The sequence below is a fragment of the Gorillibacterium sp. CAU 1737 genome (assembly GCF_039888655.1).
GTDB lineage: Bacteria > Bacillota > Bacilli > Paenibacillales > NBRC-103111 > Gorillibacterium.
This window is the reverse complement of the sequence record NZ_JBDQQO010000004.1, coordinates 1-435,632: the sequence shown is the minus strand read 5'-3', so window position 1 is coordinate 435,632 and position 435,632 is coordinate 1. Positions and strand designations below refer to the sequence as shown.

391 protein-coding genes, 1 tRNA gene, 2 rRNA genes, 1 other RNA gene, 3 pseudogenes and 4 riboswitches are annotated in these 435,632 nt (G+C 55.9%); of the genes and pseudogenes, 122 read left to right on the top strand and 276 right to left on the bottom strand.

Annotation, left to right across the window (positions count from 1 at the left end; all coding sequences use genetic code 11):
* The 16 genes and pseudogenes from AAFN83_RS11735 to rpoE all read right to left on the bottom strand — a co-directional run.
* A 16S ribosomal RNA gene (locus AAFN83_RS11735) occupies positions 1-93 on the bottom strand; the annotation flags it as partial.
* A 229-nt stretch (positions 94-322) separates the two neighbouring features.
* Positions 323-586, bottom strand: a complete 264-nt coding sequence (locus AAFN83_RS11730) for a pro-sigmaK processing inhibitor BofA family protein (protein ID WP_347769467.1) — start codon at positions 584-586, stop codon at positions 323-325.
* 13 nt (positions 587-599) lie between these two features.
* The gene (locus tag AAFN83_RS11725) at positions 600-854 is read right to left on the bottom strand and encodes a DUF2508 family protein (protein ID WP_347769465.1); all 255 of its coding nucleotides are present in this window, start codon (positions 852-854) and stop codon (positions 600-602) included.
* 170 nt (positions 855-1,024) lie between these two features.
* A complete protein-coding gene (gene recR / locus AAFN83_RS11720) occupies positions 1,025-1,621 on the bottom strand; it encodes a recombination mediator RecR (protein WP_347769463.1) in 597 nt (198 codons plus the stop codon).
* A 127-nt stretch (positions 1,622-1,748) separates the two neighbouring features.
* Positions 1,749-2,060, bottom strand: a complete 312-nt coding sequence (locus AAFN83_RS11715; protein WP_347769461.1) for a YbaB/EbfC family nucleoid-associated protein — start codon at positions 2,058-2,060, stop codon at positions 1,749-1,751.
* A gap of 30 nt (positions 2,061-2,090) precedes the next feature.
* A complete protein-coding gene (gene dnaX / locus AAFN83_RS11710; protein WP_347769459.1) occupies positions 2,091-3,851 on the bottom strand; it encodes a DNA polymerase III subunit gamma/tau in 1,761 nt (586 codons plus the stop codon).
* A gap of 221 nt (positions 3,852-4,072) precedes the next feature.
* Positions 4,073-5,410, bottom strand: coding sequence for an ATP-binding protein (locus AAFN83_RS11705; protein ID WP_347769457.1), 1,338 nt, complete (start codon positions 5,408-5,410; stop codon positions 4,073-4,075).
* Between the two features lie 314 nt (positions 5,411-5,724).
* An RNA gene (ffs, locus tag AAFN83_RS11700) (signal recognition particle sRNA large type) lies at positions 5,725-5,991 on the bottom strand.
* A gap of 107 nt (positions 5,992-6,098) precedes the next feature.
* Positions 6,099-6,296 (bottom strand): 50S ribosomal protein L31, encoded by a 198-nt coding sequence (gene rpmE / locus AAFN83_RS11695; protein WP_347769455.1) that lies wholly within the window; start codon positions 6,294-6,296, stop codon positions 6,099-6,101.
* Positions 6,297-6,420: 124 nt separating this feature from the next.
* Positions 6,421-7,689, bottom strand: coding sequence for a radical SAM family protein (locus AAFN83_RS11690; RefSeq protein ID WP_347769453.1), 1,269 nt, complete (start codon positions 7,687-7,689; stop codon positions 6,421-6,423).
* Positions 7,690-8,948: 1,259 nt separating this feature from the next.
* Positions 8,949-10,176 (bottom strand): annotated as a pseudogene (gene rho / locus AAFN83_RS11685) (transcription termination factor Rho); the annotation flags it as partial.
* Between the two features lie 117 nt (positions 10,177-10,293).
* The gene (locus AAFN83_RS11680) at positions 10,294-11,547 is read right to left on the bottom strand and encodes a UDP-N-acetylglucosamine 1-carboxyvinyltransferase (RefSeq protein WP_347769451.1); all 1,254 of its coding nucleotides are present in this window, start codon (positions 11,545-11,547) and stop codon (positions 10,294-10,296) included.
* 133 nt (positions 11,548-11,680) lie between these two features.
* Positions 11,681-12,535: a class II fructose-1,6-bisphosphate aldolase gene (fba, locus tag AAFN83_RS11675; protein WP_347769449.1), complete on the bottom strand. Its 855-nt coding sequence runs from the start codon at positions 12,533-12,535 to the stop codon at positions 11,681-11,683.
* A gap of 218 nt (positions 12,536-12,753) precedes the next feature.
* The gene (locus AAFN83_RS11670; RefSeq protein WP_347769448.1) at positions 12,754-13,131 is read right to left on the bottom strand and encodes a response regulator; all 378 of its coding nucleotides are present in this window, start codon (positions 13,129-13,131) and stop codon (positions 12,754-12,756) included.
* A gap of 181 nt (positions 13,132-13,312) precedes the next feature.
* A complete protein-coding gene (locus tag AAFN83_RS11665; protein WP_347769446.1) occupies positions 13,313-14,917 on the bottom strand; it encodes a CTP synthase in 1,605 nt (534 codons plus the stop codon).
* Positions 14,918-15,179: 262 nt separating this feature from the next.
* Positions 15,180-15,680, bottom strand: a complete 501-nt coding sequence (rpoE, locus tag AAFN83_RS11660; protein ID WP_347769496.1) for a DNA-directed RNA polymerase subunit delta — start codon at positions 15,678-15,680, stop codon at positions 15,180-15,182.
* A gap of 499 nt (positions 15,681-16,179) precedes the next feature.
* On the opposite strand from rpoE, the gene AAFN83_RS11655 reads away from it, so the two are divergent.
* Entirely contained in the window at positions 16,180-17,145 is a 966-nt protein-coding gene (locus AAFN83_RS11655) for a S8 family peptidase (protein WP_347769444.1), read from the top strand.
* 25 nt (positions 17,146-17,170) lie between these two features.
* Here the strand turns inward: AAFN83_RS11655 and AAFN83_RS11650 are convergent, their stop codons facing one another.
* Positions 17,171-17,605: a YwiB family protein gene (locus AAFN83_RS11650; protein ID WP_347769442.1), complete on the bottom strand. Its 435-nt coding sequence runs from the start codon at positions 17,603-17,605 to the stop codon at positions 17,171-17,173.
* A 179-nt stretch (positions 17,606-17,784) separates the two neighbouring features.
* A complete protein-coding gene (locus AAFN83_RS11645; RefSeq protein WP_347769440.1) occupies positions 17,785-18,108 on the bottom strand; it encodes a hypothetical protein in 324 nt (107 codons plus the stop codon).
* Between the two features lie 174 nt (positions 18,109-18,282).
* Between AAFN83_RS11645 and AAFN83_RS11640 the strand changes: the two genes are divergently transcribed.
* Entirely contained in the window at positions 18,283-20,337 is a 2,055-nt protein-coding gene (locus AAFN83_RS11640; RefSeq protein WP_347769438.1) for a transglycosylase domain-containing protein, read from the top strand.
* Positions 20,338-20,485: 148 nt separating this feature from the next.
* On the opposite strand, the gene AAFN83_RS11635 is transcribed toward AAFN83_RS11640, so the two are convergent.
* Positions 20,486-20,992, bottom strand: coding sequence for a YwhD family protein (locus tag AAFN83_RS11635; protein WP_481810504.1), 507 nt, complete (start codon positions 20,990-20,992; stop codon positions 20,486-20,488).
* A gap of 195 nt (positions 20,993-21,187) precedes the next feature.
* Between AAFN83_RS11635 and AAFN83_RS11630 the strand changes: the two genes are divergently transcribed.
* From AAFN83_RS11630 to AAFN83_RS11620, 3 genes are all read left to right on the top strand, one after another.
* Complete coding sequence (locus AAFN83_RS11630) at positions 21,188-23,179, top strand: M1 family metallopeptidase (RefSeq protein WP_347769434.1); 1,992 nt, start codon at positions 21,188-21,190, stop codon at positions 23,177-23,179.
* Between the two features lie 10 nt (positions 23,180-23,189).
* On the top strand, positions 23,190-24,008 hold the full coding sequence (locus AAFN83_RS11625; protein ID WP_347769432.1) for a hypothetical protein: 819 nt from the start codon (positions 23,190-23,192) through the stop codon (positions 24,006-24,008).
* A 216-nt stretch (positions 24,009-24,224) separates the two neighbouring features.
* Positions 24,225-24,357, top strand: a riboswitch (cyclic di-AMP (ydaO/yuaA leader).
* Between the two features lie 3 nt (positions 24,358-24,360).
* Positions 24,361-24,828 carry a C40 family peptidase gene (locus AAFN83_RS11620; RefSeq protein ID WP_347769430.1) on the top strand — a complete coding sequence of 156 codons (468 nt, stop codon included), beginning with the start codon at positions 24,361-24,363 and terminating at the stop codon, positions 24,826-24,828.
* A gap of 122 nt (positions 24,829-24,950) precedes the next feature.
* Here the strand turns inward: AAFN83_RS11620 and AAFN83_RS11615 are convergent, their stop codons facing one another.
* From AAFN83_RS11615 to AAFN83_RS11595, 5 genes are all read right to left on the bottom strand, one after another.
* Positions 24,951-26,738: an ABC transporter ATP-binding protein gene (locus AAFN83_RS11615; RefSeq protein ID WP_347769428.1), complete on the bottom strand. Its 1,788-nt coding sequence runs from the start codon at positions 26,736-26,738 to the stop codon at positions 24,951-24,953.
* Positions 26,735-28,537 (bottom strand): ABC transporter ATP-binding protein, encoded by a 1,803-nt coding sequence (locus AAFN83_RS11610; RefSeq protein WP_347769426.1) that lies wholly within the window; start codon positions 28,535-28,537, stop codon positions 26,735-26,737. The genes AAFN83_RS11615 and AAFN83_RS11610 overlap by 4 nt, the downstream gene beginning before the upstream one ends.
* Positions 28,538-28,636: 99 nt before the next feature.
* Complete coding sequence (locus tag AAFN83_RS11605) at positions 28,637-29,734, bottom strand: ArsR/SmtB family transcription factor (RefSeq protein WP_347769424.1); 1,098 nt, start codon at positions 29,732-29,734, stop codon at positions 28,637-28,639.
* Between the two features lie 21 nt (positions 29,735-29,755).
* Positions 29,756-30,445, bottom strand: coding sequence for a hypothetical protein (locus AAFN83_RS11600; protein ID WP_347769422.1), 690 nt, complete (start codon positions 30,443-30,445; stop codon positions 29,756-29,758).
* 206 nt (positions 30,446-30,651) lie between these two features.
* Entirely contained in the window at positions 30,652-30,960 is a 309-nt protein-coding gene (locus AAFN83_RS11595; protein ID WP_347769420.1) for a Dabb family protein, read from the bottom strand.
* A gap of 162 nt (positions 30,961-31,122) precedes the next feature.
* Here AAFN83_RS11595 and AAFN83_RS11590 point away from each other — a divergent pair, with 162 nt between their 5' ends.
* From AAFN83_RS11590 to AAFN83_RS11575, 4 genes are read left to right on the top strand one after another with little or no spacing between them, the layout of a single operon-like run.
* Positions 31,123-31,938, top strand: coding sequence for a Cof-type HAD-IIB family hydrolase (locus AAFN83_RS11590; RefSeq protein ID WP_347769418.1), 816 nt, complete (start codon positions 31,123-31,125; stop codon positions 31,936-31,938).
* A gap of 5 nt (positions 31,939-31,943) precedes the next feature.
* Complete coding sequence (locus AAFN83_RS11585) at positions 31,944-32,489, top strand: glutathione peroxidase (RefSeq protein WP_347769416.1); 546 nt, start codon at positions 31,944-31,946, stop codon at positions 32,487-32,489.
* A 3-nt stretch (positions 32,490-32,492) separates the two neighbouring features.
* Positions 32,493-32,825 (top strand): MGMT family protein, encoded by a 333-nt coding sequence (locus tag AAFN83_RS11580; protein ID WP_347769415.1) that lies wholly within the window; start codon positions 32,493-32,495, stop codon positions 32,823-32,825.
* Positions 32,825-33,127: a hypothetical protein gene (locus AAFN83_RS11575; protein ID WP_347769413.1), complete on the top strand. Its 303-nt coding sequence runs from the start codon at positions 32,825-32,827 to the stop codon at positions 33,125-33,127. Before AAFN83_RS11580 ends, AAFN83_RS11575 begins: the two co-directional genes overlap by 1 nt.
* 87 nt (positions 33,128-33,214) lie before the next feature.
* Here the strand turns inward: AAFN83_RS11575 and AAFN83_RS11570 are convergent, their stop codons facing one another.
* Both AAFN83_RS11570 and AAFN83_RS11565 read right to left on the bottom strand, forming a co-directional pair.
* Positions 33,215-33,556: a spore coat protein gene (locus AAFN83_RS11570; protein WP_347769411.1), complete on the bottom strand. Its 342-nt coding sequence runs from the start codon at positions 33,554-33,556 to the stop codon at positions 33,215-33,217.
* Between the two features lie 33 nt (positions 33,557-33,589).
* On the bottom strand, positions 33,590-33,820 hold the full coding sequence (locus AAFN83_RS11565) for a hypothetical protein (protein WP_347769409.1): 231 nt from the start codon (positions 33,818-33,820) through the stop codon (positions 33,590-33,592).
* A 136-nt stretch (positions 33,821-33,956) separates the two neighbouring features.
* On the opposite strand from AAFN83_RS11565, the gene AAFN83_RS11560 reads away from it, so the two are divergent.
* From AAFN83_RS11560 to AAFN83_RS11550, 3 genes are all read left to right on the top strand, one after another.
* Entirely contained in the window at positions 33,957-35,192 is a 1,236-nt protein-coding gene (locus AAFN83_RS11560; protein WP_347769407.1) for an NAD(P)/FAD-dependent oxidoreductase, read from the top strand.
* Positions 35,193-35,357: 165 nt separating this feature from the next.
* The gene (locus tag AAFN83_RS11555; protein ID WP_347769495.1) at positions 35,358-36,716 is read left to right on the top strand and encodes a dicarboxylate/amino acid:cation symporter; all 1,359 of its coding nucleotides are present in this window, start codon (positions 35,358-35,360) and stop codon (positions 36,714-36,716) included.
* Between the two features lie 204 nt (positions 36,717-36,920).
* Positions 36,921-37,697, top strand: coding sequence for an exodeoxyribonuclease III (locus AAFN83_RS11550; RefSeq protein ID WP_347769405.1), 777 nt, complete (start codon positions 36,921-36,923; stop codon positions 37,695-37,697).
* A gap of 153 nt (positions 37,698-37,850) precedes the next feature.
* On the opposite strand, the gene AAFN83_RS11545 is transcribed toward AAFN83_RS11550, so the two are convergent.
* Positions 37,851-38,261 carry a GNAT family N-acetyltransferase gene (locus AAFN83_RS11545; RefSeq protein WP_347769403.1) on the bottom strand — a complete coding sequence of 137 codons (411 nt, stop codon included), beginning with the start codon at positions 38,259-38,261 and terminating at the stop codon, positions 37,851-37,853.
* 131 nt (positions 38,262-38,392) lie between these two features.
* On the opposite strand from AAFN83_RS11545, the gene AAFN83_RS11540 reads away from it, so the two are divergent.
* Both AAFN83_RS11540 and AAFN83_RS11535 read left to right on the top strand, forming a co-directional pair.
* Complete coding sequence (locus AAFN83_RS11540) at positions 38,393-38,923, top strand: RNA polymerase sigma factor (RefSeq protein WP_347769401.1); 531 nt, start codon at positions 38,393-38,395, stop codon at positions 38,921-38,923.
* Positions 38,907-39,590 carry a hypothetical protein gene (locus tag AAFN83_RS11535; protein WP_347769399.1) on the top strand — a complete coding sequence of 228 codons (684 nt, stop codon included), beginning with the start codon at positions 38,907-38,909 and terminating at the stop codon, positions 39,588-39,590. Before AAFN83_RS11540 ends, AAFN83_RS11535 begins: the two co-directional genes overlap by 17 nt.
* A gap of 116 nt (positions 39,591-39,706) precedes the next feature.
* Here AAFN83_RS11535 and AAFN83_RS11530 read toward each other — a convergent pair whose 3' ends face one another.
* Positions 39,707-40,465, bottom strand: coding sequence for an MBL fold metallo-hydrolase (locus AAFN83_RS11530; protein ID WP_347769397.1), 759 nt, complete (start codon positions 40,463-40,465; stop codon positions 39,707-39,709).
* Between the two features lie 126 nt (positions 40,466-40,591).
* Here AAFN83_RS11530 and AAFN83_RS11525 point away from each other — a divergent pair, with 126 nt between their 5' ends.
* Positions 40,592-41,023, top strand: coding sequence for an Lrp/AsnC family transcriptional regulator (locus AAFN83_RS11525; RefSeq protein WP_347769395.1), 432 nt, complete (start codon positions 40,592-40,594; stop codon positions 41,021-41,023).
* A 24-nt stretch (positions 41,024-41,047) separates the two neighbouring features.
* Here AAFN83_RS11525 and AAFN83_RS11520 read toward each other — a convergent pair whose 3' ends face one another.
* Positions 41,048-41,344 (bottom strand): hypothetical protein, encoded by a 297-nt coding sequence (locus AAFN83_RS11520; protein ID WP_347769394.1) that lies wholly within the window; start codon positions 41,342-41,344, stop codon positions 41,048-41,050.
* A gap of 170 nt (positions 41,345-41,514) precedes the next feature.
* On the opposite strand from AAFN83_RS11520, the gene AAFN83_RS11515 reads away from it, so the two are divergent.
* A complete protein-coding gene (locus AAFN83_RS11515; RefSeq protein WP_347769392.1) occupies positions 41,515-42,381 on the top strand; it encodes an aldose epimerase family protein in 867 nt (288 codons plus the stop codon).
* 225 nt (positions 42,382-42,606) lie between these two features.
* Here the strand turns inward: AAFN83_RS11515 and AAFN83_RS11510 are convergent, their stop codons facing one another.
* Positions 42,607-43,728, bottom strand: a complete 1,122-nt coding sequence (locus AAFN83_RS11510) for a hypothetical protein (RefSeq protein WP_347769390.1) — start codon at positions 43,726-43,728, stop codon at positions 42,607-42,609.
* A gap of 132 nt (positions 43,729-43,860) precedes the next feature.
* Positions 43,861-44,775, bottom strand: a complete 915-nt coding sequence (locus AAFN83_RS11505) for a copper amine oxidase N-terminal domain-containing protein (protein WP_347769388.1) — start codon at positions 44,773-44,775, stop codon at positions 43,861-43,863.
* 247 nt (positions 44,776-45,022) lie between these two features.
* On the opposite strand from AAFN83_RS11505, the gene AAFN83_RS11500 reads away from it, so the two are divergent.
* The 5 genes from AAFN83_RS11500 (at position 45,023) to AAFN83_RS11480 (ending at position 49,702) form a co-directional block, all read left to right on the top strand.
* On the top strand, positions 45,023-45,751 hold the full coding sequence (locus AAFN83_RS11500) for an alpha/beta fold hydrolase (protein WP_347769386.1): 729 nt from the start codon (positions 45,023-45,025) through the stop codon (positions 45,749-45,751).
* A 158-nt stretch (positions 45,752-45,909) separates the two neighbouring features.
* On the top strand, positions 45,910-46,122 hold the full coding sequence (locus AAFN83_RS11495; protein WP_347769384.1) for a hypothetical protein: 213 nt from the start codon (positions 45,910-45,912) through the stop codon (positions 46,120-46,122).
* A 397-nt stretch (positions 46,123-46,519) separates the two neighbouring features.
* Complete coding sequence (locus tag AAFN83_RS11490) at positions 46,520-47,830, top strand: S-layer homology domain-containing protein (protein WP_347769382.1); 1,311 nt, start codon at positions 46,520-46,522, stop codon at positions 47,828-47,830.
* A gap of 400 nt (positions 47,831-48,230) precedes the next feature.
* Positions 48,231-48,932 (top strand): helix-turn-helix transcriptional regulator, encoded by a 702-nt coding sequence (locus AAFN83_RS11485; protein ID WP_347769380.1) that lies wholly within the window; start codon positions 48,231-48,233, stop codon positions 48,930-48,932.
* A 128-nt stretch (positions 48,933-49,060) separates the two neighbouring features.
* Complete coding sequence (locus tag AAFN83_RS11480) at positions 49,061-49,702, top strand: hypothetical protein (protein WP_347769378.1); 642 nt, start codon at positions 49,061-49,063, stop codon at positions 49,700-49,702.
* A gap of 63 nt (positions 49,703-49,765) precedes the next feature.
* Here AAFN83_RS11480 and AAFN83_RS11475 read toward each other — a convergent pair whose 3' ends face one another.
* Positions 49,766-50,641, bottom strand: coding sequence for a hypothetical protein (locus AAFN83_RS11475; RefSeq protein ID WP_347769376.1), 876 nt, complete (start codon positions 50,639-50,641; stop codon positions 49,766-49,768).
* A 342-nt stretch (positions 50,642-50,983) separates the two neighbouring features.
* Entirely contained in the window at positions 50,984-51,850 is an 867-nt protein-coding gene (locus AAFN83_RS11470) for a sulfurtransferase (protein ID WP_347769374.1), read from the bottom strand.
* 188 nt (positions 51,851-52,038) lie between these two features.
* Here AAFN83_RS11470 and AAFN83_RS11465 point away from each other — a divergent pair, with 188 nt between their 5' ends.
* The 6 genes from AAFN83_RS11465 to AAFN83_RS11440 all read left to right on the top strand — a co-directional run bounded on the left by AAFN83_RS11465 (position 52,039) and on the right by AAFN83_RS11440 (position 61,180).
* Positions 52,039-52,443: a bacteriohemerythrin gene (locus AAFN83_RS11465; protein WP_347769372.1), complete on the top strand. Its 405-nt coding sequence runs from the start codon at positions 52,039-52,041 to the stop codon at positions 52,441-52,443.
* A 251-nt stretch (positions 52,444-52,694) separates the two neighbouring features.
* Positions 52,695-53,192: a GNAT family N-acetyltransferase gene (locus AAFN83_RS11460; protein ID WP_347769370.1), complete on the top strand. Its 498-nt coding sequence runs from the start codon at positions 52,695-52,697 to the stop codon at positions 53,190-53,192.
* 62 nt (positions 53,193-53,254) lie between these two features.
* Positions 53,255-54,847, top strand: a complete 1,593-nt coding sequence (locus AAFN83_RS11455; protein ID WP_347769368.1) for an SWIM zinc finger family protein — start codon at positions 53,255-53,257, stop codon at positions 54,845-54,847.
* Complete coding sequence (locus tag AAFN83_RS11450) at positions 54,844-57,702, top strand: DEAD/DEAH box helicase (RefSeq protein WP_347769366.1); 2,859 nt, start codon at positions 54,844-54,846, stop codon at positions 57,700-57,702. Before AAFN83_RS11455 ends, AAFN83_RS11450 begins: the two co-directional genes overlap by 4 nt.
* A 285-nt stretch (positions 57,703-57,987) precedes the next feature.
* Positions 57,988-59,766 carry a SulP family inorganic anion transporter gene (locus AAFN83_RS11445; protein WP_347769364.1) on the top strand — a complete coding sequence of 593 codons (1,779 nt, stop codon included), beginning with the start codon at positions 57,988-57,990 and terminating at the stop codon, positions 59,764-59,766.
* Positions 59,767-60,073: 307 nt separating this feature from the next.
* A complete protein-coding gene (locus AAFN83_RS11440) occupies positions 60,074-61,180 on the top strand; it encodes a GGDEF domain-containing protein (protein WP_347769362.1) in 1,107 nt (368 codons plus the stop codon).
* Positions 61,181-61,235: 55 nt separating this feature from the next.
* Here AAFN83_RS11440 and rluF read toward each other — a convergent pair whose 3' ends face one another.
* On the bottom strand, positions 61,236-61,949 hold the full coding sequence (gene rluF / locus AAFN83_RS11435) for a 23S rRNA pseudouridine(2604) synthase RluF (RefSeq protein ID WP_347769360.1): 714 nt from the start codon (positions 61,947-61,949) through the stop codon (positions 61,236-61,238).
* A gap of 214 nt (positions 61,950-62,163) precedes the next feature.
* Here rluF and AAFN83_RS11430 point away from each other — a divergent pair, with 214 nt between their 5' ends.
* From AAFN83_RS11430 to AAFN83_RS11420, 3 genes are all read left to right on the top strand, one after another.
* The gene (locus AAFN83_RS11430; RefSeq protein ID WP_347769358.1) at positions 62,164-62,334 is read left to right on the top strand and encodes a DUF1328 domain-containing protein; all 171 of its coding nucleotides are present in this window, start codon (positions 62,164-62,166) and stop codon (positions 62,332-62,334) included.
* Between the two features lie 183 nt (positions 62,335-62,517).
* Positions 62,518-63,390 carry an SDR family oxidoreductase gene (locus AAFN83_RS11425; RefSeq protein WP_347769356.1) on the top strand — a complete coding sequence of 291 codons (873 nt, stop codon included), beginning with the start codon at positions 62,518-62,520 and terminating at the stop codon, positions 63,388-63,390.
* A 224-nt stretch (positions 63,391-63,614) separates the two neighbouring features.
* A complete protein-coding gene (locus AAFN83_RS11420; RefSeq protein WP_347769354.1) occupies positions 63,615-64,250 on the top strand; it encodes a rhomboid family intramembrane serine protease in 636 nt (211 codons plus the stop codon).
* An 80-nt stretch (positions 64,251-64,330) separates the two neighbouring features.
* Here AAFN83_RS11420 and AAFN83_RS11415 read toward each other — a convergent pair whose 3' ends face one another.
* The 6 genes from AAFN83_RS11415 to AAFN83_RS11390 form a co-directional block, all read right to left on the bottom strand.
* Complete coding sequence (locus AAFN83_RS11415; protein WP_347769352.1) at positions 64,331-65,122, bottom strand: MBL fold metallo-hydrolase; 792 nt, start codon at positions 65,120-65,122, stop codon at positions 64,331-64,333.
* Positions 65,122-66,120, bottom strand: a complete 999-nt coding sequence (locus tag AAFN83_RS11410; protein WP_347769350.1) for a DUF4253 domain-containing protein — start codon at positions 66,118-66,120, stop codon at positions 65,122-65,124. The genes AAFN83_RS11415 and AAFN83_RS11410 overlap by 1 nt, the downstream gene beginning before the upstream one ends.
* 173 nt (positions 66,121-66,293) lie before the next feature.
* Positions 66,294-66,479, bottom strand: a complete 186-nt coding sequence (locus tag AAFN83_RS11405; RefSeq protein WP_347769348.1) for a FeoB-associated Cys-rich membrane protein — start codon at positions 66,477-66,479, stop codon at positions 66,294-66,296.
* A 35-nt stretch (positions 66,480-66,514) separates the two neighbouring features.
* Positions 66,515-68,524: a ferrous iron transport protein B gene (feoB, locus tag AAFN83_RS11400; RefSeq protein WP_347769346.1), complete on the bottom strand. Its 2,010-nt coding sequence runs from the start codon at positions 68,522-68,524 to the stop codon at positions 66,515-66,517.
* Positions 68,521-68,748 carry a FeoA family protein gene (locus AAFN83_RS11395; RefSeq protein WP_347769344.1) on the bottom strand — a complete coding sequence of 76 codons (228 nt, stop codon included), beginning with the start codon at positions 68,746-68,748 and terminating at the stop codon, positions 68,521-68,523. The genes feoB and AAFN83_RS11395 overlap by 4 nt, the downstream gene beginning before the upstream one ends.
* Positions 68,749-68,995: 247 nt before the next feature.
* Positions 68,996-70,036: an alpha/beta hydrolase gene (locus tag AAFN83_RS11390; protein ID WP_347769342.1), complete on the bottom strand. Its 1,041-nt coding sequence runs from the start codon at positions 70,034-70,036 to the stop codon at positions 68,996-68,998.
* Between the two features lie 278 nt (positions 70,037-70,314).
* On the opposite strand from AAFN83_RS11390, the gene wsfD (AAFN83_RS11385) reads away from it, so the two are divergent.
* Complete coding sequence (gene wsfD / locus AAFN83_RS11385; protein ID WP_347769340.1) at positions 70,315-71,796, top strand: glycan biosynthesis hexose transferase WsfD; 1,482 nt, start codon at positions 70,315-70,317, stop codon at positions 71,794-71,796.
* Between the two features lie 113 nt (positions 71,797-71,909).
* Here wsfD (AAFN83_RS11385) and AAFN83_RS11380 read toward each other — a convergent pair whose 3' ends face one another.
* Complete coding sequence (locus tag AAFN83_RS11380) at positions 71,910-72,107, bottom strand: hypothetical protein (protein ID WP_347769338.1); 198 nt, start codon at positions 72,105-72,107, stop codon at positions 71,910-71,912.
* Positions 72,108-72,271: 164 nt separating this feature from the next.
* Here AAFN83_RS11380 and AAFN83_RS11375 point away from each other — a divergent pair, with 164 nt between their 5' ends.
* From AAFN83_RS11375 to AAFN83_RS11365, 3 genes are all read left to right on the top strand, one after another.
* The gene (locus AAFN83_RS11375; RefSeq protein WP_347769336.1) at positions 72,272-73,510 is read left to right on the top strand and encodes an aminopeptidase; all 1,239 of its coding nucleotides are present in this window, start codon (positions 72,272-72,274) and stop codon (positions 73,508-73,510) included.
* Positions 73,511-73,599: 89 nt separating this feature from the next.
* Positions 73,600-74,508 carry an effector binding domain-containing protein gene (locus AAFN83_RS11370; protein ID WP_347769334.1) on the top strand — a complete coding sequence of 303 codons (909 nt, stop codon included), beginning with the start codon at positions 73,600-73,602 and terminating at the stop codon, positions 74,506-74,508.
* Positions 74,509-74,664: 156 nt separating this feature from the next.
* Positions 74,665-75,030, top strand: coding sequence for a VOC family protein (locus AAFN83_RS11365; protein ID WP_347769332.1), 366 nt, complete (start codon positions 74,665-74,667; stop codon positions 75,028-75,030).
* Between the two features lie 85 nt (positions 75,031-75,115).
* Here the strand turns inward: AAFN83_RS11365 and AAFN83_RS11360 are convergent, their stop codons facing one another.
* From AAFN83_RS11360 to adhP, 8 genes are all read right to left on the bottom strand, one after another.
* Positions 75,116-75,955, bottom strand: coding sequence for a sugar phosphate isomerase/epimerase family protein (locus AAFN83_RS11360; RefSeq protein ID WP_347769330.1), 840 nt, complete (start codon positions 75,953-75,955; stop codon positions 75,116-75,118).
* A gap of 220 nt (positions 75,956-76,175) precedes the next feature.
* Entirely contained in the window at positions 76,176-76,421 is a 246-nt protein-coding gene (locus AAFN83_RS11355; RefSeq protein ID WP_347769328.1) for a hypothetical protein, read from the bottom strand.
* Between the two features lie 35 nt (positions 76,422-76,456).
* The gene (locus tag AAFN83_RS11350; RefSeq protein WP_347769326.1) at positions 76,457-78,181 is read right to left on the bottom strand and encodes a glutamine--tRNA ligase/YqeY domain fusion protein; all 1,725 of its coding nucleotides are present in this window, start codon (positions 78,179-78,181) and stop codon (positions 76,457-76,459) included.
* Positions 78,182-78,349: 168 nt separating this feature from the next.
* Entirely contained in the window at positions 78,350-78,853 is a 504-nt protein-coding gene (locus tag AAFN83_RS11345) for an LURP-one-related family protein (protein ID WP_347769324.1), read from the bottom strand.
* A 163-nt stretch (positions 78,854-79,016) separates the two neighbouring features.
* Entirely contained in the window at positions 79,017-79,805 is a 789-nt protein-coding gene (locus AAFN83_RS11340; protein WP_347769322.1) for a DNA/RNA nuclease SfsA, read from the bottom strand.
* Complete coding sequence (gene pgmB / locus AAFN83_RS11335) at positions 79,802-80,476, bottom strand: beta-phosphoglucomutase (protein WP_347769320.1); 675 nt, start codon at positions 80,474-80,476, stop codon at positions 79,802-79,804. Before pgmB ends, AAFN83_RS11340 begins: the two co-directional genes overlap by 4 nt.
* Before the next feature lie 28 nt (positions 80,477-80,504).
* Positions 80,505-81,527, bottom strand: a complete 1,023-nt coding sequence (locus tag AAFN83_RS11330; RefSeq protein WP_347769318.1) for a phosphotransferase enzyme family protein — start codon at positions 81,525-81,527, stop codon at positions 80,505-80,507.
* Positions 81,528-82,149: 622 nt separating this feature from the next.
* The gene (gene adhP, locus AAFN83_RS11325) at positions 82,150-83,226 is read right to left on the bottom strand and encodes an alcohol dehydrogenase AdhP (protein WP_347769316.1); all 1,077 of its coding nucleotides are present in this window, start codon (positions 83,224-83,226) and stop codon (positions 82,150-82,152) included.
* Between the two features lie 157 nt (positions 83,227-83,383).
* Here adhP and AAFN83_RS11320 point away from each other — a divergent pair, with 157 nt between their 5' ends.
* The gene (locus AAFN83_RS11320) at positions 83,384-84,547 is read left to right on the top strand and encodes an iron-containing alcohol dehydrogenase (protein WP_347769314.1); all 1,164 of its coding nucleotides are present in this window, start codon (positions 83,384-83,386) and stop codon (positions 84,545-84,547) included.
* A 517-nt stretch (positions 84,548-85,064) separates the two neighbouring features.
* Here AAFN83_RS11320 and AAFN83_RS11315 read toward each other — a convergent pair.
* The 3 genes from AAFN83_RS11315 to AAFN83_RS11305 all read right to left on the bottom strand — a co-directional run bounded on the left by AAFN83_RS11315 (position 85,065) and on the right by AAFN83_RS11305 (position 86,821).
* Positions 85,065-85,550: a hypothetical protein gene (locus AAFN83_RS11315; protein ID WP_347769312.1), complete on the bottom strand. Its 486-nt coding sequence runs from the start codon at positions 85,548-85,550 to the stop codon at positions 85,065-85,067.
* Positions 85,551-85,772: 222 nt separating this feature from the next.
* Positions 85,773-86,483 (bottom strand): HAAS signaling domain-containing protein, encoded by a 711-nt coding sequence (locus tag AAFN83_RS11310; RefSeq protein ID WP_347769310.1) that lies wholly within the window; start codon positions 86,481-86,483, stop codon positions 85,773-85,775.
* Positions 86,480-86,821: a PadR family transcriptional regulator gene (locus AAFN83_RS11305; RefSeq protein WP_347769308.1), complete on the bottom strand. Its 342-nt coding sequence runs from the start codon at positions 86,819-86,821 to the stop codon at positions 86,480-86,482. Before AAFN83_RS11305 ends, AAFN83_RS11310 begins: the two co-directional genes overlap by 4 nt.
* 213 nt (positions 86,822-87,034) lie before the next feature.
* On the opposite strand from AAFN83_RS11305, the gene AAFN83_RS11300 reads away from it, so the two are divergent.
* Both AAFN83_RS11300 and AAFN83_RS11295 read left to right on the top strand, forming a co-directional pair.
* Positions 87,035-87,751, top strand: coding sequence for a class I SAM-dependent methyltransferase (locus AAFN83_RS11300; RefSeq protein WP_347769306.1), 717 nt, complete (start codon positions 87,035-87,037; stop codon positions 87,749-87,751).
* 293 nt (positions 87,752-88,044) lie between these two features.
* Complete coding sequence (locus AAFN83_RS11295) at positions 88,045-88,677, top strand: fibronectin type III domain-containing protein (RefSeq protein WP_347769304.1); 633 nt, start codon at positions 88,045-88,047, stop codon at positions 88,675-88,677.
* A gap of 117 nt (positions 88,678-88,794) precedes the next feature.
* On the opposite strand, the gene AAFN83_RS11290 is transcribed toward AAFN83_RS11295, so the two are convergent.
* Positions 88,795-89,451 (bottom strand): putative ABC transporter permease, encoded by a 657-nt coding sequence (locus AAFN83_RS11290; protein ID WP_347769302.1) that lies wholly within the window; start codon positions 89,449-89,451, stop codon positions 88,795-88,797.
* A gap of 155 nt (positions 89,452-89,606) precedes the next feature.
* Here AAFN83_RS11290 and AAFN83_RS11285 point away from each other — a divergent pair, with 155 nt between their 5' ends.
* The gene (locus AAFN83_RS11285; RefSeq protein ID WP_347769300.1) at positions 89,607-90,458 is read left to right on the top strand and encodes a copper amine oxidase N-terminal domain-containing protein; all 852 of its coding nucleotides are present in this window, start codon (positions 89,607-89,609) and stop codon (positions 90,456-90,458) included.
* Here the strand turns inward: AAFN83_RS11285 and AAFN83_RS11280 are convergent.
* The 4 genes from AAFN83_RS11280 to AAFN83_RS11265 form a co-directional block, all read right to left on the bottom strand.
* Positions 90,449-91,687, bottom strand: a complete 1,239-nt coding sequence (locus AAFN83_RS11280) for an MFS transporter (protein ID WP_481810503.1) — start codon at positions 91,685-91,687, stop codon at positions 90,449-90,451. The genes AAFN83_RS11285 and AAFN83_RS11280 overlap by 10 nt on opposite strands.
* 231 nt (positions 91,688-91,918) lie before the next feature.
* Complete coding sequence (locus tag AAFN83_RS11275) at positions 91,919-93,799, bottom strand: ABC transporter ATP-binding protein (RefSeq protein WP_347769296.1); 1,881 nt, start codon at positions 93,797-93,799, stop codon at positions 91,919-91,921.
* On the bottom strand, positions 93,796-95,520 hold the full coding sequence (locus tag AAFN83_RS11270) for an ABC transporter ATP-binding protein (protein ID WP_347769294.1): 1,725 nt from the start codon (positions 95,518-95,520) through the stop codon (positions 93,796-93,798). The genes AAFN83_RS11275 and AAFN83_RS11270 overlap by 4 nt, the downstream gene beginning before the upstream one ends.
* Positions 95,521-95,526: 6 nt before the next feature.
* The gene (locus tag AAFN83_RS11265; protein ID WP_347769292.1) at positions 95,527-95,979 is read right to left on the bottom strand and encodes a MarR family winged helix-turn-helix transcriptional regulator; all 453 of its coding nucleotides are present in this window, start codon (positions 95,977-95,979) and stop codon (positions 95,527-95,529) included.
* A 457-nt stretch (positions 95,980-96,436) separates the two neighbouring features.
* On the opposite strand from AAFN83_RS11265, the gene AAFN83_RS11260 reads away from it, so the two are divergent.
* The 6 genes from AAFN83_RS11260 (at position 96,437) to AAFN83_RS11235 (ending at position 103,390) form a co-directional block, all read left to right on the top strand.
* Positions 96,437-97,039: a class I SAM-dependent methyltransferase gene (locus AAFN83_RS11260; RefSeq protein WP_347769290.1), complete on the top strand. Its 603-nt coding sequence runs from the start codon at positions 96,437-96,439 to the stop codon at positions 97,037-97,039.
* Between the two features lie 123 nt (positions 97,040-97,162).
* A complete protein-coding gene (locus tag AAFN83_RS11255; RefSeq protein ID WP_347769288.1) occupies positions 97,163-98,251 on the top strand; it encodes an NAD(P)/FAD-dependent oxidoreductase in 1,089 nt (362 codons plus the stop codon).
* Between the two features lie 238 nt (positions 98,252-98,489).
* Positions 98,490-98,852 (top strand): hypothetical protein, encoded by a 363-nt coding sequence (locus AAFN83_RS11250; RefSeq protein ID WP_347769286.1) that lies wholly within the window; start codon positions 98,490-98,492, stop codon positions 98,850-98,852.
* 94 nt (positions 98,853-98,946) lie between these two features.
* Positions 98,947-100,503, top strand: a complete 1,557-nt coding sequence (locus tag AAFN83_RS11245; RefSeq protein WP_347769284.1) for an SAM-dependent methyltransferase — start codon at positions 98,947-98,949, stop codon at positions 100,501-100,503.
* A 141-nt stretch (positions 100,504-100,644) separates the two neighbouring features.
* A complete protein-coding gene (locus AAFN83_RS11240) occupies positions 100,645-102,165 on the top strand; it encodes a sigma-70 family RNA polymerase sigma factor (protein ID WP_347769282.1) in 1,521 nt (506 codons plus the stop codon).
* 142 nt (positions 102,166-102,307) lie between these two features.
* A complete protein-coding gene (locus AAFN83_RS11235) occupies positions 102,308-103,390 on the top strand; it encodes a helix-turn-helix transcriptional regulator (RefSeq protein ID WP_347769280.1) in 1,083 nt (360 codons plus the stop codon).
* An 84-nt stretch (positions 103,391-103,474) separates the two neighbouring features.
* On the opposite strand, the gene AAFN83_RS11230 is transcribed toward AAFN83_RS11235, so the two are convergent.
* Both AAFN83_RS11230 and AAFN83_RS11225 read right to left on the bottom strand, forming a co-directional pair.
* Positions 103,475-105,814 carry a transglutaminase domain-containing protein gene (locus AAFN83_RS11230; RefSeq protein WP_347769278.1) on the bottom strand — a complete coding sequence of 780 codons (2,340 nt, stop codon included), beginning with the start codon at positions 105,812-105,814 and terminating at the stop codon, positions 103,475-103,477.
* A 28-nt stretch (positions 105,815-105,842) separates the two neighbouring features.
* Positions 105,843-108,185, bottom strand: coding sequence for a transglutaminase domain-containing protein (locus tag AAFN83_RS11225; RefSeq protein WP_347769276.1), 2,343 nt, complete (start codon positions 108,183-108,185; stop codon positions 105,843-105,845).
* Between the two features lie 210 nt (positions 108,186-108,395).
* Here AAFN83_RS11225 and AAFN83_RS11220 point away from each other — a divergent pair, with 210 nt between their 5' ends.
* Positions 108,396-108,914 (top strand): GrpB family protein, encoded by a 519-nt coding sequence (locus AAFN83_RS11220; protein ID WP_347769274.1) that lies wholly within the window; start codon positions 108,396-108,398, stop codon positions 108,912-108,914.
* 151 nt (positions 108,915-109,065) lie between these two features.
* Here AAFN83_RS11220 and AAFN83_RS11215 read toward each other — a convergent pair whose 3' ends face one another.
* Complete coding sequence (locus tag AAFN83_RS11215; protein ID WP_347769272.1) at positions 109,066-110,358, bottom strand: homocysteine synthase; 1,293 nt, start codon at positions 110,356-110,358, stop codon at positions 109,066-109,068.
* A 244-nt stretch (positions 110,359-110,602) separates the two neighbouring features.
* The gene (locus AAFN83_RS11210) at positions 110,603-111,376 is read right to left on the bottom strand and encodes a GNAT family N-acetyltransferase (protein ID WP_347769270.1); all 774 of its coding nucleotides are present in this window, start codon (positions 111,374-111,376) and stop codon (positions 110,603-110,605) included.
* Positions 111,377-111,638: 262 nt separating this feature from the next.
* Here AAFN83_RS11210 and AAFN83_RS11205 point away from each other — a divergent pair, with 262 nt between their 5' ends.
* A complete protein-coding gene (locus tag AAFN83_RS11205; RefSeq protein WP_347769268.1) occupies positions 111,639-113,939 on the top strand; it encodes an endo-1,4-beta-xylanase in 2,301 nt (766 codons plus the stop codon).
* 157 nt (positions 113,940-114,096) lie between these two features.
* On the opposite strand, the gene AAFN83_RS11200 is transcribed toward AAFN83_RS11205, so the two are convergent.
* From AAFN83_RS11200 to AAFN83_RS11190, 3 genes are all read right to left on the bottom strand, one after another.
* Positions 114,097-115,767, bottom strand: a complete 1,671-nt coding sequence (locus AAFN83_RS11200; protein ID WP_347769266.1) for an ABC1 kinase family protein — start codon at positions 115,765-115,767, stop codon at positions 114,097-114,099.
* 1 nt (position 115,768) lies between these two features.
* A complete protein-coding gene (locus AAFN83_RS11195; RefSeq protein ID WP_347769264.1) occupies positions 115,769-116,155 on the bottom strand; it encodes a phasin family protein in 387 nt (128 codons plus the stop codon).
* 86 nt (positions 116,156-116,241) lie between these two features.
* Positions 116,242-118,530 (bottom strand): ATP-dependent DNA helicase, encoded by a 2,289-nt coding sequence (locus AAFN83_RS11190; protein WP_347769493.1) that lies wholly within the window; start codon positions 118,528-118,530, stop codon positions 116,242-116,244.
* Positions 118,531-118,901: 371 nt separating this feature from the next.
* Here AAFN83_RS11190 and AAFN83_RS11185 point away from each other — a divergent pair, with 371 nt between their 5' ends.
* Positions 118,902-120,848 (top strand): LTA synthase family protein, encoded by a 1,947-nt coding sequence (locus AAFN83_RS11185; RefSeq protein WP_347769262.1) that lies wholly within the window; start codon positions 118,902-118,904, stop codon positions 120,846-120,848.
* 71 nt (positions 120,849-120,919) lie between these two features.
* On the opposite strand, the gene AAFN83_RS11180 is transcribed toward AAFN83_RS11185, so the two are convergent.
* Together AAFN83_RS11180 and AAFN83_RS11175 are read right to left on the bottom strand one after the other, a co-directional pair.
* Positions 120,920-124,054, bottom strand: a complete 3,135-nt coding sequence (locus tag AAFN83_RS11180) for an efflux RND transporter permease subunit (RefSeq protein WP_347769260.1) — start codon at positions 124,052-124,054, stop codon at positions 120,920-120,922.
* A 3-nt stretch (positions 124,055-124,057) separates the two neighbouring features.
* Positions 124,058-124,522, bottom strand: a complete 465-nt coding sequence (locus AAFN83_RS11175; RefSeq protein ID WP_347769258.1) for a MarR family winged helix-turn-helix transcriptional regulator — start codon at positions 124,520-124,522, stop codon at positions 124,058-124,060.
* Positions 124,523-124,713: 191 nt separating this feature from the next.
* Here AAFN83_RS11175 and AAFN83_RS11170 point away from each other — a divergent pair, with 191 nt between their 5' ends.
* Positions 124,714-125,358, top strand: a complete 645-nt coding sequence (locus AAFN83_RS11170) for a hypothetical protein (protein WP_347769256.1) — start codon at positions 124,714-124,716, stop codon at positions 125,356-125,358.
* Positions 125,359-125,509: 151 nt separating this feature from the next.
* Here AAFN83_RS11170 and AAFN83_RS11165 read toward each other — a convergent pair whose 3' ends face one another.
* Together AAFN83_RS11165 and AAFN83_RS11160 are read right to left on the bottom strand one after the other, a co-directional pair.
* A complete protein-coding gene (locus AAFN83_RS11165) occupies positions 125,510-126,391 on the bottom strand; it encodes a hypothetical protein (RefSeq protein WP_347769254.1) in 882 nt (293 codons plus the stop codon).
* A 38-nt stretch (positions 126,392-126,429) separates the two neighbouring features.
* Positions 126,430-129,174: a GH36-type glycosyl hydrolase domain-containing protein gene (locus tag AAFN83_RS11160; RefSeq protein ID WP_347769252.1), complete on the bottom strand. Its 2,745-nt coding sequence runs from the start codon at positions 129,172-129,174 to the stop codon at positions 126,430-126,432.
* A 298-nt stretch (positions 129,175-129,472) separates the two neighbouring features.
* Between AAFN83_RS11160 and AAFN83_RS11155 the strand changes: the two genes are divergently transcribed.
* On the top strand, positions 129,473-130,477 hold the full coding sequence (locus AAFN83_RS11155; protein WP_347769250.1) for a LacI family DNA-binding transcriptional regulator: 1,005 nt from the start codon (positions 129,473-129,475) through the stop codon (positions 130,475-130,477).
* A 148-nt stretch (positions 130,478-130,625) separates the two neighbouring features.
* On the opposite strand, the gene AAFN83_RS11150 is transcribed toward AAFN83_RS11155, so the two are convergent.
* The 5 genes from AAFN83_RS11150 to AAFN83_RS11130 form a co-directional block, all read right to left on the bottom strand.
* Positions 130,626-131,606, bottom strand: coding sequence for an aldo/keto reductase (locus AAFN83_RS11150; protein WP_347769248.1), 981 nt, complete (start codon positions 131,604-131,606; stop codon positions 130,626-130,628).
* A gap of 139 nt (positions 131,607-131,745) precedes the next feature.
* Positions 131,746-132,387, bottom strand: a complete 642-nt coding sequence (locus AAFN83_RS11145; RefSeq protein WP_347769246.1) for a hypothetical protein — start codon at positions 132,385-132,387, stop codon at positions 131,746-131,748.
* Positions 132,388-132,435: 48 nt separating this feature from the next.
* Positions 132,436-133,872, bottom strand: coding sequence for a sensor histidine kinase (locus AAFN83_RS11140; protein ID WP_347769244.1), 1,437 nt, complete (start codon positions 133,870-133,872; stop codon positions 132,436-132,438).
* The gene (locus AAFN83_RS11135; RefSeq protein WP_347769242.1) at positions 133,869-134,537 is read right to left on the bottom strand and encodes a response regulator transcription factor; all 669 of its coding nucleotides are present in this window, start codon (positions 134,535-134,537) and stop codon (positions 133,869-133,871) included. The genes AAFN83_RS11140 and AAFN83_RS11135 overlap by 4 nt, the downstream gene beginning before the upstream one ends.
* A gap of 70 nt (positions 134,538-134,607) precedes the next feature.
* Positions 134,608-134,709, bottom strand: a complete 102-nt coding sequence (locus AAFN83_RS11130) for a hypothetical protein (RefSeq protein WP_347769240.1) — start codon at positions 134,707-134,709, stop codon at positions 134,608-134,610.
* Positions 134,710-134,953: 244 nt separating this feature from the next.
* Here AAFN83_RS11130 and AAFN83_RS11125 point away from each other — a divergent pair, with 244 nt between their 5' ends.
* The 4 genes from AAFN83_RS11125 (at position 134,954) to AAFN83_RS11110 (ending at position 139,528) form a co-directional block, all read left to right on the top strand.
* On the top strand, positions 134,954-135,427 hold the full coding sequence (locus tag AAFN83_RS11125) for an RNA polymerase sigma factor (RefSeq protein WP_347769238.1): 474 nt from the start codon (positions 134,954-134,956) through the stop codon (positions 135,425-135,427).
* On the top strand, positions 135,424-135,747 hold the full coding sequence (locus AAFN83_RS11120; protein WP_347769236.1) for a zf-HC2 domain-containing protein: 324 nt from the start codon (positions 135,424-135,426) through the stop codon (positions 135,745-135,747). The genes AAFN83_RS11125 and AAFN83_RS11120 overlap by 4 nt, the downstream gene beginning before the upstream one ends.
* A 474-nt stretch (positions 135,748-136,221) precedes the next feature.
* Complete coding sequence (locus AAFN83_RS11115) at positions 136,222-138,375, top strand: YhgE/Pip family protein (protein ID WP_347769234.1); 2,154 nt, start codon at positions 136,222-136,224, stop codon at positions 138,373-138,375.
* A 124-nt stretch (positions 138,376-138,499) separates the two neighbouring features.
* Complete coding sequence (locus AAFN83_RS11110) at positions 138,500-139,528, top strand: DUF4850 domain-containing protein (RefSeq protein WP_347769232.1); 1,029 nt, start codon at positions 138,500-138,502, stop codon at positions 139,526-139,528.
* A gap of 7 nt (positions 139,529-139,535) precedes the next feature.
* Here AAFN83_RS11110 and AAFN83_RS11105 read toward each other — a convergent pair whose 3' ends face one another.
* The 8 genes and pseudogenes from AAFN83_RS11105 to AAFN83_RS11070 form a co-directional block, all read right to left on the bottom strand.
* Entirely contained in the window at positions 139,536-141,659 is a 2,124-nt protein-coding gene (locus AAFN83_RS11105) for a GTP-binding protein (protein ID WP_347769230.1), read from the bottom strand.
* Positions 141,660-141,935: 276 nt separating this feature from the next.
* Positions 141,936-142,676, bottom strand: coding sequence for an ABC transporter permease (locus AAFN83_RS11100; RefSeq protein ID WP_347769228.1), 741 nt, complete (start codon positions 142,674-142,676; stop codon positions 141,936-141,938).
* 1 nt (position 142,677) lies between these two features.
* Complete coding sequence (locus tag AAFN83_RS11095) at positions 142,678-143,463, bottom strand: ABC transporter permease (RefSeq protein ID WP_347769226.1); 786 nt, start codon at positions 143,461-143,463, stop codon at positions 142,678-142,680.
* Positions 143,460-144,371, bottom strand: a complete 912-nt coding sequence (locus AAFN83_RS11090; RefSeq protein ID WP_347769224.1) for an ABC transporter ATP-binding protein — start codon at positions 144,369-144,371, stop codon at positions 143,460-143,462. Before AAFN83_RS11090 ends, AAFN83_RS11095 begins: the two co-directional genes overlap by 4 nt.
* Before the next feature lie 368 nt (positions 144,372-144,739).
* A complete protein-coding gene (locus tag AAFN83_RS11085; RefSeq protein WP_347769222.1) occupies positions 144,740-146,233 on the bottom strand; it encodes a histidine kinase dimerization/phospho-acceptor domain-containing protein in 1,494 nt (497 codons plus the stop codon).
* On the bottom strand, positions 146,230-146,940 hold the full coding sequence (locus AAFN83_RS11080; protein ID WP_347769220.1) for a response regulator transcription factor: 711 nt from the start codon (positions 146,938-146,940) through the stop codon (positions 146,230-146,232). Before AAFN83_RS11080 ends, AAFN83_RS11085 begins: the two co-directional genes overlap by 4 nt.
* 470 nt (positions 146,941-147,410) lie before the next feature.
* On the bottom strand, positions 147,411-148,079 hold the full coding sequence (locus AAFN83_RS11075) for a DUF3898 domain-containing protein (protein ID WP_347769491.1): 669 nt from the start codon (positions 148,077-148,079) through the stop codon (positions 147,411-147,413).
* A 102-nt stretch (positions 148,080-148,181) separates the two neighbouring features.
* Positions 148,182-148,883: pseudogene (locus AAFN83_RS11070) on the bottom strand (DUF3900 domain-containing protein); the annotation flags it as partial.
* A gap of 342 nt (positions 148,884-149,225) precedes the next feature.
* Here AAFN83_RS11070 and AAFN83_RS11065 point away from each other — a divergent pair.
* The 5 genes from AAFN83_RS11065 to AAFN83_RS11045 all read left to right on the top strand — a co-directional run bounded on the left by AAFN83_RS11065 (position 149,226) and on the right by AAFN83_RS11045 (position 154,388).
* Positions 149,226-150,743 carry an MFS transporter gene (locus AAFN83_RS11065; protein ID WP_347769218.1) on the top strand — a complete coding sequence of 506 codons (1,518 nt, stop codon included), beginning with the start codon at positions 149,226-149,228 and terminating at the stop codon, positions 150,741-150,743.
* Positions 150,744-150,861: 118 nt separating this feature from the next.
* Entirely contained in the window at positions 150,862-151,350 is a 489-nt protein-coding gene (locus AAFN83_RS11060; RefSeq protein ID WP_347769216.1) for a YcxB family protein, read from the top strand.
* A gap of 255 nt (positions 151,351-151,605) precedes the next feature.
* The gene (locus AAFN83_RS11055; protein ID WP_347769214.1) at positions 151,606-152,328 is read left to right on the top strand and encodes a queuosine precursor transporter; all 723 of its coding nucleotides are present in this window, start codon (positions 151,606-151,608) and stop codon (positions 152,326-152,328) included.
* A 316-nt stretch (positions 152,329-152,644) separates the two neighbouring features.
* Positions 152,645-153,184: an RNA polymerase sigma factor gene (locus AAFN83_RS11050; RefSeq protein ID WP_347769212.1), complete on the top strand. Its 540-nt coding sequence runs from the start codon at positions 152,645-152,647 to the stop codon at positions 153,182-153,184.
* Positions 153,174-154,388, top strand: coding sequence for a hypothetical protein (locus AAFN83_RS11045; RefSeq protein WP_347769210.1), 1,215 nt, complete (start codon positions 153,174-153,176; stop codon positions 154,386-154,388). The genes AAFN83_RS11050 and AAFN83_RS11045 overlap by 11 nt, the downstream gene beginning before the upstream one ends.
* A gap of 253 nt (positions 154,389-154,641) precedes the next feature.
* Here AAFN83_RS11045 and AAFN83_RS11040 read toward each other — a convergent pair whose 3' ends face one another.
* From AAFN83_RS11040 to AAFN83_RS11030, 3 genes are read right to left on the bottom strand one after another with little or no spacing between them, the layout of a single operon-like run.
* Entirely contained in the window at positions 154,642-155,250 is a 609-nt protein-coding gene (locus AAFN83_RS11040) for a nucleotidyltransferase family protein (RefSeq protein WP_347769208.1), read from the bottom strand.
* Positions 155,247-157,094 (bottom strand): ABC transporter ATP-binding protein, encoded by a 1,848-nt coding sequence (locus AAFN83_RS11035; RefSeq protein WP_347769206.1) that lies wholly within the window; start codon positions 157,092-157,094, stop codon positions 155,247-155,249. The genes AAFN83_RS11040 and AAFN83_RS11035 overlap by 4 nt, the downstream gene beginning before the upstream one ends.
* The gene (locus tag AAFN83_RS11030) at positions 157,078-158,868 is read right to left on the bottom strand and encodes an ABC transporter ATP-binding protein (RefSeq protein ID WP_347769204.1); all 1,791 of its coding nucleotides are present in this window, start codon (positions 158,866-158,868) and stop codon (positions 157,078-157,080) included. Before AAFN83_RS11030 ends, AAFN83_RS11035 begins: the two co-directional genes overlap by 17 nt.
* Before the next feature lie 519 nt (positions 158,869-159,387).
* Between AAFN83_RS11030 and AAFN83_RS11025 the strand changes: the two genes are divergently transcribed.
* The gene (locus AAFN83_RS11025) at positions 159,388-159,963 is read left to right on the top strand and encodes a DUF1062 domain-containing protein (RefSeq protein ID WP_347769202.1); all 576 of its coding nucleotides are present in this window, start codon (positions 159,388-159,390) and stop codon (positions 159,961-159,963) included.
* Positions 159,964-160,044: 81 nt separating this feature from the next.
* Here the strand turns inward: AAFN83_RS11025 and AAFN83_RS11020 are convergent, their stop codons facing one another.
* Complete coding sequence (locus tag AAFN83_RS11020) at positions 160,045-161,118, bottom strand: FAD:protein FMN transferase (protein WP_347769200.1); 1,074 nt, start codon at positions 161,116-161,118, stop codon at positions 160,045-160,047.
* A gap of 222 nt (positions 161,119-161,340) precedes the next feature.
* Between AAFN83_RS11020 and AAFN83_RS11015 the strand changes: the two genes are divergently transcribed.
* Genes AAFN83_RS11015 through AAFN83_RS10995 form a run of 5 tightly spaced genes read left to right on the top strand, consistent with a single transcriptional unit; the run spans position 161,341 to position 164,737 of the window.
* Entirely contained in the window at positions 161,341-161,739 is a 399-nt protein-coding gene (locus AAFN83_RS11015) for a NusG domain II-containing protein (RefSeq protein ID WP_347769198.1), read from the top strand.
* Positions 161,723-162,268, top strand: coding sequence for a Gx transporter family protein (locus AAFN83_RS11010; protein ID WP_347769196.1), 546 nt, complete (start codon positions 161,723-161,725; stop codon positions 162,266-162,268). Before AAFN83_RS11015 ends, AAFN83_RS11010 begins: the two co-directional genes overlap by 17 nt.
* Positions 162,265-163,104, top strand: a complete 840-nt coding sequence (locus tag AAFN83_RS11005) for an ATP-binding cassette domain-containing protein (RefSeq protein WP_347769194.1) — start codon at positions 162,265-162,267, stop codon at positions 163,102-163,104. Before AAFN83_RS11010 ends, AAFN83_RS11005 begins: the two co-directional genes overlap by 4 nt.
* Positions 163,080-163,961: an ATP-binding cassette domain-containing protein gene (locus AAFN83_RS11000; protein ID WP_347769192.1), complete on the top strand. Its 882-nt coding sequence runs from the start codon at positions 163,080-163,082 to the stop codon at positions 163,959-163,961. The genes AAFN83_RS11005 and AAFN83_RS11000 overlap by 25 nt, the downstream gene beginning before the upstream one ends.
* Positions 163,946-164,737 (top strand): energy-coupling factor transporter transmembrane component T family protein, encoded by a 792-nt coding sequence (locus AAFN83_RS10995; protein ID WP_347769190.1) that lies wholly within the window; start codon positions 163,946-163,948, stop codon positions 164,735-164,737. The genes AAFN83_RS11000 and AAFN83_RS10995 overlap by 16 nt, the downstream gene beginning before the upstream one ends.
* A gap of 171 nt (positions 164,738-164,908) precedes the next feature.
* On the opposite strand, the gene AAFN83_RS10990 is transcribed toward AAFN83_RS10995, so the two are convergent.
* A complete protein-coding gene (locus tag AAFN83_RS10990; protein ID WP_347769188.1) occupies positions 164,909-165,808 on the bottom strand; it encodes an AraC family transcriptional regulator in 900 nt (299 codons plus the stop codon).
* 151 nt (positions 165,809-165,959) lie between these two features.
* Between AAFN83_RS10990 and AAFN83_RS10985 the strand changes: the two genes are divergently transcribed.
* Together AAFN83_RS10985 and AAFN83_RS10980 are read left to right on the top strand one after the other, a co-directional pair.
* Positions 165,960-166,433 carry a MarR family transcriptional regulator gene (locus tag AAFN83_RS10985; protein WP_347769186.1) on the top strand — a complete coding sequence of 158 codons (474 nt, stop codon included), beginning with the start codon at positions 165,960-165,962 and terminating at the stop codon, positions 166,431-166,433.
* 147 nt (positions 166,434-166,580) lie between these two features.
* On the top strand, positions 166,581-167,990 hold the full coding sequence (locus AAFN83_RS10980) for an MDR family MFS transporter (protein ID WP_347769185.1): 1,410 nt from the start codon (positions 166,581-166,583) through the stop codon (positions 167,988-167,990).
* Between the two features lie 89 nt (positions 167,991-168,079).
* Here AAFN83_RS10980 and AAFN83_RS10975 read toward each other — a convergent pair whose 3' ends face one another.
* The 7 genes from AAFN83_RS10975 to AAFN83_RS10945 all read right to left on the bottom strand — a co-directional run bounded on the left by AAFN83_RS10975 (position 168,080) and on the right by AAFN83_RS10945 (position 175,716).
* A complete protein-coding gene (locus tag AAFN83_RS10975; protein WP_347769183.1) occupies positions 168,080-168,691 on the bottom strand; it encodes a sugar O-acetyltransferase in 612 nt (203 codons plus the stop codon).
* Positions 168,688-169,914 (bottom strand): MFS transporter, encoded by a 1,227-nt coding sequence (locus AAFN83_RS10970; RefSeq protein WP_347769181.1) that lies wholly within the window; start codon positions 169,912-169,914, stop codon positions 168,688-168,690. The genes AAFN83_RS10975 and AAFN83_RS10970 overlap by 4 nt, the downstream gene beginning before the upstream one ends.
* Positions 169,915-170,041: 127 nt before the next feature.
* A complete protein-coding gene (locus AAFN83_RS10965; RefSeq protein ID WP_347769179.1) occupies positions 170,042-171,049 on the bottom strand; it encodes an ROK family protein in 1,008 nt (335 codons plus the stop codon).
* 144 nt (positions 171,050-171,193) lie between these two features.
* Positions 171,194-172,198, bottom strand: coding sequence for a polyprenyl synthetase family protein (locus AAFN83_RS10960; RefSeq protein ID WP_347769177.1), 1,005 nt, complete (start codon positions 172,196-172,198; stop codon positions 171,194-171,196).
* Positions 172,195-172,656 carry a hypothetical protein gene (locus tag AAFN83_RS10955; protein WP_347769175.1) on the bottom strand — a complete coding sequence of 154 codons (462 nt, stop codon included), beginning with the start codon at positions 172,654-172,656 and terminating at the stop codon, positions 172,195-172,197. The genes AAFN83_RS10960 and AAFN83_RS10955 overlap by 4 nt, the downstream gene beginning before the upstream one ends.
* Positions 172,657-172,830: 174 nt before the next feature.
* The gene (locus AAFN83_RS10950; protein WP_347769173.1) at positions 172,831-174,714 is read right to left on the bottom strand and encodes an FAD-dependent oxidoreductase; all 1,884 of its coding nucleotides are present in this window, start codon (positions 174,712-174,714) and stop codon (positions 172,831-172,833) included.
* A gap of 90 nt (positions 174,715-174,804) precedes the next feature.
* On the bottom strand, positions 174,805-175,716 hold the full coding sequence (locus AAFN83_RS10945; protein ID WP_347769171.1) for an FMN-binding protein: 912 nt from the start codon (positions 175,714-175,716) through the stop codon (positions 174,805-174,807).
* Between the two features lie 423 nt (positions 175,717-176,139).
* On the opposite strand from AAFN83_RS10945, the gene AAFN83_RS10940 reads away from it, so the two are divergent.
* Positions 176,140-177,099: a 1,4-dihydroxy-2-naphthoate polyprenyltransferase gene (locus tag AAFN83_RS10940; RefSeq protein WP_347769169.1), complete on the top strand. Its 960-nt coding sequence runs from the start codon at positions 176,140-176,142 to the stop codon at positions 177,097-177,099.
* A gap of 68 nt (positions 177,100-177,167) precedes the next feature.
* On the opposite strand, the gene AAFN83_RS10935 is transcribed toward AAFN83_RS10940, so the two are convergent.
* From AAFN83_RS10935 to AAFN83_RS10925, 3 genes are all read right to left on the bottom strand, one after another.
* Positions 177,168-177,620, bottom strand: coding sequence for a threonine/serine exporter family protein (locus AAFN83_RS10935; RefSeq protein WP_347769167.1), 453 nt, complete (start codon positions 177,618-177,620; stop codon positions 177,168-177,170).
* A gap of 16 nt (positions 177,621-177,636) precedes the next feature.
* Positions 177,637-178,344: a threonine/serine exporter family protein gene (locus tag AAFN83_RS10930; RefSeq protein ID WP_347769489.1), complete on the bottom strand. Its 708-nt coding sequence runs from the start codon at positions 178,342-178,344 to the stop codon at positions 177,637-177,639.
* 260 nt (positions 178,345-178,604) lie between these two features.
* Complete coding sequence (locus AAFN83_RS10925; RefSeq protein ID WP_481810502.1) at positions 178,605-179,564, bottom strand: aldo/keto reductase; 960 nt, start codon at positions 179,562-179,564, stop codon at positions 178,605-178,607.
* A 165-nt stretch (positions 179,565-179,729) separates the two neighbouring features.
* Between AAFN83_RS10925 and AAFN83_RS10920 the strand changes: the two genes are divergently transcribed.
* On the top strand, positions 179,730-180,575 hold the full coding sequence (locus AAFN83_RS10920) for an AraC family transcriptional regulator (RefSeq protein WP_347769164.1): 846 nt from the start codon (positions 179,730-179,732) through the stop codon (positions 180,573-180,575).
* A gap of 116 nt (positions 180,576-180,691) precedes the next feature.
* Here AAFN83_RS10920 and AAFN83_RS10915 read toward each other — a convergent pair whose 3' ends face one another.
* From AAFN83_RS10915 to AAFN83_RS10895, 5 genes are all read right to left on the bottom strand, one after another.
* The gene (locus AAFN83_RS10915; protein WP_347769162.1) at positions 180,692-181,501 is read right to left on the bottom strand and encodes a transglutaminase-like domain-containing protein; all 810 of its coding nucleotides are present in this window, start codon (positions 181,499-181,501) and stop codon (positions 180,692-180,694) included.
* Positions 181,502-181,515: 14 nt separating this feature from the next.
* Positions 181,516-181,602: riboswitch (cyclic di-GMP riboswitch) on the bottom strand.
* Between the two features lie 187 nt (positions 181,603-181,789).
* Entirely contained in the window at positions 181,790-182,743 is a 954-nt protein-coding gene (locus tag AAFN83_RS10910) for an ABC transporter permease (RefSeq protein WP_347769160.1), read from the bottom strand.
* A 2-nt stretch (positions 182,744-182,745) separates the two neighbouring features.
* On the bottom strand, positions 182,746-183,867 hold the full coding sequence (locus AAFN83_RS10905) for an ABC transporter permease (RefSeq protein WP_347769158.1): 1,122 nt from the start codon (positions 183,865-183,867) through the stop codon (positions 182,746-182,748).
* On the bottom strand, positions 183,864-185,387 hold the full coding sequence (locus tag AAFN83_RS10900) for an ABC transporter ATP-binding protein (protein WP_347769156.1): 1,524 nt from the start codon (positions 185,385-185,387) through the stop codon (positions 183,864-183,866). Before AAFN83_RS10900 ends, AAFN83_RS10905 begins: the two co-directional genes overlap by 4 nt.
* A 250-nt stretch (positions 185,388-185,637) precedes the next feature.
* On the bottom strand, positions 185,638-186,732 hold the full coding sequence (locus AAFN83_RS10895) for a BMP family lipoprotein (protein WP_347769154.1): 1,095 nt from the start codon (positions 186,730-186,732) through the stop codon (positions 185,638-185,640).
* 367 nt (positions 186,733-187,099) lie between these two features.
* On the opposite strand from AAFN83_RS10895, the gene AAFN83_RS10890 reads away from it, so the two are divergent.
* Positions 187,100-188,059 (top strand): L-lactate dehydrogenase, encoded by a 960-nt coding sequence (locus tag AAFN83_RS10890; protein WP_347769152.1) that lies wholly within the window; start codon positions 187,100-187,102, stop codon positions 188,057-188,059.
* A gap of 63 nt (positions 188,060-188,122) precedes the next feature.
* On the opposite strand, the gene AAFN83_RS10885 is transcribed toward AAFN83_RS10890, so the two are convergent.
* Together AAFN83_RS10885 and AAFN83_RS10880 are read right to left on the bottom strand one after the other, a co-directional pair.
* Positions 188,123-188,626, bottom strand: coding sequence for a hypothetical protein (locus AAFN83_RS10885; protein ID WP_347769150.1), 504 nt, complete (start codon positions 188,624-188,626; stop codon positions 188,123-188,125).
* A 77-nt stretch (positions 188,627-188,703) separates the two neighbouring features.
* Complete coding sequence (locus AAFN83_RS10880; protein WP_347769148.1) at positions 188,704-189,507, bottom strand: 4'-phosphopantetheinyl transferase superfamily protein; 804 nt, start codon at positions 189,505-189,507, stop codon at positions 188,704-188,706.
* 131 nt (positions 189,508-189,638) lie between these two features.
* A riboswitch (cyclic di-GMP riboswitch) is annotated at positions 189,639-189,728 on the bottom strand.
* 200 nt (positions 189,729-189,928) lie between these two features.
* On the opposite strand from AAFN83_RS10880, the gene AAFN83_RS10875 reads away from it, so the two are divergent.
* Positions 189,929-190,417 carry a glutathione peroxidase gene (locus AAFN83_RS10875; RefSeq protein ID WP_347769146.1) on the top strand — a complete coding sequence of 163 codons (489 nt, stop codon included), beginning with the start codon at positions 189,929-189,931 and terminating at the stop codon, positions 190,415-190,417.
* Between the two features lie 91 nt (positions 190,418-190,508).
* On the opposite strand, the gene AAFN83_RS10870 is transcribed toward AAFN83_RS10875, so the two are convergent.
* Entirely contained in the window at positions 190,509-191,459 is a 951-nt protein-coding gene (locus AAFN83_RS10870) for a hypothetical protein (protein WP_347769144.1), read from the bottom strand.
* Positions 191,460-191,584: 125 nt separating this feature from the next.
* Here AAFN83_RS10870 and AAFN83_RS10865 point away from each other — a divergent pair, with 125 nt between their 5' ends.
* A complete protein-coding gene (locus AAFN83_RS10865; RefSeq protein WP_347769142.1) occupies positions 191,585-191,833 on the top strand; it encodes an NHLP leader peptide family RiPP precursor in 249 nt (82 codons plus the stop codon).
* 28 nt (positions 191,834-191,861) lie between these two features.
* Here the strand turns inward: AAFN83_RS10865 and AAFN83_RS10860 are convergent, their stop codons facing one another.
* Positions 191,862-193,712, bottom strand: coding sequence for an ATP-binding protein (locus AAFN83_RS10860; protein WP_347769140.1), 1,851 nt, complete (start codon positions 193,710-193,712; stop codon positions 191,862-191,864).
* Between the two features lie 334 nt (positions 193,713-194,046).
* Here AAFN83_RS10860 and AAFN83_RS10855 point away from each other — a divergent pair, with 334 nt between their 5' ends.
* The gene (locus AAFN83_RS10855) at positions 194,047-194,736 is read left to right on the top strand and encodes a WD40/YVTN/BNR-like repeat-containing protein (RefSeq protein WP_347769138.1); all 690 of its coding nucleotides are present in this window, start codon (positions 194,047-194,049) and stop codon (positions 194,734-194,736) included.
* Between the two features lie 94 nt (positions 194,737-194,830).
* On the opposite strand, the gene AAFN83_RS10850 is transcribed toward AAFN83_RS10855, so the two are convergent.
* The 9 genes from AAFN83_RS10850 to AAFN83_RS10810 all read right to left on the bottom strand — a co-directional run bounded on the left by AAFN83_RS10850 (position 194,831) and on the right by AAFN83_RS10810 (position 207,265).
* Positions 194,831-195,412, bottom strand: coding sequence for a TVP38/TMEM64 family protein (locus AAFN83_RS10850; RefSeq protein WP_347769136.1), 582 nt, complete (start codon positions 195,410-195,412; stop codon positions 194,831-194,833).
* Complete coding sequence (locus AAFN83_RS10845; RefSeq protein ID WP_347769134.1) at positions 195,409-196,329, bottom strand: DMT family transporter; 921 nt, start codon at positions 196,327-196,329, stop codon at positions 195,409-195,411. Before AAFN83_RS10845 ends, AAFN83_RS10850 begins: the two co-directional genes overlap by 4 nt.
* A 36-nt stretch (positions 196,330-196,365) precedes the next feature.
* Positions 196,366-198,042 (bottom strand): sulfatase-like hydrolase/transferase, encoded by a 1,677-nt coding sequence (locus tag AAFN83_RS10840; protein ID WP_347769132.1) that lies wholly within the window; start codon positions 198,040-198,042, stop codon positions 196,366-196,368.
* Positions 198,043-198,336: 294 nt separating this feature from the next.
* On the bottom strand, positions 198,337-201,135 hold the full coding sequence (locus AAFN83_RS10835) for an alpha-mannosidase (RefSeq protein ID WP_347769130.1): 2,799 nt from the start codon (positions 201,133-201,135) through the stop codon (positions 198,337-198,339).
* 106 nt (positions 201,136-201,241) lie between these two features.
* Positions 201,242-202,066, bottom strand: a complete 825-nt coding sequence (locus AAFN83_RS10830; protein ID WP_481810501.1) for a carbohydrate ABC transporter permease — start codon at positions 202,064-202,066, stop codon at positions 201,242-201,244.
* Between the two features lie 18 nt (positions 202,067-202,084).
* The gene (locus AAFN83_RS10825; RefSeq protein WP_347769126.1) at positions 202,085-202,951 is read right to left on the bottom strand and encodes a carbohydrate ABC transporter permease; all 867 of its coding nucleotides are present in this window, start codon (positions 202,949-202,951) and stop codon (positions 202,085-202,087) included.
* A 79-nt stretch (positions 202,952-203,030) separates the two neighbouring features.
* On the bottom strand, positions 203,031-204,404 hold the full coding sequence (locus AAFN83_RS10820) for an extracellular solute-binding protein (RefSeq protein WP_347769124.1): 1,374 nt from the start codon (positions 204,402-204,404) through the stop codon (positions 203,031-203,033).
* A 121-nt stretch (positions 204,405-204,525) separates the two neighbouring features.
* Positions 204,526-205,779: a glycoside hydrolase family 125 protein gene (locus tag AAFN83_RS10815; RefSeq protein WP_347769487.1), complete on the bottom strand. Its 1,254-nt coding sequence runs from the start codon at positions 205,777-205,779 to the stop codon at positions 204,526-204,528.
* Positions 205,780-206,095: 316 nt separating this feature from the next.
* Positions 206,096-207,265: a GntR family transcriptional regulator gene (locus tag AAFN83_RS10810; RefSeq protein ID WP_347769122.1), complete on the bottom strand. Its 1,170-nt coding sequence runs from the start codon at positions 207,263-207,265 to the stop codon at positions 206,096-206,098.
* Between the two features lie 186 nt (positions 207,266-207,451).
* Here AAFN83_RS10810 and AAFN83_RS10805 point away from each other — a divergent pair, with 186 nt between their 5' ends.
* A complete protein-coding gene (locus AAFN83_RS10805; RefSeq protein WP_347769120.1) occupies positions 207,452-208,174 on the top strand; it encodes an AAA family ATPase in 723 nt (240 codons plus the stop codon).
* A gap of 619 nt (positions 208,175-208,793) precedes the next feature.
* On the opposite strand, the gene aguB is transcribed toward AAFN83_RS10805, so the two are convergent.
* From aguB to AAFN83_RS10780, 5 genes are all read right to left on the bottom strand, one after another.
* Positions 208,794-209,675 (bottom strand): N-carbamoylputrescine amidase, encoded by an 882-nt coding sequence (gene aguB, locus AAFN83_RS10800; RefSeq protein WP_347769118.1) that lies wholly within the window; start codon positions 209,673-209,675, stop codon positions 208,794-208,796.
* Positions 209,676-209,699: 24 nt separating this feature from the next.
* Complete coding sequence (locus AAFN83_RS10795) at positions 209,700-210,728, bottom strand: agmatine deiminase family protein (RefSeq protein ID WP_347769116.1); 1,029 nt, start codon at positions 210,726-210,728, stop codon at positions 209,700-209,702.
* A 204-nt stretch (positions 210,729-210,932) separates the two neighbouring features.
* Positions 210,933-212,177 (bottom strand): MFS transporter, encoded by a 1,245-nt coding sequence (locus tag AAFN83_RS10790; protein WP_347769485.1) that lies wholly within the window; start codon positions 212,175-212,177, stop codon positions 210,933-210,935.
* 150 nt (positions 212,178-212,327) lie between these two features.
* Positions 212,328-212,930, bottom strand: a complete 603-nt coding sequence (locus AAFN83_RS10785; RefSeq protein ID WP_347769114.1) for a TetR/AcrR family transcriptional regulator — start codon at positions 212,928-212,930, stop codon at positions 212,328-212,330.
* Positions 212,931-213,115: 185 nt separating this feature from the next.
* Positions 213,116-213,544, bottom strand: coding sequence for a MarR family winged helix-turn-helix transcriptional regulator (locus AAFN83_RS10780; RefSeq protein WP_347769112.1), 429 nt, complete (start codon positions 213,542-213,544; stop codon positions 213,116-213,118).
* Between the two features lie 121 nt (positions 213,545-213,665).
* Here AAFN83_RS10780 and AAFN83_RS10775 point away from each other — a divergent pair, with 121 nt between their 5' ends.
* Positions 213,666-214,253, top strand: coding sequence for an NAD(P)H-dependent oxidoreductase (locus tag AAFN83_RS10775; protein WP_347769110.1), 588 nt, complete (start codon positions 213,666-213,668; stop codon positions 214,251-214,253).
* Between the two features lie 66 nt (positions 214,254-214,319).
* On the opposite strand, the gene AAFN83_RS10770 is transcribed toward AAFN83_RS10775, so the two are convergent.
* The 11 genes and pseudogenes from AAFN83_RS10770 to AAFN83_RS10720 all read right to left on the bottom strand — a co-directional run bounded on the left by AAFN83_RS10770 (position 214,320) and on the right by AAFN83_RS10720 (position 222,622).
* On the bottom strand, positions 214,320-215,909 hold the full coding sequence (locus AAFN83_RS10770; protein ID WP_347769108.1) for a flotillin family protein: 1,590 nt from the start codon (positions 215,907-215,909) through the stop codon (positions 214,320-214,322).
* A gap of 4 nt (positions 215,910-215,913) precedes the next feature.
* Positions 215,914-216,450 (bottom strand): NfeD family membrane protein, encoded by a 537-nt coding sequence (locus AAFN83_RS10765; protein ID WP_347769106.1) that lies wholly within the window; start codon positions 216,448-216,450, stop codon positions 215,914-215,916.
* 192 nt (positions 216,451-216,642) lie between these two features.
* On the bottom strand, positions 216,643-217,083 hold the full coding sequence (locus AAFN83_RS10760) for an SRPBCC family protein (protein ID WP_347769483.1): 441 nt from the start codon (positions 217,081-217,083) through the stop codon (positions 216,643-216,645).
* A 65-nt stretch (positions 217,084-217,148) separates the two neighbouring features.
* Positions 217,149-217,724, bottom strand: coding sequence for a suppressor of fused domain protein (locus AAFN83_RS10755; RefSeq protein ID WP_347769104.1), 576 nt, complete (start codon positions 217,722-217,724; stop codon positions 217,149-217,151).
* A 33-nt stretch (positions 217,725-217,757) separates the two neighbouring features.
* Complete coding sequence (locus tag AAFN83_RS10750; RefSeq protein ID WP_347769102.1) at positions 217,758-218,270, bottom strand: hypothetical protein; 513 nt, start codon at positions 218,268-218,270, stop codon at positions 217,758-217,760.
* Between the two features lie 14 nt (positions 218,271-218,284).
* A complete protein-coding gene (locus tag AAFN83_RS10745) occupies positions 218,285-218,665 on the bottom strand; it encodes a hypothetical protein (protein ID WP_347769100.1) in 381 nt (126 codons plus the stop codon).
* An 81-nt stretch (positions 218,666-218,746) separates the two neighbouring features.
* Positions 218,747-219,420 (bottom strand): annotated as a pseudogene (locus AAFN83_RS10740) (Imm3 family immunity protein).
* Positions 219,421-219,472: 52 nt separating this feature from the next.
* Positions 219,473-220,270 (bottom strand): ABC transporter permease subunit, encoded by a 798-nt coding sequence (locus tag AAFN83_RS10735; protein ID WP_347769098.1) that lies wholly within the window; start codon positions 220,268-220,270, stop codon positions 219,473-219,475.
* Between the two features lie 16 nt (positions 220,271-220,286).
* A complete protein-coding gene (locus AAFN83_RS10730) occupies positions 220,287-221,081 on the bottom strand; it encodes an ABC transporter permease subunit (RefSeq protein ID WP_347769096.1) in 795 nt (264 codons plus the stop codon).
* On the bottom strand, positions 221,078-221,986 hold the full coding sequence (locus AAFN83_RS10725) for an ABC transporter ATP-binding protein (RefSeq protein WP_347769094.1): 909 nt from the start codon (positions 221,984-221,986) through the stop codon (positions 221,078-221,080). The genes AAFN83_RS10730 and AAFN83_RS10725 overlap by 4 nt, the downstream gene beginning before the upstream one ends.
* A gap of 15 nt (positions 221,987-222,001) precedes the next feature.
* Positions 222,002-222,622, bottom strand: coding sequence for a TetR/AcrR family transcriptional regulator (locus AAFN83_RS10720; RefSeq protein WP_347769092.1), 621 nt, complete (start codon positions 222,620-222,622; stop codon positions 222,002-222,004).
* Between the two features lie 230 nt (positions 222,623-222,852).
* On the opposite strand from AAFN83_RS10720, the gene pepT reads away from it, so the two are divergent.
* Positions 222,853-224,085: a peptidase T gene (gene pepT / locus AAFN83_RS10715; protein ID WP_347769090.1), complete on the top strand. Its 1,233-nt coding sequence runs from the start codon at positions 222,853-222,855 to the stop codon at positions 224,083-224,085.
* An 85-nt stretch (positions 224,086-224,170) separates the two neighbouring features.
* On the opposite strand, the gene AAFN83_RS10710 is transcribed toward pepT, so the two are convergent.
* Together AAFN83_RS10710 and AAFN83_RS10705 are read right to left on the bottom strand one after the other, a co-directional pair.
* Positions 224,171-224,521, bottom strand: a complete 351-nt coding sequence (locus AAFN83_RS10710) for a hypothetical protein (RefSeq protein ID WP_347769088.1) — start codon at positions 224,519-224,521, stop codon at positions 224,171-224,173.
* A gap of 19 nt (positions 224,522-224,540) precedes the next feature.
* A complete protein-coding gene (locus AAFN83_RS10705; protein ID WP_347769086.1) occupies positions 224,541-225,239 on the bottom strand; it encodes a pirin family protein in 699 nt (232 codons plus the stop codon).
* A 244-nt stretch (positions 225,240-225,483) separates the two neighbouring features.
* On the opposite strand from AAFN83_RS10705, the gene AAFN83_RS10700 reads away from it, so the two are divergent.
* Both AAFN83_RS10700 and AAFN83_RS10695 read left to right on the top strand, forming a co-directional pair.
* Positions 225,484-226,518, top strand: coding sequence for an LLM class flavin-dependent oxidoreductase (locus AAFN83_RS10700; protein ID WP_347769084.1), 1,035 nt, complete (start codon positions 225,484-225,486; stop codon positions 226,516-226,518).
* 405 nt (positions 226,519-226,923) lie between these two features.
* Positions 226,924-228,018 carry a bifunctional 3-deoxy-7-phosphoheptulonate synthase/chorismate mutase gene (locus AAFN83_RS10695; protein WP_347769082.1) on the top strand — a complete coding sequence of 365 codons (1,095 nt, stop codon included), beginning with the start codon at positions 226,924-226,926 and terminating at the stop codon, positions 228,016-228,018.
* Between the two features lie 131 nt (positions 228,019-228,149).
* Here AAFN83_RS10695 and AAFN83_RS10690 read toward each other — a convergent pair whose 3' ends face one another.
* Genes AAFN83_RS10690 through AAFN83_RS10660 form a run of 7 tightly spaced genes read right to left on the bottom strand, consistent with a single transcriptional unit; the run spans position 228,150 to position 239,757 of the window.
* Positions 228,150-229,004 (bottom strand): diguanylate cyclase domain-containing protein, encoded by an 855-nt coding sequence (locus AAFN83_RS10690; RefSeq protein WP_347769080.1) that lies wholly within the window; start codon positions 229,002-229,004, stop codon positions 228,150-228,152.
* Between the two features lies 1 nt (position 229,005).
* Positions 229,006-231,270, bottom strand: coding sequence for a cellulose biosynthesis cyclic di-GMP-binding regulatory protein BcsB (locus AAFN83_RS10685; RefSeq protein WP_347769078.1), 2,265 nt, complete (start codon positions 231,268-231,270; stop codon positions 229,006-229,008).
* Between the two features lie 32 nt (positions 231,271-231,302).
* Complete coding sequence (locus tag AAFN83_RS10680; protein ID WP_347769076.1) at positions 231,303-232,553, bottom strand: glycosyltransferase family 2 protein; 1,251 nt, start codon at positions 232,551-232,553, stop codon at positions 231,303-231,305.
* Positions 232,554-232,566: 13 nt separating this feature from the next.
* Positions 232,567-233,985, bottom strand: a complete 1,419-nt coding sequence (locus AAFN83_RS10675; RefSeq protein ID WP_347769074.1) for a hypothetical protein — start codon at positions 233,983-233,985, stop codon at positions 232,567-232,569.
* Positions 233,982-235,583, bottom strand: coding sequence for a glycan biosynthesis hexose transferase WsfD (wsfD, locus tag AAFN83_RS10670; RefSeq protein ID WP_347769072.1), 1,602 nt, complete (start codon positions 235,581-235,583; stop codon positions 233,982-233,984). The genes AAFN83_RS10675 and wsfD (AAFN83_RS10670) overlap by 4 nt, the downstream gene beginning before the upstream one ends.
* A gap of 20 nt (positions 235,584-235,603) precedes the next feature.
* A complete protein-coding gene (locus AAFN83_RS10665; RefSeq protein ID WP_347769070.1) occupies positions 235,604-236,734 on the bottom strand; it encodes a hypothetical protein in 1,131 nt (376 codons plus the stop codon).
* A 44-nt stretch (positions 236,735-236,778) separates the two neighbouring features.
* Positions 236,779-239,757 carry an EAL domain-containing protein gene (locus AAFN83_RS10660; protein ID WP_347769068.1) on the bottom strand — a complete coding sequence of 993 codons (2,979 nt, stop codon included), beginning with the start codon at positions 239,755-239,757 and terminating at the stop codon, positions 236,779-236,781.
* Positions 239,758-239,949: 192 nt separating this feature from the next.
* Here AAFN83_RS10660 and AAFN83_RS10655 point away from each other — a divergent pair, with 192 nt between their 5' ends.
* From AAFN83_RS10655 to AAFN83_RS10645, 3 genes are all read left to right on the top strand, one after another.
* Positions 239,950-240,741: an MBL fold metallo-hydrolase gene (locus tag AAFN83_RS10655; RefSeq protein ID WP_347769066.1), complete on the top strand. Its 792-nt coding sequence runs from the start codon at positions 239,950-239,952 to the stop codon at positions 240,739-240,741.
* Positions 240,742-240,827: 86 nt separating this feature from the next.
* Positions 240,828-241,280, top strand: a complete 453-nt coding sequence (locus tag AAFN83_RS10650; RefSeq protein WP_347769064.1) for a DUF948 domain-containing protein — start codon at positions 240,828-240,830, stop codon at positions 241,278-241,280.
* Between the two features lie 32 nt (positions 241,281-241,312).
* A complete protein-coding gene (locus AAFN83_RS10645) occupies positions 241,313-241,798 on the top strand; it encodes a YtxH domain-containing protein (protein ID WP_347769062.1) in 486 nt (161 codons plus the stop codon).
* A gap of 244 nt (positions 241,799-242,042) precedes the next feature.
* Here the strand turns inward: AAFN83_RS10645 and AAFN83_RS10640 are convergent, their stop codons facing one another.
* Positions 242,043-242,693, bottom strand: a complete 651-nt coding sequence (locus AAFN83_RS10640; protein WP_347769060.1) for a hypothetical protein — start codon at positions 242,691-242,693, stop codon at positions 242,043-242,045.
* A gap of 278 nt (positions 242,694-242,971) precedes the next feature.
* On the opposite strand from AAFN83_RS10640, the gene thrC reads away from it, so the two are divergent.
* Complete coding sequence (gene thrC / locus AAFN83_RS10635) at positions 242,972-244,360, top strand: threonine synthase (protein WP_347769058.1); 1,389 nt, start codon at positions 242,972-242,974, stop codon at positions 244,358-244,360.
* A gap of 181 nt (positions 244,361-244,541) precedes the next feature.
* Here thrC and AAFN83_RS10630 read toward each other — a convergent pair whose 3' ends face one another.
* From AAFN83_RS10630 to AAFN83_RS10615, 4 genes are all read right to left on the bottom strand, one after another.
* Entirely contained in the window at positions 244,542-245,330 is a 789-nt protein-coding gene (locus tag AAFN83_RS10630) for a CPBP family intramembrane glutamic endopeptidase (protein ID WP_347769056.1), read from the bottom strand.
* On the bottom strand, positions 245,327-245,878 hold the full coding sequence (locus AAFN83_RS10625) for a PadR family transcriptional regulator (protein ID WP_347769054.1): 552 nt from the start codon (positions 245,876-245,878) through the stop codon (positions 245,327-245,329). The genes AAFN83_RS10630 and AAFN83_RS10625 overlap by 4 nt, the downstream gene beginning before the upstream one ends.
* Before the next feature lie 204 nt (positions 245,879-246,082).
* Entirely contained in the window at positions 246,083-247,045 is a 963-nt protein-coding gene (locus AAFN83_RS10620) for a nucleoside hydrolase (RefSeq protein ID WP_347769052.1), read from the bottom strand.
* Positions 247,046-247,121: 76 nt separating this feature from the next.
* Complete coding sequence (locus AAFN83_RS10615) at positions 247,122-248,387, bottom strand: stalk domain-containing protein (protein ID WP_347769481.1); 1,266 nt, start codon at positions 248,385-248,387, stop codon at positions 247,122-247,124.
* 185 nt (positions 248,388-248,572) lie between these two features.
* Here AAFN83_RS10615 and AAFN83_RS10610 point away from each other — a divergent pair, with 185 nt between their 5' ends.
* Positions 248,573-249,262, top strand: coding sequence for a GNAT family N-acetyltransferase (locus tag AAFN83_RS10610; RefSeq protein WP_347769050.1), 690 nt, complete (start codon positions 248,573-248,575; stop codon positions 249,260-249,262).
* A 122-nt stretch (positions 249,263-249,384) separates the two neighbouring features.
* Here AAFN83_RS10610 and AAFN83_RS10605 read toward each other — a convergent pair whose 3' ends face one another.
* From AAFN83_RS10605 to AAFN83_RS10595, 3 genes are all read right to left on the bottom strand, one after another.
* Positions 249,385-250,161, bottom strand: a complete 777-nt coding sequence (locus AAFN83_RS10605; protein ID WP_347769048.1) for a DODA-type extradiol aromatic ring-opening family dioxygenase — start codon at positions 250,159-250,161, stop codon at positions 249,385-249,387.
* Positions 250,162-250,227: 66 nt separating this feature from the next.
* Complete coding sequence (locus tag AAFN83_RS10600) at positions 250,228-250,884, bottom strand: alpha/beta hydrolase (RefSeq protein WP_347769046.1); 657 nt, start codon at positions 250,882-250,884, stop codon at positions 250,228-250,230.
* 6 nt (positions 250,885-250,890) lie between these two features.
* Positions 250,891-251,274: a DoxX family protein gene (locus AAFN83_RS10595; protein ID WP_347769044.1), complete on the bottom strand. Its 384-nt coding sequence runs from the start codon at positions 251,272-251,274 to the stop codon at positions 250,891-250,893.
* A gap of 164 nt (positions 251,275-251,438) precedes the next feature.
* Between AAFN83_RS10595 and AAFN83_RS10590 the strand changes: the two genes are divergently transcribed.
* Entirely contained in the window at positions 251,439-251,990 is a 552-nt protein-coding gene (locus AAFN83_RS10590; protein ID WP_347769042.1) for a helix-turn-helix domain-containing protein, read from the top strand.
* Between the two features lie 201 nt (positions 251,991-252,191).
* Here AAFN83_RS10590 and AAFN83_RS10585 read toward each other — a convergent pair whose 3' ends face one another.
* The 10 genes from AAFN83_RS10585 to AAFN83_RS10540 form a co-directional block, all read right to left on the bottom strand.
* Positions 252,192-253,214 carry an SDR family oxidoreductase gene (locus AAFN83_RS10585; RefSeq protein ID WP_347769040.1) on the bottom strand — a complete coding sequence of 341 codons (1,023 nt, stop codon included), beginning with the start codon at positions 253,212-253,214 and terminating at the stop codon, positions 252,192-252,194.
* A gap of 80 nt (positions 253,215-253,294) precedes the next feature.
* Positions 253,295-254,356, bottom strand: a complete 1,062-nt coding sequence (locus AAFN83_RS10580) for an LLM class flavin-dependent oxidoreductase (RefSeq protein WP_347769038.1) — start codon at positions 254,354-254,356, stop codon at positions 253,295-253,297.
* Positions 254,357-254,643: 287 nt separating this feature from the next.
* The gene (locus tag AAFN83_RS10575; RefSeq protein ID WP_347769036.1) at positions 254,644-255,033 is read right to left on the bottom strand and encodes a hypothetical protein; all 390 of its coding nucleotides are present in this window, start codon (positions 255,031-255,033) and stop codon (positions 254,644-254,646) included.
* Positions 255,034-255,160: 127 nt separating this feature from the next.
* A complete protein-coding gene (locus tag AAFN83_RS10570; RefSeq protein ID WP_347769034.1) occupies positions 255,161-255,928 on the bottom strand; it encodes an SDR family NAD(P)-dependent oxidoreductase in 768 nt (255 codons plus the stop codon).
* 186 nt (positions 255,929-256,114) lie between these two features.
* On the bottom strand, positions 256,115-256,807 hold the full coding sequence (locus AAFN83_RS10565) for a hypothetical protein (protein WP_347769032.1): 693 nt from the start codon (positions 256,805-256,807) through the stop codon (positions 256,115-256,117).
* A gap of 11 nt (positions 256,808-256,818) precedes the next feature.
* On the bottom strand, positions 256,819-257,919 hold the full coding sequence (locus AAFN83_RS10560) for an SPFH domain-containing protein (protein WP_347769031.1): 1,101 nt from the start codon (positions 257,917-257,919) through the stop codon (positions 256,819-256,821).
* A gap of 142 nt (positions 257,920-258,061) precedes the next feature.
* Positions 258,062-258,736 (bottom strand): hypothetical protein, encoded by a 675-nt coding sequence (locus tag AAFN83_RS10555; protein WP_347769029.1) that lies wholly within the window; start codon positions 258,734-258,736, stop codon positions 258,062-258,064.
* Between the two features lie 61 nt (positions 258,737-258,797).
* Positions 258,798-259,466, bottom strand: a complete 669-nt coding sequence (locus AAFN83_RS10550; RefSeq protein ID WP_347769027.1) for a tetratricopeptide repeat protein — start codon at positions 259,464-259,466, stop codon at positions 258,798-258,800.
* Between the two features lie 129 nt (positions 259,467-259,595).
* Entirely contained in the window at positions 259,596-260,657 is a 1,062-nt protein-coding gene (locus AAFN83_RS10545; RefSeq protein WP_347769025.1) for a hypothetical protein, read from the bottom strand.
* Complete coding sequence (locus tag AAFN83_RS10540) at positions 260,654-262,429, bottom strand: HSP90 family protein (protein ID WP_347769023.1); 1,776 nt, start codon at positions 262,427-262,429, stop codon at positions 260,654-260,656. Before AAFN83_RS10540 ends, AAFN83_RS10545 begins: the two co-directional genes overlap by 4 nt.
* Positions 262,430-262,728: 299 nt before the next feature.
* Here AAFN83_RS10540 and AAFN83_RS10535 point away from each other — a divergent pair, with 299 nt between their 5' ends.
* Complete coding sequence (locus AAFN83_RS10535) at positions 262,729-263,532, top strand: AAC(3) family N-acetyltransferase (protein ID WP_347769021.1); 804 nt, start codon at positions 262,729-262,731, stop codon at positions 263,530-263,532.
* A gap of 9 nt (positions 263,533-263,541) precedes the next feature.
* On the opposite strand, the gene AAFN83_RS10530 is transcribed toward AAFN83_RS10535, so the two are convergent.
* The 11 genes from AAFN83_RS10530 to AAFN83_RS10480 form a co-directional block, all read right to left on the bottom strand.
* The gene (locus AAFN83_RS10530; RefSeq protein WP_347769019.1) at positions 263,542-264,726 is read right to left on the bottom strand and encodes a pyridoxal phosphate-dependent aminotransferase; all 1,185 of its coding nucleotides are present in this window, start codon (positions 264,724-264,726) and stop codon (positions 263,542-263,544) included.
* A gap of 51 nt (positions 264,727-264,777) precedes the next feature.
* A complete protein-coding gene (locus AAFN83_RS10525; protein ID WP_347769017.1) occupies positions 264,778-265,746 on the bottom strand; it encodes an ABC transporter ATP-binding protein in 969 nt (322 codons plus the stop codon).
* Positions 265,743-266,729 (bottom strand): ABC transporter ATP-binding protein, encoded by a 987-nt coding sequence (locus AAFN83_RS10520; RefSeq protein ID WP_347769015.1) that lies wholly within the window; start codon positions 266,727-266,729, stop codon positions 265,743-265,745. Before AAFN83_RS10520 ends, AAFN83_RS10525 begins: the two co-directional genes overlap by 4 nt.
* A gap of 46 nt (positions 266,730-266,775) precedes the next feature.
* Positions 266,776-267,843: a M24 family metallopeptidase gene (locus tag AAFN83_RS10515; RefSeq protein ID WP_347769013.1), complete on the bottom strand. Its 1,068-nt coding sequence runs from the start codon at positions 267,841-267,843 to the stop codon at positions 266,776-266,778.
* 44 nt (positions 267,844-267,887) lie between these two features.
* A complete protein-coding gene (opp4C, locus tag AAFN83_RS10510; protein ID WP_347769011.1) occupies positions 267,888-268,802 on the bottom strand; it encodes an oligopeptide ABC transporter permease in 915 nt (304 codons plus the stop codon).
* A 19-nt stretch (positions 268,803-268,821) separates the two neighbouring features.
* Positions 268,822-269,787, bottom strand: a complete 966-nt coding sequence (locus AAFN83_RS10505; protein WP_347769009.1) for an ABC transporter permease — start codon at positions 269,785-269,787, stop codon at positions 268,822-268,824.
* Positions 269,788-269,848: 61 nt separating this feature from the next.
* Positions 269,849-271,021, bottom strand: coding sequence for a M24 family metallopeptidase (locus AAFN83_RS10500; protein ID WP_347769007.1), 1,173 nt, complete (start codon positions 271,019-271,021; stop codon positions 269,849-269,851).
* Complete coding sequence (locus AAFN83_RS10495; RefSeq protein ID WP_347769005.1) at positions 271,018-272,400, bottom strand: M20/M25/M40 family metallo-hydrolase; 1,383 nt, start codon at positions 272,398-272,400, stop codon at positions 271,018-271,020. Before AAFN83_RS10495 ends, AAFN83_RS10500 begins: the two co-directional genes overlap by 4 nt.
* Positions 272,401-272,415: 15 nt before the next feature.
* Positions 272,416-273,603 carry a M24 family metallopeptidase gene (locus tag AAFN83_RS10490; RefSeq protein WP_347769003.1) on the bottom strand — a complete coding sequence of 396 codons (1,188 nt, stop codon included), beginning with the start codon at positions 273,601-273,603 and terminating at the stop codon, positions 272,416-272,418.
* Complete coding sequence (locus AAFN83_RS10485) at positions 273,600-274,940, bottom strand: M20/M25/M40 family metallo-hydrolase (protein ID WP_347769001.1); 1,341 nt, start codon at positions 274,938-274,940, stop codon at positions 273,600-273,602. Before AAFN83_RS10485 ends, AAFN83_RS10490 begins: the two co-directional genes overlap by 4 nt.
* Positions 274,941-275,021: 81 nt before the next feature.
* Positions 275,022-276,734 carry a peptide-binding protein gene (locus tag AAFN83_RS10480; RefSeq protein WP_347768999.1) on the bottom strand — a complete coding sequence of 571 codons (1,713 nt, stop codon included), beginning with the start codon at positions 276,732-276,734 and terminating at the stop codon, positions 275,022-275,024.
* A 283-nt stretch (positions 276,735-277,017) separates the two neighbouring features.
* Here AAFN83_RS10480 and AAFN83_RS10475 point away from each other — a divergent pair, with 283 nt between their 5' ends.
* Positions 277,018-277,674, top strand: a complete 657-nt coding sequence (locus AAFN83_RS10475; protein WP_347768997.1) for a Crp/Fnr family transcriptional regulator — start codon at positions 277,018-277,020, stop codon at positions 277,672-277,674.
* Between the two features lie 29 nt (positions 277,675-277,703).
* Here AAFN83_RS10475 and AAFN83_RS10470 read toward each other — a convergent pair whose 3' ends face one another.
* Positions 277,704-278,858: a DUF4097 family beta strand repeat-containing protein gene (locus AAFN83_RS10470; protein ID WP_347768995.1), complete on the bottom strand. Its 1,155-nt coding sequence runs from the start codon at positions 278,856-278,858 to the stop codon at positions 277,704-277,706.
* A 221-nt stretch (positions 278,859-279,079) separates the two neighbouring features.
* On the opposite strand from AAFN83_RS10470, the gene tlp reads away from it, so the two are divergent.
* Complete coding sequence (tlp, locus tag AAFN83_RS10465) at positions 279,080-279,289, top strand: small acid-soluble spore protein Tlp (protein WP_347768993.1); 210 nt, start codon at positions 279,080-279,082, stop codon at positions 279,287-279,289.
* A 107-nt stretch (positions 279,290-279,396) separates the two neighbouring features.
* Here tlp and AAFN83_RS10460 read toward each other — a convergent pair whose 3' ends face one another.
* From AAFN83_RS10460 to AAFN83_RS10435, 6 genes are all read right to left on the bottom strand, one after another.
* Positions 279,397-280,023 carry a nitroreductase family protein gene (locus AAFN83_RS10460; RefSeq protein WP_347768991.1) on the bottom strand — a complete coding sequence of 209 codons (627 nt, stop codon included), beginning with the start codon at positions 280,021-280,023 and terminating at the stop codon, positions 279,397-279,399.
* A 175-nt stretch (positions 280,024-280,198) separates the two neighbouring features.
* Entirely contained in the window at positions 280,199-280,636 is a 438-nt protein-coding gene (locus AAFN83_RS10455; RefSeq protein ID WP_347768989.1) for a DUF1801 domain-containing protein, read from the bottom strand.
* A 40-nt stretch (positions 280,637-280,676) separates the two neighbouring features.
* Positions 280,677-281,342, bottom strand: coding sequence for a YdeI/OmpD-associated family protein (locus AAFN83_RS10450; protein WP_347768987.1), 666 nt, complete (start codon positions 281,340-281,342; stop codon positions 280,677-280,679).
* 249 nt (positions 281,343-281,591) lie between these two features.
* Positions 281,592-283,763, bottom strand: coding sequence for a carbohydrate-binding domain-containing protein (locus AAFN83_RS10445; RefSeq protein ID WP_347768985.1), 2,172 nt, complete (start codon positions 283,761-283,763; stop codon positions 281,592-281,594).
* A gap of 47 nt (positions 283,764-283,810) precedes the next feature.
* Positions 283,811-284,494, bottom strand: a complete 684-nt coding sequence (locus AAFN83_RS10440; protein ID WP_347768983.1) for a DUF4956 domain-containing protein — start codon at positions 284,492-284,494, stop codon at positions 283,811-283,813.
* Entirely contained in the window at positions 284,487-285,230 is a 744-nt protein-coding gene (locus tag AAFN83_RS10435; protein WP_347768981.1) for a polyphosphate polymerase domain-containing protein, read from the bottom strand. Before AAFN83_RS10435 ends, AAFN83_RS10440 begins: the two co-directional genes overlap by 8 nt.
* A 484-nt stretch (positions 285,231-285,714) precedes the next feature.
* Between AAFN83_RS10435 and AAFN83_RS10430 the strand changes: the two genes are divergently transcribed.
* The 5 genes from AAFN83_RS10430 (at position 285,715) to AAFN83_RS10410 (ending at position 291,620) form a co-directional block, all read left to right on the top strand.
* The gene (locus AAFN83_RS10430) at positions 285,715-286,392 is read left to right on the top strand and encodes a response regulator transcription factor (protein ID WP_347768979.1); all 678 of its coding nucleotides are present in this window, start codon (positions 285,715-285,717) and stop codon (positions 286,390-286,392) included.
* Positions 286,392-287,801 carry a sensor histidine kinase gene (locus AAFN83_RS10425; protein WP_347768977.1) on the top strand — a complete coding sequence of 470 codons (1,410 nt, stop codon included), beginning with the start codon at positions 286,392-286,394 and terminating at the stop codon, positions 287,799-287,801. The genes AAFN83_RS10430 and AAFN83_RS10425 overlap by 1 nt, the downstream gene beginning before the upstream one ends.
* 269 nt (positions 287,802-288,070) lie before the next feature.
* Positions 288,071-288,553, top strand: coding sequence for a DUF2798 domain-containing protein (locus AAFN83_RS10420; protein ID WP_347768975.1), 483 nt, complete (start codon positions 288,071-288,073; stop codon positions 288,551-288,553).
* A gap of 84 nt (positions 288,554-288,637) precedes the next feature.
* Positions 288,638-289,918 (top strand): M48 family metallopeptidase, encoded by a 1,281-nt coding sequence (locus tag AAFN83_RS10415; protein WP_347768973.1) that lies wholly within the window; start codon positions 288,638-288,640, stop codon positions 289,916-289,918.
* Positions 289,919-290,099: 181 nt separating this feature from the next.
* A complete protein-coding gene (locus tag AAFN83_RS10410) occupies positions 290,100-291,620 on the top strand; it encodes a sensor domain-containing diguanylate cyclase (protein ID WP_347768971.1) in 1,521 nt (506 codons plus the stop codon).
* 106 nt (positions 291,621-291,726) lie between these two features.
* On the opposite strand, the gene AAFN83_RS10405 is transcribed toward AAFN83_RS10410, so the two are convergent.
* On the bottom strand, positions 291,727-292,728 hold the full coding sequence (locus tag AAFN83_RS10405; RefSeq protein WP_347768969.1) for a hypothetical protein: 1,002 nt from the start codon (positions 292,726-292,728) through the stop codon (positions 291,727-291,729).
* Between the two features lie 193 nt (positions 292,729-292,921).
* Between AAFN83_RS10405 and AAFN83_RS10400 the strand changes: the two genes are divergently transcribed.
* Positions 292,922-293,983: a bifunctional transcriptional activator/DNA repair enzyme AdaA gene (locus AAFN83_RS10400; protein ID WP_347768967.1), complete on the top strand. Its 1,062-nt coding sequence runs from the start codon at positions 292,922-292,924 to the stop codon at positions 293,981-293,983.
* A gap of 106 nt (positions 293,984-294,089) precedes the next feature.
* Here AAFN83_RS10400 and AAFN83_RS10395 read toward each other — a convergent pair whose 3' ends face one another.
* The 8 genes from AAFN83_RS10395 to AAFN83_RS10360 all read right to left on the bottom strand — a co-directional run bounded on the left by AAFN83_RS10395 (position 294,090) and on the right by AAFN83_RS10360 (position 306,790).
* Positions 294,090-295,679, bottom strand: coding sequence for a M3 family oligoendopeptidase (locus tag AAFN83_RS10395; protein ID WP_347768965.1), 1,590 nt, complete (start codon positions 295,677-295,679; stop codon positions 294,090-294,092).
* A gap of 66 nt (positions 295,680-295,745) precedes the next feature.
* Positions 295,746-295,871 carry a hypothetical protein gene (locus AAFN83_RS10390; protein ID WP_347768963.1) on the bottom strand — a complete coding sequence of 42 codons (126 nt, stop codon included), beginning with the start codon at positions 295,869-295,871 and terminating at the stop codon, positions 295,746-295,748.
* A gap of 200 nt (positions 295,872-296,071) precedes the next feature.
* Positions 296,072-300,148, bottom strand: coding sequence for a glycosyl hydrolase 53 family protein (locus tag AAFN83_RS10385; protein WP_347768961.1), 4,077 nt, complete (start codon positions 300,146-300,148; stop codon positions 296,072-296,074).
* 281 nt (positions 300,149-300,429) lie between these two features.
* Positions 300,430-303,054, bottom strand: coding sequence for a zinc-binding metallopeptidase family protein (locus tag AAFN83_RS10380; protein WP_347768959.1), 2,625 nt, complete (start codon positions 303,052-303,054; stop codon positions 300,430-300,432).
* 207 nt (positions 303,055-303,261) lie between these two features.
* On the bottom strand, positions 303,262-304,743 hold the full coding sequence (gene mqo / locus AAFN83_RS10375; protein ID WP_347768957.1) for a malate dehydrogenase (quinone): 1,482 nt from the start codon (positions 304,741-304,743) through the stop codon (positions 303,262-303,264).
* A gap of 202 nt (positions 304,744-304,945) precedes the next feature.
* Positions 304,946-305,347: a DUF5360 family protein gene (locus tag AAFN83_RS10370; protein ID WP_347768955.1), complete on the bottom strand. Its 402-nt coding sequence runs from the start codon at positions 305,345-305,347 to the stop codon at positions 304,946-304,948.
* Positions 305,348-305,376: 29 nt separating this feature from the next.
* Positions 305,377-305,856 (bottom strand): GNAT family N-acetyltransferase, encoded by a 480-nt coding sequence (locus AAFN83_RS10365; protein ID WP_347768953.1) that lies wholly within the window; start codon positions 305,854-305,856, stop codon positions 305,377-305,379.
* A gap of 34 nt (positions 305,857-305,890) precedes the next feature.
* Positions 305,891-306,790 carry a LysR family transcriptional regulator gene (locus AAFN83_RS10360; protein ID WP_347768951.1) on the bottom strand — a complete coding sequence of 300 codons (900 nt, stop codon included), beginning with the start codon at positions 306,788-306,790 and terminating at the stop codon, positions 305,891-305,893.
* A 123-nt stretch (positions 306,791-306,913) separates the two neighbouring features.
* Here AAFN83_RS10360 and AAFN83_RS10355 point away from each other — a divergent pair, with 123 nt between their 5' ends.
* Complete coding sequence (locus AAFN83_RS10355) at positions 306,914-307,654, top strand: SDR family NAD(P)-dependent oxidoreductase (RefSeq protein WP_347768949.1); 741 nt, start codon at positions 306,914-306,916, stop codon at positions 307,652-307,654.
* On the opposite strand, the gene AAFN83_RS10350 is transcribed toward AAFN83_RS10355, so the two are convergent.
* Both AAFN83_RS10350 and AAFN83_RS10345 read right to left on the bottom strand, forming a co-directional pair.
* A complete protein-coding gene (locus AAFN83_RS10350; RefSeq protein WP_347768947.1) occupies positions 307,649-309,088 on the bottom strand; it encodes a HAMP domain-containing sensor histidine kinase in 1,440 nt (479 codons plus the stop codon). The genes AAFN83_RS10355 and AAFN83_RS10350 overlap by 6 nt on opposite strands.
* Complete coding sequence (locus AAFN83_RS10345) at positions 309,073-309,756, bottom strand: response regulator transcription factor (RefSeq protein ID WP_347768945.1); 684 nt, start codon at positions 309,754-309,756, stop codon at positions 309,073-309,075. The genes AAFN83_RS10350 and AAFN83_RS10345 overlap by 16 nt, the downstream gene beginning before the upstream one ends.
* A gap of 189 nt (positions 309,757-309,945) precedes the next feature.
* Here AAFN83_RS10345 and AAFN83_RS10340 point away from each other — a divergent pair, with 189 nt between their 5' ends.
* Entirely contained in the window at positions 309,946-310,686 is a 741-nt protein-coding gene (locus AAFN83_RS10340; protein WP_347768943.1) for a YceI family protein, read from the top strand.
* Between the two features lie 82 nt (positions 310,687-310,768).
* Here the strand turns inward: AAFN83_RS10340 and AAFN83_RS10335 are convergent, their stop codons facing one another.
* From AAFN83_RS10335 to AAFN83_RS10310, 6 genes are all read right to left on the bottom strand, one after another.
* On the bottom strand, positions 310,769-311,143 hold the full coding sequence (locus AAFN83_RS10335) for a hypothetical protein (protein WP_347768941.1): 375 nt from the start codon (positions 311,141-311,143) through the stop codon (positions 310,769-310,771).
* Positions 311,144-311,229: 86 nt separating this feature from the next.
* A complete protein-coding gene (locus AAFN83_RS10330; protein ID WP_347768939.1) occupies positions 311,230-312,150 on the bottom strand; it encodes a VanZ family protein in 921 nt (306 codons plus the stop codon).
* 101 nt (positions 312,151-312,251) lie between these two features.
* Positions 312,252-313,475, bottom strand: coding sequence for a hypothetical protein (locus tag AAFN83_RS10325; protein WP_347768937.1), 1,224 nt, complete (start codon positions 313,473-313,475; stop codon positions 312,252-312,254).
* 54 nt (positions 313,476-313,529) lie between these two features.
* Positions 313,530-314,555: a hypothetical protein gene (locus tag AAFN83_RS10320; protein WP_347768935.1), complete on the bottom strand. Its 1,026-nt coding sequence runs from the start codon at positions 314,553-314,555 to the stop codon at positions 313,530-313,532.
* Entirely contained in the window at positions 314,552-315,598 is a 1,047-nt protein-coding gene (locus AAFN83_RS10315; RefSeq protein WP_347768933.1) for a hypothetical protein, read from the bottom strand. The genes AAFN83_RS10320 and AAFN83_RS10315 overlap by 4 nt, the downstream gene beginning before the upstream one ends.
* A 325-nt stretch (positions 315,599-315,923) precedes the next feature.
* Positions 315,924-317,231: an NCS2 family permease gene (locus tag AAFN83_RS10310; protein WP_347769479.1), complete on the bottom strand. Its 1,308-nt coding sequence runs from the start codon at positions 317,229-317,231 to the stop codon at positions 315,924-315,926.
* 290 nt (positions 317,232-317,521) lie between these two features.
* Between AAFN83_RS10310 and AAFN83_RS10305 the strand changes: the two genes are divergently transcribed.
* Positions 317,522-320,785 (top strand): DEAD/DEAH box helicase, encoded by a 3,264-nt coding sequence (locus tag AAFN83_RS10305; RefSeq protein ID WP_347768931.1) that lies wholly within the window; start codon positions 317,522-317,524, stop codon positions 320,783-320,785.
* 21 nt (positions 320,786-320,806) lie between these two features.
* Here the strand turns inward: AAFN83_RS10305 and AAFN83_RS10300 are convergent, their stop codons facing one another.
* From AAFN83_RS10300 to AAFN83_RS10260, 9 genes are all read right to left on the bottom strand, one after another.
* Positions 320,807-321,274, bottom strand: a complete 468-nt coding sequence (locus AAFN83_RS10300) for an SRPBCC family protein (RefSeq protein WP_347769477.1) — start codon at positions 321,272-321,274, stop codon at positions 320,807-320,809.
* 29 nt (positions 321,275-321,303) lie between these two features.
* Positions 321,304-322,560: an epoxide hydrolase family protein gene (locus tag AAFN83_RS10295; protein ID WP_347768929.1), complete on the bottom strand. Its 1,257-nt coding sequence runs from the start codon at positions 322,558-322,560 to the stop codon at positions 321,304-321,306.
* A 61-nt stretch (positions 322,561-322,621) separates the two neighbouring features.
* On the bottom strand, positions 322,622-322,990 hold the full coding sequence (locus tag AAFN83_RS10290; RefSeq protein WP_347768927.1) for a MarR family winged helix-turn-helix transcriptional regulator: 369 nt from the start codon (positions 322,988-322,990) through the stop codon (positions 322,622-322,624).
* Positions 322,991-323,309: 319 nt separating this feature from the next.
* On the bottom strand, positions 323,310-323,762 hold the full coding sequence (locus tag AAFN83_RS10285) for a DUF1569 domain-containing protein (RefSeq protein ID WP_347768925.1): 453 nt from the start codon (positions 323,760-323,762) through the stop codon (positions 323,310-323,312).
* A gap of 47 nt (positions 323,763-323,809) precedes the next feature.
* The gene (locus AAFN83_RS10280) at positions 323,810-325,201 is read right to left on the bottom strand and encodes an aldehyde dehydrogenase (RefSeq protein WP_347768923.1); all 1,392 of its coding nucleotides are present in this window, start codon (positions 325,199-325,201) and stop codon (positions 323,810-323,812) included.
* Between the two features lie 26 nt (positions 325,202-325,227).
* Positions 325,228-325,530, bottom strand: coding sequence for an ArsR/SmtB family transcription factor (locus AAFN83_RS10275; protein WP_347768921.1), 303 nt, complete (start codon positions 325,528-325,530; stop codon positions 325,228-325,230).
* Between the two features lie 271 nt (positions 325,531-325,801).
* Entirely contained in the window at positions 325,802-326,692 is an 891-nt protein-coding gene (locus tag AAFN83_RS10270) for a glycine betaine ABC transporter substrate-binding protein (RefSeq protein ID WP_481810500.1), read from the bottom strand.
* Positions 326,685-327,524, bottom strand: coding sequence for an ABC transporter permease (locus AAFN83_RS10265; RefSeq protein WP_347768919.1), 840 nt, complete (start codon positions 327,522-327,524; stop codon positions 326,685-326,687). Before AAFN83_RS10265 ends, AAFN83_RS10270 begins: the two co-directional genes overlap by 8 nt.
* Positions 327,517-328,794: a quaternary amine ABC transporter ATP-binding protein gene (locus AAFN83_RS10260; protein WP_347768917.1), complete on the bottom strand. Its 1,278-nt coding sequence runs from the start codon at positions 328,792-328,794 to the stop codon at positions 327,517-327,519. Before AAFN83_RS10260 ends, AAFN83_RS10265 begins: the two co-directional genes overlap by 8 nt.
* Before the next feature lie 238 nt (positions 328,795-329,032).
* On the opposite strand from AAFN83_RS10260, the gene AAFN83_RS10255 reads away from it, so the two are divergent.
* Positions 329,033-329,593 carry a GbsR/MarR family transcriptional regulator gene (locus AAFN83_RS10255; protein WP_347768915.1) on the top strand — a complete coding sequence of 187 codons (561 nt, stop codon included), beginning with the start codon at positions 329,033-329,035 and terminating at the stop codon, positions 329,591-329,593.
* Between the two features lie 98 nt (positions 329,594-329,691).
* Here AAFN83_RS10255 and AAFN83_RS10250 read toward each other — a convergent pair whose 3' ends face one another.
* Complete coding sequence (locus tag AAFN83_RS10250; protein ID WP_347768913.1) at positions 329,692-331,062, bottom strand: amino acid permease; 1,371 nt, start codon at positions 331,060-331,062, stop codon at positions 329,692-329,694.
* Between the two features lie 162 nt (positions 331,063-331,224).
* Positions 331,225-331,304: riboswitch (glycine riboswitch) on the bottom strand.
* A 236-nt stretch (positions 331,305-331,540) separates the two neighbouring features.
* Between AAFN83_RS10250 and AAFN83_RS10245 the strand changes: the two genes are divergently transcribed.
* From AAFN83_RS10245 to AAFN83_RS10230, 4 genes are read left to right on the top strand one after another with little or no spacing between them, the layout of a single operon-like run.
* Entirely contained in the window at positions 331,541-332,632 is a 1,092-nt protein-coding gene (locus AAFN83_RS10245) for an iron-siderophore ABC transporter substrate-binding protein (RefSeq protein WP_347768911.1), read from the top strand.
* The gene (locus AAFN83_RS10240; RefSeq protein WP_347768909.1) at positions 332,629-333,669 is read left to right on the top strand and encodes a FecCD family ABC transporter permease; all 1,041 of its coding nucleotides are present in this window, start codon (positions 332,629-332,631) and stop codon (positions 333,667-333,669) included. The genes AAFN83_RS10245 and AAFN83_RS10240 overlap by 4 nt, the downstream gene beginning before the upstream one ends.
* On the top strand, positions 333,666-334,697 hold the full coding sequence (locus AAFN83_RS10235) for a FecCD family ABC transporter permease (RefSeq protein WP_347768907.1): 1,032 nt from the start codon (positions 333,666-333,668) through the stop codon (positions 334,695-334,697). Before AAFN83_RS10240 ends, AAFN83_RS10235 begins: the two co-directional genes overlap by 4 nt.
* On the top strand, positions 334,697-335,512 hold the full coding sequence (locus AAFN83_RS10230; protein ID WP_347768905.1) for an ABC transporter ATP-binding protein: 816 nt from the start codon (positions 334,697-334,699) through the stop codon (positions 335,510-335,512). The genes AAFN83_RS10235 and AAFN83_RS10230 overlap by 1 nt, the downstream gene beginning before the upstream one ends.
* A 169-nt stretch (positions 335,513-335,681) precedes the next feature.
* Here AAFN83_RS10230 and AAFN83_RS10225 read toward each other — a convergent pair whose 3' ends face one another.
* The 9 genes from AAFN83_RS10225 to AAFN83_RS10185 form a co-directional block, all read right to left on the bottom strand.
* A complete protein-coding gene (locus AAFN83_RS10225) occupies positions 335,682-336,155 on the bottom strand; it encodes a hypothetical protein (protein ID WP_347768903.1) in 474 nt (157 codons plus the stop codon).
* Between the two features lie 68 nt (positions 336,156-336,223).
* Positions 336,224-336,829 carry a DUF1349 domain-containing protein gene (locus tag AAFN83_RS10220; protein WP_347768902.1) on the bottom strand — a complete coding sequence of 202 codons (606 nt, stop codon included), beginning with the start codon at positions 336,827-336,829 and terminating at the stop codon, positions 336,224-336,226.
* Positions 336,830-337,009: 180 nt separating this feature from the next.
* Positions 337,010-337,888, bottom strand: coding sequence for a MerR family transcriptional regulator (locus AAFN83_RS10215; protein ID WP_347768901.1), 879 nt, complete (start codon positions 337,886-337,888; stop codon positions 337,010-337,012).
* Positions 337,889-337,972: 84 nt separating this feature from the next.
* Positions 337,973-338,536 (bottom strand): helix-turn-helix transcriptional regulator, encoded by a 564-nt coding sequence (locus tag AAFN83_RS10210; protein ID WP_347768900.1) that lies wholly within the window; start codon positions 338,534-338,536, stop codon positions 337,973-337,975.
* 256 nt (positions 338,537-338,792) lie between these two features.
* Positions 338,793-340,412, bottom strand: coding sequence for a histidine kinase N-terminal 7TM domain-containing diguanylate cyclase (locus AAFN83_RS10205; RefSeq protein ID WP_347768899.1), 1,620 nt, complete (start codon positions 340,410-340,412; stop codon positions 338,793-338,795).
* Positions 340,413-340,603: 191 nt separating this feature from the next.
* Positions 340,604-341,593: a methyl-accepting chemotaxis protein gene (locus AAFN83_RS10200; protein WP_347768898.1), complete on the bottom strand. Its 990-nt coding sequence runs from the start codon at positions 341,591-341,593 to the stop codon at positions 340,604-340,606.
* Positions 341,594-341,610: 17 nt separating this feature from the next.
* Positions 341,611-342,711 (bottom strand): FIST signal transduction protein, encoded by a 1,101-nt coding sequence (locus tag AAFN83_RS10195; RefSeq protein WP_347768897.1) that lies wholly within the window; start codon positions 342,709-342,711, stop codon positions 341,611-341,613.
* 52 nt (positions 342,712-342,763) lie between these two features.
* Positions 342,764-343,489 (bottom strand): 3-ketoacyl-ACP reductase, encoded by a 726-nt coding sequence (locus tag AAFN83_RS10190; RefSeq protein ID WP_347768896.1) that lies wholly within the window; start codon positions 343,487-343,489, stop codon positions 342,764-342,766.
* A gap of 169 nt (positions 343,490-343,658) precedes the next feature.
* Entirely contained in the window at positions 343,659-344,099 is a 441-nt protein-coding gene (locus tag AAFN83_RS10185) for a divergent PAP2 family protein (RefSeq protein WP_347769473.1), read from the bottom strand.
* Positions 344,100-344,542: 443 nt separating this feature from the next.
* Between AAFN83_RS10185 and AAFN83_RS10180 the strand changes: the two genes are divergently transcribed.
* A complete protein-coding gene (locus tag AAFN83_RS10180) occupies positions 344,543-345,583 on the top strand; it encodes a DUF4037 domain-containing protein (RefSeq protein WP_347768895.1) in 1,041 nt (346 codons plus the stop codon).
* Positions 345,584-345,636: 53 nt separating this feature from the next.
* Here the strand turns inward: AAFN83_RS10180 and AAFN83_RS10175 are convergent, their stop codons facing one another.
* Positions 345,637-346,518, bottom strand: coding sequence for an AraC family transcriptional regulator (locus tag AAFN83_RS10175; protein WP_347768894.1), 882 nt, complete (start codon positions 346,516-346,518; stop codon positions 345,637-345,639).
* A 103-nt stretch (positions 346,519-346,621) separates the two neighbouring features.
* Entirely contained in the window at positions 346,622-347,476 is an 855-nt protein-coding gene (locus AAFN83_RS10170) for an AraC family transcriptional regulator (RefSeq protein WP_347768893.1), read from the bottom strand.
* A 251-nt stretch (positions 347,477-347,727) separates the two neighbouring features.
* Here AAFN83_RS10170 and AAFN83_RS10165 point away from each other — a divergent pair, with 251 nt between their 5' ends.
* The gene (locus tag AAFN83_RS10165; protein WP_347768892.1) at positions 347,728-348,918 is read left to right on the top strand and encodes a hypothetical protein; all 1,191 of its coding nucleotides are present in this window, start codon (positions 347,728-347,730) and stop codon (positions 348,916-348,918) included.
* A gap of 37 nt (positions 348,919-348,955) precedes the next feature.
* On the opposite strand, the gene AAFN83_RS10160 is transcribed toward AAFN83_RS10165, so the two are convergent.
* Genes AAFN83_RS10160 through AAFN83_RS10150 form a run of 3 tightly spaced genes read right to left on the bottom strand, consistent with a single transcriptional unit; the run spans position 348,956 to position 351,406 of the window.
* Positions 348,956-349,975, bottom strand: coding sequence for a phosphotransferase (locus tag AAFN83_RS10160; protein WP_347768891.1), 1,020 nt, complete (start codon positions 349,973-349,975; stop codon positions 348,956-348,958).
* Between the two features lie 19 nt (positions 349,976-349,994).
* The gene (locus AAFN83_RS10155; RefSeq protein ID WP_347768890.1) at positions 349,995-350,456 is read right to left on the bottom strand and encodes a DUF3237 family protein; all 462 of its coding nucleotides are present in this window, start codon (positions 350,454-350,456) and stop codon (positions 349,995-349,997) included.
* The gene (locus tag AAFN83_RS10150) at positions 350,453-351,406 is read right to left on the bottom strand and encodes an alpha/beta hydrolase fold domain-containing protein (protein ID WP_347768889.1); all 954 of its coding nucleotides are present in this window, start codon (positions 351,404-351,406) and stop codon (positions 350,453-350,455) included. The genes AAFN83_RS10155 and AAFN83_RS10150 overlap by 4 nt, the downstream gene beginning before the upstream one ends.
* 158 nt (positions 351,407-351,564) lie before the next feature.
* On the opposite strand from AAFN83_RS10150, the gene AAFN83_RS10145 reads away from it, so the two are divergent.
* On the top strand, positions 351,565-351,804 hold the full coding sequence (locus AAFN83_RS10145; protein WP_347768888.1) for a hypothetical protein: 240 nt from the start codon (positions 351,565-351,567) through the stop codon (positions 351,802-351,804).
* Between the two features lie 82 nt (positions 351,805-351,886).
* Here AAFN83_RS10145 and AAFN83_RS10140 read toward each other — a convergent pair whose 3' ends face one another.
* The 12 genes from AAFN83_RS10140 to AAFN83_RS10085 all read right to left on the bottom strand — a co-directional run bounded on the left by AAFN83_RS10140 (position 351,887) and on the right by AAFN83_RS10085 (position 364,995).
* Positions 351,887-352,714 (bottom strand): hypothetical protein, encoded by an 828-nt coding sequence (locus AAFN83_RS10140; RefSeq protein ID WP_347768887.1) that lies wholly within the window; start codon positions 352,712-352,714, stop codon positions 351,887-351,889.
* A 26-nt stretch (positions 352,715-352,740) separates the two neighbouring features.
* The gene (locus tag AAFN83_RS10135; RefSeq protein ID WP_347768886.1) at positions 352,741-354,090 is read right to left on the bottom strand and encodes a helix-turn-helix domain-containing protein; all 1,350 of its coding nucleotides are present in this window, start codon (positions 354,088-354,090) and stop codon (positions 352,741-352,743) included.
* A gap of 79 nt (positions 354,091-354,169) precedes the next feature.
* On the bottom strand, positions 354,170-354,796 hold the full coding sequence (locus tag AAFN83_RS10130; protein WP_347768885.1) for a hypothetical protein: 627 nt from the start codon (positions 354,794-354,796) through the stop codon (positions 354,170-354,172).
* Positions 354,784-355,236: a hypothetical protein gene (locus AAFN83_RS10125; protein ID WP_347768884.1), complete on the bottom strand. Its 453-nt coding sequence runs from the start codon at positions 355,234-355,236 to the stop codon at positions 354,784-354,786. The genes AAFN83_RS10130 and AAFN83_RS10125 overlap by 13 nt, the downstream gene beginning before the upstream one ends.
* 2 nt (positions 355,237-355,238) lie before the next feature.
* Positions 355,239-358,805, bottom strand: coding sequence for an AAA family ATPase (locus tag AAFN83_RS10120; protein ID WP_347768883.1), 3,567 nt, complete (start codon positions 358,803-358,805; stop codon positions 355,239-355,241).
* A 355-nt stretch (positions 358,806-359,160) separates the two neighbouring features.
* The gene (locus AAFN83_RS10115) at positions 359,161-360,492 is read right to left on the bottom strand and encodes a serine hydrolase domain-containing protein (protein ID WP_347768882.1); all 1,332 of its coding nucleotides are present in this window, start codon (positions 360,490-360,492) and stop codon (positions 359,161-359,163) included.
* 45 nt (positions 360,493-360,537) lie between these two features.
* Complete coding sequence (locus tag AAFN83_RS10110; RefSeq protein WP_347768881.1) at positions 360,538-361,575, bottom strand: phosphotransferase enzyme family protein; 1,038 nt, start codon at positions 361,573-361,575, stop codon at positions 360,538-360,540.
* Between the two features lie 43 nt (positions 361,576-361,618).
* The gene (locus tag AAFN83_RS10105; RefSeq protein ID WP_347768880.1) at positions 361,619-362,458 is read right to left on the bottom strand and encodes a GNAT family N-acetyltransferase; all 840 of its coding nucleotides are present in this window, start codon (positions 362,456-362,458) and stop codon (positions 361,619-361,621) included.
* A 186-nt stretch (positions 362,459-362,644) separates the two neighbouring features.
* Positions 362,645-363,076 (bottom strand): Imm26 family immunity protein, encoded by a 432-nt coding sequence (locus tag AAFN83_RS10100; protein WP_347768879.1) that lies wholly within the window; start codon positions 363,074-363,076, stop codon positions 362,645-362,647.
* Between the two features lie 43 nt (positions 363,077-363,119).
* The gene (locus tag AAFN83_RS10095; protein WP_347768878.1) at positions 363,120-363,677 is read right to left on the bottom strand and encodes a hypothetical protein; all 558 of its coding nucleotides are present in this window, start codon (positions 363,675-363,677) and stop codon (positions 363,120-363,122) included.
* Positions 363,678-363,776: 99 nt separating this feature from the next.
* Positions 363,777-364,571 (bottom strand): Nif3-like dinuclear metal center hexameric protein, encoded by a 795-nt coding sequence (locus tag AAFN83_RS10090; RefSeq protein WP_347768877.1) that lies wholly within the window; start codon positions 364,569-364,571, stop codon positions 363,777-363,779.
* A 127-nt stretch (positions 364,572-364,698) separates the two neighbouring features.
* Positions 364,699-364,995, bottom strand: coding sequence for a hypothetical protein (locus AAFN83_RS10085; RefSeq protein ID WP_347768876.1), 297 nt, complete (start codon positions 364,993-364,995; stop codon positions 364,699-364,701).
* Positions 364,996-365,168: 173 nt separating this feature from the next.
* On the opposite strand from AAFN83_RS10085, the gene AAFN83_RS10080 reads away from it, so the two are divergent.
* Positions 365,169-365,384: a helix-turn-helix domain-containing protein gene (locus AAFN83_RS10080; protein ID WP_481810499.1), complete on the top strand. Its 216-nt coding sequence runs from the start codon at positions 365,169-365,171 to the stop codon at positions 365,382-365,384.
* A 41-nt stretch (positions 365,385-365,425) separates the two neighbouring features.
* On the opposite strand, the gene AAFN83_RS10075 is transcribed toward AAFN83_RS10080, so the two are convergent.
* From AAFN83_RS10075 to AAFN83_RS10065, 3 genes are read right to left on the bottom strand one after another with little or no spacing between them, the layout of a single operon-like run.
* On the bottom strand, positions 365,426-366,172 hold the full coding sequence (locus AAFN83_RS10075; protein ID WP_347768874.1) for a TatD family hydrolase: 747 nt from the start codon (positions 366,170-366,172) through the stop codon (positions 365,426-365,428).
* A complete protein-coding gene (locus AAFN83_RS10070; protein ID WP_347768873.1) occupies positions 366,159-367,376 on the bottom strand; it encodes a 7-cyano-7-deazaguanine synthase in 1,218 nt (405 codons plus the stop codon). Before AAFN83_RS10070 ends, AAFN83_RS10075 begins: the two co-directional genes overlap by 14 nt.
* Positions 367,377-367,378: 2 nt before the next feature.
* A complete protein-coding gene (locus AAFN83_RS10065) occupies positions 367,379-368,011 on the bottom strand; it encodes a hypothetical protein (RefSeq protein WP_347768872.1) in 633 nt (210 codons plus the stop codon).
* Positions 368,012-368,348: 337 nt separating this feature from the next.
* Between AAFN83_RS10065 and AAFN83_RS10060 the strand changes: the two genes are divergently transcribed.
* Complete coding sequence (locus AAFN83_RS10060) at positions 368,349-369,905, top strand: RNA-directed DNA polymerase (protein WP_347768871.1); 1,557 nt, start codon at positions 368,349-368,351, stop codon at positions 369,903-369,905.
* A 1,182-nt stretch (positions 369,906-371,087) separates the two neighbouring features.
* Here the strand turns inward: AAFN83_RS10060 and AAFN83_RS10055 are convergent.
* From AAFN83_RS10055 to rlmH, 7 genes are all read right to left on the bottom strand, one after another.
* Complete coding sequence (locus AAFN83_RS10055) at positions 371,088-371,576, bottom strand: hypothetical protein (RefSeq protein WP_347768870.1); 489 nt, start codon at positions 371,574-371,576, stop codon at positions 371,088-371,090.
* Positions 371,577-373,035: 1,459 nt separating this feature from the next.
* Complete coding sequence (locus AAFN83_RS10050) at positions 373,036-374,775, bottom strand: ABC-F family ATP-binding cassette domain-containing protein (RefSeq protein WP_347768869.1); 1,740 nt, start codon at positions 374,773-374,775, stop codon at positions 373,036-373,038.
* Positions 374,776-374,815: 40 nt separating this feature from the next.
* Positions 374,816-377,059: a U32 family peptidase gene (locus AAFN83_RS10045; protein WP_347768868.1), complete on the bottom strand. Its 2,244-nt coding sequence runs from the start codon at positions 377,057-377,059 to the stop codon at positions 374,816-374,818.
* A gap of 91 nt (positions 377,060-377,150) precedes the next feature.
* Positions 377,151-377,924, bottom strand: a complete 774-nt coding sequence (locus tag AAFN83_RS10040; RefSeq protein ID WP_347768867.1) for a formylglycine-generating enzyme family protein — start codon at positions 377,922-377,924, stop codon at positions 377,151-377,153.
* A gap of 208 nt (positions 377,925-378,132) precedes the next feature.
* Positions 378,133-378,717 carry a DUF4276 family protein gene (locus AAFN83_RS10035; RefSeq protein WP_347768866.1) on the bottom strand — a complete coding sequence of 195 codons (585 nt, stop codon included), beginning with the start codon at positions 378,715-378,717 and terminating at the stop codon, positions 378,133-378,135.
* Positions 378,717-379,919, bottom strand: coding sequence for an AAA family ATPase (locus AAFN83_RS10030; protein WP_347768865.1), 1,203 nt, complete (start codon positions 379,917-379,919; stop codon positions 378,717-378,719). The genes AAFN83_RS10035 and AAFN83_RS10030 overlap by 1 nt, the downstream gene beginning before the upstream one ends.
* Positions 379,920-379,991: 72 nt before the next feature.
* Complete coding sequence (gene rlmH, locus AAFN83_RS10025; protein WP_347768864.1) at positions 379,992-380,471, bottom strand: 23S rRNA (pseudouridine(1915)-N(3))-methyltransferase RlmH; 480 nt, start codon at positions 380,469-380,471, stop codon at positions 379,992-379,994.
* Positions 380,472-380,649: 178 nt separating this feature from the next.
* Between rlmH and AAFN83_RS10020 the strand changes: the two genes are divergently transcribed.
* Positions 380,650-381,270, top strand: coding sequence for an acetate uptake transporter (locus AAFN83_RS10020; RefSeq protein ID WP_347768863.1), 621 nt, complete (start codon positions 380,650-380,652; stop codon positions 381,268-381,270).
* Between the two features lie 258 nt (positions 381,271-381,528).
* Here AAFN83_RS10020 and mprF read toward each other — a convergent pair whose 3' ends face one another.
* Both mprF and AAFN83_RS10010 read right to left on the bottom strand, forming a co-directional pair.
* Positions 381,529-384,291 (bottom strand): bifunctional lysylphosphatidylglycerol flippase/synthetase MprF, encoded by a 2,763-nt coding sequence (gene mprF / locus AAFN83_RS10015; RefSeq protein ID WP_347768862.1) that lies wholly within the window; start codon positions 384,289-384,291, stop codon positions 381,529-381,531.
* Between the two features lie 32 nt (positions 384,292-384,323).
* Positions 384,324-385,259, bottom strand: coding sequence for an HNH endonuclease (locus tag AAFN83_RS10010; protein WP_347768861.1), 936 nt, complete (start codon positions 385,257-385,259; stop codon positions 384,324-384,326).
* Positions 385,260-385,317: 58 nt separating this feature from the next.
* Between AAFN83_RS10010 and AAFN83_RS10005 the strand changes: the two genes are divergently transcribed.
* Positions 385,318-386,025 (top strand): hypothetical protein, encoded by a 708-nt coding sequence (locus AAFN83_RS10005; RefSeq protein WP_347768860.1) that lies wholly within the window; start codon positions 385,318-385,320, stop codon positions 386,023-386,025.
* Between the two features lie 10 nt (positions 386,026-386,035).
* On the opposite strand, the gene AAFN83_RS10000 is transcribed toward AAFN83_RS10005, so the two are convergent.
* Positions 386,036-386,209, bottom strand: coding sequence for a CxxH/CxxC protein (locus tag AAFN83_RS10000; protein WP_347769471.1), 174 nt, complete (start codon positions 386,207-386,209; stop codon positions 386,036-386,038).
* A gap of 94 nt (positions 386,210-386,303) precedes the next feature.
* Entirely contained in the window at positions 386,304-387,488 is a 1,185-nt protein-coding gene (locus AAFN83_RS09995) for a S1C family serine protease (RefSeq protein WP_347768859.1), read from the bottom strand.
* Positions 387,489-387,599: 111 nt separating this feature from the next.
* On the opposite strand from AAFN83_RS09995, the gene AAFN83_RS09990 reads away from it, so the two are divergent.
* A complete protein-coding gene (locus tag AAFN83_RS09990; RefSeq protein WP_347768858.1) occupies positions 387,600-387,839 on the top strand; it encodes a hypothetical protein in 240 nt (79 codons plus the stop codon).
* A gap of 120 nt (positions 387,840-387,959) precedes the next feature.
* Here AAFN83_RS09990 and AAFN83_RS09985 read toward each other — a convergent pair whose 3' ends face one another.
* The 10 genes from AAFN83_RS09985 to AAFN83_RS09940 form a co-directional block, all read right to left on the bottom strand.
* On the bottom strand, positions 387,960-388,763 hold the full coding sequence (locus AAFN83_RS09985) for an MBL fold metallo-hydrolase (protein WP_347768857.1): 804 nt from the start codon (positions 388,761-388,763) through the stop codon (positions 387,960-387,962).
* 188 nt (positions 388,764-388,951) lie between these two features.
* Entirely contained in the window at positions 388,952-389,689 is a 738-nt protein-coding gene (yycI, locus tag AAFN83_RS09980) for a two-component system regulatory protein YycI (RefSeq protein WP_347768856.1), read from the bottom strand.
* A 15-nt stretch (positions 389,690-389,704) separates the two neighbouring features.
* On the bottom strand, positions 389,705-391,000 hold the full coding sequence (locus AAFN83_RS09975) for a YycH family regulatory protein (RefSeq protein WP_347768855.1): 1,296 nt from the start codon (positions 390,998-391,000) through the stop codon (positions 389,705-389,707).
* Complete coding sequence (gene walK / locus AAFN83_RS09970) at positions 390,997-392,829, bottom strand: cell wall metabolism sensor histidine kinase WalK (RefSeq protein WP_347768854.1); 1,833 nt, start codon at positions 392,827-392,829, stop codon at positions 390,997-390,999. Before walK ends, AAFN83_RS09975 begins: the two co-directional genes overlap by 4 nt.
* 2 nt (positions 392,830-392,831) lie before the next feature.
* Positions 392,832-393,560 (bottom strand): response regulator YycF, encoded by a 729-nt coding sequence (gene yycF, locus AAFN83_RS09965; protein ID WP_347768853.1) that lies wholly within the window; start codon positions 393,558-393,560, stop codon positions 392,832-392,834.
* A 239-nt stretch (positions 393,561-393,799) separates the two neighbouring features.
* On the bottom strand, positions 393,800-395,818 hold the full coding sequence (locus AAFN83_RS09960; RefSeq protein WP_347768852.1) for a peptidoglycan DD-metalloendopeptidase family protein: 2,019 nt from the start codon (positions 395,816-395,818) through the stop codon (positions 393,800-393,802).
* Between the two features lie 412 nt (positions 395,819-396,230).
* Positions 396,231-396,806, bottom strand: a complete 576-nt coding sequence (locus AAFN83_RS09955) for a hypothetical protein (protein ID WP_347768851.1) — start codon at positions 396,804-396,806, stop codon at positions 396,231-396,233.
* A gap of 123 nt (positions 396,807-396,929) precedes the next feature.
* Positions 396,930-397,490, bottom strand: coding sequence for a DUF2812 domain-containing protein (locus tag AAFN83_RS09950; RefSeq protein ID WP_347768850.1), 561 nt, complete (start codon positions 397,488-397,490; stop codon positions 396,930-396,932).
* A complete protein-coding gene (locus tag AAFN83_RS09945; protein WP_347768849.1) occupies positions 397,487-397,831 on the bottom strand; it encodes a PadR family transcriptional regulator in 345 nt (114 codons plus the stop codon). The genes AAFN83_RS09950 and AAFN83_RS09945 overlap by 4 nt, the downstream gene beginning before the upstream one ends.
* A 196-nt stretch (positions 397,832-398,027) precedes the next feature.
* Complete coding sequence (locus tag AAFN83_RS09940) at positions 398,028-399,314, bottom strand: adenylosuccinate synthase (RefSeq protein WP_347768848.1); 1,287 nt, start codon at positions 399,312-399,314, stop codon at positions 398,028-398,030.
* A 326-nt stretch (positions 399,315-399,640) separates the two neighbouring features.
* On the opposite strand from AAFN83_RS09940, the gene AAFN83_RS09935 reads away from it, so the two are divergent.
* The 3 genes from AAFN83_RS09935 to AAFN83_RS09925 all read left to right on the top strand — a co-directional run bounded on the left by AAFN83_RS09935 (position 399,641) and on the right by AAFN83_RS09925 (position 402,327).
* Positions 399,641-400,108: a helix-turn-helix transcriptional regulator gene (locus AAFN83_RS09935; protein ID WP_347768847.1), complete on the top strand. Its 468-nt coding sequence runs from the start codon at positions 399,641-399,643 to the stop codon at positions 400,106-400,108.
* A gap of 4 nt (positions 400,109-400,112) precedes the next feature.
* On the top strand, positions 400,113-401,015 hold the full coding sequence (locus tag AAFN83_RS09930) for a radical SAM protein (protein ID WP_347768846.1): 903 nt from the start codon (positions 400,113-400,115) through the stop codon (positions 401,013-401,015).
* A gap of 61 nt (positions 401,016-401,076) precedes the next feature.
* Positions 401,077-402,327: a coproporphyrinogen-III oxidase family protein gene (locus tag AAFN83_RS09925; protein WP_347768845.1), complete on the top strand. Its 1,251-nt coding sequence runs from the start codon at positions 401,077-401,079 to the stop codon at positions 402,325-402,327.
* Positions 402,328-402,414: 87 nt separating this feature from the next.
* Here the strand turns inward: AAFN83_RS09925 and dnaB are convergent, their stop codons facing one another.
* The 7 genes from dnaB to rpsF all read right to left on the bottom strand — a co-directional run bounded on the left by dnaB (position 402,415) and on the right by rpsF (position 408,399).
* Positions 402,415-403,779 (bottom strand): replicative DNA helicase, encoded by a 1,365-nt coding sequence (gene dnaB, locus AAFN83_RS09920; RefSeq protein ID WP_347768844.1) that lies wholly within the window; start codon positions 403,777-403,779, stop codon positions 402,415-402,417.
* Positions 403,780-403,786: 7 nt separating this feature from the next.
* On the bottom strand, positions 403,787-404,233 hold the full coding sequence (gene rplI / locus AAFN83_RS09915; protein WP_347768843.1) for a 50S ribosomal protein L9: 447 nt from the start codon (positions 404,231-404,233) through the stop codon (positions 403,787-403,789).
* A complete protein-coding gene (locus AAFN83_RS09910) occupies positions 404,230-406,185 on the bottom strand; it encodes a DHH family phosphoesterase (protein ID WP_347768842.1) in 1,956 nt (651 codons plus the stop codon). The genes rplI and AAFN83_RS09910 overlap by 4 nt, the downstream gene beginning before the upstream one ends.
* A 19-nt stretch (positions 406,186-406,204) precedes the next feature.
* Positions 406,205-407,128 carry a DUF2232 domain-containing protein gene (locus tag AAFN83_RS09905; protein WP_347768841.1) on the bottom strand — a complete coding sequence of 308 codons (924 nt, stop codon included), beginning with the start codon at positions 407,126-407,128 and terminating at the stop codon, positions 406,205-406,207.
* 168 nt (positions 407,129-407,296) lie between these two features.
* Positions 407,297-407,572 carry a 30S ribosomal protein S18 gene (gene rpsR, locus AAFN83_RS09900; protein WP_347768840.1) on the bottom strand — a complete coding sequence of 92 codons (276 nt, stop codon included), beginning with the start codon at positions 407,570-407,572 and terminating at the stop codon, positions 407,297-407,299.
* 20 nt (positions 407,573-407,592) lie between these two features.
* Positions 407,593-408,063: a single-stranded DNA-binding protein gene (gene ssb, locus AAFN83_RS09895; RefSeq protein ID WP_347768839.1), complete on the bottom strand. Its 471-nt coding sequence runs from the start codon at positions 408,061-408,063 to the stop codon at positions 407,593-407,595.
* Between the two features lie 51 nt (positions 408,064-408,114).
* On the bottom strand, positions 408,115-408,399 hold the full coding sequence (rpsF, locus tag AAFN83_RS09890) for a 30S ribosomal protein S6 (RefSeq protein ID WP_347768838.1): 285 nt from the start codon (positions 408,397-408,399) through the stop codon (positions 408,115-408,117).
* 243 nt (positions 408,400-408,642) lie between these two features.
* Between rpsF and AAFN83_RS09885 the strand changes: the two genes are divergently transcribed.
* Complete coding sequence (locus tag AAFN83_RS09885) at positions 408,643-408,846, top strand: YjzC family protein (protein WP_347768837.1); 204 nt, start codon at positions 408,643-408,645, stop codon at positions 408,844-408,846.
* 122 nt (positions 408,847-408,968) lie between these two features.
* Here the strand turns inward: AAFN83_RS09885 and AAFN83_RS09880 are convergent, their stop codons facing one another.
* From AAFN83_RS09880 to AAFN83_RS09860, 5 genes are all read right to left on the bottom strand, one after another.
* A complete protein-coding gene (locus AAFN83_RS09880) occupies positions 408,969-409,775 on the bottom strand; it encodes a class I SAM-dependent methyltransferase (RefSeq protein WP_347768836.1) in 807 nt (268 codons plus the stop codon).
* A gap of 111 nt (positions 409,776-409,886) precedes the next feature.
* Positions 409,887-409,974, bottom strand: a tRNA-Ser gene (locus tag AAFN83_RS09875).
* 122 nt (positions 409,975-410,096) lie between these two features.
* A complete protein-coding gene (locus tag AAFN83_RS09870) occupies positions 410,097-410,348 on the bottom strand; it encodes a DUF951 domain-containing protein (RefSeq protein WP_347768835.1) in 252 nt (83 codons plus the stop codon).
* A 4-nt stretch (positions 410,349-410,352) separates the two neighbouring features.
* Entirely contained in the window at positions 410,353-411,240 is an 888-nt protein-coding gene (locus tag AAFN83_RS09865) for a mechanosensitive ion channel family protein (protein WP_347768834.1), read from the bottom strand.
* Between the two features lie 50 nt (positions 411,241-411,290).
* Positions 411,291-411,530, bottom strand: a complete 240-nt coding sequence (locus tag AAFN83_RS09860; protein ID WP_347768833.1) for a putative Se/S carrier protein — start codon at positions 411,528-411,530, stop codon at positions 411,291-411,293.
* 78 nt (positions 411,531-411,608) lie between these two features.
* Here AAFN83_RS09860 and yyaC point away from each other — a divergent pair, with 78 nt between their 5' ends.
* Positions 411,609-412,241, top strand: coding sequence for a spore protease YyaC (gene yyaC / locus AAFN83_RS09855; protein WP_347768832.1), 633 nt, complete (start codon positions 411,609-411,611; stop codon positions 412,239-412,241).
* A 96-nt stretch (positions 412,242-412,337) separates the two neighbouring features.
* On the opposite strand, the gene AAFN83_RS09850 is transcribed toward yyaC, so the two are convergent.
* The 12 genes from AAFN83_RS09850 to rpmH form a co-directional block, all read right to left on the bottom strand.
* On the bottom strand, positions 412,338-412,841 hold the full coding sequence (locus tag AAFN83_RS09850; protein WP_347768831.1) for a DUF4446 family protein: 504 nt from the start codon (positions 412,839-412,841) through the stop codon (positions 412,338-412,340).
* A 32-nt stretch (positions 412,842-412,873) separates the two neighbouring features.
* Positions 412,874-414,025: an aminotransferase class V-fold PLP-dependent enzyme gene (locus AAFN83_RS09845; protein WP_347768830.1), complete on the bottom strand. Its 1,152-nt coding sequence runs from the start codon at positions 414,023-414,025 to the stop codon at positions 412,874-412,876.
* A gap of 472 nt (positions 414,026-414,497) precedes the next feature.
* Positions 414,498-415,352, bottom strand: a complete 855-nt coding sequence (locus tag AAFN83_RS09840) for a ParB/RepB/Spo0J family partition protein (RefSeq protein ID WP_347768829.1) — start codon at positions 415,350-415,352, stop codon at positions 414,498-414,500.
* Positions 415,345-416,106: a ParA family protein gene (locus AAFN83_RS09835; RefSeq protein ID WP_347769469.1), complete on the bottom strand. Its 762-nt coding sequence runs from the start codon at positions 416,104-416,106 to the stop codon at positions 415,345-415,347. Before AAFN83_RS09835 ends, AAFN83_RS09840 begins: the two co-directional genes overlap by 8 nt.
* Before the next feature lie 528 nt (positions 416,107-416,634).
* Complete coding sequence (gene noc / locus AAFN83_RS09830; protein WP_347768828.1) at positions 416,635-417,450, bottom strand: nucleoid occlusion protein; 816 nt, start codon at positions 417,448-417,450, stop codon at positions 416,635-416,637.
* A 277-nt stretch (positions 417,451-417,727) separates the two neighbouring features.
* A complete protein-coding gene (gene rsmG, locus AAFN83_RS09825; protein WP_347768827.1) occupies positions 417,728-418,474 on the bottom strand; it encodes a 16S rRNA (guanine(527)-N(7))-methyltransferase RsmG in 747 nt (248 codons plus the stop codon).
* Complete coding sequence (gene mnmG, locus AAFN83_RS09820) at positions 418,471-420,363, bottom strand: tRNA uridine-5-carboxymethylaminomethyl(34) synthesis enzyme MnmG (protein ID WP_347768826.1); 1,893 nt, start codon at positions 420,361-420,363, stop codon at positions 418,471-418,473. The genes rsmG and mnmG overlap by 4 nt, the downstream gene beginning before the upstream one ends.
* Before the next feature lie 16 nt (positions 420,364-420,379).
* A complete protein-coding gene (gene mnmE / locus AAFN83_RS09815) occupies positions 420,380-421,756 on the bottom strand; it encodes a tRNA uridine-5-carboxymethylaminomethyl(34) synthesis GTPase MnmE (protein WP_347768825.1) in 1,377 nt (458 codons plus the stop codon).
* Positions 421,757-421,909: 153 nt separating this feature from the next.
* A complete protein-coding gene (gene jag, locus AAFN83_RS09810) occupies positions 421,910-422,533 on the bottom strand; it encodes an RNA-binding cell elongation regulator Jag/EloR (protein WP_347768824.1) in 624 nt (207 codons plus the stop codon).
* Positions 422,534-422,552: 19 nt separating this feature from the next.
* The gene (locus AAFN83_RS09805) at positions 422,553-423,389 is read right to left on the bottom strand and encodes a YidC/Oxa1 family membrane protein insertase (protein ID WP_347768823.1); all 837 of its coding nucleotides are present in this window, start codon (positions 423,387-423,389) and stop codon (positions 422,553-422,555) included.
* A gap of 121 nt (positions 423,390-423,510) precedes the next feature.
* The gene (gene rnpA, locus AAFN83_RS09800) at positions 423,511-423,882 is read right to left on the bottom strand and encodes a ribonuclease P protein component (protein ID WP_347768822.1); all 372 of its coding nucleotides are present in this window, start codon (positions 423,880-423,882) and stop codon (positions 423,511-423,513) included.
* A gap of 164 nt (positions 423,883-424,046) precedes the next feature.
* Positions 424,047-424,181: a 50S ribosomal protein L34 gene (rpmH, locus tag AAFN83_RS09795; protein ID WP_347768821.1), complete on the bottom strand. Its 135-nt coding sequence runs from the start codon at positions 424,179-424,181 to the stop codon at positions 424,047-424,049.
* 663 nt (positions 424,182-424,844) lie between these two features.
* Here rpmH and dnaA point away from each other — a divergent pair.
* From dnaA to AAFN83_RS09750, 9 genes are all read left to right on the top strand, one after another.
* A complete protein-coding gene (gene dnaA, locus AAFN83_RS09790) occupies positions 424,845-426,209 on the top strand; it encodes a chromosomal replication initiator protein DnaA (protein WP_347768820.1) in 1,365 nt (454 codons plus the stop codon).
* Between the two features lie 223 nt (positions 426,210-426,432).
* A complete protein-coding gene (gene dnaN / locus AAFN83_RS09785; RefSeq protein WP_347768819.1) occupies positions 426,433-427,575 on the top strand; it encodes a DNA polymerase III subunit beta in 1,143 nt (380 codons plus the stop codon).
* 16 nt (positions 427,576-427,591) lie between these two features.
* On the top strand, positions 427,592-427,810 hold the full coding sequence (gene yaaA / locus AAFN83_RS09780; RefSeq protein WP_347768818.1) for a S4 domain-containing protein YaaA: 219 nt from the start codon (positions 427,592-427,594) through the stop codon (positions 427,808-427,810).
* Positions 427,811-427,812: 2 nt separating this feature from the next.
* Complete coding sequence (gene recF / locus AAFN83_RS09775; RefSeq protein WP_347768817.1) at positions 427,813-428,928, top strand: DNA replication/repair protein RecF; 1,116 nt, start codon at positions 427,813-427,815, stop codon at positions 428,926-428,928.
* A 129-nt stretch (positions 428,929-429,057) separates the two neighbouring features.
* Positions 429,058-429,309 (top strand): extracellular matrix regulator RemB, encoded by a 252-nt coding sequence (gene remB / locus AAFN83_RS09770; RefSeq protein WP_347768816.1) that lies wholly within the window; start codon positions 429,058-429,060, stop codon positions 429,307-429,309.
* A gap of 76 nt (positions 429,310-429,385) precedes the next feature.
* Positions 429,386-431,302 carry a DNA topoisomerase (ATP-hydrolyzing) subunit B gene (gene gyrB / locus AAFN83_RS09765; RefSeq protein ID WP_347768815.1) on the top strand — a complete coding sequence of 639 codons (1,917 nt, stop codon included), beginning with the start codon at positions 429,386-429,388 and terminating at the stop codon, positions 431,300-431,302.
* Between the two features lie 195 nt (positions 431,303-431,497).
* Positions 431,498-433,969 carry a DNA gyrase subunit A gene (gyrA, locus tag AAFN83_RS09760; RefSeq protein ID WP_347768814.1) on the top strand — a complete coding sequence of 824 codons (2,472 nt, stop codon included), beginning with the start codon at positions 431,498-431,500 and terminating at the stop codon, positions 433,967-433,969.
* Between the two features lie 175 nt (positions 433,970-434,144).
* Entirely contained in the window at positions 434,145-435,215 is a 1,071-nt protein-coding gene (locus AAFN83_RS09755) for an HD-GYP domain-containing protein (RefSeq protein ID WP_347768813.1), read from the top strand.
* Between the two features lie 324 nt (positions 435,216-435,539).
* Positions 435,540-435,632: ribosomal RNA gene (locus AAFN83_RS09750) — 16S ribosomal RNA — on the top strand; the annotation flags it as partial.

Here is a 435,632-nt window from a genome sequence, read left to right as displayed (position 1 = left end):
CTCATCCGAAGAATCAGATAAACTCCGCTCGACTTGCATGTATTAGGCACGCCGCCAGCGTTCGTCCTGAGCCAGGATCAAACTCTCCATAAAAGTTTATAGATCGTTTCATTTAAGCTCATTCATCAACACTTGCGTGTTTGTTTGTGCGTCTTCCGAACCGAAGTCCGAATTCTGCGTCCTTACCACTCGTTGTTCAGTTTTCAAAGGACCATCATTCGCTTGTTTCGAACTCGTTTTTCGCGTCCGTCAGAAGCGACTTGAATAATATATCACGGGCGACAAGGAGAGTCAACCCTTTTACTAAAGGTTTATTCTTCCATTAAAGAACCACCCATTGAACTGCCGCAAGCAAGGCCAACCCAGGCAGACCCAACAACCCGACAAGAGCGACGGTACCCCCGTTTATCGGGATATGAAAGTCGTACGACGCACCGAACCAGTTTGTCGCATAAAGCAGCAGAGCAGCGGCAGCAACCGCCAGCCCCGCCTTCATGAGCAGCTGTCGAGACTCGCGGTTGCGCATCAGCACGAGAACCAGTATCAGAAACGAGCATACCAGCACGCTCCACACTATCCAGCGCATGGCCCCATCCTCCTCACCCGGCGTAAAAGGCGTGATCCTGCCAGTCCAGTTTTTTGGCTTGCCGAAGGAGCATGTCGTACTTCTTCTCCGCCGCCGCCATCGCGAACACAGCGTAATCAATCTCCTCCGCTACCCCGACCCAGTTCAGGCGTTCACTCGCGATGACCCACTGCTCATGAGCGCGACGAATGTCCTCCAGCAGGATCCGTTTTTCAGCCGACAGCTGATTCGCAGCGATTGCTTCGCTCCTTCTCCCCCACACCCGCATGTCCATCCCTCCTACTCTTGGTACCACTAGATATAGTCAGGACGAGACGTTTTTAGAACAGGCCTTCTCCTTTTCACCTTCTCACGAAGCTCTTATCGCTTTCCTTTCTCTTCCTAATAAAAAAGCTCCGGCCCGCGAGCGAAACCGCATCGCAGACCAGAGCCGTGGTTCTATAGTTCCCGTCGTCCCTCAAGAGCCTTCGTAAGTGTTACCTCATCGGCATACTCCAGGTCCCCGCCCACGGGCAGGCCATGTGCGATTCGAGTCACCTTGAGTCCGAAGGGCTTCACCAATCGAGACAAATACATGGCGGTCGCTTCCCCCTCGATGTTGGGGTTGGTCGCCAAAATCAGCTCTTGGACTCGCTCATCGCTCAGCCGCTTGAGAAGGTCCGCGATGTAGATCTCGTCCGGGCCAATGCCTTCCATCGGTGAGATTGCCCCGTGGAGGACGTGATAATAGCCGTTAAACTCCTTCGTGCGCTCCATTGCCACCTGATCCTTCGGTTCCTGCACCACGCAGATCACGGAAGCATCCCGGCTCTTGTCCTGACAGATCCGGCACGGATCTACATCGGTAATGTTGCAACATACGGAACAATAATGGAGGTTCCGCTTTACATTGATCAGCGCCTTGGCAAAATCGGTGACGTCTTCTTCTTTCATCCTCAGCACCTGAAAGGCGAGCCGTCCCGCCGTCTTCGGTCCGATGCCGGGCAATCGGGAGAACGCATCAATCAGCTTGGCGATCGGTTCGGGATAATACACCGTCTATGCCCTCATTTCATTTTTTGCCTCATAACAGAAGGCGGGCGGGTCGGCGCACTTGGCACCTTCCCGCCGCTTCCGTTCGGCTTGCTCGCAAAATCCATTATCAACTGCCTTGAGACTTCGCTTAGAACAAGCCGGGGATTTTCATGCCGCCGGTGAACTTGTTCATGTCCTTGTTCGCCATTTCGTCGACTTGGCTCAATGCTTCGTTGACTGCGGTGATCACAAGATCCTGCAGCATTTCCACGTCATCCGGATCCACTGCTTCCGGTTTGATGGCGATGCTTAACACCTTTTTGTGGCCGTTCACGGCTACCGTAACTACGCCGCCGCCTGCCGAAGCTTCCACCGTCTTCGAGCCGAGCTCTTCTTGGGCCTTCAGCATTTGTTCCTGCATCTTTTTCACTTGCTTCATCATTTGATTCATATTGTTCATTGCCGCACATCTCCTGTTCTTCTTCTAGGTTTACTCTTCCTTGATCTTGACGAGGTCGGGGCCGAACAGGCGCAGTGCCTCGGTAACGACTTTGGCTTGCGGTCTGGGTTCTTCCGGCTCCAGCTGCAGGATCTCGGCCGGGGCCTCCTGGGCTCCCTCGTCCGCTTCCTTCCATTCCTTCATCATCACCGTCGCGAGATGAGCCGGATGTCCGAGAATGTCAGACATGGTCTGCTCGATCAACTGCTTGTTAGCGGGCTTCTCCGTCGTCTCCCGGTGAATGGGGCTCTTGAAAGCAAGCAAAACCGTATCCTCATCGTACCCTACCGGCTCACCATCGATCAACCAGGCATGGACGGTAATTTTTCGTTCCTTCACCATCGCAAGCACCTGGCTCCACTTGGACAGCACCTGCTTCAGAAGCTCGGATTGCCGAGAGGCCAGGAACCCGTCCAGCTTGATGCGCTTCCTCGCGCCCCCGGATGTTCCTGGGGACGGGGTGCGCACCGCAGAGGACAGGATCGGGGCGCTTGGGCCGGAGCCAGCCGAGGCTGTCCCCGCCGCCCCCGTCGTCCCTTCCTGACGCAGCTTAGCAAGCTGCTGCTCCAGCTGGGCTACTCGGCGCACAAGCTCCCTTAGTTCTTCGGGGGCTGCTGTCCCCGCGCCCGAACGGGCTTCACTGGAACCCGCTCCTGCATGCGCTTCGGCCGGAGCCGTGCACAGCTTCATGAGCGCGACCTCGAACAAGGTCTGCGGTTGGGCCGAGTATTTCATCTCCGTTTGGTAGTGGTTCAACGTCTCGATCACGCGGAACAGCTCCTCGGAAGGAAATCCTTCCGCGACCTGACGAAACTCCTCTACATGCAGGATCCGGTCGGTGACCGCTTCGGAATTCGGAACCATGCGAATGAGCAGCAGATCCCGGAAGTACACGAGCAGGCTCTCCATACACTTGTCCGCACTCTTGCCTTCCTGGGCCAGTCCCTCCACGAGCTCCAGGCAACGTGCGACATCGCGCTCCAGAACAGCCCTTGCCAGACGGCCAAACTGTTCAGAGGACACGCCTCCGGTTATGGAGACTACCGCTTGATAAGTAATGCGCTCGTCACTGAACGAGGAAATCTGATCGAGCAGACTGATCGCATCCCGCATGCCGCCTTCCGACAGCTTGGCGATGTACCGAAGTGCGTCCCGATCGGCGGTAAAGCCCTCTTCCCGGCTGATTTGCTCCAGCCAATCCGTCTGTTCATCAGCGGATACCCGGCGAAAATCAAACCGCTGGCACCGCGACAGAATCGTGGCGGGCAGCTTATGCGGTTCCGTGGTGGCCAGGATGAACATCACGTGCTCCGGCGGCTCCTCCAGCGTCTTCAAAAGGGCGTTGAAGGCTTCCGTCGTGAGCATGTGCACCTCGTCAATGATGTACACCTTGCGACGAACCTCTGTTGGGGAATATTTAACCTTATCCCGAAGGTCCCGGATCTCGTCCACTCCGCGATTGGAAGCGGCGTCGATCTCCAGCACGTCGATTACCGAGCCTTCCGCAATGCGTTTGCAGGCATCGCAAGCGTTGCAGGGCTCAACGGCTGGCCCCCGCTCGCAGTTAACCGCCTTGGCCAGAATTCTCGCCAGGGTCGTCTTCCCGGTTCCGCGAGGACCGTTGAACAGATAGGCATGGCTGATTCGGTTTTCCCGCAGGGCATTTTGCAAGGTGCGCACAACATGCCCCTGCCCGACCACATCGGCGAACGCCTGCGGCCGCCAGCTTCTATATAATGCAATATGCGCCATAGCTCCCTCTTTCTCAGCTCCCCGAACGGGGTAGAATGATTCCTTTCATTATACTATAGTTTGGGGCTTCTCGAAACCGCCTCCCTCTCCTCTGCCAATACGCGAAGGCCTTGCCGGCCATCCCTTCGTACCATGTAAAAAAGCCGCCGCGGCGACTTGGATTCATAAGCGAATAAAAAACCTAGCACCAAGAAGGCACCGGGTTTTCGATAACAACCTATTTAACGTTCCCGACAAGGCAAGCAAACCGTGAAGGTTGTCCCAAAGCCTTTCGTACTCACGCGAATGGCACCGCCCATATCGTGGACAATGCGCTGACAGACCGAGAGACCCAGTCCCGTTCCTTCCGACTTCGTTGTGAAGAAAGGATCAAAAATCTTATCGATAAGAAAATTGGGGATACCCGGTCCCGTATCCCGAATTTCAACTAGAACCAGCTGCTCCTCCGGATCTGTTTTGACCTGAATGGTGAGATTTCCGCCATCCGTCATCGCTTCAATCCCGTTCTTGGATATGTTCAGGAAAACCTGCTTAAGCAGCTCCCGATCCGCAATGACACGAGGGCAATTCTCGGGCGGCTCGTAAAAGACGTTCACATTGTGCAAAATGGCCTCGTTGTGAATAATTGGCACGATTTCCCGAAGCGTGGTGTGAATTTCAACCTCATGGTAGCTGACATTCTTCCGTTTGCCCAGCAGTAAAAATTCACTTACTAGGTCATTGATCCGATCGATCTCCGTCAGCATGATCTCGGTGTACGACTTTTCTTTGGCCATGCTCTTCTCATCAAAGCTGTTGTTCAGCACTTGCAAGAACCCCTTGATGGACGTGAGCGGGTTGCGAATTTCATGAGCGGTTCCCGCCGCAATCTGCCCGACCATGGCAAGCCGGTCGCTGCGTTTGACCTGCTCTTCCAGGGATCGCAGGTTGGTCACATCCTTGAACATGATGTACGCTCCGACCGTATTCCCGTCATAATCCTTGAGGGTGTTGGAATCGAGAAGCAATTCGTAGCGCTCCTCTTCGTTCATCCATGACACGGCATGATTGCGAACAATGACCCCGTCGAGAATGGAACGATCGACGAGTTGGTGCTCGGCGGGCAGGTCCTCGAACAGGCAGTCCACCGCCTTTCCCAGAACGAGATCCCGGTCGAGCCCCAGAATGCGGCAGGCAGTTCCGCTGATATCCACAAGTCGAAAGGATAGATCGATCAGCAAAACCCCGAGGTTGATGTCCCGCATGAAGGCGTCGGCAAATTGCTGCAGCAAATTCAAATTGGCCTGGCGAAGAAGCTCGGGAAAGCTGAATAGAATGTAAGCGCGTTGATCTCGCCCATCCTCCACGTGAAGCCGGCAAACGGAGGTCTCAAACGATTCATTGGCCTTTCCCTTCAGGTGCACCCGGATGTCCCGGTTCCCATCCTCTTCCGATGAGCCCTGCATGCCTTCCGGAACAATCCCCGACTCGAATAACACGGACAAAGGCTTGTCCAGCAAGTCCTCTTGCCTATAGCCGAGACGATCCAGAAAAAGCGGGCAGATCCCCGCGATTCTCATATTCCCATCGCATAGCAAGTAAGCGTGCCTTGGACACTCTGTAGCCCGATTCGTCGTCGAATTGATATTTCGGTGCTGCATACACCAGTTCCGCGGAGATGACAAAAGGAATTACCTCCCCACTGCCTCGGCAAGTAGCATTTTCATGTATTAACATTCTCTGCAAACCAATAATCTCCTTCTGTTAGGTTCGGATTTATCCAAAAGTCACGGTTTGGCGCCACATTGGACGTGCTTTCTCCCCCAAGAACCTAACAAAAAACGCCCTCTGTTCACACAGAGAGCGTTGAAAACTGTCTAATAAAATTGTAGTACCGTGCACCTGTCATCGATCGTTGCGATCCAAGCGGAACATCTTCCGCAAGCTCAGGCTAGGCTGCCCCTCGGCACATGGACACTTCCACTTACGGCTGCTTCCTTCCGGACCTGACCGGGTTCATGGACATCCATTGCGAAGGACCCGGCCGTCAACACTTCCTCGAGACGTCAGACCTTACATCGACAAGACCTTTGACAGGAATTCAACCCCGCTGTAGCGGATTGCGGGTTACAGGGCACCGCTACCTCCCCATCTAGCACGGCAAGGAGTATTATACCGAAATTGAAAGAGATAAGCAAGGACTGGCAGCAATCCCCCGCGCCAACAAAAAACCCCCTCCATTGGGAGGGGGCGTTATCCGTTGCCGGATTAGATTCCGTATTTCTTCTTGAACTTGTCGACGCGACCGCCGGCATCTACGAACTTTTGCTTACCGGTGAAGAACGGGTGGCAAGCCGAGCAGATTTCCACGCGCACGTTTGGCTTAACGGAACCGGACTCGAACGTGTTGCCGCAAGCGCAGGTTACCGTCGTGATTTCATACTTCGGATGAATTCCTTGTTTCATGATTCTTTCACCTCTTTCCGCCCTGGATGTGCATTGGCTCCCCAGAGTATTGGACACATAAAACGATTATAGCACGCTCAAGTTCTGCAATGCAAGGAAAACGTCGACGAGCATGGAGCGAGCGTTATCGAGCCTCTCTGGCCTGCTTGCGCAGCCATCCCTCAGGCGTATGGGTATACGAACCGATCAGCACATCGGGCAGCTCTTCTCGGAAAATGTCCAGCAGCGAGCCCATCCCGAGGATGTCGCCTTGCGCCGGGGGAATGAGCTTCAAATAGCTTTCCGGGTCGATGTTGAGGTTGCGCATCTGGATCAGCTTCACTCCAGAGCGGCGAACCAGCTCCACCATCGCCTCGATCTCTTCCTCCCGATCGGATACACCCGGGAAGATGAGGTAGTTGAGGGACACGAGTACCCCTTTATCGGCAGCATAGCGAATCGACTTCTCGACGTTCTTCAATGTATAGCCGCGCGGACGGTAATACGCGTTGTAATGGCCGTCCAAGGCGCTGATCGTGCTAACGCGCATGAGCTGGAGCCCGGCATCCACAATGCCGCGGATGTGATCGGTTAAGCCCGCGTTCGTGTTGATGTTGATGTAGCCGAGATCCGTCTTTTCCCGCACCGCCTTGATCGCCTTGATGATGAGCGGAGCCTGGGTGGACGGTTCTCCTTCGCAGCCTTGCCCGAAGCTGATGATGCTCTCCGGCGTCTTCAGATGCTCCAGCATGACTTGCGTCACTTCTTCCACTGTCGGACGGAACGTGAGGCGAGTCTGCGGAGAGGGGAACTCGCTGTCGTCCGGCTGCTCGGAAATGCAGCCGAAGCAGCCCGCATTGCAGGAATACGACACCGGGACAGCCCCTTCCAAGCGCTGAAGGAACGTATTCGAGGCCGTCAAGCATTCATAGCCGAGTGCGCAATGTGACAAATGCTCATATAGCCGATTCTCCGGGTACTTCTCCCGGATGAGATGGACGCCTGCATCCAGCTCTTCCGGGTTGCAGTTCAGCGGGTTCCACGGTTCGGGGTCGTCGCAAGGGCGGGCGGCGACATAGAAGCCGCCCTCTTTCCAGACGACCGCCGTATAGCCGAACAGCGGCAGGACAGCGCCGTGTTCGGCCTTCATGTAGCCGGGCAGGAGAAGCCGGGTGAAGCCTTGCGGGAGCAAGGCGCCGACGGCTTGATAATCCCCGGGCAGCGGAAACATGTTCCCGTCCGCATCCATACAGAGCGGACGGGTTCCCGGCAGGCCGACGAGGGTGGCGCCCGCTGGAAGCGGGATCAGCTCCTCGTCGAGCAGTTCCACCGCTTGGTCCGCGCTGCGGGCAAGCGCAAAGTAATCCGGGTGGTCGTAGACACGACCCTCCTGGTCAGCATATACCAGATTCATAACAGTCTCCTTTTATCGGGTGAATCATGTTGTCGACGTTGAGGTTGTGCGGCGGCGGGTCGGGCGAGCCGGTGCTTTGGCTTCGCCGGCCGGCGGATCAGCCGGTACAGGCTCGGCAGGAGCAGACGCGGCAGGTGCCTTCGGCTCAGCCGATGCCAGTTGCGCTTCCTCAGACAAAGCCGCTGTCGCAGCGTTGGTCCGAGAGGAAGCGGCGCTTGCGCCAGTACGCTTGGATGCTCCGGCAGCGCGAGGTTTGCTGGCACGAGGCGTCGCATCGGTGCGCGATGCGGTGCGTGACCGCGTGCCTTTCGCCGGAGCCTCGGCGGCAGGAGCAGGCGAAGAAGCTTCGTCACCAGATGCGGCGCGTTCGGCGCTGGCCGAGTTCGCAACAGGTGCGGTAGATGCTGCCGAGTTCGCGCTTGCGACAGGTGCGGCGGTAGTGTCGGCGCTGGTGGTCGGCGAGGCAGCACGGCGAGGCATAGCAGCTTTGACACCCGCAACAGGTGCAGCGGGAGTGTCGACGCTGGCATTCGTTGCGGCAGCACGGCGAGGCGCAGCGGCTTTGGCAGCCGAAGCCGCATTGGAACGCGGCGAGGTCGCCCTGCCGGTCGTCGCACGGGTCGGGGGAGCAGCAGTCACCGAAGCTTCACTGCTTGCTGCTCTTGGACGGGCAGCGGTTGGCTCCCCTTCCGGTGCTGCACTCGGCTTCATCGGTGCCTGTTCCGCTCCCGGCGTCACGCTCGGGCGCGGTGCGACCGCACGGCTATCCGCTGGCTCGCTCGTACGAGGAGCGGTTGCCCCCAGCCCGGTTGTGCTGCTCGGTCGAGCAGTACTCCCTCCTGCTGCGGTCGTGGAGCTTGGCCGAGACGCACTCGTTCCCGCTCCGGCTGATATACCGGACCGCGGTGTGGCCGAGCCGTTGCTCGGCGCTCCATTCGGTCGGGAGACCATGCCGCTTGGCCCGGTCATACTGCCGGGTTGGGCAGAGCTTCCCCCAACACCGGTCATTGCACTCGGCCGAGGAGCGGCTGCTCCACTGCCCATTGTCCCGTTCGGGCGAGCGGGTGAGGAAGACCCTCCGCTCCCCATTCCCGAATGCTGCCGATAGCCGGCTGTTCCCGAGCTCGCCCCGCCCCCCGGACGAGAGGCAGAGGTTCCGCCGCCATAGGTCGAACCGGTCCGCGGAGCGGAAGAAGCCGCAGTCCCACTGGCCAATCCGGTAGAGCTTGGTCGCGGCGCAGAAGGCGTCTTGCCCACCCCGTCGAGGAATTCCTGATTCGTCTTCGCTTCGCCCAGTCTCTTGAGGAACGATTCGGTCACGTCCGGCGAATCGTTCATCGATTTGCGCAGCATCCAGACCTTATCCAGCTCTTCCTTGGTGAGGAGCATCTCCTCGCGACGCGTTCCGGAACGCCGGATGTCGATCGCGGGGAAGATTCGGCGTTCCGCCAGCTTCCGGTCCAGATGCAGCTCCAGGTTCCCTGTTCCCTTGAATTCTTCATAAATGACATCGTCCATCCGCGAGCCCGTCTCCACAAGCGCCGTCGCCAGAATGGTCAGGCTGCCGCCCTCTTCGATGTTTCGAGCCGCACCAAAGAACCGCTTCGGCCGGTGGAAAGCACCCGGATCGATGCCGCCGGATAGCGTTCGTCCCGTAGGAGGCACAACGAGGTTGTAGGCACGGGCCAGTCGCGTGATGCTGTCGAGCAGGATCACGACATCCTTCCGGTGCTCCACTAGCCTCTGCGCTCTCTCCAGAACCAGCTCCGCCACCTTGATATGATTTTCCGGCAGCTCGTCGAAGGTTGAGGCAACCACCTCTCCTTTGACGGAACGCTGCATGTCGGTGACTTCTTCGGGCCGCTCATCAATGAGCAGGACGAAAAGCTCGATCTCCGGATAGTTGGTCGAGATGCTGTTGGCAATTTCCTTCAGGAGCAGGGTTTTGCCCGCTTTGGGGGGAGCCACGATCAGGCCGCGCTGGCCGAGGCCGACGGGGCTGAGCAAGTCCATGACGCGGGTAGACAGGTGAGTTGGGGTCGTTTCCAGGGTGACTTTTTTCTGCGGATAAAGAGGGGTAAGTGCCGGGAAATGAAGGCGTTCCGCTGCGGTTGACGGCTTTTCGCCGTTGACCGCCTCCACTTGAAGGAGTCCGAAATACCGTTCGTTTTCCTTCGGGGGTCGGCATTTGCCGGAAACCAAATCCCCGGAACGCAAATCAAACTTGCGTATCTGTGAGGAAGAGATGTAGATGTCCTCTGCACTGGGCAAATAATTAAGGGGGCGCAAAAACCCGAAGCCCTCGGAGAGAATTTCGAGCACGCCCTGCATGAACATGAGTCCGCCTTTTTCGGCCTGGGCACGAAGAATGGCAAGGATGAGCTCCTTCTTCTTCATCTGACCGTAATAAGGGATTTGATGCATCTTCGCCAGCTTGTAAAGCTCTGTCAGCTTTAACTCTTCAAGCTGGGATAATTGCATATCCATTCAACCACCACACTTGATGAAATGAGATTCTTCTAAAAGCTTAACCATCCCAAATTCCGCTCAAACCGTCAAACGGCAGACGGAATCAAATTTCCTGTACCTAGAAACAGTCGCGGGCTATTCCCGCCAAATTTCAGCGCCGAGCCCCGTCAAGTTTTCCACGAGGCGATCATAGCCCCGATCGATATACTCGACACCGGTAACCTCGGTAATCCCAGCCCCTGAAGCTACCGTTAACCCGGCAATGACAAGAGCTGCTCCTGCTCGAAGATCCGTCGCCTTCACAGCTGCGGCATGCAGAGCTCCGCCTTCAATGATGGCGGAGCGTCCTTCCAGCTTGATCCGGGCTCCCATTCGGACAAGCTCGGGTACGTACTTAAATCGGCTGGAAAACACATAGTCCGTCAGAATGCTCGTTCCCTTTGCCTGAGTGAGCAAGGTGCACATGGGCGACTGAATATCCGTCGCAAAACCAGGGTAAACAAGGGCTTTGACATCAACGGGATCGTAGCTCTCCGAGCCGATCACCCGAAGCGCTTCATCCCGCTCTTCAATGCGCACGCCCATCTCCAACATCTTGGCCGTGATTGCCTCCAGATGTTTGGGGATAATATTATCGACAAGAACATCTCCGCGCGTCGCAGCAGCGGCTATCATGTAGGTTCCCGCTTGAATCCGGTCGGGGATAATGGAATGCCGGCAACCGTGAAGCGAATCGACGCCCTCGATCCGTATGGTTTCCGTTCCCACGCCAATAATTCGTGCTCCCATGGAATTCAACAGGGTCGCAACATCTATGATTTCAGGCTCCTTGGCCGCATTTTCGATGATGGTGACGCCTTTGGCTCGTGCGGCCGCCAGCATGAGATTGATCGTCGCTCCAACGCTCACGACGTCCATGTATACTTTCGCGCCTCGCAGTTCCTTGGCGCGAATGTGAATCGCTCCGCCTTCGGTGCTCACTTGCGCGCCGAGTGCTTCAAAGCCTTTGATGTGCTGATCGATGGGACGCGGCTCAAAGTTGCAGCCACCCGGCAAGCCGATGACAGCCTCTCCAAAGCGCCCGAGCAAAGCGCCCATTAAATAATAGGAAGCCCGCAGTTTTTTGACATTGCCGTTCGGCATCGCAACCGAGCGAAGGGCAGATGGGTCGATCTTCATTTGATCCCCGGTACGCTCGACAACAGCACCGAACTCCGTCAGGATTTCCGAGTAAATGGCCACATCGCTTAAATCCGGCAGGTTGTCCAGAATGACGGTCGATTCGGCCAGGATTGCGGCCGGGACCAGCGCAACGGCGCTATTTTTGGCTCCGCTGATCGTCACGGTTCCCCGAAGCGGTCTGCCTCCTGCAATCATCAACTTATCCATACGGCGTAAGCAGCCTCCTGCAAAAAAAGGAAATGAAGGAAAAAACATCGGAGACCGATGTTTTTTCCTTGGTGTTTGTGTAATTGTGCAGCGCAACCGAGGTTACGTCGCAGAAAACATGTAAAGATGACAATTAGGCTTTGCCTACGCTGCCGAATTGGGTCATTTTGGACTTCACAACTTCTACCATCGCGTTGCGAGCTGGAGTCAGGTATTTGCGCGGGTCATAAACCTTCGCGTCCTTGTTCAGCACTTCGCGGATAGCGGCCGTACCGGCCACTTGGTTTTCGGTGTTGACGTTGATCTTGGCAGCGCCAGCCTTGATCGCTGCGCGGAGCATTTCGTCCGGAACACCGGAACCGCCGTGCAGAACGATAGCAGCCGGGATGGCAGCAGCTACCTTCTCGATGATGTCAAAGTGGATCTTCGGTTCGCCGACATATACGCCGTGAGCCGTACCTACCGCGATAGCCAGAGCGTCAACTCCGGTTTCTTCGTAGAAACGGATCGCTTCTTCCGGCTTAGCCAGGCTAGCCAGTTCTGCGTCAACGGAGATGTCGTCCTCGGTACCGCCGATGGTGCCGAGCTCGCCTTCTACGGACACGCCCATCGCGTGAGCAGCCTTAACGATTTCTTTCGTCAGACGGATGTTGTCCTCGAAGGAGTGGTGGGAACCGTCGAACATAACGGAGCTGAAGCCCGCACGGATACATTTCATAGCGACGTCAAAGGAGCTGCCGTGGTCGAGGTGAAGGGCGATCGGAAGTCCGGATTGTTTAGCAGCAGCTTCTGCCAGAGCAACCGTGAATTCGATCCCCATGTATTTCAGGGCGCCTTCGCTGACACCGAAGATGAACGGAGAGTTCAGCTCCGTCCCGGCTTGGGTGATCGCTTGAGCGAACTCCAGGTTGTTCATGTTAAATTGACCTACTGCATACTTGCCTTCTCTTGCCGCCGGCAAGAATTCATTCATCGAAACGAGTGGCATGGTTTTTCCTCCTAGATTGGGATGCGTATCTTTCGTCGTGCGGAAAAGACCACGCGAGTCCCCTCCGCCGCTCATACCTGCCTATTATAGCACAGCCCATCCGTTAGCAAAAGGAACAATCCCGTTCCGACAAGCACAAACGCACTTTTTCAGACACCGACCGGAATTAAAAAAGACCCTGCTCAGGGTCTTTTTTTGCAGCCTCATTTGAAGGAACCTTACACGGTTTGGGAATTTCGCAAGTGATGATGAACAGCCGTTCGCATTTCATCGATATCAAACGGTTTGGTAAAATGCATCAGCGCCCCCATGTCGGTCGCTTCCTTAATCATATCCAGCTCGCCGTATGCGGTCATCATGATCACTTTCATGGCAGGATCGATTTCCTTGATCCGCTTCAAAATGTCGAGCCCGTCCATTCCCGGTATCTTCATATCGAGAAGGACAAGATCCGGGGATTCCTGCACCACGATCTCCAGCGCCAGCTTCCCGTTCGAAGCCTGAAAGGTCTGATAGCCCTCGCTGGAAAAGACTTCGACCAGCAGTACCCTGATTCCATTTTGATCGTCTACGATCAAAATCTTTTTCTTGTCCAAAGGAACCGCCCTCCATATTCGTGGAAATTATTCCTAAAAAAGTACATTCGACGATAAAGGGAGATTCCCTTCCACTCAACCATCAGAAGAGGAATTTTTTTGTGCCAATCATGTGACAGCCCCCCTCTTCAAGAGGGGGGCTGTCAGGTTTGCCGAGCCATCCGTTTGGAAGGAGCTCTTATCAGGCTTGACCAAGCTCGAAGGCTGCCTTCACGAATTCACGGAACAACGGCTGCGGGCGGTTCGGGCGGGACGTAAATTCCGGATGGAATTGAACGGCCAGGAACCACGGGTGATCCTTCAGCTCGACAATCTCCACCAGGCGTCCGTCCGGTGAGGTACCCGAGATCGTGAGCCCTGCTGCTTCGATCTGATCGCGGAACTGGTTGTTAAACTCGTACCGGTGGCGATGACGCTCGTAGACGAGCTCATCGTCGTAGCAGCGCTCCGCAAGCGATCCCGGAGCCAGCTTGCACGGATAGAGGCCCAGGCGCATGGTTCCGCCCAAATCCTCGATGTCCTTTTGCTCCGGCAGAAGGTCGATGACCGGGTACGGCGTAGCCGGATTGATTTCCGAGCTGTTGGCATCCGCCAGGCCGGCCACGTAGCGGGCATGTTCGATAACGGCAACCTGCATGCCGAGGCAAATGCCGAAGAACGGAACCTTCTTCTCACGCGCATACCGGATGGCGATGACCTTGCCCTCGATGCCCCGATCTCCGAAGCCTCCCGGAACCAAGATCCCATGAACGCCGCCGAGCAGCTCGTCCACGTTGTGATCAAACACCTCTTCCGCATTCACCCACCGAATGCGAACGTCGGTGCCCCAGGCAAAACCGGCATGGCTCAGCGCTTCGACAACGCTCAAGTACGCATCATGAAGCGAGACGTATTTGCCCACGATGGCGATCTCCGTCTTGTGCTCCAGCCCCTTGATCCGTCCGACCATCGCTTCCCAGTCGGCCAGCTCAAGCGGCTTCGCGTCCAGCTTCAAGTGGTTCACTACATATTCATCCAGCTTTTGGTCGCGGTACATCATCGGAACTTCATACAGCGTCTCCGCGTCGATCCCTTCGATCACGGCAGCCGGATCGATATCGCAGAACAGAGCAATCTTGCGCTTCATGTCCTCGGTGAGCGGCTTCTCGGTACGGCATACGATGACATTCGGTTGAATGCCGATGCTGCGAAGTTCCTTGACGCTGTGTTGGGTCGGCTTCGTCTTCACTTCACCCGCCGCCTTCAGATACGGGATCAAGGTGACGTGAATGTACATGACATTCTCGCGACCGATGTCACTCTTGATCTGGCGGATCGCTTCCAGGAAGGGCAAGCTCTCGATGTCGCCTACGGTCCCGCCGATTTCGGTGATGACGACGTCTGCTCCCGTCTCACGGCCAGCACGGAATACGCGATCCTTGATCTCGTTCGTGATATGGGGGATGACCTGAACGGTGCCGCCCAAGTATTCGCCGCGCCGCTCCTTGGAAATAACGGACGAATAGACCTTGCCCGTCGTGACGTTGCTGTTCTTCGAAAGGTTGATGTCGATAAACCGCTCGTAGTGACCGAGGTCAAGATCGGTCTCCGCTCCGTCGTCGGTGACGAATACTTCTCCGTGCTGATAGGGACTCATGGTTCCCGGATCGACATTCAGGTACGGATCGAATTTCTGGATGGTGACCTTGAGTCCGCGGTTCTTGAGCAGTCTTCCCAGCGATGCTGCCGTAATCCCTTTGCCGAGCGAGGATACAACCCCACCGGTTACAAAAATATACTTCGTCACAACGTTTGACCCCCTGGTTGATGTAAGCCCTGCGGCTCCTGTGGTGATTCAGCCTTACCTTAAGATTGCTGCAAAACCGGGTGAAAAAAACAAAAAAGTGACACCCGTAGCCACGGGGCACTTTTTATCCGCACTATGCAATTCGAATGTCTTCGATTAGCCCATGCAATAGTTTACCTTGCACCAGGGGGCATGTCAAGAGCCGGGATCGACTCGGTTGCCCTCGCTTCAGGCGAACCCCATCGACCCCGGAAATGGGGACTTAATTCTCTTCGTCCTCTTCCTCTTGTTCGTCTTCGAATTCCTCTTCCTCTTCTTCGTCGGATTCTTCCTCGTCCTCGGATTCTTCCTCTTCCGATTCTCCATCCGGGAAGAATTCTTCCTCTTCCTCTTCGTTCACTTCGTCACGGTCCTCGTCGAAGGAGTCGAAGTCCTCCTCGTCCGCCGTGTAGGTTTCCTCTTCCTCGGGGAACGAATCCTCTTCATCCAGATCGTCATCGTCATCGTTGATGATGCGAGGACGCTTGCCGCCGACCGAATCTTCCGCTTTGTTGTCTACCGGGTACCAGCGCTTCAGGCCCCACAGGTTGTTGCCAACACAGGCAAAGCGGCCGTCAACGTTGATCTCGGTGTACAGCTGGGCGATCACTTCACGGACGTAGTCGTCCGAAAAACCCTTGTATTTAGCAACCTCGGTCATGAGATCCCGATAATAAAACGGCGTGTTGGCCGTCTTCAGGATAAGGAACGCCAGGTCCACCATAGCGGTTTCCTTGGCCTGCTCGGGGGACAGCCGAAGCGGCGGATATGCTTGATTGCTCAAGTTGGAACACACTCCCTCAAACGATTTTCGTTTGTCCGTTGAAACGTCCGGCAGAGCTTCTTTTGGGCCGCTCGCAAAAGAGGGTTCCGGCAAAAAAAGACTTCTACCCAATGTACTCTATAGTAAACCTTATTTCTCCTCAAATTGCAAGCCAGGATGCGCTCGGGGAGAAGCGTGCGGGGAAGTTCCCGATCCAATGGAAAAAAGGCGGGTAGAACCCGCCCTGACTGTATCCTTCCCGGATGGGTTCTCCGGGAATACGCCCCTTGCACCCGACTAGAGGACTCCGAGAACCGATCCTCCCTAGCATCGTATGCTCCCAGGCGCCGGATGGCGCACCCGGCTCCCCATTTCCTTGGAAGAAGGGCGATCTTCTCAGGCGAGGTTCTTCCCCCTCTCATACGATAAACGAAAACTACCGCAAGGGAGAGGATTCCGTATGGGCACTCGTCTCTCCAATGGCATATACCGGACAAACATCTTTGAATCCCCGTTGGTTCCCGTTCCCGATTCCCGGCCCTATCGATCCGGTGCCCCCTCCTTGCCCTGGGGGGTGCGAGAGATCAAAGCTCCCTCCGCCTGGCCCATCTCCACCGGGTCCGGCGTCCGCATTGCGGTCATCGACACCGGGCTGGATTACCGCCACCCCGATCTTCGGCGTGCAGCAGCCGGCGGGATCAACCTGGTAAATCCCGGTCGGGCTCCCTGGGATGACAACGGCCACGGGACTCATATCGCCGGAACCATTGTTGCATCAGGGGATGGCAAAGGCATACACGGGATTGCCCCGGATGCGGAGCTTTATACGGTGAAGGCCTTTGACCGCAACGGCACGGCTTACGTGTCCGATATCGTGCACGGCATCGAATGGTGCATCCGGAACAAGATGCACATCATCAACATGAGCTTTGGGATGAAGACCGCCCCCCGCTCTCTACAGGAAGCAATACGTGCCGCTTACCAGAACGGCATCGTCGTCGTCGCTTCCTCAGGGAACGAAGGGCGGATCGGCGATGTGGATTACCCCGCCCGCTACCGTCATGCAATCGCAGTCGGCGCCACCACGCGCGGGGGGCGGCTCGCCCCCTTCAGCAACCGGGGGCGAAGCATCGACCTCTACGCGCCGGGCGACAAGATCGCCTCTACCTGGGTAGGAGGCGGCTATCGGGAAATGAGCGGCACCTCGATGGCGACCTCTCACGTCTCCGGCGTCATTGCCCTGTTGCTCTCCGCCCGGCCCGGGCTGTCGCCAAATGCCGTCCGCCGCCTTCTCCAGGCCAGCGCAACCCCTGTTACCCGCGGCTCCCTCCGGTTGAAGGCCGGCCAGGCAAATGCCCTGCTAGGCTTGAAGCTGGCCGGGAGCCTAGAAGCGACAACGAAAACCGATTCGGTCGGCAGGCGCTAGCAGGGGCAGCTCCTACCCGTCTCTTTTACAAAGAGGTCTCGCCTGTTGAATCTGCTCGATCGGCCATGTGAATGGAGATACGGTACGTTCCGGCGGCATCCCCCGCCAGCTCGAGACTGTACTCCCATTCGACCGTACCGATTCCTTCTTCCAACTGCACGGCGATCCGGCTCGTCCGGGTTGCGAGCGACAAGAGACCCTGGGCAGTGCGGTAATAGCCGGTGCGAGCCTCCCCGACTGCAAACGCTTGCTCCGACTCCATCTCCCCTTGTCGAACGATGCGAATCTCCTCGGGGCCGATCTTGAGCAGGGTGACGGTATCGCCCATCTCCTCCTGCTCTCGATAACGATAATACGTATTCGCGCCTTTTCGATATAAATCGGCGTCATAGCTCATTACCATGCGTTCCTCGCCGGTGTCATTCACCACGGTAAGGCGTACGCTTCGTTTTCCTTCCATGAAGTCCTCCTTGGGGTAACTCCCTGTCTTTTCTTCAGTGTAGTCGATTCCTCTTCCTCCGGCAAAGGACCTCCATCCTTCCTCTTCCCCGCCTCTTCCCCGCTAAGCAAAAAGACCTCTCGGGAGTTTTTGGTCCTGAGAGGTTTCTTGGTTCAAGCACGAGGACAACCCTTCCCCCATCAGCGAAGGTAGGTTCGGCGGTTCCCTCCTGAATGACGGGGGCCGCTCAAACTGCCTGCCAGCAGGACCACGGCCGTGATCAGGTGAAGAACCATGCCCAGGAAGGGAATCCAGGCCAGACAGGACGTGATGATGCCGAGAATGCTGCCCAGTCCGCTTCTTCGTTCCTGGAGCGAAAACACCAGCACGACGATGTGGAAGAGCAGCATCACGCCAAGCACGCTCCAGCCCGATCCGATCACGATCATCGCCCCGAGAAAGGGGATGCCCAGAATGAGCTCCAGAACGCCGGTTACCCGTCTTAATGTTCTTGAGATTGGCATAAAACGCCTCCTGTTCGTTCACGATATCCTTCTCATTTCTTCCTTCATTTTACCATGAGGGCCAGGCTGTCCTCCAGCCTTTTCCGAGCGGAATCGGTTCCCCCAGGTATACCGACTGCCAACGATCCCCATACTGCTAAGTAACATTCCCACGTGAAAGAGAGGCATCTCCTCATGAGAAGCCCTGCCCGCCCTCCAATGGGAGAAGAATCGCGCTTGTACCGGATTGCCAGAAGAATCAAAAGAGGAGCGGCCTTCCTCCTTTCGCTCGGGATCGTGATGGGTGCGATGCTCCTTATCGCCCTGCTCTACTTGCGCTCCCAGGCGCTGCCCGCCGTTTCCTTCCTTCAAACGTCCATCCTGTACGATGCCGAAGGCGCCCCGCTCGATGCCCTCACATCCGGACAGAATCGCCAGCCGGTCGCGCTGTCAGACATATCACCTTACTTGATCAAGGCGACGATCGACATTGAAGACCGCCGGTTCTATTCGCATCCGGGCATCGATCCCAAAGGGCTCGCCCGCGCCGTCTTCACCAACCTGAAGTCCATGTCCGCCGATCAAGGGGCCAGCACCATCACCCAACAATTGGCGCGAAACCTCTATTTGAGTCATGACCGAACCTGGTCACGCAAATCGAAGGAAGCCATCTATGCCATCCAGTTGGAGCTCCAATATGACAAGGATCAGATCCTCGCGCAGTACCTCAATCAAATCTACTTCGGGCACTCCACCTACGGGGTGCAGGCCGCCGCCCAGATGCTTTACGGCAAAAAGGCGGCGGACCTCACCCTCGCGGAAGCTTCTCTCATGGCCGGCATTCCCAAGGGGCCGCGTTACTATTCTCCCTATCTGAACATGGAGAACGCCAAGAGCCGGCAAAAGCTGGTCCTTGCCGCCATGGTGAAGGCGGGAGACATCACGGCCGACGAAGCGGAGGCCGCTTCCCGCGAGCCGCTTGCCATTCAGCCCCTGCAGAGCGAGGGGCGGAGCGCCGTTGCCCCCTACTTCCGCGACTATGTACGGCGCGTCGTAGAGGAGAAGCTCCAGGTGAGCGAGCCTTATTCCGATTCCGGCGGCCTGCGCATCTACACCACGCTGAATCGGGAGGCGCAGAAGGCGGCGGAGCAAGCCGTTGCCAAGCAGGTCGGAACAACCGGCGACCTGCAGGCAGCCCTCGTCTCCCTCGATCCGCGCACGGGGTACATCAAGGCGATGGTGGGCGGTAAGAATTACGCGGAGAATCAATACAACCGCGTCTTCACCACCACCCGCCAGCCCGGCTCTTCCTTCAAGCCGGTGGTGTATCTGACCGCTCTCGCCCATACGTTCTCCCCCCTCACCACCTACATGGACGAGCCGACCAGCTTTCCCTATGATGACGGGAAGCAGATGTACCACCCGAACAATTACGACAGCAAGTACACTTATGCGCCCATGGACATGAGGCAGGCGGTCGCCAAATCCAACAACATCTACGCCGTTCATACCCTGGTCGACATCGGCGCGGATAACATCATCGCCACCGCCCGCCGGATGGGGATCACGAGCAACCTTGATCCGCTTCCGTCCCTGGCCCTCGGCACCTATCCCGTAAGCCCGTTCGAGATGGCCGCCGCGTTCGCGTCGATTGCGAACCAAGGGGTTCGCACCGAGCCGGTAGCCGTGCTCCGCATTGAGGACAGCTCCGGGCGCGTCCTCTACCGGGCCGAGCCTCAGGAGGTGAAGGTTGCGGAGCCCGCGCAAGCCTACGTGCTAACCAACCTGATGGAGAGCGTCTTCGAGGAGGGCGGCACCGGCTTCCGCGTGTCGGACCTGATGAAGCGGCCCGTGGCCGGCAAGACCGGGACGACGAACACCGACGCGTGGATGGTCGGCTTCACACCGGAGCTGGCTACCGCGGTCTGGGTCGGCTACGACCAGGGGCGCACGATCAGCTCGGCGGAAGCGCACAAGGCCGCGCCCATCTTCGCCGAGTACACGGAGACTGCGCTGGCGGCAGTGCCGCCGAAGCCCTTTGCCGTGCCGGACGGAGTCACGAGCGTCTACGTGGACACGGTGACCCGCAAGCTCGCGAACCAGGGCTGCGCCGACTCGCGGCTGGAGGTGTTCGTGAGCGGCACGGAGCCGAAGGAGTTCTGCTCCGAAGCTCCGGCATTGCCCACCCCCTCCCCCGCGCAGAACAAGGGCTCGTGGTGGCAAGACTTCAAGCGCTGGTGGAGCAGCTAAGCGAAGGCAAGCAGCTATGCGAAGGCAGACCTCGCCGAGGATGCCCGCGCCATGTAAGCAAGCAGCAAAAAGGGACGTCGCCCCAGGCAAGCGAAAGCCTGCAGGAGGTGACGTCCCTTTGTTCATGTCCGGTTTGCACGCTGCCCGGCTAAGCCAGCGCTTGCTTCAGCTCTTCGCCGGAGCGCTCCCACCAAGCAGCATTGAATTCTTGAAGGGTTGCCTTCAGGAGTTCCCTCTCGTCGGCAGTCAGGTTCTCCAGCAGCACCTGGCGTTTCATCGCGCGGTCCATGCGATTGACATGGTCGGCCAGCACCTTCCAGCCGCGGCGGGCTTCGGTGTCGATGAGCATCTCGCAAGAGGTAACGCCTGCGTAATGCCCGCCCTCTTCATTCCGCTCCACCGCCACCCACACGATGATGCAGCGCCGTCCGTTCGGCACTTCGCTCACATCCGAAACAAACTTGATGCCCTTTTCCACCCGGCTTTTGGCATGAAGGGCACCGTTGTCCACGAAGGCCTCCGGGCCGTCTATGATGATCGAGGATACGTTGCTCAGGTCGATGGAGCCCGCTCCGAAGCCTTTATGGGCAGCTTTGCCGCTCACGATATTGAGGGCTAGCTTCTTTTTTTCTGTCGGTTCGCTCAAGCCGTCCACTCCTTTGTAGTGAGAATCTTTCTCTATTGTAGCGGAAGCTCCTCCGCCATTTCCACTCCCCTGCGGCCTCTCTCCTCGCCTTACCCCGTAGATGCTGGGCCGATTTCCCTTTTGCATGCACGAGAAATATTCCACTCCCTGTCCACATATACATGCTGTAAAAGGCTGTCCGACCACTCGGGAGGGAAGAAACGCATGAAGCTCCGATTATCGAAACCGCCCGTCGCCGCGGGGATCTCCGTGATTCTGGTTCTGGCTCTGGCAGCGGCGCTCTTCGCCGCATGGCCCCGCAAGATTGTCCATGACAACGCCCTCACCCAGAGCGTGTCCATGATCGAACCCGCACCGCTCGACGTCAAGCCGGCCGCTCCCCCGGTGTATGAGGCGCTCAGCCGCCGTTTGGTGGAGTACCACATTTCGGTCTCGCTTGTTCCCGAGAAGAAGGAACTGCATGGCGCCGAGAGCGTAACCTGGGAAAACCCCGGCTCGAAGCCCGTGCAGGAGCTGTACCTTCATCTCTACCCGAATGCGTTCGAATCGGACAACTCTACCTTCAATCGGGAGTCAGGGGGCAAGCTCCGAGAGGACAAGCGGACGGGGAACAGTGTAGGCGGCATGAAGCTGACGACCATTCAGACGGAAAAGGGAGACGACCTGTCGCGGCTGACCGAATTCGTGCGACCGGATGACGGCAACCTGGAGGATCATACTCTGCTCAAGGTAAGGCTGCTGGAGCCCGTCGCCCCAGGCGGAAAGGTCACGCTCCGAATGGAGTTCCGTGTTCAGCTTCCCGAGGTCTTTGCCCGAATGGGGTACTCCGGAGACTTCTACATGGCGGGGCAGTGGTTCCCCAAGGTTGCGGTCTATGAGCCGGCGGGAACGCGCGGCCGCACAGAAGAAGGGTGGAACCTGCATCAATACCACGGCAATTCGGAATTCTACGCGGATTTTGGCATCTACGATGTGAAGATCCGGGTCCCTTCCGGCTACACCGTGGCGGCAACCGGCTTTCCCACCAAGCCGGCAACAGAGGACAAGACCTCCAAGACCTACCGCTTCTATGCCGATGATGTGCATGACTTCGCTTGGGCGGCCTCCCCTCGCTTTGTCTACCAGGAGGAGAAGTTCTCCGCTCCGGGCGTTCCCGGGGTCAAGATCAAGCTGTACCTCGATCCTTTGCACAAGCCGTTAAAGAACCGCTATTTTCAAGCTGCCAAAAAAGCCCTCACCCGCTACAGCGAATGGTATGGGGAATACCCGTACTCCACCCTCTCCATCGTCGTTCCTCCCGCAGGCGGGAACGGAGCGGGCGGGATGGAGTATCCCACGCTTATCACCGCATGGGGAGCCTCTTCGGAGACCCCCGATCTCAGCCTGGAGCGCGTCATTGTCCACGAAATCGGTCATCAATGGTGGTACGGCATGGTGGCTTCCAACGAGTTTGAGGAGGCTTGGCTGGACGAAGCCTTTACTTCCTATGCAGAGGACAAGGTGATGGAGCGGGAGTATGGGGAACTGCCGAATCATCCAGTGGAAGCCGCTTATATCACCGGTCCGGAGCCGCTGCAGCAGCTCTCCTGGAAATATGGCTCGCACGATCACTACGCCGACAATGTGTACCTCCGCGGCAAGCTCGTGCTGAACGCCATCGAGAGGCAGACTGGCGCGGACAAGATGAACAAAGTGCTGCGGGCCTATTTTGATCGATACAAGTTCCGGCATCCCTCAACAGAAAACTTTCAGGCGGTAGTCGAACGGGTCACAGGAAGAAGCTGGGCGGATTTCTTCGACGCCTATGTCTACGGGAATCTCATGTCCGACTTTTCGGTAGACAGCATCCGGGTCCAGAAGGCTGAAGGCTCCACGAAGGAGATGCCCGCTTACGAAAGCCAGATTCTCATCCGCAAGTTGGGCGGCCCCTGGCCAACCGTTCCGGTTCGCATCCACTTCGCAGACGGCTCGACCAAGGATATCGCCTGGAGCACAGAGGCCAGCGAGATTCAATACAAGCTCGTTCACTCTGCCCCTGTCGACTGGGTCCAGATCGACCCCGAGCGAACGCTCGTCCTGGAATCGCGCGTCATTAACAACCACTTGAAGGCGCAAGTGGATGACAAGCAGCAGCTCCGGTTCAGTCTCAGCCTGCAAAAAATAATCGAGGCCCTCATGATCGGGGTCGCGTGGTGAGGTGACGGTCATGTTCCGCTTACTCAAAGACGGCTGGGCGAGCGCCTGGAGGCAGCCCTTCGCCCTCTTCCTCCTGTTTCTGTACCGATTCGCCTGGGCTTTCGTACTCTTCAAGCTGGTTAAGGCTCATGTCGTCCCGATTCTTGCCCGTTATCCCGGAGCCCACGGACCCGAAGGCGGCTCCCAGCTCTTCCTCATGGAGGCACAGTTCCGGCTCGCCAAATCCGACCTCGCGGGAGAGGTCCTGTGGGGACTCCTGCTGCTGCTCGGCCTTCGTATGCTGATAACCCCCTTCCTGAATGCCGGAGTCTTCTACTCGCTCGTGCACACTCATCTGAACACCGGCTATCGCTTCATGAAGGGCGTGAGGATGCTCAGTCTCTCGTTCTTCGTTTATTACCTGCTCCAGATGACCCTCACCCTGGTTCCGCTCTTCTGGCTCTTCCCTGCCATCCATTCCGTAAACGACCTGTATCGCGTGGCCGCACAGCCCAACACGCTCCTCCTCTATGCTGCCGCCTATGCCGCCTACGGATACCTGCTGCACCTCTTGTTTCTCCACCTGCAGTTTGGTCGAGCGAGCGAGCAGCCCTTTCTCTCGACCCTGATCCGGGCGGTCACCTCAAGCCTGTCCATCCTCGGATTGGCCGCGCTGCTTCTCCTGCTGACCGGCCTTCTCTCCGCGGGGGTCGTGACCGCCGCGCTCTGGGATGCCGGGCTGTGGACATTCCTGCTCTACCAGGCCTTCAGCTTCGTTCGCACCTTCCTTTCCCTCTGGGGAATCACCGCTCAGCATGAGCTGTTCATGAGGAAGAGCGAGCACGTCTGACCGCAAATGCTCAATAGGCCGGACCCGACAAAAGCGAAGCTTTCGTCCTTTTTGGACAAAGCTTCGCTTTTTTGACGGTTCTGGGCGGGTGCCCCTATTTTTCGAGTGTCCACACATTTTTTTATAGAAAATTAATATAGTAGGGAGGAAACAGACGATTTAAGGCGAATACAGTTTTTCGAACGATTGAATCCGCTCGCTATCCAGCACGGGTTGGATCCGAACAAGCCGAATTTCCGCAAGGAAAACGGGGGAACCGTCTTGGGTGAATTGATCTTGCAAGAGAAGGATCATAGGGAACCTTCAACCGAACCCTTAGCTAACCTCGTAGGCACTGGAAGGGGATTTTGTCTTGAAGAAGGCTGTTTTGGCATTGCTTGGTTTCGTGCTCACGCTCGGAATCATGTCCGGTCACGCGTTCGCCGATGACTCCAGCAAGCTGGAGACCAAGGTGGGTAAGCTGATCGGCATCGATTACAGCTACGGCGGCACGACCACCAAGGGCTTCGACTGTTCCGGCTTTACCCAGTACGTCTTCGATGCCTTTGACATCTCTCTCGATCGCAGTTCGAGAGATCAGGCGAAGCAAGGAAAGGCCGTGGACAAGGACGATCTTCGCGCAGGCGATCTGGTGTTCTTCGACACCGGCGGCAACGGCATCTCGCATGTCGGGATTTACCTTGGAGCAGGAGTTTTCGTTCATGCGTCGACCAACAACGGCGTGATCAAGAACAAGTTGAGCGAATCCTACTATGCCAAGCGGTATGTCACCGCTCGCCGAATCCTGACGAACGAGCAGTACAACGATATCGCCAAGTAAGCCCGTACGATCCAGTCCAGCTTCGAAAAGCCCCCGAACCACTCGGATTCCCCGTGGTTCGGGGGCTTTTCGCTTGCTATATTAGGAATTTCGTCCCGCAGAAGCCATCCCCTGCCGACGGATCAGGAAGCCGCTCCCGCGAGCTCCCCTTTCTCCGCTTGCGCAAATTGCAATTCGTACAGGTGGGCATAGAGACCGCCTCGTGCCAAAAGCTCCGCATGTGTGCCTGTCTCGACAATCTTTCCCCGATCCAGCACGACAATGCGCGTCGCTCCCCGAACGGTTGATAAGCGGTGAGCGATCACCAGGGTGCTTCGTCCTTGCATGAGCGTGTCGAGCGCCTCCTGAACCCTTCCCTCCGACTCGTTATCCAGCGCGCTTGTCGCCTCGTCGAGAATGAGCAGCGGCGCCTGGCGCAGGAAGGCACGTGCAATCGCAAGCCGTTGCCGCTGACCCCCGGAGAGGTTCGCCCCGCTCTCAGTGAGCACGGTGTCATAGCCGTCCGGCAGGCGCTCGATGAATTCATGAGCTCCGGCAAGCTTGGCTGCCTGCTCGATGGCGTCGCGACTCGCTCCCTCTGAGCCAAAGGCGATGTTGTCCTGGATGGTCCCCGAGAAGAGGTACGGCGATTGCGGAACATACGTGAGGTGAGAGCGGGCTTCTTCCCGATGGGTCAAGAGCGGCACGCCCGCTACTTCCACATCGCCTTGATCCGGTTCATAGAGGCCGCATGCGAGGCGGGCGAGCGTCGTCTTGCCCGAGCCGCTCGGCCCCACGACAGCGACGGTCTCCCCCGGTTGAACCGCGAGGCTGAGTCCGCTGAAGAGCGGCTCGCTCGATTGGCCGGGGTGCTGAAGGTGAACGTCCTTCAGCGCGAGCACCGGAGCGTCGGCTGCCTCCGTAGGAGCCGCCGGGCGGGAAGACTCCGTTCCGGGCTCCGAGGGCAGGTCCAGTACGGCGAAGACGCGATCGGCCGCGCCGAGCGACTCCTGGACCGCTCCCCAGGTCCGGGACATGTTGACGAACGGCCACTGCACCCGGCCCATGAGAAGGATGAACGCCACCATGCCGCCGGCAGTGGCTTCTCCTTGAATGGTGTAGTAGGCCATGAGACCGCCGCAGCCGATCAGGACCACTCCGTTGATGAAGGAGGAGACCTGCCACAGCAATCCGTTCAGGATCGCCCGGCGCTGCAGCATCGCATTGAGCTGCTTGCGCTCCTCGGCGTAGCGAGCGACCAGCACCTCCTCCATCCCAAAGACGCGAACCACTTGAACCCCTTGCAGGATCTCTTGAAGGATGGCGCGGACGCTGGCTTCCTTGGCCAGGATGCTCTCCGACAAGCCGCGCAGGCGGCGGTCGAAGAAGCGGCCGCTCAAGAACACAAGGGGACCGGCGCCGAGCGCCACGAAAGCGAGCACCACATTCAGGCGGACCAGGTACCCGAAGGCGACCAGGCAGAGCACCAGGTTATAGCCGAGATCGAAGATGGCGCTCTCCACCAGCTTCATGGACAGCTCCGTGTCCTTGCTGTTTCGGCTGACGAGGTCGCCGGAATGCATCTCCTCGGCGGTACGGAACGGAAGCCGTCCCGTCTTCGCGAACAGATCCTCGGCGACTCCTCGCGTCATCCGCCGAATGGACAGCCGCTTCAGGTAATACTGCGCCATGAAGCTGAGCAGGACGACGAGGGCAGCGGCGGAGCAGATACCGGTCAATCGCATGAGCGTAGCCAGGTTTGATTGGTTGATGGTGTCGATGAACTGCTCCTGAATGGCTGCGATCCCGATGTCGAGCAGCAGGTTGGCCGAGAGCAGGAGTATGGCTCCCAGAAGCAGGATGCGATCACGCCCGGAAGCGTAACGAACCAGCCGTCCGGCGACCTTCAAAAAGGAAGGTTTTCCGTTCATGAGGCATACTCCTCCTTCGTCAGTTCAAATTCAGTGGCCGTTCGCCCGCGTTCGTACATCGCGCGATAACGACCGTTCAGCGAAAGCAGCTCTTCATGGGTGCCCGACTCCCACACCCGGCCTTGCTCCATGTAGTAGATGCAATCGGCATCGCGGATGGTGGAGAGCCGATGAGCGATCGTCACCGTCGTACGTCCCTTCATCAATCGGGAGAGCGCCGCCTGCACGCTCTCCTCGCTCTCGCTGTCGAGGGCGGAGGTAGGTTCATCCAGCAGGAGCAGCTTGGGATCGCGGATGAAGGCGCGGGCAATCGAGAGCCGCTGGCGCTCGCCGCCGGATAGTGTAAGCCCGCGTTCCCCGATGCGGGTTTCGTACTGCTCCGGGGCACGCATGATGAAGTCGTGAATGGCGGCTTGCTTGGCCGCTTCCACTACTTCCTCGCGAGTGGCGCCAGGCCGTCCCCAGGCGATGTTCTCATAGAGCGTTCCGGAGAAGAGGTAAGGCTCCTGCGGCACATAGGCGAGCCCCTCCCTCCATTCCCGAACCGGGATGGACGCCACCTCCTCGGTGCCAAGCCGGATGGTGCCGGCCTCCGGCTCATACATCCGAATAAGCAGCTTCATGAGGGTGCTCTTGCCGCCGCCGCTCGGCCCGGCGAACGCGGTCATCTTTCCTTGCGGGATGACGAGGGACATCTGATCCAGCACAAGCCGATCTGGAGCATACCGGTACGAGACCTCCTCGATGACCAGATCCCCGTTCCGATCCTGTCGGCCCGATTGCGGGGGCTCCGCCCCGCCGGCATCTTCGTCCTCCAGGTCCATCACCTCGAACATCCGGTTCGTTTGCGCGAGGGCCCCTTGCAGCTCCGTCCACAGGCTGGAGAGCTTGCTCATCGGATTGGACAGCTGTTCAAAGGAAATGAGGAAGGCCGCCACTGCCCCCACGTCCAACCTGCCCTGAACCACCAGGTACCCACCAAATCCAAGCACGTAGAGCAATCCGCCCAGGATAACCAGAATCGGAAGATGATAACCGACTGCCTCCAGCCGAAGGATGGGAATATGCACCTTCATGAAGGCGTCATACTTCTCGCGAAAGGTCTCTCTCATTCGGGCAAAAAGCCCGAAGCTCTTCACTAGCTCTGCTCCCTGCACCGTATCCTGCACGAACGATTGCTGCTCGGCGGACGCCTTGGCCTGCTGCTCATACAACCCGCGCAGCCGGCGAGAGAATGGCAGCATCACAAGCGGAGTGATAACGGCGATCACAACCGCCCCGAGCGTGAGGCTCCAGTCCATCGAGACCAGGTAAACGAGGACGAACATAATCTGCATCGCATTGACGAGAAGGTCCACGGCCTTCACGTTCAGCCCCTTCTGCGCTTCCGCAGCGGAGTCATTGATGCGGCTGATCAAATCCGCCGAGTGATGGCCTTCGAGGTCCTTCGTGCGAAGGCGAAGTACCTTGCGAAGGACGGATTCCTGCAGCCGGGCCGTAGAGGAGTATTCGAGCTTAGCGGCCAAATACGTTCGAAAAAAATTCCCGCCTACTTCAAGCACAATGGAAACCAGCCCTAGAATGAGCGCTCCCTTCAGCGCATCCACATCGCCAGCTGTAGCCGAGTTGAGAATGCGGCGAAAGGCCTCCGCCATCACGACCGAAGAGAGTGAAACCATCACCGCGAACAAGCACAACACCAGGTATGCTCCCCAGTACCTTTTGCCGAGACCCAGCAGCCTCTTTAACGTGACCGTGACCGGCGGCTTGGCAGCCGCTTCGGCTTCTTTGACAGCCATCCCTCTTCCCCCCAACCCGTATCCGTCCCCTTCTCCCGGGTGACGATCCCCCTAGGGCGTGTTAGGAACACGCTCCTATCCGACTAAACCTTTCTCTATCTATTCCTTCAAAAGCATCTGGCCCGCTAATTGCAGCAGCTCCTTCATTTTCTCCTGATCGACGTGGTAATAGAGTCGGTGGTCATCCCGCTTCAGCTGCAGGAGATCGAGGAAAAAGAAGAAGTTGGCGTGATAGTTCACCGCTGCCGGCGTGATGCCGAGCGCTTCCGCCAGCTCCGTTCCGTAATGCGGACGCTTCAGCAGCAGTTGAAGCATCGCCAGCCTTCGCTTGTCGGACATCGCCTTGAAAAACCGTTCCAGCTTCTCCAGCGACGCTTCAGGCCCAAATACCTTCTCGTTGAAGATGCCGAATAGATACAGGGCGAATCCGTCAAAGCTCATGTTGTGGTTGCCCATCTGCAGACAGAAGCTGACGTGCAGTACGATACGGGATTCCAGCGCGAACAGATCCGGGGTTGCTTTGTTGTAGAAGCGAATGAAAGCAGAGGGATCCTCCTCGAACTGGCTGCGGTAATGCGAGACGGCCGATTCCGTAATCGCAGAAATTCGTTGTCTCCATGGCGCGAATACGGCCAGATGAACCTGCTCCATCATCAGCAAGAATCGCTGCCGCGCCTCCTCCGGGTGGGACAAGCATTCGAGGAGCGGCTGGTGAGCGCCGGCCATAACGGGCATGGGCGAAACCTTCTTCACCTGCTGCAGGAGAAACGGTAAATCCTGCTTCTTCGTCTCCCAAGATTCGCCTTCCATCAGTTCATCGAGCCGGTCGTAATAGACTCCGAGCACGGTGCTGCCGATCAAGCTCTCCAGCGGCTCTTTCTTCAACGCCTCCAGGAATGCCTCCACGTTATCGAGCTCAGGATGCAGGGTCAGGAACTGATAGGCGCTGATGTCGAACGACTTGTGAAAGAAATCGTGACCCAGGAAAAACTTCAATTCTCTCATCGTATGGGCGGACAGGTTCTCTCTCGCATAGGTCAGGAATTCATCCATGAGCGGGTCAAATTCCACCTTGTAATCCTCCGCCAGCTTTCGCATAGCATCCTCACAAGCGATCATGCCCATCGAAATCAGGAACTCTAGCGGCTCCCAGTAGCGAAAGGTCAGCCTTTCCCGAAGCATCGCATCCAAATCCATCACAACCTCCGTTGTCAGTGGTTATTTAAACATAGGAAGATATCGTTTAACTTTTAATATCTGATTAATGTTAAAGATACCCATACCCCTTTGTTTTGTCAACCACCTTTTTCGGATACTGTCTTCCGTGGAACTCTCTGTTTCCCAGGTTGAACCGGAATCAGTCTGCTCCTCTCCGTACAAATAGGGAAAGAGCTCGCCCTCGTAAACGCGTTGAAAGGCTCTTCCGTTCGCGAGATCCCCGGGGGTAACCCGGCAGGGCGGCTTGTCTCCTACCCGGATTCCGCTCTCCGACAGCAAGGTCGCCACAAATTCGGAGCAAAAGAAGGCATCCTCCCGCTCCAGCTCCACCACCTTCAACATGACAGCAAATACCCCGAGCAGGTTATAGCGGTAACGGCTCGCATCCCCCTCCATTTGAGCGATGCGTTCCTTCATTTTCAGATAGGATGTTTCATTCACCCGACAGGCAAATACGCTGCAGTCGGCATTTCGAAAAAACTCTCCGCGCAGGTTCTCGCGAACAAAGCCGGCCACAAACGGGTTATTGGGCCTCCGCCTTCCAAAGCTGTAAACCTCCGTCAGCTCTTCATCAAAGGCAAGGGATGCATGATTGTAGCTGTCCTTGGTATACAACCGGATCATGCGAGTAAACCAGGTCCCTGTATCCGTCAGCAAGATGTAAACCGTTCGTTCGTTTGCCCCGCTCATTGTCCAACCTCCGCCCGTTCTATTCCTGTATCCACTATAAAGAACTATCCGCCGGCGATGAACCATCCGCAGTCCGGTTTCCAACTTAGACCAAAGTCGGGGGACCTGCCTCAGGCAGACGGCAATCAAAAAAGAGGCCCCCCCCTTGGCGGGACGGCCTCTTTTTCTCATGATGACAAGCTTGCTTCGCGGTCAGACCGGTGTGCTTACAGGTTCTGATAGTCGATCTCCAGGAAGGCCTCGACCTCTGTCTCCCAGCGTTCCTGAACAAACGCCACATGGGAGGGATGTTCGTTGTAGCTTTGGTAAGCCGCCTCATCGGCGAACTCCATCGAAAACCCGAATGCATAATCGTTCTTGGGGCTGACTTGGCGAAGCACGCAAAAATTCTCGACAGATGGGATTGCGGACAGGAGGGTCTTCCCGTCTTCAAGAAACTGCTGCTCGGCTTGCGCCCCGGCCTCGTGCTTCAAGCGGAAGATGACGGAGTGAATGATGCGTTCGTTGGTAGCCACTTAAGTACCCCTTTCGGCTGCGCGCGGATCGGCAGCCTCCCTATAGTCATTGCACCAAACCGGAACGGTTTTGCGCTCGACTCCATTATATCCGTTTTGACCGCGTTCCGGTATGCTTGGTACAATGGGGCGAAGAAGAGAGAAATGGAGAGAATGCCGCTTATGTACAAGCTCATAGCCATCGACATCGACGATACGTTGATCAACGACGACAAGGAAGTAACCCCTGCCACTCAGAAAGCGCTGGAGCAAGCAGTGGAAAAAGGTGTCATCGTGACCCTTGCCACCGGCCGCGCCTATGCTTCCGCCCAGAAGATCGCCCGCCAGACCGGCCTGAACGTGCCGATCATCACCTACCAAGGCGCCCTGATCAAAAACCTGATGGACGAAGAGGTGCTGTTCGAGCGCTTCGTTCCCAAGGAAGCCGCCCACAAGCTGCTCGACTTTTGCCTGGAGCGAAACCTTCACCTGCAGACCTACGTGGACGACAAGCTGTCCGCTCGCGAGGACAATGAGAAGCTGCGCGGCTACTGCGAGCTGAACCGCACGCCCTACTCTATCGAGCCGGACTTCCGGGCCATGATGGACAAGCCGACGCCGAAGCTGCTGATCATTGACGACCCTGCTTATCTGGACGAGATCGCTCCCGAGCTGAAGGAGCTGCTGGGACCCGACGTGCATATCACCAAGTCGAAGCCTCATTTTCTTGAAATCATGCACCGGGAAGGCACCAAGGGCCATGCGCTCGGCTTCCTCGCCCGCCATTTCGGCTGCGAGCTGTCCGAGACGATCGGCGTAGGCGACTCTTGGAACGACCGGGAGATGCTTCTGGAGGCGGGACTCGGCGTAGCCATGGGCAATGCCACTCCTCAGTTGAAGGAAATTGCCGACTACGTGACCGCCAGCAACAACGAAGACGGTGTCAAGCAAGTGATCGACCGCTTTATCCTGAACCCTATCTCAGAAGCGAAGGAGTAAGTGCCATGAGTGTCTATGCGTACACCGCCAACACCATTCGCGGACAGGAAGTCACGCTCGACAAGTATGCGGGCAAGGTGATGCTCATCGTAAACACCGCCAGCAAATGCGGATTCACCCCGCAATACGCCGATCTTCAAAAGCTCTACGAGAAGTACGCCGAGCGCGAATTTGTCATCCTCGGGTTTCCCTGCAACCAGTTTGGGGATCAGGAGCCGGGGACGAACGAGGACGTGCACACCTTTTGCCAGCTGAACTACGGCGTTACGTTCCCGCTGTTCGAGAAGATCGACGTGAACGGATCGGAGCGCCATCCGCTGTTTGCCTACCTGACGGACAGCAAGCCGTTTCAGGGCTTTGACCTCGCCGCTTCATCAGGCCGCATGCTGAACGCTTATTTCGAGGAACATTTCCCGGAGCGGCTTGAGGGCAATGACATCAAATGGAACTTCACGAAGTTTCTGATCAACCGGGAAGGACAAGTCGTGGAACGGTTTGAATCGCCGGTCGATCCGCTCGATCTCGAAGCCGCCATTGAACCGCTTCTGTAAGCCATGCAGCCCTTTACGCAAAGGGTCCTGGAGATCCTGAAAGCCATTCCTCCCGGCTCGGTGATGACCTACGGCCAAGTGGCGGCCTGGGCAGGCAGTCCGAGAGGTGCTCGCCAGGTCGTGCGCATTCTCCATTCCATGAGCGAGTCGCACGACCTCCCTTGGCATCGCGTGGTGAACGCGGAAGGCCGCATTTCGCTCCTGGACCCGGACGGAGCCTATACCCAGCGGATGCTGCTCGGGCGGGACGGCGTCGACGTTACACCCGACGGGTGCATCGACCTCGACCGCTACCGCTATTCCCCCTCCGCGAGCAAGGGAGGCACGGACGTCTGATGGCCTTTGGAATCTCACGCCGGGAGCTGTCGGAGTGGAAGGCGGCGATCGACCGCGGCGAGCTCGCCTTCCTCACCCACTATTGGCTCGATCCGCGCTTTCCCGGCTGCAAGACCGTAACGAAGGTCGGCTGTGCCGATCTTGCGCGGCTCGCCGCCTGGTGCGAGCACCACGACCTGCCGCCGCGCTATATCCACAAACGATTGCCCTACCCCCACTTCGATCTGCTCGGTCCCCGGCAAGGCGAGATTCTGCTCGCCGAAGGCCAGGAGGAGCAGGTGAGGCGCTTCGGGCTTGTCTAATTGCAAAGAAGCCTTCCGCCCCGTTCATGGGCGGAAGGCTTCTTTTTCACAAGGCCAGCCATCTGATTCAGGCCGCCTGCCCTTGCTTTACATAAAGGCAGGGGTTTGCTGTCCCATCTGCGAGCCTTGCATTTGGGCGAATTGGAACGCTTGCTGCCCCGATTGCTGATATTGCTGAATTTGCTTGCTTACCTCTTGGGCAAGAGCCGGGGACGACGTGTTGTACATGTTCTGCTGCTTCATGAAATCAAACAGCCTGCCTTGCAGAGTGAGCGTATCATTCAGGAGTCGGGTAAACTCTTGGCGAACGACCTGACAGTTGCTCTCCGTCGCAGCGGTCGCATATTCACGGGTCGTACGCTTCAGGTCACAGATGATGGTGTTGAGCCAATCCTTTTCTTCAAGGCTTCCTTTGGTTTGTTGAGCCATGGGAGTGGGCTCCTCCTTTCGTCGAGAATGGGATTAGTGCATAGCGGGTTGTTGGGGTGCGGAAGCTTGATGCTGCTGGAGCAGATTCATCAAGCCGTTTAAATGCTGCTCATGTGCTTTAAGCTCGCTTTCGCAGAATTGCTTCACCGCTTGATTCGTAGCGGCGGCTCCTGCGGCGGCACATTGTTTGAGAAGCAGCTCTTCGTTAGACATGGAGTCGACGATGTACTCCAGCTCTTTTGCTGTCAGGGGCTGCATGGACATGGGATTCCCTCCTTTCCTTTGTTCGCCTTTAAGGTTCCCTGATTGGAGGGGGATATGTATTCCGAATTCGAATGACGTACCCGCGAGAAGCCATACTATATCGGTACCAGAGGGTACCTGAACAGGGAGGACGCGCATGAACCTGCGAACGGAAAAATCAAATTGGCTCGACACGTTGCCTGCCCCGCCTTCCTACCCGCCTCTTGAGCAGGACGTGGCCTGTGATGTGCTGATTATAGGCGGCGGGGTATCCGGTATGCTGGCGGCTCACGAATTGACCGATCGGGGCATTCGCGTTCGGGTCGTCGACAAGCGAGCCGTAGCCGGCGGCAGCTCTTCGGCAAATACGGGGCTCATCCAGTATTCCAGCGACAAGAGCCTCACCTCCTGCATCCATTCCTTTGGGGAGGAAAAGGGTGTCCGCTTCTATCAGCTGTGCATGGACGGGGTTGAGCACTTTGAGAAGGTCTGCGGCAAGCTTTCGCTCGACCCGCAGTTTAAGCGAAGGGACAGCCTTTACTATGCCAGCTGCCAGGAGGACGTGGCTGCTTTGCAGGAAGAGTACGAAACCCTTGCCCGGCACGGCTTTCCGGTGAGCTATCTCTCGGGGGACGAGCTTGCTGCCCGCTATTCGTTTCGCAAACCTGCCGCTATGCTAAGTCAAGGCGATGCGGAACTCAATCCCTATCGATTCGTCCATTCGCTGGCAGACAGCCTGTCGAAACGCGGAGTATCCATCCATGACCAGACGAGTATCCGCCATCATAAGGCGGACAACTCCTGCATACGGTTGTACACGGACCAAGGACATTGCATAACTGCCCAATACGCTCTTTTCGCGACTGGCTACGAGACGCAGGAGATGAAGGCCAACCCGAATGCCCAGATCATCAGCTCCTATGTAATCGCCACCCAACCGTTAGAGGAATTTCCCGACTGGCCGGATCGCTGCCTTATCTGGGAGACGGCTCGTCCCTACTTATACGTACGGACCACCTTTGATAACCGGATTGTGGCCGGAGGGCTGGATGAACCGATAGCCGATCCGGTTGAAAGGGATCGAATGCTCCCTCGGAAAAAAGAACAGCTTCTCGCCGAGGTCCAGAAGCTGTTCCCCCAGCTCCCGCCGCTTCGAGCTGAATATGGCTGGGCGGCCGCCTTCGGCGAGAGTCATGACGGCCTGCCGATGATCGGGGCACAGGAGGGTTACCCCCGCTGCTTCTTCTCCTTGGGCTATGGCGGAAACGGCAGCTTGTATAGCCTGATTGCGGCTCGCATCAACGCTGACTTGATCGAAGGCAAGTCAAACCCGGATGCGGAGATATTCCGCATCGATCGGCCCACACGCACGTTGGCAGAAGTCCAAGGATAAAATGGAAAGCACCATCCTGCTGTCCATCCCATTCGTAAAAGGATGCTCCCCCGTGGGCATTCTTTTTTTGGTCACATACTTGACATATTCGGTACCCTCCTGCATATTATTCATTAGTATTCATAGTCATTTAATCGGATTAAGGAGGGCCTCATCTTGGATCCCATTCAAAACAATCTGTTCGAAGCGGTGAAGACGAATGGAGTCAGCTTCCTCATCGCCATCGCGGTATTCGCCCTGCTGTATTACTTGGCTCGCAAGAGAGTCGGCTTCGGCACTCGCGTCCTGATCGGGCTGGGTCTCGGCCTGGTGGTCGGCATCGTGCTGCAGAACCTCGACCTGGAAGCGAAGGGTGCCAGCACCTTCGGCAGCATTTACGTCAGCCTGATCCGCATGTTGGTCATTCCTCTCGTGTTTATCCTCGTACTGAACAGCATATCCCGACTCTCTAATCTGGAGTCACTGCGCACGATTGGTGTAAAAACGTTCACCTGGTTCCTCGGAACAACCGGGATCGCCTCCTTGATCGGCCTGATTATTGCCCTTTTGTTCAACCCCGGCTCGGGGATCCAGCAGACCGTACCGGAAGGCTTCGAGGCTCGCGAGGTGCCGACCTTCTCGCAGGTCATTCTGGATCTCATTCCTTCCAACCCTATTCAGCAAGCGGCAGAAGGCAAAGTAGTCCCGCTCCTGATCTTCGCTCTGTTCCTGGCTGTCGCCATCATTAAGCTCGGCGCCAAAAAGCCAGAGACCGTTCGCCCGGTGCGCGAGCTGGTCGAATCGCTCGCCCAGGTGCTGCACCAGGTCGTGAAGTTTGTTATCCGACTGACCCCGTACGGAGTCTTCGGTCTGATTACCGGCGTGGCGGCCCGCTACGGCTGGGAAACGCTGCGTGATCTCGGCAATGTCATCGTCACGTCATACGTAGCGCTGATTCTGCACTTCGTGCTCGTCTTCGGCGGGCTGGTGTTCTTCGTCGCCAAGGTAAACCCGCTGCGCTTCTTCAAGAAAATCTACCCGACCATCACCGTCGCGTTTACGACGCGCAGCAGCTATGCGACGCTTCCCGTTAACCTGGAGGTGATCACCAAGCGGCTTCACGTCTCCGACCGAATCGCCAGCTTCGTTGCTCCGCTCGGCGCGTCGGTCAACTTCAACGGCTGCGGCGGCATCTGGCCGGCGATCGTCGCTGTCTTCACCGCACAGGTCTACGGCATCTCGCTGTCGGTTACGGACTATGTCGTGCTGGTGCTGGTCAGCATCATCTCGTCCATCGGAGTCGCGGGTGTACCCGGACCGGCCACCATCTCCACCACCGTCGTGCTGACCGCACTCGGCCTGCCTCTCGAGGGCATGGCGATCGTCGCCGGGGTCGAAGCGCTCATCGACATGGGTCGCACGGCCGTGAATGCCACCGGCACGACGGTCACGGCTCTTCTCGTAGCGAATGCCGAAGGCGAATTCGATCGAGAAGCCTTCAACCGCGATGACGAAGAAGCGGACATCGCGCTCGGCCAGGCTTGATTGAACCTGACTCGTAACAGCATCCCTTCAAGGCCCCCCTCGGCGAATTTTGCCGAAAGGGGTCTTTTTTCGGTACGACCTGAGGACTCCCTGTGCTACACTTAAGAGAAGCCTATCTTCTATTTCTACTATCCTGTTTCATCATCAACCGGCGAATGCTAACGGAATTCAGGAGCACGCCGAGCATAGGGAGGAGCATTGCCCATGAAATTGGTATCCTGGAACGTCAACGGCTTGCGAGCCTGCGTCAATAAAGGCTTTCATGATTATTTCCAAGCGGTCGACGCCGATCTGTTCTGCCTGCAGGAGACCAAGCTGCAGGATGGTCAACAATGCCTGGTCCAGAACGGCGATTATGAGGAGTATTGGAACCACGCTGAGAAGAAGGGCTACTCCGGGACGGCTGTCTTTACCCGTCACAAGCCGCTTTCCGTGCGATACGGTCTGGAAGAAGACTACGAGCCGGAAGGGCGTGTCCTGACGCTGGAATTCCACGCCTTCTTCCTGGTGAACGTCTATACCCCCAACGCCCGCCGCGACTTGGTGCGGCTTCCCTTTCGAATGGAGTGGGAGGACCGCTTCCGTGCCTACTTGCTAGAGTTGGACGCAAGAAAGCCGGTCGTCGTTTGCGGCGACCTCAATGTCGCCCACCAAGACATCGACTTGAAGAATCCGAAGTCCAATCGGCAAAATGCAGGCTTTACCCCGGAGGAACGCGGCAAGTTCGGCGACCTGCTCGCCGCCGGCTTCGTGGACACCTTCCGCCACCTTCATCCCGATCTGGAAGGTGCCTATACATGGTGGTCGTACATGCCGAAGATCCGGGAGCGGAATGTCGGCTGGCGTATCGACTACTTCCTCGTGTCTGCCCGCCTCGCTCCCTCCATCGTCAGCGCGTCCATCGACTCCGCTATTCTCGGAAGCGACCACTGCCCGGTGCTTCTGGAGCTGGCCCCCTCCGTGCTTAGCGCACAAGGGTGAACGAGCAGAAAGGGCTTGTCTGTCCCCAATCGCGAGAGAGTCTCTGCGAATGGTTATTTCTTGGGTTGAGTATGTTTCTCCCATGCAAAAGAAGCAAAGCAGGACTCCTCTCCCGCTTTGCTTCTTTTTTCGTATATTGCCAGCCGCTCTCCTTCAAGCCAGTCCCTTCAGCAGGATAATCTCAAGCGGTTCATCCGGCAGGAGCAGGCAGCCTGCATCCCGGTAGCCCAGCTTGCGGTAGAAGTGCTGGGCCCCCTCGTCTGCCTGAGTAGAAGTCATGACGCGGACATGTCCCGCCTGCTTCATTTCTTCCTCCCAATGGAGAACAAGATCCCTGCCGAAGCCTTGACCGCGATACTCCTCGTCCAGCCAGAGCAGATTCATAAAGGGGGTATTGTCCCAAAAGTAATTGAAGCGAAGCCACCCCATGACCTCTCCCTCCTCTCTGCGAGCGAGGAGAACCTCTCGTCCGTTCAGCTTGCCCGGCAGCAGCGGTTTCCATAGGTGACGATCCTTCTGTTCCAAATAGACACGATCCTCATGGTCGGCATAGGCAATGATCATGGCTCCTTCTCCTTCGGCTATGTAAAATAGGAGTATTCCTTACCAGCATATCGAAGCGAACGGCAAAAGCCTACGGGGAAAATAACAGGTAAAAAAAGTTTATTCGCTGCAACGATTTTCTGATTCCAGGCGTGTTTCCGGTAGAAAGGAGTGGATGCGCCATTATCGAAACGGAAGCAGGACTCGACCATCAGGCTGCCTACTACATACAGCGCTATTCCGATCTCGTTCTCCGGCTGGCGCTTTCCTGCACCGGCAACCGGAGCGATGCGGAGGACGTCTGTCAGGAAGTCTTCGTCCAGCTATTGCGCAAGCAGCCTCATTTTCGAGAACCCGATCATGAAAAAGCCTGGATCATTCGCGTCACGATTCACCGTTCCCGCGATCTGCTTCGGACCTTCCGGCGGCGGCAAACCGTCCCCCTGGAAGAATCCATCCCCGCCATCACGAACGCAGACAATCGGGAGGTCGTGGAAGCGGTCCTGGCCCTGCCGAAAAAATACCGACTTATCATTCATCTGCATTATTTCGAGGGATACCGCACCCGGGAGATCGCCGAGCTTCTCTCGGTAAGGGAAAGCACCGTCCGCAGCCAGCTCATGCGAGCCCGAGCCCGTCTCAAAACGATCCTGGAGGGATGTACGGATGAACGAAACAAATAAGTATATCGAGGGCATGAAGGAAGTCCGGCTGACCCAGGAAGAGCAAGAGCAGCTGGAACGCCGAGTCGTCCAGGCCGTTCATGGCTTCCCGTTGCGCGCTGTATGGAAAAGGCCGGTGTATCGGGTCGGAGCCGCTCTTTCCCTACTGCTCCTGCTGACGTTGGTTCTGCTGCCCATCTGGCAGAAGGAAGCTCCTGCTTCCACGAGTCCTGACAGCCGGACCGCCTCATTCCATGGCTTCGCCCTTACGGTATTCGCGCAAGACGGCTCGCCCGTCTCCGTTCAGCCGAACGCCACCTTCCTCTTGGGGCAGTACAGCCCGGCCATGAGCATTGCGCCCGGGCTGCCCATTCAGATTGCGGCGGAAGGCGCCGATCGCATTCGCGTCGAGACCACGGAGGGAAGCCTGCTGTTCTGGGAGCCTCCCGTCTCCAAGGTCGAGCAGCAGGGGAAGAGTACAGACGTCCAACCCGGCGGCACCGTTTATTGGTCCGCTCTGGTAGAGGCGGAGCCTGGCCCCCTCCCCACCGAGAGCCGACTTACGCTAACGGCGATTCGAAACGGCGAACCCGTGGGAACTGCCGAGGTCGAGATCACCTCGGAAGGTTATCTCTATCGGGGCAAGCTTGTGCCCAAGGATGAACCGGAGCCAAGTCCCGCCCCATGAGGTCGTCTGCGAAACATTCGCTCGGCCTGCACACCTGACAGAAGAACCTTCCGGTCCACGGCTGCCCGCGGTTCGAAAGGTTCTTTTTCCTAAATCATAAGGTTCTTCTTCCTCCATTAGGGGAAGGATACCCACTCGCCGTCTTCCGGGATTTGGACCCGGCCGCCCTCTCCCGCCTGATCCACTCGCTGGCGCAGCTCTTCACGTGTCACATGGCAGTGGTTGATGGCCTCCATATGAACGGCTGTGACCTGAGCAGCCGGTGCATGAGCCAACAGGGCCAGCACATCCTCCACATTCATGATGATTGGACCTCCCTCAAGAAACTCCGCTCCGCCCGCATGAACCACCACAACCTCCGGCTGCTGAAGATCCAGCGTCTCCTGAACGCTGTCACACCAGATCGTGTCACTGGTGAGATAGAGTACCGGTTCTCCCGGTGCCTTCCAGACATACCCGGACACCGGAGCCATCCGCTCTCCAATCTCCCCTCTCCCATGCTGAGCATGCACACGGATAACCGTCACTCCGTTCACCTCGGTTTGGCCGATCACGGGAACGACCTGCGAGAAGCCGTACGTCTGGATCAGCGGGAGCTCGTCAGGGGGCTGACACAGAAAGAGAACCTCCTTCGGCAGGAACTCCGCCGCCGGCGCGTCCCAGTGATCCAGATGCCGATGCGTAAGCACAACAACGTCGGGTATCGACAGCTCCGCCAGCTCGATCGGAAGGTCAACGAGCGGGTTACGCCGTTCGTTCGCCGTATGCGGGATGGGAGGGTTAGCCCCCTTTTCGCTAAACATTGGATCGACCAGCCAGGTCATGCCGGCGTACTCCAGCCATAACGTAGCATTGCGAATAAGCCTTAGCTTCATCTTGTCCTCTCTCCTTTTCCTTCCGGGGTGATGCCGTTTATTATAGGGGAGAGCGGCCGCTTGCTTCCATGCTCTGGAGAAAGAGAACCGGCCCGAACGCTTTCATGATGAAAAGGAGTGCGCCTCATGTCTTCTTCCCTTGTCGATGATACCGACCGCCTCATCCTGAAGCACCTGATCCAGGATGCTTCCCTCTCTCACAAGGAACTCGGACAGCTCGTACACATGACCGGTCAAGCGGTCGGCATCCGGGTTCGCCGACTGGAGGACCTGGGGATTCTGGAAGGCCGCACCCTGCGCTGGAATGCGGAGAAGCTCGGGCTGTCCGTGCATGCCTTTGTCACGGTCTTCCTGCGGTCTCCCGATGGGTTTTCCAGAATCCAAGCGTTTCTAAACGAACGGGAAGAGGTCGAAGAAGCCCATCGGGTGAGCGGGGAGGGCTGCTACTGGATGCGGGTTCGGACCGCCGACCTGGCCCAGCTGAATGAGCTTCTGGAGCCGTTGACGAGCTTTGCGACCTACAAGCTGACCCTTTCCATTGGACGGGTCAAAGGCTGAGGAGAACAGCTCCTTTCAACCGCGCTATTCGGCCGCCTGCCACAGAAAGAAAAGGATCGCGATCAGCGTCAGGTGCAGATAAGGGATGCCTGCGACAAGCAGCGTCTGCTTTTTCAAGGCATAGAAGAGTATCAAGCAGCCAAAATAGCTGATGGGGTAGATCGTGGTAAGAATGAGGAAGGCACGGGAGATGAACAAGAGCATCCCACCCTGACCGTTTGTTGGAGCGGCCAGCGACATCACATTGGCGATCAGGATAAAGGGATAGATGACAAGAGGAAGCCCGCTTCCCACATTCATCAGCTTGTATAAGAGGGTCATGGGTCACCTCGGTTTCTATATAATGGAATCATTCTATTTCTATTGCGACTATAACATGCTGTCGGTTCCTTGAACAGGAGGCCGAAGGCCCCTCCCGCCCGAAGCGCTTTACTCTTTTCCCGTCTTGCCGTACCTTAGAAACAACAGCGTATGATTTAAGGAGGACACCCATGTATACCTGGCAAAAGAAAATGGACGTTTATGAAACCTATGTTCTCGGAGACGGTTCGGGAACCACCTATGTGGAGGTTGTCCCGGATCGCGGCAGTATTGTGAGCCGCTATGTTTATAAAGGGAAGGACGTCTTTTACCTGGATGAAGCCACGCTTCACGATAGCAGCAAGAACATTCGCGGCGGCAATCCGATCCTCTTCCCGATCAGCAGCTACCTGACCGACGAAAGCTACACATTCGAAGGCAAGGAGTATTCCATGAAGCAGCATGGCTTCGCCCGCAATCTGAAAGGAACCGTGACCGAGGTTCGGGCCGATGAGCAATCCGCATCCCTTACACTCGTGATGGAGGACCTGGAAGAAACGCTGGCGCGCTATCCGTTCCACTTCCGCCTCGTCATGACCTATCGGCTGGATGCGGAGGGCCTTCAGGTCGAGGCGCAGGTCGAGAACAAGGACAGCAAGACGATGCCCTTCTATCTCGGCTATCACCCGTATTTTCACGTTGAGGACAAAACGAAACTGGCCTTGGATGTTCCGTCCGCGAGCTACTCGGAAATGGTCGAGCACAGCATGGAGGGTGGACAATTCAACCTCGGGCAAGCGGAATCCACCGTTATCTTCGACGAGCTGACGAAGCCCTTCTCGGTTCTCCATGATGTAGCCCGCGGCTTGAAGGTTACCGTTCGCGCGGATGAGGACTTCCGGCATGTTGTGCTGTGGACGCTGAAGGACAAGCCCTTTGTCTGCGTCGAGCCTTGGATGGCTCCGGTTGATGCCCTGAACACGGGAGTCGGCGTTCAGCAGCTCGCGCCGGGAGAATCGCGCCGCTTCGTTATCGGTATTCAGCCAGAGTTGGTCTAATAGCAAGGAGCTACCCAATAAAACGAGTTGGCTGGATGGTGGCCTCGTGATTCCCACCCAGCAGCTCTGCCCGTAAGCCTCAGCCCATGCCCCAAGCATCGGCTGAGGCTTTTTGAGGAGTACCCCGACCGCTTCATGATCAGCACGGATTCGGGATACGGCCTCAAAAACGAAAAGCAAGCCATCGATGCGATGCATCAACTGCTTGCTCGAGAGTAATCGGTATTATTTCGTAACCGTGGTTAGCTTCAACGCGGGCGACTGGGCCGAATCGACGCGAGTGGTAATCTCCCAAATGTGAAATTCCTTCCCCTCAGCCGTGGCAAACACCTTATTGTTGTACGAATATCCGTCCAGCTTAAAATAATCAGACACGGCCTTGGACTTCATGGTCTTGTTATCGAATCGTTCGACCCAATGCTTCTTGGAAACCGAATTGTAAGCAAACAGGTGCTCACTGTCGAACAGGAAGGCGGCCTTCGTGACGAGGGAGACCGGGTTGTTTTTGGCATCGACGACCGCTTTCCCCGTGGCGGTATTAAACTTGCGCACAAACCCCATGCCGTCGTTATGGTAGAGAAGCTTCGCCTCCACATCCCAATAGGCATTGTAATGTTCCTTGGTGGACGTTTCCGGCTCCGCTCGGGGGAGGCGCTTGTACAAGGCGAAGGTGCTGTCTGAGAAGGAGGCTGCTTTCGCTCCGGTCGAGGCGAGGAAGATCGTATAGGCCGTTTCTTTTACCTTGTAGGGATAAGCCGTTTCGGTCTCATAGGTTTTGTGGAAGATGACGCCGGGGCCCTTGGATGTAGAGAGCGGGCGGATCTGGCCGGCCTTCAGGTTGTTCTTCTCGTTCGTGATCGGCAGGGTGAAGATCGTCTTGTTGACGGCCATGCTCCCCTTGCCATCCAAAGTAACTTGGCGGATGTAGTACTTCATATTCTTCCTATCAAGGTAGCTCAAGTACGCCACATGGCCGAGATTGACGATCTCGTTCAGCTTGTAGTCGGCATTGCCGATAGGGGATGCCGCACCGGACGCTTCGAAGACCTTCTTGTTGCGGACGAGCCATTTGCCGTCCTTGGCGATGGAGACGTAATAGATCGGGTTCTTCGGACGATTGTTCACCCAGGACAGGTACACATACCCGCCTGCTTCGCTCATCTGAACCTCTACCGCACTGGAAAAGGTGGACTTGTCCTCCAGGAAGCTTCCGCCTCCAAAGACGACCGCATCCTTCTTGTTCAAGGTAGGATTCAGATTTTGCGGACCGGCATAAGCAATGGCGGAGAACAGCAGGGAGAGGACGAGCAGGACATTCAACAATTGGACCGTTCGTTTGGAAGTCATTCATGCAGCTCCTTTGGTTGTCTGTTACATCGAATATCGGCAACCCAAGGGGAAAAGGTAATCTTTCGGAGGAAATAAGAAAAGGCCGGAACCCCCTAGAATCGGGATTCCGGCTTACCTAGACTTGAACGATTAAAATTTACGCCAACTGGTAAAAGTGATTTGAATATCCGACATCTCTTGCAGACCGGGCATTACCACCAGCATAATTTTCGCATCCGCCGTTCTCCAATTGGACACGAAGCCAAACTCATCGTCGCGGAGTGCATACTGGTTCCATTCCGCATCGGTATGCTCGATGCCTCGCTCTTTATAGTAAGCCAATGTATTTAAATCGGGCTCTCCATATTGTTTTGTCAGATAGGCAGTGAGTGTCCTGAAGTCCTGAACGTACTTGGCTGGCCCTGAGCTCTTGACAAAGTATCCTCCTGTTCCCAACGTCTCTTCCTGAAAAAAGTAGAAAGGGAACGCCTGAAACCCCGCCAGCTTGGTCTCATAAAGAAGGTAATGCTCACCCGACTTGTCCACATCATCCTCCATAAGGGTTGCACCTTCTGTTTTCTTAACTTGGCTGACTGTCATACCCCATTTGGCATTTCGGAAGGACGGTCGATCAAGTATCGCCCAATCAATGGCTTTGCCGATCTGAATCGCCTTGCGCTTGTCATCCAGAGCGACGGATTCACCGGATACACTAGCAACAAACCGCAGAGGGACATAGGTCGTGCCATTTTGACTTTTTGGAGCGACCGGAAGGGTAACCTCTTTCCCGTTTACATACGCCCTTTTGCTGCCAATACTCAAGGAAACGGTCAAATTGTCCTTCTTCGCTTGAATGGTTTGCGACTTTGCCTCATAAGCTACCTGATAGCTCAGCTCCTGAAAAATAACTCGAAACGGAACCAACGTGGTATTGTTTTGGCTCAACGTGTCTCCTGTTACCACATGCCCGTTGACGAGTACCCGGTACGTACTCGGTGCCGCAAGGGCCGGAAGGCTCCCCATAAGCAGCAGAAATGCAAGCGATAGCAATAGCACCTTCTTCATCGTTCTCTCTCCTTTTCATCTTGAGCGGGTAACCTCCCCGCCTTTCAATAGGCTTACCCAACCTTCGCCAGGCTCTCACTCCTAGTCTCTTATCGGATCACCAAAAAACTCCTACGCAGGGAGTACATAGAAGTTTCATAGCACGGCTCCTATGCAGTCGTTGATGTTCATGCCACGTAAAGCCCTCGCCGAGCTTGCCAAGGCTGAAGCTTCGCCATAGAATGGTGGAAACAACTGGAGGTCCCCTATGAAAAATCACTTCATTCACAACGGCTCCATCCTTCTTCACGTTCTGGAAAACGGGACTCCCTCCGACCGTACCCCCACCCTGCTCATTTTGTGCGGGATCTGGGAGCCGGCGGAACGTGCTCTTCCGCTTATGTCATCGCTGTCCGGTCACTCCATCGCCGTGAGCTTTCGGGGACGTGGACTAAGCTCAACTCCTTCGTCGGGCTACGACCTGGAGGATCACCTGACGGACATCGCAGCAGTCGTGAAGCATTTTGGGTTAACGAACTACTGCCTGCTCGGTTTCTCTCGAGGAGCTTCCTATGCATTAGGCTGGACACTTGCTCATCAGCAGGAGATGAAAGGGCTCCTCCTGATCGATCAGCCTCCGTTGCACATCAACGTTTCGGCCGAGGGACTGGCCTTCTGGACAGCTCTGATATATGATGGCGTCCCTCTGCTTCAGTACATGCGCCGGGAAGCCCTCGAGGGCCTGCATCGTGAAGCCGTTACCGTTGATTTCTCCTCCAGGCTGGAGGAGCTGCGTCTTCCTGTCACGCTCTTCGTTGGGATGGATCCCCAGTCGGCGATCCCCTCCAATCTATCGGAAGCCGATCTTGCCTCGTATTCCCGCACCATTCCGGCGCTTCAGCTCGTCGAGTTTGCCCGCTCAGGCCATATGATTCCCGATGACGAACCGGGCCTCTATGCGGAAGAGGTCGCCCGTTTTCTCCATCAACTCGCTTAACCAGCAAAAAGCCGAGGGGTCCTGAACCAAATCAGGGCACCCTCGGCTTTGTTTTCTAAAAAAGATCGCTTCTGCATCGAGATTGATCTTGAAAAAGCAAACACGGACATGTTATTTTGGATAGGTAAGGTAAATATATCCAGAAGGGGGTGGCAGGAATGGAAAAGATGATGCCGATGATGATGAACATGTGTATGGATGAAATGATGTGCAAGATGAAGAGCATGATGATGATGATGGAAGAATGCAAGAGCATGGGCTGCGCAGACAAGGCTATGATGAGCGCTATGACCATGAAGCTTCAAGAGTGTGATGAAATGACGACGAAGATGATGCAGATGATGAGCGAAATGGAGCAAATGTCCCTGTAGGGCGCGGACGGTAAATCTGACCATTTACCACCCGTTTTCGTACCCGACAACCATCTTGCCGGAAGTCGTAAGTCCTTTGAACTTCATACATTCCTGAAGCTGACGGAGCAGACAACTGCATGTCAGCTTTTTTTGATTTCTCTTTTATACCAAGTATTATACTAGACTTTAGCGGAATTACAAGAAGGATTTCAGGTGAAGAAGCCTCCTCCTAACCGCCTAGAAGCAGCCTGTTCTCTTGTTCTTCTGGTCATTTCGGTCTAGGCGTTCCCCCTCGTTATCGACAAAGATCGGACAGCCGTCCGACCTATTCACAAGGGTTCTGAAATGTGGTTTTCTGAAAGGTGCCACTACTTCGATGCCCATCACCACTAACTCATTCAGGAGGCCCGGAAACATGGTAGGACAAGCAATAAGACGAGTCGCCAAAAAGAGTTCGCGGATCTTGCTCGCGATTTGCTTGCTGGCCGGCTCTATCGGAGCAGCAGGCGCGGCCGAAGCTGCCGGCGCAACAACCAACACGACGTCAAAGCAAAGCTCCGTATTTAAGGATATCGGCGGGCATTGGGCGCAAAAAGCCATTGAAGCCATGGTGACCCAAGGAATCTTAAACGGGTATCCGGATGGGACCTTCCGTCCGAACGAGCCAGTGAAAGTAGACCAGTTCATCAAGATGCTCGTCATGTCGTTCAGCGACCTTCACCCCGATCAAAAGCGCAGCTGGCGCTCGACCTTCCTGGATTCGCTCACCGAGGAGAACCGTACGATCCTCAAGCAGGATTACCGGTACTTCGACTTCAAGCCTGCCCTGACCGGCTATTGGGCGAAGCCTTACATCGATGTGGCGAGCGATTTGAACTTCCTCAACAAGAGCCGCTACAGCGATTTTCAGGCGGACATGACCCGCGAGAACGTGGCGGAGATCCTCTTCTACACGCTTCAGGAAACGGAATTTCTTGAGGATGAGCAATTCAGCCTTTCGGTTGCCTCCTCTTACGGCGACTTGATGAGCGCCAACAAGCGCGAGCAGAAGTTCATCGCCGAATCATTGATCAAAGGGATCATGCAAGGATACCCCAACGGCAAATTCGGCGTAGGTCAGTATGTGACACGTGCAGAATCGCTCGTCATTCTGAATCGCCTTACAGACAAAACGAAGCGGGTTCCGATCCAGCCTCAGGCGGACAAGCTTCAGCGGCTGGTGCCGACCATAGGCGGCGGGCAGAAGATCGTCGCTTTCCCGGACAAGCAGATGTGGGAGGCCTACGATACACTGCTGAAGGCCGGCCAGCTTCGCGGTTCCAATTACGATCTACTGGACACGACCCTCCGATTGTTCAAGGACGAGAAGGAGAAGAAGGCCGTTCTGGATAGCGGCAGTGTAAGCAGCAGCGGCACGAGCAGCACGGCGGCGACCGAGGAAGCCGCGATCTGGCTCGATCCCACCTATAACACCTACGGCATTACCGTTCGCCTTCGCGAAGGGACGTTAGCCCGCAATAAAGAATCCATCGAGCTGTTCGCCAACCAGCTGTTCACCTACGATGCCAGCACATTCCGCAGCTTTTTCACAGCAACCTGCACAGAAGTGGAAGCCGGGAAGCTGCTCACCGATAAGCGGAAGGATGTTGGCGACTACACGGTGAACGTCCTCGTGGACAGCGCTCAGAAGACGATCGTCTTCTCGATTGCCCGCAAGCAAGGATAATCCTCCTCTCATCCGCAACGTATGAAAAAGATCAACGTCCTCCCTGCTCATCCAGCAGGCGGGACGTTTTTTTATGCGCAGACGAGTGCAAGGCGCATTTAGGAGGTTATATAAAGGTAGACCGTTTCGAAAGACCGTGACGAAAAATAGTCTGGAAGCACTGCTTGCCGGAGCTTTGCGACTTCTGGAACGTTTTTCGAGCGATTTGGGCCTCAGATTGATACCTAATGAATGGAAAAAGAAGTCTACATCGGATGTCAACTATGCCGGAAGTCGGATTTCGTCTTTGCATTGGGAGAATGCGGACAACAAAAATTAAATTTTTCCAGTATTTAATCCGATAAGTATAGAAAATCCACTAGAAATCCGGCTCAGCTTAAGCAGGAGGAGAACTCTAGTCATGATCACAGCGATCGATACACCTAGCCAGCTTGAGAAAGAAGACTGCTTGGTATCGAATCAACCCTTTATCACCATCTTTCAGGACTGTATCGCCAATATTAAAGACCACCTCTCGGGCACCTACTTGTTTCTATTAACGGACGAGGAAGGTGTTCTCCTTGCGATGGATCACAGCCGCAACCTGGAGAGTGTCATGCGGAAATACCCCATTCATCTCGGAATGCAATTTACGGAGCAATGCTGCGGGGTGAATGCGATCTCGGAAGCCATGGCGAAGAGATGTCCCGTCTATTTGCCTCCCGAAGATCATGAAAGCCCCTTCTTCAAAGACTGGCACTGCTTCTCGGTTCCCTTAACCGTGGGAAATGAAATTGTGGGTTACCTGGATGTCTCCACGATTGACGCGGATATGAAAAGTGAGCTGATCGCCATCGCCAAGCTGATTCCAGCCGATATGCTGATCAGCTACCAGTTCCAATTGGCGAACCAAGCCGCAGGGCAGCCGACCAAGCCGCTGAGCGAGCGCCAATTGAAGGTTCTTGAGTTGATTTCCCAGGGGCTTCCCGGGAAGGCCATCGCCTCTCAGTTGAACATAAAAGAGTGCACCGTCAACCACCACAAGAAGGTCATCTTCGAAAAATTAGGCGTTCAGTCCAGCTCCGAGGCGGTTTCCGTTGCTACCCGCCTGTTTTTGCTTTAGCCTGTATCCTCCATTCCCTTGCATGACCCGATTTCCTGCCTATAGATTTGTATAGGCCGGGAATCGGGTCATGCTATGCTAAACTTTTGTGGTGTCCAAAACTAGAGAGAATCGTGAGGAGGGTATTTATGAAAAAGAAAATGGGTTTGATGTCCATGGCGCTGCTGCTGGTGATGGCGCTGGTGACCGCCTGCGGCGGAAAGGGCAAGGAAGTCAGCTTGGGGGTTACCGAAGCCGGCTCATACACGAATGAATACTTCGGGCTGTCCATGAATTTCCCGAAAGAATGGGTTTACCAGGATGCCGATCAGATGATGAAGCTGATGGAAGCTGGCCAAGAAGTGGCTGCTGGCGACAGCAAAACCAAGGAAAAATTGCTGGACCTGGCAAAAACGAAAACCCTCAACCTGCTGATGGCCTCGAAATTCCCGATGGACTCGGGTCAAGCCGGGCCTTCCGCCATCGCAGTAGCCGAGAAGGTTAGCTTGCTCCAAGGAATCAAAGACGGGAAAGACTACCTGGAAGCTTCGAAAAAGCTGATGGTCGACTCCCAGCTTCCCTACAAATTTGAAGAGATCCAAACCGTCAAAGTCGGCGGCAAGGACATGGACTTGATGAAAGCCTCCATTAACAACGGAACGGCCGAAGTCCATCAAGAATATTACAGCGCAATTATTGACGGGTATGCCTTCAACCTGATCCTCACCTACCTCGATGATGAATCGAAGGCCGAAACCGACAAGATTGTGGAATCGATCAAATTCAAATAAGCATAACGAAGGGCGCTCCGAACATCACCAACGTGACTCCGGGGCGCCCTTTTTTCTATCCCCTCAAACCGCAAGGGAGCTTGAGATTTCGCGTAAAAGCGATTTAAGCGCTTGATCCAGCTCGGGATCAAGCGGGAAGGCCTCCAAAAACGCTTCTTCCGTCACCATTTTTCCTGAATAGCCGGTGATCCGGGAGATCCAGTCCAGGTAACGGCTTACCTGATCCGGGTCCAGCGCTCGGACCAGGTAGTAATCGGCGACCAGGACAATATACTCCGAAAGCGAATGCGTACCGTCCTCCATCGAGATGTTGGACACCAGATGATCCGTGAATTGATGGGTGTACTCATGAAAGGCCTGGAAAAAGGTATCCCACAGCCCTTCATCGGATGTTGGATAAGGAACGAAGGCAAAAAAGCAATCGTCCCGCCCAAAGCCTCGGCCATTCAGGCGGATGCTGTAGGACAGCCCCAGCACCAAGGGTTTCCCGAAGGGCTGGAAGACGGGCATGTACCGTTGAAACACCGACTCCAGCCTTTGCTCCCACTCCATTCGTTCTCGCTCCCGACGTTCATGCAGTGCAGCCCAATAGGGGAAGTAAAACGAGGCTTCCTGATCCAAGGCACGAAGGAACGGTTCGACAAAGTGTTCTTTGTCTTCCTCCGTAAAGTGGGGAAAACCCAAGAGCAGCTGTTTCATCTCCTCATAGTGGGTGCACTGAAACGGGAGGAAATTGATCATAATCAAACGTTGGAAGTGGGCGTTATAATACTCCTGCAAGGAATGCATAGCCTCTTCCATCGAGTAGGGAAGGGACGTTTTCTCCAGAGCCATCTTCTCGATATAATCGGGACAATACCCATTGGAAGCATTGTCCACCTTCAAGTAGGTAAGAGCGTGATAAACCAAATCAACATGCATCGAGTAAAGAAATTGCAAAATACGGTCACCTCGCAACAAAAATGTGTATTTCCTTCCTAAAAATCCATAGGGAAATGAGCTTTCAGATCGCTCTTTGTTCATGGAAATTGATCTCACACCCATCAAAGCCTGTCCTTGTTCGATCACCTGTACGGCATGATCCACTGCACTTCTCTGTACCGGTCAGCAAATCCACTATACCTGTCATTCCCATAAAGAGATAGACTTGTCTTTTTCGACGTTTTCAGCTAACCTGCAGCAAGCCCAAAAAGAGCTGCGACAGGTCACTTGCTCATCACCTGTCGCAGCTCTCAAACCAACCGCGTCGGAAGCGGCCTTCTCTACTAGTCATCGGCTTCCTTATGCGCCTGCTTCCTCCCATTCGCCGTTCGGCTCCTCACCAGCTGCAATCGGACTGTCCGGGTAGCTGATCCAATCGCTCCAGCTTCCGGGATAGAGCTTCACATGGGGGAAGCCCGCCTCCTTCAGCGCCAGCACGTTCGGGCAGGCGGTTACTCCGGAACCGCAATAGACAATGATTTCGCGATCGAGCGGAATGCCCGCAAAGCGGGCGCGCTGCCCCTCGCGATCCTTCCAACTTCCCGCAGCGTCCAAGCCATCCTTCCAGTAATGGTTGACCGCTCCGGGAATATGGCCGGCGATCTTGTCAATGGGTTCGGTCAGCCCTGCATACCGAGCCGGCTCGCGAGAATCAATCACCACGGCATTCGGCACGAGCCGCTTGGTCATGACCTCTTCTCGATCGGCTACCCATCCCGGTTGAAGTCGCGGCGTGAAACGCTGCGGCTCTCGTTCGGGAACAGCGGTATCCACTTCGTAGCCAGCTTCCACCCATGCGCGATAGCCCTGCTCCATCACCACGACATGGCGATGCCCGTAATAACGCAGAAGCCACCACAGGCGGCATGCGTTTGCTCCATCTTGGTCATCATAGACGACGACGCGTGTCTCCGGCCCGATTCCGGCCGCACCGAGCTTCAAGGCGAGCTCCTCCGGTACCGGCAGCGGATGTCTTCCTCCGTGGGGGCTGATGGGCAAGGATAAATCCTTTTCCAAATCAAAATAGACAGCCCCCGGCAGGTGTCCGGCTTCATACGCCGCACGCCCCGCTTCAGGCTGTCCCGAGAGAAATCTGGAATCTACCGGAATCATATCGAAGCAACTCAAGTGATCCTTAACCCATTGCATACTGACGGTGGACGTCATAGACAATCCCTTCCTTTGTTCATTTCTTTTTATTATAACGGCAAACCCGCTTCTCATGGAATGGGGAATTTGCACAAAACTCGCTTTCGACGAAACCTTTTCCTCTTCTACAGCGTGTGATTTGGCGCACAGAGGGTCTGTGGATAATCAGGGATAATAAGAGAAAATGTCAAAAGAGGCGGTGCCTTGTGATCGTTTGGAGAGATGATTTGAATATCGGCGTGGAAGCTGTCGATGCCCAGCACCAGGAGCTCGTTCGCAAGCTCAATGAATTTCTGGAGGCGTGCACCCAGCAGAAGGGCAAGGAGAAGCTGGAGGAAACCCTCGAGTTCCTGCTCGCTTACACAGCCGAGCATTTTCACGACGAAGAAGCGTTGATGCAGGGCAACCACTACCCGCGATACGAGGCTCACAAGGCGGAGCATGATCGCTTCATCAATGAAGTCACTGCCATTCAGACCCAATTGAAGGAAAAAGGCGCGTCCGTTCTCACCACCATCAAGCTGAACCGTGCGCTCGTGGATTGGCTCATCAACCACATCCAAAAGAACGACCAGCTCTTCGGCAACTTCCTGCTGAAGAAGGAAGCGTAACCGGAACCGATGATCAAGGCTTCTCCCGCCGATGCGAGGAAAGGCCTTTTTTTGTTGGAGCGAGAGTCCCCACTCCCCCTCCTTCTTACCCTTTTCCCCGAAAATTGAATCCCGGCCTTATCGCCTTCGGAGTAGGGAGAACCGTGGATTGACCTCATCGGTGCAGCTTGATTAGGATGAAGAGGAGCCGGTCTTATTCTTTCCCTAAACAGCTTGTTCCACACGCATCTATATAAGGAGCTGAAGTTCACATGACTTCCCTATTATCCGGCTTGCACTTGGTCCCCCTAGGTGAGGACCATGCGCAGAAGCTGTGCGAATGGAAATACGAACCGCCCTATGATCGATACAATTGGCCTTCCTGGGAGGATATGCAAGAGAAGCAAGAGGAATTCGCTGATCCTGCCATTCGCGCCGCCCAATACCGCGCCGTCTTGGACGGGAGTGCTCGCCTGGTCGGCTTCGTTCAGTTTTTCCCCATCGCTGGGGTTACCCGGCTTGGCCTGGGCTTGAGGCCCGACCTTTGCGGCCGGGGGCTAGGCCAAGGGCTTGCCCGATTAGCAGCGGAGGAAGCCCTGCGGTTGAATCCGGACCATGAGATCGACCTGGAAGTGCGGCTGGATAATGAGCGGGCGTTGCGCACTTACCGCAAGGCCGGCTTCCGCATTACCGACGAATATGAGCGGCCGACCCCGACCGGCCCTGCCTCTTTCTACTGCATGGTTTATGAAAAGACAACTTCGCACTGAGCAAATCCTCATCGAATCTGGTACAATAAAGGGAATGTCTTTCGCATGACGGAGGAACGTTGATGGCACCGTTACGAATTCCCTACAGCCGGATGGAGGCCTTGATCAAAGCCATGGAACCCCGGCTTGAATCGGTCATCCTGGCCAGGGGATGGAACTATTATCATCGCGGCCGGGTAGGCGAGCTTTCCCTGCAGCAGGGGACTCAGTTGGAGGTCGATGTGGCAGGCTCCGGAGAGGAACGCTACCACGTCACCTTCGACCTGGAGAAGCCCGAGCACAGCTCCTGCACATGCCCGTACAAAGGCTGGTGCAAGCACCGAGTCGCCGCTCTCTTTAAGGCCTATACCGCACACGGCAGGCCAGAACTGCTTTTTGTGAGTCTTCAAAAGGCCGCAGGGGCTAAAGTCCGCGCCCGTGCCGCCCAAGACCGGCAGCCCAAGCGCGAAGCGCCCGCTGTGCCGCTTCCGACGGAGCTTCCCGAGGAATGGCATCAGCATTTTGATCGGCGATTCAGCGGGTACACGCTCACCTACCAGCAATCGGTGGAGGGCTTCTTTGAGATGGCCCTGCGCCTGTTACTCCCGCTCGCGTCCGGCTGGAAGCCGGAAATCGCCGGGCTGTTCCGCGTTCATGTGTATCTGTTTATTCTCCACCGGCTTGACCGCTTCCAGCTCGACAACGAAACTTCCTTCATGACGTACTATCACGAGGGTTCGGCCCGAAACACCTCCATCCGCGGACGGGAGGCGCTCCGGGATGCCGCGCGGTCGGTCGATGCTGCCCAAGTGAAGCTTCTCCACCCCGCCTCATGGGAGAAGACGATGACCTTCGTGCGCGAAGCCTTATTTCGCCGAGAACATGCAGTTTCCGATCGATTGGATACGTACCGTATCCTCTGGTGGGAGCTGTTCGGCCGCGTGGAGGACAGCTTCGAAGAGCGAAAGCGGCTCGCTCTCCTGCGAGAGGAAAGGACGGTCCCGGTTCGCCTCCTGGATCTGTCCCTGCTTGCCGAAGCCCAGTTCGACGTTCTGGACGGCCAGGATGCCGCTGCCATGCGCCTTCTGGAGAACTTGCAGGAGAAGAAAGCCGGCGATTTCGAGGCCATCCTTGGTGCGCTCTCCGAGAAGAAGGAGTGGCGCCGGCTGCTCGATTGGCTGCGCTGGCTTCTGCCCGCGCTCCCGCGCGCCCGCCAGGATGAATTCCACCGGCTCTGCAGCCATTGGACCGAGGCGGCCCGCGAGCTGGATGCCCATGACGAATGGGTCGCCGCCATGCGGTCGCTTCTGCCGCGCAGCTATCCGTATTACACGGAATACCTGCTCAAGTATCGCCGCTTCCGCGAGTGGGTGGACCTCCAGTTGGCCGTCCGGGTTTCGGCGGAGAGTCTCTACACCGCCGACTTCAAGAGCGTCCAGGAGGCCTCTCCCGAGCTGATGCTGCCGATCTACCACCAAGCGATTGAGCGAACGATCGCCGAGAAGAACCGCAACGCCTACAAGGAAGCGATCCGCCAGCTGAAACGACTCCGAAGCTGCTACCAGCAAGCGGAGCTTTCCCATCGCTGGACGGTATACATCGGGAGGCTTGCAGACAAACACAACCGCCTGCGCGCCTTCCAGGAGGAACTGACGAAAGGAAACCTGCTGCCATGAGTCTTCTAGGGTCTTACCTCGTTCACGTCGATTGGCTGGAGGAAGGGGCGCTGTTTCTCTATGGCCTGAACGGCCCCCGAGGCGTCGACCCGGCGGAGATGAAGGACCATCTCTTCGCCTGGCATGAGCCTTCCTTCTACGGAACCTTCATCGAGGTCTCCGAAACGGGCCTGCACGAAGGGGTAAAGCTGGCGCCTGCCGAAGCGCTCGAATTCTTCCGGCATACCCCGCCGCTCGTGCATGGAAGCGCCGTCTTGAGCCCGGAAGCGGCGGACCTCGCGGCGATTGCCCCGGCGATCGAGCAAGCCCTCGCGTCCGGCGCGTTCATGCCGGACTTCGAGCAGTGGAAGCGCGGGCAGCTCGGCTGGAAGCTGGAGCTGCCCGTGGAGGTCCGCGCACGAGCGAGCAGCGGCGTGGCACGCGCCTTCATCGAAGCGCTGGCCGCCGAGCGGGCCGCGCGCGAGCCGGAGCTGCGCGCCGCGCTCAGCCGGCTCACGCTGGAATCAGCGGCGGCGCCGGATGCCGCCGCGATGTGGCTCGACGAGGAGGATTGGCTGACGGCGATCGGCTGGGTCCATGACCCAAGCCCGTATCGCGTCTGCCTGCAGCTCGTCGAGCCCGCGGGCGGGCGTGGCTGGCGCGCGGCCCCGGTGCTCCAGGACCGGGAGCGGCCGGAGGCCCTCCTCCCGGTCACAGCCGAAGGCGCCCCCGCGGACGGAAGCGAGCTGCCGCCCTCCTGGGCGGATGCCGCGTCCCGCGTCCCGCGGGAGGTCGAGCGCTGGCTGCGGATCGCGCCGATCCTCGGCGGGGAATCGGGTCAGCTCGGAGGCGAGCTGACCGAGGAGGCCGCCTGGGAGCTGCTCAGCCGCAGCGCGCTGCAACTGGCCGAGGCGGGAGCGGCGGTGTTGCTCCCCTCGTGGTGGGAGCGCGTGCGGCGTACCCGGCCGCGCCTCAAAGCCAAGATGAAGTCCTCCGTCGGATCGGTGCAAGGGCAGTCGCTATTCGGCCTTGACCGCATCCTCTCCTTCGATTGGCGGTTCGCCATCGGCGAGGAGGAGCTCACGGAGGAGGAGTTCCGCGACCTGCTGGAAGAAAAGCGCCGCCTCATCCAGTTCCGCGGTCAATGGATTCAGCTCGACCCCACCCAGCTTGCCCAAATCCGCGAAGCGATGAAACGGGCGAAGAAGCGCGGCGGGCTGACCTTCCGCGAGGTCATGGAGATGCACCTGATGGGGGAGGTTCCCGCCTCCGACCATACTGGAGCGCTCGATCCCGATGATCGCATCATGATGGAGCTGGAGCTGGATGCCACCCTCCAGCAGATGTTCCAACAGTTGGAGCACAAGGAAAGGCTTCCGTTCGAAGCCGCCCCGGCCGCCTTTCACGGCTCCCTTCGCCGCTACCAGGAGGAAGGGGTCGCCTGGCTTCTGTTCCTGCGCAGCATAGGACTCGGCGGCTGCCTGGCCGATGACATGGGGCTCGGGAAAACCATCCAATGGATCTGTTACCTGCTCAGCGTCAAGGAGCAGCAGGAGCAGGGAGAAGCTGCGGGCCGCGGGCCCTCGCTTCTTATCTGCCCGACCTCGGTGCTGGGCAACTGGCAGAAGGAGCTGGAGCGCTTCGCCCCGTCCCTGCGCGTCCATCTCCATTACGGCCCCAACCGACTGAAGGGAGAGGCCTTTGTGGAAAAAGTGAGCGAGGTGGATCTCGTGCTCACCTCTTACACCCTCTCCCATCTGGACGAACGGGAGCTCCAGCAGTTGGAATGGGGCTCGATCTGCCTGGATGAAGCCCAGAACATCAAGAACGCTTACACCAAGCAAGCCTCTTCTATCCGCCGATTAACCGGTTACCATCGCATCGCCATGACCGGCACGCCGGTCGAGAATCGCCTGACCGAGCTGTGGTCGATTTTCGACTTTCTCAACCCGGGGTACCTCGGGTCGCTTCGCGAGTTCACCCACCGCTTCGTGAATGCCATTGAGCGCAGCGAGGACCGGGCAGAGCCGCTTTCCCGGGTGCAGCAGCTCGTGAAGCCGTTTCTGCTGCGCCGCGAGAAGCGGGACCCGGCCATTCGCCTCGACCTGCCGGACAAAAACGAGGGCAAGGTCTACGTCTCGCTTACCACCGAGCAGGCGACGCTATACGAGAATCACATCCAGACGATGTTCGAGCGTCTGGAGAAGCTGACCGCCCTCGAGCGTCGCGGCTTGATCCTCTCCTCGCTCACACGGCTCAAGCAGGTATGCGACCATCCGTCGCTCCTGCTGCATGAGGCGAAGGCTCCCTGGCGAGGGAGATCCAGCAAGCTGGAACGCCTCCTCGACATGGTGCGCGAGCTGCGCTCCGAGGGAGACCGCTGCCTCATCTTTACGCAGTTTGTCGAGGCTGGCCATCTCCTGGAGCGGGCGCTCCGCGAGGAGCTTGGCGAGCCCGCGCTCTTCCTGCACGGCGGCACGCCGCGGGCTCAGCGGGATGAGATGATCGCCCGCTTCCAGGATGACCGCCTGCCGGACGCCGAGCGTCCGGGCATCTTCATCCTCTCGTTGCGCGCGGGAGGGATCGGGCTGAACCTGACGGCAGCCAACCATGTCTTTCACTTCGATCGCTGGTGGAACCCCGCAGTGGAGAACCAAGCCACCGACCGAGCTTACCGGATCGGGCAGACCCGTCTCGTTCAGGTGCACAAGTTCATCACGCTCGGAACCCTGGAGGAGCGAATCGACGAGATGATCGAGCGCAAGCTTGACCTCAGCAGCCGCATCGTCGGCGCCAGCGAGAACTGGATCACCGAGCTCTCCACCGACGACCTGCGCGAGCTGTTCCGCCTGCGCCGGGAGTGGATTGACGTGTGATCTTCGGATTCTGCGGATAAGCGCCTAAGCGCCGTATTCCGCGGAGCACGTCTGAGCTTCGAATCCGCGGATGGACGTCTAAGCTCAGGATTCTCGGATGAACGACTACGCTCCGGGTTCCGATTTTGGCGCAACCCTTCCGTTCCGTTGATAGTCGCCTCCGGGAACCATCGCGGTTTTTTGAACAGATATGATGCCCGTCACAGTAAAGCGCCTGACTCCGTTTTAGGATAGAGGGAAACGTCAACTTTCTCTCACTACTTATAGAACGGGGTCTTGTCTAGAATGTCGGAAGGAAATTCAACCGTCGCCAGTCAGCTGCGTCAAGATTTAGTTTCCGGCTTAATCGTCGGAATTGTAGCCATTCCCCTGGGAATGGCTTTTGCCATTGCATCCGGGGTGGAACCCCAATACGGAATCTACACCACCATCATCGCGGGGATTCTCATCTCGCTCTTTGGCGGCTCCCGCTTCCAGATCGGCGGACCGACCGGCGCCTTCGTGCCGATCCTGCTCGGCATCGTCACCGTCTACGGGTACCCGAAGCTGCTCGTTGCCGGCTTTATGGCGGGCATTCTGCTCGTCCTGATGGGAATCTTCAAGCTCGGCTCCCTGATCCGTTTCATCCCTCGCCCCGTTACCATCGGCTTCACCGCAGGGATTGCGGTCACCATCTTCACCGGCCAGATCGGCGGCTTCCTCGGCTTGACCGGAGTAAAACGCCATGAACACTTCCTCCCTACGATCCGCGACCTGGCGGTTCATCTGCCGACGTTGAACCTCTACAGCGTGGTGACGGCCGGCATCTGCCTCTCCATCCTGCTCTTCCTGCCTCGGCTGACCAAGAAGATCCCACCGTCCATCGTTGGGCTCGTGGTCGCTACACTCGCCGCCACCTATCTCTATCCCGGCAAGGTTGCGACGATCGGCTCCGCTTACGGCAGCATTCCGGCCGAGCTTCCTCGCCTGCAGTGGCCCGACTTGAGCTTCGGCAGCATGGAGCAGATGATCGGCCCGGCGGTCGTGATCGCCCTGCTCGGTGCCATTGAATCGCTTCTGTCCGCCGTTGTCGCCGACGGCATGGCGGGAACGCGCCATGACAGCAACCGCGAACTGGTCGGCCAAGGCATCGCCAACCTCGTCGTTCCGCTGTTTGGCGGTATCCCGGCGACCGGCGCCATTGCCCGGACGGCGACTAACATTCGCAGCGGCGCTGCTACCCGCATGTCCGGGGTTATCCACGGCCTGGTGGTGCTGGCCGTCCTGCTCGTCCTGGCTCCACTGGCCAGCCAGATTCCGCTCTCGGCGATGGCGCCGATCCTCATGATTGTCGCCTGGAACATGAGCGAGCGCAAAGAGCTCCTCCACGGACTCAAGGCCCGCACTGGCGACTCCATCGTGCTCGCCGCCACCTTCCTGCTCACCGTGTTCACCGATTTGACCACCGCCGTCGAAATCGGACTCGGGGTATCGGTGGTGCTTTTCCTCAAGCAGATGCGGGACACCCTTACCGTAACGGCTTCCCTGCCGGAACAAACCGGCCCTGATCGGAAGTTCCGCCGGCTGTCTGCCGGGGACGACCGACATTGTCCGCATGTCCAGATTCTGACGGTGGAAGGACCGATCTTCTTTGGAACGGCGGATGCGCTGGAAGAGCAATTTCGCAAGTCCGAAGGGGAAACCTCCGCTTACCTGCTCCTTCGGATGAACCGGATGACCGTTCTCGACACCACAGGTGCCGCCAAGCTGGCCGCCCTGATCCGCAAATCTCAGGCGGCGGGCCGAAAGGTAATCCTCGCTGGACTTCGCCTGCAGCCGGAAACCATCCTGCTTCGGACCGGTCACGCTTCCGTTGTACCCCCGGAGGATCGATTTCCTGATACCGCCCATGCCCTCCATGCCATCTTCCGCCGAAGTGAGGAGCCTCCCGCTTGTTCTACCTGCTCCCTCGCCCTGTTCGCCGAATGTCCATGCCGCTCGGAGGCGAGCATGGTCAATCCCGCTGCTTCGGTAGCAGCCGCGACAGCCGAACGCAAGCTGCCCCTAGCCGGTCTCGGAAGGTAGCCCTTCAAATTGGCTCTGAACGTCCATCCAAGCCTTGTCCTCGCAGCCATGGAAACGATTCGTTTCACTGGCAAGGGCAAGGTTTTTTTGCAGGTTAACTCCGATTTTCTGAAAAAATAGGAGAATACTCCCATGAATACCTTGATCATTTGACGGATGCTGTCGAAATCATTCTTTTCTTCTTCACTCTCATAGAAGTATTATTTTTAAATCACAACACTTTCTTGGTATAATAGGCTTAAATGCCTATTACAAGGTTTCGCTCTCAGCAGAGCCTTGTTCACGGAGCGAAATGGAGGTGAGGCCCGTGAGTGAATCAGAACGAGGAACCCCCCATCAATGGAACAATCGGATTCTATCCGTCTATTGGGGAGTCGTCATCGTGAGCGCGCTCCTTATGCTGGTCCGAGGGTTCTGGCTTTCTGAGGATTTTTCGGAATTTTCCGCCTTGCGTTGGTTGGCTTGCCTGATGATCGTTGGGGTTTTGCTGGCCGCGGAAGCGGTACGGTTCATCCGAAAATCGATCCATCCGCTTACCGTCATTGCTACCGGAATGCTCATCAGCCTTGCGCTCATTCCGCTCGATACGAACCCGAATAACTTCCTTTACTACACCTCTATGCCGATGCTGGTCTCGGTCTTTTATTTCCGCAAAGCCTACACGCTGGTTACCGCTCTCCTGAGTTTGGCCGGAACCACCCTGCTCAGTCTCGTCTATAAGCCCCTCTTGGAGCTGTTCACCCTGAAGGCCCTCCTCGTCGATGTGATGGCCTACCTGATCGGGATCTGCATTCTGCTCCTTCTCATTGCACGCGTGGAGCAGCTCATGCGCGACCTGGCCAATGCCCTCGAGTCCAAACGGGAGCTGATGGTACGAAGCATCCTGATGGACAAGCTGGTGAAGACGGACCCGCTGACCGGCCTCTACACGCACACGTCTTTTCACGATTATTTGGAGGAATTGATCGAGCAGAGCAAGCGAATGCCGTTCTCCATTCACTTAGCCGTCATCGATGTCGACAATTTCAAGAAGTTCAATGATGACTATGGCCATCGCCTCGGGGACCAGGTGCTGTCCGAGGTCGCCCGGTTGATCTCCAAGATGATCGGTCCCGACGATTTCGCCGCCCGCTGCGGGGGAGAGGAGTTCTCCATCCTGTTCCTGGAGAAAACCTCCGACCAAGTCTTCTCCACCGTTGAAAAAATCCGCAAGCAGATCACCGAAATCTCTGTGATCGGACACCCCAAGATTCAAGTATCAGTCAGCATCGGCCTCAAGGAATATGAAGCGGGGCTCAGCAAAGATGAGTTTTTCAAGAACGCCGACGACTCCATGTACCTTGCCAAAGCATCTGGCAAAAACCGCACCATCTGTACGGAATGCCAACCCTCGCTCGTCAAAGAAAAAGACTAAAGGGCCTCACCGGGGACTGGACTGCCCCCGACAAAGCCCTTTGGTCTTTTTTTGCTCAGCGGCCCGATCGCGGACGATCGGTGTTGTGCCCCGGCACGAGTCCTTGCACCTCGTCCTCCGACAGCTTGCGCCATTGGCCGACAGCCAGCTCGCCCAAGCGAATGTTGATGATCCGAATCCGCTTCAAGCGCCGCACCTGGAACCCGAAATGGGCGCACATGCGGCGAATTTGCCGATTGAGGCCTTGGGTGAGGATGATGCGGAAGGTTCGGTCGCCGGTCCGGTGAATTTTGCAAGGCAGGGTGACGGTATCCAGAATCGGGACACCCCGGCTCATTCGAACGAGAACATCATCGGGGATCGGCTTGTCCACGGTAACGATGTACTCTTTCTCATGCCCGTGTTCGACTCGCAAAATCTTGTTGACGATATCGCCGTCATTGGTCAGAAGGATGAGCCCCTCTGAATCCTTATCGAGTCGGCCGATCGGGAAGATGCGTTCCGGATAGCCGACAAAGTCGACGATGTTGCCCCTGATGTGACCTTCTGTGGTGCAGGTGATCCCCACGGGCTTGTTCAAAGCCAGGTAGACCGTCCGCTTCTTCTCTCCAATCGATCGTCCATCGACCCGGACGTCATCGCCCGCCTCTGCCTGACTGCCCAGCTCGGCGCGCTGACCATTGATGGTCACCCGGCCCTCCTCTACCCACTTGTCCGCCTCGCGGCGCGAGCAGATCCCGGTCTCGCTGATAAACTTGTTGATGCGCATGCGTGCTTCCTCGCCTTCTTGCTCCTAAACATCTCTGTTTCCTACGATAGCAGAATGTCCCCCTCAGGAAAAGCGACAAGACCCGCGCGTTGATTCACCCCCTGCCCCCTCGGGTAAGAAAGGGCAGACAAGAAAGCCTCTCTGAAGGCGGCGAAATCAGCTCCATCAGGAGGATTTATCCAAACGCGCAACGAGCGCAGAAAGGCGGTTTACGATGTTAAAATATCCTTTGCTCTTTTTGATTGTCGCCATCATCGCCGGGATCTTCGGCTTTGCCGGCATTGTGGAAGCCGCTGCGAGCATTGCCAAGGTGCTGTTCGTGCTCTTCCTGATTCTCTTCGTGGTCTCCTTCTTCATAGGACGCCGCAGCAAGAGCACCTATTAAAGAGCGTAGTCATTCTGCAACCTCCCTATAGGTTCATCTTAATCGGAAGTGAGGCCGGTCCCCGGCTCCTGTCTTCCGATTTTTCTTTCACCGGTTTGTTGGTCCTTCGAAAGAAAGGGCATTCTACCCCCAGAAGCGCTTTTCCATTTCGCACGACTCACGACTTGAAAGGAGAAAGAACCCATGTCTTCCACGAACTCAAATCAAAAGCCTACCATGCCGCCTCAGCATCAGGATCGTCAGCCCGGAATCGAAAGCGAGATGCACCCCAAGCCGAAGGCAGTCGATCCAGCCTATAAGGGGAGCGGTAAGCTGAAGGACAAAGTCGCCTTGATCACCGGCGGGGATAGCGGGATCGGCCGAGCCGCCGCTGTCGCATACGCTGCGGAAGGAGCCCGCGTCGCCATCTCCTATCTGAACGAGCACGGCGATGCCGAAGAGACAAAGCGGCTCGTAGAAGAGCAGGGCGGCCAATGCCTGCTGCTGCCCGGCGACGTCGGGGACGAGGAGGTTTGCAAGAAGCTCGTCAAGGACACGGTGGAGGCCTTCGGCAGACTCGATATCCTCGTCAACAATGCGGCAGAGCAGCATCCGCAGGAGAGCATTGCCGACATTACGCGCGAGCAGCTTGAGAAGACCTTCCGCACGAACATCTTCGCCATGTTCTACCTGGTGAAGGCGGCGCTTCCGCATTTGAAAAAAGGGGCGTCGATCATCAACACGACCTCTGTCACCGCCTACAAGGGAAGCCCCGAGTTGCTGGACTACTCATCGACCAAGGGAGCCATTTCCGCGTTTACCTATTCGCTCTCCGGCAGCCTGGTGGAACAGGGCATTCGCGTCAACGCCGTTGCTCCCGGGCCGATCTGGACCCCGCTCATCCCGTCCACCTTCGATGCCAAGAAGACCTCCCAGCACGGAGCCAGCGTCCCCATGAAGAGGCCGGGACAGCCGGAGGAGCTTGCTCCCGCGTATGTGTTCCTCGCCTCGGAGGATTCGTCGTACATCACGGGCCAGGTGCTTCATATCAACGGAGGAACCGTTGTTCACGGATGATCCTTTTGGTTGCCCGTAGGTTCATTCCGTGATCGTGAAACAAACATTGGTTAGCTGTCGAGACGCTGCTGGCAAACAGGCTCCACCCAATGGGGGGAAGCCTGTTTGCCTTTCCTTCATCCAGGGGGCGAGTTTGACATTGGCTCCCCGAATCGGTACTTTGGATATACACCATCGCAACACGGGTCCCCGGACCCTCATGATCTGAAAAAGGAGTCTGCCCCATGCAATTCATCCGCTATGAAAGCTTCCGCCAGTACCTGAAGCTGTACCCGATCACTTCTCTTCTGATCGTGCTGAATGTTCTCATGTATATCATTTTAACGCTGGATGGTTCTTCTACCTCTCTCGCTACGCTGCTTCATTATGGCGCTATGTACAAAACCGATGCATTCTCAGCGGAGGCGATCGGGCTTGCCGCCGTTCCGGAATGGTGGAGATTCATCGCCTCCACCTTCCTTCACAACGGGGCCTACCATCTGCTCTTCAACATGTTCGGCCTGCTCGTCTTCGCCCCGCCGTTGGAGAGGACCCTGGGATCTGTCCGTTACACGATCTTCTATCTTGCGACCGGCGTCATGGGCAACCTGCTCTCCTACCCCTTGAACTCCATGGGCTATGTCGGCGTCGGCGCTTCAGGCGCCATCTACGGCATCTACGCCGCTTACATCTACATGGGCTTCTTCGGGGAGCGGCGGCTCGACCCGAGCTCGCGCCAAACCATCGTTACCATCGTCATTGTCGGTGCTCTCTATTCGTTCATCGTTCCGAATGTGGACGTCTATGCCCACCTCGGCGGATTTCTCGGCGGCTTCTTGCTGATGGCAGTGCTCTCCCGACGACCGAGCCTGCGAAGCTGAGCCTGTACCGCAAGCATCCCCGCATCATGACAAAGGCCGCATCTCCTTGCTGTTCAAGGAAGATGCGGCCTTTGTCATACTTATCTCTCGCAGGGACGGGCAAGCGGAAGGCGCATCCCCCGTTCGGCCAGCGATACATGCGGCGGCAGCGGATACGGCTCCCGCACGTCCACACCATGGGACATGTGCGTGAAATACACGCGACCGGGAGTGATCTCCCGAATCAGCTCTACCGCTTCCGTCATGTCATAGACGGAGCGGGTATGGAAGTCGAACTCTTCCTTGTAATAGCTGGTGCCGAGCACGAGCAGGTCGAGTCCGGTGAGGAAAGCCTTCTCCTCGGCTCCGAGGTTGATGGCATCGGGGCAATAGGCGAAGGCATACTCCGCCTTCTGGAGTCGATAGGCATAGGAATAACCGTTCTTGCCGTGGCACACCTTCTTCGTCGTAATGGACCAGTCGCCAAACCGCGTCCCCTTGTCGACCTCCCGATAATGCAGCTGATTCTCCAGCCACGGGTAGCGCTCGCGAACCTGCGTGAGCACCTCCGCCGGAGCATAGAGAATGCCCTTCTCCTTCGTCCAGCGGCAGCAATCCGCCCACTCGGGTAGCCCGGCCATATGGTCATAATGAGCATGGGTCAGAAGAGCGACCGGCATGCTCCGTTTGCCCAGTGCCTCCATCTGCTCCTTCCAATCCGGACCAATGTCAATCCAAAGCCCATCGCCCATCGCCGCCTCCAGATAAGCAGCGGAGCGCAGACGTCGATTGCGCCCATCTATCCGCGATTCGGAGCATACCTCGCAGTCGCAGTAAATCCGCGGCACTCCCATCGAATCTCCGTTGCCAAGAATGTGAAGAAAATCGGTCATCAGTCCCACCACAGGTGAAGGTATCGGTCTTCCTTCAGATAGGCAATCAGCTGCTCCATCGTGCCTACCCCCTGATCGACGAGATCCGGACAGAAGGCATACAGCTCCTCGGCAAAGGCTTCGATATCACTTGGCTGCTTTAGGAGCTCAAACCCGACACATTCCGTCTCGGCTGCATAAATGCGGATGCCATAACGGCGGTCCAGCTCCTTCAGCTTGGTGATGATGTCCTCCGTGGACAGGTCGTAGTTTGCCGCATCCGTCTGCGCGAGCCGCAAAATGTCGAAGGGCGTCTCCCCTCTTGCGACCACGACCTCAACACCTTCCTCTCTCACCTCACCACGCCAACGGGTCGTCCCAATGAAGGCGACCAGTTCGCCCTCCAGCCGGTCCTGTAGAGCATCTACCCAATCGCGGCCCAGGTCCTCATCCGCAATCACCGAGATTGCTTCTTGCGGATATTTCCGCGTACCGAAGTCGAATGTCATGTACGATCGTGCCGGCGTACCGGCCAGCTTCTCCAGCGCCCTGCCCGCCTCCCAGATGGAGTGGATCCGCTCATCGCCCAGCAGCTCCGCTGCGGGGATGTCCGGACGCGGAGATACGGGCAGCTCCAGCTCGGCTTCGATCTCGTCAACAGTCGGTTCCAATGCTGTCGAAGCGGGTTCTTCTGCCGGCTCGTCCCGCTCGTCTCCATCCTCCCGCTCGTCCTGCTCCCGCTCTCGATTCTCCAACTGCTCCCGAAGGGCCGCTTCCTCCTCCGCACGAGCCGCCTCCAATTCTTCCGGCGTATAGGCTTCTTTGCTGGTGCTAAGCCGGGCCATTCCGGCTTCCTGCTCGGTTTCCGCGGACAGATCCGGCGTCCAGCGAACCGGTACGATCGGCTGCTTGCCCTGCGGCTTCACTTCTGTCTTTTTCTTTTTAACTTTCTTTTTTCGCGATTGATTGGTGATCAGGATATACACAAACGCCAACAAAATACCAAAAAACAACCACATGTGCGTTCACTCCCCGCTCCTAATGCTGACCCTTATCCATTCTGTTGTCCATTATACCATAGCCTGCCTCTCCCCTTCATGAGCCGTCCCGGTTTTCGTGAGCAGCAAAAAGCCGTGCGGGGCGCCGAGAAAACGGCAACTCCCTGCACGGCTTTCATGAAACTCCAACTTCCTTACGACTTAGAGGGGCGTAACGAAGCGGTAGGTGAATCCGTTGTGCTGCAGCAAGAGGAAGCGGCACAGCTTTCGCTAAGCGAACAGGCCGAGCATTTGCCTTCCTTGCTCTTCATCACATGACGGCGAATCGTCCATCCGGCGTAAGCGAAAATGGCGAGGACAACCACGATGCTGAAGATCATGACTCCACTTCCTTTCTAGGATGGGATGAGTCGAATTATCCGAGACCAACCAGTTTGCCGCCTTGGTAAATGATCAGGCTGATGATATAAGCCAGAACGAAGGCATAGCCCATGGAGAACCAGGTCCAGCGGGCCGAGCCCGTTTCCTTCTTGATTACCCCGACGGTAGCGAGACAAGGAATGTACAGCAGGATGAAGGCCATGAAGCTGTATGCTTGCAGAGCGGTGAAATGGCCGGAGAGCAGAGCCCCCAGTCCATCCTCCGATACCGAATAGATGATGGCCATGGTCGAGACGACGACTTCCTTAGCTGCAAAACCGGTGATGAGAGAAGCGCCCGCCTGCCAGGTGCCAAAGCCGATCGGATGGAAGAGAGGCGCGATCACGCCGCCGATCATGGCGAGGAAGCTGTCGTCCATCGGAACGTCGAAGCCGCCGGGACCGGAGTAGCTGAGCAGCCAGATCAGAACGGAACCGCCGAAGATGAAGGTACCGGCTTTCTTCAGGAAGCCTTTGCCCTTCTCCCACGTGCTTCGGGCGAGCGTCTGCCATTGCGGTACACGATAGGGCGGAAGCTCCACCACGAACATCGAGCCGCCCTCTTGCTTGAGAATGGTCGACGAGAACAGCTTGGCGACCAGAAGGGCCACTACGATGCTCATCATGTACAACGAGAATGTGATGATCCCTTGCCTACCTGCGAAGAACGCGCCTCCGAACAGGATGTAAACCGGCAAGCGAGCGGAACAGGACATGAGCGGAGTAAGCAGGATCGTGAGCAGCCGTTCGTTCGGCCGTTCGATGGAGCGTGCGGCCATGACGCCGGGTACGTTACAGCCGAAGCCGATGACGAGCGGGATGAAAGCTTTGCCGTTCAGGCCGATGCGTTCCATCAGCTTATCCATTACCGTTGCGATCCGGGCCATGTAGCCGGAGTCTTCAATGAACGAGATGATCAGGAACAGAATGAAGATCTGAGGTGTGAAGACCAGAACCCCGCCTACCCCGGCTACGATGCCGTCGAGCACGAGCGCGCGGACGAAGGAGGTGGCGTTCACCATGTCCAGGAAGCTGGTCAGCCAATCCGTAAGGGTGCCGCCGATAAACCCGTCAAGCAGGTCAGACAGCGGTGTCCCTAACCAGTCGAAGGTGAGCTGAAAGGTTAAATACATGAAGACCATGAAAATCGGAATGCCGAGGAAGGTGTTCGTGACGATCCGGTCGATCCGGTCGGAGAAGGTCAGCTCCTGCTCCTTGGTCCGGGTAACGGACTGTTCGAGAATACCCGCGATCACCTCGCTGCGACGCTGACGAATCACTTGAGGAAGCAGCTTGATTCCCGTTTCGCGGGCAGCCGCTTGCTCCGTCTTCTGGAACAGCTCGGCAAGCCAGCTCTTCTCGATGGACTGCCCGAGGTAGTTCATCACCACTTCGTTGCCCTCAAAGAGCTGAATGGCGAGCCAGCGTTTGTTCGCCTGCAGCCCTTCCGGCAGCTTGCGGATAAGCGCTTCGATGCCTTCTTCCACCGGCTGGCCGTAGTCGATCTTGAAGGGGAAGATCTCTCTTTCTTCCTTGCCAAGCATGCGGCCGAGAAGTCCATCGACCCCTTGTCCCGTACGCGCAACCACCGGTGTTACCGGGGCGCCGAGCAATTGCCCGAGCTTGTCGACATCGATGGTGATCCCTTGCTGCTTGGCTACGTCGATCATGTTCAAGCCGATGACCATCGGCTTGCCAAATTCGAGCAGTTGGATCGTCAGGTTGAGGTTCCGCTCAAGCTGGGAGGCATCCACCACGTTGAGGATGCTCGAAAAGGATTCATGAAGCAAAAAGTTCGCCGTCACGCCTTCATCCTTCGAAAGCGGATTGACGGAATAAATACCGGGAAGGTCGATCAGATAGCCCTGCTTGTTCTTGAGCAAGCCCACCTTCTTCTCGATGGTAACACCGGTCCAGTTGCCTACATATTCATAAGAGCCCGTGAGAATGTTAAATAAGGAGCTTTTACCGGTGTTGGGATTGCCGGCGAGCGCGATCTGCATCATGCGGCTTCCACCATGATGTGTTCCGCTTCCTTCTTCCGTATCGCGATCCGCTGCCCGCAGGCTTCGATCGTATACGGTCCTCCGAAGGGCAGAGTCTTCTTGATCTGTATCGTCGTGCCTTCCATGATACCAAGGTCAATCAGACGGCGGCGCACCAAGCGGTTAACCGTCTCCAGGTCCGTAATCCGAACTTTATCCCCCACGTGAATCTCGGTAAGTTTCATCCCCATCATCCTCTTTGCTGCAGATTCGACTGATAATCATTATCACTGGACTAATTATAGCTCACCCCTACGGGATTTGAAACGTTTTTTTTACCTTTTTCTGTTACAGTTGAATGGACAATATGTGAGAATTTCATGAATCCTTCATGAACATGTGATAGATTTCACATCCATTTTCAGAAAAGAACCTTTTCCAAGGCAAATGTCCTGGGAAAAGGTTCTTTATCCGTTATGGAACCGGACTCTCTCACGTGGAGAGCAGCTTGGCTGCCTGCGCCCGATTCGCTTGATGAACGCTGTCGTAGAGGAACTTGATCGCTCGCTTCATGTACTCCTCTTGATGGTACTTGTAGATAAACTCATGCTGACCGTCCGGAAGGGTCCAGAGCTGGGTGCCGGGGAAATCCTTTTGCTCTTCGTAAAAAGAGACGACACTCGCTACCGGTGCCACCTTATCCTTCTCCCCATGGACGAGGAAGAGCGGCATCGGGTATTTGGTGCTCATCACCTGAGCGGTCGGAACCTGCTTGATGCTGTACCCGGTGTAGATCGGCGAAAGCAGGTTCAGCATGAACACGGACGGGGCCTTCGGCAATCGTGTGATCCGCTGCTTCACATTCTGGAAGACGGCATCCGAATCCATGATGAAGGTGCTGTCGAGGATCATGCCGCTAATATCCTCCGGGTCTTGAAGAGCCGTTTGAAGAGCGGTTCCCGCCCCCATCGAGAAGCCCCAAATGTAGATCTGCTCGTCGCCCAGTTCCTTCACCAGTTGGATTGCACCGCGAAGCTCCGACGATTCCTGGATACCTCCAGTCACGTAGTGGTCGGGACGAACGAAGCTGTAATCGAACATAAGCACATTAAAGCGATTATGGTGAAGCTCCTTGGCGATCTGATAGAGCGGAATCCAGGGTTCTTCCCGGTTGCCTCCATATCCGTGGGAGAGGATGACCGTGTTGCGCGATGCTCCTGGAATGTACCAGCCGTCCACCCGCGTCTTCCCATTTGCACTCGGGAATTCTACGTCGCTGTAGGGAAGCCCGATGGCCTTCCAGGGATTCGATCCGAGCGTGGGCACCGGAGGATTTTGCAGCTTGTAGAGAATATAAGCATAAAAGCCCACGAGCGCACCGGAAGCCAGGATGGCGAAGGTCAGCACCAGACTCAGAACAAGCTTCATTCTCTTGATCAGCTTGCGCGGACGGCGAAGCACGGGAACGTTTATGATAGCGCTTCCATCTATTGTTGCGGGGAAAAGGGTCAAGCTCGCTTCGGGTGTGCTCATCCGACATCCCTCCTTTATGCAAAATCATAGGCGAAAGTCTTGCTCGGGATAACCGGGACCTCAGAGGGACAAGCTTGCGACTCGCTTCCCGGGTGAGAGGTCATTAGCAGCAGAGTTCTTCTTTTCATTATAGTAGATTTTGTCGAAGAGTTGGTTAATCCCCATTTACGTTTGCATTACATTTCGATTACACCAGGTTTGGAGACCCCTTCTTTTTTCCCATACTGAGAGGAACAGATCTGTTGGTTTTCTCGGAAAAGGAAGGAGACGAAAGCGACATGCTTCAAAGGCTCAAGCAGCCTGAAACCTTGATGGTGATCCTGTGCATCGGCCTCTATCTGATGGTGCTGTACCGGGAGCCCGTCATCGGTGTAGCGGATAACGGCGACTTCGCCCGGGTCATGCCGGCGGCAGGCGTTCAGTATCTGGACTCGTCGGAATCATACGAGGATCGATATTTCCGCTATTCACACCAAGAATACGCCTTTGGCGCCATCCGACCGGGCGGTTATGCATCCTCTCAGCTTCCTTTTCTCTTTCTTGCGGGGCTAATCGGGCGCCTTGTCGGTGGAAGCTTCGACATTCGCATTCTCTCTGCTCTCTATATGGCGGTCTTCGCTGTGGCCCTATCCCTCCTCGTAAAGGGTACGAAGACCCGATTCCCCGCCCTCTCGCTCCTTCTCGTGCCGGTTCTTGCGCTCGTGTTCCTTGATGTCGGCTATCTGGCTTATTTCAACTCCTTCTACGGAGAGCCTGCTGCCCTCCTCTTCCTGCTGCTGACTACCGCGCTCGGGTTTGCCGTAACCGGCAGGGAACTGCCGTCCCGCCGTCTGCTCGCGCTGTTTCTTCTCTCAGCCGCTGCTCTCGCCGGGACCAAGCTGCAGCATGCGCCGATCGGCATCGCTTGCGCTCTCTTGAGCTTGCGCTTTGCCCGCCTGCGCGCGGATCGCGCATGGAAGCGGCTGGCCCGCGGCGGAGCTGCTGCGCTCGTCGCACTTTCTCTCTTGGTCGTTGGGATCGCTCCCGGGGGGCTCAAGCAGATCAATCTGTACCAGACGGTCTTTTACGGGGTCTTGAAGGACTCTCCCCATCCGGAGCGAGACCTGCACAGCCTCGGCCTGCCATCCAGGCTGGCCATTCTTGCCGGAACGAATTATTTTCAGGGGAATACGGTAATCCCTCCCGACGACCCGCTGCTTCACCGCGAGCTGTACGACAAGCTGAGTCATGCGGATATCGTTCGTTACTACCTCCTCCACCCGTTCCGGTTCGTGCAGAAGCTGGAGAACGCCGCACGCAACGCCATGATGATCCGCCCTTATTACCTGGGCAATTATGAGAAAGCGGCTGGGAAACCGCCCGGCTCCCTCTCGTTCACTTTCAGCTCTTGGAGCGAGTTCAAGCATCGCACCCTGCCGAACACCCTCGGCTTTACGACGGCGGTCTTTGCCTTTTATCTGGCCGGGGTTCTCGCTCGCCGCCGGCAAACCCGCGATCGTCGCGGGCGAATTCACCTGGAGGTGCTGCTTCTGTTGCCTGCTATTGCCGCCTTCTCCCTCGTAACGCCTATTCTAGGCGATGGAGAGGCGGATCTTGGCAAGCACCTGTTTCTGTTCAACGCTTGTTTCGATGCCATGCTGGTGGTCATGGCTCTTTGGATCGCATGGGTTCTTCGCCAGGCTGCGGAACGCGTCTGGGGAAGGAGGCGAATGCGGGCGAGGGCCCTTGTCCCGGCAGAGCGGGAGGAAGGGCAGGGCTAGCTTCCGATCTCCCTTATTCCGTTCCGCGATCCAAGCAATGAAAAAGCCGTTTCCACCCGGTTGGGGAGGAAACGGCTTGTTATATGGATTCGCCCGTTATGCAGGGCGCAGGTTCAGTCAATCGTCAACGGTTGAGCGGCAGCTGAGCTTTCCTCGGAATCCCCCGATCTGCGCGGCTCCAGGCCTCCGGCAGCCAAGAAATCAAGAAACAGAAAAGCTCGTTCCAGCTCCGTCAGCTTCTCTTCCAATTGCGCCATCTTGCCTTCAATGGAGGAAAACTCCTGATCTAGGTTTTCATACACGGCGGACATTGATTGTTCCCTCCCTTCCCTTTTCTTCCGTTGCCATACGATTCGAGGGGGCCTGTCCCTTTCAGTGGGTCGTTTGACAGAAAATTAGCTGCACGGTATAAAGAGGTAGACTGGGCTAAGCCTGCTTGCCACATCCACTTTACATAGGAAAGGAAGCTTTACTCATGACCCAAGATGCTTTTCACCGCAACCTAGACCACTATGCCGAACTCGCTGTTCGAACCGGAGTGAACCTTCAGCCGGGTCAAACGCTCGTAGTCAACGCTCCGCTCACAGCCGCCGAATTTGTTCGGGCCGTTGCGAGCAAAGCCTACGCCGCCGGAGCCGGCAACGTCCATGTGGAATGGACGGACGAGCTGCTGACCGCGATCAAGTACAAGGAAGCGCCGGAGGAAGCCCTCACCCGCGTTCCGCTCTGGAAGTCGGCTGGTATGACCGAGCTGGCGTTGGAAGGCGCCGCCTTCCTGTACATCAAGGGGACAGACCCGGACCTGTTCAAGGGCGTCGATCCCGCCCGCATCGCCAAAGCCACGAGAGCCGCAGCGGAGGCGAACCGGGAGTTCAGCACCTACACCCGCGGAAGTCTGGTAAGCTGGACGATCGTCACCGTTCCAAACGAGGGCTGGGCCTCGAAGATCTTCCCGAATGTGACTCCAGCGGAAGCCATTGAGAAGCTCTGGGAGCAGATCTTCCGACTCACTCGCTCCGATCAGGAGAAGCCGCTGGAAGCCTGGCAGGCTCACCTGGAGCGGCTGGGCCGCTGGGCTTCCTACTTGAATGAGAAGCGCTATCGCCGCCTCCACTTCAAGGCGCCTGGAACCGAGCTGGCGGTCGGCCTGCCGGAAGGGCACAAGTGGATCAGCGCTGGGGAAGAGAACGCGAAGGGCGTGCCCTTCGTCGCCAACATGCCCACCGAAGAGGTGTTCACCGCTCCGAATCGCAACGACGTCTCCGGCTACGTGACGAGCACGAAGCCGCTCAACTACAACGGGGCGCGGATCGAGAACTTTACCCTCACCTTTGAGAAGGGCATGGTAGTAGAGGTTCGTGCCGAACAAGGCGAAGACATCCTCCGTCATCTGATCGAAACCGACGAAGGGGCGGCACACCTCGGCGAGGTGGCGCTTGTTCCGCACGAGTCGCCGGTGTCGCAGTCCGGTCTGATTTTCTACAACACCCTCTATGACGAGAACGCCTCCTGCCATCTGGCGATCGGCTCCTCGTTTCCAACCTGCATTGAGGGCGGAGCCGGCCTCTCCCGGGATGAGCTGAAGGAGAAGGGCTTCAACCAAAGTCTGGTGCATACCGACTTTATGATCGGCTCGGCCGAGATGGACATCGACGGCGAGACGGCCGAAGGCGTTCGCGAGCCGCTCTTCCGCGCCGGCAACTGGGTGATCTGACAAGCCGGCCCTCCCCGGGCAATTCCGCAAAAAACGTCAAGAGAACATTTGTTTTCTCCGCTATCGTAGAGAGAGAAGGAGGCTTAGGGATGAACGACTACCACGAGCGCATCCAGCAGGTAATCGATTATATCGAGGACCATCTGGACCGGCCGCTCAGCCTGTCAGAGCTTGCTGCTGTCGCGGGCTTTTCGGACTTTCACTTTCACCGTGTCTTCCAGTTCATGGTCGGTGATACCGTGATGGACTACGTGCGCAAGCGCAAGCTAGCCGGCGCCGCTTATCGCGTCTCGCACACGAAGGACCGCTTGCTCGACATCGCGCTCGATTCGGGCTTCGGCTCGCAGGAAACGTTCATCCGAGCCTTTCGCAAGCTATTCGGCATAACCCCTGGCATGTACCGCAAAAGGCGGGTCGACACGCCTACGTACCCCCGGGCGTCCGTGCGAAAGCAGCGGCTTCAACCTTACCTGGGAGGAATTCAAATGGACTATCGCATTGAGGAAAAACCGGCTTTTCATGTGCTGGGCTATACGATGGCTACTCGCAACACGGACGGGCAAAACATGAAGGAAATCCCCGCCTTTTGGGTAAAGTACATGACCGAGAACTGGGGGAAGGCGCTGAACGAGGCTACCGGGAATGTGAATGAATACGGCTTGTGCTGTGACTTCAACATGGAGACCGGAGAATTCACCTACCTCATTGGCGTCGATGCAGAGGAATCGGTTGCCCCTCCAGAAGGGGCAGTCCTGCGTTCCTTCCCCGTCACCACGTTCGCCATCTTTACTACCCCGAAGGTCCCGCGCGAGAAGTTCACGGACTCCATTCAAGCGACCTGGGGACAAATCTATGGCGAATGGTTCCCTCATTCCGACTATGAGCACTCGGGAGCAGGCTTCGAGTTTGAGTATTACGACGAGCGCTGCTTGGGCGATGAGAACGGGCTGGTTCAGCTCGATATCTACATCCCGGTGATGAAACGAAAGGCGCAATAGGCGTCTGCTGGTTTCCTATATGTGAAGAAGGCTGCTCCATTTGGGGCAGTCTTCTTCTACCCTTTGATCGTGTTTGCAAATCCATGAAACGGTAGACTCCTTCGACCGAAGGCCGGGTTGGCAAACACGCTCTAGCGGCAAAAGGAGATGCATTCGATGTTTAAGAGGCTGGAATGCGTGAGTCTGTATACAAGCGATATGGAGAAATCCCTTTCCTTTTACACCTCAATGGGGTTAGTGGAGAACTGGAGGATAGACCGTGCCTTGGAGGATGGGGTTACCTGGACGCTGATCGGGTTAACGTTTCCTCAAAAGGATAGCTCGGAACTCGTGCTTAGCAATCATCCCGAAATCCATTATACGGAAGTGGAGATTCTGGTAGATGATGTTCGTCAAGCTTACCAAGAATTAAAGCAAAATGAAGAAATCAAATGGATAAGAGCTCCCTTTGCCACAGAATCCGGCTATGTTGCGGTCATGCAAGCCCCGGATGGCAATGTGTTCGTTTTGGTTGGGAAGTAAGAGCCGAGCCTGCTAAAAACAGCCTTCATTCCGTGATCGGGAACGAAGGCTTGTTTTCTTTGGGGCGAGACTACCTGCCGCTCGCTTAGCCGTTCAGCTTGATGCCAAGCTCCTCCGCCGTGCCGCGGATGTAGGCCGCAGCTTCACGCCCCTCCGCTTCTGTCGCCAGATGCTCGATGATGAGTGATGTATCTGGAGCAAGCTTGTTCAACTCGGTGAGAAACACGCGGTAATCCAGCAGACCGCGTCCGGGAACCACTTCATTCAAGTGAACCGTAAGTCGTCCCTCCAGATGAATATCCTTGGCATGGGCGTTCTTGATATAGGGGCCGAGCTTCGCGAAGAAGTCACGGATCATCGCTCCGTTCTGATAATAGGTTCGCGGGCTCGTGATCAGGTTGACCGGGTCGAGGTGCACCGCTGTGCCCGGGCGATCAATAGCCTTTATCAGCGCCAGGTAGGTGTCCGCACTGTCGGGAAAGATCCAGGGCATCGTCTCCAGCGTATAGAAGGTGCGCATCGGCTTCACAGCGTCGAGAATCTCCCGCACCGTGTCCACGATGAGCGTAAAGGTCTCCTCCGAGAAGTTGTCGGGATGCGGCCCGTCCCACTGCTCGCCGCGCGACCCGGCAATGTTCACACAGCAGCGGGCGCCGATACGTTCGGCCAAGGCGAGCTGCTGCTGGCAATAGCGAATTGCTTCACGCCGCTTGGCCGGATCGGCGCTGAGCGGGTTGCTCCACGCGCCAACCTCCGCGATCACGATATCCTGCCGGCCGGCCTCATGCGCATAGGCCTCCTGCACCGCCTCATCCGCTTCCGCCGAAACAGGGAATACGGCGGCGCGATACCCTTCTGCCGTTACGGCAGCCGCCCACGCCTTTGGGTCCTCATACGTACCAAACAGCTGTCCTCCCAGTCTCATGGCCAGCACCTCCCTCATCCTTTGTCCAAATTCCGTTCTACTCTTTCTCTTCACGGCTCTATTGATTTCATCGGCGCCATAACCAAACCAAAACCGCTCCCTCGGAGGATGGGAGCATGACCAACCATAACCGATAAGAGCGGTTTGTTATCCATTATAGTGGGGAAAAAGCTCTCTTCATCAAAAGCTCCCCATACGGGTTCATACTAAGCGCCATGGCTCAGGAAGGATCGCCAGACGAGTCCGAGCGGTCCGAGCCCGAGAAGAACCCGAGAATGCCAGTGGCAAGTCCCGTGATCAGCAGGATCAAGCCCAGCACGCTCGCCGTACCGAAGCCGATCCCGGCCAAAATCAGCAGGAGGCCGAATAGAATAATCCGTTCCGGCCTCAGCCGGATATCGAAGAGCTTCACCCAGCCAACGCCGCCTGCGACCAGAACGAGGCTCAAGAAGATGGCAACGGCCATCATGCCCCCTCCTTCCTACACCCGAAACTCGGATGTTATTTCACCACGAACGAGCTCTTCAGCGACACCGTTCGATTGATCACCAGGTGCTCTGGAGTCGAATCCTTCGGATCAACGTTGAAGTAGCCGTGGCGGAAGAATTGATACTTGTCATGAGCCTTCGCATCCTTCATGCCCGGCTCGACGAAGCCGTTCTGTACGGTAAGCGAGTCCCGGTTGATCTTGTCGAGGAAGGACTTGTCCTCTCCCGCCGCTCCGCCGGTGTATTCTTCTTCGCCTGCCAGTTCGTCCGCAGCTTCCTCTTCCGGTGCGGCTTCGGCGCCATCAAGCAGGATCGGTTCATACAGCCGGAACTCGGCTGGAACAGCATGGGTGGCTTCGACCCAATGGATCGTCCCCTTCACCTTGCGGCCGGTGAAGCCGCTGCCGCTCTTCGTCTCCGGGTCGTAGGTGCAGCGAAGCTCAATCACGTTGCCGGCTTCATCCTTCACGACCTCTTCGCATTTAATGAAGTAAGCATGCTTCAAGCGCACTTCATTGCCGGGGAACAACCGGAAGTACTTCGGCACTGGATTTTCCATGAAGTCTTCGCGCTCGATGTAGATTTCACGGGAGAAGGGGATTTGGCGGTGGCCCATCTCCGGATTCTCCGCGTTGTTCTCGGCGTCCAACCACTCGACTTGCCCTTCCGGGTAGTTGGTGATGACGACCTTAAGCGGGTCGATGACGGCCATCGTCCGCGGTGCCTTGAGCTTCAAGTCTTCGCGGATGAAGTGCTCCAGGTATTGCTCGTCGACGATGCTATAGCTCTTCGTTACACCGATCTCGCGGCAGAAGTTCCGAATCGCTTCCGGCGTGTAGCCCTTGCGGCGAAGCCCCGCGATGGTAGGCATCCGCGGATCGTCCCAGCCGTCAACGATTCCGGCATCCACAAGCGCCTTCAGCTTCCGCTTGCTCATGACCGTGTTCGTCACGTTGAGGCGGGCAAACTCGTATTGATGCGGCGTATTCTCCATCTCGCATTCGCGGACGGCCCAATCGTAGAGCGGACGGTGATCCTCATACTCCAGGCTGCACAGGGAGTGGGTCACGCCTTCAACTGCGTCTCCAAGCGGATGGGAGTAATCGTACATCGGGTAGATGCACCACTTGTCACCGGTTTGGTGATGGTGGGCATGCTTGATGCGGTAGATAACCGGATCGCGCAGGTTGATGTTGGGCGAGGCCATGTCAATCTTGGCGCGGAGCACCTTTTCCCCGTCCTTGAATTCTCCGTCGCGCATCCGCTTGAACAGGTCGAGGTTCTCCTCTACGCTGCGATTCCGGAAGGGGCTGTCCTTCCCGGGCTCCTTAAGCGTACCGCGCGTCTTGCGGATTTCCTCCGCCGATTGATCATCGACGTAGGCTTTTCCTTTTTGGATGAGAAGGACGGCCTTCTCGTAATTCATCTCAAAGTAGTCGGAGGCGAAGTGCAGGTTGTCCCACTCGAAGCCGAGCCACTTGATGTCGTTCAGGATGCCTTCGACGTATTCCGTGTCTTCCTTGACGGGGTTCGTGTCGTCAAAGCGCAGGTTCGTCTTGCCCCCGAACTCGTCCGCGAGTTCAAAGTTCAGGCAGATCGCCTTGGCGTGGCCGATGTGCAGGTAGCCGTTCGGCTCCGGGGGAAACCGCGTGACGATCGTGTTCTCCCTGCCGGATTTCAAATCGTCGATGACGATGTTCTTGATGAAATTCGATGAAGTCGGTTTTTCCGTATCCATAAAACCCAGCCCTTCCGGTTCGTTGTCAGCCGTTGCATTGTCCCGGCCGTTTCGTATCTCCTTATAGTACACAATTTTCGAAGAAAATATAATGGGAGCGGCGGATTTTTGGAAGAGTTCGCATACAAGAGTTGGCCGAGCAAAATAGAGCATGTTTACAAACGCGCTCTAGGTAGAGGCGCTGCTTCCGGCGGCGCCGTCGTGCTTCTGAATGGCGTACAGGCCCATGACGACCGCGACAAGCTCATAGTCGTCCAACTGGGGAGAGGAGTTGGTCAGACGGAAGGCATCCGAGGAGAAGAAGCCGCTCGTCTTCTCGAAATGAGCTACCGTTTGCCCGCTTGAATCGAAGATCTCGTACTCCTTGGAGAAGATCGGTGAGCGAATCTCATAGACACCGCGTTGACGAGCATCGTACTCAAAACGCTTCGTGCTCAGGCTGAAGCGGGGGCGCAGCTTCCCGACCTCCTCACCGCGGCAGTTCGAAATCGTCCACCTTCCCGAAAAAAGAGTGAAGCGCCCGGAATACGCCAGACGATCCGCCGCATCGTACACATCGAGGGAGGAGCTGAACGCCCCCTTCAAATCAATCCGCCCCGCTGCTTCCCCGGCCGAACCGAGAATCTCGGTCTCTCCCATGCTGAAAAAGTTGTCTCGAAAGAAAAGTGTCACCTGTTCTTCGACTCCTTTCATATCCCGGGGCTGGAGCGGACTACTCGCTGCTTACTGCATGCTGTTTGGTGCCCATTCCATACGAACAGCCCACGGTTGGTTTACGACCCCGCATCAAGAGCTATCGCAATCCCATCCTTATCTTCTAGTAATACGATACAGCCTACAAGCCGGTTACAGGCACCGGCCGGTTAAGCCGAAGCGTATCCGGTGTCACCTGGCAATCGCAGGCCGCCATGTGCACCCCTGCGGCGGAAGCTCGCTGCAGCGCATCGGTAAAGGCCGGATCGATGCGTCGACAGGGGGCGAAGCCGCGGATTTCCTCCATCTGGATGACGAAGAGGACCGCCGCAGAATGACCCTCGCGGGCTGCCGCAGCAAGCTCGTCCAGGTGCCTTGCTCCTCTCGCTGTCGGGGCATCGGGGAATTCGGCAAGTCCCTCTGCCGCAAGCGTCACGCCCTTCACCTCCAGCAGGAGGCGGCTTCCGTTCGCCGCTTCGAGGGCGAAGTCAAAGCGGGACGCGCCGAAGCGCACTTCCCGCCGAACGACGTAAGGATGAGAAGGCGATGGAGCCGGGGCGCGAGGTTCGACTGCTCGGTCTGCCTGTGATCGGTCAGGCAGGAGCGGCAGGTTAGCAGCCTTCGTCCACAGCCAGTCGGCCAGCCAGCCGTCCTCGCGGAGCAGCTCCTCGTGGACGACCTCGTTCGGCGCCTGCGAGTCGATGTTCACGACTCGCTCCCCCTGCCGCACGGCCACGAGCGAGTGCGCGGTGCGGCGCGTCGGGTTGCCGGACGGCTCCAGGTACACCTCGGCCCCCGGCACGAGGAGCTCGCGGAGCCGGCCCGTGTTCTTCACGTGCACGCTCTCCTCGTGCCCGTCGCGGAGCACACGCGCGAGAAAACGGCTCTCCCGCTCAAGCAGGAGAGCCGGAACCACGCTGCGGTACCTCATGGCCGCGGCCTCCGCGCCGCAAAGCGGCGGGCGAGCTCCGGCCAGCAGAGCTCCTCCGTCCCGGCGGCGTGCCACTCCGCCGCGGCGAGGTAAGGCGCGGGCCCGACGCCGACGGAGAACATCGGCGTGACGAGGATGCCCGCGAGCCCCGCTTCGCCGTCCTCGACGGCGGCGCAGGCGACGGGCGGCACGCCGAGCTCGTGCGCCGCCGCGAGAAACAAGTCGGGCGCGGGCTTCGCCGCCACGACGCGGGGATCGGCGAGCACGGCGAAATAGCTGGCGAGGCCGAGCCGCTCCAGCACGAAGCGCGCGTTCGAGCTGGAGGAGGCGAGGCCGATGCGGACTCCCGCCGCGCGTAGCTCGTCCAGAAACCGGGGGATGCCGGGCAGCGTGTCCTTCGGACCGAGGGCATGGATCATCTCCTGGTAATAGCGGTTTTTGCGCTCGCCCAGCTCCAGCGTCTCGCTGTCGGTCAGGGCGAGCCCCGCCTTGGCGGCGATGGTGCGAACGATGCGGGAGCGGTGAATGCCTTTGAACGAGTCGTTCTCCTCGTCGGTTACGGTCACGCCCAGCTCTGCCGCAAGCTTACGGTTCGCCCGGTCGTACAACCCGTTCGTATCGGCGATCACGCCGTCCAGGTCGAAGATGACCGCGGTCAATCTATCGTTCATGAGGTACCATCCATTCTGTGAATTCCTTTTACAGGTGAGCCGCCATCCCCCCGTTTTCCAGGCAAGCGGTTGCCCGCTCATGCCAAAGCTTAAAGTAGCGGAGGCGGTTGTTGAAATAATCGTCATTGTACCACGTGCAGCCCGCGTTCCATTCGATTGCATCGGCATGGAGGGCAGCTAACCAAAAATCCCGGAGAGCCGCGAAGGCAGGGATGAGGTCTAGCTCCATTTTACTCAACGGGCGAACCGATTGGTAGCCTTCGAGGAATGCCTTCCATGGCTCCTTGTCGACATAGCCCTCCTCACCGAACGTCTCATTCCAGGCGAAGACGCAGATATCATACGCCCGCCAGCCATACCCCATGCAGTCGAAGTCAAAGAGCGTCGGCTCTTCCCCCTGAAAATGCACATTTCCCCCATGAACGTCCCCGTGACAATACCCGTAGTAGGGCTTCTCGTACCCCAGGTTCTGCTCGATGAACTGGCCCAGTTGCTCTGCCGTCTTTTGAAAGAATGGATAGTCTTCGGTTCGGTGCTTCAGGTGGGGTCTGACTTTGTTCAAAGGGTTCTGGATGAGCTGCTGCAGGTCGATGGCCGGACGGCTGACGGTGAAGTTCTGTTCGTCGGCGATCTGATGAAGGCGGGCGAGCGTGCTCCCCAGGCGGGAGGCTTGTTTGACTTTGTCTTGGGAGGGTGCCCACTTGGCCTCGGCAAAAAGCACGGCATACCGGACTCCCTCCGCAGCTAGAATCTCCCACACAAACGCGAAATCCTTGCAGGGGATCGGTGCCGCCACGGAAATGCCGTGCTCCGCCAGCGTGTTCATCACCGTGACTTCCTCTTCGATATCCTTTTGTTTCAGGCGACCGGTCAGCGAGATCCGCAAAAAGAAGCGCTTCTCCCCGGCATCCACCACGTAAATATCATTAATTCCACTGTCGAAGAGCCGACACTTGATCGGCGTCTCCCATTCATAGCGCTTCGTTAATTCGTGCTTCAAGGCATCGGGATGCAGTTGGGAGTAGCGAACAGAAAATACAGCTTCGTTCATATAGAACCTCCAGAAAGGGGGAATGAGAGTGGAATCCGCACATTGGTCTAGGGTGAACCCACTGATTACTCTCATTCTAGGCGAACGGATACGCCCGGTGCAGTCCACAAAATGGGTATAGTCATTTTCTCTCTGCTCCGACGTCCTATTAACGGGGTTACCGTGGGGATCGGCGTGATCGAAGCTTCGAAGGCTAAGGGTTAGTAGAGATTCTTGCTAACACTTGCGACCGTTAGAAGAACCGTTTCCTCCCTGCTCGATTCTAACGGACAGCAGGACCGCTAGGTCAAAAATAAAAAACGCTCGTAGCACCGACTTTTTACCGTCGGTGCTACGAGCGTTTTCCTTCTCAGGGCAACCCACTTCCATCAGGACAGCGAGTGGCCTACCCGGTTTGCCAACATTGATGTAAGCACTTGATCCGGTAGACTTCCTCCAGTGTCAGTGCTGTGAGCTCTTCTCTCCGGAGGTTCCTCCTGTTGTCTTCCCGCTTCTCTGAGGCGTCGAGGGCTTCAGCCTGGCTCATGCTCGGCTTCCTAACTGGTCTCCTAGCGCCAACGCTCACGAGCTTCGGCCGGACTAGCGCCCGTCGCCCGCTTCATTGCCTGCATACTCAGCAGGACTAGCGTCCGCCATCCGCTCCGCCGCTTGAAGCTCCAGCCATGGCGAGCTCTCGCTGCGGTTCTACCCCGTAGTCCATGACGACGCGGCCCTGGATGTCGCCTTTCTCCATCTCGGCGAAGATCTCGTTGATGTCCTCCATCTTCCGCTTCTCGATGGTCGCCTTCACCTTGCCCTCGGCAGCAAAGCGGAGCGCTTCCTCCAGGTCGAGGCGCGTGCCGACGATGGAGCCGACGATGCGGGTGCCGTCAAGCACCGTGTTGAAGATGGGCACCTCCATCTTTTCCGGAGGGAGCCCGACCAGCACGAGCGCGCCGCCCCGCTTCAGGGAATGGTAAGCGCTGTTGAATGCCTTGGCCGTCACGGCGGTAACAATGCTTGCCTGTACGCCGCCGATGCGCTCCTTGATCCACTTCTCGGCGTCCACCTTCGTCGGATTGACCGTCAGATCCGCGCCGAGGTTGATGGCCAGCTCTAACTTCTCGGTGATCGTGTCCACCGCAACGACGTTCAGCCCCATCGCCTTGGCATACTGCACCGCAAGGTGCCCGAGCCCGCCGATGCCGACGATGGAGACCCAGTCTCCCGGCTTCGCTTCGGATACTTTGAGCGCTTTGTAGGTCGTCACTCCGGCGCAGAAGAGCGGCGCGGCCTCCACGAACCCGAGGTTTTCGGGGATTTTGACCACATAGTCAGCAGCGGCCAGACAGTATTCGGCATAGCTGCCGTCCACGGAATAGCCGGCGTTTTGCTGATCCGGGCACAGCGTCTCGCGGCCGCTCAGGCAGAACTCGCAATGGCCGCAAGCGGAGTACAGCCAGGGGATGCCGACGCGGTCTCCCTTGCGCAAATGCGTAACCCCCTCCCCCAGCTCCTCTACCGTTCCTACTCCCTCATGTCCTGGGATAAGCGGCAGCTTGGGCTTAACCGGCCAATCTCCGTTCGCCGCGTGCAGATCCGTGTGACAGACGCCGCAGGCATGAATGCGCACGAGCACCTGCCCTGGTCCCGTGCGGGGCCGCTCGACCTCCTCGATCTTAAGCTTTTTGCCGAATGCATGGGTTACCGCAGCTTTCATGGTTCGCTTCTCCTTGTCCGTTATGGATTTTGGACATCCTCTGCTACAATAGAAACTGAACCTAGTTTGCGGCAACGCCGCAATCCCCATACTTGGAGACTACGACGAAATAAGCATCGCGTTATTCCTCGCAGCTCCTTATTCACGGAGGTATCCCATGAATCGTTTTCGCTTCCACAATCCGACCCGCCTGCACTTTGGCGAAGGCACCCTGGACCAGTTGAAGGAGGAGCTTCCGGCTTACGGCAAGACCGTTCTCCTCGTCTACGGCGGCGGGAGCATCAAGCAAAACGGCCTCTACGACGGCATCATCCGCATCCTCAGCGACCTGAACATCACGGTTCACGAGCTGTCCGGCGTCGAGCCCAATCCGCGCGTGTCTACTGTTCGCAAAGGGGCGGAGCTCTGTAAAAAGGAAAACGTCGACTTCATCCTCGCCGCAGGCGGCGGCAGCGTCATCGACTGCGTGAAGGCCATTGCGGCAGGTGCGCGCTATGACGGCGACCCGTGGGACTTCATCACCCATAAAGCTCCGGTTAAAGAAGCTCTGCCGTTCGGCACCGTGCTCACGCTCGCGGCGACCGGCTCTGAAATGAACAGCGGCTCGGTCATCACGAATTGGGAAACGCAAGAGAAGGTCGGCTGGGGAAGCCCGCTCGTGTTCCCGCAGTTCTCCATCCTCGACCCGGCTTACACCCGTTCGGTTCCTCGGAACCAGACGATCTACGGCATGGTCGACATCATGTCGCACGTCTTCGAATCGTACTTCAACCATACCGAGAACCGCCCGGTCCAGGACGGCTTCTCCGAGACGCTGCTGCGTACGGTGATCGAGACCGCTCCGAAGCTGCTGGAGGACTTGAACAGCTTCGAGCATCGGGAGACAATCCTCTACTGCGGAACCATGGCACTGAACGGCATGATCTCCATGGGCATTCGCGGCGACTGGGCGACGCACAATATCGAGCACGCCGTCAGCGCCGTCTACGACATCCCGCACGGCGGAGGTCTTGCGATTCTCTTCCCGAACTGGATGGAGCATGTGCTGGATTCCGGCCCGGAGCGCTTCAAGCAAATGGCCGTCAACGTCTTCGGCATCGACCCGGCCGGCAAATCCGCACGGGAAGTCGGGCTGGAAGGCATTCAGGCGCTGCGCGCCTTCTGGACGAGCATCGAGGCTCCATCCCGCCTTGCCGACTATGACATCGACGACAGCCAACTGGAGACGATGGTCGACAAAGCGATGGTCTACGGCCCGTTCGGCCACTTCCAGAAGCTCGATCGCGAGGATGTCCTCGCCATTTACCGCCGCTCCTTATAATAGGAGTCGATTTTTATCCTCGCCGGTAGGCGGGTTTTCTTGGCTCGCTTCGAAAAAAGATCGCCCTCCGCTTGGCTGGAATGCCAAGAAGACGGGCGATCTTTTTCACGTTAAACGCACGACAGGCGCATGGGAAAGAGGTGCCCCTGATGCATAAGCGATTGCTGGCTCTCATCTGGGGAAGGCCCAAAAGCCAATCATGGTGTTTTGAAGCGGTGCGAAACGCGACAGCTGGTGCAAATAAGGGTACGGCAGATCCTTATTTGCGCTAACACCGGAGCGGAGTTCAAAATAAGGATTTGGGATATCCTTATTGTCCTGAAAAGGCGTAAAAACGGGGCAGGTGGCGCAAATAAGAATACGGCAGATCCTTATTTCCGCTGAAAGAGGCGCTCAGATCGAAATAAGGATACGGGAAATCCTTGTTCCTGTGACTGTCGCATGTTTATCCTCGCTTGGGAGCCGGAGGCTGATGAGCGGTTTGATGCAGCCGGTTGTGTCACCGCACCTTCATTCCTCATTCCTTATCCTCTTCCGCGAAGAACGCCTTCACACTAGTAAAAAGGGAGTCCTTCGGACGGGACCACAAGCGATACGCCTTTTTTCCGCCGTCCAGGCTGATGTCGCCTTCGTTGCTGATTAACAAGCTTACCGGCTTTTCTTTGCCCTCATCCCCGTACATCAGAGTAATAATCATGCTCTCGGAGGCGGCCCCCCCCTCGCTTATGCCACTATACAATCTCAGCAGCCGCACACCACGCACATCGTGGAATTTCCCGTAAAATGCCGAAATCTTATCCCTATCCTTGATCGTAATGTCCCTCGTATGAAACTCTCCATCTGCATAGAGGGTTCCATAAAAGATGGTTTGAACCTTTTCCTCAGACGGGAGAACTTGATCGGCCTTATAGGGGAATTTGTAATCGGCAATCCACCCGACAAGCAGGAGGGCCAAGAGGACCAGACTGATATGGTAACGTCTTCTCGATTTCTTCTGTTTCACGGGATCATCTCCCCTAGGATTGGGGTTGGAAGGTTTCATGGACGAATCGCCTTTCCAGCATACCACGTCAATGTTTTCCTATCTACTGTATAAAATGTTATATTTTTCAGTCGTCGGAAGACCAGGATCGCATAAAAAAGAAGATCCATCTCGCTTGGTTTCTTTGCACCAAGCGAGATGGATCTTCCTCTATTATCATGATGAATCGAGCACTTCCTGTATTCACTTGAACCAATTCGGAAAAGCAGCCCGCAGCAGCTCGCGGATTTCTCCTTGGCGAAGCGGTTCTGCATTCGTTACTTTCCGCGTAATCTCCCCGACGACCTCCGCCCCCACGGCCATGTGCCCGATGGCAAGGGCGCCGAAGGACACGACCCCAACTGCGATGGCGCCTGCAGCGAACGTGCCGACCGCAATGGCTCCTCCTGCCATTCCCAACCCCAAGGCAATCGCACCAAACGCCAGCAGTCCGATAGAGAGTACGCCCAGAGAGAGAAGCCCGAAGGAAAGAATCCCCATCGAAGCAAAACCAAATGCGATATCGCCAACGGCCAGGATGCCCTTCGCAACCGCTAAGCCGCCGGGAGGAATAAAAGAAGTCCTTCGAAGCTTGATATGAACGAGCGGCAGTCCGAAGAGGGTCCGCTTGCTCTTGTATTCGTAATACGGATATCCTCCAAAGTTCTTGATCAGCTGGGCCAACTGATCCGGAAGCCGGTCTTCTTCCACTTTTCCGCCCAAATTCTCCGAAAACTCTCGTGCGACCTCCTCAGGAGTGCCCATGCGCTGAAGGGCCGCCTCCACCCCTTCCCGCTCCGCCCGCTCCAGAATAGACGCCGTCAGATCCCGCTCGATCCGCTTTTTCGTCGCTGCATCCACCTGCAGCCTCGCCAGCACCTTGGCGACAAACTCCTCTATACGAAACGATGTCATAAGTCTCCCCCTAACACATGCTGAATGGACGTCATGAAGTGCTTCAAGTCCGCCTTCAATTCCTGCTCTCGTGTCCTGCCGTCCTGAGTGATTCGGTAATATTTACGCGGCGCGCCGCGCTTGGCCGCATCCTTCTCTTCCCAGTAGCTCTCGATGTAGCCCCCGTCCTCCAGCCGATAGAGAACCGGATAGAGCGTCCCTTCCTTCATACGAAAATACCCCCGGCTTCTCTCGTCCAGTTCGCTGATCAGTTGATACCCGTACAGATCGGCGCTGCCAAGCAAATGCAGCACGAGAATATCCAGTACGCCCTTTTTCAATTGGCTTGATTCGTTCATAGTCACCTCTGCGTCGCTTATTACTTTGTATTACTAAGTATATAGTAATGGTGAATTATAGAGTTGTCAATCCACAATCCAGTATTAGTTGACCAACAGTGGTTATTTTTTCTCTATATCCATTTTCTCCAAGGGAAAGCACTTTGTGCCATGTTATGCTTGTTTTAGGAAGCTCGTTAGAGAAACATGACAAGTGAAAACAGGGAGGAAGCCATGACCAATCCATATAAGGAAACCCTAAAGAAGCTGGAAGACAGCAAACATTTGATCAGCATGGTACCGATTGATGAGATCATTCGATTTGGGCACTCCATCGGACTCCATAAGGAGAGCAAAGTATTGGATTTGTGCTGCGGGTACGGAACCGTCTTGAAGGTATGGCATGAAGCCTTTGGAGTCAGCGGGGTAGGCGTAGACATCTGGGATGAGGCCATCCTGATAGGACGAGAGCGATTGATAGAAGCGGGAATCAAGAGTATTAACTTGATAGAAGGCGATGTATTGCAGTACCAGGATACCGCCTCCTACGATGTCGTCATTTGCAGCGAAACCTTCGACTCCATAGATACTACATTGGCGCTCGGCGCAAGGTTTCTAAAACCGCAAGGCGTCTTGGCTTATCAAAAAGTATATGCAAAAACACCAAACCCACCGCAGGAGCTTCTCGACTTTGAAGGCCAAGTGCTGACGCTCGGAGAATTGAACAAGATATTTACAAACCTCGGTTATTTTATTACCCATTTGGCCACCGATTCGACCGGCGATTGGGAACGCTACATCACCTGGAGTGCCAAACGCGATTTGGCCAGGCTTCGGTCTAACCCAACCAATGAAGAGGTTCGAAGCTGGATTGATCAGTGGTATCGGATGTACTTTGATTATCGCCGTCCCTATGAGGGTCAGGCTTTATTCGGCCTGGAACGATTATAAAGAAGGCACGAAAAAGGCAATTGCATAGGGAGCAAGCCTCGCAACACGACTCAAGCTTGTCCTGTATCCATACTCCGTACAAATAATCAAGGTTTGATATGGAACATTTTTGAATAGGGTAGTAAAATTAGGAAGTCTCGCTTTCTTCTCTCATAAAAAGTCAAAACATGGGGATATTCTAGACTTTTTGCTTAAAATAGAAGCTTCCGGGGATGGGGGATGTCGTCTCAAAAGGTGACTTTTCAGCTCGAATACATAGGAATATCAATATCTTGTCGAGGAGGATTTGATTCATGAAAAAGCTCATGTCTATTCTTATCGTTCTTGTTGTGCTTGTAGGCAGTTCGTTTGAATCCGCGCCTCTCAACAAAGCAATCGCGGCAGGAACGATGTCCCCCCCGCGCAATCTTACAGCCGTCGCTGGTAATGAATTTGTGAGGCTTACTTGGAAGGGTGGCGGAGACAGCTACTATTATATTAAAAGGGCTACCAAGGCAGACGGGGACTATCAAACCATCGGCACCATGTCGATCATGCAGACCTATACGGATAACACGGTTAAAAATGGCGTTACATATTACTATGTGGTAACCTGCGGGATTAACAATGAGAGCGCACCCTCCAACCAAGTTTCGGCGACACCGAATCTTCCTGTAGCCCCAGCGAATCTGAAGGCCGTCTCGGCAAAATCCAAAATCACGCTCACTTGGGATCCGGTTCCGGGAGCTGATTTCTATAATGTCTATCAATCTACAACTTCAGGCGGCCCATACAAAACCGTAATAAAGGAAATAACCGCGACAACCTTTGTCGATGTGAATCGGGAAATGGTCAATGGGACCCTATATTACTATAAAGTGAAGGCATCTAGCCGAAATGCCCTCTCTCCACTGTCCAATGAGGCTTCGGCAACCTATACACGGTAATCGTCGAACGAGCCATCCTTCCTATCTAACCAAGAGCCTCACTTATGTGGGGCTCTTTCTACATAAAAAAGAGCAAAAAGGGACTGTCCCTTTTCGCTCTTGGAAGGAGTATGGTTTCTATGCGAGACTGCCTTCCGGTTCAGGGCCCCCTACTTGGCTGGCCGCCGGCTCCAGTAGATTCTCCTTCTCTTCAACAGCCGGTCTCGTCCTTTCGCCGATCCATGCCCTCTCCTTGTCCTGTTTCATTCTCCACCCCAGCAGCCCTTTCGTTTGCTTCCTTCGCAAAATCATTGCAGCCGCCACTACCTCCACCAGCATCGCGATCCCGATCCAGAGCGCCGCAGGATTCCAAAGCCCTGCGATTCCTTCATACATGGTGCGGACAGCCGGGTGCAGGCCATACAGGGCTCCCAGCATCAGCGGGAACCAGCACAGGGAAAAGGCCATGCAGACATACCCCTGTACGCTCCCCCTCATCCCCCGGTAATCCCAATACCGTTTGCCAAAGCCCTTGTCCAGCAAAAAGCCGCTGGCAAACTCGATGCCGCTCGGAATCAGCAAGCAGCAGACCAGGAGGAACAGCAGACTCCCGCCCGTCTCCTTCGCAGCAAGGACAAACGTTACGGCCAGGCCGTACATCGGTTTGATCGGCGAGAACAGAAACCCTTCCTTCCAGAACCGTCTTGCTGTTACCCGGCTGTAGACATTCTCCAGCAGCCATCCCCCGAACCCGTAAACCGTGTAATAGAACAGCCATTCCGCCCATACGCCCACAAGGAAGCCCTCCACTAGTTTTTGGCATTAGTATGGAGCAACGGAGTGGAAATATACGAGTTGGAAAAGAGCGGGAGTTCGTAAGCAACTTTCTTCTCTAACTAAGCATCTTTATTGTAAAGATCTTACCCGTCCATTCTGGAGGTATTCAACCCATGAAAAAGCTCTTCCTAACCATCGCTCTGATTTTACTCTGCTGCGTCCTGTTAACCGGCTTTTCCTACCCGCGAACCGCTACTGCTCCTCTCATCCGATTGAACGATGTGTACGTGATGTACACCTACCCGAAGGCTCCCTATGTGAATGAACAGGGTCGCCTCATGGTCCCGTTGCGCTTATTTAGTGAGATGATCGGAGCCGAACTTTCGTATACCCCATCCACAAAAAGTGCGATTGTATCGCGGGGTGGGCACCGATTGGAGATCAGGGAAGGAGGGCCAACCGCTTATGGTGATGGTGAGCCGATTCCGTTGGAATCAAGCCCTGTTGCCGTTCAAGGAAGTCTCTATGTTCCTCTTCGCTTCCTGATGGAGGGACTGCACATTCCAAGCCGCCAAGAAGGGAGCATTACGGTTCTCGAAGGAGATTCCTTTTTCAAAAAAGGACGCTATCTCTATCACGATCAATTGGATTGGACCGGCCAGGGCCGCACCCTGGACCCTTTGTCGATTCGCCCGCTGGACCTGTCCTTTCAGGTGGAAACCGAGAGTTCCCCCATTACCGGTACGACGAGTGGAACCGCCTTCGTCAGGGCACAGAATGTTTCGGGCGAAGCCATTGAGAAGGGCCGTCAGGATCTGCACGTCTGGATTTACCAAAGTCAGATCATGTGCATGAATGACTATGAAAGCCCGCGCATCAACAGCAAAGAAGTCCGGCCCGCCCGAAAGAAAAATGAGATCTTCACGGAGAAGATCTCATTTACCCTGCAGAATCCGAATGATAAAGTCCATGTCGTACTGGCCGTCGGCCGGACGCTCAAGACCTATGAGGAAGCCTATCGCTGATCGGCGGTCGCAGCTGCCCCGGCAAGTTTCCCTGTGAACTTGAAAGCGAAGAGCACCAATAGGAAGGATATGCTTCCGAAGGCAACCGCCATCCATTGCAGGCCGATGGTATCCAGGAAGAACCCGGTGGAGAGCAGCACCACTTGGGTCAGCACTCGATCGAGCATGTTGCGGAACGAGAAGAACCGCCCGTGGTACTCCCGAGGAACCTCCGTCTGAAAGTAAGCTGCAATCAGCGGATAGAAGCAGCCTGCGGCAAAGCCGAACAGGGAGAACGATGCGATGGAAAAAGGCTTCGAGTCGCCGAAATAGAGCGACAAGTGAGCGATGGCCACGAGCAGCGCGAACAGAACCAGCCGCTTGAGCAGAGGCCCATTGGACGAGAGCTTCTTCACGAGGAAGGCGCCGAGAATGAAGCTGGTGCCTTCGGCGGCATAGAGAATCCCCTTGATCGTCGCGTCCTGTTGCAGCTCGCTCACCCCGATTACCATGAGGTTGAACCCGCCGATAAACAAGGTGGGGATAATGGCAAGCAGCAGCAATGCGACCACCACCGGCATCCCCTTCAAAAGCGGGATCATCTCGCGGAAGCCTCCTCCCTGCTCTGCTCCCGCTTTGGAGCGGCTTCGTTTCCCGGCAGCAGCGGAGCGTTCGAGGGAAGCGTCCGCTCCCTCATCGATCTGCAGCAGCCAGGTTGTCCCAATGAGAATGGCGTAGGCCACCGCCGACACGATATAGAGCTCGGTCAAGTTCATGAATGTCAACAGGATGCCCGCCAGTGCCGTTCCGAGAATTCGCGACAGCGTGGAGGCGTTCATGTGCGCTCCGTTGAGTGTGATGAGCTGCTCCCTCGGGACGATGAGCGGAAGCGTTGCCTGCAAAGCCGGGAAATAGAAGGCGGCTGCGATCTGCAGGACGACCATGAAGGCGACCATCCATGCCACAGAATCCAGCGCCAGGGCGACGAACATCAGTCCGAGGCTCAAGAGGCGAACAATGCCGGAGTAGACCAGCACCTTTTTCTTCGCGGTGTTGTCAATTATCCGTCCTGCTAGCGGCCCCAGCAGAACCCCTGCGAACAAGCCGGCAAACAAAATGAGCGATTTCATAAAATCCGAGGGAACCAACCGCTGCATGAACTCCAGGTTGGCGATCGTCGCCGTCCACAAGCCCAGCCCTGCGATAAATTCCCCCAACAGCACAATCCAGACGTTTCGGTTTTTCCAAATCAACGAACATACCCTGCCTTTCGCGCCCCGGCCCCTGTCGCACATGGTCTCGACTCATTCATCAAGCCGTGCCACAAGCGGGTGCGCTGACTGTCTACCATCGTACCAGCAGGCCGATTCATTTGGCAAGAACTGTTGTCATCCGAACCAAACACAAAAAACCGGAGTCCTGCACAGGCAGGCTCCGGTTTTTCGTTGTACCCGAGTTCCATGACGAGGACGTTCGTCCCCTTATCCAGCGTCCACAGCAGTGGTCGCGCGTCCGGTGAACTGACTGTTGTACAAGTCGGCGTAGAAGCCGCCTTGTTGCAGCAATTCGACGTGCGAACCTTGCTCGATCACCGTTCCGTGGTTCATCACGAGGATGAGGTCGGCATTCTTGATCGTAGACAACCGGTGAGCGATGACGAAGCTCGTGCGGCCTTCCATCAGGCGGTTCATGGCTGCCTGGATGTGCACCTCGGTCCGGGTATCGACGCTGCTCGTCGCTTCGTCGAGGATGAGGATGGCCGGATCGGCCAAGATGGCGCGGGCGATGGTAAGCAGTTGCTTTTGCCCCTGCGAGATGTTGGAGGCTTCTTCGTTCAGCACGGTGTTATAGCCTTCCGGCAACGTACGAATGAAGTGATCCGCATGGGCGGCCTTCGCGGCGCGAACGACGTCGGTCTCCGAGGCTCCCTCTCTGCCGTAGGCGATGTTGTCCATGATCGTCCCGTTGAACAGCCAGGTGTCCTGCAGCACCATCCCGAACAGGCTGCGCAGATCGCCGCGCTTCAGATCGCGGATGTCCTTGCCGTCAACGGTGATCTTCCCGCCGTTCAGCTCATAGAAGCGCATGAGCAGGTTGACCAGGGTCGTTTTACCGGCGCCGGTCGGACCGACGATGGCAATCGTCTGTCCTTGCTTGACGTCGATGTTCATGTTTTCGATCAGCGAGGTTCCTTCGGTGTAGCTAAAGTTCACGTGCTCGAATTTCACATTGCCTTCCGGATGGGCGAGCGGTTTGGCGCCTTCCAGCTCCGGAGTTTCTTCTTGCTCATCCAGCACTTCGAAGACGCGTTCTGCCGAAGCGACGGTCGACTGCAGGATGTTGGCAATGTTGGCGGTCTGCACGATCGGTTGAGTAAATTGACGAGAGTATTGAATGAAGGCCTGAATGTCACCGACGGAGATCCGCCCGTGGGTAACGAACAGCCCCCCCACTACACTGATCAGGACATACCCGATGTTGTTGACGAACCCGAGTATCGGGAAGATCAAGCCGGAGATGAACTGGGCCTTCCATCCGGAATGGTAAAGACGGTCGTTCACTTCACGGAACTTCTCGACCGATTCCTCTTCTCGTCCAAACGCCTTGACGATGTTGTGACCGGTGTACATTTCTTCCACGTGGCCGTTCAATTCTCCAAGCTCCCGCTGCTGATCCTTGAAGTATTGCTGCGACTTCGAAGCGATCGTCTTCGCGATGAAGGCCGAGACCGGCAGGGTAACGAACGCGATCAGCGTCATCCAGGGGCTGATGGTCAGCATCATCACGATAAATCCAATTAAGGAAAAGACCGAGGTGATGAGTTGGGTCAAGCTTTGCTGCAGGGTGTTCGCGATGTTGTCCACATCGTTCGTCACCCGGCTCAGAATTTCCCCGTGCGTCCGGGCATCGAAGTATTTCAACGGCAGCCGGTTCAGCTTTCCGTTTACTTCCTCCCGCAAGTCATAGACCACGTTTTGGGAAACGCCGGCCATGATATATTGCGTCGCATACGTGAACAATGCGCTTAAGATGTACAACCCTACCAGGAAGAAGATGATGTGCGAAATATACGTGAAGTCAATCGAGGCTCCCGGAATTCCTTTCATCTTGCCCATGACGCCTTCAAACAATTTCGTCGTTGCCTTCCCCATCACCTTGGGGCTCCATACGCTGAAGACGGTGCTCAGGATGGCCATGACAAAGACGGTCAGCAGCTTCGCCTGCTGCGGGCGCAGGTAACGAACCAGCCGTTTCAGCGTCCCTTTGAAGTCCTTGGCTTTCTCAACCGGCCGTCCCATGGGAGGACCTCCATGTCCTTGCCCTTGGTTCCGGGGAGGTTGCTTGCGATTGTTCTCACTCATGCGATCTCCTCCTCCGACAGCTGAGAGGACACGATTTCCCGATAAACCTCACAGGTGCTCATTAATTCTTTGTGCGTACCGATACCGGCGATTTCGCCTTCATCCAGCACGATGATACGGTCTGCGTCCATAACGGTGCTGACCCGCTGGGCGACGATGAGAACGGTCGCTTCGGCCGTCTCGCCCTTCAAGGCTGCACGCAGCTTGGCGTCGGTCTTGAAGTCGAGCGCCGAGAAGCTGTCGTCAAAGATATAGATTTCCGGCTTGCGAACGAGCGCGCGAGCGATGGACAAGCGCTGCTTTTGACCGCCAGAAACATTGGTGCCGCCCTGGGAGATGATCGACTCATAGCCTTCCTTCATCTCGCCGATGAAATCGGCTGCCTGAGCCACCTCTGCCGCATGGCGGATTTCCTCATCGGTGGCATCTTCCTTGCCGTACCGGATGTTTTCAGTGATCGTTCCGGTGAACAGCATCGCTTTTTGCGGAACATAGCCGATCTTGGCGCGCAGCGTCTCCTGGCTCATCTCGCGAACATCGACGCCGTTCACCTTAACGCTTCCGCTGTCAATGTCGTAGAAGCGGGGGATCAGGTTGATGATCGTCGACTTGCCGGAGCCCGTGCCACCGATAATGGCTGTCGTTTCACCCGGTCCAGCATGGAACGAGATACCTTTGACCGCCGGTTGTTCGGCCCCCGGAAAGCTGAAGGTGACGTTATCGAATTCCACATGTCCATGCGTTGCAGCCGCCTTTGAGGTTGCCGGGTCTGCAATGTCGCTCTTCATATCCAGCACTTCGTTGATACGGATTGCAGATGCCGAAGCCCGGGGCAGCATGACGAACATCATGGACATCATAATAAGGGAGAACATGATCTGGAACGCATATTGCAGGAACGCCATCAGACTCCCAACCTGCATATTCCCTTCGTCGATACGGATGGAACCAAACCAGATGATGCCGATGGTCGTAATGTTCATGACGATCATCATGACCGGCATCATGAACGCCATAATCTTGTTGACCTTGATGGCCGTCCCCGTCAGGTCAGCGTTCGCCGCAGTAAACCGCTTCTTCTCCCGGTCGATGCGGTTGAAGGCTCGGATGACACGAATACCGGTCAGCTCCTCGCGTACGACAAGGTTGATTTTATCGACCTTCTTCTGCATTGCCTTAAAGTGCGGCATCGCCGTTCCCACGATGGCGAAGATCGCCAGCCCGAGGAGCGGAATAACGACAGCAAAGATCCACGACAAGGTAGTATCCTTGTTCAGCGCCATGACCATCCCGCCGATGGACATCATCGGGGCCATGACCATCATCCGGAAGATCATGATCGTAATGTTCTGCACCTGGGTGATGTCATTCGTCGTCCGGGTGATCAGGGACGCCGTCCCGATCTTGTCAAACTCACGCAGCGAGTACTTCTCCACGTGACCGAACACTTTGTTGCGAAGATCGCGGCCGAAGCCCATCCCCACCTTGGCGGACAGGTACGTAGACAGCACCGCACAAATCATACTGACGAAAGCTACGGCCAGCATGTATCCACCGATCCGGTAGATGTACGCGTTGTCGCTTTGCACAATCCCCTTGTCCACGATATCCGCCATCAGGGTCGGCAGATACAATTCGGCGAGCGATTGCATCAGCACGAACACCAGAATGAACACGATCGCCGTGGTGTAAGGCTTCAAATTTCGAAACAGTTTCAGCAAGTTGCCTCATCTCCACTCTTTGTTTGCTTCCTTTAAATTATCTCTCATTTGCATGAAAAACCTGCGGAGCAATGCCTGTTCTTCGACCGTAAAATTCTTGAAGCATTCCTTATCGATCTCATTCATGGCCCGTTCCATCTCTTCCGCTACTTCAAATCCCTTCTCGGTGAGATATACACGTGTGATCCGCTGATCTGCCTCATCCGGCTTGCGCTTGACGATTCCGCTGTTCTCAAGCCGCTTGAGCATCACCGTTAAGGTCGCAGGCTTGATGCGCATGGCTTCTGCGATGTCCTTCTGGCTTTGGCCCTCTTTCCGATGCTTGAGAATAAAAAGAACCGGGTGCTGACCCGGATAGAGACCGATCTTTTCCAGATGAGCGTGCGCTCTCTTGAAGTGCAGGCGGATGACCTGGGCGAATAGGAAGTAGAGAGTGTCCCTCGGGTCCTCCTTTAGCAAGGTCAAACCTCCTTTTTTTATTAGTTAGTCGGCTAATCGTTACCCATGATAGCACCATCTCGAAATGGCGTCAACCGGAATCCTTTGTGAGCAAAAAAGATAAATGATTATAAGAATTTTTTCCGAATCGGAGCATTGGAAGTGAAATTAACTTGAAAACGGTTACGCGTAAAATTTAATAAGCCGACTAACTAAAATGCCCGTAAAATACGGGTCTCGATACTGGACTTCCTATCCCAGCATGGCGCATCTGCCGAGGAGATCGGGGAGAAGCTGTTATCCGAGCTTAATGGCATGGAGTATGACCTTCGGACGGAACTGCTACACATTCGTTTAGAAAAGGGGCTGGTGGCCGGAAGCATGAAAAGCCGGGCTCACAGCCAGGAGAAGGACTCTGAATAGGAAACAATAGACTAAAAACCATATGGAGAGGTATTCTGAAACGAGGAGGGATCTCATGGGAAATACCGATCAGTTTGACCGGATAGCGGAACGGTATGACACTCCGGAACGAATCCATGTCGCGAAGGTGTCGGCCGACGCCATTCGAAAATATCTGGTGGATGCCAAAACAAAACATGCGATCGATTTTGGCTGTGGAACCGGGCTTGTCGGGTTGGATCTGGCAACCGAGTTTGCTTCCGTGCTCTTTCTGGATACCTCGCCCAATATGATCGAACAGATCAAGCAGAAGATTGCGGACCTGTCGATTTCAAATGCGGATACCTTGTGTTTTGATTTTGAAAAGGAGTCCCTGCCCGAGCTCCATGTCGACTACATCTTTATGGTTCAGGTTCTCCTTCACATCCCGGATATACAGCCCGTTCTGACAAGGTTATTTGATGTTCTGAAGGAAGGCGGCCATTTGCTGATCGTCGATTTTGACAAAAATGACAACATTGCTTCCGACCTCGTTCATAACGGATTCCACCAACTTGAGCTGGCGGGCACTCTGCAGGAAATCGGGTATCAGGATATTCGATCCGAGGTTTTCTATTCCGCCGACAACCTGTTCATGGGTCAAGAAGCCTCTATGTTTATTCTGGACTGCCGGAAATAGAACATCCTGAACGAATAAACTCGCCCTCTGCTGAAAGCCGCTTTCCTATTCCCCCTGCGAATACTCCTCCTGCATCAGCGGGAAGAATGGAGGCAAATGAGCCTTTAGAGGGGTGTGGGATTCATGAAGGTGGCCATCATGGGAGCCGGTCTTTCGGGTCTGGCCTGCGCCATTACGCTGGAGAAGCATGGGGTGACTCCCGCTATTTTTGAAAAACGCAGCTCGGTTGGGGATCGCTTCGTGAATGCAGAAGCGCTGCTCTCCCTGTTCACCCGTCCTGTCAACGACTGCATTGCCTCCTTATCGGAGCACCATGGCATCTTCCTTCATCCCATCGCATCTATTGCGAAGATGACCGTTTATTCGAAACACGAAAAGGTCGTCCTGGACGGGCAACTGGGGTTCACGAACGTTCGCGGCAGAGAAAAGCACTCGTTTGAAGCACAGTTGGGCCGGCAGGTCAGGTCGAAGATCCATGTCCATTCTGAAAAAACATACGAGGAGCTCCTTGCCGACTATACGCATGTGGTGCTGGCCACCGGGGACAGCGACTACGCCAAAAAAAACCGCAACTTCAGAGAAGACCTGACGGTATCCATCAAAGGAGCCACGGTCGAAGGCCGCTTCGATCCTTATGAAGTGAAGGTATGGCTGGATTATGAGATCGCCCCCTTCGGATACGGCTACCTCATTCCCTTTTCCGAGAAAGAAGCGAACCTGGTCATTGCCATTCCCGATCTCCCGGAGAGCAACATGGACATGGAATTTCTGTGGAGTCTCTATTATCCTAAGGTACAAGCCGAATTTCAGCAGGAGCTGCCCATTACCGACCAGTTCCAAATTACCGGTTACCCGATTGGGATATGCCATTCCGGCCGAGTCGGCAACACCTTTTACGTTGGCAACAACTTTGGTGCCATGATGCCCTTCATGGGCTTTGGTCAGTATGCCGCCTGGATGACCGGGATTTATGCGGCTCACGATTTATGCGGGATCGGCCATTATGAGGATCTGACCCAACCGATCCGGCAGAGCTATGAGAACTCGATCGTTCTGCGCAGGTCGATGGAGCACCTCTCGAGTGAATCCCTGGATGTCATTGTCCGAAATCTCAATAGCCCTTGGGGAAAGAAATTACTGACAAGCCCCAGCTTGAACACGCTAAAAATCGCCAGTTACTTGCTTCGGCCCTTCATCAGGCAGAAGTCATAATACCTTTCTTTCGATATACAGATCATGGAGGCGTCCTGCTTTGGAGTATCAATGTTGCATTTGTAAGCAAAGCATAACTTCGGAAGACAAGAGGATAAACAAACATAACCCCTGTGCATTGACCGTAACGACAAATTGCGATCACACGGCCATGGTGCGAAAAGAACAAACCTTCTACTGCCATTATGATTGCTTCAAGCAGCTCCATGGGGACGACTCTACGCTCTACCTGGAGGACATGGCGACACCTCAGGAAGCCATCGAGGAGAACCAACGTTTACGTAACCAAGTAGAGGAAGTAGCTCAGGTTTTATATGATGCCGGGGAAGAAACGGATTTATGGGAAGCCCTATTTCAAAAACCATCCGGAACGTGGAATTTGCTATCCGACGTCTTTCAGGGGAGCTTCGATGAGATCAAGTTGAAGATTGCCGACGCGCAAAACGAGTTGTTCGACCCGTTGCTGATTATGTGGACGGATGATTTCTCCCGTCACAGAAGAAGTAAAAACAGAAGGTGGCGAGTGGTTTTTCTTGCAACGGAAAGCTATGAATTCCCTGTTCCCCTTCTAATCGGCACTCCGGTAGATGAACTTGAATGAGGTTCATTGGAGGATGACGGGATTATTATAGACGCAGGTAAGGTACACTAGAGGTAGAGAAATCACTATTCGTAGAGAGCAGGATAACATGAAGATGAAGGCAGCAAAGAAACAACGTTACCGTTTTAGTGAAGCACCGATATGGACGATTCAACGCAGCTATTATGAAGAAGAAGGATTGAAGGCCTGGAACAACGATCAGGTTCCTCAATACATCACATGCAATCCCCTGATCGCTACAGCCTATGCCGAGATGATATTCGGATTTCTGCAAGACCGAGCTCGTATTGGGGAGACCTCCGAGCCTGTTCTACTCGTGGAGTTAGGAGCCGGGGCGGGGCGTTTTGCTTTCCATGTGCTGCACGAGCTAAGTCAGTTGATCGATTATGCGGGGATCCCGGTTCCTCTGTTTCGATATATCATGACCGATCTGGCGATGAACAATGTCCTCGCTTGGAAGGAGCATCCGGCACTTCAACCTTTTATCGCGAGAGGGATGCTTGATTTTGCACGATTTGACGCTGTTCATGACGCTGTATTGAACTTGGTCGTGTCCGAAACAACCATTCGTCCGGGAGACCTCAAACAACCCTTGATCATCGTGGGCAATTACTTCTTTGACAGCATTCCGCATGAGCTCCTTTATGTGGGAGAAGGTCATATCTACGAGGCCGATGTACTCGTTGACTATCCCAAACACAGGGAGTCCCTGAAGCCGTCCGAATTGCTTACTCAGATCTCCCTGCAGTATGAGCATCGTCGGGCACCCGAGTACGAGCAGGAGACCTACCCTTACCGGGATCTCATCGCCATCTACCAGGAGCAATTGGAAGACTCCCACGTCCTATTCCCATCCGCCGCCCTGACCTGTTTGGATCGATTAAACCAGCTGTCGCAGGCGGGGTATTTGCTGATAACGGCTGACAAAGGGGATCACCTGGTGGAAGACTTCAAATTTGCGGAACCTCCCGAGCTGATCCTGCATGGAAGCTTCTCCTTAACGGCCAACTACCATGCGATTAAGCACGTTCTTCAGCAGAATGGAGCGCTCGCGTTATTTCCCCCGCATCATTACAAAAACATCAATGTGGGCTGTATCCTCCAGTTGAACACCCCGATGAGCTACTCCCAAACCCGATTGGCATATCGCCGGTTTATTGAGCGCTTTGGTCCGGATGAATTCTTTATTCTGAAGGAATGGGTCGATCGCAACCTGGATAGCATGGATCTCCAGCAGATTTTAAGCTTTTGGCGTTTGGGCGGCTATGATGCCGAATTCTTCGTCCAGAGCTCGAAGCAGATCTCAAGTTTGCTGCAGGAAGCGAATGACGAGGAACGACAAAATATTCTTCATGGGATTGAGAGGTTGTGGTCATCCTTCTATGTTATGGAGCAGCGCTATAACATCGCACTAGAAGCTGGCCTTTTGCTGTTTGAGATGGACCTGTACCCGGAGTCCAAACGGTTTTTGGAACTCTCGATCCAGGAAGAACAAGGGGAGGTCGTCTCTACCGTCTACTATTGTTTAGCCATCTGTTGTTTCGAGTTAGAAGTAGAAGATGAGGCATTGACCTACCTGAAGGAATTAGTGAAGCTGGAACCGGATCATGAAGAAGCATTGGAGCTGATCCAGAGATTGGAGTCTGTATAGGTTCACTGGAGTGGTAGGCCAAAAGCAGAGCAGCAGATCCTCCACGGATGGGAAGATCATCGCGGCTCTGCTTTTTTGTAACCTTTTGCAACGATACCGGCACTTTGTATATAGAACTGGACAGCAAAGGAGGTGCAAACGGTGCAGCAGTGGATCGAAAAAGCTCGGGTTGGTGATCAAATGGCCTGGGAGCAGCTCGTGAACCATTTCAGTGGTATGGCCTTTGCAGTAGCCTATCGGAAGGTAGGGGACCCGGGCCTAGCAGAAGATGCGGTTCAAGAAGCGTTCGCAGAAGCATTTGCCCATCTCGATAAGTTAAAGGAGGCAGAGGCGTTCCCGGGCTGGTTCAAGAGCATCCTCGAACGTCAATGCCACCGCCTTCTTCGGCGGAAACGGCATTCCACGATACCGATAGACGAATCGATTGCAAAGAATGCGGACAAGTTCAATGTAGAGGCCATTCTGGAAAGAAAGGAACGGCAGGAAGCCCTTCATCAATCCATTGAGGGGTTATCCAGCCCGTTAAAGCTGGTCGTCGAATTGTTCTATTTCCAAGGGTATTCGATAAAAGAACTATCCAGTTTCCTGGACCTCTCCCCCTCTGCACTTAAAAAACGGTTGTTCGACGCACGCAACAAGCTGAGAACCTCGTTGCTTGTCTCCGACTTTGTGTCCATGTTCCATGATCTATACGAAGGAGGAGTATCCATGCTTCACATCGTTAATGGAGATGTGGTCGGGGATAAGCTGAAGAAGGCGAAGGTTCACGGAGATATTCTGGTTTGGAGAGAGGTCTATCCGGCAGGTCCCGTCTTTGTCGAAATGGACGGAGCCCGGCAAAGGGCGACAAGAGCAAAGGAATTGGAGAGAACCTTGGGCATTCCAGCAGAGGACTATGCGGCAGCTTGCAAGTCGCAGGAACAGATTCTGCAGAGCTTCCACAAGTACGATGAGGTGGTCCTATGGTTCGAGCACGATTTGTTTGATCAGCTCATGCTGAGCTATTTGCTGCATTGGTTTTCCAAGCAACCCTTAGGCTCCACCAAGCTGAATCTACTGTGCATCGGAGATTATCCAGGCATCGAGCTGTTTCGGGGGTTGGGGCAGCTTACCCCCAAGCAGTTGGATACCTTGTCCGGCACGTGGAAAAGGATCGATCAGCGAGAGTTAGCGTTGGGCAGCAGAATCTGGGAAGCCTATGCTTCTCCAGATGTGGAACGACACGCTGCCCTTTTTCATGAGGACACATCAGCCCTGCCCTTTGCTCACGCGGCCCTGGACATGCATCTATCCCGCCTGCCATCCGCAAGGAACGGGCTGGGGATCGTCGAACAGATCATCCTGGAGCGGATTCAACAAGGGGCTGCCACTCCTCGCGAGGTGTTTGATGAGATCGGAACTCGCTTACCTGTGCTGGGAATGGGAGATTTGGAATTTGGCTATCAAGTCAAGAGGATGTCGGAACAGCCGAATGCGCTTATCGAGCTGCGGGATGAAAATAGCGAGCTCTCCCTAACGGAATTAGGACTGAAAGTCGCATCAGGTGCACAGGACTGGGTGAAGGTGAAGGGAATGAAGGAGTGGTACGGCGGGCTGCACCTGCAGGGTAATCCCACCTGGCGCTGGGACCCGGATAGAAAACAGTTGATTCATACGGAATGAGGGATTCTTCTCCCCTATCGATTTGCTTATTCTACGGTTCGTAGAGTCCCTTTCAAATATGCGTTTATTGAAACAGCTCTGACGGATCGGTACGATAGAGGGGAAAACAGATCTGTTTATCTTTGGTAAGCGAGGGAAAGGCATGACCATTCATATAGCAGGTAATCTGAAAAGACTACGCAAGGAAAGAAGCCTGACACAGGAGGATCTTGCTGGTTTTCTCGGCGTTTCCTTTCAAGCCATAAGCAAATGGGAACGCGGCGACGGTTATCCTGATCTTCCCCTTCTTCCCGTTATAGCGCGCTTTTTTGATGTTACTCTCGACGAGCTGATGGGAATGAACGAAATCCGAAGAGAGGAACGTCTCCACGACTTTCATGCCCAGTGGAACGAAAACAACGCGAAGGGGAATCATGCAGACAACATTCTGCTGATGCGTGAAGCGCTTAGGGAGTATCCGAACGACTATCTGCTTATGGCACAGCTTGTTACGTCGCTCGAAAAATGCGAAGCTTCGCCTGCCGAAAGGGTGCGAAACAGGGCCGAAGCCATTGAACTTTCAGAGCGGATCGTTGAACACTGTCCGGATGCCGAGATAAGGAACGCCTTCCTGTTCAATGTATGTCATTCCTATTGGAGAAACGGCGATACCGAAAAAGCAATCAAAGGCGCAAGGCAACTGCCAACGATCTATAAGACACAAGAAAACGCCCTGGTGATGTTTCTGGAGGGCAAGGAAAAGATTCAAATAGGGCAACAAGCAATCGTTGCGCTCATTGTTTCGTTGTTCCAGCAGATATCCTACATGAAGGATACCGACCATTACTCACCCGAAGAGAAAGGTTTGATCGTGAGTAAGTTTTGCAGTGTCGCCGATCTTTTGATGGAAGAGGATGATGTCCCTATCCTTTTGCGGTACAAGGCGTCGGCCTACATGGACATGGCTGAGCTTGCTTTGAAGCAGCACGAGAACGAGAGTGCGATCGACTATCTTCAGTCGGCGGCAGACTGCGCCATAAAGAGTATTCATTCTCTGAAACCATTCATTCCTGCATCCTTGCTTGCGAATGGTCAGGAAGTCTCGGCTATTACCCCGAGTGATTTCCGTAAGCTGCACATGCTTCAACGGTTTTCAAGTAAGGAGTATGACCCCTTACGAACCGATGCCCGTTTTCAAAGCCTCTATCAATCCATTGAAGAAGCAGAGCGATCTATTCGCTCCTAGTTGAGTTGTTTTCCATGACAGGAATAAAAAAAGGAGGCTGTCCCGGCTTTTTTGCAGGGACAGCCTCTTCATTTTGTCTTCCCCTTACTTTTTCTTGGCCGTCACCGTATACAGATCGGTCTTGGCATCATACGTCAGCTTGACGGTGACATAGTTGTCCTTCATATAGGGAATGATCGGCTTCAGCGACTTGTCGGCTACGCGGAAGCTCAGCTTGAAGCCGTCTGTCCAATAAAAGTTCCGTAGCAGGTACGCGCGGATTTCATCCTGCGATTTCAGCTTCATCGGATCCAGGTTCTTGAACAGCTCAGGCTTCGGGACGCCCATGATCGGATCGTGGCTGCTCAGGCCCATGAAGAAGAAGCGGTCCTTCAGGAAGTAGGTGTATTGGACCTTACCGTTGCTACCGCTGTCCCATGTCACATCGACGAATAACCATTGTCCGTTCAAGTATACGGAGTTCCACGCATGGTTCATCATTTGGCTGGACTCGTATACGCAGGGAACGGAGGCTCGTTTGCACAGGTGCACAAAGAGGAGAGCGGTGTTGCCGGTGACACCTTTGTCTTTTTGGAGGGGAGTCAGAACGTTATCTACCGTTACCTCAGCGTTGGGCTTGTAGGTAACGTTCGTGATGATGTAATCGTGAATGGCCTTCACCTTTTGCGTATCGGTCATGTTCGGCTTGATGATCTTCTTTAAGACCGCATCCAGCCGCGGATTGAGCTTCTGATAGAAGGAATCCGGCTGCAGGGTCATGTTCGGCTTGTCGGTTGCCTTGATCACCTTCGGCTCGATGAGGTACATCGTACCAGGGCCGTAGCGCCCCTGCTCCAGATCGAAGAAAGTAACACCGGACTTCATCGTAACCTTCACGCCGTTCTCTGGTGTAAACAGCTCGATGACGGCCCCACCCGTATCCACCTTGGTGTATGTCCCGTTCGGCTTGATCTTGCCCAGCACCGTACTGTCCAAATATCTCTTGATGTACTCGTTCAGCGCTTCTTTGTCCTCGAACAGCAGATGAATGGAATCCTTCCCGAGTCGAACTTGCGAAACCGTTCTTTCGCTGTAACGAATGTTGTAGCCTCTCAGGGAGGTAAAGGAGAAGAACTGCCGGTCCCGGATCGCCTCCTGCTTCATATAGCCCGCTTGGGGCTCGAACTTGTCGTTCCGGGTGCCCATGCCGGCGGATAGGTTAACCGCCACAGCCTCCTGATCGGCAATCGGAATTTTGCCTGCGTCCGTAATGGGCAGCCAGTCCATACTCCCCTTGGAGTAAATGACTCCATCGATCAGATAGCGAGACGCCTCCAATCGGGTCAACGGCTTCGACAGGCTCTTGACATCGTCCAGCATGCCATAGATGTAGGCTTGCTTGATCCAGTCGGGACTGTCTGCCGGAACAGCCGGGTCCTCGATCACAATTTTCTCGCTTATTTCCTTGTTCTCGAAATACAGCCTGGCCAACTCATCCAGCGTGATCGTCTTGGTAAACCCGGAAGTGAAGGAATCCGACAATTCTTCGTTCAGGATCAGCTTGGTGATATAGGTATTGAAATCCGCCGTGGGGGCATCCGCCGGGTACTCATAGTACTCCTGCTTCATCTGAGCCTCCCGGTTCCGGACCTCCATCTTCACGGAGACGACAAAGCTATCGATCAAGTCTTCCACGGACTTCGATCCATCGTACTGGGGTTTATCCTCTGGATTGAAGATATCATCGTGAAGGCTCGCCAGCAGCCGGTACGTGACGATCTTCGAGGGCTGCTGCTCCACCAATACCTTCTCCACTTCACCGGGCAGCCGCTTCAGAACGTCCGCCCCGATCTTGTTCCCCTTCTGAATTGCTTGATTCAAGTACCGGTCGACCTTGCTCTTCACCAGGAGATCCGCTTGGCTGACCTGATCCTTCTCCTTGCCCATTCGGGCAAAATTGCCCACAAGTCCTGGAAAACGATAAAACCCATCAAGATCAACATCTAAATGAAAGATGACCTTCGTGCCTTCTTTGTTCCAGCCGAACTCGCTGCCTGCGGCCAACTGCATTTGCTGGGTGAGGTGATCCGCGATCTGCTTGTATTCCTGCGCGGAAAACCCGCCGAGTCGTTCTTCCTTGATCTCGATCTCGGTCCGAATTTCGTTCAGCTTACGCGTCGCCGCGTCCTTCCTCTGCTGCTCGGAAATTTTCTTTACCGTTCGGGGGATTGTGTTTTTGCTTGCATCCCCAATGATCCCATAGGATGCCAGGGGCACCACTTCATCGTTGGGGAATTTCAAAAACTGCTTTTCCAGCTGTTGAAAAAGTGAGCCCAGCGCCGGGTTGTGCGAGAAATAAGACGTGGCCGCAGCAGTGATACGGCTTGGCAGCACCGCCATCACGGTCATCAGCACAGCCAGGGTTAACGCCGACAGTCTTTTCATATTGCTTTCACCTCCGCATGGTTTCTCCCTACTTTTTCTTGGCCGTCACCGTGTACAGATCGGCCTTGGCGTCATACGTCAGCTTGACGGAGACATCAGGGTCCTTCATATAGGGAATGATCGGCTTCAGCGACTTGTCGGCTACGCGGAAGCTCAGCTTGAAGCCGTCTACCCAATAGAAGTTTTGCAGCAGGTACCCGCGGATTTCATCCTGTGATTTCAGCTTCATCGGGTCCAGGTTCTTGAACATCGTGGGTTTCGGGACGCCCATGATCGGAGTATGGCTGCTCATGAAGGCAAAGCGGTCCTTCAGGAAGTAGGTGTACTTGATCTTGCCGTTGTCGCCATCGTCCCAAGTCGCGTCAATGAACAACCACTGTCCATTGATGTACACGGAGTTCCACGCATGCTCCATCTCGACGCTGGCCTCGTATACGCAGGGAATGGAGGCTCGTCTGCACAGATACATGAAGAGAAGCGCATAGTCGCCGCAGACGCCCTTGCCTTTTTCGAGGGTGACGAGAATGCTCTCTACCGTCTGCACATCCTTCAATTTGATGTCGTAAGTGACATTCGTGATGATGTAATCGTGAATGGCCTTGACCTTCTGCTGATCGGTCATGTTCGGCTTGATGATCTTCTTCAGCACCGCGTCCAGCTTCGGATTGAGCTTCTTGTTAATGGCATCCGGCTGCAGGGTCATGTCCAGCTTATCGGTTGCCTTGACCACCTTCGGCTCAATGCTGTACTCCATGCCGGGGCCGTACTCGCCCTTCTCCAGATCGAAGAAGGTGACACCGGACTTCATCGTAAACTTCACCCCGTTCTCCGGTGTAAACAGCTCGATGACCGCCCCGCCTGTATCCACTTTGGTGTACTTTCCGTTCGGCTTGACCTTGTCCAGCACCGTATCGTCCAGGTAATTCTCCAGGTACTCGTTCAGCGCCTTCTTATCCTCAAACAGCAAATGAACCGTATTCTTTCCAACCAGAACCTGCGAAACCGCACTTTCGCTGTAGGGAATGTTGTACCCTCTCAGGAAGGTAAAAGAGAAGCGGGCCTGGTCCCGAATCGCTTCCTGCTTCATATAACCCGTTTGGGGCTCGAACTTGTCGCTCCGGGTACCCATGCCGCCGGACAAATTGATCGCCACGGTCTTCTGATCGGCAACCGGTATTTTGCCGGCGTCCGTGATGGGCAGCCAGTTATCAAAGCCGTTGTCGTAGATGACGCCATCGACCAGATAGCGGGACGCCTCCAATCGGGTCAACGGCTTCGACAGGTTCTTGGCATCATCCAGCATGCCATAGATGTAAGCCTGCTTGATATAGTCCGGACTGCCGGCCGGAACCGCCGGGTCCTCGATCACGAATTTCTCGCTCACTTCCTCATTCTCAAAGTACAGCTTGGCCAACTCGTCCAGCGTGATCGTCTTGGTAAACCCGGAGGTGAAGGAATCCGACAGCTCCTCGTTCACGATCAGCTTGGTGATATAGGTCTTGAAATCAGCGGAGGGTGCATCCGCCGGGTATTGAAAGTATTCCATCCGCATCTCGACTTCCCGGTCCAGCGCTTCGGAGCTCACCCAAACCTCGAAGCTTTCGATGAAGTCTTCCACCGACTCCGATCCGTCGTACCGGGACTCATCCTCTGGATTGAAGATGTCGTCGTGAAGGACCGACAGCACCCGGTAGGTAACGAGCTTCGAGGTCTGCTGCTCCACAAACACCTTCTCCACCTCGCCGGGCAACCGCTTCAGAATGTCCGCCCCAATCTTGTTCCCCTTCTGAATCGCTTGATTCAGGTACCGATTGACCTTGTTCTTCACCAGGAGGTCCGCTTGGCTCACTTGGTCCTTCTCCTTGCCCATTCCAGCGAAGTTGCCCACAAGTCCTGGGAAATTATAGAATGCATCGTAATTGACGTTTAAATGGAGGCTGACCCTCGTTCCTGCCACATTCCAGCCGAAGTCGCTGCCCTGGGTCAGCAGCATTTGCTGCGTCAGGTGATCCGCAATCCGCTTGTAATCCTGCGCGGAAAGCCCGCCGAGTTCTTCTTCCTTGATCTCAATCTCGGCCCGAATCTCGTTCAAATGCCGCGCCACCGCGTCCTTCCTCTGCTGCTCGGAAATTTTCTTAACCGTTCGTTTAACCGTGTTCCTCTCACTTTCATCCCCAGCGAGCTCATAGAATTCAAGAGGTACCACTTCATCGTTGGGGAATTTCAGAAACTGCTTTTCCATCTGCTGAAAAATAGAGTTGAGCGCCGGGTTGTGCGAGAAATAAGACGTGGCCGCAGCAGCGTTACTGCTTGGCAGCACCGCCATCACGGTCATCAGCACAGCCAGGATCAAGGCCGTCAGCCTCTTCATGTTGCTTTCGCCTCCACATGGTCGTTTTTGCAACTATTTTCCTATCATAGGGGAAAAATTCAGGAATTTCTATGATATTCTCCTTACTATCAGCCAAAAACATGGCGATTTTTGTATGCTTCTGATATAAGAAGGGAGAAGCCTCCCTTCGAGGGCTCCCGCATAGAGCAGCGCGGCAAGGGAGGCAAGCAATCCGAGGAGTGAGCCCGAGTGACCTATGAAGTGAACGTGGTGGAGTACAACCCCGAGTGGCCCAAGCAGTTTAAGCTGGACAGGGCAAGGATCATAGAGGTGCTAGGGGATCAGGCTCTTGCCGTCGAACATATTGGCAGCACTTCTGTAGCCGGTTTGCCTGCCAAACCCATCCTTGATATTGCGGTTGCCGTGAAGGACCTGAGGGCAGCGGATTCCTTTGTCGAGCCCTTGCAATCCATCGGTTATGAATATGTGCCAAAAGAGGAATTTCCAAAACGTCGGTTCTTCCGAAAAGGCGAATGGCGAAAAGGAACGCATCATCTGCACGTTTATGAGCTTGCGAGCGAGGAATGGGAGAACCAATTAGGGTTTCGCAACTATTTACGGAACCATCCAGACGCGCTTCGCCAATATGCCGAGTTGAAAAAGAAGCTTGCCCACTTGTACCCCGACGACCGGATTACCTATACAAACGAGAAAGCTCCATTTATTCAAAGCATCATCGCGTTGGCAAAAGCGGAAGGGTTGAGTTGAGCAACCCCCGTGTAGAAGCAGCCGAGAACTCGATCCCTCACAAAAAAAGGAGCAGTTCCCTGGGGGAGACTGCTCCTTCTGTCACTTCATGCTGATCTAGCCTATTTCTCAAGCTTGATCCTTCACCACATTCAAGGCTGATCCATCCAGCTTAGGTCTGGCTCGCCTTGATCGCTTGATCCAGGTCATACAGGATATCGTCGATGCTCTCTGTACCGATGGAGAGGCGGACAAGCCCCGGGGTAACCCCCGTCGAGAATTGCTCCTCTTCATTCAACTGCTGGTGAGTAGTGCTGGCCGGATGAATGATCAGCGACTTGGAATCGCCTACGTTCGCCAGATGCGAGAACAGCTTGACGGATTCGATCAGCTTCTTGCCGGCTTCCACGCCGCCCTTGATCTCGAAGGTGAGAATCGCGCCGGCTCCCTTCGGCAGGTACTTCTGCGCCAGCTTGTAGGAAGCATGGGAAGGCAGTCCTGCGTAGCTGACCGATTCCACCGATTCATGCTCCTCCAGGAAGCGAGCCACCTTCAACGCATTCTCGCTGTGACGTTCCATGCGCAGGTGCAGCGTCTCCAGCCCTTGCAGAAGGAGGAAGGAGTTGAACGGCGAGATGGAGGCACCGAGGTCGCGCAAGCCTTGGACGCGGGCCTTGATGATGAAGGCGAGAGGGCCGACCGCATCGGCGTAGACGACGCCATGGTAGCTGGCATCCGGCTCGGTCAAGCCGGGGTACTTGCCGCTCGCCTTCCAATCGAACTTGCCGCCGTCCACGATCACGCCGCCGATGGAGGTGCCGTGCCCGCCGATAAACTTCGTTGCGGAATGCACGACGATGTCGGCTCCATGCTCGATCGGGCGAAGCAGGTACGGGCTCGGGAACGTGTTGTCGACGATGAGCGGAATGCCGTGCTCATGCGCGATCTTGGCGACCGCTTCGATGTCGAGGACATCGCCCTTCGGGTTGCCGATCGTCTCGGCATACAGGGCCTTCGTCTTCTCCGTGATGGCAGCGCGGAAATTCTCCGGGTCGGAGGAGTCGACGAACTTGACCTGAATGCCCAGCTTCGGCAGCGTCGTCGAGAACAGGTTATAGGTACCGCCGTACAGGCTCGTCGAGGAGACGATCTCGTCCCCGGCCCCCGCGATATTGAAGAGGGCCAGCGAGATGGCTGCCTGCCCGGAGGCGGTGGCAAGTGCCCCTACGCCTCCCTCCAGCGCAGCAACGCGCTTCTCGAAGACATCCGTCGTCGGGTTCATGAGGCGGGTATAGATGTTGCCGAATTCCTTGAGGCCAAACAGGTTGGCGGCATGCTCCGTGCTGTTGAACACATAAGAGGTTGTCTGGTAGAGCGGAACGGCGCGGGAATTCGTCGTGGGGTCGACTTCCTGCCCGGCATGTACAGCGAGCGTCTCGGGTTGAAGCTGTCTTTCTTGCGTCATCGGTCATTCCTCCAATGGGATAATGGGATGAAAAGAAGGGCGTTCGCTCAAAACCAAGTATTCCTATGTGATTTAACTAACCTCATCTTACCTTACGCTCCGCCCACCGTCAACTCGGTTTTTGTTTCAACGCGTTAAGGCGGTACATGGATACATTTTCTATTAAAATGACACAGACGGCTCGCCTCTGTCAAATGATCTTCTCATTTGGTTTCCGCTGGGGGCGGGGCTTCTTTCATGCGCCCTATTGTCGGTTTAATTCCGCGACCTTCTCGACGCTCTTCGCTGTCATCTCTACCCACGCCGGCCGGAACCCGCTCCGGATCGCATTGCGGACCGACCGAAGGTTCGACCAGGCGGCGCAGTAGAAGGGAACCTTGCCCCGCTCCAGGGTCTCCAGGGCCAGCCGGCTGGTGAGGGCGGAGGCGATGCCGTTCCGCCGGTATTCGGGAAGGACATCGACCCCGATCTGCCACATGGTCTCACAATCGGCCGAGCAACCTGCTAAGCCAACGAGCCTTTCCCCGTCATAGGCCCCTATCGCCAGCACATCCAGGTGCTTGCGCTTTTCGCAAAGGGCATTTGTCCAAGAAGGCTCCTGGTACAGCCCGGCGAAGTCCTCCGGGGTGAGCAGCCGGAGTTCAAAGGGCGTAGAGCAAGGCTGAAGCGCCTCAAGGTCCGGCAGGAAGTATTCCGCCATCTCGCAGATCCGCATCCCCCTTTGCTGCAGGTCATCGTTCAGAACGTGAAGATTCGGCGTCTCGAAGCAATGCTCGACCGAATACTTGTGGATATAGGCTTCTGCCGGTTCGGCGAAGTCCGGGTGTACTGACGCCACGATGTTCGTTCCATACGACACCAGACTGCAAAAGAAGGGCAGGTCAAGGTACTTTCTCGCGTCAGGGTGAGCTGCAGACCGCACCACCTTGCTCTCCGCTAGGAGAAAATCCTCCGGCTTGCAATTCGCATCAATCGCAGACTGGCTCATCGAAACTCTCAAAATGTCAGCATTCGTCATGATGAGTCTCCTTCTCTCTCAAAATCGCGGGTGGGACCGTATTGGAATCCTACGGACTGCCTATGGACAAGAAGCGTCCCACGACCGTAAAATGGTATATGTTAGTAAATATGGTATAAGGAGGTTTCTTCCATGTGACTCTCTTCCTCCCGGCTTAGAGGTGCGGACAGTCGCGACACGGATCGGTTACCACTCTATTTTGTAAGCGTTATCAAAGGCAATCTGGCAAGCGAATTCCCTATTCGAAAGGAGAGCGCCCGATATGAACGCTGCAAATTCGTTCCGTTATGGAAAAAAACTCTTTCTCCTCCTATTGATCGTTCTGCTCGCCTTCCCTCTCTTCCCCGCCCCATCGGCCCATGCCGAGAACACCCTGCTCGTCACGAGTGATTTCGAAGACGGCACAACCCAAGGTTGGGCCGGGCGTGGAGAAGTGGAGCTCCTCTCTGCAGATGCTGCAGCCGCACGAAGCGGCACCGCAGGCCTCGCCGTAGCAGGAAGAACGAAGACCTGGCATGGGCCGACGCTCGATGTAACCCAGCACATGACCGTCGGACAAACCTATGTCTTCTCGGGGTGGGTTAAGCTTCCCGCCGGTTCCTCCTCGGCCACCGTATACATGACCATGCAGAGGACCTCGGCAGACGGAGCCCACTACGAGCAGTTAGTATCCGCATCCGCCAACGCAAACGGCTGGGTGCAGCTATCCTCGGAATACAAGCTCAAGGAGGCGGCAACCAACCTCTCCGTCTACTTCGAAATCCCCGGCAGTGCAACCCAAAGCCTCTATCTGGATGATTTTCGAATGGAGCAGAAGCCCGATCTCGGCCCGATTGTCATTGAGCCGAACATCCCGTCTCTGAAGGATGTGTTTGCAGCGGATTTCCCCATCGGGGCCGCATTTGAGAACTTTGAAATCAGCTCCGTCCCTGACCGGGATCTGCTGAACAAGCATTTTGCCACGCTGACGCCCGGCAATGTCCTCAAGTGGGACAGCACCGAGCCTGCGGAGAATAGCTTCCAATTCACACAAGCCGATGCGGCGGTGCAATTCGCCGTTCAAAATGGAAAAGGGCTGCGCGGCCACACGCTCGTCTGGCACAACCAGACCCCGAATTGGGTCTTCTATGATGCAAGTGGAGCTCTCGTCTCCAAGCAAGTTCTCTACGCCCGCATGGAGAACCACATCAAGACGCTGGTCGGACGGTACAAAGGAGTCATCCGGGACTGGGACGTGGTGAACGAGGTGATCGATTCCTCTCAATCGGACGGCCTGCGCCGCAGCCTCTGGTATCAGATCGCCGGAGAGGAATACATCGAGAAGGCGTTCCAGTACGCTCATGAGGCAGATCCGGCCGCCAAGCTGTTCATCAACGACTACAACACCCACGAATCCGGCAAAAGCCAAGCGCTCTACAACCTCGTCGCCCGCCTGAAGGCCAAGGGAGTCCCCATTCATGGAATCGGGCACCAGACCCACATCCGCAACGACTGGCCCTCCCTGTCCGAGGTGGACAGCTCCATCGTCAAATTTGCCGCGCTCGGGCTGGAGCAGCAGATCACCGAGCTGGATGTGGACATTTACCCGAACAACTCCCTGAAATATGACACCCTGCCGGCAGCCTCCGCCACGAAGCAAGCCGAGCGGTACAAGCAGCTCTTCGATATTTTCCGCAAGCACAAGGACAAGATCACCAACGTCACGGTATGGGGCAAGGACGACGGCAACAGCTGGCTGCGCACGTTCCCGGTCACCCGCAGCAACTGGCCGCTTCTCTTCGATGAGCGCCTCCAATCCAAGCCGGCTTATTGGGCCATCGTAGGAGCCGCTACGCAGGTGCCGGATGTACCGACCGGACTCACTGGTACCCCAGGCGATGGAAAGGCAACCCTCTCCTGGGTGGCTTCAAGCGGCGCAACCAGCTACCAGGTGAAGCGTGCCGCCGCGAGCAGCGGGCCATTCACGACCATCGCTACCGTGACGGGTACGACCTTCACCGACTCGGGGCTTGTCAATGAGACGCCGTATTACTATGTCGTCAGCGCTTCGAATGCAAACGGGCAATCCGGCAACACCACTCCGGTAACCGTTATTCCGCGCGTACCGGTCGTGGGGGGTGGCTCCCTCGTGCTTCAATACCGCGCCGGGGACACGAACGCCACCGACAATCAGATCAAGCCCCACTTCAATCTGAAGAACACCGGAACCACTCCGGTCGATCTCACGACGGTGAAGCTGCGCTACTACTTCACCAAGGACAGCAGCCAGGCCATGAACGCCTGGGTCGACTGGGCTGCGATGGGAAATCAATACGTGAAGACCTCGTTCGGCACCCTGTCGGCTCCCGGAGCGGACACCTACCTGGAGGTCAGCTTCACGTCCGGCACGCTTGCCCCTGGAGCCCAGACCAGTGACATTCACGTTCGGATGAGCAAAGCTGACTGGTCCAATTTCAATGAAGCAGACGACTACTCCCGTGATATCACCAAGACGGCTTATACCGACTGGACGAAGGTGACGGCCTACCAGGACGGTGTGCTCGTCTGGGGCATTGCTCCGTAATCCGAGTGTAGGCTCATCCTGCTGCTCCTCCCACCCGCACATAGGCATACGCAAGCTCCCCTGTCTCTCGCTAGAGGCAGGGGAGCTTCTTTGTGACTGTCGCTGCGGCTTGTCTTTTACCGCTTGCAGCTTGCTCGGCTCCCTTTCCCCGATCCGGTCAGAAGCGCCCGGATTTGAAGATGGAGAACAAAAGCCAGAGCAGCATCAGCCCTGCGATGACTGAGCCGATCTCCATCACCGGAAAATGCAGAATCGCCTGTGTGCCGCTGCCGAGTGCGGAAGCGATCATCAGGCCGACGAGCACGATGCTGAAGGAAAGCAGCACGATGCTGATGGTGATGCGGTTGCTCACCTGATCGAGCTTGCGCAGCACCGTCTCCAGCTCCGGCAGGCCTACGTCCACCTTGAGCTTGCCTGTGCGGAGAAGGCGGGAGATCTGCTGAATCTCCCGCGGGAGCTGCAGGGCATAGCGTCCGGCTTCCGCTGCTGACTTCCATGCGCGCTTGCGGATGGAGGACGGGCGGAGCCGTTCCTTAAGCAGCTTGCGGCCGAACGGCTCCGCCAGCCCGACGATGCTTAGCTCCGGGTCGATGCTCGCCGCTACCCCCTCCATGGTCAGCATCGTTTTGCCGAGCAGGGTGAGGTCCGAGGGGATGCGCACCCCGTGCTTGTTCGCCACCTGGAACAGATCGCTGATGACCGCGCCCAAGCTGATCTCGGCAAAGGGAACCTCATAGTAGGTCTCCCGGAGCCGGTCCATCTCTCGCTCCAACCCGGCGAGATCCGCTTCCTCTCCGACCATGCCCAGGTCAAGCACAGCACGGACGAGCCCCACGCTGTCTCCTCTCATCATGGCGATGAGGAAGGAGATCAGGTGGTACCGCATGTCCTCGCTTAGCTTCCCTACCATTCCGAAGTCCAGGAAGACGATCCGCCCTCCAGGCAAAACCAGCAGGTTCCCCGGATGGGGATCGGCATGGAAGAAGCCGTCCGTGAAGATCTGCTTCAACATCGCGTTCACGAATCGCTCCCCGACCCGTTCCTGCCGGAACTGCTCCTTGTCCCGCTCACGGGCATGGTTCAACTTGAGCCCGTCGATAAATTCCATTGTAAGGACACGCGAAGTAGTATGAGACCCGTAGACAGCCGGAATGACAACGTGGCGATCGTGAGCGAAGCTCCGGCCGATCGCATCGGTATTCCGCCCCTCGTGGGAATAATCAAGCTCCAGAAGCATCGAGCGGGAGAGCTCCTCGACCAGATCGGGAACCCGATAGCCAGCTACCCAGCCGATCCGGCGATCCGCGATCTCGACCAGATCGGCGAGAATCTCCAGATCAAGCCGAATTGCTTCTTCCACCCCGGGGCGCTGCACTTTCACCGCCACCTGTTCCCCGCTGGGGAGCCGGGCGCTGTGCACCTGCCCAATCGAAGCGGCCGCAATCGGGGTCTCCTGGAACTCGCGATAGCTCTCCTCGAGCGGACGCCCGAGCTCCCGCTCGAGAATGGCTCGCACTTCCTCCATGGAGAAAGGGGGGACATCATCCTGAAGCTTCTCCAGCTCCCGGATCACCTCCGCGGGAAGCAGGTCCTGCCGGGTGCTGGAGAGCTGCCCCAGCTTCACGAAGGCTGGACCGAGCTCCTCCAGCACGAGGCGTATCCGCTCCCCGAGTGTCTTCGCCGGGATCTCCGGCCCGCTCCGCCATCTCCGAGGGAGGGAGAGAAGCTGGAACAGGCCCATTTCCTCCACCAGATACCCGAAGCCATGGTGGACCAAGGCGGCAATAATCTCACGATACCGCTTGGTATGGCGGAGTTTCAGCGCCATGTCAGGGGGTCGGACGATCCGACGAGGCCGGATCAACCGGAGGCGCCGCCGTCTCGGTATCTCCCTCCACCGATGGCGCAGGAGGCGCGGACTCCCTATGCTGGGCCTGTTCAAGGGCCGCAACCCGGACCTCCAGGCGACGAAGGTCCTGCAGGGTCGCAATGTCGAGCTCCGCCAGCACCTTGCTTACCTGCTCGCGCACCATTCCCTTCAGCTCGTCCCGCTGCTCTTCTCCCTTGCGCATCAGTTCACTGACAAAGTCCTTCGATTCGCTCCGGGACAGCTCGCCCTTCGCCACCAGCTCTTCCGCTACTTGTTCGATCTTCTCCTTGCTCGCAACCGCCAGTCCGACACCCAGGTTAATGGCCTTTCGCAATAAATCGCTCATCGTACATCCTCCTCGTCAAGAATGGGTTGGGCATTCGTGCATGCTTTCATTCGGAAGACACGCTCGAATTAGAAGCTTCGTTCTCCCTATACCATACCCTTTTCCTGGACAAAAGGCGAGGAAGCGAGCGGGGGAATCGGCTCACCCGCCCGGAGTACCCTAAGCGGCTGCCATTCGGCAGGCAGAAGCTGCCGGTAGGGCGGCTGCAGGAAGCGGTCGTCCACGAGCAGCAGCGTTCCGCGGTCCTGCTCGGTGCGAATCAGCCTTCCTCCGGCCTGCAGAACCTTGTTCATGCCGGGATAGGCATAGGCATAGTCGAAGCCGTTCTTGCCGGACCGGGTGCAATAATCGCGAATGAGGTCCCGCTCCGGCCCGAGCTGGGGAAGGCCGACGCCAATAACGGCAACGCCCGTCAGTCGATTGCCGACCAGATCGATCGCCTCTCCGAAGATTCCGCCCATGATGGCGAAACCGGCGAGCGGCTCCCCCGTATCGTCTTGATAACGGGCGAGGAACGCCTCCCGTTCCCCTTCGCTCATTCCCGAATGCTGAACCAGGAAGGTGGTAGGCGGGTTATACTCGCGAACCCGGCTCAGAATGTCGTTCAGGTACTCGTAGGAAGGGAAGAAAAACAGGTAGCGCCCGGGACGAGTCCGCACGAGCTCGTCCAGCCTGCGGGCCAGCTCACCCCTCGTGCGCTCGCGATCCCGATAGCGGGTGGAGAACGGGAGCAGCATCGCATCCAACTGCTCCGGCGCAAAGGGCGACGGCAGCGCGAGGCGATGATCCTCCTCCACCCCGCCGAGAATCTCTCGGTAATACCCGAGCGGGGTGAGCGTGGCCGAGAAGAATACGGTCGAGCGGAAGCCCTTCGTTACCTGCTGCAAGGAGAGGGACGGATCAAGGCAGAGAAGCCGCAGCCGACAGCCCTCCCGCGTCTCCTGGAGCACGGCAGCGAAGCGTTCGTCCCACTGCTCCAGAAGCAAGAAGGCGAAGCGGGAAGCAAAATAAGCATCGAGCAGCAATTCGGCGCGCGTTTCGTCCTCGTCCTTCATGCCGAAGCGCTGCTCTGCTGCCTGCACGAAGGCAGCGAGCAGGTCCGGCAGGGCGTCCGGCGGAGCGGGCAGCACATGGAACGGCTTCGCTTCGGCGGGAACCGTCTTGCGCAAGGCGATGAACAGGGCGTTCAAGGCGGAAGCGGCTTCGCCCACTCCGGTTTCGTCTCCTTTAAAGGCCCGCTTGAGGGCGAGATAGCTGTCCTTCGAGAGCTCTGTCGAGAACATCTCCCGGGCGCGGTCAACCAGGTTATGCGCTTCATCGACGAGCACAGCGGTTTTCCTGCGCTCCTCCTCCCAAAGCCGACGCAGGGAGACACGAGGATCGAACAGGTAGTTGTAGTCGCCGATGACCGCATCGGCCGCATAGGCGGCTTCGAGCGAGAATTCAAACGGACAGACGCGATGATCCCGCGCGTAGGCTTCGATCACCTCTCGCGTCATCCGTGTCTCGTTGCCGAGAAGGTCCAGCATGGCCGCGTTCAGCCGATCGTAGAAGCCTTCGGCGTAAGGGCAGCTTTCGGGGCGGCAGTCCACTTCGTCCTGAAAGCAGAGCTTCTCCTTCGCGGTAAGCGTCACGCTGCGCATCCGCAGGCCTTGGTGTTCCATGCGCTCGAAGGCGGCTTCAGCTGCGGTGCGCGTCGTCGTCTTCGCGGTCAGGTAGAAGAGACGGCGAAGCACGCCCTCCCCGATCGCCTTGACGGTGGGGAAAAGCGTGGAGATCGTCTTCCCGGTTCCCGTCGGCGCCTTTGCAAACAGGCGGCAGCCGTCCAGATGCGTCTTGTACACCGCCGCCGCCAATTCTCGCTGTCCCTTGCGGTAGCCGCCGTAGGGAAAGCCGAGCATCTTGATGCTGGCATCCCGTTCCGCGCGGTGACGATCCTGCATTCGGGCGTACGGAGCATAGGCGCGGACAAGCTCCGCAAGGAACGCGTCCAGTTCCGCCCGGGTCCGCTCCCGAACGATGCGGCGAATGTCACCGCTCTCGGTCTGAATGTACGTGAGCCGGACCGCAACGCGCTCCTGGTCCTCCGCCTGCAGGTACATCCAGGCATAACAGTAAGCTTGCGCCCAGTGGACCGGATACCCGTCCTCGGGCAGGCTGTCGAGCCTAGACGAAGTGGATTTGATCTCGTCGATGGTCACGGTCTCCCGCTCCGCACAGGGAGCGAGCAACCCATCGCACCGGCCTTCGAGCACGAAGCGATCCCCGGCATCCTCCACCTCTGCACGGAGGAAGACTTCCTTGCGGTCCTCCTCGCCGTAGTCCGCTTGAAGCTGACGGTGAAGCCGGCTGCCCTCCTGGAAGGAGGCGATCATCCCGATGCCGCCAACGCTTAAGCTGCCCGAAAGGTGGACGTACTCCACCACCGAACGAACCGACCAGACCCGTTCCGTCACTCCACATTCACCTCCGTGCAGGCTTAACCGCCTGTTCCATTTCGACTCTTACCGGCATCACGACCGGAACGTATGTTTTCTTTTTGCAGTATATCATGCTGGACCGCAATAAGCCTATAGATGCTAGAATGCCAGACGCTCATCGACCTGGTCCGTCCTTTTTTGTTCACAAAAAAGTTTGCTCTTCCTCCCCAGCAATGCCCTCTAAAATGGGTAATTCCCTTTTGACATCGGTTTTTTCACGGATCATAATGGGGAATGATGCTTTCCTGAAAGGAGCTGGCCCTTCCGTGCTTTACCTAAAGAAAGCCTGCCATTATTTATTGAAGCCTTTTGTTTTTTTCTCGATTATTTTGCTATTGAAAAGCTATCTCGCGTGGTCCGTGCTCTTTGACAGCGGCTCCGCCCTGAACATCCTGCTGACCGAAATGCCGTTCATCTGGATTCTCTTCTGCATCGTGGAGTGGCTCGCCACCAAGCGCAAGCTGACCATTTATCTGACGATTAACCTCGCGGTTACCGGGCTCTTTTTTGCGGTCGTCATGTACTACAAATACTATGGGGTTATCGCCACGTACCATGCGCTGGAGCAAGTGAACCAGGTCACGGCGGTCAAGAACAGCGTGTTCTCGCTCTTGCAGCCCTACTACCTGTTCCTGTTTACAGACGTCCTTGTCATCGGATTCTACCTGATCCGCAGCAAGCACGCCGAAGCCTGGAAGACCCTCGCTGCCAAAAAGGAACGCCGGGGCGTCGTGACCGCTCTTTTTGCGTTATCGCTCTTCCTGTGTATGTTCAACATCCTGCCCAACCGGGCCAGCATGAGCGAGCTGAAGAAGGCGGAGCAAATGGGTATCATCGGCTACGAAGCGTACACCCTGCTTGCCGATGAAGAAAAACAGGTGCCTGTCCCGGTGACGGAGATTACCCAGGATACCGTCAATCAGTTGAAGGGCACCCAACCCGCTGCTGCCGTACCTCCCCAGCTTCAGGCTGCCGCCAAGGGACGGAATGTCATTGTCATTCAGATGGAATCGTTGCAGAACTTTCTGATCAACCTCCGGGTGAATGGGCAGGAGATCACCCCGAACCTCAACCGGCTTGCGGGGGAAAACTTCTACTTTAATCATTTCTACCAGCAGGTGGGTCAAGGCAATACCTCAGATGCGGAGTTCGTCGTGAACACGTCGATGTACATCCCTCGTCGAGGAGCCGCCACGATGTCCTACGTCGATTACGACCTTCCCAGCCTCCCGAAGCTGTTCAAGGCGCAGGGGTACGACACCGCCACCTTCCACACCAATGTGGTCGAGTTCTGGAACCGCAACAACCTGTACCGCGCCCTCGGGTTTGATCGCTATTATGATCAATCCTACTTTGGCACCGAGGATACCGTTTTCTTCGGCCCGAAGGATGAAGTGCTCTATGAAAAAACGAGCGCGGAGCTCGCGAGAATGCAGGAGAGCGGCAGACCATTCTACGCCCACGTCATCTCCATGACGGCCCATCATCCCTATACCACCCCGGCGGAGCTGGATCAGATCACGCTGCCGGAGGAGTACCAGGATAATTTCGTAGGTGACTACTTACGCGCGCAAAGCTACGCCGACTACGCCCTAGGCCAGTTCATTGACGAGTTGAAGGCAAGCGGTGTCTATGACAACAGCCTCATCCTGATCTACGGGGACCACGTCGGCCTGCCGATCTACTCCTTGAAAAAGAATGAGGTCGAGCTGCTGGAAGGTCTGGTCGGCCGTGAATACAGCTTCTCGGACATGTTCAACGTTCCCTTGATGGTGATCGCTCCAGGTATCACGTACCCATCTGTCTTTGAGCAAATGGGCGGCCAGGTCGACGTGCTGCCGACGATTGCCAACCTTGCGGGCCTCTCTCTCGCGGATCAGCTTCACTTCGGGCAGGACCTGTTCAACACCACCCGGAATCTGCTGCCGGAACGGTATTACCTGCCGACCGGCTCTCTGATCGGCCCGAACGCCCTCTTCATCCCGGGCAGCGGCTACGAGGACGGAACGCAATACCCGCTCGCAGACGGCCTCATTCGAGAGGATGGCGTCACCCGAAGCGAATACGAGCGGGCGCTGGAGCTTCTGAACCTCTCGGACAGCTACGTGACCCAGTTGCCCCGTCTGGAGCCGGAAGGCTCGCTGGAGGATACCCAGCCGGCAAGCTCAGGGAGCCCTGCGGCGACTGTCTCTCCCTCTTCCCCCAACCGCTAACTGTCTGAACTGAACAAAAAGAAGCCTGCATCCCTTGGCAAAAATGGCCGAGGGTGCAGGCTTCTTTTTCATTACCGTTCCGAGGACTTGCGCATGAACGGCCACCAGTTGGCGGGGCCGAACGTCCGCACCATGACCGGAATGAAGAGCGGAAGCATGATGAACGCGTACAGAACGAGGCCGGTTAATACCAGTGTCGCGATCTGCAGGATCGAGAGCACACCGGACGGCAGCATGGCCGCGAAGGTACCCCCCAGAATCACGACCGCCGACATGATGACGGAGCCCATGTTCTTCATGGCTTCGAGGATCGCGTCTTCTTCGCGCAGCTCGGGGTATTCCTTGAAGCGCGCCATGAGGAAGATGCTGTAGTCGACCCCCAAGGCGATCAGCATGGTGAAGCCGAAGAAGGTTACGGCCCAGCTGATGCCGGAATAGTCGAGGATTCGGGTGAAGATGACTTCTGCGATGGCCATCGACGTGAAATACGTCAGAAGGAGAGACAGCAGAATGTAGAGCGGAATGATCAGCGAGCGGAACAACAGGATCAGAATGATCGCCACGCCGATCAGCATGAAGGCCGCCGTGCGGGCATAGTCGCCGTCGGAGATCTCCTTCAAGTCATGGTTCATGCTCGATACGCCGCCTACGGCGTATTCCGCCTTCGCCAGATCCGTACCCTTCACCGCGCGAGTCATCGCCTCGCGGACGCCTTCCGTCTGCTCCATCGTCTTCGTGGAATACGGGTTCCCTTCGAAAATGACGTCGAAGCGAACAATCTTCCCGTCCGGCGACATGTAGGTATCCAGCGCCTTCTGGAAGTCGGCATTCTCCAGCGCTTGGTCCGGCGCATACCAGCCGGCAAGCTGCTTATCCGACGAGACGGAGAGAGCCTTCATATAGTCTTGCGCCGTCTTCAAGCCGTCTGTGACCTGATTCAGGCCATCCACGCTCTGATCAAGCCCGCCGGTCAGTTGACCGAGCTGGCTGCTGATGTCGGCGAACCCTTGGGCAAACTGCTTCTGCCCGTCGGTCAGCTTGTCGATGCCGCCCGTCAGCTCCGGCAGCTTGCCGACGACTTGGCCTTGGCCTGCGGCAGCTTGCTGGAAGCCCTGCTGCAGCTTGCCGATGCCGTCTGCCAGTTGGCCAAGTCCGGAGGCGAGCTGCGATTGCCCGGACGTCGCCTGCGACAGACCGGTGTTCGCTTGGCCAAGTCCCGTCTGGACGGCTTTCAGTTGGCCGTTCAGTTGGGTGAGGCCTTGGCTGAGCTGCGCGGCGCCGGTCTTCAGTTGATCCAGTGCGCCTTGCGTCTGGAGGTAGATCGGGTCCGTCTTCAGCTCTGGATACTTGGTTCCGAGACCCGTAAAGCCTTGCCCGACGCTCGAAAGCCCGTCTGCGAGCTTTCCGGCTTCCGTTGCAACCTGGCTATATCCGCCGGACAGCTGGCTAAGGCCGCTATCCAGCTTCTTGTAGCTATCCAGCAGGGTCTTGCTGCCTGCGGCGAGCTGATCCGCGCTCGCCTTGACCTGCTTCATCGCTTTGCTCAGCTCGGAAGCGCCCATCGAGCCGTCCTTGAGGCCCTGCTCGATGCGCTTCAGCCCATCGCCCAGCTGCACGACGCCGGTCTTGAGCGACTCCGTGCCGCTCACGAGTTGGTCCGCGCCGCTCGCCGCTTCGGCAAGCTTCGGCTCATTCTCCTTGAGTGCCGAGCTGGCATCCGACAGCCCGGAGGAGATCTTCTTCAGCCCGTCAGCCCCTTGGCCGAGGCCGTCCTGCACTTGCGCGGCCTGATCCGTCACCTGCAGATCGGACAGGACGCTGCCGGTCGGGCGGGTTGCGCTGCGAACGGTCTTCACGCCGTCCGCCTTCGCCAGCTCGCGGCTGATCTGTTCGATCTGCGCGAGGCCCTCCGCCGAACGAAGCGAGTGGTCCGCCTTCAATACGACATTGCCAGGGAGCGATTCGCCGGGGCCGAAGCTGGCCGAGATGAGGTCAAATGCTTTGACCGATTTGTACTTGCTGCCCACTTCATCCAGCGAGTTGAACGATTGCGATCCGGTGTAGACGGAGAGGAACGGAACCGCCACCGCTGCCACGATCAAGAGCGCAATCAGCGGACGCTTGATCGAAAACCGGCCAACCGTTCCCCACAGCCGGCTCTCCTTGTGGGTTACGCCGCCCTTGGCCGGCCAGAACAAGGCCGGACCGAGCAGGTACAGCACCGCGGGAAGGAATGTAATGAGGGCGATCAACAGAACCGCAACGCCCACTGCTACCGAGACAGCGGAGCGGTACAGCGAGAACTCGGAGAAGCCGATGGCCACGAAGCCCGTAAGGACGGCCGCTCCGGCGACGAGAACCGTGCGCCCCGCCGTCCGGTAGGTGGTGAGCAGCGCTTCCTTCTTGTCGGCGCCCGCCGCAAGCTCTTCCTTGTAGCGGCTAATGAGCAGGATGCAGTAGTCGGTCCCGATCCCGAACATGACCGCCACCATGAAAATCTGCGTGAACGTCGAGATCGGGAAGTCCGCTCGGTCCACCAGGAAGGCCACTACCGATTGGGCCGCCAGGTAGCTGAGCCCTACGGAAAGAAGCGGAATGAACGGCGCGACCGCCGAACGGAAGACGACGAACAGAATGATGAGAATGAAGACGACGGTAATGCCTTCGGTCTTCTGCAGGCCGGCCTGCGAGCTTTCGACCACGTCTTCGGTGATCAGCCAGTTCCCGGTGAAATAATGCTCCAGCTTGGCGCTGCTCGTGGCGTCATACAGCGCGTCGCGCGTTTCTGCCGCCGTGCGGTCCTTGAAGGCCACGTTGACGAGCACCAGAACGGTCTTGCCGTCCTCCGACACCATTTCCTTCTTCAACTCGGCAGTGTCAAAGTGAGTTGTCAGCGAGAGGATGCCCAGCTCTTCCTTCTTCGCTTTGAGTCCGTCCACAGTGGCCTTGATATCATCGAGGTCTGCAGAGGTCAGCACCTCATCCTTATGAAAGACCAGCACGGTGCTTTCTCCGGTATCCTTGCTGTCCTTGTTCATCTCGGCCTGCAGGTCAGCCGCCTGCTTGAACGAGTAGCCGTCCGGAACGGTAATCTGTCCCTTCTCCCGAACGAGGCCCTCCATGGCCGGAGCGGTCAGGGCAAGCCCGGCGACCACCGCGATCCAGAGGATCAGCACCACCCAACGGATTTTCAGTATGAACTTCATCTCTTAGCTCTCTCTCCCCTCATCCGCTTCTTTCATCAATCTGGCCAGCTTTTCAAAAGGCTCGATGAAGCGCTGCCCTTCTTCATCATCGAACTCGGCGAGAAACGTCGCCAGAATCCCCTCGATGATTTGCGTCGTTTCGGTCACGATTCGCTCCCCCTCTTCCGTGAGGATGAGCCGGGTTACCCGCCGATCCTTCGGATCCTCCTGCCGACGAAGCAAGGCCTTCGCCTCCAAACGCGCAACGATGGCCGTTATGGAGCTCTTCCCCACGCAAAAGACCGACGCGAGCTCCGTTGAGGTCGTCGAACGGTCCGGCCTTCCTTTGATCGATTGGAGGATCGCAAATTGATCCTGGGTGATCCCCTCCGGCATGTTGTCGCGCATGAGCGCTGTCACCCGCCGGGTAATGGTGAAGCTGGCCGCTGTATAGCGGTTGATGATGTCCGGCAAAAGCTCTGCTTTCATCTGTACCTCCCTCCTTGTCCCAAATGGTTCACTTCACGTATTGTTCACGAATAAAATAGTTCACTACACGAACTATATCAGCACCCTTTTTATCTGTCAAATTGGAAATGGTACGGGGTTGTCTGCTACAATGCAGACACAACGTTTGTTTTTTCACGATCCCAGCCCTTGATGAAAGAAGGACTCCACCCATGAACTCCTCATTCCAAAATAAGCTCCAGCAAGCGGAAGACCAGTTGCAAGCACTCGGATCGACCTATGAAGCAGCTTTGGCTGCCCGAGCGATCCCTGAATCCCTCTATACCGAAATCCAGGCATACGCCCGGTTGGTGCGCTCGCTGCTCGATGATTGCGCCAAAGAAATGCACCGCGTGGCTGCACCGGACCAAAAGCCTGAGGAAAGCGGGGAAGCCGTCCGCTATCCAATCGACGGAAACGCACCTGGCTTTTTACGCACCGTTCGTGCTGCATTCCCCGGCTTGACGGAACAGCACCCGGAGCTTCTCCGCCTCATGATGGACGCTCAGCCCTTCGTGGATGCCGCGTCCTGGCTTGCCGTGCTTGATCGGCTGACACAGGCAGATGAACCTCCTGTCCTTCACCCGCATACCGCGGATGGCTACAGCCTCTCGCTCATGACGTTCCACGGCGATGAGATGGAGTTCGCCTCTCCCGCCTCCCGCGAGAGCGCAGCCTCGAAAGCGGCCTGGGTTGGACTGGCTCTGGAAGCCGGGGGCAACGACCTCTTGGACGTGCTCGCCGCTATTCAGGACGGTGCCCGCTCGAAGGCAGAGGCGGTTTCCCGTTATCAGGCTCAGCTGGACGCGAACGCTTAAGCGTTCCCTACTGCATGGAGTTTATCCCTCGCCTGATCACGATATGCCTGGCCTCCCTCTGATCGCACGAAAAAAGCCTCCTCAGATCGCTCATGGCGGTCTGGGAGGCTTTTTGCATTACGTTCTTGCTCGTAAAGTTACTGAGAACTCCCTACTTGGCGAAAAATTCGTACGTCCGTGTCCAAGCGGTCGTCTCCCCCGGTTGAAGAGAGAGCCGGATGAAGACTTCGGGAGAAATGACAGCGGCATGGCCCCACAGCGCCACCCGATCAATCGGGTAGTCGCCGGATTCCCGTACGTAAGCCCCGCTCGGTTCGTGGCGCAGCTCCCAGGTGTAGGGGGCCGCGACCTCCGGGACCGTCAGCTTCGTATAGAACTCGCCGTCCGGCCGTCCGGTCCAGTCGATCCGCTCTCCATCCAGTTTGAGGTCGGCCCGGTTGCCCACCTCGGGGCTGTCGACCTCGACCGCGCCTCCCCATGTCAGCACATAGTCCGGTCCCGCTTCGTAGGAACCGATGCGCAGGAAGTTGTGCACGTATTCATCCGTTTCGATCGGCTGGCTGCCGGTATTGGTCAACCGGTACGCGATGGACAGCCGATTTCCCTCCACGGTCAGTGTCTTTTCCAAGCGGGCTGCATAGCCGTTCACTTCATCCGGCTCTACGGTGAAGGTCACCGAACGCTCATCGCCTTCGCGACGAACGGCAAAGGGCTGGATGGGGTATTGGCGCATGAAGAAGTACGGGTCTTCGTCCAGCTTTTCCAGAAGGCCGATGCCGAGCTTGGAGAATCGTTCTCCGACTGCTGCTTCTTCGTAGCCAAGCGCTCCCTCAATCCCGAATTCGTTGCAGATGCCAATGCCGCCGCTGCCTTGTCCAGGCGTTTCATTTTCGACCCCGCAAAAGGTCAGTCCGGTTCCACGCCAGGTCACCTGGGTGACGAGGCCATTCCAATCGAAGCGCGCCCCCTTGTAGTCGTCGCCCAATTCGGCGATGCGCACGTCCAGTTCTTCGCTCAGCAAATGGTAAGCCATGCTCGTATTCCTTTCTCTGTTGCCGTAATGATTCCAGTTTAGCGCGCTCCGAGCTCAACCTCAAGATGGTGCAGGGTTTCTTCTGCAAGCGAAGTGAGGAGAGAGCGGTTGAGCAAGGCTCCGTCACGACGAGCTTGGCACGAAACGGACTCTCCGTTCAGGCGGATGGCGTGAACCTTGTAACTCCCCGCTTCCAGCCTAGCCGAATTGCGATAGGTGATCCTTAGGCGGCGACCCGCAAAAAGAGTAGTGACGGCCGCTTCTCCGTCTTCCGTGAACTGCTCGGCGGTCAGCTTCGGCTCCAGGATGAGGTCGCCCCATTCTCCCTTCACTCCGTACACTTCTGTCAGGTGAGTGAGCAGAAGCCAGCTGGCCGAACCGGTCAGGAAGTGGTACATGCCACGACCTTGCTCGTTGATGTATTCGGGAACCCCCGGGTAGATCCGGCTCGTCTCAAAGCGGCTTGCGAGGGTGTATACAGAATGCAGCACCTTCCGGCCCTCCTGAACGAAACCCCGCTTATAGAGCGCATTGCCGTACATGACGGTCATGTGGCTGAACATGGCTCCGTTTTCCTTGTGGCCGAAGGCAAACCCAAACGCGCGGCCCAGGTTTTGTTGAATACCGCCAAAACGGCTGTTGAGACGATAGCCGATGTTCGGATCAGACAGGTAGCGGTCCACAGCGCGGGCCATCTGACTCACCTGCTCCTCAGTCGCCACACCGCCCATGATCGGGAAGACCTGGCCGGTCAACGTCAGGCGCACCCCTTCGGGATGATCCCCTTCCACCCGTTCTCCGTCGTTGTTGTAGTAGCCGTTAAACCATGCTTCCCCTTCCTGCGAGGCGATCCACTCCTGCTTGCGCAGGTGTTCGGTCAACCAACCGCTCTTGCGCTCCAGATCAACGATCAGGCGATCGATAGCGATGAGGGCTTTGCGGCCGCTCAGACGGCCGGGAGCCGCTTCATAATAGCGTTCCAGCAGCGCCTGCTTGGCTTGGGGCGAGGCATAATCCACCGGATGCTCACCAACGGAGTCGAACAGCACCTGAAGTTCTTCCGCCACCAGCACCTCGGTGAGCCCAAGGCGCTCCCGCAATTCGGAGAGGAGAAGGGCAAGCTCACGCAGGTTGCTGGCATAGAAGGCGGTGAAGGCGACGCTCTCGCCTTTGACCGCTGCCATATCCATTCCATCGTTCCAGTCGGCTCCTTCGAGCCGGATGCTGTTATGGTCACCCGCGTGGAAGAAGGGCACAAGGTTTTGCAGAAGCAAGTGCTCCAGCACCGTTCCGGTATAAAGCTCGCCAGCTTCGGTCAGCAGGGATGTGCCTCCATTCGGGCTCCAGCCGGGTACGGTTTCGCGGCAGCGCTTAAGGAAGCGATCCTGAAAATACGGCTGCTCTTCGAGGAGGAAGGCGAGGTCGCCGCTCTGGTTCAGGTAGAGCAGGGTGGTCAGGAGCGGCCAGGCGCCGTGGTCCATCCAGACACGCGGAATGTTGTTGCGGTCCGCGATGAACTCGCCGGGCTTCGAGCCGATGATCGTTGCGTTGCTGCCGTCGATGCGGATACCCGCAAAGTTGTTGAGCAAGAGAGGGCGGACTTCGTCCGGCTCCATGACGAGCAGCGCCAGGCAGTCCTGCCACAGGTCACGCCAGCCCCGGCCTCCACGGCCGTAATCATGATGGGGCAGGAAGGAGTTGCCGAACAGGCGGCGAAGCACGGGCTGAACCGTGACCCACTTCATCCAGAGGTCGAAATCGCGGTCACCCGAGCGGAATTCGACGCCGCCCACTTTGTCCGCCCAATACCCTTTCGTCGCGGATAGATGCTCCTCGAACTTGGCTGGAGCAGCATACTCGCGAATGAGTCGATCGGCATCCGACTGCTCCTGTGAGATCGATAGGATCAAGTAATAGGCAGCGGATTCTCCCGGCTGAAGCTCGTTGTCGCGAAAACGCAGAGCCCCCATCGCCTCGCTGCCCTCGTGTTCCTCTCCGGGGAGAGCGGTTGGAGAGAGCGGCCGCACGACAGCCTCCGGCCAATCGAGGGTACCGGCCTCCCCGGTAAACCTGTCCAGCTCCGGGAAGAAGCCGATCGGAGCCGTTCCGTCCGCCTCAGCGCCCAGCACAGCATACGCCGCACGGTTGATCCGATGCCCGCGCTCATCGAAGGAGAGCGCGGGCTGGAGCTCAACCCCGTGCTGGAGCAAGCGGACCCGATTGAGGAGCGAGGTGACGTGGCGATGATCCCGCTGGTTATCGGCAGAGCGGCCGTACAACGGGATAGCAGCGGTAGGCGTCACCCGCAGAGGGGCTGATCCGCCGTTGACAAGTGCCACCCGAATGAGCTCCACCTGATCGTTCGCGGCCGGGACGAAGGAGGTCACCTCCGCACGGAGGCCGCTCTCCCGGTGCGTGCGCGTGGTTTGGTGCCAGAGCAGTCCGGCCCGCAGCGTCGTCTCATCCTCCCGCTCCGTATGGGCCGCCGCGAGCTGGGCGGCTGAACGGCCGGTAGCCGACCAAGGCCCGAAGCCGTCGAGGGTCAGCCAGAAGTTCCGGTTCCAGGAGGATTCGTGAAGATCCTCCGCTGACATCGGCGGGGTCAAAAACTCGTTCAGTCCCGCTTTCACATCCCCGCTGTGAGCGGGGGTCACGGCGGACATCATCCCTGCTTCATTGACCAGGGGAAAATAGAGATAGCGGCTCTTCTCCGGGGCCGTGAGCTCAAACTCCCCATCCTCTCCCGTAAAGCGCCAGCCCATGACTTTATCTCGTTCCTTCATACGTATCGCACCCTTCTTCTCGCTGGTTGAATCGGTTTCGGTTTGCTTGCCGAAATGTATAACGCTCATTTCCGAAACCGGTTTCGTTAACCTCATTATTGTGGATGGCCGAGATTTTGTAAAGGGCGATTGTGTTTATGTCATGCTGGGCGTGAATTTCCCGAAATGCGTCAATGGCAGGCTTCGGCAGCCCCTCCCTATGCCGATAGCACTTGCTGCGATATAATACGGCTATCCATACCTCACAGGCTTGAGCGATTTCGGCCTGCCGGTACACCTGCGAAGCGAGGTTTCGCCCTTGAATATCAAGAAGATCGCCCAACTCGCCGGAGTCTCCGTCTCGACGGTCTCCAAGATTATTAACGATTACCCGGACATCTCGGAAGACACCAAGCTTCGCGTCCGCAAAATCATGAGCGAGACCGGCTACATTCCCTCCAACTCCGCCCAGACGCTCGCCACCAAGCGGTCTCACCTCATTGGGGTGATCTTCGCGGGCAAGCTCAATATCGACATGACGCACCCCTTCTTCGTCGAGGTGGTGAACGCGTTCAAGAAGCAGATGGGCATCCTTGGCTACGACCTGCTGTTCTTCTCGAACGAGAAGTTTCAAGGCCGCGGCGATTACCCGGCCCGCTGCCGTCACTTTCACGTGGACGGCTGTATTTTGCTGTCGGGGGAGGAGTTGGAGCCCTCCATCCGCGAGCTCGATGAGAGCGACATCCCCTGCATCGGGGTCGACCTGACTTTGAGCGGGCCTCTCTCCGCTCACATCAACACCGACAACCGCGAGATGGCCGAGCTGGTCGCGCGGCACTTGGCCGAGCTCGGGTACTCCGAGCTGGGCTACCTCGGCAGCCGCGAGAGCTCGGAGATGTCCCGCGAGCGCGAAGCCGGCTACCGCGAGGCGCTGGCGAGCCGCGGGCTGCCGGTCCGCGAGGAGTGGTTCATCCACGCGGACAGCTTCTTCGAGGACGCGGGCTACGAAGCGGCGAAGCGGCTCCTCACCGGCGGCGCGCTGCCGCAGGCGCTTTGGGCCGCCTCGGATCAGCTCGCCATCGGCGCCCTGCGCGCCTTCCGCGAGGCGGGACTCTGCGTCCCGGGCGACATCGCCCTCGTCGGCTGCGACGACATCGAGGCGAGCCGTTACGTTCAGCCTGCACTGACTACGATCCGCCAGGACAAGGAGACGATCGGCAAGTATGCCGCGCTCATGCTGTTCGATCTCATCAACGAGCAGAATGCCTCCGCCGCCCAGCTCGTTCAGCCTGAGCTGATCGTTCGGGGTTCTTGCGGAACTTGACGCCTGTGCAAATTGCTCTTTGATACACCGTTCCACGAGGTCCTTAAACCAAAGGCAAACCCGGCCCCTGCCGCTTAGCGGCAAAGGCCGGGTTTGTTCGTTTCCTCATGGTGCTAGCCATCAGCAACGCAGGTGTTGAAGAATCACCCTAGTCCAGCGGGACATCGCCGCGGGCGCTGTAATACAATCGGTACCACTCTTCCCGCGTCAGCTTGTCCGCTATCGAAGCGGCATCCCCGCACGCGATGATTCTCTCGGGGGTCGCGCTGCCGATGATCGGCTGAACCTTCGCCGGATGCTTCATCAGCCAGCCGAGAACGACCGCCTCCGGCGTCGTTTCATACCTCCGGGCAAGCTCGGCCGCATAAGCGGCGGCGCGGGCCGTGGCTTCGTCGCCTCCTGCTGTCGGACGGCCGCTGTATTTACCTTGGGAGAGCGGCCCCCACGCTTGCAGTTGGATGCCTTCTGTCTGGCAGTATTCGAGGATGCCCTCCCCGAAACTGACCGCTTCTCCCTCTCGCCGGTTCACCCACAGGCCTTGGTTGAGGAAGTCCAGATGGTCCAGCCCCATCCGCAGCTGATTCACCACGAGCGGCTGGGAGATGGCGCGCTGGATGAACTTCATCTGCGGCACATTCATGTTGGACACACCGAAATGCCGGACCTTGCCTGCGCTCGTGAGAGCAAGGAACGCCTCTGCAATCTCATCCGGCTCAAGAAGCGGGTCCGGTCGGTGCAGGAGCAGAATGTCGAGGTACTCGGTGCCGAGCCGCTTGAGCGTTCCGTCCACCGATTGCAGAATGTGATCTCGGGACAGGTTGTAGTGCTCAGGACGACCCGGTTCTCTTAAGAGGATGCCGCATTTTGACTGCAGCACGAGCTTGTCCCGTTCGCCCGGATGGGCGGCGAGCCATTCCCCAAACAACGCCTCCGACTTGGTTCGGCAGTAAATGTCTGCATGATCGAAAAAGGTGATGCCGATGGATAACGCTGCCTCGATGGCGGCATATGCCCGCTTGCGATCTCCCTCCGTCAGGGGGACCGCATCCCAATTCTCTGCGAGTCCCATACAACCGAAAGCTAGGCGGCTTGCCGGAATTCGGCGTGTTTGCAAAGGAATTTCTACCATGAGTGCCACTCCTCTCTGTGATTCACCTTTCCTGTTCATTGTACCAAATCAATAAAGAAGACACCTCCCTCACAACGATGTTGTGGGAGAAGTGTCTTTGCTTTAGTCGAGTTCGGGAGCTCTCTGCAGCAGCAATCCGCTACTCTTTGAAAATCGGGTCCGACTCCCGCAGGTTATAGCCGAACACAGCCTCCGAGTCTTCCAGCAGAATCTCGTTTTCCGAGCTGTTTGGTCCGGAATATCCTTTCTCCTCCGGTCCCGTGTTCTTCGTCTGATCGATTTCCCATACTTTCCCCGTGACGGCATCGAGCAGAACTCGATAAGAATTCTTCTTGTCTCGTGACTCAAAATGCCCAAGCCAGGTAGAGCGCTCCTTCAGCAGATAGACCATCATCGTCGCGGTATAACCATCCAATTTGTCTCCTGTCAAGGCGGTGATTTTCTCTGCCATACGGTCGGCTGCCTCATCGCGACCTAGGTCCTTGGCCGTCGGCACATAGCCGGGTCCGTTGCCCTTCTTGGTCTTGGCTTTGGGTACCACGAAATCGGCAATGGTGAACACCCGGTTTTCCTTCGCAGTAGCAACCCCTTGAGTGAGCAGCCTCCCCTCCACGGGGACCACCGTTTGCGGCTGCTTCTCCAGCACCGTGATGACCCGGCTTTCCTGCTCTGCCTGCACCGCACGAATGCCGCCTGTCAACAATGCCGCGCTCCCTGCGACCAGGGTAAACGCCAACGCGATAGCCGTGCTTTTTCCAACCTTGCTTGCTCGGTTCTTCATGGGATTGTCCTCCTTCGATTTGGCTTACATCCATATTGTAAGCCGCACCTATTGCGAAGACTTAACCAACTTGTCAGGGAGTTGTAAAAAACGGATGCTCACCGTGGTCCCCGCTCCCGGCTCCGAAGCAAAATCAAGCAGAGCATTCAACCGCTCGGCGATCTGCCGGCTCAATGCCAGGCCCAAGCCCGCTCCGCCCTGCTTGCGGCTCCTCGAAGGATCTACCCGGTAAAAGGGCTCGGTAATCCTTGGCAACTGCTCCTCCGTCATCCCGCAGCCATCGTCCCTGACCGCAAGCACGGTCATTCCCTGATCCACATACGAGGATAGCTCTATGCAACCGTCGGGAAAGCACGCTTTGCAGGCATTGTCCAGCAGGTTGATCAGCAGGCTCTCGAGCAGCACCGGATCGCTCGTCACCCGTTGCTCCTGAGGCGTCAGCAACAGCGTAAGCCGCTTCTCCGCCAGCTTCGGGCGCAGAGTTTCCTCTGCCTGACGAAACAGCTTCTCCAGATCCACCTCCACCCGTTCGACCTCATTTTGCCGCAGCAGGGCCAGATCGAGCAGCTTGAGGGAGATTTGCTGCAACCTTCTGCTCTCGGACAAAATGTAATTCGTCGCCATATACCGCTCCTCCTCGTCCACCGCCGCCCGCAACAAATAGTCTGCATATCCGGAGATAGCGGCAAGGGGAGTTCGCAGCTCATGAGCCAGGTTGTCGACGAACTGCTGCTTTTGCTCCGCAGCAAGCTCCAGGGTGCGGATGTGGCTTTGCACCTGATCGGCCATCTTGTTGAAATGCTCCGCCAGCTCGGCGAATTCATCATGTCCGACGACTCCCACACGCTCCTCTATATGTCCTTGGGCAATACGCTGCGCAGCCTGGGACAGGTCTCTTACGGGCCTCAAAAGGCGCATGAGCAGCAGATACAAGGAACCGGCCAGCAGGATGGAGATCAAGATCGTAATGGCAATCAGTAGGCCGTTCAGCCGCTTTTGATCAGCGAGCAATTCGGAGATATCGTGCGCATACACCAGGCTGTAGGCTCCAAAGGGCTCCGCCAACGTTCCGTGAACGAACAGAAGCTTGCCCGCGTCCTCAGCCAAGATGACGGTGGTCCGCTCACCCGCTTTTGCCTGCAGCTTCGGTACTCCGAGTTCTTCCGACGAGGCGGGAATGTCTGTATAGAGCGGGCTTCCCTCCTTGCGCAGTTCCAGGTAGACACCCTTCTCCCTGTAATAAGCGGCATACCCCGAGAAGAGCGACTCCAGGGCGCGATCTGCGTTTTCCGACGCTCGTTGTTCGATGGCGTAGAGGTCACGCGCCATAGACGCCGTTATAAAATGATGCTCGTTCAGTGATCGTTCCCGCTCCCCGTCCATGTTGCGGCGAAATGTCGTTTGCACCGTCAAGAAGATGCCTGTGTCAAAAGCGGCAAGAAAGAGAGCCAGGGTAAGCAGGAAAGCTTTTTGCCAAAATCTCATTTTCCCGCCTCCAACCGGTAGCCCAGCTTGTACACCGTCTGTATCCGGTCTTCCCACCCCAGCTTCTTTCGCAGCTTCTGAATATGTACATCGACTGTCCGCATGTCGCCCTCGTACTCATACCCCCAAGCCAACTCCAGCAGCTTGTCCCGGGAAAGTGCAAGGTTCCGGTTGAGAATGAGCACCTCAAGCAGCTCGAATTCTTTCGGGGCAAGCTCGACCGGCGCATTCCGGTAAAGAGCCTTTCGCCCCTCCATATCAATCTCTGCTTCATCCAGCACGAAACTCCGGGTATGCTTCCTTGTGCGCCGTAGGACCGCCTCTACCCGAGCGAGCAGCTCCAGCGTCTCAAAGGGCTTCACGATATAATCGTCCGCTCCGGACTCTAATCCTTTAATGCGGTCAGCCAACTTATCACGCGCCGTCAAAAAGATTACCGGGATACGAGAGTGACTGTCTTTCACCAGCCGGTCGAGAATATCAAAGCCCGACATGCCAGGTAACATCACGTCGAGAATCATCAAATCCGGCGGCTCTCTCCGAGCCTCCTCAAGAGCCAGGCGGCCATCATGGATGCAGGTGCTCTCATGCCCGACCAGGGCCAGATTCCTGCGAATCAACTCGTTCAGGGAGGGTTCATCCTCTACAATCATAATCTTAGCCAATCGATCACCCCCCTTCACATTACCTTACACATGTTAGCGACTTGTTAAGGACTTCCTGAAGAAATCTTCTTCAGTTCGTCCGATTGGAGTAAAAGCCCTGCTCCACCAGCAGATCGAGTTGACCCAGGTCCACAGCTCCAAGATTAATGGTAATCTTTTCTGTTTCCGACAACAATATCGCCTCCTCGTTTGATGAAGCATTGAGTATCCATCCACTAAACATGGGAATAGCCTATTTATACCATCTATATGGATTGCTATCATGTATATTTTTCCAATAAACCCTATACCGTTCTTAGTAAAATGTCTCCGCTTGAGGACCAACACCAGCCGTTCCGACCTGACACCAAATTTCATTTCATCCTTTTTTGAAACGTTTTGGGAAAAGGATGGTCTTATGAAGGGGAGGTGAAACCTTGTCCGATTTCGGGAAGGTCTATACGGAGCATTTTTCGGATGTATACAAATATGTGTTTTCTCTTAGCCAAAATGAAACCATCGCCGAGGAGGTGACCCAGGATACCTTCTTCAAGGCCATGAAGCACATGGATCGGTTCAACGGAACCTGCAAATTGTCGGTGTGGCTTTGCCAGATCGCCAAGAATACCTACTTCTCCCACTACCAGAAGCAACAGAGGTTTGCACCCGCTCTGGCCCCCGAGGTTCCGGGCCCCGCTGACGTGGAGAGGGACTACCTGAATAGAGAGTCCGCCAAGCGGCTTCATGGTTTGGTCCATCGGCTGAAGGAGCCTTACAAGGAAGTGTTCATGCTGCGCGTGTACGGAGAGCTTTCTTTTCGGCAGATCGGGGACTTGTTTGGAAAAACGGACAGTTGGGCGCGGCTGATCTTTTATCGGGCCAAAAAACAGCTACAGGAGGATCTGACATGAACGTATCCTGTGAAATCATCAAAGACTTGCTGCCCCTGTACCACGATGGCGTATGCAGTAGCGACAGCCGAAAGCTGGTCGAGGAGCATCTGGCCTCCTGCGAATCGTGCCGAGCAGAGCTTGAGGCAATGGACCGTCAGCTTCCCTTAAACCAGGTTCAAACCCATTGGAATGAGGCGACGGCCGTTACCAACCTGGCAAAAGAATGGAAGAAAAGCATGGTCAAAGCACTGCTTAAGGGGATCTTGATCACCGCCGCCATCGCCCTTGTGCTCTACTTCTTAATGGATTTGAGAGTGGTTGACGCCACGATCCCTTGAGCGGAGGAAAAGAAAGATGAGCGAGCCCATCGTAACTGCGGAGCATATCCGAAAAAGCTATGGAAAAAGTGCTGCATTGCGAGACGTTTCTCTTCGTGTAGAAAAAGGAGCCATCTACGGGCTGATCGGTCAAAACGCTCAGGCAAACCCACCCTGCTCCGCATCCTGGCCGGCCTTATTCCCACCTTCGGCGGTAAGGTTGCGTATGGCGAAGCTGCTTGGAATCGACGATAAGCCTGTAGACGGGGAGTGGTCTTCCTGGGGGGCTCTTGGGGGCTTTCTCTCGGGATTTCTCTGGTCTGCTTTGACCTTCCCAACGTCCACTCTCTCCACTCTCTCCATCCTCCCTCCTCGCCTTTTCGCCGTTCTTTCGGCGTTCTCTCCGCATGAAGCTCCACTGCAATTGGAAAACTGAGTCAGACAAAAGGGCAGCCCAGCCAGTAGGTGCGGCTGATCCGAGACTCGGAGGCGATCATGCGGCGTATCTTCTCGATCTATCGCAGGGATATGAAGAACCTGTTCACCAGCCCGGCGGCGCTCATCATGCTGTCCGCTCTCGCGCTGTTGCCCTCGTTATACGCCTGGTTCAATATTGAAGCTTCTTGGGACCCGTACGGGAACACGAGGGGGATTCAGGTAGCCGTCGTGAATCAGGATGCAGGCTCCGAGTTGCTCGGCAGTCCGGTTCACGTCGGCGATGAAGTTATCGAGTCCCTGAAGCAAAACGACAAAATCGGCTGGGTGTTTACCACGGAGCAGAAGGCGCTGTCCGGCGTTCGTCACGGAGACTATTACGCCTCGCTCATCATCCCCGAAGCCTTCTCGCGCGATATCGCCTCCGTCCTGTCCAAGGAGCCGGTGGAAGCGGAAATTCTCTATTACGTGAACGAAAAAATCAATGCCATCGCTCCCAAGATTACCTCTAAGGGGGCGAGCGGCATCGTGGAAGAAGTGAGCGCCACGTTCGTCCAGACGGCGAGCGAGGCGCTGTTTCGGCTGTTCAATGAGCTCGGCATCGAGCTGACACGCGAGCTTCCCGTGATCGAGAAGACCAAGAGCCTCATCTTTCAGGTCGAGAGCTTGCTTCCCACAGCCCGTACGGCTGTAGATACGACGGCAGGCGATCTCGCCAAAGCGGAGACAATTGTCGGCAAGGCCCAGCAGGCGCTACCGGTGGCGAACGAGCTGCTCGCGAACGGCGAAGCCTTCGCAACGGAAGCCGCGCAGGCCGCACAAAAAAGCCGCGCGCTGCTCACCGCCGCGGAGCCCTACATCCGGCAGGACCTCATCGCGGTCCAGGGCGCAGCCGAGGCGGTGAGCGAAGCAGCCGGACGGCTTGCCGATGAGAGCGCGGAGCCGACCTTGGTGGATGCGGCGCTCTCTGCCGTCATCCCCCGGCTGGAGAAGACGGCCGCGCTCACGCTCGCGGTTCGCGACTTTCTCGCGGGCTTTGAGCGGTTTGGCGGGGCCTCTGCGCTTTTTGCCGGCGAGCGCACGGAGCTGACCCGCCTGAACGAGCTCACGCAGGAGCAGCTTGCCCTGCTCAAGCAGATTCAGGCAGCACGGGCAGCAGGCAAAGGGACCGCCGCCGAGCTCCTCAGCCGCTTGTCCGAACGGACTGCTGAGGCAGCTCGCATCAGCGGCTCCCTGGTCAGTCGATATGACTCGACGGTCGCACCTAAGGTGAAGACGGCCCTTGATGGCGTTGATCGAACGATTAGCGACACGAAGACGCTTTTGGATGAAGCGACAGCCGCCCTCCCGAACATTCAGAAGCTGCTTCAAGACGCCGCCACGGGCATCGTTTGGGGAACCACAGAGGCCAAGGCCATTCAAGCCGCCTTTCCTTCTGTCGAAGAGAAGGTACACGGCATCGCCAACCGCATTCGCACTTTTGAGCAGCAGGGCGACATTCAGGATATCATCAGCCTGCTGGTCAACGATTTTGAGAAGAAAAGCGCCTTCTTCGCCCATCCGGTCACCCTTGTGGAAAACAAGCTCTACCCCATTCCCAATTACGGATCGGGGATGTCGCCCTTTTTCACCACACTGTCGTTATGGGTCGGAGCCTTGCTCCTGGTCTCCCTCCTTTCGGTCGAGGTGGACGATTGCCCGGGAGGCTGCCGCCACCATGAGGTGTACTTTGGCCGTTACCTCCTGTTCTTACAGACCGCGCTTCTTCAGGCGCTCTTCGTGACGTTGGGAGACCGCTTCCTGCTCGGTACCTATGTTCACGACTTACTCTATTTCGTGCTGTTCGGCCTGCTCCTCAGCTCCGTCTTCATGCTGATCGTCTACACGCTCGTGTCCGTCTTCGGCAACGTGGGAAAAGCAATCGCCATCATCCTGCTCGTCCTGCAGCTCGCCGGGTCGGGAGGAACCTTCCCGATTCAAGTAACGCCGCCGTTCTTCCAGGCCCTCTATCCCTACCTGCCGTTCACTTACGGGATCAGCATGATGCGTGAGGCGGTCGGCGGCATTCTCTGGGATGTGGTCTGGAGGGACTTTGTGCACATGGCCGTCTATGCCGCCATCGCACTCGTACTCGGGCTGGCGCTGAAAGCGCCGATCAACCGGGCCTCCGCCAAATTCGTCGCCAGCGCTAAGAAAAGCAAGCTGATTCATTGACAGCCCCCGGTTCCACGACTTGACCCTCGTTTGGCTGCAAATGGAAACAAGAAAACCCTCCGATCCGTCTACTCTGTAGAATAGCAGGCAACTCCGCCTGCTCGCGGATCGGGAGGGTTCTCTTATGAAGAAAACAGTTCTTCTCTTTTTCTCTATTGCGGCAGCAATCCTGCTCTTGTCGGGCTGCGGCGGGAACGCGAAGCGCGCGGACTCCCCGGCCGCCAGTACAGCAGGTGGGCCGAGCGGTACAGGCGTTCTGGCCGACTCATCCCCTGCAGCCTCTTCTCTGGCGGTTTCACCCTCCCCCGGTTCCTCTTCCAGCAAGAGCCAACCGGCTGGTGAAGCGGATGATCGCACCCCATCCGCTTCCCCTTCTTCCGCTGCGTCTTCTCCCGCTTTTCCCGCCTCGCCCGCATCTTCTGCGGCAGCAGTCACGTCAGGTTCACCCGGCGAAGAAAGCCTCTTCTCCTGCGGTGAGCTGACGCTGGGAGAAGGCTCGGCCGCAACCAAGCTGCCTCTCTCCTGCATTCGCGGGACGTATGGTCTCGAGGCACCCAAATCGCAGCAGCCTCCTGCTCCGCTCCAGCTATCGGGGTACTTGCTCCCGCCCTCCCTGTCCGGCAAGCTTGCCGGGTACTGGTTGAGTGAAGGAGACTTTGACCCTGCACGCGGGCTTCTTGTTCTCGCTCCGGATCGCTGGATAGTGAACCAAGGCGCCATTGGAGCGAATGGCTCAAGCGCGATTCGTCTGGAAAATCCGGAAAAGACGAACGAATATATCCGCTTCCAGGACGACGGGGCCTGTGTCGGCTGTATCACGAGCCAGATCGGCGCTTATTTTCCCGAGTTGGAGAGCTGGGCGGAAGAACAGGGCTTCCCCCCTCGCCATCTGCCGGACATTCAAAAGCGGTCTATGCTGAACTCAAATTTTCTCTTCTACACCAAGGATGCCGGGACGAAAGAGAATGAGGTGCTCGGCATCGCCTATCAGATGCACGAGGGAGACCCTGTCTTCCGCTCCCTGGAAGTGGCGCTGCCGACTTCCAGGCATGACGAGGCGATCGCGCTCCTGCAATTTTTTCTTTTTCAAAATCGATACGAGGGGCCCGCCCTGAAAATGACGTCTTCGTCACGCCGCTGCCCTGCCTCGTAGGCATACCTTAGGAGAGGGCGCTCCGGGCGGCCAAAATATACTTGGCCTGATCGAGCGGATTGACGCCCCGACGAGGCCGTTCAGCCGCCACGTCCGGCGGACATTCCTGGTAGCCCGAGAAGGTCGCTGCCCAGATGCCGCGTCCCTTCGTCATCGAACCGATTCGGGCTGGGAACGCAAGAGAGGTCGCGAGCGGTACGAGTCCGGTAATCTCCATTCGCTCTCCGATCCGCTCCGGAGCGGAGAATTCACCCCGCATCACCACGAGCTCGTTCATCAGCTTGCCGCCGAATTCCTCCGGTACCGACAGGCGGAAGCGCAGCATCGGTTCCAGCAGCTGAATCCCCGTCTGCACGAGCCCGTTCATGATGCCCATTGGGGTGGCTACGACAAAATCCAACGGGTGCGTATGCCAGACGTGATGCTCGCCCTCGAGGAGCGTCACCTTGAGATCGGTGACCTCCCAGCCGAACAGCCCTTGCTGGAGCGCTTCGGGCACACGGCGGGCCACCTCATTCTGGTAGCTTTCGAGCAGCCGCTCAGGCCGGGCGAGCGAACGATAGACAAGCCCGCTGCCCCGTTCTCCAGGCTCGATAAGGAAGCGCAGAATCGCCCAACACGGCTTGGGCATCGTATAGGCGATGAGCCCCTCGCCGCTTCGGGCGGGCGTCTCCTTGTAGATGACAGATGGCGCGCCGAAGCGGATGTCGAGACCGAAGCGGCTTTTCACAAGCCCCGTCAGCACCTCCATCTGGATCGGCCCCATCACCTTCAGGTGTAGCTCTCTTGTCTCTTGCTGCCACATGAGGTCAAGGAGCGGGTCCTCGTCCGCCAGCTCCTGGAAGGCAGCGACGACGGCCCGGTCCTCGATTCCGGCAGGCCATTCCGCCTGCACCGTCAGGAGCGGAACGGCCAAGGCTCGCCGCTTGTGCAGCTCTGCTTCCCCGAGCACATCTCCGATGCAGGCGCGAGAGAGGCCGTACACGGCCGCCAGATCTCCTGCCTGCAGCACCCCGATGTCCTCTGAACGGTTCCCTTCTACACGGCGGATTTGGGTCACCTTCTCGGACAGCTTCTGTGTCCGGTTGACGACCAGATCGCGGTTCTTCAGGGTACCTCCATACAAGCGGACATAAGCCACGCGTCCCATGATCGGGTCCTTCTCCAGCTTGAATACCACACCGGAGAGCGGGCCTGCGGGGTCTCCCTCCGGTGCGGGAAGCAGATGCACGATGCTGTCCAGCAGCTCGTTCACCCCGAGCCCGCGCGCTGACGCCCCGAACAGCACAGGCGTAAGCCTGCGCAGCCTCGTCAGCTCCGGCAGTCGGGCCGCTACCTCCTCAAGAGAAAGAGTCCCTTCCTCCACATAACGGGCGAACAGTTCCTCATCGGCTTCAACCGCCGCTTCGATCAGAAGGCCACGATAGTGTTCTGCTTCTTGGGCTTCGCCCAACTCGAAGAGAGTCGAGCCCGCATCGCTTGCGGCCGTCGCGCTCTCCGTTTTTCCTGAATCCGGCCTCGACAAGGTAACAGCAGAGTCTATCGCTTTGCCTAGCGGAATACCCGGCAAGAACGCCGCCCCGGCATAGGCGCCCTCCTGGCCGATCGGCACTTGAAGCGGCGCCGCATTCGCTCCGAGCAAGCGTTGTATCTGCCGAAGCGTACCGAGTGGGTCCGCCCCTACCCGATCCATCTTGTTGATGTAGATCAAGACCGGAATCCTCCGTTCGGTGAGTGCATCCCAGAGCACCTCGGTCTGAGCCTGGACGCCCTCCACCGCTGAGACGATCAATACCGCTCCGTCCATCACATCGAGCGCTCGCTCCACTTCCGCGAGGAAATCGACGTGTCCCGGCGTGTCTACCAGATTAATCGCGGCGCTGTTCCATTCCAAGCGGGTGACGGCGGCCCGCACCGAGATACCTCGTTCTCGCTCCACCTCAAGGAAGTCCGTCTGCGCCGTGCCGAAATCCACACTGCCCAGCGTGCGGATTCGCCCGCTTCGGAAGAGCATTTGCTCGGTTGTCGTCGTTTTGCCCGCATCGACGTGGGCGAACAAGCCCACGTTGCGCAGCTTCCCTTGCCGGACCCCTCCGGCGGATGCTGCTTCTCTTGCCTTTGTCCCGCTCATGTTGTTTCGTTCCCGCCCTTCTCCTGCTGGTCCTCTCATTGTAGCGGATCGGGTGGAGGGCCGTCCACGAGACGAGGAAACAAGAGCCGGTGTGTTCATGGGGGCGTGGCCCTGTTGCTAGATGGTGATACCACCGACGAATCCGACCAAGAGTCGGGTCTGCAAGTACACGCTCTGAGAGACTGCAACGAAATAAGTACCGCTAAATTGCTGACAAAACTCCCAAAACCGCGGAGCTTTTGTCAGCAAAAGCGGATACTCATTTCCTTGCAGCTCCTAGATCTCTTTTCGACAGAAGTACGTAAGGCCAGCAGCGATGAAGAGGACCGCCCCGCCCGCGATCACAACGAGGATGGTGGGAAGGCTCAAATTGAGCGCTCCAAAAGCGTCCGCTTCCTTCAAACGGGGCATCATCGCGAGAAACGGCTGCGCCCAAGGATACCACGGCCCGATCTTCACAGAATTGACGACCAGGATGTTCGGAATGGTCAGCATGACACCGAGGGAGAGCGGACCAGCGAAACTCGTCCAGCCCACCGAGACCGCAAGCTGCAATGCCGCAATGGGAATTGCACCGAGCACGCCGCCGCCTACGCTCGTGAGAACCATTTTCCAGGGGATATCACCGGGGATTCCGCGCAGCTCGCCAACGAGCCAATACGCACCCAGGAAAATCACTTGCATCGCCACGATCAGCTCCAGCACGATGACGAGCTTCACCCAATAAACCGTAGCGCGGGAAACGGGGAGCGCGAGCAGTTGCTTCCAGCCTCCGTCCAGGTGCTCAAAGCGACAGACGAAAGCGGCAAAAATCCCCGTAAAGAGAGGCAGGAAGAACAGTCCTTGCCCCGCCGCCATGTTGGTGAGCAATTCTCCCCACCGTTCCTCCCCCGGAAGCGAGAGGTCGAGCCCGCCCATTAACGCGCTGAAAAAGGGACCAACCAGAATCAAGAGCCAGATGGTGCTCTTGCGAAGCTTTTGCCACTCGGCCCTGCGAATGCGAAGGAAAGCGCTCATGTCAGTTCACGTCCTTTCGAACAAAATGCAGACTCCACGCCGTAAAAAGGACTACTCCCAGCAGCGTGCCTGCGACAACCGACCACTCGGGGTATCCCGCGTTATTTTCCAGCAGCGGAAGCTTCCAGATGATAAAGTCCGGTAGCGAAATACTGTACATGCCGATGACGACGCCAAGCACGCCTACGCTCATCGCGATCGCCTGATTGCGGAAGGCTACCGAGAGCCCGTACTGGAGCGCGAGACAGGCAAGTCCGGCCGGCAGCGGGTAAAAGGACTTGATCGCAAGCTGAGCAAGCGGCGCCTCCCAACCGAAGCCGAGCAAGCCTCCAAGAAGCCAGGTGCCTCCGAACAGCAGCAGGCAGGAAAAGCTGAGCAAGAGAATGAGCAGAAGGAACTTCGCCGTATACACGCTCAGGCGCGAGACCGGAAGGGCCAATGTCTGCTTCCAGGCATGGGTCTGGTGCTCCCGCCCGGCAAGCTGAGACGCGAGAAGCGACATGCCGAGCAAAAGGGCGAGGAAGCTCAAGAAGATGGTGTTGCTGATGAGGGCGGACCAATGCTTACCCTCGTAGAGTTTGTAGAGATAATCGTATCGCAGCCCGTAGTTCAAGGCGGTCAAGGCGACAACCCCGAACGGCCCGAGGATGGCGAGCGGCAGCGCCATCGTCCTCTTCAGCTTGAGGCAATCCGAGGAAAAGAGGCCCAGCAGCGTGCCGCGGCTTGCCGTTGTCCGACCAGCAGGTGTCCGGTTAGCCGTGTTCTGGCTAGCAGTAGTCTGGCTCACAGGCTTTCGCCTCCCACCATGTTGAGGAAGAGGTCCTCCAACGATTTTCGCTCCTCTTCGACGCGGTAGACGGAATGGCCGGCTTCCACCAGGTTGGAGACGAGGCGGCCCGTCTGCTCGTTCGTCAGCAGATCCAGGCGGATGAGGCCGTCCTCAAGCTGCGCTTGCCCGGAATAGCGGGTAACCACTCGAAGCGCCTCGCTCGGATCACTTGTCGCCAACCGAAGCTGACCGGAAGCCTGACGCTTCAGCACGTCGATGCTATCCTGAAAGATGAGCTTTCCTTCCCGAATGATACCGACGCGGTTCGCCATGTGCTCGATCTCGCTCAGCAGGTGGCTGGAGATCAGAACGGTGACCCCATACTCCCGTGGCATGCTTTTGATGAGCTCGCGGATCTCGTGAATCCCCGCAGGGTCGAGCCCGTTGGTCGGCTCGTCCAGGATGAGCAGCTCGGGATGCGCGAGCAGGGCGGAAGCGATGCCGAGGCGCTGCTTCATGCCGAGCGAGTATCCTTTCACCGCGCGGTTTTCCTCCCCCTTCAGCCGGACAATCGACAGCACCTCGTCAATGTGGGCCTTCGGAACATCGAGGATGCGGCGCAGCGTCTCCAGGTTCTCCCGCGCGGTCAGATGCCCGTAATAGGACGGATACTCGACCAGCGAGCCCACACGCCGCAGGATCTCCATCCGGTTCGCGGCAAGCGGCTTACCGAACACATGAACGCTGCCCGCCGTCGGCCGGATCAAGCCGAGCAGCATGCGGATCGTCGTTGTCTTTCCCGCCCCATTCGGCCCGAGGAAGCCGTATATGTCCCCCCGGTCCAGGCTCATGCTGACTCCGTTCACCGCAGCCCGGTTTTTGTACTTCTTGGTGAGCTGTCTGGTCTCCAATACGAGTTCACTCATTGCGTTTTGCCCCTCTTTCTTTTGCCTGGCGCGCCGATTCGTTCGCACTCGCCAGCAGGTATGAGTTCATTCTATCGGGGCCAGGTTAAAGACAAGCGCGCATCTTGTTTAAAAATGGTTTAAAAAAGCCGCTTCGCCGAAATCAACTTCGGGAAGCGGCTTTTGCTATGTTTGTTGTTGGTTGGTCCATTGAGATGGCTCCAGCTATGAGCTCGGGGCTCCACAAGCAGATAGGTACCGTCAAGCGGTTGATCGTAGGCTCTACGCCCTTACGATGCCGCTGCCTGTTTACTCCTCTGCTCTGCTGTCCTGCTCCGCTGTTGCCCTGTTTTGTTGCTACCCTTCTCCCCTACTCTGCTGCTGCTTCCTTACTCCTCGCCTTGCAGCGACGATCGTTGGATTCTCCCGGCAGGCAGCAAGCCCCACGCGTTTTCGGCGGGCTTGTTCGGTCGGATGAGAAATGTCGTTCCTGCTGACGAGCTTGAACAGGTTAGAGACAGGTGCATCTGCTCCAGCATAAGCCGGACGATGGCAAGACCCAGCCCTGCTCCGCTGCGCTCGGTGACGGCCGCAAGCCCCGGGCCTCGGTCCACAATTTCAATCCCTTCCAGCTCAACCGACTGCGCGTCTGATCCCGCTCTTCCCGCTTCATATCCACGGCCCTCATGGAATCTCGACTCAGGAGAAGTCAATCGAATGCCAACATACCGGCCTTCTGATGCGTGACGCACTGCATTTTGCAATAGATTATCCAGCACACGCCGCATGAGATTGCCGTCTACCTCCCATGTCACCGGATGGTCGGGCGTGGTAACCTCAAGCTCCATATCATTCTGCTCCAAGAGGGGGTACCATTCCGCTCCGTGTGCCCTCAGGAGCCGCCCCATGTCGAGCTTCTCCGGGTGTACGGGGTACTTGCCTGCGGTCAGGAGGGTATAGGAGAGCAGATCGTCCAGCAGGCGGCTGACTTCCTCCGCCTTCGTGCCAAGCACGTGGAGAGACTGTCGTCCCTCCGTGGATATGGGCTCTTTCTCCAGCGAATAGACATGGCTTCGGAGAACGGTAAGCGGGGTGCGCAGGTCATGCGAGAGGCTGGCGATCAGCTCTCGCCGCAGCTTCTCCTCGCCCTTTTCACGCTCTCGCCCGGCTGTTAATTCGTCAATCATCCGATTGAAGGCAAACTCGATCCGACCGATCTCGTCTTCCCGGCTGATCGGAACCGGATTCGGAATGCCTCCCGTTCCCTCGGCGGGAACCATCGCCTTCTCCAGCATAACGAGCCGCCTTCGAAGCCGGTAGAAGAACCAGGCCGAGATAAAGAGAAAAGCACCGAGAACCAGCGATAGCAGAACGACGAAGGTCTTGGTTCGAAACACAGGAGCGACACCTGTTTGAAATAGAGAGTCTGGAATCTGGAGCACCATGAAGCCGCGGGAAACGTCCCCGCCGATGAAGGCCACGACGGTGAACGGGTCGGCATCGTAGTGGCTTTTCATAAATGCTACCGTTTCGCTCGCAGTCCAATGCTCGGGAAGATCGGGCTGGGTCGGCATCGAAAGGCGGGTCCTACCGGCCTCATCCACCCAAAACATCGAAGCCTTGGGATAGTGATCCTTCAGTTCGAGCAGCGCTTTGCTGATCTCGGAATCTTTCGCTGCTCCGAGCTTCTTTGCCTCGTCATGCCATTGGTTGGTAAGCTCCGTCCGGTTTGTGTACAGGGCCTCCTCCCTCTCCTGCTGCTGAGGAAAAGACAGCGTGGACAGGAGAGCCGCTGCCGGAAGCATCATCGGCCAGAGCAGGAAGGCCATGAGAAGAATGAGCAGATAGCGAATGAGCAGCGATTTGTGCCATTTGGTCTTCATGCCCGCACCCGGTACCCGATCCCTCGAATCGTCTCCACGATCTCGGGGGAGCTCGGGTCCTTCTCGATTTTCTCGCGCAGGTAGCGGATGTGGACCATCAGCGTCTTGTCCCCGTCGAGATAGGGCTCCTGCCATACTCCTTCGTACAGTTGCTCCTTGGTCAGGATCCGGTTGCGATGACGGAGCAGCATTTGAAAGATTTGATGCTGCTTTCCCGTGAGGCGAATCTCTTCGCCCGTCTCCGCATGGAGGATGCGCTCAGCCTCTCCGAAGACTTGAAGATGCTTAAGCGTAAGCGCCTCTTCCTCCATGCGGCCAAACCGGCGAAGCAGGACCTCCACGCGAGCCGAGAGCTCATCCGGGTGAAACGGCTTGGTAAGGTAATCGTCGGCAAATTGCAGCCCTTCGAGCTTGTCCTCAATCGCCGTTCGGGCAGAGAGCATCAGCACCGGCACATCCGGCCGATTCTCCTTCACCCGTCTGCCGAGAGTAAAGCCATCGAGCCCCGGCAGCATGACGTCCAGAATGACCAGGTCACAGCTGGGCTTTCCCGCATCCGTGCCGGAGAGAACCGCCCCCGGCTCCGCTGCCAGCCTGCTCCCGTCGGTGAACCAGTCCACCTCGTAGCCGTTCGCCGTCAAATGCTCCTTCACCCAGCTTCCGATCTGCCGGTCGTCCTCGATATACACCAAGCGCTTTTTCACCATCGGCCCCCCTCTGCGGCTTTCCTGTTCGCATCCCTATTACGCCCAATCACCCCTGGGCGGCGCTGCTGTGAGCGAAATAAGGATGTCGCATATCCTTATTTCTGCTCGTGTGCCCCATTAGGCGTGGATAGGTATCTCTCGTAACATTATTTCGTTCAATCCACTCTGTTCGGCGCCGCTGTGGGCAATTAGCTATTTCGCATATCCTTATTTCCGCTCGTGCGCCTCATTCAGTGCGAATAGGTATCTCACGTATCGCTATTTCGCTCAATCAGCACTATTTGGCGCGGCTGCGAGCATTTAGGTATCTCGTATATCCTTATTTCCGTTCATGAGCCTCATTCAGCGCAAATAGGTATCTCCCATATCACTATTTCACTCGAGCAACCCTGGGCGCCCCCTGCTGGGAGCAATAACCGATTCGCTTGCACCGAAGCTTACCGCCTACAGCCTACCGCCTGCACTCGCACTTACTCCCACGGAAGCTTGTCTCCACGATCGTCACTCCCGGCTGCGTCCCCATCGTCAGCGCTCTCGCTTGAGACCCCGTGTGAGCCTGCCGATGCAGCAGCATCCCGCTCCTCTCGTTCCCGCCAGCGCGCTTCCCGTTCTTCCACGACGCGGCGGTCCGATTCCTCCGCTATACGGGCAACCACGTCATCGAAGGGCTCCGGGCTCAATAGCTCGATGGGGGAGATCCCTTTATCAAACCGGAAGGCGTCGCCTTCTACCAGCACCACGTAGCGGCCGTTCAGACGGGCGATGTGTACGCTCTTGCCGTATTCCTCCATCTTCGCCCGGATGGACACGCCATCCAGTTTGAAGTTCATCTCATAATCCGGCTGGGTCTCGACGATCCGTGCTGTCGCATCGGCGACCAGCTCATGGGTCCAGCGTTCCTGCAGCTCGCGCTTCTCCCCCGCTGCCCACAGCTCCAACCGCTGCTCCTCGCGACGGCGGGCATCGGTCGGTGCCGCTGCTCGAACGGGCCGCTCCTGCGCATCCGCATAAGCGCCGGGTGCCGCCGCTTGAAGGATTTCCCCGCTCTCGCCGCCGTCTGCCTCCTCTCCCCCCGCATTCCATGGAGGGACGTCCGAGTCGGAATCAGCTTGTCCGCTCTGGTCACGGCCCACTCCCATCGGAGGCTCTCCGTCTCTATTCACACCAAATGCCGACTCATCCTCATCCTCGTCCGCTTCCGATCCAATGGGCATTCCACCGGACGCCCCGTGCCACTTGGCGTCCATGTATTCCTGAACCATGCCCAGCATCTGCTCGGTGACGATGGCCGGCTTCGACTTCTCGTACGTGACATACTTCAGAAAATCCTCAAAATAGCGGGCATGCGAGGCTTGGTGAATCTTTACCTCCCACTCCTCCAGCATACCGGGCTCCGGCATGTACGGATATTGAATGGACTTGATGCTGCGAGCGCTGATCGCCATTTCCACTTGGCTGACAAGGCTCTTTTCGTCCGAGATCCGGGCGATCTTCGGCTCAAAGTCACACTTCATCACGAGCAGGAACGGCTCGTCAAAATACTTCGGGAGCTTGGCCGCCGCCACAAGAAAAGCCCCTCCCCGAACCGCGCTCGTGTTGAGATACGTGCGGATCAGATCGTCGCTCGCCGCTTGGAAATCTTCCCGCATGGAAGACTGCCGAAGGCGTTGAAACAGGTTGTAATTGGGGTTCGACGACAATTCATACCCCGGTTCAACGAGAAAGCGTCCGATCTTCGTAGGGGCTTGCTCCGTCTTCGGGTTGCGTTCGGCTTTTCGCTTGAGAATCCGTTCGAGCTCTCCATGCAAAAACTCCTTCAGCTCGCTGTTCTCATAGCTTTCCCGGTGAAGCGTCTGGAAGTGGCGGTAGCTCTTCGCGGCTTCCGGGTCCTCGCTCTCGCTTTGAATAACAAAAAAGGACAGGTACTGAACGACGATCTCCATAAATGGTCTCCTTCATCTATCGATTGGCCTCAGGTGTTGAATGCTTAAAACGCTGCAGGAGCCGATTTACCCGTTTCCGATGCTGGTCCACAACGGTGCGAAAGCGTAGGTTAGATCAGTCTCAAGCAGCGAGGTGTTACGCAAAGAACCAGGCGCATAGGCAAGTGGGTTCAGGCGCAGCGAGTACAGGCAAGCGGTATAGGCAAGCGGTTCAGGTGCAGCGGGAGTAAGGCAAGCGAGTACAAGCGCAGCGGGTCATCTGGCCGAAACTGGTTATGCTACGGAAATAACTTTACCGCCAGCCGCTCAGGCTGTCAAAGAGGAACAGGGGGAACGGCTTGCGTGAACAAGACGGCGGATCGGGACGGGACAGCACGGCGTGGAAGCAAGAATCTGCTTGGGCTAGAGCAAAAAAATAGCGACCGCGCACAAGATCAGCCGAGCGACCGCACCCGGAGCAGAAGTCTCGCAGAGCACGAGAAAAACCGAGGCGGCGCACAGCCTCAAGCGACAGATGGGCATGAGTTTAAGGAAGAAAAGCTCCTCCTCGTGCTTCGCTTTACCCTGATGATCTCCGTGCTCAATGGCTCCGTCTTCAACCTCGTCCTGCCCGACATCGCCCGGACTTACCGGCTCGCTCCCTCGCAGGTGAGCTGGGTCGCCGCCGGGTACATGCTCGTCTACGCCGTCGGTTCCGTCGTCTACGGCAAGCTGGCCGACCGCTGGCGGCTCCGCAGCCTGCTCACCTTCGGCCTCGTCTTCTTCGCCGTCGGCTCCTCGCTGGGCGCAGCCGCGCAAAGCTTCGGCATGGTCGTCGCGGCCCGCGTGCTCCAGGCGGCGGGCTCCTCCGTCGTGCCCGCGGCCGCCATGCTCGTCCCGGTCCGCTTCTTCCCGCCGGAGCGGCGCGGGCGGGCGCTCGCCTCGAACGCGGTCGGCACCGCCCTCGGCAACGCCGCCGGGCCGGTCGCCGCCGCCCTCATCGCCGGGTTCGCCGGCTGGCGCTTCCTCTTCCTGCTCGCCTTGCTTGCCCTCATCGCGCTGCCGTTCCTCTGGCGGCTTCTCGCACACGAGCCGCCTCTCTCCGGCACCCCGCTCGATATCGCAGGCGCGCTGCTCCTCACAGGCGCTGCCCTCTGCCTCCTGCTCGCCGTGACGCGCCTGGACCTTCCGCTCGCGGTCATGGGCATCGGGCTGGCCGCTCTCTTCGTGCGGCGCATTCGCACCGCGCGAGCGCCCTTCGTCGATCCGGCGCTGTTCGCAAGCCGCCGCTACTCGCTCGGGCTCGCCATCGCTTTTGCCGCAAACGGCATCGGCTTCTCGCTCCCCTTCCTCATGCCGCAGCTTCTGGCACAGGTGAACGGGCTCGCCTCCTCCCGCGTCGGCTGGGTCATGCTGCCGGGAGCGCTCACGTCCGTGCTCCTCGGCAGGCGGGGCGGCCGCTATGCCGACAAGCACGGCACCCGCGCGCTTTTTCGAGTCGCCGCTGCCCTTCAAGCGGCTTGCTGCCTGCTGCTGTCCACCTACGCCGGCGGCCCCGTCCTCGTGGTCGGCCTCATCTACGTGGCGGGCTACCTCGGACAAACGCTCATGCTGGTCGCCCTCTCCGGCACCGTAGCAGCAGACCTTCGCCCTGAGCATGCCGGTGTCGGCATGGGGTTCTTTTCCATGCTTACCTTCCTCTCCTCGGCGGCGACGGCGACGGTACTCGGACGGCTGCTCGATCTTTCGATGAACCGAGCCATTAATCCGTTTCAGCAGCATCCCGCCGCCTACGGATTCAGCAACCTTTTCGCCGGAGAGCTCGTACTTCTGGTTGCCATCATCTTCGCCTATTCCTCCTTGTCCCGGGTCCGCCGCTAACCCCTCTGTGAGAACGGGGTGACTAGAGAGCATTCAGCAGAGGGAAGCCACAGCCGTCGGATACTGGTATAATGGCTATCGTAGCTCGACATTTCGACCAAAAAGGCCGGTGACCCGCATGCCTCAACCCATCGAAGTTCACATTACCAATCGAAGCCAAGCTTTAACCCGTTTTCTTCGCTTTCACTTTTACCGCAAAAGCCTGGTTCTCCCGCTCTGGTCGGTCATCATGATCGTGGCCGCGGTCGGCTTGTTCGTTCAACGAGCGGACGTCATCCCTGGAATCGTTCTTCTGGCCGTAGCTGCTTTTCCTCATTTCACGATCTGGCGGATGGGCAAGCGGCTGGACCGCAAACCGATGCACCAGCACTTTACGCTAACCCCCGAAGCGATTCGGTATGAAGGAAATCAAGGGGGCATCGAGTCCTCCTCTACGATCGCCTGGAACAGCCTTTATCGCGTGTATGAGTCGAAGACGGCCTTTTACCTCTATGTAAACAAAAAGCATGCCATGGTCCTGCCGAAAGCGGATATCACCGCAGGAACCCCGGACGAGCTCAGCCGATTGATGCAAGAAAAGCTGGAAGGCGGCTACAAGTCCGTGTAAGGGCGACGAAAGCCCCCGAAAAAGCGAACGAAGCCAAACCAGAGTCTCGCGGTATTCAATCAGCAGGGAGCGGGAACCCTACCCAAACATGACAGGGAATCCTCTCTGACTATCCGCAAGAAACGGCTGGCTGGCAGAAAAATAACGGTTTTCTCTCGACCTGCGTTCTGGTATTCTTACAAGGTCCGGCGCAAAAGGCGACCGGTCCGCGGTTCGAGACCATCCCGCGTCACCAAAACTAGGGAGGAAACGGTTTTGACGTTCAATTTTTTCTGGGGTGTTTTGTTTGTCGTTGTGAATTTCGGGTTGTTCTTGCTCTGCTATCGCATGTTCGGCAAGACCGGGCTGTACGCCTGGATCGGCTTTGCTACTGTCGTTGCCAACATTCAGGTAGCCAAGACCATTCCGATGCTGGGCCTCACCATGACGCTCGGCAACACCATCTACACGAGCATCTACATGTGCACGGACTTGCTCAATGAGAAGTATGGCTCGAAGGATGCGCGAAAGGCCGTCTGGTTCGGCTTTTTCAGTCTCCTGGCCTCCATCGTCATGATGCAGATGGCGCTCGTCTTCAAGCCCGGAGCGGAAGACTTCGCTCAGCCGCACCTGGAAGCCATCTTCGGCTTCCTGCCCCGCGTAGCGCTGGGGAGTCTGGTCGCCTACTTCTGCAGCCAATTCCTCGATGTGCGCATTTACAGCAAGCTCAAAAAGCACTTCTCCCACTACAACCAGCTGTGGATTCGAACGAACGGCAGTACCGTGTTCAGCCAACTGGTGGACTCGCTGATCTTCTGCACCATTGCCTTCGCCGGCGAGTATTCCTTCGGCGTATGGTGGCAGATTCTCGTCACGACGTACCTGTTCAAGTTCGTGATCTCCGTCGCTTCTACGCCGGTGATGTATCTCGCCCGCAGCATGAAGTTCCCTGATGCGAACGAGCCCGCCTCGCCGTCGCAAGGCGTTAACCCAAACTGAGGGGTAGTCTGGGATCAGGTTGAAGCTTCCTTTAGCGTCCTCTTCCCGGCAAGACCGCTTCTCCATCCAGTTAAGTGGATTTCCACCGCCACTTCATAGGGAGAATAGCGCATATGTTGGAGGGTTGGAGAGAAGCTCGGTACAAGGTGGTCTGGGACCGAGACTTGCCGCCCTCACTCCTCACAAGAATCGGCAGCTCTGCTTGCAGGGCTGTCTTTTTTGTTTTGCGGCTATTTTCTCTTGAGAGAAAGGGAACCTTTTCCTGGGCCGTGACCATATAAGGATGAATGGCCATTCAGAAAGGAGCAACAAGTCGTTGGATTACGCAGAGTTGGAATCCCTTGTGCGGCAGCACGGCAAAGCGGTCTACGGCTTTTGCCTCCGGCTGACCGCTTCTCCGGCAGATGCCGAGGACCTCTACCAGGAAACGTTCCTGAAGGCGGTCGAGCTCTGCCGACAGCTCGACGAAGGCCGAAACCCGAAGGCCTATCTCTTCTCGATCGCGGTCGGCCTGCACCGAAACCGGCGGCGCAAATTCGCCTGGAGACAGCGGATCGCTCCGACAAGCTCCCTCCCGGAGGACTCCTCATGCTCGGAGGCCCGCCCATTCTCGGCCGAAACGGCTTCGCCGGAGGACATCTTCCTCTCACGAGAACGGGCTGAAGGAATCCGGACAGCGGCCGAAGCCCTAGGAGATCGGCTGCGAATTCCCCTGTACCTGCACTACACGGCGGAGCTGTCCGTGGACGAGATTGCAGCAACCCTCGGAATTCCGGCGGGAACGGTCAAGAGTCGGCTGCACAAAGCACGCAAGCGGATCAAACTCATGCTGGAGGCGGAAGACCATGAACGATAAACCCAACCACTGGGAACGCGCCTTGAAGCAAGCTTTGGGCTCTTCGGCGGAACCGCCGGACGAGCTGAATCGACGCGTCCTCCAGATGATAAAGGAGAGCGAACCCGTGAAGACCAGTCGTCCCAAAAAACGGGTGGCAGTGCTCCTCGCTGCCGCCATCACCCTCGCCGTATCCGCGTCTGCCCTGGCTGCCGCTCATCTGCTCGATTCGAAGCAGGTGGTCCACCAAATTGGAGACAAAGCGCTGGCAGAAGCCTTTGCCGGCAAGGATGCGGTTCCCCTGAATCAGTCTGCCGAATCCGGCGGATATATCTTTACCTTGCACGGCCTTGTCTCCGGGAAAAGCCTGAGCGATTTCGCTTACGAAAACGATGGAACCGTCCTCGTCGATCGTACTTATGCGGTCGTCTCCATCGCCCGAACCGACGGCAAGCCGATGCCTTCCACTCAAGATGAAGAGTATGGGAAGCAGCCCTTCTTCGTCTCCCCCCTGATCAAAGGAGTAACGCCTTGGCAGGTTAACATCGCGTCCATGCAAGGCGGGTATTCGGAACTGGTCGTGGATGGAGTCCAGTATCGGCTGATTGAATGTGACAACGTGGAGAAATTCGCCGACCGCGGCCTGTACTTAGCCGTAAGCACCGGAAGCTTCTACGATATCCACTCGTTCACGTATGACGAAGCTAGCGGCGTGATCGGGCTGAATCCCGATTTCGAGGGAGCCCACGCGCTCTTTACCCTGCCGCTCGATCCGGCCAAAGCCGACCGAGCGAAAGCCGACGCTTACTTGGACCAGTTACTGAAGCCGAGGGAAGAGGAGAAGGGGGCGAATGATCCGGGAGGCCCGCAGGACACGAAGGATCCGCAAGACTCAAATTCCCCCGCAGCCCAGGAAAAAGCGTTGCGAGAGGCCTGGCAGAAGGATCTCGAGAAGGGGACGGTACTGCCCGATTCGAAGAGGGTTCTCGTGAAGGGAGAAGACGGGTTGCTGACTTACGATTATGCTGGTCATTCCCTCGCTCTCCTTGAGAGCATTCTGTTCTCCGATGACCAACAGGTCGGAGAATCCCCCTTCATGAGCGTAAGCGGCAGCGATGAGGATGGGAATTACGAAGCCGTTCGCTTCGCTCGCGACGAGAATGGTGAGATCATCGCTTGGATCGTCCAGTTCCATAGCGAGCATCAGATCGTGCCGAAGGAATAATCGCATACCTGGTAAAGATGAGAGCGAATCAAGGAACAGGGAGCCGTACTCCCTCCTTGATTCGCTCTTTTTTCTACAGATGGATGGCATGACTATTCGGGGTCCGACTCTTTGATCGACCCGTCTTTGTTCAGTCGATATTCTCTTAGACGATCGTTGTCTCCCAAAGAATATCAAAAGAATATCAAAAAAGCCCCCCGGAATAGTCCGGGAAGCGGTCACTGCTGCTTATATGCACTTCTACATGCAAGCGTCACTGGAATGATTCTTCCTCCAGCAATTCACCCGTTGCCGAATAGATCTGGAGCTGAGGCCAACTGTTCTTCCACTTCTTCTTCATGATGCGGCGATTGTAGATGGCTTGGTATTCTTCGTTTTCCCGGTAGAGAGGAGTTGGCCTCACTTCCAGGCGAAGAAGGTCCTCGATCCCCCATGGTGCGGCCAGAATGGGGCGTCCTTCCTCATCAAGGGTTAACCCGAGCGCCGTCGCCGTTTCGGTGAAGTGGGAGATGGCCTCCACGGTCGAACCGAAGGGGGGAAGGTCATTCACCTCGTGCATCCTCGCTTCGTTCTTCACCGACCAGGGGACGGTCCCGTTCAGGCCTCTGAGCTTCTGCTCCAGCTCCTTCTCCACCGCTTCCGCATTCTCCAATTGGCTCCGATCAAAATAAACGACATCCACATCAGGCAACGGGGTCCGCTCCGCAAACCCGTGCAGCGTATCCCAGACTTTCGCTCGAACGAATCCCGCGGAGATCCACCAATCCGGCAAGCGGAGAAGTTGGGCAGCCCGCAGCACCTCCATCATCCACTCATCCTCTTGAACGAGAGACAGGATATCTTCCACGCTATTGAGCTTCATGCGAAGTCACCTCGTTGAGACCCCGAATCTCCAGCTTGTCCCGCATCTTCCCCGTTCCGGCTCCACTGGCTTTCGTACAGGTCGTGGTAGAACCCGCGCAGAGCGAGTAGCTCCGCGTGCGAGCCTTGCTCGACCAGGCGGCCTTCGTCCAGCACCAGAATACGGTCGGCATTCTGGATCGTGCCGAGGCGGTGGGCGATCACGACGCTGGTGCGGCCCTCCATGAGGCGATTCAGCGCCTCCTGGATGCGCAGCTCCGTCACCGTGTCGATGCTGCTCGTTGCCTCATCGAGAATGAGGAGCGCCGGATCGGCGAGAATGGCGCGGGCAATTGAGAGGAGCTGCTTCTGCCCCTGGCTGATGCCGCTCCCGTCATGGCTCAGCACGGTCTCGTAGCCCTGCGGCAGTCGGGAGATGAAGGAATGGGCATTGGCGAGCCGCGCGGCCTTTTCCACTTCCTCGTCTGTCGCCGTCAGCTTGCCGTAGCGGATATTCTCCCGAACGGTCCCTTGGAAGAGAAAGGCATCCTGCAGCACGAAGCCCATGCTGCGGCGCAGGCTCTGCCGCTTGAGCGCGCGGGTGTCGTGTCCGTCGAGCAGAATTCTCCCGCCGCTCGGGTCATAGAAGCGGGACAGAAGCTGAACGACTGTCGTCTTGCCCGCCCCGGTCGGACCGACGAGGGCGATGGTCTCGCCAGGCTCGGCGCGGAAGGCGATGCCGGAGAGAATCGGTCTTCCCGTCTCGTAGGCGAACGACACGTTCTCGAAGCGGATCTCTCCGTGGACCCGATCCAGGTCAATCGCATCGCGCTCGTCATCCTCTTCCTCGGGTTCCTCCAGCACCTCGAACACCCGCTCGGCGCCGGCTACGGCGGAGAGGAAGGTATTGAACTGGTTGGCGAGGTCGTTCAGGGGGCGCGTAAACTGGCGGGCATATTCCGCGAAGGTCAGGATGACCCCGACGGAGATCGAGCCTTTGAGGGCGAGCAAGCCCCCAACTCCCGCGATCAGGGCGAAGCTCGCATTGTTCAACACGTTCATCAGCTTCGGAATGAAGCCGGAATACGTCTGTGCGGAGGCCGCCGCCTCGCGAAGCCGCTCGTTCTTGACTGCGAACTCGGCCAGCACCCGCTCCTCGCGGGCAAAGGTCTTCACGATGCGTTGGCCGGACAGCGTTTCTTCCACGAAGCCATTCAGGTCGCCGATGCTTTTTTGCTGTTCCTTGAAGAGCGGCCCGGTCCGCGAGGTGATCCACTTCATGCCGAGCACCATGAGCGGCACGATGGTCAGCGTGACGAGCGTGAGCAGCGGGCTCAGCCACAGCATAAGCACCAGCATGCCAATGAACGTGAGCACGCTGGATAGAATCTGGATGAATGATGTACCGAGCGTCTGGCTCACGTTCTCGATGTCGTTGGTGAGGCGGCTCATCATTTCCCCATGCCGTCGCTTGGCGAAATAGGAGATCGGCAGCCGGTGCAGCTTGGCGAACAGATCCCGCCTGAGCGAGAAGACCGTCTTCTGGGAGATGCCGATCATCCAGTAGCTTTGCAGCCAGCCGGAAACGAATTGAAGGACGTATACGCCGAGCAACGCCGCGAGCAAGCGGATAAGCTCCTGCTGTCCCTTACCGGCCGTAAAATGATCCACCGACCGGCCCAGCAGGTAGGGGGCGAGCAACCCCGCCGCCGAGTTCAAGAGGACGAGCAGCAGGATCACAAGCAGGAGTCGTTGATGCACGGCCAGGTAAGCCCATATCTTGCGAAGCGCGGCGGTGCCATCCGCTGGACGCACTTTCTTGGGGGCAGGCCCGCGGCCGCCGCCCGGTCTATTCATGGCGCTCATGGAGGGTCGCCTCCTTTCGGCCGAACTGGGATTCGACGATCTTCCGATAGAGCGGCGAGGATGCGAGCAGCTCCTCGTGATTTCCTTCGGCAAGAAGCCGTCCGTCCTCCAAAATGAGAATCCGGTCCGCCTCCATCGCCGTGCTGATCTTCTGTGTAATGAGAAGCGTTGTACAGCCGTAACGGGCAATCGCACGAAGCAGCTTGGCTTCTGTCTTCAGGTCGAGGGCGCTCGTGCTGTCATCCAGCAGCAGCAGACGAGGCTTGCGGATCAAGGCGCGAGCGATCGAGAGCCGCTGTTTCTGACCACCGGATAGATTCACGCCGTTCTGCCCGAGCATCGTCTCGTATTGATCGGAGAGCCGCAGAATGGTCTCGTGAAGTTGAGCGTCCTGTGCAGCTTCCACTAGCTCCTCCGCCTTCGCGGATTCCTTGCCCCATTGCAGGTTTTCCCGAACGGTGCCGGAGAAGAGCTGAACCTCCTGAGGAACATAGCCAATGGATGCAAGAAGCTGCTCGGATGGGATTCCGGCGATATCTTGTCCGTTCAGCATGATTCGCCCGCTCACCGGGCGGTAGAGGCGCGGGATCAGCTGCATGAGCGTCGTCTTGCCGGAGCCTGTCGCCCCAAGAATGGCGAGGGTGCTTCCCGCTTCGATCGAAAACGAAACATCCGTCAGCGCGGGCTCTGCCATCCCCGGATAGGTAAACGTAACGCGGTCGAACGCAACGGATAGGGAGCGGCCTGCCGCTTGTGCCCATTCAGACCGTCCGTCCGGCTTCTCCGATAGGATCAGGTCTGCTGATTCAGATCGTCCAGCCGGATGGCCCTCTTCGGGTATCTCCAGCACCTCGCCGATCCGGCCCCAGGAGGCCCGTGCCCGCGACACGCTGGAGAGAATCCAGGAGAGCATGCCGAACGCCCCGGTGATCCGGGTCGCGTAGTTGACCACTGCGACGATATCGCCCACATTGGCGCGGGATGCGCTTACCTCGCGGCTGCCAAACCAGAGAATGAAGATGACGCAGACGTTCATCACGAACAACAGCACCGGAATGGTGAGCTCCATCCAGCGGCTGGCGCTGACCGTGCGGTTCATCAGCTCGCCGCTTGTGTCCGTGAAGCGGTCCACCTCATGGCGGGAGCGAACGAGCGCGCGAATCCAACGCATCCCGGTCAAGCTCTCGCGCATGACCGCATTCGTGCCGTCCAGCTTTTCCTGGACGCTGCGGAAGAGCCCGAAGCCCTTGCGGATGACCGTCACCATGGCCGCTACCAAGAGCGGGGTAACGAGGATGAGTGCGAAGGACACGCGAAACTGGAGGGTTAACGCGAGAGCCAGACCGCCCAGCATCATGAGCGGGGCGCGGAGCATGACGCGCAGGCCCATGAAGACGATGTTTTGAATCTGGGTCACGTCGCTCGTGATGCGGGTAATGAGCGTCGAAGCCGGGAAGCGGCTGAAGTCGGCGAAGGCCGCCTTTTCCAACCGTTCAAATAAGGTACCTCGAAGGTCTGCTCCGACGCCTTGACTGATGCGCGAGGCATAAAAGGAATTGATGATACCCGCCGCAAAGCCGACGAGCGAGATCGCCAGCATGAGCCCGCCGTACCGCAGCACCTCGGTCATGTCACGGTTCATCACTCCCCGGTTGATGATCCGGCTCATGAGCAGGGGATGCCACAGCTCGACGGCAAGCTCGGTGAGCATCAAGAGAATAGCGAGAAAAGCAGGCTTTCGATAAGGATGGACAAAGGATCGCAGCGTACGCAAGCTCAGGACCTCCGCTCTCTAGGGTGGAGCATGCCTTAACCCAACTAGCCTTCCAGGGGTGCTTCAACCGGTTGAAGACACGCTCGGGGTTTCCCCCATTTTCCGAAATATCTCGATGGGAGCCATTATACCACAGGACTCCTCCGACGGGACCGCCTCCTACCAGGCGGAAAAAACACCTTTACCCAACCGTTCCCTTATAAACACCAATCCGGCTCCCTATACTGAAGGGCAGGAGAACGTGAAAGGTGGAACCTGTTTTGCCATCTTACCTGTAATGGTTAATCAACAAAATCGCGCATGCCTCCCTGACACGCAATCATGCACCAAGGGAGACGTGCGCCCTTTTTAACCATTACAGGGAACGCCGGTTATCGACGCCGCTCATCTTCCATCCGGAGCGCCCTGGAGCGTGTATACAAACACGTCCTTGTTAGGGCAGCTCTGTTTTTTCATGGGGAGAAATCGCTCTCCCGGACGACCATACCGCGTTCCTCTATCCATTGGAGGAACCCTATTATGCTTACCCAAGGAATTTACCGGTGCGAGGCCGTCGCGGAAGAAACGCCCACTGTCCACAAACCCTGTCGTCGCTGTAAACGAACGACCGCCTTCCGCTGCAGCGAGAAATTCCGCATGAACGCCCAGCAGAAGCATCTCGACGTCTGGCTCATCTACAAATGCACCCATTGCGACAGCACGTGGAACCATAACATCTTGTCGAGGGTCCACTCCACCCGCATCAACCGGGAGCTTCAGCGCCAGTTCGAGGTCAACGACCGCGAGACCGCCTGGCGCTATGCTTTTGAGGTCGAGAAGCTGCGCAAGGTAACAAGCAAGGTGGAGACTGCTCTTCCCTATCACTGGGCAACCGAACGGATCGGAGATCAGGCTGAGGGGCTCACCATCCACCTATCTTCCCGTTACCCCTTCGACCTTCGCGTGGATAAAGCGCTTCGCGAGCTGCTCGATCTCTCCCGCTCCAAGCTGGAGCAGATGGCAGAGGACGGCCTTCTGCACTTCCCGTCTCCACAGGTGACGCTGAAGACCAAATTGAAGGCCGAGATCATGAGCATCACTCTGCCCTCCCTGTAGGAAAACGCAGATCCGCAGTTCAACCAAAAAAGGGCTGGTCGATCGGAGGAATCCGATGGAGCCAGCCCTTATGTTTTTTTATTATTCTCCCGCGAGCGTAAAGCTATCATCGGTCATCGTCATCTTGCCCTTTAAGCCTTTGCTGACATAGACCTTCTGGTCCTTCGTGATGAAGACCGCTTCGACGCCTTCACGCGAATCCACATACGCGAGCCCTTTTTCAAGTCCGAGGGAAAAGACCCAGTTGTCGAGGCCCTCGCCGGTCATGGCGCTCAGATCGGTAAGGATCGTCACGCTGGCAAGCTCATTCTGCACCGGTGCCCCGGTGTCCGTGTCCATGATGTGGTGATAGCGCACGCCGTCCTCCATGAAAAACCGTTCATAGATCCCGGAGGCGACGATGGCCATCGGCCCTACCTTGACGGTACCTACCGAGGTGCCGCGCGATTGGTCCGGGTTTTGGATGCCGATTGTCCAGTCGCTGCCGTCCGGCTTTTGGCCCACGGTCAACAGGTTGCCGCCCATGTCGATAATCGCGCTGTGGAAGCCCTGGGATTCCACATACTCCGCGATAAGATCAGCAGCATATCCCTTACCGGTACCGCCGATATCAAGCGACATGCCCGGCTTGTTCAGCTTCACCGTCAGATTAGGCTCATCCAACGTCACTTCCTTGTAATTCACGAGTGCGAGCGCCTTGGCAATATCGGCGTCCGCCGGCTTGTGCGCCCCGTCCTGGCCTATTCCCCAGAGGGAGACGATCGGCCCGATCGTCAGGTCGAACACGCCGTTTGAGTCAATCGAGTCCTGCAGCGCCGCCTTCACGGCCTTGAAGGTCTCGGGGGATACCTTGACGGCCTCTTTCCCGGCCGCTTCATTCACCTTGTAAATCTCGCTGTCCTTGTTTTCCCGGTTGAGCCAAATCTCCACGTTGTCCAAGATTGTACCGATCTTCGCAAAGTTCTCTTTCGATACCTTTTCATCATAAACCTTAACCGTCACGACCGTATCGAAGACGTAATACGTCTCGCTGATCGGAAGCTTGGCGCCCGTCGAGCTGGCGGAAGGTGTCTTCTTGGCGCAGCCGCTGATCGCCAGGCTCAGTGCAAGAATGATAAGGATCACGGGAAACATCCCGCGCGATTGCTTGTTCATGTCAAAGCCTCCTGGTGTTGATTCCGGCACAGCCCGCTCGAATATTGTCGAAATGTCGTAAAGACCGCGCCGGCAGAGCGTTTCTTTTTTCTTTCTTATTATGGTAGGATAAAAGCAAATGGTCAAATCCGATTTGTGACAAATGGTACAGGTGGGCCTTCCGCGTTTTCCAGGTCGCGAGCGGAGGCGCACCCTTCTTCGTATTGGAGCTGGTTATCTCCCATGTGGAAACTGTTCAAAAAAGCCGATCTCATCCTCCTCGCGGTTGTCCTTGTGATCGCCGCGTTCGTCATCGTGCCTTCCTTCCTTACCAAGAGCGAGAATCCTGCAGGCGGTAAGCTGTATGCCCAAATTACGGTGGACGGCAAGCCCTTCAAAACCGTGGAGCTGACGAGTGATGTCCAGGAGCTTAAGGTCGAAACCAAATACGGGTACAACTTGCTGAGAATGCATGACGGCGGCATCGAGATGGAGGATGCCGACTGCCCGGACAAGCTGTGCCTGACGTTCGGCACCGTCAATGCGGTCGGTCAGACCATCGTCTGCCTGCCGCACCGCCTTATGGTGCAAGTTATCAGTGAAACCGGTCAAGGAGGGGAAATTGATGGCGTCGCCTCCTGATCGCCTGGAACTGAAAAATGCCGCCATGATCTCCATCCTCGCATCGGTCGCCGTGGTGCTGGGCATTGTGGAATCGTTCATTCCGTTCGCGGTTGCCGTTCCGGGCGCCAAGCTCGGGCTCGGCAACATCATGGTGCTGACCTGCCTCTATTATTTCAAGGGACGGGACGCCATTACGCTCATCCTGCTGAAGACACTGCTGACCTCCTTCATTCTCGGCACGTTTTCGACCTTCTTATTCAGCCTGTTCGGCTCGCTGGCCAGCTTTCTTGTTATGTTCGCGCTGCTGCGCGTCAAGAAAGGGCTCTTCAGCCTGGCCGCCATCAGCATCGTGGGCGGCATCGCCCATAACCTCGGCCAGCTTGGGGCGGCAGCGCTCGTGCTCGGCAGCACGTCGATCTTCTTCTATCTGCCGCTCTTGCTCGTCGCAGGCGTTGTGACCGGCTTCTTCATCGGGGTTGCCTCGACCTTCCTCATCGGCTCGATCGACAAGCTGGGGCTGCTTCGCCCTGCAGGAGGTACGCCATGACCGACACCCCGATGATTCAGATGGACCGCGTGAGCTGTGCTCATGAGCCGGGAGGGCCCAACTTCCTCCGCGACATCTCCTTCACCATCCGCCCCGGCGAATGGGTAAGCATCGTCGGCGCGAACGGCTCCGGCAAGTCCAGCCTCGTGAAGCGGCTGAACGGCCTTCTGCCGATGAGCAGCGGACGCATCGTCGTAGACGGCATCGAGCTCACCGATGCAACCGTCGGCGACATTCGCGAGCGCATCGGCATGGTCTTCGCCAACCCCGACAACCAGTTTGTCGGGCTGACCGTGGCCGATGACATCGTCTTCGGCCTGGAGAACCGCCGCATGAGCCGACCGGAGATGGCGGACCGGCTCGCCCGCTATGCCGACAAGCTCGGCATCACGGAGTACCTGAACCGCCATCCCGCCGAGCTGTCAGGCGGCCAGAAGCAGCGCGTCGCGCTCGCAGGCGTGCTCGCCATGGAGCCGCAGGTCGTCGTCCTCGACGAGGCGACCTCCATGCTCGATGAGCAGGCCAAGACCGAGATGCTCGCGATTATCCGCGACATGCGCCGCGATGGAGCCTACACGCTCCTCTCGGTCACGCATGACACCGACGAGATGCTCGCATCCGACCGGATGCTCGCCATCGCGGACGGACACCTCGTGGCCGACGGCACTCCCCGCGAGCTGCTGACCGATCTGGAGCTCGTTCGGAGGCTCCGGCTCACCCCCTCCTTCGGAATGGCGCTCAGCCGGGAGCTGGCCGAGCTCGGCCTGCCGATCCCGCCGCTATCCAACGAAGGAGAATTGATGGAGGCATTATGGCGCTTGAATTCCAGCAAGTAACCTATACGTATCCAGGTGGAGCCGGGGAACGGCGCATCGGACTGGATGCCCTCGACCTCGTGCTGCAGGAGGGTCGGTTTATCGCCGTACTCGGCGCTTCGGGCTCCGGCAAGTCGACCTTGCTCCAGCACTTCAACGGCATCCTTCTGCCCACCGGAGGGCAGCTTCTTATCCTCGACTACACCCTTACGCCGGGTATGTCCGGCAAGGGCATGAAAGAGCTGCGGCGCCGCGTCGGGCTCGCCTTCCAGTTTCCCGAACAGCAGCTCTTCGCGGAGACCGTCGAAGAGGACCTTCTCTACGGGCCGCGCAATTTTGGCATGAAGCCGGAGGACGCGCGGATCGCCGCCCATAAGGCGGCGAAGGCGCTCGGGCTGGGCGAAGAGCTGCTCGGCCGCAATCCGTTCCACCTGAGCGGCGGACAGATGCGGAAGACGGCCATCGCCACCGTGCTGGCCGCCGACCCGGATGTCCTCGTACTGGACGAGCCGGCGGCTACGCTCGATCAAGCAAGCCGTGAGGAGCTGCTCACGCTCCTCGCTGATCTGTGCCGTCAGGAGGGCAAGACCGTCATCCTGGTCACCCATCGCCTGGAAGAGGTGCTTCCCTATGCCGAGGAATATGTCCTCATGGATCAGGGAAAAGCCGTCTTCCACGGCTCGCCTCGGGAGCTTCTCGAAACCGACGGCTTGATGGAGCGGGCCGGCATCGTCGCCCCTCCAGCCGTCCGCTTCCTGCGCTCGTTCTCCGAGCGGTTCGGCACCTCGCTGCCGGATGGTCCCTATCGGGCCGACGAGCTCGCCCGGTTCATCCGGGACGTCATCCGAAAGGAGCCTCCCGCATGTCCAATCGCATGATCATGGGCAAGTACATCAACACTGGCTCGTGGATGCACCAGCTCGACCCGCGCGCCAAGACGATCGCCATGCTGCTCTTCATGGTCGCCGTCTTTCTCGTCCGCTCGTCGGTCGATCTGGTGATCCTGGCCGCCTATTCCGTCGCCGTCATGGCGACAACCCGAATCTCCTTTCGCACGTATGCGCGGTCTCTTCGGCCGCTTCTTTTTCTCATGGTGTTCATCTTCGTCTTCCATGTCTTGTTCGACACGGGCGGCTCCTGGTACGTCGACCTCGGTCCGGTGAAGTTCTACTCCGGCGGTCTGCAAAAGGGCTTTCTCTCCGTCTCCCGCATGGTGCTGTTCGTGGCCTTCACCGCCGTGCTGACGCTGACCACTCCGCCGCTCTTGCTGACGCAAGCGCTGGAAAGCTTGATGAAGCCGCTCGCGCTTGTCGGCCTCTCGCCGCGGAAGATTACGCTCATGCTGACCACCTCGCTGCGCTTCATTCCCACCGTCTTCGAGGAGGCGAACAAGATTCTGCGCGCTCAAGCTTCCCGCGGGATGGACCTGCGCGACCAGAACGTGCTGCAGAAGGCCAAGCTGCTCATCTCGCTGCTCGTGCCGGTCACCGTTGGCGCCATTCGCCGTGCCTCGGAGCTGGTTGATTCCATGGAGGCGCGCGGCTACCGGCTGCATGCTCCCCGCTCCCGCTTCCACGAGCTGACCTGGGGCTGGGGCGACACGCTGCTTGTCGGCTCAACTGCCCTGCTCATCGGCATCACCCAGCTCGTCTGACTAAGGGTTAAAGAGGGCGCTGACACACAACACGGCACTCGAACAGAACCGAGAACCGGACTCCTCGCAAAGTATCCGTATCCCAACGGCTTTCACACAAAGAAGCCTCGCCTATTCCCAGGGGGAACGGCGAGGCTTCTTTCGTAAGCGGACAGACATGCTGGCGGACCCTCAGCCCTTTCGGCAAGGACAGAAGTAATGAATCGTCCCCTCTTCTGCTTCGAAGGACAAGTCCTTCGGGTACACCTCCGCGCTCCAGCCTTGGGAATAATCGGGCTCGTGTCCGTTTTCGAGAATCCCTCCCACTGTTAGCTCGTGAGCATGGCAGAAAACATCTCCATTGGCGAAGCTTCCGTTGATGTACCCGTCCCCCACCCGACAGGGGGCCAAGTCCCGATAGTCGAACCCCTCAGGAACCGCACTCCCTGCAGGAAGGAGCATGCCTGCCAGATAAGTGAAGGTGTTTGTCTCCTGATCGTATTCCCCCATCCAGCCGACATAACGGTCCACCACTGGAAAACTGCGCTCCAGCGGCTCAAATGCGTTTTCTTCAAAACACGTTGCCCACAGCGCTGGAACCGGGTTGTCCGGATTATCCCCTGCACCGTTGATGACCTTCTTGCCGATCATGCGAACCGCCGGAAGGTCAAGAAACTCGATTTTTCCCAACATTGCCACTTTGCATCCACTCCGTTCTTTTCCCGTGATTTGGGCCTGGAAGACGGCTCTCGGATAGAGGGCAAATACCGCACCCTTGCTTCGAGCCTGGGAAGGAGTAAGCCCGTGGAACTCTTTAAACGCGCGGGAAAACGCAGCATGCGAGTCATAGCCATAGTGGAGAGCAAGCTCAAGCACTGTCCTCTTCCCCTGCTGGAGCTCAAAGGCGCACAACGTCAGCCTTCGGCGACGGATGTATTCCGACAAGGGAATTTCCGTGAGGTAGGCAAACAATCGCGGCAGTTGATCCTTGGGGCAGCAGGCAATCCTCGCCGCTTTCGCATAGTCGATCTCCCCGGTCAGGTTCGCTTCCACATACTCGATGACCGCATTCATTCGTTCAAAGGCGTTCAAACGGATTTCTCCTCTCGTTATATGCTATCACGGGCAGCCGAATTTGCTTTGCATGGGACGAACGGTTCAAGCAAACCATATTTTCAAATGAAGTAGAAAAGAATACAGTAGAAGGAGTAAAATCGAATCTCAGTACTCGGAGGAAAAGAGTATGGATAACCATAAGCAAACGTTTGAAACCATTAGAACCGTATTTAATAAAATGACCTGGCTTAATAAGATAAAAATGGAGGAGAGCTTGAAAGGGTACACGCCCTCAGAGGTTCATTGTATTGAATATATTGAGAAGCACAAAGATCCGAACGTGACGCAGCTTGGAGAAGCCTTTTTTATGACTCGAAGCGCGATAAGCAAAATGACGAAGAGGCTGATAAATAAGGGGATTATCGAAAGCTATCAAAAAACGGACAACAAAAAAGAAGTGTATTTCAGGCTAACTGAAAAAGGACGAGCCCTTAATGAAATTCATGAGCGGTTGCATCAAGAGTTTTACGAACGAGACAAAGTTATATTTGATCAAGTAAGTGCGGAGCAATATGAAAAAGTAATGCATTTCCTTCAAGAATACAACAAGCATCTGGATGAGGAAATGATCAAATGGAGCAACAATCCTACAGTAGAATAATTGGAAATGTTTAATAGCCTAACTCTAAATAAGAGTTAGGCTATTTTTGTTGACTGGGACACAAAAATCATGTATCTTTTTGTTTACCAGGACACAATAATGAGTGTGCATGTGAAGAATCTATAACCACTTGAAAGGAAGCAACCTATGAAGAAAAGAAAAGCAAACCCTTTTGGGTTACCAAGAGAAATCCTTCTGGCAGCCTGGGCCATTGCCCTGGGGGCTATTGCGCCTATGCTCGATTCCACTATGGTGAACATCGCTATCGATAAGCTAACCAAGGATTTCCATACAACATTGCCGATCATCCAATGGGCCGTTACCGGCTATTTGTTAGCCCTTGCAATAGCCGTTCCCGTATGCGGGTGGATGATGAATCATTTTAACGGAAAGAGGGTATACCTTGGATCCGTTATTGCATTTGCAATCATTTCTGTTTTCGCAGGGGTTAGCTGGAATGTTTCCAGCTTCATCTTCTTTAGATTGATTCAAGGCTTTAGCGCCGGGATTATTACTACTCTTATGTCAACTCTTTTGGTCAAAACAGCAGGCCATGAAAACCTGGGAAGGGTCATGGCGATTGTAAGCACGCCTATGATTTTTGGCCCCATCCTTGGCCCAATACTAGGGGGCTTCATCGTCCAGGTTGCATCCTGGCACTGGATTTTTTTCATTAATGTATTTTTTGCACTCCTGACCGTCCCCTTCATGGCAAAAAACATTCCCGATTTTGAGCCGTTTAAGAAGGATCGACCACTCGATCGCATTGGCATTCTCCTTTTAGCCATAATGAGCAGCAGCTTGATTTATGGAATCACTCAAGCCGCTGAACATGCGTCTTTCTCTAACCACGAAACTTACTTATGGGTAGGAATTGGTTTGGCCTTTGCCATCAGCTATATGCTGTATAATCGCATCAAAAAAAATAAAACCGTGTTGCCCTTGCATTTATTCAAGCACAAGACCTATTCCGCATCAACTGCAGGGTTACTCTTAGCCAATATCTCCATTATGGGGCCGATGTTGATCGTTCCCTTGTTCTTTCAGAACTTCCGTCAGTACACGGCAATCGAAACCGCCCTAGCATTAATTCCTCAAGGTATCGGGATGCTGGTTACCAGACCCTTAATCGGAAGGATGATTGATAAAATTGGTGCTAAATATGTGGTTATCGTAAGTTTACTTGTCTCTCTTATTGGCACGATTCCCCTCATCTTTATCACAGATAAGACAAGTATCATTTGGATCTCCATCCTCTTATTTATTCGGGGCACGAGTTTTGGGGGAATTATGCTTCCCATGACAAGTGATGCATATACAGGACTTCAAAGCGAGCAGCTTCCGGAAGCAGGTGTGGGGATTACGATTATTGAGAATCTTGGTTCAAGCCTTGGTACCGCTTTTATTGCAACCGTGGTTTCAACGGTTCAGGGAACGCAAGCAACCCCAATCACCAGTTTAAGCGGCTACCATGCAGGATTCTTTGCCTCCATCGTTGTCCTTGGGTTAACGTTCATTCCTGTCTCTTTCCTGACGCATAAAAAGACAACGGTTTAATCTCAGAGGGTTACCAACCGAGTCTCTGCTCATTGAACAAACCAAAAAGGCAGCCCTGTCACGAGGACAGGCCGCTGCCTTTGCGCTTTTTACCGATAATCCGTTACGTCGAATTCCCGATCCTTGTAATAATACTTCCGGTCCTCTTCGGTAATTTCCCGGATCACCTTGCAGGGACTTCCCACCGCGATCACATTATCCGGGATGTCCTTGGTTACGATGCTTCCTGCGCCGATGACGACATTGTTGCCGATCGTCACACCGGGGTTCAGGATGACGTTGCCGCCGATCCAGACATTATTGCCAATGGTGATGCCAATTCCGTACTCATAGCCCGAATTGCGGGAGTCCGGGTGAAGGGGATGCCCCGCCGTATAGATCGACACATTCGGCGCAAACATGACATTGTCGCCGATGATCACCTTGCCTACGTCAAGAATCGTGCAGTTGAAGTTGGCGTAGAAGTTGTTGCCTACCTCGATGTTGGAGCCGTAATCACAATGGAAGGGAGCCTCCACGTGAACCGCTTCCCCGGTTTTGCCGAGAATGCGGCGAATCAATGCATCCCTTGTCTCATGGTCATCAGGCTCGAGGAGGTTGTATTCCCGAATGTTTCGCTTGTTTGCCATTCTTTCCTCACTAAGTCCATCCAGCCAGGCCTTGTAAGGCAGCCCCGCCAGCATGCGTTCCTTTTGGTTCATCGGTTCATTCGTCCTTTCATCATCATGATGCGATTGACTCTCTCCGCACTCAGCAGCATCAGCCCAAGGAAGGCCATTACCACGTAGGGGAAAAAGGTGAGGCTTGTCTTTGCTGCAAAGGCACCAAAGAGCGGGGGAAGAAACGTACTGCCTGTATAAGCTACCGCCATCTGAACGCCCATCAGCTTCATCGATTGCTCCCGTCCGAAGCGCGCCGGCGTCTCGTGGAGAAGCCCCGGATAGATCGGCGCCAGGCCGAGGCCGATGAACAGAATCGCGATGAGGGACGCTTGGGCGGGAAGTGGGAGCAGCAGCAGAATGCCGCCGCCTATGGCGACCAGTTGACCGTAGCGGATGAGAAGCCGATTCGATACCTTCAGGGTCAGGAACCCGGTTAGGAGCCGACCGAGGGTGATGCCCCCGTAATACATCGAAATCCACCCGGCTGCCGTATCCGCCGCCACCTGCCGCGCGCCGACCAGATAACTCGCTCCCCATAGGCCCACCGTGCTCTCCGCTGCGCAATAGAGCAGGAAAGCAGCAAGAGTGGGCTTGACTCCCCGGAGCTGGAGCACCTTGGTCGGGACTTGCGAGGCTTGCAAGGTTTGCGAGGCTTCCGATTCTTCCGGTATGGAAGGCTCAGAACGGTTTAATGCCTCACCTTCCCGGCTCGCGGCGACCCGCTTCCACAAAGGCAGCGTGACAAACAGCAGGACGACCAACGCAAACTGGATGATAGCCACCGTCGCATACCCGCCTCTCCAGGAATGCGAGCCCGTGAGCGAAGCGGACATGATGATCGGTCCCATCGTTGCCCCGACTCCCCAGAAGCAGTGCAGCCAGTTCATGTGATGCGCCTTATAATGCTCTGCGACATACTGATTCAACCCCGCATCAACCGCTCCTGCCCCCAAGCCAAGGGGAATCGCCAGAATGGTAAGCCACAAGAACGACGGTGACAGGGAGAAACCAAGCAAGGCTCCTGCGGTCAGCATGCAGCTGATCAAGGTGACCTTTCCAGTCCCGAAGCGCTGAACCACCGTCCCGCTTGCCAAGCTGGAGAGGATGGTTCCGCCCGAGACGATCATGGCCAGAAGCCCCGCCGAATCCAGGCGTGCTCCGAGCTCCAGCCTCATCACGGGCCAAGCCGAGCCGAGCAGCGAATCAGGCAGCCCCAAGCTGATGAAGGCCATATAGATAACCAGTAAAAACCAAGTAGCCACGCCTACACCCTTCCACATATCATAATACCTTTATAAAGTAACTTTATTAAATATGCAACAGACGTTGTCTCTTGTCAAGACAGGGGGAGAACGCTTCTTTGAATTAGACGCGCCGCCAACCCCTTCGTTATCGAAGCTCCAGCAGACTCGGCTCCAGTGCCTTGAGCGTCAACCAGCGCATTCCCGCTTCAAAGTCCTCTTGAAAGGTATCCAGCTGCACCACTTCCGGGTTAGCCGCCATCGGGGTTTGTCGCAGAAACGCCTTCCAGGCCGACTCCCACACGGTCGCTCCGACTCGATCCTGGTAGATCACCACTTTATCCGGGGCGAGCACCGCATTTACGCTCTGAATGATTCGGCAAGCCCCAGCCAAAAAAACCTCTGGTGCAAGCTTTCCGTGCCAGTCCAGCATCGCCGTCGGAAGGAAGCTGATCTCTCCCGCCATGCCTTGCTTCCCCCTCATGATTTTGCCATCCAGGTAGATCCCCATCCCCGGTGGATACTGTGCAGGAAAATAAATACCGACCGTACACGACTCTTCGTCTGCAGCCTGCTTTGCGCAATACCCGCTGATGGCGGCATTCATATCGTTCTCCACAACAACCGGCAAACCAAACTGGCTTTCGATCTCCTCGATCATCCGATAGCCGGTCAGCTCCCGATGACCGGTGACGGTCACTATTCCATTTACCGCTTGTCCGGGGATGCCCATGCCGATCACCTTGATGGAGGGGTAAGCTTCAAGCAGCCGTTCCATTACCTCGTAGAAGCCCTGCCGCTCGAACACCGGCATGACGAGTTCCTCCTTGAACAGAACCCGGTCCTCCAGGTTCACCACCGAAGCCGTAATCTGTTCCTGGCCTTCCTTCTCTCTCATATACAAGACAAGCGCCAGGCTGTAGTCAAAATTGTACCGGTAGGTGAGCGCAGGCCGTCCGCCATTGGAGGGGACGATCTCATCCTCTACCATCTCGCCGCGATCCTGCAGCTCCTTCACCAGGGAGTTGACCGTCACCACGCTGAGCTTGGTCAGAGCGGCCAGCTGCGGCTTGGTTGCCGTCTCCATGCGCTTCATCACCTGGCGCACGTTGTTCAAATTGATTTCCTTCATGAGGTTGGCGTTTGCGTTCTTCATGGGTCCCCCTCTTGATTCAGCCGATCCAGCGATCCTGATGCTCCTATTATACTACAAAAAAATCCCCCCGCAGGAAGCCAAAGCCATCCGAAGCCGTTCGAGAACGGTTCTTTCGAAATGCCTCTTTCCACAGGGGGAACTTCATTACTCGGTAAAATAGCGAAGGAATTGTTCCAGGTCATCAGCCGCCGGATGGGGGCGCAGCCTGGCGATCATGCGCTCGGCCTTCAACGCGTAGGAGCGGCTCAGGGCGAGGGATCGCTCAATCGCGTCGGACTCGGCAATCCTTCGCGTCACGCGGGCGAACTCCTCCGGTGCGGAGTCGGGGCCTAAGGAGAGGATCTCACGCGCGAGCGGCGTGCTTCTGTCCTCCAGCGCATAGAGCACCGGCAGGGTCACGTTGCCCGCCATCAGGTCCGAGCCGGCCGGCTTGCCGATCTGCTCCGCCGTCTCCACGTAGTCGAGCACGTCATCCTTGATCTGGAAGGCCATGCCCACCGCCTCGCCAAACGCATAGAGACGGCGGTTGACCTTCTTGTCGGCCTGGCTGAGCTCGGCTCCGATGCGGAACCCGTTCGCCATGAGCACAGCGGTCTTGTTTCTCGACTTCTCTAAATAGTCGGAGAGGCTGAGGTCGTAGTTGAAGCGGTTGTCGAGCTGCTGATACTCCCCCATGCAGAGCTGCATCAGCAGCATCGCCACATCAGCGAGCTTGGGCTTGCTTCCGCGGGAGGTGCGTTCGCTCCAGGCGGAGGGGTCAGCTTCATCGAGCGCCCATTCGACCGCCCGCGCCATCATGTAGTTCGCGATGTGCGCGGCCGCCGCAACGCCTACCTCCTTGTGCAGGGTAGGCGCCCCGCGCCGGAGCTCCGCCCCGTCAATGATATCGTCGTGAATGAGCGAAGCCATATGCAAGTATTCGAGAATAAGGGCTGCCTTCCTAACGTTCGTGGGATCCGGCTCCGTCCCGAAGCGTGCCCCAACCAGCACCATCATCGGTCGAAGCCGTTTCCCTCCCGCTTCCACGAGTCGGGCCACACTCTCCGCAATCCAGGGTTCCGTCTGGATATCGGGGTCCGTTGCCGCGATGGCGACCAGTTGCTCGTTCAGCTCCGCCAGGTTGATACGGAGGGCTTCATGAAGCTTCATTGCGGCCTCCTTGTGCGATGTTGTCCTTGCGCGTAACGTTCCACGAAGGTCCGAAAGCCCGCATCCAGCTCAGCCAGCGCAAGAGGCAGAGAAAGGCCGGAAGCAAGCCCGATCTGAATTTTCTTGTGAACCGGCGACAAATGGGTGAGCAGCTCACGCTCTTCAAATTGAACAAGCCAACGAATATAGCCTCCGAAGAGGTAATCCCCGGCAAGCAAGCGCCTTGTCCGCTCCTCATTCTCCGGAACCTCCAGCTCCTCATGCCGGGTTAGCCCCAGGTAGAGCAGCATGTAACTGCCCAGGATAGCCACTTTACGCTTCTTGCTGAGCTTGGTTGTATCCAGAAGCTCCGCAAGCGGAGCAAGCTTCTGCTCGTCCAATGCCAGATCGATGCCTGTCCGGGGATCCATCAGCAGGTTCACTTTCGTTCGTGTGTCTGCTATCAGTTTGCTGTCCATAAGTCCCATTCCTTCACTCTGGTTCTTCCCGCCCGCGAATCGGCTTTCTCTTAAGATGGCACACACGCTCTAGCGCAAGCAAGCCCTGTCTCAGAAAAAGCCTGCACCCCCTCCCGGCATGCCGCCGGGCGGTGATGCAGGCATCCGACAAACGAATGTCAACGACTGGCTGAATTAATCGGCGTACAGGTAGTAGCGCTTGATGAACGGAATGCGTCTCGCCACTCTCTTCAGACGCGGGTAGACGTAGTAGTCGAGACCCAGCGTGCTGCCCGAACCGCCGATCAGGGCGAAGCCGGCGAACAGGTACCAGAGCATTTCGGGCGGAGCCATACCGGACACCCAGATCATGATCCCCATGGCGATCGTGATGATCGCGGCTGGAGCCGTGAACAGACCCAGCATCAGCAAGGCGCCGCAGACCAATTCTGCACCGACCATACCGAACTGGAACACTTTCGCGAGGGCCGTAAAGCCGCCGTCATTGGTGTAGAAGAACAGGTTCATGGACCAGTCCACGATTTTGTGGATCCAATCCCATACCGGAAGAGCGGACAGGGCTTGTTCCGTAGCCTTGGAAGCCGCTGCCACCGCGTCGGCACCAACTGCCTCCGCACCGGCTTTCGTTGCTTCGGCAAGAGAAGCTCCTGCCGTTCCGTCTTTGGCTACGCTGGAAGCCGGAATCAGGAAGATCTTGTTCGGATCGTCTATGATCTTACCAAGCTTCTCCCAGCCCTCTTGGAACCATTTGAACCCGACGAAGATCCGAAGCGGAACGAGCCAGAAGTTCGGCGAACGCTTGGAGAAGTGGCCGCCCAGGAAGCTTCTGCGGTGCTTCACATGGAAGATCTCATGCAGCAGGTAGGAGTACACCTTGTTGAACCCGAGCACTTGGAACAGGTAGAGCATGTTGATGGCATGCTTCGAAAGCATAGCCATGAAGCCGGTCAGCTTGAACATCATGTTCGGAAGACCGACGTTGGCGACACCGTAGCGGCTGCCGATGCTGACCATCATGCCGTGGAAAGTCGGCTTGTAGGACTTCTTCGGCTTGCCGTTGAATTCGGAAGAGATGTTATGAGCGATCAGCGGAGCAGCAGCTTCCGCGTTCTCGACCATCTGCGGAACCGGAGCGGTTGCGCCTTCCGGAATGTAGAAAATATTATCCCCGACCACGTACACTTCCGGACGATCCGGAATTTGCAGCTTGTCGTTGGTAAGCAGACGCTTGCGGCCCTTCTGCTCGACATCAAGGTTGCCCGCCAGCTCGGAGCCTTCAACACCGGCCGTCCAGATGACCGTCTTGGACGCGATCTCCTGGTTGCCCAGCTGAACCCCTTGCTCGCTGACTCCCGTAATTTTCGAACCTGTGATGATGTTGACGCCCAGCTTTTTCAGATAGCGCTCCGACTTCTGGATGAGCTTATCAGGAAGAATGGGCAGGATTTTGTCGACCATATCGACGACATAGAGGTTAACCTCGGAACGCTCGATATGATGTTCACGGCAAAGATCTTGCACGTACTCGGCGAGCTCGCCGATCATTTCTACACCGGTGAACCCGGCGCCTACTACAACAAACGTAAGCATTTGCTTGCGCTTGGCTGCGTCCCGCTCCTTAACGCCTTCGCGGAACATGTGAAGAATTTGCTCCTTCAGGTTGACGGCGTCGTCGAAGGACCAAAGGGAGAAGGCATGCTCTTCCGCTCCGGGAATTCCGAAGTAGGTCGGCTTGCTGCCTGTTCCGATAACCAAGTAATCATAGCCGTAAGCTTTTTTGTCCCCTTGAAGCTTTTTGGAGTTGAAATCAATAGTGGAGATATCGTCTTGAACCACATCGACATTCTTGAAACCGGCAAACACCTTCTTCAGATCAACCTTGATGGAGTCTTCGTCCACCCGGCCGGCGGCTACTTCGTGCAGCTCGGTCAGAAGAGTGTGATACGGGTTTCTGTCGATGAGGGTAATGCGTACATCATGCTTTTTCAGCTGCTTCCCGAGTTTTTTGGCCGTTAGGACACCGCCGTAACCGCCCCCCAGAACAACGATCTGTTTCATACGTTACACCTCTCGATAGATTCTAAACTTGATGATTTGAACCCGCAGCAACGCAAACGGCTGCCGCGGGTCCATCTAGATGCCTGATTCTTATTTTGCTTGTTCCAGTGCCTTCTTGGCAAGCTCAACAAATGCGCCGACGTGGATGGATACGCCGGATACTGCGTCCGTCTTGCCTTCGCCGTTCACGGTGATGGCTGCCGGATCTTGCTTCTCAAGTACGAAAGCTTCAGCCTTAGCCGTTTGCTCGTGCCACTCGGAGGAAGCGCCGCCCTTCTTCATGCCGTACTCGCCGCTCTTCGAACGGGTAACTTTGTCCGTGCCGCCGTCCTTGTGCGTGCCGTTCCATTGAACAGCCAGGATCTTGCCGTTCAGGACCGTCAGGGTAACGTTGTCTTTCCAGCCGGAGCTAGCGTCGAAATCAGCTGCTTCTGCCTTGTAGGTACCGTCCTTGTAAGGACCTGCTTCAACTGCACCAGCGTCCAGTGCCTTCTTGGCGAGGGTAGCGAGGCCGTTTACGTGAACGGATACGCCGGAGATAGCATCGGTCTTGCCTTCGTCATTGAAGGTGATAGCTGCCGGATCTTGCTTCTCGAGCAGGTAAGCTTCAGCCTTAGCTGCTTGCTCATGCCACTCGGAGGAAGCGCCGCCGGCTTTCATGCCGTACTTGCCTTCAACGGAGTATTCCTTCTTGTCGATGCCGCCGTCTTTGTTGATCGCGGTCCAGTTCACGGATACGATCTTGCCGCTTTCTACCTTCAGGCCAACTACTTCTTTCCAGCCAGTCTTGGCGTCGAAGTCGTCTCCTTGTGCGTAGTATACGCCGTCTGCGTAGGTACCTTGGGCCGGTGCGGTGGATGCGCTAGGAGCCGTGGAAGCCGCGGTCGTAGGTGCTACCGATGCCGAAGGGCTCGGCGACTCGCTGGATTCCTTGCTTCCGCAGCCTGCTGCGAGAGCGGCGGTAAGCGAAAGAGTCAATACAATTGCTGCTGTCTTTTTCATTACAAAATTTCCTCCCCTTTTCATGTCTAACTGTGATTGATTTCACACATGATCTGATTATAGCAACACTTGCTGAAAAAATATAGTGATTTTTCTCACTTCGTGAGAATTGAATCTTTTGACACATTTTGTCGACAAACATGTGCATTTCCAAGGGATCGATTTCCTGTAATGGAAGCTGATAAAAAGGGCCCGCACCTTATCTTACCCAATTGTTTCACCTTCAACCAGCAGCCGTTCACTCCTTCCGTCCAGCGAAAAAGCGGGGGAACATTCCTCTTCATTATGACAGAAAATTGTTCGAAAACAAGAATCATTTTCATTTATGTGGACAAATTTCTTTATGCGCGCTATGATCGGCTGTGAAATCTGCCCCTTCTGCATTTTTCGCAAAATGACCATTATCAAGCAGGTGATCTCATCATGAATGTACGTAGCTTCCTGAAATTGGTGGAGATTCAAACCAAAGTGGCGAGCGTGATCCCCTTTCTCCTCGGAACGCTGTACGCCGCCTTCCGCTTTGAGCAGTTCAAGCCGCTGGCTTTCGGCCTCATGCTGCTGTCGCTCCTCACCTTCGACATGGCCACCACGGCCATCAACAATTACATGGATTACAAAAAAGCGCTTAAAACAACAGGCTACGGCTACGAGAGCCACAACGCCATCGTCCGCGATCGGTTGAGTGAACGCTCGGTTGTCCTCGCGATCCTTGCCTTGCTTGCCATCGCCGCACTCTCCGGCCTTGTGCTCGTGTGGAACAGCGATCCGCTCGTCTTCTTCCTGGGAGGTCTTTCCTTTCTGGTCGGCATTCTATACTCGTTCGGACCGATTCCGATCTCCCGCATGCCGCTCGGCGAGCTTTTCTCTGGACTGTTCATGGGCTTCGTACTGCTTTTCATCAGCGTCTTTATTCAGACCGATTCCGGGCAGCTCGCCTTGCTCGACCTCAGCAGCATCGGGGAGGGAACCGTCTCCCTTCAGCTTCAGCTCATTGAAATTCTGGCCGTCGCCGGTATTTCCATCCCAACCATAGCCGGGATCGCCAACATCATGCTCGCCAACAACATCTGCGACATGGAGGAGGACCTGGAGAACCGCCGGTACACCCTTCCCCAATACATCGGCAAGAAGAACGCACTGCGCCTGTTCAAAGGCATCTACTACGTGTCGTACGTTGATATTCCGATCCTGTTCTTCCTCGGTGTCCCGCCCTATCTGCTCCTCCTGATCGTGTTGACGGTCATCCCGCTGCGGAGCAACATCAAGCGGTTTGAGGAACAGCAGGTCAAGGCCATCACCTTCAGCCTGTCGGTGAAAACCTTCCTCATTCTATCGGTCGCCCGCCTCATCGTTCTTGGTCTAGCCGTGCTGATCGTTTCCTGATTCTTCATAAGAATGAGAAAAGCTGCCTTCCCGGTTATCCATCTATCGGGAGGCAGCTTGTTTTCGGTTTAAGAGGCGCGCCGTGCCCTTTCCTTGCGAAGGGAAGGCCTTTTGAAGATCACGTTGGTTACTTCGGAGAAGATCAGTCCAATGGCAATCGCCCCGGAGATCAAAAAGGCGCGGGCTGCCGATTGCGTAGCCAGGCTGTAATCTCCCTCGACGAACAGGCGCATGGCGTCATAAGCGAGTCCCCCGGGTACGAGTGGGATGATCCCCGAGACGCTGAAGACGATGATCGGCGTCTTGAACATGCGGGCGAGGATCTGGCTGATCAGCGTCACGAAGAACGCAGCCGCTACCGTGGAGATGACGAGATCGAATCCTTCTGCGGACAAGGACACATAGAGCGCCCAGCCGAGCATGCCGACGAATCCGCATTGCAGCAGGACCTTGCGCGGAACATTGAACAGGATGCTGAAGGCGGCCGATGCGACAAAGCTGGTGACAAGTTGAACGAGCATGATCGAACGCCTCCCTTTAGAAAAATGAATAGACCATTGCAATGCCTGTCCCGATTGCGAATGCAGTCAGGAATGCTTCTGCGCCCTTGGACAGCCCGGAAACCAGGTGGCCGGCCATCAGGTCGCGCACCGCGTTGGTTATCAAGAGCCCGGGTACAAGCGGCATCACCGAGCCGATCACGATCTTGTCGATCTCGCGGCCAAGCCCCGTTCGAACGGACAGAATGGCGATGAGCCCGATCAGGAAAGCGGCGAGCAGTTCCGAGAAAAATTTCAGCGGCACAAAGCGGTGGACAAAGATCGAGGCGGCAAAGCCCGCCCCTCCGGCCGCCATGGCGGGAAGAAAGTCCGCCCAGGTGCCTTGAAACATCATGAGGAAGCAGCCGCTGGAGAGAGCAGCCGCCAGCAGTTGAATCCAGGCAGGATAAGCCAGCTTGCTGGATGCGACCTCCTCAAGCCTTCCCCTGACCTCTTCCAGCGTCAGGCTGCCGCTCACCGCTTCTCGGGAGATGCTGTTGACCAGCGTCACCTTCCGAAGGTCGGTAGATCGGGCGGAGATGCGCGCCATCTTGGCCGGCCCTCCCTCCGAGCGCGAAAACCAGATTCCGGTCGGCGTGACATAGCTTTGGGCGTTCTCCGCACCGAAAGCCGCCGCCATGCGGGTCATCGTGTCTTCCACGCGATAAGTCTCCGCGCCGTTTTGCAGCATGAGCTTGCCTGCCATTAGGCAGATCTCCACAATCCCGTCCTTGCCCTGTGCTTCTACTCCGGCTTGGCTTTCTTCCACTTGCGATGGTGTATCGGTTTGTTCTGTCATTTCGGTATTCTCCGGCCTCACTCTCAAGATATCGAGGCCATTATACCATGCCGCCATCTGCCTTCCAATGGGAGGTATCCTCCGAACGGATAAGAATGAGGAAAGACAGCAAAAGCCCGCTTCATCCCATGAGCCTGGGTGGAAGCGGGCTGTGCTTTGCTATCCTCTTATCCCTTTAGGATTTCTTCGATGCGGGCGATCTCATCTGCCGTGAAGTCCTTCGCGTTCGCAGCGGCTACCGCGTCCTCGATCTGGCTCACTCGGCTCGCGCCGATCAGCGCCGAGGTTACCCGTCCACCGCGAAGAATCCAGGACACCGCCATTTGCGACAGCTTCTGGCCGCGACCCGCCGCGAATTCGTTCAGCTTGCGGACTTTGCCCATGACCTCCTCGGTGAGCGATTCCGGCCGCAGGAATACACTCTTGCCCGCAGCGCGGGAGTCCGCCGGAATCTCATTCAGGTAACGGTCGGTCAGAATGCCCTGTTCGAGCGGAGAGAAGGCGATGCTGCCGATGCCCTCGGCGTCCAGCGCATCCAGCCATCCTTCCTGTTCCGCGCGGCGATCAAGCATGGAATAGCGGAATTGATGGATCAGGCACGGGGTGCCCAGCTCCTTCAAAATCTTCGCTGCTTGAACCGTCTGTTCAGCGGAGTAATTGGAGATGCCGACATAGAGCGCCTTCCCCTGGCGAACGAGGAGGTCGAGGGCCGCCATCGTTTCTTCAAGCGGCGTATCCGGGTCTGGACGGTGATGATAGAAGATGTCGACATAGTCGAGTCCCATCCGCTTCAAGCTTTGGTCCAGGCTGGAGACGAGGTACTTCTTGGATCCCCATTCCCCGTAAGGCCCCGGCCACATGTAGTACCCCGCCTTCGTGGAGATGATCATCTCATCGCGGTAGCTGCGGAAGTCGTGGTCCAGAATCCTCCCGAAGTTTTCTTCTGCGGAACCAGCGGGAGGGCCGTAATTGTTCGCAAGGTCAAAATGAGTAATGCCGAGGTCGAAGGCCCGGCGCACCATCTCGCGCCCCTTCTCATATGGATCGATGCCTCCAAAGTTATGCCACAGGCCAAGCGAAACGGCGGGAAGCTTCAGTCCGCTCTTGCCGGTTCGGTTATAGTTCATGGATTGGTAACGCCCTTCTGCTGCTGAATAAACCACGCTCTTCACTCCCTTTTCATGTGTGAATACGCCTTCATTATACCGTTCCCTCTCTCAAATGGGCATATCCTCATGTCCAAACTGTATAGTATAATGTCACCAAATGCCTGATCCAAAAGGAGCCTGTTCATGGAATTCTGTACCGTTCTCCCCTGCCGATCCCAAGTACCTGTCGACCTGCACTTTCTCTATTCCGGCTCCGAGCAGTGCGCCCCCGGTGCTTCCTGGGGTCCTGCTATCAAGGACCACTACAAGCTTCTCTTCGTCCATAAAGGGCAGGGCCGCTTTCGGTGCCAAGGCAAGGTTCACACCCTTACAGCTGGTCAAGGCTTCTTGATCTGCCCCGGTGTTATTATAACCATGGAGGCCGATTCCTTCACGCCTTGGGAGAAATCGTGGATTGCCTTTCACGGCTCTTATGCGGAGGCCTATCTGGCCAAAGCCGGACTGAGCGCCGACCAGCCCCTTTACCATGCGAGCAGCGACACAAGCTTGCCGGCAGCCTTCCGGGCCATGCGCGAAGCCGATGCTCCCGGGCCTAGCCGCGAGCTGAAGATGTCAGCCGCCTTCTTCCACCTCATGGCAGTCCTGCTCGAAGAGGCTTGCGGACAGACCGCCGACCCCAAACCGGCAAATCGACGGACGAGTTATGCGGCCCGTGCAAGGGAATACGTGGAGGTCAACTACTCACGAGAGGTAACCGTGGAGGAACTCGCCGCCGACCTCGGGCTCACCCGAAAGTACCTTTCCCGTCTCTTTAAGGAAGAGATGGGCTTGTCCCCCCAGCAGTACCTGCTCTCCTTCCGCTTGACGAAAGCCTCCCGGCTGCTGGAGGAGACATCCCTCTCCATTAAGGAAGTTTCGTATTCCGTGGGCTACAAGGACCCGCTCCTGTTCTCTCGCATGTTTAAGCAGCACTTCGGCTCCTCTCCCCGCCTTTATCGGGAAGCGAGCAGTTCACGGGCCGGAGCTTGATGCTCCGTCGATGAAGCCGACCCTTCGCGCCGCTCGACTCAGAGAACGGAGCACGTAAACCTGCATACCCCACAGAAAAGACCTGCAGCAACCGCTGCAGGTCTTGTTTATTCCAATTAGTATACTTTGCTCGCTTTATACTTGCTCTTGTCCTTGGAGAAGTCCTGCACTCCCTTGCCGGCATCCACGGTCGTATCCACCGTCACCCACTTGCCGTTCAGGTACACTTCGTTCCAAGCGTGATATACATTGACGTAATCACTCGTGCCCATGAGCATCTTGGTCGGGATGTTTTGGCTGCGCAGCATCGCCGCATAGAGCGAAGCATAATCGTAGCAGATCCCCAGCTTGGTTGCCAGCGTCCGGTCCGCTTCCGGCAGGTAATCGCTCTTCACACCGGTGGCTGCAAGCTTCTTATCGTACTTGATGTTCTTCACGAGGTAGGCATAGATGGCCTTGGCCTTCTCTTCGTCGGTCTTGGCGGACTTCGTCAGCTCAGCCGCCAGCTTGGCTGCTTGGCTGTCTGCCTGCCAGCGAACATTCTGGACAGAATTCAGGAAGACCTCATTCGGATTATCCAATTTGACGGTAACCGAAGCCTTCTGAATCTGACGATACTTATTGCCGCTCACCTGCTCCAGAACAGAAACCTGATAGTCCCCGTTGCCAAATTGCAGAGGGAAGGCTTGCTCTGCGCGGCTCGGCAGGTTATACGTATAGCTCGTGCTTCCCTTGGTGATCTGAACCTTCGTCTGCACATTGCTGCGCACCGGATAAGCAACCGAGATCACTCCGCGGTTCACCGCATCCTGGTTAAGCCAAACGGACGCGGAAGCTTCAGCGGACACCTTCGTAGCGGAGAAGGGAACAATGGCCGAGGAAGCCGTAAAGAGAGCGAGCGATACAATTACAGCCATTTTTTTCATCAGAAAAAGCTCCTTTCGGTAGCTGGCTGCCATTCGTCATTGGACGAGAAGGCCCTGTAGCTTTGCGTCCCTATCTTTCGACAGGTTTGCCGTTATCGGTGAAGCTCTCGGTTGAGAACTACTCTAGTAATGTCTTACTAGTTTTATAGTATCATAGAATCCCTCAGAGGCAACAGGACTTGTACCCTATTTTTGCAAAAACAAGGCCTAAAAAAACGTTCCGTGCCTCTCCTGGGAGAAGAACGGAACGTATGATTGAGCGAAGCATGACTCCCGATGGGGGTCTTCTTAGCGCTTGCCGGAGTCGAACGGTTCGCCGGCGGCTTTCGGCGCCTGCGACGATTTCGAGAACAGGACGAGCGCGATCAAGGTAACCACGTACGGGAATACCTTCAGGATGACCGCAGGGATGACCTGGAACGACGGGATAACCTGCGACACGTTCGCGATGGTGCTCGCGAAGCCGAAGAAGAACGTCGCGGCCAGAACGCCGAGCGGTTTCCACTGGCCGAAGATCAACGCGGCCAGAGCCAGGAAGCCGAGACCGGCCACACTGCCGTTGAACTCACCCGAGTAGGTGGAGATGATGATCGCTCCCCCGAGGCCGGCGAAGCCTCCGGAGATCATCACGCCCATGTACCGCATCTTGCGAACGCTGACACCGGCTGCTTCTGCCGCATGCGGATGCTCGCCGCAGGAGCGCAGGCGCAGGCCGAAGCGGGTCTTGAACAGCAGGAACGTGGACAGGATCAGAACCCCGAGGATAAACCAGGTGGTCCAGTAGGTCTGGCTGAAGAACAGTCGACCGATGATCGGGATGTCCGACAGAACCGGAATATCGAACTTCCGGAAGCCCTGCAGAATCCGGATGTTGCCGCTGCCCGTAATGTTGCGGGCCAGGAAGATGGTGAGCGAACCTGCCACCATGTTGATGGCCGTACCGGAAATAACCTGGTTGGCACTTAAGTTAATGCTTGCAAAGGCATGTAACAGGGAGAAGAGCACCCCGATTACGAAGGCCGCTACAAGGCCGACCCAGAGCGTCCACTGCTCGCCGGGGTAGGCGGCCTGAAGCTTGTTGATGGTCAAGGCGCCTGCAAATGCGCCTACGATCATCAAGCCTTCCAGGCCGATGTTGACGATCCCGCTTCGCTCGCTAAACAGGGCGCCGAGAGCGGTAATGAGCAGAGGAATCGTGTAGACAATGGCATACGGGAAGATGTTCGCAATCGTATCCCACATGATTACTCACCCACCCTTCCCACTGGTTTGGCTGCTTCGGCCGGGCTGTCCGGTTTGTCCGGTGCACTCGGCTTGCCGGGCTCCGCCTTGTTCGTGCGGCGGCGCTTGAGGAAGCTGATCAGGCGTTCGAACAGGATGCTCGTTGCCGCGAAGTAGATGATGATCGCAATGATCGTATCCGCGATTTCCGGCGGAATGTCGGTCATGGCGTTCATAAAGCCGCGGCCGGAGTACAGAACCCCGAAGAAGATCGCGGACAGGAAGACGCCGCCGGGAGCGCTAGCGCCAAGCAAGGCAACCGCGATGCCGTCGAAGCCTTGAGACGGGAGCAACCCGATTTGAATGTTCGAGGCATTCCCGGCATACTGCGCAACACCGGCAAGGCCGGCCAGACCGCCGGAGATCAACATCGACGTAATGATGCCGCGGTTGACGGCGATACCGGCATACTCCGCTGCGTCGCGGTTGTACCCGACTGCCTTCAATTCATAGCCAAGCGTCGTTTTGTTTATGATGAACCCGATGACAATGACGGCGATGATCGCCAGAAGAAACCCGAGGTTCACGTACGAACCGTTGAACAGGTCTGTCATGAAGGAAGCTTTCAACGAAGCTGCCTCCGGCAGGAGCTTGGATTCCGTTTCGAGAGAAGGTCCCTTGAAGTAAGCCGGAACCGCATAATACACGATCCAGTAACAGGACCAGTTCATCATGATGGTCGAAACCACCTCATGCACGTTGAACTTGGCCTTGAGGATGCCGGGGATGAGCGCCCACAGCGCGCCGCCAATGAAGGCAGCCAGGATCATCACAATCAGGAGCAAGACACGCGGCAAGTCAAAGGTCAGGCCGACCGCCGTTGCGCAGAGGCCCCCGAAGAGCATCTGCCCCGGTGCCCCGATGTTGAACAGCCCGGTGCGGAAGGAAAAGGCGAGCGACAACCCGGTGAAGATGAGAGGAGTCGCTGTCGCGAGGGTGTTGCCGATCCGCTCGCGGTTTTTGAGAGCGCCTGTGATCAGGAACCGGTACCCTTCAATGGGATCGTGCCCGGTAAAGATCATCAGCAGAGCGCCGGCCACTAAGCCGAGAATGACAGCCAGCAGGGATACGATCGCTTTTTTCATGCTCCTTCTCCCCTCTGTACGCCGGCCATCATGAGTCCGATTTCATTCTCGTTCGTTTCGGAGGCGAGAACTTCACCCACCAATTGGCCGTGGTTCAAGACCGCAATGCGGTCGGATACGTTCAAGATTTCATCCAGCTCGAGCGAGATCAGCAAGACCGCCTTGCCCTTGTCACGCTGCTCGATAAGCCGTTTGTGGATGTATTCGATCGAGCCGACGTCAAGCCCCCGGGTAGGTTGAACCGCGATCAACAAGTTCGGATCGAGTTCAATTTCCCGTCCGATAATCGCCTTCTGCTGGTTCCCCCCGGACAGGGAGCGCACGACTGAGATCGGTCCTTGCCCGGATCGAACGTCGAAGCTCTTGAGGATTTTGTCCGCATAGCTGCGGATCGCCTGCCGACGAAGAATACCGCCTTTGGCAAACGGCTTTCGGTTGTAGATTTGAAGCACCATGTTTTCTTCCAAGGTGTAGTCCAAGACAAGTCCGCGACGCTGACGGTCCTCGGGAATGTGCCCGATGCCTTCATAAATGCGATCGCGAATGCTCAGCTTGGCTATGTCATGTCCGTTATACCAGATCGTCCCGGATTCAATCTTCCGAAGCCCCGTGATGGCTTCCACGAGTTCGGATTGACCGTTGCCTTCGACCCCGGCGACGCCGACAATCTCACCTGCACGCACTTCCAGGGAGAAGTCAGCCAGCCCAAGCACCTTCTTGCTGTTGTTCACGTTCAGATGCTCCAGCTTCAGCACCGTTTCACCCGGCGCAGCCGGCTTCTTGTCCACCTTGAAGGAAACGTTGCGTCCGACCATCATCTCCGCCATCGCCTGCTCGCTCGTCTCGGCCACGTTCACCGTTCCAATCGTTTTGCCTCGGCGAATGACGGTACAGCGGTCGGCAACCGCTTTGATCTCCTTCAGCTTATGGGTGATCACGATAATGGACTTGCCTTCCTTAATCAGGTTGCGCATGATCTTCATCAGCTCTTCGATCTCCTGCGGCGTGAGCACCGCCGTCGGTTCGTCGAAGATGAGGATTTCTGCGTCACGGTAGAGCATCTTCAAAATTTCCACCCGTTGCTGCATGCCAACGGAGATGTTTTCGATCTTCGCGTAAGGGTCCACATTCAACCCATAGCGCTTGGACAACGCTTCAATCTTCTTCGCTGCCGTCTTCAGGTCCAGCACCGGCCCCTTTCGAAGCTCGGAGCCTAATACAATGTTCTCGGTTACGGTAAAATTCCCGACCAGCTTGAAATGCTGATGGACCATCCCAATCCCCAAATCGTTCGCAACGTTGGGACTTGCGATCTTCATTTCCTTCCCGCGCACTTGAATGTGGCCGCGGTCCGGCTGATACATGCCGAACAGGATGCTCATCAAAGTTGATTTACCAGCGCCGTTTTCTCCGAGAAGCGCATGGATCTCGCCTTGCTCAAGGCGCAAGGTAATGTCGTCGTTGGCGACAACGCCGGGAAACTCCTTGCGGATGTTAACCATTTCTACTACATATCCCATGGAAAGCTTCTCCTTTTGGACAAGGATGGTGATCGGGCGGCTTGCACGATGGGAAAGTGCAAGTCGAAGGAACCTTCAGGCGGCAAAAAACGGCTATGCGGTCCCGCGGCTTTCGGCCGCGGGACAACATGAGCCCGTCCTTCAAACGTGGTGCGCGCAAGCGCTAACAAGCGCCTATCGGTGAAAAAAAAGACGGAGGCTTCCGTCTTTTTTTCATTTCTTCATGGGATGCAAGCATCCACTGAGGGAATTACTTGATCAGGGAGCCTTGTTCAGCAGCAACCTTCACGTCGCCCGATTTGATCTTGTCCGTTGCTTCTTTTGCCTTGGCAACGGCTTCTTCGTTAAGGTTCGGGTTTTCAACCGGGATGCCTACGCCGTCGTTCTTCGCATCGAAGACGAGGGTTTGTCCACCCTTGAACTTGCCGTCTACTTCGTCCTTGATGATGTCGAAGGTCGCTTGGTCGATCTTCTTCATAGCAGACGTCAGGATAACAGACTTGTTGTCCTTGCCGTACTTGCCGTCTTCGTATTGGTCAACGTCAACGCCGATGATCCAAGCTTCCTTGCCGGCTTCGGCACGGGTCTTGGCTTCGTTGATGGCGCCTACGCCTACGCCGCCAGCTGCGGTGAAGACGAATTTCACGCCGCGGTCGAACATTTGAGCAGCCAGTTGGCCGCCTGCCGCAACGTTGTCAAAGGAACCTTGGTAAACAACGTTTTCCGGCTTCAGGCTGATCTTGGTGCCGTAGTTGTCGTTCGCATATTGCAGGCCTTGTTGGAAGCCCCAGTTGAACTTTTGAACGGCCGGAATTTCCATGCCGCCGATGAAGCCAGCTTCGCCTTCCTTGACTTGAACTGCAGCCGCTACGCCCGCGATGAAGCCGGACTCTTGCTCTGCGAAGAAGACGGATACGGTGTTTTCTTTGACAACATCAGCTGCGCCTTCCTTGCCGGAGTTCGGAGCTGCGTCGATGATCACGAATTTCGCGTCGGTGTATTTGTCTTGTGCGTTGAAGATGGCCGAGGAGAATTTAAAGCCCGGCGTAACGATGAACTTGTAGCCGGCGTCGTACAGGTTGCCGATTTCTTTCGTGTACTCAGCTTCCGTCGTTCCGTTCGGCTTGATGTACTTATCGCTGATGCCCAGTTCCTTCTCTGCCTTCTTGATGCCTTCCCAGGTACCTTGGTTGAAGGATTTGTCGTCGATGGTTCCTGCGTCGGTAACCATGCCCACTTTCAGGTCGGACTTCGCTCCGCTTCCGCCTTCTTCTTTCTTCCCGCAGCCTGCGACGAGCGTCAACATCAGAGCGAGAACGGTTACTGCGATTAAGCCTTTTTTCATACGCCAATGCCCCCGATAAAAAGTATTGTGTGAAGCAAACTCATACCTCTCTACTATATTCCGAAAAATAAGCTTTTTCAATAGAAAAATTGTTTTTTTGTCATATATTCTGCCATCACCCCTCACGTTATCCTACCGTTGGGTCCAGAGCCAAGGGAAATCATTCGTCTTTTTCATGATTTTGATAGTATGTCCAGCACATGGCTCACCTATTCGAACGGGCTTGGGGAACGAAGAGCAGGAAAAGAACGGCTTTCTCAGTTGGTGATAACCAATCTTTTTCACGGTCCCTTGCTTTTGTTTTCGGCAAAAGGATGATATCCTTGTGTTATGATAATTGACATTTCAAGCGTAAAGGAGTTTTGCAATGGCAAGCACGGTTCGCAAAGTCGCGATCATCGGCATGGGGTATGTGGGCTCCAGCTGCGCCTATTCCCTCATCAATCAATCGGTATGTGACGAGATTATGCTGATCGACCGGAATCAGGACCGGGCTTACGCCCAGGCGCTTGATCTCTCCCATTGCATGGACTTCGTCCATTCGCGGACCAAGGTTCATACCGGCGCCTATGCAGATTGCGGCGACGCCGACATCGTCATTTTGTGTGCGGGCCCGAACCCGAAGGAAGGACAGACGCGCCTCGACGTGCTGGATGCGGCGGTAGAGGTGACGACAGGCATTGTTCAGCAGGTGATGGCAAGCGGATTTTCAGGAATCTTCCTCATCGCGAGCAACCCGGTGGATGTCATCACGTACATCGTACGTCAGGTTTCCGGTCTCCCGCGAAGCCATGTGCTCGGAACCGGGACGTCCATCGACTCCTCCCGCTTAAAGACCCTACTCTCGGAATACTTGTCGGTTGATCCCCGGAGCGTACAAGGATATGTGCTTGGGGAGCACGGAGAATCGCAATTCCCGGCGTGGTCCCACGTTACCATCGGAAGCAAGCCGCTTCTCGATATCCTGGAACAGCATCCCGACCGCTTCGGTCACATGAACCTCGAAGAGATTGCGTACAAAACGCGCAATGCCGGCTGGGAAATCTTCCATCGCAAGGGCTCGACCCATTACGGCATCGGCAACGCGCTCGCCCATATCACGCGCTCCATCTTCAATGACGACCATCGCATCATTGCAGTGTCCGCTATTCTAGACGGCGAATATGGCCAGAAGGACGTATGTGTAGGAGTACCGGCAATCGTCACCCGACAAGGGATGAAAGAGATCGTCGAGCTGAAGCTCCCGGAGAAAGAGCGGAGCCAGTTCGAGGCGTCCTGCGAAATCATTCGCACGAGCATCTCTTCCATTCAACACAATCATGGATAAGGGAAAAATAACGAACAGCGCGCACCGACATTCCGGTGCGCGCTGTTTTTTGTTGGTTCCGGGTTACACCTGTTTTTTCTTGAGCAGCATGAAGGCGAGGCCCGCTGCAATCAAGGCTACCGCAATGAAGGGCTGCCCCATGATCGTTCGGTTGAACAGCGCCTCCACGGTAAAGACCGCGAAGAACAAGAGCGATATGACCAGCAAAATGTTGATGGGAACGAGCAGCCACTTGTTCCGATTGCCGAACCAATACAACTCCAGAAGTCCAACTGCCGGAGCAAGGATGAAGCCCGGCCAGGTGGTTCCCCACTCACCGGTCAGCATCGAGACCTGACAGACGAGCCCGACCGTCAGCAGGATCCCGCCCGGCACGAGCAGCCCGGCATGCCGCCGGTTCGTCATGGAGAAGTACATCCAATGGAAGAAGAGCCCGACGGGTATGATGAAGATCGTCGCCCAGAACGTACCGAATATTGTTCCGGCGTCCAGCTCTCCCCCTCGGTTAAGAATCAGATACACCCCGAGCAAAATGAGCACCGGGCCGATCACCGCACGCTTGTTCATCTTGAACCCTCCCGAATTCCGTAAGTTTCAATACTTCTACAGTACCAGCATTCGGGAGAAAGGTCATCCATCTTTGGTCAAGAAAAGAAACTGGACCAAAGACCGGGTACTTTCCGCAAGCCGAGCCCCCGTTGAATGCGGGTCACAATCGACACCGGCTTCGGCAGCTCTATATGATGAGGAGACAGCAGCTCAGGTGCGGAGAACGTCTCTCCGCAGCAAGCTGCAACCGAATACCCCTCCGGCAATTCGAAATGACTAAACTGAAGGGCGGCGTTGGGTTCCTTATCCTTTTCCATCAGTTGGGGATAGACCGCATGGAACTTCCGGCCCGTTTCTGCCGATTCCGGCTCATATCCCATGCGAGAAAAGTCCAGCTCCGAGAAGGCGACTTCTCCGAACCGGCTTCCTTGCGCCTTCAGATACGCCTCCTTCAACGTCCAGAATCGGAAGAACCGCAGCCGCTTCGTCTCTTCGGTAGAAGATTCCTGGCAGAACGCCTTCTCCTGATCACTGAGGCATTCATCCAGCAGCTCGTCCATAATCGGCCGTGGACGTTCCACATCCACCCCGATCTGCCCCGTTGGATGGATTCCGCATACCACCATATTGCCGGAGTGGGAGACCGAAAAGCTTCCTTTCCAGTTCGGAGAAGCGAGATAGGGCTTTCCTCCCCGTTCTCTTCTGAGCTCTCCGTCAGCGTGGTACCGGAAGCGAATCAATGATTTGACCAACGTATACCCGGCTAGGAGCGAAAAGACCTCCTGTTCGGTCCCTCTTACCTGCAGCGATTTCACCTCACGCTCCGAGAGCAGCGAGAGCAAGCCCTCGTACTCAATGGTCCAATTGTCCAGGGAAAACACGACGAGACACGGCTTCATGGATGGATGCCTCCTTATCGAATCCTTGAAGCTACTCTTGACTGGGATGTGCCATACTTTGTCGCTCCGGAGCATGAAAAAAAAGTGAACCAGAGGGCCCAAAAGCCATAGTTCACCAATTTGCTTAACGTGCGTGCAACTGGCTGACAAGTCCATGGCGAATGGACGTAGTCCCTATAGCTTTGCGTCACTATCTTTCGATAGTTTTGCCAGTATTCAGTTGGCCGATAACCGGGAGAGTCGCTTGGATTTAAATGATATTTCTTGTGATAAACTTACCATGTTTTTACGGATAAAACCAGTCTTTTTACGCAACAATCCTTCACAGAATCGACTTTGACTTATACAATTATATTGTTTAAAATGTAAACACAGAGTTCCGTTGCATCGGTTTCATCCACTCGACAGGAGGAAGGATTCCATGAGTATCTATGACTATGACGTAAGAACGATTCGCGGAGAGCAAACGACACTCGCCCCCTACAAAGGAAACGTCCTGCTCATCGTGAACACGGCGACCAAATGCGGATTCGCACCGCAATTCAAGGGACTGGAGAAGCTATACCAGGATTACAAGGATGATGGCTTCGCCGTGCTGGGCTTTCCAAGCTCACAGTTCGCGAATCAGGAACTGGATGACGACGGGGACATCGCGCAAGTGTGCGAGCTCAACCATGGCGTGACGTTCCCGCTCTACGCCAAGATCGACGTGAAGGGCCCGACCACGCACCCGCTGTTCCAATTCCTAACGGAACAGGCTCCAGGTCTCTTTGGCTCCCGCTCGATCAAATGGAACTTCACCAAATTTCTGGTTGGCCGCGACGGCAAGGTGCTGCATCGGTTTGCTCCCAAGGACACACCAGAGAAGATCGAGAAAACCCTCAAGAGCGTGTTGGCCTCCGGCAAATAGTCCAGCCCGATAGCCGCAAGCAAAAAAAGAAGACTCCGTCTTCAGGAGACACCTCCTGGGATGGAGTCTTTTTGCATTTGGACTCTCTGATCTAGGAGGAGGAAGAGGCCCGGCTTAACCAGTAATGAAGGCCCCCTTGCTCCAATTGGCGCCGGGCTTCCGCAATCTCCATAGCTCCGCGCTGCAGATCCCGCAAGAGCGCGTCATGGAAGAGGCGCAGGGCCTCCAGCTTCAGCCCGGAGTAGTCGCAGGCTTCATAGCGGCGAGCCGCGAGCAGGCTGAAGCAGGTCAAGCCCTCGTCGAGGAACAGGAACCGCTTCACGTCCGCTTCGGTGAGGCTGGCGTCAGGCGGCTTCCCCTGACTCGACCGGACCAGAGAAAGCAGGCTGTTTCCCTTCCCTTGATCCTCTACGAGATCGGCCTCCCAGTCCACCCAATCATCCGCCATTTGCATGGCAACAAGAGCCTCTTCCAGAAGTCGAGAGACTCGACTGATCTCAGAGGATTGGTTCGCCAGGAGCAAGGCCCCGGTGCTGCACAGCTTGAGCGGGCTGGCTTTCCGTGCAATCTTGGCAGGATCGCTCGTAAAGACAATCCCCTTCAACTCTTCGGAGACAGAAGCCGCCCATTCGCTAACGTAAGAGCGATAATAGCTCCAGAATTCGGAATCGTACGGGAACAGACGAGAGTAGCCGTTGAGAAACTCTCCAAAAAAGAGGGCCGCCATCGGCAAATCCTGCACCGCTTGTCGGTCCGACGTATCCATGGCGTCATCCACGATGAAATAATGAAGCATGAGGAATAGATTGCCCACGGCCATCTCTCGACAGATTTCATCGGTTAATTGACATTGTTCCTTCAGCCAGTAAGGTAGAAGAAAGCAAATTCGGTTAGGGCCAGTTGCTTCATCGAGCATACGGCGACTGTTCTGAATGTATGAAAACCCGTCAACCTTCAACCCTTCGGGGAAACCTGAGAGTCTCGACTCGGCCATGAGAAGAACCTGCTCCAGCTCTGTCTTCGATTGTTTTTTCGCCGTCATCCTGCATTCTTCTCCTCACTTTGGATTTTTTTCGAGTCCTTCTACCAGAAATCTACATTTTTATGTGGATGAATCCTAGATAACGTGCTATATTTTTAACAGAAACACCAATTTATTCCGAGAGGGTGGTTCCATTGTCAACCTATGGTGCACTGCAATCGCAAGTGGTCCAACGAGCTTGGAAGGATTCGGACTTCAAGCAAAAGCTGCTTTCCGATCCGAAGGCTGCCATTCAAGAGGTACTTGGCGTTTCACTGCCCGGCCACTTGAAGCTCAGAACGGTGGAAGAAAGTGCGAACGAGTTGGTGTTCGTTCTTCCGGCAACTCCGGATACGGTAATGGAGTCGAAGGCTTCTCCTCAAGCACTCTGGTAGAATTGAGATTGCAACCTATTTCAAGACGTTATTCAGGAACAGAGGCTAGTTTGGGTGCCACCGGCAGCCGAATAATTGCTTCTGTTCCTTTACCTTTTTGGCTCTTAAACTGGATCGTTCCCTTCATCGCCTCGATAATCCGAAAGGTTACCATCAGTCCAAGACCTGTCCCCTTCGATTTATTGGAGAAGTAAGGTTCCCCTAGTCGTGAGATCTCCGCCAGTTCCATTCCCTCTCCATTATCCTTCACGCTGATCGCAACGTACTCTCCATTACTGCGTGCGCTGATCTCGACCAATCCGTCCTCAAGAAAGGCTTCGATGCTGTTCTTCACAATATTGACGATCGCTTGCTTAAACTTCGAGGGGTTGCCCAGGACATGCAAATCGGTCGGAATCGAAATTTCCAAACGTCCTCCTTGCATATGGGCGAGGGGTTGGAGGATATTTTCCACCTGCTCGAATTCGTTAGCTAGATTCAGTGGAACCACATCCTCTGCACCCGGTTTGGCGAACGTTAAAAAGTCCGTAATGATTCCTGAGGCACGATCCAATTCGTTGAGTGCAAGCTTTACATAGGTTGTGTCTGTCGGGCTGGAGTATTTGCCATCCAACAATTGAAGAAATCCTCGGGTAACCTGAAGGGGGTTCCGAACCTCGTGGGCTACCGAAGCCGCTAGTTCGCTGATAATGTCCATCTTCTCCGAACGCTGTAATTCCGTATTGAACATCTCCAGCTCATGGGAATACTTGACGAGTTGACGGCGATTTTCGCCAACCTTCATACCCACAATGATCATGAGCGAGACAGAGAAGAGGAACAAGCCCCACTTCCAGAGATGAGGTTGATAATCGAATTCTTTGAAAAAGGAAAACCCGATCATCTCTCCCGCACCAACCATTGCAAAGATGACAAAGCCTACGGAGAAAACAATCGCCTCCATTCGGCCCTTCCGTGCAATGAAGAAAGCATTCAGGATCATCAGTGAAAAATGAATGATCATCACCAATGCCAATATTTTGGTCGAAAGTGGATAATAGATTTTGCTTAACTCCGATTCGAAGAAGAGATTCAACACGCTAAGCGGACTTACGATCGCCAAATAAACCAATTGGAAGCGCTTGGCCGTTCGAATCGTATTGAATTTGCCTGAACCGAGAGTAGTCTCATAGAAGGCAAGAAGGGCAAATAGCCCTGATAACAAACTGATGTCAAAGACCACCATCTTGTAATAGCTTGTGCTAGCAACGTACAATTCATAGGTATTTATCGCCATAACCGCACTCGAGCAAAGTAGAAAGACCCCAAGATAGATCCAGATCTCTCGATGCTGTCGGCCTTGAATAAGCCCGGCGACAATGGAGGCTAAGCCTAAAATAGCCAGCCCTCCGCTAATCGAAAAGTCGAGGGCCGTCTCCCGAATTAAATTATGCTGATTCTCATTAACACTCATGATTTTGGCAGGCTTGGCCAGCCCCAGCTGATGAAGCTGCGGCGATGGTTCAATCCACATGCTCAGCGTCTTGTTCGAGTCGCTCAATGCAATCGGAACCGAGAATGAGTTTCGGGTATAGTAGCTGTGCCGGGTTAATTGCAAAACCGAATGCCCGTCCAGATACACTTCCAGATTCATGGCATACACCCGTGGAAAATGAACCACCTCGGTCTGTCCCGTCACCGCCGGAACGTGAAACTGAATCCAGGCTCCTTTTACCCCCTCAGGCCTTACCGGTATAGGGTCCGTTGGGCTTACTAGAAACCATTTTGGATCGAGCTCGGATGGAACCGAGCCTTGTTCCTCCGATTCACCAACCCACTTCATCTTCCATTTGGTAATGGTCGTGTCCTCTTGGTCCGAGGCCGCGAAAACCGGAGTCATTCGACAGCATGCACCAATGATAAGGACAAGACAAACCATCCGCAATAAAGCTGACCGTCTTCTGCTCATGAGTTCACTCCGTCATATTGTTCCTAATTGTACTAGATTTTCCCACCAAAAGTAGTATAGCATACTCCCCGTTCGTCCATTGGACATTTTTTATAATCCTGGGCGACTTTTATTTGATTTCCGAGATAACCCAATACAATCTCCTTCGCAAAGGCGTTCCCTGTCGCTTCTCCAGAAACCTGTATTCTTTTGCCATTGTGAGGAATGTGTGGTAAAAAAGAAAGGGTTGCACATTCCTCGAAAAGGGGCGATACCGACGAGAAAGATGACGGTGCTATGGCTTGTGGCCATGGCGGTTTTATCCGGTTGTTCCCCCCAATCCAAATCTGCCCACGGTTCCGAAGCTCCTCATGCTAGCGAGATAACCCAAGAAACGAGCCCTGAGCACGATGCAACAGACGACAGCACGGAAGAAACCTTTTTCCTAAATGAAGACCTTGGCTGGAAGGCCGTTTTTCATTTTCAAGGCATGGCCCACGAGGACATGCAGCTCTATCAAACAAAGAATGCCGGGAAGGACTGGAGGAAGATTGCAGACAGTATCCAGCCAGGCAGCACACTCCCTGGAGGGGTGAAGTCCGGTGTTGTTTTTACAAGCGAGACGACGGGCTGGATGACCACGAACACCCCCTGGCAAGGCAAGGTCGGCTTCTATAAATCAATAGATGGCGGCGTAACCTGGAGTGAAGCCCCGCTCCAAATCCCCGATGAGTTATCAGACACTCAAATCCGGGTAGGCGCTCCCCTCTTTCTCACAGAGAGCTTGGGAATCTTACTAACCCGCCCTGATTCCACAGACCATACCTTGGTGTACATGACAAGGGACGGAGGGCAGAGCTGGGAATCTCATTTCGACACTGCTAACTACGAATCATCCGATATCAGATGGTCTCTCTCCCTGGAAGGAATGGACGTCACCTTCAACCATAAGACCCAGTTCATCCGCGTAGAGTAATGAAAACGGATCAGACAAGAAAACAGACCCCCGGAGTGAAGATACTCCAGCGGTCTGTTTCTCACCCTATGGGGTGGTAAGGGTGACAAGCTTCCTACGCCTTGCCAAAACGAGCCTCCAGCCTGCGAACCATGACGATGGAAACAACCACCACCAGGCCAAGAACGGCGAGCCGGACGGGATCGGTGATGTCGTAGCCAATGTAGGAGACCATGAAGACCATGATCGCTTTGCCCAAGGCGAGGGCGAGGGCGAAGGTTCGGAATCTCATGTTCGCTATGCCGGCCGCTATGTTAATCACGACGAACGGCCCGACGGGAAACAGGCTGAGCAGGAACACATAGCTGAATTCATTGCGGCGAATCCAGCGCAGGCTCTTCTGAACCCGCGGCTTCTGCCGCCAGCGTTCTACATACGGGTGCTGGGCGAGCAGCTTCACGAGCAGGAACGTGACGAGGCACCCGCTCACAAGGCCAAGCCAGGAGTAAAGGACGCCCAGCCATAACCCGTACACGGCTGCATTCACACTTACGAGTACGACGGTAGGAAGCGGTGGAATGAACGATTTGAGAAAGGGAAGGGCCAAACCTGGAAGCGGCCCAAAAGCACGGAATCGGTCGAGCAGCTCCCGCAGGGTCTCCTCGTTCCATTCCGCGAGAAAGGCAAGCTCGGTCAAGGCTGTTCCATCCTTTCTTTCTTCGATGCACGGAGACGCTTCAACCGACTCGGCCACGGAAGTGCTATCTGATTGACGAGCAGCAAGCTTCCCAGAATCACGGCAAGACCAATCAGGGTGGTCGCATGGATCTCTTCCTTCAAGAAGAGAACTCCCCAAATGATGCCGAAGATCGGCACAAGGAACGTTACCGTTACGGTCTTCACCGCCCCTACCCGCTCCACCAGCCGATAGAAGATCAAGTAGGCAACCGCGGTACAGAGAAGCGATAACCCGAGGAGCGACCACACGACCGGAGCGGACGGGGCACTCTTCGGAAAATGATAAAGCGCCAGCGGAAGCAGCAGGACGGCAGCTCCCAGTTGCTGGCCAATCGCTACCTCCAGCGGGGGAACGCCCCGGAAGGCGCGCCCTGCATACGTCGTGCCGATGCCGTAGCAGAGGGCGGCGAGGAGCGAGAATGCAATGGCGAGGAGATTCGGTCCATCGAGCGGGAGGGGACTCCAGCCCACAAGGATCGCAACGCCGAGCACCCCGAGAATAAGGCCGACTGCCTTGCCCCGACCGGGACGCTCCTGCGTGGAAGCCCACACGACCAGGGCGGTGAACAGCGGCGTCGTTGCATTCAGAATGGCCGCGAGGGAAGCATTCAGATGCAGCTCTGCTGCGCAGATCAAGGTAAACGGAAGCGCCGCATTGATGCCTCCGACGATGAGATAAGCCTTCCATCGTTCGCGAAGCTTCGGCATTCTCCCGCGCAGGGCCGCATACAGGAGCAGGACCGCTCCTGCCAGCCCAACCCGAACCTCGGTCGTGAAGAAGGGACCGAGCGCCGGGGAGGCAATCCGCATAAAGAGGAAGGAGGCTCCCCAGACGGATGCGAGCAGAAGGAGCATTCCCATTTCTTTTCGTTGCATGGCGATTCCCACCTCCGGCTATCCGCTATTCTTCTATCATTCCTCTTCTTCTACTTGGCCCCAGAACTCGCCGGCCCAGGTGACCACCTTCTGCCACTTGGTCCCTACCCAGCGCTGGGTGACGTTCAGGTTTTGAACCCCGACCGACATCACCGGTTCCAGCGTGTCATCCGGCTCTTTGTACAGCTTCATCTTGTTCTTGGGCTTGATGAGGCCCCACAGCTCCAGGATCGGCTGCTCCGGCTTGATCCAGCCGCTCTTGCCGTCATACTCGATCTTGTACCAGCCGTCATCCGGCTTGCTCTCCTTCGAGGTGACCGGTCCCACCGGCACGGTAACGCCCAACGACTGATCTGTATTCGCCTCTGCGTAGAGTTCAGCTGGTAGGGTCAACACGACCTTCTCGCCAAAATCCTCCGTCTTCGGCGGCAAGGTCTTCACATAGTCCTCCGAAGCTTGGAAACGCGCGAGAACGTCATCGTATTTGGCCTGATAGACCGATTTGTCGACCGGCTTGGACTCTCCGGTGGTGAGGTCCATCACCGTTTCCTTGATCGGGTTGTAGAGGACGCCGTCATCGACGAAGCTCCCCTCGTCCGCATAGGCTCCCCGGATCGGGATGGTATGCTTCGTTCCTTTGGTTAGGTCATAACCGAAGAATTTTGCGTTCTCGGGAGTATCTCCGGTCAGGCTGAGCAGCGTCGGCAGCATATCGAGATGGCCGCCGTAGGTCAGGTCTTCTTTCGCCGCGATACCCGGCCCGTGGATAATGAAAGGAACGCGCAGAGCATCGGCAAGCGTATACTCGTGACCGACGATTTCCTTAAGGGCTGCCTTCTCGGCGTCTTCCACCATCTTCATCTGGATGCCGGTATGATCTCCGTACAGCACGATGACCGTGTTCTCCCAGAGGCCGTTCTTCTTGAGGCGGTCAAAGAGACGGCCCAGGGCTGAGTCCGTATAGCGCGTCGCCTGCAAGTAATCCCCCGCCAGGTTGCCCTGGTATAGCTCCGAGAGCGTCAGTTCGCGGAATTTCTCCGGCAGACGGAACGGGTGGTGGCTGGACATGCTGACAAACTGCGCGTAGAAGGGCGTGCCGTCCTTGGCGACCTTCAGCACCTCGTCCATGCCTTTGTCATACAGGATGTCATCGGAAGAGCCGAAGGCGATGAAATCATCCGTTCCAAAAAAGTCCTTGTCGAGGAACTGATTGAAGCCCAGCGCAGAGTAAAACTCCTTGCGGTTGTAAAACATCGCATTATTGGTATGCATGGTGATGGTCGAATAGCCCTTGTCGCGCAGGATGCGGGGCAGGGAGGGAAGCTCCTGCATCGCCGTCGTAAAAGCGACAACCGTCGGCGGCTTCTCCGGGTGAAGCGAGGTGTTGAACATGAACTCGGCGTCGACCGTGTTGCCCGCCCCATTTTGCAGGTAGAAGTTCGGGTAGGTCAGCGATTCCTTCATTAATTGATTCAGGTTCGGGGTAATCTCCTGCCCCTCGATGGTCTTTCCCAGCACGAACGACTGGAACGATTCCAATTGAATGGCGATGATATTGGGTGTAGCCTTGTTTTGATTCGCGCGAATCTCTTTGGCGCTCACTTCGGAAATCTTCGAATCGAACAGGTCGCGGATCGGCGAATAAGCGAGCGTCCCTGCGGCCAATAGAATTCCAATGATGACAACGGCGATAATGGTTCCTTTTCTTCTCATGATGTCCTCCACGGTACCGATTTTCCGGTCACAGTTGCTTTAAATTGTAACATAGAAACCCTTTGCGGTGTTTAATTTGATAGAGTTGCCAGCTAGCCTGAGCGCCCGATTTACAGAACGTTCGCAAAGCTGTCAAGCCACGGTGTATGTGTTGTTGCCCAATCGATAGAATTCTGATTTATTCCATACAAAAAGCGCTCCCCCCGCCACTCGAACGAGTGGTACGGGAGAAGCGCTTTTCATTTGTCCTCACGCAGAGATGTTCAGCGCTTGGCACGGATAAGAACGGGGCTCTTACGCCTTCGGCAGACCGAACGCGAGCGTGACGATCTTGTAGCCGCCTACTTCCAGGTTAGCAGCGTCCAACTCACGGCGGCGGCGTTCCAGGACGTCGCTCTCGTGGACTGCCGCTGCCGCAAAGGGTAGCTCGACGGCCAGCTCCGCGGAAGCGGCACCGAGGTTGTACCAGCGGGCGATCAGGTCGCCCGTCTCCTCGGCAAGCTTCAGCGAGGAGAACGCGAGCGGCGAGCCTGCGGCGTTCCAGCGGAGCGCTTGCGAGGCAAGCGGCAGGCGAGGAGCTGCTTTCGCCGCTGTGGCTTCCTTGCTGCCGTTCTTCCACAGCGAAGCAGCTACAGCATGACGACCCGCTTGAACGGCGGTCCAAGGAACGGGGAATTGGTAGGCGAGCGCATACGCCCCCGTTTCCGCGGCATCGCCATGATGCGGGATAATCGCGTATTCGACGGTTTGGTCGCCCAGGCACTGGGCTTCCGGAGTCTCGAATACGCCCCAATCGCCCAGCTCCGAGGAAGCGCGCAAGATCGTCAACGCGATCGTGTTGCGGCCGTCTCGCAGCACTTCGTACTCGTTCAGCCCTTTGCCTGCTACGACGAGGCCGTCGTTGCCGTCGGTCACGTGCACGAACGTCTGCAGATGCTGCGCATTGCTCGGGTTGATCCATTCCTTCGCCGGCACATTGTCGCGCTTCGCGACCTCGAAGATCGAGTCCGCGTAGTGGTGATCGGCCTGAAGGCCGGTCGGGAACAGCGCCCGCAAGCGGTGGTCCTTCGCCTCGTTGCGGAAGCTCGTCTTGACTTGAACCAGGCGGCTGCCGGCTTCCAGCGTGTAGAGGGTGGTCAGCACGAGCGGAACAAGCTGCTCGGTGCGCTGAGCCTTGCGCTCGGTGAAGGGCACCATCTCGCGCTTTTCCTGCGCGAAGAGCTCATCGGCTCCCGCCGGGATCTCCCAGCGAAGCACGCTCTCGATGACGGCGCGGTAGGGAGACTGCTCCACGACACGCAGCTCGGCCTTCAAGTGCTCCGTCGTGAGCGCCTGTTCGCCGTCCGGCTGACGATAAACATACTCGTTGCCGATGTCTCCGGTGTTCTCGTATGCATTCAAGCCGGCATAAGCCAAGCCCGTGCTCTTGTCCGTCACGGTCACGGTGCCGTTGTCCGCCACTTCCACGCGCAGCTTGCCGTTCTCCATCGTCCGCCCTTGAACGGTGACGAGGTCCAGCTCCGCCTGCGGGCGGGCTTCCGCTTGCTCCGGCACGAGAGCGAACGTGCGGTAGCCCAACTCCGCCACTCCGTCCACGCCGAGGGTAACGCGGACCTTCCGCGCCATATACGGCTGGCGGAAGCGATCCTTCGGCAGCTCGTAACCAAAGTGAGCACCCAGGTCCTCGATGCGGGCCGGATACGCGCGTCCTTCCTCGTCCAGCACCTGGTAACGAGGAAGCTCCTCGCTGCCAACCTCGCGTGCGAGTGCCTGCGGGTTTGGTCCCTCCGGGAAATACTTCTTGTGCACGATCAGCTCGATGTCCACGACACCGCCGCGCTCCCAGCCGCTCGTGTTGAACACGACGAACGGGACCGCGTCTCCGCCCCAAGCCGCTACGGCATCCGTATCGATTCTTGCGGCGATCGCTTCCGCGCTCTGCCTTGCGATAACCTCCGCCATCTGGATGCTCTTGGCGAAGCGGGTTTCCATCTCGCGATGCACTTCGTCAACGCTGCAGCCGCAGATGCTGTCATGCGGGTGGTTCTGCATCAGCGTCTTCCAGGCATAGGTTAGCAGATGATGCGGGTAGTCGTTTCCGGCGTTCAGTTTGGCGAGCGCCGCCAGCGGCTCCGCTACCTTTTCCAGCAGCGTCTGCGCTTGTTGGTTGAGCTGCTTCAGGTAGATGCGGGAAGAGGCCGTGTTGACGAGCGTGCCCCAGCCGTCGGTGTGTTGGCTGCGCAGCTCTCCCTCGATGGTGACAAGGTCGTTCGGCAACTCGGTACGAACCGCTTCCAGGTATTCATCGAAGTTGGAGTGAACGAACTCCACGTCCGGGTACAGCCCGTTCGCCGTATCGATCGCTTCCGCCAAATCGGTTTGGATCGGCTGATGATCGCACCCGTTCATGAAGAGCAGATGCGGCGTGGAGGCAAACCGCTCGGCGTCTGCGAGGTTTTTGTCCCAATAAGCCTTCGCTGCTTCGGGATCGGCCGGAACCTCCATGCCGTTGCAATACCAGTTGGCGAAGAGGATGCCCAGCACCTCCGAGCCGTCCGGCGACCGCCAGATCATCTCGGAATACGGCGATTCGTAGCTGTCCGCTTCCCCTACCGTGTTGTTGAAGCCAGTCGGCTTCACGCCGCGGCCGAAGATCGCATTGTCGATGTCGGCTTGCTGCAGAATTTGCGGGGCTTGGCCCATGTTTCCGAACGAGTCGGGGAAGTAGCCCGTCTTGGACAGAACCCCGAACGGCTTCGCATCTTTATGGCCGATCAGCAGGTTGCGAAGGTTCGCCTCGCTGCTCGTCAGGAACTCATCCTGCAGGATGTACCAAGGGCCAAATTGAATGCGGCCTTCCCGGATGTAGCGGTCCAGCCGGTCCTTTTGCTCCGGGCGAATCTGCAAGTAATCCTCCCGGATGATCGTCTGTCCGTCCAGATGGAAGTACCGATAGTTCGGGTCCCGATCCAGCGTGTCGAGGAGCGTGTCCACGAGTTCGATCAATAGGGCGTGATGATGCTCATATGGCAGGTACCATTCCCGATCCCAGTGGGTGTGCGAGATGAGGTGGGCCTTCTTTTTGTCGGTCATGCGAATGCACTCCTTCCCTGTTTCCTAGAGCGAGTTGCCCGCGGATATCATGATCTTGTTCAATACGGTGGTCGATGCTGTAGTCGGTTTGTGATTGACGCCCCGTTTACCCCTTCGTGGCGCCGCCCATGCTGAAGCCCTTGGACATGTAGCGTTGGGAGAAGATGTACAGCACGACAGAAGGCATCGTATACAGAAGCGAGAACGCCGCCAGTCGGCCATATTCGACCATGCCGTGGCTTCCGAAGAATTGATAGATGGTGACGGAGGCCGGCAGCTTCTCCGGCGTTTGCAGCAAAATGTACGGAACGAAGAAGTTGCCCCAGCTTCCCGAGAAGGTGAAGATCGCGATGGTGGCGATGCCCGGAAGCATGAGCGGAGCGACGATTCGGCGCAGGCCGCCCCATACGGAGGTTCCGTCGATCCAGGCCGACTCCTCCAGATCAATCGGAACGGAATCCATGAAGTTCTTCATCATCCAGATGCCGTAAGGCAGCGAGGAAGCCGTCAGGAACAGCATCGTCGCGAAGATCGAGTTCTGCAGCTTGAAATAGAGGAACATCTGGAATACCGGCACCATGACGGCCGTGATCGGAAGCGAGGTCATGAACAGGATGCTGAGCAGGAAGCTCTTCTTGAACTTCATCTCATAGCGGGAGAGCGGGTAAGCGGCCAGCATCGAGACGACAACCACAAGCAGCGCTTGACCTCCCGAAAGCAGAATCCCCACGCCGAAGGAACGAATATTGCCGGAATCTCCGAGCACAGCGGAGAAGTTATCCAGGGAAAAGGGGGTCGGAAGCTTGATCCCCTGCCGCGCGTTCAGGTCGAAGGCGGCGAATACGATCCAGAGAAGCGGCGCCAGGAAGCAGATGCCGAGAAAAACCAGGATCGCATATTGAATGTTGCGATGAAACCGATGATTCACCACGAGAATCCACCCCTTTTGCTACATTTTGATTTTAAGCGACTTCATGTAAGACAAGCTTGCCACGATGCCGATGAACAGGAGCACGAGCGAGATGGCCGTTCCGTACCCAAATTGGTAGTTGACGAAGGCCTGGTTGTACATGAAGACCGGAAGCGTTTGGGTAGACGTACCCGGACCGCCGCCCGTCATCGTGTAGATGAGCGTGAACACGCCCAGCGTTTGCAGCGTAACGAGCATCATGTTGGTGACGATTGAGCCTTTGACCATCGGGATGGTAATGTGGCGCAGTATTTGAAAGCCGGTCGCTCCATCGATTACGGCTGCTTCTTCCACATCTTTAGGGATTTCATCGAGCGCCGATTGGTACACCATCATGGAGAAGGCGGTCCCATGCCAAATGTTGGCGATGATGACGCTCACCATGGGGAAGCTGAACAGCCAGGAGACCGGCTTCAGCCCAATCCAGCTGATGATCTGATTGAGTGACCCGTTGTCGCTGAAAAAGGACACCATGCAGAACGCGACGACAATTTCAGGGGTAACCCAGGCAGCAATGACGATAATGCCGAGAATCCGGCGGAAGGTAACGTTCTTTTCTTTCATCAGGAGCGCCAGAATGAAGCCGAGCGCCACTTGGCCGATTACAGCCGAGAAAATCAAAAAGACCAGAGTACGCCATACACTGATGCGAAAATCAGGATCCTGGAACATATTGATGAAATTTCGAAACCCGACAAACTCAAGCGATTGGGCTGCCGCCCCCGTTAACGCCATGTTGGTGAAGGCGAAGCAAAACGTAAGAATGATCGGAAAGATAAAAAACACAAGCAACAACAGTACCGAAGGCATCAAGAACAACGCGGCTCCCGAATTCTTCCTCCCCATGACAACTCTCCTTTCTCGTGAAGAAGAAACGGTCGCCGCCTTGCCTAATGCCGACGACGACCTGCCTCTTCTGCCTTCTTTATTTCTCTTCTACGCTGTCTGCTCCAAGCGCGCGGGTTACGCCGTCCTTGAACTGCTTGACGGCATCTTCCGGGGTCAGCTTGCCGGTTGCGATGCTTTCCACAATGCTTTGCAGCTGAGCGGAGACCGTTGCATATTGGTCATTGGCCGGACGGAAGTGCGCGGTGTTGACCATTTCTTGAGCTTCTGCGATGAAGGTACGATCGGTGTAGCCCGTTACTTCCGTCGAGTCGTTGCGAGGGCTGAGAGCGCCTTCCGCAATGACACGAGCGGTAGCGTTATCGCGGTTCATCAGGAATTGCATGAACTTCCAAGCCGCTTCCTTGTTCTTGGATTTCTCCGGGATCGACCAGGCCCAGCCGCCCGACATCGTGGTGGCTCCAGGCGCTTGTCCGTTTTGCGTCGGGAACGGGGCAAAGCCCATCTTGTCCTGTACATTTGCGATCGGAGCAGCGCCGTTCTCGAACCAGGTAGAGCCGGCCCAGCTGCCGTCAACCGCCATGGCGAGCTTGCCTTGCGGGAAGAGCTGCTGGAACGCGATGCTGCCGGCTTGGCCGTTCAGAGCGACCTGCAGGGAAGTCCCCGTCTTGTCCACGTTGAACACTTGGTTGATGAACTTGAAGGAATCCAACAGCCCCGGGCTGTTCACGACCCACTTCTTGGTGCTGTCGTTGTAGAGCGTGTCGTTCGTGCCGTACAGAAGCATCTCCAGCGTCTGCATCGTCACGCCTTCGCCGCTCGACTTGCCGACGATCAGGTTCAGCGGGGTCACATCCGGGAACTTGGCCTTGATGGTGCGGGCTGCTTCCAGCACTTCTGCCCAGCTTGCAGGCTTGAAGGGAACGGCGATACCGGCCTCGGCCAACAGCTCCTTGTTGTACCAGATGCCGCGGGTGTCGGTGGTCGCCGGAATACCGTAGATCTTGCCGTCTTCCCCGGTCACGCCGGCCTTCAGGTTTTCGATGATGTGATCCTTCCAGTCCGCCCAGCCGCCCACTTGGGAATCTAGTGCCGACAGGTAACCCGCCGCCGCATCGGATTTGATGATCGACGTATCTTCCGCCACGATGTCCGGTGCGGTGTCTGCGGACTTCAGCTGCAGGACGATCTTGGAGGTGTAGTCTCCTTCGCTCGCCAGAATCGGAGCGATGTTGACTTTGATATCCGGGTTTTGCTTTTGGAATTCTTCCACGAGACCGGATTTAAAGTATTTCGTCAGCGTGTCTTCCGAACCGGAGGAACGGAAGGTGATCGTTACGTTTTGCTTGCCATCGGAAGAATTCGACTTGCCGCTCGAACAAGCGGTCGTCAGTACGAGCAGAGACGCCATCGTCGCCGCCAGGATTACCTTCCCTTTTTTTCCTTGTTTCATCTGTGTTCAATCCCCTTCGTTTTTAGGATCGTAGGTGCTCTCCGGTGTCCTTATCTCTAAAAGGCTTCTCTCTATGAAGTGTAGGATGAACTGGTGTGCATGCTATTGTCCCAAGCCAGGCTTACTTGCGGATGCGAATCCCGCAGTAATCCATAATCAGCTCGCTGAACAGCATGTTCGACCAGGAAAACCACGGTCTCGTGAAAGCGTGCGGATCTTCTGCCGAGAAGCTTTCGTGCGTCAAATCGGTATCGGCGTCCGTCTGCTCGATCAGGCGAAGCATCCGGGACTTCTCCTCCCGGTCCGGGGACGTCAGCCCCTGCATCGAGAGAGCGATGTGCCAGATGTAGCCCGAGGGCGTATGCGGACTTCCAATGCCCTCAGCCGCTTGGCCGCGGAAGAAAAATGGATTCGCTTCACTCAAAATGAACCGGCGGGTGTTCTGGTAGATCGGGTCTTGCTCATCGGTGTAGCCCAGGTACGGAAGCGAAAGCAGACTCGGGACGTTGGCATCATCCATCAGGTTGTAGCTGCCTTTCCCATCCGTTTCATAAGCATACAGTTCCCCGTAGATTGGATGGTTATAAGTGCCATGTTGGCGAATGCCCGCTTCGATCTCGCTCGCCAGGCTGAGGGCTTCCTCGGCCAGCTTGCTGTCTTCGTAAACCGTTCTTGCGATCTCATCCAGGTAGCGAAGCGCCACAACCGCAAACATGTTGGAGGGAATCAAATAGCCGTATTCGCAGCAATCGTCGCTCGGGCGGAAGCCGCTCCAGGTCATGCCGGTATAGGCGGTTTCGCTTCCTTTTCCCTCGCGGACCAGCGTGTCGGTCTCCGGGGCATTTAACCGTTGGAACGTATACGGAGACTTGTCCTCGTGATGCTGCTCCACCTTCCAGAGCTTGATGATTTCGTACGCGGCTTGGCGGAAGGTTTCGTTGAAATGCTTCACACATCCGCTGTTCTTCCAGAGCAAATATCCGAGTTGGATGGGGTAGGCAAGGGAATCGATCTCGTACTTGCGCTCCCAAATCCAAGGATTCATGGCCGTTCGATCCTCTTGATGGCCCTTGCCGTTTGCTTCCTCGTTGAACGCATTCGCATAAGGGTCCTTCAGGACAAACGTCATTTGCTGTTCTACCAGACCGGCGATCATCTTCGCAATCCCCTCGTCTTCTTCAGCGAGGACCAGATAGGGTCGAACCTGGGCTGCCGAATCACGCAGCCACATTGCGGGGATATCGCCTGTTATAACAAAGGTGGTGCCGTCTTCTTTTTCTTTTATGGTGGTCAAGATGGTATTCGTAAAGCAGTTTTCGAACATTCGCGCCAGTTTGGGCTCGTCCTTCAACGCTTCCTTGATGCGAGAAACCATCCGAGTAATGGACTCAGGAATCCTTCTTTCCACATGAAGCGACAATCATCTTCACCTTCCTCTCTTGTTGTTCAGTATGAACCGCTTTCATTATCCTAAACGCTATAATCTGATATGTCAATATACTATATTTTATCAATGATATATTTATTTGATTTTTTATATCATAGTATATGAATGTATCGAAATTCACAAAAAAGAGACCTCCTAAGAGGTCTCTCGTTTGCATTGGGTATCACTCGGCCTTTTATCCGCGAACGTCCACACCCGCCCGAGGATCGCTGACGCCCTGTCTTTTCCGAAAAGGATGCCTCCCTTACTGGCCGGTTGCTGAATCTTCCCGAACCTTACCGGTCGATCTTCCCTTAACCAAGGTCGCAGGGAGCAAGATCCGCTGCACGGAATGGTCGTCATGGTTTTGAGTCAGCACCATTTCCAGCGCTTGCTTGCCCATCTCAAATTGGTCCTGGCGAATGTGGGTAAAGCGGAAGCCGTCAATGGCCTTGGGGCTGTCAAAACAGATGATCGACAGGTCCTCGGGAATGCGCAGCCCGAGCTTGGCCGCCGCCGCTTCCGCCAGCAGGGCGATATTGTACTCCGCCGCAAAAAGCGCCGTCACCTGGGGATGCTGCTTCAAGTGATCCACGAGCATCTGCACATCGTGCACGCGCGCTTCCGGGTCAAACACATTGGGCATCGTGGAAAAGAAGGTCTCCATCCACTGCTCCCGGTTCACGAGGATTCCGTATTCCGCATGCGCCTCCACGATCCCTTCAATGCGCTCCTCAATCGCCGTGGTGTTGATCGGCGGCGTTGTGAGGAAGGCTACCTGGCGGTGCCCCAGCTCGAACAGGTGCATGGCGCCCTCTTTGGCCGCCTTCACGTTGTCCGTGCTGACGGAAGAGGCGGGAATGCCCTTCAAGTATCGGTCCACCATGACGAAGGGGAACTTCTCGATGACCAGCTTGAGGATCTCGGCGCTGAAGTATTCCCCCTGAGCCGGGAAGATGATCAGTGCATCGACGCCCAGCTCCAGCATTTCGCGGATGATCTGCTCTTCCTGCTCGGCAATGCCGAACGATCTCCGCACGACGAGGAACGCACCGTTCTCCCGGCTCGCCTCCTCCAGCCCATACAGCAGCTCAGTCCCGTACATGTCGCTGAAATTCGTGATCACGAGGCCGATCAGCTGACGCTTGCCGTTCGGATCCTTGGCGAAGCTGATGTAGCCGGAAGGCGCGGACTGCCGATGCGACCTGGATTCCGCTACAAAAGAACCCCGACCGGGCTGGCGGACAATGGAATTCTCCGCCACCAGCATCTCCAGCGCCTTCTTGCTCGTGATGCGGCTGACGCCAAATTCGTCGCAGAGCTCCTTCTCCGAAGGCACCCGCTCTCCGATCTTATAGACTCCCTGGTCAATGCGCTCGCGCAACGTCTCAAATATTTGCTCATACATCGGCTTCGATGATGAATGACTAGCCAAACCCAAGCACCTCCATCAATCCTTGCAGCAATCCATTCACCCTAATATATCATGTTATATTAGGTTTAAACAAGATGTGTGATCCCTACTTTGTTGTGAAAATGTTCCATGAAGAAGAAAGTGCCGTCTCCCGCTCTATGAATTATGGTATAATCGCCCCTAAATTGAGTTGCAGGAGGGTGTGCAGTGAATAGCCTTTTTCTTCGCAGCGTGGTGCTGAAACGGGACAAGGTGGAGAATCCGCATCGGTATCCCTTTTCCCTGCCCGTCGTCCGGTACTTGGACAAGCTGGATTTGCACGAGCCGGTCACCTTCTTCGTGGGAGAAAACGGCACGGGAAAGTCGACCCTCCTGGAGGCGATTGCCATTCAATATGGCTTCAACCCGGAGGGAGGCTCGAAGAACTTCCAGTTCTCGACGTACTCCTCCCACTCGGAGTTGAGCGAAGCCCTTGCGTTGTGGAAAGGGGTACGCACGCCGACAGACGGCTTTTTCCTGCGTGCGGAGAGCTTCTACAATGTTGCTTCGGAGGTGGATGCGATGGGGCTGCAAAAGAGCTACGGGGGCAAGTCGCTTCACGCCCAATCCCATGGCGAGAGCTTCCTCTCCCTCCTGCTCCACCGCTTTCGCGGCAACGGCCTGTACCTCCTCGATGAACCCGAGGCCGCCTTGTCGCCCTCCCGCCAGCTTGCCCTGCTTGCACGTATCCATGATCTCGTCGAGCAAGGCTCCCAGTTCCTCATCGCCACCCACTCGCCGATCGTGCTCGGGTATCCGGGGGCGGCCATCTACGCCTTTGAGGAAGATGGCCTTCGACGGACCTCTTATGAAGAGACGGAGCACTATCAGCTGACGAAGGCTTTCTTGAACAATCCTGCGGCGATCTTAAGGGAGCTGTTTGCGGAGTAGAAAGGGATGGTGGAGCCGATGGAGTTTAAGTCGGCGGGGCCGCTGACGGAGTTTGTGGGAGCGGCGGCGGGAGCTGGAGTGGGAGCAGGGGCAAGAGAAATGGTAGGGGAGACGATTTAATGTTGCACACTCCCCCGTTCTTGGCGAGCGGACACTTCTGGAGGATAATTGAAGCGATAAAGTGCAGCCTGCACGGTGCACCCGGTAGATGAGGGGTTTGAGCAATTTAAGTATCTCCCAAATACCTATTTCGACGAAAACCCGCCGCCATGACCAAATAAGGATGTCTGAGATACCTAATTCACTCTATCAGCCGGTAAATGAGGGGTTTGAGCAATTTAGGTATCTCCGAAATCCCTATCTCGGCGAAAACCCGCCGCCATGACCAAATAAGGATATGTGAGATACTATTTCCCTCTATCGCCCGGCTTATGGGAGAAGTTCATGTGATTTCACAAGTGTGAATCGCGCGCCCCCCTCTCCAAGCGTGAACTGCAATCGACAGGTCCTCTCTCTCGAACTCACACGCGGACCAAAAAACAGCAAAAAGGAGCGGAACAACCAGACAGCCTCTCGCTTGTCTGGCTTGTTCCGCTCCCTTTTTCTTGCTGCAGGCAGCTTAATGCTTCACCGGCGTAGAGCCGTCGTAGGTTGCGATGATGCCGTACAGGTCCGGACGGCGGTCTCGGAAGATGCCCCATTCGAGGCGGCCTACTTCCAGTGCGTCCAGATCGAATTCGGCTGTCAGCACTCCCTCTTCGGTGCGTCCGGCGTCCGCCAGCTTGTTGCCCTGCGGTCCGGCGATGAAGGACGAGCCGTAGAAGGTGATCGACGAATCCTCATCGGATTCGACACCGATGCGGTTCGAAGCAATGACCGGGATCAGGTTGGCGGCAGCATGGCCGAGCATGGCCGTCTGCCAATGATCCTTGGAGTCAATATCCCCGTCCTGCGGCTCAGAGCCGATTGCGGTCGGGTAGAACAGCAGCTCCGCACCCATCAGCGTCAGGCAGCGGGCCGTCTCCGGGTACCATTGGTCCCAGCAGATGCCGATGCCGATCTTCGCATAGCGGGTGTTCCACACCTTAAACCCGGTATCGCCCGGGTTAAAGTAAAACTTCTCCTCATAGCCCGGGCCGTCCGGGATATGGCTCTTGCGGTACGTGCCCAACACCTCTCCATCGGCGTCAATGACGGCGAGTGAGTTGTAGCGGGCATAGTTCTTCTTCTCGTAAAAGCTGATCGGAAGCACCACCTTCAGCTCACGAGCAACTTCACGGAAGTGAGCGATCGCGCGGTTCTCTTCCAGCTCGGTGGCGTACCGGTAGTAGTCGGCCTTTTCCTTTTGGCAGAAGTAAGGCGTCTCGAACAGCTCTTGGAGCAGAATGATTTGCGCTCCCTCGGCAGCGGCTTGCCGCACGAGGCGATCCGCCTTGGCGATGTTTTCTTCAATCTGGCTAGAGCAGCTCATCTGGGTAGCTGCAACCTTTACCATTCTCATGGGCATGTTCCTCCTGTCATAGGGTTATCGGGCAGCCGGCATTTGCTGCGTCGTGCAGTGGACGTTCCCGCCCTCGCGGATGACACCCATGCCGTTCACGGTACGAATGCGGCGGTCCGGGAACTCCTTCTGCAGCGCTTCGGCTGCAAGGCGGTCGGTCTCTTCGGCTGCGCCTCCGAATACCGGCAGAATGATTCCGCCGTTCACGAAGTAAAAGTTCAAATAGCTCAGTGTCAGCCGCTGCCCTTCATACTCGGCATAAGGCGGCTGCTGCAGCTTTACGATCGACAAAGAGCGTCCGGCGGCGTCGGTCGCCTGCTCCAAAATCCGCAGGTTTTCTTGCGTGATGGCGTAGTTCTCGTCCGACGGGTCCTCGCACACCTGCAAAATGACGCGCCCCGGCGCAGCAAAGCAGGCCGCATTGTCGACATGTCCGTCAGTCTCGTCGCCCGCCAGCCCTTGCTTCAGCCAGATCACTTGGGTGATCCCGAGATGGAGACGCAGCTGCTCTTCGATCTCTTCCCGGCTAAGCCCGGGATTGCGGTTCGGATTCAACAGGCACTCCTCGGTCGTGAGGAGCGTGCCTTCTCCATCGACATGGAAGGAGCCGCCCTCCATCACAAGCGGTGCATCAAAGCGGCGAATGCCGTAATGCTCCAGAATCGCCGGCGCTACCTGATCGTCCAGGTCCCATGGAGCGTACTTGCCGCCCCAGGCGTTGAACTTCCAATTGACCCCGGCGATCGCTCCCTTGTCGTCCAAGACGAAGGTTGGACCGTTGTCGCGGAGCCACGCATCGTTGTGCGGAATCGGCAGGCAGGTGATGACCTCGTCCGGGAACAATGCCTTCACACGAGCAAGGTCGTCCGGGTTCACTACGACGGACACCGGCTCGAATTCGGCAATGGCGCGAATGAGCTCGGCATAGCCGTCGCAAACCTCGGCGTAATTCTCGGGGTAAACCATGGAATCCTGAATCGGCCAGGAAATAAGAGTCCGGGAATGGGGCGCCCATTCCGGCGGCATTGTATAGGTTAAGTCTTTCGGATACATGGCTTCCCTCACATCATCAAGTAATAATCGATCCTCTGACGCACCTTTTTTAAACGGAACAAGAGGGAGGTGCCCTTCAGACCTTCTTCATCATACCCGAAAAAGGGCCGGGTCTCAATCACCGGAAAGACGTGCCAGACAGGCAACCTCAACCCTGGCCCCGTATCACCAAAGCTATGCCGTTGATCCTTCAAGACTTACGAATCAAGAGATCGCCGGCACCTTTTTCTCTCCCGGCTTCCGCCCTTTGCGGGCGCGAACGGACAACAGGAAGCTGAGCAGCAGAACCACGCTCGCCAGCACATAAGGAGCGTTGACGTTGGCGTCGAGCAACACCCCGGCCACGATGGGTCCGATGATGTTACCGAGGCTCGTGAAGGCGGAGTTTAGTCCCGCTACATAGCCCTGTTGATCCTTGGCAAGCATCGACATCTGGGTGCTGATCGTTGGCCGCAATATATCGGTTGCGAGGAAGATGATGAACGTAAAGGCGCAGATAATCCAGAATTTATGAGCAAACAGCACGAGCAGGACGAAGATGGCCGCTACGAGCAAGCACGCCGAAATGACGCGCTTCTCCCCGAAGGTCTTCAGAATCCAGCTGAAGGCCGTTACCTGAACGACCGCTCCGGCAATGGAGCCAAAGGTCAGGATGAAGGCAATGTCATCCGGCCCAAAGCCGAACTTGTGGTCAACAAACAACCCAAAGATTGTCTCGAAATTGGCAAGACCGAACGACATGACAAAAACGAGAATGAGGCTGAAGAAATACGGTTCGCGATAAGACATGCGAAGCTGAGTCCAGAGGCTGATTCTCGGCCCTTGCTGGGAAGGAGCTTCCTCCTGGACCGTACTTGAGCTGCGTTCCTTCAGGAGCAGGAAGGTCGCCAGCGCCGCCACCAGGCCCGCCACCGCAGCGATATAGAAGGGGACACGCAGGCCGAAGGTGGCGAGGTAGCCGCCGATCCCGGGCCCGATGATAAACCCGGTCGAGATCGCGGCGTTGATGTAGCCCATTCCGGCAGCGCGTTCTTCCGGGGTCGTGATATCCGCTGCATAGGCCATGACGGCAGGCATGATCATCGCGCCGCTCACTCCGCCGAGCATACGGGCGACAAAGAGCAGCCAGGTGTCGTTGGCGACACCGAAAAGCCACTCCGAGAGCGCAAACACGAGCATCCCGGAGACGATCATTCGTTTACGGCCAAAGCGGTCCGCGAGCCTCCCGGCAACGGGAGAGAAGAGAAACTGCGTCAGGGAAAAGGCAGCCACCAGCAGGCCCGCAATGCTGCCGGTTACCCCCATCTCGTTCATGAATTTCGGCAAGATCGGAACAATCAGGCCGATCCCGGTAAACATAAGAAACAGGTTCAGAATCAGGAGCAGCAGCGCTCCTCGGTTTTTCAATAACAGCTTCATGGTGATCCTCCACTTCGATGCTCCAAACATCATACTGAATTTTTATTCTATATCTAGCGTTAAAAAGAGACGTCCCCCGTGATTGCTCCCATCAGGTTGATCGACATCGGTTATTCAACTTCAGGTTATCACCATCGGTTTAGCGGCTGCGTAATAGCCAAACCTTTCCGCTTTCTCCCATCAACCGGGATCTCGTCTGGCTACACCATGCAGAAAGACATCCATCGCGCCTCGGTAGGCGGCAAGCGCCTCGTTCCGGCTCATCTTTCGCGCGTGCTGGGTCAGTCCGTACAGCAAGGCATCCAGAATGGTCGCGGTCTGAGCGACATCCTCGATTTCGAATTCACCGCGTTCCACCCCTCTCTGCAAGAGCTCCCGATTAAAGCGAACATATTCGGCAACCATCCGATCCATGCGCTCCTTAATATCCGAGGCCTTCTCCGAATCGTTATAGAATTCGTCTGAAGCCTTCGTGAGCGGGTGGCTGATCTGATCGAGTGCAACCTGCTCCGCCAAGCCGTACAGTTCCTCGGACGAGGTGGTGAAGGTCGGCTTCTTCGCATTCCAGTGGTCATCCCATTCCCGATCCGAATCCTCCAGGAGCGACAGAAACAAGCCTTCCTTGTTCTTGAAATGGTAATAGATGTTGCCCGCACTGCAGCCGGTGGCACTCACAATATCCTCGATGCAGGTCGCCTTATAGCCCTTTTGGATGAAAAAAGGACGGGCCGCTTCGAGAATTTTCCGTTTGGTGAGCTCACTTTGCAGCTGCTTTTTGTTCATGGCGATGCACCTCCTTTGGGATACTGAACATTTATTCAGTATTCTATCAGACCGCGTCGAAGAAAAGCAAGAGCTTTCCCTTACCAAACTGCCGCCAGTTTATCCCGCAAGAAGCGAAGCTGGTCTCAACCTAATCCTCCAGAAGATACACACGATCAGCGTTGAGTGACGCGATTCTCCCCACCCTAGGAAAACACCTTGCGGTGAAGAAGCTCCATCGCCCGATACAGCTCCTCCCGTTCCGCCTCGGACTCTGCCTCCAGCCGATCCGCTATGCGCGCTTCCATCTGGCCGAACGCTTCGCCCATCGCTTGTGCGCCTTTGGCTGTAAGGCGAATGATCTGCCTTCTCCGGTCTTCCTCGTCGTCTCGCTTCTCGCACAGCCCCTTTTCCGTCAGCTTGCGAACCTCCCGGCTTGCATTGGACAGGGGCATGCCGAAGCAATCGCTAATTTCGCTTAAGGTAAGCGGCTGCTCCAGCGCCAAGTGCTGCAGAATGCCATATTGAATCGGAGTGACGTCCCCCGGTCGAGATTGCTTGTCCAGCTCATGCCGAAGCCGGTCCACCGAGGCAACGAAGCCCGTCAGCTTTTCAAAAAATGCTTTGTTATCCATGCCCAATCAACTCCCTTCTCCTACAATAACAAGCCGAGCTTGCGCATTCAATTATCATTTGACAACAAAATGGAGCCATGTTACTTTTTAATTATCAAAAGATAGCAAAGGGAGTGCAGGCATGAAGATCCTGATCATCTATACGCATCCGAATCACGAAAGCCTGAGCCATGCCTTCCTGAACAAGGTGCTCGAGGGAAGCCGAGAGAATTCCGCCGTCCAGGAAGTCCGGGTGACGGATCTCTATGCAGAGGATTTCGATCCCCGGCTCGTCTTCAACCACGAGAAGCGCAGACGCGACATGCACCTCGACCCCCGCTTGGAGCAATACCGGCAGGACCTCTTGTGGGCGGATAAACTGGTCTTCATCTATCCCCTCTGGTGGGGACGCCCGCCGGCCATGCTGCTCGGCTTTATTGACCAGATGTTCGCCTCCAACTTCGCATACCGGGCTACCGGAGGCTTGTTCCCCGAAGGCTTGCTCAAGGGAAGATCGGTCGTATGCATCACCCCCATGCAAGGGCCGACTCATTATCCCCTCTTCTTCCTGAACAATGCCCACAAGGTGCTGATGAAACGCGCCCTGTTCGGCTACGTGGGGATGAAGAAGGTGAAATTCTTCGAGTTTGGCAGCATGGAGAAACCGAACGGCAAGCAGGCCAAGCGGCTGGAGCAGATCTACCGCTATTTCAAGCAAATACGGGCATGATAAAAACGGAAGGAGCTCCAAGAGGAGTTCCTTCCGTTTTTCGCTAGGCGGTGGATTCGATTCTGATCATTCGGTTACCGGGCCGGGAGCTGCTGGCGGCGTCGGAGCAGGCGCCGGTCTCGACACAACCGGAGCGGCCAAAGGCGCGGCCGGGGCAGGCGCTGCGGCGGGAGCCTTCTTGTGCATCAGGTTCTGGATCAAGCCGTTCAGGTCGAGACCCGATACGTCCTTCAGCATGGCAGGCGCTGTCGCCATCAGCTCGGTGACGTAGTTGCTGACGCGGGCTGCTCCTTCTCCCTTGCCTGTGTCGACCACCGTTAGCTTGTCAATGGACGAGATCGGCTCGGCAATCTTGCCAGCCAGTTCGGGCAGCATCTTCACGATGATGTCGAGCACCGCCGCTTCGCCGAACTTCTGGAACGCCTCGGCCAGCTTCTCCTTGGCTTCGGCTTCTGCCAACCCGCGCAGGCGCACCACCTCTGCCTCCGCCATCCCCTTTGCACGCTCGGCATCAGCGATAGCCTGGCCTTCGAGGCGCTTCTGCTCCGCGCTTGCCTTCGCCTGACGCTCGATGCTATACGAGAGCGCATCGGCTTCCCGCATCTTGCGCGCCTTGTCGGCTTCCGCCGCCTGCTCGACCGAGTAACGGTCGGCGTCGGCCTTCTTCTTCACTTCCGCGTCGTACTGCTTTTCGCGGACCTGAATTTCCCTTTGCTGAAGATCGATCTCCCGTTCCTTCCGGACGAGCTCGACCTTCATCTGTTCCTCAACGGCGAGCTGCTTCGCTTTCGCCTCTTGAATGAAGTAGGCCTGGTCGGCTTCCGCCTTCGCCGTGTCCTGCTCCTTCTTAAAGGCAGCGACCTTCAGCTCCCGCTCCTTCTCGGCTTCCGCAATGTTGGTATCGCGGAGCAGCTCCGCCTTTTGCCCTTCCTCGGTTGCCTTCGCCTTCTGGATCCGCGCATCCCGCACGGCTTCCGCCTCGGCGATCTCGGCATCCCGCTTGACGGCGGCGATCCGCGGCTTCCCGAGCGCATCCAGGTAGCCCTGCTTGTCGCGGACGTCCTTGATCGTGAAGGAGACGATCTGCAGCCCCATCTTCTTCAAGTCCTTGGCGGCAACACCTTGAACCTCTTGGGCGAAGCGGTCCCGGTTGCGGTAGACTTCCTCTACGGTCATCGTCCCGAGGATGGCCCGAAGGTGGCCTTCCAACACTTCCTGGGCTTCACCCTTAAGCGCTTCAATGGGCTTGCCCATGAATTGTTCGGCGGCCGTCGCGACATCCTCGACAGAGCCCCCGATCTTGATGATAGCAACCCCATCTGCGATAACGGGAACGCCTTGCTCCGTGTAAACCTCCGGCGTCGAAACGTCCAGCTTGTGCGAAAGCAAAGACAGATAATCCGCCTGCTGGAAGATCGGCCAGATAAAGGCGCCGCCGCCGCGGACGATCTTGATCTTGCGCCCGGAGCTGAGCGATTCCTCCGTGTCGCTCGTCACGTTCTTTGTTCCGAGGAAGGACCCCGTTACGATCATGGCTTCGTCCGGTCCTACTGTCTTGTACCGGGCCATGAAAGCGATACCAAGTAAGACGATGATGGCTACCACGATGGCTGGAATGAGCCATACTTCCAAGTTCATGCTACCCCAATCTGGCATGTGTTCATGAGTCTCCTTTGGTCATATTTTCAAATCGGGAGACGTAGACCGCACCGTCCTTCACCTCGACGATCACGACCCGTTCCCCGGCCTGAATAGCGGTTTGTTCAAAGCTTCCGGCAATCTGATTGGAGAGTGAAGCGCCTGTGCGCACCAGAATCTCGCCATACCCGTTGCCCGGAATCGGCACGAGAACCTCTCCGACCTTGCCGGTAAGTCCCTTCATGCTGTACCCCGTCGAATTCTCGCTGTTCAGCATCGGGGTAACATAGAAGCGATGGATGAAAAACGCGGCGAGCAGCCCGGCCGCAACGGCAATGAGAAGAGCCAGCAACAGCCCAGCCGATCCATAGAGCATCGCCATCGCTCCGGCTCCGCCAAAAACGGTGACGAAGGTCGCGAGCACCGTCGGGTTCAGGTAGTCCGCCGACAGGAAATCCAAAGCTCCGTCGAGCGCTGTGCTGAGCACGTCTCCGAGCAGCACGGAGACGATGGCGAACAAAGCTCCGAAGATCAAACACCCGATAAACACTTGAAGCATGCCGTACCATCCTCTCCCTCTTGGACTTCTCCCGCGCGGGTTCGTTCCCCTTCTTCTCGGTTCGATTGCCTACCCGTTACTACGCAGAACCATGCCAAATGTTTCAAGATTTGTGAAAGTCGTTTCTTATTCTTATGACCGTCACAGAGAAAAAAAGGCCGGCAGCCGCCGACCTTCCATCCATTCGCTGCATTAAAGCCCCTCTGCCACTTGAACAAGCTTGGCCAGAATACCGGTCCAGCCGCCGGCCATTCGCTCCCGAACCTCAGCATGGGATTGACCGAACTCGGTCACCTCTCCCTCTTTCCAGCCGGAGTGAATGAGCGTGAAGGCCGTCTTTCCCTCGGAGCTCTCTTCCAGCACAAAGGTAAGGAGCCAATCCTTGCCCCACTGAAAGGCTAGCCGGTTCGGCGGCTGCACCTCGGTTACCTTGCAGGGGGACTTGCCGAAGGGGCCGGCCTCCAGAAGAAACGCGTGGCCTTCCGCAGGCTCCAGATCACTTTTCATAAACCAGGAGGCCAGGCCGTCGGCCGTAGAAGCGAGCTTCCACACTTCCGAGATCGGCGCGTTAAGAATAGCCGTTTGGCGAATATCAGGCAAAGGCGTTGAAGCAGAAGAATCATGAGTCGTCATCGTGATGAGCTCCCTTCCCGTGAGGTCCAGTTTTCCCTGCATCCCGTAGCTTTACTCCGTTATCCTTACACGACGGATTTCCGTTCCAGGTCCAATAGATCCACATTCCTCTGCTCCCACAAGTCTTCCAACGCCCCCGTCCCCTGTTCCTGGGCGAAGACATGTTCACTCTCGGATAGGGGGGCCGGAAGCAGCCAGGTTACGGTTTTATCGGGAAAATCAAGATCAGTCAATCCCTTCCACAAAAAAGGAGAAACGAAGAGAACGTGCTTCATCTCAACATCTGGATAATACATAGGGACGATATTGCGAAAGACTTCTCCGTGCGAAAGAGAATCCCCCGAATTGATCACGTGAAAGGCACAAGTGGCCAGCATATTGGGATAATCCTTATACTTGGATGAGCATGCCCCTGCAAGTTCAACCCGAAGCTGCTTTCCGCTAACGGTGTATCCGATCGAATAAGCGGACAGCCCGATCGTAGCACACGAAGTTATTCCATCCCAAGGTCTATCCGCAACATTCAGGATATCCACATGGCTTTTATTGGCCTCATCCCAATACTTCGAAACTTGCGGCTTGCCCCCGAACGCTTGCAGGGCCCACTTCGCAATCGTTTTACTTTCCAGCGAAACCGCCATTTTATCCTCCCCTTATGATTTTCTTGCTCTTGTTCACGTATAGCAGGCTCTTTCCCATGCCCCTCCTGTTCTCTTCTCATAAGCCACAACCCCTTCTTTTGAGAACCTTTTCTCCAGCCATCCTACCGTTTGAGGCAACCCCAGATTCTTTTCCACAATCATTTCATCCTGCAAAAAAGCCAGGAAAAGAGAGGTCGATTCGTGGCTATTCGATAAGAAAATGCCCCGTAATTCGTTGTACTGCGAGCTGAAGAACAAGCTGATGGATTCAATGTTTAATTGGATCTCCTCCTTGCATTCCTCCAGCCCATCGTAACGATCAAAGAGGTTGAAGTCATCCAGCTCCTCGATTCGATGACCGGATAGCAGCGGATTCATGCCTCTTATATAAAGCCCCGTGACCTCGCCATCCACTTTTTCCAGAAAAACAACGTGGTCCAATCGTTCGCGATCTTCGGCGTCATGCAGGTAAACAATGAAAACCAGTTCTTTTTGGCCAAAAAAGTAGTCTGCCTTCTTCATAAAGGAAGCCTGGTATCGATTCATAACGAATCCCCCGATCACCGAATGGTTATTGGCTTAGTAGCGGTCAGCACCTTTCCGCTATGGCTTCCGTCCTCATGCGGCAAGTAGACGAGGAGCGATACCTTTACTTCATAATCCCCCGGCAGCAGCTCCGAATCATCCTGGTCCGCAGCATCGATCAGCCTGTAGATCGGGGTGTGCTCGGTGATCGTGAGGGTTCCCTTTGGAAGACTCATGGTGGAGACGATAAAGGAACCGAAGACTTCCTGACCATCCCGGTAGAGCATGATTTCCCTTAGATCGATCTTGTCCGTGATGACTTCCTTCGTATCGGATGAAATCGCGGCCACGACAGGAACCGTTCGGGCTCCTGCCCGGTAGTCGAAGTCCTCCAGCAGATGAATCGTGAGCTTCATTCCTTTCCATCTCCCCCAGCATCCTTATGATGATGAATCCGCCAAAATCACGCGTACCGGCACCCAATCCCACTCTCATGGTCATCCGACGATTCTCTGAATTCGCAAGGACAAGTCGATCCTCTCTTCATCGGACAGCTGTTCTCGAAGCTCATCCAATGGATAGGACTGAATCTCCTGGAGCAAAGGCCTTGCATGCGGGTCCTCTCGCTGACCCTCTTTGATGAATTCGACCACCGTTGTCTTCACAATGAGATTCTCGGACCTTGTATTCTTGCAATCCCGATCAAACCTTCTCAGGACAGCAGGCGCCATCTCATCTGCGTCGTTTTCCCGAAGCCAACTGCTAATGAAGGTCCTAACTTCCTCGGTTAATTCCCGATAGAGCCATCTGGCAAAAGAGCATTCATCCACCGGCAGCTCTTCGATTCGTTCGAGAATATGCTTTCGCCTTGTCTGCAGATCCGTCCATTGCTCTGCGGTTACCTGCGCCTGCAGCTGTTGAAGGTTCAGATCGATCAATTGCGCGACCGTTCGTTCCTTTGATCCTTTGAACACCCTTCCTGCTGCAGCAAGCGCTCGCCATACGCGATGGAGATTACGGCCCTCTCCATTTCACCGCGCTTTTCTACGCCCTCATACTCATCCCATGTTCGGGCAAGCGCCTCTCTCGGGCTGTAGCCGTCCTCTCGATAATCCAGATAATCTTCAGCAAACGAATCAAAAAGCTCTTCATACTCCCATTTCAGGCTCAACGGTACTCCCCACCTATCGGATCATGATCGTATATCAGAAGCACGAGTGCCTTCAACCCTGCAAATCCCGCTTCCCCATTCCTCGCAAAGCAAGAGCAAGGAGAAGCGCGGTGAGGACGAGGGCAAGCCCCAGCAGGCCAAGCTCGGGGCCGTCCCCGTTCAGAATGCGATGTGCGCTCACGTACTGAAACGGGGTGAACACCCTGAGCACCGTCAGCCGGTCGCTGAGCTCCGTCAGGAGCGAGAGCAGGAACGCCGCGAACAGCAGGGTGCCGGAGAACGCGACGGCTTGCTTCGGGCGGCGGCTCCCCGCCGCAATGGCGGCGCTGGCTGCGAGAAACAGCGCCTGGACGAGCAGGAGCCCCAGAATCAGCTCGGCTACCGGACGGCCGAGCGCTTCGCCCGGGGCGTACAGCGACAGGCTGACGAGCGAGCTGACCCAGGCGGTCGCATTCACGAGCAGCGCCTGGACGAAGGCGGCGGCCAGCTTCCAGCCGACGATCGCGCGGCGGGACAGCGGCTTGGCGAAGAGGAACTCGCTTGTCTTGTCGCGCTCTTCCTTGGCGATGATCGAGGCCCCGAGGAGAACGGCATGGGCCGCAGCCAGCAGGAGGAGATAGAAGAACATCGTCCCGAAGTAGCCGCTGGCCTGCGACAAGTCGAACCCGGAGGTGCCGAAGATCACTTGAAGGGAGCGCGGCATGCGATTCATCAGGTCATTCATGGCCTGGCCGGAGGCCTGAGCCGCGGAATACTTGCTCATTCCCGCCAGCATCAGCAGGAAGACGCCGATGCACCAGAAGAGCAAGGAACGGCGGCCCGCCTTCCACTCTCTGCGAAACAACATCATCTGACCCGTCTCCTCTCTATACTGCGTGGATATCCTTGCGTCGATAGACGATATAGGCCGTAGCCGTCAACAGAACGAGGAGCGCCAGCTCCAGGAGCAGGAAGCCCCCCTCATAGGCTGAATGGGCACGGATATACGCAGGATCGTAATAGCGGAACGGGGTCAAGTAACGCGCAGCCCGTTCGCCCACGAGCGAGGCCACCATCCCGACGGCGAAGAAGCCGAATACAACCGACAGGGATAGAGGAAGGACGCTGGAGACCTTTGGCAGCAGGGCCGCCAAAAAGAGGCCCAGTCCCCAAAAGAGGAGCTGGATCAGCCCCACCGTAAGCGTAAGCAGGGCAAGCGGCCCGTAGTCCACTTCAGACGAGACCCCTCCGGCGACCGCAAGCACCGTGAGTAGCAGCACGAGATTGGTCACAAGCAGGGAGAAGAGCGCCGCAATCAGCTTGGCGGTGACCACCTGCGTCCTGGTAACGGGCTTGGCGAGGAGGAAATCCGCTGTCTTGTCGCGCACCTCCCGGGAAAGAGGGCCAAGCCCCGCATTCGTCGCCTGAATAGCAGCGGCCAGAGAGAGGTAAGTGAGCACAAAGGAGAAGTACCCATTCAGCGATGTCAGGTCGCCTGTCTTCAGTCCGATCACTTGCTTCACTGCATCTGGATAGGCGTCCAGCAGCTTGTTAAAGATCGCCGCATCTCGGGCAAAACCCGGGTAGAAGGCCAAGAGGAGCACGGCCGTTGCGGCGAGCGCAAGCGACCACAGGAGGGTGGATCGGCGTAAGGCTCGCCACTCCATGCGAAGCAGGTTCATGCGCCCTCCTCCTCCCGGCGGACGTTGTGGTTCTCGTAGTAGTGGAGGAAGATCTCTTCCAGATCCGGCTCCTCGATCCACAGGTTCGCAAGCGGCAAGGCCGCCAGCTTGGCGGTTAACGGCGCCAGGTCCCCCCGATACAGGAAGCGAATGCTTCCCTGCTGCCGCTCCTCCCGGCTTACTCCCTGCATGGCGAAGTAGTCGGAGGGCACCTCCCCTGTTGTCTCCAGGCGAACCCGCTTGTTGGCGTTTGCGGTCAGCTCACGCACCCTTTCAAGCGCCACAAGCTGCCCCTCCTTAATGATCGCCACGCGCTGACAAAGCCGTTGAACCTCACTCAGGACATGCGAGGAGAAGAAGATCGTCGTTCCCTTCTTCCCCTCCTCCATGAGTAGCTCGAAGAACCGCTGCTGCATAAGCGGATCAAGGCCGCTCGTGGGCTCGTCAAGAATCACCAGCTTCGGCTCATGCAGCAGCGCTTGAACGATACCGACCTTCTTCTTGTTGCCGAACGACAGGTCCTCGATGCGGCGCGACAGATCGAGCTCCATCCGCTCCGCCAGCTCCTTCATGCGCCGGGTATGATCGCCCTTGTAAAAGCTGGCGGAATACGCAAGGAGGTCCTTCACGCGCATGCGATCGTAATAGAAGACTTCCGAAGGGAGATAGCCGATTTCCCGCTTGATTTCGGCGGACTCCCGAACGCAATCCTTGCCAAGCATCCAAGCCCGGCCGCCCGTCGGGTGAATGAGCCCGAGCAAGGTCCGAATGGTGGTTGATTTGCCCGCTCCATTCGGTCCGATGAAGCCAAACGTCTCGCCTTCATTCACCGAGAACGTAAGCCCGTCGATGCCGCGGCGGGTTCTATATGTCTTCGTCAATCCTTCCAGCTGTATGGCGTTCATGATGATCCCTCCCGATTAGGAATAAAAGGCTCGCCGCAAAAGCTCCAGGTACCGCTTTGTCTCTTCCGTCATCTCCTTATAGGGAACGGCGCCCGACTCTTCGGGCTTGAATTGCTTCAGCAGATGGTCCCCGACTTTCTCCAGCGACCAGAGAATCAGTTGAATCGCCCGCCCCGGCTCGATCCCTTCACGGAACCGGCTGAGGTCAATTCCGCTTAGCACCTCTGGCATCTCCTCATTTTGCAGGATGCGAAGCTGCTCCCCCAGCTCGGGCTGGACCGCTGCTGACGACTCCAGGTAAGCCGTCTCCAAAAACCGAAAGAGCTCCGGGTGCCGCTGCCAGATCTCCAGCTTCATCCCCATCATCAGCTCCAGTCGATCAAGGAGATCTGGCTTCCTCCATTCCTCCGCTGCATAGAATTCCTTCATGGTGAGCTCCGCACCGTACTGGAAGAGGTAGAGGTAGAATTGCTTTTTGCTCGTAAAATAGTGGAACAGAAGCCCCTTCGAAATGCCAGCCTCCTTGACAATGGCGTTCGTGGAGGCACGGTCGAAGCCGTTCGCGGCAAACTCCTTCATGCCTGCATTGAGGATGCGCTCCCGCTTCTCTGCCTCCAGGGCCAGAAACTTCTCCATCTGGCGATCGTCCTTTCCCCTTAAACCCTTGCCTTGGTGTCCGTTATCCACTGACCACCCTGGTCAACGCCAGTGTATGTCCCCTTCCGAATTTTGTCAATCTCGAATCTCATCTGCCTATTCCGCCTCCTTCTCTGCCCATGCTCCGTTCGTTCCGCACGCGATCCCGCTTGCATGCCCGGCGCGGGTTCATGCTACAATAAAGGGACGAAAGGGAGATGATGGAACGAATGAAACAAGAATTGATCGAACGCCTGATTCGGTACGCCAAAGTGGAAACCCAAGCAGACGATAACAGCGAAACGTGCCCTTCCACCCCGGGACAGCTGGAGCTGGGCCGCCTGCTCGTCGAAGAACTGAAGGAAATTGGGCTCTCGGATGCCTCCATGGATGAGAACGGCTATGTCATGGCGACGCTTCCCGCCAACACGGACAAGCCGGTGCCAGTGATCGGCTTCCTCGCCCACGTGGACACCGCCCTCGACATGACGGGCACGAACGTGAACCCGCAGATCGTGGAGAAGTACGATGGCGAAGACATCGTGCTGAACCGGGAGCTGGGCGTCGTGCTGTCGCCTCGCGAGTTCCCCGAGCTTCCGCATTACAAAGGCCACACCCTCGTTACCACCGACGGAACGACGCTACTTGGAGCGGACGACAAGGCGGGGATCGCCGAGATCATGACCGCCCTGCACTACCTGACCGATCATCCGGAGATCGAGCATGGCACGCTTCGCGTCGCCTTTACGCCCGATGAAGAGATCGGCCGCGGCCCGCATAAGTTCGACGTGGCGGCTTTCGGCGCCAAGTTTGCCTACACGCTGGACGGCGGTCCGGAGGGCGAGCTGGAGTATGAAAGCTTCAACGCCGCACAGGCCAAGATTGTGGTCAAAGGAAAGAGTGTTCACCCGGGTACCGCGAAGAACAAGATGGTCAACTCGCTCAAGCTTGCCATGGAACTGAACGCGAAGCTGCCGGTCTCCGAAGCACCGGAGCACACCGAAGGCTATGAAGGCTTCTTCCACCTGAACAACCTGCAAGGCGAAGTGGAAACCACCACGATGAAATACATCATCCGCGACTTTGACCGCACGAACTTCGAAGCGCGCAAGCAGCTGATCCAGCAAATCGTGGCCGAGCTCAACGCCGCTTACGGCGAAGGAACGTTTACCCTCACGATGAACGATCAATACTACAACATGCGCGAGAAGATCGAACTGTCCATCGAAGTGGTCGACATCGCCAAGGAAGCGATGACGAACCTGGGCATCGAGCCGATCATCCGCCCGATCCGCGGCGGCACCGACGGCTCGCAGCTTTCCTATATGGGCCTGCCGACCCCGAACCTGTTCACGGGCGGCGAGAACTATCACGGCAGATACGAATACGCGTCCGCTGACGTGATGGAGAAGGCCACCAAGGTCATCCTCGAAATCGTCAAGCTGTATACGGCGAAAGCCTAACAAACGGCGAGGAAAACAATAAGACGCCCCCAACCGCTGCCATGCGGGTTGGGGGCGTTTGTTTTTGAGAAGAGAAGCGAAGGCTTCAGAATTCATCGGGCACGTATTCAATGCGGGAGTCGGCGCGGATCACCAGCTCCTCTCGATCCCGGTGATATTCCACCGGACCGTTCAACACGTAATACCAGCATTTGACTGTAGGCCGATTGGGATAATCGCGAAAGAGGAAGACGTTCAATTCTTGCCGCCATTCCAGAATCTGCACGACGGCGGAGGAGGGGGCGATGCCAATGGTAAAGAGCCAGCCCTCGCCGTCCGGCTCAACCCTGTACTGAATCTCGGGGTCCTGCGAGCTGTCCACGAAGGTTCGACCTCCGACCCCGTGCTTGATCAGGAGCTTTTCCGTTCCTTGCTCGGTTGCCGCTTGGTTGGTCATGTTCTGCGCCTCCTTCCCGTCAGGGGAGATCGATCAGCATGAAGAAGCTGTCGGTGATGCTCGCGAGGGCAAGCTCCGGCGTTCGCGTGATGCGGGCGGCATCGCCCTCTCGAAGGGTCTCTCCGTTTGCATGAAGCTCGCCTTCGATGACAAAGAGGTACGCGCTGCGCCCCTCCGCCTGCTTATGATGAAGCTCACTCGCCGCCCTCATCCGGCTCAAATAAAGCGTCAGGTCCTGGTGAATAGCAGTCTGCCCCGCTCCCCCGACGGGAGTAACGACGGGCAGCAGCCCGTGGGAGAGCTTTTCCTCCGGGTACTGACAGGTCTCAAAGGAAGGCTCTCGCCCCCGCTCGTCAGTCATGAACCACAGCTGCAGAATCCGCATCGGCTCCGTCTCAGAAGCGTTGTACTCGGCATGGATCACACCGCGCCCCGCACTCATGCGCTGGACCCCTCCGGCGCGGGTAATCACCGTATGCCCCAGGCTGTCCTGGTGCTTGATGGCGCCTTCCAGTACCACGGACACAATCTCCATGTCGCTGTGGGGGTGAGGACCAAAGCCCTCGCCGCCCTGTACAATGTCGTCATTCATCACCCGCATGACGCTGAACGCGGTGTTGTTCGAATCAAAATAATCGCCAAAGGAAAAGCTGGCCCGGCTCTTCAGCCAACCCCGATCAACCTGGTGCCGGGATTCGGCTGGATAGACACGTATCATGACAATCCCTCCTTCGTCGGTTTGGGGATAGTGTATCATGAATGGCGGCCTCACCCAAATCAGCACGGAGTCCCTTCGGCTGTTGCAGCAGAGCCCCGTCACGCTTGCCGGTTCACGGGCATTTCGCTGGAGATTGGGGTATGATGATGGAGAGAGAACCATTCTCAAACGTTCTCCCATCATCATTCAGCGGGCGCTTGCATCGCCTGACTCGATAAGGTTTTTGATCCAAGGAGGGATCCCCATGACCGAATGGCCATCCGTACACCGCCTGGAGAACGGCCGCTATCAGCTGCCCTTCTCCATCCTTGACCTCGTGCCGGTAACGGCCGGCAGCCACGCCAAGGAAGCGCTCAACCGCTCGCTCGACCTCGCCCGGCACGCCGAAGCGTGGGGCTTTCACCGCTATTGGTTTGCCGAGCATCACAATTCCGCCGGCATTGCCAGCTCGGCGACCGCCGTCGTCATCGGCCACATTGCAGCCGGGACGAGCTCGATCCGCGTCGGCTCGGGCGGCATCATGCTGCCGAACCACGCGCCGCTGATCATCGCCGAGCAGTTCGGCACGCTGGAGTCGCTCTTCCCGGGCCGCGTTGACCTCGGGCTCGGGCGTGCGCCCGGCACCGATCAGCCCACCGCCCGGGCGCTTCGCCGCGGCCTCACGAGCTCCGGCCAGGACTTCCCCGCGCTCGTGGAGGAGCTTCGCTCCTACCTCGACGGAACGAGCGGCGGCGTCCAGGCTTACCCCGGCCGCGGCCTCGCCATCCCGATCTGGCTGCTCGGCTCGAGCGGCTTCAGCGCCGAACTCGCCGGGCGGCTCGGTCTGCCGTTCGCCTTTGCGAGCCATTTCTCACCGGAGTATCTGCTGCCTGCCCTCGAGCTGTACCGATCGAGCTTCCAGCCCTCCTCCGTGCTGGAGAAGCCGCATGCGATGGTCGCCATCAATGTATTTGCCGCTGACACCGACCGCGAGGCCGAGAAGCTGGCGACCTCCCAGCGGATGTCCTTCCTCCGGCTGATCCGGGGAGGCGGCGGCCCGTTGGAGCCCCCGGTGGAGTCCATGGACCACCTGTGGCAGAGCGAGCACGAGCGCGTGGTCGTCGAGGGGCAGCAGCGTTTCTCTGCCATCGGCAGCCCGGCGACCATCCGGGCAAGACTGCGCGAGATGCAGGAGCTGACGCAGGCGGATGAATGGATTGCCTCCGGCATGATCTACGATCACGCCGCGCGCCTGCACTCCTATGAGCTGCTGGCTGAGGTGCTGAAGGAAGGCATCTAAACAAACTCGCTCGCTTTCCAAGATGAACGTGCGCGCAAAGAACGTCCCGTCTCACAAAGCACTTGCACGCCCCAGCCGCAAGTCCTATAATGGGGGCTACAAGTTAACTTGGCATTACTATGACGGAGAAAAGTAAGCGGACATGCCCTGACAGGGATGGCGAGCCACCGATTGAGAGCTTGCCGCAGTGAGCCTGCCGCCGAAGTTCCCTCCCGAGTCGACCTCTGAACGGCTGCCTGCAGGAGCCCGTGTAGGAAGGTCCGGCCGCACCCCGTTACCGGTGCAGAAGCGAGAATGCTTGTCGAACGACAAGCCGTCTAACAAGGCTGGTACCGCGGTGGCCCCCCACCGTCCCTTGATAGACGGCTTTTTTTGTTACCCATTCGAAGAAGGAGGACGGTTTGCATGGAAAAGCTGGAAGTGCTGCGAGACCAGTTGGACGGCCTCAACAGCCGGTTGCTGGAACTGTTGAATGAACGCGCCGCTGTGGTGCGCGAGATCGGGAAAGTCAAAGAAGAGAAGGGCCTGCCCAAGTTTGACCCCGTACGCGAGCGGGAAATGCTGGACGAGCTCGTGAAGCAGAACCAAGGCCCTTTTGAGGATGCGGCCATCAAGCACGTCTTCAAGGAAATCTTCAAAGCCTCCGTCGGTCTCCAGGAGAAGGAGCACAAGAAGCATCTGCTCGTCAGCCGCAAGAGCCAGACGGGGAACACCGTCGTTACCGTAAAAGGCATCGAGATCGGCGGAGAAGCCCAGGTCATGATCGCCGGCCCCTGCTCGGTCGAATCGCGGGAACAGCTCCGCACCGTTGCAGCCGGACTGAAAGCGGCGGGCGTGTCGATCCTTCGCGGCGGAGCCTACAAGCCGCGCACGTCGCCCTATGACTTCCAAGGGCTCGGCGAGGAAGGGCTGAAGCTGCTGAAGGAGGTGTCGGAGGAGTTCGGCCTCGTCACCATCAGCGAGATTATCAATCCCGCCCATATGGAGCTGGCTGCCCGATACATCGACATCGTGCAGATCGGAGCGCGCAATATGCAGAACTTCGAGCTGCTGAAGGCGGCAGGCGACGCTCGCATTCCCGTCGTGCTGAAGCGCGGCCTGTCCGCTACGATGGAGGAATTCATCTTCGCGGCGGAATACATCTACTCCCGTGGAAATGAGCAGCTCATTCTGATCGAGCGCGGCATCCGCACGTACGAGAAGTGGACCCGCAACACGCTCGATATCTCCGCGGTGCCGATTCTGAAGCAGGAGACTCACCTTCCTGTGCTGGTGGACGTCAGCCACTCCACGGGTCGCAAGGATATCCTCGTCCCCTGCGCCAAAGCCGCCCTCGCCGCCGGAGCGGACGGCATCATGGTCGAGGTTCACCCCGACCCGGAGACCGCCCTGTCCGATGCGGATCAACAGCTTACGCTGGAGCAATTCAACAGCTTCTACGATCAGGTGCTCTCGTCAGGATTGATGAAGACGGGTGCCTCAACGGGCTCGAGCAGATAAAACTCTAGCAACGGAGGGACAGTCCCGAGTGAGCTCCCCCTCCAAACCAAGGCAAAAAGCCCGGATGAGTAAGGAGAAGTCCTCTCCACGCTCTTTCCGGGCTTTTTCTAGGAATTAACCTTTCGCTGCGCCTACACGTCATATTCCATCTGCCGCTTGGCTTGCGTGAGGAAATCGAGCGCGTTCTCGACCTTTTCCTTGTCGTACTGCACCGCTCCGATGTTGAGGTTAAGCTGAACCTTGTACTTTTGCGCAAAATCCTGGGTATTGAACTGAACGAGACTGGCCCGAATCCGGTCAACGACGATCTTCGCTCCATCCTGGTCGGTGAAGAGCAGAAGTCCCCAGGTGACGTTCTCTTTGTCGATCAGGTACAGGGTGTCGTTCGTACGAATGCTCGCCTGGCTGATCTTCGAGATGTCGAGAACCGCTTCCTCCAGCTGGTCAGTGCGGATGAAGCGTCTCATCTCGTTCCAATATTTCACCTTGATGACGACGAGCGTCAACGGGATTCCATAACGTTCGGAGATTCCGGCGAACACCGTCAAGTCCTTCTGGAAGGCTACACTCGTCTTAAGGTCCGTGCTTTCGTCCAATGTGGCGAGTCGGGCCTTTTGCTCGTTCAGGTCATCGTTCTCCTCCTGCAGCCGCCGGGTAGACAGGGCGAACACCCACACCGCCAGCGTGAAGAGCGGGGCGAGCACAATCCAGAAGTAAGCTCCGGCCTGAACCGCTTCCCCCAGCGTCACCGTCCGGTACAGGACATAGGCTCCGTAGATGAAGATGAACGCCACATTGAGCACGAGTCCGGCGGTCACGGTGGTGAAATAGGTGATGATCGTCATCAGGAAGATGATGTTCAGCACAAACAGGTTTTTGACGTAGCTGTCCGGGTCTCCGGCCATGTAGAGAATCGTCACATAGCAGAGGACGAGAAACCCGAGAAACGCGACATCGGACCATAAACTGCTTCGGGTTCGCTTCATGTTATCCCCTCCCCTTCTTCCCGTGCTTGCGGATGAGCAGCAGGAGCGCGAGGATGGCCAGAATGAGCACAGTCGCAACCGCGAGGGTAAAGGCGAGTGCATCCGGGCGGCTGGTCAGCTCCTCGACAATGGAGGTCGATTCGGCAGCGGCTGCCTGCTTGAAGCGGAACGGTTGAACATTGCCGTCCTTGTCCGTGAGGACACCGTCCCCATACAGCTTCCAGCGCGACGAGTCCCGGCCGATCAGCTCCGCTGCCAGTCGATAGCCTTCCTCCGAAGGACCGGTTACGGCAAGCATCGCTTTCCCCGCTCCATAGGGGGAATCCAATAGCTGCAGGGTTCCGACTGTTTTGCCGTAGCCTTCCTCGATGCTCATCTTCTCATTGGAGAGGATCGTTGCTCCATCCTCCCGATAACGGAAAAAGAGCTTGTCGTTCGCCTTGCGAATGACCTCATTGTCCTGGTAACGGCCGATGACGATCAAGTTGCGGTCCTTCAGCTCCGCTTCGGAAGCGCCGTCAGACAAGACGGCCACATCTCCCGTGTTGCCGCCGGTATATCGTCCGAAGAGATGAATGACATCGGAGATCGCCTGATAGGTGGAGACGGTGAGCTCCGAAGGCAGGACGAACCCGACGCGGTTATACACGCCATCCCGGAGGAATGGGTACGGATAGCTGTTGAAGAGCAGCTCCTCCGTCGAGCGGCTGGGCAGAAGCAGCTTGGAATCCGCTGTTACGTAGGCCCACGGCATCTGCTCGGCATTGCGGATGCAGGACTTCCCCTTCAGCTCCAGATCGAAGGCGACGGTAACGGTGAAGTTCCCGGTTACCTTGAGGTTCTTGGGAACGGTAAGCGTCAGGGTGTCGGCGTCGGCAAGCTCGGTCGTGAGCTTTTTGCTGCCGATCGGCGTCCCGTTGAGGAGCACGGTCACCATCGAGCGATCAAAATCAAGGTTGCGGGCATAGCGGAAATCCAGCTCCAGCTTCGCGGAGTTCGCCAATACCTGTCCTTGCGGCAGGGGGATGTAATACGACAGCTCCTGATGGCGGCTGCCCTTCAGCTGGTCGCCCGCTGTGGTAAGCGGGACGGTCTTGCTCGATTCCACCACAGGGGTATCGACGCGCGTGGACTCCAGAATGTCAACCTTGGAGGAGAGCGTCTCCGCCATCAACTGCGGATTCCCGAGGAAGCGCCCGGCTTGAACGAGCCGCTCCGCGTTGCGCGAGGTGGCAACCAGCACGTTCCGGGCCCCGTCCTGAATCAGTTGAAGGCGCGCTGCTTGATCCAGCCCGTTCGCATCGATGCGCCCCTGCCATTCCGCAGGAAGCTGGTCGTATAGAGCGATCAGCACGACATTCTCGGCCGTGTTTCCCTCTCCTGCCGAGTAAGGACGGAGCGGAATGGCTTTATCCGCCCTGGTGTCCGAACGGGAGAAGCCGGACAGTGCATGCACAGCAGCAGCCCATTCGTCGGCGCTCTCCTTGGCGGAGATCAGCACGAGACTCGTACCGGCCTCCAGCTTGTCGAACCCGGTGAACCGACTGTAAAAGTCTTGAATGGACCCGTCCGCCTTCGTCTCCTGATACTCGATACGCAGCGACGAGGTGGGATACAAATGCATCCATTCGGCAGGAGAAGCCTCCTCGTCTATGCACCCTTCTTCGCTGGTATCGGTGCGCAGGAGGGCGTCAATCCGTACCAGGTTGTCGCCGGATACGAGGAGATCGGTCGGCAGCGTGAGGGTCAGCCTTTCTTTAGCGGTAGATGCGGTGTTGGGACGAAGCGAATAGAACGCATGCCCGTTTAAGGAGAGCGTCAAGCTGGTGTCCTCGGGCAGCGCAAGCTGGGTCAGGCGGTAATCCAGCGTGAGCGTGATGCGGCTGGCCTGCCAATAGGAAGGCAGGTGGAAATAATCCTGCCGAATGGTCCTCGGGCCGACCAGCGACACGTCGTCGGACAGGAGCAGACTCTCCCGGATTTGGACGGGACGGCTGGGGTCTACCTTGCCGGTCGCCGCCTGCTTGTCCTTCCCGGTCGTCTGCGTGGCAGAGCCTCCCGGTGCAGTCACTGCGGCAGGCGGTGTTGGCGAAACGGCTGGAGCCGCTGCACCGCTCGACGGAGCAGCGGTCGCCGCCGGGGCTGCCGTAGCCGCGGGTGTTGCCGTAGCGGCAGGCGCGGCTTGAACATCCGCTTGTCCGCCCAAGGGAACGACGGAGGCGACGAGGATGCCGGTGATCAAGAGAACGAGTGCCTTGCGGATCATGGTGCTCCCCCTTTTTTTCTAGATATCAGTGGTCAAAAGCGTTCGGTCTTGTACCACTTGGTCTCTCGCTTGAAGATCGCGTCCTTCGCATACTGGTACAGCCCGTTCGCCGCGACCAGCATCCAGAGCTGGCAATAAGAGATGTACATCAGCAGAATCAGCCACAGGTTGGAGAAGGTAAGCTCGCCCTTCTCGGTCGTAACGGTAACGAAGGTGCCGACGACGAAAAGCACGATGGCGAGCAGCCATAGAAAGGTGCTCAGTCCGGCAATGGACGTATGCACGTACCCGAGGGCATGGAGAATCAGCAGGGAATCGGAAGTGACGAGAGCGAGAACAAGAAGAAAATAAATGGATACGTAATATAAAATATCGAAGCTGATCCTTCGGGCTGACCATTGAAAGAGCAGGGGCAGGTTCTTGATGATGACGTAGATATTCCCCTTCACCCACCGCGTGCGCTGCTTAAACCAGACCTTGAGCGTCTGCGGCTCCTGCTCCCAGGTGACCGCATGCGGCTGGAACTTGATTCGGTAGCCCATGAGGTAGATCCGGAAGCTGATCTCGGTATCCTCGGCCAGCGCCTTGGTGTCCCACCCGCCGATGCTTTCGACGATCGACCGCCGCATGATGAAGTTGGTTCCGGGAATCGTGCACAAGCGGAACAGCTTCCACCTGCCCGCCTGCGCCATCCACTGGTAGGACAGTGTCTCGATGTTGATGAAGCGGGTGAGCCAGCTCGCATCCCGGTTCCGGGTGCGGAACTTGCCGATGACAGCTCCAAGCTTGTCGTCCGCCATCAACTCGCCGACCAGATAACGCAGAGCCGGCTTCTCCGGGGTGTTGTCCGCATCGTAGATAGCGATCAGCTCGCCGCGGCTTTGGGCGAAGCCGAGGTTGAGCGCATTGGATTTCCCCTTGCCCCCGATGACAGAATCCGTGTTGATGACAATCAGATTTCGGCCAGGATTGCGTTCTTTCACCCGAGCGAGGAGCTCCGCGCTGTTATCCGACGAATTGTCATTGATCACGATGATCTCATAGCGGTCGGCCGGGTAATCGAAGGCAAGGAGCGCTTCGACCGTCTGCACGATCACCATCCCCTCATTGTGAGCGGGAACCATCACCGAGACAAACGGCGGCTCATCCGGAAGAGACGGCGGAAGCTCGCGTTCTGTGCGCATGTAGTACAAGTATCCAGCAATGATGAGCGTCACATTCACCAGGAGAAGAGACCAGATGCTGACGACGCAGATCACCATGAGGATGTTAGCCACTGCCATTGTCTCCACCTCCTCATTTCATGAATTTACGCCGGTAGATGCGGCGGCCGATGCCGATCAGGATGACGAAGGCGATCAAGGCGGCCGAGATCACGACGAGGAAAAAGCGGTTTTGCGCCCGGAAGAGACCAGCAAAGCTTACGGCTTCCTTGCGCTCGTATTCAAACTGCTCGTCGATGGGCCGAGACACGTAATCGGTGCTCATGAACTGGCCGTCGATGGTGAGGACGCCGTTCCGGGAACCGGCCCGATGCTTCTCGGTGACCACTTCATGGTCCTCCTCCTTGTAATCCGTGAAGGGAAGCCACGCCTTAGCCAGTCGGGCGAGGAGGTGCTCCATCTCCTCATTCGTCTCCGGCAGATCGTACGGCAGCGCGACGGGAAGCGGAAGCGTCTGTACATCCGAATGCGAAAGCTCTTCAAGCGGAAGGTCCTCGGGGGAAAAGGTGAAAAGGCTCGAGGAAAACGAGCGGGACGTGGGCATTCGCTCCATAAAGAAGGGATTCTCGTCACGGAGAAGCACCGCCGAATCGAAAGCACCCAGCCCCCCGACGGAGAATTCCCGGTCATACGTCCAGAAGGCCTCTGACACGACACCGAGCGGAACGATGCCGCTCTCGATCAAGGTGTCGACAAAGCCCTCCATCTTCGTGCGCAAGGTGGTGTCCGACCGTGTTGCCGCAAGCTTCACCACCGGAGTCTGGACGAGAATCGAGCCGCCCCGGGACTGCGCATACTTGAGCGCTTCCAGGTAACGCAGCATCGCGGGGTAATCGGTGTTTTGAAAAACCGGCCTGGTGGCGAGCAGGAACGGAATGCCGGCATCACTCAGGCGGTCTGCGAGTGTCCGCAAAAGCTCCAGATCGGAGAACGGGTACGATTCCTTGAGCAGCAAGTATGCCTTGCCTGTTCGCTTGTCGCCCAGCCAGCTCTTTAGATCTCCTGCCAGCGACAGCGTCCCGTCCACTCCGGCCGGAAGGGCCGAAGCCTGGGCCCCTGCCCACTTCGCTAGCGGGTCGGTCGAGGTCTCGGAGGCCAGATGGAGCGCAGCTTCGCCGCCCATCACCGCGAAGCGATTCCCCGTGTAAGCGTCGAGTTCGGCCCACACGGACGGCGGTACGGTGAAATCCGACCGGTTGCGCACAAGCACAACCCGTGGGTAGTCTTCCGCAAGCCCCGGGGTGTACTGATCGAGGCTTACAGGAGTCACGGACAGGCCGAATGCGGCCAGCAGGCGCTCGGTAACGGGAACATTCGGCGCGTCTTCATGGCCGATGGCCTTGCTGTCATAGAGCAGCAGGACGCGATCTGCATTGGCAGCCGTCCCGCTCTCCGCCGCCCGGACGGTTCCTCCGCTCGCGAGGCCTGACACTAGGAGACAGAGGAGAAGGACCAGCGGAGCGATTGAACTTCTCCTGGACGGCTTTCTCATGCCGGGCTCCCTCCCGTCTGTACCGTCGGAGCAGGCTTCTTGGGAGCTCTGCTGTCGGGACGAACCAACCGGCGGCCGATGATGTCCGCAATCGTGATGAAGGTCACCACATCGAAAGCCAGGGTGAAGAGGAACTCATGCTTGGACAAGTCGGCATCGCCAGCACCGATGATGGACACCACGATGCCCGACATTCCGATCAGGATGAGCGTCACGATCAGCACGAGCCGCTGAATCGCCCGCCTGTCCCGTTTTTGCCAGGCTCGAATGAAGCCGGGAAGCTGCAGGCCAACCGTGACGACCGTCCACAGCACGATAAATCCGAAGGTTTTGGGAGCCGCCCCCTTCTTGATCTGGCTGTACAAGGAGAAGAAGGAGGTCTGCTCCCCGAACGGCTTGCCGGCCGACAGCTCGTAGTTGCCCATTGCCGCCGGTCGAATGGAGAAGGCTTGCTTCGCCGCCGCATTCAGCAGGTTGTTGAGCCGGTCGGGATGGGTCACGTAGAAGCGAAGAACGGAGCCGAAGCCGTATTTGTTGTAGAATTCCTGCTCCAGCAAAGGGGAATCCACATCGACGGTGGAATATTGCTCGTAATAGATGCTTTCCTTCAAGATGGCGTACTGCTCATCGATTCCAAAGGTGCGAAGAGTTGCTTCGGGATTGGATGAACCCAGCAAGACCCCGCGCGTCATCGCATGGTATTGGTTGATGTGCACGAACTCCTGGGGAATGAGCACGTACGTGCCTACCCCGCTGGCAAACAGCAAGGCAAGCGATGCGGAGACGATCCACCGGTACCCTTTTCCCGAACGAAGGAAATAGAGAGAGACGCCGAAGACAGCAAGGAGGACGCCGACGGGCGCATTTTGCTGCTTGGAGGTGGTGAGCAGCAGGCCGGTCACCAGGAAAATCGCGAGCATCGTGTAATCATGGAAGCGTCCCCGGCACAGCAGGAGCCAGGAGGCCGTCACATAGAGAAGGGCGATCAGCACGACGCTCTCCCCGAAAAAGGATTGAAAGTAGGCCGTGTAGGCCGTATCTGCGAACAGGAATACCGCAATGGCGGCGATCAGGAGCGCCCGTTTGCGCTGCATTTTCCAGGTAAGCCCTTCGACCAAAAGATAAATGCCGCCCGTGTACAGCAAGGTGAGAAGAGCCGACTGAAAGCGCAGATCGAAGATCTCCCGGCTGTAAAACAGCTTGTTCAAAAAGAGAGCCGCATGAATAAAAAGCGACTGTGAGGAAAACACCATCATCGAGTTCTCATTGAAGTACTGGTAGATTCCGTACGTACGGACGAAGTAGCCGAAATAGCGGCTGTCATAGTCAGGCAGGTGGAAATAGAGCCCGTTCGGATAGAGGATGCGGTAGTAGTCCCCGTTGTCGGCCATGCCGATGTAGGGAGGAACGAACAGCGCCCAGCCGGTAATGAGGAGAACCCCGATTGCGGCAAGCAGGGAGGGCGTCGGCCAACGCCAAAAAGAGGCGCGACGCCGCGCCTCGTTCCTGGATTTCCTACTCCCGTGAAGGCGGCCAACGGTCTCCAACTCCCAAGCAGGGACAAGGCCTTGCCCATGATTGTCATTCTGGCTGTTCATCCTCGTTCCCCCGATAATGTTCAGTAGGTGTACGCCAAAAGGGCCATCAAATTGTCAAACGAATACGCTTCATCGAGCTGATCGTTGCCGAAGCCGCCAAACAGTGCGCTCGACTCCTTGGTGACGCGGTAAGCCTCCATTCGCTCCACCGCCATGTTGTACAGGGTGGGGTCATCCCGCTCTGCGGCGATCATGCCGACGAGCGCGTAGATAGCCGTCGATTCCACGCGGTTCATTGGCTCCCCAGTACGCGAATATTCCCCGTACAGAGCTCCATCGGCCAATCGTTCCTTAATGAAGCGAATGCTCGTGTCCTTCTCCCGGCCCATTTCGGTCAGGTGGAGAATGGTGAGCAAGGATTCGACCGTCCGAATCCCCTCCGACTCATAGCGTTGGGTCTCATAATTATAGCGGGTTTCATAAAACGGGAAGGAATCCGAGAGATACCCTCCCTCTACCGTCGCAAGGGTGTCTTCAACCAGCTTCTTCGGCTCAACCGTTGCGGGGAACTGCCAAAGGGTTCGCATATCGGCGTAGCAGAGGGTAAGGAACCCGTTGGTCACACCTGCCGTCGAATCGTAAAAGTCGCGAAGCTTGCCGTCGCGAACATGGTAGCGAACGAAACGCTCTCCCAGCTGATCGGCTTCCTTGGTGTACGTAGGGTCTTGAAATACCTCTCCCGCCTCGTAGAGTGCGCGAAGGAGCCGAAGTTCATCCACGGATGCCCCCACGGGAAACCGCTTCTTCCATTTGGGACTGTACCGGTAGCTGAAGCCCCAGTCCTGCTCGAAGGTTTTTCGGGCAGAGGTCCACGCCTCGTCAAACTCCTTCTTCTCTGCGGTACGCGCAGCGGTTCGCATGTAGAGGGAGGAGGATTCACTAAGCAGCTCATGGCCGGTGGCCACTTCAGCCTTTTGCTCCGTATCCTTGAAATTCGTGTAGATGCCGTCCGTTCCCATCATTCGGGTACGGACAAACCGTTCGATCTGTTCTCTCTCCTGCAGCCTCCCCGGGTCGTTCACCGCATAGCCAGGGGAGAGAAGCGGACCGGGGGACAGCGCCTCCGGGCTCTTCGTTTCTCCCTTGCACGCCGAAATAACCGTCATGGAGAGCAGGAGTACCATGAGAATCCCCTTCTTCCGGGAACGCATGTGCATGCTCACGTCCTCGCTTACCAGCCGCCCTGTCCTCTCCTCTATCCGGCATCCACGGCGCGGCGCAAAGAGGTGCGGGCATCCGCCCAAGGCAGGACATCCGCTTCCGGGAGGGGACGGCTGATGTAGTATCCTTGTATTTTATCACATTTCATTCGCCGTAAGTCCTCGAGCTGCTCGTGCGTCTCGACGCCTTCGGCCGTCACATCGATGCCAAGGTTTTGGCCGATGGAGATGATGGATTCGACCAGCGACTTCGCGGTCGTATCCTCGCTAATGCCCTGAATGAAGGATCTGTCGATCTTGAGGGTCGTAATGGGCAGCTGCTTCAAATAGCTGAGAGAGGAATACCCCGTTCCGAAATCATCCAAAGCGATGCTGATGCCCAAGCTTCGGAGGTAATCCAGCTTGAGTGTGATGGTGCTGAACGACTTCATAAACACCGATTCGGTGATCTCGATCTGAAGCTGCGACGGAGACAGTCCGGACTCCTCCAGGATGCGGACGACCATATCGGCGAAGTCCTCTTGCATGATCTGGATCAGGGAGATGTTCACCGACACGCGGGCATCGGGATAGCCCTGCTCGCGAATCGACGCCAGGAACTCGCAGGACTGCCGCAGCACCCATTCGCCGATCGGAACGATCAAGCGGCAGTCCTCGGCAATCTCGATGAACTGAAGCGGAGACACGAAGCCGAGCTCGGCGCTGTTCCAGCGCAACAGCGCTTCATAGCCCCAAATCCGGTCACCCTCTATGTCCATGATAGGCTGATAATAGAGGAGCAGCTCTTCTTTGTCCAGCGCCTCCCGCAGGTGCCGTTCGATCCGCATCCGCTCATCGAACGACTTCTGCATCTCTTGCTCGTACAGAACGTAGATCCCTCTACCGGCCTGCTTTGCCCGGTACATGGCGACATCGGCCTTCTGCAGCAGCTCCTCGACGGTAGTCCCGTTGTCAGGGTAGCAAGCGACCCCGATGCTCACGGAGACGTGAACGAGACTGCCCTGCAAGGAGAAAGGCTCCTCCACCGCTCGAATGACCCGCTCGGCATAATGGATGACGTCCTGTTTGGACCGAATGTCCTTGAGGAAGATGACATATTCGTCTCCACCGAAGCGGAAGTGCTCCTCGTATGGACCGGCCACCTCCAGCAGCCGGCGGCTGAATGCCGAGAGAAGCTGATCCCCGTAAGAATGGCCGAGGGTGTCGTTGATGTATTTGAAGTTATCGATATCGAGAAAGAGGAGCGCGGCGGCCGCCCGCTTGTTCTCCTCCGTGAATCGGGCGAGCGATTCGACGAGGGAGCGCTTGTTGGGCAGTCCGCTGAGCGTGTCGTTGTAAGCGAGCTCCCGGTACTTCTCCTCGCTCTCCATCAGTTGGGTCTGATTATCGACGAGCCGGTTGTATTGCTCGAGCAGCTCCGCCTGCACGGCGGTCAGCTCTTCGTAGGTGGATTCCAGCTCCTGATAGCTGTCCTGCAGCTTCACCTCGAAATCCTTGCGGTCGGTGATGTCGGTCATCGACCCGGCAAACCGGATGGGAACCCCGTCCGCAGCCCGCAGCACGGTTCCCCGCACATGAAACCATTTGTAGGAGCCGTCCTTCGTGCGCAGCCGATACTCGCAATGGTAGTACGGGGTTTCATCCGCCAGATGCTCCCGCTTACTCTTCGCCTCGGCGATGACGTCGTCCGGGTGAATGATCGTGCGCCACCCTCCGTACTCCTCGTTCAGTTCCCCCCGCTCGTATCCGAGCAGTTCGTACCAGATATCGGAGAAGTAATACTTCTGCTTCACCATGTCCATGTCCCAGATAACGGCGGCGGAAGCATAGGTGGCAAGCGAGAAGCGTTCATTGCTCTTTTCGAGCTTTCGACGAATGCCGCGGACCTGATTGATGTAGAAGAGCAAGAGCGCAATGAATACGAGAAGGAGGGTGAACGCAGCCAAGGTTACCAGGACGAGGGTTCGGTAGGTCCTATAGAAGGAAAACGGCTGGTTGATGATCTCGCTGCCCTTGGGCAGACGGTTGGTAGGCACGGAATACTTCTTCAGCTCGTTATAATCGAAGACCAGCCGGGTCGTGTCTGCTTCATAAAAGGGGATGTCCTCCAGCCGTGTTCCATCGAGAACGAGGAGGCCGAGATTCGCTGCTTCCTCCCCTTGAAGAGTCCCGCTGATGACGCTTCCTCCTAATCCCCCTTTGCCCAGTCCAAAATTATAAATCAAGTAGATCGGAACCCGGCTCCGTTCGTTCAATTCGCGGGTAAAGGCATCGAACTCCACGACGTGACCGGTTCCGTCCTGATGGTAGGAGGTGATGAGAAAGGCGCTGTCCTTTTGCATCGTCTCGGACAAGTTCAAGATATCCTGCTCCGAGTAATGACTGAGCTCTATGGGCGTCAGTTGAGGAAATCGGGTACGGATCGCGTTCATCACGATGATCCCTGTCGTATCTCCACTCTCGGTCATGTCATACAGAATATAAACCTTACGGAGGAGGGGGTTGATCTTGAGCGCGGCGTCCAGCGTTCCCACCGGATCGAGTACTTCCAGAACCCCGGTAACGCCATGCTCGCCTGCCGTCAATCGTTTGGCACTTACCTCATTGACGCCCGAAAAGACAATCGGTGCCATGCCGAGGATATCCCCGCGATGCTGCAAAGCGAATTCCAGGGCTTTGTCATCCGTGGTGATGACGAGATCGAAGGTGATGTCTTCGTATTTTGCTTTGATCCGCTCTTGAAAGTTGCGAAGGTTGGTCTCGTTCGGGTATCTCTTCCAATCGAGGTATTCCGTATAGATGGTGGTATTCTTCTTCGCTTCCTTCAGGCGCTTCGTAATCCCGTCCGTCTGCTCATCCGTCCACTCCATCCCCTTGTGGTAGGAGTTCAAAATGAGAATCTTGGGAGAGGAAGCGGCCTCTCCCTGAACGGAGCGCGGGAACGCCAGAACCAGGCATACGAGCATCAGACCTGCGCACCATCGAACAAGGCGGTTTGTATATGGGCTGTTCACTCCGGACAACACCTCGGCTTCGGTCTCGACTCGCGAAAAACCGTTTCAATTCGACATCTTTTTTATTTCGCTGCTCCTCCCTCTTCCTCCTTCCCGTCTTGGAAAAAATAACTTCTTTTCCCCAAGCAACAGCGACCTTCTGGATGCCCCTTCTCCATCTCGCCCATGCTAATGAAAAAGGGAGGATGACCCATGCGCGTACACCAAGCTCCGCTGCCTGCTGATGTTAACTATATGAGGACGGTCGCCTCGAATGTCTTCTTCATCCGGTCATCCGAGAGAAGGGGCTGGATTCTCGTGGACGCCGGCATGCCCGGATTTGCCGCGGCCATCGTTCAGAAAGCAGAGGAATGCTGCCCCTGGGAAGTGCCGACTGCCATTGTGCTTACCCATGGGCATTACGACCACATCGGCTCCCTGCCCGCCCTCCTGAAGCGTTGGGATGTTCCGGTATACGCTCATGAGAAGGAGCTGCCTTACCTGACAGGTAAGGCGGACTATCCCCCAGGAGGTCCGCTGCCCAAAATGAGCGGACTGGTCGCCCGCGTCACTCCGCGTTCCCCGGAGAAGGGCGCGGACCTGGGAACGCGGGTGAGGCCGCTGCCTGCCGACGGGACGATCCCCGGGATGCCGAACTGGCGCTGGCTGTGGACGCCCGGGCATTCTCCCGGGCATGTCGCCCTTTATCGAGAGGAGGACCGAACGCTTCTCTCGGGCGATGCCCTCCTCACCGTCCGCTCCGCCGCAGCTTTCACGATGTTTCCGCGCGAGATGGTCGTGAGCGGACCGCCGGAGCCGTTCACGGCCGACTGGACCGAAGCGCGGCAATCGGCATGCCGGCTGACGGAGTTGCAGCCGGACTATCTGTTTCCCGGCCACGGGCTTCCGGCAAGCGGCCCGACGCTTCAGGCTTTGCTTTCCCGCTTTGCCCTTCAGGATTCAGAATCAGCGGCAAATGACTCCTTTTCGGCAACTCGCACGTAAAAAGGAGGAAGCGGCCTCGCCGCGGCGAATTTTTCTCTTGTAGAGAAAACGGGAATCCGTTTACGCAAGAGGAGGTGGACACCCCCATGATCGCTCAAATCAGTGCGGCCGTCGCGGCTCTCAGCCTGGCTGTGGTCTCTTGGTTTCTCGTCGGATTTCTCCGGCAGGCCAAGACCTCCATTAGCCGAATGGAGCAGACGGTCGGGAATTTGGAGCAACAGGTAGGCAGACTCAGCGAGGAGTCCGTCAAGCTGCTCCAGCAGGTGCAAGGCGTCACCGATAATGTCCAGGCCAAGCTGAATGCAGCAGACGCGCTGTTCCATTCGGTGGAGCAGGTCGGTGCAGCGGTGCAGGAGGTAGCGGGAACGGTACGGCAGGCCTCCGCCACGGTCACCCACACGGTGAAGGCGGCGGAAGACCAAGTTCGCACGAACCGCAGCCGGCTGACCACGGCGCTCGACTGGGCCAACACCGGGTTCCGCCTGTGGCGGGGCTGGCAGGAAGACCGCAAGGCCCGCTCCAACGAGCCGGAGGCGTGAACGTCAAACGAATCGACGAAGGAGAGATTAGGATGACAGAACAAAACAAGGAACAAGCCAAGGAGCAAGCAAAGGGACAAGCCAAAAAAAGCGCACGCGGCTTTCTGATTGGAGCCGCTGTCGGAGCCGTAGCAGGTGCCGTATCCGCGCTGCTGTTCGCCCCGAAGGCCGGTAAGGAGCTGCGCCAGGATATCGCCGACACCGCCCGCACCGCCGGAGAGAAAACCCGCGAGCTGGCCGAAACGACGGCTACCAAAACCAAGGAAGCCGCCAAGCAAGTCGGCGAAGTTGCCACCACCATCGGCGGCAAGGTTAAGGACTCGGCCATGCACACGGTAGAAGCCGTCACGACGGCGAAGGGAAATGTACAGGACTGGGTGAAGGAATTGCGTTCGCCCGGCATGATCGACATCACCGATGCTCAAGCTCTTTCGGAAGCGGCTCCCGCAAGCGACGAGCTGCCGGAAGCAGTCGAAGAAGCAGTAGAGGAAACGGACGAAACCAAAGCTTCGGAGTAAGGAGCTACGAGGAAATTAGTACCCGCTTTTGTTGAGAAAAGCTCCACGATTTTGGGAGTTTTGTCAACAAATTAGCGGTACTTATTTCGTCGCAGTCTCCAACTTTGATTCGCCATCATCCCTTTTTCTAACCGTCTAATGAAAAGGCGCCTTTCTCCCCGCGGAACTCCGTGGGAAGGAGGGCGCCTTTCTTGTGCAGTCGTTGAAACGGAGACCCCGAAGGAGGGAGAACCTCCATCACCTATCATTCAACCTGTAAGGATACGGAAAGCTTCCATGCCGTGCCGATCGGCGGCAAGCTCTTCGTGAGCATCTGGCTGTAGAAAGCGATCACCTCTGCACCGAGCTCCAGGTTACTCCCGTGAATGGCGTGGCCGCTCGGGCTCACGACCATGGTTTCATCGGTCACCCGAAGCACCACCTCGTCGGGCGAGGCCTCTGCCAGCCCGCTTCCCTTGATCAGAAGCTGGAGTGTCCCATCCTCCGCATGACGCACCTCATCAATTTGACCGGCAGTACCCCGCACATCGGAGAACGCGGCTTTGTTCAGCACGGTGATTTTATAGGTCAGCGCTTGCGGAGGCAAGCTCAGGGTCATCATAGGCGCGTGCTCCGCTTCCACGGTCATGCCGATTTGGAGGTCGTCCAAGCTCAGCTTGGTCCCATCGGCCAGCTGGTACACAGCATCGTCGCTCAGATTCAGGACTAGTCCATCTTGATCAATTCCTAGGATTTGAACGGTCGACTGCTTGTCCGTCTTAATAATAGAGGTGATGACCCCGGTATCGACCTCCACCTTTTGGGAATCTTTGTCCGAAGCCGCGAGGGCGCTTCCTGCCGCCACGGCAACCAGTAAGAAGAGAACCGCCAAACCGCTTTTCAACGTGCGTTTCATTGTCGACATCCTTCCTGTAAGGAAATCCTTCCTTGTAGGGAAATGCTGGATCTGACTTCGAATTCACTGACGAGGTCTCCACTCCTTTTGTTGCACGCTTCAACGCGCTTCCATAAGTAGACCTCCCCCCCTTCCGGGAAGCGGAACTCCTCCCTTCTACCGGTCCGATCTTCTTTCGCGTTAAAGTCCTAAAATTTGTCGATCCGAAAGGGTACCCGCCACAGATACTTTCTGCTACAATGATGAAAATTAACTTACGCTCTAGGGGGCCATGAGGCATGAAGTACAAAAGCACGCGAGGTCAGGTCGCGGGAATCGGCTTCATCGATGCCGTTCTGATGGGCCTCGCCGACGACGGCGGGCTGCTCATCCCGGAATCCATTCCACAGGTAGACGCCGACACGCTGACCAAATGGAGAGAGCTGACTTATCCCGAGCTCGCCTTGGAGGTTCTCTCCCTGTTTATCGGGGATGAAATTCCGCGGGACGAGCTCGCCGAATTGATCCAAGCCAGCTATACGACCTTCCGCGATCCCGAGGTCACGCCGGTGAAGCGGTTATCGCCGGAGCGGGCCGTGCTGGAGCTGTTCCACGGACCCACCTTTGCCTTCAAGGATGTGGCCCTGCAATTCCTCGGGCAGCTCTACGCCTACATCTCGCAAAAGACCGGCTCGGTGATTCATATTCTCGGGGCCACCTCAGGGGATACCGGCGCATCGGCCATCGAAGGCGTGCGCGGCAAGGAGGGCATCCGCATCTGCATCCTCCATCCGGCGGGCAAGGTCAGCCGCGTGCAAGAACTGCAGATGACGACCGTCTCCGATGCCAATGTGCAGAACCTTGCCGTAGAAGGAACCTTTGACGATTGCCAGCGCATCATCAAGGAGCTGTTTGCGGACGTCTCGTTCAAGAAGGAGTATCACCTGCGTGCGATCAACTCGATCAACATCGCCCGGCTGCTCGCCCAAACGGTTTACTACTTCTATGCCGCGCTGAAGCTCGCCAAGGACGGAGAATCGCGCCTTCCGAACTTCAGCGTTCCGACGGGCAACTTCGGCGACATCTTTGCCGGCTACCTGGCCCGCCGGATGGGCCTGCCGATCGGCCGTCTCATCCTGGCGACGAACGAGAACAACATTCTCGAGCGCTTTGTGCACGAGGGCATCTACGAGCCGGGCGAATTCCGCAGCACGTACAGCCCCTCGATGGACATTCAGGTCGCGAGCAACTTCGAACGCTACCTCTACTATCAGAACGGCGAGGATGCTGCAAAGACGGCCGCCCAGATGGCCGAGCTGAGCAAGAGCGGTCGCATCGTCGTAGCGAGCGATGTCCGCGAGGCCGTGCAAGCGGACTTTGCCGCTTACGGCGTCAAGAACGCCGAATGCCTGGAGGCGATCCGCGTCTGCCACGCCGACACCGGCTATCTGCTCGATCCTCACACCGCCTGCGGGGTTGCAGCAGGCGGCCGGATCGCCGCCTCAGGCGAGCTGACGGTCACGCTCGCCACCGCTCACCCGGCGAAGTTCGACGAGTCCATTCAGCTCGTGAACATTCGTCAAACGTTCCCGGCCCCCATCGCCGCCCTGTTCGAGAAGCCGCAGCACGCGACGCGCGTCGAAGGCTCCGCCGATGCGGTGAAGGATGAGCTTCTCCGCTTCTTCTAAAGCGCGTCTTCAAACCCGAATCCAGGCCGATCCATGGGCTTGAAGACACGCTCTCGCTCTCAAAGTTTGCCCATGCAAAAGCCTCCGTTTCTCTTGCTGAACAAGAGATGCGGAGGCTTTTTGGGTGTGGTGATTCGGGTTGGCAGGGGCATTGAATGAGTGACAAACTCCCCCGATGTCCTTATCTTTGGGTATGAGGTGTGGACGCCGAACCGTTGCGGCGAATATCCCGGATCAGCCAAACCGTCGAAAAGAGCAAGGCGGCTACGACGAGGCTGTCAAAGACGACGGAAGCAGACTCAGACACAAGGAACTGCGAGAAGTTGTGCAGGAAGTGGAAGGCCATGAGCGGCAGCAGGCTGCCATGCTTGATGAAGAGAAGCGAGAGTGTCAGGCCGACGAGCAGGGCGTAGAACAGCTGCAGCAGAGTAGCGATAAGGTCTTGACCGCCCACGAGATTCATAAGGTGGGTAAGCGAGAACAGCAAGCTCGATACCAGTACGGCGGTGCGTGCGCCCTTCACGAGCAGCAGGTTCACCATCAGCCCGCGATAGATCGTCTCTTCCACGAAGGCCACGAGCAGCGCCAGGAGCAGGAGTGATCCGAGCTTGGCAGGAGACATGGATTGAAAGCCATTCACGATGCCGTTCGTCAGCACCACCAGCACATCGACGACAAGCGGAAGGTAGAAGACCAGCTCGCGACGAGAAACACCGGCCATGCTGCGGAACCCATACCGGCGCCAGCGCCCTCCGCTAAGCAGGTAGACAGCGAGCCCGACGGCGATCGGAGCGAAGGCGTAAGGAACGGGGGACTGGTCGGTCTTTTCACTCATGGTCAGGTAAGCACCGGCAGAGAAAAGAGCGAGAAACAGCACGATTTCGATGAGTACAATGGTGAGAACAGGGTGCTTGCGGGTAAAGCTCAGCTTAGTCGTGGTCGATACTTGGGGTGCGGCGGTCATGGTCATGATTCATCCGTTCCTTTCGATGGTTGATTAACAGGTAGTTGTTGCAGGTCTTGAACCCAGTTCAGCACGGTCTCCAGCGAGCGAAGGCCGTACGTGAGGACGGAGAGGCGATGAGCATAAGCCCCGGGGTCTTCAAGCTCCTCCGTCTCCCGATCCACGATCTCCTGTACGGCTCTCAGGTGATGAAGCTCTCCTTGAAGCTGGCCGGAAAAGGACTGCAGGCGGCCCCGACGAAGCTCGGCATTCAAGTAATCGTAAAAAAAGATTTTTAACATATGCTCATTGCGTGCCCGGGTAAGCGGCTCGGCAAGCCAGGCTAGGAAGCGGTCTCTTCCCTCGGGCCGAAGCGTATACAGCTTCTTGTTCTTGCTGCTCCCGGTCTCCTCTCCTTCAATAAGCTTCTGCTCGTCAAGCCGCTTCAGTGCCGGATAGAGACTGCCGAAGCTGGCGGAGTAGAAAAACCCTACCGATTGGTCAATGGTGCGCTTGATGTCGTAGCCGCTCATCGGTCCTTCCATGAGAATGCCTAGGATAACGTCATCGATCATGCGAACCTCCTGATTTTCAGTCTTTCGGTGCTTATGGTGTGCTTCGAATTCATATCAACTCGATATATCAACTTGATATAAGTATACCTCGATTTTCCATGGTGTCAATACCTCTTTTTTGCATTGAAAAAAGCCTGGATCATCGTTACGATAATCCAGGCTTTTGAGGAAACCCGCAGCGAATAGCCAAGCTGCCGTCCAGGCTTATGCTTCTTGTGCAAACACGGATAGAAACTGCCCGATGGCGCGCTCTGCGTGAACGCCGACGCAGACGTTTACGCCGGTTCCCTCGCGAGGAATTGCGCGGCGGTCCGCCACGACCATCCCGGTCGTAAGCGCCCCGCCGCATTCCACGCGAAGCGGCATGTGCTGGAACGTGAACAGCTCCGGGCAAAGCGCCGCCTGCATGGCGAGCAGGTCATGCATGGGCGCCTCCTCGACGAAGAAGTTGGAGTGCCCGTAGAACGCCCAGTAGGCTTCCGAGGCTTCCGCCATAAAGCGAACAAGGGCGGCCTCCTCCGGCTTCGCTCGATCCGCAAGGCTGCGAAGATGTCCCTTCGACAGCCGCACCGGCATGGTCACGTCCAGCCCGACCAAGGTGATCGGCAGCCCGGAGGTGAGGACGCGGTCCGCTGCCTCGGGGTCCTTGTACACGTTGGCCTCCGCCACCGGGGTTACATTGCCGGGCGCGTCAATCGTGCCGGCCATGCTGACGACGCCCTTCACCTTGCGCGGAAGCTCCGGGTCAAGCTCGAGCGCGAGCGCCAGGTTCGTGAAGCTTGCGAGCGTGACCAAGGTCAGCTCCCCTGGGCTCTCGTTCACCTTGCGCACAAGGAAGTCCGGAGCCGGTTCTTGCCCGGCACTTCGGGGAGCCCGGGGCAGCTCCACGCCGCCGAGTCCATTCTCCCCATGAACATGGGAAGAATGGGGATGCAGCGGACGAAGGAGCGGTCGATCGGCTCCCAGCAGGACCGGGATGGAGCAGCCGGGATCGGCAAATTCAAGCAGGCGGAGCGTGTTCTCCGCCGCCTGCTCCGCACTCGTGTTGCCGAACACCGTCGTGATGCCCTCTACTTGAACGCCCGGCATGCGCAGGGCGTATAGAATGGCTAGGGCATCATCGATCCCGGTGTCGGCGTCGATAAGCAGTCTATGGTTATGGGTCATGGGGTTCTCTCCTTTGCCATCATTCATTCGGTGTTCGATTCCTTCAGGCGTGTTCCATCTTCAAAATCCAGTAACCCTATTGCGCCTTCCAGACCACGGTCTTGCTGAGGGCGGTCCAATCAGCCTGCAAGAGCCCCATCCGCCAGAGAGCAATCCCCTTCAGCCCGTAACGCTTGGCCAGGCCAACCTTGACCCCGATGCTGGTGCTGTCCTCGCTGTTGGAGGAGATCCCGAGGAGCAGCTTCTCCTTCGGGACTTGCTTCAAGGCGAGCCGAATCGCTTCATCGACCTTGGCCAGGGGCTCAGGCGCCTTTGTCGAGCTGTAGTTGTAAGCCATGAGCACCAATTGATCCGCCAGTTGAGCGAGCGTTTTGTAATCGTAGCCAGAATAGGCACTGTTCAGGGGATGTACTACGATGGTTAGCTGAAGGCCTGCGGCTTTGGCTTTTCCGGAAAGGGCCTTCACGAAGGCGTTGTAATCCGTTCTCGCCTTGGCGATGTCCCCGCTTAAGCCCAAGCCCTCCAGGTCGAGGGTGATGCCTCCGAAGCCTTTGCGGACCGCGGTATCGACCATCGCCTGGATGGTCCGGCTCTGGAGCGCAGGGTCCTCCAGGTTTCGGGTCAGCTCATTTTGCCCGTCCACGGAGTATACCATCAGGGAAGGCAGGGTCCCCCCTGCTGCCGCTCCCTGTACAATGGATTCGGGCGTTGTCGCTCCCGCCGCCAGCGGCCAGTTGTATTCTGCGCCGGATGTGGTGAATTCCCCAGTGCGGTCGATTCGGCTCCAGCCGAACGAAACCTCGTCGAAGCTGGGAAGATAGCGAATCTCATCGTAGGAGGACAGCGCATAGAAAGCGAGCGTATAGAGGTCCTTGGGCGGGGATGCGATCGAGACCGTACGGGTGCTTTGCGTCCAGGAGACGCTCGCTCCGAACTGCTGGCTGAAGAAGCTAAGTGGAATCATGGTGGTTCCGCTGATCAAACTCGGTGCTAAAGGCAGAGCGACAACCTTGCCGTCCACAAGCGCCTGTTTGCTTCCAACGGTCAGCACGACCTTGCGGGAACCGGACCCCTCCTGCTTCACCGCCGTGATGCGCTTTGCCGCTCCATCATATTGAACCTGAATGCCAAGTGCCTCCGCAATGGCGCGGAACGGCACGAGCGTCGTGCCCCGAATCTCAACGGGGGCAACCGGAAAAGGCAGCGGGTACCCGTCCAGCAGAATCGTCACCGCTCCCGGCGAAGAGGCACCGGCCGCGGCATCTGCAGGCACAGCCGAAGACAAGGGCAGCAGAACAACGGCGGCCGCCAGCAACGATGCCAGCAGTCCCTTCCATTTCATCATTCGTCATCTCCCTACCAAAAGGTTCGAATCTAGCTTTCCCTCTAGTCTACCATATAGAGAAAAGCGAGCGCGGGAGAAAGGTGCTCTTTCTCGAAAACATGTTATAAAATCGCAATACACACCGGGAGCCTTTCGATAGAATGCAGAGGAGAAGGAAATTCACGAGAGGAGGCACTTCTGCCATGGGACTCGTCAACAAGCTGTCGATTGAAAAGCTCCCCCGGGGCTTTTCACCAAAGAAACTGCCGGGGATCCTGCAAAAAGTAAAGGAGATGGCCGAAGAAAGTGCGATTGTCTACGAGGGCATAGGAGCCCGTCCCGCTCTGTTTGAAACCGATCGGCTCATCATCCGTCGGTTCCACCCCGATGACGTCGAGGCTGTGATGGAGCTAGCCCGCAACCGGGAGCAGTCTGTGATGAAGAACTATGATCATGCTTGGCCTACTGATGATCAAGGCTGCAAGGGCGCTACGGAATGGCTGGCAACCCAGGAAACCATGTGGGCCGCCTGTTTAAAGAGGGAGCTCCGGCTCATTGGAATGATCACCTTCAACTCGGTTGATCCCGAGCAAGGAGTGGACTTGGGCCACGTCTGGCACACCGATTTCTGGAATGAGGGACTGGATACCGAAGCACTCTCGCTCCTCGTTCGCTATGCGTTTGAACACACTCGCGCCGCGAGCGTCTATGCGGGCAACCCCCTCGAATGCGAGCCGCAGCTCGCCCCTCTTCACGCCATCGGGATGGAGATCGTCGAGACACGGGAAGCCAGCTTTGCCACAGATGGGCAAGGCCGACCGATTGTCTTTACCGGCTGCAAGATGGCGATTACACGAGAGCAATGGGTAAGCCGGGATAAGGCGAGTCTATAACCTGCCTCCCGCTCAACACAAACCTCCTGCTTACCCGCATAACGAAAAGACCTTGAGCGACGGATTCCGTCGTCCAAGGTCTCTTTTTCTTGTTCACATAGGGTTGCAGCATTACCGGATGATCAGAACTGCCAAGCCGTCAGGCTGAGGCTGCCAAGCTGGTAGCTCCGGTGCAGCAGCTTCGCTTGCCGGTTTGAATCCCCGCTGCCCATGGCGAGCAGGAGCGGAATGAAGTGCTCGCTCGTTGGCACGGCCATGCGCGCATTCGGCGCCAGCTCCTCATAGCGGAACAGCTCCTCGGTGTTCCACGAGGTCAAGTGCTCCTCGATCCACTTGTCAAACTCGGAAGCCCAGGTCTCGATGTGGTCCGGACCCGATCCCCAAGCGAGGCGGCGCAGGTTGTGCACGATGCCCCCGCTGCCGATGATCAGGATGCCCTCCTCCCGAAGCTTGCCCAGCGCACGGCCGATCTCATACTGCTGCTGATTCGTCAGGTGTCGGTTCACGGAGAGAGCGACTACCGGAATGTCGGCTTCCGGGAAGATCAGCTTGAGGACCGCCCACGAGCCATGATCGAGCCCGCGCTCCGAATCGAGGCGGCTCGCAACGCCCGAGCCGCTCAGCAGCTCGGATACCCGGTTTGCCAGCGGCTTGTCGCCGGGTGCCGGATAAGTCATGCGGTACATTTCGTCGGGGAAGCCGGAGAAGTCATAGATGGTACCATAGGTATCCACCGACCCCACTTCCTGCATCAGGCTTTCGTAATGGGCGGAGAAGATAACGATGCCCTTTGGCTTCTCGGGAAGCTGGGAGGCAAGCTGCTTCAAGAACTGCGTATACTCATGGTTTTCAATGACAAGTGAGGGGGCACCGTGTGCAAAGAAGAAAGACGGCATCATGGGAAATCACTCCTTTTGGTTTTGTTGAGTATAGGGCTACTTTTATGAGCGCCCCTTGATTGCAAATTAGATAGCGGATGAAACGCGGTCCTGCTCCAGCCATTGCAAAAGATCGCGGCGATTCGCCTCGGTCACCGTGTGGCCGGACGGATAGGTCCGATAGGTGACGTGATCCGTTAAGGTTTTCATATAAGCAGCCGTCTCGTCGCCGATCGCAGCAGGGAACACTTGATCGAACTGACCGTGCGAGACGAAGGCCGATACACGTTCGGGATGAGGACCCACTGGATAGTCCGTCTTCACAAAGCCGGGGACGTATCCGTTCAAGGCGATAATCCCCTTCAGCTTGTCACCCCGTGTATGGGCCAGGGTAAGCGCCAGAATGGCGCCTTGGCTGAACCCTGCTACATACCGGCGGGAACGATCAATGGAGTATTGCGTCTCCGCCCAGTCCATGAACGCCTCAAGCTTCGATACGGCCTGATCAAACTGGCTGCGAACGGGATTGCCGATGCTTTGCAGCTCATAATATTGGTAGCCCATCCCCGCGGGAAGGTCACCGCGAATGCCAATGAGGAGGAAGGAATCCCCGGCTGCGCTCATAAGCGAGAGCAGGTCTTGTTCGTTGGAGCCTTTTCCATGGAGAGTGAAGAGAACGGGGTAGCTCTTCCCCGGGTCATAGTCTGCCGGCAGCTGAACACGATATTCATAGGGAGGCTTCATTGTGTGTTACCCCCTGTTCCGAAAGAGAAGATGATCGACAGAGAACGAGCTGCGCTCCGCAAATACCAGGAAGAGGGCCATGGCCAGGAAGGCCAGATCCAGCTCATATCCGCCGAGCAGTCCCATCGAGAACTTGACGGTGACAATCGCACCGGCGAGGACTCCGACGAAGAGGACCGATACCACCCGAGTGAAGAGGCCCAGCACCAGAAGGATCCCGCCAATCAACTCAATGGGGGCAACCACGTAAGCCATAAAAGAAGGAACCTGCACGCTCTCAAACCACTGTCCGACGTTAGCGAGGCCTGTGTTGAATTTGTCGAGGCCGTGCGCGAAAAATAAGATACCGAGAATAATTCTGAGTAGAGGGGTGACTGCGTTTGTCTTCATGGAGAAGCTCCTTTCGTATATAAGCAATACTAAATTTTTGTTTGTAACTATAAAATAATACGTGAAGACTGGATTGTCAACAGAAATATTGCTAATATAGAACTGTGTTCATTATTACTTATAATCTTTGGAGTTCTCCATCATCTCATAAGGAGGGGAATGGAATGGATATCGGTTCCTCGATTCGTGCCATTCGCAAACGCAAAAACATCACCATCGCCCAAATGTGTGAAAAAACCGGCCTGTCGCAAGGGTTCATGAGCCAAGTGGAGACAAACAAGACCTCCCCTTCGATCTCGACCCTGGAAAATATCGCGGAAGCGCTGGAGGTCCCGCTCCCGTATCTGCTGCTGCGGAAGGACGAGCGCATGAGCGTCACCCGCAAGGACGAGCGAGCCGAGTCGACTAGCGGCCCCGACCAGCTCCGAGTCTACCACCTCGGCTCCACCCGCCACGTCCGCATGGTCATCGCCGAAAGCCAGCCGGGCGAATCAACCGGGCGGGAGCCGCGCGCCCATGAAGGCGAAGAGGTGCACCTCGTGCTGAAGGGCCGCATTCTCGCCGAGCAGGGCGAGGATCGCTTCGAGCTGACCGAAGGCGACTCCTTCAGCTGGCATGCCTGCACTCCGCACCGGGTCACCAACATCGGCGACGAGCCCGCGCTCGTGCTGATCGCCGTGTACACGGATGAGCCCAACGAGCAGAAGCTGCTCTAATAAACGTCGGCTGCTGCCCGTATACACTTGAAACATTGCCCATGATGATGCTGATTCATGCCGTCATAAGCGAAAAAAACAGACGCCTCTCCGCCTGATCAGCGGAAAAGCGTCTGTTTGGTTATGGGGGGGCCCCCTCCTCATTTGCTTACGGAGTCAGAGTACCAGAGAGTATGGGCCCTCACTTCAAAAGCCGGGGTCTCAGCGCGCACGCACGGCATCGGCTGCAGCAGCAAGCGCGGCGATCACGCGGTCGCACCAGGCGTCGAACTCCGGGTCTTCCTCTTGGAGCTCAGGATGAGCCAGGAAATGGGCAACCGATTCACGAAGCCCTTGATCGGCACGGGTTGTTGCCATAAAGCCCGGTACGAGCCGCTTCAGCTTGCTGTTGTCAAACACGACGGTGTTCGCCTTGTCCCCATGCAGGGAGCCATAGAAATCGCCCTCCCAGGTATCGGCGAGGAAATCCGACGTGACGTGGACGGCCTTCAACTCCACACCGAGCGCATCGGCGAGAATGGAGTAGATCTGGTTCCAGGTCAACGATTCGTCCGAGGTAATTTGAACCGCTTCGCCGATGGCGTGAAGGTTACCCATGAGACCGATGAAGCCCTTGGCAAAATCACGACTGTGCGTCAAGGTCCAAAGAGCCGTTCCATCGCCGTGAATGATCACCGGCTTGCCCTCCAGAAGGCGCTTCGCTACCTGCCAAGGGCCATGGTTCCCCTTGACGCCAAGCGGAATGGAACGCTCCGCATAGGTGTGGCTGGGGCGAATGATCGTGACAGGGAAGCCCTCCTCCCGGTACAGCTTCATGAGGTAGTCTTCGCAGGCAATCTTCTCGCGAGAATACGCCCAGTACGGGTTCGCGAGCGGGGTTCCCTCCGTAATGCGGTAGTCAGACAACGGCTTCTGATAGGCCGATGCGGAGCTGATGAAGAAGAACTGCTTGGTCTTTCCTTTAAAAAGTCGATAATCCCTCTCCAGGTGCGCGGGCTCGAACGCGATAAAATCGGCTACCACATCAAACCGCTCATCCGCAAGCAGGGCCGCGACTTCCTCTTCTTGATGAATGTCTGCCGTAATGACCCTCACTCCGGGCGGGATATCCTTCGTTCGGCTCCCCCGATTCAGGAGCACCAGCTCCCAGTTTGGATCTGCGGCCAACTGCTGGGTAATGGAGTTGCTGATCGTTCCGGTTCCTCCAATAAATAAAGCTTTCATGAGATCTCCCTCCGAATCCATCGTTATCTTCCGTGGTTCTCCCACACATGAACATACACGGTTGCTCAGAATCGGTAGGCTTACGCCTGCCCGCCTCCCGCCGCTTCCCAGCGGGCGATCTCCTCGCGCACCCGCGGCGCTACTTCCTTGCCGAGCAGCTCAATGCCGGCCATCACATCCTCATGCGGCATCGTGCCGAGCGGCATGTGCAGCATGAAGCGGGTGATCCCGACCTGCTTGCGCAGGCTGATGATCTTCTCGGCGACCGTGTCCGGGTCCCCTACATAAAGCGCTCCCTCCGGGCGCCGTGCCGCATCGAAGGTCGCACGGGTGTACGGTCCCCAGCCGCGCTCGCGGCCGATGTGGTTCATCCGGTCCTGCGTCGACGGGAAGAACTTGTCCGCCGCTGTATCGTTGTCCCGCGCGAGGAACCCGTGCGAATGCGACGCAACGGGCAGCTTGGCGGCGTCGTGCCCGGCCTTCGTCGCAGCCTGCTTGTACAGCCGCACGAGCGGAGCGAACTGCAGCGGGCTTCCGCCGATGATCGCGAGCACGAGCGGCAGCCCCAGCACCCCGGCGCGAACGGCCGATTCCGGGTTACCGCCGCTGCCGATCCACACCGGCAGCGGGTTTTGCACCGGGCGCGGGTAGATGCCGAGGTTGGGAATGGCCGGCCGGTGGCCGCCTTTCCATGTAACCTTTTCCGACTCGCGCAGCTTGAGCAGAAGCTCCAGATTTTCCTCAAACAACTCATCATAATCGTTTAAGTCATAGCCAAACAGCGGGAAGGACTCGATGAAGGAGCCGCGCCCGGCCATGATCTCCGCCCGGCCGTTCGACAAGCCGTCCAGCGTGGCAAAATCCTGAAACACCCGCACCGGATCGACAGAAGACAGCACCGTCACGGCGCTCGTAAGCCGAATGCGGTTCGTCTGGGTTGCCGCGGCCGCCAGGATAACAGCCGGCGAGGATGCTGCGTAATCCTCGCGGTGGTGCTCCCCGACTCCGTAGACGTCCAGCCCGACTTGGTCGGCCAAAACAATCTCCTCCACCACTTCCCGAATCCGCTGGGCGTGGCTCATCACCTCTCCGGTTTTTACGTCAGGGGAGGTTTCCACAAACGTACTGATGCCGATTTCCATGTGCCTTTTCCTCCTCCGATGGGTTCGAGCGGCTAGGAGCTCATCAACTCCATTGTGGAATTTGATGAGCTGCCAGGTCTCTCCGTGTGGACCTGCCGGTTCGAACGTTTGCTGCGGGAATGGCGGCATTGCGCCTCCCTCTCCCCTCCAGTTTACCCGCTGCCCGGATGAATACCAAATGAAACGGGTCCTTCCGTGACCGGAAAATAAAAAAGAGCGGCGATTGGTTCGCTGCCCTTTCTGCATCATCCGTTCAATCTGTGTTGTCTGCCATTCGGCCCGCTCCACTAATCCCTGCCCTTGTCTCCAAACAAGCGAGCCGCTCCATCCCGGGTGCACGGGTTAAAATCGAGCTGCTCCGTTGGAACCCCATGCCGCAATCCGTATTCCACCACTTCCGTCCAGTCTTGCGGGTTCGTTGTCGTCCGAAATACCGCATCTTGATAAACGACAAACAGGGTGTCGTCTTGGAAGAAATGGTTGTACCAGCAATCCTCTTCCATCGGAATCATGCTCTTCTGAAGATCGGCGATTCGATCTCCAAACTCACCCTCCGGAACCGACACCCACAAGAAGGTCCATCCGCCCTGCTGCTTCTGTGTGAGGATGTTCCATTGCTTGAGGAGAGCGGGGTTTTTCAATGATTGTCCAATGATGATGCCATCGTATGCAGCCAAGACTGATCACTCCCAATAGCGCATGGTTTGAACAAGAACATATGTTCTATATCCATTTTACTCCAAACCAGCACATTGGCAAGTGCGATTCTCGTTTGCTGCCGATCGTTTTCTTTTGCACACAAGGTTATTTGCGGGCGAGCAGCTTGGGAAGCTTGGCAAGGAAGCCTCTCGACACAAACCGGGTTGCGAAAATGCCAAATCGATTCATGCCGCCGGTAATCACCACTCGCTTGCCCCGCTTCATCCCCACATACCCGATTCTCGCCACCTCGTCCGCCTCCATGGCTCGATCAAACATCCGAGTACCGGTCGCTTGCGCAGTGGATTCAAAGTTCGTTCTCGTCGGACCGGGACAGACCGCGGTCACTCGGACGCCCGTTCCCAACAGCTCCTCATCCAACGCTTCCGAGAAGGAGAGCACGTACGCTTTTGAAGCATAATAAACCGCCATATACGGCCCCGGCAGGTACGCTGCGATACTCGCCACATTGAGGATGCGTCCGTTCCGGTGCCCCTTCATTCCCGGCAGCAAAAGATACGTTAATTCCGTCAGCGCTCCGATGTTGACCTGAATCATCTGCCGCTGTTCCTCCAGGCTGAGCTCGTCAAATACGCCCATCAATCCGAATCCGGCATTGTTGATGAGAATATCCGGAACGATCCCCATTCGCTCAAGCTCATCCGCAACACGCCGGGCTGCTCCAGGGAGACTCAAGTCCTGGGCGATCGTCTGAATATCCACCGCATACCCGTTCTCCCGAACCGCCTTCAGCTTTTCCTCGCTGCGGCCAACCAGAACGAGGGAATATCCGTCCTGGGCAAGCAGCTTGACAAACTCTAGCCCGAGCCCGCTTGTGGCACCGGTGATCACTGCCGTCTTGGCCATCTTCATCGGTCCTCTCCTGCGCTCTGCCCGCCATTTTAGCGCAGACAGGCGGTAATTGCCTTCATCATATCCCTGCTTTTTCCAGTCGTCAAATGAGAAGAGCAGTACCGAGAGATCCTTATAAAAGGGTAATCCCTGACGTCCCCCCACGAAAAAGACACCCTTTTCAGGGTGCCTGATATCCGCTGAGGCTCACTCTGCGCGAAGCAACACCATGGAGAGCTTGGCATTTCTTTCGGCAATGAGGGCCAGAAGGTCCTCGATCTGCCGTTCCGCCTCCTGATAGCCTTCCTCACGGATGGTCTCTTTCAGCCTCTGGACCGACTGAGCGATAGCGTCTTCCACGCCGAACAGTGACGGGTGGGTTTTGAGTTGACTGCTTTGAAAGGCATCGTACACCTTTTCCAGCTTCTTCTGAAACGCACGCTCCTTCACCTGGTTCATCAAAGCAAGGATCTCTTGGGCATGCATACGGATATAGTCAACAGAAGTCCGGTTTTCTTGCTGCCTTGCAATTGAAGCCTCGGTAAAGAATAGCTGAGGAATGACTAATAAGGCGTATATCGCTGCCAATATCAGCTGCGGAATGAAGGATGCGTTAAACGTAGCCTCGTCCCAATACATGAATGCCATGCCAACCAGAAACGAGCAAACAAAGTAGGCAGCAGACAATGCGACTAGCGGATATCCAAACACAAGGGCGTTCTTCACCTTTGGCAAGGAAGAGCTGGATAAGAAGAAGAGGAAGTACGCCACATGAATCGCCGCATAGGAAACCCAGAAGGCGGATGTATATTCTGTGCGAACCAGGAAGACGATTGTGTTGAAGACCACGACAAAAACGAGGAAAAACGCGAGCCACAGCTGGTTTTGCTTCTTATTCATCGAGCCTCACCTCAGTTCATTCGAGTGCCGCATTCATTACAGAACTTGGCCGTCCCCGGCAATATCGTATGGCAGGTCGGGCAGCTCCTGGTTTCAGGAACAAGCCGCTCCCCGCATTCGTTGCAAAATTTTGCATTCAGTGCGTTTCCGCTATGGCAAGAGGGACATTCCTTCTCTGTGGGAGCAGAGGCTGGGACGGAAGGACTCGGAGCGGGCGCAGCAGGCTCAGGTCGAGCCATCATCGGCGAAGTCATCTGCTGAGAGAGTTCCCCGAACAGCCCGCCAGCCGCAATCCCCATACCCAGCCCAGCGCCTGCAGCCGCGATGCCTCCCGCACCCTCGTTATTGGCCAAGTCTCGGATGATGGATGCCGACTGAAGACGCGCCCAGTCTTGTCCCAGCACATCCAAGACGGCCTTGTTCGCATAGGCCTCTTCCAACTTGGCCCGGCTGGAATCATTCTCCGGAATGTCGATCGCGCTAACGTAGAAGTTCACAAGGCGGAGCCCGTACTCGTCCACAATCTCGCTCAACAGCGGGTGCAAGCTTTCGGCAACTTTCGTCTTCTCCGTACACATGTCCAGGATTTCTCGACCCGACTCCTTGATGGTCTGAGCGATCCCGTCCTTGATGGTCTGGAGGAACGCCGTACGGAAGTACCCGTTCAGCTCCTGCTGCGCGAAGGATTGAACCTTATTGCCGAGAAGCTTTAACAGAAACTTCTTGGAATCCATCACCTGAACGGAATAGGAGCCTCTCGCCTGCACGCTCGTTTGAAGTTTATAGATCGGGTCGCGGATCTGGATCGGACTGTCTGTCCCCCAGAAGAGCTCGAGGTTGTGCCCTTTGTTAACAAAGAAGATTTTACAGGAAAACGCGCTTACCCCGCCGGAGAAGAAGTTACGAAAGCTGCTGATCACCGGGTAGTTGTTCGTGCTTAGGGTGAACTTCCCTCCGCTGAACACCTGCTCCACTACGCCGTCCTTGAAAAACAATGCTTCCTCGGCTTCACCTACAATCAGCTCAGAGCCTGTATAGAAGTCCTCTCCGGAGAACTTCCAGACCAAGGTGTCGCCGGGACTGTCATTCTTGATCACGCTAAATAATTCCATGAGTACCTCCCGAGTTCATAAAGAAAACAGCCTATCCCGAAATCCACCGCCACAATGAATTCCGAACAGGCTGTTCCTGTCATTATCGTCACGGTTCAGCATGATTATTGACCCGCTGTCATGCTGGATGGTTCATTACCGATTACGCGCTTTTCTTGTCACGAAGGAGCTGGCGCATCCCTTGAATGGAGCGTTCTGCACCGGCGGCATCCGAAACAGCGCAGGAAATGGAATTCCCACCAGACGTCGTCAGTTTGAAACATTCCACCGTAATCCCAATATCGTTACCCTTCTTGTCTTTTTGGGTAATGGAACCGGAGGCCGTGGCCACGGAAACAACATCCTTGTAAAAATACTCGTCCGTACTATCTACCATATCTGGATCAATCAGTGAAAATTGATGGGTGAAGGCATGAACTTGATTTTCGCTGAAGTAAAACACAGTTGCTTCATAATTCGAGCTTCTCCATTGTCCATCCCTGCCCTGAATGACGAGATTAGGTTTATGAGAAATGGGCTCAAAGTAGAACCCGTCTACAAGAATAGGTTCAATCAGATTTACCTGCTCTTCATCTAGTCCCATCTTAGCAAGTCCCCGTTGCAGGGCTTTTTTGCCTGTCTCTTTGCAGAGTTCATCCAATTTCGCATCACTCGGGCGACCATAGAATTGCCAGGCTAGATGGGCCACTCCCGCAAGAAGGATCACGATTCCCGCATTCACATTACCGATCCAGAAGAAGAGACCGACTAGGATGAGAATGATCCCTAGCTTATAGGAAATCGGCTTAAAGTACTTTCTGTTTTTCTTGTAATCCATCTTTCATTTCCTCCTAAATGATATCCATATAATCAAAGCTTCGTGGCGCATGTAGCTCTGCTTATAGTGCTGCCGGTTTATCCACATTCAGCACTTCAAACAGAATGCGAATGTCTTCAGGCGAGACGTGATTTTGCTTGGCTTGTTCCAGTTCCTCTTGGTAAGGAGGCTTGATGTTCAGGAACTTGCGCTCGAAGAAATCATATTTTAAATAGGCATGGAAGTAATGGTAGACTCCCCTATTCTCGATCTGAAGCGCGGCCTGAACATACTTCATGGCCTTTTCAATGGTTGCCTTCTGAGCGAGAAAAGCCTTCTTCCCATTCAGAAGAGATACAGCTGCATAGAAATAGGTTTCCGACTGATCAAAATCACTCTCGATTGCCCTCTCAAAGCATTCGAGCGCCTTGTCATATAGCTGGGTTTTCAGGTAGCACATGCCCATGGAGGAATGTAGTGCTGCGTCCTGCGGGTGACTTCGCAAAGTTTCGGTATAAGTGCGAATGTAGCCCTTCATGTCCTGAGCGGACATGCTATACACACTGGTGAAGCTGGTGATCATCACGGGTCGTCCACAATATTTGCAAGATTCCTGTGCAGTGGATACGGGTTCACCGCAGCCGGCACACTTCAAATCTAATACTTGGTACTGGGTCATGATTCCTCCAAGGTCGTTATAATATCCTTTTCTATATATCTCCATCACTAAGAAAATTCGATAGGCTTCCACAAAACCCTCCTTTATTTTGGGACTTTTTTCCGCAAAGTCAAGAAGATTTTGGGCTTTTATAGCGTAAAAAGCAGCTCCCCCAACACCCTTGTGTCGGCAGGAGCTGCTTTTGTTCGTCGTTCGCCTCTATCAAACAGAGCCTTTCGCCAGCTTACGCTTCAACTTATGGAAAGTCTTCACCCGGTCCGCCATTCTCTCGGAGATGATGGAATTTCCATTGCGCCTATCGAAGGCTTGGATCAAACGGCCAAGCTCATCCGAGATCCACTCGGGCGTCACCTGATCGGCCATCGGCAGTTTTTTTCGCCTCTTGCTCTTTGTCCATTCCTCCACAAATAGGCCGGCAGCATAAAGGTAGTTCAGGTTATTCCACCCGATCCGGCTCTCCCGTACAAAAGGCAAGGTGCGCTCATAGAGCTTATAGGCCCGCGCAAGATCCATCAGCGTGAGCGTCTCCAGCAATTCGCCGTACTCCTCCAGATAAGCCGGCCCCTCCAGCTCGCGGAACGCCTTGCGCGATACCGCAATCGCCTGGTCGGTTTCCCCCAGTTGAAGGTGCGGGTTCATCACCAGGCTGTACGTGTTTTGCGGAATGGCATGGCAGCGCATGCGGCCGTCCATGATGGGCTTCAGGGTCTTCATTCCCTGCTTCAGATGCCCGATGCGGAAGCGATACTCGCCGAACAGGTTCTGCTCGCAGGCGCGGCAGTCGGCGAGGCTGTCCCGCGGAGTTGCCCGCCAGAGCCGGTAGGCGTCGGCCGCTTCGTCCAGCTCGCCCAGCGAGAGCAGATAGCTCACGCGCTGCTGGTGATAGGGCCGAAGATTGTACCCGAACTCGGTGCACATCGCCTTAAAGTCCTCGAAGACACGGTCCGCCGTCTCGCGGCTGAACTCGGGAATGCGCCAGATCTGATTCAACACCCACTTGTAGTTCCAGAGCAGGCTGAAGGAGGAGTATTGATCCGGATGCTTGCGAAATTCAGCCAGGCACCAGGCGAAGGCGATCATCATCCGCTCGGCGCAGCCCCCGTCGGGCGCGGCTGAGACGTAGTTCATGCGAACCTCGTATGCATCCGAAACGGGGCGATACAGATCGGCAAGCCGAATCATTTCCTCCATTACGGCGAGCTTTTGCTTTCCATCCGGCAGGCTCCAGCTCGCTCGCCTCAATTCCTCAAATCGGTTGTTCATCGGTCTACCTCAGTCCGAGCCAGCCCCTCATTCATGAAAAAGAGCAGCGAGTCGTTCATCAGCTTCAACTCATCAGCATTCATCGGATGGTTGCCGAGCAGAAGTGCCTGGGTGTAGAACAGCTCGATGCACGCCTTTTGCATGCGCGGGTTGCCGGACTCCACCGCCTTGCGCACGAGCGGGTTGTTGTAGTTGTAGCAGACGCGCGCATACGGCCGTTCGTAGAGGGCATCACGAATGACTCGAACGACTTCTGCATAGAGCGGATCCGCCTTCTCCTCTGCGTCATCGGCCAACCGGAAGAAGTTGACCTCTTGATTCGTGTTATACAGCACCGGGAGATCCGCAGGCTCAAACCAGCGTACGAGCGATTGGCATTGGAAGCCGGAGAGCAGCCGGTCGGACAGCTCCAGAAACGGCTGCACCTCCGCCTTCTCCTCGGCGCCAAGCTCCTTGAAGCGCTCGGCAAACTCCAGCGTATTCACGATACGCACGGTAGCCGAGCTGTCCACCCACGGCAGGCGGCGAGCCAGATCCAGATCGTGCACATAGCCGCCGTTGACGACCAGCATTTCCTCCGATTTCGCGACGCGGGCAATCTGACGGAACTCGTCCACGGTGGGGGCGAGCAGGATTTCTTTTCTCGATGCAAGGATGTCGCTGACCCTCAAATCGCCGAAGGACGTCTCAAAGCTCAGATGGCGAATGAACAGCTCGTACAAGTCCTGGTCCTCCACCGCCATCGCCTTGATGGACTCCGTGTGGACACGGACCAGCCGTTGGAACAGCTCCGGTTCCCGGTCAACAAGCTCCATCAGGTACCGCTTGATGCATTCCCCCAGTTCCTCCCTCGCAGCGAAGAACAGCTCGTTCTCCTGGAAGGCCTCTCGGGATGCCGTCGGGCGCAGGCTGTCCGTGTTCAGAATCCCATTCACGAAAAAGGCCCACGGAGGCAAAATGCTGCTCAGCTTGTCGGACAGCAGCATATTCTTCAAATAGACGCGATGGCGCTTCTCATCCTGAAGGCTGACCGCATGGGGAAGCACATGGGCGATGCCGCGCACGCCGCCTACGGCGGACACGAGCGGAATGATGTCCATCGGACGGTAATAGCTCGTCTCCTCGACATACGCCAGGGCCTCTTCCTTCTTCATATCCCAAGGGGCTTTCGATACGTTGATGCGACGCTCGTAGCGATCCTCTTTCAGGATGATCGGAGTCGACAGGTATTGCCCGAATTTATGAAGCAGCTCTTCTACCTGATCGTATTGGAAGAACTCGGCGAATTCCGGCTTGGCCTTCAGGAACACCGTGGTGCCCACCGGAACCTCCCGTTCCAGGCTGCGGATGCCATAGGTCCCGTCAGGCTTTCCTCGCCACTCGAGGGCCCCGTCCCCTTTCGCTGAGCGCGTAATGAGCACGATCTCGTCGCTCACCACAAAGCAGGACAAGAGACCGACACCGAACTGCCCGATGTAATCGTCGGCCAAATCCAGATCGCCTCGCTTGGTCGTGCTGCCGATGCGGGCGAGAAACTGCTCGATCTCCTCGGCGGTCAGCCCGCTCCCATTGTCGGTAAACGAGAGTGTCTCCGAAGGATATACCTCCACAAGAACTTGTCCTTCAAAGGATTGTCCGAGGCGCTTCCTTGCCGTAACGGCGTCAACCCCGTTTTGCAGCAGCTCGCGAATGAAGATCCCCGGATCGGAATAGAGGTGGTTGGATAATAAGTCGATTAACCCTTGCAGGTTAACCTGGAAATTCATCGTCATGCTCGAGATCCCTCCTTGCCAGTTAAAGGTTCTTACCCCTTGCGAGGCGCCTTGCCAACCAAGGCTTGCGCGCGGCGGGCGTGCCGGCACACGCGCTCTCCCTTTGATATCGTCCAGGCCACCCCATTCTTACAGAAAATTCAATCCATTTCTGAAAAAGGACTGGATTTCGCCTATTTTATGGGATAAGATAGGAGCGAAATCAATTGGAGGGCCCTGCTCTTCCGACGTCGGTCGAAAGACAACCCCGCAGCTTTTTTGCGGTGTTGTCTTATTTTATTTTCCAAGGAGGGATGACCATGACCATTTATTCAGCAGACACACCGGTATGGACAAAAGAAGCCTTAAAGCACGAGCTGAAGGCAACAGGACTGGCAGAGGGGCAGGCCGTACTGGCTCATGTTTCCCTTCGCAAGCTGGGATTCGTGATCGGAGGTCCGGAGACCCTGCTTCGTGCGATTCTTGAAATCATCGGGGAGACCGGCACCTTGATGATGCCTGCCCAGACGTGGAAGAACCTCGACCCCGAGACGGGCGTTCACTTCGATGCCCGCGAGGAATGGTGGCCGCTCCTCCGGGAGCATTGGCCCGCCTACGACAAGGCGGTAACCCCTGCCATCGGCATGGGCGTTGCCGCAGAAATGCTTCGCACCTGGCCCGGGGCCAAGCGCTCCGACCATCCGGCCCGCTCCTTCGCTGCCGTGGGTCGCCTGGCGGAGTACTTGACCGAGCGACAGGAGCTGGAGGATTGCTTCGGCGAGGAATCTCCCCTCGGGCGTCTGTACCAAGTCGGCGGCAGCGTGCTGCTGCTCGGAGTCGGCTACGACAAGAACACCTCGCTCCACCTGGCAGAAACACGTGCTGCCTACCCTTCTAAGCATTGGGTACAGGAAAAGAGCGCCGTTCTTGTGAACGGTGCTCGCGAGTGGATTACTTATTCCTCCCTGGCCGTGGACGACCAGGATTTCGTGGAGCTGGGTGAGGCCTTCGATCAGGCTACCGCTCAGCCCGTGCACCGAATCGGCTGGGCAGACGCTCGCCTGATCGACCAGAGGCAGTTGGTCGATTGGACCGTTGCTTGGATGGAGCGACATCGGAGGTAAGGAGCTCCCTCAGTCTCGTACCGACAGCTTGCAAAGTGACTCCTTGATGCGCAGAATGGCTTCCTTGTATTTATCCGTATCCTTCATCGTGCCGTACATGATGCGGAGGAAGCCTTCCCCGTTTGCGCCGAACCAGGTTCCGGGTGAAATGCCTACCTGGGCATCACGAGCGAGGTAATCGCGAATCTCGACAGAGGTACCCAGCTTCGAGATATTCACCCAAAAGAAAAAGCCGGCGTCCGGTGTCAGGACCGTCACGCCCGGAATGGCATTCAACTGCTCCAGGCCGAAGCGGCGGCGCTCATCGTAAATGCGGTTCCACTCGTCCACATAGCCGGGATTTTGCAGCGCCGCCACCACACCGTATTGCGCAAAGGTATTGGTGGGGCCGACATAATTGAAGGTGGCCACCTTCAACATGTCGACGATGGGCTTCGGCGCCACCAGGTACGCAACCCGGTACCCGGTCAGGCCGAAATCCTTGGAGGTTCCGAATACCGAGATCGTTCGCTCCTTCATGCCGGGGAGCGTCGCGAAGGTGATGTATTCCTTGTCATCGTAGATGGTGCGCTCGAAGCTTTGGTCCACGACAACCATGAGGTCATGTTTCTCGAGGAAGGCAGCCAGCTCCAGAAGCACCTCCCGCGTGTACACCGTCGTAGTCGGATTGTTCGGGTGGGTCAGGACGAGACATCGGGTGTTCGGTGTAACTCGCTTCTCGAGCTCCTCGATGCGAAGCTGAAAGCCGTCCTCCATGTACGTGGGGACGCTGATGCTGATCGCCCCCATCTGGTACACATCATTGAAATTCTCCGCAAAGCCGGGATCGATGTTCAACACCTCATCTCCGTGATGCGGCCGGATGCAGACGCGGATGCCGACGAACAGGCCGAAGGCGGAGCTCGGAACGACGAGCAGCTCCTGTTCGGGATCGACGTCCAGGCCGTTAAACGTCTTCAGCTTCTTGACCAGCTCGGCCTTGAGCTCCGGCACCGCGTAGCTGTTGTCGAGCGCATAATGCGTCTTGCCTTCATCCAGCGCTCGCTTGGTGGCTTCGATGACATGCTCCGGAATGCAAGGATCCGGGAAGAAGGGATCGGCTCCAACCAGCATGAGCTTCCGCTCGGGGTCCATGTTATCGTAAGCCGAAAAATCCGGCGATTTCAGCTTTTCCCAGTGCTCGTCGTATTTCATGGTTGAATGCTCTCCTTTGTTCGTTCATTGAATGGAACCGCTATGGGTCCCTTAGCGGTAATGACAGGCAACCTGATGGCCGCTGCCGATGTCCTTCAAGAGCGGCTCCTCCAGCGCGCACCGTTCGGTTGCCTCCGGGCAGCGCGTGCGGAAGCGGCACCCGCTGGGCGGACTGACCGGGCTCGGCACGTCGCCCTGGAGGAGGATGCGCTCCCGCCGCTCACCCGTAACCGATTGCGGGATGGCGGAGAGCAGCGCCCGGGTATAGGGATGTTGCGGGCTACGGTACAGCTCGTGCTTGTTCGCCAGCTCGACCATCTTGCCCAGGTACATGACGCCAACCCGGGTACTGATGTGCTTTACGACCCGCAGGTCGTGCGAGATGAAGAGATACGTCAACCCAAGCTTCTCCTGAAGGTCCTTCATCAGGTTCACAACCTGCGCTTGAATCGATACGTCGAGGGCGGACACCGGCTCGTCGCAGACAACGAACTTCGGGTTCAGCGCAAGCGCCCGGGCAATGCCGATCCGCTGCCGCTGGCCGCCGCTAAACTCATGCGGGTAGCGGGTGATATGCTCCGGCCGCAGCCCGACCACCGCGAGCAGCTCCTGCACACGCTCCTCCCTCTCTCGGCCGGACAGCCTCTCGTGCACCTTGAACGCTTCTCCAATGATGCTCGAAACCGTCTTGCGCGGATCAAGCGACGCATACGGGTCCTGGAAGATGATCTGCATTTCGCGGCGCAGGCCGCGCAGGTCTCCCCGGCGCAGCCTCAGAATATCGCGCCCCTCAAAATTCACCGTACCGTCTGTAGGCTCGATCAAACGAAGGAGCGCCCGGCCGGTGGTGGATTTGCCGCAGCCGGACTCGCCGACAATGCCCAAGGTCTCTCCGCGCTCAATGGTGAAGGTCAAGCCGTCGACCGCCTTGACGGTCTGCCGCTCCCCGCCCAGAAGGCCGCTGCCGCCAATCGGAAAGTGAACCTTTAAGTCGTGGATATCCAGCAGCGTCTCGCTCATTCCGTTCCCCCCTCTACGGCATCGCTGTGCAGAAAACAGCGGACTTCGTGACCGTTTGCCCTCGTCAGAGCCGGCTGGCTCTGCACGCAGCGGTCCATCGCATACTTGCAGCGCGGAGCGAACCGGCACCCCGCCGGCATCTCATATACATTCGGCACCAGCCCTTCAATCGTCTCCAGACGCTCCACTTCTTCGTCGATATTCGGAATCGAGGCGAGAAGGCCCAACGTATACGGATGCAGCGGGTTGGCAAACACCTCGCCTACCGCTCCGTGCTCCACCACCTTGCCCGCGTACATGACCATGACCTCATCGGCAACCTCCGCCACTACCCCCAGGTCATGAGTAATGAGCATGATGGAGGTACCGAGGCGGTCCTTCAACTCCTTCATCAGTTCAAGGATCTGTGCCTGAATGGTGACATCGAGCGCCGTTGTCGGCTCATCCGCGATGAGCAGCGCCGGGTCGCACGCAAGCGCCATGGCGATCATGACGCGCTGGCGCATTCCTCCGCTCAACTGGTGCGGATACTCGTGCACCCTTTTTTCAGGAAGGGGAATGCCGACGGTCCGAAGCATCTCAATGCTTCTCTTGGTCGCTTCCGCCGTCGAGAGCCCTTGATGCAGCTTCAACACCTCATTGATCTGGTTGCCAATCGTGAACACCGGATTGAGCGATGTCATCGGCTCCTGAAAGATCATGGAGATGCGGTTGCCTCGAATGCGTTCCATCTCCTTCTCGGATTTGGTAAGCAGGTTCTCCCCATCGAAGAGGATCTCTCCCGCAACAACCCGACCCACGGGCTCCGCCACGAGCCGCATGACGGACAAGGATGTGACGCTCTTGCCGCAGCCGGACTCGCCGACAATGCCGAGCGTCTTGCCTTTGGAGAGGGAAAAATCGATGCCATCCACCGACTTCGCGACTCCCTCTTCCGTATAGAAATAGGTTTTGAGCCCTTTGACCTCGAGCAGCTGTTCCATGCGATGGTTTCCCTCCTTGTCTTCCCCTGGCGGAGAAGGATCAACGTTAGTGAATCTGCAGGCGGCGCGGGCATTGGGTCAGCACCTCGACGCCCTCCTCTGTTACCCGTACGACATCTTCAATTCGTACGCCCCCCACCCCCGGCACGTAGAGACCCGGTTCGAGGGTAAAGATCATGCCGGGAACGAGAATCTCCTCGCTGCCGATGACCACTCGGGGACGCTCGTGAATATGCAGCCCCACCCCGTGGCCCAAGCCGCGAAGGCTGTAGCGCTCCAGCCCCGCCGCCTCAAACACCCGGCGATGCACCCGGTCGAGCTCCCCAGCCGTTATGCCGGGGCGTACCGCGCGAACGGCTTCCTCCAGCGCTTCGTGCACCACCTCATCTAACCGATGAAGGTCCGGTTCGGGTTCGCCTACCCGCAGCGTCCGCGTCATATCGCCGTGGTACCCGCGATAGACCGCTCCGAAATCGACCACCACCATCTCGCCCGAGCGAATGGGGCGATCGGTTGCCGTGCCGTGCGGCAGCGCGGACCGCGGGCCGGAGGCGACGATCGTATCGAACGCCACCCCTTCGCTACCTTCCTTCGCAAGCAGGTATTCCAGTTCCATCTGGATCTCCCGCTCCGTCATGCCGGGAGATAGCCTCGGGAGAAGCCGCATAAGTGCCCGGTCTCCCATGGCCACCGCCCGCCGAATACAGGCAACCTCGCCTTCGTCCTTCACGGCGCGGAGCGTGAGGCCGTAATCCGGCATCGGCACCCACTCCACCTCCGGTACAGCTGCCCGAAGGCGGGTAATCGCGCCGTCCGTCAGGTGATCGGTCTCGAAGCCGATTCTCTTCGCACGGAGGCCCCGCGCTTCTTCGCGCAAAGTCGGCATCGGATCGAGACCGTGGGTCGCGATCCGCCAGCCTGCCGCCTCCTCTTCCGCCTGCTGGGTATAGCGCGGATCGGTGACCAGCACGGCCGCATCCGCGCTCAGGAACAGGTGACCGTTGCTACCGATGAAGCCGGAGAAGTAGCGCCGGTTTTCCTTCGAGGCGAGGTAGAGGCCGTCCAATTCTCGCTCCTTCATCCATTGTCTAAGCGGGTTGAGACGCTCTGTCATGGCGGCTCCCCTCTCCCCTCTGTACTCCGAGTTACTCCCGCCCATCACTTGCGCCCCTTCAGCTTGGGATCGAGCGCATCCCGCAAGCCGTCGCCGATAAAGTTGATGCTGAGCACCGTAAGCAGGATGGCAAGGCCGGGATAGAGCCAAATCCAATACTTGAAGCGGAGCACCAAAATCGACATCGCTTCATTCAGCATGTTGCCCCAGCTTGGTGTCGGCTGCTGAACCCCAACCCCCAAGAAGCTGAGCGCCGCTTCGGTCAGGATGGCGTCCGCCGTCATCAGCGTCGCCTGCACGAGAATTGGCGCCATGATGTTCGGCAGGATGTGCTGCAGGATGATGGAGAAGTCGCTCACGCCGAGCGCCTTCGATGCTTGCACGTATTCCAGCTCGCGCACGCGGAGAATTTCACCGCGCACGAGGCGGGCCGTGCTCGTCCAGCTGACGAGGCCGATGATGATCATCACGTTATAGATGCTCGGCTTAAGCAGGGTCGAGACCGTGATGATCAGGAACATGACGGGAAAACAATACACAACATCCACCACGCGCATGATGATCGAATCCGCCCACTTACCGTAGTAGCCCGCAACCGCACCCAGGAGGATCCCAAGCACCGTGGAGATGGTGACGGAGACGATCCCAACGCTCAGGGAGACGCGGCCGGCGTAGAGCAGCCGGGACAGAATGTCTCGCCCGAGGCTGTCGGTACCGAGCCAGTACGTGGAATCGGGTTTGGCCATGATATCCAGGCCGCCCGCCGCATTCTTGATCGATTGAAACGGATTGTGCGGGGCAAGCCACGGAGCGAAGATCGAGACGAGGAGGAGAAGACCGATGAAGCCCAAGCCGAATACCGCCAGCTTGTTCTTCCGATACCTTCGCCACGTCTGGCTTCCAGCTCCCGACTTGCGTTTACCCAACTTGGGAACGCTGCTGTCTTGGACGATTGCCACGTCGATGGCCTCCTCTCGCTTATTTGGATAGCCGAATCTTCGGATCGGCCACCGCGTACAGCACGTCCGCCGTCAGGTTGCCGAGCAGCACGAGCATCGAGGTGAACAGGTTCAACCCCATGATGATCGGATACTCGCGCGCCGTAATGGCCTGAATGCCCAGACTGCCCATGCCCGGCCAGTTGAAGATCGTCTCGGTGATATACGCTCCGCCGAACAACGTCGGAATGGAGATTCCAAACAGGGTAATGACCGGAATAATCGCGTTTCGCAGCGCGTGCTTGTATTTCACCATGGAGCCGCCGAGCCCCTTGGCCTTGGCCGTCCGAATGTAGTCATGGGTCAGCACCTCAATCATGCTGGAGCGGGTAAACCGCATGATCACCGCCAGGTTCGGCAGGGCGAGCACGAGCGCCGGCAGCACCAGATGCTTCAGCTTGTCGAGGAAGATCGCCCAACTGCTGCCCTGCAGGTTGATGGTGGCAAGCCCCGAGGTGGGAAACCAGTTCAGCTTGACGGCAAACAGGTAGATCAGGGCAATTCCAAAGAAAAAGGACGGCACCGAAATGCCGATGAACGAGAAGACCGTGAGGCCGTAATCGCGCTTTGTGTACTTGTTGGTAGCGGAATAGACGCCGAGCGGCACCCCGATGATGAAGCTGAGCAGGAAAGCCGTCACCGTGAGCAGAAGCGTCGCGGGAAGGCGCTCCAGGATCATGCCTGCGACGGATTGCCCGGTCTTGATGGTGAAGCCCAGGTTGCCCTGCACAATCTGGCCGAGCCAGCGAAAATATTGCACGATGACCGGATCGTTCAGCCCCATTCGTTCCTGAGCGCGAGCGAGCTCCGCTGTTGAGATGCGCGGATCGATCATCGTCTGCATCGGATTGCCGGGTGTGATCTGCATGATGAAGAAGGTGAGCAAGGAAATGCCGACCAAGAGCGGCAGGGTAGTGAGCAGTCTTTTGACCAGATAGCGTTGCACGATCATTCCTCCCTTCTGACAAGCGGTTGAAAAGCGAACCGGTACGGATCGGATGCATTCCCTACGAGCGGATCAACACGAGGCTCTTCTGCCGTTCGCTCAAGTACTCGGATCCTTCCGCGGTGACAACGAGATTTTCCTCCAGCAAAATGTACGGCGGCTTCCCCGGCAAAATGGTTGGCTCCAGTGTAAACACCATGTTCTCACCGATTCGGCCGTAAGGGGCTTGTCCGTAGCGATCCCAGCGCGGACCGAGCAGCGTCCCGCCGTCATGCGTTTCGCGGCCGATCTGGTGGCCTGTCGCATGACTGATCTCGGGCATGCCCCGCTCCAGCAGGAACTGGCGAGCCACCGCATCTACCTCATGCCCGATCGCTCCCGGCTTGAGCGCCGCCTGAGCCGCACTGATCGCGTCATAAGCCGCCTGGAAGGCGAAGCGGGCATCCTCAGGCGCATCCTCCTCATCCTCCTTCAGGAAGTAAACCGTCCGGGCGATGTCCGAGACGTAGCCCTCGTACTCGATGCTGTAGTCGAAGATAACCAGATCGCCCGGCTCGATGACCCGGTCGGAGGGCTGCCGGTGCGCAATGTTTTCCTTCAGCACCATCGGCATGGACAGCGTACGATCGAGACCGTTTACCACCCCGCGCTCCTTCATCTCCGTCAGGAAGAGCTCACCCGCTTGCTTTTCCGTCATGCCGACCTGGAGCCTCTGAAAGACCGCCTCATAGATCTCAAGGGTGACGGCGATGGCCTGCCGGATGCGGCGAAGCTCCTCGGGTGTCTTGATGCTGCGGAGCTCCGTGAGAAACGAGGCCGAGGAGAGAAACTCACCGGTGTAGTCCTTCAAGGTCTGCATGAGCCAACGGTAGCAGCCGAGGGTGAGGCCGTCACACAAATGCTCCTCCTTCGAGTAGTTCAAGGCGATTCGGGACGGAGCCAGCCGCTGAACAAGGCTCGCCAGTGCTTCCTCCAGCCCCCCGCTGTATTTGATCACCTCTTGAAAGAGGCCGCTCTCTTCGATGTCCTGCGCGTCGATGGAGCTGCACACCGCGTAGCGTGCGCCATTCGCCGCGATTAAGAAGGCGCCCGGGCCGACTGTCTTCACACCGGTAACGAGCGGCAGGCAGGGATCGCTGCCCTCGCTGGTGAGGATGAGCCAGAGGTCAATCTTTCGTTCGTGGAGCGCCTTCGCGGCTTGCCCCATCTTTTCCTGATTCACGGTATAGTTCATGCTGCACCTCCGCCTGTTAGGCATAGATCATGAAGCGTCTGCGTCAGCACCTTCGCCCCGAAGAGATAGGAGGCCCGGCTGATGCGCTCGTCGTGCTGGTGAACCCGTTCGAGCACGGCGGCAAAATGGTCCTCCAGAAGCGTAGGCGAGAAGCCGTAGATCCGGTCCGTGTAAGGACCGAGAAAGCGGCCGTCCGTACGGCCCAGCGCGACAAAGGGAACGAGCTTCGCATCGAGCCCGTAGGCTTGGCAGTTTTGCTCGAAGAGCTCCAGGAGCTCATTGTCGATGCTGCTTGCATACCCTTCTTCGAAGCTGACGATCTCCCACTCCACCGGGAGCGGGCCAAGCAGCCGCTTCATTAACTGCTCAATGTCCTGCACCGTTGTACCCGGCAGCAGGCGAATTTCCAGGTCGGCAGAAGCGTGGCCTGCAATCGCGTTGATGCGCTCCCCGGCCTTCACTTCGTTGATCATGAGCCCGTCATGGAGCATGTACTCCATCAGGTTGTGATAGGTCGATTCGATGACCTGCTTGCTGGTCGGGCTTAAGCCCGTCTCCAGAATGAACTGGCGGGACACCTCCGTGTATTTCACCGGAAACTTGTAAGCCGCGAGCGTCCCGAGGGCCGCTCCGAGGCGGAAGATCGCCTGATCGGTCGGGGGACAGGAGGCGTGGCCCTGCGGCCCGCTTGCCTGAAGCCGAATCCGGCAGACGCCCTTCTCGCCTGCAGCGCAGAGGATGAGGTTCCGCCCGTTCAGGAGGAGCGGAAAGCCGCCTCCCTCGCTGATGACGTACCCATCTGCCTGCAGCTCAGGGAACCGTTCGATCACCTGGGCCATGCCCAGGCGGCTTCCCGCTTCCTCATCCGCTGTCGCCACCAGGTAGACCGTTCGGTCGAGCTTGTCCTCCTGCTCCTTCAGATGAAGGAAAGCCGCCGTCTGCATGGCGGTGAGCTGCTTCGTGTCCAGCGTCCCGCGCCCGTAGATGACGCCGTTCACTTCCTTCGCCTCGAAGGGCGGCTCGGTCCACCGGGCGGCTTCGGCGGCCACCACATCGAGGTGAGAGAGCAGAATGACGGGCGGCTTCGTCCCGGAGCCGATGCAGGCGATGAGATTCGCCCTCCCCGGCTCCGGCTCGAAGCATTCCGAGCCGATGCCCTTCTCGGCGAGCCGCTTCTGCAAGTAGTGCACCGCCGCGAGCTCACGGCCCGGCGGGTTCGTCGTGTCAATGCGGAGAAGGTCCGTAAAGAGGGCCAGCGCGGATTCCTCCCATTCGGCATCCAGAGAGGGTAGTTCCCGGCCTAGAGGAAGGCCCTCGCCCGGCGGCTTCTCTTGCTTGGGATCTTTGATGTTCACATTCTGCAGTTGCTTACGCCCCATCGGCTTCCCTCCTTGTCAGCATGGGATGACCACGAGCTCAAGCTGCCGCTTGCTGAGCAGCCGGGCCCCGTCTCGGGTAACGACGACATTCTCCTCGACGAGCATGCAGGGCAGCCCGCCATCCTGGATGACCGTCGGCTCGATGGCGTACACCTCGCCCGCCTTCACCACGCCGTCGGAGTCCGCCCGGCTGGGCGGCCCAAGCCGCGTTCCGCCGTCGTGGCACTGCCGGCCGACCTGATGCCCGACCGAGTGGCGGATGGTCGGGTACCCTCCTGCCTCGATGGCGCTGCGTCCAGCCGCGTCGACCTCATAACCCCGCTTGCCGGGGGCGATGCTCTCGATCGCGGCGGTGATCGCCGTGACGGCAGTGTCGAAGGCATGCCGCACGTCGGCCGGCGGCTCTGTTTCGCCTGGGCGCAGCACATACAGCGTGCGGGCGACATCCGAGCAATAGTCGCGGTATTTCACCGACATGTCCAGGATGAGGATATCGCCGGGCTCTACCGCGGTATTCCCCGGCTTGCGATGAGCAAGGCCGGCGCGGACGATACAGACGAGAGGCGGATCGAACGGATGATCGATGCCGTTCGTGACACCTCGCGCCTTCATCCCCTCAACGAACCGTTCCCCGATTTCCCGCTCCGTCATGCCGCAGCGAATCTCCGCCGCCACTTCCTGAAAGATCTCCTGGGTGAGGGTCACGGCCTGTTGAATCCGTTCCAACTCCGCCGGGGTCTTGATGCTGCGAATTTCCTTCAGGAGAGGCTCGCTCGACACCTCGATGGCGCGGAGGCGATCCTTCCCGATAGCCTCCTCCAGGAGCTGGTACTGCCCGACCGTAAGGCCGTCGCACAGGTGATCGGTCAGGGAGAAGTTCAGCGCCAGCTTTGCTGGAGCCAGACGATCCATGAGGCCTCGGAGCGCTTCCTCGAAGTTTTGACCGTAGGGAATCACCTCCGCAAACAGTCCAGTATTTTCAAAGTTTCCTCGATCGCTCTCAGACGCAAGAATCAGATGACCTCCGTCCTCCCGGAGCACAACGGCCGCCTCATGAATGGATGTCGTTCCGATCAGGAGCGGCAGCGACGGGTCACTCGCCTCCCGGTTCAGAATGAGCCAAGCATCGATTCCGTGTTCGCCCAGCAGTTCGGCAGCCGCCGCCAGCTTCTCATGGGCGACGCGAAATTCCTCCTTGATCATAGGGCTTCCCTCCGTTCCAGATAATGCATAACCGTTTCATAGAGCACCCGGGCTCCAAAGCCTATCGACTGGCAGGCGATTCTCTCATCAATCCCGTGTACCATGGAGACCGCTTGATCAAAGGTCATGTCCTCCGGCAGCACGGGAGAAAAGCCAAACACTTTGCTTTCAAATTCTCGAAGATAACGACCGTCACTCGATCCGGTGGCGATGAAGGGAACCATCTTCGCTCCGGGCGAATGAGTGGCAAGCGCTGCCTTCATGGCCTCGTACAGCGGCCCTTCACTTCCGGAATCATAGCCCTCCTGGCAGGTCAGAAGCTCCCACTCGATCCCAAGTCCGCTGCATAGCTCAGCTAGCCGCGACTCTACCTCCTCCCGGGTTACCCCAGGCAAAAGGCGAATATCGGCCGTCGCTTCGTATTCACCATCAAGCTCCCGGCGAAGTCGACCGCCGTTCACGAGGGTCAAGGCGAGCGTGCTCTCGGTCATCGCTTTGATCGTCTGCCCCATCATCGGGCTGACCTTCGTCTGGAGGAACGCAATTTGATCCGCTACCGAATGCCCCTCCGGCTTCTCCCCGCATGCCTCCATCAGCTCTCGGATCAGCATCCTCGTCGTGACGGGAACTTCGCCGGGCCAAGTGAAGGCGGCAATTCGAGCAATAAGCTCGGACAGGCGGGCAAGTCCGGTGTTCTCGGGATAAAAGGGGTTGCGATTCGGGACGCGAGGGTACGTAAACTTGACCTGGCAGAGCCCCTTCTGCCCCACTTCACATAGATAAAAAAGCTTGTCATTCACCACGATGGGAAAGCCACCGCCTTCGCTGACCACGTCTGCTCCCTGAAACAGCTCGCCATGGGTCGCAAGCAGCGCCTTTAACCCGTGCACACTCCCGCTCTCTTCATCGGCGGTCGCGATGAGGTACACATCCCGCCGCGGGGTGATCTTGTTCCGGGCGAGCCGCAGCAGCGTCATCAGCTCCATCGCCGTTAGCTGCTTGGTATCGACCGTTCCTCGGCCCCACAGGTAGCCGTCCTCGATAACCCCCTCAAAGGGAGGATGCTTCCACTCGTTCTCGTTCGCGCCGACCACATCCAGATGCGACAGCAGGATGAGAGGCGGTCCGGGCTCCCTGCCTGCCAGCTTAAGAAGGACATTTCCCCGACCAGGCGCCGTCTCGAGCAGCTCGGCGTGAATGCCCTCCGCTTCCGCCAGATCGGCGATGTAACGAGCGGCGGCAAGCTCTCCTCCAGGTGGATTGACGGTCGGAATCCGAATCAGGCTTCGGAGCAGCTCCGTCGCTTCGTGTTGTATGGCATCATCCGCGTTGGTCATGGGAAAACTCCTTTATGCTCGGAAAAGGGAAGAAAGGGAAGGAGCGAACTGATCCGCTCCATCCTTCCCCATCCCTCGCCCTTATTCGGACAAGCTCCAGTCCTTGGCGTTGAAGCTCACGCCGCGGAAATCCGGATTAAAGCCTTGCACCTTCTTGCCCGCAGCGAAGACCGTCTTCTGCCCATAGATCGGAATCCACGGCACGTCATCGGAGAGCGTTTTTCCGATTTCGTGGAAGGTGGCGGTGCGTTTCTGCGGATCGGTCTCGGCCAGCTCCTTGTCGAACAGCTCGTCGATCTTCGGGTTGCTGTAGCTGACAAAGTTGTAGCCGTTCGGCGGCATGAACTTGGACCCGAAGTAGGAGCGGTATTCGTCGGGATCGGCCTCTACCCCGAAGCCGAGGATGTAGGCGTCGTAGTCGCTCGCGGTAACCGCGCGCTTCTTGCCGTCGCTGCCGGCCGGGAGAAGCTTCGTGACCAACGTGGAGAAGTCGAGGGAAATGATTTCGACGTTCACGCCGATCTCGGCCCATTGCTGCTTGAGGAGAACACTCGTCTTTTCACGCTCCGGCTTGCCGGTCGGGACGTTCAGGGAGAACTTCAGCTCCTTGCCGTCTTTCTCGTAGAAGCCCTTGCTGTTCAGCTTGAATCCCGCTTCCTCCAGCAGCTGCTTGGCCTTTTCCTTGTCGTAGGGGTATTTCGTAACATCGGGATTATGCGACCAATGGGCATTCGGGAAGAGGTCGTCGCTCACTTCGCCGTATTCTCCGATTACGCTGGAGACGATCAGGGTTTTGTCGGTGCCGTAAGCGAGAGCCTGGCGAACCTTCAAGTCGGAGAAGAAGGGGTTCAGCAGGTTGAAGCCCACGTAATACACCGAAAGATCGTTCGCTGCTTTCACATCGGCAAAATCAAGCGTCTTGACGTTCTCCACTTGATCCCCGGCGATCGGAACAATGTCGATTTCCTTGTTCATGAAAGCGGCCAGCATCGTGTTGGCATCTCCGAATCGGGTGACCACCTTATCGAGCTTGGGAGCACCGCCGAAATAATCCGGATTGGCTGCCACTTCGATATATTGGCCGGTCTCCCACTTCACGAACTTGAAGGGACCCGTGCCGATCGGGCTGCGGTTCGAGGCATCCTTCGCCCAGTCAGCCGGGGAGACATCCTTCAGCACATGCTCCGGCAGGATACCGATGAAGAGATTGGCCAGGAAGGAAGCATTCGGCTTAGCCAAAGTAAAGGTGATCGTGTTGTCGTCTGCGACCTTGATACCCGATACGCTGTCCGCCTTGCCGTCATGGAAGTCCTCTGCGCCGGCTACCGGCTGTACGCGGCTGTAGGCACCCCCGTCATAGCGGGAATCGGCCATCGCGGTGAAGGTGAAGGCCACATCCTTCGCGCTGAACGGTTGGCCGTCGTGCCACTTCACGCCCTCTTGCAGATGGAACGTGTAGGTGAGGCCGTCGTCGGATACCTCCCAGCTCTTGGCCAAGCCGCCGACCATCTGGAGCGATTCATCCGGCTTAACCAGGGAGTCGAAGATCATGTGCGTCACGTTGGTGTCGCTCGTGGTGGCGTAGATGAGCGGATTGAGGTTGCCCGGCTCTGAGGCCTGGGCCACCGTGACCGTTCCGCCGTTTCTCGCTGCAGGAGTCGTCGTCGCCCCTGTGCTTGCCGTAGGGGCTGCCGCTGAAGGAGAAGGAGAGGAAGAGCTGCTGTTCGTGCTGCAAGCAGTCAAGGTTAAGCTGATGCCAAGTAAGAACGTGAGTACGGCCGATCCTTTTTTCATTCGGTTGCTCCCCCCGCAAGTGTGAGTTTTTATCACATCGGTACCAACGTGATAAGTAACTCCCATTCTAGCGCGGAAAAACGCGAAATGTTGTAGCCCCGACTACAAAAATCGACAGCGTAAGCGCTTAACGTTTTGAAAATTCAAATAGAAGGACGTTATAATAAACAAATAGACTGCTGATGATTAAGAGATTCCATCACATGACCCGACATTTTATTCTCCCTTTTCCGTTCAACTGTGGAATGATTACTGACATCAAATCGGATTGGAGTCCATCCTCATGACCAAAACCCACTACATCCAAAACGATCTATGGAGCGAGCACTTTGCGAGCTGCCCCGTCATCACCCTGAGCAAGAATCGGCTGATCGCCGAGGAAGGGGCAAAGATCAACCAGATCTACTACATCGAATCCGGGCGGGTCAAATTCTCCAGCACCACACCGGACGGCAACGAGAAGATCATGTATATCGTGAACAAAGGGGAATTGATCGGCGACCTGTGGTCCGCCTCGAGCCGCCCCTACTTCATGACGGCCACGACACTAACCAAGTGCACCCTGCGGGTTATGGAACAGAAGAGCTTTCTCGATGTGCTGTTCAGCAACCGGGAGCTGGCGGAGAACTGGATGGGGAACCTATCGGAGGTTGTGGAATTCCTCGTGGACCATGTCACGGAGCTCGTTTTTCTGGACAAGGAGCAGATTATCATCAAGTACATCTACCGACTCAGCTTTAACTATGGGGTTGAAACGGAGAAGGGGATCAAAATCAACACAAAAATGACCCATCAGCTCTTCGCCGACTTGATGGGCTGCTCGCGCATCACGGTCTCGAAGATCATGAGTCATTTGATCAAGCGTCAGGTCATTCGCAAGGAGGGCGGCTACCTCTACATTCCCGATATGGAAGCCCTGAAGAAGCTGGTGAAGCTGTAACGCCCCTCCCTGCCAGCATGCGAATCCCCTTATCGAACTTGCTCCAGCCGAAGTCCGGCAAAGGCTTTTGCTTTTACCTTATAGGTCCCCTTGCCGATGGTTCCCGTCGCCTTCCCCTTGCTCACGGTGAGCGGGAAGTCGGTTTTCACTCCTCCGATGGAGACCTCTCCCTCCACTGCAACAGAGGCATTTGCCGGCCAGGACAAGGAGACGGTGCCGACCTCGGAGGTTGCGCTCCAATCCCCGCCGAGCGTCTCACTCTCCAGGGTCACTACCCCGGCGGCAACCTCAGCTTCTACGGAGGAGAACACGTCCTTCGCGGACAGCCTGCCGTTCACGGCCTTCATGACAAGCGGTCCCTTGATCCCCCTCGCCGTAATCTCGCCATTCGTCACCTTGGCCGTAACCGCCTCTTTCGCATCGTTCACTTCCAGACGCCCATTTTCCATCTCGAGCACCAGAGCTCCGAGCGCTTCCCGAACCTCAATGCTGCCGTTGCGAACCGTAACGGACAGGCTCTCCGTCCCCGCTGCGTTCCGCGCATCCACCACTCCATTTGCCTGCTCGACCGCCAGGGCCGCCTTTGTCTTTTCCGGCAGCGTTACCGTCAGGAGAAGGCTCGGCTCGTATTGCCCCCTCTTTCCGTAGGAAGGGGCGGTGGTATGGATTTCAAGGGTTTTGCCCTTGCGGTTGATCTCCACCTGGGCTTTGTCTGCTACGGTCTTCGCTTCCTCCTTCGTCACATGATCCACCACGACCGTGAGAGCAGCCTGAACTTCTGACACCTCTCCCCGCTTGAGAAGAATCCGGCCATTCCGATTGGTAATTCGGACCTCTTGGATTTTCGAATCGATGGCTGAAGTCGTTATCCCTCGGTCAAAGGAATGCCCGCTGAGCTTATCCCATTCTATCGAAGCGAGCTCCGAGAGGTCATTCCCGAGGTTCAAGTCCAGGTTGTCAAACGATTCGAGGGAATCGACCACCTCGTCAAGCGCAGCACCCGCGTCCCGAATGGCGGTGGCAAGCGAGCTTCCTGCCTTTTGAATCATACTGGATTCAGACGGAGTGGGACTAGGAGAAGGCGAAGCAGCCGAGCGGCTGGCGGCCCGCTCCTCCAACGGGGTGCAGCCCGTAAGCGCGACAAGCATAGCTCCAATCCAGACCAGCATCATCATTCGTTTCATGTTCATCTCTCCCATTCTTCCTGAATTGCTTTCATTCTAGCCCGCCAGGGATGAGAGAGACTTTACAGCCGGATTAGAACTTGCTGAGAAGAAGGAGGAGTACGGGGGCTGAAAATGCACCTTTGAACGATCCACGGGGCCGTAGCGCATAAGGGGTCACCCGTACGGAGAGACTACCCGTGCAGAAAGATCCATGTCAGGAATCAGGAGGTGCGAGCCAGATGGCAAAACCGGATAATCGGGCGGACAACGCCGTGCATTTGAAGAAGAGTATTCAGAACACCCTGCAAAACCTTGACGAGGCGGAAGAGTACCTGGAGGAATTCTCTTCGGAGATCAGCGAGGAGGAACGCAGCCAAATTCAGCAAAAGAACGAACGCCGCAAGGAGAGTTTGGAGGCGTTTCGCGAGGAGATCAAGGACGAGGTGTGAGGCTTTCCCTCGTATAGCGGTGACCACTATTTTAGCCCGCAAGGACAGTAAAAAAACCGGGAGATGCCTCTCCCGGTTTTTCTTTGCTTTAGGCAGGCCTGCCCGCCTTAAAGGGTATTGTAGCTGACAAATTCGCTGACCGGCTTGCGGTAGCCGCGCGGGCGCTGCTTCGTGGTGTCTTCCTTGCCGATCGTAATGAGCAGGGCGGGTACCATTCGATCCGGCAGGTTCAAGGCGTCCTTCAGCTTCTGGGGATCAAACCCGATCATCGGGCAGGTATCCCAGCCCTTGTCCTTGGCCACCAGCATGAAGAGCATGGCCGACAGGCTGCTGTTGCGGATAGCCTCGTCATGCTTGACGGCCTCCCCGCCCTCTTCATAGAAGCGGGTCACACTCTCCACCGTCAGGTCATACTCCTGCTTGTTGATGACGCCGAGCTGAAGCAGTCCTTGGTGGAGCTCTCCGACCTGCTGATAAGCATCGAGATCGCCCAAGACGACGATGGCGGCAGAGGCGGTCTTGACCTTGTATTGTTGATTGGCCGCTTCATAGACGGCTTCTTTAAGCTTTGGGTCGGTTACCACCAGATAATGCGTATGCTGAAGATTGAAGGCGGATGGCGCAAATTTGACGAGCTGAAACAGCTCCTCCAGCTCCTCATTCGAAATGCGTACATCCGGCTGGAACTTCATGGCGGATCTTCTTTCCTTGACAATGGCACTTACTTCACCCATGCGAACTTCCTCCCAAGAATCGTTATGTAAATAATCGTTATGTAAAAAAGAGCTTTCAATAGAATGAGACTCTTTAACTTATTATACATAAGTTAATTCCCTTTTGTACGAATGATTCATGTCATTTTGTTCACATTTTCACCGGACAAAAGAAAGGGCACCCTCGAAAGACCCGTTAGTGCGGGGTCTTAGAGGATGCCGGATATCGTTCTTGCAGGAATGCAACCGACTGCCGGATCAGCGCCTTCAACACGTCCAGATGGATGTCACTCACTTTGTTGATATACACACAAGCTTTGCCGGACGTGTGCTTGCCTAGCTTGCTGAGCAAGGCTTCCCGCTCCTCGTCCCCCGTGGCGAAATAGAGGCTGATCTTTGCCTTCCGGGGGGAAAAGCCCACGAGCGGGGCATCTCCTTCATGACCGGACGGATACTTGTAATGATAGGCTCCGAACCCGATGATGCTTGGCCCCCACATTTTCGCAGGATAGCCGGTCGTCTCCTGGAAGAGGTCCAGCAAGCGATAGGCGTCTGCACGTTTCTGGGGGGACTCCACCTGCTCGACGAATTCGATCACGCTGGCTTCTGTTTCTTTCGTTTTCTGCTCGGCCATGGTCCGATCCTCTCCTGTCCCTGTGGGCAGCCGATTTGGGTTATCTTTTGCGATAGAGGTCGACGCTTTTGTAGCCCGCTCCCAAAGCGGCCAGCAGCTCTTCCTTGCGCTTCACCCGGGTTTCTTCCTGGACTGCACTGTACACATAGCGTGCCCAATCCTTGCGGTAGCCCGGCGTCAGCGACTGATAAAAGGCGAGTGCTTCGGGATGGCTGCTCAGGTCCTTTTCCACCTCTGGAATGAGTGCGGCATAATCGCCCACGCGCTGGCTGGGCTTGGCTGTGCCCTGCTGCAGCTTTCGCTTCTCTACCTTCAGGCCCACCACCGTAAAGACCTCGTCATACCCCACCATACGGGCAAATTTGAGATCGCTCGCCCCCACGTACCCTTCCTCGTCCGCACCGATTCCCTCGAAGAGCTCGTCTCGATGAATGTACGTCGGGTACACCTTATTCCCTTTCTTGGGATACGCTGCGTATAAGTAGCCGCCCTCCACAAGGAGGCTGCTCTGGATCACGTTCTGAACGAGCTGCTGCAAGGCGCTCATGTCCAGCACAAAGGCAAAAATCAGGTCATAGCCGGAACCCGTCAGCTCTGTTTCGTACGGGGCCAGTTCGCGAAGAGCGTCATCGCCTTCCGGCTTGCTCAATACGGCTGTTTTCTTAAACTTGTGCAGGTTCAGTTTCTCCACAATGGTCTTGGACATCATGCAACCTCCTCTGGATGGTACTCTTCATGGGATCGCGGCATTCACGATTTAAACAACCTTACCATGTTTGATGGGGAATAGAAAGCGAGGTCCTTTCAAGTGCAAGGGTACCGGATTGGAATCGCCGTCCGCATGGCGTTCCGAAATGAAAAGGCGCCCCCGTTCCCCTAAATGGGGACGAAGGCGCCCTGTCGATACGAGTTTTTGAGCCTGATTGTGAGGCTATGAATACGAAGTGATTTACGATCAGGTTCCGCTTGGGCTCGCGGTTGCCGTAGGCGGATTCTCTCCATTGCCCATGGGGCCGTTGCCGTCGGGAGCTCCCTCTGGAGGGGTTCCCCCGCCCATGTTCGCGCCTCCTTGCGGACGGTCGCCGCTGGGCGGGTTGCCTCCGCGGCCGCCGCCCCCAAATCCGCCTCCACCGCCGAAGCCGGCTTTTGCGGTGGTGACGCCCGATTCATTCAGCCAGGTGACGCTGCTCGACATATCGAAGGCGACCACCTTGGTGCTGCCTTGCGTCGTTCCGTCGGAGTACAGACCATCCTTCGCTGTTCCGCTGGAGGTTCCGCCCGAGTAAAGCGTGTAGCTGGCGCCGCTCTTCAGCTCCGGCGTGCTGATGACGATGGATTGATACGCCTTCGTCGGGGAGAAGGTCAGGAGCGCTTTGCCGCTCGAGTCCTGGAGCTGGACGAGGGTTCCCGCCTGCTGCGTGGAGGGGTAGGTCATAAGGATCGCCGCTTGGCTGGACGAGTCCGAAGTCGCCTGTGCCATGCCCGAGCTTCCTGCCGCCACCAGCGTTCCGCCGGAAAGCTCAAAGGTGCCGTCGTAGTCCAGGGGGCCGTTGCCATCGTTCGTCGGCCCGTTGACGAGAACCGTGCCGCCTGTCATGACGATCGAACCGTTAGAGTCCAATCCGTCGCCGCCAGCATCCACGTACAGGTAGCCGCCTTGCACCGTCAGCTTGTTGTTCGTTTCATCGTTGCCTGCTGCATTCACGCCGTCGTCCGAGGCGGTTACGTGAATCTCTCCTCCGGAGATCGTAATATCCGCTGCCTCCAGCCCTTCGTAGCTGTTCTTGATGGTGATCGTTCCGCCGCTGATGGCGAGCACGGAATCGCCGTGGACACCGTCATCTCCAGTATCGATGGTAAGAGTGCCGTTTGAAATGTCGACGGTGTTGTTGCTATGCAGCGCATCATCCGCCGAGTTAATGGTGAAGGTGCCTCCGGTGACGTACAACCCGCCGCCCGCTTTCACGCCCTTCGCGCTGGTCGATTCCGTTTCGGTCGAGGCGCTATCCGTCGAACCCGACGTCGTTTCAGGAGCAGCCGTCGGTTCTGCTGAAGCGGTGGCCTGAGGCGCTTGCTGCGTTCCGTTTCCTTGACCGTTTGCTTGGTCGCGTCCTCCCGGCTGTCCCATGCCGAACCCGCCGGGGCCTCGCTCTTCCGTCTTCGGTTCGGCGTTGGTGTACCCGCCGCCAGTGAGCAGATCGTACGTGCCGTCCTCGATCAGAAGCGAGGTTTCGGCCTGGATACCGTCGTTCTTGGCTTCAATGGTGTAGGTGCCTCCCGCCAAAACGATAAAGCCCTTATCCGTGTCCGTATCGTTGGTGGACTTGATACCGTCCCCTTCACTCTTGATCGTGAAGGTCCCGTCCTGCACCGCAACCATATCCTTGCCGACGATTCCGTCATCCGCCGCTTGAATGGAGAACGTACCAGAGACGAATTTCAGATCGTCCTTGCCCGTGATGCCGTCGTTGTAGTTGCCCGTCACCGTAAGGCTACCGGTGCCGTTGAACGTGAGGTCATCCTTGCTGTAGATCGCCGCCTTCGGCTCGTCGGTTTCCGAATCCGGGTACACGTAGGTTTTAGCGTCCGTTACACTATTCGTCGTGCCTTCTTGGAGTGTGATCACGGTTTTCTCCGCGCTCTTCACGAAGATCGCTGCACTGTCGGTATTCGTGATCTCGGCGCCATTCAGCACCAGATGAACGAGTCCGTCTCCCTCCATGTTCACAAAAACCTGACCATCGGTTAGTTTTCCACTGATCACATAGGTTCCGGCCTTGGTGATCGTCACATCGCCATCCTTGGAGGAGGCACCGCTGCCGGTCACCGTGGCGGTGCTGCCGTTCAGTTGAATGGCGGTGGAGCTGTCCGCGCTCCAGGAGGTGTTGGTATCGTCGCTGTCATAGGTTACGGCCTTCGTCAAATCCGCCTTGGTTACCGTTAGTGCGGAAGCCGTGGAGGTTGTTCCGTTCGCCGTAGTCGCGGTTCCAGCGGTCTGGCCCGTTTTGGCGGTTGTTGTTGCTTCGGCGGCTGCATCGGTCTTGTTACCGGTGCTGCAAGCACTGAGAAGGGCGGCGCACAGCAGGCTGACGGCGGCTGCCTTGCCGATCGATGAGGTAGGTTTCATAAGGTATCGTTCCTTTCGGGTCGGGAGCAGCCGGAGATCCGGGTCCCTTAATAGGTTTCGCTGGTCGTAGGAGTCATGGTGAGCGAAAGGTCCAGGTTGCCGTTGCGGCAGCGGATAGCATCGAGAAATTCCTTTTGGTTGGCCGATTCGGGAAGCGTCACGTTGTACACGAGTTCATACAGACTGCCGAGCTCGGTGGTGCGGATCTTTTTCAGCTCATAGCCGACTTGAAAGCGTTGGAACACCTCGGAAAAAGCCTCCTCGTAGCCGAGGTTTTCGGGAATGGTCACCTTGAGCGTCTTCTGTGCCGTTTTGCGCAGGCCAAACTTTGTCTGGTTCAGTACCGCCATCAGCACACAGAGAATGAGGGTGAAGAACGCCGCGTAGCCGAAGGCCCCTACCCCGCAAGCAAGACCGGCCGCCATCGTGAACAGGACGAAAGTGATATCCTTGGGATCGCCGGGAGCGCTGCGGAAGCGAATGATCGAGAAGGCGCCGGCCAAGCTGAACGCCCGGGCGATGTTGCTGCCGATGAGCAGAATGATGATGGCGACGATAGCGGGAAGCAGGACCATGGTGAGCGTGAAGCTTTGGGTATACGAGCCGGCGTTTGTTTTCATATAGGTGAAGCTGATGAGGCCGCCGAGAAGGATGGCAACGACAATCGTCAGCATGGCGCTTCCGAAGGTAAGGGTGCTGCTGGTGGTTACCGAGAAGAGGGAATCAAGCATAGAGGACACGCTCCATTTCGTTCTGTTGGGTTCGAATCATTCTCTTGTACTCATTGCCGTATTTCGAAAAGCCCGTTCGGTACAGGCCGTGCTCCGAGAGCAGGCGAGACAGCCAGAGCGGAATCGTGTTCTCCGCCTTCACTTCCATCAGCCACTGCCCCGGCTCCAGGAGTTGCTCTCCGTAACAGCCCTTCTCCAGCTCCACGTCATGGCGGCGGCAGCGAATGTTGGTATCGAACGTAATCCGAAGGTCGCGGCTTTCCCGGGAAAACATCGCCTTCCGATCATAGGAGAGGTACACCTTCGGGACCAGCTCGTACTGCTGCAGGAAGTAGGAAATTTCGTGAAGCACCTGACGGTTCATGTACTCCTTGTACTCCGGCTCGACCCCGGTTCGAACAAAATCGTACGCTTCTTGCAGCGTGAGCGCCGTTCTGCGCTTGTTCACCAATCCGACTACCTTTTTCTTGATCTCCAGATAGACCTTGGAGTCAGCATTTGGGGTCCCGTAGGACCGGAGACGAAGCTTTTCCTTGTATTTCGGCTTCGAGAGGCTGTTGCGGATCAGCGTGTTGCATTCGGTGTCATAATAGATGTTCGTAATGGTGTAGAACTCATGCCGCTTGTTGTACTCATCCGGTTCCATATGGTGAAGAAGGTCTTGGTAGAGCCTCCGGTATGCGGCCGTGTCCATCAGATACTTGTTCTCGTAACGGTTGAAAACCTCGATGGCCATCTCGTTCACGTCCTTTCGGTGGTCGCTGTTTCTGTCTGTATCGTAGCGGGCGAACCTTTAGCGAAGCTTAAATGAATTTACAATTCGTTAACTTTTGAAAAAGGCACCGTTCAAGCAGCTGGGACCCGTTCCCTGCAGCCCCGCTTCGGATAGAGAGTTTCCCCCGCCCTCCGGTAAAATCAAAACGCTTTGAACGATTTGTTTGGATGGCGTTTTGATTTTAAAGGTCGGGCTTGCGGCAACTTCTCTCTCCTCCGCTCCATCCATCTCCAGCCGTTCCGATCACACTCACAAATGCCTTCCTCTATAGACTCGCAGAGGGCCCTCCCCAACGACTGAGCCCTCTTATGGCACCCACAGCCCTCCACGGCAGCGCCTGTGCTACATGGACAGTTAAGGTTCGCTAAAGGTAAACTGGCTATAGTAAAAGAAGAATCGACGATTTCCTCCTCGAACCGAGGAGCCCGCAAAGGATGAACGCCTCATGAGAATCCTCATCGTGGAAGACGAGCTTCACCTCGCCGAAGCCCTTACCCATATTCTTCGAAAGAACCACTACTCCGTCGACGCGGTGCATGATGGCCGATCCGGCCTGGATTACGCCTTGAGCGGCATTTACGACCTGATCCTGCTCGACATCATGATGCCGGAGCTGGATGGCACGCAGGTGCTGCAAGCCCTTCGCAAGCAGGGCGTTTCCACTCCCGTCATCTTCCTGACGGCAAAAGGGGAAGCGTCCGACGTCGTCACCGGCCTGGATTACGGGGCGGACGATTACATCGCCAAGCCTTTCTCCTCTGAGGTCCTGATGGCGCGCATCCGCGCCGCCCTCCGACGCAAGGGAGAGGTAGTCCAGGACGACACTCTTCGCTTTGGAGACATCTCGTTAAATCCAACTCATTTGAAGCTGTCGTCCAGCGGCAAGGAAATGAAGCTGAACCTGAAGGAGAGCGAGCTTCTGGAGCTTCTGATCGTGCGCAAGCAAGGGGTCACTTCCAAGGAGCAGATCATCGAGAAGCTATGGGGATTTGATTCCGAGGCGGAACATAACAACGTGGAGGTCTACATCTCGTTTCTGCGCAAAAAGCTCACTTTCCTCGGCTCTGCCGTTCGCATCAACACCATTCGCGGCGTCGGCTATGTCCTGGAAGGAGGTGCCTGATGTTTACCAAACTGCGAAATCGCTTCCTCCTCCTCAACCTCGTCAGCATCTCGGTGATGATGCTCGTCGCCTTCGCCACCATCTACACCATCACGTACCGGGATACGCATAACACCATCACCCGGGAGCTGCAACGCTTGGGCGAAGCTTATCAAAAGCCGCCGACGGAGATGAACGGCGGCCGCCGCAGCGGGTTGAACGAGGGAGATTGGCAAGGAGGAACCGGTCAAGCCGATACCGCCGGCGAAGCCGGGAGCACAAACGGAACCGGCGCTACATCCAGCGCAGGGAATGCGAATGCTGCAAGCACCGATGCCGCAAACAGCGCCCCCGGCCCGATCCCCATCGACAAGCCGTGGCCGGATCGCAAAGGCGTCGACGCCCCGCCCGAGCGCTCGGTCAACTTCCAGGTGCTGACGGATGCGAACCGGGCGTTCACGAGTGCCGCCTCCATGTTCGACCTCGACCAGGACTTCTATCAGGCGGCCTTGCAGGAGGCTGTCTCCTCCGGAGGCAAGACCGGTCAGTTCACGCTGGACGGCACCCGCTGGGCTTATGACGTTCAGCCGACGAAAGGAGGCTATCAATACGTCTTCCTCGATGTGACCGCCCAGCAGCAGATCGTCACCAAATTGGTCTACACCTTCAGCGCTGTCGGCCTCGTGATGCTGCTCGTCATTTACGGCATCAGCCGGTTTTTTGCGAACCGTTCCATTGAGCCGATCCGCGAAGCCTTCAATAAGCAAAAACAGTTTATCGCAGATGCTTCGCATGAATTAAAAACGCCGCTCTCCATCATCAGCACCAATGCCGATGTTCTGCTGACCAACGAGAGCGACACCATCCGCCAGCAGGCGAAATGGCTTCATTACATCAAGTCCGAGACCGAGCGGATGAGCCGCCTCACGAACGACCTTCTCTACTTGACGGAGCTCGACGACTCCCGAACCGGCGTCGTTCATGCACCCTTCAATCTGAGCGAGGCAGTGGAAAGCATCATCCTGACGATGGAAGCCGTTATCTTCGAGAAGGCCTTGTCGCTCGATTACACCATTGAGCCGGGGCTGACCGTGACCGGCAGCAGCGAGCAGATCAAGCAGGTCATCCTGATCCTGCTCGACAATGCGATCAAGTACACCAACCCGAACGGCACGGTGTCCGTCACACTGGCTCGCCAAGGGCACGGGGCGCTTCTGAGTGTCACCAACACCGGCGACGGCATCGCGCCGGAACACCTCTCCCGAATCTTCGACCGTTTCTACCGCACGGATGCCTCCCGCAACCGCAAGCAGGGCGGCTATGGGCTCGGCCTCGCCATCGCCAAGTCGCTGGTTGAACAGCACAAGGGGAAGATTTCTGCGAAGAGCATCGTCGGGGAAAGCACGACCTTCACTGTTCAACTGGGCTGACACCTGGCGAGTGAAGAAGCCGCCGAGTATTCAATAAAGACGCTTGCCGCTCCACCGAATTCATGGAGCGGCAAGCGTCTTCTTGCTATGCGATGAGTGCTCATGTTCTCGTCGTGTTTGCAAGAGCACTTTCCGCCTCTTCTCCTGAAAATGGCGGTTATCGCCTCGTCGTTCACAATATGTTCACGAATTGTTCACTTACGAAGGACCTCCTTCCTTCTCTATACTGATCCGAGTATTGAATCCCGCAATTGAAAAGGAGAACAAAGATGCCTTCCACCAAGAAAGAACAAGTATGCTTTTGCCTGATGATGTGCTTTGGAATGGTTACGGTGATGACAATCTATAACCTTGCCCTGAACGGAGCGCTCGGTTCGATCTCTTTCTTCCACGGCTTGCTCGAATTGGCGATCGGATTTTCCGTCGCCTTTATCCTCGATTTCTTCCTCGTCGGCCCTGCGGCGAAGAAGGTCGCGTTCCGCCTGCCGTTCGACAAGTCCCACAAAGGGAAAACCATCGTAGCGATCTCCACCTGCATGGTGCTCGGAATGGCCCTCTGCATGTCGGTTTACGGGCTCTCAATCGCTGAGCTTACCGGCGTCTCTTCCGAACATTCCCTCGTGGTTCGCTACCTGCTTACCTTTCTCAAAAATGTCGTGGTGGCCATCCCCCTTCAGCTCGTCCTCATGGGGCCTGTCATCCGGTTCCTGTTCGGCAAGTTGGTGAAAGGGAAGACTGTTTTTGCTGATTAGAAACATTTGGTAGACGACCGCAGAGGCCTTCTCTTACACTGGGAACTAGATCCTAATCCCCCTGTTGGAAAGGAATTTGCCGCCTTGGAACATCCTCTCTCTTCTTCCGGAGCCAGCCTCTGCCCTCAATGCAAGGCCTTTCTTCCCGAGCATCACGGGTTCGTTACCTGGTGTGATCAATGCGACTGGAACGTAGACCCTTCGGTGAAAGAACCCCTTTCCCTTTATGAACGGCTGTACCGCAAAGCCGGACGTGCATCCGGCAGACGCACCCTTGCCGCTTTAATAAAGAACGGAGAACTAAAGCCTGTTTTTTCGCTTCGAAGATTGATCATGTATTTCCTGTGTGCGGTGGTTCATCTGATCAGCCTGGTTCTCATGCTCGCGGGACTTTATGTGCTGTACACTACACGCTTGTCACTCGTTCCTGCCGTACTCGGCTCCCTTCTCCTGCTACTGGCTTGGATGACCCGTCCGCGTTTCCACCGAATGAAGGACACCCCGCTCAGCCGGGAGGAGTTCCCTGTCACCTACCAAGTCGTGGACGAGATCGCGGCTTCACTTAACGCTCGATCGGTAAGCGGGATTGTCCCCTGGGCTGCTTATAACGCAGCCTTCGGGCAGTATGGCCCTCGGCGTAAATCCTACCTGTTCCTCGGCATTCCATTATTATCTGTCTTGAACAAGCAGGAGTGGGTAGCCCTGCTGTCTCATGAGATCGGTCACGGGATGAATGGCGACCCCAACCGCGGATTGTTCTTCAACTCCGCCATCAACACCTTAACGGTCTGGCATTCGATCATACGCCCGGAACGAATCTTGGGCAGTGACGGGTATTCATTCACCATCCTGTTCATGATTCCCGTAAACCTGATGCTGCTGCTTCTCTCCAAGGGCGTCCATCTGTTCCTAGCCCTGCTCTGTCACCTTAATTGGCTGGACTCCCAACGTGCCGAATTCCTCGCAGACCGGATCGCGGTTGAAGGGGCGGGCAAAGAGGCCAAGCTGGGCCTGCTCCATAAACTGAGCTTGAACTCTCTTTTTGAGTTCTGTGTTAGGAAGACAATCAATACCCGGAACACCTCACCGTTGCTTGACGAATTCGCCCGTCAGGCGGCAGCCTTACCCGAACGGGAGCATGAGCGGTTGAGAAGAGCGGCCCGACTGGAGGGGTCATGTCTCGACAATACCCATCCCCCGACGGCAGACCGAATTGCCTTCATGGAGTCGCTTCCCGACCGCGAGCCTGCCTACCGGCTGAGCGATGATCAATTCCGCCGTATGAAAAGAGAACTCTTTTCGATGCAGGGCGATGTCGAGAGACTGATTCTCGAAGACTATCGATCCAATGTGCTTGGCTATTGAGGCGTAAAGCATCGCCTTCATGCTTACCGGAATGAAAACAGGCGTCTGCCGATGTCAGGAACCTGACGCGTGCAGGCGCCTGCTCTGTTCCAGCAGGTTAGGCCTTTCTTCCCGGTTACAATCGGCTATATAATGGGTTCAATAACCCATCTCTTGCGACTGAGGAAGGCAAGGTGATCTCATGACGCTGCAAAATGCACTCCTTCTCGCCTGCACCCACGGACTTCCCATCCTCTACCTCGCTTACTCGGGTACCGATCTGCTTCTGCGCAACCGAAAGAGAAAGGAGTACGTCCTGGTCAGCTTGATCGCGTACGCCTACCTCCTTTTGTTCGCGGAAGAATACATTCGCAATCAGGTATCTATCGAGTACAGCCCGATGCTCTCCCAATGGTTCTCTCTGATCGGCATCACGCTTCCTGGTTTTGGGCTGCATTTCTTGATGGAGCACACCCGATTCTCCCAACGGTTTCCCCGCTGGCTCTATCCGTGGGTGTTTTACGTTCCTCTCTTTGGCGTTGCCCTGTTGGCCGCCGCGGGGGGAGAGTCCATTTCGATAGAGCAGTTCACCGAAGCGGGTCCCTGGAAAATGCCTGTATTCTCGTCTGGGTACTATATCGGCCTCACGGCCAGTCTATTGATTCATGCCATCTTCTTTGCCTTACTCTGGGCCGCAAAAAGAAAAGCCCCCAATCAGGAGCTCCGCTCCGTCTATCGCAAGCTGGTCTTCGGTTCAGCTGTCTCTTTTGTCTGGATTTCCGTATTTGGCTACCTTTCATTCGGGGCCTCCTTACCTCCGTATCCTTACCTGTACTGCGGGATCATCTGGTGCTTCTATCTGCAGCGGGCGATGAGGGCTCACAACTTTCTCGTCCAATACGACAAGCGCTTTGAGAGGCTGTTCCAATTGAACCCGGATTTGATCCTGCTTCTCGATGAGGAAGGAAACCTAAAGAATGCAAATCCAGCCGCGATGAAATTCTTCGCGTCCTTTCGGGTAAAGCCGAAGCAGTTCTTTTCGCTGCTTCCACCGGACGTGAAAGCCCGCTTCGAGGCGGAGGAGGAGCTCCTCCAAGTGGAAACCACGGTGAGGCTTGACCGGTACCCGCTCCACCTGGTATTGAACGGAGGCTACCTCTGGATTGAAAATGAACGGCATATCCTGCTTATCCTGCGCGACATCACGGTGGAAAGGCTGCAGCGAGAGGAGATCGAATTCCTGGCGTATCACGACTCGCTGACCCGTCTCGCCAACCGCAAATACTTTTACAGCCGCTTGGAGCAGGTCCTCGCGGACAGCCGGGACAAGGGCGAGACGCTTGCCCTCCTCCTGATCGACCTGGACAAGCTGAAGTGGCTGAACGACACCCTCGGCCACCGCTTCGGCGACGAAGCCATCAAGGAAGTCGCACGCATCCTGTCCGAGCGAGTTCAGGGCCGCGGTATGGCGGCCCGGCTTGGAGGCGATGAGTTTGTCCTGTTTGTTCGCAGCCCTTCTCAGCAGGAAGTGGCGGAGCTGGTCCAACGCATTCAGGAGGAATACGCAGGCTTTACCGTTCGCTTCGGAGCCACCCAACTGGGCGTGAGCATCGGCACCAGCTTCTACCCGGCAGATGGATCGGATATCCAAACACTTGTGCACGCTGCTGACCATTCCATGTTTGAAATGAAACGGCTGCGCTATGAACATCATGCTGACTAGCTCGTGTTTATCCTAAAAAGGCGTCTCCCTTCCGCTGAGGAAGAAGACGCCTTCTTTCGTTTTTTCTATGAGTATGACCGTTCTCGCTGTGGACGAAGGATACGCTCTAGTTCAGACCGGTTCGAACCGCCAAGCCCCAGCCAAAGGGTTCCTCGTGGGTAAGCTCCGCTCGGATCGAATTGTGCCCCTTCTTCCAGCGAATCGGCACGCTGGCATGAGTCGGACGAACCCGGCCGTCGGAATGGGGAGGATTCCACCGCCAGCTCCCGCTGTAGACCTCCTCCTCATTCACCCAGAGCCGAATGGCATCGCTGTAGCCGAGGGTCAACACCGATTCCCGTTCTTCCTCCAGCTCCACGCCGCTGGATAACTGAACCACCGCACCCTTTTCCGCGCGATATAGGCGGTTCAGATTTAACGTACCGTCTTCATTGACGAAGGCCTTGTTCCATTCCTGCGGCTCGACCGATTCACCTTGGTAAGGGGCGGATACCTGCCACTCCGTCACAAAGGATTCGGCTTGTAGCCCGGCCAGCCCCACCTCCTGTGAAGGAAGAAGCTGCTGCTGCGGAATCTCTTCGATGACCAGGTTCCGAAAATAGCAGGGGAGGTAGCTCCAAAGCCCCACCTTGCCCGGTTTGCCGCCATGCTGCAGATTTGGGAGTGTAAGCGCCGCTTCTTGTGCGTCCTCACCGAAGAAAACACGAGCTCCGCCCGGCTGAACCTCGACGGTAAGCGTCTGCCAAACCCCGGTTGTATTCGGGAGCGGCTTCTGATAGGCCGGGCCGTTATGGATCTGCCAGGTCATCGAACCGTTTTGAATCGGGTCATATTGAATTTCATAAGGTGCCAGATAGACCAGCTCGTAGTTATCGGAATCCTGTGCTCCGAAAACCAGGCCGGCAAAGGCGACATCGCCAGGGATCGCGACCTCTGCCGTAAACCGATAGGCCGGATAGGAGATCGCCTCCCGCAGGAAAATGGCTTTGTGTATCCCCTCCAGGTAGAGGGCGTCACGGCCCTGCCATTCCTTCAGCTCAACCTCAACACCATCTCGTTCCCATAACTCAAGATTGTTCGAAATCTGCTCCTTCTTCCCGCTAATCATCGCTCCAGCTCCGTTCCCATCAAATTCGCTCTCTTTTCACCACCTTTTTCCTATTCGACCCAAGAAAGGAAATCTCCTGCGCGCCTTCTTCTGCAAAAAATCAACGCCTGATTTTCGGCTACGGGTCAGGAATGGAGAGGCTATACTAAGGGTAGGCCTTACAAATCGTTCTGGAGAAAGAGGGGGAGACGAGATGCCGAACAACCGCAACCATGAATTTTACGAGGCCCTTCTGGAGAAAAAAACGGAGTACGAGGGCGTCTTCTACGTTGGAGTAAAGACGACCGGTGTCTTTTGCCGTCCGACTTGCCCCGCACGAAAGCCCAAATTCGAAAACTGCGAGTTCTTCGCTAATGCTCAGCAAGCGCTGCTCGCTTCCTACCGTCCCTGTCAGCGGTGCCGCCCGCTGTCTCATCCCAACCACGTGTCGGATCAAATTCGCCAGTTGGTAGAGGCAGTGGAACGCAATCCGGAGAAACGGTGGACGGGCCAGGATTTCAAGGCGCTGTCCATCGATGAATCCACCGCTCGCCGTCAATTCAAGAGGCGGTTTGGCATGACCTTCGTGGAATACGCGCGGGCTCGCCGAATGGGGCTGGCACTGAAACAAATTCGATCGGGGGAATCCATTATTCAAACCCAACTCGCATCCGGCTACGAGTCAAGCAGCGGCTTTCGCGATGCCTTCTCGCGCACGCTCGGCGCGGCCCCGACTCGCTTTGACAACGGCCTTGCCCTTAAGGCATCCTGGCTCGACACACCGCTTGGTCCGATGATGGCCATCGCCGATGAAGAGGCCCTCTACCTGCTGGAGTTTGTGGATCGGCGCGGTCTGGAGCGAGAGATTGAGCGGCTTCGCAAGTGGTTGAAAGCCGCCATCCTGCCGGGAGAAACCGAACCGATTCGTTCCATCCAAACGGAGCTGCAGCTCTATTTCGAAGGAGCCCTAACGACCTTTGCCACCCCGCTTCGCTATGTAGGTTCGCCCTTTCAAGCCCTCGTGTGGGATGCGCTCCGTGCTATCCCTTCCGGAGAGACCCGCTCCTATGCCGACCTCGCCCGCTTCCTCGGCAAGCCCACCGCTTACCGGGCGGTCGCTCAGGCGAACGGGGCCAATCAACTGGCGATCGTCATTCCCTGCCACCGGGTGATCAACTCGGATGGAGAGTTGGGCGGGTATGGAGGCGGCCTGCGACGCAAAGAATGGCTCCTGGCCCACGAAAGAGGAGAGGGGGCACCGGAACCATTGGAATGAAGGTGATGTAGCCGTTTTCCCTCATCCTCGCAAAAAAACAGCCCTTGTCCGATCCAAGAGCTGTTTCTGATCGAAAATCAGCTACTCCGGGTATTCACCCCGTCCCTTATGAGAGCTCGGAAAATCGCTCGATCTCCCCCGCAATCAATCGGAGGGCATCCTGCCAAAATTCCGAGGAATGGACATCGATGTTCATCAGTCGGGCAGCCTCTGCAACGGAGTGAGTGCTCGTGGCCGAGAGGAAGTCCTGATACTGCCCCACGAACGCTTCTCCCTGTTTCTTATACCGGGCAAACAGCCCCTTTGAGAAGAGAAGCCCGAACGAATAAGGGAAATTGAGATACTCATTGCCTGCCATGTAATAGCCCGGCTTGCTAATCCATTGATAAGGATGAATCGAGCCCGGTACCACACTGTCCCCATAAGCGGCATCCATCGCATCCTTCATCAGTTCATTTATGGCCTCCACCGACAAAGCCCCCGATTTACGAGCTTCATACAGCCGGGTCTCAAATAAATAGCGAGCATAGAAGTCCACGATATAGTAAGCAGCATCCGAGAGGCTTCGTTCGAGAAGAGCCACCGCCTCCCCCGAGGTAGATGTTCTGAGCATCTCCTCGTTAATCAACGTCTCGCAAAAAATCGACGCCGTCTCTGCAATCGGGATTGGATAATTCGTGTTGACCATCGTCTGCCCGGTCAATCGGCTGCTGTGGTAGGCGTGTCCGAGCTCATGAGCCAGGATGCTGACATCCACGGAGTGACCGGTAAAGCTGGTGATGATCCGGCTCTCTTCGATCGGGAAAATATCGACACACATGCCAAAGGCACCTTTCCCGCTTCGCGGCTCCGCATCAATCCATCGCTGGCGGAACGCTTTACGGGCAAAATCGCCGAGCTCGGAATGAAAGGATCGGAATCCTGCTTCAATGATTTCGGCTGCCTTTTCATAGGCAATGGCTTCGACCGCCTCCCCGCTGATCGGGGCGTAGACCTCATGAAATGGCAGCTTTCCGGGGTACCCGAGCAGCTCTGCTTTTTTCTTGTAGTAGCTGCGGAACATCGGGAGGCTCTCCTGAATTGTCCTCATCATGACGTCCAGCGTCTTCTGGTCCATGCGGGATACGCTCAGCACTTTGTGCAACGGGGAGGAGTAGCCTCTCCTCTCGTAGATAGCCGCTGCCTCGCCGCACAGGGCATTCAAACAAGCTGCGCTTTGTTCCGCAATCGTTCGGCAAGCCTCCTGCTCGGCTTCATAAGCGGCGCGCCTGACTTCGGGATCGGGATCATACGCCAAGCCCCGGATATCGGACAAAGAAAGGCTCCGCGACTCTCCGCCCCATTCGGCTTCAATCCGAAGCGTTGACACGGTGCGCATGTAGAGCTTCTCCCATGCTTTGGAGCCGGATTGCTGCAGCTTACCCAGGATGGCTTCGGCTTCCTCGCTTAACACATGCTGCGCCTGTTCTCGCAGCTCGCGAAGATAGAACGCATGTTGGGCAAGATAGGCATCCGCGCCCGCGACTCTCTCCAGCTCATGCTCGCTGAACTCCGCCAACCACTTCTTGAAATGGGCTTGCGCTTCTTGCGCACTCGAGGACAAGGCTTCTAACTCATCCATCCGATTCATCGCTTCCTCGTTGCTGCTGTCCAGGCTGAAGCACAATTCCGAGTAGCTGAACAGCTTCAGGTACAAGCGTTGGTAAGCATCAACCCTCTGCAGAAACTCCCGTGTAGACGAGGCAGCCTCCTCCTTCCCCTCCTAAAAATGTGCTTCCGCCCAGCTCTTTAGTTCCTCAGCCAGCTTCTCTGCCTGCAGGAAATCCCGATGGAAGGATTCTGATTGAAAGGAAGGATAGAGACTCTCCAGCTCCCAGGTTAAGTCCACGACGGCCAACTCCTCACGTTTCGATGTTTGTTCCTCTATTGTTGCGGGTTCGCCCCCAGAAAGATAGCCTTACTTTTCCTTTAACGAACCTTTCCAGCTCTGTGCCAGTAGCCCGACCGGGTGTAATCATGCAAAGAAGCCGCCATATGGCGGCTTCTGAGCTTGCTTTGGCTGCATCCTACTATCTGGGAAAAGGCGGCTTACTCGCTTACAAGCTGCTCCCCACCGTTCACCCGCTCCGTATAGCGATGGTTAACCGTGGCTTCTTCTATGTCGCCGTATGCCCAGTGACTCGGCAGCACATCAGACCAAGTGGGACTCAAGATGCCGAACAGCGGGCCTCTCTTCAGCACACGATTCACGAGGGTCGCCACCTCCGCACGGGTAACGGGGCGATCCGGTTGGAAGCTTCCGTCCGGCAGTCCGAGCAGGTAGCCCGCCTTTTGCACGAGGCCGATGCTCGATTCAGCCCAATGTCCATCCGTATCCGAGAAGGAGGCGGTTGTCTCTCCGCTCAGATTCATCCAGCGAGCTACAATGGTCGCCAGCTCGGCTCTCGTCATGGACCGGTTCGGGCCGAAGCGGCCATCCGGGTAGCCGTTCATCAGCCCGGCGGCACTCACATTGAGAATCGCATCCTTCGCCCAGCCGAAGCCGGCTTGGTCTGCAAAGAGAGGCGCTGGCCCTGCGGCTTGGCCCGCCGAAATCCGGGTCAGTACCGTCGCGACCTCCGCTCTCGTCATCGCCTGATCCGGGCGGAGGGTTCCGTCCGGGTAGCCTTGGAGATACGCGGTGTGCTTCGCTGCTTCCTCTCCGTTCGCGGCCAGCTTCTCGATGTTCAGCAAGGTAAAGGTGCTGAACTTCGTTACGCGAATGGCCAAGCCGAGCGTATCCCCGGAATAGGAGACCACGGTAGGCCGCACCAGCTCCTTCTCGCCGTCGCTATGCTCGATGTAGACGGCCAAGCTGGAGAGGAAGGCTTGGCGAGCCGCTTCGCCCTTAGGCAGAGCGCTGGCAGGAAGCGGGAAGACGAGGTCGACTCCTTGCCCTTGAATATCCGTTTCAATGGAAACGGGACGCCCGATAACCGTCACGGCTCCGGTCCCCGCCGCCGCTTGTACGGCTGTGTCCTTCTTCGCCCGCTCCTCTGCGGCCTTGATACCATCCGCTGTCTTCACAGGAGTCAGCTTGATTTGATAGTCTGTATCCAGCTTGCTGAGTGTCTCCTTCGGCAGAATGACCTGTGCATGGGCCGTGAAGAGTTCCAGCTTCAGGCTGCCGGAAGCCAGCGACTTCAAGGATTCCTTGGTGAGCTTCACATTCAGCTCGGCAACCTTATCGTTCGGATCAGGCAGGTTCACCCGAATCGCATCGAGTCCAGCTGCTTGCGCCTTCTTCACCGCATCCTGTGTCTTGTCTGCGGACAGTTCCAATTGATCCTTTTGCGTTCCATTCGCTTGGGTCGTCCGGGTAAGGGTCAAACCCTCCACCTGTTGACTGCCCGTTTGGCTGCTATCTACCGCAACCGGAAGCTGCTCGGTCACCGAGCTTGGCGTTGGCGAGGACGCCGTCGGACCCGGTGTTGGCGTCACCGTCGATGTTGGCTCCGGAGTGGAGGACGCCGATGGAGATGGCGTAGGATCCGGGGTGGTGCTTGGCGTTGCCGAAGGTTCTGCAGAAGCAGTTGGCTCCGGCGTTGGTGTTGGCGTCGGAGTTGGATCTGCCGACGGGGCCGCAGTCGGCTCTGTTGACGGAGTTGGTGTCGGGTCTGTCGATGGAGTCGGAGTAGGCTCCGTCGACGGGTCTGGCGTTGGCGTTGCCGGAGTCACCTCCTTGTCTAGGCTCAGGTAGAAATCGTCCAGCGTTCCCCATGCTCCGCCGGAGGCCTTGATGCTTGCACCGATGGTCAGCGTCCCGTCCTCTACGAGGATGTTCGACAGCTCGGGATTGTTCCATTGCGTCCACCCCTTCACCCCGGTGGCGACTTTCGATTCTTTGCCCCCTGTTACAGCGTAGAGCTGCATATCGGAGGTGCCTGCATCTCCGCCTTGAATGAACATCGAGAGGGTGTAGTAGCCCGGCTTGAGGCCGGTGATGGTCTGCTCGACGCGGAAGTCCACCTTCGCTGCCGAATAGAAGTGCAGGGTGAACTTCCCGGTCTTGGCATCCGCTGCTTTGTTCTGATAGTCCGTGTGCGGGGTTGTTCCTTCCCCGTACGTGATTTTCCACATGCTGCGGTCGCTGCTCTCAAAGCTTCCGTTGACCGCGTAATTGGCTTTTTTGATCGTCAGGTGAGCCTGTACGGCCTTGCCGCCCTCGACCACCCCGGGAATGACGTATTCCCCAGCTCCTTTGCTTATCGCTTGGTTGAAAGCCGTTTGGTCCCACGTTACCGCGAGGGTCCCTTTGCTGCCATCGTTATAGATCACTTCCACGGTGGTTGGCAGCGAAACCGATTCTCCCGCGACAGCGGACACCGCGACCTCCTTGATCTGGTCAATGGCAAGGGGCGCTACAGCACCTGTATTCACATACTGGAACACCTTGAGCGAAGGGAGCGGGTGTCCGTGGAAATCAAACAGCGCCTGATTATCCACTGCACTGCCGCCAAACCATTCGCCGGCGTCATGCGGGTCATATTCCGCCGCATAGCTGGAGGCCCAGCCCGAGCCGTCTCGCTCCCAGAGGAGCTTGTTGTTCTCGAGATTTTCCTTCGGTCCTACCGGCAGCCAGGCCGGCTCCCAGTAAAAGACCCCGAGCCCCGCCGAGCCAACATTCGCAACCGCCTCGATTACATTGCGCAGCGAGGTGGCCTGGCCTTGAACCGTGATCGGATAATCCAACGTTTGGCCGGAGCTCTTCGGAGCGGTGTTATCGTGCCCGTCTCCATCCTCAGCGGTATAGGCATAGGACGTCTCCGCGACCATGACCTTCTTGCCGTACGTATCTGCGACCTGCTTCAAAACCGAGGTGAGATTGCCCAGCGTTCCATGCCAGAACGGATAGTACGAGCTGGCAAAGACGTCGTAATCGACCTTATTGTCCGCCAGTGTCTTCGCGTACCCGGCATAACGGCCTGATTTCTCTGGATTCGTAAAATGCAAGGCGATGAGGATCGAGGGATCCACCTCGCGAATCGCTTTGCTGCCCTGGTTGAACAGCTCGCTCATCTTCGCCATGTCGGACTCGCCGATAAACTTGCCGTTCGTCTCGTTCCCTACCTGCACCATGCCGATGGCGATGCCTTCGGCCTTCATCGCTTGAAGGCTGTCTCGTGTGTACTCATAAACGGCCGTCTTCTTCTCCTCAAAGCTCAGGTTGGCCCACGCTTTGGGGACCTGCTGCTTGGCCGGATCCGCCCAGAAGTCGGAATAGTGGAAGTCGACCAACAGCTTCATCCCGTTCGCGGTTGCCCTCTTGCCGATCGCAATCGCCGCGGCCAGATCGTTGTCGCCGCCGCCGTAGCCGCGACCTGCCGAATCAAAGGGATCGTTCCATATGCGCACGCGGACGTAGTTAACCCCGGACTCGCTAAGCGTTTGGAACAGATCCTGCTCTTGCCCCGCTTCGTTATAGAAGCGAACCCCGCTCTTCTCCAACGACAGGATGCTGGAGACGTCCACGCCCTTGATGAAATCGGAGGAGAGCCCCTCTACCTTCTTGACGAAGATGTCCGCTGCTACCGGCTGAGCGGTTTCTCCACCGATTTTCTTAAGCGTGACGCGGTCGAGATAACCCCACGCCTTAGCCTGACCGCTGATCTCTGCCCCGATGGAGACATTGGTTGTCTCCCCGCTTAGCTCGAAGCTCAGCTTGACTGTTCCCCATGCGTTGTAGCCCGTCGTCGCCACGGTGGCACCGGTGCTCGAACCGGCGAACAAGCGAACGTTCCCCGCCTCAGTCCCGGCTCCTCCCATCGAGTTCACCGTTAGCTCATAGCTCCCCGCTGGAAGTTTGGCGAGGGTCTGCTTGACGGTAAAGGCCGTATGGGCCGGAGCCCCGTCCTTAATCCAATACTTGAAGGCTTGCGCGCCTTCGTCCGGCGTCATCCATTGGTCATCCGCATACGCAAATGGCTTGATGTCCAGGTAAGTCGCGTCTGACGCGCTCACTTCCCAGGAGCCATCCGACCAAAAATCACTTTCGAATCCGCTGTTCACAACCGACGAGGGCGGTTCTTCCACCGCCAAGGCCTGCCCCGTGCGGAAGGGCAGCGAGCTTACCGCCAACAACAACGCTATTGCCAGCGATGCCAACCTCTTGCTTGTTCTCCTCATTCACCGATCACTCTCCTGCTTCTTGTCATGGTTGAAAGCCTTGAACCGGTTAGGGCTTCCCTCCACTTGAAGCAGAAGAAATGTAAGCCCTTACAAAAGAATAGCAAGGGCGATTTTCAAAATATATATACGTATTCAACGATTTATAGTAGGGGATTCTGGATGTCTCAGCCAGTTGCTCCGGGAGCGGCTGCCTGCAGTCCGAAAAAGAGGGCCCTCCATATGGAAGGCCCTCTCTAGCAAACGGCTTGAGAATTCCCCGTTGCTAGTAAAGCTCGAAGTCATTTCAGCAAGTCCACATAGTTCTTGTTCTCTAAAACGATGAAGTCCTCGCCGCCCCAGAAGCTGATCGTAACCATCGGCTCGTTCCGAAGTGCGTTTACCTGAGCGTTGGTCAGCTTCAGGATGGCCTTGCCTTTTCCAGGCTTGATCGCCTGCTCGACAATCACCTTGATCTTGTCTCCATCGGGAGGGTTGAACAGGCTGATGGAGCGGGCCACCTTGCTTTCATAGCCGATCTCTATGGTAGCTCCATCCTTTGCCTTGATCAGATTCAGCGTCGTAATGCTCAAGTCTTTGCTGGACAGCGTGATGCGGTACGGAACATTGCCCTTCTTCGCATTCGTCCAGCCGGCTTCCACAGCGGTTGCATCGTTCCCGCTTCCCCCGGCTTTTGCTGAGGGGAGAGTATACAGCATTTTGTAATCGTAGGCGGTGTTGCCGGGCTTCCGATTCGGAGAAGCAGGGGAGGCTGATGACGTAGCAAACTGAAGCGTCCACTTGCTCCAGTTCTCCAGGAACGAGGGCAAGGACAGCCCGGTGTCTTTGATCAGGTTGGTTTGGATTTGGGTGACATCCTGATAGTTTCGATACATCGCCCGCCGAGCGGTCTCCGTGCTATACTGCTCTTCCAAAAAGGCATACATGGAGCCCATCAAGTAATAGGTATAGAGATGGCCGTCCGGGTTGGAAGCATTCTTTGTGTACCAGGACCAATTCAATGCGGTCTTGTATCCCTTGATCAGATCCGTAAGCTTGGGCACCTCATGGTTGGACAAGTACCGCTGCTTGACGACATCCTCAATCGGGCTCGCGTAGGTTCCGTTACCCGCCAAATAACGGACAAACCGACTGTGGCCCTGCCACTCCTGAAGCTCGAAGTTGTCTCCGGCATAGGGATTGGCGGATGCCATCGCATGGTTCAACTCATGTGCTATGGTTTCATACGTGGGGCCGCTTCTCATGTAGATGTACATCTTGCCGTTCGAGTAACTGGCAAACCCGCCTCCCGCCTGTTCCGAGTGGGTCTCTAAATCCTTGCGCCCGGCAATCTGGGCTGCTGCATTTCCGTCCTTCATGAACAGGGCCGTCACTTTGGCTTTCGGCAGCGGATAATAATTCATCTTCGCCACGCGGCGGTAGATCGAATCCATTTCCTTCATCACTTCCGAGGTGATGAGGCTGATGTTCGTGTCATCCGCATAGATCTGGAAATGCTGGGTTTCCAACTGGTTGAGTGTTAGCTTCGGACGGGCCAAAGTTACCTTTGAGTTCTTTTGCGCGGAGTAATCAAAGGATGTTACGGCCTTCTCCGTGATTCCCTTCATCACCTTACCGGACAGCGCCAGAAGCGCATTCACCCCGTTCTCGTAATGCTTCCGCTCTACTCGGGCTGCCGTGTCGGAAGAAGAGTCATCGACCCACGTGTTTTGGTCCCGAATCAGCAGCAGATCGGTCGTCTTCGTCTTTAGCACAGAGGACAAGGCGTTGCCCAAATCCTTGTTCAGCATAGGCGCTGCCGCGACTGCCTTGGCAAAGGATTCAAAAGAAGGGTCCGTGTACGAGACGTAGAGATCGTTCAGATTCCCGTTTCCCCCCATGGCATACAGGTCGATCGTGCAGGCGATTGAAGCAAAATTGAGCTTTTCGGTTAATGCCCGAATTCCCTCCTGCCCCTTCCACTTGCTGCCGACAAAAGCAAAGATCATCGTATACTCCGGCGGATTCTCCCTGTAGTAACGAGCCATGTCGAGCATCATAGCCGCGGAGACACTCCCCGCCTTGGCGCTCTCATACCAGGTTCCATTCGGGAGGCTGCCAAAGCCGTCGATGTTGGTCACCCAGAGGATGGCCTTCTCTTCGGACTTGCCGGGAATGACTCCGACGAGGTTGTCCGCCGATGGAGTCGAGCGGTCGATCTTGAGCTGAATCGACGCTTCGCCCTTTTTGAGGGCGGCGGGGATAAAGGTCTTCGGAACTCCTGCGGAGTCCGCTGCGGCCTCGGTTATGTACAAGACGGGGATCGCCAGCTTCTCGGCATTCAACGGATGCTCATAATTGCCGATCTTCAACTCCCCGTTCGCGACGATCAGAACGCCCTTCGCTCCGTTGGCGGCTGCGCGTTGAACACGGTCTTGAATGCCTTCCGGAAACTTCCCGTTTTTATCGTTCCAGTGAAAAATGACGAGTCCGTCTACCTTGGTCTTGTAATCGGAGGACAGACCCGCTCCCGCATAATAAACCGATCGGAAGGAATACGCCCCCTCGGCTGAACGGGAATAGGGCATGTAATCCTTCATCAGCTTTAACGTTTTTTGATTCAGCGCAACCTTCTCGCTCTTCAGCGAGGCCGTTCCCACGGAATAGCTTTGGCGATACGTTCCCTCTTCCAAAACGGGGATCATGCCGACCGCGGAGAGGCGTTTTTCCAAATCATCAACCGCTTTGGTATATCCAGCTGTTCCTGCTTGTCGGCCTTCGTAGGCTTTCTTACTCCACTCCTCGATCAGGCTCATGCCCTCGTAGCGTATGGATGCGGAGGAAGCACGCGGCAAGGGAGAGACCATCGTAGCAACCATTAAAAAACAAAGCACTGCTGCCATCATTCGGGTAAACCGTACGTTCATAAGCGACTCCTTCTGCTGGTGTTGGGAATTATTCTCTGTCCCGTTATCCTATCATAAGGAAGCCTATCGTGGGGAGAACGACAGCAAAAAGGAGCCTTCTGCAAAAGAAGGCTCCTTCCTCTATGAGGCTACCCAAGCAGCTGATCTGTTAGGAACAGCCTCTCATTAGGCGGTTTTCAAGAAGCAGCATCAAACGGAAGCTACCTGTTAGCGGGTCAACCCGAGCGTTCGGGCGGTTGCCTCCTGCACTTCCAGGGCGAGCGCGGGCTGCTCCGACAACGATAAGCCGTAGGAAGGAATCATCTCCTTCAGCTTCGGCTCCCATGTGTCCACCTGCTGCGGGAAGCACTTGCGGATGACCTCCAGCATGATCGACACCGCGGTGGAAGCACCCGGCGAGGCGCCGAGCAGAGCTGCGATCGAGCCGTCTGCCGCACTGATGACCTCGGTGCCGAATTGCAGCGTCCCTTTGCCGGATGCGGTGTCCTGGATGATCTGCACGCGCTGGCCCGCAGTGACCAGCTCCCAATCCTCGCTCTTGGCATTCGGGATGAATTCTCGCAAAGCTTCCATGCGCTTTTCCTTGGATTGCAGCACCTGCCCGATCAAATAGCGGGTCAGGTCCAGGTTCTTGGCTCCGGCCGCCAGCATGGTCGTGAGGTTGTGCAGCTTTACGGATTGGATGAGGTCGAGGGAAGAACCGAATTTGAGAAACTTTGGCGTAAAACCGGCATATGGACCGAAAAAGAGCCAATCCTCCTTGCCGATCCGGCGGGTATCGAGATGGGGCACCGACATAGGAGGAGCACCGATCGCGGCCTTGCCGTACACCTTCGCATGATGCTGGGAGACGATCTCCGGGTTCCGCGTAACAAGAAACAGCCCGCTAACCGGGAATCCTCCGATGCCTCTTCCTTCCGGAATACCGGATTTCTGCAGCAGATGCAGGCTGCCGCCCCCGCCGCCAATGAAGACAAATGGCGCAGCGTGATGCTCGACCGCCCCTGTTTCGCGGTTGTGTGTCTTCAGCTCCCACAAGCCCTCCCGGTTTCGCGTCACGTCCTCGACATGGCGGTTGAACCGGATATCCGCGCCCGCGTTCTGCAGTTCGTCGAGCAGCAAGCGCGTGAGGGCGCCGAAGTTGACGTCTGTTCCCGAGCCCATTCGGGTAGCCGCCAGCGGCTTGTCGGTCCTTCGGTCTCGCATCATCAGTGGAATCCACTCCATGAGCTGATCCGGGTCGTCCGTGTATTCCATCCCCTCAAACAACGGATGAGCGGAAAGCGCTTCATATCGTTTCTTTAAAAAAGCTCGCTCGCCTTCCCCCTGCACAAAGCTAAGGTGAGGAACCGACACGATAAAGTCACTCGGTTCCGAAATCCGCCCGCTCTTCACGAGATGGGACCAGAACTGCCGGGATACCTGGTACTCCTCATTGACCTGGATCGCCTTGCGGCAATCGATTCCGCCATTCGGCTGTTCGACGGTATAATTCAGCTCGCACAGCGAGGAATGGCCCGTTCCGGCGTTATTCCACTCGTTGGAGCTTTCCTCCCCTGCCGTCCCGCGCCGTTCGAGCACGGTGATGCTCCACTCGGGTGCGAGTTCTTTCAGCATAGCTCCCAGCGTCGCACTCATGATACCGGCTCCGATCAGGATGACATCAGTCTTTTGCTGTCGGGTGCTCATGGTTTGCGTCCTCCTACCCTGTGTTTTGTAAGAAGGATGTTCCCGCCTTATCCCATTCAAATCGCCACAGATTATAATTCTTATTATATTTGAATCGCGATCATGTCAGCAATGGAAAAGAGCCACTCCCATGCAGAATGGCTCTCAAGTCTAGATAGGCGGGCAACAGGGGGCAGGGTATGTGTGGAGCTAGGAATAGAGGTTACCTTGCCGGTACGTTGCCTTTTACAATCGAGGGGATGTAAAAGAGCGGGTAGAGCAGCAGGAACAGGTTCGGTATCCACCAAAACGGGTCAAATTCCAGCCGAATCGCCCAGAAAGCGATCGCCTGCAGCCCCGAACAGAACGTCAGGACAAGCGACAGCAGCATGATCGACTTCCAAAGCGGATTTCGCTTGCGGAGCAAAAAGAGGCTGGTCAGCCCGGTAGCCGAAATAAGCAGGTCGAGCGGCAGGAACGACCAATTCCACGCGACGAGCAGCGGATCGTTATAGTCTTCAAACAAATACTCAGCCGGTATGAGATGCAGGAAAGTGATCGCCCAATAGGCAATAAAGCCAATGTCTACCCCGAGAAAGATCCATTTCAACGCCTTCCACTTCAAAAGGAAATCCTCCATTCCGTGAGGCTGGTTTATCCGTTCATCCAGCGCTTTTCGAATTCAAGCTCGTGCTCGATCCTGATTCCATCCTGTCCCGTTAGCGGAATTTGCGGCTTCAGCTGGCGAGACCGCTCCAGCGCGTTCGGGTAGAACTGACACATCGTCATGCCATTGATCTGGTAAAAGCGGATGGCCCGGCTATTGTCGTTCGTTGTGATGCACCACAGCCGGGTGCAGCCCGCCTCCCGGGCCAAGCGCTCCACTTCTTTCAGGAGCGCCGCCCCGATCCCCTTCTGCCGAACCGTGCTGTTGAGTGAAGTCAGCTCGCATTCTTCCCCCTCAAGGAAAAAGGTGGCCATTCCCACAATCTGTCCTTCCTCTATGTAAGTCACGCCGGGCAATTCGTCCAGATGATGCAGACGGCCCTTGGCGACCATTCGCACAGACCCCCACTTTTTTCGCAAAAACTCCACGATTTGTTCCTTGGGCAAGTCCTCGAAAGGGACCAGCATAGCGGTCGCACTCCTCTCTTCCTCTTTTTCTTGATTATAGCAAATTTCCAAATGACGAGAATAGATGTTCCTTGAGATGCTGGTAGAGCTTCTCGCTTGCGGACGGAAAGGGATAGGCAGACCTCTTGCACAGCATGCCTAGCGTCATGGAGATCAGGCTTCCCTGGATCTCTCGAATCTCCGTTCCCTCTCCTCGAGGCTCCGCCAATTGTTTCGGAATGAGCGCCACCCCGAGGCCGCTCTCCACATAATGCCTCAATGCCGTCATACTGCCGATCTCCATCGTATCGAGCGCGACCTCCCCGATGTCCTTCATCACCATCTCAAGCTTTCTGCGATAAGGACAAGTAGAGGATGTGATCAGCAGGCGATGGGCGGATAACTCCTTTGGGGCGATCCTCTTTTTATGGGAAAGCGGGTGGCCGCTGGGCACAAGCAAGACGAATTCCTCCTGGAGCCAAGGCTCGAAATGGAGCTCCGTCCCTAAATCAGGCGCGGTCGCAAGGGCAAAGTCCAACTCCCCCTTCCGAACTCGCTCACATAGGATCGGCGTATTGGCGACTTCCACGGAAACCCGGACAGCCGGATATCGGGACAGGAAGATTTGGAGAAGACGGGGCAGTCGATAGCTGGCCGTCGGCTCGGTAACCCCGATGCGAATGTCGCCGGCTTCGCCTGATGGAAGGTCCGCAAGGCGAGCCTGAAGCTGCTCCATGTCCTTCGCCATTCGTAAACTTTGCTCGTAGAAGAGGCGCCCCGCCTCCGTCAGCCTGATTTCCTTTTCCCGATCCAGCAAAAGAACGCCGAGCTCGGCCTCCAGCCTCTGAATCTGCATCGTTACGGTAGATTGCACATAGTTCAGCTCTTCCGCCGCCCGTGCAAAGCTTCGGTGCTTCACAACCGAATGAAAGGTTTTTAGCGTCTTAAAGTCCACCGTTCTCGCTCCTCTTAGGCATTCAACAAATTTGAATCACTTATTCATTTCCTTCAATTATACAAAACGAACGCAACTGGATAAACTGATACTAGACAAAATAGACGAGAGGGATGAACGACGATGGATCTGAAAAACAAGGTAGCCGTTGTTACCGGGGGCGGAACGGGGATCGGACGAGCGACCAGCATCCTGCTGGCCGAACGCGGAGCCCTCGTTACCGTAAACTATTCGCGGTCGCAAGCGGAAGCGGAGGAAACGGTGAAGCGGATCACGGAAACCGGAGGCCAAGCCATTGCTCTTCGAGCGGACGTATCCAAAGATGATGAAGTACGCGCCATGATGCAGGCCGTCGTGGACCGTTTCGGTACGGTCGACCTGCTCGTCAATAACGCCAGTATTACCCGGCACATTCCAATGAAGGATTTAGAGAGCGTAAGCGAGGACGACTGGGACGACTTGTTTGCAGTGAACGTGAAGGGGATGTTTTTCTGTGCGCGTGCGGCCGCCCCCTTTCTGAAAGCAAGCGGCAGGGGAGCTATCGTCAACCTGGGCAGCATTGCAGGGCAGACGGGACAGGGCTCATCGTTACCCTACGCTGTGACCAAAGCGGCGGTTCACGGGCTTACCCGGTCGCTCGCCCGCGCCTTAGCGCCGGAAATCCGCGTGAACAGCGTCATCCCGGGGGCCGTTGCGACAAGGTGGTGGGAAGGAAGAGAAGCTGCGATGAGCCAGTTGGCTCCCCACCTTCCCTTGCAACGGATATCGAAACCGGAGGAAATCGCAGCCATGATCGGCAGCGTCCTGGAACAAGAGGCGATGACAGGACAGCTGATTACGGTGGACTGCGGGCAAACTTTATAAACGAGCACCGCCACCCTCCTGCTCACCCGACACACTCCTGGCGGGCAGGGTCAACCGAAATACCGAGCCTTCCGGCGAGCTGTCGACCCGTGACAGCTCACCTCCTTGCGCTCGGGCCAAGAGCTGGCTGTAGGTCAGGCCGAGGCCGAGGCCTCGTGTCTGGAGCTTCTTGCGTTCTCCCCGGTAAAAGCGCTCAAAGATGTACGGCGCCTCCTCTGGCGAAATCCCCGCTCCGTTATCGGTCACTTCCACATAGGCGTCCATCCCCTGCTCTCCAACGCGGACACCAAGTGCAGCCGGACGATCCGAACGCATCGCCTGCCGCGCGTTGTTCAGCAGGTTGACCAGAATCTGCTGAACGCGGTGCCCATCGCCGATCCCGTACACCGCTGTATGGGGCAGATCGAGGGTAACGTCCGCGTTCGGGAGCTTGTTGGTCAACTCCCATTGATAGACGATCTCCGAGACGAGCGCGCGCAGCTCCAGACGTTCGCTCGCGACCTTGACGCTTCCGGCCGACATCGCATTGTAATCCAGCAGGTCCGACACCATGCGTTCCAACCGCCCGGATTCCTGGAGCGCAATGTCGAGGAACTCCTTCGCCTCTTCCTGCGGAACCACCTCATCCCGCACTGCCAGCAGCAAGCCCTTGATGGAGGTGACAGGTGTCTTCAGCTCATGCGTCACGCCTGCGAGCGAGAGCGTTCGCCACTCCTCCAGCTGCTTCAGCCGGCTGGCCATATCCCCGAACGAATCGACCAGCTCTTGAATCTCCCGCTCCTTCGTCTCCACGTTGAGACGAATATCATAGCGTCCTGCGCGAATGAGATTCGCTCCCTCCGCCACCTGCCGGATGGGACGTGCAAGCTTGCGCGACAGCAGGTAGAGCGTCAGCCAGCCGGACAGGATCAAGGTCGCAAGCAGGACGCACACGAGCGCGACCTCGTGAGGGCTTGCGGCGAGCGACCGCTTGGACAGCAGCAGGGTGACCTGTCCGAGCTGCTCATCGTTCGCGATGACCGGCGTGGTTACCGCCTCGGTGCCGCGCTCCTTGACCTTCGTCAGGTCTGCCGTCATGCGCTTGGCCATCTGCTCCTGGGTCATCCCCGGCATGGAGAAGAGGAGCTTCCCGTTCCGGTCTGCCACAAACAGGCACAGCTCCCCCTGGAAGTTGAAATAGTCGAGCCGGCTGGCTACGAGCCTCTCCATGTACGGAGGGATGACAAGCCGCCCTTCGGTGGAGATCACATTATCCGCGATCTCCTGTCCGAGCATGCCCGCGGTTTTGAGCCGGCTGTCCATCGTCGTTACGCGAATCCAATACAGGGAGCTCACGGCAATGATGATGAAGCCTGCACACAAGATGAGAAAATATCGAACCGTCCAATACGTGAGGATGGACGTCAGCTTTTTTCGTTTCAGTCTCCGATCCAAAATTGATACCCCGTTCCCCGCAGCGTGCGGATCTCGCCCGCCTCCGCCGACCAGTGCGTGAGCGACTGGCGCAGTCTTTTGATCGACAGGTCGACCGCCCGGTCGCTCCCGTCATAATCCATTCCCCATACCTGCTCGATAAGCTGCTCCCTCGTGAAAATACGGTTTGGGTACTCCGCCAGAAACAGCAGGAGCGACAAATCCCGAGGGGTCAACGCCACCTCCGCCGCATTCAGGTACACCGACCGGGAGGCATAATCGATCAGCAGATTGCCGAAGTACCGCTTGCTTTCGCCGTCTGTCCAATGCGGACGCCTGCGGAGAACCGCCTGCACGCGGGCGACGACCTCCTCCGGGACGAACGGCTTCGTCATGTAATCGTCCGCTCCCCCGTTCAACCCGCCGAGGCGATCCTGAAGCTGATCGCGGGCGGTCAGCATGATGACGGGACAAGGGCTTATCGCACGGATGCGCCTCAGCAGCTCCCAGCCGTCCATGCCCGGAAGCATGACGTCCAGCAGCACCAGCGAGTAGTCCCCCGCTTCGAATTGTGCCATCGCCTCCCTGCCATCCGTCGAGCGGGTGACGTGGAACCCGGCCTTCTTCAAATAAGCCGCCAGGACGCGCGAGATGGCCTCTTCGTCCTCGATGATGAGAATGGACTTCATGTTATCCCGTCACCCCTCTTTCGCTTGGTCGTACTGCTACTTTTACATAGGCTGAGGCTCCTCGCAAGGGGATATGCGGCATGTCCTGGTTTATTTTTGTTTGACATCTTCTTGACACTTTCCTCTGGTACTGTGGAAGTCGAGCTCTCCTTGTTCACCCCATACAGAGAAGAAACAGGAGGAACCACTGTGAAGAAAAAAACGAAACTTTGGCTTCTGACGGGCATCGTCGCCGTTGCGGTACTGGGCGGAGGCGGGTATGCGCTGATGAACGATTACGTAGGCAACAACGTAGAAATTGAGTCGGTCATTCCGTCCGGCTCGCCTTCGGCCTCTACGGACACGGCCGCTTCCCCGGCTGCAAGCGCCGCTGCACCTTCGGATGGAGCCGCCACTGCCGTCACCGGCGAACAACTCAACGGCAAGTGGGCCATCGCCGACTCGTCCAATGTCTATTTCTCCGTCACCACGTCCAAGGAAACCGTCAACTTTGTCGACAAGGCCGTTAGCGGCGACTGGACGGTAAACGTGGATGATCCGTCCCAAACGACCGCGACCGGAGTCATCGACATGACGGCCATCGATTCCGGCAACTCGCAGCGGGACGACCACGTGAAGAGCGCCGACTTCTTCGATGCCGGCCAATTCCCGCAGGCTACCTTCACGGCCGGCAGCTTTGAAGGACTGCCCAGCGAGTGGACCGAAGGAACCGCCTATGACTTCACCATGAAGGGAACGCTGAACGTCCGTGGAACGGACAAGGACGTCACCTTCGCCAGCAAGGCCGTCTACCAGAAGGGACAGCTTTTGCTGTCGGGAACAACCACCGTCACCTTCGACGACTTCGGCATGAAGAACCCGCACAGCGTCGTGCTCTCCACCGAAAACGACGTCGTCGTTCGCCTGGAGCTCGTCTTGGATAAATCCTGAGCATCCTCTACAAAAAACGGATCGCTCCTCACCGCCGAGAGACGGCAGGGGGAGCGATCCGTTTTGTTCTCTAACGTTATCGTTAGGAGGACAGGTCATACTCACCGGCTTCTTCATCCCACTCCAGGTCGTGATCGTCGACATGGACATGCCATTCAGCACCGGGCAGGGTGGCGCGAATGCGGGCTAGCAGTGCGGTCCAGTGCTGGATGCCTTCCCACATGGCTTCAGGGGAATCGTCCGGCAGGCGCGTGGCGCCTTCGAAGATCACTCCCGGCTGAGTCGGGTCAGTCAGCTCGTACACCGTGAACCCCTCCCACTCGCTGCTGCTCGCGGTCTCGAAGTCTTCCTTCGCCTTTTCCAGATCGTACGCTTGGATCCACTCGGTAACCGTCTGTTGTTCCTCTGCCGTCAGCGGCTGGGGCCTTTCGGCACTGTAATAAAGAGATACGCCCACTCTGGTCTTCCTTTCTCCATATAAGCCATTTACATCCAGAATATCGCTGGGCTATGAGGAAGACAAGCCCTGAAATGGTAATTGTCTCAGCGAAAGCCGAAGTCCCACAGCTTCTCGTTCCCCGTCAGGGTCATCGTCAGCTCATTCGCCGACTCCAGCTGAAATTCAAAGCGGTTCGGCAGGCGGCCCTGATATTCGGTCGAATCAGACAGGATCTCATCACCGTCTACCGTAATGACGATGCTTCCTGTAAACTCCGCACGGTCGGGGACTCCATACGTTCCGGACAGGACAACAGACTTCCGGCCCAGCGAATACGTATACGTCTCGGTCCTGCTTTCTCCGCTGCCGTATACGTTGTGTTTGGGGGTTACCGTTTGACCGCCGGCGACAAAGGGATCCAGCTCGGTTGTTCCCCTGGACGTATTCCCGGCACGGTCCTTCAGCTCGCTGAGCGCGGTGAGCGGGCCTTTTATGGAAGCAACAACGTCAACGAGACCGAAGGCCCCCCATACTCCCGCCCACAGGAGCACCGCAGAAGCGCCCGTTATGGCAAAGTCTCTCCAGCCCCTCCGAGAATCACGCACTCGAAAACCAATGAAATAGGCACCGTACCCGATGGCAGCACCCGTCGAATTCTGTATGGCATCATTGATGTCGAAGCTGCCCAGCTTCGTGAGAGCCTGAATCATCTCAACCGCCAGAATGGCCAGGAAGAACAAGGCGATGAACCGCACAAAGCGGGTTCGGTAGAGCAGCGGAATCAAGATTCCGAAGGGGATGAAGGCCGCAATATTTCCCAGACTAACAAAGTCCATCAACGTGGGATGAAGGAAATCCGATAGGCTCGGCAGCTTGAAGAAATCGCTAGGAATGAACATAAAGCTGTAGCCGGTCATGTTCTTGGAGGAGCTCATCCGACCCAATCCGATGAACAAGAAGTAGAGAATAAAAAGGGAGTAAAGCACCGTGATCGCAATCAGGGTCTTTCGCTGACGATGGGTCATGTGGGGCTCCTTTTCCAGGCAAGTCTCATTCAACAACGTAGCGAAAAGGATAATAGAAGTCAAGAAAGCGACATCCCTAACCGAAACGACGCGGTGCTCCATCAGCGCAGGAATTCAATCGAATGAAACGGTTCGGATTGGCTTGCTTGAGGCACGTCTTCCCCGAGTCTCTTTCGCAAGAAGGCTTCGGCTTGCTCGTCGGATGCAGAAGGTGGCGCCTCATGAAAAGCACCCTTCTCTCCGCTCGACGGTTGAAGGACAAAGCGGCACCCGTCCTCCGCAAGCAAGGACAACCCGTCCGCTCCGAGCTTCAAACGACCATTGGGAATCTCATCGCCAAGGACAGCGAGGGGGATCGTCTTCTGTTCCTTCAACCTCGCCTGGTACAGCTTTCTCTCTCCTAGCTCCGTTTGGGTCAGTACATACCCCAGATCCGTACCAAAGTCGTAGGCATCGTCCATTACCACTTCGTTTGCTGGTATGTTCAAATCGAGAATGGACGTACGGTCGGCAATCCATCCTTGCGAGTCATAAGCGCCGATAAACAATCGGTTTCCTTTCTTCTCCTGAATCGGAAAGACAAAGCGACCGCTTCCTGTATCCACACGAATTCCGCCAACCACCGTCTCATCATCATCCGCTCGGTAGATGGTCTGATTGTCGAGTATAACCTCAGCCGGCTGCTTCTGGTTGAAATAACGCTCATTCCCCGCTTGCAGAAGAAACCGCGTTCCCGTCTCATCCAAAGGAACGAGGACATCCTCTCCCACCTTCGTCAGAACAGGAAATTCGTTCAAGAATGCTTGCCGGCTCAAATCATAAATGTAATACCCGCGTACATAAAGGTTGTAATCCAAGCCGATCAGCAGCTTGTCGTTGGACAGCCACCTTACCTCTGCGACCGTCCAAAACTCCCGCTTCTCCGTCTTGGTCATGTCGAGCTCGGTCAACAGCTTCATTTCACGATCGTAGATCAGCAGAGGGGCAGGTGTGTTGGGAAGCGGCGCCAGAAGCGGGACGGCAACCCTCGATCGATCGGGAGAAACAACGGGCTTTCCCTTCGGCTCATCCGGTCCAACTGCAGAAACCTTGTTCTTCGCTTGGTCATAGAAGAACACATTCTCCCCGAGAGCGAACACCGCATTCCCTTGGAACGGGGCCTTCTCCCGCTCATTCTCCGGTACCTTCCTCGTCACCTCCATGGGGGGTGGAGATGCGGAGACAGAGGAAAACGGCCTCCCCGTTTCGGAACGAGGGGAAGCCGCATTACAGGACACCAACGCCAGGCACAGAAACGAGAACACCGCAAGCGTTCGCTTCTTCATCAAGCCCTCCAGCCAGGAGGAAGGCCCCTTGGCCTCCCTCCCCTTCCCATCCCGTTATTTAAACCATTGCAGGCTTTGAATATTGGCAAATTCCTTGTCCATGCTGTCGCCGAATTCGGCTTTCAGGCTCTTGTTCAGCGCCTCGAGCTTATACTCCGTCTCCAGCTTCAAGATTTCTCCGGTCTGTTGTTGTTGAACACTCATGTGCGGGGCAAGGGATTGCGTGGAGGGATTAAGCGTCATCACCCCCGTCTCCTGCACGATCGAGGGGACCTGCTCATTATCAACAAATTGCAGAGTGCCGCCAACCCCATCCGCGATCGGGGTCTTCGTTACCGCAGCGAGCTGCTTGGCCGCTACATTCCATGAACCATAGACCAGCTTGGAAGGACCGATATCCGACTTTTCCACAAAGGCCACCTTGGTCAGATCCTTCGAAAATTGCGGATAGGACAGAGTCGTCTCCGGTTCATCGGACACATAAACCAGGGTGTCATCCACATAATAGGAATCCTTTACCTCAAGCTCCTGTCCGTACGGAATATGCCCCCGGTAGAAGATAGAGCCGCCCGGAAGAGCCGTAAACAAAGCTCCCGCATAGCTCTTGGTCACCGTGCCGGTCGGGATGTCCACGACAAAATACTCCGATGTTGAAGGGTTTACATGCCCTTCCACCCCAAGGGTGTTCTCGTCGATCCAATCCAGCGCTAGAATGGCGTTGGAATAGGCGGTCGGAATGGTGATGTCCACCGTCTTGTCATCCAGTCGGTAATAGACACCCAGCTTCAGTCCTCCCTCCTCGCTGGCGTAATCGGTATAGCCAAATGCGACCCGAAGCAGGTCGGAGGAGGCAAACGGCATATACTTGAGGGAGTTCGGGTCTCCCAGCTCCTTCACCGACTTGTTGAGTTCATTATACAGATAGATATGCCCATCGCGTTCGAAAATGGCTTGCTGGTAATCGTATTTCATTGTGACAGGACGTTCGGGTTGGCCAGCCACCAAGCTGGACTGGGTAAGGACAATCAAGCCGGCCAAAGCCAGGAGGGCACCATATCGCTTCCAGTTCCGCTTCATCATTGCAGCACCTCTCTTAGGGTCGAAATGTACTTCAGGCGAGCAAAATGCTGTCCGGAATCGATTGGCAGGTCAGGATGCGCCGTGGCAAATTGAGCGATGGTCTTGTACCCAATAAATACATCGATATGATAGCCGTTGATCGCTCCTCCCGAGTCTTCCGCTGTTCTTCTGCCGGAATCTCCGCTGCTGTTCGACATACCGGCGATTTCAACCCGGCCCCGGTACCAGGCATTATCGTAGTATTGTCGCCGGGTAATATAAGGGGAATCTACGGCAATGGTCCGGTTCTCCGTCGGCGTAGTTCCCGATTGGGTCAAGGGCTGACTCGTTGCGGCAATGCTGGTACAAGACCCTCCGGAAACAACGGCTTTGTACCATTTCTTCTCGGTGGTGCGGTCATCGTACCCCGAGCCTTGCATGCAGACATCGCTCACGAAGGTGTTCCAGTTGTTGGAGTTGCTGTACAGGGCGAATTTGTACTTGGTCACATAAAATCGATTATAGTAGGAGGCCGTTCCCGTCGAATACGTGGAGGTGGACGAATTGCCGCTAGCCGTCGCAGTAATGGTAAACGTCGGCGTGCCATAGAACTCGATATAGCCGGTTGCTACCCCAGTGGAATCCGTGGAGCTCGATGGATTTTTAATATAAGCGCTGCTGCCGAGCGTCGTGCTCAACGTGACCGGATAGCCGCTCGCCGGCTGCCCGGTCGAGGTGTTGATTACGGTTACCTTGACCTCGGCTTGCCGCAAGACGCGGTCTTGCCCCGTGGCTTTGCCAGTGGAGTTGGTATAGTCGATGGAGGGCCAATTGGAATACGGCTTGAACCCGGACAGCGAATCATAGACCGCGTTCGCCGACGTGTTCCACTTGGGCGTACTGACATTGGACGTGTCCTTGTTTTGCGGAAGCCACAGGTTGTTTACCACGATGGAGACCGGTTGGATCGCGGCTGAAGCTTTTTCAAACGGATAAACCATTGTGACGACCATGGCAGCGATAAGAACGAGAAAGGTAATCTTTGAGAGTGCTCCCCTACGCATACGAAATCCTCCTTAAAACTAGAATGGAGTGCCCGTTTCTCACCAACCCGTACGGTTTCAAAGGCGTTCTTTGCCTTCCTATCACCCTCTTTGTCATTCTCTACTAGAGAAGACGTTGAAAGAATAGAATCACAGCAGGATATGGTAAAAATTTGTATTTGTTCCACCTAAGCGGTGACAGTTGCGTGAACGAGGAGCTTCCATGCGGTTCTGTTTCCTGGGGGAAAAGGGGCGAAGGGGAGGCAGCACGCAAAAAAAGAAGGCACCCTCCCCTTCGGGAGAATGCCTTCTTTACGGATAAGTGCGGCGCCTCAGCGCCTGCCTCTTACAGCGCCTGCAAAGCAAAATGCGCCACAAACAAGAGCGAGATGAGGTAGAACAGCGGCTTCACTACCCGCCGCTTGCCCATCGCGAGATGGAACAGCGCGTAGCTGATGAAGCCGATCGCGATTCCATCCACGATGCTGTGCATCAGCGGAATGAACGCGATGATGAAGAACGCGGGCAGCCCTTCCTCCAGCTTGTCGAAGGAGATGTGCCGAATGGACGGCATCATCAAGCCGCCGATGAAGATGAGAATCGGCGCAACCGCCTGATCGGGAACGAGCGTAATGACCGGCATTGCGACCAGCGAGACCAGGAACAGGACGCCGGTCACCATCGAGGTCAGCCCGGTGCGGCCTCCGGCCGAGATGCCTGCGGCCGCCTCAACCGTGGAAACGGTCGGGCTTGTCCCGAACAGGCCGCTCAGCAGGACTGTGAACGACGACGCCTGCATCGAGCGGCGGAAGCGTTCCGGCTTCCCGCTCATCTTGAGCTGGGCGTTCACGAGCCCTACACTTTCGAACACCAGCACGAGCGTCATCGAGAAGACAGCGACCGCGAGCGTTGCCACGGGCAGTCCCTTGAACGAAAACTGGCCGAACACCTCTCCGTAGGCTGACCACGGCGAGCCGCCTTCCAGCCCGGTCGCCTTCGCCGGCACGACGCCAACCAGGTAGGCGAGCACCGTTCCGCCGAGAATCGACAGAAGCAGGTTGCCCGGCACCTTGCGCATGTACAAGATGCACGTAAGAGCCAGCGTCGCGAGCGTGACCAGCACACCCGGGCTCGCAAACGATTGGACTGCGATGATGGACGCGCCGTCCGAGGCGATGACCCCGCCCTTTTGCAGGCCGATGAGCACAAGCAGGAGCCCGATGCCAACCGAGATGGCCTCCTGAAGCGACGTCGGAATCGCCGTGCGCAGCTTCTCGATCAGGGAGGTCAAGCTCACGGCGAAGAAGAAAACGCCGGAGAGGACGACCACGGCCAACGCCTGCTGCCAGGTCATGCCCATCCCTTGCACGAGCGTGTACGTGAACATGGCGTTGATGCCCATTCCCGGAGCGATAATCAAGGGAGCCTTGCCCCACAGCCCCATCAGGAAGCAGCCGACCGCCGAGGCGAGAACCGTCGCGACAATTCCGGCCTTCTGGGGAATGCCTGCATCCGCCAATATCGAGGAATTGACGATGATAATATAGACAATCGCAAAAAACGATACCGTTCCTGCCAAAAGCTCCTTCCGCCAAACGCCGGCAGGAAGAGAGGCCGGTTTAGGCGCAGGGTTGTTCTGCTTGGAAGACGGTATCGGGTTGTTCCGGTGGACCAACAGAATACCACCTTTTCATTAGCCCCTCACCCTACCCTTTGCATAATTGAACAAAGATAGACGGCAGAATGCCGTCCATATCGCTATTGTACCACAGGTAGGCTAAAATTGCTCAAACCAGCCGCCCTGCGATCGTTTCCAGCCCTGCTCTGAAGGACCTTCGGTGCAGAATTTGAACCGAATGCCTTTCCTTTTGGTAAAATGGACATGTCGCTCATCACGACGGGGCTTTTCGCCCGCACAGCCTAGAAACCGGGAGGAATCGCCTGATGTCTGCCAAGCTGACCAAGAAATCAATCAGGGAATGGTGCGGACCCGCTGCTTATCAAAAAGGCGAGCAATTGGTCCGCTCGCATCACGTCCATCTGCTACACAGTGATTTACCGTCTCACCACTATACAGCGGAAGTAACGGGAACGAGTCGACAAGAGGTAAAGCTGGCCTTCGATTGGACGGGAAAACCGGAGGCCGTCTGCTCCTGTCCTTCTCTGGGGTCCGTCAACTCCTTTTGCCACCATATCGCGGCCGTCCTTCTCTATGTCCACAACCTGTTGGCGGCGTCGCCGTCCACCTTGTCCGCCCTTCCTGTGAAGCGCTCCACCGAGGAGGTCCTGCCCATGGTACAAGCGGGCATCGCCGAGCGCATTCTCGGCTTGTTTGAGGACAAGCCCCTGCGCCCGATGCACAATCGAACCCTGCCGGAAACGAGAGCCTACCTTCAAGCGGAATTTGTGCTCACGCTCATCCCCTTCGATCCCCATACGTCCTTATTTGGCCTTGAGCTTCGGATCGGTCCCAAAGCCTTGTATGTCGTCAAAAATATCTATTCCTTTCTGGACCAGCTCACCCGGGGAGAGAGCTATCCCCTGTCCTCGCGGTTTCGCTACGAGCCCGAGCTTCACAGCTTCGAGCGTGAGAACGAGGCGGTCCTGACCGAGCTAAGCGAGCTTGCTCGAAATTACGCCGCGGCTTCTTCCCTACCTAGCGGCCACGCCCGCGGCGCTTCGGTTCGAGATAATCCTCGAAGGCTGCTGATTCCAGCGCATGCCTGGACCAAGCTTCTTCCCTTGCTGAGGAAGGCGCCGCTGGTTACGGTTATGGAGGGTTCGACGAAGTACTCCGGCCTCTCCCTGTCCGAGGAGCTCCTTCCCCTTCGGTTCGAATTCGATCAGGAGAATGCCGGGGGCTACCTTCTGCATGTACACGGCCTGGAGCCGCTCACGGTCATGGAGCCCTATGAGGCCGTCTTCCTTCAAGGAAGCCTAACCGCTCTCTCCTCCGAGCAATGCAAGCGAATCGCGGAGCTGAAGGCGATTCTGGACAAGTCCGGGCTGCAGAGCATTCCGCTGGATCGAAGTCAGCTCACTTCTTTTATGGGAAGGGTCCCCCTGCTCCGCAAGCTGGGTCAGGTGGTGATGGCTCCGGCCGTGGCTTCGCAGGTGACCCGGCAACCGCTTCAAGCCAAGCTGTATCTGGATCGGGTGAGGGATCGCCTGCTTGCCTCGGTTGAATTTCAATATGGTCCGGTCGTCCTCAATCCCTTGGAGGAGGGCGGAGCAGCGCGCGAAGCTCACGGCATTCTTGTCCGGGACGTTGACCAGGAGCGGCTCATTCTGGATAAAATCGAACAAAGTCCGTTTACCCGAACAGAGGCGGGCTATTTCCTGAACGAGGAAGAAGAGGAATTCGAATTCTTGTATACGGTGGTCCCTGAGCTGGAAAAGTGGATGAAGGTCTATGCCACGACTGCGGTGAAGCTCCGCGTGCACAAGCTGGATCAAATGCCCAAGGTGAGCGTGCAGGCATCTGCAGATGAGCGGATGAAGTGGCTGGAATTCCGCCTGAACATGGGGTGGATTCCAGAGACGGAAATCCGTGGTTTGGTGAAGGCCATCGAGGAAAAGCGGAGGTATTATCGGCTGCCCAACCACTCCTTGCTGCCGCTGGACGGCTCCGAATTTCAGGAGCTGGCGAATTTCCTCAAGGATACCGGGCTTCTCTATTCGGATTTAGAGGGCTCGAGCATTCACGTGCCGTTCGCTTCCGGCCTGGCAATGCTCGAATCCGATTCCGGTGCCGTCAAGCTGGACCGACCACTGCGGCAGCTCCTGCACAATCTGAAAAACCCGGATAACCTGGACTTCCCGATCCCGGCCTCTCTCACGAATGTTTTACGGGATTATCAGAAGGTGGGGTACCAGTGGTTCAAGACACTGGCCCATTATGGCTTCGGGGGGATTTTGGCGGATGACATGGGGCTCGGCAAAACGCTCCAAAGCATCGCCTATATCGCCTCCCTGCTGCCGGAGATCCGGGAGCAGCGAAAGCCTGTGCTCGTGATTTCGCCGGGATCGCTCGTCTACAATTGGCGCAATGAGCTGAGCAAATTTAGCCCGGACATCCGGGTGCTGATTGCGGACGGCAGTCCCGAGGAGCGTACGAAGAAGATGCAAGGCCTGACAGAAGCGGATGTCGTGCTGACCTCGTACCCTCTTCTGTTGCGAGACCTGAAGCTTTACATCAAGCAGCCCTTTCACACCCTCCTCCTCGATGAGGCGCAAGCCTTCAAGAACCATGCCACACAGACGGCGCAAGCCGTTAAACGCATCCGTGCCGATTACCGATTCGCCTTGACCGGAACCCCTGTGGAGAACCGCCTCGAAGAGCTGTGGTCGATCTTCCATGTGGTCTTCCCGACTCTCTTTCCGGATCGGACCGCCTTCGGCACCTTGTCGAGCCAGGAGGTCGCCAAGCGGGCGCGCCCCTTCATGCTCCGCCGATGGAAGCAGGAGGTGCTTCAAGACCTGCCGGATAAGGTCGAGTCGCTCAAGCTGACCGAGCTTTTGCCGGAGCAAAAGAAGCTCTACGTGGCCTATTTGGCGAAGCTGCAGGAGGAAACCCTCAAGCACCTGGACGAGGAAGGCTATTCCAAGAACCGAATCAAAATTCTGGCCGGCCTAACTCGCCTCCGGCAAATCTGCTGCCATCCGGCTCTCTTCGTGAAGGATTACAAGGGCGGCTCCGCCAAGCTGGACGAATTGATGGAGATTGTCGAGGAATGCCTCGCCAATCGCAAGCGTCTGCTTCTGTTCTCCCAATTCACCGAGATGCTGGGCTTGATTCGCGAGAGACTGAACGAACGGGGCTTGCCGCATTTTTATCTGGACGGGTCCACTCCGGTTCGGGAGCGTGTCGATCTGTGCAGCCGGTTTAACGAAGGAGAGATGGAGATCTTCCTGATCTCCTTGAAGGCGGGAGGAACCGGGCTCAACCTCACCGGAGCGGACACCGTCATTCTCTATGATCTGTGGTGGAACCCCGCCGTCGAGCAGCAAGCCACCGACCGCGCCCATCGCATGGGACAGAAGAATGTCGTGCAGGTCATCCGCATGGTCTCCCGAGACACGATGGAGGAGAAGATGTACCAGCTTCAGCAAAAAAAGAAGCACCTCATCGATGAAGTCATCGGACCGGAGCAAGAACAACCGGCCTCCCTCACCGAACAGGAGCTTCGAGAAATCTTGATGATCTAGAGCGGGTTTGCAAACACGCTCTTAGCGAATGTCATTCACCAATTGAGAATAGTCCCGGTAGCGTTCCTCCCACTGGCTGCGCCGTCCTTCGACGGGACGGCCTTCCAGCAGGGCCTTGATGACCTCCAGGCAGACGTGCCAGCCGGCGAGGTCCCGCGGAGTATGGTCCGTCAGCTTCCCCAGCGACTCGACGAGGAGCAGCCGACTGCCTCCTGGCTCAGGCGTTAGCTCGAAGCGAACCCGATCCTCGCCCCACGTGTACTCCAGAACCGATCGCGAGGCAAAGCTTAGAATGTTCATCTCCTCGAAGCGGTCGTCCCCCATGTGGAACCGAATCACCTCGCCCTCGCGAAGGTCAGCCACCTGCAGCTCGGGGAACCATTGCCTCAGCTTGTCGTTCTCCACGAGATAGGACCATACTTCTTCAACTTGATGAGCAAAATGCCGTTTAAAACGGGCCTCGTAGCCCTCGTTCCGTTTCGAAATCACAGCCAGCAACGCGACTCCTCCTTTTATTGCTATCTTCCAGCAGGATGCACCGATTCGGAGCCAAGCCGCCCCCGAAAGGTACGGCGCAGATCATCCACCCATTTGTCGGGGATTTCCCACGGGATGAAGTGGCCTCCCACTTCATGAGCCGTGAGGTTGACCGCGTTGTACCATGCGGCGCGGTCGCTCTCCAGAAAATGCGAGACGCGGTTCTCTGTCGCAATCCCCGGGGGATTCTCGTAGCCGACAAAGGTGATGCCAGTGGGTGCTTCAATGACAGGCCAGCGGTCATGGGCCGGCGTCCAGGGATAGCGGTTCGCATTGGCATACATCCGCATGGAGGTTTCGATGGCGTTGTTCACCCAGAAGAGGGTAGCATGCGTCAGGAGATCGTCCTTCGAAAAAACATTTTCAATACTGCCGCGGTTGTCGCTCCATCTCATCCACCGTTCCAGGATCCAGGCAAGCATTCCGACCGGCGAGTCGCATAGTCCGTATGCCAAGGTTCCGGGGTCCAGGACGTGCACGGCGAGGTGAGTGGCAAAGCGCCGATCCAACTCCAGCATCTTCGAACGGATCGCTTCGGGGAGGTCGTCGGGAAGGGGCTTCCCGCCAGCCAGGTCCCAGGCGCGGTCTCCGGTAAACAGGCTGAGCTTCTGACCGGAGCCGATATGAATGCCGTAGAGTTCCTCGCTGTATTTGTGGCCGAGTTGACCGGTCACGAGCGCCCCCACATCGCAGCCGGCCGCCGCATAGCGAGAATAGCCGAGGATGTCGGTCATGAGCGTATGCCAGAGATCGGCGATCTTCCAAAAGTTCATGTCCGGGTTGTTCGGCAAAGGTGCCGAGAAGCCAAAGCCCGGGAGCGAAGGCACAATGACATCGAAGGCTTCTGCCGGATCCGCTCCGTACGCGCCGGGATCGGCCAACGGATCGATCACCTTGGCCCAATGCCAGAAGGTCCACGGCCAGCCGTGAGACAAAATCAAAGGCGTTGGATTCGGTCCCACGCCCGGCTTCCGCATAAAATGCACCGGAACTCCGTCGACGACGGTCTGATAGTGCTCGTAGGCATTGATGGCTTTCTCGGATCGGCGCCAGTCGAATGCATGAATCCAGTAGTCGACAAGCTCCTTCAGCTCGCTTTTCTTCACTCCATAATATCCGTCATCATTCCCGGCGTCATGCGGCCATCTTGTCATTTGCAGACGTTGACGAAGGTCGGTCAACACCTCATCTGGTACCTGGATCGGATGGGGCTCGAGTGCAAAGGGAACGGGTTCCATCCTTATTCTCCTCTCGAGTTCAAGTAATGGGAACTCCTCTTGCTACAGCTATCGGAATTTACTAAGGCCTGGATTCGGTTCCACGTTCAGCCAGCCGTTTCAAGGCGGGGACGGCGAGCCCGATCGCCTGCTGCTCTTCCGGTGTGAGCCCTTCCAGCAGAGCTGAAATCCGTGCAATCCGCTCCAATCGGCGGGAATCGATGATCGCTCTCCCCTGCTCGATGAGATGGACTTGAACGACTCGGCCATCCTTCGGATCGGGCTTACGCTGGACGAGCCCATCTCGCTCCAGCCGGGTAACGAGCTGCGTAATGGCGGACTGCGTCACCTGCTCGTTCGCCGTCAGCTCCGTAAGCCGCATAGGGCTTTTGCGGGACAAGGTGTGCAGAACAGAGAGCGTGGTGAAGCTGTGTTTTTCAATGGAGGGCAACCGAATGAAAAGCCTCGTCAATTCTTCGAAAGCCCATGCAAAGTCAGCAACATTCATGTCGGGTTGGTTATGGTTAGGTTTCATGAGCAGTATTATATCAGAAACTTATATTAATTACTAATATAATTCCCACTACAATTTCCGTGCGCCCGTTCCCCCGCATACCCGTACCCACAAAAACACCCGCAAAAAGAGCCTCTGCTGCTCCAGCAAAGACTCCCTTTTCAGATACATGTAGGGTTCGTGGTGCATCGGCACTGTTACCCCCTAGCGGACCCTAAAGGGTTCTCCACCTGTTCACTCTACTTCATCTGTCGCCTCACCCGGCATGCTCCACTTCCGAAAAATGATCGGCAATGTGCATGGCAAAATACCGATCGTATTCATCCTTGCTCAGCTCTCCGAAGATCAGATGAGGCGCGAGTGGCCCTGAGTACGCTTGAAAGGCGTCGATGGCCTGCTGCAGCAGCTCCACCCCTTCCTGGACGGTTCCTTGCGGCTTGAGCTTCGCCCCGCCCGGTACATGCGCAGTCAGGTCGTGCTTCATGAAGCCCTGCTTGAGAAATTTCCGGATGACCATCCGGCCGACGGTCTTCCTCACCAGCTTGGGCTTCATTTGAGGGTAGCCTGTCATGGAATACTCGATGGTTTGGGCGCAGTGCGCCAGAATCTCATAGAGCGGCCATTGCTTGGTCGAGACCGCGTCCGATCCCTCCAGGCTTAGCAGTTCTTTCTTCACCGCATCCAATGATGCCCATTGTACGCTGCTCATCCTTCTCTCCTCCTTCTTGCCGAAAGCCCCGGCGTAGCATCTTCCCTTTACCGCATGATCTTTCGAACCCACTTCACCCTGTCGCCATATGGCGGAAACAAGAACGGAATGTCCAGCTTCGTGCTCTTGCTCAGCACGCTCTTCGTGTGGGAGAACATATCGAAGCTGTGTTTTCCGTGATAGGCACCGATTCCAGCATGGCCCACTCCCCCGAAAGGCAGGTAGGGATTGGCCACATGGCTGATCGTGTCGTTCACGCAGCCGCCCCCAAAGGATACGCGGCCAAGCACTTCTCGCTCGACATGCGAGTCTTCCGTGAACAGGTACAGCGCGAGCGGCTTGGGCCGGCTGTTCACCTGTTCAATCGTCTCATCCAGCTGGCGATAGCTCAAAATCGGCAGGATGGGACCAAAGAGCTCATCCTGCATAGCAGCGTCCGACCAGGAAGCCGTATCGAGCAGCGTCGGCTCGATATAGAGCTCCTCCCGGACAAGGCGGCCGCCGACCCGCACCTTCGCCCGGTCTACTTCGAGAATACCCGCCAGCCGATCGAATTGGCGTTCATTCACGATCCGCCCATAGTCCGGACTCAGCCGGGCATCCGCTCCGAAGAAGTCGGCCAGAACCGCCTTCATCTTGTCGATGAGCGGCTCTCGGATCTCCTCGTGGGCCAGCACATAGTCGGGGGCGATGCAGGTCTGCCCGGCATTCATCATCTTCCCCCACAGAATCCGCTTGGCGGCGACCTCCAGGTTGGCGGTCCGGTCCACAATAGCCGGGCTCTTGCCTCCCAGCTCGAGCGTCACGGGAACGAGGTTATGGGCGGCCGCCTCCATGACGATCTTGCCCACCGGCACGCTTCCGGTAAAGAAGATGTAGTCGAAGGGAGCGTGAATCAGCGCCGAGGTAGTTTCCTTTTCTCCTTCGATTACGCGAATGTAGGTCTCGTCGAAGGTTTCCCCGATCAGCTTCTTGACGACGGCTGTTACAGCCGGAGTATTCTCCGAAGGCTTCAAGACGGCCGTATTCCCCGCTGCAATCGCCCCGATCAGCGGTTCGATCAACAGCTGGAAAGGGTAGTTGAAAGGCCCGACGATCAGAACGGTCCCATAAGGCTCCTTATGCATGTAGCTCTTAGACAGGCCGTGGTAAAAGGGAGTCCTGACCTTTTTCGGCTTCATCCATCGCTTCAAGCTCTTCCTTGCACTCCGAATGCTGTCCAGCGTATACCCGATTTCTGTGGAGTACGCCTCGAATTCGCTTTTGTGCAGATCCTGATACAGAGCCGCCAACAGCTCCTGCTCATGCCGCCGAATCGCATCCGACAGCTTCTGAAGCTGCTCCAGACGAAACGCCGCGCTGCGCGTATAGCCGCTGTGGAATTTCGTGCGATGCTCCTGCAAAATGGCTTCGACCTGCTCCTGCGTCCATTGCTCCATTTTTTCTCCTCCTTATCAAAAATGAACTAGAGGCAATCCTGCTCCAAAGCAGTCAACAGTCTTCTTAACAGCTCCACCGACTCTTGCATGGACAGCTCGTAATAGCGTTGGGTACCCGCTTGCTCGACCTTAACGACCCCTGCATTTTTCAGCAGCTTCAGATGATGGGATACAGCCGGGCGCGACAGCGTCAGCTGTTCGGTAATTTCATTGACCGTCCTCCTGCCGTTCTCCGAGAGATATAACAAAATATCCTGACGATGCGGATCGCTTAAAACTTGAAGAATCGGAAGGCTTTCCCGAAAGATCGCGAGTGCCTGCTTGCCCATGCGGATCATCACCTTGTTTCTTAAGATCATATGTTTAAACATTTAAACCTTTACCATGAAGCAAGCATACTCTTTTCGTTCCCCATAATCAAGTGGGCCTTCATTTCCATGAAATGTTATGAACCAGCAAAAAAGAAACGGACCTAGCTGAAAGCCATGCTCCAGCTGGGTCCGTCCCCTCGTTCTAGCTTATTTCAGTTCTAGCTTCTTTCGACTCTTGCTTGCTGATCCCCATTCTATCATGCTGTTCCAATACAAATCCTACTCCGCGTTACTTCGTCTTCAGGTCCTCGATGGAGTTGATGTCCATGTACTCGGGAACGACAAGGCCGAGCTTGGTGCCCGTCAGATTCGCGCCGAGGTCCTCGAACTGTCCCTGGTATTTATCAAAGTAGTCCTGATGCGTGGTCGGAAGCCATGCGGCGACAATCGCGTCTGCACTGCGGTTGGCGATCCCGGCCCACATCGGACCGGCTTCCACCTGCATCATCTCGACCTTGTACCCAAGCCGCTGCTCCAGCACCTGCTTCACCACGTTGGTGCTGGCAATCTCGGAGTCCCAGGCGACATACGCCAGCTTCAGCTTCTTGCCAGCTTCCTGCGGGATATCCTTCACCCACGTGTCAACCTTGGCCGCGTTATCGTCTACCCACTTAGCGGCGGCGGCTTCCGGCTTCGCACCCTCGGTTATCGCGTTCATGACGACCGCCATCTCCTCCGGCGTCCATTCGAAGCGGTCAAGCATCGCATAGGCGGAAGGAGCATCGTCCTTCAGCCCGTTGCGGACGATCGTATGAATCGCCTCGTCCTCTCCATAGGCGCCCTTCGGGTCCTCCAGGTATTTCAGCTTGTACTTGGCGAACATCCAGTGCGGCGTCCAGCCGGTCACGATGATCGGCTTCTCGTTCTTGTATGCCTTCTCCAAGGCAGCGGCCATCGCGGCACCCGAGCCTTCAACCAGCTTCCAGTCGGACAAGCTGTACTCGTCCATTGCTTCCTTCGTTTGCTTCGTCAGGCCGGCACCCGGGTCAATCCCGATGATCTGGTGACGGACTTGGCCCCCGATCCCTCCGCTCGCATTGGACTCCTTGGAGCAGCCAGCCAGCGCCACCACACCGACTAGAATCATCAACAGACCAGCTTTTGATGCGTGTTTAAACATCGGACCCTCTCCTTTTTCTCTTCACGATATTTTGCGTCATGCGGTCGAGTACAATCGCCAGCACGACGATGGCGAGCCCGGCCTCGAAGCCTTCGCCCGTCTTGACCTGCGTGACGGCACCGTACACATCCGCTCCAATTCCTTGCGCGCCGATCATCGAGGCGATGACGACCATCGACAGCGACAGCATGATCGTCTGGTTGATCCCGGTCATAATGGACGGGAGCGCCAGCGGGATTTGCAGCTTGAACAGCTTCTGCCGACTGGTGGAGCCGAAGGCATCCGCCGCCTCCACCAGATCGCCCGGAACCTGGCGAATCCCCAGGTTCGTCAGGCGAATCGTCGGCGGTACGGCGAAGATGACCGACGCAATGACGCCGGGCACTACGCCGAGGCCGAAGAACGAGACGGCCGGGATCAGGTAGACGAAGGCGGGCATCGTCTGCATGAAATCCAGCAACGGCGTGATCACTCCGCGCGCTCGGTCACTCTGAGCGCAGGCGATGCCGAGCGGAACGCCGATGACGATCGAGAGAATCGCCGCCGTCAAGACGAGCGCGAGCGTATCGACCGTGTGCTCCCAGTAGCCGAGGTTGTCGATCAACAAAAGCCCAATCGCCGTAAACGCCGCGAACTTCCACTTGCCGAGGTAATAGGCAAGCGCTGCGGCGAGCACGATGAAGACGAGCACGGGCAAGGCGTGGAATGCATCCGCGATCCCGTTCACAATGCCTTCAATGCAGACGGAGATGACATGGAACAAGGGCGACAAGCCCGATTCCAGCGCATCCACGATCTTCTCCACCCATTCATCCAATGGCAGCTTAGGCATTCGTGCTCACCTCCGTTTCCGTCTTGGAGGCCGCGGCAGGATTCGGTTCCGCCGAATCGCCGGATGGTGATACCGGGCTCTCCACCGTATTCTGCACCGGATTCCCGGCAAGGGCACCGAGCACCGCTCCCCGGACGATGACGCCGATGAGGCGCCCGTTGTCGTCGACAACGGCAACCGGGTGCTTGGAGGTGCCGCAGATATCAAACAGCTGGTACAGCAGCCGATCCTTATCCACCACGGCGACGTCGCGAATGACGATGTCCTCCAGGCGCTTGCCTTCGCGAACGGCCGCCGAGGCGTCATCCGCTGTGATGACCCCAATCAGCTTGCGGCCCCGGTCCACGACGAACAGATTCGAGATACCGCTCTCCCTCATAAGCTGGAGGGCGACACGCGGGCCGCGATCGAGTCCAATTGTCTCCGGACGGCGCATGACCGAAGCGGCCGTCAGCACCTTGGACAAGTCCACATCCTCGACGAACCGCTCGACATATTCATTTGCCGGATTCATCATGACCTCTTCCGGCGTGCCGATCTGCACAACACTGCCGTCCTTCATGAGGGCGATCCGATCTCCGATACGAAGCGCCTCATCCAGGTCATGGGTAATAAAGATGATGGTCTTCTTCATCTTCTCTTGCAGCTCCAACAGCTCATCCTGCATCTCCTTGCGAATCAGCGGATCGAGCGCGCTGAAGGCTTCGTCCATGAGCAGAATGTCCGGGTCGTTCGCCAGCGCCCGAGCGAGGCCGACTCGCTGCTGCATGCCGCCGCTCAGCTGAGAGGGCAAGCTGTCCGCCCAATCGCCAAGACCGACGAGCGTAAGCGAGTCGAGCGCCTTTTGCCGACGCGTTGCCTTGTCGACTCCCTGCACTTCAAGTCCATATTCCACGTTCTCCGCTACCGTTCGGTGCGGGAATAACGCAAACTTCTGAAAGACCATGCTGATCTGCTTGCGGCGCACCTGCAGCAGCTCTTCCTTGTTCATCTTGACGATATCCTTGCCATGGATGGCAATGCTGCCGCGTGTTGGCTCGATCAGGCGGTTTAACAGCCTCACGAGCGTCGATTTACCGCTTCCCGACAGCCCCATAATAACGAATATCTCACCCGGTTCAACGGCGAAACTGACCTTGTTTACACCGACCGTGTGCTGCTTCTCGCGGTAAACCCGCTCCTTCGTCCACCCTTCGTCCATCAGGCGAAGAATCGATTCCGGATCGGGACCAAATACCTTCGTGACTTGCTTTGCTTCAATGATCGCCATCCGGTTCACCCCTTCCTTTCGGTTGCGATCTTCGTTTTGCATCCCTATAAGTGTAAAAACATTATCCATCCAGTGTCAACTTTTTTATCTGCTTTTACAGAACGTACAGTTATTTCTGTACGAAGATAACTCCCGAATCCTCCTCGATCCTCTTTTTCTCCACCCATCCTTTATCTTTACTTTAATGAGATAGTTTCTTACAATTACGATGTAAAATACGAAGGCTAGGTGAAAAAAGATGGAGCGCAGTAACGGTCTGAGCCCCGAGCAGGAATTGGCTTTGCTCAAGGCGCGGAAGCGAGTTATTGAAGCAATCGGGAACAACATGGAGCTGTACGGAATCACTCCGTCCACGGGCCATCTATACGGACTCTTATTTTTTCAGAATAGACCCATGACGCTCGACGCAATGGGACAAGCCATGGAGATGAGCAAGACCAGCATGAGCACCGGTGTCCGCACGCTGGTGGACCTCAAGATGGTCAACAAGGTCTGGGAAAAGGGCTCGCGCAAGGACTTGTATGAGGTCGAGCTCGATTGGTACCAGACGTTCGCCGACTTCTTCTCGATCAAGTGGGGCAAGGCGGCCGAGATCAACCTGCAAGCCCTTCGCAAGTCGCGGTCCGAGCTGTTGGCGATTGCCGATTCCTACACCGGAGACGAGGAGCTGGAGAGGCAGGTCCAGGCCGATCTCGTCAAGATCGACGAGGCCATCCGGTACTACAAGTGGCTGATCCGGCTGATCGAGGCGTTCGAATCAGAGGACATCTTCCAACTGGTCCCCAAGGAAAACGAATAGCCTGCGCAACAACAAAAAGCCCCGGTTCCGCGCCTATTGGCGGAGCTGGGGCTTTCGCTTTCATTTGAGACAATCGGCGCGAATCGTTCGATTACCCTTTAACCCTTTCCTTGTACCGGAACACCCGCTTCCTTCCTCCGATTGGAGTAAGACAAAGCAAACAACAGAATAAACCACAAGGGGGTTAACAGCAGGGCCGGACGGGTCTCCTCCGCAATCAGCATGATCACGAGGATCGCTGCAAAAAGAACAAGAACAGCGTAGTTAACAAAAGGAGTGAAGGGCGCCTTGAATTTCGACGCTGCTTGTAGGTTAGGCTGTGTTTTCTTATAGCGAATGTGGCTGACGAGGACGACACCCCACACCCAAATGAAGCAGATGGCGCTGATGGTCGTCACGATGCCGAAGGCTTGCTCGGGAATCAGCTTGCTGAGGAGGGCGCCCGCCGACAGGACGAGCGTGGAGACGAGCAGTCCGTTCTTGGGCACGTGATTTTTGTTGAGCCTGGCAAAAGGCGCAGGCGCCTGATCCTTCTTCCCCAGGTTATAGAGGATGCGGCTCGTGGAGAACATCCCGCTGTTGCAGGCGGAAGCGGCGGACGTGAGGACGACAAAGTTGATGATGCCCGCGGCAATCGGAATGCCCACGAGAGCAAAGGTCTTCACAAAGGGACTTTCGCCGGGACTGAGCTCCGTCCAGGGATTGATGCAGAGCAAAGCGACGATGGCCCCTACATAGAAAAACAGGATACGCATCGGAATTTTATTGATGGCCGACGGAATGTTCTTCTCTGGATCGGAGGTTTCTGCCGCCGACACCCCCACCAGCTCCACCCCGACAAAAGCGAACACTACCATTTGGAAGGACAGCAGGAACCCGGATACCCCGTTTGGGAAAAGCCCGCCGTGCTTCCAAATGTTCGTGACCGACACCGTTCCAGCTCCCGTCTTGAACCCGATGATCAGCAGGACAATTCCAATGGCAATCAGGGCGAGAATAGTCACGACCTTGATCAAAGCAAACCAGAATTCCAATTCTCCAAAATTTTTGACCGTCAGCAGGTTCAGTCCAAGCAAAATGATCAGGCAGATCAGCTCCGGTACCCACTGAGGAATATCGAACCAATATTGAATGTAGATGCCCACTGCGATTACATCCGCCATTGCGGTCATGATCCAGCAAAACCAGTAGGTCCATCCGGTGACGAACGCGACGCGCGGCCCCAGATAGTCCTCGGCGATATCCGTAAAGGATTGATACCCCGCTTTGGATAACAGAAGCTCTCCGAGCGCCCTCATCACGAAAAAGACCGCGATGCCAACGATGAGATAAGCAAAGATGATGGAGGGTCCCGCCTGCTGGATCGCTTTCCCCGATCCTAAGAACAACCCCGTCCCGATGGTACCGCCGATGGCGATAAGCTGAACATGCCGATTCTCTAACTCCCTCTTTAACTCTTGCTGTGCCAATCCAAACTCCCCCTTGTTATTGAACATCTTCCCTGGGGTCGAGGGGCGACAAAGTCAGTGAACAACAAAAAGAGATTGGATCTCTCCAATCTCATCGTCCCAAAAAGCAATAAAAATCGTATCGGCCGTTCCTCCGGGATGGAGAACGACAAATAAAATCGTTACTACTCTTCTGTCCTTTTGCCTGAGATTGTGAACCCTTCGGCGCCGCGATTCCTCACGGTCTCTCCAGAAGCCGCTCCTGCTATAGTGTGATCCATAGCAATCAAAGCATGCTGCTAACTATTAAATTTATTTATCAATCGTAATCCCGGGTAAAGATTTTGTCAATGACAATTCCTCCTCTGAAAACATGCCCATTTGCATTGACAACCTGTTCGCTACAACTATATATTTTATGATAATGAGAATCGTTATCATTATTAATAATGATTCTAAATAAGTAGCGATTCTATCTCAGAACCGAAAGGGTGCTCTCATGAACACGAAACGCAAGTCCTTCACAACCCTCTTCCTTTCTTCCATCCTTGCCGTGGCATTGGTTGGATGCTCCAGTCAGCAATCCAGCTCCAGCGCTTCTCCGTCTCCGTCTGAAAGTGCCCCGGCCAGCACCGAAGCCCCCAGCGCGGAAACTTCTGCTTCCCCCGCCAGCACCGAAGAATATCCGATTGTGATCAAGCACGCCCTCGGCGAAACGGTTATCAAGAGCAAGCCGGAACGCGTCGCGACCATTCAATGGGCCAACCATGACGTGGTTCTTGCCCTCGGAGTGGTTCCGGTCGGCTTCTCGGCTGCGAACTTCGGCGTTCAAGACGGCAGCGGCCTCCTGCCGTGGACCAAGCAAAAGCTCGATGAGCTCGGCGTGAAGGACCCGAACGTCTTCCAGGACACCGACGGCCTTGATTTTGAAGCAATCTCGGACTCCAACCCCGATGTCATTCTCGCTGCTTACTCCGGCATTACCCAGGAAGATTACAACACGCTCAGCAAGATTGCACCGGTCGTTCCCTATCCGACGGCGCCCTGGGCTACCACCTGGCGTGAGCAAGTGACGATGAACGCAACCGGCATGGGCATGAAGGCCGAAGGCGAGAAGCTCATTCAAGACACCGAGAACATGGTGAATGAGAAGCTGAGCCACTACCCTCAGATCAAAGACAAGAAAGTCGTTTGGGTCAACTTCAATGCGAAGGACTTCTCCAAGCTGCACATCTATACGCCCGTAGACTCCCGCGTCTCCTTCCTGTTTGAGATGGGCATGGTTTATCCGGACAGCATCACGAAGCTGATCACGGACCCGAAGAAATACTCCCTGGAGCTGAGCGTCGAGAATACGGAAGCTCTCTATGATGCCGATCTGATCATTGGCTATGGCAATGACGCCCTGCTCAAGACTATCCAGGCTGATCCCCTGCTTGGTAAAATCCCTGCGATCCAAAGAGGCTCCGTCGCATTCATCGACTCCGACACGCCCCTTGTAGCTGCCGGCACCCCGAATCCGCTCTCGATCGCGTACACCATTGATGATTACCTCAAACTCATCGGAGGAGCTGCCGACAAGGTCAAATGAGTACTTCCTCGGGTTCAACACGCACATCCCCCCACTCCCAAATTCCGAAGAACTTCGCGATCATCCTGTTGATCGGTCTGGTGCTGCTCGGGCTTTGCGTAGTGGCCTCTCTGGTCTTTGGCCCCCGGCTGGTGAAGGTTCCGGAGCTGATCGACGGGCTGTTTCATCCTGACGTCGATTCCTATGGAGCCAACGTCGTTCGCAAGCGAATCTCGCGAACTGTCTTCGGGTTGTTCTGCGGTGCGGCGCTCGGCGTTTCGGGTGCACTGATGCAATCGGTTACCCGCAACCCGATTGCGGACCCGAGCATTCTGGGCGTGAATACCGGCGCCGCCTTGTTTGTCGTTTGCGGAATCGCCTTCCTGAACATCAATACAGCCAGTGAGTACATCTGGCTGGCCTTGGCCGGGGCGGCGATCACGGCGATATTTGTGTTCGGCATCGGTTCGATGGGGCGTGGCGGTGCCACGCCCATTAAGCTTGTATTGGCGGGCGCCGCTATCAGTGCTGCTCTCTCTTCCCTGGTCTCGGCGGTCATGATTCCACGCGCTTACGTCATGGACCAATTCCGCTTCTGGCAAGTCGGAAGCATCGGCTCAGGAAGCTGGAGCGCTATCGCTACGTTTACCCCGTTTCTGATCGTCGGCGTCGTCATCGCCTTCCTGACAGCGCCTGCGCTCAATGCGCTCGCGCTCGGAGACGATGTCGCAACCGGGCTCGGGGTTCGAACAGGCGTGCTGCGCCTTATTGCGGCGCTGGCCGGTGTCCTTCTGTGCGGCACAGCTACGGCGCTGGCCGGCCCTATCGGGTTTGTCGGCCTTCTCGCTACCCACCTCATGCGCCTTGTTTTGGGGCCCGACCTGCGGTTTGTCATCCCCATGTCTGCTCTCTCGGGAGCCGTCATTCTGATCTCCTCCGATGTTGTCGGCCGACTCATCGCCAGTCCCGGAGAGCTTGAGGTCGGGGTCGTCACCGCCTTTGTCGGAGCTCCGCTATTAATCATCCTTGCGATGAGATCGAAAGTGCGTTCCTTATGACAACTCATTCGATAGCCTATATTGCTGCAGGCCGCCGTCAGAGACAACGCCGCTGGATGCTGGTTACTTGCCTCCTTACGGTGCTCGCCCTCATCCTCTGCTGTGCCATGCTCCTTCTGGGAAACACCATCTATCCGGTGAGGGATATCCTTCGGGCCCTTTCCGGGGAGGAGCTCAAAGGAGTCAGCTTTGCCGTAAACACCGTTCGCTTGCCGAGAATGCTGGCGGGCCTCTTCGCCGGATTTGCCTTCGGCCTAGCCGGGAACACCTTCCAGACGATGCTGCGCAACCCCCTCGCGAATCCGAATGTAATCGGCATCACCTCGGGGTCAAGCGTAGCAGCCGTCCTCTGCATCACGGTGTTCCATTCGAGTCGGGCGACGATCTCGGCCGCATCGGTTGCGGCTGGGCTCGCCACCGTCCTCGTCATCTATGTGCTGTCCAGAGGTAGAGCGTTCTCCATCGGGCGCCTGATCCTGATCGGCATCGGCATTCAAGCCATGCTGGACGCCCTCATCTCTTACCTCCTGCTCGTTGGGGCACAGCAGGACATTCCCGCCGCCATCCGATGGCTCACGGGCAGCCTGAACGGCATTCAGCTGTATGAGCTGCCTCCACTGATCATTACTGTGCTGATCTTTACGCCAGTCGTGGCCTTGCTCGGGAAGCATCTCAGTCTGCTGGAGCTTGGGGAGCAAGCCGCCACCTCTCTCGGCATCCACACCGACCGAACCCGGATCGCCCTCATCGTGAGCTCCGTCTGCATGATCGCAATCGCTACGGCCACCACAGGACCCATCGCCTTCACCTCCTTCCTTTCGGGACCGATTGCGAAGAGACTCGTCGGAGTGGGCTTCTCGAACGTCATTCCGGCTGGGCTTGTCGGTGTGAATTTGGTGTTGGCGGCTGATCTGGTCGGACAATTTGCGTTCCAGTACCGCTTCCCGGTGGGCATCATGACGGGGATTCTCGGAGCGCCGTATCTGATCTTCCTGCTGATCCGAATGAACCGAAAGGGAGTTTTATAATGAGACCGACACATCAATTTCAGGCGGAGCAGCTCGTAGCGGGTTACGATCAGAAGACGGTTATCCATGGAATTGATCTCGTGATCCCGGACGGCCAAATCAGCGTCATCATCGGAGCGAACGGCTGCGGCAAGTCGACGCTGCTGAAGACGCTGGCCCGGCTGATCAAGCCGACCTCCGGCAAAATCACCATCGACGGAAAGCCCATCGGCAAAATACCGCCGAAGCAGTTCGCGCGGGTGGTGGGTCTGCTGCCGCAATCGCCTATCGTTCCGGAAGGGATATCGGTCGCAGACTTGGTTGGGCGCGGGCGCTTCCCGCATCAATCCTTGTTCAGCACCTGGTCCAAAAAGGATTACGAGGCGGTTGCCGAAGCGATGCGGATCATGGACATCACCGAGTTCGCGAATCACAACATTGACGAGCTGTCCGGCGGTCAGCGCCAGCGCGTATGGATTGCGATGGCCCTGGCGCAGCAAACCGACATTCTGTTTCTCGACGAACCGACCACCTTCCTGGATATTACCTATCAGGTCGAAATTCTGGATCTGCTCACCGACCTCAACCGAAAGCACGGCACGACGATCGTCATGGTGCTTCACGATATCAACCTGTCTGCACGTTATGCCGACCACATCTTTGCCCTGCAAAAAGGGAAACTGGTCGCGGAAGGCACACCGTCAGAGGTGGTCACAAGCACCTTGGTGAAGGACATCTTCGGTCTCGATTGCTCCGTGATTGCCGACCCCATCTCAGGCTCCCCTATGGTGGTGCCCAAAGGCCGCTATCATGTTCAGAATGCTGCGACTACGTAACGTTCCGGTGCTTCTCTCTCCATGCAGAAAGATGGTGCCCCTCAGTCGTCTTCGATGACTTATGGGACACCATCTTTTTTAAAATTACCAAATGGCTTTCCAGCATCTAAATAGCCCATTTCTGAAAAACGATCTACTAAAGTTCTTGTTAATTGCTGGAGCTTTGCTCTTATTCAACAGTAAGATTAATGGACTGATACTTTTTTATTGCATCCTCGACAGAATCACTTGGTCCCGAAAGAACAAAGTCTGGATTTACAAGTATCATGGTTGAAAAATCCTTTGTAGTATACATCAGTACCTCATCGAAGTGTAGAAGAGATGTTCCGATCTTATTTCTGAAGATCAATAGTTGTCTCTCATTCGATACACCTTCTGAAGCATGATCAAAGACATACTCAACATTATTTATGGTAATGCTACCTTCAAAACGTGGATTACTAAGTACAGGGTTCTTCTTCGTTAGTTGAATCTTGATCTTAAAGTCACGACCTTGTGTATCCGTCTGTCCCTTCATATGTTGGTTCACGTAAATCCCGTTTATATCATACATCGTTAGAGATGTATCAATTACTTCCTTCCTTGTGGACAAGAGAACGAAAGTAAAGGCTAGAAATAGAATACTGATTGGAATGATCACCATAATTTTCCTTCCTAACCGAATGATAACTCCTCCAGTCTGATTGAAATGCGGACGCTTCCCCGCCCCCTCTACTCCGTCGGTGGATCGGTGTGCAGGTCTTCATCCCGTTCCGTGAAATCCCAGCGAGAGAAGGTAACCTCGAAGCCTTCCCGGGTTGGCGCGCACGCGAAAGGACCCGCTTGATTTCCCGCCGCGTAGGGAAACCGAGCCACCCGAATCGTGCGCCATGCATGATGAGCGGTCCGAGCCCGAAGGATTACCGCATCCTTCAGGATGGAGGCGCGAAGGGTCACTTCCTCCCCCACCCATTCCGGTACGGCCGCAAGCGACCAGTCGGAGTAACCATCGGTTACCACCGCAGAGAGCTGGGGGATGCCGTCATTGATCTCGATCCCCGTTTTGATCCATTGTGCCGGCCCATGGTACAACAGGATACCGGCCTGATCATACAATTCGGTAAAGGACGAGAGTTGGAACGTTACCTCGACGGCCGTTTCAGGGTCCCACTCCGCAAGCAGAGCGGCTCCATCCTCAAACTCAAATCCGTACAGGGTCTTCTTCCAGAAATCCCTTCCCTTTTCGGGTGCAACCTTCAAGGATCCCCCTTCTCTTCGGGCAGCCAGCGGCGCATTCAGCCAGCTCCCGGCCTCCCAGTCCATTCTCTTCCTCGTCACGGCGTACTCCTCCTCACGAAGCCCAGTCCCTTCTCTCCGCCAATGGCAGAAGACCTCAGCATCGCCTGAGAGAGAACCGGTATTTTTGTCAGTATACCATTCCCGATTAGGGAATCGGGCTTCGATTTTCCGCCGAGAGCATGGAAGACCCCTGTCTTTTCTAACCTTTCTACCCGCGTCCTACCTTTCTTTTACCGGCTGCAGCAGGGTCAGATGATACGCATTCCCGCCCCCCTCGGGTTGGTCGTTGCGTATGTGCTCTTCGAAACACAGCCGCGACCGATCCGTTTGGTAGCTGCTGTCCTTGGACAGTGCGGCTGTTAGGGTATTCCACGAAGAGGGAACATCGTCCCCCGCCTCCAGCATCGCGAAAAGACCGCCAGGCAATACCATTTCCTTCAGGTGATCGGGAACGGGGACACCGTCCGGGATGGTCACACACATCCCATAGCCGTACGGGGCACCCGGGCGGCTTGGCAACGGCTTCACATTGCCGCCTAATAGACGCGCGGTACTTATCAAATTCGAGGCCTTCACCCACTCGAGCACGGGAGCGATGGCTTCGTCTTCCGGCGAGACCCCTACCGCAGTATGATAAGCGACCCTCATGGGCGGAAGGCTGATGATTTTGAACATGCGGCTTTCTCGTACACTTTGCATAAACAAGTCCTCCATCTTTGTCAGGATTTCGTCTGCAAGCAAGGAAGAATCCGTTCCTTGTGTCCGAAGGAATGCCAGAGCTTGCTCCAGCTGCTCTTGAAAAAGATGCAGGTCTGCTTTCTCTGCCTGCAGCTCCGCCATTCTCTTTTCCACAACGGCGGTTAACGAAGGGAGAGCTGCGGCAGCAAGGACCTCTTTGATGTCCTTAAGCGGAATATCCATCTTTCTCAAGAGTGCGGTAACCCGGATGCAGGAGAGGGCATGGCCGTCGTACATTCTCCACCCCGAGGATGCATCTCGCTCACTCGTGAACAACCCTTCGGCTTCCCAATGTCGTAAGGTGCGGCTCGTCAGCCCCAGCTGTTCCGACAGCTTGTTGATGGCAATCGATCGATTCACTTCAAATCCCCTTTCAGAGCGCTCTAAAAGTAGAGTAGCACTTGACGCCGCGGCAATTGCAAGGACTATTCCGAACCCTCTGACTCAAAAATCCTCCAAACTCAACTCCGCTCGCTCCGACCTGCCCGTGGGGACCGAGTCGTCATTTGCTAAGGATTGAAAGCGAAGCTTGGTATTCGATGTCCCCTGTACTTCATCAAGCGCTTGCTCAATCAGGAACGAGTATCGGCTGAATACCCATTCCGCCGAAAACCGATTGGGGCACGTGACCACCAGGGTATCGCCATCAACGGTTCCGGTGGTTTCCTTGAACCATGTATCGTAACTAGGGGGACTGAGCTTCTCTCGGATGACGTTCAATACTTCCGCCCACAGCAGGTCCCCATCAACTTTACCTGACGAGTGGAGTGGGGCAGCCTCCTTCTGAGCCGCAGAGCCGGTGTCCGCCAGCAGCAGCTCCTCAACCGAAAGGCCGAAGGCTCTGGCCAGCTGCAGCAGCACCTCCAGATCGGGGAGGGACTCTCCGTTCTCCCACTTGGAGACCGCCTGATGGCTGATCCCCAGCCGTTCCGAAAGCTCCACCTGCGTCCAGCCTGCCTCCTTGCGGAGCCATTGAATGTGTCGGCCAATCTTTTTGTTGTCCAGCATCCATCTTTCCTCCCGATTCCATCGATCTCGCCGTGCCTCTCAGCATTTCTCTCGTTCAACCTCTACAGAGTAAGACTAGCAGATCATTCCTATGAGCGGTATCGACAGGAGGTTGAACGGGAGGACGTTCCATAGATCGGTCCTGCAACTGTAGGTTGCAAAACTCTCGAACGCTTGGAAGCTGGAAAGGCCGCCCGCTGCCGGACGGCCTTTCCATGAACGGTTCCCCACATAGACCTCTTCTCGCTCTATCTGCTTAAGAGGCTTTGCCTACAAATTCGACGCGGTTGCGCCCCTTTTCCTTGGCTTGATAGAGCGCCTTGTCGACCCTCGCCAAGAGCTGGACCAGCGCGCCCTCCGAGGGGCCCCCCGCCTGCTCCTGTTCAAAGTCCTCAATCGACAGTCCCCCGATGCTGACGGTAACGGACACCGGATCGCCGCCGCTTCCAACCCGAATGTGATGGGCGGCCACCAAGCTCCTCACCCGCTCCGCGATCTGCTCCGCCAACAGGCGGTCCGTATGCGGCAGGTAGATGAGGAACTCCTCTCCTCCGTAACGAGCCAGCACATCAGTGCTGCGAATGGATTGCTTCACGGTCTGAGCGGTGTGGTAGAGGACCACATCCCCGATCACATGCCCATACTGGTCGTTGATGGCTTTAAAGAAATCAATATCGAAGAGAATGAGCGAGAACGGCGTTCGCCGTTGCAGGTTCACGCTGACCTCCCGGGTCAGCTGCTCCGTCAGATAGCGGCGGTTGTAGCAGTCCGTCAAGCTGTCCGTGAGGGCCATTTCCTCCAGCTTCTGATTGGCTTTGGATAACTCCTGAACCAGATGGCGCTCCTGGGAAACATCCTGAAACGTAATGATATGCCCGATGGGTACACGATAAGCATCACGAATGGGGGAAGCCTGCAGGATAAAATGCCGCAGGACCTCTCGCTGAACGGTGATTTCCACCTGCGACAGGGAGTTTTCCTTTTGCCTATACCGCTCCAAAAACTCCTTGGTGCTGCCTTCCACCCGAACGCCCGCGAGGAACTTCTCAATATCGAAGGAATCCCCCACGCTTCCATCCAGGAAGAATCGCAGCGCCTCGTTAACCTCTACAATGGACTCATTCTCGTCCAGAACAAGCATTCCATAAGGAATGGTGTTGATCACGTCCTCATGGGCGATGGACACGAGCTCGAACACGTTGTACCGCTTGATCACAAAGACGAAAAAGAGGTCGGACACCAAAATCCCGAGAGAAGTCAGCCCGGGAATGATCGGCAGCCACTCGCTCAGCACGACGTTCAGAAGAAGATCCACGCTGGCGAAGGCGGCCAGCACGAAGATGCCCCACAGGGTAATCTTCACCTGCTTCTTCGTCGTAGCCAAGGTCTTCGGCGACTTCAAGGCCCGGAACAAAAAGAACAGAGAGGCCACAAAGTAGCCTACGAGAATCGCGCTCATTGCCCAGAACCAAGAGCCGTAGCCCCGTTCGATGTACCCGCCTTCCAGCGGATTGACGAAGCGGTTCGACGGATTCAGAAGCACCCCTGCTGCAGCAAGCAGAGCGGGCGTAAATAGATAGGCGAGGTTTCGCCACCGAAGCTTACTCGCATTCCCGGTAAGAAAGATGGTGAGAAGAAGCCACCCGCTGGCCAACAGGGGGAAGGAAACAAAGGACAACGTCACGTAAACAAGCTGCAGCTGCGGATCTCGTGTGAAATCGGTAGCGAACTGGCACAGCGGCCAGATCATCATAAAGAAATGGAACAGGAAGTACACCTTATGTAAGTTGGTAATCCGAACCGTTGCAAATACATAAACAAACAAGGCAAACAAGAGGAGGAATAAATAGAGGTCAAACCCTGCTGGTGAGCTCACAAGTCTACTCCTTTATCATTCGACACAATCAGACGGTAAATTAGCCATATCTTATCATACGCCAGCAGTCGTTAGCCAGTTCCAACGATTCAAATCTCGCGCCTTCTCTTCGAGAGACAAAAAAAACAGGAACGAATCAGAGAGACCGCAAGGTCCCCCGTGAATTCGCTCCATCCGTTGGGTTCATGCTCTTACTGCTTGCGCGCTTTGCGGCCCACCGTGTCAGTCAACAGATTCTCGATCTGCTGCAGAAAGTCCGTGATGCTACCGATGATAATCGACCGTTTGCTCAACCTCAGGTTCAACCCCTCCAGCTTATCGCCAAGCGAGGTAACCAGCTCCGTAACCGACCCCACGCCCGATGCTGCGTCGTTGATCTCGGCGCTTGTTCGTTCAATCCCCGTAATGATCTGACCGCTGAAGCTCTTCGCTTCCAGGGTGCAGTCGGCAACCTCGCGGAAATCCTGCTGGACATTTTGGGCGTATTGATAATTGTCTTCAATGGTTGCGGTGGTTTGGTGAATGCTTCCTTTCAGGGAGTCCATGCTGTGATAGAGCATCTTGACGCTGTCATCAATGCCCGTAACCAGCTTGGCCGTAGAGGTGGACAGCTTTCGGATCTCCTCGGCTACCACCGCGAATCCCTTCCCAGCCTCCCCTGCGCGCGCGGCCTCGATCGAAGCATTCAGTGCCAGCAGGTTCGTGCTGCTTGCGATCTCGGTAATGCCGGCGGACATGTCCTTGATTTGCTTGAAGTTCTCCTCCAGCACCTGGAACGCTTCGGTGATCGAGTGCAGCTCGCCGCACGTTCCGTCCAGCTTTTCCGACAAGACGCCCATCTTCTCATCCGCCCGTTGAACCGCCGTCTCGGTCTGGTTCATCACCCCGTCGATATTCTGAACATATTGCCGGAATGGCTTGAAGTTGGCGTCCAGGTTCATCATCATGTCTTGAATCCCTTTGATCTGGGAGTAGGTCGTCCCGATGTCGTGGATGGATTGGGTGACGAGAACCTCTTCATTCATGAATTGCCCGAACTTCTTCTCAATGTGCATAACGCCGTATAACACTTCTTCGTCGCTAGCCGTTGCCGGTTCGGGGTTCTGCGGAGCCGCAGGCGCTATGGCAGCCGCCGCTTGGTCTGTTTCGACCCTGTTCGTTGTGGATTTAAACCATTTCATCGGTCTACCCGCCTCTACTATTCAAATACAGCCAAGACCATCGTTTGGTTAAAATGCTGCTGCCCCAGCTGCTCTCCGTATCCGGCAAACCCAACATAATTCCCCAGGGCCGCACTCATCTCCTTGGCAAAATCATTCAGGTAGCCATCCCCTTCAAACAGCATGGACCGGGCCAAGCAATTCACCATAATGGCCAGAGAGGGCCGGGGAATATCCTTCTTGACCTCTGCAATTGTGGCATGGATAACCGACTTGTAATCGTCCGGCTCCAGGAGGACCATGTGCGAGTTGTTGTATACCTTGGCGTGATAGGCCATTCCCTGGTTTTCCGTAACCATCTGGTTAGCCGTGATATACATGTCATTTCCGATCACCCTGCCCATCGGATAGCTGTCCAGAAACCTCGAAAGCCCTTCTACCTTGGTATTCAATGCTTCGGCTACTACCTGGGCGGCTGGCCGATTGTCGTATTCGTGAACAATCCGGTTCCGCTCATCCACCTTCGTAGCCGTGAAAGAATGGACAGTAGGCTTGTAAATATTTTCACGATAAAACCGAACCTTGCCCCCCAGGTTCTTGATCAAGACAAAGGCGCAGGCATTCCGATACACGGTGCCGTTCAAGGCAATCATCGTTTGCTCTGCCTTCCCGAGGTCTCCTGCCGATCCGCCGAACAGGGGAATCCCCCTCTCTTCAAGGACGGAATTCAACGTGGACAGGACCAATTCCTCACAGCTTATGAGCGCCGTGGAAATCTCGAAGCACACCGTGTTCGTCGTATCGTCAAAATGGTTCAGGCATTGCTGGACGCGGTTCACATGCTTCAGGGGATACCGATCCGCATCCTCCAATACATCGGCGTAGCACTCGATCCCTTCCTCGATGCCCAGGACAAGCAAGCTGTCCTTGAAGGCTCCCTCCTTGCAAAAGCCCGCGAAGGTCGTGGACCCGAGAAGGACGCTGTCTGGAAAATTCTCCTTGATCTCTTCGTTCGCCTTCTCAAATTGCGGTACCGCCGAGAAAAACAAAAGGAGCTTCGGGGAAGAGAGCCCTCGCGTGGCCTCTGCCACCGCCTCCTTGATGTCGAGCTTTGAACTTCTGCCAACAGAATACTTCATGAATACCATCCTCTAGTGGAATGATTGCCTGGTCCGCCCGCCTATCGAATGGTCAGAACGGGTTTGTTGCGATAAAGCTTGCTGTTTTTATGTACACGCGCGGATTCAATTTCAATTGATCTACGATGAACTCCGCCAGATCCTCGGGTTGAATGAACTTCGACTCGTCGTTTTCCTTGATCAGCTTCAAGTCCTGTGCCATATCGGTTGCAACCGTGCTCGGGGTTAGCGTGGACACCCGAATGTTGTTGCGGCGTACTTCTTGAGCCAGGGATTCGGTGAAGCCGATCACGGCGAATTTCGATGCACTGTACGCGCTTGAGGTCGCGGCCCCGTTCAATCCGTTTGTGGAAGCGATCGTAATGATATCCCCGCTGTTTTTTTCGATCAATTGCGGGAGGACGGCACGCGTTACATAGTAAGTGCCCATCAGGTTGGTGTCGATCATGCCCTTCCATTCGTCCGGGTCCATCTCGAGAACCGTGCCGAACGTAGCGGTGCCCGCGCAGTTAATGAGAATATCGGCGGCTCCCAGCTCCTCCTTCAATTTGGCGACAGCAGCCTCTGCTTGCTCTCTTGAGGAAATGTCAACGGCTGCATAGGCTGCTTTCACGCCCAGCCCTTCGATCTCGGCCGCTACCTCCTTCAAGGTTGCTTCCGATCTTGCAAGCAGCCCGACGGCTACGCCTTCCTTAGCCAGTGCAATCGCCGTTGCTTTGCCGATTCCCCGTGCCCCTCCGGTTACAAGGGCTACCTTCGATTTTAACGTTTGTGTCATCGTAATGACTCCTCTCCGTTTTGTTCCCATTTTAGCCTGAAACCCGCGAATTCAGATCGCTGAAGGCAAGGGCGCATGGTTTTCTCCGAAAAGCTCGGTTTTCCTCAGTATACTATAGATGAGAAGGTCGAAATGTGTAGTTTTGGTTGAAAAGCACATGAAATAACCATTAATTCAGATCGTATAAAGCGCAGCTGGAGGCGATCCCCAGTGCCAATCCAGCTAATACCTCCAAAGGCCGATGCCCCAGAAGCTCCTTCAACAGGGGTTCCGGCGGCTTGCCTTTCGATGTCTCCGAGAGATGATGGGTGATCCGATTCAGCAAGGCCGCATGAATTCCGGCATGCCGCCGGATTCCCGCAGCGTCATACATGGTGACCACACATACGACAGCAGCAATGGCGAAGAGTGAAGAGCCGAATCCGTCAACAAGGCCCACTGAGGTTGCCAGAGAGGCGGTAGCCGCGGAATGCGAGCTGGGCATCCCTCCCGTGCTGAAGGCCCGTGAGGGCATCCACGATTTGCACGCGATAAGATTTAGGGGAACCTTGATGGCTTGAGCCAAGATCATCGAAATCAAAGCGGAGATGAGCGGGTAATTCGTAAGCATCTGCACGATCGTCACCCTCCTGTCGTCACTAGCTTTCCTCAATGTAAAACACAAATATAAACGGGTCATGTGCCTGTTTTAAATTCTTTATTAATTTTACACAAGTTGTCCACGTTCGCAGCTTCGAAACGAAAATCGGGCATCATACAAAAAGCCTCTTTCATCCTGGGATGAAAGAGGCTTAGGCTCAGCAGTAAATGGTGTTTCGCGTCAGACGGTAAGGAGTCTGGATTTTCACCAAGACTTCAATCTAAATGATACCAGAAGTCAAAATAACAGTCTAGTCATTTTCCCCAGAATTGGTATCCTGATAACACCGGGAATAACAGAAGGATGCGCATCCATCACCGAATGGGGTTAGCTTGTTTATGAAGGGACTAGACGGTAGTGAGGCTTTTTATTGGGAGCTTGTTCGGCCCATCATCGAGAGGCGGTTTCCTTCCTTGCTGGAACGACATGCGGCAGGACTGATCGGCTATGGCTCCGATGTTCTTGGCCACGATGATGCACTTTCGCGGGATCACGAGTGGGGAGCCCGCTGCCATCTTTGGCTGCAGGAGTCCGATTATGAGGAGTACGCCGCTCCCCTGAATGAAGCGCTTTATGAGGAGTTGCCGTTTTCCTTCAAAGGATATCCTGTTCGGTTTTCATTGGATGACAATCAAGAGGTTCTCATTCCCTACAACGGCACTGTCAATCTGCACCATGTCGCCATCACCACGGTTCACCGGCATATGCGGATTCAGTTGGGGGTACATGCCTTCCCTCCTTCCACCTTGGACTGGCTTGTCATTCCGGAGCAGAAACTAATGGAGTGGACACGAGGGAGGATTTTTACCGATCCCGTTGGCGACATCTCGCAGGTGCGTCAAACTCTAGCCTACCTACCCGATGAGATCTGGCGATTCAAGCTGAAGGAGGCCTGGGGTGGCTTCGGCCTTCTCTCGGTGGCCAAGCTTGCGGATCAGAGGGGCGAATCCTTATCCGCCCGAATGGCCATCAACCGGATCGTCGAGAAGGCCGTGCACCTCATCTTTCTCTACCACCGACGGTACCGTCCCGGCACCTATAAGTGGATCTCACGGGAGCTCTCCGGGATTAGCCCCGCGGCCGACCAGTTGAGCAAGCTTCTTGAAGAAGCTTTATGGGAGAGGCATGTTCCAAGAGCTGTTGAGCTGATTGAGGACGTTCTTCACCAAATCATCCACGAACACAACCGGTTGGGCTTAACCGAACCGATTACGCTTCTGCCTCCTCCCGCTTACGCAAGAGGGATGCAATCCTATTCCTATCGAAACCTGGAAACAGCTTTGCTGGACTCCCTCCCGGAGGAGCTGAAGCAGATGGAGCTATCCGGGGCGGTTGATCAATTCGTGACGAGTGAGGACATCTTAATCTGGGCCGATCACTACACGAAGTTTAAATCACTGTATACGATGAAGTCCGACATCGAAAGAACCGGAATCGGGGACATGATCGTCTAGGTGTAGCAAACAGCCCCTTCCGCTTGAACGGCGGAGGGGGCTGTCTTCCATCCTCATGCTTTTCTCGTAACCGGAATCCATACCTCAAATGCTGCCTCCGATTGCTGCTCATTCACCCAACGATACTTCTCCATCGAAGGCCCTTCCACCTGTTCGAACTGGGAGGAGGGGAACCACTCGGAATAGATCCGCTTCCATACCTCCTGAATGCCCAAGCCGATCTCCACATCCTCCGGGAACGTCTCACGTCCTTCAAACACCGCATAGGCTTGCTGAGGAACCTGAAGGGTCGTGAAGTCTGCCGGCACTTCGGTCCCCTCCGGCAGTTCCGTTCCCATCAGATAGTGCCTCGTGCCATCCTCGGCAAAGTCGAAGAAGTACCCGTTCAACAGCGAGCCAGCCGGCCGATTCACCGTCTCGTTAATCCGATCGTGCGTGCCGTCCTTCCAGATCTCCTCTACGAAGGCCGCGACCTCTGTAAACGGATCTTTCTTGATGACGACCGCCTTTCCTACTGCGGTTGAAGCCTTTTCCTCCACCAAACGATAATTCATTTCCGTTCCCCCTTTAATCTGAATTTGAAAGGAGATGCGGGGAAACGCTTTGAGTGGCACATTCATCCTTCTCGCGGCAAGCGGGGTTACCCCATGCATCCGCTGGAAGGCTTTGGCGAATGCCTCCGGGCTCTCATATCCATAGGCGAGGGCGATATCGATGACCTTCCGGTCCGTACCAGCCAGTTCCTCTGCGGCGAGCGTAAGTCGGCGATTCCGAATGTATTCGGTCACAGTGAACCCCATCAAAGCGTGAAACAGCCTCTGAAAATGATACTTCGAGGACATGGCGGTTCGCGCGATATCCTCTATCTCAATCGTCTCCTGGAGGTGATCTTCCACGTAATCAATGGCCTTTCGTAACAACTCAAGCGTCTCCACTCGTTCTCATCTCCTTTCTGATCCTAAGTGTAAAGGAACGGATTTGTGCCTTCCTGTGCGTGCGTGCTCTGATTTGTCCGAACGTTCCTCGTCACGCTGTTCTCTACTGCTTGCGGATCACCGGTACCCAGAGCTCATTCCGGTTCTCCTCCACCGGCAGGTAGCATTCGATGGCGGGCCATGGAGCGAGCTCATAGGAGGAGGCCGGGACCCACTCGGTGTAGAGCCGCCTCCAGATCTCCTGAAGCGCATCGGGAGCTCCCGGGGCATCGAACACCGCCCAGGTCGCCTCCGGGAAGTCCAGCTTCACCAGCCCCTCCGGGGGAGATGATTCGGAGGTAACCGCGAGGATGTAGTCGAACTCTTCCTTCTCCCCAAACTCTCCATTCGCACAAATGCCCAGAATTCCACTAATCTTGTGATCTGCCTTACGGACCTCCAAAAGCCGCTCAAACACACCCGTCTCCCCTGCTCTGCGCCACAGCTCCGGCACCTGTTCGAAGGCCTTTTCCGTCTTGACGCTGTGCTTGATGCCGACTACATGAAACGATCCAACTTCTTCCATCCGGTAGTTCATTTCCACAACCCCTTTAATCGAGAGTTGAAAGGACAGGCGGGGGAAGGTTTTCAGGCTCGTTCCGGCTTTGCGTGCGGCACTCGGGGTGACCCCGTGAAGATTTAGGAAAGCCCGCGCAAACGCCTCAGGCGATTCGTACCCGTACCGGAGGGCCACGTCGATGACCTTCTCTTCGCTGCCCTGAAGATCGAAGGCCGCCAAGGTGAGCCGCCGCCGCCGAATGTACTCGGACAAGGAGACATCCGTGAGAAAAGAGAACATGCGCTGAAAATGATACGCCGAGCAGCAGGCTGCTTTGGCTACCTCGGGGTATGCGATGTCCTCGGTCAGGTGGTCCTCGATATAGTCGATCGCCGCATTCATTCTTGAAACCCAATCCATTCCCTCTCCTCCTTTCTCCTCCTACGATAAGGGTTTGCGCTCTCTCCTGCCGTGCAATCGGTGCACGAAAGTGCTAGCTTGCTCATCCATGATTTTGCTTCCAGTATACCATCCAGCTCGCAGACTGTTTTCTTAAGGAAACAGGAAATGCTCGTTGATTGTCGAATCGTGGAAAGAAGACTTCCATCGAAGGCAAAGAGAACGACGTTCTTCGAGGAAGCGAATTCGTTCTATCACCATGGAGGGCAAACATGAGGAAAACAAGCTATTTCCTTTTCTGCGGATTGATCATTTTGGTAGTGATGATAACGGGTTGTTCGAAAAAGGACCCCAAAGACGTGAAACGAACGGTCGTCGGGGAGACGGAAAGCATCACCGTGGCCAAAGCGTTCCTTGGCGACATTCTCGCCTACAACCAGGAAAATGACAAAGACCTTACCCATATCGAAGAGTACACCGCCTTCTGGGACTATCTCAAGGGCAAGGGGCTAACCCAGAACTTATCCTCTACCATTCTGGACGCGACCCATTACGGTGATTCCGAATGGCGAACCATCGACGCGTTTTATTCCGAGCAAGTGAAGCCTCTCATCAACTACCTGTACGGGTACCAGTTGGAGGACTTCACTTATTCCTTCGACGAATCCTTGGGTAACATTGATGTTCATATCAAGCCGGAAACAATCGACAAAGGCATCTATCTTCTTAACGATCCCGCAGAAGCAGCCTTCCAGATTTTCGTCGAACGGGTGGCCAAGGAAGGCATCAAGGTCGTATCCGTCTATACGGAGCTGCCCAAAGCCTTAGAGAATAAGCACCTGTGGGTGGCCAAGGACCAACTTGACCCCTACCTGTCGCAAATCAAGACCCGGCTTGCCGAGCAGGACAAGGAGCTGGAGAAACAGAAGCAGGAAGAGGCCGCACAAGCCGCGCTCGATGCAAGCCTCCAGGCCGAGCAAGAGGAGGAGCAAAAGAAGCTTGAGCAAGCCCAACAGGAGCAGGAACAGAATGAGCGAAACGAGGCGCAATGCAGCGTAGAAACGCAATACGAGGATAAGGTGGTCCGCTTCCTTTACGATGGCTGTACAGCCGTTACCGGCAAGCTTGAATTGGACAATGAAATGAACATCACGAGAGAAGCCCGGGAGAATGACCTCTTGGGGGACTCGTTCACGATTGAAATCAAGGCTAAGGCCAACTCGGACCATCTCGCCTTCTCCGACTATGATGATGACAAGTATGATTTTGAATACTCGTCTCTGTTCGGGGAGTATGGATTCGTCAATAAGACGACGACTTCCTCCTCCGGTGAAACAAGCGAGTATTACGAGGGGATTGTTGCTGGCGGAGAACGGATCGTTATGGTAACGCTGCGTTATGCGGGGGAAACCCGCCCGGCCCGAGCGGATACTCTCCTGTTTACCTCTCTGAAGTTTCAGTAAGTGTCCCAGCAAAAAGACCGCCCGCAGGCGGTCTTTTTCAATGAGTACTTCGTTGAAGCTCATTCAGCCACGTCTCCAGCTCGGCGCTTCTAGCTGCATACCCTATAAGATCGTACAAGGTCCCGATCACTTGCTCCGTTCCCAGCTGCTGTTCTTCTGCATCTGAGCATTCGATAAATAGAGACCGGTTCAAGCTGTACTCAAGCCAAGCCAATCGGCCACGAAATCCGGTTGCCAGGACCACATTCCAATCGGCCGCCAAAGGGCCGATTTTCCGTTGGTATCCTTGAAGGAATGCCAGGAACCTGTCCTTGTCGATCGTCCCGCCATCCTCCCGCGACCAGTAAAAGGCAGTCTCCGTCAGATCCTGCAGGGGATGGATTGAGCCGGCGGACTCCCAGTCGATGATAACGGGGCCATCCGCGGTCCACATGACGTTCTTGGGCTCTAGATCACGGTGACTGAACACTCGATCTGCCTCAAGCAAGCTTGCGGAATGATTCGCCAGCGCGTTCCATTCATACAACTTCTCCATGGCATCCTGCAGCTGGGTTACCCAAACGAAACGGGCCTCCCGGCCTCTTTGCAGATAGAACGTCCAGTCGATTGTCGATTCCTGTGAGGCCTCTTCCTTGTCCATGGCCAACCCAGAAAAGTCCGTCTGATGAAGATCAGCCAAAAGCGCGCCCATTTCTTCGCAATGCCTTACCGTAACCTCACTCGGTTTCAGACTGATCCCGTCCACCCAATCGAACACGAGGTAGAACGCGTTATTCCCTTCATGAAGGAACCGGCCCTCCACCCTTATCGCGGGGAGGGCTGAAACCACATCGGCCGCCCTGCTGGCTATTTGTTCGGAACGGATAACGTTTTGCTTTGCCGTCGGTCTCTCCATGATTTGAGGATTTAGCACCTTCACGGCGTATTTTCCTTTGGAGGTTGTAATGGCATACAGCTTATGGATAAGGCCTCCTGAGACCGCCTCTGGCTCCCCGATGAGTTCGCCCAGTCGAAGAGCGTGGCACAAGGTTTGAAGCTCGCTTGCAATATCCTTCATGACGATTGCTCTCCTCCGTTCACAAAGCCCGATAAATTTTGATATCGACTCCAGACTCGGTTGGGATGCCTTCCCCGGCCAGAAGAGCGTCGTTCAGGAAAGACAGAGCCCGGCTATTCGTGATCACCCTGGGAGTCGTCCGAAACAACGGTCCCTCTGAATGCCTGGGAACTCTCCCGTTGTTTTCGATATACAGCTCACAGTCCTGTCCAGTGTAGTCCTGTCCCCGAAGCATATACCGGGCCGACAGGCTGTGGTGCCCGCCCGACGCCCCGATGATCTGCGTATCGACTCCGCTCTCCAGCACGTCACCTTCGAAATACTTCCCGGTCGCCCGGCCGCCAAAGGAAATCATGACGACCGAATCACCGTCAGAATTCCGAAGCTCGGACGTATGCCCGATGGTGACGTGAACCGTCAAGGCTTCTTCCCACTCCATCGCGGTTCCTCCCCGTTCTTGCGTGAAGCGTTCCTCCCTCATGGATTCGTACTCACTTCCTGGTCAAGCTCATGCTGCACCGGGGGCGCATTCAGAAACGGCCGTTGAAGGCAGGCCGACAAAAACTTTTCCGTAATGTCCAACACCTGAGGATTCCAAATCCCGATCCCATGATCCGCGCCAACAACCTTATAGAACAGCACTCTCTGCTCATGGGCTTTGAGCGCCTTGTACATCTCGATGCTCTGGTTGACATGGACGACGGTATCCCGATCCCCATGGATGAGAAGAAACGGCGGAAGCGGCTTGTCCAGCTCCTGATGAAGCGGGCTGGCCTTCTTCGCCAGCTCCACATGCTCCGGCACCGGGCCTCCGATAAACAAGCCCTCCGGTGAATCGGCGGCATCGTGATCCAGGATGTCGTTATACCGTCCCAAGGTCAGCAGGTCGGCCACTCCGTAATAATCGACAACGGCACTCACCTCATCCGACTGGTCCGGGTACAGGTCGTTGGCGTAATCGCCCATGGTGAGCCCGGTCATCAGCGCCAGGTGCCCGCCTGAGGAATCCCCCCACACCGCCACCCTTCGCGGATCAACGCCATACTCCTCTGCATGCGCACGCATGTAGCGAATCGCGCATTTTACATCCTCCAGCGCCGCGGGAAAAGGAGCGATATCCGTGTCCCGAATCTCCACGCTGGCAATGACATAGCCCTTCGCCGCCACGTGGGAGAGGTTGGGGATCGCCGCGTACAAGTTCTGTTTTCTCCAGGCCGAGCCTTGGACAAAGATAACCAGCGGGAACCGATAATCACTGCGGCAGGGCTGGATAATTTGAAGCCTTCTCTCGACATCGCCATACTTGGCATAGACAACGTCCGGATGGTAGGTACAGGAGTAGTACGCTCCTCTTTCCGCAAACTCTCCATAGAGAATCTGAGTTCCTTCTGGTGCTTCAACTGCGGCTCGCTCCGCGGCTTTGTGATCCATTTGAACCCACTCCTTGAATATAATCAACAGCCGGGGTCTCCCCCTACAACTTCATTCTAACGCTGCAATGTAAGCGCAATCAACAGTCAGGAGCGACGAGTTGACATTATATAGGGAATGCTGTATAACATCAAAGCCAATTCGAAAGGAGGGTCCGCATGCACCGAGTAATCAAGATCCGATACACGCTCTTCTATGGAGGAGAGCCTGAGGCGAATGCCAACGGGTACATGGAGTTGAATGCAGAGGGTCACCTTATCGCGCTCTTCAATCAGCATGGCGAGGAGATCGACCTGTACGGCGGGCATGAATATGTGAAGGTACGGACGCTGGGCACCTTCAATAATGATGACCGCGACGACTTCTATTCCTTGCTCGAAAGTGACGGGGTAGGCTGATTGGGCCTTCCCCTTGCTAACTTCGATCAACCGATTCACAGCGCAAGGAAGTACACCGCCCCATGAGCGGTGTACTTCAGGCTTATTCGTAATCGCTCCATTCTTTCGTAAGCGCATCAATCGTTAACTTCGCTATCTCCGTTAGGGAATACTTAGGCAGGAGGTGCTTTATAAACTCACAGCCAAGGTAATAGCCAACATCGGAATGCCCTTGATAGGTACACCAATCGCCAAAGAAATCCTGCGTGCTTTCATTCTCTTCAACCCTACGCCTGTACTCCTGAAATAGAGCATCTTTGTTCTTGATGCACCAGCTTAGCCATTCCCCATCATCTTGATGATAGTAAGAAAGATCGTTGCAAAGCAGCTGCTCCCCATACATGGCAACCCCTTCCCGGTACAGCTGCCATATGGATTTATCGCTTTGTCTATCGATGTTCAGGCATTCATTCCTGACAGCATCGTGCCAGATATGGGTTACTTCGTGATAGAGGAGGGATGCCATACTCCGCGCATCACACCAGTCTAGCTCTATGATTTTCTCCATGCCCAGCAGGACCGTCATTCTTCCGTCTATAGAAGTAGCCCACCCCGCGCCGTTGCATAGGCCTAAATACAGGACAATATCGACCTCAACCTCGCATTGAAAAACGTTGAAAAATCGATCGTTAAGTTGCTGCGTGGCCAGTAGAAAGGATTCGTGTGTTTCCTCTAATTTTGATCGATTAGAAAGAGCAGACTGAATAACGGGGGCAACCTGACTAGCAAAATCATAGTCTTTTGCATCATCTTCTACTTTTTCTCTAACCGAAGTGGAAATGGAATCTGCGTATTCTCTCCAGCGAGACAGGCTCCATTCCTTCTGTAAAAAGGCAGCTTGTATTTCGTTATAGGTATCCACAATTCTCATAATGGCAGCAACCTTCCTGGCCTGAATCACACGCTGCTCGGTTTCCGCTCGACCAACTGATAAAAGCGCAGCTCCGTGTAGAAGCCCACCCGGCCGTCCTGGATGTGAAACTCCTCGAAGCCTTCCCAGCAGGGACGGTAGTCGCTCTTCTGTTCGATCCAGCGGATGAAAGCCCGCCAGTCCTTCTCCAGAAAGTGATGAACCCCCGGAGACACCGCATAGGTCCCGCCGCTGTACGTCTTCCTCTTGACCTTCTCCGTCTCGGCCCAGCCTGTCGGCACATCGGTAAGATCGAAGGACACCTCGCAGAACGACTCCTGCTCCTCCGTCTCCCCGTACCGGACGCCCAGCTTCACCTGCGGCCCATTCGCCAAGCCGTTTCGCTCCACCCAATTCAGTATGGCATCCATCGCCTCATATTTCAGCTTCCCGAGGTCATCGCCTACGGCGCGGTAATGGACCGCTTCGCGGGAGGGCAATTCGATGATCCGATTCTCGGTCGGCCGCCGGATCGGAATGAAGATGTCCATCTCCGGCGGGGTGACGGTGCTGCGCTGGTCATACACCTCCATCACGGCAAAGGGCGTATCGGGCAAGTGAGCGGTCAGAAACGTCTGGCTCTCGAACCACTCCCCATACACGTACCTGATCGTTTCCCCCAGCGTCTCCGCAATCGGCCCCTTGTGGGTGGCCTTCGCATAGAGCAGCGGCGGAATCTCGATCCCGACGGCTCCCTCCGGCACCTGCTCCAGCCCCTCCACCTCGAAGCCGACGAAATACCGGAGCGTGCCGTCCGCATCATTCAGGCTGAGCGCTACGTCTTCCTCTTCCTCCGGTCGCACCCGGTTGCTCACCTGTCCAAAGAGACGCTCCCAACCCTGGAAATACTCATCCCATACTTGCGTGAAGCTCCTCTGTCCTTCTCCCATCCCGATAAACCGCTCGATTCCGAGCAGATACAAGGTCGGCTTGTTTACCACCTGCACGTCCACCCTTCGGTCTCCCCTTTCGAATCCATCTCGAATGGAGGCCTTCCTCATCTCCTGGAACGTGTAGCCGCGCTTGCGGTAGCTCTGGGGCGTCACGCCGTAAGTGCGCTTGAAGGCTCGGCTGAATCCTTCATGCGATTCGAACCCGTAGCGGTAAGCCAGCTCGACGATGCTCTCCTCCGCTCCCAGCAGGCGCCGGGACGCCACATGCAGCTTCCGACGCATGACGTAGTTCATCGGCGTCTGCCCGGTGTAATGGGTGAACCACTTGAAGAATTGCGACTTGGAAAAGGCCGCCCGCTCCGCCAAACCATCGCTGTCCACCGGCTCCTCGATCTGATCCTCGATGTAATCGAGGACGGCTTGAATGCTTCTTGCTGATTCCATGGGGATGAACCTCCTTTCCTCTGAAGAATAGCATTCGGGGGGAAGGGTGTTCTCGACCGTTCTTCTTGAGTTTCATTCATTAGGGAAGGGGAACGAGCGTATATTGATTCATGCTTCCTTGGGTCACCACGTTATAGATCACCATTTTGTTATTGGGAAACTTCACTCCGTACGGAACTATACCGTTTGGGCTCTCATCCCCCCGAATCGTGACAACACTTGGAACGGGAACTGAAAAAGCAACTGGATTTGTGCCCAGTACAAAGGCGGCGTGAATCGGCTGCCCATCGACCAGCACCGTCACGACATCCCCCCTCTTCTCTTTCAGGTTCCAAAGCAGCATTCTCGCTTGTCCTCCCGAACTCAGGCCTTCTACTGCAAAATCACGCGGTTTTAGCGTCACCTGCTGCTCCTCCCCCACGAGAGGGGTGTCGCCCGCAAGCGTCCGATTGTTCACTTGATGGTCGAGTGGAGCAGGCTTCGGATCAAGCACGAACAAGCCTGCCACAAGTGCCATTGCAGCCAGCAGCCCAATCCCGAGACGAAGCCTGCTCTCTCCTGGAACGATCTCTTGGCGGGGAGGTCTCTCTGGATTTCCGGCATCGAAGAGACCGGCGGCGTCCTCATAACGTTCCGCCACGTCATCCTGCTCATCCGCTCGGTTGTTACTCCCATCACCTGATAATCTACGGTTTACCTTTTCCATAGCCCTTCTCTCCTTACCTTGGAACTAATGGGATACTTCGCGTACCAGTACGATAGGTAAGCCCGCCCCAGCACCAATAGGAGGACCGCGAGAAGAATCGCAACCGACTTGGGGAGGGCCTCCTCGTCAGCCCACGCCCGAAGGACGACTTCCCCCACGTTCGTGACGACTAGCATGACATAGGCGATCTGGAGTGTGGGCAGTAACACGGGTACCTTCTCATAGAGAACCCTCATGCGGTTCCACCTCACCGTCATAAACAAGTAGAGCCCGAACAGGCCGGTTATCGCCAAAGGCATGATCACCAGAGGTGCTCCGCTAGAGATCATACGCCATTCATCCACGAGGCACATGACGGGGGCAATGAGAACGAATAACGCCACAAACGGGTACAAAGCAAACAGAGGAATCGAAACCAGGAAGCCTATTATTCTACCCATCGTTACTCCTCCAAGTCTTCCGGAAGTAAAGTCGTTAGCACCTCAACACTCAGCTCCCGGGAATTCGATAGACGCAGGGCCTGGTTACGTATAGCCCGTTCACAATAATTCCGCACAAACCGCCCGTTTCCAGCATCTCGTCGGCCCGAAACTTCATGAAACTTGCTCGTCATGATCTCCAACGCCTCTCTGCTTGGGCGATAACCCAAAGTCTGCAGCATCCCGTGCGCTATCTGCATAAGCTCGTCAGGAGAATAGTCTTCGAATTGAAGAACATTCGGGAATCGCGATCGCAGCCCCGGGTTCACCTCCAGGAAGCTCTCCATGTCCTCGTCATACCCGGCGAGAATCACGATGAGCCGATCCCGGTAATCGTCCATGGCTTTGACCAAGGTGTCGATGGCCTCGCGGCCAAAGTCGGTCTCTCCCCCTTGAGCGAGTGCATACGCCTCGTCAATGAAGAGTACGCCGCCCAGCGCATCCTCCACCACTTGCTTCACCTTTAGGGCGGTCTGGCCTACATAGCCCGCCACAAGGCCGGACCGGTCTACTTCGATGACCGTATCTCTTTTTAGTATTCCGAGCTCCTTAAGCTGCTTCGCAATCAATCTGGCCACCGTTGTCTTGCCTGTACCCGGGTTGCCCTTAAAGATCATATGGAGCGTTTGACCCTCCTGGACGGGGAGGCCGAGGGACTTCCGCTGCTGAGTAATATTGATTTGCGCAAACAGACTTGTCACAAAGGCTTTGACCGCAGACAGACCAACAATCGATTCCAGTTCCCCTAATGCAGAGGCATGCTGCTTGCTGCCCTCTTCAAGCTCAAAATCTTCACATAAGAGGGTAGTCATCTGCTCTTCATTTTTTACGGCCTGCTCTACGATGCGTACAGACTGATTCCGAATGGCTTTCTCCAACACGTTTCGCGCAAGCCGCCCATTTCCGTTATCCCGCTTGCCCGCTACTTGTGTGTGTTCAAACCAATCCGCGAGTCTCGGCCCAACAGCCGGGTTTAGGGAGAAGCCCTTTTGCTTTGCCAAAATTTCCGTTATTTTCAAAAGCTCATGCCCGTTATAGTCCGGGAATTCGATTACGTTTGGGAACCGTGACGCAAGGCCGGGATTCGTCCTCATAAAGTCTTTCATTTCTTCTGTGTAGCCGGCCAAGATGACGACCAGATTATCCTTATGAAGCTCAATTAACCGAACCAAGGTATCGATCGCTTCTTTTCCGGGGCCTGCATGGTCAATCAGGCTGTAGGCCTCGTCAATAAACAGGACGCCTCCAAGTGCCGACTCCACCACTTGAGTTGTTTTTGGAGCTGTCTTTCCTACATACTCCGATACTAATGCGGAACGATCTACCTCTATGAATTGCCCTTGTTTAAGAATACCCATCGCTTTCAGCATGTCTGCCGCAACCCGGGCAAAGGTTGTTTTCCCCGTTCCCGGATTTCCGAGGAAAATCATGTTGAGGCTTTGAGACGTGTCCACCTTTACGCCGGCTACTTTGCGAAGAAGATCCGCTTCAAGCTGTGTTTTCAGATCCCGCAGCAGCACTTTGGGCGGCTCAACACCTACAATAGGAAGGAGTCGCTCCTCCAAATCAAAAGGCTTCTTCTCATCAAGACCGAAATCGGGGCTTCGTAAAATCCTCCATTCCCCATCTTCCGCCAAGCCGCTGTTTAATCGGGAAGACTGCTTGCGAACCGCCTGCTCAAATAGATTGCGCACCAGCCGGCCATTCCCGCTATCGTTCTTGCCGGGAATTTGCCTTTTTTCAAACAGGGCCATGAGCGGTTCAATTGTATGGGGGTCAAGCGAAAAGTCATTTTGCTTACAAATCCCCTGGAGAATGGAGAGCAGTTCTGCCGGGGTGTAGTCTTCGAAATCGAGAACGAACGGAAACCGTGATTTAAATCCCGGATTTGACCGAATGAACTCCTCCATCTCTTTTGTATAACCGGCAACAACGACAACAAGATTGCCGCGATTGTCTTCCATGCCTTTTACAAGCGTGTCGAGTGCTTCTTGACCAAACGGATCATTTCCCCGAGAAAGGGTATAGGCTTCATCGATAAACAATACCCCGCCAATGGCTTCTTTTAGTTTCTGCATTGTTTTGGGCGCTGTTGAACCGACATATTGACCGACTAGATCCTGTCGGGTGACTTCGATCAGTTGGCCCTCAGACAAAAGCCCAAGAGATGTAAAGATCCGCGCTATCAAGCGTGCAACGGTTGTTTTCCCTGTTCCGGGGTTGCCGGAAAATATCATATGAAGGGCCATCGGTGCCGTTTTTTGGCCAACGAGTCTCCGCTTGGTCCCCGCATGTACCGTCTCGATCAATTCGTGGATGGCTGTCTTCACAGACCCAAGTCCCGTAAGTTGGGTAAGTTCAGCCAATACGTCCTCAATGGTTTCTTTATGTGCCGTCTGTTTTCCCATAAGAACAACCTTTTCATTCCCGCTCACGAGAACAAACAAGTGATTCTCTTCCGAGAGAACAAAGGTGTCTCCCTTCTCGATAACGCCCCGTGCTCGCAGGTCCAAAATACAGCCATAGATCGAGTTCTCTACCCCCTCTTCCATGTCCTGGCCAAAAGCTTTTGAGTCCATACCGCGCTGTGCCAGCTCATGAAAAAACCTCTCATCGGGTATGACGGACACCCCTGTTTGCTGCTGGAGCCGAGGGGCATACTTGGCCCACTGTTCCTGAGCCACGACCCCTAATGTATCCATGGACAGGGCTTCAGTCTGAGCAAAATATTCAATATGCTTCAATAGAGCTGGAGGCAGCACGGTAACATCCAACTGCTGGTCATACAAGATGATCAGATGGTAATTGATCGCGTTGACCGTCTGCCCTTCAGGCGTTCGGAACCATCCCTCTTCAAATAACTGCGTCAAGAAGGAGATATAGTCCGAGTCTGCCCGTTCAACCCCTGTAAAACATACGGTACCCCATCCGTCGGCAAAGGCAGCGGACAAATCCGTAAGGAAGTTCGTTCGAATTTCTTGCGGGGTGTATCGCTCCAGGTCGATGAGACACACATCCTTGTAGCCGATCAATCGTTTGTCATACAAGAGGGCGATCAGCATGGCCAAGGAGCTCTTCTTTCCGGTTCCCGGCAAGCCAGAGAGGAGAATCGTGGACTGAACCTTCGTGTTATCCTGCTCCAGAATGGCTTTCTTGTAGGGAATAATAAGTTGATCCAGAAACTCACTTTGGTCATGAATTCGATTCTTTAAGCTCTGGAGAACTTCACTGAAAAGGGGATCGATCCGGCCAGCGGTCTGCTGCAGGGTTGCTGACTTTACACCGCGCTTAACATCCTGGAAGACCTCCTTCATCGCTTCTCCGGATGCGGGATTCAACGCCGAGGGAACAGCCGCTGAAAATCCGACGGACGGGGCGAGCGAAGAGTGGTTCGCAGGCAGACCCATCGAACCAGTGGATGAGGTCTTCTTCAGTCTGCTACTTTTTGTCTGAATAAAGCCCTTCTGTTGAATAAAATCCAGCAACTGAACTTCCGGAAAAAGAATTCGGAGCCACTTCAAACGCGCCACTCCATCCCATAGTGTATTTCGTTGGAAAGCATCTTACAGATAAGACGAAAAGGAGAAGCCTATTTTGTCGATATATGGATGTTTGTCTCAATATTTTACCAGACATTGGATTGGTTTTGTTTGACGAAATAAAGCAAAGGTACATCACTCCATGAGCGATGTACCTTTATTGACAGCCTACATTGATAAAACTCTGGAGCCTGATAGGAAAAGGTGCACGTATGGGCAAAGGTACACCCGAGCTCTTTCCCCTGTCTCTCCGCTTCGGCGATCATCCGCGATCCAGAAGACTCGGCAAACAGGTTAGTATTGATCCTCGCTCGACAAATCTACCCCTTCTTGGCAGGAAAAACCGTTACGCCATTGCCTCGTATTCCAGTAATCTGCTAGAAATTGAGCCGCTTTCCGGCAGGATTTCAGAGGCACAGGTCAGAATACGGACAGCCTCGTCCTTATGCCCGCCCCATAGTAATGCTTCGGTGATTCGCATGAATTCAAACTCCATCAAATAGTAATCATCTTGGCTCACCCTATTGATCCGGTCATACTCCACCATCGCTTTCTCTACTCCACCAGACACAGCCACGGCTGCAATCGTATGAGCAATGGATCGCTTGATATGGGAAACGTCCAATCCAAGCAATCGATCAAGGATCGGATAGTACACACTTCCCAGCCACACGTAGTCGCAATTGGTCATAATGGATATCGCGATGTCTTCATCAGGAAGGAGGATCAGATTGCTCAAAAAGCCGGTATCCCAGCCTGAGTGGGAAAGGATGCGGGCCCCCTTGTATTCTCCAAGAAACCATCCCAGTCCAACCTGTGCATGATCTTCCCCGTATCCCGTTAGCGCATGCGGTTTCCACATTTCAAGATAACTGTTTGACTGCAGTAAGGGGTACCCGTTCCCCGCCATACCCCGGTTTAGATGCGTCAGCATATAGCGGCACATATCTTCCGCATTGGTATACAGGGTGGAGCTGGGGCCATGAGCCCTGTTGTAGGGAAAAACACTACTGATCTCCCCACCATACCCATTGGAAGTTCCCAGCACATGGGGAGTGGCAAGGTGGGCTTCGATCTCCTGCTTCAGAAACGAACTTGACTGCATTCCAATAGGCCCAAGAATATTCTTCGTCATGTATTCTTCGAAGCTCATTCTGCTAACCTTTGCAATCACATCACCCAAAATTTCGTATCCGATGTTGCTATAGGCAAACGTTTCCCCCGGCTGGCTAAGCAGCTTGTGCCGACTGATTCCTTTTACGTATCTTTCCAGGCTTTGCTCGTCGTACTCAGGTCGGTCCCATGCGTAATCTTCTTCATCCGGCATACCGGAGGTATGGTTCATAAGCTGCCTTACGGTAAGCTCACGAAACCGCTCGTCCTCCATCGCAAAATACGGAAGATACTCGGTTACCGGCGAATCCAAATCTATTTCTCCTTGCTCAACCAATTGCATGATGGCCGTAGCAACGAAGGTCTTCGAGACCGAAGCTTGGTGAAATAAGGTGCTGCTTGTAATAGGATCACCTGTACCTACATGGGAAACCCCATATTCACCGGTAAACAGAATCTTGTTGTCCTTCACTATTCCGACAGCTAACCCTGTAAACGGTTCGTTTTCTATGTACTCTTGCAGCATTTTATGTAACGAACGCTCTACATTCTGATCGTTCACCATGCTCAACCTCCCCAGCTCTCTGTTCATGAATCTATGATGAGGCCACTATGAAAAGATAGGGTTCAAATCGACCCACTTTTTGAGCATGTCCACATCACTGTCGACATTCCAGGTCACGGTAGAATGTCCCCATGTATTGGTCAGATACGTGATGTACAATGTGCCAATATTGAAGATCCGTCTAAACGGGATAAAGAGCGCGATGGAGTCAACCTCCGCTTCGCTCATGGCCCTCACCTTGTTGTAGCCATTCAGGAACTGTTCTTTCCGACGTTCCCTTTGCGGGAAATTGGCTACGTCACTTCCCATGCCAAAGGGATAGGCGTACATGGAGATATCATAGGCGCGCCACCCCTTCCCGCAAAAGTCAAAATCAATCAAGATGGGGTTATGCTCCGCATCAACCCGCACATTGCCGCTATAGAAGTCGCCGTGGCAGATGCCAAATTGAGGCGTTTCGGTTGGAAGCCCTTTCAACTTGTTCTTTACCTGCTTCCCAACCTCTTCCAGGAAGTCCAGATCAAAGTCGTGAACCTCGGAGAATTGCCGCGCGGCTTCCAGAGAGCGGTCAAGGAAGGTGCTTGCATCCAAGTCCCATCGATTTAGGGCAGCATCACAACGATCCCAGGCGGTATGAACAGAAGCGATGTAGGCGCCCAATTTCTCGTTCGACTCAGGCGTTTCTTCGATATGGCTGAACTCGCGCATCCCGACTGACGTATACAGCACGCCATATCTTACTCCGTTCGCAGTATGAAATTCCGAAATATATGTACCATCGTGTTTCCCAACGGGTAGATTCACAGCAAGGTCGGCTGCCTTCAGATGGAGAAGCAAATCAAGCTCCGATTGAATTTCTGCCTTGCTTCGAACGCCTTGACGGTAGACCTTGTAGAAGTACGTTTGATCGCCTGCCCATATTTTATAGACGTCATGCAACCCCCTGGAAAACAATCGGCATTTTAGCTGAGTACGAGAAAAGTATTCGTTTGAAAGATGCGTACTCAGAGCATCGGAAGAGAGTACCGATACTTCGAGCGGAAATAGTTGATTCAATCTAATCCCTCCATTACGTAAGGCCATTCCTTCGCAGGACGGCCCTTTCTTACAATCGATTTGTTCGATATTACTTTGAAACGAAGGTATGCTCCGCGAAATGAGACCGCTCTACAAAATGATTTCGTTCGTAGAATCGTTTGGCCCCGCTATTTGATTTGGCCACACGCAGGAATATCCTTTTCATCCCCATGGTGTTTGCCATTCGATGAATGCAATGGTTCAGCATCCGGCTTCCATACCCTTGATTCTGATAGTCTGGTAGGATAACAAAATCTCGAATATACTCACCCGCTATCACGTAGGCCCCAATCAAGGTATCCTCGATCCAAAAAGACCTCACCCGATCATCCGCTGCGTAACTAAGCATGGACTGTAAGAATTGATCTTTTGGTGATGGTTCGGTGCTCCAACCGTTTTCGACCTTCAACGGGTAATAGGCTTTGTCGAAGAGGTGAAGGAATTCCTCCAGCCTGTCGGGGGAAAAGCCCTTTTCCACAAGCGGAGTGATCTCCGGCAGCTCCACTTCCTTCGCGAAATCGTACTGAAGATGAAAGCCCTCCATATCGGTCGCGAACCCAAGGCTTTGGGCCAGCTGAATGATTTCCGTATTCCGCCCATATACGTTAAAGCATACTTCCCTTGTTTCACTTGGACTTAAATGCCGTTGCAGGCTGTTCGCCATAAGCGTGATCAGGGCTTCGTCATGGTGATACCTAGAAAAGACGGCATACGCGATGATGCAATCCTCATTCTCCACCACACAAAAAGCCCCCTGGCTACGAGGTGAATCTTCATAGTGAACCAGGGTTACCGCATGATTGGCAAAGCCGCTCTGTACATAATTCGCCGCGTCCGTAGATATCAACGAAACAAACCGGCATACTTCACTCTCGATCGTTCCCTTCATAATTCCCCTACCTTTAGCACAAATATACAAGTAGTTTACCAGTATTTGCAGGCAAGCAGTATGTAGAAAACACTTATAATAATTTGCAGCCCTCCAGCTCCCGTGCAAGCAAAACGAAAACAACGCGCACCGGCTGACTACCGGGGCACGTTGTCGGCTTGACTCTCTCTTTCCCTCCGCCAATGGTCACGGCTCCATCTTTATCAGATGCATCTGTACCAGCTCGTAGCCAGCCACGCCTAACGTTTCGAACGAGGCATATTCATCTGGAGTAAGGTTCCGAATGTACTCGTCTCCACGGTACAAATGCCCCGCGCACTGGAATACCTGTCGCTCCTCCTTCTCGGGAGTCAAGGGAATGTTTCCTACTACCCTCCACGTTCCGTTCTGCAGCTTTTCCGGCGAGGTGAAGATGACGCTGCTTTGCCGGTTTCCAAACCGATACTGAAGAAAGTCGCCATCGCTCAAATCGGTTTCATCCGACGTCAAGCGAATGACACCGAACGAAAACGCCTTTTTGAAACGGCCCTTCAGCGCGCACACCACCTGGCATACGGCAGATCGCCCATCGTTCATGGGAATGATGAAGATATCGCCTTCGCGAAATCCCGTTCTCATAAGCCTCCTCCTTACGGTCCCATATCACGAAGCAACGAAGGGTTCAACTCCCCTTTTCCTTTCGCTTCGTTCCACGTGGTTCCGCTTCTTCATACGGGCTTCCTATCCCTTCGGCTTCGGTAAGCACGACCCACTGATTGACCTCATCATAGCCCGACACTTCGGCGGTCACTCGATAGCGGGGGTACATCCATTCCGTAGAGGTTTTGGATTTCAAGGCGGATGTGTCGGTTATCCCTATGGCCTGAGGTGCTCGTAAGGCAATCAGCGTCCCTTGTGGGAAAAAGGCTTCGATCTCCCCTTCCACTTGCGTCCCGACAGGAAACAGCCGCTTGGTTCGATACCAGTCTTCGATCCCGTGTTGCAGCTGCTCGTGCCAAAGCTCCTCGAATTCCGCCTGACTTATTACGTGGTAATAAGGTTCCTGCACATCCAACGGATGTTCGGCCAGCATGAAGGGATGGAACGCGTGCTTCCGATTCGAGGGGAGGCATGAGCCGTCCTCCTGATAGACCAACTGCCGATGAGCAACACCGTCATCGTCGATTTCAAAATACCAGGTCCCCATTCCCGGCTCCTGGATGTCCTTGAGATACTTCAAGCCCGTCCCCCCTTATTCCATTCCTTTACCCAAAATCAGATAGGCCGCCATATAGGCGGCCCATGGGATCGAGGAGACGGAATATTCGTCGATAAGTCCTTACACTCTCTTTGTAGCGGGAGGGCTCACGATAAAGTCCACTTGAAGCTCGGGGAATGCTTCCTGCAGCAGCTCCACCACGGTCAGCATCCCGGCCTCCTCGCTGCTCTGGTGTCCTGTGATAATCAATGCCTTGGGAAGTCCCATATCCACGGCATCTCTTACATACTCGTTCGTCTCCCACTCATTCGTCTCGCCAACGATTAAGAGATCCAGGTTTCGGCTCTCGAAGTATTGGATATGCCAAGGCCCGCCAGCCGCACCGGGCAGCAGTCCGAACTGCCGAACGGGCATGTCCAGATCCCCGACCACCGTCATGCTGTCGACACCGAGCTTGTTTTTCAGATGAGTCACCAGGGTACGGACGGTGTGCTGCTCATCAAGGGGCAGCGTAAGGAGACCCAAATCCTCTGGATTGGCGTAGGCTTCCCATTCCAGCTTCTTGAGCATGCCGATCTGAATCCCGTCCGGCTTGTAGCTATGGATATAATCGTGCAGGCGAAAGATCGAAATTCCCGACTCCTCGATGAGCTTCCGCTTCCGCTCATAGACGGTACCCCCGGGTAGCCATCCCCCTTCATCCGAGTGGGTATAGTAAGTCGGCTCATGCGTGATGATCAGATCGACATCCGATTCCACCGCTTGCTGAATGACGGCATACGTCGCCATGAAGACAACCGCCACTTTGCGAACTTCTGCATCGAGGCGCCCGCTCTTCAATCGATCAACCGTCTCTTCGAAAGGGCCAACGGGTTCAATTAGGCGATCGATCACATTCTGGACCGTAATGGTCATCTGTGAAACCTCCATTTTCGTAGTTTGCGTTATTTATGTACATGGGCAACTTGATTATCCTGTTACTATTCCCTTTCTACATGGGGCGAGTCAATCCTGCTTTCTCCAGAGGATGTCGATGCCCTGCTTAATGATCAACCCCACTTTCTGTCTCATGTTCATCCAGGATACGGGGGTCTTCTGTCTTCATCGCTTCCGCCAGGAAGCCCTTCTCCAGGCGCAGATGCAGCAGCTCGGTCCGCAGGTCCTGCTCGATCTGATGAATGTTCGTGACGATCTCCTCCCCGATCGCTTTCCCCAGCTCCCCCTGCCGACTGACATACTCCAAGACCGACCATTGGCAGCCTTCGCACAGCTTGATCCTCGCCAGCAGCTCGTCTTCCTCGTCCACCAGCTTTTCGTACACGTCATAGGTCCGTGTCATGCGGGTTTCCTCCTTGTAATGGGTGTTTTGTTGGGATTGTATATCTGAACTTCTCATGCTGAACTTGATTATGTAATTGTTTCCCATTATACAATGTGCACTATAATTCGCCAAGTATACTTCGAGGATGATTTTTCACCAATTGCCTACGATAAAGGGAGCACAGAAAGGATGTGTTTCCCTTGAAAAAGTTAAGCGAAGCTCGAACGCAAAAAGGACTGACCCAGGAGCAGGTCAGTCGCACTGTAAATATATCGCTGAAGCATTATCAAAACATCGAACATGGAATTACTTCTCCGACGGTGAACATCGCCCTGCATATCTGCGAGATTTTGGATGTTGATCCTCGTGAGATTGAGGAGTGGAAGGACCGGAGGAGGTTTGAGTAACTTCGACAACTCCTCCTTCAGATTTTTGGCGGCGATGATGATCATTTTGAGTGTTTGAGATCTTCTAGTTCTCTCATAATCAGCATCCGTTTAAAGTTCTTCATCACAGTTTCTTTGAAGTTAGTATATTCATTCTCAAAGAGGCTATAGATTTCAGGAATCAGCAACGGAGTTGTTAATTGGCTGTTAAACCTAACAAATGGCCCGTCCGTTTCAAAAAGTAGTAAATCATTAGGAATTTGACTTAATACTCTTTGTCCTTTTTTTGATTTTTTCATACCGTAGTTTACTGAAAACATATAGTTATTATTTACTATCTTCTCAAGTGTAGAAACCTTTCCAGAATACCAATGGAAGACCGCTTGCTCCACTTTATTTTGTATTAAAATCTCAATAACCTCATCCTCAGCATCTTTCGAATGGATTGAATAAATTTTCCCCTTGTTATATTTTTCTTGAGTAATAAAAGAGAAGTTATCTAATTGCTCATTCTTAGTGAACTTGTTTCCTCGGGATAAGTCTATTCCAACTTCACCAATGTAATTTGTTGAACCCACTAACCTATCAAACAGATCTCTTTTGAAAGGAAACTCTCCTGTCAATTCAGGATGATATCCAATGGCTAGCCTAACATATTTATAGTTTTTAAAGCTAATCGAGTGTTTCTCAAATAGCTCTGGCAAATTGGTAACAAACAGCGCATATATCTTATTCTTTTCATATTGATTTGCTATCTCCACAGGTTTGGGATAATGATCAATATGCACGTGAAAGTCAATATATGTCATACTTTCTCAAATACCTTTCAACTTCTTTACTGAATTCCCGAAGCATTTGATCAGTTTTTTGAAGGAAGTCAATCTCTTTATAGTATCCTTCTTTTAAACCAAGTAAGTGATAAATATCTCCTGAGTCAATATCTGCTTTAAATGCTTTGAAATACTCAACTGATGATTTATACTCCGAAATTTGGTAATTATCGCTGATATGCCTTAGCTTACCCTCATAACTTACTTCGTATTCAACATCATATTTTTCATTGTCGTACGAAGCTAATGAAATCTTTCGCAAAATACAGGGAACGCAAAATCCGCACTGCTTCTTCTTCTCATGAATATAACGATTTTGGCGCGACATTGAACAAGTATGTGTATCAACAATCTTATTCTTAAAATCCTTGCTAAGTCTAGCAAGGATTTGTCCCTTTGTTTCAAACTGAAAAGGATTCCATACCTTTATCTTTATTTCCAAAATGGAAAGCAATCTATTATATAACATTATAGTTCTAGGATGTGTAGTTTTTGTAGTGAAACGACCGTTTTTCACAGGATTCAGGGACAGTATACCGTTTTCGTATATATAAACATTTTCCACATTATTTGCATAAGCTACTACGCTTGCTAGTGTTAAAAAAAGCAAAGATCGTGTTGCTTGTGTGGGCTCCTTTTTCTCGATATCCAGCTTTTTAAAAAAGTATAATAGTGAATCAGTATGTCTTCTTGTGACAAACTCTTTAATACTATCTTGTTTTCCTTGCTCAAACGTATTCAATTTGTATCCACAGTAGATACTTTTCAACCCTGACTCAATATTTCGATATGCACCACAAAATGAATCCAAGCCCCCTGAGAGCAATGACACATTATGGAAACCTCCAAAGCGTAATGGCAAATTGTTGATTATCAACCGTTTATCTTGCTTTGTAAATTTAATATTTAAATGATCTTTGCTTACAAACAACAGCAATTCTTTTAAAGTTTCTCTAGCTTCTTCCCATATATCCGGATTAGCAACGGGCACTACAATATCAAATTTTCGACGTTGGTTAATTATTCGTTCAGTGGTTATATCGTTACAGAAAATAGTAGCCATGACATCAACAAGGTCTAGCAATCTACAATCGAAATCTGTTTCAAAACTATGAGTTATAACGTCACCTAATAGAATTTCGTATGGTTGGGCATGGAAAACTCCAATAAAGTCATATGCCATTATTAAAACTCCCCGAACTCTACTTTTTCTGCACGTTCAACGATTGTAGAAACTAGCTCTTTTAACGACAATCTCTGCTGCATATATTCATTAATTGTGGCTGCCAGCTCTTCGTTTACAATTCTCTTTGCTTGTCTTTTTATTAACCCATTAATTTGTTCATGGCTCACTTCAATATATATGTCACTGATAGCTTCGATGGCTTCTTCTTGAACGATAAGGAAAATTAAGTTAGAGCAAAATTCGATCAAAAATTGATTGATCTCTTTTTCCTCATTAATAGTCCATGCCAAAGCCATTCTAAATGCTTGTAATAAAAGTTCAGAGAACTCACCCTCAAATTCGCCCTCTGCTAGTTCTAAAATCTTTTCAATACATTGAGTTAGGGTTAAAGGATCTCCCAGTACTTCCTCATAGATAAACCCTCCAAAGCCACCTGCTCGAAGACCACCGATACTTCCAACCGCTGTTTTTATCAATACTCTCAGCTGATCTTTTTCTAATTCTTTAGTAATTCGTTTATTGGTAAGAACCTCCGAAGTTACCTGTGGAATAACTTTTTGAATATCTTGGCGATCTCCTTCTAATAATAGCTTTTTGATTTTCTCAGATGATTTCCTTTTGGATGTACCCATAAGAAATTCTCTCCTTGATTTTAGCTTTTCTACAATTCTACCACTATTTTCCGAACTAGAGTATTGTCTTACTCTGTATTCAAAGACTATTCATAGAATTTTAATCAACCATTTCAGAAAGACTCCGTCTGTTTTGGCAAGTAAAAAGACATCCGTATCGGATGCCAAGAGACCTAAAATTGGCAAAGCAATCCATTTACAAAATTTCCCCCGCCATATGATAAAACTCACCTCGCTGTCTGTAAGGTCAAGTTTACTAATATCAATATTTGTAAAATGTATAGAAATAACCTACACTATCCTTGCGATAAGTTATAGATCACTGGGGTGGAGCAAGATGCAACTATCAAAAGGCTCTTTAGAATGGGCAAAAAACCATATTAATAGATTTTATGATTCTGATTTCTACGTAAAACCGTTTGAGTTTAAGGCCATTTGGTCAAATTGGGGTGAAGTATCGCATCATTTATCTGAACGAAGCTTAGGTGACCTGATCTCTTTAGTAAAACGTCCTCTTATTTACCCGACTCCTAAACATTCTGGTGGTTATAGAATGGTTCACCAGTTAGATCCCCTAGACTCTATCATTTATGCGGCCATGACAAGGGAAGTTGCAGAATATATCGAGTCTAGGAGAATCAATACTTCTGATGATGTAGTATTTTCCTACAGGATTAAAGTAAACGAGAATGGAGAGTTATTTGATAATGAAGTAGGGTATGAAAAGTTTAAAAACAAAAGCGTGGAATATGCAGGAGCAAACAATTATGTTTTGGTTACTGATATAACCGATTTCTATAATCAAATCTATCATCATAGGTTACAAAATGCTATTCAATCTTGTGATAATGGACTTGACGAAATATCCAAGCTCATTGAAAATTTTATGATGGAGCTTACTAACCAAGTATCACGTGGAATACCTGTAGGACCCTCATCAAGTATTGTAATGGCTGAGGCATTGATGATTGATATTGACGAATATATCATAGGTAAAGACCTACCTTATATCCGCTATGTTGATGATATTAGAATTTTTTCTGACGATAAAAATATCCTAAATACGGTTTTGCATGATTTAACGTCATATCTTTACTCTAATCATCGATTAATCTTGTCTAGCTCAAAGACTAAAATATTGAATTCTGATGAATATGTCGCAAAGTATATCGACGATCCCCACGAACTTGAAAAAACTGAGATACATAATGCAATTAGAGAATTGAACTTAGCAGTTTCAGATGATTATGGTTTTATTGAAATGACTCAATCTATCGACACTTTACCTCCTCAGAGCAGAATTAAAGCGCAAGGAAAGGCATTCCAATCATTTCTCGATATGATAATCAGCTTTGAAAGATTGGATCTTGGTCTATCACGTCATATCCTACGTCGGTCTAAATATCTGAAAAGCCGAGCAATACTAAATCAGGTTCTGATTAATTTCGATTTTTTTACTCCAGTGATAAGGGATGTAATCTTATATTTAGATTCAGTAACATCCGATAAAATGTTCGAATACAACCAACCACTAATAGAGAGCATTGTCACTAGTGCGGCTACCAAGGACCTGCCACATATTGGGTATTGGTTACGTAATTATCTAGCCTCAACAAAATTCACGAGAAGATCCAATATACTGACACAGTTTGTACTTCGTGGTTCATTACGCGAGCAAGGAATACATGCAATTACTCAAAAAAAAATCCCGTGGGTAAGAGAACATAAAGATCATATCGATCAAGTAGGTCCTTGGGATAGGAGAGCAATAATTTATTCAAGTCAAATACTTAGTAAAGATGAACGAAATCATTGGATGAATGCTATAAGCAGACGCGATGATATCGTTGATAAGTCTATCGCCAGCTATATCAAATCGGTTGGATATACTTAATATTAGTCCCTTCGTGGGAATAAACCATACTTTAAAGAAACAACAACCTTCCCTACCTAGTATAAGATAGCGGCTGTTAAGGGGACGCCTCATTGGAAGTTTTGTGTATGTTAGCTTCTTTTTGGACGCAATTCAATTTATTATTATCGTTTTAGTTGTATTTCATGGAATGAAAACAGCATCTGCAGCGGTGGGGCTGGAGATGCTGTTCCAATCCTCAAGAATGATCCTAATAGGAATTTGAGAGAAAGTTTGTTCAACTTATTTGGATGGACATTCCGAATTTCGACAATCAACTTCAGTTTCATATTCAGTCCTTGAACGTATTACTTTTGTATGCGATAACTCAACCTCATATCGGTCTACTTTTCCTTGCCCACATGCACATTTTGAGCTTGAAATTAGTTTTCTACTGTCCACTTCCCAATTACTTCCCATTTAAATCACTCCAACTTTCAAATTTAAATTGTTTGAGTATTTCACAACAAATTTTCTGTGGCACTGGATTGATGGTTTGGCTGGCTACAGATATGCAAGCATTTTTCGACCATCCTCATCATCACGATAGCAGTCGACGGAAAATATGTTGTCGAATCACAAGGCTAATTGCCCTTAGTTAAGTAGTTATCCGAAAATTCCTCCAAGTTTTTTTATTATCTTTACTATTTCATCACCAAAAGCTTTGGGTTCGATACCGCAACAGCTATCCTTCTCATAAACCTTATTAATTTGGTCTAATAGGATTTTAGAGCTTGGTATTATACTTAGTTTTATCTGAAGTAAATATTGCATTTCATAGAGATGCTTCTATTCCCGTCAGTCTTATGACGACTAGCATAATAGTATGCTGAGATATCTGTTATAAACTCAGCTACAATTACTGCAACATCGTCAATGAGTTTTTTTCTGTTGAACGTGCGTTGAGCTTCCCTATCTTTTTCTAGGTTGCTCTCAGATTCCCTTTGTTTCTTTCTTGTTTCTAAAGTGGTAATATAAACAGCTACTAAGGTACCTCCCCCCCCCAATATAATCTGATCTACGAGCCTAGAAAAAACTAGCCTTGTCGCGTCAAAAATTTGGTGACAGAAATCTTCCTGCTTTATCCCGTGTGGTCTACAAGCGAGAAGCTATCGGTAGCCTTTGATTCACCAGCATTCCCTTCTTAGATTGAACGGCATCGCTTTACGACTTCTTATTAAACTCACGGTCGTTCAACCAGTCTAAAAATACAGGATAGTCTTTTATTTTGTCTGCCTTATTTTTTAGGTTCTCAACAATTTTCCTTTTCTGCTTTTCACTTGTGTAATTCGATGCAGACTGAGCTCTCTTTAGAATATCCGAAAATTCGTTTCCGACTACACTGGTTATTCGCTGGTCTTTTGCTTCAATACTGCCAATACCGTTTAATATTTGAGTCCTTTCCCACTTTTCCTGACTCCCTTTTTTATAAAGGGTAATGACTACGATACCCATCATGTTCGTAATGGTTCCATATGTGCCATCATCTTCGAAGCAAAAGGTATAGCTGATTATGCCCCTGTGGAATGTTGCATGTGGTCTTAACTCGATCATCTCTGTATTGCCTATGATTTCCCTTATCACATCAAAGAAAAATATGTGATGTTCGATGGCTTCGATATTGTCCCGGCTGTAAAGCAGATAATCTTTCATAATCTTTTCACAAGATATTAAGTGCTCCAAGGCATCAATTCCAACCACATTGTTTTCAGTGAAGTCGATCAGATCTAGGTAAAGGCTTCTTCAGCTCAAGGATGTGAGGAAATAGAAAAGCTTGCTGTCGTAATCAAATTTCTCCTTTTCCTTTTTTATATATGAGTGAAAGAGAGTGTTCGCAAAGTACGTCTCTTTTTCGCTAAATAAATCCTCACAGCTCCCACAGAGCATATAGTGCTTTTCACTATCCTGGACAGGGATATTTGGATTCTGAGAACTCCTGATGTTTCCTACGGCGGTTTTCTTAAGCGTCCGCATAACCAATTTCGGAACGATGTGGCTCAACTCCAAGTTGGTCTCTGTATCACATAGAGCACACTTTTTCAGTCTGTACATGACATCACCACCTTAATTTGATTTTATTTAAATGTGTCTCGCCATGCTCGCAATGATTTCTCGCATATCTTTTGCTTACCACTCTGCATAACTCGATTGTCTGCAGCTGTTATTGGCTCACAGAGACAGAAGTGTCCCCGCTGTTGCGCTGACCACTGTAGCCCACGTGGTCTCCAAGAGAGACGCTATCAGATGCCTGAGATTCATCAGCATCCCCCCCTTAGCTTGAACAGCAACTACTTTACGACTGACGTATAGAACCAGTGACAACACTCCAATTAGAAGCAAAGCCACAGGATCAACGAACAGTTGCAGGAACACTTCTGGCTGGAGACATGCTGTCTCTGTCAGCCAACAAATTCTTACAATATCCTCCAATCATCTTAGCATATCGACATAATAATTAATACCATTTTACTAGAAAAATGGTAAAGGAGACTTTTCACACGGCAAAAGTCTCCTTCAATATATAATTGAGCAGTACTGTCATTTCTCATTTCGAACCATCAATATTAGGCACTCCACGTGTGTGGAACATTTACGTTCTTATTCGCAAGTTGAGCATCGCCGCTTCCACCTTCAACTCCACTTTCTGCTTTACCACTATTTGTGGTACGGTTCCCCGTATCATTGCAAAAAAGCTAAATCCTATTGCCGCCATGTACGAAGATTAAACTTTGGATTTACTGTGCCTGTGCCGCTTTCAGAGGCCACCTTTCACGCATACATCCGGGCGACCTACTCCAAGGAGATTCGCCCGCCTCTATAAGAGATGGGATTATACCAAGAACCGAAAATGGCGATGTAGAGGCATAACCCTCACACCGCTATTTTTGGTTATAATGAAGCATCGTTTTTAGATAATCACTTTGCTGAAAGATCCTAAAGAAGTTCAAATGCAAAGTAATTCTTTTTGAATTCTATCTTTGGACAAATAACCAGACTTTCTCCGAATGTCTGTAACAGCAAGTTTTTAAGCCACCCCTTTTGGGATGGCTTTCATTGACGATATAGTTGAGGCCGTCTTTCACACCGTACATTTCGAACTCTGTCCCGTCCTTTAAAGCAGCTTAATGATCTCTCCCAGCTCATCGGCCAATCCTTTGGCAATTTCAAAATTCTTATCTTTTAAAGCTAACTCTATTTTCAGTTCAACCGACTTTTTCTTTTGTTCCGTTTCCAAATAGTCTCGATTAAAGTGACTCGCATAAATCATCTTTCTAAATTTTCGCATGCTCATTTTTCTAATCTTCTTATCGTCAATGATTAACACATAATCCATACCGTTTACGACCGAATAGAAATCATGGGAAACCATCAGAATCGCACCTTTATAGTCTTCGATGGCCTTCTCCAGTGCGATCTGTGCATAGATATCCAAATGGCTTGTCGGTTCGTCAAGAAGCAGGAGGTTTGCCTTGCTGGCAGATACTTTGGCCAACTGAAGCATGTTTTTTTCTCCACCGGACAAAGATGCAATCTTTTGATCCAGGATTTCTCCTTCAAAATCATAGTTGGCCAGATACGCTCGGATCTCGTCATACGTTTTAAACCCGGCATCGATGAATTCATCCATGATGGTATTGGATTCGTTTAGCGTTTCGCCATGAAGCTGGGACAAATAAGCGACTTTCGCATCAGCCTTTATTTCGATGGCCTCATGATGGTTTTTATAGATTTCTCGGAGCAAAGTTGTTTTCCCGGTACCGTTTGGACCGATAATGGCTACTTTATCTGTGGATCGAATCTCAAAGGTAACATTTTCTAAAAGCAGCTCATGGAAGGCAACGCTATAATCATGGACGCTTACAACCGCGGTGTCTTCCATTTCATGATCCATACCAAACGTAATATCCGGCTGCTTAATCTCAACAAACGGCGCTTTGATTCTACGCGCTTCCAATCTTTCTTGAAAGCTGACTCTGGCTTTTAACGCTCTGCCTCTGGCTGCTTCTGAATTATTAGTCGCGATCACTCTAAGATGATTGATGATGTTCTCGTTTCGCTCGATTTCTTCTTCGTCCGCAATTGCGAGCTCTTGCAGCTCAATTTTGGTCTGAAGCAATGAGAATCTATACTCGATATATCGCCCGTCAAACTCTTGGATCTCCTTGTTTTCAAGGTGTATGATTTTGTTGAAGCAATGATTCAACAAATAGCGGTTGTGCGTAACGACCAGCAGCATTCCCTTGTGGGCATTAATCAATTGTCTAAGCGCGTTTAGGTTCTCAAAGTCTAAAAACACATCCGGTTCGTCCATGATGATCAAGTCCGGACGGGTAAGCATTTCCTTGATTACTTGAATAAGCTTGAATTCCCCGCCGCTCAGATCGGAGACCTTACGATCTTTAAGCTTCATGAGGTTTGCCAGATTTAGTTTCTTCTTCAGGCTGCTTTCAAAATCATCGCCGCCTATTGCAGCGAATGCGTCCAAAGCCAATTGAAGCTTTTCCAGTAGCGCATCCATGTCCGAAGCGGTTTCCATTTCAGCATAGATGGATGTGATCTCACCTTGTATCCTCATATAGGTTTCCGCGATATAGTCAAAAACGGTTGTTTCTTCTGGCTTGTCTACTTGCAAGAACTGACTGACATACCCGATTTTGCAGGTCGGGTCGATCTCCAGCTTGCCATCGAATAAATACCTTTCGGGATCGATTAGGATATCGATCAGTGTACTTTTTCCGCTGCCGCTTGTTCCGATAAAAGCGCAATGCTGCCCTTCTTCAAGCGTAAATGAAATGTCCTTATAGAGCTCTTTTTGCGGAAACGAGAAGGATAAGTGATCCATTTTTATCATAGGGTTGCCTCTCTTAAAACGATAGTGGTGACGATTATGCCTACAAAATCTCTTTATGAAAATGTCCTCTTGTGTCGGTTTCCTGATTGAAGACGGCATGATTCATGGAGCCCTCTAACTTGCCTAAGGCCTGCTGAATAACGTTCACAACCTGCTCTTGTGATTCAACGGTAAAGCTTAATCGGAATGCCTCGATTCCTTTGATGCTTTGCAGCTCATCTAGAAGATTAAGCGTCTTCCCATTCAGGATAGTCGTTGTACAATCCTCATGGGAAAGGATAGGGAACGTTCCGTTCTCATCTTTTAACGCATAGCTCTTCGTTTCGCAAACTCTGCATTGATTCATTTTTTTCATCGGGCAGTATTTGGTGAACATCAAAGGGGCCTTACCATACACAACCATTTCCAGTGAAGGATAGCCGTCATTTTCTTCATAATAGGCGCTCCTTAAGTCTTCCATTTGGCTCTTATTCAATTCATAAGATAAAGTGACTCGCTTGGCACCTAATTTGTGTAATTCATAGCAGCTGGCAGCATTCACGACATTTAGCGAATAGTCCGTAACAAACGGATTCGTTTCTCGGTAGTGATAAATTCCACCATATCCTCCGATTAACAGCTGCCCTTCTTTTTCCTTATAATCATTTTGATTTCTTCTCACAACATTTTCAAAATAGATTTCCTTAATTCCACAGCTCACGCAAGCATCATACTGTTCCTTAGTCGTTACAGAGGCCGTAAGGTATGGTTTTTCAGGGGCACAGCTTATTTTTTCTTTTGCTCTCAAAGCCTGGGTTCTTTTCTTCTGGCTGTTCAGCTTTACGTCATATAAGCCCTGTACAATCTCTCTTCTTGCTGCATTTAACAGTTTAGCCGGAATAAACGCATGGTATTCCTCATAATCGACCTGGTTCAGCTCGAATATCGTATCATGTAATCTGGAAAATTGCTTGATTACCTGGTCTTTGGTTGTTGGATTATTCATGGCTTCGCCCAGGATCTCCTCGCTTTCATAGGAATAATGAAAGCCTAAGCCCTCCGCATCGATGAAAAGCTTGGAATCTGGACATGCATATACTTTCATATCCAGGGGAAACCGCTTAAATTCTTTTTCCAGTGATGCTTCTAATTCTTTGGAATAGAAATAATCCTTCGTTTTATAGACGACATCTCCCGTAGACAGCGTTTCCTGGATTTTGATATAGCAGACTTTATCTGCTTTGTTGATTAATTGACCCTCTCTATCGTACAGTTTGGCAACCGCTAAATTAACATCTTCCTTGTTGTGACTGATTCGGATGGTATCGTTTTGATTTAATGGACGTGTAAGGGTTATTTCATACCGATCTTTATCAATCCTGCTGATGGTTCCAATTTCATAACCAAAGTTATTCGGCTTTACGATGTTTGTAATATTTCTCCTATCTTCGTGAAACAAATAGCCTTTGGTGAATGTTCGATTGAAGGTTTTCTTCAGATTATCTTTCTCTTCTTCGGTTATTTGGTTATCCAAGGCCATGCGATATTTGGATACAACATTCGCCACATACGTAGGATCTTTCATTCGACCTTCTATTTTTAAAGAATCGATTTCTCTTAAATCCTCGATATAATCGATTGTGTTTAAGTCCTTCGTCGATAGAATATAGTTTTTCGCTAAAGATGTACCGGTTGTCTGATCCAGTAGTTCATACTCCTTCCGGCATGAACCCACACATCTTCCGCGATTTCCGCTTCGATAGCCGAGTAATCCTGACATGAGGCAATTTCCCGAATAAGAGACACATAACGCACCGTGAACGAAAATTTCCAAAGGAATTTCCGCTATTCGTTTGATCTCTTTTACTTTTTCAATCTCAACCTCACGGGACAGAACCACTCGTTTCGCACCAAGTTCTTTAAACAATAAAGTTCCGTCTGCATCGTCTATTCCCATTTGAGTCGAACAATGGGCTTCCAGATCAACAAAGTTCTTCACGATATAATCGAAAGCAGCCAGGTCCTGGACGATAATGCCATCCACACCGATTTCATTTAATTGGCGGATCTGCTCTTTCATCTCTTCCACTTCGTTCTCGAAAACGATGGTATTCATGGTAACATAGATTTTAACGTTCCTCAGGTGCGCATACGCAACCGCCTCTTGTAACGACTCGAAATCAAAATTAGATGAGTAGGCACGTGCACCAAATTTCTGCATGCCTAAGTATATGGCATCACAACCATTCGAAATGGCAGCTTTTAAAGCTTCCATACTTCCTGCTGGAGCTAATAATTCCGTCATGTTATCCTCCTGGTGATTTATAAAAGATAGAGAACTTGCCCCTACTTATAATACGGTTCTCTGCGATGGCTGAAGGGGCAAGGTCGTTAATCTATTCGTGCTTTCCGCATGCTATTCTAAAACCAAGATCATCTATCTTGAAATCAGGCATGCTTTTCCTTCTAACCGTAGAACCACAGTTGTTCTCGACTTCCGCCCAACTCCCGCCCCGAAAGACTCTATAGTTCCCATATCGTTTAGTATCATAGAGATCCCAGCACCATTCCCAAACATTCCCGATCATATCATAAAGCCCCCATGGATTAGGGAGCAATTTCCCAACCTCCTGGGGTGATCCGTTCGAATTCCCTTTATACCATGCAATCTTATCGATTCTCTCATACCGATACCCCTTGGTCCCCGCTTTGCACGCATACTGCCATTCAGCGTCCGATAGTAATCTAAAGCCGTTCGCTTCTTTATTATATATTGTGTTCTCATTTTCATTTGTAATTGTGTAGCACTCCGTTCTGTTAAGCATTCTAGATATCTTGTTACAGAAGACAAGAGTGTCTAACCACGAAACTTGTGTAATTGGCAGGTTATTCGCATCAGGTTCTACTTCTTCTTCAATCATGACAAAATGATACAGCTGCCGTGTTACCGGATACTTCATTACGTAGAAAGGATCGATTGTTTCATTCCATGAAATAACCTTTCTATCGCTTCCTCTTCCAGGGTCTGATAACGTGTAATTAGAACTAAGCCATTTATTCGTATTAATATAATCGCGTAATTCAACAACCCCACCTTCTATCAGTACCATCAAATCCATTAAATCATTTATAATTCGTTCTCTGTTGTTTCCGTACTTTTCGATTGTCATACGAAGTCCCCTGTTCACTCCATTATTTTCTCCATTGTCCACATCCACCACTCTGCATCTCAAGTGCGTAAGTTTCTCTTAGTAGCGACACTTCGACAATTATTTCCATTTCTTGCTTTACCACTATTTGTGATACGGTTCCCCCCGCTGTCTATAACGGCAAGTTAAAGGGCACACCGCAGGAAGCGGTATGCCCTTTAACTAATAACTAATTAATTATTCTTATTAGACCGTCCCTAAATACCTGAAAACTCTTTGATTTATTTCTCCAAGGATCCATATGCTTTGATATGTTTGCAGCCGCTTCTGTTTTAATAAGTCCTATGCGATATCCGTTTTGTTGTAGTACCCTATCAAGTGCTTCATGTGTTCCTCCAGGGATTTGATCGGGGTTCCTAAATCGAATCTGTTCACCAATAGTTTCTGGCACCTTAGGATATACTGCGCGTAAAGCCGGTATGTCACCAAAAAACCACGCTTCCAATTCCTCAACAACAATTCTGTTAAGAGTTATGTCGCCAACACCACTAAGTTCTGCTTTAGCAACCATAGTTTGCTTTAAATCAGAACAATCTTGCCTATCCTCATCTACTAAAACGACTATACGAAAATCCCACTCAGGAGTCCTTATTTTAGCATATGCGCGCAATCTTTGATCAAGTTTAGACATGAGATCTTGCTTTCCACGGAAAACATGAATATCGAAGTCATGTCCATCCCCAATTATCTTCGGTATGATAACGTCCAGTGCAGATTTCATAGATGGTTCTTCAACCAGGATCTCTAAATGCACTAACCATTACCCCTTCCAAAGTACCCCTCATACCATAAATTGCCCAATGATGCACCCTCAGCAATGAATTCGGGAATGTGGCTTATTTTATCTGCCCTAATTATAGTAGAATATCCTTTCTCATTTCTACTCATTATCCATAATTCTTCTGGTTTCAGTGCATCAATGAAATAGGGTGAATGAGAGGATACAAAAACCTGGGTTCCTATGCCCTCGGTACCTCCTCTTGCGTGAGCCCGAAACTCTTCAGCTAAGATACTTAGTAACCTAGGATGAAGTCCATTCTCAGGTTCTTCAACACAAAGTAAAGGTGGAGGGGTAGGGTCATATAGTAAAATGAGGTATGCAAACATTTTTAGAGTACCATCCGAAACATGCTTAGCTAGAAATGGATCTCTGAATGGTCCGTCCTTAAATTGCAGAACTAAACGCCCATCTACTGTGCGCTCTGAATTAATAGTTTGCAATCCTGGTATCCGATCAGCGACCCTTGCTAATACCTGTTCAAATGTATCTGGGTGTTCCTCACTAAGATACTGGACAACATTCGCTAAGTTGTCCCCAGTCCTAGATAGATGTTCTGCCACGCCTGACTCTGGGATCTGCCTAGCTTTATCAGGAATAAAGTAGGATAGGAACCATCCTTCGATAAATCTCCTAAGGCTTGCTACCCTAGGATGTTCTGCAAGTTGACCTAGTGATTTTATCGCAAGAATGTCAGGGCTATCCATCTTAATACTGTGCCGTTCATCGCCCTCTTCAGGATTTTCCCCAGTAATCACCATACCCTCTCCGTTTTTTATATCAAGGAATTTATATGGAGAACCATATTGCTTTCCTCTCCGCCAATGCAGATACTCATGAGATACATACGGTCGTCCATTTTTCTCATCGATTGAGATGTGATATGTGATAGGCGTAGAGTTTAAACGATTTACATAGTCAGCTTCTCTATACTTTATTGTAAATGAAATCGGGCCGTCGGAATTTCTAGATCTAACTTCATGAAATCGACCCCTGGATTCTAATGCTTTTCTGACATTAGATTGCAAGCACTCGGCCAAAAAGCCAAAAACGTCAAATAATGTAGATTTTCCAGTTCCATTTGGTCCTAGGACTACGTTAATTGGTTGTAAATCCGTAAGTGTTACGTTCTGAAGTAGCTTATAATTTTTAATTATTATCTGTTCAATAAAAGGCATTCTCCCAGCCCCCAATCATTGACTATACCAATTTTATTTCCAAAACAACCCATAGTCAAACAAAACTTGCCGTCATTTATGATACGGTTCACCGCGAATAATCTTCACCGCCCGGTACACCTGCTCCGTCAGCACGAGCCGCATTAACTGATGCGGCAGGGTCATTCGGCCGAAGCACAGCTTCTGCTGGGCGCGGCGAAGAACGGCATCCGCGATGCCGTGGCTGCCGCCAATGACAAACACCACGTGGCTGGAGCCGTAGGTGGCGAGGCGGTCGAGCTCGGCTGCGAGCTCTTCGGAGCTCCAGAGCTTGCCGTCCAGCGTGAGGGCGATGACATGGGCATCGGGCTTCACCTGGGCGAGGATGCGCTCGCCCTCGCGATCCTTGACGATCTCCACTTCGGCGTCGCTGAGCGTGTCGGGGGCTTTCTCATCGGGCACCTCGATGATCTGGAACTTGATGTACGGCCCGAGCCGTTTGGCGTATTCGGCGATGCCTTGGACGAGGTATTTTTCCTTCAATTTGCCGACACCGATGATCTGTATGAACATGTCTCTTCTCCTCTAGTTTCCTGCTGTATGGGGGCCAGCATCGTTTCGTCAAATTTCTTTGAGAATCGGCGACATTTTCACTATGCCAAAGCACCGCGTTCAGGTACAATAGCTCAGTATGTATCCTGGCACTGCAGACGTTAGGTTCTGCACATTAATGGAGGGCACTGAGACCATCATGCATAACCCAAGTTCCACGCAAGTCAAGATTGTCACGGCGGACCCCAGCGCAATCGGCCTCTTCGGTCTGGCGATTGTGACCCTGGTGGCTTCGTCGCAGAAGCTCGGCCTTACGGACGGGCTCAGCCTGGTCATCCCGTGGGCAATCTTCCTGGGCGCATTCGCCCAACTGTTTGCCTGCATCCACGATGCCAAGCACAACAACACCTTCGGCATGACCGCCTTCGGGGCGTATGCCTTCTTCTGGTTCGCTACTGCAACGAGCTGGATGGTCAAGATGGGCGTCTTCGGCTCTGAGCTGGCAGGCGCAGTAGATGGCAAGCAGCTTGGCTTCGCCTTCGCCGGTTACCTCGTCTTCACGCTGTTCATGACGATCGGCGCCATGGAGACGCACAAGGTGCTGTTCTTCATCTTCGTGCTCATTGACCTGCTCTTCATCGGTCTCACCTTTGACGCCTTCGGCGCGCCGGAAGCGTTCCACAAGCTCGCGGCTTTCGCCGAGCTGGGCATCGCCCTGTTGTCGCTGTACGGCTGCGGAGCGGCCGTGCTGAACACGCACTTCGGCAAGGTCTTCCTGCCGGTGGGCCGTCCGTTCGGGATCTTTAAAGCTCGCAGCTAGGAGCTGCGAGGAAATTAGGATCCGCTTTTGCTGACAAAAGCTCCACGGTTCTGGGAGTTTTGTCAGCAATTTAGCGGTACTTATTTCGTTGCAGTCTCCAAGCCCTCTTGATCCTTGCAGCCCCACGCCTTCGGGTGATGGGGCTTTTTTGCGTGGGCGGCCGACCTCCCCCTTATCCTGCCCCATGCCAAAAAGGCGGCTCGCCCCGAAGCCCGACCCGTCCATCCGGATCGTCCCCGGCGCTGCCGCCGCCCTAGCTTATCCGCCCGTCTTCATCCGCCGGTTCACGAGGCGGACGAGGTCCACCGTGAGCAGCGGCAGCACCGCCGAGACCGGGTAGGCGAGGAAGCGCGGCTCCCACTCCGGCGAGAACTTCGCCTTGTAGCGGCGCAAGCCCTGGAAGCCGTACCAGCGGCCGCCGTAGCGGAAGACGAGGCTCGCAAGCCGTTCCTCGCGCATCGCACGTTTGTTCTGGCCGACGCTCGCAAGCGGCGCGTTGCCGAGGTTGAAGCGGGCGCAGCCCTGCTCCTTGCACCACAGGAGCAGGCGCAGGAACATCCAGTCCATCGTGCCGTTCGGCACGTCCTTTCGGTGCCGCATCAGGTCGATGGACATCGTCCGGCCGCGGTCATACACCGGGGCGAGCGAGACGAAGGCCAGCGCCTGCCCGTTCGCCGAGCGAATGACCGCAAGCGGAGCGCGCTGGAGGTAGGTCTCGTCGAACCAGCCGAGCGAGAAGCCCATTTCCTTCTTGCCGTCGAGCCATTCCGTCGAGATGGCGTTCAGCTCCTGCAGCAGCTCCGCCGTGTGTGGAGGGGTCAGCACCTCGAACGTGTAGCCCTCCCGCTCGAAGCGGTTGTTTACCGTTCGCAGGTCGGTGTTGCGCTTCCCGCTCAGGGTGAAGGCCTCCAGGTTCACGAGCGCCTCCTCACCCAGCTTGAAGAAGCGGTAGCCGCTGTCGTGGTAGATCGACAGGTAGTCTTCGCCTACCTGGTAGAAGACCACCGTCAGCGCATACTTGTCCGCATACTGCTGGAACTCGACGATGGCGTCCGCGATCAGCTCGCGAGGGCCGAGCGGGTCGCCCAGCACGACCAGCTTGTCGCGCGACTTCGCGTAACCGAACAGAACGCGGCCGTCCTTGGCCCAGTAGAGCCCTTTGTCGCCGGAGTACAGCATGTGGGTGAGGTAGCTTCCCGGCGTCTTTTGCAGGAAAAGGGTTAGCTGGTCTAACTCCTCAGGGCTTGCCCCGAGCTTCAACTGCCGATAGGGGCGAAGCAGCAGCATGATCGTGATCAGGAACCACGCGCCTGCTAGCCCCAACGCCGCCGTGATCGCGTAATCGTGCGGAGTGAGCATGTCGTGCACCACGCGGTTGCGCGGCTTCATCGGCAGGTGCTTGAAGAAGCCGTCCAGCATGTGACTGCCGAGCAGGTAATAGCTGAGCGCGATCAGCGTGGTCATGAGGAACCAGAAGCCGAGCAGACGGCCGGTCACCGGCGCGCTCTCCCGGTAGAAGCGGTCCCGCGAGATCCACAGCATGAACGCCACGATGAGCAGGAAGATCGCTTCCTCGAAGTCGAATGCCTTCGTGAAGCTGAACACCGCTCCCGCCCAGAGCAGGAGCGTCGTGAGCTGGTAAGCGCGGCGGACCCTGAGCGAGATGCCCCGCGACAGCAGCACCAGGAGGAAACCGATCAGCACGGTCAGCAGGTGCGAGAGCTGCATGAGAGGCAGCGACAGCAGCCGCTCGGTAAAACGCAGCCGATGAAGCAGAGCCGGAGTAGCCGCAGACAACAGAAGCATCAGGCCGCCGATCAGCACCAGCTTGCCGAGCGCCCACGCGCCGAAGTCCGTCAGAAAGCCGTACTGCCCCGGCCACCGCCAGAAGCGCTGCCAGGCATTCAGGATGCCGCTCCCTTCGGAAGTGGATGCAGTTGCGGAGGCGCAGGAAGAGGCGGAAGCGGGTGCGGGGACAGCTCCCTTTTTCACAGCAGGGCATTCGGTTTCCCCACTAGAAGACTCGCTTAAAAACTCCGGTTCGGGACCGGTTCCCGCCAGCCCCTTGGAGGCAAAGTCCACCGCCACGAGCAAAAGCCCGATCAGCCACGGAACGATGTAATAGAACAGCCGGAACATGACCAGCACCGCCATCGCCTCATCCGAGGAATGATGCATGATCTGAAGCCCCATGAGCACGGTCAGGTCAAACGCGCCGAGCCCGCCCGGAGCCATACTGAGGATGCCCGCTACTGCCGCGACGATGTACAGCCCAACCGTCTCGGAAAAAGACACCGGCCCGAGCAGCTCCCGGCTGATCAGCCAGAACGTCGTCGCCGCGAAGCTCCATTCAAGGAACGAAGCCCCGAGCGAGGCCCCGACCGTCACGAAGGGAATCCGTTCACCGCCGCGGTTGAACCATTTTGCGAAGAGGGCCGAGCGCTGAACCCCGACGAAGAACACGAGGTACAGCCCCACGCCGTAGACAGCCACCTCCAGCCATTTGTGAACGGCAAACAGCTCCCACGCCGGGAAGATCCCCGCCACCACCGTCCAAGACAGAATCGAAAGGCCTGTGATGACCATCGGGGAGAGAAAGAGGACGGCCTGCCCCATTTTCGCCGCAGGGACGCCGCTTCGCTTGTAGAGCAGGGTGCGCACCCCGGCCCCGGTGAGGCCGGCAAAGCCGAGGATGTTGTTGAACGTATTGGAGATCCAGGAATAGCGGAAGGTCGTGCGCGCACTCACCTTCAGGCGAAAATGATGCCGGATGAGAAAGTCATACCCGCTCATGACCGCCACCGACAGGAGGGCCGTTGCGAGAATCAACAGCACCGCAGGCTTGGGCATTTCCCTCAGCTGGCGCATGGTTTGTCCAATATGAATCTGCTTCAGCTCATGCGAGCCTTCTATATAGACGAGGGCGATCACGGCCACCGGGATGATGAACCGCACCGCTCGGGTCCGAAACAGGGCCGCGAGCAGGCGAAAGATCGCATACCGTTCGAGCTTTTCCTTCACTGGGAACGATTCCTTTCCTGCCTATCTTCGTACTATCTTCTTGATCGTAGGAAAACGTCGACGTCCTTGTCCGCCTTGAAGCGGTTGCACAGGCTGCAGGCGCAGACGCAGTTGTCCGGCGTGCTGTGCCCGCCCTTCGCCCGGGGAACGAGATGGTCGATGGTGTCGCCATACTCCCCGCAGAAGTAACACGTATAATGATCCCGCGTCAAAATGTACCGGCGAAAGTCCTTGTTGCTGTACAAGCGCCGGATCGTGTGCGGATTAACCAGCACCGCCGCGTGCTCGCGCACGAGCGTGGCCGCCATCTCCAGGTCAACCTCCTGGTACCAGCCGCGCCCTTTGTCCGTGCGGCCGCGCATGCGGATGATACCCGCCCGTGTGGGACGCAGCGCCGCCGGGTCGTGGATGTCGAGCTTGCCGCCGGTGGGCCGCGTCTTGCGGAACGGCGGCTCTATCTTGCCTCGCGGCTCGGGCGGCGCTTCCGCGAGGACGCTCGCGCTCGTGAGCGGCGCTCCGCCCGGCTTCTTGCGGCGGCGTGGGCGCTTGCGCTTCTTCGGCGCGGACGCCGACGCTGACTCTGCCGCAGACGGCGGCGGCGCTTCGGGCCCAGCGGGGGCGTCGGCCGTGGCAGGAGCCGCGGGGGCTTCTGTTGCGCCGAGGCTCGCGGCTGTTGGCGCAGGCGCCTTTGCCTTGCGGCGTCCGGCCTTCACCGACGCCGTACCCGTTGCCGCTGGCTGCGGCTCAACCGCCGCCCCGCCGTCGCGGTCGGGCGCCTGCGCGGTATCTCCGCTGCCGGACACGCTCGCTGGCGCGCCGGGCTTGCGCCCGCGGCGGCGTTTGCGGCGCCGCTTCTTCGGCTTGTCCGGCGGCAGCAGCGTCGCGCCCTCCGGCAGCTCCCCGCTGCGCGGGCGGCCCTCGCCGCTGGCGCTCACGCTCGCGCGGGGCTCCGCCTCCGCAGGCGCCATGCCCTCGCGCTCCGCCGCACCCGCCGGTGCTTGCTCCGGCTGCGCAGCGGAGGCGCCTTTGCGGCGTCGGCGGCGACGCCCCGGCTTGGCTGCTGCGCTTGCGCCGCTCACCAACGCCCGCTCCGAGCGCTCGGCTTCGACGGCCGCGCTGCTCTCCTGCATTCGCTCCAGACGGCTGTCCTCGGCGGACACAGCTTCTTGCGGCCCCGCACTAGCCGCCGCCGAAGCGCCGTCCCGCCGCCCGCTGCTTCCTCCGGCAGCGGTTCCTTCCTCCAGCCGCTCGTTCGGCACCGCGGCTGGCCCGATGCGCCGCCTGCGTTTGCCCCGGCGGCGCTTCTTCTTGGCCCCGCCGCCAGGAGTACCCTCGGCGGGACCAACCCCCTCGGCACCCGCCGAACCGTGCGGCGCGCCCGTAGCCTTACCCGCGGGCGTCGATCTATTTGCCGCCGCTTCTCTCGGCTCCGGTCCGCGCACCGCCGACTCTCCCGGCGGCAGGGCTTCCTTCGCCGTCCGGCAGCTCCGGCACATGCCGCGTCGACCCGATGCGCCGGTCTTGCCGCTGCGGCGCTTGAATTCAGACAGCGGCCGTTCCTGGCCGCAGGTGCTGCATCGCTTTTGCTCCATTGGGAATCTCCGTCTTCCTCAAGTTTGTCCTCTCCATCTTACCTCAACCGGTAGGGAAAGGGAAAATAAACCAAACAGCATCCGCATCGGTCGCATAGTCGGCCGGATACGGATGCTGCCCGCGGATCACAAGAACGGATAGAAGGGTCGGATCACACCACGAGAAATTCCGCGTGCTGTGTGCAGCCTTTTTCCTCACACTGAGGGGGTGGGTCCCAAGCGGCAAACTTCGTATCCGCGAGGTTCACCACGTCGGGCGCATCCTCAAATTCATCCAGGAACCGGTCGATCGCCAGCTCCACATGCTCCTTGCATACCACATACATACCTTTGTCTGCCTCCATGCTGTACGTTCCCTGTCTTTCCTTATCATTTTCCTCTAGCATACCGCGAAGCGGGTTCTTTTGCCAGTATTCCCTGTTAATCCAGCTCGCTCAGCGTGAGCGTCACCTTCTCCTTCTTCCCTTCCCGGTAAAAGGTTACGTCCAGCTTGTCGCCGATCTTCTTCTTGTAGAACAAGTACTTGCGAAGCTCCATCGTCGAGTCGATCTCCTGCTGGTCGAGCTGCACGATCACATCCTTGGCGACGAGGCCCGCGGACTTGGCCGGATCGGCAACATCGGTCACAACGACACCCTTGGTCACGCTCTTGGGAAGCTTCAGCACATCAAAATCAATGGTAAACGGCTGCAGGTCCTCCGAATAAATCCCCATCTTCGGCCGCTTGATCTTGCCCTCCTTCACGAGGGTATCCAGCACCGGCTTGGCGCTGTTCGCCGGGATGGCGAAGCCGAGGCCTTCGACGCCGGTGTCGGAGATCTTCATGCTGTTGATGCCGATGACCTGTCCCTTGAGGTTGATGAGCGCCCCGCCGCTGTTGCCGTGGTTGATCGGAGCGTCGGTCTGAATGACCTCCATCTCCCAGCGCACGTCGCCGTTTTGCCCGAGGTAGACCGGAATCGTCTGCTGCTTGGAGCTGATGATGCCCTTCGTGATCGTATGAGAGAATGACAGCCCGAGCGGGTTTCCGATGGCAATGGCCGTCTCCCCGACCCGCAGCTTATCCGAATCGCCGAACTCGGCTACGGTCTTGATCCCGTCATCCTTCATCGAGAGAACCGCAAGATCGGTATACGCATCGCTTCCCACCAACTTGGCCTCCCGGTGGGTTCCGTCCGCAAGGACCACCTCATAGGTGTTCCCCGTTTCGATGACATGGTTGTTCGTGACCACGAGCGCCTTGCCGTCTTCCTTCTTGAAGATCACCCCGGAGCCCATTCCCCCGTTCTGAACCAGGTCTTCCTTCACGTCTGTCGTAATGACGCTGACGACCGCCGTTTGCACACGGCTGACCGCCTCCACCACCGGGTCGGAATCGGGATCCGGGGTTGCGGTTGGACGGGGGTTGTTCGCCTCGGTGATGACGAGCGGAGACGACTTTGGAGCAAGCTGTCGGGTCACCAGGAGAGTGGTTCCGCTGCCGACGATCAGTGCGGCCGCTACCATTAGCGCCAGTCCGCGATACGGATGACGCCCCGATTGGCGTACACGCGCACTCCTTCGACTTGGCTTGGTGCTGTAAAATTCGTCTTCAAACAGTCCCACAGCGGTCCCCTCCTACCGGGATGACTCTCTTTTTATCGGAAAAGAGGAATCTTTTCCCCTCGCGTTGACTACACTTAAACTAACAAGATTGCTAGAAAAGGAGAATGCCCCATGAACGCATGGGAACAAGTGAATTGGGCCGGACAACTCGCCGATCTCAAGGAGCAGCACTACCGCGCCCTTTTGTTGGTGAGCGCCTTGACCGAGCTCCTCATGGAAAAAGGCATCTGCACCCCCGAGGAGATCGCCTTACGCGCCTCGCGTCTGGAACAGCACGATCTGACGCAGAGCGGTCTTGCGGCGCATGCGAAGGCCGCTTCCGCCGTTATAGATTCAGACAATAGCGTTTGAAGCGCTTGAACAGGTAACCGAGCCATTCACCCAGGAACCACGGGGTTTCCGTTCTCCTGCAGATCATCCCTATGCATCTGCTTGATGGTCATTCTATTCTATTACCCACTCGCGATTCTCTTACTCTTCCTCCAGCCGATCCCATTCGGTCGGACGGTCGAAATAGGTGTCTTTGAGCTTCACGGGCAGATTCTCAAAGACCCCGTTCTCCTCCAGGATATTGCCCACGGTCATCCGGGCCAAATCCGTCAGATTATGATTACGGCTCAGGTGAGCCAAATAGACCCGTTTTGTTTTGCCGCTGACGAGTTCGCACAGCCCCTCGCCTGCCGCTTCGTTGGACAAGTGTCCGATGTCGCTCAGGATGCGCCGCTTGATGTTCCACGGGTAGCTTCCCATTCGCAGCATGCCGACGTCGTGGTTCGATTCGAGCACGAGCACATCGGCGTCCTCTACGCTCTCCTTGACCTTGCCGCTTAAGTAGCCGAGGTCCGTCGCCACGCTGAGCTTCTCTTCCCCGCTGTAGAAATTGTAGGCCACCGGCTCGGCCGCATCGTGTGAAATGCCGAAAGATTCCACCTTCAGCGTCCCGAAGTCGACAGCCCCGCCGGTATCCAGCACCTGACGGTTCTCCTCGGGAATCGCGCCGCACAGGCGGTCGAGCTCCTCCCAGGTCTTCTCGTTGGCATAGACCGGCAGCTTGTGCTTGCGTGCAATCGCACCGAGCCCCTTGATATGGTCGGAGTGCTCGTGCGTGACGAGCACCGCGTCCAGATCCGCGAAGGACATGCCCCGTTCGGTCAGAAGCTGCTCCAGCTTCTTGCCGCTGAAGCCGGCGTCAAGGAGTACCTTCGTTTCCCCGTTGTCCACCACCGTTGCATTCCCCGTCGAGCCGCTCGACAAGATCGTAAATCGTAGTCCCATGCTGTACCCCTTCGTTTCTATAATAAGTGGAACGCTTTCGATCGTCTGAACGCTCGCACTGCGAGAAACGTTGGGCTTCCGGTCGCTGTTGGTTTTCCAAACCAAAGGCGAACGCTATCGCTCCTCCAGCTCCAACTATTCTCTCCGTGCTTCTATTCGCTCTGCTCGTTCCACTTATCAATTTCCCTTTACTCGTCCTTCTCGGACGGCTGTTCGACTGCACCGGTATAGGCTTGTACGTAATAGATATCGCCGTTATCCCGCATGATGCGCCAGCTCGGCAGCATGTATTGGGTTTCGGTATTAAACTTCTGTCCGTGGTATCCAAGCTGGATATCCACAATGGAATAATTGGTTTCCTGGGTATTCTCGGCCAAGCTTCGGAGCGCCGTATAAGCGGAGATGACCTCCTGCTCCTGGACGTCCACTCCTGATTGTACTTCAACGTACGCTTGTTTGTAACCCGTAATTTTGCCGTTTTCCTCCGCCAAAACAAGGGAAACGTCGAACAGCGGCAGGTCGTCTACCATCTGATAGTAGACCCGCTTTTCCCCTTTTACACTCGTGGCCGCGTCGCTCTCATAGGCGCCCGGATTCTCGATGCCCGCCTCCTCCATCGCCTTCTCGCTCGGAGAGTTGCGAAGCAGCGTCGAGGCGTTGAACGGCGACTCCACCTTCACTGGATCGTCATGGTTGATCTTCTCCCGGGAATAGACCGCTCGAAGCTTCGGCGTATCCTTCGGCACCTTCTTCACGGCGATGCGAATGTTCCGGCTGTCGAGCAGCTTCAAGGTCTCCTCGCGGATGACCGCGGTGTTCTGTGAAGCCGTTTTGTCCCAGCGGCTGTTGTAGAGCTGAAAGCCAAGCACGATGTTCAGCAGCAAAAACGACACGATCAGCACCGACTTGGCGCGTCCCCAATCCATTCATTCGCACCTCCCTTAGAGAAAGTCATAGGTTCCGTCCCGAAGCTCGACCGCCCAACGGGGGATGAGCTCCACGCTCTTATCCGTAACAGTAGCCGAATACGCTGGGAAAACATCCCGGATGTTACCGGCATGCTTGCTCGTCTGGAGCAGCTTCCACAGCGTCTCGCCGCCCGGCAGCTCCATCTCTGTGCGTTTTTCGGGCACGGTATTCAGCTTGATTAAGGAGCGCTCAAAGTTCGCAACCGCCCCTTGTACCAGCTCGGCCTTGATCGCGCCGACATCCTCTTCCGCTCCGCCCAGGATAGGCAGGAAATCGCGGTACTGGCGGAACACCAGCTTGCTCGGCTCCCCGCTCTCGGAACGGTCCATCCGCTCAATCAGGAAGGTGCCGTTCCAGCCCCCGTGCTGATTGACGAACTGGATGGTCGCGTCGAGATCGCCGGCAGAATCATCACGGCTTCCCGAGGGTCCCGTGACCGGATCGGTGAAGATGAGCCAATGCTTCTCATTCTGCAGTTGAAGTCCCCGCTTGGCGTCGGTGTAGATTTGCGAGCCGTCCTTTTCCTGCAGGTTCTTCACGATATTAGGATCGACGAATAGGCTTCGCTTCAGCTCGTCCGCCGTGAATTGCTCATAGCTCACCGTATAGCCGACCACGGGCACCGGCTTCTCCGGCAGGTAGTACCCGGCATAGGCGGGCTGATACGGCGTCAGGTACTGGCCGAACGCCACGTTCTTCCGCACCTCGCTGATGTCCATATCGGTACGGGCCGCATAGACGGAGGTCGGATCATCGGTGAAAAAGTACGCCTCCGGCTCTCCGGAGCCGCTGTTGGCGTGAATGAGGATCTGTTGAACGCGAATGTCGAGGGCGTCTCCATCCACCTTGATGTCGAGGATGCGCTGGAGTGCCTTCAGCGGCAGGGCCTCCCGGAACCGCACCTCAATGCCCTCGCTTTCGCTGCGCATGGAGCTGAAGCTGAGGTCGCTCAGGTTTTCCGGCGTCAGCTTGCGAAGGCTCTCGAAGCGGCGCTTCTGGAGGAAATCCCGGTAGACCATCTTATAAAACTGCTGCTGCGGGGAAAAGGGCGTCAGCACGCTGTGCCGCTGCTCCCCGAGATGCAGCACGATCTGATAGGGGTACAGGACGTCCTTCATCTCGGCCTGGGTTCCGCCAAGCTCAGAGGGAACGTAATTCGTCGGCGCGAGCAGGTCGAGCTTCGGCCGCCCATACGCCAGAACATAGCTCTGCACGAGGCTCGCCGCCACGAGCAGGCCCAGGAGAAGTGTCTTCAGCCGTTCCTTCATGCCGGTTCCCTTCCTTCCCCGTACGGAACGGTAAACGTCACCTTCGTGTAGTGGTTGTATTCCGATTCAAGCTCAATGGCTCCGCCGTGCGCCCGAACAATTTCCCGGGCAATGGCGAGGCCGAGGCCGGTGCCGCCCATGTTGCGGGAACGTGCCTTGTCCACCCGGTAGAAGCGCTCAAAGATGTGATCCAGGTCCTTCTTCGGAATGCCGATTCCGTTATCCCGAACCGACACTTCCACCGCCTCCCCGGCACGATCCGCGCAGGAGAGGGTGATTTCGCCGTTGTCCGGCGTGTATTTCACGGCGTTGGACACGAGGTTGTCCAACACCTGATCGATCTTGTCCCGGTCGAGGAGAGCGGGACGAACGTCGCCGATCTCCAGTCGAATGGCAATCCCCTTTTGCTTGAACTGGAAGGAGAAGCGGTCTGCTACCTCTTCCAGCATCTCGGGGATGGCTGTCTCCGTCTTCATGATCTGCGCCTGCTTCGAGTCGAAGCGGGACAGGTTGAGCAGGTCGGTGACCAGCCGGATCATCCGCTCCGTCTCGTTGCGGGTCACGTCAAGGAAGCGCCTCGCCAGCTCCGGCTCATCCAGCGCGCCGTCCTCCAGCGCCTCCAGGTAGCTCTTCATCGTCGTCAGCGGCGTGCGCAGCTCGTGCGATACGTTCGCGACGAACTCCCGGCGCGAGCGCTCCATCTCCACCTGCTCGGTGACGTCCTGGAAGACGAGCACCGTGCCGGTGATGCCGATCTCGCGGCGGTGAATCGGGGTCAGCGCGACATTCACCTGTCGCGTCTCCTGATCACCCGCAAGCGCCAGTTCCATGACCGTCCGCTTCTCCACGTCCTGGGCCTCTTCGCCGTGCCAGCCCTCGGGCAGCGGCACCAGCTCCGTGACCAGGCGGCCCTCCGCTTTCTGCGCGTCGGTTCCGAGCATCCCGGCGGCTCGATGGTTGAGCAGGATGATGCGGCCCTGCTCGTCTGTGGCGATTACGCCGTCGCTCATGTTGCTGAGGATGGAGGCCAGCTTCTCCTTCTCCTCCTCATTGGCGGAGAGCGCCTCGTGCAGCCGCTCGGTCATGTAGTTGAAGGCGCGGCCGAGCTGCCCGATCTCGTCCTCCCCCTGGATGCGTACCCTTTGCTGGAGCCGCCCCTCGGCGACGGACGTCACCTGCCGGGTGATTTCCTTGATCGGGCTCGTGATCGTATGCGACAGGAAGACACCGACGAGACCCGTCAGCGCCAGCGCGATGATCGTCCCCGACAGGAAAATGCCGTTGATGCGGCGGATGGTGGCGTAGGTCTCCTTCATCGACTTTTTGATGTAGACGGCCCCCAGCACCTTCCCGTCCTTCACCACCGGCACGGCCAGCACCTTGATACGATTGCCCATGTCATCCATCAGCGTCTGCTCGTTGTCCTTCGTGTTCTGGAGCGCGCGGCTGATGAGGATGTTATTGTTCTTGTGCCCGAGCACCGCCGCTGCATTCTGATCGCTTGTACTGACGATATTGCCGTCGGCATCGACGATCTGCAGCGTATCGGCACTGGAAAATTTGGCGATGTCCTTCAGGTCGTCGTACGCCTTCAGGATCTCCTCTTGGGTCTGCCCGCCTTCGCGAGCCCCCTCAGGAAGCTTCTCCGCAGCGAAGGTCGCGAGCAGTGAGGCTTCGTATTCCAGCGAGTTGGAGAAGCTCTTGAGGGAGGACCTCTCCATCACTTGCATGAAATAGACGCCGATCAGCTGCATGGCGAACAGGATCAAGAGCACGTAGATGATGCTCATCTTCATCTGGATCGTGCGGAAAAAGCGGGTGCCCTTCATCCTCAGAGGCCTCCGCTCAAAGCCGGGTTGCGGAGCATGTAGCCGAGCCCTCGGCGCGTGGTGATATAAGAGGGCTGACTCGGGTCATCCTCGATCTTCTCACGCAGGCGCCGGATCGTTACGTCTACCGTCCTCACGTCTCCGAAATAATCGTAGCCCCACACCGCCTGCAGGAGATGCTCGCGGGTCATGACGCGCCCGACGTTCTTCGCGAGGTATTGCATCAGTTCGAACTCCCGGTGCGTCAGGTCAAGCGGCGCTCCATCCTTATAGACCACGTAAGTGTCGCTGTCGATCAGCAGCTTGTGCACGCGCAGGCCCTCCTGCGCCGGAGCAGGCTCCGTACGAGCAGCCGGCTGCTGATTGTTCGTCTGCCGACGCAGATGCGCCTTCACGCGCGCCAGAAGCTCGCGATTGCCGAACGGCTTCGTCACGTAATCATCCGCGCCCATCTCCAGGCCCAGCACCTTGTCGATCTCCGAATCCTTCGCCGTCAGCATGATGATCGGTGTGTTGGAGCGTGCTCGAATCTCTCGGCACGCATCCATCCCGTCCTTGAGCGGCAGCATGAGATCGAGCAAGATCAGATCCGGGTCCTCATTAAGTGCCAGCTCCACCGCACGCACTCCATCGTAGGCACAGATGACCTCGTAGCCCTCTTTTTCGAGATTGAATTTTAAAATATCCGCAATGGGTTGTTCATCGTCGACGACAAGAATCTTTCCTTGCATCTGCATCCCTCCGTCCCTCAGGCCGCTCATCTCTCACCTTGTAACTATCGAATGGTTATTCGGCAGAGTTGATGAGCCGCTCAGTCTTCTGTATCTTCCATTGTACCATAATTGGTCAGGCCCCGCCCCGGACCAGAGGATGGGGCAGATGGCCGCAGGACAAGAAAAAAAGCCGCTCCACCGGCCCTTAACGGCCGATGAAACAGCTCTTTGCGGATGGGAGTCGTCTGGGCGTGCGCTTACCGGTTCAAGAAGCGAAGCGGGTTCGTGACATTGCCGCTGACGATGACTTCAAAATGCAGATGGACGCCTGTGGAGTCGCCTGTGCTTCCCATGTACCCGATCTTCTCGCCCTTTTCGACGATCTGACCTTGGGAAACGCTGATCTTGCTCAAATGACCATACATGGTTTTGTAGCCGTTTTTATGGTTAATGAGAACGTAGTTGCCATAATCGTAGCGGTAGCCTGCACTCTCTACAACTCCATTGTCGGAGGCGAGAATGTTCTTGTTGCCGGACGTCAGGTCAATGCCCTTGTGCAGCTTGCCCCAGCGATAGCCAAAGCCGCTGCTGAGCGAAGCGCCGATGACCGGCCAGGCGAAGTTGCCGGTGCCCTCTCCGCGGATAACCTTCGTTCCCCGCTTCACGACGGCCTTCACCGGATCGACGAGCACTTCTTCCTTGATGAGGTCTTCCTTGACGACCTCCCCATTCTCCTTGGTGAGCTCGAAGGTAACCTTCTTCTTGCCTTCCTTGCCCTCGCTGATCTTCTGCACGATGCCGTCCTTGAGGTTCGGGTCGCGGATGATCTCGGTGCCGAAGGCAATGGCTTCCGTCTCGACCACCTGTTCGACGGTGCGGACGGTGACCGCGGGCTGCAGGACCGTCAGGTTCAACTCCTGACCTTCCCGAATGAAGTCACCCTTGAGGTCAGGATTCTTCTCCTGAATGTCCTTGGTGGTGATATCAAACTTGAGTGCGATCGCGCCGAGTGTATCGCCGCTTACCACTTTATAGAGGCGGGGACGAACATCCCCTGTCTTCAACGTTTGGAGCAGCTTGGCCGGATCACTGAAGCTTCCCGGCTCGGTATCGACGGTGTTGGTCTCGACTTTCTCGACAAACTCGACCTTCTCCACGACGTTCTTGCCCGGAGCTGCCGTCTCTGCCGGAGCGGACAGCATCGCCACCTTGGACTGGGCCTTATCCAGATCCGGGACGTAGTCGGTCTTGATCGACTTCAGGATGCTTTGCACTTCCGCCTCGTTCTTCAGAACGCCTACCTTCTTGCCGTCGATAACCAGCTCGACGCCTACCGCATGACTCTCCAGCATCGGCGACAGCTTCGCCAGGGTGCCCGGATCATCCACAACCGGCTTGAAAGCCTTTTCAGCGACAACGGTGATGCCTTCCGTATTCAAGACCATTTGGGTTTCGGGATATTGTTCCGCCAGCTTGCGGTATTCGGACAGCTTGAAGCGGTCCACCACGTCGGGATCACTGACGACGCCGACTTCCTTGTCATTCATATAAACATGGTACACTTCATACGTATTGGCTTTGACATAATGATTGCCGCCGATGGTGATCGCTCCGACCAGCAGAAGCACTCCGGCCACCACGCTTGCCGAGATGATCTTGTTGCGGCGCGAGCGGCTTCGGTTTGCGGCATTCAGCGGAAGCGGCATCAGCTTCGGCTTCCCGTTCGCGGCTCCCTCCGCTTGAGCTTGAGGGGCAACGTGCTCCGCCACCGCAATGGGTTCCTCCGCCAGCGGCGTAAGGGCTACAGCCGGCTCCTGCACGACCGGCGATTCCACTTCGGGCTTCGCCTCGGCCGCAATGCGCTTCGGCCCCGTCAGCTTGGCGCTGGTAGCGGACGCTTCGGCAACCTTGCCCGGTCCACGGTCCTTGGCCGCAGGCTTCACACCAGGGGCAAGCATAGGTTTAGAAGCCTTGCTCTTCGAGCCGGCTTTGCCATTCTTGCCTTTAGAGGAAGCAGCTGCATTCTTGTTCGATTTCTTGTTGGTATGGGCGGAAGCGGTTTTCGCTTGTTGCTTATTCGGTTTTGGGGAGGAAGCGGGAGCGGCGGCCTTCTTCGAAGCCTGCTCTCTTCCTTTATGAGGGGCCTTGGCGGCCTCAGCTGTCGGTTCTTCGTTCTGTTGTGCCGTGGCAGTCAAGCCTTGATCTTGGTTCTTCTTCGCCCGCTCATCACGAGAGAGCAGTCGTCGGAACCAATCCATGCTCTTGAAAGCTGTCATGACTCTCTCCTCTTGAATCGGTTGTCCGCTGGAACATTCCGGCCCCCATCGGGTACCCTTGCACCGGAATCTTCGGTAAAAGTTCCGTAGTTCCATTCATCTTCGACATTGTTCGACGAATATCAGCGGCAGGATGTGCCCTTAGTAGGACACAAACAGGGATGTCCCATGCATAATGGCATATCCCTGAAAGCTTAGTCTAATTTATCACACCTACCAAGATTCTTTCAACCGAAACGCTCACGAATTGTTTGAACATTCATATTTGTTTGAAGATGTTATGGCAATTGTGAGAAGTTTTCCCTCTCCCGTTGGCATATATCCCCTTTGCAGGCGCTCCCTCCAGGTCGGGAAACTACGATAGCAAAAAAGCCATGCCTCCTCGTCACCGAGAAACCATGGCCTTCGTCTTCTATTGCGCCTGCGTGGATCGGGTGAGCAGCTCCTTTAACCGGCTGTAGTCTTCCGGAGAGAGCTCTTGCTCCGCTTCCTTGGCCAGCTGTGCCAGCTCCGCTTCCGTCAAGCCGTCATCCAGAAGTGCGGTTAGCGCCTGAAGCTTGCCTTCGGGGATTTTGATGAGGAGCGCCATGATGGCTTGTTTATCCGCCTCGCTCATCTTTTCCTTCAAGGCGGTCAGCTCCTGCGAAGTCATCGCGAGTGCTCCAAGTCCGGTCTCCCCCTCTGTCCCCATCGCTTGCACACGGTCTTTGTCCGGCGAGGGAGACGGGGACGCATTCGTACCATTCGTAGCGGCCGTGGGCTCGGGACTGACGCTTGGGCTTGGCGGATTCGGCGGAGCCGTCGCCGCTTGCTTATCCGCACCGCCAAACAGATCGGCGAACCCGGCCTTCGGCACTTCGATATGATAGCTGGCGAGCAGCTTGTTCACATAGGTTTGGATGGTCAAGTAGGTTACCGTGAGAGTAAGGCCGCAGATGAGCAGGGTGCCGAGAATGAGCTTGGCTAGCTTTTGCAAAAGTCGGGTCATCGCCATTCGCTCCTTTCGGGAGGGTTCTCCCGAGTGATAGGCGACCAAAGAGGTCTCTCCCCAGTATTGACCACCCTGGGCTCGATATAACCCGCTTTGCAAAAATTCTAGCAATGGCTCCGTCTACCGATTCTTCCACAAGCGCCATCTGTACGCGACATACATCATCAAGCACGGCACGCCGATCATGAGGGTTAGACCTTGAAGACCTAAGCCCACCTTAAAAGCCCAACTATCCTTATTCAGCAAGGGTTCAGCGCCGCTCATCAATATCAGCTCCGATGTGAGCACCCCGCCAAATAACAGAATGGATACGAGTGCTACCCATCCGACCCATCGGGTCATCGGAATGTACTTTTCCCGGTGGGTCTCCCGATCCGAGTAGATCGGAGGAGTGCCTGCCGCCGCCGCAAAAATGTGGATATTTCCCGTAGAACAGACCGGGGTCCACCCTCCCGACCAGAAGGTATCGTAATAATCCCTACGTTCATCTTCGGTAACGTCTCTCATGTCCAGAGAATAGATCAGCCTTTGCGGCTCCCCGCGCTTCAGCCAGAAGCCGAGAGGCGCGAACGAATCCAGCAGCCAACCCTCTTCCGCCAGCTTGCTCAGCCTGCTCATGATGGTTTCCTCTGCGAAGGCAAGCCCCGAGGATGGGAGATACCGCTTCTCTTTGTTCTTCATATGCTGTCGTCCTCCCTCTCTTGGCGGATCGCCTTGCGGCCGTGGTCGGCCATGCGCGCCCTTCGCTCCATTTCGTTCTCGATCATGGTTCGGCCCTTACCAGTCAACGAGTAGGTTTTCCGCCGTTCCTCCTCATCCTCGTTCAGCGTCAGGTAGCCCGCCTTTTCCAGCTTCTTGATGATCGTGTACAAGGTGGCTGGCCCAACGGTAACCTCGTCTTCGGTCAGCTCGGAGATGTACTTCATGATCCCGTAGCCATGCCGCGGCGTCAGGAGCGAAATCAGAATGTAGTAGGCCGGGTCGGTTAACTGCTCCAGCTCATAGCTGCTGCTTCTCGACAACCAAATCCCTCCTTTTTCAGAGTTACTTTTATATCCTTATTGGATATATCCATTTAAGATATATCATTTATAGATATAATATAGATTCCAATGATTCCCTTGTCAAGATAAAAAACGCTGTGTCCCGATCGTCTCGGGCTCACAGCGTTTGAAAGCGAAATTCGAGTGCTTCTTTCTTGCTTCTAATTAGATGCGCTTATACGTAAATCGGGCGAACTTGATTGGTCTGTTCACGGTTGCGGCCAACCGAGAAGATCGAAATCGGGATACCGGTCAGCTCGGACACGCGGTGAACGTAACGGCGCGTGTTCTCCGGCAGCTCGTCGAGGGAGCGGACATTTGTGATGTCCTCGCTCCAGCCCGGCAGCTCCTCGTAGACGGCTTCACATTCGTTCAGCATCTCCAGGCTTGCCGGGTAGTGCTCGATGACCTCTCCCCGGTAGCGATAGCTGGTGCAGATCTTGACCGTTTCGAGCCCGGTCAGCACGTCGAGCGAATTGAGCGAAAGCCCGGTGATGCCGCTCACGCGGCGGGCGTGGCGGACGACGACGCTGTCGAACCAGCCGACGCGGCGCGGGCGTCCGGTGACCGTGCCGTATTCATGGCCGGTCTCGCGGATAAGGTCGCCGATCTCGTTGTGCAGCTCGGTCGGGAACGGCCCGTCGCCGACGCGGGTGGTGTACGCCTTGGCTACGCCGATGATCTGGTTAATCTTTGTTGGACCCACTCCGGACCCGATGCAGACCGCACCGGCGGACGGGTTCGAGGACGTCACGAACGGGTAGGTGCCGTGGTCGATGTCCAGCATGACCCCTTGTGCCCCTTCAAACAGCACGCGCTTGCCTTCATCGATGCGATCATTCAGAACGACCGACGTGTCTGTAACGAAGGCGCGCAGCTTCTCGGCATAGCCCAGGTAGGTGGTCAGAATCTCTTCGACATCGAGTCCTTGGCCTCCGTAGACTTGCTCGATGAGCGAATTCTTTTCCTTCACGTTGTGGCGGAGCTTCCGCTCAAATTCCTTCGCGTTCATCAGGTCGGCCATGCGAATGCCGCTGCGTGCCGCCTTGTCCATGTAGCAGGGGCCGATGCCCTTGCCGGTGGTGCCGATCTTGTTTTCGCCCTTGCGCTCTTCCTCCAGCTTGTCGAGCACGAGGTGATACGGCATGATGACGTGTGCACGGTCGCTGATGCGGAGATTCGCGGTCGAGAAGCCGTTCTCCTGGATGTAGGCGATCTCGTCGATCAGCGCACCCGGGTTGATGACGGTTCCATTTCCGATGACGCACAGCTTGTCGTTATAGAAGATCCCGGACGGGACCAGAGTTAATTTGTATTTTTTATTCTCAATCAGGATGGTGTGCCCGGCGTTATTGCCGCCTTGGTAGCGAGCGACGACTTCGGCCGATTCCGCCAAGAAATCGGTAATCTTGCCCTTTCCTTCGTCTCCCCACTGGGTTCCCACTACAACTACGGTTGGCATGAACATTCCCCCGTTAGACGCGCACGGGCGCGCCGAAATTAGCCGCTTGCGGCCTTCCGCTTCTCCTGTTCCGGAAAGCATCCGGCGCTCTTCGCGCAGCAACGCGCGCACGGCAAGACCATGCGCTTCCTTGACGCAGCAAAGCGGCATTACCAGTGTACCAGCCGCCCTAAGCAAAGTCAATTTGAAAAGCCGAACAATCCAGCTATTCGCAATTATTATTGTTCGTATACCAGCAGGCCCTCCACTCATTACACTAAATAAAATATTGATTGACGTTATTTCCCTTTTGGTGTAGTTTTACACCATAAAGGAGTGCTGCTACTATGACCCAAGAAGAGTTCATCCAGCGTATCGACGAGAAGGTCAAGCTCGTCCGTACCGAGTACGGCTATTCCCAGGACAAGATGGCCGAGCTCCTCGGGGTATCCAAAAAGACGCTGGTGCAGATTGAAAAGGGGCGTTCGTCGCTGGGCTGGATGGGCGCCGTTGCCCTGTGCAGCCTTTTCGGCCAGAGTGAGATTCTCGGCATGAGCTTCGGCGGTCCGCCAGTCGATATTGTCATGGCCCTTGCCTTCGGCGCAACGGAACGCCAATACCCCAAGACGATGGGCGGCAAGGTGTGGTGGACCGACGTGGAGAAGGACGGCGATTTCAAAATCCAAAAGAACATGATCTCCCAACACTTCCGCCTTCTTGATAGCAGCAACCGCCGCATCTGCTCTTCCTTTGACTACGAAACGGTAAAAGTCCGCCTGGGCGAGCTCCTGTCCCCGGGTACAGACCGGAGGTAACGGCATGAAGCTCTCCACCCTATTGAGCTTTTCGCTGTTTGGCCTGTCCACCATTCTGTTCAGGCGGACAAAGCCGATTCTTGCCACGATCATCGTAACCGATGCCTGCAATCTGCACTGCAAGCACTGCTCGGTGAATAACGTCACCGGGGTCATTCATTCGTATGAGAGCATTCGGGACGAGATGCAGCGCTTGTATGACGAAGGGATTCGCATCCTCTTTTTCTGCGGCGGAGAGACCTTCCTATGGAAGGACAACGGCCGAACGCTGCGCGATCTCGTGCGAGAAGCGAAGCAGATGGGGTATCCCATCGTCAATGTCGTCACCAACGGCACCTATCCGTTGGAATTGCCGGAGGCCGACTTGCTCCTGCTCAGCCTGGACGGCTCGCGCGAGCTCCACAACGCCATTCGCGGTGACACCTTTGACCTCATTCTGCAAAATATCGACGCTGCCCCGAGCAACAACATTTGCCTCTACATGGCCATCAACCAAATCAACCAGGAAGAGATTGAAGCCGTCGCCGACATAGCCAAGTCCCATCCGAACATCCGCGCCATCTCCTTCAACTTCCACACCCCTTACCCCGATACGCAGGCGTTGCAGCTCGATGTCGCCCAGAAGACCGACTGCCTCCGCCGAATCGAAGCCCTGATGGATCAAGGCTATCCCATCTTCAACCTGCGCTCCGCTTTTCCCTACATCGCCGAGAATCGGTTCAAGACCCCCTGCAGGCAATGCCTCGTGTCCGAGAACGGCACTCGCTTTCTTTGCGGGCGCTGCTCGGAGGTGCCGGGGCTGTGCGACAACTGCGGTTACTTTTTCGCTGCCGAATACTCACTGGTGTTTAGCGGCAATCCCCGGGTGATCACGGATATGCTGTTCACCTATCTAAAGTACATTTAACCCATGCTGCACCCTAAGCTGCACCATTAAACCATGCTGCCCCCTAAGGAGTGATCGGTTTATGCTGACATCCCTCATCCGCATAGCCCTTACGCGTTCATTTGCTCCCTTCGTCTTTGAAGGCAAGCAAGCCCCTCGCCTCGAATTTGCAGAGCTTGCGCCGCTTGGTCTCTACGTGCACATCCCTTTTTGCCGTTCCCTATGCCGCTTCTGTCCTTACTATAAGGAGCTGTATGACAAGGAGCAGAGCTCTCGCTATGTGGAAGCCCTGCTGAGGGAGATTGACTCCATCGGCCAGTCGCTGCCCTCTCGCAAGCCGGTAACCTCCTTGTACTTCGGCGGGGGAACTCCGGCCTTGCTTGCAAAATCCATCGGTGCCATCATCGAACGACTGAATCGCTACTTCGTCATCGAGCAAGGAATTGGCTTGGAGCTCCACCCTGACGACATCACTCCGGAAACGCTAGAAACGCTCAGGCAAGCCGGGATCACCATGGTCAGCGTCGGCATTCAATCCTTTGACGAGGGCTGCCTTCGCACCATTGGAAGATCAGGACGGAACCTTGAGGAAAAACTGCGCCTGGTGCGGAGCTTCAGGTTCGAGGTCATCGACGTGGACCTCATCTTCGCCCTGCCGGGGCAGACCGAGGACAGCCTGCTCCGCGACCTGGAGACGGCTTTTGCCGCAGGAGCGACGCAGGTGTCCACGTATCCCTTCATCGATTTCTCGTATGCGAACAACCCTCGGCCTCCCGAATCCCACCGACGCAAGAAAGAACGCCTCCGCGCCCTGACCGCCGCAGCGGATCAACTGGGGCTTGAGCGAACCTCGGTCTGGACCTTCGCCCGCAAGGGAACCGCCCCTTACTCCTCCGTAACCCGAGATTACTTCCTCGGCTTTGGTCCAAGTGCGGCTACGCTGCTGCAAACCTCCTTCAAGGTCAACACCTTCTCCGTAAAGGACTACATAGAAGCCTTGTCCACCGATAAGCTGCCTACCGCTCTAACGCTCGACTTCACCGAACGCCAACGAGCCGTCTATTCTCTCTTCTGGGGCGCATACGGCCTGAGGCTGGATGACCAGAGCTTTGCTGGAATCACCGGCAAGCGGCTGGATGACATGTTCGGCCTGGAGCTGCGTCTGGCCCGGCTCCTCGGGCTGCTCGAACGCACGGAGAGCGGGTACCGATTGACCGACAAGGCCAGCTCCCTCTACCACCGATTGGAACAGGCCTACACGACCGCTTACATCGATAAGATGTGGAACATCGCGCAGCGCGAGCCTTACCCGAAGAAGATCATCTTGCGGTGACAAGCGAAGAACAGCATCTTCCCCTGGCATACTAAACAGGCCGCCCCAACCATCATCACCGATGACAGAGGGGCGGCCTGTTTCTCGTCATCCTGCTGCGCTCGCCTGTTGTTGGCTGCGATCGAGGCTGACGAACTTGTTGTAGTTTTTGAGAAACGCCAGCTCGACCGTCCCGACCGGGCCGTTCCGCTGCTTGGCGATGATGATTTCGATGATGTTCTTCTTCTCCGACTCCTGGTTGTAGTAGTCGTCCCGGTACAAGAACGCGACGATATCGGCGTCCTGCTCGATCGACCCCGATTCCCGCAAGTCCGACATCATCGGACGCTTGTCCTGCCGCTGCTCGACGCCGCGGCTCAGCTGAGACAGCGCGATGACGGGAACTTCCAGCTCCCGCGCGATCTGCTTCAGCGTCCGGGAGATCTCGGAGACCTCCTGCTGGCGGTTCTCGCCGCTCTTGCCCCGTCCTTGAATCAGCTGGAGGTAATCGATCAGGATCATGCCGAGGCCGCGCTCTTTCTTGAGGCGGCGGCACTTGGCGCGAATGTCGCTCACGGTGACCGAAGGAGAGTCGTCGATGTAGATGTTGGCTTCGGACAGCGAGCCAATCGCCATCGTCATCTTCTCCCAATCGTCCGCTTCCAGGAAGCCCGTCCGCAGCCGTGTCGCATCGACGTTCGCCTCGGCGCAGATCATCCGCTGAACGAGCTGGGCCGCGCCCATTTCCAAACTGAAGATGGCGACGGTCTCCTTCTCGCGCACGCCGACGTTCTGGGCAATGTTGAGCGCGAACGCCGTCTTCCCGACGGAAGGACGGGCGGCTACGATGATGAGGTCGGAGCGCTGGAAGCCGGAGGTCATCTTGTCCAGGTCGCGGAACCCGGACGCGATGCCGGTCGTGCCGCCCTTGTTCTGGGCCAGGAACTCGACCTTTTCGAAGACGTCCATGAGGACGTCTCGAATCGGAATGAACCCGTTGCCGCCCCGGCGGTTCGAGATTTCGAGGATGCGGGCTTCGGCCTCGCTCAAGAGACCGCCGACATCCTCCTCGCTCGCGTATCCGTTGGTGACAATCTGGGTGGCCGCGCGAATCAGCCGCCGGATCATCGATTTCTCTTCGACGATCTGGGCGTAGTAGTCGATGTTCGCGGCGGTCGGAACCGCGTTAGCGAGCTCCGACAAGTATTCGACGCCGCCGACCTCTTCCAGCTGCCCCCGCGTCTGCAGCTTGGCGGTCAGCGTGACGAGGTCGACCGGCTCGTCGCCTTCGGCGAGGGCGATCATCCCCTCGAAGATGAAGCGGTGGCTCGTCCGATAGAAATCATCGCCCGACAGCCGCTCCATCGCCGTGATCAGCGCTTCCCCATCGAGGAGGATGGCGCCGAGCACAGCCTGCTCCGCCTCCAGGTTCTGGGGCGGGATCCGCTCAAGCAGCAGTTGTTCTCCTTCCATGCTTCGCTTACTCCTCCGTCACATGAACCTTCAAGGTTCCCGTGACTTCCGGATACAGCTTCACCGGAATGTCCGTCGTGCCGAGCGTGCGGATCGGATCGTCCAGCACCATCTTGCGCTTGTCGATGGTGATCTTGTGGACCTTCTCCAGCTCTTCCGCAATTTGCTTCGTCGTGATGGAGCCGAACAGGCGGCCGCCTTCTCCGACTTTATGTTTGAACGTAAGCGAGAGCTCTCCGAGACGAGCGGCAAGCGCCTTGGCGTCGTCCTTCTCGCGTTCCTTCTTCTTCACTTCGGCTTGCTTCTGCAGATCAAGCGTCTTGATGTTGCCGTCCGTAGCCGGTTTGGCCGTGCCTTGCTTAAAGAGGAAGTTCTTGGCGTAGCCTTCCGAGACTTCCTTCACTTCGCCCTTCTTGCCTTGCCCTTTTACGTCCTTCAAAAAGATGACCTTCATTCTGAGATCCCCTCTTCCATCATCATTTTGGCAATGATTGCTTTCAACCGCTTGGTGACTTCCTCGATGTCCCCTTCAATCTGGGTGGCGGCGTTGGACAGATGCCCGCCTCCGCCCATCTGCTCCATAACGAGTTGAACGTTGATATCGCCCGTTGAGCGGGCACTGATGCCAATCAGACCGTCCGTACGCTCCCCGATTACAAAAGAACCAATGATGCCGGACATATTGAGCAGCGTGTCGGCCACCTGCGCAAACAGCACTTGATTGTGCCGCTTGCCCTTTTCGGCCGCCGCGATGGCGATCTTGTCATACAAAATCTCGGCGTGCTTGATAATGTCGGCTTTGGCGACATACGTGTGCAGGTCTTCCTTCTGCCACTGCTGAATCATGCCGAGGTCCGCTCCGCTTCTCCGCAGATAGGACGCGGCATCAAACGTTCGCGAGCCGGTACGCAGGCTGAAATTTTTGGTATCCATCATCATCCCGGCGAGCAGCGCGGTCGCTTCCAGCGTTCCCAGCGTCAGCCGCTCATGGATGTACTGCAGGAGCTCCGTCACCAGCTCACAGGTGGAGGAAGCGTACGGCTCCATGTAGATGAGCATCGCGTCCTGGAGGTAATCCTCCCCGCGCCGATGATGGTCGATGACGACAACGCGGTCGGTCTGGTTCAGCACCCGCGGCTCCGACACCATCGACGCCTTGTGCGTATCCACCACGACCGCAAGCGTCCGCTCCGTCGTAATCTGCGTGGCCTGCTCCGGCGTGAGGAACCGGCTGGCTTGATGCTCTTCCTGCAGCTCATTCATCAGCAATTGAATAGATGGTCCTACCTGATCGATGATGATGAAGCCTTCCTTCTTGTGCGCCTGGACCGCCTTCAAGACCCCGATCGCGGCCCCGATGGAATCGAGGTCCGGCAGCTTGTGGCCCATGATGACGACGTTGTCGCTCTCCTTGATCAGGTCGCGGAGCGCATGGGCGATCACGCGGGCACGGACCCGCGTCCGCTTCTCGACCGCGTTCGTTCGGCCGCCGTAGAACGCCGTGCGGTCTCCAACCCGCACCGCCACCTGATCCCCGCCGCGGCCGAGCGCCATGTCGAGGCTCGACTGGGCCATCTGCCCCAGCTCGGTAATACTTCCCGAGCCGGACGCCACGCCCACGCTAAGCGTGATCGGTACCTTCTGATCGGCGGTCATGTCGCGGACATCGTCGAGCAAGCTGAACCGGTCCTGCTCCAGATCCTGGAGCGAGCGCTGGTTCAGCAGCACGAGGTGCCGCTCAGACGACAGCCGGCGCAGGTAGATGCCGTTCTGCTGCGCCCATTCGTTCATGACGCTCGTAACCTTGGCCAGCAGAATGCTGCGGGTCTGGTCGTCCATCCCCTGCGTCGCTTCATCCAGGTTGTCGAGCAGCACGATGCCGATGGCCAGCTTCTCATCCTCGTAGCGCTGGCGCAATTCTGCCTGCTCCGTGATGTTGCGGAGGAAGATCAGCCGCTCGCTCTCGCGAAGCAGCCCTTGGTAGAGCTTCCCGTCGAGCAGGAATTCGGACAAGGAATCCTTGTCCTTCTTCTTCATGGCCGGGATGACCTCACCCAGCGGCTCGCCGATCACCGACTCCTTGCCGAGAATCTGGCCGACGAACGGGTTGTGCCATTCGATCCGCTTCTCCTCGTCATAGAGGATGATCCCGATGGGCATCTCCTGCAGGACCACGCTGCCCGCCTTTTTGATCCGTTGGGACAAGGTGGCCGCATAGCGGTTCAACTCCCGGCGGAAGGCCTTCTCTGCTTGTATCGTATAGACGGCAAGGCTCGCCGTCAGGACGAATCCTGCTGCCGCGAGCCGCCAGTCAAAGCGGATCAACACGAGCGACAGCAGAACCAGTCCGGCGAGCGCCACGATCATATGGCGGCCGTGCCAGCGTTTCAGCAGTGTCTTCGGCATTGCAGTACGCCTCCGCTTGTCATGGTTTGTCTGTCAGTCTTTCCTTCAAGGAGAACATCAGGTCGAGCATTCCGATGAAGACCGCGATGTACATACCGGCATTCCAGATCACGATCAGGGCGAGCGCGATCCACGGAATCGCCCGCGGCCACTTGTACTTTTGTCCGAGAAAGGCAAGGAACGACAGCGCCTGAATGCAGAGCAGCACGGACAAAAGCGGCAGGAGATTCAACACGACCATGGCCAGAATGGAGCCGTTCGTTTGATTCACAAACATGCTCAGAACCATCACCGCGATAAAATAGACAGCGGTAATCCGCGGAACCCGCCAGCGGCTCATCGGCGGCAGTGCCGGCATCGTTCCGTCCTTCTTGCCAAAGGCAAGCCGGGACAGGCCGTGGGTGATCAGCGCATAATAGAAGCCGATCCCCAGCATCAGGATGGGCGAAACCATCTGAATCGTATAAAAGGCCGCATCGAGAGCGGACTTGTTGACCATTTCCTGCGGCAGCACGGACAGGCTGTCGAGCATCGCATCCTTCATGAGCTGAAAGGGATCATAGCCCGTCAGCCGAACCGAAACAAGAGCGAGCAGCATCTCAGCAACCAGCGTGAAAGCACCGGCTGCAACGGTTCGGAACGCCGACCATTTCCGCTTGTAGAGAATCCCCATCACAATCGCGCCGGGAAGGAAAATAAGCGGGAACAAGAGGAGCAGGACGCCCAGCTTCCACCCGGCAATAAGCAAAACGACAAGCAGATTCGCTCCATAGAGGGGAACAAACCACTTTACCTCGAGCTTCATATACAGATACAGAAGCAAGCCCATCATCACGTGAATCGTGACGAAATTGATTCCGGGCACGATCAGGGAAAACAAAAGAAGAAAATGGATGACACTCCACAAGAGCGGCATCCGCAGGCTCGGAAGCTTTCGGTTCACCCGGTTTCACTCAACCTCTCTTGGCTTAGACTTACCCTTCATTATAGCATAACAATCCCGCGGGAGGATAGGAACGCCCGCCCCCAGCATTGGAAGGCAAAGGAAAACGGCTGCACCTCACAAAAAGAAAAGCAGCCGGGCATGGCCCGACTGCGAATAGATCCGATCTTACTCGGTGGTGTACGGAAGCAGAGCGATTTGACGGGAACGCTTGATCGCGGTCGTCAGCATGCGTTGGTACTTCGCGGACGTACCGGTTACACGACGGGGCAGAATCTTGCCGCGCTCGCTGATGAACTTGCGGAGCGTGTCGGTATCCTTGTAATCGATATGTTTAATCTTGTTAACGGTGAAGTAGCACACTTTACGGCGCTTGTTACGGCCCTTACGGCCGCCAAACTTACGCTCGCCGCGCTCTTCGCCATCGCGTTTGTTGATGCTCATCCTTATTCATTCCTTCCGGTTTAAAATGGCAAATCATCATCCGATATATCAATCGGCTTGCCGTCGTCTGCGAAGGGGTCTTGATGATCCCGTCCTCCACCGCCGTAGCGGTTGCCGGCCGGTTCTTCCCGGTAACCCCCAGTCCCTTCGCTCCGCCCGCCGCCTTCGCGGTTTGCGGATTCCAGGAAGCGCACGTTGTCGGCTACCACTTCGGTAACATACACCTTGCGGCCCTCGTTGTTGTCATAGTTCCGCACTTGAATGCGGCCCTCGACGGCACACAGACGGCCTTTGCGCAAGTAGTTTGCGCAGGTCTCCGCCAGCTGCCTCCAGGTGACAACCGGGATAAAGTCAGCTTCTCGTTCCTTCTGTTGGTTGGTGAAGGGACGATCCACCGCCAGGGTAAATTGGGTCACGGCGACACCGGCTGGCGTGTAACGCAGCTCGGGGTCACGGGTCAATCTTCCGATCAGAATCACGCGATTTAACATCGGAAATCCTCCTAACCGCCGTTAACGGCAATAAAAACAGTGGGGCTTGTCTTAAGCAACGTCGTTGACGATCAGGTAACGAATAATTTCGTCAGAGATCTTCATGACGCGCTCCAGCTCAGCAACAACCGCAGGGGTTGCGTTGAAGTTCACGAGGACGTAGAAGCCATCACGGAATTTCTTGATCTCGTAAGCGAGACGACGTTTTCCCATGACATCACTCTTCGTTACTTCACCACCGTTGTTAATGATGGCTTGGAATTTTTCCACCGTAGCTTGGAATGCTTGTTCTTCCACGTCGGGACGAACGATGTACATCACTTCGTACTTGCGCATTGACAATTCACCTCCTTATGGACTTGGCGGCTCCTTCATGGACAAATGGGCACCCGAAGATGCCAAAGGAGCAAGGAGCGAGATGCTATTAAAGAAACTCGCACTTTCTGACTATACCATTTTGCCGAATCAAACACAAGAAACCTTTTTTCCTTGCCTGCGCTTTCCTTCGATATCCAGATCATGCGCTCTCATGGAAGAACGCTCCTCTGCACAGGCTATTGAGACAGGGGAGGTGACTTCATGGGCGAAAAGTCCGAATTCCGAGCAGGCGAGAAAGCACCGAATACCGGCACCTATATCGAGATCGGGGAGAATGACCGGATCATGGGCATTCAGAACCCGCAAACGGTTCAATTGGAGGCGGGAGAAGAATTCCCCGAGCCATCCAATCACAACCGCAAATGGACGCGCAAGCACCGCAACTCCGAGCACGCGGATCGATAATAGCAAGAGGCAAGACTTATCGGTCCTGACCCAGCGGACTCCAAAAAAAGCCCTGGCTAAGCGCCGGGGCTTTGAGCTTTTTACGGACAAGCTTGCGGATCTTCATCTGAGGTGATGTTCCATCACTGGACGCTTCTCTCCCGCCGCTCCGCAATGAGGGTGAAGGTCTTGGGAATGCCTCGATCAAATACATCCGAGGACTGATTAGGGAGCTCCTCCAGGCGGCGAATGACAAGTTCGGCCTGCGCCACACCGGTGACGATCTCCCCCAGCGTCCAGTTGCGCAGGTGAACCGTGGGAACCTCACCCGTACGGGCACTTTCAGGCAGGAATTTTGCGAACGCCGCTTCCTTGACCTCCAGTTCCGAGTCAAAGTAATCGCCCGTCACCTTGTGTTTGCGAATATTGGCCGTCGTGCCGCGCGAGGAGATCAGCTTGGTCGACACCGGATGGAAGTCCTGGAGCACGAAGACCCCTTGCGGCTTCAGCAGCCGGTGCACGGTAGCAAACAAAGGAGCGAGATCGGTGAAGTAGTGAAGAATTCCGAATTCCATATACACGACGTCATAGGGCTTCACGAATTCCTCCTCCGGGAGATTCAACACATCCGCTACTACATATCGCAGGGGCACACCTGCCGCTTCCGCCAGCTGCAGCGCATACCGCTCGTTGCCTTCGGAAAAGTCGATGACCGTCGCTTCTGCTCCAAGCAGAGCGAGCGCTACCGCCTTGTTACCGTTTGAGCCCATGAGATTGGCGATCCGTTTGCCTTCCAGCGGCTCCCCCATCTCCTTCAGCACCGTTCCGATTCGCTTGGCCGGGTCCTGAACGATCTTCGCCGCCGCCTCCTGCGGAGTTCCGAAGCGCTCCAGCCAAGCGGCGTAGGTCCCGCTGTTCCAAGCCGAACGGTTTTGCTCTTCCCGCTCCATGGTCCTGTTCCTCCTTCAATGCCTCAAGCTTAGGTTGTCCTGTGTTCATCGGTACATAAACAAAAAGCCTCCCACCGATTAGCGGTAGAAGACTTTCACGTTCTTCGCGAGCGGAGAGGGTGGGATTCGAACCCACGCACGCTTTGACACGCCTAGCTGATTTCGAGTCAGCCCCCTTGGGCCTCTTGGGTACCTCTCCATATAGATGACACGAACGTTATTGTACCACAGCGCGTTCCTTTCTTGCAACACTTGTTTCCTGGATCTTCGAGGACTCGAGGCTGCCCGCTTCTCTTTAAAGCAGGCAGCCTCTATCCCCCTTCATTCTTCTCCCGGCTGGTGCTCGGCCGCCCGCCGTTCCTGCTCCTCAGCCGCGAGCGCCGGGTTCGAACGGAGGACCTTCTTCATCTTGCTCTCAAACTTCGCACGCGGGATGAGCACGCTGTGCTTGCACCCCGTGCAGCGAACCCGGATGTCCATCCCCATCCGGATGATCTCCATCTCATTGACTCCGCACGGATGGGGCTTCTTCATCATCACCACATCGCCCAACTGAAACTGCTTTCGCTCCATCTCCTCACCCCTTCTCTTCCGGCTGGTAGACCGCCCCAACGATCTTCGGCAGCTCTTGCGCCCTCCACTTGCGCTCGAGCTCCTGGTTCAATTCTCGGACAACATCCTGCCGGGTCCCAGGGAGACACTCGAGGCTGATCCGCACAGCCGCTTGACTCTCTCCTAACGATTGAATGCCGTGTACGATCGGCTCGCTGACCACATTCGGATTGGCCTCGTACAGCTGATGGAGCAGGGGTCGAAGACCCTCGATCGCTTTGTCCACGTCCTCCGTATAGGGAAAGGACAGGTCGACGACGGAGATGGAATGGCTCATGGAGTAATTGGTTACCGCTAGTATGGTGCTGTTGGGCAAGATGTGAATCTCTCCCGTCCAGCTTCGGATCGTCGTTACCCGGAGGCCGATCGATTCCACCGAGCCGCGATAGGTTCCCGTCTGGATAACATCACCCACCGCGAATTGGTCCTCGAAGATGATGAAGAACCCCGTGATAATATCTTTTACAATGCTCTGCGCTCCAAACCCGATCGCCAACCCGACAACCCCTGCCCCTGCGAGAAGAGGCCCTAGGTTAAAGTTGAATTGACTCAGGATGAGCAAAATCGCGATGAAGTTGACGACATACGTCACCACGTTCTCCACCAAAACCCCTATCGTTTTCGAACGCCGGGCATTGATTCGAATTCTTCCCGATTCCCGCTCGACGACCATTCGCGAAATCGCCGCCCGAGAAAACCGGTTAATCACCTTGGCTGCGATGAGAATGAGGCCGACCTTCAGCAAGGTCATGAGCACTCCCCACCACATATCGGGATTTAGAAAGAAAGCGAAGGTCTTATCCAGGAAGGATCCGGCTTCCTCCAAGCTATCTACCAAAACCGCCGTCACCATGGGCCTCTCCCCCTTTCATAGACTTGGCCGTTCATCCACTCTTCATACCTTTAAAGTACCTGGACATACCCATCTGCCTCTTGGCGGAAAACGCCTCGAATCTCAACTTCTTCCGCTACAAGAATCTCCTTCACCTTCGCGAAGTCCTCCTCGGGGAAGCCGATGGACAGCGCGCAGCCGGCTGTAATGCTCTTGGGTGTCGGCTGGGTATCACTCTCAATCTCTGCGTAATCGAGCAGCATCTCCGTTCGAAGCGCCTGCTGGGTGGAATCGAATGCGATCAAGAGCATTGGCTTTCTCTCTCCCTGCGTATAAAACTACCAAGACCTTCATATAATAGTAAAAACAAAACAAGTCGGAGGAATTCTATGAAGCTCGAACCGGAAGCCACAATCCCTTTCTCATTCGCCCCCGTCCTCCTGTCAAAAGACGAGCATCATGCCGCCGAGCAGGTGGCGGATCACCTCTCTGCCTGCATCCGCTCCATCCCGGCTGACCGTCCCGTCGTCTTCGTCTGTGTCGGCACGGACCGATCCACAGGTGACTCCTTGGGCCCGTTAGTTGGCTCTCGGCTTCGCCGGTACAGCTTCTCCGACATTTTCCTCTACGGAACCCTGGATCAGCCTGTTCACGCCATGAACCTGAGCGATACCCTTGCCGGAATTTATCAAGACCACCACAATCCCTTTATTATCGGCATTGATGCCTGTCTCGGTCAAGTGGCTCATATCGGCAGCGTTAAGCTTTGCCCCGGTCCCTTGAAGCCGGGAGCAGGCGTGAACAAGGAGCTTCCCGCCGTAGGCGAGATGCATATCACCGGGATCGTCAATGTCGGCGGCTTCATGGAATACTTCGTGCTCCAGAACACCCGGCTCAGTCTGGTCATGGACCTGGCGGAGCTCATCGCCAAGGCGATCTACATTTCGCTCATCAATTGCGGGCGAATCGCGCTGTTCTCGTCCACCCTCTACCGGGAGCAAGCTTCCCCCGGCAGTGAATAGCTGCTTCTGGAGGTTGTCTTCAGGCATCTCCCTCCAGGCAGCGAGGGCTTGTCTCCACCGCCAGCGGCGGGAAGGCAAGCCCCTTTTTCTTGTTCCTCATTTGCCGGTTGAGCCTGCTGCCAGCTCAATGACCTTTTTCTCCTCAGGAGACAAAGCGTAAGTCGATTCTCCCTTGGTTAAGGGTTTTGCATACATGAAGGTCTGCTCCCGGCTGTGGATCCCCGTCAACACGACCCCGTCCCGATAATCGTTCAGGATGGCCATGGAAAAGCTGAGGTCGGTTCCGTGCTGATCGAACGCGGAATACCGTACCATCTCCACCTTTGTTTTGTGAGCCTTCAACAGCTCCTTCAGCTCTCGGAGCGATGCTGCGTTAGCCTCCGTAGCCTGGCTCCACGTCTTCACTCTCTCCTGCACATCGATGAGCAGCTCTTCATAGTCTGCCCCTGATTTTCCGTTCAGCATCGTCTTGTACCGCTTATTCATGCGGCGAAGCCGAATCCACGTAATCAAAAACAAAACGAACGATATCACGATCATGCCCAGCCCAAGCGCAAAAAACAACTCCGCCTGCCCCAGCGTCTCCCCGTCGACTCCCATGGATGCTCCATCTCCTCTGTTCTCTGTTCAACCTACGGGCAAGCGGCCATCCGGCGAACCGAATCCAGCAGATACTCCACCTGTTCATTCGTAGTCGCGTACCCGACGCTCGCCCTCACAGCCCCGCTCTCCAACGTTCCGGCCGTCTGATGCCCAAGCGGACTGCAATGATAGCCTGCCCGCACCGCAATCCCATATTCCCGATCCAGACGGTGAGCCGTCACCGCTGGATCTTCTCCCTCTTTTATGAAGGAAATCAGCGAAGCCCTTTCTTCGCCTACCCTTGGCCCCAAGCAACGAATCCCTGGGATCGCTGCGAGCCCTTCATGCAATTGGGTGATTCGGGCTTGTTCCTCCATTCGAATCGAGTGAACTCCTTTCGCTCGAATGAATCGCACGCCCTCCCTCAATCCAGCAATCCCCGGTGTATTCCGCGTCCCCGCTTCATACCGTTCCGGACGCACCGTCGGCTGCTGGATGTCCTCCGAGTTATTGCCCGTTCCGCCCTGCAGGATTGGCTCCAGCTCGATATCCGGGTGGATGTAAAGGCCTCCTGTCCCTTGAGGGCCAAGCAATCCCTTATGCCCAGGGAAAGCCAGCATATCGATCCCCTGCTTCTCTACCTCAATGGAGAAGCTTCCTGCCGTTTGGGCCGCGTCCACAAGCAGCTTCACTTGATGCTTCTGGCACAGCTCAGCAATCGCAGCAAGCGGCGCTACACTGCCTAGCAGATTAGAGGCATGACTCACTACGAACAATCGGGTAGTTGGCCGGAACGCCGCAGCGGCCGCCTTCAGATCCAGTACTCCCTCCGGTGAAGCCCCTACATACGTAACCTCCACCTGCCGATGCTGTCGGGCCCATTCCAGCGGACGCCGCACGGAGTTGTGTTCAAGCTCCGTGGCGATCACGTGATCACCGGGGCGAAGAAACCCCTTTATCGCCAGATTGAGTGCCTCGGTTGCATTGGACAACAGGGCGATATCCGTCGCCTTCTTCACTCCGAATAAAGTCGCCAGCTCTACACGACACTCATAGATCGATCGCGATGCGGCCATTGCCAGACGGTGCCCTCCTCTACCCGGGTTAGCACCATTTCCTGCCAGCAGTTCTGTCACCGCTCGAACCACTTCGGGAGGCTTCGGCCAGGAAGATGCGGCCCAATCGAAGTATACCGGTTCCATCTGAGTTCCTCCCTCTTTTTACGCATCCGTCCCGATGATGAAACAGAAACAAAAGAAGCATACCCGGACCCCTTGCGCGATTCTCCTCCTGCTCATTCGGCTGAACCACAGTATGAATCCCATTGGTGGACTTGTTCGGCAGCCCGCCTCCATCCAAACAAAGCTTTTCAGCATTTGTTTGGATGGAGGCGGCTTACACCTGCCAATCATCATCCATCAGAATTGCAAACAGGGTTGAACTCCATCCATCGGCTCTTTTCCCAGGGTTCCAGAAGACCACGCTCCGGTTATCCTTTTCCGACGTTAGGGCCATTCGAGTGGTTTGAAGATTCGCCAAGGAATCACGCCGGTATGCTTAGGGTCTGTGAGGAAATTAGCACTCGTTCTGCTAACAAAAGCTCCACGGTTTTTTGGAGCATGGTCAGCAAATTAGCGGTACTTATTCTGTCGCAGTCTCTTATTGCCAATCCGGTTATGACGGCGATCCTTGCAGCATGTCCAGCAGGCGCTGCAGATCATCTTCCGAGTAATAGGAAAACTCAATTTTCCCGCGTTGCTTTCCATGCTTGATCTTGACGGTGGTGTGGAACTGTTCACGAAGCGTCTCTTCCGCTTGAACAATGAACGGATTGGCTTTCACCCGTCTAACGGGTTCTTTGTCCTTTTCCTTCCGTTCCTCTTGCTTCTTGATCGCTTCCTCCAGCTCGCGCACGCTCCATTGTTCCCGGATGCATACTTCAGCCAGCTGCTTCTTGAGCTTATCACTCTTCACCCCTGCAATCGCACGGGCATGCCCCATCGATAATGTTCCACGTGAAACATGTTGTTTGATTTCTTCGGGAAGCTGGAGCAATCTCAAGAAATTGGCTACATGAGAGCGGCTTTTCCCAACCTTTAACGAGAGCTCTTCCTGCGTCAATTGCAGGGAATCCATCAATGATTGGTAAGCGATGGCCAACTCGATCGCATTCAGGTCTTCGCGCTGAATGTTTTCGATCAAGGCGATTTCCATCACTTGTCTATCCGTGAAGTTTTTGACAACGGCTGGAATGGTCTCCAGGCCGCTCATTTGAGCAGCGCGGAACCGGCGTTCCCCGGCAATGATTTCATATCCGCGAAGCACGCTGCGGACGATGATCGGCTGGATGACTCCGTGCTCCTTGATCGAGATCGACAGCTCCTTGATGGTCTCCTCGTTGAAGGTTTTTCGCGGTTGATAAGGATTGGCGCGGAGCTGTGAGAGTGGAATCTCTACGACCTTGTCATCCTCATTAATATTCAAGGAAGGAATCAAGGCGTCGAGCCCTCTGCCCAATCGTTTATTCATACTGAATCACTTCCTTGGCAAGTTCCATGTATACTTCGGCCCCCTTGGAACGAGGGTCATAGGTGATGATCGACTGCCCATGGCTGGGAGCTTCGCTTAAGCGCACATTGCGCGGAATGATCGTTTGATAGACCTTCTGCTGAAAATACTTCTTCACTTCCTCGATGACCTGAATACCCAGATTGGTACGGGCATCGAACATGGTGAGAAGAACTCCTTCAATTTGAAGGCCGGTGTTCAGGTGCTTCTGAACGAGCCGAACGGTGTTGAGCAATTGGCTGAGTCCTTCGAGGGCGTAGTATTCGCATTGAATCGGGATGATGACCGAATCGGCCGCCGTCAGCGAGTTAACCGTCAAAATACCAAGCGAAGGGGGACAATCAATCAGGATATAATCGAACAGATGCTTGATGAGCTGGAGCGACTTTTTCAGTCGTACTTCACGAGAAATAGTAGAAACCAGCTCAATTTCGGCTCCAGCGAGCTGAATGGTTGCGGGGATGATCTTCAGGTTGGGAATGGCTGTCTCCATGATCGCGTCTTTGGGATGAACATCATTGATCAACACGTCATAGATACAGTTGTTCACGTCAGCCTTATTGATGCCGATACCGCTGGTTGTGTTTCCCTGGGGATCGATATCCACCAACAGAACCTTCTTGCCGAGATAGGCCAGCGACGCACCCAGGTTGACTGAAGTTGTGGTTTTCCCGACTCCGCCTTTTTGATTCGTCACAGCAATGATCTTGGACAACGCGTTCACCTCAGTATTTGAAATACCGAAATCAGGCGGTTCTTCTGTGATGGTGGACTCTTCTTCCATCAGAGGCAAGGTAAATCCCTTTCCTCTGTTTCGCCTGCCTGCGGGTTGATTTTTCTCCATGAACGATGGTTCCAACTGCTTTTATCCTTCCTGACCCGAACATGATCGCTCTCTTCCGAGCTGCCCTGGTTAAGGCATTCCGGAGCTAGAGGCGCATGAGCTCGTTGTGAAGTCTCGTGATGTTCTGCTGCTAGGAGCGTGTTTGCATACATGAAACGGCCAAAAAGCAGGTGTTGATCCGCCTGGAGACTAGCCATTCGTGGCCGAGAATCAGGAAATTTCATTCGACCTAGGCCAAATATCAGGTCTATAAACACACGCTAGAAGTGTCCGAGCGGCATGGTGCAACGCACATTTGTTCCCTTCCCTCGAAAAAAGCGGCAAAGAAAGAAAAACGGCTGCCTGGTTCGGCTGTTGAAGCCGGACAAGTCTGCCATGAGGAACGGCTTTCTTTCTATTCTATTTTTTCGGGATGGTAATGATAATTTCATAGCGGTCGTCGTAATTTTGCTCCTTCGTATCGACCTTCATCCCCGTATTGGAGATCATATCGATCGATTGACGAATGGTGTTGAGTGCTAAACGGACGTCCTTCGTATAAGAGACGCGCTTGCTCTTCTTCAGCTTGGAAGCCTCTTTATAGAAGGCAATTCGAGCCTCCGTCTGCTTGACATTCAACTCTTTAGTAATAATATCGCTTAATACTTTTAATTGCAATTCTTCATTATCCAAGGATAATAGAGCACGAGCATGCCGTTCCGTAATCTTCCGTTCAGCCAGAGCCTGTTTGACGGTATCGGGCAACTGCAGCAACCGAATCTTGTTGGCGATTGTGGATTGGCTCTTCCCGAGCCGTTGGGCCAAGCTCTCCTGCGTAAGCTGATGCATTTCCATCAATTGCTGGTAAGCCAATGCTTCTTCCAGAGCCGTCAGGCCTTCTCGCTGGAGGTTCTCAATAAGAGCGATCGATGCCGCCTGGGAATCGTTGAACTCCCGAATGATCGCCGGAATCGAATCGAGGCCGAGCTTGCGTACCGCCCGGAACCGCCTTTCGCCGGCGATAATCTCGAAGCTGCCGTTGCGGACACGGACGACGATTGGCTGGATCACGCCATGTGTCTTAATGGTCTGGCACAACTCGTCGATCCGGTCTTCATCGAAGATCGTTCTGGGTTGATAGGGACTCGGCACGATGTCGCCGATCGGGATCTGCTTGACTTCATCGGCAGAACTGCGCTCGCCGAGGCCAAACAGCTTGGACAGATGCTCTTTCATCGGGCACAATCACCTACTCGTCTACATTAAGAGGATTTTCAAAGACCGCAGGTCCAACAGTCGGCCGCAAGGTAACGGGTTCTTCCTCCCCTCCCTGCATCGCATTCTGTAGGATTGCATTCAAGCCGTACGATGGATGGGGGCCTTGCAGAATCCCTTAGTGGTTCTCCGTATCAATTCTCCACGGAGGCTGTCAATTCCTCCCTAAAGCGAGGGAACATTTTCGCCGCATGGAGGTGTTCCACGTGAAACATTACCAATCTCTAGGCATTCATTTTTAGGAAAGAGGTGCTTTCAAGGGGACACCTGCTTTTCGCGGGTAAGCCTTTGGGGTCGATTTTTTCTTGGTCAAAACCACCATATAACGGTTCCCTTCCTCCATCGGAAGCTGGAAGGCATGCAGGTGAGCAAGCTCTGCCCCCAGCTCGCGAATCGAACGGGTCGATTCCTTCACTTCCTCTTCCCCCGCCGCTCCCTTCATTGCCGTGAACCAGCCATTCACCTTCACAAAGGGAAGGCAGAGCTCATTCAAGACCGCGAGCCGTGCTACAGCACGAGCGGTTACCGCATCGTAGTGATCCCGATGCTCAGGAGTCCGGGCAATATCCTCCGCTCGCCCGTGAACAAGCTGAATGTCCGCTAATCCGAGCGTTTCCCCCAAATGACGGAGGAATCCAATGCGCTTGTTCAGGGAATCGACAATGGTTAGTTTAAGGTGGGGAAAGGCGATCTTAAGCGGTATGCCCGGAAAACCCGCTCCGGAGCCGATATCCGCAAGACTCTCGACCTGACTCATATCCTGGAAGAACGCAAGGGACAGCGAATCGTAGAAATGCTTGATGTAGACCGCTTCCCGCTCGGTAATGCCGGTCAGGTTCATTTTCTCGTTCCATTCCACCAGCTCGCGGTAGTACAGCTCGAATTGCTCCAGTTGCCGGTCGCTGAGTGCAATGCCCCGCTCATCCAGGAGCTTCGTAAAGGATCTGATGACAGGATCGTTTCGATCGATATGCACTTCGGTCATTCGGTTCGTGCCGCCTTCACTCGGTTATAGTGCTCCAGATGGATCAAGAGAATCGAGATGTCTGCCGGGGTTACGCCCGCGATACGAGAAGCTTGTCCGACCGAGACCGGCCGAATGGCGTCCAGCTTTTGTTTCGCTTCCGAAGCGAGTCCGTGAATTTCCGCATAGCGGATATCCTCGGGAATCCTCTTCGTCTCCATCTTCTTCAGCCTCTCTACCTGAGCCAGCTGCTTCTCGATGTAGCCGGCGTACTTGAGCTGAATCTCAACCTGCTCCTTCATCTCCTCATTCAGTTCCTCAGGTGATGGAGCCAATTGGCTAAGCTGTTCATAAGACACTTCCGGCCGTCGCAGAAGCGAGATTCCGTCGATGGCCTGAGTGATCGGCGACGTTCCGAATTCCTCCAGCTTCGCAGCCGTTTCGGCGTCCGGACGAATGCGAACCTCCTTCAGCCGAGCAATCTCCGCCGCTACCATCGCCTGCTTGTGCAGGAAGAGGTCATACCGGCTTTGCGAGATCAATCCGATCTCATACCCGATCGGCGTCAGCCGTTGGTCGGCGTTGTCATGCCGAAGCAGGAGGCGATACTCCGCCCGGGAGGTCAACAGGCGGTACGGCTCATTCGTCCCCTTGGTGACGAGATCATCGATCAATACGCCGATGTACCCTTGCGAGCGGTCAAGAATAACCGGCTCCTTGCCCTGAACCTTGCGGGCCGCGTTGATTCCGGCCATGATGCCTTGACCGGCCGCTTCCTCATATCCGGAAGTCCCATTGATCTGACCAGCGGTGAACAAGCCGTTCACCATCTTGGTCTCCAGCGTCGGCAAAAGCTGCGTCGGAACTACGGCGTCGTACTCGATGGCATAGCCCGTCCGCATCATTTCAACCTTTTCGAGCCCGGGAATGGATCGCAGGATCTGCAGCTGTACATCTTCCGGCATGCTTGTAGACAAGCCTTGCACGTAATACTCTGCTGTGTTGCGGCCTTCCGGCTCCAGGAAGATCTGATGCTTCGGCTTATCCGCAAACCGAACAATCTTGTCTTCAATGGAAGGACAGTAGCGAGGACCGGTTCCTTCAATTTGGCCGGTGAACATCGGAGCGCGGTGGAGATTGGAGCTGATGACCTCATGCGTGTCCCCCGAGGTATACGTCAGCCAGCACGGGAGCTGATTCGGCACCGGCTCCGTTGTTTCATAGGAGAAAAACTTCGGTTGTTCGTCCCCGGGTTGAATCTCCGTTTTGCTGAAGTCGATGGTGTCTTTGTGCACACGGGGTGGAGTGCCTGTTTTGAACCGAACCAGGTCCAGCCCAAGGTCTTTCAATGATTGCGATAGCTTCACCGACGGCTGTTGGTTATTCGGCCCGCTCTCATACATCAATTCCCCCATGATGACTTTGCCGCGCAAGTAGGTGCCGGTGGTGACGACAACTGCTTTTGCGTAGTACCGGGCGCCGGTCTTCGTCACGACCCCGCGTACCACACCATCCTCAACGATCAGATCCTCCGCCATCCCTTGCCGCAGCGTCAAATGCGCCTGTTTCTCGATGGTTTCCTTCATTTCCTGCTGATAGAGGAACTTATCGGCTTGTGCCCTCAGTGCATGGACAGCCGGCCCCTTCCCCGTATTGAGCATCCGCATTTGGATGTAGGTCTTGTCGATGTTGCGTCCCATCTCACCGCCCAGGGCATCGATTTCCCGCACGACATGCCCTTTGGCTGGCCCGCCAACCGATGGGTTGCAGGGCATAAAGGCCACCATGTCCAGGTTGATCGTGAGCAGGAGCGTTTGGCAGCCCATCCGAGCCGCCGCAAGCGCCGCTTCGCATCCGGCGTGCCCCGCCCCGATGACGATCACCTCATATTCGCCAGCATCATAGGCCATTGTTGGACCCCCCTTTTTACTTGCCGAGACAAAATTGAGAGAAAATCTGATCGACGAGCGAATCGGCCATCTGATCGCCGACGACCTCGCCAAGGTATTCCCATGCCCGGCGGAAATCAATCTGAATCATATCGATCGGCACCTGCAGATCAGCGGCTCCCACTGCATCCTGCAGAGCATCCTTCGCTTGGCGAAGAAGCTGAATGTGCCGTACATTGCTTACATAGGTAAAGTCCGTTCCTTCCACATCTCCTTGGAAGAACAGGTCTGCGATCGCTTGTCCCAGCCGATCGAGCCCCTCTTCCTGCTGCACGGACATGCGGATGACCCGTTCGGTTGGGTACCACCGAGCAATCTGCTCGCGGTCCACCTGCTCCGGAAGGTCCGTCTTGTTCAAGACGACGAGTGTTGCCCGCGAATGAAGCTCCTCCAAGAGACGAACCTCATCTTCATGCAGAGCCTCGCTCGCATTGATCACAAACAAGATCAAATCCGCTTCTTCCAACGCGCCGCGAGAGCGCTCCACCCCGATGCGCTCCACGACATCATCGGTTTCCCGAATGCCCGCCGTATCGAGCAGCTTGAGCGGAATCCCGTTCATCGTAACATATTCCTCAATGACATCTCTAGTTGTCCCCGGGATCTCCGTTACGATCGCCCGATTCTCCTGCGCAAGGGCGTTCAGGAGAGAGGATTTGCCCACATTCGGCCGCCCGACGATCGCCGTCGTAATGCCTTCTCGAATCAACTTGCCTTCCTGAGCGGACTTCAACAGCGCCTCGACTTGCTGAATGCCATCCGTCCCTTTCTCCTGTATGAACGCAGTGGTCAATTCTTCCACATCATGCTCCGGGTAGTCGATGTTTACCTCCAGATGAGCCATCGCCTCGACGAGCTGCTGACGAAGCTGCTTCACCTTGCGGGATAAGGAACCTTCGACCTGTTTGAGCGCGACCTTGTGAGCTTTATCCGATTTGGCTCGAATGACATCGATGACCGCCTCCGCCTGGGTAAGGTCGATCCGTCCGTTCAAGAAGGCTCGTTTTGTGAATTCTCCCGGTTCGGCGAGACGAACTCCCCCGGCAAGCAGCAGGTCCAGCACCCGCTTGACCGAGACGAGACCGCCGTGGCAGCCGATCTCCACTACATTCTCCATCGTAAAAGAACGCGGAGCAAGCATCACCGTGACCAGCACTTCCTCCACCGTCTCACCGGTCGCCGGATCGGCTATCCGTCCGTAATGGACGGTATGGCTATCCGCCTTCTCCAGCTTCCCCGCCGGCCGGAACAGCTTCCCGGCATGCTCCACCGCATCAGGGCCGCTTACGCGGATAACCGCGATCCCTCCCTCTCCAAGCGGAGTAGAGATCGCGGCTATCGTATCCTCCATCATGATAAATCCACCGCCATTCTGTTGTTCTGCTGTTGGTTGGTTGTCCATTTACCTAAAAAAAGGAGCAATGACTGGTTGAAAAGCTTCCAAGTCATTGCGCCTCGTCTCTTTACAGATGATTCACCGGGATGTCCCGATCATGATTGCAACCGATTACGGGGTACGCAGAGCGATGATAATCCGACGATTCGGCTCGTCGCCTTTGCTGAACGTCTTTACCCCGGAGTAGCTTTGCAGGTAGGCGTGGATGATCTTCCGCTCCTGCGGAGGCATCGGCTCCAGCACGACCTCCTTGCGGGTCTTGATGACCCGCTGTGCCAGCCGCCGCGCGAGATCCTCAAGCGTTTTTCTTCGCCGCTCGCGGAAATTCTCGGCATCCAGCACGATGCGAAGATGGGCATTCGAGTACCGGTTCCCCACGATGTTCGTCAGGTATTGGAGGGCGTCCAGCGTCTGCCCTCTGCGACCGATGAGAATGCCAAGCTCCGGTCCGGACAGGTTGAGAAGCGTGCCTTCCTCGCCTTCGGTTCGTTCAATGGAGACGTCCAGCTCCATTGTGCGGAACACCTCAGCGAGGAAAAGCTCGGCTTCCTCAATGGGGTCTGGAATTTTCTCCAGCTCCACCTTTGCTTCCTTCACGCCGATCAGGCCGAACAGCCCCTTGCTTGGCTGCTCAAGTACGGTTACCTTTGCCCGTTCAGCTGGCAGGTTCCACTCCTGGAGTCCGTTCTTGACGGCTTCCTCAATCGTTCTCCCCGTAAATACGGCCTTCTTCATAATATCGGGACCACCCCTATTATTTAGATGGTTTCTTCGCGGATTTGCCATTCTTGCTGTTGTTTGAACCGCTCTTCTTCTTTGCAGGAGACGTGGTTTCCGTTGCGGTGACTACGATAGGCGTAGTCCCTTTATCCCGGTAAATGAAGAAGTTTTGAATGATCGTGAAGATATTCGAGTAAATCCAGTAAAGCGGGAGTGCGGCCGGGAAGCTTCTGGACATGAAGAAGATCATGACCGGGAAGATGAGCATGATGGTCTGCATGGCACCCATTTGCTGCATCTGTTGCTTCGGCATCAGCTTTTGCTGGAGGAACGTGGTCAGCGCGGCGATGATCGGCAGAACCCAGGGGTCCGGCGTACCCAACTGCAGCCAAAGGAATTCGTGCGCACGGATTTCCGGCGTACGGAAGATCGCATGGTAAAGGGCAATCAAAACCGGCATCTGGATGAAGATCGGGAAGCAGCCCGCCATGGGATTGACGTTGTTCGAGGTGAACAGCTTCATCGTTTCTTCTTGCTGCTTTTGCGGCTCGTCCTTATATTTTTCCTTGATCTTGGCCAACTCCGGTTGGAGGGCTTGCATCGCCTTGCTGCTCTTCTGCTGCTTGAGCGTCAAGGGAAGAACGAGGAAACGAACGATAATGGTGACGATCAGGATCGAGATCCCGTAAGCGCCTCCGGTGATATCGGCAATAAATTTAAGAAATTCCGACAGCGGGCCTACAAAAAAACGGTCCCAAATCCCGTTCTTGGGATCGATCAAGCGAATACCGCCATCCTTAGTCGTTGTCGAACAACCGGCCAAAAGCAAGAGCAAGGCCAGCGGCCACAGCTTATACAAACGTCGTACCAAAAGAGTTCCTCCCGAAGCCATGATCTGTTGCATATTCAAACCCAAATATAACATATCTATAGAAACAAATAAACAAGCTCGCTCCAGCACAAATCGAGCGAAAAACCTCCTTCCTATACGTCTACGGACGAGCGTCTTTCGGGTTCCGTTTTTTCTCCTTCAGAACGCCTGCTCGTTTCATGACGTGGTTGAGGCTTTTGCGCATCTCTTCATACTCCATTTCGGCTACCGGCTTGCGTGCGATGATGACGAGATCGAGTCCCGGCTGCAGCTCATCCTGAGCCAGCCGAATGATCTCCTTCATCCTTCGGCGGATGCTGTTCCGAACCACGGCATTCCCCAGCTTCTTGCTGACGGACACGCCGAGACGAAATGGTCCCGCTTCCTTTTGCGGCAAATAGTATACAACAAATTGCAGATTGGCGGCTGACTTCCCCCTCCGGTAAACCCGGTTGAAGTCTTCCCGTCTGGCAAGGCGATGCTCTTTTTGCACGAGGAACTCCTTCCCGCCGTTACTCGCAATAGCGTGCTTTCACAAGTTAATGCTTTTTTCCCTCTATAATGAAAACTCGCTCTTACAGCTTTGACGTCTTCCTTCGAAAATATAATCGCACAGACCCCGGAAAAAGAAAAAAGACCACGCTCGTGGTCTTCCGGTTATGCGGACAGTTGCTTTCTGCCTTTCAGCCGGCGAGCCGCCAGAACCTTGCGACCGTTCTTCGTGCTCATCCGTTTACGGAAGCCATGTACCTTACTGCGCTTCCGCGTATTCGGTTGGAAAGTCGGTTTCATCTATTTTGCACCTCCTGAGGATTCCATCCTGAAAAATACCTTTTCCCATTAAACCATTTCCCGTGCCCAAAGTCAACAGAAGAAAGGGCCCTCCCAGCAGGACAAATTCGGAACCATTCATCCACATCCAAGGAAGCTCCCTTTTCGCCCTTTCAAGTTATCCCCAACCTTCATTCATCGCTTTCCCCATCTTTTCGAACGGGCTTGTGCACAACTTTTTGCTGAGTTTTGCACAGAATGTCGATTTACGAACAAATTATTCACAATATGTAGTACTGTGCACAACATTCGCCCACAACCTATAGGATTTGTGGATAAAAGATAAAATTCGTTGAAACAGAAGGCTTTGTTTGCTATATTATTATTACTTTGGCTTGTGGATAGCACGCGAAATCCTCAATAATTATTCACAGCTTGTGGATAAGTCTGTTAACAATTATGTTTTGACGTTCTTATCTTTACTCACAACCTGGTTATGATGTGAATAACCTTCATCTTAGTTTAACGGCTCATGTCCCGTTCTTCTGTCGGACAAGAGCCGTTTGCGTCGTTCCTGTCGGAGTTTGTGTCGAATGCACGCTCTCCGGTCACCAGGAGCGCTTTTTTTCTCCATGCCCATCAGCTGGTTGCGGCCTTCGATTGTTTAAAGGAGTGAATTTCGTAGTGGATCGTCATGTCAACGACCTGTGGCAGCAGGTGCTCTCCGCCATCCAGAATCGTGTGAGCAAGCCCAGCTTCGACACGTGGCTCAAGTCGACGAAGGCGAGCGTCTTCACGGACCGGCTGCTCGTCATTGCCGCCCCCAATAACTTTGCTCGGGAGTGGCTGGAATCCCGATATACGCAATTGATCAGCAAGACCGTGTACGAAGCGCTGGGTATGCAGGTTGAGGTGCAGTTTGTGCTGGAAGAAGAAGCACAGACGCTTGCCGCCGCGCAGGCCGCAATCCCGGCGCCGCCTGCGGCAAAACCTCCCGCTCAGAGCGAGGAGGGCTTTGCCAGCATGCTCAATCCCCGGTATTTGTTCGATACCTTCGTCATCGGGTCGGGCAACCGGTTCGCGCATGCCGCTTCGCTTGCGGTTGCGGAGGATCCGGCTAACTCCTACAACCCGCTGTTTCTATATGGTGGAGTAGGACTCGGCAAAACCCACTTGATGCACGCGATCGGCCATTACGTGCTGCAGCACAATCCGGCCGCGAAGGTGCTCTATATTTCCAGCGAAAAGTTTACGAACGAGTTTATCAATGCCATCCGTGACAACCGCGGCGAGAGCTTCCGCAACAAGTACCGGAGCATCGATGTCCTGCTCATTGACGACATTCAGTTCTTGGCTGGTAAGGAGCAGACGCAGGAGGAGTTCTTCCACACCTTCAATGCCCTGCAGGAGGAACGCAAGCAGATTATCATCTCCAGCGACCGACCGCCCAAGGAGATTCCCACGTTGGAAGAGCGGCTTCGTTCGCGCTTCGAATGGGGCCTCATCACCGATATCCAGCCGCCTGATCTGGAGACGCGGATCGCGATTCTCCGCAAGAAGGCGCGCTCCGAGAACCTCGACATTCCCAATGAGGCGATGGTCTATATCGCCAATCAGATCGATACCAACATTCGCGAGCTGGAGGGCGCGCTCATTCGCGTCGTTGCTTATTCGTCGATGATGAACGAAGACGTCACGGTGGCTCTTGCCGCCGATGCGCTGAAGGACATCATTCCATCCAGCCGGCCGCGCGTGATCACCATTCAGGACATTCAGCAGAAGGTCGGCGAATTTTACGGCCTCCGCATGGAGGACTTTAAGGCGCGTAAACGGACGAAGGCCGTTGCCTTCCCTCGCCAAGTCGCGATGTACCTTTCCCGCGAGCTGACCGATTACTCGCTTCCCAAGATTGGAGAAGCCTTCGGCGGACGCGACCACACCACGGTCATTCATGCCCACGAGAAGATTTCCGTGAGCCTTCAAGAGGATCAGGAGCTTGCTCGCGTGCTTCAGAACATTACCGAGAAGATCAAACAGTCCGGGCTGTAAGCTTGTCCTTTTTTGTGGATACACAATCCGCCTATGCACATTCTATTCACATGTGGATATCCAGTCGTCGCATGGCTTTTGCTCACATATCCACATATTCAGGGCCCCTACTACGAATTCTATCTTTCTTTTAAAGACTATTTAGTAATAAAAGCGTGATGGAACACGCACTCTTTAACAGCCTATGCTCCAGGCTGCGAATTCAGAACCGGAGGTCTTCCCCGTGAAATTGTCCATATCGAAAGAACACTTGAACGAATCCATCGGTCATGTATCCAAAGCGATTACGAGCCGTACCCCGATCCCGATCCTGAGCGGGATTAAATTCGATACCACGGAAGAAGGAGTTCGGCTGACGGCAAGCGATGCCGACATCACCATTCAATCCTTTATCCCTGTGGAAAAAGACGGGCACACGATCATCCGTGTCGAACAAGAGGGCAGCGTCGTGCTTCCGGCGAAATTTTTCGGCGAAATCATCAAAAAGCTCCCTTCGAACGAAATCGAAATCGAGATTCGCCCTCCCTTTCAAGCGACAATCCGTTCCGGCGGCTCGGAAGTACAGCTCGTCGGACTCGATCCGGAAGAATACCCACAGCTTCCGGTTATTGAAGAGCGAAAGATCGTCTCGGTTCCCGGAGACCTGCTCAAAACGATGATTCGGCAAACGTCCTATGCGGTCTCCACAAGCGAAGCGACGCCCATCCTCACCGGTGTACTGTGGAGCTTGGATGAGCAAGGACTGAAGTTTATCTCCTGCGACCGTCACCGGCTCGCCCAGCGGGAGACGCCGCTCGACGCCTCCACCGAGCAATACTTCCGCGGCGTGGTCATTTCCGGGAAGACGCTTAATGAATTATCCAAGGTGATTCCGGACGATCATTCGCTGACGGACATCGTCGTGTCCGATAACCAAGTCTTGTTCCGTATGGACAATCTGCTGTTCTACAGCCGCCTGCTGGAAGGAACTTATCCAGACACTTCGAAGCTGATTCCGAACCAATTCCAAACGGAGATCGTGGTTAGCGGCAAGCTGCTGACGGAAGCGATCGACCGCGCGTATTTGCTTTCCCGTGAAGAGAAGACCAATATCGTTAAGCTGGTCATGAACGAGGACCAAACCTTGGAGATCTCCTCCAGCTCCAGCGAAATTGGCAAGGTCACCGAGATGATTCCGGTCGAAAGCATGACCGGCCAGCTGCTCAAGATTTCGTTCAACTCCAAGTACATGCTCGACGCGCTCCGCGTCATCGACAGCGAGGCAATTCGCCTTGGCTTTACTGGCGCCATGAGCCCGATCATTATCGAGCCGCTCGGCGAAACGAAGGTGCTGCAGCTGATCCTGCCGTATCGAACGACGAATTAACGAAGCGAGGGTGGTTATGAAAACCGTAGAGATCCACACGGATTACATTCAGCTCGGCCAGATGTTGAAGCTGACCGATTGCATCTCCTCGGGAGGGCATGCCAAAGCCTTCCTGGAAGAAACGGAGATTCGCGTAAATGGCGAAGCGGAGAATCGGCGGGGACGGAAGCTGGTAGCGGGAGACGTGATTCGCGTAGCCGGCTTCGGGGAGTTTACGATCGAGAGGAAAGGCTGACCATGTTCCTCAAAAAGCTTGCGCTTTCCCATTACCGGAACTACGAGCAGCTCACGCTCGAGGTAAATTCAGGCGTCAACCTGTTCGTCGGCCAGAACGCCCAGGGGAAAACGAATCTGCTCGAGGCGATCTACGTGCTCGCCCTCACCAAATCCCATCGAACCCATCAGGACCGGGAGTTGATTGGCTGGAATCAGGACGAAGCGATGATTCAGGGAGAGGTGGACAAGAAGTACGGCGCCGTCAACCTCTCCCTCTCCTTGTCCAAGCAGGGCAAGAAGGCCCGGGTGAACGGCCTTGAGCAGAGGCGATTAAGTGAATTCATCGGCTCCTTCAACGTCGTCATGTTTGCGCCGGAGGATCTCGAAATCGTCAAGGGCGCCCCGGGAATCCGGCGGCGTTTTCTCGATATGGAGATCGGTCAGGTGTTCCCCTCTTACCTCTACGAATCGATGCAATACCAAAAGGTGCTCACCCAGCGGAACAACTTTCTGAAGCAGGCGGATTTCGGCAAGGGCGTGGACGAAACCCTCCTCTCCATCTGGGATGAGCAGCTTGCCCGGCACGGTACTAAAATCATGAAAAAACGTCAAAGCTTTATAGAGAAGCTGCAAGGATGGGCAGAGCGGATTCACGCGGGAATTACGGCGGGACAAGAGGCTCTGCATATCCAGTACAAGCCTTCTTTTGCCGGGGCGGAACAAGAAGAAACTATTCTATTTGACAACTTTATGGTACAGTTAAACAAGGTGAGAAATCAGGATTTGCGCAGGGGAACGACCTTGATCGGACCGCATCGGGACGACATGGTCTTTTCTATAAACGGCAAAGAGGCGCACATCTTCGGCTCCCAGGGGCAGCAGCGAACGACAGCCTTGTCCCTGAAGCTGGCCGAGCTCGAGCTCATTCGGGAAGAGGCGGGCGAATATCCGATCCTGCTTCTCGATGACGTTCTGTCCGAGCTTGACCGGAATCGGCAGACGCAATTGATCGAGACGTTTCAGGACAAGGTGCAGACGTTCATCACGACGACGGGCACCGAGAGCCTCGATACGTCGCGTTTGCGCGATGCCGCTGTTTATCGTGTAAAGAATGGCGGCTTCGAGATGGACCGCTAGAAGCAGCGTGTTTTCAACGGGGCTCCCACGCAAGCGCAGACCCCGGTTTGAGAAGACGCTTCGGAGCGTGTCCGGCTGTCTTTAGGCGTTGCTTTTTTATTCTGGGAGTAGGCAAAGGAGGATGCTCGCGTGTATATCCATTTAGGCGGTGAACGCATCATCCGTTCGTCGGAGCTCATCGCTATCTTTGACCTGTCCATTGAGAAGAATTCAAAAATCTCAAAGCAGTTTGTACTCGAAGCAGCCAAAGACAAGAAAATCGAGATCATCGGCGAGGAAGAATGCAAGTCCCTCGTCGTGACCGTAGATAAAGTGTATTATTCCCCGATCTCATCGGCTACCCTCAAGAAAAGGGCCGTCAGCCTCTCCGTGAACGGATGAAGCGAAGGCCCGACTGCTGAACCTTAACCCGGAAGAGAAAAGCCATCACTCGATAGAAAAAGAAGGTGAACGTGCAATGAGCGCTCCATCCAATTCGTCTTATGACGCAAGTAAGATTCAGGTGCTGGAAGGGCTTGAGGCGGTTCGCAAGCGCCCCGGCATGTATATCGGCTCCACCAGCTCCAGAGGGTTGCACCACCTGGTCTGGGAAATTGTCGACAACAGTATCGACGAAGCGCTGGCCGGCGTATGCGACAAGATCGATGTCACCATCCACAAGGACAACAGCATCACCGTAACGGACAATGGCCGGGGGATCCCGGTCGGCGTGCAGGAAAAGATGCAAAAATCCGCGTTGGAGGTCGTGCTGACGGTCTTGCACGCAGGCGGCAAATTCGGTGGCGAGGACTCCGGCTACAAAGTGTCCGGCGGTCTCCACGGCGTCGGGATTTCCGTCGTCAACGCGCTATCTGAGCATTTGACGGCGCAAGTCCGCCAAGGCGGCAAACTTTATCAGCAGGAATACGAACGCGGCATTCCGCTCTACGATGTGAAGGTCATTGGAGAATCCGAAGAAACCGGTACGAGCATTACCTTCAAGCCGGACGCAGAGGTTTTCCAGGAGACGACCGAGTATGAATACGAGGTGCTGCAGTCCCGTCTTCGGGAACTGGCCTACCTGAACAAAGGCATCGAGATCAACTTGATGGACGAGCGGACGGATGTCAGCCACTCGTACATGTACGAAGGCGGCATCGTATCCTTCGTCGAGAGCCTCAACCAGAATCGCGAGCCGCTGCACCCCGCCATCTATGTAAGCGGGGGCAAGGATGGGATTCAGGTCGAAATCTCGCTGCAATACAACAACAGCTACAACGAGAACATCTACTCGTTCTGCAATAACATTCACACCCATGAAGGCGGTACGCATGAGTCCGGCTTCAAGGGCGCGCTCACGCGGATTCTGAATGATTACGCTCGCCGCATCGGCGTTCTGAAGGACAGCGACGGCAACCTGAGCGGCGAAGACGTTCGTGAGGGCATGACCGCGATCATCTCGGTCAAAGTCCCCGAGCCGCAGTTTGAAGGACAGACGAAGACGAAGCTCGGGAACAGCGAAGTGCGCGGCATCGTGGAATCGATGTTCGCCGAGAAGCTCGATACCTTCCTGGTCGAGCATCCTGCGATTGCCCGGCGCATTGTCGAGAAGGGCATTCAGGCTTCCCGCGCCCGGGAAGCGGCCCGCAAGGCTCGCGAGCTTACGCGCCGCAAGAGCGCGCTGGAGGTCAGCTCCCTTCCCGGGAAGCTGGCAGACTGCTCGTCACGCGACGCGGAAATCAGCGAGATGTTTATCGTCGAAGGTGACTCGGCGGGCGGCTCTGCCAAGCAGGGACGTGATCGTCACTTCCAGGCGATCCTTCCGCTTCGCGGTAAAATCCTTAACGTGGAGAAGGCTCGTCTTGACCGCATCCTCTCCAATGCCGAAATTCGCGCCATGATCACCGCGATCGGCACGGGGATCGGAGAAGACTTCGATATCACGAAGGCCCGCTACCACAAAGTCATCATCATGACCGACGCCGACGTCGACGGAGCGCACATTCGGACGCTGATGCTGACGTTCTTCTACCGGTATATGCGCAAGCTGATCGAAGCCGGCTATATCTACATTGCGCAACCGCCTCTCTACAAGCTGGAGCGCAACAAGGTCATCCGCTACGCTTACAACGACGCGCAGCGGGATAAGATTATGGCGGAATTCGGGGCGGAGTCCAAGGTTGCCGTTCAGCGCTATAAAGGACTTGGGGAAATGAACCCCGACCAGTTGTGGGACACGACGATGGATCCGGGTACCCGCTCCATGATGCAGGTTAGCATCCGGGATGCCATCGAAGCAGACCGCCTGTTTGATACGCTGATGGGGGACGATGTTGAGCCTCGTCGCGACTTTATTCAGGAGCATGCCAAGACTGTGAAGAATCTCGACTTTTAATATTCCCTTACAGCTATGGTGTAGAGCATATGCGGCAGGGTCCCGATACCGGGACCCCCCGTGCGTTATTCTGCAAGCGGAAGCTGGTTTTCATTGGTTCATTACGTTTTCAAATCCATAGAAACGCTGCGCCTCGCTGTTCCGGAGACGGGAGAGTTGGCTTCGTTTCTTTTTACCTGAGGAGGGTATACCAACATGGCGGAAGACTTGCATCCGCAAATTACGGAAAGGGACATCGGCTCGGAAATGCGCGAGTCCTTCATGGAATACGCGATGAGCATCATCGTACAGCGCGCCCTTCCCGATGTCCGAGACGGACTGAAGCCGGTGCATCGGCGCATCCTGTACGCCATGTCTGAGCAGGGGATGTCCCCGGATAAGCCGCACAAAAAAAGCGCGAGAATCGTTGGCGACGTCATCGGGAAATACCATCCTCACGGCGATTCTGCCGTGTACGAGACGATGGTTCGCCTGGCGCAGGATTTTGCTCTTCGCTACCCGCTTGTTGACGGGCACGGCAACTTCGGCTCGATCGACGGTGACTCCGCGGCGGCCATGCGGTACACGGAAGCCCGTCTATCCAAGATCGCGATGGAGCTTCTGCGGGACCTGAATAAGGAGACCGTCGATTTCAACCCCAACTATGACGGCGAAGAGGTGGAGCCGGATGTTCTTCCCTCCCGCTTTCCCAATCTGCTTGTCAATGGTTCTTCGGGGATCGCGGTCGGCATGGCCACGAACATTCCACCGCATAACCTGGGCGAAGTCATCGACGGGTTGAAGGCGCTGGTCGAGAATCCAGACATTACTCCCCTGGAGTTAATGCAGTACATCAAAGGGCCGGACTTCCCAACCGCGGGCTTTATTCTTGGGCGGGAAGGGATTAAGCAAGCCTATACGACCGGTCGCGGCTCCGTAACCATGAGGGCTCGCGCCGAGATCGAAGAGCATAACGGCAAGGCTCGAATTATCGTGAACGAGCTGCCTTATCAGGTGATCAAGGCTCGCCTCATCTCCAATATCGCGGAATTGGTTCGCGACAAGCGAATTGACGGCATCACCGATCTTCGCGATGAATCCGACCGCAATGGGATGCGGATCGTCATCGAGCTTCGTCGTGACGTGAACCCGAGCGTCGTCTTGAACAACCTGTACAAGCATACGGCGATGCAGTCGAACTTCGGGATTATCCTGCTGGCGCTCGTTAACAAGCAGCCGCGGGTATTGAATATCAAGGAAATGCTCCACTACTACATGGAGCACCAGAAGGAAGTCATCCGCCGGCGTACCGCATTCGAGCTTAAGAAGGCGGAAGCCCGCGCTCACATCCTGCTCGGTCTGCGCATTGCGCTCGACCATCTGGATGAGGTCATTCAACTGATTCGCACCTCTCCGACTACGGAGATTGCCCGCGAAGGCTTGATGACCCGCTTCCAGCTCAGCTATGATCAAGCCCAAGCCATTCTGGACATGCGGCTTGCTCGCCTTACCGGCTTGGAACGTGACAAGCTGGAGGCTGAATATGCCGAGCTCATGGAGCGCATCGCGGAATTCAAGGCTATTCTCGGCGACGAGGGCCTTGTCATCGACATCATCCTGGAAGAGCTCAGCGAAATTCGGGCCAAGTACAATGATGAGCGTCGAAGCGAGATTACTATCGGAGACGACTCTATCCTGGACGAAGACCTCATTCCGCAGGAAGATGTCATCGTTACGCTGAGTCATACCGGGTACGTGAAGCGCCTGCCGGTGAACACCTATCGCGCTCAGAAGCGCGGCGGCCGCGGCGTCATCGGCATGGACACGAAGGAAGACGACTTCGTTGAGCATCTCTTCGTCTCCAACACGCACCAATACCTCATGTTCTTCACGGACAAGGGGAAGGCGTACCGGTTGAAGGCGTATGAAATTCCGGTGATGAGCCGGACTGCTCGAGGGACGCCGATCATCAACCTGCTGCAGATTGAGCAGGGCGAGAAGATATCGGCGGTCATCCCGATCCCCGACGATGAGCAGGAGAGCTACCTGTTCTTTGCGACCCGGGAAGGGATCGTCAAGAAGACCCCGCTCAGCGACTACCGTTATATCCGCAAGGGCGGCTTGATCGCCGTTCACCTGCGGGAGGAAGATCGCCTGGTCGGCGTTAAGCTGACGGACGGGAAGCAGGAAATCATCATGGGAACGAAGCAGGGCATGTCGATCCGCTTCCCTGAGCAGGACGTTCGGTCAATGGGCCGGGCCGCAACGGGCGTGAAAGGCATCAGCATCGGCGAGGACGATGCCGTCATCTCGATGGACGTCGTCAATGACGATGACAGCGTGCTGATCGTCACGACCAACGGCTTCGGCAAACGGACGCCGATGACCGATTACCGTGTTCAATCTCGCGGCGGTAAGGGGATCAAGACGCTGAACATCACCGCCAAGAACGGGCCGGTGGTGGGCCTGAACGTCGTGAAGGATGACGAGGACCTCATGATCATTACCACCCAGGGCACGATCATCCGGATGAGCATGGACGGCATCAACCTGATGGGGCGGAACACGCAAGGGGTGCGCCTGATCAACATCAAGGATGATGACGAAGTGGGAACCGTTTCGCGCGTGGAAAAGAGCGAGGACACGGACGAAGGACAAGAAGAAGAAACAGGACCTGAATTGTCCTGATGCTAGATGGGAAGGGGGTTTTCTCCCCCTTCCTTTTGTTTTACAATGAGAGCGTGTCTTCAAACCCGAATGCTGGCAGACCTCGCTAGAAGGTGCCGTCCGGTGGAGGGGAAGACTTGCTTGACATCTAGTTCTATACATTTATTTTTATGAGAAGTAAAAAAGGGGTGTTTTCGTGCAAAATGTAGGCGTTGCCCACTTGAAGCCGGGAAACAGGCTGTCGGAACATGTGATTACCCGCCGGGGAACGCTGTTGTTCGAAAAGGGCAGGGCGCTCACCGAGACGGATAGAGAGATTCTGGAGGCCTTTCTGATTCCGTCGGTTCTCATTTATGAGCCAAATGAATCCGAGAAGGCTGCTCAAGCAGCAGAAGAAGATGAAGTGGTTCCTTTCCTTCAAGGTAAGCCTGATTTCCAATTGGCCTTTAAGCAGATGAGAAGCTTGCTGCGCAAAGCCTTTCCGCTGCCGGCCGCTGCCCAGCCGCTCCCCATTCTCGATATTCGCAACCAGCTCATCGCTTTGTTGGATACGGCGGAGGAATACCACCCGCTGCTCTGCGACCCTGAAGCTGTCCGTGATGAGGACTATTTGTACAATAACAGCATTTACGTTGCCCTGAGTTCTTACTTGCTCGCCAAGTGGCATGGGTTTCCGGAGAAGGATTTGGTTCCGGTCGCGCTGGCAGGCCTTTTGCATGACATCGGGAACATTCGGATTGACCCGTTGATTTTGGAAAAGAAAGCGTCGCTTACTCCGGCCGAGCGCGAGGAGATCCAAAAGCACCCTACATACGGTTATATGCTCCTGAAGAATGTCCCTGCCATTAACGAAGGGGTCAAGCTTACGGCTCTGCAGCATCATGAACGGGAGGACGGCAGCGGATACCCCATGCACGTGAAGGGGGACAAGATCCACCCTTACGCGAAGCTCGTGGCCATCACGGATGTCTTCCATGCGATGACCAGCAACCGGGCGTACAAGCGTGCGGATTCGCCATACCAGGTACTCGATGACCTCCACCAGGAATCCTTCGGCAAGCTGGAGCCGACGTTCGTTCGCACCTTTATTGAGAAGATGACACAGTTCAGCACCGGGACGCTGGTGAAGATCAGCGATGGACGGATCGGAGAGATCATCTTTACGGATCGTGCCAATCCAACCCGGCCCATGGTGAAGATCGGCGACTTAATCGTCAATCTGGCTCAAGAGCGGCAGTATTATATTAAAGAGGTTGTTGCGGGGTAATTGCTTTCTTTACAAAACCAAATATTAACTTTGACATGTCCCGGAGGCGCGTGCTATAGTTAGCATCTGCCTTCGGGACAAGCGCTTTTCTACGAGAAGTGATGGAAACGAAGAGCGAAAAAAAAGATTTAAAAAAGACTTGCTTTCTCGCCTAGACCTGTGATATATTATAAAGGTCGCCGCAAGAAAGCGACGAAAGAAAATGGTCCTTTGAAAACTGAACAACGAGTGGTAAGGACGCAGAATTCGAACTTCGGTTCGAAAGACGCACAAACAAACACGCAAGTGTTAAGTAATGAGCTTAAATGAAACGATCTATAAACTTTTATGGAGAGTTTGATCCTGGCTCAGGACGAACGCTGGCGGCGTGCCTAATACATGCAAGTCGAGCGGAGTTTATCTGATTCTTCGGATGAG

Coding starts and splice junctions, on each gene's coding strand:
- AAFN83_RS10190 (WP_347768896.1), bottom strand. CDS start 343,489: ATGACACAAACGTTAAAATCGAAGGTAGCCCTTGTAACCGGAGGGGCA.
- AAFN83_RS10450 (WP_347768987.1), bottom strand. CDS start 281,342: ATGTCCAAGACCATTGTGGAGAAACTGAACCTGCACAAGTTTAAGAAA.
- wsfD (WP_347769072.1), bottom strand. CDS start 235,583: ATGAACAGCCAGAATGACAATCATGGGCAAGGCCTTGTCCCTGCTTGG.
- AAFN83_RS11515 (WP_347769392.1), top strand. CDS start 41,515: ATGTATACCTGGCAAAAGAAAATGGACGTTTATGAAACCTATGTTCTC.
- AAFN83_RS09925 (WP_347768845.1), top strand. CDS start 401,077: ATGCTGACATCCCTCATCCGCATAGCCCTTACGCGTTCATTTGCTCCC.
- AAFN83_RS11215 (WP_347769272.1), bottom strand. CDS start 110,358: ATGACGCAAGAAAGACAGCTTCAACCCGAGACGCTCGCTGTACATGCC.
- rsmG (WP_347768827.1), bottom strand. CDS start 418,474: ATGACCGAAGTGCATATCGATCGAAACGATCCTGTCATCAGATCCTTT.
- AAFN83_RS09940 (WP_347768848.1), bottom strand. CDS start 399,314: ATGCCAACCGTAGTTGTAGTGGGAACCCAGTGGGGAGACGAAGGAAAG.
- AAFN83_RS10140 (WP_347768887.1), bottom strand. CDS start 352,714: ATGAGAATTGTGGATACCTATAACGAAATACAAGCTGCCTTTTTACAG.
- AAFN83_RS10075 (WP_347768874.1), bottom strand. CDS start 366,172: ATGACATATATTGACTTTCACGTGCATATTGATCATTATCCCAAACCT.
- AAFN83_RS10235 (WP_347768907.1), top strand. CDS start 333,666: ATGACAACTCATTCGATAGCCTATATTGCTGCAGGCCGCCGTCAGAGA.
- AAFN83_RS10125 (WP_347768884.1), bottom strand. CDS start 355,236: ATGGGTAGAATAATAGGCTTCCTGGTTTCGATTCCTCTGTTTGCTTTG.
- AAFN83_RS11305 (WP_347769308.1), bottom strand. CDS start 86,821: ATGAACGAATCAAGCCAATTGAAAAAGGGCGTACTGGATATTCTCGTG.
- AAFN83_RS10895 (WP_347769154.1), bottom strand. CDS start 186,732: ATGAAAAAAGGCTTAATCGCAGTAACCGTTCTCGCTCTGATGTTGACG.
- AAFN83_RS11295 (WP_347769304.1), top strand. CDS start 88,045: ATGAAAAAGCTCATGTCTATTCTTATCGTTCTTGTTGTGCTTGTAGGC.
- AAFN83_RS10010 (WP_347768861.1), bottom strand. CDS start 385,259: ATGGCGCCTGCGGAGGCGGAGCCCCGCGCGAGCGTGAGCGCCAGCGGC.
- AAFN83_RS11200 (WP_347769266.1), bottom strand. CDS start 115,767: ATGGCGCTGAAACTCCGCCATACCAAGCGGTATCGTGAGATTATTGCC.
- AAFN83_RS10225 (WP_347768903.1), bottom strand. CDS start 336,155: ATGGTGATCATTCCAATCAGTATTCTATTTCTAGCCTTTACTTTCGTT.
- mnmG (WP_347768826.1), bottom strand. CDS start 420,363: ATGGCCTATGATGCTGGCGAATATGAGGTGATCGTCATCGGGGCGGGG.
- AAFN83_RS09845 (WP_347768830.1), bottom strand. CDS start 414,025: ATGGAACCGGTATACTTCGATTGGGCCGCATCTTCCTGGCCGAAGCCT.
- AAFN83_RS10885 (WP_347769150.1), bottom strand. CDS start 188,626: ATGAACAAGCGTGCGGTGATCGGCCCGGTGCTCATTTTGCTCGGGGTG.
- AAFN83_RS11000 (WP_347769192.1), top strand. CDS start 163,080: ATGGCGCTTGAATTCCAGCAAGTAACCTATACGTATCCAGGTGGAGCC.
- AAFN83_RS09860 (WP_347768833.1), bottom strand. CDS start 411,530: ATGCTCTTGATCGCATTCGATTCCACCCAGCAGGCGCTTCGAACGGAG.
- AAFN83_RS10185 (WP_347769473.1), bottom strand. CDS start 344,099: ATGCTTACGAATTACCCGCTCATCTCCGCTTTGATTTCGATGATCTTG.
- AAFN83_RS10165 (WP_347768892.1), top strand. CDS start 347,728: ATGAGGAAAACAAGCTATTTCCTTTTCTGCGGATTGATCATTTTGGTA.
- rpmH (WP_347768821.1), bottom strand. CDS start 424,181: ATGAAACCGACTTTCCAACCGAATACGCGGAAGCGCAGTAAGGTACAT.
- AAFN83_RS11100 (WP_347769228.1), bottom strand. CDS start 142,676: ATGAGCGCTTTCCTTCGCATTCGCAGGGCCGAGTGGCAAAAGCTTCGC.
- AAFN83_RS10750 (WP_347769102.1), bottom strand. CDS start 218,270: ATGAATCGATACCAGGCTTCCTTTATGAAGAAGGCAGACTACTTTTTT.
- dnaB (WP_347768844.1), bottom strand. CDS start 403,779: ATGGAAGGAGAACAACTGCTGCTTGAGCGGATCCCGCCCCAGAACCTG.
- AAFN83_RS10195 (WP_347768897.1), bottom strand. CDS start 342,711: ATGAAGTATTCTGTTGGCAGAAGTTCAAAGCTCGACATCAAGGAGGCG.
- AAFN83_RS10630 (WP_347769056.1), bottom strand. CDS start 245,330: ATGACCATGACCGCCGCACCCCAAGTATCGACCACGACTAAGCTGAGC.
- AAFN83_RS11235 (WP_347769280.1), top strand. CDS start 102,308: ATGACCATTCATATAGCAGGTAATCTGAAAAGACTACGCAAGGAAAGA.
- AAFN83_RS10170 (WP_347768893.1), bottom strand. CDS start 347,476: ATGGATTGGGTTTCAAGAATGAATGCGGCGATCGACTATATCGAGGAC.
- AAFN83_RS10605 (WP_347769048.1), bottom strand. CDS start 250,161: ATGATGCCGTCTTTCTTCTTTGCACACGGTGCCCCCTCACTTGTCATT.
- AAFN83_RS10765 (WP_347769106.1), bottom strand. CDS start 216,450: ATGCTTCAAGTGTTTATCGGGTGTTTGATCTTCGGAGCTTTGTTCGCC.
- AAFN83_RS11075 (WP_347769491.1), bottom strand. CDS start 148,079: ATGGGAGTGGGCCGTGACCAGAGCGGACAAGCTGATTCCGACTCGGAC.
- AAFN83_RS11405 (WP_347769348.1), bottom strand. CDS start 66,479: ATGATCTTCAGCATCGTGGTTGTCCTCGCCATTTTCGCTTACGCCGGA.
- AAFN83_RS10560 (WP_347769031.1), bottom strand. CDS start 257,919: ATGGAATTATTTAGCGTGATCAAGAATGACAGTCCCGGCGACACCTTG.
- AAFN83_RS10685 (WP_347769078.1), bottom strand. CDS start 231,270: ATGATCCGCAAGGCACTCGTTCTCTTGATCACCGGCATCCTCGTCGCC.
- AAFN83_RS11180 (WP_347769260.1), bottom strand. CDS start 124,054: ATGAAGTTCATACTGAAAATCCGTTGGGTGGTGCTGATCCTCTGGATC.
- AAFN83_RS11430 (WP_347769358.1), top strand. CDS start 62,164: ATGTTAAAATATCCTTTGCTCTTTTTGATTGTCGCCATCATCGCCGGG.
- AAFN83_RS10105 (WP_347768880.1), bottom strand. CDS start 362,458: ATGAAGGGAACGATCGAGAGTGAAGTATGCCGGTTTGTTTCGTTGATA.
- AAFN83_RS10760 (WP_347769483.1), bottom strand. CDS start 217,083: ATGACGACTCATGATTCTTCTGCTTCAACGCCTTTGCCTGATATTCGC.
- AAFN83_RS10820 (WP_347769124.1), bottom strand. CDS start 204,404: ATGAAACAAGGAAAAAAAGGGAAGGTAATCCTGGCGGCGACGATGGCG.
- AAFN83_RS10925 (WP_481810502.1), bottom strand. CDS start 179,564: ATGAACTATAACCGAACCGGCAAGAGCGGACTGAAGCTTCCCGCCGTT.
- AAFN83_RS10995 (WP_347769190.1), top strand. CDS start 163,946: ATGTCCAATCGCATGATCATGGGCAAGTACATCAACACTGGCTCGTGG.
- AAFN83_RS10345 (WP_347768945.1), bottom strand. CDS start 309,756: ATGAAGTCCATTCTCATCATCGAGGACGAAGAGGCCATCTCGCGCGTC.
- AAFN83_RS10055 (WP_347768870.1), bottom strand. CDS start 371,576: ATGAAAGATTATCTGCTTTACAGCCGGGACAATATCGAAGCCATCGAA.
- AAFN83_RS11590 (WP_347769418.1), top strand. CDS start 31,123: ATGTACAAGCTCATAGCCATCGACATCGACGATACGTTGATCAACGAC.
- AAFN83_RS10435 (WP_347768981.1), bottom strand. CDS start 285,230: ATGGCCATCGAGGTTTTCAACCGTTACGAGAACAAGTATCTGATGGAC.
- AAFN83_RS10655 (WP_347769066.1), top strand. CDS start 239,950: ATGCGCGTACACCAAGCTCCGCTGCCTGCTGATGTTAACTATATGAGG.
- AAFN83_RS10540 (WP_347769023.1), bottom strand. CDS start 262,429: ATGACGATGAATTTCCAGGTTAACCTGCAAGGGTTAATCGACTTATTA.
- AAFN83_RS10150 (WP_347768889.1), bottom strand. CDS start 351,406: ATGGATCACAAAGCCGCGGAGCGAGCCGCAGTTGAAGCACCAGAAGGA.
- AAFN83_RS10065 (WP_347768872.1), bottom strand. CDS start 368,011: ATGGGTACATCCAAAAGGAAATCATCTGAGAAAATCAAAAAGCTATTA.
- AAFN83_RS11105 (WP_347769230.1), bottom strand. CDS start 141,659: ATGAGCGGGACAAAGGCAAGAGAAGCAGCATCCGCCGGAGGGGTCCGG.
- AAFN83_RS10255 (WP_347768915.1), top strand. CDS start 329,033: ATGGAGCGCAGTAACGGTCTGAGCCCCGAGCAGGAATTGGCTTTGCTC.
- AAFN83_RS09880 (WP_347768836.1), bottom strand. CDS start 409,775: ATGGAGCGGGAAGAGCAAAACCGTTCGGCTTGGAACAGCGGGACCTAC.
- AAFN83_RS10445 (WP_347768985.1), bottom strand. CDS start 283,763: ATGAAACCTACCTCATCGATCGGCAAGGCAGCCGCCGTCAGCCTGCTG.
- AAFN83_RS11040 (WP_347769208.1), bottom strand. CDS start 155,250: ATGAAGCTCAATAGCGTGGAAGATATCCTGTCTCTCGTTCAAGAGGAT.
- AAFN83_RS10155 (WP_347768890.1), bottom strand. CDS start 350,456: ATGAGGGAGGAACGCTTCACGCAAGAACGGGGAGGAACCGCGATGGAG.
- AAFN83_RS10795 (WP_347769116.1), bottom strand. CDS start 210,728: ATGTATCCGAAAGACTTAACCTATACAATGCCGCCGGAATGGGCGCCC.
- AAFN83_RS11490 (WP_347769382.1), top strand. CDS start 46,520: ATGGTAGGACAAGCAATAAGACGAGTCGCCAAAAAGAGTTCGCGGATC.
- AAFN83_RS10565 (WP_347769032.1), bottom strand. CDS start 256,807: ATGAATAAGAAGCAAAACCAGCTGTGGCTCGCGTTTTTCCTCGTTTTT.
- AAFN83_RS10955 (WP_347769175.1), bottom strand. CDS start 172,656: ATGGACAGCAAACTGATAGCAGACACACGAACGAAAGTGAACCTGCTG.
- AAFN83_RS11320 (WP_347769314.1), top strand. CDS start 83,384: ATGAATCGTTTTCGCTTCCACAATCCGACCCGCCTGCACTTTGGCGAA.
- AAFN83_RS10030 (WP_347768865.1), bottom strand. CDS start 379,919: ATGCCTTTTATTGAACAGATAATAATTAAAAATTATAAGCTACTTCAG.
- AAFN83_RS10640 (WP_347769060.1), bottom strand. CDS start 242,693: ATGAAACGCACGTTGAAAAGCGGTTTGGCGGTTCTCTTCTTACTGGTT.
- AAFN83_RS11120 (WP_347769236.1), top strand. CDS start 135,424: ATGAACGTATCCTGTGAAATCATCAAAGACTTGCTGCCCCTGTACCAC.
- AAFN83_RS11310 (WP_347769310.1), bottom strand. CDS start 86,483: ATGACATCGTTTCGTATAGAGGAGTTTGTCGCCAAGGTGCTGGCGAGG.
- AAFN83_RS10675 (WP_347769074.1), bottom strand. CDS start 233,985: ATGAGAAAGCCGTCCAGGAGAAGTTCAATCGCTCCGCTGGTCCTTCTC.
- AAFN83_RS09865 (WP_347768834.1), bottom strand. CDS start 411,240: ATGGTGACGGCGGTTTTGGTAGATAGCTTGGAGGAAGCCGGATCCTTC.
- AAFN83_RS10480 (WP_347768999.1), bottom strand. CDS start 276,734: ATGAAAAAAGGATCGGCCGTACTCACGTTCTTACTTGGCATCAGCTTA.
- yyaC (WP_347768832.1), top strand. CDS start 411,609: ATGAAGCTCGAACCGGAAGCCACAATCCCTTTCTCATTCGCCCCCGTC.
- AAFN83_RS11460 (WP_347769370.1), top strand. CDS start 52,695: ATGACTTCCCTATTATCCGGCTTGCACTTGGTCCCCCTAGGTGAGGAC.
- AAFN83_RS11060 (WP_347769216.1), top strand. CDS start 150,862: ATGCCTCAACCCATCGAAGTTCACATTACCAATCGAAGCCAAGCTTTA.
- AAFN83_RS11520 (WP_347769394.1), bottom strand. CDS start 41,344: ATGACCCTCTTATACAAGCTGATGAATGTGGGAAGCGGGCTTCCTCTT.
- AAFN83_RS10110 (WP_347768881.1), bottom strand. CDS start 361,575: ATGGCCTTACGTAATGGAGGGATTAGATTGAATCAACTATTTCCGCTC.
- AAFN83_RS11480 (WP_347769378.1), top strand. CDS start 49,061: ATGAAAAAGAAAATGGGTTTGATGTCCATGGCGCTGCTGCTGGTGATG.
- AAFN83_RS10500 (WP_347769007.1), bottom strand. CDS start 271,021: ATGAACTATACCGTGAATCAGGAAAAGATGGGGCAAGCCGCGAAGGCG.
- pgmB (WP_347769320.1), bottom strand. CDS start 80,476: ATGAACGATAGATTGACCGCGGTCATCTTCGACCTGGACGGCGTGATC.
- AAFN83_RS11285 (WP_347769300.1), top strand. CDS start 89,607: ATGAAAAAGCTCTTCCTAACCATCGCTCTGATTTTACTCTGCTGCGTC.
- AAFN83_RS09990 (WP_347768858.1), top strand. CDS start 387,600: ATGAACGCATGGGAACAAGTGAATTGGGCCGGACAACTCGCCGATCTC.
- AAFN83_RS09960 (WP_347768852.1), bottom strand. CDS start 395,818: ATGACAGCTTTCAAGAGCATGGATTGGTTCCGACGACTGCTCTCTCGT.
- AAFN83_RS11530 (WP_347769397.1), bottom strand. CDS start 40,465: ATGAAGCTAAGGCTTATTCGCAATGCTACGTTATGGCTGGAGTACGCC.
- AAFN83_RS11525 (WP_347769395.1), top strand. CDS start 40,592: ATGTCTTCTTCCCTTGTCGATGATACCGACCGCCTCATCCTGAAGCAC.
- AAFN83_RS11340 (WP_347769322.1), bottom strand. CDS start 79,805: ATGAGGTACCGCAGCGTGGTTCCGGCTCTCCTGCTTGAGCGGGAGAGC.
- AAFN83_RS10930 (WP_347769489.1), bottom strand. CDS start 178,344: ATGGCAGGCAAGCTCATGCTGCAAAACGGCGCGGAGACTTATCGCGTG.
- AAFN83_RS10690 (WP_347769080.1), bottom strand. CDS start 229,004: ATGAAGCGAACCCGAAGCAGTTTATGGTCCGATGTCGCGTTTCTCGGG.
- AAFN83_RS10625 (WP_347769054.1), bottom strand. CDS start 245,878: ATGATCGATGACGTTATCCTAGGCATTCTCATGGAAGGACCGATGAGC.
- AAFN83_RS11275 (WP_347769296.1), bottom strand. CDS start 93,799: ATGAGTGAGAACAATCGCAAGCAACCTCCCCGGAACCAAGGGCAAGGA.
- aguB (WP_347769118.1), bottom strand. CDS start 209,675: ATGAGAATGGTAAAGGTTGCAGCTACCCAGATGAGCTGCTCTAGCCAG.
- AAFN83_RS11585 (WP_347769416.1), top strand. CDS start 31,944: ATGAGTGTCTATGCGTACACCGCCAACACCATTCGCGGACAGGAAGTC.
- AAFN83_RS10330 (WP_347768939.1), bottom strand. CDS start 312,150: ATGACCCATCGTCAGCGAAAGACCCTGATTGCGATCACGGTGCTTTAC.
- AAFN83_RS11485 (WP_347769380.1), top strand. CDS start 48,231: ATGATCACAGCGATCGATACACCTAGCCAGCTTGAGAAAGAAGACTGC.
- AAFN83_RS11355 (WP_347769328.1), bottom strand. CDS start 76,421: ATGGCCGTTGCCATCTTCTTGAGCCTCGTTCTGGTCGCAGGCGGCGTT.
- AAFN83_RS10115 (WP_347768882.1), bottom strand. CDS start 360,492: ATGGTGAACGATCAGAATGTAGAGCGTTCGTTACATAAAATGCTGCAA.
- AAFN83_RS10230 (WP_347768905.1), top strand. CDS start 334,697: ATGAGACCGACACATCAATTTCAGGCGGAGCAGCTCGTAGCGGGTTAC.
- AAFN83_RS11655 (WP_347769444.1), top strand. CDS start 16,180: ATGGGCACTCGTCTCTCCAATGGCATATACCGGACAAACATCTTTGAA.
- AAFN83_RS10585 (WP_347769040.1), bottom strand. CDS start 253,214: ATGAAAGCTTTATTTATTGGAGGAACCGGAACGATCAGCAACTCCATT.
- thrC (WP_347769058.1), top strand. CDS start 242,972: ATGAAGTACAAAAGCACGCGAGGTCAGGTCGCGGGAATCGGCTTCATC.
- AAFN83_RS11395 (WP_347769344.1), bottom strand. CDS start 68,748: ATGAAACTTACCGAGATTCACGTGGGGGATAAAGTTCGGATTACGGAC.
- AAFN83_RS09950 (WP_347768850.1), bottom strand. CDS start 397,490: ATGAAGAACAAAGAGAAGCGGTATCTCCCATCCTCGGGGCTTGCCTTC.
- AAFN83_RS10785 (WP_347769114.1), bottom strand. CDS start 212,930: ATGAACAAAAAGCAGCTGCAAAGTGAGCTCACCAAACGGAAAATTCTC.
- AAFN83_RS09930 (WP_347768846.1), top strand. CDS start 400,113: ATGAAGCTCTCCACCCTATTGAGCTTTTCGCTGTTTGGCCTGTCCACC.
- AAFN83_RS11225 (WP_347769276.1), bottom strand. CDS start 108,185: ATGAAGAGGCTGACGGCCTTGATCCTGGCTGTGCTGATGACCGTGATG.
- AAFN83_RS10460 (WP_347768991.1), bottom strand. CDS start 280,023: ATGGGTGAAGTAAGTGCCATTGTCAAGGAAAGAAGATCCGCCATGAAG.
- yycI (WP_347768856.1), bottom strand. CDS start 389,689: ATGGATTGGGGACGCGCCAAGTCGGTGCTGATCGTGTCGTTTTTGCTG.
- AAFN83_RS10610 (WP_347769050.1), top strand. CDS start 248,573: ATGGGACTCGTCAACAAGCTGTCGATTGAAAAGCTCCCCCGGGGCTTT.
- AAFN83_RS11645 (WP_347769440.1), bottom strand. CDS start 18,108: ATGCCAATCTCAAGAACATTAAGACGGGTAACCGGCGTTCTGGAGCTC.
- AAFN83_RS11625 (WP_347769432.1), top strand. CDS start 23,190: ATGTTCCGCTTACTCAAAGACGGCTGGGCGAGCGCCTGGAGGCAGCCC.
- AAFN83_RS10570 (WP_347769034.1), bottom strand. CDS start 255,928: ATGAAGATGGCCAAGACGGCAGTGATCACCGGTGCCACAAGCGGGCTC.
- tlp (WP_347768993.1), top strand. CDS start 279,080: ATGGCAAAACCGGATAATCGGGCGGACAACGCCGTGCATTTGAAGAAG.
- AAFN83_RS11245 (WP_347769284.1), top strand. CDS start 98,947: ATGAAGGCAGCAAAGAAACAACGTTACCGTTTTAGTGAAGCACCGATA.
- AAFN83_RS11035 (WP_347769206.1), bottom strand. CDS start 157,094: ATGAGCGCCATGAATAGACCGGGCGGCGGCCGCGGGCCTGCCCCCAAG.
- AAFN83_RS11390 (WP_347769342.1), bottom strand. CDS start 70,036: ATGAGCACACCCGAAGCGAGCTTGACCCTTTTCCCCGCAACAATAGAT.
- AAFN83_RS10050 (WP_347768869.1), bottom strand. CDS start 374,775: ATGATAAAAATGGATCACTTATCCTTCTCGTTTCCGCAAAAAGAGCTC.
- AAFN83_RS10825 (WP_347769126.1), bottom strand. CDS start 202,951: ATGGGGAGGAAGAATTCGGGAGCCGCGTTGTTCTTGATGCCTTCGGTA.
- AAFN83_RS10470 (WP_347768995.1), bottom strand. CDS start 278,858: ATGAAACGAATGATGATGCTGGTCTGGATTGGAGCTATGCTTGTCGCG.
- noc (WP_347768828.1), bottom strand. CDS start 417,450: ATGAAAGAGCATCTGTCCAAGCTGTTTGGCCTCGGCGAGCGCAGTTCT.
- AAFN83_RS10285 (WP_347768925.1), bottom strand. CDS start 323,762: ATGAGCAGCGTACAATGGGCATCATTGGATGCGGTGAAGAAAGAACTG.
- AAFN83_RS11550 (WP_347769405.1), top strand. CDS start 36,921: ATGAAATTGGTATCCTGGAACGTCAACGGCTTGCGAGCCTGCGTCAAT.
- AAFN83_RS10900 (WP_347769156.1), bottom strand. CDS start 185,387: ATGGGATATGTAGTAGAAATGGTTAACATCCGCAAGGAGTTTCCCGGC.
- AAFN83_RS11350 (WP_347769326.1), bottom strand. CDS start 78,181: ATGGATACGGAAAAACCGACTTCATCGAATTTCATCAAGAACATCGTC.
- AAFN83_RS11020 (WP_347769200.1), bottom strand. CDS start 161,118: ATGAACAAGCAATCGCGCGGGATGTTTCCCGTGATCCTTATCATTCTT.
- AAFN83_RS11170 (WP_347769256.1), top strand. CDS start 124,714: ATGAACTCCTCATTCCAAAATAAGCTCCAGCAAGCGGAAGACCAGTTG.
- AAFN83_RS10695 (WP_347769082.1), top strand. CDS start 226,924: ATGGAAAAGCTGGAAGTGCTGCGAGACCAGTTGGACGGCCTCAACAGC.
- AAFN83_RS10815 (WP_347769487.1), bottom strand. CDS start 205,779: ATGGTTTCTCGCATCAAGGAAGCGTTGAAGGACGAGCCCAAACTGGCG.
- AAFN83_RS10325 (WP_347768937.1), bottom strand. CDS start 313,475: ATGAAGAAGCGAACGCTTGCGGTGTTCTCGTTTCTGTGCCTGGCGTTG.
- AAFN83_RS10380 (WP_347768959.1), bottom strand. CDS start 303,054: ATGAACGTACGGTTTACCCGAATGATGGCAGCAGTGCTTTGTTTTTTA.
- AAFN83_RS09870 (WP_347768835.1), bottom strand. CDS start 410,348: ATGGAGCGAAAGCAGTTTCAGTTGGGCGATGTGGTGATGATGAAGAAG.
- feoB (WP_347769346.1), bottom strand. CDS start 68,524: ATGATGCAGATCGCGCTCGCCGGCAATCCCAACACCGGTAAAAGCTCC.
- AAFN83_RS10495 (WP_347769005.1), bottom strand. CDS start 272,400: ATGGGGCGTAAGCAACTGCAGAATGTGAACATCAAAGATCCCAAGCAA.
- AAFN83_RS10295 (WP_347768929.1), bottom strand. CDS start 322,560: ATGGAACCCGTTCCCTTTGCACTCGAGCCCCATCCGATCCAGGTACCA.
- rluF (WP_347769360.1), bottom strand. CDS start 61,949: ATGCGCATCAACAAGTTTATCAGCGAGACCGGGATCTGCTCGCGCCGC.
- AAFN83_RS11580 (WP_347769415.1), top strand. CDS start 32,493: ATGCAGCCCTTTACGCAAAGGGTCCTGGAGATCCTGAAAGCCATTCCT.
- AAFN83_RS11570 (WP_347769411.1), bottom strand. CDS start 33,556: ATGGCTCAACAAACCAAAGGAAGCCTTGAAGAAAAGGATTGGCTCAAC.
- AAFN83_RS10530 (WP_347769019.1), bottom strand. CDS start 264,726: ATGAAATACGACGAGCACTGGGAAAAGCTGAAATCGCCGGATTTTTCG.
- AAFN83_RS10545 (WP_347769025.1), bottom strand. CDS start 260,657: ATGAACAACCGATTTGAGGAATTGAGGCGAGCGAGCTGGAGCCTGCCG.
- jag (WP_347768824.1), bottom strand. CDS start 422,533: ATGAAGAAGGCCGTATTTACGGGGAGAACGATTGAGGAAGCCGTCAAG.
- AAFN83_RS10755 (WP_347769104.1), bottom strand. CDS start 217,724: ATGGCGGTTTCGCTGGAAAGTAAAACGATTGCGAAGTGGGCCCTGCAA.
- AAFN83_RS10940 (WP_347769169.1), top strand. CDS start 176,140: ATGAATGTACGTAGCTTCCTGAAATTGGTGGAGATTCAAACCAAAGTG.
- AAFN83_RS09955 (WP_347768851.1), bottom strand. CDS start 396,806: ATGACCCGACTTTTGCAAAAGCTAGCCAAGCTCATTCTCGGCACCCTG.
- AAFN83_RS10245 (WP_347768911.1), top strand. CDS start 331,541: ATGAACACGAAACGCAAGTCCTTCACAACCCTCTTCCTTTCTTCCATC.
- AAFN83_RS11230 (WP_347769278.1), bottom strand. CDS start 105,814: ATGAAAAGACTGTCGGCGTTAACCCTGGCTGTGCTGATGACCGTGATG.
- AAFN83_RS10555 (WP_347769029.1), bottom strand. CDS start 258,736: ATGGATTACAAGAAAAACAGAAAGTACTTTAAGCCGATTTCCTATAAG.
- AAFN83_RS10880 (WP_347769148.1), bottom strand. CDS start 189,507: ATGAAGCCGTGTCTCGTCGTGTTTTCCCTGGACAATTGGACCATTGAG.
- AAFN83_RS10860 (WP_347769140.1), bottom strand. CDS start 193,712: ATGACTCCGGTTTTCGCGGCCTCGGACCAAGAGGACACGACCATTACC.
- AAFN83_RS10645 (WP_347769062.1), top strand. CDS start 241,313: ATGACAGAACAAAACAAGGAACAAGCCAAGGAGCAAGCAAAGGGACAA.
- AAFN83_RS10490 (WP_347769003.1), bottom strand. CDS start 273,603: ATGATCAAGGAGGAATTTCGCGTCGCCCATGAGAAGCTGGCGGCGGCT.
- AAFN83_RS10910 (WP_347769160.1), bottom strand. CDS start 182,743: ATGTGGGATACGATTGCGAACATCTTCCCGTATGCCATTGTCTACACG.
- AAFN83_RS10615 (WP_347769481.1), bottom strand. CDS start 248,387: ATGAAATGGAAGGGACTGCTGGCATCGTTGCTGGCGGCCGCCGTTGTT.
- AAFN83_RS11650 (WP_347769442.1), bottom strand. CDS start 17,605: ATGGAAGGAAAACGAAGCGTACGCCTTACCGTGGTGAATGACACCGGC.
- dnaX (WP_347769459.1), bottom strand. CDS start 3,851: ATGGCGCATATTGCATTATATAGAAGCTGGCGGCCGCAGGCGTTCGCC.
- walK (WP_347768854.1), bottom strand. CDS start 392,829: ATGAAGGGCACCCGCTTTTTCCGCACGATCCAGATGAAGATGAGCATC.
- AAFN83_RS11360 (WP_347769330.1), bottom strand. CDS start 75,955: ATGAGACTGGGAGGACAGCTGTTTGGTACGTATGAGGACCCAAAGGCG.
- AAFN83_RS11640 (WP_347769438.1), top strand. CDS start 18,283: ATGAGAAGCCCTGCCCGCCCTCCAATGGGAGAAGAATCGCGCTTGTAC.
- AAFN83_RS11025 (WP_347769202.1), top strand. CDS start 159,388: ATGCTTACCCAAGGAATTTACCGGTGCGAGGCCGTCGCGGAAGAAACG.
- yycF (WP_347768853.1), bottom strand. CDS start 393,560: ATGCAAGGAAAGATTCTTGTCGTCGACGATGAACAACCCATTGCGGAT.
- AAFN83_RS10000 (WP_347769471.1), bottom strand. CDS start 386,209: ATGTATGTGGTATGCAAGGAGCATGTGGAGCTGGCGATCGACCGGTTC.
- AAFN83_RS10485 (WP_347769001.1), bottom strand. CDS start 274,940: ATGACCAACGCGGATGATGCCATACAACACGAAGCGACGGAGCTGCTC.
- AAFN83_RS10945 (WP_347769171.1), bottom strand. CDS start 175,716: ATGAAAAAGACAGCAGCAATTGTATTGACTCTTTCGCTTACCGCCGCT.
- AAFN83_RS11090 (WP_347769224.1), bottom strand. CDS start 144,371: ATGAGTGAACTCGTATTGGAGACCAGACAGCTCACCAAGAAGTACAAA.
- AAFN83_RS11365 (WP_347769332.1), top strand. CDS start 74,665: ATGTTTAAGAGGCTGGAATGCGTGAGTCTGTATACAAGCGATATGGAG.
- AAFN83_RS10385 (WP_347768961.1), bottom strand. CDS start 300,148: ATGAGGAGAACAAGCAAGAGGTTGGCATCGCTGGCAATAGCGTTGTTG.
- AAFN83_RS11175 (WP_347769258.1), bottom strand. CDS start 124,522: ATGAAAGCAGAGCTTTTGCCGGACATCATCAACCGCTATACAGCGGCC.
- AAFN83_RS10710 (WP_347769088.1), bottom strand. CDS start 224,521: ATGACCAACCAAGCGGCAACCGAGCAAGGAACGGAAAAGCTCCTGATC.
- gyrB (WP_347768815.1), top strand. CDS start 429,386: ATGAGCGCTCCATCCAATTCGTCTTATGACGCAAGTAAGATTCAGGTG.
- AAFN83_RS11250 (WP_347769286.1), top strand. CDS start 98,490: ATGGCGACACCTCAGGAAGCCATCGAGGAGAACCAACGTTTACGTAAC.
- AAFN83_RS10915 (WP_347769162.1), bottom strand. CDS start 181,501: ATGAAAAAAATGGCTGTAATTGTATCGCTCGCTCTCTTTACGGCTTCC.
- AAFN83_RS10840 (WP_347769132.1), bottom strand. CDS start 198,042: ATGAGAAGAAAAGGAACCATTATCGCCGTTGTCATCATTGGAATTCTA.
- AAFN83_RS10935 (WP_347769167.1), bottom strand. CDS start 177,620: ATGCTCGTTCAACTTGTCACCAGCTTTGTCGCATCGGCCGCCTTCAGC.
- AAFN83_RS10580 (WP_347769038.1), bottom strand. CDS start 254,356: ATGGAAATCGGCATCAGTACGTTTGTGGAAACCTCCCCTGACGTAAAA.
- AAFN83_RS10745 (WP_347769100.1), bottom strand. CDS start 218,665: ATGAAGCTCACGATTCATCTGCTGGAGGACTTCGACTACCGGGCAGGA.
- AAFN83_RS10425 (WP_347768977.1), top strand. CDS start 286,392: ATGTTTACCAAACTGCGAAATCGCTTCCTCCTCCTCAACCTCGTCAGC.
- AAFN83_RS10950 (WP_347769173.1), bottom strand. CDS start 174,714: ATGAAACAGATCGTTGTTCTGGGGGGCGGTTACGGCGGTGTCCTAACG.
- AAFN83_RS10315 (WP_347768933.1), bottom strand. CDS start 315,598: ATGCGTAGGGGAGCACTCTCAAAGATTACCTTTCTCGTTCTTATCGCT.
- AAFN83_RS11565 (WP_347769409.1), bottom strand. CDS start 33,820: ATGTCCATGCAGCCCCTGACAGCAAAAGAGCTGGAGTACATCGTCGAC.
- AAFN83_RS11615 (WP_347769428.1), bottom strand. CDS start 26,738: ATGAACGGAAAACCTTCCTTTTTGAAGGTCGCCGGACGGCTGGTTCGT.
- AAFN83_RS11005 (WP_347769194.1), top strand. CDS start 162,265: ATGACCGACACCCCGATGATTCAGATGGACCGCGTGAGCTGTGCTCAT.
- wsfD (WP_347769340.1), top strand. CDS start 70,315: ATGCTTCAAAGGCTCAAGCAGCCTGAAACCTTGATGGTGATCCTGTGC.
- AAFN83_RS11505 (WP_347769388.1), bottom strand. CDS start 44,775: ATGAAGAAGGTGCTATTGCTATCGCTTGCATTTCTGCTGCTTATGGGG.
- AAFN83_RS10775 (WP_347769110.1), top strand. CDS start 213,666: ATGAAGATCCTGATCATCTATACGCATCCGAATCACGAAAGCCTGAGC.
- AAFN83_RS11730 (WP_347769467.1), bottom strand. CDS start 586: ATGCGCTGGATAGTGTGGAGCGTGCTGGTATGCTCGTTTCTGATACTG.
- AAFN83_RS11610 (WP_347769426.1), bottom strand. CDS start 28,537: ATGGCTGTCAAAGAAGCCGAAGCGGCTGCCAAGCCGCCGGTCACGGTC.
- AAFN83_RS11195 (WP_347769264.1), bottom strand. CDS start 116,155: ATGAGCGATTTATTGCGAAAGGCCATTAACCTGGGTGTCGGACTGGCG.
- AAFN83_RS10960 (WP_347769177.1), bottom strand. CDS start 172,198: ATGAAGCTTCATGAAGCCCTCCGTATCAACCTGGCGGAGCTGAACGAG.
- rpsR (WP_347768840.1), bottom strand. CDS start 407,572: ATGAGCATCAACAAACGCGATGGCGAAGAGCGCGGCGAGCGTAAGTTT.
- AAFN83_RS10280 (WP_347768923.1), bottom strand. CDS start 325,201: ATGGAGCAATGGACGCAGGAGCAGGTCGAAGCCATTTTGCAGGAGCAT.
- AAFN83_RS11575 (WP_347769413.1), top strand. CDS start 32,825: ATGGCCTTTGGAATCTCACGCCGGGAGCTGTCGGAGTGGAAGGCGGCG.
- AAFN83_RS10040 (WP_347768867.1), bottom strand. CDS start 377,924: ATGACAATCGAAAAGTACGGAAACAACAGAGAACGAATTATAAATGAT.
- AAFN83_RS10210 (WP_347768900.1), bottom strand. CDS start 338,536: ATGCTGGACAACAAAAAGATTGGCCGACACATTCAATGGCTCCGCAAG.
- AAFN83_RS10845 (WP_347769134.1), bottom strand. CDS start 196,329: ATGCAACGAAAAGAAATGGGAATGCTCCTTCTGCTCGCATCCGTCTGG.
- AAFN83_RS10100 (WP_347768879.1), bottom strand. CDS start 363,076: ATGAGAACGGGATTTCGCGAAGGCGATATCTTCATCATTCCCATGAAC.
- AAFN83_RS10455 (WP_347768989.1), bottom strand. CDS start 280,636: ATGGCCGAGCAGAAAACGAAAGAAACAGAAGCCAGCGTGATCGAATTC.
- AAFN83_RS11160 (WP_347769252.1), bottom strand. CDS start 129,174: ATGAAGGAACGAGATAAAGTCATGGGCTGGCGCTTTACGGGAGAGGAT.
- adhP (WP_347769316.1), bottom strand. CDS start 83,226: ATGAAAGCTGCGGTAACCCATGCATTCGGCAAAAAGCTTAAGATCGAG.
- AAFN83_RS11455 (WP_347769368.1), top strand. CDS start 53,255: ATGGCACCGTTACGAATTCCCTACAGCCGGATGGAGGCCTTGATCAAA.
- AAFN83_RS11145 (WP_347769246.1), bottom strand. CDS start 132,387: ATGAAGAACCGAGCAAGCAAGGTTGGAAAAAGCACGGCTATCGCGTTG.
- AAFN83_RS11535 (WP_347769399.1), top strand. CDS start 38,907: ATGAACGAAACAAATAAGTATATCGAGGGCATGAAGGAAGTCCGGCTG.
- AAFN83_RS10410 (WP_347768971.1), top strand. CDS start 290,100: ATGACGCTGCAAAATGCACTCCTTCTCGCCTGCACCCACGGACTTCCC.
- AAFN83_RS10355 (WP_347768949.1), top strand. CDS start 306,914: ATGGATCTGAAAAACAAGGTAGCCGTTGTTACCGGGGGCGGAACGGGG.
- AAFN83_RS11470 (WP_347769374.1), bottom strand. CDS start 51,850: ATGACGTCCACCGTCAGTATGCAATGGGTTAAGGATCACTTGAGTTGC.
- AAFN83_RS11425 (WP_347769356.1), top strand. CDS start 62,518: ATGTCTTCCACGAACTCAAATCAAAAGCCTACCATGCCGCCTCAGCAT.
- AAFN83_RS10780 (WP_347769112.1), bottom strand. CDS start 213,544: ATGGATAACAAAGCATTTTTTGAAAAGCTGACGGGCTTCGTTGCCTCG.
- AAFN83_RS11165 (WP_347769254.1), bottom strand. CDS start 126,391: ATGGCTTACCATTTGCTGAGCGAAGAACTGGACGTGCGCATCGCCGAA.
- AAFN83_RS10400 (WP_347768967.1), top strand. CDS start 292,922: ATGCCGAACAACCGCAACCATGAATTTTACGAGGCCCTTCTGGAGAAA.
- AAFN83_RS11495 (WP_347769384.1), top strand. CDS start 45,910: ATGGAAAAGATGATGCCGATGATGATGAACATGTGTATGGATGAAATG.
- AAFN83_RS11445 (WP_347769364.1), top strand. CDS start 57,988: ATGTCGGAAGGAAATTCAACCGTCGCCAGTCAGCTGCGTCAAGATTTA.
- mnmE (WP_347768825.1), bottom strand. CDS start 421,756: ATGATGGAGGATACGATAGCCGCGATCTCTACTCCGCTTGGAGAGGGA.
- AAFN83_RS11680 (WP_347769451.1), bottom strand. CDS start 11,547: ATGGATAAGTTGATGATTGCAGGAGGCAGACCGCTTCGGGGAACCGTG.
- AAFN83_RS10600 (WP_347769046.1), bottom strand. CDS start 250,884: ATGAAGCCTCCCTATGAATATCGTGTTCAGCTGCCGGCAGACTATGAC.
- AAFN83_RS11205 (WP_347769268.1), top strand. CDS start 111,639: ATGAACGCTGCAAATTCGTTCCGTTATGGAAAAAAACTCTTTCTCCTC.
- AAFN83_RS10535 (WP_347769021.1), top strand. CDS start 262,729: ATGACCATTTATTCAGCAGACACACCGGTATGGACAAAAGAAGCCTTA.
- AAFN83_RS10920 (WP_347769164.1), top strand. CDS start 179,730: ATGGAATTCTGTACCGTTCTCCCCTGCCGATCCCAAGTACCTGTCGAC.
- AAFN83_RS11110 (WP_347769232.1), top strand. CDS start 138,500: ATGAAGAAAACAGTTCTTCTCTTTTTCTCTATTGCGGCAGCAATCCTG.
- AAFN83_RS10875 (WP_347769146.1), top strand. CDS start 189,929: ATGAGTATCTATGACTATGACGTAAGAACGATTCGCGGAGAGCAAACG.
- AAFN83_RS10320 (WP_347768935.1), bottom strand. CDS start 314,555: ATGATGAAGCGGAACTGGAAGCGATATGGTGCCCTCCTGGCTTTGGCC.
- AAFN83_RS10905 (WP_347769158.1), bottom strand. CDS start 183,867: ATGAAAAAAGCGATCGTATCCCTGCTGGCTGTCATTCTCGGCTTAGTG.
- AAFN83_RS10265 (WP_347768919.1), bottom strand. CDS start 327,524: ATGCCTAAGCTGCCATTGGATGAATGGGTGGAGAAGATCGTGGATGCG.
- AAFN83_RS11725 (WP_347769465.1), bottom strand. CDS start 854: ATGCGGGTGTGGGGGAGAAGGAGCGAAGCAATCGCTGCGAATCAGCTG.
- AAFN83_RS11015 (WP_347769198.1), top strand. CDS start 161,341: ATGTGGAAACTGTTCAAAAAAGCCGATCTCATCCTCCTCGCGGTTGTC.
- AAFN83_RS10275 (WP_347768921.1), bottom strand. CDS start 325,530: ATGGGCAAGCAGGCACTCGCGATCTTTCGGGAAAGCCTTCCGATTCTT.
- AAFN83_RS10135 (WP_347768886.1), bottom strand. CDS start 354,090: ATGGAATCAGCAAGAAGCATTCAAGCCGTCCTCGATTACATCGAGGAT.
- gyrA (WP_347768814.1), top strand. CDS start 431,498: ATGGCGGAAGACTTGCATCCGCAAATTACGGAAAGGGACATCGGCTCG.
- AAFN83_RS10270 (WP_481810500.1), bottom strand. CDS start 326,692: ATGTTTAAACACGCATCAAAAGCTGGTCTGTTGATGATTCTAGTCGGT.
- AAFN83_RS09850 (WP_347768831.1), bottom strand. CDS start 412,841: ATGGGAGTCGACGGGGAGACGCTGGGGCAGGCGGAGTTGTTTTTTGCG.
- AAFN83_RS10515 (WP_347769013.1), bottom strand. CDS start 267,843: ATGACAGAGCGTCTCAACCCGCTTAGACAATGGATGAAGGAGCGAGAA.
- AAFN83_RS10060 (WP_347768871.1), top strand. CDS start 368,349: ATGCAACTATCAAAAGGCTCTTTAGAATGGGCAAAAAACCATATTAAT.
- AAFN83_RS11450 (WP_347769366.1), top strand. CDS start 54,844: ATGAGTCTTCTAGGGTCTTACCTCGTTCACGTCGATTGGCTGGAGGAA.
- AAFN83_RS11420 (WP_347769354.1), top strand. CDS start 63,615: ATGCAATTCATCCGCTATGAAAGCTTCCGCCAGTACCTGAAGCTGTAC.
- AAFN83_RS10525 (WP_347769017.1), bottom strand. CDS start 265,746: ATGAGCGAGACGCTGCTGGATATCCACGACTTAAAGGTTCACTTTCCG.
- AAFN83_RS11545 (WP_347769403.1), bottom strand. CDS start 38,261: ATGATCATTGCCTATGCCGACCATGAGGATCGTGTCTATTTGGAACAG.
- AAFN83_RS10595 (WP_347769044.1), bottom strand. CDS start 251,274: ATGAAGACAAACGCAGTCACCCCTCTACTCAGAATTATTCTCGGTATC.
- AAFN83_RS10305 (WP_347768931.1), top strand. CDS start 317,522: ATGTCTGCCAAGCTGACCAAGAAATCAATCAGGGAATGGTGCGGACCC.
- AAFN83_RS11715 (WP_347769461.1), bottom strand. CDS start 2,060: ATGAACAATATGAATCAAATGATGAAGCAAGTGAAAAAGATGCAGGAA.
- AAFN83_RS10620 (WP_347769052.1), bottom strand. CDS start 247,045: ATGACCCATAACCATAGACTGCTTATCGACGCCGACACCGGGATCGAT.
- AAFN83_RS10405 (WP_347768969.1), bottom strand. CDS start 292,728: ATGATTAGCGGGAAGAAGGAGCAGATTTCGAACAATCTTGAGTTATGG.
- AAFN83_RS10975 (WP_347769183.1), bottom strand. CDS start 168,691: ATGAACCAAAAGGAACGCATGCTGGCGGGGCTGCCTTACAAGGCCTGG.
- AAFN83_RS10965 (WP_347769179.1), bottom strand. CDS start 171,049: ATGAAGAACGCAAACGCCAACCTCATGAAGGAAATCAATTTGAACAAC.
- ssb (WP_347768839.1), bottom strand. CDS start 408,063: ATGTTAAATCGCGTGATTCTGATCGGAAGATTGACCCGTGACCCCGAG.
- AAFN83_RS11115 (WP_347769234.1), top strand. CDS start 136,222: ATGCGGCGTATCTTCTCGATCTATCGCAGGGATATGAAGAACCTGTTC.
- AAFN83_RS10160 (WP_347768891.1), bottom strand. CDS start 349,975: ATGAAGGATATTGCAAGCGAGCTTCAAACCTTGTGCCACGCTCTTCGA.
- AAFN83_RS11260 (WP_347769290.1), top strand. CDS start 96,437: ATGGGAAATACCGATCAGTTTGACCGGATAGCGGAACGGTATGACACT.
- AAFN83_RS10855 (WP_347769138.1), top strand. CDS start 194,047: ATGACGGTGCTATGGCTTGTGGCCATGGCGGTTTTATCCGGTTGTTCC.
- AAFN83_RS10020 (WP_347768863.1), top strand. CDS start 380,650: ATGCATAACCCAAGTTCCACGCAAGTCAAGATTGTCACGGCGGACCCC.
- AAFN83_RS10735 (WP_347769098.1), bottom strand. CDS start 220,270: ATGATGTTGTTTCGCAGAGAGTGGAAGGCGGGCCGCCGTTCCTTGCTC.
- recF (WP_347768817.1), top strand. CDS start 427,813: ATGTTCCTCAAAAAGCTTGCGCTTTCCCATTACCGGAACTACGAGCAG.
- AAFN83_RS10870 (WP_347769144.1), bottom strand. CDS start 191,459: ATGACGGCGAAAAAACAATCGAAGACAGAGCTGGAGCAGGTTCTTCTC.
- AAFN83_RS11375 (WP_347769336.1), top strand. CDS start 72,272: ATGACCCAAGATGCTTTTCACCGCAACCTAGACCACTATGCCGAACTC.
- AAFN83_RS09935 (WP_347768847.1), top strand. CDS start 399,641: ATGACCCAAGAAGAGTTCATCCAGCGTATCGACGAGAAGGTCAAGCTC.
- AAFN83_RS10365 (WP_347768953.1), bottom strand. CDS start 305,856: ATGCTGGTCCCTTTCGAGGACTTGCCCAAGGAACAAATCGTGGAGTTT.
- AAFN83_RS10680 (WP_347769076.1), bottom strand. CDS start 232,553: ATGGCAGTGGCTAACATCCTCATGGTGATCTGCGTCGTCAGCATCTGG.
- AAFN83_RS10440 (WP_347768983.1), bottom strand. CDS start 284,494: ATGCTTGATTCCCTCTTCTCGGTAACCACCAGCAGCACCCTTACCTTC.
- AAFN83_RS10420 (WP_347768975.1), top strand. CDS start 288,071: ATGCCTTCCACCAAGAAAGAACAAGTATGCTTTTGCCTGATGATGTGC.
- AAFN83_RS10985 (WP_347769186.1), top strand. CDS start 165,960: ATGGATAACCATAAGCAAACGTTTGAAACCATTAGAACCGTATTTAAT.
- AAFN83_RS11370 (WP_347769334.1), top strand. CDS start 73,600: ATGAACGACTACCACGAGCGCATCCAGCAGGTAATCGATTATATCGAG.
- AAFN83_RS11415 (WP_347769352.1), bottom strand. CDS start 65,122: ATGACCGATTTTCTTCACATTCTTGGCAACGGAGATTCGATGGGAGTG.
- AAFN83_RS10430 (WP_347768979.1), top strand. CDS start 285,715: ATGAGAATCCTCATCGTGGAAGACGAGCTTCACCTCGCCGAAGCCCTT.
- AAFN83_RS09910 (WP_347768842.1), bottom strand. CDS start 406,185: ATGCCGAAGACACTGCTGAAACGCTGGCACGGCCGCCATATGATCGTG.
- yaaA (WP_347768818.1), top strand. CDS start 427,592: ATGAAAACCGTAGAGATCCACACGGATTACATTCAGCTCGGCCAGATG.
- AAFN83_RS11600 (WP_347769422.1), bottom strand. CDS start 30,445: ATGAGCGGGGCAAACGAACGAACGGTTTACATCTTGCTGACGGATACA.
- AAFN83_RS10665 (WP_347769070.1), bottom strand. CDS start 236,734: ATGCGTTCCCGGAAGAAGGGGATTCTCATGGTACTCCTGCTCTCCATG.
- AAFN83_RS11210 (WP_347769270.1), bottom strand. CDS start 111,376: ATGACGAATGCTGACATTTTGAGAGTTTCGATGAGCCAGTCTGCGATT.
- AAFN83_RS10720 (WP_347769092.1), bottom strand. CDS start 222,622: ATGGAGAAGTTTCTGGCCCTGGAGGCAGAGAAGCGGGAGCGCATCCTC.
- AAFN83_RS11560 (WP_347769407.1), top strand. CDS start 33,957: ATGAACCTGCGAACGGAAAAATCAAATTGGCTCGACACGTTGCCTGCC.
- AAFN83_RS11690 (WP_347769453.1), bottom strand. CDS start 7,689: ATGAATCTGGTATATGCTGACCAGGAGGGTCGTGTCTACGACCACCCG.
- AAFN83_RS11605 (WP_347769424.1), bottom strand. CDS start 29,734: ATGGATTTGGATGCGATGCTTCGGGAAAGGCTGACCTTTCGCTACTGG.
- AAFN83_RS10980 (WP_347769185.1), top strand. CDS start 166,581: ATGAAGAAAAGAAAAGCAAACCCTTTTGGGTTACCAAGAGAAATCCTT.
- AAFN83_RS11705 (WP_347769457.1), bottom strand. CDS start 5,410: ATGAGAATCGCGGGGATCTGCCCGCTTTTTCTGGATCGTCTCGGCTAT.
- AAFN83_RS11410 (WP_347769350.1), bottom strand. CDS start 66,120: ATGTGGTTGTTTTTTGGTATTTTGTTGGCGTTTGTGTATATCCTGATC.
- AAFN83_RS10705 (WP_347769086.1), bottom strand. CDS start 225,239: ATGATACGTGTCTATCCAGCCGAATCCCGGCACCAGGTTGATCGGGGT.
- AAFN83_RS10145 (WP_347768888.1), top strand. CDS start 351,565: ATGCACCGAGTAATCAAGATCCGATACACGCTCTTCTATGGAGGAGAG.
- AAFN83_RS11190 (WP_347769493.1), bottom strand. CDS start 118,530: ATGATCGCCTCCTTCCAGGAGGGCAGCCGGCTTCACCGTCAGCTTCAA.
- AAFN83_RS10070 (WP_347768873.1), bottom strand. CDS start 367,376: ATGGCATATGACTTTATTGGAGTTTTCCATGCCCAACCATACGAAATT.
- rpoE (WP_347769496.1), bottom strand. CDS start 15,680: ATGGTGGACCTGGCGTTCCTTATCCTGAAGACGGCCAACACGCCGTTT.
- rplI (WP_347768843.1), bottom strand. CDS start 404,233: ATGAAGGTCATCTTTTTGAAGGACGTAAAAGGGCAAGGCAAGAAGGGC.
- AAFN83_RS09975 (WP_347768855.1), bottom strand. CDS start 391,000: ATGAAGGAACGGCTGAAGACACTTCTCCTGGGCCTGCTCGTGGCGGCG.
- AAFN83_RS10240 (WP_347768909.1), top strand. CDS start 332,629: ATGAGTACTTCCTCGGGTTCAACACGCACATCCCCCCACTCCCAAATT.
- AAFN83_RS09840 (WP_347768829.1), bottom strand. CDS start 415,352: ATGAATAAACGATTGGGCAGAGGGCTCGACGCCTTGATTCCTTCCTTG.
- AAFN83_RS10770 (WP_347769108.1), bottom strand. CDS start 215,909: ATGCCAGATTGGGGTAGCATGAACTTGGAAGTATGGCTCATTCCAGCC.
- AAFN83_RS10045 (WP_347768868.1), bottom strand. CDS start 377,059: ATGACGGAATTATTAGCTCCAGCAGGAAGTATGGAAGCTTTAAAAGCT.
- mqo (WP_347768957.1), bottom strand. CDS start 304,743: ATGAGCACCCGACAGCAAAAGACTGATGTCATCCTGATCGGAGCCGGT.
- AAFN83_RS11500 (WP_347769386.1), top strand. CDS start 45,023: ATGAAAAATCACTTCATTCACAACGGCTCCATCCTTCTTCACGTTCTG.
- AAFN83_RS10260 (WP_347768917.1), bottom strand. CDS start 328,794: ATGGCGATCATTGAAGCAAAGCAAGTCACGAAGGTATTTGGTCCCGAT.
- AAFN83_RS11330 (WP_347769318.1), bottom strand. CDS start 81,527: ATGAACGAAGCTGTATTTTCTGTTCGCTACTCCCAACTGCATCCCGAT.
- rpmE (WP_347769455.1), bottom strand. CDS start 6,296: ATGAAACAAGGAATTCATCCGAAGTATGAAATCACGACGGTAACCTGC.
- AAFN83_RS10700 (WP_347769084.1), top strand. CDS start 225,484: ATGACCGAATGGCCATCCGTACACCGCCTGGAGAACGGCCGCTATCAG.
- AAFN83_RS10835 (WP_347769130.1), bottom strand. CDS start 201,135: ATGACCGACAAAAAGAAGGCCCACCTCATCTCGCACACCCACTGGGAT.
- AAFN83_RS10090 (WP_347768877.1), bottom strand. CDS start 364,571: ATGACCATTACGGTCCAGAATGTGATCGATCGCCTAATTGAACCCGTT.
- AAFN83_RS11510 (WP_347769390.1), bottom strand. CDS start 43,728: ATGACTTCCAAACGAACGGTCCAATTGTTGAATGTCCTGCTCGTCCTC.
- AAFN83_RS11255 (WP_347769288.1), top strand. CDS start 97,163: ATGAAGGTGGCCATCATGGGAGCCGGTCTTTCGGGTCTGGCCTGCGCC.
- AAFN83_RS10520 (WP_347769015.1), bottom strand. CDS start 266,729: ATGGAACAGCTGCTCGAGGTCAAAGGGCTCAAAACCTATTTCTATACG.
- AAFN83_RS11150 (WP_347769248.1), bottom strand. CDS start 131,606: ATGGTAGAAATTCCTTTGCAAACACGCCGAATTCCGGCAAGCCGCCTA.
- rpsF (WP_347768838.1), bottom strand. CDS start 408,399: ATGCGCAAGTACGAAGTGATGTACATCGTTCGTCCCGACGTGGAAGAA.
- AAFN83_RS10130 (WP_347768885.1), bottom strand. CDS start 354,796: ATGGAAAAGGTAAACCGTAGATTATCAGGTGATGGGAGTAACAACCGA.
- AAFN83_RS10200 (WP_347768898.1), bottom strand. CDS start 341,593: ATGAAATGGTTTAAATCCACAACGAACAGGGTCGAAACAGACCAAGCG.
- AAFN83_RS09985 (WP_347768857.1), bottom strand. CDS start 388,763: ATGGGACTACGATTTACGATCTTGTCGAGCGGCTCGACGGGGAATGCA.
- AAFN83_RS11045 (WP_347769210.1), top strand. CDS start 153,174: ATGAACGATAAACCCAACCACTGGGAACGCGCCTTGAAGCAAGCTTTG.
- AAFN83_RS11380 (WP_347769338.1), bottom strand. CDS start 72,107: ATGTCCGCCGTGTATGAAAACCTAGATCAGGAGTTTTCCTCCATTGAA.
- fba (WP_347769449.1), bottom strand. CDS start 12,535: ATGCCACTCGTTTCGATGAATGAATTCTTGCCGGCGGCAAGAGAAGGC.
- AAFN83_RS10730 (WP_347769096.1), bottom strand. CDS start 221,081: ATGAACCTGCTTCGCATGGAGTGGCGAGCCTTACGCCGATCCACCCTC.
- rlmH (WP_347768864.1), bottom strand. CDS start 380,471: ATGTTCATACAGATCATCGGTGTCGGCAAATTGAAGGAAAAATACCTC.
- AAFN83_RS11085 (WP_347769222.1), bottom strand. CDS start 146,233: ATGAAGACCAAATGGCACAAATCGCTGCTCATTCGCTATCTGCTCATT.
- AAFN83_RS11140 (WP_347769244.1), bottom strand. CDS start 133,872: ATGAGATTTTGGCAAAAAGCTTTCCTGCTTACCCTGGCTCTCTTTCTT.
- pepT (WP_347769090.1), top strand. CDS start 222,853: ATGAAACAAGAATTGATCGAACGCCTGATTCGGTACGCCAAAGTGGAA.
- AAFN83_RS11630 (WP_347769434.1), top strand. CDS start 21,188: ATGAAGCTCCGATTATCGAAACCGCCCGTCGCCGCGGGGATCTCCGTG.
- AAFN83_RS10890 (WP_347769152.1), top strand. CDS start 187,100: ATGGCAAGCACGGTTCGCAAAGTCGCGATCATCGGCATGGGGTATGTG.
- AAFN83_RS10475 (WP_347768997.1), top strand. CDS start 277,018: ATGACCAAAACCCACTACATCCAAAACGATCTATGGAGCGAGCACTTT.
- AAFN83_RS10725 (WP_347769094.1), bottom strand. CDS start 221,986: ATGAACGCCATACAGCTGGAAGGATTGACGAAGACATATAGAACCCGC.
- AAFN83_RS11010 (WP_347769196.1), top strand. CDS start 161,723: ATGGCGTCGCCTCCTGATCGCCTGGAACTGAAAAATGCCGCCATGATC.
- AAFN83_RS11080 (WP_347769220.1), bottom strand. CDS start 146,940: ATGGTGAAAAAGCGCTTGGTGTATATCGAGGACGACCGGCAGATCGGA.
- AAFN83_RS10650 (WP_347769064.1), top strand. CDS start 240,828: ATGATCGCTCAAATCAGTGCGGCCGTCGCGGCTCTCAGCCTGGCTGTG.
- AAFN83_RS11300 (WP_347769306.1), top strand. CDS start 87,035: ATGACCAATCCATATAAGGAAACCCTAAAGAAGCTGGAAGACAGCAAA.
- AAFN83_RS09885 (WP_347768837.1), top strand. CDS start 408,643: ATGGGCGAAAAGTCCGAATTCCGAGCAGGCGAGAAAGCACCGAATACC.
- AAFN83_RS10590 (WP_347769042.1), top strand. CDS start 251,439: ATGGATATCGGTTCCTCGATTCGTGCCATTCGCAAACGCAAAAACATC.
- AAFN83_RS10790 (WP_347769485.1), bottom strand. CDS start 212,177: ATGTTTGGAGCATCGAAGTGGAGGATCACCATGAAGCTGTTATTGAAA.
- AAFN83_RS10085 (WP_347768876.1), bottom strand. CDS start 364,995: ATGACACGGACCTATGACGTGTACGAAAAGCTGGTGGACGAGGAAGAC.